The following is a 461373-nucleotide window of genomic DNA, read 5'->3' as shown; positions in this document are numbered from 1 at the left end:
TAAAAGCTCAAACAAAAGTTGAGACTGAAGTCGAAACTAAAGCTGAAGAAAAAGTAGCAACAAAAACAGAAGAAAAAGCAATTATATATACTGTCAAATCTGGTGATACTTTAACTAAAATTGCCAAGACTTATAATACATCGGTTAGCAGTCTTGTTTCTCTAAATAAATTATCTAATGCCAATGTAATTAAAGTTGGTCAGAAATTAGCTATTAATCAAGCAGCTGTTAGTTCAGTAACTTCTTCGACTTCGTCAACAGCGAATTTGAATCAAACACAGTCTTCAAGCGATTTTATTAAACAAATTGCTTCTTATGCACAACAGGTAGCTAAAGAAAATGGAATATACGCATCTGTCATGATTGCTCAAGCAAGTCTGGAATCTGGATATGGGAAAAGTCAATTAGCTGCACCACCAAATTATAATCTTTTTGGTATCAAAGGTAGTTACAATGGACAATCTGTAGCTATGAAAACACAAGAATATTACCAAAGTACTGGCTGGATTACCATTACAGATTACTTTAAAAAGTATCCAAGTTACGCTGAATCACTACAAGATAATGCAAGTCTTATCAGAAGCGGGACAAGTTGGGATAATTCTTATTATTCTGGTGCTTGGATTGAGAACACTACTTCTTATAAAGATGCCACAGCTTGGCTGCAGGGAAGATATGCAACAGATCCTACCTACGCAAGTAAGTTGAATAGTATAATCGAAATGTATAACTTGACTCAATATGATAGTACAGGGAATACAGGCAATAATAGTGGTGGAAATAGTTCAGAAACCCCTACTGATCCAGAAACCTCTCCATCAACTGGAAATAATACGAATGGAAATTCTTATACAGTAGTTAGTGGAGACACATTGACCTCTATAGCAAGAAAATATGGAACGACAGTTTCAGCAATTAAAACAGCAAATAATCTAAAAAGTGATTTAATTCTTGTAAATCAAAAACTCATTATTCCGGTTAGCGGGGATGCTAATACCTCTCAGCCAGATACATCAGATGATAGTGATCAAGAAACGAGTAAAACTAGTTATACAGTAGTCAGTGGAGATACATTAACTTCTATTGCGAAGAAATACAATACAACCGTTTCTTCAATCAAGTCATTGAACAATCTGAAGAGTGATCTGATATTTGTCAATCAGAAGTTAACTATAAACGGTTCATCAAGCAGTGGGTCAACTGATACAAATACAGATGCAAAACCAGAAACATCTTCAACTAGTTATACAGTAGTCAGTGGAGATACATTAACTTCTATTGCGAAGAAATACAATACAAACGTTTCTTCAATCAAGTCATTGAACAATCTGAAAAGTGATCTGATATTTGTCAATCAGAAGTTAACTATAAACGGTTCATCAAGCAGTGGGTCAACTGATACAAATACAGATGCAAAACCAGACACATCTTCAACTAGTTATACAGTAGTCAGTGGAGATACATTGACATCTATTGCGAAGAAATACAATACAACCGTTTCTTCAATCAAGTCATTGAACAATCTGAAGAGTGATCTGATATTTGTCAATCAGAAATTAACTATAAAAGGTTCAACAAATAATGGTTCAACAAATACAAATACAGAGACAAAACCAGAAACATCTTCAACTAGTTATACAGTAGTCAGTGGAGATACATTAACTTCTATTGCGAAGAAATACAATACAACCGTTTCTTCAATCAAGTCATTGAACAATCTGAAGAGTGATCTGATATTTGTCAATCAGAAGTTAACTATAAACGGTTCATCAAGCAGTGGGTCAACTGATACAAATACAGATGCAAAACCAGAAACATCTTCAACTAGTTATACAGTAGTCAGTGGAGATACATTAACTTCTATTGCGAAGAAATACAATACAAACGTTTCTTCAATCAAGTCATTGAACAATCTGAAAAGTGATCTGATATTTGTCAATCAGAAGTTAACTATAAACGGTTCATCAAGCAGTGGGTCAACTGATACAAATACAGATGCAAAACCAGACACATCTTCAACTAGTTATACAGTAGTCAGTGGAGATACATTGACATCTATTGCGAAGAAATACAATACAACCGTTTCTTCAATCAAGTCATTGAACAATCTGAAAAGTGACCTGATATTTGTCAATCAGAAATTGGTCGTTGCTGGAAAGACTCAAAGTTCTTCAAGTAGTTCTAACACAAAAATAACTGAAGAAACATCTTCGCAAAGCGGAGAGTATAAAGTGAAGTCAGGAGATACTTTGTCAGGCTTAGCTAAAAAATATGATACTTCAGTTTCACAACTTAAAGAGTGGAACCAATTAAAAAGTGATATGATTTACGTCGGTCAAGTATTAATCGTCAATGCAGAATCAGGAAAAGAAAATTCTGATAAAGGAAGTTACCTTGTTGTCAGCGGAGATACTCTTTCTGGTATTGCCCTTAAATTCAATCTAACAGTTCAACAGTTAAAAGATAAAAATCAATTGTCATCTGATCTTATTTATATAGATCAAATACTAAGTATTTAATTTTTAAAGCTTTGACAGAATAAACAACTGTCAAAGCTTTTTTTTGATTTCAGTAATTTACGAAAACTATTGCGGCAGTGTAAGTGTTTTGGTAAGATGATTACTAATAAATGATTTTTCAATAAATAAAATTTTTAGTGACTATTTATTAAATAAAAGACTCTGAACAGGAATAGTATGTTGGCCTTTCATTAATAGAGAGCGTATGTGTGGTGAAAATACGTATGAAAGAAACAGAACTCGCCTGGAAGTCGTTTAAGTGAAATGATCTTTTGATTCTACTAACTTAAACCGTAGATCTGCGTTAAAGATTTAAGATTGTCCTTTTATCAAGGACAATGAACTTAGGTGGTACCGCGATAAATAACGCCCTATGAGCTATACAATAGTATGGTTTATAGGGTTTTTTTGATTTATGAATATTAATAAAATAGTTTTAAAAGGAGAGAACAAGATGTCATTCAATCACAAATCAATTGAAAAAAAATGGCAAGACTTCTGGTCAAGCAATCAAACATTTAAAACAACAGAAGATGATAATAAAGAAAATTTCTATGCATTAGATATGTTTCCGTATCCATCTGGACAAGGGCTGCATGTAGGGCATCCGGAAGGATATACTGCAACAGACATTATTTCCCGTATGAAACGTGCTCAGGGCTATAATGTACTTCATCCAATGGGCTGGGACGCTTTTGGTTTGCCTGCAGAGCAGTATGCCTTGGATACAGGTAATGACCCGGCAGAATTCACAGAAAAAAATATTCAGACTTTTAAGCGTCAGATCAATTCTTTGGGATTTAGTTATGACTGGGAACGAGAAATCAATACTACTGATCCCGACTATTATAAATGGACTCAGTGGATATTTATAAAGCTATATGAAAAAGGATTAGCGTATGAGGCGGAAGTACCAGTTAACTGGTGCCCGGCATTAGGAACAGTACTAGCAAATGAAGAAGTGATCGACGGGAAATCTGAACGCGGAGGACATCCTGTATATCGTAAACCAATGAAGCAGTGGATGCTTAAAATTACTGCTTACGCAGATCGTTTGCTTGAAGACTTAGAAGAGGTTGACTGGCCGGAACATATAAAAGATATGCAGAGAAACTGGATCGGAAAATCTGAAGGTGCAAATGTTATATTCTCAATTAAAGATACAGATCTAGATTTTACTGTATTCACAACTCGTCCTGATACGCTATTCGGAGCGACATATGCAGTGTTGGCACCAGAATCTGAATTGATTGATCAAATTACCTCAGAAGATCAAAAAGAAGCTGTCAAAACTTATATAAAAGAAGTAAGTGTTAAATCTGATTTGGAACGAACAGATTTAAATAAAGATAAAACAGGAGTATTCACTGGTGCATATGCAATTAATCCAATAAACGGAAAAGAAATACCGATATGGATAGCTGATTATGTGCTAGCATCTTATGGTACTGGTGCAATTATGGCAGTTCCAGCCCATGATGAACGAGATTGGGAATTTGCAAAAAAATATGATTTAGAAATTATTTCTGTACTAGAAGGTGGAGATGTAAAAGAAGCTGCTTTCACAGAAGATGGACCACACATTCATTCTGATTTTTTGGATGGGTTAAATAAAGAAGAAGCGATCAGTAAAATAATAGATTATCTCGAAGAGAAGCAGGTTGGAGAGAGAAAAACAACCTATCGATTAAGAGACTGGTTATTTGCTCGCCAAAGATATTGGGGTGAACCAATTCCAGTGATTCATTGGGAAGATGGCACAACAACTACTGTCCCAGAAGCAGATTTACCAATTGAATTGCCTAAGACAGATGAAATCAAGCCATCTGGAACAGGTGAATCACCATTAGCCGTTATAGAAGAATGGGTCAATGTAACCGATCCCCAAACTGGGAAAAAAGGTAAAAGAGATACGAATACAATGCCGCAATGGGCAGGGAGCTCTTGGTATTTCTTGAGATTTATTGATCCTGAAAATCCAGAACAAATAGCTGATTCAGAAAAACTAAAAAAATGGCTACCAGTAGATCTATATATCGGTGGAGCAGAACATGCTGTGCTTCATTTGTTATATGCTCGTTTCTGGCACAAATTTTTATACGATTTAGGTATTGTTCCAACCAAAGAGCCATTTGAACGCCTATATAACCAAGGGATGATTCTAGGTGAAAATAATGAAAAAATGTCTAAATCAAAAGGAAATGTCGTAAATCCTGACGATGTTGTGGAAGAATTTGGAGCAGATACATTGAGAGTTTATGAGATGTTCATGGGTCCGCTTGATGCTGCCATTGCTTGGAGTACGGACGGGCTTGAAGGTTCACGTAAGTTTCTGGATCGTGTCTGGAGACTGCTGATTGATGAAGAAGATCGTTTGAGAGACCGAATTACAACGATAAATAATGGAGAATTAGATATTGTATATAATCAAACGGTCAAAAAAGTTACGCAAGATTTTGCAAATCTGCAGTTTAATACAGGTATTTCCCAGCTGATGGTTTTTGTAAATGCGGCATATAAAGCAGAAGGTCTGCCAGTCGACTATATCAAGGGATTCTTGAAAATGCTAGCACCAATTGCACCTCATGTTGGAGAAGAACTTTGGAGTCGTGTCAGCCAAACAGGTGAGAGCATCTCTTATGAACCATGGCCAACTTACGATGAAACAAAATTAGTAACAGATGAAGTGGAAGTAGTTTTCCAGGTAAATGGAAAAATTCGTGGAAAAGCGATAGCTTCAAAAAATATTTCAAAAGAAGAACTCCAACAGATGGCTATGGAAAATGAAAATATCAAAGAACATCTGGAAGGAAAAACAATTCGTAAAGTAATTGTGGTTCCCGGCAAGTTAGTCAATATTGTTGCTCCTAATTAAATAAAGCATAATACAAGGAGACATAGGACATTACGTTTTATGTCTCCTTTTTATGAAATACGGTGTGCCGATTATTTTATATTTTTGATTGTCTCTTAAATAATACTTCTCAGTCTAAAGTCTGATCATTTAAATAAACAGTGCAACCTTTCCGATTGTTTGATAAAATATTAATGCACTGTGTTTATAGAATTTAAGTTAGATTAGCAAGCAATCTAAATAGAGGAGAAACTTACATGCAACGCGATTTTATGAGTAACGAACTGATCGTACAAAAAAAATTAAATAAACATGATCTTAAAAAGTTTATTCGATTGATCTGGTCGACTGATTTGTCTAAGTCATTATTACTCATCGGTTTATTAGGAAGTATTTTGACTACAGCTACGCAGTTAATGATTCCACTAGTAACTCAGCGTTTTATAGATGGAATCGAATTAGATTTTTTTACTCCTCGGATGATAGCCGGTATTGTGGGAGTATTTGTCATACAAGTTTTATTAGATGCAATGTCCAATTTTATTTTACATAAAGTAGGGCACCAGGTTATTGCAGGATTAAGATCGTTTTTGTGGAAAAAAGTTACAAGATTACCAGTCAAGTTCTTTGACCAGTATGCTTCTGGAGAGGTAGTTAGTCGGATAACAAATGATACGATTATTGTTCAGAATCTGATTACTTCTTTTTTCCCGCAGTTTATTACAGGAGTCATCACGGTTATTGGTGTATTTTTTATACTGATTTTTATGGATTGGCAAATGACGCTAGTTATGCTGATAGCGATACCTCTAGTTACGATACTGGTTAAACCGCTAGGAAACAAAATTGCTTTGATTTCAAAAGAAATGCAAGATGAGACAGCCGTGTTTTCGGGCAAAATCCAACAGACAATCTCTGAAGCGAGACTGATGAAATCTTCTACAGCTGAACCGTATGAAAAAGAAAAAGGTAAGAGAGGAATCAATCGCTTATACAAGATTGGGTTAAAAGAAGCTAGATATATGTCTTTGATTGCGCCATTAATGTATACTTTAATGATGGGAATTATTGTATTAGTCATTGGATACGGAGGATATCGCGTGGCTCAAGGCGTAATGTCGACGGGATCTCTAGTGGCCTTCTTGCTTTACTTATTTCAAGTGATTTTCCCCGCAGTTACGTTCATGAACTTTTTCATGCAGATACAAAAAGCAGCAGGAGCAACGAATCGAATTATTGATATTCTTGATGAAGAAGAAGAGCCTACAGAAGTAGGGGAAGAAGTAGATATTACTAATCTACCTCTTCATTTTGAAAATGTTTCATTTGAATATACGGAAGGTAATCCAATACTGAAAAATATTCAGTTTACTACGAATCCAGGAGAAAAAATTGCTTTTGCCGGCCCTAGTGGTGGAGGCAAAACTACTTTATTTGCATTAATCGAAAGATTTTATGAACCAAAATCTGGGCAGATCATTGCGGGTACTATTCCTGTTCAAGATATCTCTATTGCTTCTTGGAGAAGACAAATCGGTTATGTATCACAAGAAAATGCCATGATGTCGGGAACAATTAGAGAAAATTTATGTTACGGACTTCCGAAAGATACTAAGATTTCTGACGATGAACTATGGAAAGTTGCCGAGATGGCATATGCAAAAGGTTTTATTGAATCTTTTCCTGATGGTCTAGATGAAAGGATCGGAGAACGCGGCATCAAACTATCTGGAGGACAAAGACAGCGAATCAATATTGCCAGAGCCTTTTTAAGAAATCCTAAGATCTTGATGATGGATGAAGCAACTGCCAGTCTTGACAGCCAGTCAGAACGAATAGTATCACAAGCATTGAATAAATTAATGGAAGGGCGTACTACATTTGTGATTGCTCATCGATTGAGCACAATTATAGATGCAAATAAAATCTTATTTATCGACAATGGCGAGATTACTGGTATCGGAACCCACGAGGAGCTGTTGAGTACACATCCTATGTACGGCTTGTTTGCAAAACAGCAATTGAATTAAGTCAGCTTCCTTTAAAAACTGTCTAAAAACTTAAATTTTCAATAAATTGCTTTATTCTTTGTAAACGAGATTGCAACGGATACATTAAAACAGTAAAATAGAACCTAATTGGAAAAGGAGCGCGTGGCTGCTCCTTTTTCTATGTAAAAGTAAGACTATGATTTTTATAAAATAAATTATTCTCGACTTATTGAAAGAAGGTTCAATCTACAATGGATAATCAGTCCACTCCGAATACAATAAAAAAGGAAATGACTCACGATCAGCAATTGGTTAGTGGATCAGCTTGGATGACAGCAGGAAGCATGGTTTCTAGAGTTTTAGGGATTATATATATTATTCCCTGGATGGCTTGGATGGGAAGCGAGGCCAATGCTGCCAATGCTTTATTTCAAATCGGCTATACACCGTATGCTTTTTTCTTGGCACTAGCTACAGCAGGTGTACCTTCAGCTATTTCAAAGCAGATCAGTCATTATAATGCGATTGGAGAATATGAAGTCTCTAAATCAATTTATAAACAAGGCTTGAAATTAATGGCATTTACAGGTGTTGTATCGGCGATTGCCTTTTATTTACTTGCACCTCTGCTGGCAAAGACTAGTCCATCAGCAAGTGCTGATGATGCAGTAATCGTTATGAGAGCTTTGGTCCCTGCTTTGTTGATTATACCTTCACAAAGTGTGACTCGAGGATTTATTCAAGGACATAATACAATGGCTGCGCCAGCAATTTCTCAAATGATTGAACAGTTTGCACGAATTATCTTTATGTTAGCTTCTGCTTACATCATAACTCAGGTATTGTTAGGTGAAGGCGAAGGAATGGTTACGGCAGTATCGTATTCTACTTTTGCCGCCTTTGTAGGTGCAATCTTTTCGATAGCCTATCTTGCTTGGAAAATCAAAAGATTAGATACAGCATTTGATTATAGCGCCGAAGAAAGTGCTGGAAAAGTAACCGTTTCTTCCAATGCACTGTTAAAAGGGATCATCAAGACGTCAATACCCTTCATCGTTATTGCTACGGGCATTACAATCTTTCAGATGATTGATCAAATTACTTATGCTCCGATTATGGAGTGGTTGTCAACCATGAGTAAAGATGCAATTGAAGAAACCTACGGAATTACTCAAGCAAATGCACATAAACTAATTATGATATTAACTTCATTCGGTACAGCTCTATCAATTACTACAGTTCCGCTAATTAGTACATTGATGGCTAAAAGAGATATTAAAGAAGTAAGTAGACAATTTTCAAAAGGGGTTCAGCTTTTGTTTTTTGTTATGTTTCCTGCAGCAGTAGGGATGGCAGCAGTAGCTGAACCACTATACAATGTTTTCTTTAAGCCGAACGAGTTAGGAACTGCTGTTACACAAGTTTCTGCTTATATGAGTATTTTTATTGCTTTATATGCAGTCTTAGGAAATATGCTGCAGGCTGCTGGACAAACAAGACCGGCTATCAGAGCATTGATTATTGGGCTTATAGCTAAGTTGATTACCCAGCCTTTATTTGTAGGGTTTTTAGGCTTTGGTGCATATGGCATGCTCTATTCAACTATTATAGGATTCGGAATAACCTGCTGGTTAATGATGAGAATTATGCACAAAGCAACTAACTATTCTGCTAGTTTACTGTTTCGTCGATCAATGCTTATTTTTATCCTTTCATTAATTATGGGAGCTGTCACCGTTATTGCTAGAGAAGGAACAGAAATGTTTTTAAATTATGATAGTAAAATCCAAGCAGGATTGTCTTTGCCTATTCTAGCTTTTGTAGGAATAATAGTTTATGGTTATCTTGTACTGAAAACACGGTTAGCGGATCGTTTACTAGGAGCACAAGCTGCTAGAGTAAGAAATAAACTAAGAATAAAATAAACTTTTGAGTTAAATGAATAAGTTAGATACACTAGACTAGAGGTGAATTATGAGAATCGATAAGTTATTAGCTCATAGTGGGTTAGGAACCAGGAAAGAAGTTAAAAAGTTACTGAAGACTTCGATTGTTGAAATCAATGGTGAAGTCGTAAAAGATCCGAAAACGCAGGTGGATCCGGATATTGATGAAGTATTTATTGCTGGGGAACCTTTAGACTATCAAGAATTCGTTTACTTTATGCTGAACAAACCAGCAGGTGTTATCAGTGCGACTGAAGATGATATGCATGAAACAGTACTTGATTTACTTCAACCGAGTGATATTGTTCAGGATCCACATCCAGTAGGTCGCTTAGATATCGATACTGAAGGATTATTACTGTTGACTAATGACGGAACATTGACACACAGGCTGCTTTCCCCTAAGCATCACGTAGACAAAAAGTATTTTGCAGAGATAAAAGGAATTGTCACTGAAAAAGATATTACTGAATTTAAAGAAGGCATTGAATTAGATGATGAGTATCTGACAATGCCTGCAGACTTGAGAATATTATCGGTTGACGAAGAAGAAGCAACCTCTAAAATTGAAATTGTGATTCAAGAAGGGAAATTTCATCAAGTCAAAAGGATGTTCCATGCAGTAGATAAAGAAGTTCTTTATCTAAAACGACTTTCTATGGGACCTTTGACGCTAGACCCTTTGCTGGAACTCGGGGCGTACAGGGAATGTACAAAAGAAGAAATTCAACAATTGAAATCATAATATTAAATGTCGTGCTTGTTTGAAAAATCTTAATAACTTCAGCCCTTAAAAGTTAGATATTTCATTCTGACTTTTAGGGTTTTTTTGTATATTCAAAATTAAAACTACTAGTTTAAACGGATAAGCAATAAAAAGTATACTGGATATGAAAATTTTTGTTTATAGAAATAAAAAATGACTGGTTCACGTCCAAGTAAAATACCGGACATTAACCAGCCAATTCGCTGCAAAATATTAAACTCTAATTTTTAAAGATAGAAATCTAAAAGCGAGTTATTGGTTTAATTTAAAGTTTGGCAATAATTATGCACCTAGTGTAAATAAAGCAATAAATCCAGAACTTACATAGAATGCACTGATCCACATTAACCTGATGAATCTTAGCCGGTCTTTTTTGAACTTTTCCTCTGCTGGATCATGTTCCAGTCTAGGTCCTGAATTCAATCCCAGTAAAGCTAAAGCAACCATTCCTAAAAAGAATAACAATTGCTGATTAAAGTACATTAATGCAAAACCTAATGCAAAAGCACCTAAACATATTACAAATAATTTTAAATTCAACTTTCTCGACCTCTCCTGATTTCTCTAATTCAGTATAACGAAGAGTTTTTGAAAAAGCTAGTTTGAATTTGCATAGTCATTCATTGTTCTAGGAATATCATTAATAATGGCGGTTGGTAAAGTAACGTAATTTGTTTCAGCTAATGTATTGGCGATTTTACTGTGCAAGAAAACAGCGGAAAGAATACCTTTCTCATAATTTTCAAATTGACCCATGAATCCTGCAATCATCCCAGCAAGTGTATCACCCATACCGCCTGTAGCCATCGAAGGATTGCCAGGTATATTCTGCCAGACTTCATCTTCAAAATAAATTTCAGATTGTCCTTTTTTCAAAACGATAATAGCGTCTAGATCTTTTTGTTTTTGTATATTATCTTCCACATTTTCTTTGTCTGGTTCCATATTTGATAAAGTCTTCCATTCTCCTAAATGAGGAGTGAATACAAGCTGAGCTTTAGGATGCGCTAGTGACTCATTTATATAAATAGAAATAGCATCTCCATCTATTAATATGAATTGATCCTCCCTTAATTCATTTAACACTGATTTCATCACATCTTTTGCACGGTCATCTCGTCCAAGACCAGGCCCGATAACAATTCCATCCATCTTATCCACCATATTAACTAAAGTATCTAGATCGTACATATCTACAAACATAGCTTCGGGGATTCTCGAATGCAGAGCATGGACATTAATAGGAGAACTAGCAACAGTTACCAAACCCGCACCCGAGTAAACAGCTGCAGAGGCAGACATGATAATTGCGCCACCCATTTGTTCATTACCGCCAACAAACAATAATTTACCGAAATTCCCTTTATAACTATTCTTTTCTCTTTTAGGGATAGCCTGTTTTATATAACTTTCACTTATTAATTTCAAAAGATACCCTCCTTTGCTATAGATTTTACGCTTAGTTCGTTGATTATGCACATGTTTTACTTGTTCTTGAATTGGTGTTTGCTCTAAAAAATGCTAAAATAGAATATAGAAGTAAAAAAGATTGAATTCTAAAGGTATTCACTTTTTTACTAAACATGATAGATTTATTAGGAGGAAAAACAAATATGACAAATCAATCAATTGATTGGAAAGCAGAAGCAGCAAAACGAAAAGATGATTTCTTAGAGGACTTATTTACGATCCTGAAAATCGATAGTGTAAGAGATGATTCAAAAGCTACTGAAGATGCACCAGTAGGTCCTGGACCTAAAAAAGCTTTAGAAGAATTTCTTGCAATTGGGGAAAGAGACGGCTTTAAAGCTGAAAACTTTGATAATTGGGCAGGACATATTGAATATGGCGATGGCGATGAAATCATGGGTGTCCTCGCTCACGTTGATGTTGTGCCAACAGGTACTGGCTGGGAAACTGACCCTTTCGAACCAGTAATCAAAGACGGCAGATTATATGCACGTGGTTCAAGTGATGACAAAGGACCTGGTATGGCTGCATACTATGCCATCAAAATGATTAAAGAATTAGATTTACCTGTTTCTAAAAAAATTCGCTTTATCTTAGGAACTGATGAAGAGAGTGAATGGCAAGGAATCACACACTATTTAAAAACTCAACAAGAACCAGATTTTGGATTCTCTCCTGATGCAGCATTTCCGATCATTAACGGTGAAAAAGGGAATGTATCTGCAATTTTGAATTTTGGTGGAAATGCAGCAGGCGGAACACATACATTAGTTGAATTTGAATCTGGATTACGCCCAAATATGGTTCCTCAAGATGCTGTTGCGGTAATAGATTCCAATCAACCAGAAGAATTGGAAAATGGATTCCAGGACTTTCTTTCTGGTCAGCCAGTAACTGGTGATTTAGCAGTAGATGGTAACCGTGTAACAATTAGAATCGTTGGAAAAGCAGCTCATGGCAGTACACCGGCAAAAGGTGTAAACGCCGGAACATATCTAGCTAGGTTCTTGTCAGATTTCAACTTCGGTGGAGATGCAAAAGATTTTATACAAGTTGCTGCACTTTACTTGCATGAAGATCCAGCTGGAAAAAAATTAGGCGTTGCACACACTGATGGAGTGATGGGAGCTTTAACTTCAAATACCGGAATCTTCAAATTTAACGCAGATAAAGCAGGACAGCTAACAATTAACATGCGCTATCCTCAAGGTACTTCTGAAGAAATAATTGGTAAAAGCATAAAAGAAAAGCTGTCTCAATATTCTGTAGAAGTAACACTACCAGAAGGAAAAGTACCACATTATGTTCCCGGAAATGACCCATTAGTACGCACTTTATTAGATGTATATCAACGTCAGACTGGATTAGAAGCAAGTGAACAAGTTATAGGTGGTGGAACTTATGGACGTTTAATGACACGTGGAGTCGCTTATGGTGCAATGTTCCCGGATAGTGTCGATACAATGCACCAGGCAAATGAATTTATGGCAGTAGATGATCTGATAAATGCAATGGCAATTTACGCTGAAGCGATATATGAATTAGTAAAATAGACATCTCAGAATAATAAAGAGACTTTATATGGATAATTTTCTGGCATAAAGTTATTCATAAAGGTGCGCTTGGGTTCTTGATTTTTACAAAATATAAGGAGTGATTGTATAATGATGCCTTCAAAAGATAATGGATTTGTCAACTTTCTGATGCCATTTGGAATGATCTCAGGAGCTGTTATTGGAATAATCATAGGCATATTTATGAATCATCTGTTATATGGAGTAATCATAGGCGGAGGAATTGGCTATCTCTTTGGTACATTGACTTATTTCCTGAAAGTAAAAAAAGAAATGAAGAATAAAAATTAAATATAAATAGTAAAACCCCTTTCGCCTGTTAAAAGCGAAAGGGGTTTTTATATGATAAATAGTCAAAAGAGAAAATAAGTTACTCAACAACCGATTGATCAACTTGCATAGTTTGTCCTTCTTCAAGTAAAACATGACCTGAAGAATATGGTTCGGTTTCAACGGTTAAAAGAACTTCATCAGTCTGATACAGTCCACCGATAGTATTGACGATGCTTTGAAGAAGTAATGCTTCAATACCGGAACCGGCTTGCATTTCAGTAATTTCTTCTGAAAAGTCTATATGGACAATACCATCGTTACCTAAATACATATAATTGATTTCAGTATTTTCAGTTAGGGAAGGAATAGTTATATCTCCAGTATTTCCATTTAAGATTTCTGTTAATTGGATACGAGCGGGATCGTTTGTCTTCAACTCTAGTGTAGTATCCACAATAGTCAGTGCTGTAGCCATTTCATTCAATTCATAAACCGTCAATGGTATTTCTTCATCGGCATCTTCTTGAATCTCACTTAAAGTAGAAGTTACGGTCATTTCACTCTCAGGTTCAGAAATCGTCTGTACTAGACCAACTTGTGGAGCATAATACAATAAAGTAGTCGTGTCATCAATTGTACGTGTTACTTCTATTGCGTCATAATTTCCAGAAGGTGTCTCAACTGATACATCGGTATTCGTAATCTCAGAAACTGACCCAGATGGACTTTCCCAGCTGTGGCCTTCTTCTATAGGAGATTGCAGCAGAATATCGAAGTTTTCTTGTCCAGTAGTCAGCCCTGTATCTACGATATCATCTCTAAAATAAGTTTCTCCTCTTAAAAAAACTTCCCGAACTTCATTTTCAGTGTATTCATATACTTTTACCATATCAGTACCTGAAGTAGCTTGAACTAGTTGTAAGGTATCGCTATGTGTGAACTGAGGATAAATAGTGTAACTAGCACTTTCGTTTCCTTCACCTTCATACACATATTTAGTGTTAGCACTCATTGGTACCCAATCCAGCATATTTTGCGAAAGAGTAGTATCTTGCTCCTCGCTAGAAGAATCTGTATTTGACTGGTCATTACTATCAGTTTGTTCAGTATCATCTGTTGTAAGTTCTGGAGCTTCGGTATCTGCGCAAGCACCTAACAGTAACCCGGATAATGAAAGTACAGTAAGACTTTTTATAAGCGAGTGATGGCTCATGAATATTCCTCCTTTTAATATGTGGTATTAAAAATCTAATTCTAGAGCTTTTTCATAAATAGCTCTTGATACAGCTAATGTCTGATCTCCACGTTCAGAAATATGTGAATTACCATGAATATCTAATTGCTCCACAAGATAATCAATATCTTCTGATTTAACATCGATTTCTTTAAGCGTTATGGGCATGTCGATTGATCTAAGAAAAGCAGCAGTTTTTAGTATGGCTGCATCAACTTTTACTTCTTCAGATCCATCAGTAATGCCCCAGACATTTTCAGCGTATTGAACAAGCTTATCAAATTTTTGTTCTCTTCGAACCATCATAACAGCAGGTAAAATAGCTGAAAGCGTACGAGCGTGATCTGTGTGATTCAAAGCAGTAATTTCATGTCCTAATGCATGAGTAGACCAATCGCCTGGAACACCTGTAGAAAGTAGTTTGTTTAAAGCAATTGTAGCAGTCCACATAAAGTCTGCTCGAATAGAATAGTCATGTTTATCTTCTTGAATGACTTCAGGACCAATCTCAATCAACGTACGCAGTAAACTTTCAGCAAATCCATCTTGTACTCTAGCTCCACCAACTGGATAGGTTAGATATTGTTCAATTATATGAACAAATGAATCTGTAATTCCATTTGACAACTGTCTTTTTGGTAATGTATAGGTTAATTCAGGTTCTAATATAGAAAAGACCGGAGAAACAAATGGGCTTCCAAAACTTACTTTTGCTTTTTTCTCTTTAAAAGTGATAACTGCTCCGCTGTTCATTTCAGATCCGGTTGCTGGAAGTGTCAAGACAGTACCTAATGGGAGAGCAGATTTGATTTCTTCTCCTGACCCGATTCCTTTTGCAAAAATATTAATAGGATCACCAGTAAATTCAGCAGCTGCGGCAATGAATTTCGAACCATCAATGACTGACCCACCGCCAACAGCGAGTATAAAATCAAACTGTTCACTTTTGATTAATTCAACAGCTCTCATACAAGTTTCATAAGTAGGATTTGCTTCAATACCACCAAATTCTCCAAACTTATGATCAGCTAGTGCTTCTCTAACACGGTCTAGTGTACCAAATCTTTGAACACTCCCACCGCCATAAGTGATAAGGATTTTTTTGTCTTGCGGAATGAGTGCAGATAAAGATTGAATCTGATTCTTCCCAAAAATGATTTTAGTCGGATTATGAAATACAAAATTTGTTACTTCTTGCTGCATATTAATAAGCCCCTTTTTATTATGTTATCTATATTGTATCATAAAAGGAGAAAATGAAGATTATAAACCAAATCGAGAAGATACAATAATATATTAATTAAAAGAGAAGTGAAACCGATGTTATGCTTTCCAATGCGAACTATAAATAGGTTTTTCGATAACATAATTCGATTATAAAGGTTTGTAACCGTGTTACTTAAAGAGAATTAAAGAAATATCTGTTTCAGAACGAATAAAAACGTGATAAAATGTATGAAATGAAAAGTGATGTTAAATTTGAAAAATTAATGTAGAATACTTTTTTAGGGTGTTTTAATTATTTTTTTATCTTGCAATACATATCTTATAGATAGCGGAGGAACCAGATGTCTGAAGAAACCGAGATGAGTTTATTAAAAACTCCTTTGTATGATTATTATAAAAGAAAAGATATTAAGTTGATTGATTTTGGCGGATGGGCACTCCCGGTTCAGTTTACTAAACTTGCAGAAGAGCATAAAGCAGTTAGGGAACAAGCGGGAATGTTTGATGTCTCCCATATGGGAGAGATTATTGTGTGTGGAGAAGGTTCAGCTGAATGGCTGAATAGACTAGTTACTAACGACGTAAAAGTAATGAAAGTAAATCAAGCTCAGTATAATACCATGACCAATGAAGCAGGCGGAACATTGGATGATTTGCTTTTATTTAAATTTTCTGCTGATCATTTTCTCGTTACACCAAATGCAGTAAACACTGAAAAGATTTATCAATGGATGGTAATGAACAAAGAAAAATCTATTAAAATAGAGAATGTTTCAAATAATTATGGTTTGATAGCTCTTCAAGGACCAAATGCGGAAAGAATACTGAAATCAATGACACAAAGGGATCTATCCAGTTTAAAGTCATACTTTTTCCTGCCTTCAGAAAAATTTGGAGATATAGAAGAAGTGATCGTTTCCAGAACAGGTTACACTGGTGAGGATGGATTTGAACTTTATGTAAAGTGGAATCAAACTCAGAAGCTGTGGGATAAAATATTAAAAGCTGGAGTCTGTCATGGATTGAAGGAATGTGGACTAGGAGCGCGAGATACATTGAGACTTGAAGCGGGAATGGCACTTTACGGACAAGAATTGACAGAAGAAATTTCTCCTTTAGAGGGTGGAGTAGGATTTGCAGTAAAAGTGGATAAAGAAAAACCATTTATCGGACAGGAATCTTTAAAAAAGCAAAAAATTGAAGGATTAAAAAGGATTTCCCGTGGATTTGAACTAGTTGAAAAAGGGATTGCAAGACATAATTATCCCGTTTTAAATCAGGAATCAGAAGTAATCGGGACAGTGACTTCGGGCACCCAATCTCCAACTCTTGGTAAAAGTATTGGTATGATGATAATCGATAAAAAATATGCTGAACTTGGTAATAAGATTTGGATTCAAGTAAGAAAAAAACAAATTGAAGCTAGAATCACTAAAAAAGATTGGTTGAAAAATATAAAAAACAGGAAAGAAGGAATATAAAATGGCTGAAAAGGAAAAATTATATTTTACAAATGAACATGAATGGATAGAAGTCATAAGCGAGGATTACGTTAGAATCGGCATCTCAGATTATGCAGTAGAACAATTAGGGGATGTTGTGTTTGTAGAACTTCCTGCTTTAAACGATACAATGAAAAAAGAAGAAGGATTTGCAACCGTTGAATCTGTAAAATCTTCTTCAGATATTTATGGTCCTGTTGAAGGAACCATTACAAAAGTTAATGATTCTCTAGAAGATGAACCTGAGAAATTAAACGACTCTCCTTTTAGTGCTGGCTGGATTGTAGAAGTTCAAGTATCAGGTATGCTGGATACAAAAGAGTGGATGGATGCAAAAGCTTACGATGAATTTGTAAGTGAATAATTTTTATTTTATGGACTTATAAATAAGAAGCAAATCAAAGAGAATCTATAATAGAGAGTTCTCATCTTCCGGGAAGTCTCTATTATTTTATTCTTAAATCAAGGGGTGTAGTAATGACAGAACAGCATAGATACTTACCAGCGACTGAAGCTGATAGAACAGAAATGTTAAAAACGATTGGTGTTGAATCAATTAATGAATTGTTTTCTGATATTCCAGTCACAACCAGAGCAACGCATGAGAAAAAAATAGATTTGGCTGAACCTTTAAGTGAACTTGAATTAATCAAACACATGCATTCCTTATCTGAATTGAATAAAACAGCGTCAAATTCTCCGTATTTTCTAGGTGCCGGTACGTATGACCATTTCATACCTAGTGTTGTTAATCATGTCACGCTTAAATCAGAGTTTATGACAGCTTACACACCTTATCAACCAGAAGCCAGTCAAGGTGAGCTGCAGGCATTATTTGAATTTCAGACAATGATTTGTGAATTAACTGGAATGGATGTCTCCAATTCAAGTTTATATGATGGGTTTACTTCTTTAGGAGAAGCCTGCAATCTGGCAACAGCTGTCACAAAAAAACAAACGATATTGTTGTCTGATGCACTTCATCCTCAAGCAAAAGAAGTTGTCGATACTTATGCATTTGGAATGGAATATAAAATTGAAACTATTGGACTAAAACAAGAAATTACAGATCTGGATCAGTTAAAAAGTGTATTGAATGAACAAACTGCTGCAGTGGTGGTACAATATCCTAATTTCTTTGGATCAGTTGAAGACTTAAAAGAAATCAAAGAGATTCTTACTGCAAGTAATGCATTACTCATCGTGGTAGCTAATCCATTAGCTCTGGCAAAATTGGAGGCTCCAGGAAATATTGGAGCAGATATTGTTGTCGGGGATATGCAGCCTCTTGGTTTACCTATGTCTTATGGCGGACCGCATTGTGGATACTTTACAGTTAAAAGTAAATATATGCGTAAAGTACCAAGCCGGATTGTTGGAGAGACAGTGGATATTGAAGGTAAACGGGGATTTGTAATGACTCTGCAAACGAGAGAACAACATATACGTCGTGAAAAAGCTACTTCTAATATGAGTTCTAACCAGGCATTAAATGCTTTAGCTAGTTCAGTCTTCATGTCTGCATTAGGAAAAGTCGGTGTGCAGGAAATGGCACAGCAAAATATTGATAAGACACATTACTTAGCGAGTAAACTAAAAGAAGCAGGATTTGAGCTATTCAATCATTCAGCCTTTTTCAATGAATTTGTAGTGAAACTAAGTAAACCTGTCTCTCAAGTTAATAACCTCCTTTTTAAAAAAGGATTTATAGGTGGATATGATGTCTCAGCTTTAATAAATGTTGAATATGCTATGTTACTATGTGCAACGGAAAAAAGAACGAAGGATGAAATGGATCAATTCGTAAAAGCTTTAGTAGAGGTGGTAAAATAAAATGACAACTTCCAATACAAAAATGATTTTTGAACAATCCAAATCAGGGCGTCGAGCATATAGTTTACCGGAAAATGATGTGGAAACTTTTGATCTTACTGCACAACTACCAAAACATTTATCTAGAAAAAAAGCTGCTGAATTACCGGAAGTTTCTGAGCTGCAGCTGATGCGACACTATACAGCACTAGCTAATAAAAACTTTGGGATTGAAACAGGCTTTTATCCTTTAGGGTCATGTACAATGAAATATAATCCCAAGGTCAATGAAGACATAGCGCGCATGGATGGTTTTATGAATATCCATCCTTTACAAGATCCAGCTACTGTACAAGGTGCTCTGAAATTGATGTATGATTTACAGGAAGACTTGAAACAAGTTACTGGCATGGATGATATCTCTTTACAACCAGCCGCCGGGGCACAAGGAGAATGGGCAGGTTTACTGATTTTTAAAGCTTATCATGAAAAGAATGGAGAAGGTAGGCAGCGAAAAACGATTTTAGTTCCAGATTCTGCTCATGGTACCAATCCAGCTAGCGCAGCAGTAGCTGGATATAACGTAAGGGAAATTAAATCTAACGAAAATGGAACTGTGGGGGTTGAGGCTCTTAAATCAGCATTAGGACCAGATACTGCAGGATTAATGCTTACAAACCCGAATACATTAGGCTTATTTGAAGTTGATATTGCTGAAATTGCTGAGATCGTACATGAAGCAGGCGGTTTATTATATTATGATGGTGCGAATGCAAATGCTATTTTAGGTAAATCAACTCCTGGAGAAATGGGATTTGATGTCGTTCATTTAAATTTACACAAATCCTTTAGTACACCACATGGCGGAGGTGGTCCGGGATCGGGTCCAATAGGGGTCAAGAAATATCTGTCACCATTTTTACCTGTTCCAAGAATAGAAAAGCAAGAAGAAGAGTATGTTTTAAACACAGATTATGCCGATACAATAGGACGAGTAAAAGGATATTTTGGAAATTTCGGAGTCAATGTAAGAGCATATGCGTATATCAGATCAATGGGCGCAGAAGGTTTGCAGCAAGTTTCTGAAGATGCAGTACTTAATGCAAATTACTTGAAAGCCAGATTATCCAAGTATTATGATACGCCATACAAACAGCATTGTAAGCATGAATTTGTACTGAGTGGATTACGCCAGAAACGTAAAGGTGTTAGAACCTTAGACATTGCTAAGCGTTTGTTAGACTATGGATTCTATGCTCCAACTGTTTATTTTCCATTGATTGTAGAAGAATGCATTATGATTGAACCAACTGAAACCGAAGCGAAAGAGACATTAGATGAATTTGCGGATGCTATGATCAAAATCGCAGAAGAAGTGGAAGAACAGCCAGAATTATTGCACGAAGCTCCATTGACCAAATCAGTTAGAAGACTAGATGAAGTGGTTGCCGCCCGAAAACCCAAAGTAATTTACCAGAAGTGACCATTAGTCTATAATTAAAGTAATATCAATCATAAAAGGAGACAGGATAATGGATTTAAAATTGACAGGCAAAACAGCTATCGTACTAGCTTCTAGCTCGGGACTAGGAAAAGCAATCGCAGCTGAATTGGCTCAAGAAGGTGCCAATGTGATGCTGACGAGTAGAAGTAAGGACAAATTAGAAACAGCCCAAAAAGAAATCCTGAAAACTGCTGCTGGAAAAGTTGAATATACTGTTGCTGATATTACAGATGCTGATAGTATCAAAAACCTTGTAGATATTACCAGATCAACGTTTGGTCCGATTTCTATACTAGTTAATAACGCCGGTGGACCACCAGCTGGAACTTTTGAAGATTTTGATGATACCGATTGGCAAAAAGCTTTTGATCTTACTCTCATGAGTTTTATACGCACTATAAGAGAAGTCCTGCCAGATTTAAAAGTAAATGGTGGACATATTTTAAATAATGCTTCATCATCAATCAAACAACCAATTGATGGTTTGACTCTTTCGAATGTTTTTCGAATGGGCATTTCTGGATTATCAAAAAGTTTATCTCAGGAATTTGCGGCACATAGAATTTTAGTGAATACAATAGGAGCTGGTAGAATAGAAACTGATCGCTTGCTTCAGTTAGATTCTTCTAAGGCTGAAAAACAAGGCAAAACTCAACAAGAAGTAACTGAAGGCATGTTACAAAATATACCATTTGGTAGATATGGTAAACCTGAAGAATTTGCTAAGGTAGCCACTTTTTTAGTGTCAGGGGCTAACACTTATTTAACAGGACAAAGTTTATTAGTTGATGGTGGAATGGTTAAAGCGTTCTAGGTTTTAAAAAGTTGATTAAAATATAAGTTCATAGTATTTTCGGGTATTTATTATTATAATAATGCCCGATTTTTTATTTTTTACTAAAATAAAATCATAAAAATGACTCTTTTAATAGTAACTCTAACAACAAAATATATACTGAAAATATTAAAAGTTATAAATGCAACTTGCAATTCTTTTTGATTCCTTGTAAACTGATTTATATTAAATTGTAATAAAGATAGAGGCGCAAAGAAAATCAGTACGATTCAGTAGGGTGACACCCGTTGATTGAGTCCGAAAGGGTTCTTTGCCGAAGTAGATGAAAATAGTCATAATTTATCTGCTGGGGCTTCGTTTAATAAGCGGAGCACTGTCACGAAACTTTCGTGGAGCACTATCATACTATATGCAAATTTCTAGCATTTAGGGTGATAGTGCCTTAAATGCTTTTTTTTACTTAATAATAAGAGAATAGTTTCGTAGATTTATTATAAGATATTAAAGAAAATGATTGGAGATTTACAATGTTAAAGAAGTTTAGTTGGATTACCTTATTTACCGCACTTATATTCTTGATTCCAGCGCCCGTTTTTGCTGAAGAAGTAGAGACAAGCTTAGCAGGATCAATCGGCTGGATGACTTTGATCCCGCCTATCATCGCGATAATTTTAGCCTTTATTACCAAAAATGTTGTCTTGTCGTTATTCGTTGGTATTTTTTCAGGAACAATCATTATGCAGTTTTATTATGGAAGCAATATACTATTAGCAATTATTTATGGATTTACTGATATTGTGGATTATATTCTAGGATCATTGGCAGATCCGTGGAATGCAGGAATTATTCTGCAGGTCATGACGATCGGAGGATTGATTGCGCTGATCACTAGTATGGGAGGAGCACAAGCAGTCGCAGAAAGCCTGGCAAAACGAGCAAAAGGTCCGGTAAGTGCGCAACTGATTACATGGGCACTTGGCGTGCTGATTTTCTTTGACGACTATGCGAATGCTTTGATTGTTGGACCCATCATGCGTCCGGTAACAGATAAAATGAAAATTTCCAGAGAAAGATTAGCCTTTGTTATAGATGCGACAGCTGCTCCTATTGCAGGAATCGCATTAGTTTCAACATGGATCGGCTATGAGGTAGGGCTTATAAATGATGCTTATCAGTCGATTGGCCAAGATGTCAATGCCTACGGGATTTTTCTGCAGACATTACCTTACCGATTCTATAATATACTGATGCTCCTTTTTGTTGTAGTAACTTCTCTTACTTTGAGAGAATTCGGTCCAATGAAAAAAGCACAAGAACGGGCAAGAGACACTGGAATGCTGATTGCTGAAAATTCTGAAGTAGAAACGGATGAAGAAGAGCAAGAAGTGTTGAATAAAAATAAAGCAACCATTTGGAATGCACTCATTCCAATCGGTAGTTTAATTGTATTTAGTTTTGCAGGATTTTATATGAATGGTAGAACTGCTATTATAGGTGGAGATAATACCCTATTGGCACAAGAAGTGATCAATTCTCCATTCTCCTTTGCGACAATAAGAGAGACATTTGGGGCTTCAGATGCATCTGTTGTTCTGTTCCAAGCTGCATTAATATCTAGTATTATTGCACTAGTAATGGGCGTTTCGCAAGAATTATTCACGTTCAGCAAAGGTATAGATATTTGGATAAAAGGAATGAAAACACTAATGATAACAGGTGTAGTATTATTACTTGCCTGGTCACTATCAACTGTAATGAATGAATTAGGGACAGCAGATTATCTAGTATCTCTCTTGGGAGATACGATGCCGCCAGTTCTGCTTCCTACTATTATCTTTATCTTAGGAGCGATTATCTCCTTTTCTACAGGAACTTCATATGGAACGATGGGTATTTTAATGCCCCTGGCAATTCCTTTGGCAACAGCACTGGATCCTGGTAATTCAGAATTTGTGATTATGTCTGCAGGAGCAGTTCTAACAGGAGCAATATTTGGAGATCACAGCTCACCGATTTCTGATACGACTATTTTGTCTTCGATGGGAGCTGGATCTAATTTGATCGATCATGTTAAAACCCAACTTCCTTATGCATTGGCAGTGGGAATAATTTCTATAGTGTTTGGATATCTTCCTTCAGCAATGGGTATTAATATATGGATTACTTTACCTGTTACATTTATAGCCATAATCGCAATGGTGTTCTTATTAGGTAAAAAAGTAGAAACTATACCGAGTAAAATAGAATAGCAATCACCTTTCAAGAGCCAGTCTACTAGGACTAGGCTCTTTTATTTGCTCAATGCTTTTTAAGATTATACGATAGATACATAGAATTATATATAAGGGAGGGATTGAATGGAAGATAAAATCAGCATCTGGCAAGGGGATATCACGGAGATTGAAGTGGATGCTATCGTTAATGCTGCAAATAAGTCTCTTTTAGGTGGAGGTGGAGTAGATGGAGCAATTCATCAAGCAGCAGGTCCTGAACTGAAAGAAGCATGCAAGAAACTAGGCGGAGCAGAAATAGGTGAAGCAAAATTAACAGAAGGCTTTAAATTACCTGCTAAATATATTATCCATACAGTCGGGCCAGTATATAGAGATGGAAAACATGAAGAAGATAAATTGCTGGCAAACTGTTACAGAAATTCCTTGGAAATTGCTAAGAAACATCACTTTAAATCAATTGCTTTTCCAGCAATCAGTACAGGAATCTATCACTATCCTGCTGAAGAAGCAGCTCAAACGGCAATCTATACCATTTTAGATTTTTTAGAAAAACAAACAAGTGAAATCACAGTAATACTCGTAGCATTCGATCAGAGAATGGAAAATCTATATAGAAAAATACTGAAAAATATTCATACAGAAGAATAATATTTATAGGAGGAAGATAAAATGAAGCAATATATTAGATTTGGACTTATGATTTTGACATCAACAGTTATTATGTATATTTTAATGTTTTTGAATGTCTTTGAATTTACTGATGTAAAGTTTAGTGAAACCAGAGTATACATGGCGATTATGATGGGGGCTGTTATGGCACTGATTATGATGCTGTTTATGTGGAAAATGTATAAGAATAAGAAAATCAACAGTATTATTCTTGTAGCTTCTATTGTCGTTTTCGGTGTTTCACTTTGGTTAGTTAGAAGTCAGATAACCGTTGATGATACTGCTTATATGAAAGCTATGATTCCTCATCATTCCATTGCAATTTTAACGAGCGAACGCGCAAATATATCTGACCCTAGAGTTCGAGAGCTCGCTGATGGTATAATTAAAACACAGAAAGAAGAAATCCAATTAATGAATAATTTAATTGACGATTTGGAAAATCAAGAAGAAGAAGATCAAAATGCTGCACAAAAAGAAGAAGAGACTTTAGAAGCAGCTAAATAATTTTAGAGAGCAGGACAGCGAATGGATGGAAAGAAAAGAGCAAATATTAAGATAGGTACTTTAGTCGATATTGTATTAAAGAAAGATCAGAAATCAGGTACTCTAACTAGAGGGCATGTTAAAAGAATCCTGACAAATAGTCCACAACACCCGCATGGTATAAAAGTAATGCTTGAAGAACAGAATCAAGTAGGAAGAGTACAGGAGATTATTCAATAAAAACTCTTACTGAATGAGGAGGATCGGTTTTTGACCGATCCTTCGTCATAGTAAGAGTTTTTTTAGTCTTCAATTGTATCTGCTGTATCTTCAGTTCTGCCTAAAGCAAAAGTCAAAGCAAAACATAGAATACCAAGTAAAATTGTTAATAAATAATACCAGATTGATCTCCCCGATTGTAAATCAGCAATCGCACTCGTATTAGTTAAAATAGCAATTGGTGAAGCTACAACTAAACCTAAAATACTTGCGTAAGTATAAGTTGGTTTAGTCTGGAAAAAGTAATCAATCGCTTTACTGATGAGAATAATACCTACTAACATTCCAATGGCATAAGCAGCTAATAAAGTACCAAAAGGAAGTAAGGTATTCAAATCAAAATTGGATAATGCAGCATTAAATTGATTAATGGTATAAATAACAGCGTAGTAGAATCCTAAAATCAGCATCAATAACGAACCACTTAACCCTGGAACAACCATCGCTGCGGCAGAAGCGACACCTACTAGAAACAATGCCAGTACATTTTCGAAACTAAGTGAAATCGACTCAGCTCCGTTTCCAACAGTATCTGCAAAAGACATCCAAGCTACAATACCAAAAAAGATTAAAAAGAAAAGTACATGCAGAAAATTCAATGACTGATTTTCTTGTAATTTACTTTTTTGAAAAGACTTCCATAGAATTGGTAATCCACCAAGTATTAGTCCAATAAACGCGACAGCAGTTGCCAGGGTATATTGATCAAGCAAGACTTCAATAAAATATGAAAAACCTGCAATACCGATCAAAGCACCGATAGCTAGTGGTCCTAAAACCTTAGAACTTTTTTTAAATTCACTTTTGACATGTGTCACAGCATGTATAATATCATCATATATCCCAAATGAAACAGCCATTGTTCCCCCAGAAACTCCAGGTATCACATTAGTGATTCCAATGATCATTCCTTTAACTATCATCCATAGGTACTGCATAAAGATCTCCTTTAAATATATTTTAATTTTTACTTTTCCTATTTTATCATAATAAAATGAAAAGAGTCTAAAAAAATATAAAAACTATTTTATGAAATCATATAAACCGAAGAGCAGATTGTGTGTCTCTATTAATTAATAAAACTAATAACCGATAGATTTATTAATAGTTATAAATAGACCAGTAGCTGGCATAATTATATTCTAAGTTGCCTTATGTGTACTTTTACCCATTTTGAAAATTATGGTATGATTAATTAGTTAAAACAATTCTCCAATTAGGAATGAAGCACCTTTATTTAGATACAATTATATTATATATTTTGAATTTGAGGTGGAATATACATTGGTTTTGATAGGTATGGAACTGACGATTCTGATTTTTGATTCTTATTCTCTAAAAGATAAGAGAAGTGTCATTAAAAGTATTCTTCATAAGGTGAAAAATCAGTATAATGTAAGTGTAGCAGAAGTAGCTGATATGGATACTTGGAATAAAGCGGTTCTTGGAGTTGGCATAGTAGGTAATAACGGAGTACTTTGTGAAAAAGTATTGCAGAAGGTTATACAGTTTATTGAAAGCAATTATGAAGTAGAAGTCACTGAAATAGAGTGGTATAAATATTAAAAGGACAAAAAAGGATGAAAAAATTGGAATCACAGGTAAGTTTTCCTATAAAAAAAAAAGTAATCTCGACCTCACTGGAAGAAAATTTAGAAAATTGTACAAAAAAACAATTAATAGAAATTTCAGAAAATCTAAATTTATCTATAAGAAAAAGCTGGAAAAAAGAACACTTAGTTCAGGAATTATTTGAAAGTATATATATTCAATTTCAACAGTTCTACAAACCTGTTGTAGTAGAGTTGCTGGAAAAATTTGGAGATCAGATGGAACAGGCAATTGGATTTCAGGATTTAAAACAGCTTGAAATTATTGCGCCATTGATCAATAAAGGTTTTTTTTATGTATATCTACAAAAAGATCTTTATGTATTAGTGATTCCCGATGAAATCTGGCAAGGAAAAGAAGATAGTGATGTTGAAATGCAGGAAGTAAATATCAAACTTAACGGCAATAGAGAAACTAATCAAATACTTAGCCCCCCTAAAGATGAAAATAATTCTAGTAACTATAATTTACTAAAGCAATGGAAAGAAACAGCGGTAAGAATATATGGACACGCTTCTTCAAAACATTTAGCTGAAATTTGGAACCGATACAGTGTCAATAAATTGACGACTGCTGAAATAGACGAGATCTTAAAGAGTTGAAGTTAGGAAATTTGTTTAAGAAAGTAGGGTGAAAAATGATAAAAATAGTTATTGATTCAGGAATCGATCAAAATGATTTTATGAAAAAAGAATATGAATATGAATTTTTGCCATTAAGTGTCATTATCAAGGATAAAGATTACTTAGACCAAAAAGAAATATCTTTAAAACAGGTGCATGAATATATGAAGCAAGGTATTCTTCCTAAAACTTCACAAATTTCTCCTCAGTCGCTTTTAGATATACTGAATGATTGTCGAAGTAGAAATGAAGATGTGATTTATATTTCTATTTATAGTCAGATTTCTGGTACTTTTCAAGTTGCGCATTCTCTAATCAGTGAATACAAAACCAATCATCCAGAGATGAAGGTGGAGGTGATAGATTCATTAGGCGGTGCAGGTGGAGGAGCATTACTGGCCATTCAGGCACTGGAAATGGTGAAAAATGGATTATCATTTGAAACGATTGTCGAACAGACTAGGAAAAATGCGAAACATATTAAATATAATTTTACTCTAAATAATTTGAACTGGCTGGTAAAAGGTGGGAGAGTCTCCAAAGTAGCAGGTGCTGCGGGGACCGTACTTAATATCAAGCCATATCTGACAGTAGATCACACAGGTATAATCGTCAAGAAACTTGTCCGCGGGCAAGAACGCATCTATAAAAAAATCATCAAAGATGTTACTGATGGTGTTGGGACATTCGATGATCAACTTATTACGATCAGTCATGTAAATGATTTAGAATCAGCACAAAAACTGGAAAATATGGTAAAAACTGCTTTACCTAAGGTAACAACTCAAATTTTAGACTTAGGAGCCGTCTTAGCAGCTCATTTGGGTATTGGAGGAGTAGGCGTCTTTTATTTTGATGAAAAACCAGAGCATTACATGTATATAAACAAAAATTAGATAGTTACTTTTTGAATACAAGTTTTGTAGGCTAGCCAGCGTGTTATCAGTTGGCTAGCTTTATTTAATGCGTATTGTTTGTATAGATAGGACTCTCTCTATACTAAATAAGTAGTTAAATACAAAAAAAGGAGAGATTTTATATGGATAACGTAGGAAATTCAGTTCAAAATGGATTTAATTCATTTGTGGATTACTTGCCGCAGTTATTATTAGGTATTGTTCTTATTATAGTTGCATGGATAGTTGCGACATTAGTAGGCAAGGCAGTTTCAAAAGGATTAAAAGCAATTGGAATTGGTAAATATTTTCAAAAATGGGGCGCTACGAAAACCGAAGAGCAGTCGCATGCTCTGATTGATACATTAAGTAAAGTAGCTTATTATCTGGTTTGGGTATTGTTTTTACCAGGTATTTTCTCTACATTTGGATTAGATTCTATCGGTCAACCGATTATGAACATGATCGATACAGTGCTGGCATTTATTCCAAATATCATTGCAGCTGGAATTGTTCTTGTATTAGGATTATTCGCAGCTAAACTTGTCAAAAATCTAGTGTACAATGTCGCTATAGCAGCGAATATAGATAAACACTTAGCTAAATTGACAGGTGGAGATACAAATGATGGCAGAAGTTAAAAAGAATAAAGGGACATTAGCATCTGTGTTAGCAAACATTGTATATTTCTTAATTGTTATTCCAATTATTTTAGTTGCACTTGAAGTATTGAATATTAATTCAATTGCTGAACCAATCAGCTCAGTATTGAATACGATATTATCAGCGATTCCAAATATTTTAGTAGCAGTTGTATTGTTGATTGTAGGATTTGCGATTGCTAAATTTGCTGGAATGATTCTAACTGATCTACTGAAAAGTGCTGGATTGAATAAGTATTCTTCTTACTTGAAAAAATCAAGTAACATGAACTTGGATTTAGCTAAAATTGCTGGACAGACAGTCGCAGTATTGATTGGTTTATTCTTCCTGGTAGAAGCTTTAAATGCATTAAATCTTGAAATGTTAAATTCTATTCTAAGCGTAGTGATTGGATATCTTCCAAATGTGCTGTTTGCTGCGATTATTATTGGATTAGGATTTGTTGGCGGTCAAATGTTGTCATCAGCTATTAAAAATACAACAGGTAGTATGTTAGCTGGAATGCTGATCAAATATATCCTGATTGTATTTTCAATCTTTATGGCATTAGATCAACTAAACTTTGCTTCAGCTATCGTTCAAGCAGCATTCATTTGTATTATAGGTGGATTAGCTGTTGCCTTTGCCTTATCATTTGGTCTTGGTGGACGTGAATTTGCTAAGAAACAATTATCACGTTTAGATAATAAGATTGATGAAGAAGCAAATAAATCAAATACAAAAGACATTCAATAATAAGAATAATTAGCTTCGTGAATGATCAGTTTAAATAAATAACCCTTCCTTATGATTTTACAAGGAAGGGTTATTTTAATTGTATTGATACTTACCAGCTTAACATTCCAAATACGAGAATAATTAAAATAGCTATTGGCGCAACAAACTTGGCAAAGAACAAAAATGCTGGAGCCCAGGCAACACCTTTAAGATCAGTGTGTTCTAATAGTTCATCAGATTTCCAAGACCAGGTACCATAGATTGCAACAATTAATCCACCAAGCGGGAGTAAGAGACTGCCTGAGAATTTATCCATAAAGTCCAGGAAGGGATCTCCAAATACTTCAATTGAAACTGCCCCCTGACTCAGAGAAGACGGAACTCCAACTAAGAAAATTATGAACCCGATGCCAAGGGTTGCTAATTTACGTGATACTCCAAGCCGGCGTATTAAATAAGCAACAACCACTTCTAACAGTGAAATTCCTGAAGAAAGAGCAGCTAATGCTAATAGAATAAAGAATGCTACCCCAACGACTAGACCTATACCGCTGATTCCTTCAAAAATAGTCGGTAATACAATGAATACCAGCCCTGCTCCTTGAGTAGGGTCTAAATCAAACGCGAATAAAGCAGGGAAAACAACTAGTCCAGCAATAATAGCAAATAATGTATCAAGAATGATTATATAAGCGGCTGAAGAGGTAAGTTTTTCATTAGGACTCAAATAACTACCATACGTCAACATGATACCCATTCCAAGGCTTAATGTGAAGAATGCTTGACCAACTGCTGCAAAATAAACACTAGGATCAGTGAAAGCAGACCAGTCAGGATGAAACATAAAGGTTAACGCTTCACCAGCACCACCTAAAGTTAAGCTATATCCAGCTAAAACAATCAATAGAATACTTAAAATCGGCATCATCCATTTTGAGGAAGTTTCAATACCCTTTTGGACTCCTAACATGACAATTGCAACAGTAATACCCATAAATAGGAATTGCCATCCAATAGGTTCAAAAGTAGAACCGACAAATTCTGTAAAGTAGGTCTCTGTATTGCCAGAAACACCTCCGGTTAGATAGGAAAAGATATATTTCAATGACCATCCACCAATGACTCCGTAGAATGAAAGAATAATAAAAGCAGCAAGTACGCCCATACCACCGGCGATTACCCAGAAAGATTTAGGTGCAAGTTTTTTAAAGGCATCAATAGCATCTGTCTGTGCCCTTCTGCCAATTGTAAACTCAATCATCATAACGGGAAAGCCAATTAAAATAACACTGAGTAAGTAAATAATCAGAAAAGTAGAACCGCCTCCTTCTCCCATAGCGTAAGAAAACCGCCAAATATTACCAAGACCTACCGCTGATCCCATAGCGGCTAAAATAAACCCCCAGCGAGATCCCCAGTGTTCCCGTTCTTTATTCATATAAAAACTCCTTTATCAAAATTTAATCAGCTTTACAAAAGTGCGATCTTAATAGTTATAAGTAATATTATAAAATAATTGCAAGCAAACTGACTTCTAATCAGTCTACGTTAAAATATGAGAGATATCAATCTAGTAATCTAAAAATTTAATAACTATTTATAATTTTAAGGTGTATGCGTTTTAATTGACCTGTTAACCTCTTAAACTTTACAAAAATTAAGCTTCTATCTTTAGATACTCATTTATAAAATTTGAAAATAATAACTAATACCATGATAGTAAATAACTACTTTAACTACTCAATGAAATAGAACGAAATTAAGATAAACGGTATTGAAATATCAAAACGATGTATAGCCCGATAGATTGTAAATTTTAGAGCAAATCATTATGTAGATGAACTATAAAATAAATCCGGTATGAGATTAGTGTGGTAAAAGTAATAGATTAAGGTATTGAAAAGACTGAAATTATTATATAAATATTGTAATTTCAACAATTTAGTGACGGTTAGAGAATATTATATATAAAGTCGAAAAAAAGACACAGACTTTTTGAAATGAGTAAGGTATAATTTCATTATCGTAAAAGCATTAAGTATTCTATATATTAAATATATACAAAATCATAAGGGTATACGAAGCATAAGATGGGAATGAAGGTATGCAGATTAAACACAAAAAGTTTATCTATGTTATTGAAACAGAGACTGAGTCAAAAGAATTGTGTATCGAGGATGATGAAGTCATTGAGAATGCCGATGGGGAATTTGACATTCCTTTAGATTCAGTACTCAGCAAACATCAAATGAAACTTGAAGATTTATTTGAAATGAAAGTTGCAACTGTTTCATTAGTTGAACAGGAATGTTCAGACCGGAAATTAATCAGGAGTATATCTTTTAAAAACTTAAGGTTAAATAAATAGTGATTGGCTTAAGCTATAGTGAATGTCTTGCAAAAGACACTTACTGTAGCTTTTTACTATGATTCTTTTACAAAAGTAGCGGAAAAATTCAACTCAGCAAAGATATTACGTATACATAAAAGTTTAAAAGTTCAAAGAAATAGAGGCCATCATATTTGAGATGATGGCCTCTATTTCTTATTCTGAGTCCTTATAATCTTTTTTCTCTCTTTCTAACTGATCTACTTTATCTACATTAAACGCTTCAAAATCTTCTGGTTTTGTTTTCTCTTCATCTGGCTTGAGTTGTTCCTGATCAAGATTTTCTGGATCCTGTTTCTTGATAGCGTCCGGGTCAACTATTGGATGAGAACCATTAGGAATCGGATCATTTAAGTGTGGCATTTGAAACCTCCTTTCTGCCTATCCATAGTTTACTATTTTATTAGAACATTTCAAAATTAAACCGCTTACTATAAGCTTTTGTGGTACAATAATTTAAACATCAACATTTAAAAAATATGTAGAAATGCTACCGATGTGTCTATTTTATCTAATGTTATTAGATATGGTAAACTATTGGTAGCATAGGAGGAAAGAAAGATGGTATGGTTTTTAGTCATTATTTTACTGGTTGTGGGTTTACTAGTTTATCTCTATCTTCAGAACTATTATTTGGAAGTAGATGATTATACAGTAACGATTCCTAAGTTACATAAAAATATAAAGGGTAAAAAGATTCTTCAATTATCTGATACGCATCTTAAACCTCGATATAATAAAGGATACATTGAAAATGTTATTCAGAAGGTTAAAGATATTAATCCGGATTTAATCGTCATAACGGGAGATTTAGTACAAGGAGGGTTACCCGATCTGGCTGATGTACCGATTCGGAAATTATGTGACGGCTTAAGCGCTACCGCCCCGACATACATGGTGACAGGAAACCATGATATTCAGACAGCTAAGTTTGAAGACTTAACTTATGTACTAAGTACTACTAAAGTTAAATTGCTGCTTGATGAAGCAGAGTGGGTAACTTTTAAAGAAGACGAAGGTGGGATTGTCTTGATGGGATTAGCCGAACGACCTGCCGAAGAAGATAGCCCAAAGCCTAGGTTAAAATATATAGAATTAACTTCTGAAATGAGCAATCAGCCGAAAATTTTACTCGCTCATCGCCCCGAGCATTTTAAAGAATATCTGGATGATAAAACAAAGGCTCCGGATTTGATTTTATCTGGACATACTCATGCAGGACAAATGCGGATTCCCTTTATTGGTGGTGCAATCGCTCCGGGACAAGGGGTGTTTCCAAAATATGACTACGGCATATTTTCAGATGAAGAAGATCAGTCAAAAAGAATGATTATTACCAGAGGAATTGGTAATTCAAGCTTTCCATTTAGAATCAATAATAGACCGGAATTAGTAGTGATTACATTAAATTAATAGAAAAGAGATGATAGGAATGACAAAATTACAATTAGGTGTTATCGGAACAAGCAATATAAGCGAAGTATTTGTTGAAGCCGCTCTGGAAACAGAGCAGTACGAATTAAGAGCTGTATACTCAAGAACATTAAGTAAAGCAGAGTCTTTTGGAGAGCCATACCATTCAAAAGAAGCAATCGATGATTTTTCTGCATTTATTAGTCATAAAGATCTTGATGTAATTTATATAGCATCTCCGAATAGTTTACATTACGAACAAACCATTCAAGCATTAGAAAATGGAAAACATGTTATTGTGGAAAAGCCAGCATTTACTAATCCAGATCAATGGGAAGAAGCCAGCAAAATAGCTGAAAAAAATGGCCTAGTGCTTGTGGAAGCTGCTAGACACATTCATGAAGATAATTTTAAAAAGGTTAAAGAAGAAATCAGTAATTTAAATGAAATTCAAGGTGCTACTTTGACCTATATGAAATATTCTTCTAGATATGATCTTGTCCTTAAAGGAGAAGAGCCAAACATCTTCTCTCCTAAATTTGCTGGAGGAGCTTTAATGGACCTGGGGATCTATACGCTTTATGCAGCTGTGAGCTGGTTTGGAGAGCCTGAAGAAGCGCATTATTTTGCACAAAAAGTTCGCACAGGAGTAGATGGAAAAGGAACTGCAATTCTTCGTTATAAAGACTTTGATGTAACCTTGTTATTTGGTAAAACAGCCACTTCTACCTTACCTACTGAAATATATAGTATAGAGAAGACATTACGTTTGAACGCAGTAGTAGGAATTGAGAAATTAGAAGAAATCAATGCCAAAAATACGACAGTTAAAGAAGTGGAAATTCATCCAGCAGCAGAAAATACTTTGTATGAGGAAGCTAAAGTATTCGCCGGAGTAATCAATCATCTAGAAGAACCTGAAGCAAAAGAAAAACTGTCAGAATGGACTACTCTTGCTAAAGCAGTGAACCGTACACTCTATAAATTAAGAAAAAGTGCTAATCTTTCTTTCAATGATGGACATTAATACGTAGATTAGAAGAAAAGGGCAAGTGGATCATTAAAATAAAAGGGGAGATGAGTGATGTCAAATACACATATACTGTTAGTTTGTGCTACTGGTATGAGTACGAATATGCTGGTATCAAAGATGAGAAAAGCAGCAAAGAATCATAATCTAGAAGTAACAATTACAGCAGTTTCTGCTAATGAAGCAGACGCTCGATTAATTTCTCAAGAAATAGATATACTGCTTTTAGGTCCGCAGGTTCGCTACATGAAATCAAAATTCCTTAAAAAAGTGAAAGAAAAGAAAATTGAAGTACACGTCATTGAAACAAAAGACTATGGTATGATGAATGCAGAAAAGATATTATTGGAAGCTTTAAACTTGAGAGAAATAAAGAATGACTAATATGTATAAGCGAAGAACCTTCACGGTTTAACTTTAAACCGGAAAGGTTCTTTTTTACATTACAGAAAATTGAACTTATGTATATTATAACTAGTTTTAAAAAGGACAAATTTAACTATTTAAAAAAAGTTTAAGATAAAAGCTTGTATTTAGATTTAATATTGTGTATAGTAAATTTTGTTAAGATATTTATTTTCTTTTTGCTTTTATGAAAGCATTTAGAGACATTACATATTACATAGAAAAGGAGGAACTGCATCATGAAAAATTTAATAATCGCTCAAGTGCAGTCAAGTCTAATGTTATTATATGTTAATATTTTACGACCCAATACCTCCTTTTTCAAAATAGAATGGTAGATTAGTTTTTTGTAGTAACAATTGTCAGTGTGCAATTGTAGGAACTCAAAAAACACACATAGTTACCACGGTCTATTTCTCTTTAAGAGGGTAGCCCGTGGCTTTTTTATGTGTAAAAAACGCTTTCTTAAATAAAATACCTTTAAAAAATTTATAAGCGTTTCAAAAAAAGGTATAAAAATCATGAGAGTGAACTACTTTTCATTATTGAAAAAGGAAAGAAAGGATAAATTCATGTTTGATGTTATAAAAAAATTAAAGTTTTTCTTTAAAGAAAATGCATTACAATATACTTTTTCATTCATAGCACTGGGCTTAGGCAATCTTTGTGCAGTACTTATCCCATATATTGTAGGGATGATCATAGATGATATTGTAAATGGAATTATGAATACCCAAAGACTACAAATGTATAGTATTGTTTTTATAGCCCTTATTATTTTAACGTATCTATTGGATTTCTCATGGGTATTTGGCTTGTTTTCAGGTGCCTATAAGCTTCAGAAACAAATGCGCAGTAAAATGATGCGCCATTTGCTGCGAATGCGAGCTCCTTATTTTGAAAGATTTAGAACAGGAGATTTAATGGCTCGCGGAACGCAGGATATTCGCGCACTAGCCGATACTGCAGGTTACGGGATGGAAGTCTTGATGACCTCTACTGTTTATCTTGGTGTACTAGTGACTATGATGGGAATCACTGTGAGCTGGGCGCTAACTGCTGCGACAATTTTACCATTAGTTCCAATGATCTATGTGTTTAGAAAAAAAGGCGCTGAGATAGATGAACGTTATGAGACAGCACAAAAATCATTTTCGAAAGTGAATGAAGACGTCCTCGAAATGGTAGATGGTACTAGAGTCATAAGAGCATACGTTAAAGAAGAAGATTTTATTAAAAAATTCAAAAAACAAACTGAAGATCTTTACAACAAAAATAATCTTGTTGCTAAAACCGGAGCAGTATTCGGGCCGACTGTCAAAATATTTGAAGGACTTAGTGTAGTTGTTGCACTTAGTTACGGTAGTTTCCTAGTTGCTTCAGGAACTTTAACGGTGGGCAATATGATTGCTTTTCAGTTATATCTGGGAATGACAATATGGCCGATCATTGCTGTTTCTGAGCTGATATTGATTCTTAGACAAGGTAGTGCATCAATGCGTCGTGTCGAAGAAATCATGGATGCTACTGATGGGCTTGCACTTGATGGGCAAGAAGACATTACTGAAGTGAAGGACATTCAGTTCAATCAATTCAACTTTCGATATGGATCCAGCGAATCCGTTAATCTAGAAAACCTGGATCTGGATTTAGAGAAAGGAAAATTATTGGGAATTGTTGGTAAAACAGGTTCCGGTAAAACAACACTTATAAGGCAGCTGCTGAATCAATATCCAATTGGTACAGGATCTTTTGATATGGGAGAGTTTGCTTACCAGCAGTATCAGGACCCGGCGCTTAGAAGGATGATCGGATATGTACCTCAAGATCATGTGTTATTTAGTCGAAGTGTGAGAGAAAATATTGCATTTGGTAAAAAAGAAGCTACTGATGAAGAAATTATGGCCAGTATTCGAAATGCATCCTTTGAAGATGATCTGAAAAAAATGGAACGCGGATTGGATACATTGATTGGTGAGAAAGGAATGTCGATTTCTGGTGGACAGAAACAGAGAATCTCTATCGCTCGTGCTCTGATTAAAGATCCGCAGATATTAATCTTAGATGATTCACTGTCAGCAGTAGATGCAAAAACGGAACAAAATATTATCGAAAACATCCAGAAAGTTCGAAAAAACAAAACCTCAATTATCACTACGCATAGACTCTCGGCAGTCAAGCAAGCCGACGAGATTATTGTAATGGATAACGGGAAAATCTTAGAACGTGGAACGCATGATGAATTAATCAGACAAAAAGGCTGGTATTATGAACAGTTTCTACGTCAAGAAATTAAATCAAATGAAACAGATGTAAAAGGAGAGGTGAAATAATGAGAACTGTTAAAAGACTCCTCTCATATATGAAATACTTCAAGTGGCAGTTTGGTATCGGGATTGCCTTATTATTATTTTCAACTGTGACTGATTTAGGTGCACCAATCATTGCACAGAGAATCATTGATGATGTAATAACACCAGCTGCTGCTAATGGAGTAGCTTTTGGAGATACATTAATGCAATTGATTGTTATTTATGCTGTGCTTATGCTATCAACCGCAGTCTTTCGTTATCTTAGTCAAATTATCAGAATGAAAGCTGCCAATGGTTCAGTTAAAATCATACGGGACCAAGTATATGAAAAAGTTCAAAAGCTACCTGTGGAGTATTTTGACAACTTACCTGCAGGAAAGGTTGTTGCTAGAATTACAAATGATACTGAATCCTTGCGGCAGCAATTCTATGTTAATGCAATTGGCCAGATACTCATGAATGTTATGTATGTAATAGGTACATTTATAGCAATCATGCTGTTTAATCAAATTTTAGGATTGATTCTCTTAGTGCTGATTCCGATTATGTATTTCTGGAGCAAATTTTATACAAAATTTGCCGGTGTGTATAATCGCAGAGAACGAGATCTGAATTCCGATATCAATGCAAAATTCAATGAATCGATTCAGGGGATGTCGATCATTCAAGCTTTCGAACAAGAAGAAAAAATGGATGAAGAATTCTCTAAAATCAATGATGAATGGTACGATGTGATGAAGAAATACGTCATCTTGGATGCCAGTTCGCAATTTACAGTTGCAGACTTTTTAAGAAGAATTACCTTATTGATCTTGATGGTCTACTTTAGTACACAATATATTAATGGAACATTGGGAATATCTGTTGGGATGCTTTATCTGTTCAGTGATTACATTACTCGACTTTATGAGCCAATCAAAGGAACTATTCAGCAAATGACATTCGTACAGCAAGCCATTGCAGCTGGAGACAGAGTTTTTGAACTGATGGATCAAGCATCAGAGGAAAACGCAACAGAAAAATTGACCGTTACAAATGGCCGAGTTAAATTTTCAAATGTAGGATTTGGATATACAGAAGAAAAGAAAGTGCTAAAGCAGATTCACTTTACAGCTGAACCTGGGCAAACAGTTGCTTTAGTGGGTCATACTGGTTCAGGTAAGAGTTCAATTATGAATTTACTATTCCGTTTCTATGATCCTCAGGAAGGAATCATCGAAATCGATGGTCAAAACACAAAACTTTACTCTAGGCAATCTGTCCGCGAACAGATGGGAATCGTTTTACAAGATCCATTTTTATTCACAGGAACGATACTATCAAATATTACATTGGATAATCCGAACATTTCTAGAGAAACAGCTCTGAAAGCATTAAGAGATGTCGGTGGAGAAGATATGTTGAGCAAATTCGAAAAGGGATTAGATGAACCGGTAGTAGAAAAAGGAAGTACTTTAAGTTCCGGCCAACGTCAATTAATTTCATTTGCTAGAGCTTTAGCTTTCAATCCAAAAATCCTTATTTTAGATGAAGCAACTAGTTCGATCGACACGGAAACAGAAGATATTATTCAACATGCAATGGATGTTTTAAAAGAAGGAAGAACCACTTTTATTATCGCGCATCGCTTGTCGACGATCCAACATGCTAACCAGATCCTCGTATTAGACCAAGGAGAAATTGTCGAAGAAGGAGATCATATGACGCTGCTTGCTCATGACGGTGCTTATGCCGAAATGTATCAAATGCAGAAAAAAGGACAGAAAATGGGAGCATAATAAAGGGGCTTATAAGCAGTTAATTGCTTATAAGCCCTTTAAAATATTTGATAGAAAAAAGATCATTAACGACTCTAGAGGGAATCGAACCCACGACCTAGTGCTTAGGAGGCACTTGCTCTATCCTACTGAGCTATAGAGTCAGGATAAATTCAAAAAATTTATTTTAAGAATACTTCTTATAACTATATTACTAAATGAATCGGTTAATTTAAACTTTTTTTTAAAATAAGGTCAGTTTGTTCATCACTCCCCAAGAAAAAGGAATGTGAACCTGATTGTTTAAATCCCATTTTATTATAAAAATGCAGTGCTTGTAAATTTTCTTCCCATACTCCAAGCCAGATAGAATCAAGATGCATATCATGAGCTCTTTCAGAAGCTTTTTGAATCAGCTTTTTACCTAACCCCATTCTTTTAAATGGGTTTCTTATATATATTCTCTCAATTTCTAAACTATTGATATGAGTATGTTCCGTTTGAGCAGTATCTCGATTAATCTTCAAGTATCCAGCTATAACGGAATCCTGTGAAATAAAGTAAAACTCAGAATGAGGATGACTGAGCTCTTTTGTTAATTGTTCTAAAGTATAGTGGTTATTGATATACTCCTTCATATGAGTAGGATCGTTTGCTTCTGCAAATGTATCGGTAAAAGTTTCAATACTAATATCTTTTAAGATCTGCACTTGTTCAATACTGATTTGTTCTAGTCTAAACATAGCTCTAGTCACCTTTCTGTTGAAATGAAATTTATCCAAAACACATTTTAGAGTTTAGCAACTCTATAATTATAACAGAAATTATGCTCTAATTGGCAAAATATTTAGCTGGTAATTGAACTATGGAAAAGTAAGCCCAGTTGATTTATAATAAATATACAAAAAATATGGAGTGAATAAGATGAAAGTATCAACAAAATGGCAAGGTGATTTTGCGTTTACGATGGATAACGGCCAAGGCCATATACTACCGATGGACGCCGGTAAAGCAGCAGGTGGAAAAGGGTCTGGAGTTTCTCCGATGGAAGCTTTATTAGGCAGTTTAGCAGGTTGTATGGGAATCGACATATTTATGATTCTAAAGCCTTATCAGGAAAAGATTGAACGTATTGAACTAGAAACAGACGGAGAACGTAATGAAGAGCCACCGAAATACTTTAAGAAAATACAAGTAACGGTAAATGTTGATGGCGACGTACCGGCAAGCCGAATCTTTCGCGCTGTAAACTTAAGTAACGACAAATATTGTTCCGTGGCTAATTCATTAAAAGCAGAATTGTCTTATAAAGTAGTCTTAAATGGAGAAGAAGTAAGCCAAGCGTAATGGATTATGACTTTTAAGTAAGAATGGTATCTTTTAGTGCCTTTAACTAAATTGAAAGAATGGAGATAGCATTTTTGCTTATCCATTCTTTTTTTACAAAAAAATGGTTGCGCTATCAAATTGAAATAATTAAACTAGACAAATAAAAAAATTTCTGGAGGAGAATTATGGCAACTTTTACAGGTACGATGCAATCCAAAGAGTTAATGAGGAAAGTTTCTTTTACAGCAATTATTCCTTCGAGCACAAAATCTATTTATGATCCACGGACTGAAAAATCAATAAATAAAAGTCCCTTTAAAACACTTTATTTACTTCATGGCTGGGATGGGAATCATGAAGATTGGGAACAAAATACACGTATAGTAGAATTAGCAACTAAGTTAGGTGTGGCAGTTATTATGCCTTCTGGAGAAAATAGTTTTTACGTTGATCATAGTAACGGAGATTACTATGGGCGATTTATTGGACAAGAATTAGTAAATGAAACCAGACATTTGTTCAATCTCTCTAAAAAAAGAGAGGATACTTGGATAGCTGGTTTATCAATGGGAGGGTATGGGGCTTTAAGAAATGGATTATCTTACAGTGAGACTTTTTCGAAAATAGCTGCATTTTCAAGCAGAATTTTAACGAAAAATGATCCTAATCATGATTTGTCTATAGATGATCGTATGAATGCGCATCTCCAATATATTATTGGCAGTAAATCCTACAAGGACTTAAGTTTGGATATGGATATCTATGAACTAGTTTTGCAAAGCAGTATACCGGAATTATTTATTGCTTGCGGTACAGAAGATTTTATTTATGAGGATAGTTTACAATTCCATAAATTTTTAAAAGATAACCAAATCAATCATATTTACAGAGCATCACCCGGAGAACATAAATGGAATTTTTGGGATCGAACTATTGAAGAAGCGATTGAGTGGATGGTGCAATAAGTTAAAGAATAGATGGACTGATTATAGAGATTAAAATCTATTTATTAGAGAACACTCATAAAAAAAGAAAAGGCTTGCAAAAAATATTTTTGTTTTATATAATTCATTTATCGAAACGTTTCGAAAGGAAGTGCATAGTGTTATGACAACGATTGACGCAACATTCTTTTCAGATAAACTTTCTAGGAAAGTCAGTTATTCTGCTATTATTCCTGAAAAAAGCAGGAAGGAAAAGTCGTTAAGAACTTTATACTTGCTGCATGGATACAGCGGAGATCGTAAGGATTGGTTTTATGCAGGGAATATAGAACAATTAGCGGAAGAATATAATATAGCTGTAATTATTCCATCTGGTGAAAATAGTTATTATGTCGATCATCCGAGTGGTGCGGAATATGGTAAATTCATCGGAGAAGAATTAGTAGAGGAAACAAGAAGTCTTTTTCCTTTATCTACTGATCAAAAAGATACGTGGATCGCAGGATTATCAATGGGTGTTAGTGTAAAATAGTTCTCGGTTAGTGATATCATTTCGTTTTCTAGACAAAAAGAAACGAGACCTTTAATCTAGTAGTTACCACACCAGTAGAAAAGAGGCCTCGTTATGAATCATATAATATCACAAATAGTTGAACTCTGGAAGAATGAAGAATCTGTTATCGATATAGAAAACAATTTAAACCTTTGGTTTCAAGGTTGGAATGAATGGTTAATGCAGCATGCCATAGAGAGAATAGATAAAGAACTTTATCAGCAGTATAAACATAAAGGCTGGCATGTAGACAATATTGAACCTCGAACTGTTCAATTTGTATTTGGTAAGATCACTTACTATCGGAGACGACTAAAAAAGGAAGGGAGACCATCTTTCATCGCTTTGGATAAAGCCTTAGGCTTACAAAAGTATAAGCGCTACTCTCCTAACACTCAAAAGGTGATGGCTCAATTGGGGGCTAATATGCCTTATAGACAGGCCAAAAAGTCTCTTCTGATAAGTAGTTCTGTGACAGCTAGCCATTCTACCATTCACCGTGTAACGCAAGAGGTTGGAGAAAAGGTTCAACACTACCTGTCTAAATATTACTATAAATCAGACCTTCCTAAGACTAAGCGAAAGAAGGTAAAAGCATTATATATTGAAGGTGATGGTTTGCTTGTTAAAGGAAGGCAAGGCGACTCTCCAACCATTCATCGCGTCATCGTACATGAAGGCATTGATAAAAAGAAGCAGAGACATACGCTTATAAACAAGATGGCATTTTCAAGTTTAGATTCCAGTAAAGACGCTTTTAAGCAAGCTGCTCATTATTTAAATCAAGTCTATGACTTGAAAGAGACACTTGTCATCACAAACAGCGATGGAGGAAGCGGGTATGAAAAAGATAAATTTGACACTATCGTTGGCTATTGTCATCGGCATGAACATTTTAGAGATACCTACCACGTACATCGAAAGGTAAAAGAACGTTTATCTTTCGATAAAAAAATGGAAGGATTAATGATAAAAGCTGTAAAAAAATTTGACTGGTCATTAGTGGAATCCGTTTGTGCAACAGCTGAAAGCAGATTGATAGACATGCCAGAAGAAAGCAAAGCAATACGCAAAGATCAAATTAAAAAATTGAAAAAATATTTGTATAGAAATTGGGAATACATCAAAAGCTTTAAACAACGTGACCTCCCCCTGTCCGATGGGACAGGCGTTTGTGAAACTGGACATCGTGTGTATAGTTACCGGACGAAAAGGCAGGGACGTAGTTGGACAAAAGCAGGTGTAGCTAATGTCGTAGCATTACTAACAGCAGAACAAAACAGTCTTCTGGAAAAAGCTTTGACCACAGAAGTTGATTCTATCGTTGAACCGTTAGGTGAAGATCTTAAGGGAGCAGTCCGTCAGGCTTTGAAAAAGCCTCGTTCAACCACACACACTGTTCAAACTGGGAAAATATCCAACTATGGCCCTGTGAGTAGCTTCATTGGGAAATTAGGCCGGGCATTTTCCTGAAAATATTAACACAACATAATTTCTGTTAATTCTACTAGTTAAAGGTTACCGAGAAAAACTTGACGCATACTCAATGGGTGGATATGGTGCTTTAAGAAATGGATTGTATTATAATAAAACATTTGGGAAAATCGCAGCATTATCTAGCAGGATTTTGCGGAAAGATTTTAAAAATGATCAGCATACTTATCCAGATAGAATTATGAAAGTGCTAATTGGCTCTAATGATGTGAATGATATGCCCGACGCAATGGACCTGTATCAGCTGGTTGCTGAAAACAAAATTCAGCCAGCCCTTTATATGGCTTGCGGAACGAGTGATTTTCTTTATCAGGATAATCTGGAATTTCATCATTACTTGAAAGACCAAAAAGTAGAACATCAATACATTGAAAACGAAGGAGACCATAACTGGGGATTTTGGAACCAGCAAATTATTCCAGCTCTTGAATGGTTAACTTCGTAACATATTTTTACTCATTGTTAAATGTGAAAAGTTGCAGAATATTTTTTTAAGTATTTATCGAAACGTTTCGAACGGAATTTTCAGTTTTTTATTGCAGAAAGACTCAAATATTAGGAGGAATTGATCATGGTTAAAATGAATAAATTATTATTAGGAACAACTTCTTTACTATCTTTAAGTTTATTAGCAGCTTGTGGTAATGGAGATGAAGAAAGCGCTTCTGAAGAATCATCAGATACTTTATCCGTTTGGATGATGGGAGACGGAAACGAAACAGTACAACCGATTTTTGATGCATATACTGAAGAAACAGGAATAGAAGTAGATTTGCAGAGTATCCCTTGGTCTGCTGCCCATGACCGTCTTTTAACTGCCGTAGCTTCTGGTGAGGGTCCCGATGTTGTACAGATGGGTTCAACATATATGGCTGAATTTACTGATGCAGGTGCATTGCTGGATATCAGCGATTATATTGAATCAAACGATGCACTTTCTCCGGACAACTTTTTTGAAGGAAATGTCGCAACGACAATGTTTGACGATAGTTATTACGGTGTTCCTTGGTATACAGAAACACGTGCCCTATACTACAGAACAGATTTGCTGGAAGAAGTCGGCTATCCTGAAGGACCAAGTAATTGGGACGAATTGTATGACGCAGCAGTGAAATTATCTGAGCGTGGAGATAATATGTACGGATTTGATATCAATCTTCAAGAGCAGACTTTCGGACCTATGTTTGCTAAACAGAACGGATCGGAATTGATTGATGAAGATGGAAATGCAGTATTGAATGAACCAGAATTTGTTGAAGCAATCGAATACTTGCACAGTTTTGTTGAAGCAGGAGCAACAGCAAATCAAGATTTAGGAATTGAAATGTCGCAAAGTTTTGGTGGAGATGGAATCGTACCGATGTTCATCAGTGGTCCATGGTCAATTACAGCAATTGAAGATCAGACAACAGATATCGAAGGTAAATGGGATATTCGTACTTTACCTGAAGGACCAGTGAGCAATGTATCAAACACGGGCGGAGCTAACCTTGCTGTCTGGAGTAGTTCAGATCATCCTGATGAAGCAATGGACTTGATTGAACACATGGTAAGTGTGGATAGCTTAATGACATATTATGATACAACAAGTTCATTACCGGCATTAGTAGAAGCATGGGAAGAAGAGCCGTTCCAAGATGAAAAAATTGCCGTATTTGGAGAACAGCTCGAAAATTCAGAACACATGCCTTTGATTGAAGGATGGGATAGAATGTCTCAAGCCTATCTATCAAGCTTTGAAGAAATTATGGTTGGTGGAGCAGATATTCAAGAAACACTAGATAACTTGAATCAAGAAGTTCAAACAATCATAGAATAGTAAAAGTTCATATATTCAGAGAATCGAATAGATTTTTATTCATTCTCTGAATTTTGATTTTAGAGAGGATGTTTTACATGAAAAGCAAAAAAGCGCCATATTTTTTTATAGCACCTGCAATCATTTTATTGTTGATGTTTTCGATATTTCCGATTCTGATTGCTTTAGTAATTAGTTTTACAGATATGAGTCTAGCAGGATTAGCTGATTTTTCTCGAATTAATTTCCTTGGAATCGAGAACTACCAGAATATTTTACAAGATAGAGTGTTTTTACAGTCAATCACAAACACCTTGTTCTATGTCGTATTCGGTGTACCGCTAGTCATTCTTTTCTCATTGACTATTGCCATTCTGATTAACATGGGTCAGTCAAAATATTTTTCATTTATGAGAGTGGTTTTTTATTCTCCCTCTATTACTAATATAGTAGCGGTTGCGATTGTTTGGGCTTTCCTCTTCAATCCAAGTGAAAGCATCGGACTAATTAATCAAGTTTTAGGAACTGTCGGTATCGGACCAATCGGCTGGTTGACAAGTACAGAATTTTCTAAAATTTCATTAATTATCTTAGCAGTCTGGAGAGGAATCGGAATAAACATGCTGATTTTTTCAGCAGCATTACAGAATATTCCCCGTACGATGTACGAAGCTGCGGAACTTGATGGCGCTACTAGGTGGGAACAAATCTGGTATATCACTATCCCACAGCTGAAGTTTTCAACATTCTTTGTGACGATCACCACTATTATTGGCTGGTTGCAGTTCTTCGAAGAACCTTTCGTCATGACAGACGGCGGGCCGCTCAACAGTACAACTAGTGTGGCTTTATTTATTTATCGTAATGGATTCCAAAATAACCAGTTTGGATATGCAGCTGCAGGATCGTTGCTATTATTCATAGTTATTATTTTAGCAACAATGCTTCAATTAAGATTACAACGACGAGCTGATTAAGAGGAGGGAAAACTAATGATAAATATAGATAAAAAATTAAAAATTATGATTGGGATTGTTTTGGGTCTCTGGGGATTGATTACAGTTATTCCTTTCCTGTGGATGATTCTATCAGCGTTCAAAACAAATCCAGAAATCGTATCGATCCAACCAAGTTTATTTCCACAAGAGTGGACTTTTGACAACTTCAGAGAATTATTTGAACGTTTGAATTTTGATGTGTATTTGATTAATACGGCAATCATCACAGCATTAGGCTTTATTGGTTTATTTTTAAATGCTATGGCTGGATTTGCATTCGCGCATTATAATTTCAAGTTTAAGAATTTCTTATTTCTATTAGTGCTGGCTACGATGATGATTCCAGGACAAGTAACGATGATACCAGTATATTTACTTTTAAACCAAATGGGTTTGACAAATACGTATTTAGGAATCGTACTTCCAGGACTTACTGGAGCATTCGGGATATTTTTATTCAGACAATTTTTCTCAAATATTTCAGAAGAATTTTTTGAAGCAGCAAGACTCGATGGTGCAAGTGACTTTTACGTATTTTTCAGAGTAGCGCTACCATTATCTAAACCGATTATTGCAGTCCAAGGAATTTTAACATTTATAGCAGGTTGGAATTCATTCCTATGGCCATTGATTATAGCAAATGATCAAAGTTTCTATACTTTATCAGTAGGGCTGCAATTACTGCAAGGTCAGCATGGAACCAACTATGCGCTGCAAATGGCAGGAGCTGCGTTTATGGTTATTCCGATCCTGATTATATTTATTATCTTCCAGAAATACATTTTAAGCGGATTTAATATTTCAGGTGGTAAATAGAAAAAGGGAATTAAAGGAGATTAATATGCTAACGACAGAATTAAGAGAACTTTTAAACCAAATGACAATTGAAGAAAAAGTAGGACAGACGATTCAGTTATCGGCTGATTTCTTTTCAGAAGAGACAGAAGATATTACCGGGCCAATGAATGAGATGGCAATGACAGAAGAGAAAAAGTTTCAGATTGGTTCAGTGCTGGGTGTTACGGGTGCTGAAAAAACAATTAAATTACAAAAAGAATATATGGAAAAGCACCGACTATCGATTCCATTATTATTTATGGCAGATGTAATCCATGGCGATCACACCATTTTTCCGATTCCGCTTGGACTAGGTGCTACTTGGGATCCGGAAATGATTAAAGAAGCAGCTAGTATATCCGCGAAAGAAGCGGCTGCTCAAGGATTGCACGTGACATTTTCTCCCATGGTTGACTTAGTGAGAGATCCCAGATGGGGAAGAGTCTTAGAATCTACAGGAGAGGATAAGACTTTAAATAAACATTATGCGAGAGCTTTTGTTGAAGGGTATCAAGGTGCGGATCTTAAAGAAGATTTAACTAAATTAGCCGCTTGTGTAAAACATTTTGCTGGATATGGAGCTCCAAGAGGCGGCCGAGACTATAATTCAGTTGATTTAAACGAGAATACTTTCAGAGAACATTATCTTCCTGCCTATCAGGAAGGGATAGATGCCGGAGCCAAATTAGTGATGACAGCTTTTAACACAATCGACAATATTCCGGCTACAGGAAATAAGCGTCTTATGAGAGAAATACTGAGAAAAGAAATGAATTTTAACGGTGTCTTGATTTCTGACTGGGGAGCAATTGGAGAATTGGTTCCTCATGGAGTAGCGCAGGATAATAAACAAGCTGCAGAATTAGCTTTAGAAGCAGGAGTAGATATTGAAATGATGTCAGCTGCTTATAGTGAGCATTTAGTAGAGTTAGTTAAAACTGATAAAAGTTTAGAGACCTTATTAGATGAAACTGTAATGAACATACTGGTATTAAAAGAAGAACTGGGATTATTTGATAATCCTTATCGTGGAGCGGATGCAGAAATTGAAAAAATAGCTATCTTCTCTTCGGAAAACAAAGAGGTAGCATTAAAAGCAGCAGAAAAATCACTAGTCCTCTTAGAAAACAAAAAAGCACTTCCACTAGATCGATCTGAAAAGGTAGTGTTAACCGGTCCTATGAAAGATTCTCATGATTTACTGGGAGCATGGTCTTGGAAAGGAGATAAAACAAAAACGCCTACACTCAAAGAGGCAATGGATAATCATTTAGGAAAAGATACCGTTAAAGTGATTGATGAAACAGAAATATTTAACGGAGCCCAGAGCTTTTTAATAGCAGAACTGCAAGAAGCAGATACAGTTTTAGTAGCTTTAGGAGAAACCTCTGAAATGAGCGGCGAAGCAACAAGTCGTACAAATATTCAACTTCCTAAAATTCAAATCGAACTTTTGAAAGAATTAAGAAAGTTAAATAAAAAAGTCGTTGCGGTCTTGTTTAATGGAAGACCACTAGATCTTTCTGAAGTGACTCCACTAGTGGATGGTCTGGTTGAAGCTTGGTTTCCAGGTTCAAAAGGCGCTGATGCAATCGTTAACGTATTATACGGAGTTATCAATCCGTCAGGAAGGTTATCTATGACATTCCCACGATCTGTCGGCCAGATTCCGATTTTTTATAACCAGGATAATACCGGTAGACCCAGCGAGCAAGGTAAACCAGCTGATAAGTATTTATCTAAATACCTAGACAGCGAGAACACCCCCTTATATCCATTTGGATATGGATTATCTTATACAACCTTTGAGTATACAGAGTTAACATTATCAAAAACTGAAATTACATCAGCAGATTCAATTGAAGCATCAGTGGTGGTTCGTAATACGGGGGTATCTGCAGGAACAGAAACCGTTCAGCTCTATATTCGTGATAAAGTCGGAGAAGTCGTTCGTCCAGTAAAAGAATTACTTGATTTTAAACAAATCCACCTGGAACCTGGTGAGCGTCGAACAGTAAACTTCACCCTCTCAGAAGAACAATTAAGATATACACATGCAGATCATACTGTAAAGAGCGATCCGGGAGAATTTATACTTGGAATAGGAGCAGATAGTACGATCGAATTAACCCATTCATTCAATTTGATCAACTGAGTTAATTATTGTAAAAAAGTATTCGTTTTAAGGAGTAGTGGCATGAAAACATTAAAGCAGGAAAATAAGCATATGGAAATATTGGAATCAGGGAAGACAAAGGTTACATTTCTTCAATCAGGAGATTTGTATACGTTCAAGCATGACGATATTATGATCAATCAAATTGAAGGAAATATGATTGACGGTTCAATGAATAATATCTATCTGAGATTGTTTGATCAGCACGGACAAGTCCAAAGCTACAAACCTCTATTAGGAATTAAATCTGATAGTACATTTGCAGTTGGAGAAAAGCAAGCAAGCTGGAAAGGATCTTTTGAAGGTATTGAATACATTGTTCGTTTTATTTTATCTGAAGATTCTATTTGGTTTTGGGAAGTAGAAGTTAACGGTTCAAACCGGGATATTGATATTGTGTATGGACAAGATCTTGGATTGGCAGAAGAGGCAGCATTAAAAGCAAATGAAGCCTATGTCGCCCAATATGTTGATCATAAGATTATTGAAACAGATCTAGGATACTCCATCAACTCTAGACAAAATCAACCGCAGAATGGACAACATCCTTATCTGCAGCAAGGAAGTCTAACGATTGCAGATGGTTTTTTGACCGATGGATTTCAGTTCTTCGGTAAATCCTATAAAGAAACAAATGAACCAGAAGTTATCTATTATCCGGATTTTGAAAATAAAAATATCCAGTTTGAATTTGATTACAGTATTTTAAAATCTAAACGTACATCACTAGACGGAACTGCTAAGTTTATTTTTTATAGTTATTATAAAAACTCTCATCCTGAAGCTGTTGAAAAGTTAGAAGAAATAAAAAAGATACAGTCAAATTACGATCAAATAATATATGAAGAGTTGACTGAAAAAAAATCTGTAAGTAAAAAAAATTATCTAGGACAACCTTTACAAACAGTATCTATACAAAAAGATGAAATAGAAGAACTATACCCAAAAAGAGTACAAGAAGAAGTAGTTGATGAAACGTTACTCTCTTTCTTTACAGATAAAAATGCTCATGTGGCACTAAAGGAAAAAGAGTATCTACTAGAACGTCCCCATGGACATATCTTATTTACGCATAACAAGACAGTCCCTGATGAAAGCATTATGAGCACAACCTCCTGGATTTATGGAATTTTTAATGCTCAGCTGGTTTTAGGGAATACAGACATGAATAAAGCTTTATCTAACGCTCGAAATCCAATCAACTATTTTAAAACAAGTGGTCAGCGAGTATACGTTAAGCTTGAAAATGCTTATCACTTATTAACGATGCCTTCATTGATGGAAATCGGGGCTAATTACGTAAAATGGTTGTATAAAACGGAAGAAGAAACGTTTATTGTAACGAACCTTTCTTCTGCGACTACATCCACTATTCAATTGTCAGTAGAAAGCAAAAGTGGTAAAAGTTATGAATATCTGGTTACCAATCAGTTAACAATGAATAGCCGCGAGTATAAAGTTCCAGTCTGGTACGAAGAAAGAGATCAGGCAGTCTATTTTACATTTGATGAACAGACTGCTGCTCACCAGAAGCTTCCTGACCTCACTTATCGATTCAAACTAGAAGGTGCCTCTTCAACGGTTGTGGGTGAAGATTTTATACTGGATGGCATTGACGAGGGAACAGCTATGTTGCTGAATTTTAAAGTTGATGCAACAAGTCAGTTCCAGTTGATTATGCAAGGATCTCTTGATGGAAAACAGTTTGATGATATCAAGTTGTCGTTTACTCAAGAAGTTGAAGCTTTCTCAGCATATTTCGATAAATTAAGTAATGGATTTAAGGTTAACGGTCCTAAACAACTGACTGGAATTTCTCAAAAAATGAATTTAACGACTTGGTGGTATACGCACAATATGCTCGTTCACTACCTTGTACCGCATGGTCTAGAGCAATTTGGTGGAGCAGCATGGGGAACGAGAGATGTCTCTCAGGGACCGGCAGAATATTTAATGGCGATGCAGCAGTATGAGAGTACAAAAGAAATTATAAAAAAAGTCTATACTCATCAACACGTGCAGGACGGAAACTGGCCGCAGTGGTTCATGTTCGATTCTTATACTCAAGTACAAGCCGATGAAAGCCATGGAGACGTGATTGTCTGGCCATTAAAGATGTTGGCAGACTATATTGAATCGACTGGTGATTTTGACATTCTGGAAGCTTCAGTACCTTATTTTGATAAAGTCACAAAAGAAATAACGCAAGAGTCTGAAACAATTAGAGATCATGTAACCAAGCAATTAAATTATATTCAACATCATTTCTTAGGTAATACCTTCTTGTCTTCTTATGGAGATGGTGATTGGGATGATACACTGCAACCGCATAATCAAAGTCTCAAAAAAGATATGGCCAGCAGTTGGACGATCGCTTTGACCTATCAGACTTTACAGAAATTTGCGAAGGGGTTAAAAAACAATCAAGATGGATGGTCAGATGAGATTAGAAAATTATCAGAAAATATTGCAGCTGATTTCAGAAAGTATGTCTCATCAAACGAAGTCGTACCAGGATTTATCTATATGCCAAGTGAAGATGAAATCGTAAAAATGATTCATCCTGAAGATACAACAACAGGAATCCAGTATCGTCTGCTTCCTATGATCAGAGGAATGATCAGTGAACTGTTTACAAAAGAACAGGCTGATAAACATTATGAAATTATTCAAAAACACTTAAATACACCAGATGGCGTTCGGCTGATGAATCGACCAGCTACCTATAGAGGTGGAGTCAGCCACCAATTCAAGCGAGCAGAGCAAGCGGCAAACTTTGGTCGTGAAATTGGCCTAATGTATGTACATGCACATATCAGATATATCGAAGCGATGGCTAAAATCGGTAAGCCGAATGAAATCTGGAAAGGTCTTGAGACGATCAATCCAATTAATATTCAGCAAGTCGTAGAAAATGCAGAACTAAGACAGAGCAATACGTATTTCAGTAGTTCAGATGCTGATTTTTCTGATCGCTATGAAGCTCAAGAACAGTTTGATTTAGTTAAAAAAGGGGATGTAAAGGTAAAAGGTGGATGGAGAATTTACTCAAGCGGGCCGGGTATTTATATGAATCAACTGGTCTCAAACGCCTTAGGTATTCGAATTCAAGACAAGAATCTAGTACTAGACCCTGTTTTAACAAAAGAAATGGATGGATTAACTGTAGAGTATTACTACGACGATAAACCGCTTATTATAAATTATCATTATAATGAACAAAGCCAATTGAATGTTAGAGTAAACAATCAGGAAGTTTCACATAAAATGATTGAAAATCCTTACCGAAATGCTGGGGTTCGTCTTGATGATTCAGATTTAATCAATCATTTGAACCAAGAAAAAAATATTATTGATGTGTATTATTCGGTTTATAATTAATCACTAATTGGAAAACATGAAATTCAGCAGGAAAAAGTAGTGTAAAAATATTTTAGGAGAGATAATCTTGAAACTGCTATTCATTGATGTAGATTCATTGAGACCAGACCATTTAGGTTGTTACGGATATCATCGAAACACTTCTCCAAATATTGACCGTATAGCAGAAAGAGGCATAAGATTTACTAAATATTATGCCTCTGATGCTCCCTGCAAGCCCTCTAGAACAGCATTTACTACTGGGAAGTTTGGTATACGAACAGGAGTAGTGGATCATGGTGGTAAAGCGACTAATTTAAGGAATTCTGAGAAAAATTCAGATTTTAAAGATGGTCTTGAAACCTTCAGTCTTCCAGGTATTTTACGTCAAAAAGGCTTGGAAACTGTCTTAGTCAGTACCTTTCATGAAAGACATTCTGCATGGCATTTTGCAGCAGGATGGAATCAGATTTTTAACTGCGGTAAATTGGGAGACGAAATAGCATCTGAAGTCACACCGATTGCATTAAAGTGGTTAAAATCAAATACTGATAAAGATAATTGGTGTTTATATCTAAATTACTGGGATCCACATACTCCTTATCGTACACCAGAAAGTTATGGTGAACCATTCAGAAATGATCCTTTACCTGACTGGCTGACTAAAGAAAAACTTGAGAAAGACAGAGAATTAGCTGGACCGCATTCTGCTAGAGAAGTTGACATGTACTGGAATAAACCATTGCCTGAGTATCCAAGATATCCTACTGAAATAAAAGATATGGATGATATGCGTAAATTAATTGATGGGTACGATACGGGGATACGTTATATGGATGACCATTTAGGACAGATTTTTGAAGAATTGGATAACCAAGGGATTTTAGATGAAGTTGCGGTAATCATAACAGGTGATCATGGCGAAAACCTAGGTGAGCTGGGGATTTATGCTGAGCATGCTACAGCCGACAAAGGTACATGTAACATACCTATGATTCTTTCGCTTCCAGAGCTGAAAGATAGTAGGATTGACGATAACTTTCATTACAATATGGACATCTTACCGACTCTTGCAGAATGGCTAAACGTGGAATCAGATCCTGAGTGGGACGCAAGAAGTTTTGCACCTGCATTAAGTGGACAGTCCTATAAAGACCGCAAGTTTCTAGTGATTAGTCAATGTTCTCACGTTTGTCAGAGAAGTGTTTTATTTGATAAGTGGTTATATATAAGAACTTATCACGATGGCTTTCATTTATTTGAAAAGCACATGCTATTTGACTTAGAGGAAGATCCTTATGAACAACATAATCTGGCTGAAACTAGAGAAGACATTGTAAGAGAAGCAATAGAATTGTTGAATGAATGGCATGACGAGATGATGGCTAAAATGACAGAACCAGTAGACCCTTTATGGACCGTGATAAATGAAGGCGGACCCTATCACGCCAAAGGCAATCTTGAAATGTATATCAATCAGCGATTACTTCCAACAGGGAGAACAGAAGCCGTTGAGAAATTAAAGCAAGCGTATCCAAATGAATTTAAGGTATAATGTAACTTGAATTTATAAGTTCTCTTAAAATAGCTTGCGAAAGCGATTCAAGATAGTTAAAGTGAAATATGTGAGTTAGTAGATTGTAAAAGAAAGTTAGGTAGATTCTTATGACTGGAATCAAAGATATAGCTAAAAAAGCGAATGTGTCTATTTCAACTGTCTCCTATGCATTGAATAATAGTTCTAAGGTCAGTGAAAAAACTAGAAAACGTATTCTGATGATTGCTGATGAAATGAATTATATCCCAAATAGAGCAGGACAGAATTTGAGGAGGAAACAAACTAGAATCATTGGTGTTCATCTATCCAGTTATAGTGGTAGTTTTTATGGTGATTTACTAGATGGTATTCATAATATGGCTAAAGAACTAGGGTTTGATATCATTGCTTGTTCTGGAGAAAAGTCTCGCCTGTTTCTGCCACAGGGAATGATTGATGGAATTATCGTATTGGATCAGTATTATCCAGATGAACAGTTGCTTAAATATGCTGAAGAAGGTCATTCGATTGTAGTCTTAGATAGACAATTAGAACATGAGAATATTCGACATGTACTGCTTGATAATCAAGAAGGAATGAAACAAGCAGTGCAATCATTAAAGTCTTCTCCAGTAGAAGTCATTGACATTATTGGTGGACCAAAAGGCAACTTTGACAGCAAAGAACGACTGCAGACAGCAACACAAGAGATTAGTAAATTAGGGAAAAAATTTCGTATTTATAAAGGTGAATTTACAGAAGAATCAGGATATCTAGCGGCACGAGAGATAGCAGCTGAAGCAAAGAAACAATCTGGGCCGCAGGCAAAAAAAATCCAGATTATTGCATTAAATGATGAAATGGGAATCGGCGCTTATAATTATTTTAAAAACTCTTCATTAAATACGGAAACTGAAGTGAAAATCATTGGATTTGATAATCTTGTCGTCAGTCGCTATCTAGATCCCAAAATGCATAGTGTAACCTACTCAAAAAGAGAATGGGGTGCGGTAGGTATGAATACGCTATACAAAATGTTGAATGGAGAAAGAGGAAAAGATGCACTGATTTCAACGAAGTTTTCGGCGAATCAATAAATGAGGTGAAACTATATATGGCATGGTGGAAAAATTTAGTCGTTTATCAAATCTATCCCAGAAGTTTTCAGGATTCCAATGGGGATGGAATCGGGGATATTCCCGGTATTATAAAGCGTTTAGATTATCTGCAGACATTGGGCGTGAATGCAGTTTGGCTGAGTCCAGTCTATGAATCTCCAAACGATGATAATGGCTATGACATCAGCAACTATGAAGCGATACATCCTGAATACGGAACGATGGATGATATGAATAATCTGATTGCTGAAGCCGATAAAAGAAATATTAGGATTATTATGGATCAAGTAGTGAATCATACTTCTGATGAACATCCCTGGTTTCAAGAAGCGATTAGAGCTAAAACAAGCAAATATAGAGATTATTATATTTGGAGAGACCCAGTTAATGGGAGAGAACCCAACGATTTAAAATCAGCATTCGGAGGTTCAGCATGGGAATATGATGAAAAATCTGGACAATACTATCTTCATATTTTCAGCAGGAAACAACCGGATCTAAATTGGGAAAATAAAGAAATGCGTCAGGATATCTATAAGATGATGAATTTCTGGCTGGATAAAGGAATTGGCGGTTTCAGAATGGATGTTATTGATTTATTAGGAAAAGATCCTGATCAGAAAATAACCGGGAACGGTCCAAAATTACATGATTTTCTGAAAGAAATGCACCAGAAGACCTTTGGAAACTATGATGTCATGACTGTTGGAGAAAGCTGGGTGCTGACGCCTGAAACAGCCCCGCTTTTTGCAGACGAAGGCAGAAATGAATTAAATATGATGTTTCAATTCGAACACCTGATGATTGATGAATTGCCCGAAACTTCAAAATGGGACTTAAAGAAGTTAGACTTAATAGAATTGAAACAAGTGTTTAACAAATGGCAAACTGGGATACCGGATACTACGTGGAACAGTTTATTCTGGGATAATCACGATACCCCTAGAATCGTGTCAAGATACGGTAACGACAAGAAATATCGGGTTGAGAGTGCAAAGATGCTAGCTATTTTGCTTCACTTGATGAAAGGTACACCATATATTTATCAAGGGGAAGAAATCGGGATGACAAATCTAGCAATTAATCACATCTCAGAAGTTCAAGATATTGAAAGCTACCGACTATATCACGAAAAATTAGCTCAAGGTTGGACAGAAGAACAAATTATTGAAGCAATCAACACCAAAGGAAGAGATAATGCACGCACACCAATGCAATGGGCAGATAGTGCGAAGGGAGGATTTACAACCGGGACCCCTTGGATGAAAGTCAATTCAAATATTCAAGAAATCAATGTTGAAGAGGCCCTGAAGGATGAAAATTCCGTTTTTTATACTTATCAGAAACTAATTCAGTTAAGAAAAGAACATACTGTAGTTATTGATGGAGAATTTAAAATGATGCTTTTAGATCATCCGAAGATTTTTGCATATGAACGTCAAAATTCCGATACTACTTGGCTGATTGTGGCTAATTTCAGTGATCAGGAAACCAAACTGTCACTGTCAGATAAAGAACAAATTGTGGAAGTCATTATTTCTAATTCAGATAAAAAAGCTTACAATTTAAAAGAACTGAATCTATCCCCATATGAAACTTTCGTAGTGGAGAAATAACTATCTTTAAAATACACTTATTCCTTTTAAAAGGGAGTAAGTGTATTTTTCACCTCAATCATTATGACTTGTTTAGTTAGTTGTTTTCATAGTTAAAGACAGGTATTTTTTTATTCGCTCATTACATATTATGATTGAATAATTATTTAGTTGCGTATACTTTTATGTTAGGATTTTATAGGATAAAAGGAAAGAGGCGAAGTAAATGGAAGGGTTGAATATAAGACCTGTTACTAAAGATAACTGGCGAGCAATAGTAGAATTAAAACCGCTAACTGATCAGGAAAAATATATTACCTCAAATGCTGAATCATTACTAGAATCGTTTTATGAAACACGATACAACTGGTCTGCTTTTGGATTGTTTAAAGAAGAATACCCAATTGGATTTACGATGATTGGAGCTTTTAATGCCGAAAAAGAGTATATCTGGTTAGATCGGTTTATGATTGATGGTCAATTTCAAGGAAAGGGATATGGAAAGAAATTTCTTCAATTGATAGTGGATTATATTCAGTCAAAATGGCAAGTAAAAGATATTGTGCTCAGCATAGTGAAAGAAAACAATCAAGCAAAAAAATTATATGAAACAATTGGATTTATAGATACTGGAAGAATCGATGAGGAAAATGGAGAGTTGGTTATGATTTTAAATGTTAAAAAATAATACGGAAGATATCCTTTGATCTATCAGATAAAAACAATAAAAACCAGAAACTTCTGATTAAGAAGTCTCTGGTTTTTGTGATTTATTGGTTGTTCAAGAAATTTAAACCCAAGCACCTTTACGGAATATTGGAACACGTGAACCATCTTCACGAATACCGTCAACATCCATTTGATCCGAACCAAACATGAAATCAACATGAACATCAGAGCGATTTAAACCTGCAGCTTTTAATTCTTCTTCTGACATTTCTGTTCCGCCAATTAAGTTAAAAGCATATGCAGATCCTAAAGCTAAGTGATTTGAAGCATTTTCGTCAAACAAAGTATTGAAGAAAGTTAAACCAGATTGAGAAATTGGAGAAGCATCTGGCACTAAAGCAACTTCGCCTAAACGAGCTGAACCTTCATCTGTCTCAATCAATTTCTTGATGACGTCTTCTCCTTTTTCTGCTGTTACTTTTTCTACTTTTCCATCTTTAAAGTGGAATTGCATACCTTCGATAATATTACCTGCATAGCTCAATGGTTTTGTGGAAACAACTACACCATCTACATGATTTGCATCTGGAGCTGTAAAGACTTCCTCGGTAGGCATATTGGCCATGAATCTTTCTCCGCGTGAGTTGTTGCTTCCAGCACCTTCCCAGCGATGTCCTTTAGGTAGGCCCACTGTCAGGTCTGTTCCTGGTGCAGTAAAATGAACAGCAGTGAATTGCTCTTTATTTAATTCTTCTGCTTTACTATCTAAGGTAGTATCTTTATTTTCCCAGGTTTTTATTGGATCTTCATCATAAATGTTCACTGCTTTAAAGATAGCATCCCACAAAGCATCTTGTTGTTCTTCTTTTGTTTCTAAATCTGGGAAGACTTTAGCCGCCCATTTTTCGCCTGAAGCAGCAGCGACTAGCCAGCTGACTTTGTTTGATTGAGTTGCACGTCTCATAGCAGAAAAAGCTCTACCTGAAGCAGCTTGCGCAGCAGCAATTTTTGAACTATCCAATCCCTGCAATGAATCTGGGTCAGATGAACGAACACTGATACGGCTGGCTCCTTTTTCGATATGATCCAAACTTTCATCTATTTTATATTGCGGAATATTAGTTAATACTTCTTCAGAAGCGTATTTAAATGTAGAACGATCAATGCTGTCATCTGACCATTTAACGATTACTTCTTTAGCGCCTTTTTGATAGGCAGCTTCTGTAATCAAACGTGCCAGTGGAGCCTGGTCCACATCAATATTCAGCACTACTGTGTGTCCGCTTTGAACGTTGACCCCAGTCGATACGATCAGAGCAGCGTATTTTTTCAATAATTCATCAAAATTTGCAATTGCCATCTTATAATCCTCCTAAAAAGTATAAAATCTCTTCTCTAATATAATAGCATACTCTAGAATCTAGTGCGAGAAGGCAGATTATATCCGATAAAATACTACCCGGTTAGGCGGATTTTAGCGTTATAAACATTAAATTTGTTACTATTTAACTACACATGTTTTGTGTTTATGACAAATTTAGCTATTTGATTTTATATAACGAACGTTATAAAGATGTGGTTAATCGGTGTTTTAATAACTTTTGTTTTTTGATATACTCTTATGGTAGTGATTATTTGTTCTTTTATTGTTATGTTAAGTATGTTATACTTAGAAGCATTATCGGATTATCAAGGAGAAAATAAGGAATTGAGGGAGACTGGAAGGTGCCAAGACAAAGAACGATTTTAAGAGAAAATATTTTAGGAGCTTCTATGGAATTGTTAAGAACGAGTGGGTTCAAACAATTTACGGCGAGACAAATCGCAATCAAAATGAATTCTTCAACTCAGCCGATTTATAAAGAGTTTAAAAACATGGAAGACTTAAAAATAGGGTTACTTGACTATGTTAAACAGTATTTAACAGAACGAGTTTATTCTACTCAAGAGTCTCGGGATCCTTTAATGGAAGTATGTAAAAATTATATACTTTTCGCAAAAAATGAACCAACACTTTTTTCTGCAATCTATATGGATCGGGAGTTTGAAGCGGTTCAACTTCATGATTTTGCATATGATAAGGTTACCGAAATCATTGCAAATGTCGAAGAAATTAGAAGTGAGAGCAGTATAAATGACTATCTTGATAGATTATGGCCAGCTATTCATGGAGTAGCGATGCTGGTAGCCCAAGGTAAAATAGTGTACAACAACGAAGAAGAAGTCAGTCGTAAAGTTTCTGATATTATCCATGCAAGTAAAGAAACTCAATATTAAACTGACCTAAAAAGAAGGCAGTCCGATCCTGATTCGGACTGTCTTCTTTTTACTATTTCAACAGATAATGTAATTCTATTTTATTTTTGAAAAAACTCTCATTTAGTTATGTGTTATATCTTTATACTATTTTTAAGTTACGTGATAAAATAGATATTGATTGAAAACTGAAATTGGGAGATTAACGAATATGAAATTATTTGAACCTATTCAACTAGGTAAACTGAAATTAAAAAATAGAATCGTTATGGCGCCCATGTGTATGTACTCAGTAGTAAAAAGGGACGGTGAACTAACCCCTTTTCATAATGTACATTATGCTAGTCGAGCAATTGGCGGAGTAGGGCTGATCTTTTTTGAGGCTACGGCTGTTTCTGAAGAAGGACGAATCACTGATCAAGATCTTGGTTTATGGAATAATGATCAAATGTTGAAAATAAAATCCTTAGCAAATACAATCCATAATTTAGGAAGCCAAGTAGGTATCCAGCTCTCACATGCTGGAAGAAAAGCTGAAGATGCAAGGAATCTAGCAGCACCAAGTGCAATTGCTTATAACGATAGTTACCAGACACCATTAGAATTATCTTCTAAGGGAATAGAAAAAGTGATTGCTGATTTTAAAGCATCAGCACAGAGAGCAGCTGATGCGGGAATGGATGTTATACAAATTCATGCTGCCCATGGATATTTAATAAACCAGTTTTTATCCCCTTTAACAAATCTTAGAGAGGATCAGTATGGATCACAGTCTTTAGAAAATCGTTTCCGGTTACTTAAAGAAATTATTCTAGAAGTACAAAAAGTATTTAAAGGCAGTATCTGGGTTAGATTTTCTGCAACTGATTATGATGAAGAAAGCACAACAATCAAAGAGTTCGATCAAATGAATCAATGGTTAAAAAATCTCTCAGTAGATGTTGTGGATGTTTCAACAGGAGGTTTGCTGCCTAAAAGACCGACCAGGATTTATCCTGGCTATCAGGCTCAATACGCTGAACATTTCAAAATAAATTCTAGCTTAAAGATATCAACAGTAGGTAAATTAGGTGATCCCAATTTAGCTAACTACATTCTTGAAACTGAGCAAGCAGATCTGATTGCTCTTGGAAGACCCTTACTAAGGAATCCCAATTGGCCGATGATGGCGGCAAGAGAACTTGGTTACACAGAATTTGAATCCTATAATCCATCTTATGGGCGAGGATTCAACGAGTAGTCAATATGTAAACAATAGAAGTGAGGAAATAAAAATGAAAAAATTATCCTTAATTATTCCTGCTTACAACGAGGAAGAAGTTCTTCCTCAATTAATTGAGAGACTGAATGAAGTGAGTCAACATTTAAGCAACTATCAATTCCAGTTCTTGTTTATCAATGATGGGAGCTCTGATAATACACTAGAACTCTTGAAAGAGCTGAATAAAAAAGATAAAAGAATGCAATATGTAGACCTTTCTAGAAATTTTGGAAAAGAAACAGCAATGCTGGCTGGGTTTGACTATGCTAATGGTGATGGAATCGTGATTCTAGATGCAGATTTGCAGCATCCACCAGAAGTAATAGAAGAAATGATCAACTGGTGGGAACAAGGATACGAAGATGTATATGCGGTCAGAAAAAAACGCGAAGGAGAAACCTTCTTAAAAGTATGGACTTCCAAGCTTTACTATAAGATCGTACAAAAAATGACACCGGAAAAAGTTATTCCTCAAGCTGGAGATTTCAGACTTTTAGATAAAAAGTGTATTTATGCGCTAAGACAATTACGTGAAAAAGAACGTTATACAAAAGGAATGTACGGATGGATCGGCTTTAAAAAGAAAGAAATCACCTACTTTGCAGAAGAACGTGCAGCTGGTGAGACAAAATGGAAATGGAGTAATTTGTTTAAACTGGCTATTGATGGAATCACTTCTTATAGCACGGTTCCCCTGAAAGTATGGTCATATATTGGCTTTACGATTTCTGTATTAGCTTTTATTTTCTTAGCAGTTGAAACGATTAAAACAATCGTATTTGGAACAGATGCAGCTGGATATCCAACACTCCTAGCAGCTATCTTATTTTTAGGTGGGATACAATTGATCTCGCTGGGCGTTATCGGAGAATATCTGGGAAGAGTATTTGTAGAAACGAAAGGCAGACCTGCTTACTTTATCCGAGAATCTTCTGAATTTGATGAATCTGAAAAGGAAGAAAATGAATGATCAAACTATTGAAAGATCAATATACTAAATATGAGGAAGTAATTAATTATTTATTTTTTGGAGTCTTGGCAACAGTTGTCAATATTGTAATTTTCTTTATTTTTGATACTTTACTCCAAACGCCTTATTTATTTGCAAATGGGTTATCCATTATCGGGGCCATACTTTTTGCTTTTTTTACAAATAAAAAATACGTATTTAAATCTGAAACGGTTTCAAAAAGAGAGGCTTTTAGAGAATTCTATCTTTTTGTAGGCTTTCGATTGACTTCAGGGATTTTTGATATGCTCAGTATGTATATTCTAGTAGATTTCTTAACGATCGATACCAATGTTTCTAAAATTATTACACAGTTTATAGTAGTGGTATTGAATTATGTGTTCAGTAAAGTTTTCATTTTCAAGCAGGAAGAGGGAGAGAATGATTAGTGCAGGACAAATCGATAGGCGGATAATATCGAAACAAACATTAGGGTTATACAGTTTACTATTTGTATTGATGATGTCAGCGATTTTCGGATATTATTTTTTTGCTGCAAATGCTTCTTTTATTTGGACAACGGATGGATATACGCAGCATTACTTAATTTTTCATGATTACCTTGAAAAACTGCGAGGATTCTTTACTGGATCTGGTTTTCCATTGTGGGACTGGTCGATCGGTATGGGTTCAGATGTCATTCAATCATATGGCTATTACGTAATTGGAGATCCTTTCGTATACTTAGGATTACTGTTTCCAGAATCAATGACAGAAATTGCTTTTCACTTGCTCATTATTCTTCGGGTCTGGGCGGTTGGAGGCAGCTTTTTATTATTTGCAAAGAAAATGAACTTTTCTCATTATGCTGGACTGATCAGTGCTATACTTTATGCCTTTGCAAATTATGGAATCTTCAATATGTCTAGACATCCTTTTTTTATACTTGCAATGATCTGGTTCCCTTTGCTTTGTCTTGGAATGGAAAAAATCTTTCTTAATGAACGAAGTACAGTATTTACGGTAGCCGTAGCACTAAGTGCATTCAGCAATTTTTATTTTTTCTATAAGTTGACAATACTGATTTTCTTCTACGCTGTAATTAGATATTTTATAGTGTATAAAAAAACTCAGAAAGAGTCTCTACTAAAATTATTTCTGAAAACTACAGTGGCCTATGTAATAGGTTTAATGATTTCTGCCATATTATTTTTGCCAGTCGTTTATGGATTCTTGAATGCTTCCAGGACGCCGGGTGGAGTCGAAATCAATATGTGGATTTATCCATTAGAGTATTATTATGCTTTATTTGATCATACTGTCGTTCCTGGCAGTTATTTCTGGACAATTGGTGGATTTTCTTTACTTTCATTTATCGCTTTAGTTTCTCTGAATTCTTTACCAAAGTTCAAGTTTATTAAAGTCACTTTAAGCTTGTTATTGATTTTGTTATTATTTCCTTTTTTTGGCTCCTTAATGAATGGTCTATCAGGTCCTTATAATCGATTCTCATTTGTGTTCGCATTTTATCTGGCATTAGCCGGGGGATACCTCGTAGATCATAAAAGTGATCTTAAGCAAACTGCAAAGAATAAATCTATGTTCCTCATGATTATTTATACCATAGCTGCTGTAATCTCTATTTTGATTCCGGGCTATTTAACGGTCTATATAACGATCCCGGTTTTTATTGGCTGGGTGATGTGGTATGTACTCTTTACAAAGCGTTTCAGCGGCTCTAACAAAAAAAGTCAGATGATATTAGGGTTGGTTGTACTCAATATGGTTTCAAATGGTATTGGCTATTATTATAGCTTTGGAGGAAATATGATTTCTAAGGTGTTGGATTATGGGACAGTTGAAGAAAAATATCAACAGGCATTAGGTGGACTTGAAAGTAATAGGACGATAGAAAGTCAGGATATCAGTAGAGTAGGGGTCACTTCAAAAGATAATCGCATCCGAAACCAGTTCATTTACTTGGATATGATGGGACTCAATTCTTACTTATCCATCTCGAATGGTAATTTGTCAGAGTTTGCGCGCGCTATCGAAACCAGTCCCTATCAGACGATTCAGCCATTAAGAGGAGGAGTGGATGATCGAAGCGGCGTGAATAATTTTCTAGGAGTTAAGTCTATTATTACAAAAAAAGAAAATGAAGCATTTATTCCATATGGTTATGACATCATTGAAGATGCTGATGAGAATCAGGACTTCATTCTAGCAGAAACAGAAAATGAATTTCCTTTTGCCTACACTATAAATCAAGGTATGTCTCGTTCTTCCTTTATGGAATTGAATGCTCTTGAAAGAGAAACGGCACTGGCTAATAACATCATATTAGAAGATGAAGAATATAAAGAAAGTAGTCTACTGCCAGCTGACCTTCAAACTGAAATAGAAGAAGTATCGTTTGAACTAAATATTTCTGATGAAACACCAGTGACACTAGAAAATCATTTGTATACGACAAAATCAGAACAAATGACTTTGGAACTAACGATTGATCGTCCAGAAGAATTAATTGGTTCAGAATTATATGTTAGATTAGAAGGATTAAAATATTATCCGATTGAAGAAAACATTCTACTCAGACAACCAACAAACTATACATTAACTGCAGCTTATGGCGATATTGAAAAAAATGTATATCAAGCAGATCGGTATAGTTTCAGTTCGTATTACCCTAGAGACTCCATGCTGATTAATCTTGGATATATAGAGCAGGATCAAGATATAAATGATCAGATTACGCTCAACTTTAATCGCTTTGGAAAATATTCCATTGATTCAATAAAATTATATGCTAAGCCGATAGATGAAGCACAGATTTCTGAAGCCGCTGCTAGCAGAGATGAAAAAGCTTTGAAAATTACTACCTTCGCTGATCAGATAATTAAAGGAGAAATTGAAGACACAAATGATGAATGGCTCGTGACGACGATCCCTTATTCTGAAGGCTGGAAAGCTGAGATTAATGGAAAAGCCGTTGAACCTGTAAAAGCGGATCTTGGTTTTGTGGGATTACCTTTGAACAAAGGGGATAATAATGTGACACTAACGTATCGGACACCTCATCTACTAACTGGATGTCTAGTAACTTTACTAGGATTAGGGCTACTTGGGGTAAATCACTTTATTTTACAAAAAGATAAGCTCTAAAAAAATAAAAGACCCGTTCTGAAATTAATCAGAACGGGTCTTTAGGTGCGCCCGGCATGGGCGATAACTTGGTGGTGAAAGTCCACTACAGACTTTGCAGTAGGAACTGTTAGCTGAAAGCAAGGGTGTCCATCGTGAGGTGGAATCTAAAGGAAGCTGGAGGCAAACACTCGCACTGACGAACAGAAACCTTATATGAAGGCTGAAGAGGGACGGATGAGTCTGCCTAACAAGACAAAGTCCAATACTGCACGAATCCCTTACAGTAAATGAGGCAGTGACATGAGTGGAAGGTTATCGCACCTTACCTGGGGAGATCTGTCTAGCGATACAGATGTATCGTAGTAACAACGAATAGACAGAAGTCAGCCGAGGTCATAGTAGGGAAAACGTACCGAAGGACCGAACAATATCAAATACAAAGTAAAGACTGGAGGTTAGAGGAAGCGAAGACTACAGAAAACAATGGAAACATTGGCAATCTGCGGAGGGATAAGGTGGAACCGAAAGAGTATGTAGATGTGTAGAGCTTTCTTCTAGGTTAAATGAAAGAAATGTATGGTAAGTCTCCATCACTGATGGAGCTCGTTGTAAGAAAAGAAAATTTACTCGAAGCAGCCCAAGTCGTTAGACGAAATAAGGGCGCTGCTGGAGTAGATGGCATGACAGTTTTTGAGGTTGAAGGCCATATTGAGAAGTATTATCTGCCCTTAAGGCAGAAGCTGCTTGATGGGACATACAAACCTCAACCTGTTAAACGGGTTGAAATCCCGAAAGCAAACGGTGCGAAGCGCAAGCTTGGCATACCGTGTGCACGCGATCGTGTGGTACAACAAGCGATCAAACAAATCATTGAACCCTATATCGACCCCTATTTCCTTCCGCAAAGTCATGGGTTCCGACCAAATAAAGGAACACATACAGCGCTGAAACAATGTGCCAAGTTCTATGAAGAAGGATATAAAGTGGTTGTGGATTGTGATTTAAAGCAATGCTTTGACACGTTGAATCACGACAAACTCATGTACCATCTTGAGCAGTTCATCAAAGATAAGATGATACTCAAGATTATCCGTAAGTTCTTGATGAGTGGTGTAACAGACCTGTCTGGCGAATTCGTAGAAACTCATACAGGCGCACCGCAAGGTGGTGTATTGTCACCCCTTCTCAGCAATGTATACTTACATGAACTGGATAAAGAGCTTGAAAAACGAGGACACCGATTCGTTCGATACGCAGATGACTTTGTCATTTATGTGAAATCGAAACGAGCAGGGGAACGAGTCATGAAAAGTGTGACTCGTTTTATTGAAAAAGACCTCAAACTTATCGTCAATGACGAAAAGAGTAAAGTGGGGTCTCCCACTCGTTTAAAGTTCTTGAGCTGTCTGATGATGAAAGTGAATGGAACCTATCGTTTTATTCCTACAAAAGAAGCCAAGAAGAAGTTTAAGCGTACATTAAAACGGCTAACGAGTCGTAAACGTCCAGGAAACTTCATTACTGTTATAAAGGAAATCAACCAAGTCACAAGAGGTTGGATTGGCTACTTTGGATTAGGATTTATCAAAAGATTCATATCAAACGAGATAGAACCATGGTTACATCACAGACTTAGACAGCTTATCTTAAAAAGATGGAAACGACCGAAAACAAAGATAACGAAGTTATTAGAGTACGGTTTAGATGAGGATAGCGCAAAACGGATTGGATTTTCAAGAAAGAAATACTGGCGACTATCCAAAACGCCTGAAGTTCATTGGGCACTTACAAACGAAAGACTCCACCAGTGGGGCTTAGTTTCACTAAGCCACCTAGGGGAGTCTGCTTACAAAAGATATTGAACCGCCGTATACGGAACCGTACGTACGGTGGTGTGAGAGGTCGACAAGTCAATTAATGGCTTGTCTCCTACTCGATTTTAAGAATTAGAAAGAAGTCTGATCTGGATCTTGGGCAGAACCTGCGCGACCTTTTAGACTATCGATTTTTTTCATATCTTCTTCTTCAATTTCAAAATCAAAAATATCTGCGTTCTCATGAACGCGTTCTTCATGAACAGATTTTGGTAAAGGCAAGAATCCGTGCTGTAAACTCCAGCGCAGTACTAACTGTGCAATTGATTTGTTGTATTTAGCAGCTAATTCTTTAAGTTCTTCAACCTCGAAGATTTTACCTGTTCCTAGAGGACTATAAGCTTCAGAAACAATATCATGAGCCTGGTTATACTTCACGACTTCTGTCTGCATATCACTAGGATTCAATAAGATCTGATTCAAAGTAGGCTCGATTTTAGCTGTTTCAGCTAATGCTTCTAAGTGATGTGGATGGAAGTTTGATACGCCTATAGCACGAATTTTTCCAGCTTCAACAGCTTCTTCCATAGCTCGCCAGCTCTGAGCATTTGCTTCTTTCCAATTATCTCTATATTTAATAGGATTTGGCCAATGGATAATATATAAGTCAATATAGTCAGTATCTAGTTTATCCAATGAGTCTTGAATGGCTTTTTTAGCTTCTTCATAGCCATGTTCCTGATTGCTGAGCTTAGTAGTAATGAAGATTTCTTCACGATTCAAACCACTTTTTTTGATGCCGCGACCAACACCTGTTTCATTTTTATAAGCAGCCGCAGTATCAATATGACGATAGCCTGCTTCTAAAGCCCAAAGTACAGACTTTTCAGCTTCTTCGTCTGTAGATTGCCAAGTACCGAAACCAACTACTGGAATCTCGACACCATTTTTCAAAGTATACGTATCTGTTAATGACAAAATAATCCCTCTTTCCTAATCTTTAATAAGTAAAATTATACATCATATATCCAAATAGTGCGAATTAAAGGAAGCGAAAAACTGACATTCTTTGAAAATTTCTCATAGAATGTCAGGTTTTTTATTGTTTATTAAATGCTTCGATCAAAGACTTAGCGAATGCTTGAAGATTTTTAGTGTCCTCTTCTTCAGGATCAAGGTCGACTTTGACACTTTCAGCGCCTTTTATAGCGCCTGTTTTATCAAATTGGTCATTGAAGTCATCGACTGATTTACAATATTTCTCATAAAAAGTATCACCTGAACCAAATGTACCGTAAATCTTTCCAGATAGATCGAGTTCTTCTAATTCTTCATAAAAGTCTACAATCTCGTCTGGAAGATTAGCATCGGTCCCATATGTGTAAGTTCCGACAATTGCGATATCTACATCTTCAAAGTCTGTTGGATCAGCTGAGTAACTCTCGACCAGTTCAACTTCGGCCCCTAATTCTCTAAAAGCTTGTTCAATGATTTCAGCACATTGTTCTGTATTTCCAGTCAGACTGGCATACACGATCATTACTTTAGGCACGGACTTCCATCCTTTCTGTATACTCATCTCATTAAACAGTATAGCAAAGAAAGACCAACAAAAAAAGTAGTGTGAAGTATATTTCATTTTAGCCTTTTAACCCTTTGGACTGACGGAACATATCTTCCACAACAATATCAAAAATCTCACCTAAGGTAGAACAGTATTCTAAAATCTCCCAAGGCTGGTTAGTATGAAAATGAATTTTAATCAAATTTTCATCTCCAACTGCTAGAAGACAATCACCAGCAAAATGTTGATTAAAGTAAGTAGAAATAGCATCTTCAGATAAATTTTCTCCTTCTATCAGTAACTGAGTGTCATATCTAAATTCGTTGTCCATAAGAATTCTCCCTTTTTTGTAAATCGTATAGTTTACGATTTTTAAATATGAATATAATATATCTGATATATAGAAGATAAGCAATCTCTTGAATTGAAAGCGGAATGTTATCTTTGATTTATGAGAGGAAATTAAGGAAATTTATATAAAACAAAGCAGCTGGGACAAAAGTCTTCATTGTCTAAAAATTTGAAGTATCGGAAAATCAAGGATTTTATTTTGGTTTGACGGCGTTTTAGTTTCTAGCTCGTTTGCTCTCAGTCTCTATCTTTATTGTTACGCATGCCAATTTCTCTAAAAATAGATACTTTGCTTGAGTATAGAAACCTGACTGAGACGAGCTGAATGGTGTGAGGAACTGCTCTTATCTGGCAACTGAATGGAGATCTCTTAGTGAGTTGATTGATATACTGCTTTTATCTGGCAACTGAATGGAGATCTCTTATTGAGTTGATTGATATGCTGCTTTTATCTGGTAACTGAATGGAGATCTCTTATTGAGTTGATTGATATGCTGCACTTATCTGGTAACTGAGTGGAGATCTCTTAGTAAGTTAAGTGATGAACTGCTCTTATGGGGTAAAGTTCATATAACTGTGTAAAAACAAAAGCCATATGTAGATTAATCCAGAACCAAAACAAACAGATACAAATCAAAGAAACTGGGACAAAACTAGATAGAATGTAAAATCCCATCAAATCAAGGGAATTCACTCCTTGATTTGACGGGTTTTTGGTTGTTATACACTTCAAATTATTGCTCAATAGAAACTTTTGTTCCTACCTCTTTGTAATGATTCAATCATTTATTTTAAGATTTAATATTAATAACGATTTTGCCTTTAGCATGATGAGTCTCACTTAAACGATGGGCTTCTCTCATACCATTTTCAGTAAAAGGGAACTGACTGCCTATAGTGGCTTTAAGCTGATTATTTTTCATTAGTTCACCTAATTTGGCCAAACGCTTACCATCAGGTTCTAAGAAAAAGTAACCTGTTTTGACTTCATTTGTTTTAGCTAGTTCTTCACTTGGCGGATTCGTAATGGAAACAATTATGCCACCTTTTTTCAATACGTTAAAGCTTTTTCCCTGAATCTCACCACCCATTGTATCGAAAACAATATCATAGTCATCAAGTTCTGATTCGAAGTCTTGTTTTTTGTAATCAATAAAGACATCTACACCTAAATCATTTAAATAATCTTCATTATCAGAGCTTGCAGTAGCAGCAACAGTCGCACCAAAACTTTTGGCAATCTGAATGGCTAAACTACCAACTCCGCCAGCACCTGCATGAATCAGTACTTTATCGCCCTCTTTGATTTTAGCGATTTCTACTAAAGCAGTCCAAGCGGTTTCACCGACAAGTGGAATAGAAGCTGCTTCTGCAAAGGATACATTTTCTGGCATATGTGCTAGCAGATTACTATCAATAGCAGTATATTCAGCATATGTTCCGAAAGCATTAGTAGCTGGTCTAGCAAATACGTTGTCTCCCACAGAAAATCCAGTTACAGCTTCACCCACTTCTTTAATGATTCCTGCAGCATCCCATCCTAATATGACAGGAAACTGAAAAGGCAAGTTATCTTTAAGATAACCTTCTCTTACTTTCCAATCTACCGGATTGATAGAAGTAGCATGTAATTCTACTAGAACTTGATTATCTTTAATTTCCGGTGTAGGAACTTCTCTTTCGACTAACTGATCAGCAGACCCATATTCTTCTATAACAATAGCTTTCATTTGTTCGTCCTTCTTTCATTTAAATAATAATGAATGACTTATTCTGACCTTTACTTTACAAAATAAGCATATCAAAAAAATAGTGATCAACAAAAGATTTGCATCTTTACTTTAGACCATCAGAATCTAATGTATTATACAAATTAAATTGTGCAAAATCAAATTTGAATCATCTCATTATTCTTTTATATTTTTAACGAATAGATGTTATGATAAGGAGAAAATAGAATAGTCTACCAAATAAATCAATAGGAAGTATGTAATGGCTAAAACGCAAATGAAAAATGTATTACAATCAAATGATTCCAACAAAGAAAAAGCTGCCTATCTATGGGAATATTATAAATGGCACTTAATGGGTATCATCCTCGTACTATTCTTATCCATTTACTTAATGATGCAATTATTTAACCGGACACAAGTGGATTACCATATCGGTGTATTGGGTCCTCAAACGACAACAGAACAAACGGAGATTTTATCGAATGACTTAAAGGCATTACTAGATCCAGAAAATCAAAAAGGGAATATGCTGGTGACTGTTACTCAAGAAGGACAAGGAGCGGAACGTTTTTTTGCCCAATTAGCAGCCGTGTAGTATGATCTATTACTAGTAGACAAAACAGTATTTGAGAACTTTACCGATAGTGAATCAATGGAGGTTCTACAAGTGGAGGGTGTTGAAAGCGCGAATCTTTTTACTGAACCAGAAGAAAATAAGATAATCGGAATTGAATCAAATAGTATTCCATATTTTTCAGAACATGAAGCGACTTCCAATCTGATTATGCTGGTACCAAAAAATTCGACCAGAAACCCGGAAACGATAGTTTTCTTTCAAAAACAGGGAATAAGCCTGAAGATTCAGAAGTCTGAATAATTTATGAGTAAGAACCTTTTGATTTATTAAACCTTCCTCGTAAAGGTTCCAGAATCATTAAAATTTCTGTATAATAGAGAATAATTTGATACTTTAAGGAGACTGATTACGTGATTACGCTAAAATCACCTAGAGAAATAGATGCTATGGAACGATCCGGCGCAGTGCTGGCTGATATCCATGAGAAATTACGTGGGTTTATCAAACCGGGTATATCTGGATCAGATATTGATCAATATGTAGAAAAACTTATAGACGAACATGGCGCAAGTGCCGAACAAAAAGGATTCGAAGGTTACGAATATGCGACTTGTGTCAGTGTAAACGATGAAATTTGTCATGGGTTCCCTAGAAGTGAGAAATTAAAAGAGGGGGATCTGATCAAAGTTGATATGGTCATCAATTTAAATGGTGCATTATCTGATTCCTGCTGGAGTTATTCAGTAGGAGAGGCAACTGATGAAGTCAAAAAGCTCATGGACGTCACACTGACTTCTTTATATAAAGGAATCGCCGCAGCAAAAATCGGAAACAGAATCGGCGATATCGGTCATGCGATCCAAAGCTATGTTGAACCTTTTGGTTTCGGTGTTGTCCGTGAATTTGTCGGACATGGTATCGGCCCTACATTACATGAAGGTCCAAGTGTACCTCACTACGGTCAAGCAGGTAAAGGAATGCGCTTAAAAGAAGGTATGGTTATTACCATTGAACCCATGATTAATACAGGTACCTGGAAATCGAAAATGGATGATAATGGCTGGACAGCCCGTACAAAAGATGGTGGATTAAGCTGCCAGTACGAGCATACCATCGCTATCACAAAAGACGGTCCTAGAATCCTGACTAAACAAAAAGATGAGTAACTTATGTTAGGAAACTAAACAATTCAATCTAGAAGTGTTGAAAAGAGACTGAGTTTTACCAATTCTCTTTCCATCCTTCTAGTTTTTTTGTTGATAGCAGAAGTGGTGTAAACACATATAAGCATCTGAATACTCGTTTAAAACAGTTTCTGATATGATATTCAGTGACTATGTTATTTGAGAGGATTAAAAAAATATGAAGCAGCGAATATGGTATGCAGATGTATTGAGAATATTAGCAATTGTCATGGTTATATTGATTCATATCGTATCTAAAGATACTCATCGATATGAACTAGATACAATGGGCTGGCAATGGCTTAATTTCATCAATGGAATGTCTAGAATCTGTGTACCTTTATTGTTTATGGTAAGTGGCATGTTTTTTCTTGATCCAAAGAAAAACCTAGAACCTAAAACGATGTATACGAAATATATCTGGCGGCTCGTTCGTGCGTTTTTTGTCTGGTCAGTTATCTATGTATTTTTTGATCAATACAAACAGCCTGAAGTTGCTCTTACTGAAGAAGTAGATCGTACAATCCTTCAGATCGTTCAAGGGTACTTTCACCTCTGGTTCTTATATAGGTTGACTGAAATTTATGTAATGGTGCCACTTTTAAGACCATTGACCAAAGAAAAGCACTTAGCTATTTATTTTGTACTTATAAGCTTTGTTGTAGGGTTTTTGATTCCCACCATCAATCAGTTCCCTGTCAGATCTACTGATACAGTCGCAGACAATGGACTTAATGTAGATATTACACTCGGCTATGCCGGATATTTTATGGCCGGTTATTTATTGAGCCGATATACTTTGCCAAAAAACTGGCGCAGAACACTTTATGGCTTGGGCATTATAGGCTTTGCTGTAACGGTTATTGGAACAGCATTAAGGTCGGCACAAGATGGGGCAATGTATTCATTATTTTATGAGTATCTGACACCCAATGTTTTTTTTGCAAGTCTAGCGACATTTGTATTCGTGAAACATTCGATGCAGAATATAACTTTATCTGAAAAAGTTCAGAAAATGATTATCCATATTTCTAAATATTCATTTGGTGTTTACCTTGTCCATGTGCTGATTCGTGATCTGCTTTGGGATCTTGGTTTGAATACGACACTATTCACTCCATTATTATCGATTCCACTTATTGCTTTACTTGTTGGTGGAATCAGTTATTTTATTATCTGGGGTCTAATGAAGGTCTGGGAATGGGTAAAACATTCCGTTAAAGGAAAAAACTGGAAAGCAACTTAATCTTTTATTTTGCTTTCTATAGTGAAGGGGAAGTAAGAATTGAGATATAGAACACATTTGGCAGCCACGTTAGCCATTTCTCTGCCGGTAATGGTCTCTTCAGAATCTCTTTCAGCAGGTAGCTTGTCATTTGCAGCTTTAGGGGCTGTATTTCCGGATATCGATGAACCAAACTCCTATATTGGACGTAGAATGATCGGGATCAGTAACAGTATGAAAGTAGTTTTTGGACATCGCGGACTTACACATAGTCTAACAGGGCTAATTGCAGTAACATTCTTTTTTTATTTAGGGCATACTACATTTGGTTTACCTCTGGAACTCGTCCACTGGTTTGCTTTTGGCTATTTAGCCCACTTAATAGAAGACTCTTTTTCTAAAAAGGGAATTGCCTGGCTGCAGCCACTTTCTAAGAAACGGTTTCAGTCCGGATTCAATAGGATTTATTATAATACTGGCGGAATAATCGAAAATATTCTCTTTGTTACAGCCACTTTAATTTTGATTCAGGAAGTTTTGCAGCTGAATTTTAGCGACTTTTCTTTTGAATATATCAATCAGTTTCTCCATTGAGCGCATAACTTTGGATAGAAACTTTACTGCAGAATCATAGCAATAAAAATAGACTGAGATCAACGGGAGCCATGAAAATAATGTGGCTTCCGTTTTTAGTAGCGTATAAAGGTAAACTTAAGATATTTTATTACAAAGTTTGTAATAAAATACTTTTTAATTTAAAATGAAAAGATAAAGTAGTATGGAAAGAATAGATAAAAGCAGAAGTAAAGGAGGAAATTAGATGCCTAAATATAAAAAAGTTGCAGAGTTGATTAGAGAGCGGATAAAAGATAATACATATTCAGTTGACGAGAAATTACCCGACCAAAATTCTTTAGCAGAAGAATTCAGTACAAGTCGAGTAACCATAAAAAGAGCATTAGACTTATTAACAACTGCTGGACTGGTCTATACGATTCAGGGTTCAGGAACATACGTGAAGAGAAATGCGCTTCTGCAAGCTCAATCCAGTATTCAGATTGGACATAATGTAGGACTGACAACAGCTGTACAAGATGAAGTTGAATTACAAAGCGAAATCATTAAATTCAATGTGCGTTTTCCAGATGAACAAGAAAGGCAGCAGTTAATGATCAACAAAGAAACACCGGTTTATCATTATCAGCGCTTAAGGATTCTTGGAGGAAAACCTTATTCTTTAGAGAATACAGTAGTCCCAGTGCATATTATTCCCGGTATAACGGAAGAAGTCCTTAAAGATTCCGTTTATAGATATATAAGAAGAGAACTGGGGATTGTATTTGGAGACAATCGTCAAATAGTCCGTGCTGCCAAGCCTAATCAGCTAGATAAAAAATATCTTGATTGTAAAGATGATGATCCTATCCTAGAAGTGGAAAAAGTTATGTTTCTAAAAACAGGAACACCATTTGAGTATTCAAAAGTGCATCATCGTTTTGACATGGTAGAAATGTCTTTTATCAATCAAGATTCTTAAAATATTATAGTTATGTAAGGTGGTTAACCCCATTGGATATGGGGTTCTTTTTTTAAATATAAAATTTGTAAATACAAATTTTATATTTAACTTTACATTTAGAAAATAAAAAGGTAAACTTCTTATGTAAGCAATTACAAAAACGGAAGGAACAAGGAGGATGTAGGATGGAAAACAATCGATTCATCAATGCATTAAATCAAATAGCGTACAAAATTAACAGTTACAAGTATATTATTGCTATAAAAAATTCCTTTACGCTATTATTACTGGTGCGTTTGCAACGTTATTTTCAAGTATGGTTTTTGATAGTACCAATGGATTAGCTCAGATTAGCTAGTTAAGCTGGTTGGAGAATTTGAAACCGTTATCTCAGATGATCAATTACGCTACTATGGATATGATGGCGTTAGGTGCAGTATTTCTCATCGGGAATGAAATGGGTAAACTGAATAAATTAGATGGCCATTTCCCAGGGCTATTAGCTGCTTTGTCCTATATAGCGGTTGTTCCAACAGCAATTGATGCAATCATTAATGATACTGAAACCATAAATGTCAGCGATGTAATCTCCAGCGAATACACCGGAGCAAGCGGGTTGTTCTTAGGTATGATCGTGGCGATTGGATCAATTGAACTTTACACTTGGTTAGGAAATCAGGACAAGTTAAAAATAAAAATGCCTGATTCTGTACCGACAAATGTATCGAGATCATTTTCAGCATTAATACCGACTGTCATCACAATCGTAGCCGTTGCATCAATCGGATTTCTGATCAATGCTGTAACAGGCATGCATATTTACGATATTATTTACAACCTGGTTCAAGCTCCATTAGAAAATGTTGTACAAGGACTGCCGGGTATATTGATTTTAATGCTGGTTTCACAATTATTCTGGGTTATTGGTATTCACGGGAACCAGATCATCAAGCCAATTCGCGAACCAATTTTATTAGCAGCTATAGCTGAAAATACACAAGCTTTTCAAGCAGGGGAAGAAATTCCTAATATTATAAACATGCCTTTCTGGGATATCTATATGACAGTAGGCGGATCTGGCTTAACGCTTGGTCTACTAATCGCAGTCTTTATTGGAAGTAAAAGAGAAGATTATCGTTCGATTGGCAAGCTTTCTTTTCCACCTGGAATCTTCAATGTTAATGAGCCGGTTATTTTTGGATTACCGATTGTATTAAATCCGATTATGGCAATTCCTTTTGTTCTTACACCTTTAGTAACAGGAACAATCGCTTATTTCTTAACAGCAATTGGATTTGCAGGCAAAGCTGTAGTTATGATTCCTTGGACAACGCCGCCCATCATTAGTGCCTGGATTGCAACAGCAGGTGACTTAGGAGCAGTTGTTACTCAAATCATATGTATAGCAGTTGCAGTGCTGATTTATCTACCGTTCATTAGAGTAGCGAATAAAGAAGCGAAGGTAGAAGATATTGAAAAAGAAGAATACGGCGAAGAAGTCGTTAACGGATAATTAGAACTATAAGAATCATTAGAATTAAAAAGTATAAAAGGGGTTTATTAAATGAAACAAACAATTCCAGAAAACTTCATACTTGGAGCCGGATCTTCTGCTTGGCAGACTGAAGGCTGGCAAGGAAAAAAAGAAGGACAAGATTCCTATCTAGACGCTTGGTATAAGAAAGAAAACTTTGTCTGGCACGAAGGATACGGACCAGCTGTAGCAACGAATTTTATGGAAAAATATCAAGATGATATTGACCACATGCAAGAAATCGGCTTAACACATTATCGCACTAGCATCAACTGGTCAAGATTCTTTACAGATTACGAAGAGCTGATCGTAGATGAAGATTATGTTGAACATGTAAATAATGTAATCAATGCTTTGATCAAAGCGAATGTAGAACCGATGCTATGTCTTGAACATTATGAATTACCTGCCTATTTACTAGAAAAATATGATGGCTGGAGTTCTAAGAAAGTAGTCGAATTGTTTGTCGAGTATGCTAAAATCGCTTTTGATCGTTTTGGAGACCGTGTGAAGAGCTGGTTTGTTTTTAATGAACCAGTGGTAGTTCAAACAAGAGTTTATCTAGATGCGATCAGATGGCCCCATGAACAAAATGCAGCGAAATGGATGCAGTGGAATCATCATAAAGTGTTAGCTACAGCTAAAGTAGTTGCTGCTTATCGAAATGGCGGATTTGATGGACGTATCGGTACGATTTTGAATCCAGAAGTGACTTATGCACGTTCGACTTCAAAAGCTGATCAGAAAGCAGCACACATATTTGACTTATTCTACAATCGGGTATTTTTAGATCCTGCTGTTAAAGGAGAGTATCCAAAGGAGTTGCTTTCTTTACTGAAAAAGCATGATATTCTTTTTGAACATGATGAAAACGAGCTGGAAATAATTAAAAAGAATACCGTCGACTTCCTGGGCATTAATCTATATTTTCCGAAAAGAGTACAAGCACCAAAACATTCGTGGAATGAGAACGCTCCATTCCATCCGGAAATGTACTATGATGCTTTTGAATTACCAGGACGTAGAATGAATAAATCCAGAGGATGGGAAATTTATCCGAAATTAATGTACGATATGGCTATGCGTATCAAAGATGAATACAACAATATTCCTTGGCTCATTACAGAAAATGGCATGGGAATAGAAGCAGAAGAACGCTTCATGAACGATAAAGGAGAGGTCCAAGATGACTACAGAATCGACTTTATCGGCGAACATCTGTCATGGTTGCTGAAAGCTGTTAAAGCAGGTTCCAGTTGTGAGGGATACATGTTATGGGCCTTTACAGATTGCGTTTCACCAATGAATGCTTTCAAAAATCGTTACGGCCTAGTTAGAATTGATCTTGAAAACGACCGCGGCCGTTCACTTAAAAAATCTGGTCAATGGTATAAACAGATTATCGAACAGAGAGAGCTCGTTAGTGAAGACATTCAATATAAATAAATAGTATACGATATCTCAACAAGTTATTTAAAGCTTGTTGAGATATCGTTTTTCTATATTCTTTCCTTTTGACTCGCAAAACTTGGATAATCAAATTCAAATCCTACTATCCTTGGGAATAGAGCACTTGATTTATACTCAAATTCAAATTAAAATAGAGTAGCTATTTTGACAAATCGGACAGATTATGGTTTACTCAAAAATAGGCAAATGATTCGTAAGATTATTACATTTAATAATCTTTACATAAAGGATCGAGGAGAGAAGAAATGGAAGATAACTTAACATCGGCAGTAGATAAAAATACGATTCAGCTTGTCAGTCAGTTTTTTAAAGCAATCAGCGATCCAACCAGGATTTCCATCGTCTTTCTGTTACATGACAGAGAGTTAAGTGTCGGCGATATAGCAACAGCACTCGACATGAATCAGTCTGCAATCTCACATCAGCTGAGTACCTTAAAAGCGAAACGTCTAGTCAAACCAAGAAGAAGTGGGAAAACGGTCTATTATAGTCTGGATGATGATCACGTCCTGAAAATACTAGATCAAGTGATCACACATACTAGAGAAGAATGCTAAAACAAGCATGGAAAGCTTTAATAATCTCAGCTTTCCATGCTTGTTTTATTGTATCTATAGAATCAGTCTTTGACCGGTAATAACAATCTCAAACCATTTAAAATAACCAGCAGTGTACTTCCTTCGTGAGCTAATACCCCGATACCAATGTCAACCTTGCCTACTAAATTTAATCCATTTAAAAGTAAAACAATGAACATAGAGAACAAAATATTCTGCCAGACCACTTTATCTACTTTTTTAGAAACTTTATGAGCATATTGGAACTTAGTTAAGTCATTTTGCATAATCACAGCATCTGCTACATCAATAGCAACATCCGTTCCGTTCCCCATAGCGAAACCAATATCTGATGCCACTAGAGCTGGTGCATCATTGATCCCATCTCCAAGCATGACGGTTTCCCCATATTGTTTTTGAGTGGAATGAATAATTTCTGATTTGTTTTCTGGCAGTACATTACCAATGACTTCGTCAATCGCAACCAGCTTACCGACAGCTTCTCCAGTAAGTTTTGAGTCTCCAGTAATCATAGCCGTGTGAATTCCTTGATCTTTAAAGTATTGAATGACAGTTTTAGCATCTTTATTCGGTAAGTCCATCATTGCGATCAGTCCCACCACGCTGTCATTCTCACTGAAATACACAACGGTTTTTCCTTCTTTGGCTAATGTTTCATTTTGTTTTTCGATTTCTGCTGGGACATTCGTAAACGTAGAGGGTTTTCCAATACGGTACTGTTTATTTTGATGTTCAGCAACTAAGCCTTTGCCAATTTCATTTTCTGCATCCATTTTTATTGAAGAAGCAGAAGTGAAGGCATCCAGTATAGCATCAGCTAACGGATGATTTGCACTTTTTTCCATGGCTACAATAACATCTTTCCAGTATTCAGTATTTTCTTCGTTGACAAAATAGTGGTCAGTAACAGCGGGTTTACCTTCAGTCAATGTACCCGTTTTGTCGAATGCAATGGCTTTGATTTTAGCTAAATTCGAAAGATAAGATCCGCCTTTGAAAAGAACGCCTTGTTTCGCTAAATTAGAGATACCTGATAGGGTTGTTGGTACTGCACTAGCAGCCAAAGCACAAGGTGAAGCAGAGATTAACATAATCATTCCGCGGTAAAAACTAGTATTCCAGCTCCATCCTACTAAGAATGGTGTAAGTAAGATAAATACTGGAACAACAATCATTACGATCGTTACATATTTTGGTTCTAATTTTTTAATCGTTGTAGCTGTTTTCGAAAGATTGGATTGTGACTGATTGACAAGTTCAATAATTTTAGAAAATACGGTATCTTCATTATTTTTAGTAACTTCCATTTTGAAAGAACCTTTACCATTTATCGTACTACCGAATACTTCATCGCCGGTAATTTTTTCTCGAGGAATACTTTCGCCGCTAATAGAAGCTTCATCAATATCACTAGATCCTTCAATAATCGAACCATCTGTAGGAATCTTGTCTCCTGGTAAGACCTGCAAATGATCCCCAATTGTCAAGGTTTCTACTTTAACTAATTTAGTTTCTCCTGTAGGAAGAATGAGCCTAGCTTCAGTAGGGTTCATTTCAAGTAAATGAGTAATTTCACGTTTGCTTTTACCTTCTGCGTATTCCTCAAGAAAATGGGCGCCAGCGAAAATCAAAATTAACAAGGCACCTTCGTCAAAGTCACCGATGATCGCAGCTCCTAATGCAGCTAGCGTCATTAAGATATGAACATTTGGATGAAATCTTTTCAAGCGCAGCGACTCGGTAATCGTTTCGCCTACTCCCTCTATCATTACATGGTAACCAGCAGTAATCATAGTAATGACGAAGAAAATATCTTCCAATATATAGTTAAAAGAACCTATCAGTGCAATCAAATAGATAATTAAACCAATGAAAAAAAGAAAGACCGGCATATTTCCGTGATCATGCGCATGTTCAGCATGATTATGTGCTATTTTAGCCTGTTGATGAGTTTCCATAGTAAAACACCCTTTAGTTGAATTTTTAGATCAATCATTTTTAACAAATGAATATCCGCTCATATGTATGGTTAGAGTATATATATGAATCATCATTCATTTGTCAAGAGAATTCTAGATTTTAATTGAAATTTATTGATTCAAAATACCTGTACCTATTACATTTTCAGATACAGTGAACGTATAATGGCGGAGCAATAAATAAGCATTGAATCACAAGGGAAACTGACTCTTATATAGGTCTTTATTGTAGAAAAATTTCTATACCCGTATTAAAACGGTTTGATTAATATAGATAAATGAACGGACAATATCTTAAATAAGAAAATCTATTATTATAGAAGAAAAAAGAAAGAAAAGATCTCATTTCAGAATTGAGATGGTAAGGAAAAGTGAATTTTTACCCCTTCATAGTTACTATATGCATTGAACCTTCAGTAAATCAGACTCTAATGTACTAACTGGCATGAAAAAGCTAGATGAGTCGAAAGGGAAACAATGTTTATATATCAACTGAAACAGGGAAGTTGGATCAGTTGAAAGATAAACAGTGTATATGTACCAACTGGAATAGAAAGGCTAGGTGAGTCGTAAGAGAAATAGTGTTTATGTACTAACTGGAATAGAAAAACTAGGTAAGAGGTAAGAGAGGCAACCTTTATGTATCAACTGGAACAAGAAAGCAAGATGAGTCGTAAGAGAATAGCTATTAGGCGGTAACTTAATTAGGAGGCACAATCAAATAAATCTACTTTTAAAACAATTATTCTAAATACGAGTCTGATAGGCAATTTTGCTATAGATAAATAAGTATACTAGGGGGGGAGTAAGTTATTTTTCATGCGTTGACAAGTTTAAATCTTCACGATAATATTAAAAGTACAATGAAAACTATCTCAGACTATAAAAGAGTATTTAGTTAAGTACAGTTTGAAATTCTTCTAATTACATATACTGTTTATGACAAGTTATCGATGTAATGAATTGTTACGTTATTCTTATTAAAAAAGTACAATAGTCAAACGAGATAAAGTAAAAAACGGAATGGATTCAACTTAGGAACAGGAAAGTTCCTTGCATTAAAAAATAAAGGAGACGGTTATGAAAGCAGTAATTGTTTATACACATGTTTGGAATGAAAGTTTTAATCATCATATTTTAGAAACAACAGTCAATCATCTAGAAAAAAAGGGCGATGTTGTTGATGTGATCGACTTGCATGCGGATGGATTTAATCCTGCATACACACAGGAGGACTTGCGTTTATTCAGTCGTGGAGAATATGCCGATCCATTGGCTGCTGACTATATCGAACGCTTGAAAGCAGCAGAAAAAATTATATTTATTTTTCCTATTTGGTGGTTCAACACCCCAGGTATGCTAAAAGGCTTTTTGGATAAAGTGTTACTCAAAGGCCAAGCTTATGATGAAATAGATCATAAATTAACTGGACTATTGAATATCAATGAAGGGTTAGTATTGACAACTGCTAACATTTCTAAAGAAAACCTTGCATTTGTTGGAGATCCAATCCAGAGTACTTTGATCAATGGAACTTTAGATATGGTAGGCATTAAAAATGTTTCTTGGATTCACTGCCAGACCGTTCATCTACCAGAATCACGCGAACAGTATTTAAAAGAAATAAGTGACTATTTCGAAAATTAATCTCTATTAAGATAGAACAAAAGAGGATAACATAATAAACTGTTTGAGCGTAGATTCACGATTATAAAACAATGAGTCCATACAAAAATTATTAAGATGACAGCTACCAATCGTTGATCTAAGTTAGCTGGATTTGTAGATTCATTCAAAAGCATTTGAGATATTTGTTGAAAAAAGCCTTAAAGATTACTTATAGAGTAGATGAATATAAGCAATTTTAGGTCTAGTAATTAGCGTAATGAAATGAAGACTTAACTTAACTTAACTTAACTTAACTAAATACTTATGTAAACTATCCGATGCATCTCAAATTGCATTGGATAGTTTTTTTTAATGGAAAATTTAAATATATTTTTATTGATTCAATAAGCAGCTGTTTATCGTTCAAGTAGATTGCCTGGTGTTTTACTAAATTCTCTAATACCGTTAAAATAGAAATAGTGAAGAACAAGTAAAGTTAAATAGGAGTATAAAAAAATGAATGATACTAATCTTAATCCAACATGGAATTGTTCTATGGGAACTATTCGTGGATGGAATGATGAGAAAAAAGGGGTCTTAAGAGCTACTGGTATTAAATATGCTACAGCTCTTAGATTTGAAGCGCCAACTGCTGAACCAGCAAATACAGATAAAATAGTAGAAGCAACGAAATGGTCACCTGCTTCTCCACAACCCAAAGATGAATTTACCGATTATCTTATCAATCAAGAATCTAGAGAAATGAAAGTAGATGAACATTGTCAATATCTTTCTGTAACTACTCCCAAAGATACTAGCTTTTCGGATAATCTTCCGGTAATGGTGTGGATACATGGAGGATCTTATGTTACGGGAGCAGGAGATTATCCTATATATGATCCAGCAGTTTTAGTGCGGGAACAACGCGTCATAGTGGTTACCGTAACGTATCGATTAGGATTGTTAGGATATTTAGGCAGTAAAGAGAGTACACCAGCAAATCTTGGGTTGCTTGATCAGATTGAAGCGTTAAAGTGGGTAAAGCAGAATATAGCAGGATTTGGAGGTAATCCAGAAAACATCACTATATTTGGTGAATCGGCTGGAGGAGATGCAGCAGCTCATCTTATGATTGCCAAAGGAACAGAAGGGTTGTTCAATAGAGCGATTATACAGAGCGCTCCTTTTGGACTACTACCTGCACCAAAAGAAATGAAAACTGTTATGCTAGAAGAAAAGAAAAAAATCTCTGCTGATGACTCTTTAGAAAAAGTTGCAGAAGTCCAAGCGCATATTCAAGATAAAGTGAAGCCGTTCGGGTTGAAGTCTGCTATGCCATTTGGAGTACAGTATGGTGAATTTCCTCTTCCAAACGAAGATGATTTAGATCACGAATGGAAAAAAGCAGCTAGACGTATTGAAATATTAGTTGGTAATAATAAACGCGAATTAGCTCCATTTATTCCATATATTCCTGTATTGAACAAATTGACTAAAACTCCCTTTATAGGAAAATATTTAGCCAAGGCGTCCATTAAATTTTTAACAAAGAAAATATATAAATCTGGCGTGGAGGAATTTACCAGAAGACATCATCTTGGCGGAGGAAGCGGGTATAAATATGAAATCAGTGGAGGAGCTCCACGGAATCAGCTGGCTGGAGGACATGCTTCCGAAATACCGTATCTTTTCGAAAATGAGGAACTGTGGGAAGGGTCTCCGATACTAGATGGAATAACCTGGGGGAAATTTCATCGTCAAGGTCAGGTACTGCGTCAGATATGGGGAGTGTTTGCTAAAACGGGTCAAATCAAACCTGTTCATGTGGACGGATTGATCAAGGTTAAGAAGATTTCCTCATAGTATACAGTTTATTTATCAAATAGATAGACTGTTAGATAAGAGTAGATGAATCATCTTTAAATAAGGTTCATGCGAAAGCTGCATGGACCTTATTTGTATAGATAAATGTTAAGAATACGGTAAAAATAAAGAGTAGAAAATCTGAATATAAACTTTTTTGTTTCTTAAAGGTATATTATTAGTAATCTTTCGAATGTATATGCTATATTAGTTACAGAAATAAGTATTTACAAAAATAGACTGAAATAAAACTATAACTCATTAAAGGCCATACATTAATAGGAGGGCAAGAACCATGAACGAAAAGAATCAGGGGATGTTTGATAGTAGCTCAGTGGAAAAAGACTATATTAGCGATGATTTTTCCAGTAATCTATATTCTGGACCAGAAAGTCTTATCCATAAACAAGATAACTCAGGAAGCTTTGACCACAATCCATTCGCTGACATGACAGACGATTACTTATTCGACTAAACTATAAATATAACTAAATGAAGATAAAGAAGGAGAAATCGTGTGGTTTCTCTTTTTTTAGTATCCAATAAATAGATTCTTTTCTAAACAAAACAGGTTATTAACTATTAGAGATTATTTATTATACAAAAGTACTAGTATGAAAAATAAGATAGTCACAGACGAATCAATCTTTCTGAACAGCAAAGCGTGCATAGTATCGAATGAAAGTAACATTTTATCAAAGTAAGGTACTGATAAAACAATGTAAAAAGGTCCTGAAATAGGGATTGAAATAGGACCTTTATTAGGATATACTGTGGATATAATCTAGTATAGTTGGAGGGAAAGATATGCTTAAGACTATTGGAGAAACAAAATCTATCACACAAACTAAGAGTGAATTATCTAAAATCATCAAAAGTGTAAATAAAACAGGAGAACCTGTTTTTATTTTAAATCATAATAATCCTGAAGCTGTAATTATTAGTAATAAAGAGTATAGTTCTTTAATTGAAAAATACCATGAAATGGAAGAAAAAATCTTTTACAGTAATTTATCAAATAGAATTGATGAGGGACCTATAGAATTAATTCCGGCAGCCAAGGTCATTGAAAAAGAAGACACTGAGAACCCATTTGCTCATTTGTCTGATGAAGAGTTGTTTGATTGAAAAACAAAGTTAATTTTTGGAAAGAAGCAGTTAAAGATTATAAGAAATTAGATGGCGCTACAAAAAAATGGGTAAATCTTGCGATAGAGCGTTTAGAAGAAAAAGGATCTTCAATCGGTAAAAAATTAGGTAATACACAATACGCAAAATTAGTAGGATTTAGTGAATTGAAAAATCAAAGGTTAGGTATTCGGTTAATATACAGAGCTGCGTCAGATAATAAAATAGAAATTATTGAAATAGTGGTCATAGGAAAAAGAGAAGCTGAAAAAGTATTTATTAGTGCTGATAAAAGAATCAGCAAAAAAACAGATGATTAACTGTCTGTATAGATAAAAATATTGGTTAAATAAAAGGTAGCGGACTGATGGTTATATTCAGTCAGCTACCTTTTAAATTTTTCATTAGTTTATTTTATGCGTATCCGTTGGGATTAGATTTCTGCCAGTTCCATGAGTCGCGGCACATGTCTTCAATACCCAGTTCGGCTGCCCACTCAAGTACTTTATGCGCTTTAGTTGCATCAGCGTAGCTGGTTCCAATATCTCCAGGTCTGCGGTCAACAATTTGGTAAGGGATCTCGACATTGTTCGCTGCTTCAAACGCTTTTACTACATCAAGCACAGAGTAACCAACGCCTGTTCCTAAGTTATACGCTTCAACACCTCTGGTTTCAAGTACACTTTCAAGGGCTTTGATGTGACCTTTTGCTAGATCGACAACGTGGATGTAATCTCTTACCCCAGTACCGTCAGGTGTATCATAGTCGTCTCCATATACAGAAAGTTTTTCGAGCTTGCCTACCGCAACTTGTGTAATGTAAGGCATCAAGTTATTTGGAATATCATTAGGATCTTCACCGATACGCCCTGATTCGTGGGCACCGATTGGATTGAAATAACGAAGCAGTGCTGCACTCCAGGAAGGATCAGCAGCTACTTGATCCTGGATAAACTGTTCGATGAATAATTTAGTCGTTCCGTAAGGATTTGTCGTAGATAAGGGCATATCTTCAGTAAAAGGTGCCTCATTATTCATACCATAAACTGTCGCACTGGAACTGAAAACCATATTTTTTACATCAAATTCATTCATCAATTCCATCAAGGCAATTGTTCCATTCAAATTATTACGGTAATACATAAGCGGTTTAGCCACAGATTCACCAACAGCTTTATATCCGGCAAAGTGAATAACCGCTTCAAGATCATGCTGCTTGAATACTTCTTTCAAAGCATCCTTATCTGTAATGTCTACCTCATGAAATACAAAATCTTTTCCTGATAATTCTTTGATACGGTTCAGCACTTCAGGTTTTGAGTTAGAATAGTCATCAACTATGACAACCTCACGACCTTCATTCAACAGCTCGATAACAGTGTGAGAACCAATATACCCAGCACCGCCAGTTACTAAAATAGCCATAAAATCGCTCCTTCTATTTTTATGTATAATGATTGTGATTTCTATAACTTCCAGCTCATTTTAACACATTCCAAGAATGGATGCATGAAAGAATCAAATTAGATCATGCAGAGTCTTTATTCTATCAGCACGGATTTCATGCGGTAGGGATAAAGAAAGTCGTATCGCAAGCGAATGTTTCTATCATGACCTTGTATAATCATTTTGGATCGAAAGAGAAATTGATCGTCAAAATTTTAGATCAACGGGAAATAAGATATTTAGATTATCTTAAAAGCTATCTTAATGATGAGGCTAAGCGTTCTAAGTATAAAACAGCACGCACTATTGCTCTTGCACATATGAATTGGTTAAAAGGTAATTCAAATGGATGTCTATTTTTACGAGCAAAAGAAGAATACGGCCAAATCAACCAAGATATTACAAACCGAGTCGATACGCACAAAAGGAGCATGCTTTCTTTTTATAAAAGACTTGGGTTTTCAGAACAAGAAGCGATGCGATTAGCTATCCAGATCGAAGGGGCTACAGCTTTAGCAGAAACAATTGAGGTTCAAAGGGTAGAAGAAGAACTAGTTGAAACGTTAAGGTTGCTTTTCAGCAAGTGATCGAGTGAAGATATTTCAACTTATTTTTAAAAATAAAATAGAATGATCGTTCTATATAAAGAAGAGGTGTAACATGTTTAAATTAATAGCTCCGGGAACGGCAATGATTGCAGTAAACTATGCTTTTGCCAGATTTAGTTATGGACTGTTTTTACCTTATATTTCAGACTCTCTTAATCTCTCAGAGAGTGAAGCAGGACTAATAGGAACGCTTGGGTATATCTCATACTCCATAGCTTTGATTTGTTCAAATATCTTTATTGATAAATTTGGACCGCTAAAAGTCACGCAACTAGCTGGACTGAGTGCAGTAATAGGATTATTAGGTATAGCTCTATCAGTAAATTATTTTCTACTTGGAGTAAGCATGTTTACTGCAGGACTAGGAAGTGGCTGGAGTTCACCAGCCTTCAGCAAAGTAGTTGATATTTCATTTCAAGAAGACCAGAAAGATCAAGGAAATAGCTGGATAAATAGCGGAACAACTTTTGGGATCATAATTTCCGGTCCTATTGCTTTATTCTTTGCAGAATATTGGAGGAATGCTTTTCTATTCTTTGCCTTACTTGCTTTTGCTACTCTGATCTGGAATTCAATGGTTATACCAAATCCAGATACCAGTCAGGAAAGTTCAGAAAAAAGGATACCAGCATTTCAGAAAATTATAAAAAATGGTCTTCGAATCATTATAGGCTCCATGATTGTTGGATTCAGCAGTTCTGTGTTCTGGACATTTTCTAGAAGTTATCTTACTGCAGAACATGGATTTTCTAATCAAGAGAGTGTTTTATTCTGGGTATTGATGGGGATTGCAGGAATAGCTGGAGGAATCGTAGGGAAAGTGATTGTACTCAAAGGATTGAAATTTTCATTTCGAGTATTTTTGTTATTGCTTATTCTATCCATCGTTCTGATTGTTTTCCCATCTAGAGTGATGATCTATGCTGCTTCAATCTTTTTTGGAATAGCCTATATTGCGATAACAGGACTTTTATTGGTTTGGGGAACCAAAAGATTTTCTGATACACCATTTGTCGGAGTGAGCCTAGCCTTTTTCTGTTTAGGAATCGGACAGACGATAGGATCCAGTGTAGCTGGAATGATGATCGAAATGATTTCTTATCCATTTACCTTTAGTGTGTTTGCCGTTTTTGGTCTGGCAGCTTTGCTTGTTCCAGTCAAAAAGTAGCCTCTTTAACCCTAATGAAAAAGCGAATAAGGGAAGATGAACTGAATAGTAAAAGCACTAAAAATAATAACGGGTAAATAAAGAACTGAAACAATCAATTCTAAAAAAATCTACACCTTGTACTGATGTGTTCGTTTTCATTCTGGTTAAACCAAAATATTTAAAATATGGCAAGTTAGCGGACTTTTCAAATGACGCCAGCTTACTTTATTTTGTTAAGAATTTTTATTGAATTTTTATAATTGATAAGACATGCTGTGTTATAATAAATTAGATAAACACATTAGAAAAATATGTCTATGGTTAGGAGTTTCGTTATTATGTTTGAAGTATCCATCATTATGCCAGTTTATAACGTCTCAGCTCATTTGCCGAGGGCTATTCAGTCTGCCTTGAATCAGACGAAAATGGACTTCGAATTAATTTTAGTTAACGACGGGTCTACAGATGATTCAGGAGCAATTTGTGATCATTTTGCCGAAGAAGAACCTTTACTGATCCAAGTCATTCATCAAAAAAATCAAGGTTCAGGTATGGCAAGAAACGCAGGATTAAGAAAAGCTAAAGGGAAATATATATATTTTGCCGATCCAGATGATTATTTCAGCCCAACTCTTCTAGCTGATAATGTCAGACTGGCTGAGGAAAAAAAAGCTGATGTAGTCGTTTTTGGTTATACGAGAGAAGTAGAAGGAAAGCCAGAAGATCTAGAAATACTTCTGCCTAGACAACCACACTTTTATACCCAAGAAGGATTTCGTAAACACTTCAGAAACTTCTATCACTTTTCACCCTATTCACTGTGGAATAAACTATATCGTAGACAATATCTGATAGAGCATAAAATCAGATTTACGAATCAGAAATTAGGACAAGATGCTTTATTTAACATCAACGTCTATAAAGAAATCAAAGATGTTGCGTTCAACCGTAAAGCTTACTATCACTATGTCACGCATGATGGATCAGCTGTCAATCGCTACCGAGATGACCGATTTATGATGGAGTTGAATATTGCTTTGGAATTCAAAAAACTGGTTGAACATTGGGGAATGGAAATAGAATTTAATGATTTATTGAAGCGGGAATTCTGGAATCCAGTATACTTAGAACTAGCTAATATCGCCCATCCAGATTGTCCTATGACAGAAGAAGAAAAAGTCGAATGGATCAAAACGATTTGTGAAGAAGAGAATATCAAACATTATGTGATTCAACAAGACCGCAAAGAATCTAATCCATTTCGTTATCTATTACATCAGCGTATTCAAAAAGGTAAATATCTCATGGCAATCCAGTTAATGGAAAAGCGGAATGCATCAGCCAATAATTATGGAAAACTCTTCAGTAAAATGAAACGATTTTTCACGTCGTAATTTGAAAATAAGATTTTAAAAAGCTAGGAGACAATAAAGGATGTTTGAACAATTTAAAAAAGGCATATTATATACCGCAATGGGGAAATATGCAGTAGTTGCAGTACAATTAGGTGTCCAAGCAGTCCTATCCAGAATCTTGTCTCCCGATGAATATGGAATTGTGGCAACCGTCAATGTATTCCTGATATTCTTCCAGCTTCTTGCCGATATTGGAATCGGACCAGCAATTATCCAAAATAAAGAGTTGAAACGATCAGAAATTAATTCGATATTCGGTTTCAGCTTATATCTCTCAATTGCTTTAGGTATTTTATTTGTTTTTCTAGGCTATCCGATCAGCTGGATTTATGATAATGCAGTTTTTATTCCTTTGAGCATGGTGCTTGGGATAAGTGTATTCTTTTATGGGGTACTAGTTGTGCCTCAATCTCTCTTACTTAGAGAAAAGAATTTCAGAATGGTTAATTTCACAACTGTCGGGAGCGCAATCGTATCCGGTATTGTATCGATTGTACTTGCCTTGTTAGGATTCAGTTATTATTCCATCATCTTAGGAAACACAGCTAAAGCAATGACATTATTTTTTGTTTTTTATGTTAAAACTGGGACAAGCGTGAAATTTAAATTGGATACAGCACCATTAAAGAAAATTTATTATTTTTCAAAAAATCAGTTCTTATTTAATTTCATAAATTATTTTTCTAGAAACTTAGATAATTTACTTATTGGAGGGACTATCTCGCAAAGTGCTTTGGGGTATTATGATAAAGCCTACACTGTTTCATTGTATCCTAATCAAGTCTTGACTAGTCTGATCACATCAGTTATTCATCCAATCATGTCAGACTACGTTGATCAAACGGAAAAAATTAAACAAGTCTACTTAAGGCTTTCCAATTTATTAGCGCTAATTGGTATACCATTATCAGTATTCTTGTTTTTCTCTTCTGAAGATGTCATTCTATTTTTATTTGGGAATGACTGGTATGGAAGTGTTCCTTCACTGCAGATATTAGCGTTATCTGTATGGATTCAAATGATTCTATCTTCAACCGGAGGAGTCTTTCAATCGGGAAACCGAACAGATTTACTTTTACTTTCCGGGATTTTATCTACTATACTAAACATTACCGGAATTATTACTGGTATTTTACTGGGTAGAATTGAATATGTAGCCTTATTCTTGGTTATTGCATTTTCACTAAACTTTATTCAAGCGAACTACCTCCTAATGGTCAAGCTATTCCATTCAAATTTATTGGAATTTGCTAAAGTTATGATCAATCCGGTTATTTTAGCTGTAATGCAGCTTGTAGTATTTTATTTCTTACCGGTATTTCCTTTTGCTCCTTTCTTCAACTTACTGATTAAAGGGAGTATCTTTTTGGTCATCTGGATTATTGGATTGTTTATTACAGGAGAATTTAAACGGATAAAAGCTGAATTAAAAGGGAATAAACAATTAGTAGATAAGTAAGGAGATCTGTATGAAAGAACCTTTAGTATCCATTATCGTGCCGACTTATAATGTCGAAAGATATGTTGAAGAAAGTGTCGAATCGATTCTAAATCAAACCTATCCTAATGTAGAAGTAATTCTGATCGATGACGGGTCAACGGATGCAACACCTTATCTGCTGAAGCAGTTTAAAGATAAAGCTAGCATTACGCTCAATTCGGTTAATCAAGGTCAAGGCGCAGTTCGTAATCAGGGGATGAATCTAGCTGCAGGCGAATATATTCTTTTTTTAGATTCAGATGACTGGATTGAACCTGAAGCGGTCAGTGGGTTAGTGCATAAAGCGATTGAAACTCAGGCTGAAATAGTAAGATTTAATGGACAATCATTTTTTGACGGCGGGGCGACTCCGAAACAACTGGGCGATTATGATTTCTCTGAAGTATTAGAAGAAAACAAAATTTATATCTCGCCAAATGTCTTGCCTAAAATTCAAAAATCCTATTCTGCTTCACCTTGCTTATATCTAGTAAAAAAGTCTCTACTGACTGAAAATGGAATTAAATTTCCAGAAGGCATTCTTCATGAAGATGAATATTTCTCAACCCTAGTGTTCTTGCACACTAAAAAAATGGCTTATATCAATCGATTCTATTATCACCGTAGATACAGAGCAGCTTCGACTATGACAGCAAGTACGCCGCACCATAAACAGCGATCTTTTGAGTCCTATCTTAAAATCTTTAAATTAATGGAAGAAGATTATACCTCATCACGGTATAATGAGCAGCAGAAAGACTTTTTAAAGAGACAATTGTTGTCTATTTACAATGGCTTAGTTCAAAGTCCAGTCGAACCAGCTCTCAAAAAACAATTAAAAAATATAGAATCTATTACAGCAAAAGACAGATTTAGAATAAAAATTTCAAGATTAAGAACAAAATATCTAAAAGGACCTAATAAGTAAAAGGAGTTTAATAAAAACTTCATATCTTTTTAGGTTTTTTTTATGGTAAAATACATGTTGAATGTTTTCATAGAACAAAGTATGTGTCTTCATAGTAAGAGAGACTAAGTTTTACACTTAAATTGTAAAAGGACGTTTAATTTAATGGACAGAAAAAAAATTGCAGTAATATTCGGTACTCGACCTGAAGCGATTAAAATGTCACCTGTAATAAAAGAATTAGAGAAAAACAGTAATATATTTGAGACTCAAGTAATTGTTACAGCACAACATCGTGAAATGCTTGATCAAGTACTCAAAGTATTTGAAATCGAGCCTACATACGATTTAGATGTTATGAAAAAGAATCAGTCACTATCTGATATTACGATCAATGTAATGAAAGGTTTGGAAGAGATCTTTTTAAAAGAACTTCCTGATATGGTTTTGGTACATGGAGATACAACCACAAGTTTTGCGGCAGCTTTAGCAGCTTATTATCAGCAAATACCAATTGGACATGTAGAAGCAGGGCTAAGGACATATGACAAATACTTCCCTTTTCCTGAAGAAGCGAATCGCCAGTTGATTGATAATATAGCTGATATGTTCTTTGTACCAACTGAACTAACTAAAAAAAATCTGCTCAACGAGAATAAACCAGAAGCTAAAATTTATGTAACTGGAAATACAGCAATTGATGCAATAGCTCATACAAAAACTTTAGAAGTAAAACATCCCTTACTGGATAAAATGACAGCTGACAAAAAATGGATTCTATTGACTATGCATAGAAGAGAAAACCATGGCGAACCGATGAAAAACGTATTTAGAGCAGTCAGAGAAATCATTGATGAACATGAAGATGCTGCAGTTGTGATGCCGGTACATTTAAGCCCAGTTGTCCAAGGAATTGCAAAGGAACTATTGGAAGATCATGATAGAATCTTATTAGTGGAACCATTAGAAGTTGATTTATTCCATAAAGTAATGTCTAGGGCCTATTTAGTATTAACTGATTCTGGTGGACTACAAGAAGAAGCACCTGCTTTTGATATTCCAGTCCTTGTTTTACGAGACAAAACAGAGCGCCCTGAAGGGCTAGAAGCTGGTACACTTAAAGTGATCGGTACAGAACAAGGAATGGTCTTCCAGTCAATAAATGATTTGTTGAATAATCAAAAGTTATACGATAAAATGTCCAAGGCTGCTAATCCTTATGGAGATGGCACAGCAAGCAGAAAAATAGTAAAAAAAATTCATGATTACTTTAGTAATAATTAAAGCATGTTTCTAGGAGGTTTCACAATGGGACAATCAAGTGGTTTTGACCGAACGAAAAAAATTATAATTGGAATAGTTGACGTTATTATTTATCATTTTGCTATTCTACTTTCTTTTTTACTGAGATATAATTGGGAATTACCAGAAAGAAATTATCAAGCTTTTAAAGATGCGGATATATTTATATATATGGGTTTTATCCTGTTAAATATCTTATTTGGGATATATATATTATATAATAAACAGAAAACAGACTTCTTATATTTAACGATTATTATACAGTTACTAATGTCTGTAATTATAATGGCAATGACTTTTGTAGGTAGGTGGTTTGCGTTTCCTAGAACAATTATCCTAATAAGTTTTATTGTTAGTACAGTATTACTATTCTTATGGCGAATGTTAATCTTTAAATTATACGAACGAATTGACGGAACAAAAAAAGTTATGGTAGTCGGTTCCGAAAAAAACTGTAAAAAAGCTATCCATAACTTTGAAAGTTCTAAAAACAAAAGACATGTAATTACAAAAGCAGTGGTTGATGATTTTTATGAAAACATAAAAAACCATATGGATTCCGTTGATATTGTTTATCTAGCCGGGCATATCAGAGATGAAGAGAAAACTAAAATCTATGATATGTTGATCAGAAACAAGACTAAGCTGTTTTTGAATACTAGCTTTGAAAATATGATATTGGTTAATCCTAACATGATGAGTATTGAAGATGAAAGTGTCATTGAGGTGTCGAATTTCCAGATTCCTCCGGAAGATGACTTAATTAAAAGAATGGTAGATATTGCTGTTTCATTAGTACTCACGGTTATCGCATCACCAATTATGCTGATTACAGCGCTTCTCATTAAGGCAACATCAAAAGGACCTGTTTTTTATAAACAAATTAGAATAACTAAAGATCAGCGAGAATTTAACATATTGAAATTCCGCACAATGAGTGCTACAGCGGAAAAAGATTCTGGACCTGTCCTAGCTACAGCAAACGATGCAAGGGTTACGACGATCGGGAAATATTTACGTTCTTTAAGAATTGATGAATTACCTCAGTTGATTAATGTATTAAAGGGAGATATGTCATTAGTCGGTCCCAGACCGGAAAGACCATTCTTTGTTGACCAATTCAATGAAGAGAATCCTTATTACTACTTGCGTCACAATGTGAGAGCAGGTATAACAGGTTATGCACAAGTTTACGGAAAATATGCAACAGACTTTAATAGTAAATTAAACTTTGATTTAGTTTATATCAAAAAGTATTCATTCATTCTTGATATCAAAATTCTACTGCAAACAATTAAAATTCTGTTTGATAAGGTTTCTTCTAAGGGGTTAGATGAAGAAGTAGTATTGGAAGAGATCCCAGAAACAATTGAAGTTTTGAGATAATATTATGTTATTACAGGGTAGGAAGTGAAGTATGAATAAACTAGTTAAATTATCATCAATTAAAAAGGGCACTGTTCCAGACAATATTGACTCATTCTTACTCATTCTAATAGCTGGAATTTTTGTGTTTAGTGATTGGATTATAGGAGCATTTTCGTTAACGGAACTACTGATAGTTCCTACTGTAGTTTTGATATTGTTAATTAAAAATTCTTATATAAAACCTAGTTATATTAAATGGATGAGTATTCCTATAGTATTGCTGCTCCTGCATAGTTTTTTAAGCATGAATTTTAATGAAAACTTTGATTTTAAAATAGGGCTGTATGGAATAATAAAATTCACTTTCTATATTATTGTACTAGGAATCTTTCTTACTTACATTCGTAAATATAAGCTCGAGAAAGAATTCTTACTCTGGAACAATAAAATAGCTATAATCATTGGGTTAATAGGGATATATATAACCATTGCGATTTACTCTGATGGTTTACTTCCTTATGAATTTTTTTGGAAATTCACTAGGCTCGATGGATATTTATTTTCAACAGATACTTTTTATGTTAGAACATTGAGTATTTTTTATGAACCAGCCCATATGGGCTACTATATAAATACTATTCTTGCAGTTAATTTTTTCAATAAATTCAACTTTAAAGTAAACTACTTTTACAATTTACTTCTAGCTTTTTTTGTAGTAACTACTTTTTCTTATAGTGCCATCGCGATATTAATATTGATATTAATAATGGCTTTTATTAGCAAGATAGATTTCAAAAAAATTCAATTCGATTGGAAGCTATTGATTCCAATATTTATTCTAGTCATCATTTACTTTGTTTTCCAAGAAACGATTCATACAACAATTATTGATCGAACAATACTGATTCTTCAAGGGAAAGAACCTTCTGTGAATGAAAGATTAAAAGATAGTTGGAAATATGTTAATGAAAATAATATATGGTTAGGAAATGGGATCGGTCATACACCGGTAGTTTGGCACAACTATGCTTATATGATCTCAGAATTCGGCTCTGTAGGGTTAATCTTATTTGCGGGGGTTTCACTTGCTTTAGTCAGTGTGAATTTTCCGTTGGGTATTTTCTTCATAGCTATGAATTTCTCTAAGGGTGGATATTTATCACCAGCTTTTTGGTTTTTAGTAATGATGATAATCTTATATGGAATATTATTTGATAAGCAAACATTCAATAGATTTAAAAATGATTTGTCTAAAACTTAACAATTATTTAATTAGGTATAAGGAGATAGTGATGAATAAAAAAGTCGGAATACTTACAATAACTGATTATGGGAATTACGGTAACAGACTACAAAATTATGCTACACAAGAAGTGTTGAAAAATTCGGGATTTGAAGTAACCACTATTAAAAGTAGAGTAGGAAATCAAATCGAAAAATCTTTTAGTGATAAATTAAAGTCTCTAAAGATTACTGATCTTCCTAAAATTATTAGTAAGCGTAGAGAAAATAAAAAATTTTCAAATATTAAAGATGAAAGATATAATAAATTTGTTCAGTTTACCAAAGATTATATAGCTGAAACTTCTTATACAATATCTGAAGATAGTATTCCAGACGACATTAATGAACAATTTGATTATTTTGTTACAGGAAGCGACCAGGTTTGGAATCCGAATTATAGAAAAGGTTCTGGTATTGACTTTCTTACATTCGCTTATCCAGAAAAAAGGATTGCTTTATCTCCTAGTTTCGGTATAGCAAAAATTCCTAATGAATACCAAAAAAAATATATAAAAATGATAAATGAAATGAATAGTCTTTCTGTAAGAGAAGAAGCGGGTTATGAGATTATAAAAAGGTTAACTGGACGAGAGGCTGAGGTTTTAATTGATCCTACATTGATGTTAAATAAACAGGAGTGGTTAGAAATTGCTGAAAAGCCTCAAGTAGTTCCAAATAGAAAGTATATTTTAACTTATTATTTAGGATCTTTAAGCGAACAAAATCAGGAATTTTTAAATAAAATAGCAAAAGAAAATGATTTGGAAATTGTTGAATTACACAATATTACAAGATCAAAAAGATATTATTCTATTGATCCTTCAGAATTTTTATATCTTATTAATAATGCTAGTTTATTTTGTACAGATTCATTTCATGGTTCAATTTTCTCAATTATATTTGAAAAGCCTTTTGTAGTTTTTGATAGAATTGAAAATAGCACGTTAAAAATGAGTTCGAGAATTGATACTTTATTAAAAAAATTCAAATTGAGTGATCGACATGAAGTACAATGTTTAACTAAAACACATGATGAAATTTTTGATATTGATACTTCTCATATAGGAGACATACTAGCTATAGAACAAAAAAAATATACTGACTATATAAAAAAATCAATGTCTTAAGTAGATCATTGTAATTTCTCTTTAGATTTATATTAAATTATAGCCTTCTTTAGATTAGGAGAATCGAATTGAAACTAAGTGTAATAGTACCAGTTTATAACCTTGAAAATTATATTGAGCAATGTATTGATAGCATACTGGTACAAACTTATAGTGATTTTGAATTATTAATAATAGATGATGGTTCAACAGACAGGAGTTTATCTATTATAAATGACTATTCGAAAAATGATAATAGAATTCGTGTAATTACTAAAGAAAATGAAGGGATATCTTTAACTAGAAATAGAGGTATTCAAGAAGCTTCTGGTGATTACTTGTATTTTGTAGATGGAGACGATTGGATTCATAAGGAAACTCTCAAATCTCATATGAATTTAGTAGAACAAGTACCAAATTGTGACTTAGTTCTTGGACGCATGTCAATGTTTTTTGATGGAGAGACAAAATTAAAAGAAGACGAGTTCATAGTTGAAAATGAAGTAGTAGCTAATAAATCTGGTAAAAATGCATTTGTAGCAATAATAGATGAAATTGGATTTATTCGATTAGGAGTACGAGGTCTTTTCAAGAGGAAATTTTTATTAAAGCATAAGCTTTTTTTTAAACCACATATGTATAGTGAAGATGTAGAATGGATGATGAATTGTATTTTAAGTGCTGAAATATGTGCTAGTAATGATAATGCTTATTATCATTATAGAGCTAGGAGGCCAGGGTCATTAGTCAATACTCCATCAATTAAAAAATCACTTGACGTACTAAATATTTATCAGACATGGATCTGTATAGCTGACGCTGAAGAAGATAGTATATTTAAACAATATTTCTATAATGAAATATCTGAGCGATTTATTAATACTTTTATTGAATTCTCTAGCCAATTTGTTCCTGCTAAAATAGATATGAATTTATTCCATTCAAAGGTCAATCAGGAAAAAAATATTATTAAAAAGAGCAAACGTAAAAAAACTCTATTAAAAGGGCTACCACTATTAATAATGGGTTCAAAGTTAACTTCTAAATTGTATTATTACATTAAAAAATGGAAGAATCGTAACTCACAACCTAGTTATTTTTAAGTGAATACTATATGCAAGCTCAATGACAAGGAAGCGAGAATAAATTAACATGAGAAGAAATCAGTTGAAAGTTGGAACAGTCTTATCTTTTGTTTCACTAATTTTAGGTAATCTTATTTCAATAGTATATACTCCTGTTATGTTAAGACTACTAGGACAAAGCGAATACGGATTGTACAATCTAGTGTCTTCGGTAGTAGCTTATTTAGGGTTACTAAATTTTGGATTTGGTAGTGCATATATTCGATATTATTTAAGATATAAGGTGAAAAATGATGAAGAAAATATAGCGAAGTTAAATGGAATATTCCTTATTGTGTTCTCCATTATTGGATTTGTTGCGGTTGTAGCAGGGACGATTTTAGCTCTTAACGCAAGGCTAGTTTTTGGATCCGAGTTAACTATTAGTGAGCTTTCTACAGCAAAAATTTTACTTATTTTAATGGCTATTAATATGGGGATTTCATTTCCAAATGTAGTTTTCACTTCATATATTACAGCTAACGAAGAATTTATATTTCAGAAATTTATTGAAACAATTAGAGTAATTGCTAATCCATTATTAACTTTACCAATTTTACTCCTAGGATACGGATCCATAGGAATTGTAACAGCAGCAACTTTGCTTAGTATATTTGTTGAAGTTTCTTACGCAGTTTTCAGTTTTAAAAAAATTAATATGAAATTTGCATTTAAAGAGTTAGATATTTCTTTAGTAAAAGAAATGACAGTTTTTTCTTCTTATATATTTATGAATATGGTTATCGATCAGATTAATTGGAATTTGGATAAGTTCATTCTAGGTAGATTCTTTGGAACCGTCAGCGTAGCTATATATGGACTTGCTGGACAACTAAATAATTATTACAAAGTGTTGTCAACCACTATATCTAGAATGTTTATTCCGAGGGTAAACACTATAGTATCAACTACAAATGATAATACTGAATTAACTAATTTATTTACAAAAATAGGGCGGATTCAGTTCTTGATTTTAGCTCTTGGTGGGTCGGGATTAGTATTTTTTGGGAAATCATTTATAAGTATGTGGGCTGGAAAAGATTATATTCAATCATATTACATTGCATTGCTATTGATTCTTCCTATAACTATTCCTTTAATCCAGAATATTGGAATTGAAATTCAACAAGCTAAAAATATGCATCAGTTTAGATCTTGGACTTATTTAATCATAGCAGTTTTAAATGTTCTTATATCTATTCCATTAGCTAGTCAATATGGCGGTATAGGAGCAGCACTTGGAACGGCTCTATCTCTGCTTGTTGGAAATGGATTTTTAATGAATTGGTATTATCATAATAAAGTAGGTTTAGATGTTATATATTTTTGGAAAGAAATTATAAAATTTATACCGTCTTTAATTATTCCATTTATTGCTGGAACAGTTATGGTATATTACATTGACTTATATAAGATTATTCCATTCTTACTAAGCGCCTTGGCATATTTAGTAATTTATGGGATCTCAGTATGGTTAATGGGTATGAATCAGTACGAAAAGAATTTAATCATATCACCAGTTAAAAATTTAGCCACAAAAATTCTAAATCGATAGTCATATAATTAACCTCTAAAACACAGAAAAGAAGGGATTCGATGAAATTAATTGAAGAATATCAATCTAAAGTGTTGAATAATGATTATAGCGAAGGCAGTGGAGCTACTGCTGTTATTAGTTCAAATATAGAAATGAAGATGAATGAGTATGGAGAATATAAAGAATTCATTCAAGATATAGATAAAGTAACTGAAGAAGAAGCTAGAAAAATTACTGAAGTTTCCCCAATGTTCTCAAGCTATAATGAAGACACTATAGCGAAAAAAATATTTAGCCAAACAAAAAATATTAAATATAGAGAAAAAATTGGTTATTATACAAATCTATATGCTGGACACGTAGCAGAAGCAGATTACCGTAGTCTAGCTAGTTCCGGCGGCATGGGAACTTGGATCTTAAAAGAATTGTTTGAAAAAAAAATGATTGATGGAGTTATTCATGTTAAAGCTACAAACGGTGGAGCTCAAGCGCCACTCTTCAAGTATGATATTTCATATAATATTGAAGAAATCCGAGAAGGAGCAAAGACTAAGTATTATCCCGTGGAATTCTCAGAAGTATTAAAAAAAGTGAAAAATCAGCCAGGAAAATATGCAATCGTTGGAATTCCTAGTTTTATAATGGCAATTAGATTATTAGCTCAACAGGACGAAGTAATAGCCGATAGGATTAAGTATACTATAGGTTTAGTTTGTGGACATCAAAAGAGTAGTAAATTTGCAGATTATATGGGATGGCAAGTAGGAATAAAACCGGGAAATTTAATAGCAATCGATTTTAGAAAAAAACTTAATTATGGGGCTGCTAATAAATATGCTGTTGAAATGACAGGACTAGTAGATGGGGAAGTAAAAACGATTACAAAAAGTACGAACGAACTGTTAGGCCAAAATTGGGGGCAAGGTTTTTTTAAAAGTAAAGCTTCAGATTTTACGGATGATGTAATGAATGAAACTGCGGATATAACAATAGGTGATGCTTGGTTACCCGAATATGTTAAAGATAATTTAGGCAACAATATTATTATCGTTAGAGATAATGGTATTCAAGCTTTAATTAATGAAGGAATTGAAACTAAAAAGTTGAGATTGGATATTTTAGATGAAGATACTATTATAAAATCTCAGAGCTCTCACTACAAACATACTTTAGACGAGTTACCATATAGATTATATAAGAAGGATAAAAATAATATATGGCACCCTAAAAAAAGAATTACTGCATCTAACGACTTATCAATTTTAAGAAAAAAAGTTCAGGACTTGAGAGAAATAATGTCTACTGATAGCCATGTCTTCTTTAAAAATGCTATAGAAAATGATAATATCGAATTGTTTACCAGCAAAATGAAAGAATATGATAGTAAATATACTCGTTTATATCAATTAATTAGCCTTAGAGAAAAAGGTCTTAAAAGTATTTTAAAAAAAATAACTAGAAAATAGAGAAATGGTCTGGTTAATAAAAGCTTGTTTGTAGTATGATGTATAATGAGCATCTATTAAAGGAGTTTATTAAATGAATATACTAGCTGTTATCCCAGCAAGGGGAGGCTCTAAGGGGATTCCTCGTAAAAATGTGCGGTTTTTGGCAGGAAACCCACTTATAAGCTATGCAATAACAAATGCTCTAAAGAGTGAATTTTCTGTTGATGTTTGTGTTTCTACAGATGATTTTGAAATTGAAAAAGTAGCTATAAAATATGGAGCTATGGTTGTTAAAAGAACTGAAGAATTGTCCAGCGATGAAATAACACTGGATCCAGTGATTTATGATGCGTTTATAAAAATGAGCAAACAGAAAAATAAAGAATATGATTACGTTATCACTCTGCAAGCTACATCTCCGCTGTTAACAGTAGACATTTTAGATAATGCTATTACGGAGTGTATAATAAATAATTATGATACAATAATCAGTACTGTGAATCAGCCTCATCTTCATTGGGAACAGTCAAAAGAAGGGGGATTTACTCCAGGGTATAAAGAAAGATTAAATCGCCAGTATTTACCTAAAAGGTATGTAGAAACTGGAGCCTTCTTGATTACTAAAGCAGAATGTATGAAACCAACTAGTCGTATTGGAAAGAATGTATCTGTTTTTGAAGTACCGGAATCACAATCTATAGATATTGATACACCCGCTGATTGGTGGATTGCTGAAAAACAATTAACCAAAAAAAATATTTTGATTAGAGTTGATGGTTACTCTGGAATTGGTTTAGGTCATATTTATAGGGGATTAGCGCTAGCTTATAATTTGATCGATCATAACGTTCAATTTGTTCTCAGTGAAAAATCAGATTTAGGAATAGAGAAAATAAAAAATAGTCATTTTCCTTTTACAATCATTAAAAGTAATAAAGAAATTGGAAAATTAATTAGTAGTCAGAAAATTGATATTATAATTAATGATATATTGAATACAACCAAAGATTACGTGACTTACTTAAAAAAATTAAATGTACGAGTAATTAATTTTGAAGATTTAGGTGATGGAGCAGATTCAGCTGATATTGTCATTAATGACTTATATGCTCCTCAGAGAAATGGAGATCACTATTTTTGGGGGAGTGACTATTATATTATTAGAGATGAATTTTTACTAAGTGAATCTAGCGTTTTTAACGAAGTAGTTAAAAACGTATTAGTCATTTTCGGAGGAGCAGATCCTAGTAATTTAACTTTAAAAGTGTTTAATGCTATTCAAAGTAATTTTGGTTATCAAAATATTCAATTCAATTTTATCGTGGGGCCTGGATACCCACATTATAATGACTTGAAAAACCTAGCGAAAAAATCAAGCTTAAACATAAACGTTATTCGAGATGTAAAGGTAATGACAGAATACATGAGAAATGCTGATATAGCATTATCTTCTCAAGGCAGAACGATGTTAGAGCTAGCGTCCATGGGTGTGCCAACTATACTGTTAGCCCAAAATCAAAGAGAGTTAAAACATGAATTTGGTTATTTAAATAATGGGTTTATAAATCTTGGATTAGGTGAATATATCGAGGAAGAAACTGTTAAAGATACTTTAGAGTGGTTAATAAAATCAGAACAAGTAAGACAACAGATGCATGATCAAATGAAGTTGAAAGATTTAAAAAATGGATTAAAAAGAGTATTACAAATTATTTTAAATTAAAGGAGCGAGTAAAATGGGGATTTTTGAAAAAACAAGAGAACAAGGGTACTATGTAATTGGAGAAATAGGAGTAAATTATTATGATATTGCAAAAAAAGAAAATATTACTCCTATGGAAGCCGCAAAACTAATGATAGATAAAGCAAAAGAATCAGGAATGGATGCAGTAAAGTTTCAAACTTATAAAGCAGGAACAATAGCCTCTAAATTTTCACCCTCATATTGGGATACATCAGAAGAATCTACAACTTCTCAATATGAACTATTCAAAAAATTCGATTCTTTTGGATATGAAGAATATAAAGAATTATCCCTTTATTGTAATGATTTAGGAATTGAATTTTTTAGTACTGCTTTTGATTTTGAGTCAGCTGACTATCTTAATGAAATGATGAATATTTATAAAATATCTTCTTCAGATTTAACTAATTTACCATTTATTGAGCACCAAGCTAAAAAGGGTAAACCTGTGTTGTTATCTGCAGGAGCTTCAACTCTTGATGAAATCAAAACAGCCATTGAAACAATTAAGAATACTGGAAATAACGATATTGTATTGTTGCATTGTGTGTTAGAATATCCAACACCTTATGAACATGCCAACTTGGAAGTAATTAAACTGTTAAAAGAAGAATTTCCAGATCTTGTAGTTGGTTACTCTGATCACACAAAACCTGATGAATTTATGGACGTTGTTAAAACTGCAGTTGCATTAGGGGCTCCTGTAATTGAAAAACATTATACTTTAGATAAATCTTTAGCCGGTAATGATCATTACCATGCTATGGATCCTGAAGATATGAAAAAGTTGAAAAAAGCACTAGAATTTCAAATTAAAATTCGGGGAAACAAAGAACTTAATCTTGATACGCAAGAAGCTGCAAGAAAGAATGCTCGTCGCTCAATTGTAGCTAATCAAAAAATACCTGCGGGTACAAGTATTACCAGAGAAATGATAACATTCAAGCGCCCTGGCTTAGGTATAACACCTTCTGAATTATCTTCAGTTATAGGTAAAAAAGCAAAAGATTTAATTGAAGAAGATACGATTCTCGTATATGATTTATTAGATTAAAGATATTGCATCTCAAGCTATAAGCATTTTTAGAATTCTTTAGATGCTGCAGTTTTGAGATGCTTTTCTTTTGAGAACACTTTTTAAGAATTGGAGTAAATGATGAAAAAGCCATTCTTTAGTATTGTAATACCTGTATATAATGCTGAAAAAACGATTATCGCAACATTAGAATCATTAGATGTTCAGACTTTTAATAATTTTGAAGTGATTTTAGTTAATGACGGTTCTGTTGATGAATCAAAAGAAATAATAAATGGATTTATCACAGATAAACCTCACTTTTGTATAATAAACACTATGAATGGAGGACCAGGTTCTGCAAGAAACATTGGCATCGATCATTCGAACGGAGAATACTTAATTTTTGCAGATGCAGATGATATTTTAAGAAATAATACATTAGAAGAGAGATATAATTTATTACAACAGTCACAACCTGATCTATTAATCACCTCTTATTCTATTAAAGTTCTTGATGATGGAGACATTGTTAGTGAAAAGATTACTAAGGTATCAGATACAGTCTATGAAACTAATGAGTCTTTTATTGATTCTTTATTTTCTTTGATGGAAAAACAGTTGATGTATGTAGTCTGGAATAAAGTTTATAGATTAGATATTGTCAAAAAACAACACATTAGATTTCCAAATTATAAAAGTTGTGAAGATCGATTATTCAACTTAGCATTTTTTAGCCAAGTTCAAAAAGTCGTTACAACAGAGAAAGTACTCTATGATTATTTTTTTGAAGGAAAAGAAAGCCTAACGAATAAATTTTTTGAGAATAAATTCAGTACTTTTGTTGAATTTTATTTAGCCTGTATTAAATTAGCACCAAAAGATATTGATGGGTTCAGTGCTCTCTTTCTAAAAGGAGTGCTATCCAGTATCATACCTGTCCATTCTATTAGTGGTAAATCATTCAAAGAGAAAAACACTTATATTAATAATATTCTACACAATGAACATGTATTACAGGCTGCAAACACAAGTAAAAGAAATACATTGATTAGAAAAGTTCTGGCAATGACGTTTAATATGCGTTCTAGTTTAGTAATGTATTTACTATCATATATCTTATATAGTGTCAGTAATCTTTCTCCTAAAATGATTGAAAAACTAAAAGGAAACTTTTAAGTGCTCTATTTAGAATCTACTGTTAAAAATTCAATAGAATTGGTAATAAGAAATAAGTTAATTAGAAAATGGTGATTTAATGATAAGTATAGTCATGCCGGTTTATAATGTTCAAAAAACGCTGGTTAGAGCGGTTGAGAGTGTGATCAATCAATCCTATAAAGATTTTGAATTAATACTAGTTAACGATGGATCTACAGATAAAAGTGGAGAAATTTGTGATGAGTTAGCACAAAAAGATAATAGAGTTATTGTTCTTCATAAAGAAAATGGAGGATTATCTTCTGCTCGGAACTATGGTCTCGACAATGCTTCAAGAAAGTATATTATGTTTATAGATAGTGATGATTACTATGAAACGGATATAATTTCTCACTTTATTAAAAACAAAGAAGCGGAAACTGACTTATTTGTTTTTAATGTCAGACGCATAAATAATAAAACTGTCAGATATTTGGACAGTATAGAAAAAACTACAAAAAGTCAAAGCGCTGCTTTAAAAAACTTATTTGAGTTTAAAGGAGCAGATTTTTATGCATGGAATAAAATCTATTTACGCACTTTATTTGATGGTGTAAGGTATCCTGAAGGATATTTATATGAAGACATTGTACCGTCATATGAAATAGTAAAGAAAGCCAAACAAATACAGTTTTCTGAGTATATAGGCTACAACTATATTGAGAACAGCGAAAGTATAGTGAATGCTGCATTTAATCCTAAGCAATATGACAATGTTTTGCAGAGAGTCATATTATTAGAGAAAATAGAAAAAGAGTTTCCAGAATTATTGTCGAGCGCAACAGAGAAACTTTTAGATGGATTTCTATCTACTGGGTATAAACTATCATTATCTGAAAAATCAGAAACAACTGTAGAATATTATAAAATCTTAAAAAAAGACATTAGAAAATTTAGAAGTCTTATAAAAAATAGTAAAAAGATACCTAAACCGAAATTAATCGCATTAAAATTACTCCAGTCTAACTTATTTTTGTATGGTAAGTTATACAAATTTTATTTAGGTAAATAGGAAGGGTTAAAATGAAAAAGTTAGCTTATTTGATACTTGCACATAATGATCCAACGAATCTTAAAAGAATGATTGATGCCTTAAATGAACATGCTGATTTTTTTGTTCATATTGATAAAAAAAACGATGAGATCTTGTTTACTGAGTTATTTCAAGAATATGATAATGTCATTTTTATATCAGATAGGTATAAGATCTACTGGGGAGGATTTTCTATTATCAAGGCTGAGCTTGCACTAGCGAGAGAAGCCTTAAGCCGATCTTATGAGTATTCTAGGTATATTCTTCTTTCTGGTTCTGACTATCCTATAAAACCCAATGATTTCATTCGAGATTTTTTTGAAAATTATGATTCTATTCAATTTATAAGAGGAATCAATCTAGACAAACTTACAAATAAAGAATTATTTGAGAGTCACATTGACTACTGGCAAAAACACGATTATCCATTTATAAGTAAAACAAATACTTTTGCCTTTAAAGCCTTTCGCGCTTTGACGAATAAAGTTTTAAGAAATTTTAAGTTATCGAAAAAAATAAGACATAGTAAATTTGATATTTATCAAGGATCACAATGGTGGGCTTTAACTGGAGATTGCTTGTTTGATTTAGTGAGAATGTATGATGAGAATAGGAAAGATTACAAAGTGTTTGAAATTATTTTTGCTCCAGATGAAAAATTTTTCCATACCCTGTTTTTTAATTCTGCTTACGCTTCTAAAAATCAAGTTGGGGGGCCTGATAAACCAATATATATGGAAAAAAGAGGAAAAGATACTTCTAAACAGACTGCAAAGCTGGCCAACATTCACTACTTAGACTCCTCTATGACAAAATGGTTTACGGAAGAGGATTATAAAATATTAAAGGATAGTGACAAGCTTTTTGTTAGAAAAGTTTCTACTGAATTTTCAACTCCTCTTTTAAACAAAATAGATTTAGATATCTTAAGAAAAAGGAATGTGACTAATGAACTTTAAAAAAGTCTTAAGCGACTACGTATTCAATCCTAATTATTATCGTTATATCAATTTAATTATCTTTATTATTTATTTTATACCTAGTGGACTTAATATTGAAAATATTCCAATGAAGATTTCGTTTGTATGGGGACTCCTTCTTTTAGCATATGATTTATTGACTGAGAGAAAGATGTTTAAACAGCCTTATTGGATTGTCTTGTTCTTATTGAGTGTATCTTACTTATTATCTGTAGTAACTAACTATCCTCATCAGTTCCCTGACACAATAATAAATTGGGGGTATCTATTAATTTCGGTTTTCATTTTTTATGTTTTTGATCCTAAGAAAAAATCTAGAAATATTAATAAGCATATACAAATATTGAATGATATTTTAATTTACATGACTATGGTATTGGGTACCGTAGCTATTGTGATGTTTATATTTAATATATCCTATCGAGTACCTGCAGGATTAGGTACTTTCACTTTAAGACAAGGATTTATTGGGAGTCGTCTATTCGGTCTGTACACTAGTCCAAATATTGGTTCGATGTTCGGATATGTATCGGTTATTCTAATGTTAGTAAACAATCATTTAAAGAGGGGTGATTGGAAAAATTTTCAAAACTTATATATATTTAACGGAGTAATACAGTATCTGTTTTTTATATTATCTAAGTCTAGAGGAACGCAGATTACTATATTTGGTTTTGGAATCATGTTAATTATTATTGCAACTGTTCTTCGTATTAGTAAAGATAAGAAATTATGGTCTTCAGTAAAGACGTGGGGATTAGGAACAGGCGTGGCATTACTCGTTTTCTTTTCAGTAAACAATACGGTTGAAGAAGGGCTGAGTTATATTCCTTCTATAGTAGACGTCGTTCAATATGAAGTCGCCGATCAATTTGGTGGAAGAGATGAGAATAATGAAAACAGTGATTTAGAGTCTGATAAAGAAGATCGCGAAATTCCATCTTTTTCTAGAATAGAATTGCGGCCAGAAGAAGAAGGTTCAGAACTATCCTCTGGTAGAGTTACGATATGGATGGCTGGACTACAGTTATTAAAACAAAAACCTTTATTCGGAGTTGCAGATACAGATATTTATAGAGGCATTGAGACCACTACTCAAATTGATGAAAGTGAATTAAGTGATATAGATATTGCAGAGTTAAAAAGAGCTAGCGGTAATATGCACAATACGTATGTTGCAGTATTAGCTAAATCAGGCATTATTGGATTTTTGCTATTAACTACTTTCGTTTTACTGATACTAAAAGACAATATTATTTATTTACTATCTGATAATTTCAATATTAAATCACCTGATTCTCAAATTTATGTCATTATACTAGTATTTTTACTTTCTCTTTTTGTTAATGATGCCGTAGAAAATCATCTCATCATGAATAACCGTGATGTAATAAGTTTGATTTTCTGGACATATCTGGGATACTTAAATTTTATCAGAGGCAGTTTGAAGGAAAAGAAGGTTGAATAAATGAATGCTTTCATCGCATGGACACCACTGCATATTATGAATATATTAAATACAGTTTTGAATTATTACGCAAATGAAAAAAATGATATATATATATATGATGAATTTGAAAATGCTAAAGAACTATATATTAAGATTAAAGAGACCCAATTATTCAATAAAGTTTTCTTAGTTGAACATCAAACTATTAAAAATTCAAAATTTAAGATTGTTCCCCTATTGGTCGGTACAAATCCATTTAAATTAAAGACAATTATTTATGATAGGATGTTTATAGAAGGGGATAATTACTTTGCTAAAGTACTGTATTCTTTATCAAAAAAGTCTAATAATAACTTGATCTTAAATTATATCGAAGATGGTATTGGGGCATACGTTGGATCTAAGATTCTAGACAGAGATTCAAGAAATAATAAATTGATTTCGAAGTTTAATAAAAATAGTATGTATAGATATGAAATCGATGAATTATACCTGTATGAGCCTAGTTTAGTTCAACAGAGAGATAACAAAGTATATAAAACTCTCCCGAAATTGAATGAAGAGAATGAAGCATACAAGTTCATTGAAAAGATATTTAATATAGCGGGAAAAGGTAAACCTACTAAGCTACCTGTGAAATATATATTTCTTGATCAGCCATTCCAACAAGATGGTAGTCAAATAGATGAAGTAGAAATATTCCAGCTTGTCAAAAACGCAATTAAACAGAATGAAGAACTTGTAGTCAAATTACATCCACGTTCTGATGCCAAAAAATATGGGAATGCACATTTTTTAGACACGAATGTCCCTTGGGAAATCTACTGTCTGACTGAAAATGTTGAAAAAACTCGAGTAATTAGTATGGCATCAACAGCTAGTTTCACACCATCCTTAATGTTTGGGAAATCTACTAGTATCATTTATTTAGCTAAAATTATTAAAGAATATTATCTTAAAAAAGGTTTTAACTCAGAAAACCAAATATGGCTTGAGAATACAATCGATTTAGCGGAAGAATTCAAAAAAAATGTTTCAGATAATATTCATATACCTGCAAGTCAAGAAGAGTTAGAGGTAATAATTGACGCATTATAATAGAGAATAAAGGAATTATAATGAAGCTAAATCCTTGAATTTTGAGGTTAATATTATATAGCCGATTGGATGGTTTGAGTTCGGTATTTTACTGGGCTTAAGCCACCAAAAGTTCTCTGTCTTACAGTTCGTGTTTCATGAACCATTAAAATTTTCCATCATTGCGTTGTACGAATCGAAACATTTTGCTTCACTACTTTAATCACTTTTCCTAAGCGATTTAAAACTTATTTGATCATTGAATTTTTTATATGAGAAAATGTTGGTTGTCTTACCAATTATTTTTACTATTACTCCACTATCTTTGTTTAAACCTGATAGTGAAGTTAGGACAGAAAGTAGCACGGTAAACTATCCAGCGCTTACTAGACGTGATTATGCTAGTGCAGTGACTAAAAGTTATGTCAAACAAGCGACTGTTTTCAAGGTATTGTGAAATCAATTTTTATTTAGAATATAGTTTATTTTATTAATTATGAATTTACTTATAAAAGTATAAGTTGAAAAATGAGTCACTTATCAAAAGAGATTCAAACTTTGAATTCCTACGTATCATAGCTATGATCATGATAGTTATATGGCACTTATGTGTGCACGGGATACAAAGTTCTATTCAAATTACGGATTTGAGTAGAATTAATCAGTTTTTATTTTATCTAATTGAGAGCATTACCGTAATAGCAGTGAATTTATACGTTCTCATTAGTGGTTATTTTTTATACAACAAAAACAAACCGATTATGTCGAAAGTTTTCAGATTAGTACTAGAAACTTTTGCATTTACAATGACTATATTTTTATTCTTGTTAATAATAGGAGAAGTAAAGTTCTCAAATAGATATTTATTATTATCTATTTTCAGTATTTTCTATGGAAAATATTGGTTTATAACTGTTTACATAGTTATGTTTACACTGTCACCTTATTTGAATATTGTCATTAGATATTTATCAAAAAAACAACACTTACAGTTGCTTGCGATATTATTTTTTATAGAGGCGATATGGCAATTTATGCACGTTGTGGATGCTATTGGGGTTAACGATGGTTATAGTGTGTTTCATTTCATATTCCTTTATTTTTTAGCAGCTTTTCTTGGGAAGTATGGATTTGTCATTAGAGATTTTAATAAGTATATCTATTTATCAGGTTTTTTTTCTATGACTATGGTAAATACAATCATTTCATATTTATCACCTAGTAGTATCGATAAACTATTTAGATATAATTCACCAGTAATAATTTTTTCAGCTTTTTGTCTATTTATGTTTTTTAAGAAAATTAGTTTCCAATCTAAATTGATCAATAGAGTATCTAAATATACTTTAGGAATATATTTAGTCCATGAACATTTTTTTATCCGACCATTACTTTGGGGAGATATAGGTGTTGTTCAAAAAGTATTGAGTGGACCTGAATCATTTTTTGTTATTAGAATAATAGTTTTCGGCATTCTAGTATTTGGTGTATGTTGGATTATAGCTTATATTATTTCAAACATTTTTAATTTAGCTTTTAATTATTTCGGTAATATTTTTAATAAATCAAAGTTATTCACCATGATCAGTAGCTTATTATCTCTTACTCGTAAAGCAATAGTATAAGTAGTGTGGTTTCCAAGAATATGATACATAAACTTCTCAAAACTTTTCGAAAGAAGATTTGAAAAGTTTATGTATTTATTTTGTCTTGAAAAGACAAGTTATAGTAAAAAGTTATTCAAATTGTCACAATCAGTAGGTTGTAAATTGTAATTTTTAAGGTAAAATGAAAATTGTTAGGAAAGTTTTTAAAATTATATTAAAAAGCACAAAGGAGCGTTTATTTATTGAAGAAAAATTACTTTCAAAAGAAGAATATTATTACGTGCACGGCTATACTTCTATTTCCTGCAACTTTATTAATTACATCTTCAAAAGTTGAAGCTCAAACTTCGAATGTTCAGGTAATGGAATCTGAAAATAATGAAATTCTTGAAAGATTAGAAGCTTACATATTAAACAGTGATGTAACAAAGGGTCAAATTGAAAATTTACCTTCAAGTTCTATTGAGAATGTATTTGAAGTGAATGGAGGTTTAGACGGAAAAAACTGGTCTTTTGAGGTTAAATCAAAAGAGTCTGGAATAATATTTATCTCTGATTCATTGGGTAATATTGTGGAATATCCAATAAATAAAAATGAACCTCAAAAATACGCATTCGAACATTCTGTTGACAATAAAAGTTATTCTTTTTATTTTGTTTCGGAAACATCCATGATTATTGACCATTTAGTTTTTAAAATTGGTATTGCAATAGATGAATCAAATAAGGTTGTGAATGGTTCTGAAGAAACCCCTTCTATAGATGAGCAAAATAGTGTTAGTGAACCTATAGAAGAAGATGTAGTAAGTAAAGAACTCAAAGATGAATCAAACGATACAAAAGATAATGATAATGAAATCACGATCAGTGACCCTTCCACTGATGAGAAGGCTATTATCAGTAATGAAATAGAACCTCATGTTAGGACATCCAGTGTTATCCAAAATGCCACGAGATATTATATTGTTAGCAGTGGAGATACTTTATGGAATGTTGCTAATAAATTTGGGATATCAGTACAAAATTTACAAAGTTGGAATAATCTATCTTCTAATACGATTACAGCTGGGAATGTACTATCAATAAATGGAATAAATATTTATCAGAAAATTGATGAAGAAAAAATGACTTTTCTCAAAAAAAGTGAATTTATTCAGTATATGTCAGGGCGTGCTAAAAATATTGCACATGAAAAGGGTAAGGAGCAATTATATGCTTCTGTTATGATCGCTCAAGCCTCTTTAGAAAGTAATTTTGGTACTAGTACACTGGCTGTTAATGGAAATAATTTATTTGGGATGAAAGGTTCTTACAATGGATACTCTATAGTAAAAAAAACTTGGGAATTTATTAATGGAGTAAATACTTATGTTGATGCTGATTTTAAATTTTACCCAAATTTTTCTAATTCATTAAATGATAATGCTAGCAGATTAAGAAATGGAACTAATTGGGATCCTAATTATTATAGTGGCACATGGGTTAGAAAAACATCCAGTTATAAAGATGCTACAAAGTGGTTAACTGGTAGATATGCAACAGACCCAAATTATAATCAAAAGTTAAATGGAATTATTGAGACATATAATTTACTTCAATATGACTTGGACACAGTGGATGTAAATTATGAAACAGAAATTTTACAACGTTCATTTTCAATAGATAGTTTGCCTTGGGGAAGTGCTGGAAGTGAAAGAGTTGCATCTTCAACAGACTATTACAATAAAAAAGTACAAGTCATTAGAGAAAATAAATCTAGAACTTATGCATTGATTCAAGTGAACGGAAAAGAGATAGGTTGGGTAGATAAACGAGCCTTTGAATTAGTGCTTTCAAAAGCTGTTGACTATGAAGTAGTTATTACTAACACAAATTATTCTATAGACAGTCTTCCCTGGGGGACGAAGGGATATAAGAAATTGTATTCAGCTAGTGATTTTAACGCTAGTTCTATTTTTCAAGTTACTGAAGAAACGACCAATGGAGCTTACGTAAGATTATCTCAAAATGGAGTAGTGAAAGGATGGATAGACAAAAAAGCAATATCCTCTTTTAATTCAGTAAAAGTATCCTATAAAGCTAAAGTGAATTATGCTGGACATTCTATTGATTCTTTACCCTGGGGAACAAGTGGATTTGCAAACATAGGTAAGTCAGACGATTACCTTGGTAAGGAGTTTACAGTATCTAGAGAAGCAAAAGGGGGTAACTATCTGCTCTTAAGCAACGGCAGCGATTTAATAGGCTGGGTGGATAAAAGAGCTATTGAATCATTTGAAACGAATTCTATTTATTATTCAGATACTATTTCACATGCAGGTTATTCAATAGATAGTAGGCCTTGGGGGTATAATGGGTACGAACAAAAAGATTCAGCAAATAATTATATTGGAAAGGTTGTAGATATTATAAGGGAAACTACGAATGGTAGTTATGCTTTTGTATCTTACAATGGAAAAGAACTAGGTTGGATTGACAAAAGGGCCTTCGGTAGAAAATCGGTTAATTATCAAACGTTCATTAGTACTTCAGGTTATTCTTTCGATAGTCTTCCTTGGGGAGAAAAAGGATTTACAAATATCGGAAATTCAAATAATTATATAAATCAGAAAGTAACAATTATTGCAGAAACAAAAAATGGTGCTTATAGCTTAGCTTTGCTTAATGGTAAATCATTAGGTTGGATTGATAAACGTGCAATTGAAACTTTCCAAACAAATATAATTAACTATAAAGAAACGATTAGAGAAACAAACTTTTCGATAGACTCTAAACCATGGGGTTATATTGGGTTTGAAAATGTTAGTTCTAGTTCAATATTGGTAGGTAAAGAAGTAAACGTATTAAGAGAAACAGAAAACGGAGCTTATGCATATATTTCTATAGAAGGAACTCCAATTGGTTGGATAGACAAAAGAGCATTTGGAAGAATTCCTGTTGCTCCGAATCAATATGCTGTAATTAAAAGTGGTTTTTCTATTGATTCTTTACCATGGGGGGAAAAAGGGTATAGTAAGCTTCATGACAGCAGTAGTTTTTCTGGGAAAAAAGTAAAGATAATACAGAAAAGTAATAATCTTGCATATGCGCATATTATTTTAGATAATCAAGAATTAGGTTGGATTGATTTGAGAGCTTTAAACGTGAATTGAAAAGAAGGAGTAAATAATGAAGCAGATAAATAAGAGTATTACTGTAATAAGTGTAGCAAGCCTTTTAGCGGTAAATAGTGTTCATCCAATAATCGCTAGTGCGGATACTGATTTTCAAAATCCTGATACCAATGAAGGGCAAAATGTCGGAGAAGAAATAACTGCTAAAGATACTGTTAATGATTATTATGAATTTTTGGAATCAGCTGAAGAAGTTAGTTTAACAGGAACTTTCGAGTCGTCAGAAACGTATCGAAATGTATACAACATTGATTCTAATAAAGTAATTGAGAATTCTTTGGAATTGTTGCAAAAGACTAAATTTGATATTATAAAAAAAATTCAGATAAATGGCGAACTTATTTACTTTGTTAAACTAGATGAAAAGCAAATTATGTGGGTAACCGAGGAAGAAATTCTCTTAGATGAAAAAGTGGTTGAGGGATCAGGTAATGAAACTACTACGGAGGAGAATCAACCTGTAGATATTGAAAAAAAAGATAATCAAAATACTGAAAACTCAGGAGAAAAAAATGAACAAAGTAATTCTATAATGAGTATAGAAGAAAAACCAGCAGAGGGATCACTAAATGATGAATTAACAGATGACCAAGTAAGAGTTTTGTCTTCTAATGTTAGTAGTCAGGAGATCCAATATCAAGTAGAAATTAAAGAAAAAGGTTTTTCTATTGATACTGTTCCATGGGGACATGAGGGATATAAGAAAGTTGGAGACAGTGCTTCTTATATCAACAAAAGAGTTACTGTACTAAGGGAAACAACAAACGGTGCCTATGCTAATATAGCACTTGATGGGAAAGAATTAGGTTGGATTGATAAGAGGGCTTTTAATATGATAGCTGTTAAACCTTATAAAAGAACTGTTGTCTTTTCAGGTTATTCTATAGATTCTGCGCCTTGGGGATCAGATGGTTATTATAAAATTAGTAATGCGATTGATCAAATATTTAATGAAATTACTATAGTAGGAGAGAGTAAGAGCAAAGCTTATGTTTATATTGTAGATAATGGTGTTGGAATTGGTTGGATTGATAAACGTGCATTAGGCACTCCTAGTCTTATTGAAAAGAAAATAATTACATCACAGACACACTCCATAGATTCCGCGCCTTGGGGACAATCAGGATATAAGCAATTAACAACAGCAAAAAACAATCTGTATCAAGAGGTTGAAGTTATGCTTAGAAGCTCTAATGGAGCTTATTCATTAGTTAGATCTAATGATAAATATCTAGGTTGGATTGATAATAAAGCATTGAATAAAACGACCGACAGAATAACCTTGTCGATTGTAAAGTCCAATTATAGTATTGACTCATTGCCTTGGGGAGAAAAAGGATATAAAACAATTGGTTCAACTGGTGATTATCTAAATAAAAGAGTTGAAATAGTTGCAGTAAGTAACAATGGAGCTTACGTTCTTATTACTTCTAATGGCAATCAAATAGGTTGGATTGACAAGCGAGCTTTGAGTATTAATGCAAGTTCTTATCCTTCAGTTATTACTACTTCTGGATATAGTATTGATACACTACCTTGGGGAACACCGGGTTCAAAAAAGGTTAGTCAAACTGATAACTATGTTGCAAAGAATGTAAAAGTAGTATCAGAAACAAGCGGAGGAGCCTACTTGTTAGTTGTAGAAAATGGAAAAGAACTAGGCTGGGTAGATCATAGAGCTTTAGGAAAAGCTGAAAATGTATCTGGGAGTATACCCGTAGATTATTCAACTACCATATCAGGAGCAGGGTATTCTATCGACACCTTACCCTGGGGGATGAATGGTTTTAAAAAAATGAGTTCAACAAGCAATATTTTAGGAACAGCAGTGAAAGTAACACACCATTATAAAGGATATGCTCTATTAGAGATTAACGGAGCTAAGTATGGTTGGGTTGATAAAAAGGCGCTAGCAAATTCTCCGCAACCACAAAATGTTGTTGGTCAACAGAATGTTTACTACAATGCTGTTATAAAAGGAAACTATTCTATAGATACCTTACCTTGGGGAACAAAAGGCTATCAAAAACTATCTCACACAAGTTTAATTTCAGGTAAAACAGTAAAAGTTCTCCGAATTACTAAAGGTTATGCCTATATTAGTTTAGACGGAAATGATCTAGGTTGGGTAGATAGAAAAGCGATAGGTAACCCTGTTGTTTATATTGATCCAGGTCACGGAGGATCCTTCCCAGGAACATCTGGTGGAGGGATTTATGAAAAGACATTAACTCTTTCTACTGCTAAAATCTTGAGCGATACGTTAAAGAATAGAGGATACAACGTTATTATGACTCGAAATAGCGATACTCAATTTTCTAGTAATTTAAGTACTGATTTAACTACTAGATCTAGAATGGCAAATACAGGAAACGGAGCAATTTTTGTAAGTATTCACTATAATTCAATGGGAGTGAATGGTACTGCAAAAGGTATAGAAACATTCATTCAAAATTCAACATACACACAGAATAGAAATGATTTTAATACAAATGACCCAAGAATTAATTCAAGTTTGAGACTAGCTGATTCAACTCATAAAAAAATAATATCATACACAAATATGTATGATAGAGGAGTTAGGGCACAAAACTTGAATGTATTACGAAATACAGAAATGACAGCTGTTTTATATGAATTAGGATTTATGAGTAATACTAGTGAACTATCAAGAATAAAAACCAGACAATACCAAGAAACTGCAACGAGGGCAATAGCTGATGGTATTGACCAGTACTTTTTGAGGTAATATGTAAAAAGTCGTAGCTTTAGCTGCGACTTTTTTACTGCATTTCAGAAGCGACAAAAAAATAGAATGAGATAGTATTCGGAATAAAACCTGTCTTCATATATAATAAATGTTATATTAATTATTATTTTGAAAGTAAGCGATGAATAGCTGAGTACCTACAAATAAAAATCGGACACCTCTATAATAAGAAATGTCCGAAGAGTATAATATACTGAATGTCTAGCGACATTCCATCTGCACCTTTGGATTCCATGGCAAATAAGCCTCCAAAGGTGTATTTTGTCGATTTGGAAGATAAGTTAAGAGGTAGTCCAGATATTTTCGTGGATGTAATCCGTTGGATTTGGCCGTCTCGACGAGACTCAAAATAGTCGCAACGGCATGAGCACCCTCAAAAGATTTTGAAAACAGCCAGTTCTTTCTGCCCATAACGAGTGACTTGATGCCACGTTCGGCTAGATTGTTGGATAGCACGAGACGGCCGTCCTTCAGAACGTTCATCATTCGCTCTTTCTGATTCAGCGCATAGTTGATCGCTGTGCCAAGTTTGCCATGCGCAGTTAGGGATTCACACCAGTCAAAAAACGCCTCAAGCTTTGGCTTCACTAGTTCTAAGCGCTGATCATACCGTTCGCTAACAGATAAGTCCTTGAGGGACTTATCCAACGCAAATAACTCGTTACACAGCGTGACTCCCTTATGAGCGACACTCTTACTGGAATAGTTCTTTGGACGGGCGTCATAGAACTTCCGTCTGATATGCGCCAGACAGGCAATCATCGTCATCCCTGGAAGATTGTTGTACCCGGAGAATCCATCACTATGTAGATAGCCAGTGTACTCCTCTAAGAAATCTCTAGGGACAGAGCCACTGCGTGATGGACCAAGCTTGTAGATATGTATGGCACGTTCGCTGTATTTGCCGGTACTGAATAACCACATATAGGACTTTTGTCGGTCTTTGTCATTCAGTACTTTGAATGTCGTTTCGTCGGCGTGTAGAACCTTCTGGTTCAACAGTTCTTGTCGCATTACAGCCACCAGTGCTTCGAAATAATACTGGGACGTTTTAATGTGCCAATTCGCAATGGTATGCCGAGGAATCGGATAGCCAAGTAGATTCCAATAAGCCTCTTGTCGGTAGGCTGGGACTTTTTGCTCGAACTTCTGATACATCGTTTCTGCTATCAGCGACGCAGAGGCGGCTGTATTATTTAAAGGAAGTCTTGGGATTTCAGATTTTGCAAACGGCGTCCGTGTCCCGCTTTTTTCGCAGTTCGCGCAGGCATATGTTTTTTGGAAATGTCTGTGGTTTTCAACTCTTGCCGGGATAAATTTCACTTCCTGACGGATGAGTTGTGTACTGATTTCTTTCATTGCTTCCTTACATGTTGGACACGTGCAAGATTCGATTTCATGAATGTGATCAACAGTAGGAAGAGAAGACAACTGCTTGTCTTTTAAACCTTTACGTTTTTTGCGACGGCTAACGGTTGTGACTATAACTTCTTCTTCGTCGCTTTGGTCACCAGTCTGCTCTGGTTCGCTAAAAAGGCGCTCATTGAAGAGATTGCCTTGATTGGGATCATCTTTCAACGTTTCCTTCTTTGGGCCGTACAATTTCTGAGTTAAGAATTCGATTTGTTCTTTCTGTAAGGAAAGCTCATCATCTTTTTGAGCGATAATGGTCTTCAGTTGTTTGTTTTCTTCTAACAGCTGATCTAACTTTTCAATAATCACTTCAAACTGTTTTTCGCTCTTGATAGACATGTCTGCTTCTCCTCACATAAATAGTACTTAAATTTTACACTAGTCAGAAAAAGAAAACGAGAGAGCCATTGATTTTTTCATCAATTTCTCTCTCATTTCTTAGGCTATACTTCCTTTAACCGCAGGTTTTATGGAGACTTTTTGATTAACAGATAATCCTTCAAGCAGCCAACGCAGCTGTTGCGCACTTAACTTTTGAATCTCGTTCTGGTTACGCGGCCAATTCAATTTCCCATTCTCTAAACGCTTGTATAAGAGAAGGAAGCCGTCGCCTTCCCAGTAAAGAGCTTTGAACCGATCCTTCTTTCCACCACAGAAGAGAAAGAGGGCCTCATGATAAACATCCATATCATATTCTTCTGTGATCGTCGCAGCTAATCCATCAATTTGACGGCGCATATCCGTCTTTCCACACACGATAAAAATATTCTCTACTTGAGTAAAATCAACGAGTTTCATTGAATGACATCTCCGCGAGGAGAACTCTCAATGTCGAGGGTTTGATCCCCTCGTAAATAAGTAGCTCTGTCTGACTATTTTTTAAATGTGCCACCATTTTCTGTGAATGGAACTTCGAAATGTGTCGGCGATCAGTTTTATCGTCATGTAGGGTTATCGGTATGATAGACTGTTTATTCTTTTCCAAATTAAAAACCTCCTGTGTACTTAAGATATCTCAAGTTTAACAGGAGGCCGCTAGGACTCACAGGTACCTAGCTATTCATCGCTTACTTTTGAAAGATAAATACATTCCAGAGTAAAGCATACACGGTTAGGAACATGGAAGAATATAATAAATTTTAAATTTAAAGATAATTGCCAATTATTTATTCTAGATAAAAGGAAAAATTAATAAATTCTTCATAAGTCGTCCATTGTATTTTGTTTTTATACTGGTAAAATAGTGTAGAATGTTATTTTACTGGTTAAGAAAGAAGGTAGGAAATGGAAGATGAATCACGGGTTAGACGAAAACGTAAAAAGAGAAAAAAGAAATCTTTATGGAAAAAAATTTTAATAGCATTTTTAGTTGTTTTATTAATAATAGTTGGTGCTGGAGCTTTTGTTGCTTGGAAAGTATATAGTGATGTGCAGTCATCAACTGAAGAGATGTACGAGGAAGCAGGACACGAACAAATTAGAACGAATCCCGTTGTGGTTGATGATGGGGAAGAACCATTTTCTGTATTGTTAATGGGAATCGATACGGGGGATATGGGAAGAACAGATCAAGGTCGTTCTGATACGATGATGTTAATGACTGTTAATCCAAATACTGAAAAAACGACTATTGTAAGTATCCCCAGAGATACATATACTGAAATAGTCGGTAATGGAACAATGGATAAAATCAATCATGCTTATGCATTCGGCGGAACGGCTATGGCTTTAAATACCGTTCAAAATTTATTTGATATTCCTGTAGACTATTTTGTTTCTGTTAATATGGAAGGATTACAACAAATTGTAGATTCTATAGGTGGAGTAGATATTACGCCTAATTTAACCTTTGAACAAGGTGGTTATAGTTTTGTTGAGGGACAGACTGTCCATATGGATGGAAATACTGCTCTAGAATATTCTCGAATGAGACACGAGGATCCAAACGGAGATTATGGCCGTCAAGAAAGACAACGAGCAGTAGTAGAAGCAACTATCCGTAAAATGGCTTCAGTTGAATCAGTAATGAATTACCGAGGAGTATTAGATAGTTTAAGTGCAAATATGCAGACAAATATGTCATTTGACGATATGGTAGATGCATTTACTAAATATAGTTCTGCAATTGGTACAGTAAATCAGGAACAATTATCAGGGACAGGCGAAAAACAAGATGGTGTCTATTATGAATTTATTCCTGAAGAAGAAGTTCAACGAGTCAGTAATATTTTGAAAGAAGAACTTGAGTTAAATTAGTTATCAAGGTACTATCGTTATTATAGGTAGTACCTTTTACTACATTTATTATTAAGGGATTTTACATTTGAATATAAAAATAGAATTGAAGGAAATTAAATGAAGATTACAGTTGTAGGAATGGGATATGTTGGTTTATCAAATGCTATTTTACTTGCTCAGAATAACGAAGTAAAAGTATTAGAAGTTGTTGATGAGAAAGTAGAAATGATTAACAACAAAAAATCTCCTATTGAAGATAAAGAGATTCAAGACTATTTAAGAGAAAAAAATTTAGATTTAGCGGCTACTACAAAAAAAGAAAAAGCATATTTTAACAATCCGGAATATGTCATTATAGCTACACCAACGAATTACGATGACGAATCTAACTTTTTCGACACTTCTCTAGTAGAAACCGTCATTGAAGATGTATTGAATTATGCACCTGATGCAGTCATTATCATTAAATCTACTGTGCCGGTAGGCTATACTGCTTCAGTGAGAGAGAAGTATAACACGGATAAAATCATCTTCTCGCCTGAATTCTTGCGAGAAGGTAAAGCTTTATATGATAACTTACACCCTAGTCGAATTATCTTAGGGGAAGATTCAAAACGTGCTCAGACGTTTGCTGACTTACTAGTTGAAGGAGCAGAAGATGAAGATATTCCAGTGTTGTTAATGAATTCAACTGAAGCAGAGGCTGTTAAATTATTTGCGAATACTTATTTAGCGCTTCGGGTAGCCTACTTTAATGAATTAGACACGTATTCTGAAGTTCATAATCTTGATACAAAGTCTATCATTGATGGTGTAGGATTAGATCCGCGTATTGGAAATCATTACAATAATCCATCATTTGGATATGGTGGGTACTGTTTGCCTAAAGATACTAAACAATTATTAGCAAACTACGATAAAGTTCCCAACAAGATTATCGGAGCAATCGTAGAGGCTAACCGCACTAGGAAAGACTTTGTAGCAGAACAAATTCTAGCCAAAAATCCTAGAAAAGTTGGCATCTACCGTTTAGTCATGAAAGCTGGTTCAGATAATTTTAGACAAAGCTCTATTCAAGGCATCATGAAACGATTAAAAGCGAAAGGTATTGAAGTAGTTGTTTACGAACCTGTACTAGAAGACGATCTGTTTTATAATTCGAAAGTGAATAATAATCTGGAAGAATTTAAACAAGAAGTCGATGTAATCGTTGCGAATCGTTTAACGGATGACATTTATGACGTGAAAGAAAAAGTGTATACAAGAGACTTATATCATTTAGATTAAAAGGAAGATTATTAGAGAATGTATCCTTCTCAGTACTTTGGAGAAGGGTACATTTTTTATTTAATATGTGACGATATTATCGGAAAATAGTGTAAAAATGTAGTAATTATTTGAAAAAGGTCATTATATTATTTGCTTTTTTAATAGAATATTAGTATGGTTTAATATATAACAATGTAAACTGTTATTTTTTTTAATCTTTATAGCTAATTTATAGGAGGAAATTATGGAAGAAGAAATAAGTTTGGTTGAACTTTTCAGTACACTAAAAAAAAGAATTGGTTTGATCATCAATATGGTGTTAATAGGGCTGGTGTTATCAGCAGCTTATACTTTTTTTATAGCTACACCAGAATATAGTGCAACAAGTCAATTATTGGTTAACCGCACACAAGAAACGGAAGTTATTCAAAGAACCGATATTGATACGAATGTTCAATTAATCAATACATATTCAGATATCATTCGAAATCCAATTATTTTAGACCCAGTTATAGATACATTGAGTCTAAATCAAACAACTGAACAACTTAAAGAGAAAATTACGGTGACTACAGCAGAAAATTCTCAAGTGTTCTCATTACAAGTTACTGATGATAACCCTTATGAAGCTGCTGAAATAGCGAATACAACATCAACTGTATTCAAAGATAATTTAAATTCTATTATGAATGTTGATAACGTAACAATCATTTCTGAGGCAGTGGCGGATACAGATCCTGTTTCTCCTAATAATGTACTTAATGTGGCTATTGGAGTTGTTTTGGGTGGAATGATTGGTGTAGGAATCGCCTTTTTACTAGAATTTTTAGACACGTCCGTTAAAGATGAGAAGTTCATCGTTGATGAACTAGGATGGACTAATCTGGGAACGATTTCCATGATGTCAGCTGACGAACTTAAGTCAGAAAATCGTCCTTCAGCACCGCAAAGAAAAAGTGATTCTCGAGCTTCCCGTTCGAGAGTATAAAAGGAGTTTAAGTAGATGCTGTTTAAAAAGAAAAAAGATACAAACTTAAATGACCGTCCGGGATTAGTTGTTCTAAATAGACCAACATCAGTCGTTTCTGAACAATTCCGAACGATTCGTACGAATATCCAATTTTCAATGATTGATGAGACTTTAAAAACCATCGTCGTGACATCTGCAGGACCTTCATCGGGCAAATCAACAGTAGCTGCTAACTTGTCAGCGACTTTGGCTTCTGATGATAAGCGAGTATTATTAGTCGATGCAGATTTACGTAAACCAACCGTTCATAAAACGTTTAATATCAGAAATAGTGATGGATTGACAAAACTGCTAACTAATAGAATGACAAAATTAGAAGATGTAATTTATCGCACTCATACAGATGGGTTATATTTATTGACTAGTGGCGCTATTCCACCTAATCCAGCTGAGCTATTGTCATCTAAGCGCATGGGTGAAGTGATTGAAGAGATGGGTCATTACTTTGATATGATTGTGTTTGACATGCCGCCTGTATTAGCAGTGACAGATGCTCAAGTCATGGCTTCTAAAGTAGATGGGGTATTGTTTGTTATTCCTAAAGGTGAAGTAAGTAAAGACCAAGTATTCAAATCCAAAGAATTGTTAGAAAATGTAAAAGCAAACATACTGGGTGCAGTACTAAACAAAGTAGATAAATCCGACGATTATTATTACTACTACGGAGAATAATGAATTGAAAGAATATTGTGAAGCAATAGGATCATAATATTCTTTCAATATTTTTACATAGAAAAACAAAATAAGAGAATGTTTTACAATTTTTTACTAATTATTTTAAATAGTTTAAATAAAAGAGGAGTGTATTGATATGAACCGTAAATTTAAACGAGTCATTTTGGCTATTATAGATCTGATTGTTATCGTTCTTACAATTGGATTTTCTTATCTGTTTTTAAATCCGTTTGTATCAATAGCTACATCAGATGTTGTTTATTCACTTTTCCTTCTGATAATAGGCTACAGCATACTAGCTTGTAGTTTTAAAATTTTTAATAAAATCAATCGGTATACGAGTATTAAAGAAACCTTTACACATTGTGGTGTGATTACCCTCGACTATTTGATTTCTTCTATAATACTCATGCTATGGAGTTCAATTAGTATGAGATTTCTTTTTTTATCTTACATATTGACCGTGATTATTATTCCCAGCAGCAGAGTGGTCTGGAGAATTATGATTGAGCACAGAGTTAAACTTGAGAAGATAGAGAATAATATAGATAACAAAGTTTACCGAACATTAATCGTAGGAGCTGGTGAAGGTGGTAGTCTCTTTATTAAGAATCTTAAGCATAATCCAGAAATTATTTTAGTAGGTGTCGTGGATGATGATATGAATAAAGCGGGAACAACAATTTATGGTACTCCTATCTTAGGGGATACAAGCGAAATAAGTGAAATTGTGAAAAAATTTGGTATTGATCAAATTACAGTTGCCATTCCCTCACTTGAACCCAAAGAATTAGATCGTATCGTAAGTCACGCAGCAAAAGCTAATGTAAAAGTAAACCAGATGCCTTCAGTAGAAGATATTGTCAAAGGAACTTATCAGGTTAATAAATTTAAAGAAATCGAAGTCTCAGATTTATTAGGCAGAGAAGAAGTTAAATTGAACATGGAAGAGATTTCCAAACAAGTATCTGGAAAAACTATTTTAGTTTCTGGTGCTGGTGGTTCGATTGGTTCAGAGATATGTAGACAAGTTATGCGATTTTCCCCAAGAAAACTTTTATTACTTGGACACGGGGAAAATTCGATTTATCTTATAAATAGAGAATTAAAAGAGATTGCGAGAAAAGAGAATATAGAACTGATTCCTGTGATTGCAGATATTCAAGATAGAGAGCGTATTTTCAAAGTGATGAAAGAGAATAAACCCAATATCGTCTATCATGCAGCAGCCCATAAGCACGTTCCACTTATGGAATATAATCCATCAGAAGCTGTTAAGAATAATATTTTTGGTACGAAAAATATGGCTGAAGCAGCAAAAGCAGCAAATGTAGAGAACTTTGTGATGGTCTCAACTGACAAAGCTGTAAACCCACCTAATGTGATGGGGGCAACAAAACGAGTTGCTGAAATGATTGTGACAGGACTCAATGAAAAGAATAAAACTAAATTTGCAGCAGTCAGATTTGGAAATGTCCTAGGCAGCAGAGGAAGTGTTATTCCAGTTTTTAAAGATCAAATTAAAAAAGGCGGGCCAATAACGGTCACTGACTTTAGAATGACACGCTATTTTATGACCATTCCCGAAGCTAGTCGTTTAGTATTGCAGGCTGGGTCCCTAGCAAAAGGTGGAGAAATTTTTGTCCTTGATATGGGAGAACCAGTTAGAATAGTTGAGTTAGCTAACAAGATGATCCAATTAAGTGGAGAAAAAAGTAGCAAAGTAGAAGTTGTCGAATCAGGCATCAGACCTGGAGAAAAATTATATGAAGAGTTGCTGACTAAAGAAGAACTAACCGAAGAAAAAGTTTTTGAAAAAATCTTCGTAGGTAAAGTAACGAATGCTCCGCTTGAAGAGGTTCTTATCTTTGCTGGTAAATTAGAAGACTTGGATGACGAAGAACTGAGAGAAAAGCTTATATTTTTTGCGAATAATAAAGGTAGTTTTGAAAGAATGAATAAATTCTCGAGTGGCGGTTCTTCACTAGCCCTTGCCGAAGATTAAAAGTATCAATATAGTTATTATAATATATATATCACATATCTTACCAGGAGGGATTATTAAATGGCTTATTTAAAAATTAAAAGATTGATAGATATTTTATTATCAGCATTAGGGCTTATTATATTATCTCCTGTTTTTTTAATACTTATTTTTGCTATTAAGTTCGATTCTCCAGGTCCAATTCTTTTTAAACAAAAAAGAGTTGGGCTATACAAAAGGCATTTTAATATTTTAAAATTTAGAACAATGAGAATGGATACCCCAAAGGATACGCCTACACATTTACTAGAAAATCCAGATCAATGGATTACCAAAGTAGGTAAGTTTTTGCGTAAAACATCTCTTGACGAGTTACCACAAATTATCAATATCTTTAAAGGCGAAATGAGCATCATTGGTCCACGTCCGGCCCTTTGGAATCAATTTGATTTGATTGAAGAAAGAGATAAATATGGAGCAAATGATGTGCCAGTTGGACTCACTGGATGGGCGCAAATTAATGGTAGAGATGAACTCGAAATTGAGATAAAAGCAAAATTTGATGCAGAGTATGCCAAGAAAATTGGTTTAGTAATGGATATCAGATGTTTCTTTGGAACCATATTCAGTGTATTCAAGAGTGACGGTGTAGTTGAAGGTGGAACCGGAGGGAATTCAAAAGTAGTTCAAAAATCGAATGATTGTGATTAAAGTCTAGTAGCAATTGTGAATCTACTATTAATTTAAGATAATTCTGAAATTAGTCCTTTGAGGTGAAAAAATGAAAAAAATCTTAATCACTGGGAAAAACAGTTATATTGGTACATCTTTAGAGAATTGGCTCATGAGAGAACCTGATAAATATAAAGTAGATACGGTTGATATGAAAGATGGCTCATGGAAAGAGAAGGACTTTTCTCTATATGATGTTGTGTTTCATGTGGCTGGGATTGCTCATATCAAAGAAACAACTGGCAACCAGGACCTTTACTATAAAGTGAATAGGGATTTGGCATATGAAACTGCTCAGAAAGCAAAACAAGATGGAGTAGAGCAGTTTATTTTTCTAAGTTCAATGAGTGTATATGGTATCGAGAATGGTGTCATTGATAAGAATACTCCTCTTAAACCTAATAGTGCTTATGGTAAGTCAAAAATTGAAGCAGAAGAGTTGATTAATAAGCTTCAAGACAATTCGTTTACTGTATCAACACTAAGACCGCCTATGATCTATGGGAAGGGTTGCAGAGGCAATTATCCGAGGTTAGTAGGACTAGCTCTTAGGACGCCGATCTTTCCAAATCTAGACAATAAGCGAAGCATGATTTACATAGATAACTTATCAGAGTTCGTAAAGCAGCTCATTGATAATAGAAGTGGTGGGTTGTTCTTTCCACAGAATGCTGAGTATGTGAATACCAGTGAGATGGTTAGATTGATTGCTGAGGTACATGGAAAGAGAGTTGTAATGACTAAGTTATTTAATCCTTTATTAAGGCTACTGAATGTAAGTATGGTGAATAAGGTTACTGGTGACTTGGTTTATGACATGAGTATGTCTAATTATGTTAGTGAATATAGAGTTTGTGGGTTTAGAGAATCAATAAACATGACGGAGGTTTAGGTATGATTAACAATAAAAAAAAAATACTTATCCTCACTAATCACCATTCTTATACGTATAACTTTCGGAAAGAAGTCATTAAGAAATTAATTGATGAAGGTTATGAAGTTCACATTACTTTACCTTATGGTGAAAAAGTGAAACTTTTAAAAGAGATGGGATGTATTTATACGGAGTCTCCTCTCGATAGAAGAGGAATGAATCCAGGTACTGATTTTAAATTAATTAAATCATATTACAGACTTATAAGAAGGATAAAGCCTGATGTCGTTCTTTCATATACAATCAAACCTAACATATACGGAGGGAGCATATGTAGAGTGTTAAAGATACCCCTTATTGCAAATGTTACTGGGTTAGGAACTGCAGTTGGGAATGATAGTATACTTCAGAGAGTATTAGTAACACTTTACAAATCGGCTTTTAAAAAGGCAGAATGTGTTTTTTTTCAGAATGAGAGTAACAAAGATTTTTTCATGAATCATGGAATTACATTAAAAAGATACAAAGTAATCCCAGGATCAGGTATTAATATTGATGAGTTTCAATATCAGGAATACCCTAAAGATAATAATAGTGTAAGATTCTTATTTATAGGAAGAATCATGAAAGATAAGGGAATTGAAGAACTTATTGAAGCTGCTAAGCGAATAAAAGAAGAACATACAAATGTTCAATTCGATGCATTAGGGTTCTGTGAGGACGAGTATAAAGATAAGGTGGAGATATTGCAGGAAAAAAATATTATTACATTTCATGGTGTTAAGGATACTGTAAGAGAGTACCTCAAAAGCTCTCATGCTGTAATACATCCAACATATCATGAGGGAATGTCTAATGTATTGCTAGAAGCCGCGGCAACTGGTAGGCCTGTATTAGCATCAAACATTCCAGGGTGTAAGGAAATATTTGATGAAGGGATAAGTGGTTTTGGTTTTGAAGCTAAGAACATTGAAAGCTTGACTCAAGCAATACTCAAATTCATTAAGTTAACCAATCAAGAAAAGTTAACAATGGGAGAAGAGGGGCGTAAAAAAGTCGAAAGAGAATTTGATAGATCTATAGTTGTCGATGCATATTTACACGAAATCAATAGAACCATGGAGGGAAAATAAATGAACATATACGAAAAAATCAAAAACAGAGAAGAAAAAATTTCACTTGTAGGTCTTGGTTATGTTGGAATGCCCATTGCAGTAGCTTTTGCTAAAAAGGTCGATGTTATTGGATTCGATATTAGTAAAGAGAAAGTTGAGTTATACAAAAAAGGAGTCGATCCAACTAAAGAGGTTGGAGATGATGTCATCAAAGAAACGACAGTAGAATTCACTGCAGATGAGAATAAACTCAAAGAGGCCAAGTTCCATATAGTTGCAGTCCCTACCCCAGTAAATGCTAATCACACACCAGACTTAAAACCTGTAGAATCAGCAAGTAGAACGGTTGGCAGAAATCTTACAAAAGGGTCTATTGTTGTATTTGAGTCCACTGTATATCCAGGTGTTACTGAAGAAATCTGTATACCAATCCTTGAAAAAGAGTCTGGAATGAAGTGTGGCGAAGATTTTAAAGTAGGATACTCTCCTGAGAGAATCAATCCTGGTGACAAAGTACATAGACTTGAGACGATCGTTAAAGTTGTATCGGGTATGGATGAAGAATCTCTTGATATTATCGCAAAAGTGTACGAGCTTGTAGTTGATGCAGGAGTACATAGAGCGGAGTCAATTAAAGTAGCAGAAGCTGCAAAGGTTATTGAGAATTCACAGAGAGATATCAATATAGCATTTATGAATGAGCTTTCCATCATTTTTAATAAGATGGGAATTGATACAAAAGCAGTTCTTAAAGCAGCGAGCACTAAGTGGAATTTCCTGAACTTTTTCCCTGGACTTGTTGGTGGGCATTGTATCGGTGTAGATCCTTATTACCTCACATATAAAGCTGAACAGTTAGGATACCATTCACAAATCATTCTTTCAGGAAGAAGAATCAATGATGATATGGGCAAATATGTGGTTGAGAATTTGATTAAAAATCTTATTAAGGCAGATGTGCCTGTTAAAGATGCAAAAGTGGCTATCTTAGGATTTACATTCAAAGAAAATTGTCCTGATACTAGAAATACTAGAGTTATTGACATCGTAAATGAACTAAAAGAATATGGATTGACTCCTATGATTGCAGATCCAGAAGCTGATGCTGAAGAAGCAAAGCACGAGTATGGCATTGTATTTGATTCGGTAGAAGATATAAAAGGTATGGATGCAATTGTTGTGGCAGTCGGACATGATCAATTCTTAAACCTTACTCAAGAAGACTTCAATAAGATGTTTAAAGAAGAATCTAATGAAAGTAAAGTGTTACTTGATATCAAAGGAATCTTAGATAGGAAAGAATTCGAAGTAGCAGGATATAAATACTGGAGACTGTAAGGAAAGGTAGTGAATTAGCTGTGGGATATGAAAATATAATATTTGAAAAAGATAGTGTATTTCTTGTGACAGGTGGAGCTGGTTTCATTGGTTCCAATCTGTGCGAGGTTTTATTAGATAAAGGTTATAAGGTAAGATGTCTGGATGATCTTTCTAATGGGAAGCAAGCCAATGTGGACTTATTCATTGATAATCCTAATTATACTTTTATCAAAGGAGATATAAGAGATTTAGATATGTGCATGAAGGCTTGTGAGGGTGTTGATTACGTTCTTAATCAAGCAGCTTGGGGTAGTGTTCCTAGAAGTATTGAGATGCCCTTGCTTTATGAAGAAATTAATATTAGAGGAACACTCAATATGATGGAAGCGGCCCGACAAAACGGGGTTAAGAAGTTTGCTTATGCATCAAGTTCCTCTGTTTATGGGGATGAACCAAACCTTCCAAAACAAGAAGGTAGGGAAGGTAATTTACTTTCACCATATGCTTTGACTAAAATGGTTGATGAAGAATATGGAAAACTATATTCAAAACTTTATGGATTAGATACTTATGGGTTGAGATATTTTAATGTATTTGGCAGAAGACAAGATCCTGAAGGGGCTTATGCTGCGGTACTTCCAAAATTCATTAAGCAATTGTTAAATGATGAACAACCAATTATCAATGGTGATGGTAAACAAAGCAGAGACTTCACATACATCGAGAATGTTATTGAAGCAAATCTGAAAGCATGCAAAGCATCATCTGAAGTTGCCGGTGAAGCATTTAATATTGCTTATGGTGGAAGAGAGTATTTGATAGATGTCTACAATTCTTTGTGTAAGGCTCTTGGGAAAGAAATTGAACCAATATTCGGTCCTGATAGAAAAGGAGATATTAAGCACAGTAATGCTAATATCAATAAGGCTAAGCAGATGTTTGGTTATGATCCAAGTTGGAGTTTTGAAAGAGGTATTGAAGCAGCAATAGAATGGTATAGAGAAAATTTATAACTATTCATAGAGTTTAAGGCGGTGTACGCATGAAAGAACAATATTTTTTTACGGTATTTATACCAACATACAATAGGGCACATACTTTAACAAGACTATTCGAAAGTATTGAAAAACAAACCTTTACCGATTTTGAGGTAATAATAGTCGACGACGGTTCTGGTGACAATACCAAAGAAATTGTAGAGAACTATATTAAAAAATCAAAGCAAAAGATAAGATATTTTTATCAAGAGAATGCAGGTAAACACATAGCCAGAAATTTAGCAGTTAGCCACTCTGATGGTTACTTTTTTAATACCATAGACTCGGATGATATATTAACTGAAGATAGTTTAGAACTTATGTATCAATCATGGATTGATCTAGAAGGGAAAACCAATGAGTATGCTGGTGTTATAGGATTGTGTGCATATATGGACACAAAAAGAATAATTGGAGATCTGTTTCCTGAAAATATTCAGAGCATAAATCATGTAGAGATGAATGAGGTTTTTAATATTAAAGGTGATAAAACTCAGTGCATTAAAACATCAATTATGAGGGAGTATCCATATCCTAGAACAAACAATGAAAAATTTATTGCGGAGTCACTTGTGTGGAATAGAATTGGATTGAAGTATAAGTTTAGGTGCTTAAATAAAGTATTAAAATATGTAGAATATTTACCAGATGGATTATCTTCAGATAATGTAAGCTTAAGAATAAGAAATATAAATAATACAATTTTATACTATAGAGAATACATTAATGATATCATTCCTAATTATGAAATTAGATTTTTGAGAAATCTTAGAGCTTATATTAATTACGTTAGATTTTCAATGCATGGGAAGGTTAAGATAATTGATCAAATAAAAGGTGCTAGAAAAGTGACTTACTATTCGTTAGCATTTTTGCCAGGTTGGATTATGAAAAATAGAGATTCAAATAGAATTTTAGGGAGACGGAAATTGTGACAACACTTAGGACTGAAAAATGGGAATACAAATTAATATGCTTAGCTTTATTTTTGGCTCCATTTGACACAATTAGATTACCGGGAATTTATTTGACTGTTTCGGATGTTGTGTTTATTTCGATTCTGCCTATATTTTTGATTAACCTATTAAGGCATAATAGTAATATTAATAGTATGACTGTTAGATTAGCTAGTGCATGTTTTTTAATTATTTTTGGATTTGTTATAAGCTTATTTAGGGGAAGCGAACATGCTGTATTACCCACGATTACCTATGCAATACAATTCCTATTTGTATTACTTTATTTGCCGCTTCTAATAAACAAGTACATACTAAAAAAAGACATTTATCTTAAAATGTTGCACTATTACATTTTGGGGCTTTTATCATCTATTGTAATTGGATTAATAATAGATTTGTTTTTCCCTGGAGTTAATAGTACATTGGTTTCTAAAGGAATATTCGTTAGTAGTATTAGGTTTGGTGCATTTATTGGTTCAAATGGCCTTGCAAAATTAATATCTGCGATGATTCCATTGGTGTTTCTACTTTATCATAGAAGAATTATTGATAAAAAATATGTACTATTCGCTGTTTTAGTCTTACTATATGCACTTCTAAAAACGTCGAGTAATGGCGGTACTTTAGCAACTGTTTTCTCATTAAGTTTGGTGATTATCTTGAGTAGAACATGGAAGTTAAAAAAGGAAATATATTCTGTAATTGGGGTTAGTGTATTTTTGGGAAGTGTTTTGATCCTGAATGGCTATTTGGATATCCAAATGTTTATATCTCGTGTATATAACAATTTCAGATACTTAGATATATCCGAAGCGGGAAGTTACAATCTTAAAATAGAAATAATGAAAGAAGCTTTAGGTATGATTGCGAAAAATCCTATAATAGGCATAGGTGCTGAACAGTATGTTAGATTGAGTAGTTTCAATTCAACCGTTCACAATAGTTACTTATCATTTTGGTCTGAAGGTGGGATTATAAGTCTTATAGGTTTTTTGTATATATTTATTATTATTTATAAATTATTAATAAGTAGAATTAATGCCAAGATGGACAAGAATACAAGTTTATATATATTAATATTCACATCAGTTTTAATGCTTAATTTTATTACGGATACGCAAGTATATCAAAGGTTTAGAATGATTCCAATAATTCTAGTGATATATATACTCTATCAGAATGTTTATATATCCAAGAAAAGAAATACACAAGAAGATAGAAGTATAGTTAATTGTATTAATCAAAATAGAGATAAAATATTAGGGTGAAGATTATGACAAAACCAATCAAGATATTATGTGTTGTAACTCAAATGAATAAGGGTGGCATGGAAAGTAGGTTAATGGATATTTATAGAGATATTGATAAAAATAGAGTTCAGTTTCATTTTTATACATTTAGACCTGATGCCGGAAACTTCGATAAAGAAATTAAAGATTTAGGTGGTGAAATTTATTATTCAAAACCTTTATCTATAAAAAACTCATTTTTAATACCAATAAAACTTAAGTCTTTTTTGATTAAGCATCCGGAATACAAGATAGTACATGCGCATATGAATCAGTGGTGCGGACTAATTCTAAAAGGGGCGAAAATGGCAAACGTTCCGATAAGAATTGCACATTCCAGGACTGCACTAACAAATGGATCTTTCAAGAATTTAGTTAAGAATATTATAAAACTACCGACAAATAAGTACTCAACCCATAAATTTGCCGTATCAAAGAAAGCAGCAGATTGGCTTTATGGTAAAGAAATAAAAGATGAAGTAATGGTAGTCCCAAATGCTATAGATAGTGAAAAATATAAGTATAATGATATGAAAAGAAAACAGATACGTGCCGTACTTGGATGGACTAATGATTTCGTTCTTATACATGTGGGAAATATTCGAAAAGAGAAAAATCATAAATTTCTAGTGAACATCTTTAAAGATATTCTTTTGGACGAACCGAATTCGAAACTTATATTAGTGGGCAAGGATAATTTGAACGGAGCTATACATAGTTTAGCACGAAAATTGTGTGTATATGATAATATAGAATTTTTGGGCCTCAGAGATGATGTTGCTGACCTACTTCAAGCTGCGGATGTATTTGTTTTTCCATCCTTGTATGAAGGCCTACCCGGCGCAGTGTTGGAAGCTCAAGCAGCGGGATTGCCATGTGTTATTTCTGATACGATAACAGAAGAAGTGGAAATTACACCTTTGGTAGTTCGACGTTCGTTAGAAGATGATGTAAATAGGTGGGTTGAGAGTATAATAGACTCAAGAAATAGTATGAGAATGGATACTATGCAATATTTTCAAGAGAAGGGTTTTGACATCAAATCTTTATCATGCAAAATGACAAGTTTTTACGAGGATGCATACTCTAACATTAAATAATAATTTGGCTAATAAGGAGACTATTAACATGCTAAATGAAAAAGAGTTAATTCAAGAATATGGTAAGTTTTATAATTTTTTAGGAAACCATTATCCGTATGTAAATGAGGAAAGGGTATCGCTAAGTATAAGAAAAATACTAACTGACAATCATTTGGAAAATAATCTTGATATAGTGGGCATTATCGAAATAGTAAATAAAAGTTATCTTTTTGAAGATCGGACATTGGTTAAAGGGATAAAAAGAGTGCCTTGGATGACTCCTTTAGAGCTGAAGGATAATGGAAAACTTGAAAAGTTGGATATGAACCTACCAGACCATTCTGAAATAGAAGAAAATCCCGAAAATATTGCAAAATCGTTAAAAGAAATATTGAAAAAAGAATTAAAAACATATTTAAAAGGAAAAAAGAAGATTGGAATTTTATTATCTGGTGGATTAGATAGTCGAATTGTTGCAGGTTTGATTAAGGAATTAGAACTGGAAGGTGTTTATACGGGAACAGTTAGTGCATTTACTTGGGGTGTGGAAAAAAGTAGAGATGTAATATATTCCCAATACATTTGCAAAAAATTTAAATGGGAGTTTATCCATTTTCCATTAACCTCCAGCACTCTACTAGAAAACATTTATATCTCAGGGAAAATGGGAGCAGAATTCTCGCCAATACACCTACATGCTATGAGTAATATATCTAACATCCAGGGAGTTGATGGGATTATTGCAGGAAGCTATGGAGATGGAGTTGGCAGAGGTGAGTTTTCGGGAATTAAAGTTATCGATTTACCAAAATTTCTAAAAGGAAATTTGAATCAATTTGGTATTATTAGACATAAAGCTATTAACAAATACCGGAACGATGTAATTAATGACGCTTATAACTACAGGAATTATATTAGAAGAAACAAAGAATACCAGTATCGTGAAATTGAACAAGAATTACATTATATGAGAAGAAAATTACAAGCTTGCATGAGTGTTATCGGTTTAAAAATTCCTTTATATCAATTATTCACTTCTCCTGAAGCTGTTGGGTTGATGTGGTCCCTTAATCCCAAAGTTCGTAATGACTCTGTATATCAACATATATTAAAAACATTACCATATGATACTGGTTCGATTCCTTGGGCAAGAACAGGAAAAGCAATTTTGGAGAATGATGAGACTGTTGACATTGATAAAGGACTCAAACAACATCACAACTATGGTAAATGGTTGAGGGTAGATTTGGCAAATGAAATTCACGAACTAGTGTTTTCACCTAGCATTGAGGGTTTGGGTATATTTAACATGACAGTTTTGGAAAGACTGTATAAAATATGGATCAGATCTAAGACGATATCAACAAATTCACTTGACGAAATATTTTCTTGGATTGCTTCTTTAGCTGTCTTTATCAACGAATATAATGTAGAGAATCATGAGAAATTTGAATCCGGAATATCAGATATATTTTATGGGTCAATTGGAGTAGTAAAAGCAGGGATATATTCGGGACTAAGAAATAGGCTAAGAGACTAGTGATATATATAATAACATAATAAAGATGAGGAATGTGTGTAATGAAACGTATTGCAAGCTTAGTTATCCTATTAACAATTTCATCAAAAATACTCGGTTTCTTTCGAGAAATTATATTATCTTATTTTTATGGCGCTAGTTCAATTAGTGATGCTTTTTTAATATCCTTAACTATTCCAGGTACAATTTTCGCATTTATCGGAGTTGGAATATCTACTAGCTTTATTCCAGTTTATACTAAGGTTAAAAGTACGGAAGATGAAGAAACAGCAAAAGATTTTATGAATAATATTATTGGTCTTATATCATTATTGGCTACCGGAATTGTAATACTAACATTTTTCTTCACAGAAGAGTTAGTAAAAATCTTTGCAATTGGATTTCAAGGGGATACATTAAGTATTGCAATAACATTTACTAGAATCAGTATATTAGGTGTATATTTTTATGGAATAAACTACATATTTTCAAGTTTTCTAAATACTAAAAATAATTTTATTGCACCTATTTTAACAACAATACCTTTTAATATTACTTCAATATTAGCTGTAATATTAAGTAGTTTTTTTGGAGAATATCTTTTAGCCATCGGGAGTCTATTAGCAATTATCTTTCAGGTAATATTTTTGATACCAGCTTTAAGAAAAAAAAATTATCGATTTAAAATCAGATTCGATTTGAAGAATAAACATCTTAAAACTATGATATTAATGTCTCTTCCTGTTATACTGGGTACATCAGTAAATCAAATCAATAGCTTAGTAGATAGAACATTAGCTTCAACATTAGCAGTGGGTGGGATTTCAGCCCTCAATTATGCAAGCAGGCTAAATCATTTTATTCTAGGCATATTTGTAACATCTATTGCTACCGTTATATTTCCTTCAATATCAGCAATGTCGATTAGTAATGACTACAAATCTATTAAAACTTCATTGGCAGAGTCGGTCACTATAATATCATTGATAATTATCCCTGCTACAATCGGATCAATGTTATTCAGTAAACAAATAGTTGCGTTTCTTTTCGGCAGAGGTGCCTTCGATTATGAAGCAATTAATTTAACAGCCTCAGCTTTATTTTATTATACCTTAGGGCTAGTTGGTTTTGGAATGAGAGAAGTGATTTCAAAGTTCTTTTATGCACTTCATGATACTAAAACGCCAATGATAAATGCTGTAATTGGCATGGTTGTAAATATAATCTTAAATATTATTCTGTCACGCTATTTAGGCATAGGAGGTTTAGCCCTGGCAACCTCAATTGCCGCAACATTTACTTCTGCTCTATTATTTATTAATCTTCGCAAAAAAATCGGCCCATTCGGCATGAAGCAAATCAGTATCTCATTCCTAAAAATCCTATTTGCCTCATCAATTATGGGCGGATTGGCTAAACTGAGCTTTAATTACTTAACAGTTTCTTTATCTCAAAACCTTTCACTCCTAATAGCGATCGGTGTTGGAGCATTATCATACTTTGTGATTATCTACTTTATGAAAATTGAAGATGTTGACGTAATAGTTGGAGCAATCAAGAAGAAGCTTGGAAGAGGAGCTGCATAGAGAGTTTCTCTAAAGTTTTGGTAAGTCTCCCCAAAACTCCCCAAGAACCTATTCATCCACATAAGTAAATTTTGGGAATCTTATATGAGGCTTAGCTCTAATAAAGGTAATATACAGGGTGAGATCAATCTGGTTGATAAGCTTGATAAGTTTGACATCGAGATCGGTTGTGAAAGAGAACGGACAACAGAACAACATTGACATAACAGAATAAATCAGACATAACACATCAAAGAGAACGGGCATGAAGAGAGTAAGTTAGATAGCTTTGCCCGTTTTATTTATAAATGAAGGTGTCAGAATATTGTATTAATGGGTGATCGATGTATATAAACCGTTGTAAATTTTGAATTTAAGAAGATCTATTATAACTTAGATTGCTGAATGTGTAATAGTATGCAAGGGGGGAATTGAATTGAATAGTTATTTTTCTAAAAATTACAATAAACTAAAATATCCCAAAGTTGATGAAGAGACGAGTGGATTAAGGAATGCACAATTGGGAGCAATTCATTCAATTTCATCATTTTTCACTTTGAACAAAACAAAAGCAGCCGTTGTTGTGATGCCTACGGGTTCTGGAAAAACTGCTGTTTTAATGATGACTCCGTATGCTCTAGAAGCCCACAAAGTTTTAGTTATTACCCCAAGTAAGTTAGTACGAAGTCAGGTCTCTGGAGAATACTCAACATTGAAGACATTAACTAAAGTTAATGTTCTTCCTGAAAATATAAAAAGGCCAAAAGTATTTGAGATGAAAAGTCTTTATAAAGAAGATTATGATAATCAGATTAAAAACTCAGATGTAATCGTTGCAACACCTCAAGTGGGATTGAGCATATCCAGAGTGGAGAAAATTAGAAATGAATTCGATTTAGTTTTGATTGACGAAGCACACCATGTTCCAGCAAAAACATGGACTGAAATATTAGAAAATATAAATGAAGCAAAACACGTTTTATTTACTGCAACTCCATTTCGAATGGACAGTAAGACGATAAAAGGAGTTTTTGTTTATAATTATCCACTATCCCAAGCTTATAAAGATGGTATTTTTGGTGAAATACAATACATATCTATACCAAACGCCAAAAACAAAGACTATCTTATTGCTGAAAAAACAGAGTCAATTTTCCTTCTTGATCGTGAGAAGGGATATGAACATTTTGTAATGGTGAGAGCTAGCAGCAAAGATCGAGCCAAAGATTTACAGAAGCTATATAACTTTGAAACAAGCTTGAATTTACAAAGAGTTGATAGCTCTATGAGTTCAAAGACAGTGTATAAAATAATTGATACTCTACGTAAAAAAGAGCTGGATGGTATAATATGTGTTGATATGCTAGGGGAGGGCTTTGACTTCCCCAATCTGAAGATTGCAGCAATCCATGATCCGCATAAATCATTAGCAAATACTCTTCAATTCATTGGAAGGTTTGCACGTACAAATGCTGAAAATATTGACGTGGCAAAGTTTATCGCGATGAATGATGAAGAATTGGTAATAGAAAATAAAGCCCTGTACAAAAGTGATGCTATTTGGCAAGAGATTATAATTGACCTAAGTGAAAATAAAATAAATAGAGAAGAAATAGAAAAAGAATATATTGGGGAGTATTCTATCGACATAAATGAACAGATTGACCCAGATTTAAATTTGTCTTTACATACTATTAGACCTAATTGCCATGCAAAACTATATAAGGTAACAGAATTTAATATACATGGTACTTTTCCTAAGATTTGTAATATAGCCTATGGACCATTCTTGAATGAAGAAGATAATACAATCGTTGCTATAGGCAAGGGATACGAAAACCCAAAATGGTATACTGGCAACCTTGTAAAAGACGAAGAAAATCTTTTATATATTTTACACTATCAGAAAGAGACTAGAATCCTTTATATTTATTCACAAGTAAAAAGTGAATTTATCTATGAGCAAATAGTTGAATCTTTTTCTAGTAATTTTGAGAAGATTCCAAAGCATGAAATGCATAGGGTTCTAGGTAATTTAAAAGAATTTGAAATTTTCAATTCCGGTATGCAAAATAGATTTAATGAATCTGGTGAATCATATAGAATATCAGCTGGGTCTGATGTTAGTCAAGCAATTGATCCAAGTACAGGTAGGCTATATTCTGCGGGACACGTATTTTGTAAGGCAACACAAGAGGAGCAACAAATTACCATTGGATATAGTAGCGGTTCGAAAATCTGGAGTAGTTCATATGCCAACCTTAAAGATTTTGTATCTTGGTGCGATTTAAATGGGGTTAAAATATTCAATTCTGAAATGGTGGTTAAGACTAATACAAATTTTGACTTTTTACCTATTCCAAAAAAACTTGAAGAGTATCCCCAAAATATTTATTTTGCTGATCTTTCAGGAGAATCTTATGCTAATCCATCATTAGTGTATGATAAGACTGAAAGCGCACTTGGCATCATAACTGATCTTGAGATCAGGATCATTAACATAGAAAATGATATGATTACTATACAAGCGTCGATTGGAGAGAAAGAGCAGAGTCTCATTTGTGACATAAATGGTAACTATCAATCAGCAGAAGAAGAAATTTTAATTTTCGAGGGACGACAGAAGATTAATTTATCTTCATATCTATCAAATTATCCGTTAATACTCCGTACTACTGACGATGTTATGATTCAAGGGAATGAAATCAGTGTGGGAGATCCAGAGGCTATAGTTTTTACCAATGACAATATCATTACAATCCCTTGGAAAGAAAAATATGATACGAATGTGAGTATTGAATTTAGAACAAGTAAGACTCGAAGAAAAGGCAAATCAATTCAAGACACGCTCCGTGAAGTTCTTTTTGAGAACGTAGAGCTTGACTATATTATATATGATCATAGTTCTGGAGAAATGGCAGACTTCATTACAATTCAGAGTAAAGAAATGGAGTTTGAAGTTACTTTGTATCATGTTAAAGCAATGGGTGCAAAAAATTATAATTCAAGTATAGGAGATATATACGAAGTAGTCGGTCAGGCCATTAAGTCAACAATATGGATAAAAACTAAGTCAACGTTTCTTCAGAAAATTAGGAGTCGGAGAAAATCTGCTCATTGCGAGTTTATAAAAGGAGAATATGAGAACTTCCTAAAGGACATTAAACTACAAGATAAAGTACTTCGAGGTAAGATAGTAGCAGTACAGCCTTCCATATGCAAGAGCATGGACATACCAGATAAGATTCAAGAAGTATTAGCAGCAACAAATTATTATATTAGTAATTCTGGAAAAGTTAAATCATTTGAAATATGGGGAAGTTAAGATATCACTAGGTAGAAGGAGGCCTCCAGTGTCATGGACAAATATATCTTCATCAGAAAATCATATCAATCCAGCCGTTAATCTGTCTCACTAGATCCTTTGATGAAGCCTCCCATACATACATGGGCTATGCAATTACCTTGGAGGGAGAACTGGATAACACTAATACCACCTTCTCCATCGGTAAAGCAGCCCATGCCCAACATCAATTCAAAGGGAATGACATTATCTCCGGAGAGTGTGTACCAGTACCGGATCCTGACACTGAACCTACTGAATACTACAAAGTCTCTAAACTCAAGGTCATCTAGTCTGATACAATCACTAGCACATCATCATCCTGGGAACTGGTGACGCCGGAGCTGGAAGTTTACAGAGAAAGAGGTCACCGCAGACTAACAGCCAGGACATATGACACGAAGTGTAGCAGTTGCATGAGGGGAGCTAGGATGCCGGTTGAGATAATTGTTGATAATTGGAATCCTAGAGGCCGGAAAAAGTATAGACTCGAGACATTCTTTTATGGGCCATTAAACTATTAATTGTACAAGGCTGGTTCAAATCGCAAGGTGGAAAGTTGTAAAGGTATGGTGTATATAGAAGAGGACTGGGTTGTTGGTATGAATGTGGAGTATAGGGATTCGGAACGAGTAGTAGGAATCCATAGAAGAAACGGAGGGATAAGAATGGGATTATTTGACTTTCTTAAGAAGCGAAACAATCAAAACAAACAGATTAGCAAATCAAAAGATAAGAAGGATTTCAATATCAGCTCTATGATAAGCGTTAAAACAGAGATTATTAATACCCCGCCAGAGCCTGATGTTATTCCTGTTGAGAAGATAATCAAAGGCATGAAACCAAATGATGTAGGCTTATACCCACATGAAATACTTCTACTTTCTTATGCACCCAAATACTATCTTGAAGGCAATTCTTATCCTGGATTCTGGTGGTATAAGTATGGTGTTAAAGACGTTGATAAGTGCTTGATTTCATTAAAAAATAGAGGCTTTCTCCAAATTGGATCGTTACGATTGGCAATTGAAAAAGAGACAGCTGCTGTGCTAAAGGATATATTAAAAGATAATGGATTAAAAGTCTCAGGCAAGAAGGCTGAGTTAGTTCAGCGTCTAATCAATGAAGTTTCTGAGGAGAAGCTTAATGCTATATTTACAAATCGTACATACGACCTAACTAATGCAGGCAAAGAAGTTCTAAAGAAAGAAGAATACATTCCATATATCCACCGTCAAGGAATTGAGGATCTGGATATTTGGTCTTTAAGTAAAAAAGTTCAGGATAAACCTGGCTACCCATACAGAGATGTTATTTGGGGATATTTGAATGAAAGAAGTATGGTTCACATTAAAAATAGAGATTTTGGATTATATAGAAATTGTCGCTTTTCAATGTCCGAATTTATTAAAGAAGAAGGGAAGATAGACAATGCTTTTGCTCTTTTATCTGAAGTAATCCGTTATGATTTAAGTGGATTATCAAATGGCTTTAGTATGCAGTTTATGGACATCTATGCCGATGGATACTTTCCATACAAAAATTCGATTGTTACCATGGCACCAGGGATAACAAGCAGAGTTGTTGATTATCAAGAGAAGAAAGGCTTATCTGACAACGACTTGAAGAAGAAGCTATATGACGAGATGAGTAAAATTAAATTGCCATTCAGTGTATTTACTGATGATGAATGCGTTGAAATTGTCCTCATGGAAATACATAAGGATGAAGAGAACCTTGAAAAATTTTATAATAAAGCAAAGAGACGGTTTAAGAAGGAGTACGGGTTGAAGAAATAAGAAAATGTAATTTAGGGAGGTGCCAGTAATTTGAAATTGATTTTACTTTATCTTAGTTTGGCTTTTGTAATCATTCTGCTGCCAAGGTATATAAGGTATAAAGGTTCTGGTTATAAGGTGGCCAGTGGAAATAGCTTTTTTAAAACAGTATTTGATAAAGGGAACTATGGAGAATTTCTTACATATAATAAACTCGAGAAGTTGAATGGTGACCATAAGCTAATGACCAACCTATACATACCAAAGGCAGATGGATCTACTACTGAGATCGACTTAATTATGATTTCAGAAACGGGCATCTATGTCTTTGAATCAAAAAATTATAGTGGATGGATTTTTGGAAGCGAAAATCATAAAAATTGGACGCAATCTCTACCGAATAAACAGAAAAATAAGTTTTTTAATCCTATTTGGCAGAATAAAAGTCATATAAGAGCTTTGAAAGAAGTGCTTGGAATGAATAATGATGAATTATTTAAATCTTATATCATATTCAGTGAAAGATGTACGCTTAAGAAGATTAAGGTAGAGTCGAATAACGTAAAAGTCATAAAAAGAGATCATTTGTTAAAATATACCAAAAAGGATTTATTAAAATCAGCGAAGATATTAAATTTAGAGCAAATGGATATTATTTATGAAAATCTAAGTCAGTACTGTTTAGTTAGCGCAAGCTTAAAACAAGCGCACATAAATAGTATTAAATTGAAAAATGAGAATAGAATACATTGATAATCAATTTTATATTCAAATAAATTTAATCTTATAGAAATATAAAGGTTTGTTATTTGTTTTGTTGACTGTTTGTCTTCATACAAACTTACTTTCTTATACTATATATTTTTGACAATTCCAACATCAAAATAGCCACCTCCTAGTCAAACATCTGCTTGACCGGGAGATAGCTATTTGTTTAACAAATGATAATAATCGACTATCAGGTCACTTAATACGACTAAAAATGAACGGGCAGAAATATCGTAGCCACCGTATAATTGATTTTGAACAGATAGACTGATGGCAATTTCTGTTGAATTTGTAAAAAAACTGTCAGGATTATTGGTTAATACGATAGTGGGGATAGCTAAGTGATCCATTTTTTCAGCTGCTTTTAAGAGCGTTTGGGTGTTTCCGCTGGATGAGATAAATATGACACAGTCTTTATCAGTAATCCAGTTGGTCATCAAGTCGATCATATGAGATTCATAGATACAAGAGGATGAACAGTTTAACTGCATGAGTCTTTTACTCATATATTCGCCAACCATTTTAGTGAGTCCGACGGATATGATAACGACTTTTGCTGAATAAGTCTCTATCTAAATGGTTAAGCCCGGTAACTAAAGCGAATGATCTTCAGGGGTTAAAAACTTCTGGTGTTAATCGACGTATTAATCGTGAAAAATTTGAACTGAATCAATTAAAAGATGAATTAAGCAACAATAAACGACGCCAAGGTGTTTTCAATGGTTTAAGAAACATGGTTTCTATTAGAAAAGAGTCGACTGCTTTTTCACCATTTGCAGATCAGAAAGTAGTTGATCTGGATGCTAATGTATTCGCATTAATAAGAGAAAACAAGAATACAAATGAACGTATTTTCTTTGCAGTCAACGTCTCAGGTAAAAAAGTCACAGTTAAGTTTCCTTTTGATGGAACAGAATTACAATCCAACCGTCATCTTAAAGATGAAATAACTCTATCACCTTATGAGTTTATCTGGGTGAAATGAAAGGTGAAAAAAGAAGATAGGTCAGTATATTGACCTGTCTTCTTTTTAGATTACATAAATTAAGCACATCATATTTCAGCAGACATCATAGATGAAATATGATGTCTTCATTCTTCTAGCAAAGTAATAAATATTATAAGTTTTGCATAATTTATTACTTATCAAATAAGACTTTATATTCTATGTCATCAAAATAATCTGGAATCATTTTGTCCAACCATTGAAATTCTTCAGAACTGATTTCAGAATGATCTTTCTTAGCAACAATTGCTTTTCTATGTGAAACGGATATTAGTTCAAACTTCTTTGAGTGTTCTTCTAAGTATTGTTTTGTTTCTAATTTAGTGTAATCCATATTATCTGATAAGGGGATATCGTATTGATATTCCTTTTTGTCTGCTGTTAAAGTTCCTTTTTTATTCATGATATTTACTCCTTTTTCTGTAATTTTTAAACAAAAATCAGTCATTTCATAAATAATTATATGTGATGTAGATACCTATAACAGATAACTATTTATTTTTTGTTACTATTTAGTTAAATCATTAAGTGTTAATCATTTTCAATAGTTTCAATTGAAATCATAGAGTTGATATCATCTAGATCGAGTGCTTCTGCAATGCGTTGTAAATGTCCGATATCTACACGCTGACGTTTACCATTAACTAAAGGACTTAGTTTAGAGATATCGATGTCGCTTAATCTGCCTAGTTCACGCATAGACATATTACGTTCTTCTAAGAGCTGATGAATATGGAAAACAATTTTTTTCTCTTTCATGTAAAAAAACCTCTTTCCATTGTTGACTTTATAAACATCATAAACTAAAATATGTTATGTAAGTGATTACGAAAAAGACATCATTTGTGATTTTATTATTATATTCTACATTGAAAGGTCTGATAAAATGAAAGCCCTTCATGTTGTATCCAATAATGCAGTAGTAGTCAGGACAGAAGAGGGGAGGAAATGTGTTGTAACAGGCAAGGGGCTGGGGTTTAAAAAAGCGAGAGGAGATCTCATCAACAAGGAACTGATTCAAAATGTATTCGTCGAAGATCAACGATATAAAGAAAGAATCGTTATTAAAACTGAATAATGGGGAGTTACTCAATGTTAATCTTGAGGCTTTAACCCAAATTCTTTACAACGACCATTGTGTCCGTAGAGAGTTTGGGTTTTTTATTTGGACTTATTTAAGGAGGTGATCTCTGAAACAAGATTGCTGAAAGGGGGAATAGAAGTATTAACTTAATTTTTTAAAAAAAGTAGGAGGTAACAGTAATGCCAATTGTATTAACGAGAATAGATTTTAGAATGATTCATGGACAAGTTATTACTCAATGGGTGAAGCGATGTGATGCAAATGAAATTATTGCTGTTGATACATCACTCAGTAAAGATGTATTTATGCAAGAAGTATTTAAAATGGCGGCTCCAAAGGGTGTGAATATCAAAATAATGGATGTGGACAAAGCCATAAAAGCACAATTAGATGGGAAATTCGAACATCGAAAAGTCTTACTTTTATTTAAGACTGTGCAGCAATTATATGAAGCAGTGCAAAAAGGACTAGAGTTAAAGGATGTTCAAGTAGGAGGGTTAGGTGGAGGACCAGATAGAAAGCCGGTAAATAACGCTATTACTTTAAATCAAGAAGATGCAGACTGGCTAATTGAAATAGAAAATAAAGGAATTGAGGTATATCTGCAAACTACACCTGATTATCCTTCTATGAAGTTGGAGGATGCAGTTAAAAAACTATAAAGAGGAGGTTTATTTATGTTCGTACAATCAATATTAGTAGGTTTACTGTATTGGCTCTCTATGGGAAGAGCACATTACTTCTTTTCTTACGCACTTAGAAGACCGGTCGTTCTTGGTGTATTAATCGGCTGGATCTTCGGTGATGCACAAGCAGGATTATTATATGGTGCAACTATTCAATTACTTTATATGGGTGGAATTGAAGCGGGAGGCAATATACCAAGTGATCAAGCCTTGGCAGCTTGTATTGCTATCCCGGCAGCTTTATTAAGTAATTTAGATCCTACAACTGCTGTAGCATTAGCTATTCCATTTGGAGTACTTGGTGTACTGATTAATAATGTCCGAAGAACGATTAATACTTTTTTCAATAGTCGTTCCGATACAATGATTGAACAAGAAAAATACGACAAAGTTTCTTTATATACCTTTTTACTACCATGGTTAACAAATGGTGTTTTATATTTTACACCAGTATTTATAGCAACACTTTTTGGAGCAAATGTCGTACAGGCTTTTATTGATTTTATACCAGAATGGATCATGAATGGTCTATCTAATGCAGGGGCTATGCTACCAGCATTAGGATTTGGTTTAACGTTAGTGGTTATGGGGAAACGGCATTATATACCATTTTTTGTTCTAGGGTTCTTTGCTTATTCAATAGCAGGTTTCTCTATGCTGACAGGAGCAGTTTTTGCATTATCACTAGCAATGATAGTCTCTTTATTTAAGCAACATTCAGATGAGGAGGGAATCGCTTGAGATCAAAGGCAGAAGTACAAACTGATTCGAAAAAAATAACGAAATTTGATTTATTTATTGCTTGGTTGAGATGGTGTCTAGTGGTAGAGGTACCGGTGAGTTTCGATCGCATGCAGGCATTGGGATTTTGTTATTCTATCAATAAAATCTTGAGAAAAGTGTACAAAGATCAACCAGAAGAATTACAGCAAGCCATGAGACGTCATGCTCGTATGTTTAACACTAATGCGGACTGGGGAAGTGTAATTCATGGAATAATCATATCCTTGGAAGAACAGCGAGCAAGTGGGAATAAAGACGTTAGTGAAGAAATGATGGAGTCATTAAAAATTGGTTTGATGGGGCCTTTAGCCGGCATTGGAGATAGTGTGGATCAAGGAATTGTAATGACCATTCCACTGGCTATTTTTGTTCCAATGGCATTGAATGGCTCAATTGTTGCTGCTTTTGTCCCTTCACTTATTTATATGGCTTGGGCTTATGGATTTTCTTGGTTCCTATTTAATAGAGGATATAACCTTGGTAAAAACTCAGTTCTGTCGATCCTTCAATCTGGAGCAATTAAAAAGGTTATCGATATTGCAAGTATTGTTGGCTTATTTATGATTGGATGTTTGTCAGCTGCTTACGTTAAATTTGAAACGATTTTAAGTTATTCCAGTGAAGCAGAAACCATACAGGTGCAAGAACTAATAGACAATATGATTCCTAATTTATTGCCATTTGCCTTAGTAATGGGTATTTATTACTTCATTATAAAAAAAGGACCTAAATACTTGCAGATTATTCTATTTGTAATGGTGTTTGCAATTCTACTCACATTAATTGGTGTTATTTAGTTACAAAAACACAAAAGGAGGAAATTGATTAGATGAAAGTTGTTATTACTCCGAGAGGTTTTGCAAATTATGGAGAAAAAGCTTTAAAACAGTTTGATGCAAATGGGATTGATGTGGATTTCAATCAGACAGGTTTGCCTTATTCAGCTGACGTGTTACTAGAGAAATCAAAAGATGCAGATGGACTAATTGTTGGAGTGGATACAATAGATAAAGACTTTTTAGATGCATGTCCAAATCTAAAAGTGATTTGTAAGTTTGGGGTAGGAACCGACAATATTGATCTTGAATATGCTGCTGAAAAAAATATTTTTATAGGAAAAACACTTGGCACAAATACAAATGCAGTTGCGGAACATGTTCTTTCATTAATGTTCATGGATGCAAAAAATCTTTTTTCTTCAGCTAAACAAGTAAAGGAAGGAAACTGGATAAAAGAGACGGGAAGAGAATTAAAAGGGAAAACATTGGGAATAATAGGATTTGGAGCAATTGGTCAACGCCTTGCAAAGCAAGTCAGTGGATTAGGTATGGAAGTACTTGTATATGATGTGATAGAAATTGATAAAAAAATTAAAGAAGAAAGTAAGGTTAAAGAAGTATCCTATGATGAAATTCTTCAAGATAGTGACTATCTTTCCTTACATGTTCCGCTAAATTCTTCTACTAAAAATTTAATTTCAGGTTACGAGCTTAAAAAAATGAAATCTACTGCCTGTTTAGTCAATAGTGCACGAGGTGGAGTCGTTAATGAAGAAGCCCTATTAAATGCGTTAAAGAACGGTATAATTCGTTCTGCTATGTTTGACGTATTTAGCCAGGAGCCTCCAGTAGAAAATATAGAATTACTAAAGTTAGATCAATTTATTTTGACACCCCACACTGCTTCAAGAACTGAAGAATCCGAACAACGGACTTGTCACTTGGCAACTAGTATTGTAATGGAAAAACTTTTAGTAGGTGGCGATGAAAAATGACCCCGATAAATATACTTGTAGCTAGTCATGGACATTTTGCTGAAGAACTAGTGACTTCTGCTGAAATGATTATAGGAAAAGTTGAGCGAGTAGAAGTTATCTCTTTATTACCAGAAATGTCATTTGATGATTTTCTGAAGACAGCTGAATCTATACTGAAACGGAATGATGGAAAAACAATAGCTTTAGTTGACTTGTTTGGGGGAACCCCTTCTAATGTACTAACGGCTCTAACAAAAAAATACAATCTTGAAGTAATTACGGGGGCTAGTCTGTGTATATTCATTGATCTTTACATGAAGGTTTCAGGGGAACAAGAAATAAATATTGAAGAATTAGTAGATGAAACTATTAAGATAGCTAATGAAGGAACTGTTCATACAAATAAGAAATTAGATTAAAAAGTGAATAATAGAGTGATTTTCTAATCGTTCTGAAAGGATGAAAAAAATGATTCAAGGAATGATAACCCCTATGGTCACACCTTTTTGTAGGGATAATAATCAAACAATAAATTATGAAGCTACCGATCAGTTAATAGATCGTTTAATTGATAAAGGTATAGATGGCTTATTCTTACTGGGTAGCAACGGAGAATTTCATGTTTTAACTGAAAATGAAAAACTGCAGTTTGTAGAACATGTAACAAAAAAGGTTAATAAAAGAGTACCTGTTTATGTGGGAACAGGTAGCTGTTCATTACATGAAAGCATTAGATTATCCAAAAAAATGGAATTGCTTGGAGTTGATGCACTTTCTGTTCTTGCTCCTTACTTCTTCGAACCTACTGAAGAAGAATTGTATTACTATTTTTCAAGTATTGCAAATAGTGTAGAGATACCAATCATTTTATATAATATTCCAAAAACAGTTGGATATAAACTATCACCTGAACTTGTTGAAAAACTTTCAAGTATTAAAAATGTGAGAGGTATCAAAGACAGTAGTGGTAATTTAGAATTATTTGAAAGCTATATAAATGCTACTAAGAATACTGATACTGTTGTATTAATAGGATCAGATTCTAAAATTGCACAGGCTTATGCGTTAGGTGCTAAAGGAGCTGTAGCAGGAACCAGTAATTTATTAACTGATCAATTAGTTGGCTTTAATCATGCTCTAAAGTACCACGAAGTAGATAAAATAAGTGGTTACCAGCAAGCGATTGAAGAGTTGAGAAAAATTTTGAAATTAGGAACTGTTCCTTCAGCCTTAAAACGGTCTATTGAATTAGCTGGAATCGCTGAGGTAGGCCCAGCAAGATATCCAACGTTAGAATTGTCAGAGGAAGCAGATAAAGAAATTCAAGAAATGTTGAAAAAAATAGGTATAAATAAAGAAAGATAGAGTAACACTTACTCAAAAAAAGAAATGGAAAACTAAAATGGTAACGCTCAAAAGTAAAAAGCAACATAGAAACGCTCAAAAATAAAATGAAGGAGTAAAGAGATGCTACAGAAATTTATTGATACAGTTGATAGTGAAGTAAATAAATTGCTTTATGATTCGCTTCCGGTTTCTGCCCTCAAGTATGCAGCTAAACTTATACAATCAGCAGAAAAAAAAGGAAATAGAGTCCATGTTATGGGAATTGGAAAACCATCTTATGTTGCGGGATATTGTGCTTCTTTATTATCTTCAACAGGAACTCCAACTTATAAATTAGATGGAACGGAAGCAGTCCACGGATCAAGTGGACAAGTCGTTCCTGGAGATATCGTTATTGCTATTTCAAATAGTGGTGAAACAAAAGAGTTACTTTATTCGGTTGAAACTGTGAAATCTAATGGAGCTAAAGTCATTGGTTTATCAAAGAACATTATGACTTCCTTAAGTCGTTTGTCGGAAGTTGCGCTTGTATCAGAGGTTATAGATGAAGGAGATGATTTAAACAAACCACCTCGGGCTTCAATATTAAATCAAATAATTGTTTTACAATGTTTGTCTGTATTATTACAAGAAGCAAAGGAACTTGATATGGAAAGTTATCTAAAATGGCACCCTGGAGGAACAATTGGAGAAAATAGAATAGGAAAAGAAGGAGTATAAAAATGAAAAAATCAGAAGTCACGAAGCGGTTACACGACACAGGTGCCCTTGCTATAGTCCGTACGCATTCAATTGAAAGAGCAACTGAAATAGCTACGGGGTGTATAAATGGGGGCGTACCAGCAATGGAGCTTAGCTATACACTAAATAATGCAGGAGATATTATTAGTCAGTTACAAGAACGCTTTGGAGAAACTCTTTGTATAGGAGCAGGTACAGTACTCGATTCAGAAACAGCGAGGCATGCGATCATGAGTGGAGCAGAGTTTATTATCGCTCCAAATTTCAATAAAGATGTTGCAAAAATTTGTAATCGATATCAAATTCCTTACGCACCTGGGTGTACAACTTTTACAGAAGCAATAGAAGCATTAAGTTATGGAGCAGCATTTATTAAAGCATTTCCAATATCCGATTTCTACGGTAGTAAATTATCTCAAGTTTTTAAAACACCATTTCCAGATATGCCAATACTAGCAAGTGGTGGTATTAATTTAGAAAATTTTAGTATTTGGATTGAACTCGGAACAGACATATGTGGTTTTGGATCCTTACTCACTAAAGGAACTACAGAAGAAATTACCCAAAACGCTAAAAAAATTCGTAACATTATTGACGAAGCAAGAAAGGAATATGAAATTCTTGAAATAGAATAATTTTATTGAGTAATCCATAATAGAATTTAAAGATTAACTATAAGGTGAAAGCTGTTGTCATTTCTGACAATAGTTTTCACCTTTAATTTATGCATGATTTTTAAAATTGATCAGTTTTGATAAATAAGAAATATATCAATCCTGAATAATTCATACTTTTTAATTGAAACCGTCTGAAACTGCCTAACGGCAGTCTGATAATTACTTTTTTATTTTCACCCCTTAAGTGATGAAAAAAGAACCCCATTCTGCTATGGTAAAGGTGACGAAACCAACCATAAGAAAGGAGTTCTTCTCATGACTAGATTACACGAAAATCAAGTTAAATTCAATTCAAATATCACTATTTCACATACTGGTGGTCGTCTATCAAGTGATTCGGGGTTAGTCCTGGTTAAAGAATTGATGAATACCTTCGGCTTTTCACAATTAGCTAAACAATGGCTCCATATCACAGATCATCGGGCTTATTTTACCCATCATAACTTAGCGATATTGGAACAGCTTATTATGCAGTTAATTGCTGGTTACTCGGCAGACTCATCAGCTAATCTATTAAGACAGGATCCAGTCTTTCAAGCTGTACTCGGTAAAAAGCAGTTGGCCTCACAATCGTCAATCTCACGGTTTCTGGATCGTTTCACCGAGGAGAACATCGATCAACTCCAAGCATTAAATCAGTCGCTGATTAATAAAGCGCGTTTGATTCGCAATGATACCGAGTTAATCATTGATGTCGATTCCACACATTCGGATACCTTTGGACGCCAAGAACAAACAGATTATAATGCCCATTATCAAACCTACGGCTATCACCCATTAGTTGCCTTTGACGGACTGACCGGAGATTTCTTAAAAGCTGAACTGCGTTCAGGCAATCAGTACACATCTAAAGGGGTAAAAGCTTTTATCGCCCCGCTGTTATACCAATACAAGAGCACGTTACCTCATACCGAGATATTGGTTCGGGGGGACAGCGGCTTCGCCACACCAGAGGTGTATGAGTCTTGTGAAGCAACTGAAAGCCAGTACGTTATCCGATTAAAGAGCAATCGGAGGTTAAGTCAGTTAGCTGAACACTCTGTTCTTTACGGGGACAATCAAGAATGGGAAAAGCGAGAAGTGCAGTATTTTTCACTACCTTATCAAGCACAATCCTGGTCGAAACCCCGTCGTGTCTGTATACGTTCCGTCCGTGAAGGAGGAGAATTGCTTTTTCATCATGCGTTTATTGTGACTAATCTATCCGACAACGTCTCGCCTGAAGTCATATTTTCTCTTTACGGCAAGCGTGGAACAATGGAAAATTTCATCAAAGAAGCGAAAGGTGGCTTTTACTTCGATAAAACAGATAGCCCGCGTTTCTTAGAAAATCATGTCAGAATGATGATCAGTGTCCTTGCATACAACCTCGTCAATTTTTTAAAAACCATTGGTTTTGATAAAGTGAACCAGGGCATGACGATCCATTCCATCCGGCTGACATTGCTTAAAGTAGCCGGTAAACTTGTTCAAACTGGGAGACAGGTCTATCTCAAACTGTCAAGCTATCATGTGTATCAAACTGAATTTTATAAGGTTTTTGAACGCCTGCGGCGATCCAAACAATGGATTTAGACTAGTTATCACACAAATTTTTAAACCGATTTTTTTCAAGGGATTCGTCTGCCCTTAAATAGACAAATTTTTTTATTATGACCTTCTTCCGTAGGCATCCTGTTCGAAAACACATTATTTTGGAAGGAAGTATCTGCCTAATTTAAAAATGGGCAATTTCTTCAAAAAAAAAAGCTTGAATTTAGATCTATGAATTATTCAGGATCAATATGAAAAAATAAAATTTACTCTTTTATATGGGCTTTCGCTTAGTATTGAATGACTATTATGAACGCTATAGATTGCCTCTGATTATTACAGAAAATGGATTGGGAACATCAGATATCCTTACTGAAGATGGAAAAGTGCATGATGACTACCGAATTGATTATCTAAGAGATCATATTGCGGCCTGTAATGATGCAATCGCTGATGGTGTTGAGCTGATAGGGTATTGTCCATGGGCGGTAATTGATATTTTAAGTTCCCATCAAGGATTTAAGAAACGGTATGGATTTATCTATGTTAATAGAGAAGATCATGACTTAAAAGACCTTGCTCGAATCAGAAAAGACAGTTTTTACTTTTACCAGAAAGTTATTGAGAATAATGGATTGACCAAATACTAAGGTAAATAATGGATTTGATAGGTATTTAACGCTCTACTGTTACTGTCATTAGAAAGAATATTTATAGTTGACAATACGCAATAAACAGTTAAAATTTGGATATCAAAAATCAAATATGTATCATTCGTTTATTTTTAAGGTATGATACGTTTTAATGAACAAGCGGTAAGCTTTTTAAAAGTTTATGCAGCCGGGCTACAGCATGTAGCAGCAGCGTGTAAAAAGACACACTGTGAGACAGTTTTTCTGTCTTGCAGTGTGTCTTTTTTTTATTGAAATCAAGAGTTTAGCTGAGGTTTTAGTCAAAATATGAGAATAAAAGCAGGAAGGAAGTTGTACAATGGTTCACTATTTATTAAAGACGAAAGCAGGACAGTTTTTATTGTAGGTACATTTTTTATTATTTTGGGCGTCACAATGATGCCATTCTCTGATTTAATGAGTAAATACTTTTTTTATAGTTCGATCTGTTTCTTAGGATATTTTGCTGCAAAAAATGCTGTATCCGTTACAATCCAAACAAGATCTCCAAATGTAGACTTATTGATGATATTAGCTGCTCTTGGAGCAGTATTGATCAATTATGAATCAGAAGGCGCCATGTTATTATTTATATTTGCTGGTGCCGAATTGTTAGAATCCTATGCTTCAGCAAAGTCCACGAAGACTATTTCAGAACTCATGTCACAAACACCAAGAACTGCACAACTTTTAAAAGAAAACGGTGAAGTGGTAGAAGTGTCTACTGAAGATTTGGCCATTGGAGATAGAATTATTGTATCAAAAGGTCAACAAGTTCCAATAGATGGCATACTTGATCGGAGTGTTCTAATAAATGAAGCGGCATTAACCGGGGAATCTATTCCGGTTAAAAAAGAAAAAGACAATGAAGCTTTAGCTGGAACAATTAATGAAGGGGATGTCTTTTACTTAAAAGTAAATAAACTAAGCAATCAAACCGTTTTTTCTAATATTATACGAATGGTAGAAGAAGCACAAAATAGACCATCTAAGATATCCAAAATTATTGATAGAATCGAATCGAAATACGTTACAGCTGTATTGATCATTGTCCCGATCTTTATATTGGCTCTTTACACATTTGGTGACTTCAACTTTCAAGAAGCCTTTTACAGAGGCATGGTCTTACTAACAGTTGCTAGTCCGTGTGCATTAGTAGCAGCAGCTACTCCGGCTACACTCAGTGCTATTAGTAATGGCGCTAAAAATGGGATCCTTTTTAAGGGTGGAACAGCTATGGAAGCATTGAATATGATGGATATTCTTTATAGCGATAAAACGGGCACACTAACATATGGCACCTTTAAAGTAACTGATTATCAACTAGAAACTGAACTTTTAAAAGAGGTTGTGTTCATGGAACAACAATCGAACCATCCGATTGCTAAAGCGATTACCACTGCATTTAAAGCGTTAGATTTATCGACTATTGACCATGACGGAAGTATTAAGGAAATTACTGGTTCAGGATTAGTAAAAGGAGATCTTATAGTTGGGAAAAAGAATCTTTTTAAAAACTATGAAGATGAATATCAGTATCTTAGCATGGATCAAAAAGGACATACCATAATTTATGTTGGAAAAAATGAAAAGGTTCTAGGTTACTTTGCTTTGGCTGATCAAGTTCGAACAGAGGCTGCTGAAGCAGTCAAAGACTTTCAAAAAGAAGGGGTTAAAGTAAGATTAATAACAGGAGATAATGAAGAAGTTGCCCAAACGGTTGCTGAAGAAGTTAATATCTCGGAATATAAAGCAAACTGTATGCCAGAAGATAAAATTAATTTCATTCAAAGAGATCAATCAATGGCAAAGACTGTCGGAATGATTGGAGATGGCATAAATGATGCACCAGCGCTGGCTAATGTTGATATTGGAATAGCTATGGGAGGCGGTTCGAGTGTGGCAATGGAATCTGCTGATATTGTCATTGTAAAAAATGATTTAACAAAACTTTTTTACAGTTATCAATTAAGTAAAAAACTTAAACAAATTATTATGCAAAACCTTATTTTTGCTATTAGCGTTATCGTTATTCTTATTGGATTTAATTTATTTGGTTTATTGGATTTGCCGGTCGGTGTTATTTTTCACGAAGGTTCCACGATATTAGTTATCTTAAATGGTCTGAGAATGTTACTTCAAAATAAAAAATCATTATTAAAATAAGAACTATTGTAGATTCAGGTAATCAAGCAAATTGAAAAATATAGTTTATTTAAACTGAGGAAATCTATAAATAATAGATAAATTTATTTAATGACGACTATGATTTTTTCATTGAAGAATATAAAAGAAGAAAAAGTAAATTTCAATACTATTTATAAAGGCAATAGTTGGCTTAATGACTATTGTTCTTTTTTGTGGGCTAACTTATTGTTAAAATACCAGTTTAAAATAATAAAAGTTCCGAATGTTAAAATGACTTAGAGAGTTTTGTCCACTGCAATGGACAACTGTCAGTGAAGCGTTTTCTTAAATGTCCGGTAAACTATAAATAACAAAGGAGGGATAGCGATGAGTTCAAAGAAAGATCGTGAACAAAAGCTATTGCTGTTTCTTTCAAAAAAACAAAGTTATATGACATCAGAAGAACTTTCTAGTCAATTAGAAATTTCTAGAAAGACAGTTTACAGAATTATAAAGGATATTAATGAAGCATTTCCTAAAGGAGATCTTATTTTATCCGAGAAAGGAAGAGTAAAAATATTATATTGAAGCAAATCAAAATAATCTAATAAAGAATCTATCAAAAATTAATAAGAGAGGTTACAGAAAAATCTATATTCAATAATTAATTGATATTATTGGATTGAATAATGTTAATATAAAAGAAATAGATACCCATTTGCTGATCAAAGCTAAAGTGTCTAGATTGAATAAAGTCAGTGAATATGCGGGAATTGAAACATAAATATTGAACAAAGAAATATGAAATTTATTTAATAATTTGAGAATTTGTGGAGTAAAAAAAAGAGTTGAAAAATAAAATTAGGTATATTGTACTATTAAATATATTCGCTTTTATAATATAAGCAATTTTATAATAGTTCCTTTTTATTAGTAGTTTTACAGGAGAAGTTGAATTAAAGTCATTTATCGACAGAACTTTAGATAATCTAAATTAGTGGTTCGCTGGATAGTAAAGTATTTGAAGAAACAGTTCAGTATTTAGTTGAGTTACTCGGATTTTCTTCATATACTTTTGAAAAGAGGAATAAAGATGATTAAGTGTTGCTATAAAGTTGCTATAAAATTAACTTCATGATAAGATAATATTATCTATATGTTGGTATAGTATAAAACTTTTAAAAGACAAGAATTTCTCAATGTAAGGGAGTACTTTGAGTGAAATCAAAACGAATTCATGAAATGGAACAATATATCAAGCAAAAAAAGCACGTATCTTTGGATGAACTATGTGAATTGTTTAAAGTATCTAAAAATACTGTTAGAAAAGATGTTAACGAGATTGTTAAATTAGATTATTATGAAAAAGTATATGGTGGAGTAGAATTTATTGAAACTTTTTTACCACCTTTTGAAGAACGAAACCAGCAAGCTCTTAATGGAAAGAAAAATATAGCTAAACGAGCTGCAGATGAAATTAAAGAAAATGATATAATTTTTATTGATTCGGGGACAACTACTCAGTTTATAACAGATTTTTTGCCAGAAGAAATTAGACTGACTATTATCACTAATAGCTTGATTGTGATTAATAAAGCAGCGCTGATGCCCAACGTTAAATTGATTATTTTTGGAGAAACTTATCATAAAAATACACATTCTTTCATTGGAGCAGTTGCAACAGACATTTTAAAAAAATATAATATTCACAAAGCTTTTATGGCTGCTTCGGCTGTTTCTATCGTTTCAGGTCTATCCAATTCTGATAACCAAGAATATGAAATCAAAAGTGCTGTAGTATCTAAATCTCGAAAAACATATGCTTTAGTCGGGTCAGAAAAAATGGGTAAGTCAGCTTTGGTAACTTATGCACATTTAGATGAAATTGATGGTATTATAACAGACCAATTTATTCCTGAAGAATATGAATTGTTTTTACGAGATTATAATATAGACTTGTTTATTTGTTAATTTTTATAAAAAAGGACTTTTCTTTAGAAAAGTCCTTTTTCAGTATGTTTATATAAGAAAAATAACATGTTTGTTAGTTTAATTTGATAAATAACAAAAAAGTAGTAACTTTATGTAATGTTTATGTTAATTTAGCTTGACATTTAGGTTTTATAACTTATACTGAATATATAATAAAGAAAAAGGTGGTGATGAAATGGTCAATAATGAAGAACAACAGAAGCTTCTTTCAAAAACATTAGACAGTGTGATTCGTAGAGAAGTTAGTTGTGTGGCAGATCATTTGAAAAATCCTAAACAAGTCTATTATCTAGCAGAAACACCGGTAAAAGAAAAAGTTGAATATTTTTTAAGGCAATATAATCCAATTAATGCAATGGAAGTAGAAGATTTATCTTTAGTAGACAAACATGACGTTCTGTTTTTTGTTATTCAGGGAGAACCAACTGTTGCCAATTTAGAAAAAGCAAAGGAATTTGAAGCTAAACTGGCAAAGTTAACTGGTATTACAGATGAAATTGAATCTTCAATAAGTTACCTAAGCAAAGATGTACTTGGAATACATGTTCCAAATTCTGAAGGTGTTGAAGAAACTACTTACAATAAAGTTTTTTTAGAAGCGCTAGAAATAGTATTAGGAATTATGAAAGAAAAAATTGCTCGTAGTTATTCTTGAGCAAAAATATGTACACGGTTAATAACGCTTAAATACTATATAAAGGAGTTGTTTTTGTGGAAATTGGAATCGGAGCTGATCATAATGCTTTCGAAGCAAAAGAAGAGTTGAAAAATTATTTAACTCAAGAGTTAGGTCATGAAGTTCGAGATTATGGTTGTTATTCAGTAGATGCGGTGGACTATCCAGGTATCGCATTTAAAGTTGGAGAAGCAATTATAAATAACGAGGTTGAAAGAGGAATCTTAATTTGCGGAACAGGTATAGGGGTAGCGATATCTGCTAATAAAATACCAGGTATTCGAGCAGCGCAAGTACATGATCCTTATTCAGCTGAAAGAGCACAGCTTAGCAATAATGCACAAATCATAACTTTTGGTGCTAAAATTATCGGAGTTGATGTTATGAAGCATCTCGTTAAAGAATATTTAAGTTTAACTTTTAAAGGTGGTAACTCAGGACGTAAGGTCGAGCAAATCATGGAAAAAGAAAAAGAAAATTATGCTACATCAGTTGACAATTTTAAAAAATGCTAAAAAAGGAGTTTAAATTAATGAAATTTTTTATTGATACAGCTAACGTTGAAGAGATTCGCTATGCGAATTCATTAGGTTTATTGGACGGTGTAACGACTAACCCGACTTTAATTGCTAAAGAAGGGAGGCCGTTTGAAGAAGTCATTAAAGAAATTTGCAGTATTGTAAATGGGCCTGTCAGTGCAGAAGTTATTAGCTTAAAAGCTGATGATATGATTGATGAAGCAAGAGAGCTAGCTACGTGGTCAAAAAATGTGGTAGTTAAAATACCAATGACAATTGAAGGATTAAAAGCAGTTCATATATTATCTCAGGAAGGTATTAAAACGAACGTTACTCTGATCTTTTCAGTAGCACAAGGTTTAATGGCAGCTAAAGCAGGCGCTACTTATGTAAGCCCTTTTATGGGGAGGCTAGAAGATATTAGCAGTGACGGTCTTGGAGTAATCAGTGATTTGAAAGATATATTTGACGAATTTGGATTCGAAACAGAAATTATATCTGCTAGTATTCGAACAACTGCTCATGTAGAAAATGTTGCTAAAGTAGGTGCTCACATTGCGACTATACCAGGAAGTCAATTTAGTAAAATGGCAGCACATCCATTGACTGATAAAGGAATTGAAGGTTTCTTGAAAGATTGGGAGAACTATCAGAAAAAAATCAGTTAAACTTAGGAGGACTGGCTAATGACCCGAAAACCTAAAGTAGGAATCAGTATGAAACTATACCAGAACCTTCCTGAGCAGGCCATTGAATATGCTAAAATTATGAAAAATTTACTATTGAATGAAGATGCTGTAGAAGTATTCTATTTACCCACTGCAACTTCATTGTATCCAGTGGCGAATGAATTGAATGATTCTTCAATTCTTTATGGTTCTCAAAATATTGCACCTGAAGCTAATGGTGCATATACTGGAGAGATTTCTATAGAGGCACTTAAAGAGTTAAATTGCTCACTCGTTGAAATTGGACATTATGAAAGGCGTACGATTTTTCAAGAAAATAATAAAATGATTGCAGATAAAATTACTTTGACATTGGAATATGGATTATCTCCAATTTTATGTTTAGGAGAGGTAACTCGACAAATAGATTCAGTAAAATTAAAAAGTATTTTTTACGACGATTTAAATGAGTGTTTAGCTGCCTCAAAGAAAAATTTATACAGTAGTTTAATAATTGCGTATGAACCATTTTGGGCAATAGGTAAGGAAAAAGCGGCAGATGCAGATTATGTGCACCGCTCACACCAATTGATTAGAGAATGCCTAACAGAACTACTTGATGAGACGACTGCAGAATTGATTACAATCATATATGGTGGTTCTGTTAGCAAAAATAATGCATATCAATTAACTCAGCATAAGGATGTGGACGGTTTATTTGTTGGTAGATTCGGACATGATCCAAATCAGCTCTTATCGATTGTGGATGAAGTGAAGCGAGCAAAGAAATATTAAATAAAGTATTAAGATTTTTTGAAAAATGTATTTGGAAAATAGTAAGTTTAATTAATAAATAAGTATACTGGAGGATATAACTTGATTGGTATAATTTTAGTTTCTCATAGCAAAAAAATTACAGACGGCATAAAAGAAATGATTGATGAAATGATTGGAACTTCTGAAAGTGTAAAAATCAAATCATGTGGTGGGACAGAAGATGGTCGCTTAGGAACCAATAGTCTTGAAATTTTAAAATGTATTGAGCAATTTAAAGAAGCAGAATATATCCTTATTTTTTCGGATATTGGAAGCGCTGTATTAAGTGCTGAAACAGCACTTGATTTAATAGAAGCAGAAACATTAAAAACAAAAATTCAACTTGTAGATGCTCCATTAGTTGAAGGTGCATTTGCGGCTGCTGTGAGAGCATCTATTAATTCTTCATTGAATGAAATTTTAGTTGAAGTTGCTAATTGTTAAAATAAACTTGATTGTAACATTAATATTATAGGAGGTTTTTTAAATGGGTAGATTAATTAATGATGGGTATGACGTAGTGGAAGAAATGTTGGAAGGGTATACAAAAGTACATTCTGACTACGTACGGTTTTCCGAAGAATCTGATCGAGTGATAGTTAGTAAAGTTATGAGTGAAGAACCTAGAGTACGTATCATTTTAGGTGGAGGTGCAGGACATGAACCAATGTTTTTAGGATATGTTGGAAAAGATTTTGCGGATGCAGCGGTAATTGGTAATGTTAATACTTCTCCTTCCCCTGAGCCTTGTTATATTTCAGTCAAAGAAGTAGATAGTGGAAAAGGATGTTTATACTTATATGGAAATTATGCAGGAGATGTATTAAATTTTGACATGGGTGCTGAAATGGCTGCTGACGAGGGGATACGTGTCGAGAGCGTTAGTGTAAAAGATGATGTATATTCATCTACTAATTTTGAAGATAGAAGAGGGGTAGCAGGTGATTTAATTGTATTCAAAACTGCTGCTGCTGCTGCTGCAAAAGGATATGATTTAGACAAAGTTGTTCAGCTGACTGAAAAAGCTAATAGAAATACTTTTTCATTAGGAGTTGCGCTATCTTCAGCAACGTTACCGGTAACGGGAGAAGCAATTTTTGAAATGAACGAAGGTGACATGGAGGTTGGAATGGGGCTTCATGGTGAACCAGGGATAGAGCGAAAAAAACTTAAACCAGCTAATGAAGTAATTGATGAGATTCTTAATCATTTACTAGAACGTTCTCCAATCAAAGAGGGGGATGAAACACTTGTGATGATAAATGGGTTAGGATCGCTTCCTTTAATGGATCAATATATATGTTATCGACGTGTTGATCAAGTACTTGAAGAAAAAGGGATTATTATTGATCGATCATTAGTAGGTAACTATGCTACTTCAATGGATATGATTGGGATGTCTGTCACACTAGTAAAACTGGATAATGAATTAAGAGAATTATTGGCTGCATCTTGTGATACACCATACTTCAAACAATAAAAGTATGCTGATTTTGGGTACGGCTTTAATCGTTTATTTGTATTGACTAAGAGGAGGGATTATTATGGTAGTTACTTTATCAAAAGATTACTTTGTGGAAAGCATCAAAAAGATAGCCGAGATGATTGAAAAAGAACGGAATTATCTAACTAAATTGGACTCTGATATTGGTGATGGAGATCATGGAATCAATTTAAGTATTGGTTTTCGAGAAGTTACTAAAAGATTAAGTGAACTTAATGAAAACACTGAAGACATTAGTTCTTTTCTAAAGAAAGTTGGTATGACTTTACTTGGTAAAGTAGGAGGAGCATCTGGGCCGTTATATGGTAGTTTTTTTATGAAAATGGGCACTGATGTAAAAGGAAAAGAAGTTGTTACTTTTGAAGAGTTTATTAAGATGATTGATAACGGAGTAGCAGCTGTTGAAATGCGAGGAAAAGCACAAGTGGGAGATAAAACTATGATTGATTCTTTGCGTCCAGGAGCAGACTATTTGAAAGAATCAGATCCAAATGGTAGAGAACTGGAAATATTCAAAGAATTTATAGAAGTTTTAAAACAAGGTGCAAAAAATACAGATCCCCTAATAGCAAAAAAAGGTCGTTCTCTTAGATTGGGTGAACGTGCTATTGGTCATCGGGATCCAGGAGCAGAATCATCATACTTAATTTTCAAAGCATTTTACGAATCTTTTCAAGATAGTGATGAAAAAAATAGAATCAAGAATGGAGAGAGTATGAGATGAAATTTTTTAGAGCAATAATCGGATATTTTATCGCTGGTTTGCTGGTAATGAGTATATGGAATGGTCTGGTAGATTCTTATGGAATAGCGGGAGGATATATGGCAGCAATAATAATAATTGGTCCTATGTATTATTTGAATCATTATATCGGACTAATTGATATTCCGGAGGATCACGCGTTTGTAGATATGGCTTTCGGAATTGGTGTTGCAGGAATCTTCCGCGATATTTTCATGAACGGATTTGAAGCATTTACTAGTACAATTCCAACACTATCACTTGTTATCATTGGTGCTATTATCGGAGGTATTGCTGCAGGGCTTATTGAAGAAAATATGGAAAAAGAGCAGGATAAAAAACATGCTTTTAAACCAGCTGACGAAACACCAGGACCAAAGTATGATGGTTCAGAATCTAATCTAAAGTAATTGAAAATCTCAAATATGAATTTAATAAGGAGGAAAAATAATGACAACTGGGCAAGCTATTGCAACGATGGTAGGGGGATTCTTATTTCCGTTCATGATTAGATTATCTTGGGGCAAGCTAGTTGATGATTTTGGTCCGATAGGTGGTTGGATGGCTGCTGCTTTTATCGTGGGTACGGTATGGACTATAAATCATGGAATAAATAATCCTATGATTACTCAATCTGAAAATGGTGCTTGGATTGATATGGCAGTTGCAGCAGCAGTTGGAGTTTATGTGGCTTCGATTGTTCGTGGGGGAAAAGTTAAACCTTCAATGAGAAATATTAGTGCAGGATTATCTGGAGGAGTACTAGCTGGATTGGTATTATCTTTTTTCTTATGACGAATTTCTATTTTAATTTTATAGAACACACTTTCCATATTGTTATGATGATAAGTGAAATGCAAAAAAATTTAGAAAGATTATTTTAAAAAGTTCCTAATACGTGGTTTATTGAGGAAACTAGAAAAATCAGTGATCTTCCAATGTCTGTGCATTTGATGGTAACTGATCCAAGTTTCTGGGTTCAGCAACTAGTTGATTTGAAATATGAATGGATCTGCATGCATGCAGAAGTGCTAGATGGGCTGGCTTTTCGTTTGATTGATCAGATTCATGATGCGGGATTAAAGGCTGGAATCGTACTAAATCCTGAAACGCCCATTGAAACAATTTTCCCCTATATTGATTTATTGGATAAAATTACAATTATGACAGTTGATCCTGGATTTGCTGGGCAGAGATTCATTGACGGTACGTTAGATAAAATCGTTGATTTGAAAAAGCTTAGAGAAGAAAAGGGATATAAATACGTTATTGAAATGGACGGTTCTTCTAATAGAAAAACTTTCAAAATAATCGATGCAGCCGGTCCAGATATCTATATCGTTGGGCGAAGCGGATTATTTGGACTTACTGAACAAATCGATACCTCTTGGGAGACTATGGTCAAAGATTATGAAGAAACAACAGAAAAGAAACTTATTAATGAATAATATAGAATCATAAATTTGCTTTGGAGGTAATGTAGTTGTTTGACAAAATAGATGAACTTGGGGTAAATACGCTCCGGACTCTAAGTATTGATGCAGTTCAGAAAGCAAATTCTGGACATCCAGGATTACCAATGGGCGCTGCACCAATGGCTTATACTTTATGGACACGTCACTTAAAAGTGAATCCGAAGAACTCAAAATGGTTTGATCGCGATCGGTTCATACTATCTGCTGGTCACGGATCAGCATTACTGTACAGTTTATTACATTTATCTGGATATGATGTCTCTATTGATGATGTGAAAAATTTCCGTCAATTGGGGAGTAAAACGCCTGGACATCCAGAAGTGCATATAACAGATGGAGTGGAAGCAACAACCGGTCCACTAGGTCAGGGTATTGCGAATGCTGTTGGATTTGCAATGGCTGAAGCACACTTAGGAGCTATATATAATAAAGAAAGTCATAACATTGTTGATCACTACACGTATGCGCTCTGTGGTGATGGAGATTTGCAAGAAGGCGTTTCTCAAGAAGCTGCTTCTCTTGCTGGTCATTTGAAATTAGGTAAACTAATCGTTTTATATGATTCCAATGATATCCAGTTAGACGGACCTATTGAAAAGGCATTTACAGAAAATGTCGGTAAGCGATTTGAGGCTTATAACTGGGAGCATATCCGAGTAGAAGATGGAAATGATCTTGAAAGTATTAATAAAGCAATTGAACAGGCAAAAGAAAACAAAGATCAGCCAACTTTGATCGAAGTTAAGACGGTAATTGGATATGGAGCAGAAAACGCAGGAACGTCTGCTGTTCACGGTGCACCTCTTGGAGCTGAAAGTATTACGGCTACTAAAAAAGCATATCTTTGGGAAGGGGAAGACTTCTACGTTCCTGAGTCTGTACAACAACGTTTTTCAGAACGGATGATTGAAAAAGGACAACAATTTGAAGAAGACTGGAATAAACGGATAGACTCTTATAAAGCCAAACATACTGAATTGGCTGCTTCCTTTACTGATATGATGGATGGTTCCCTTCCAGAAAACTGGCAGGAAAATCTTCCTGTATATTTAGAACAGGATGGAGCGAAAGCTACACGAGCTTCCAGTGGAGAAGTATTAAACGCTATAGCAAAAGCTGTACCAAATTTTTGGGGCGGATCTGCTGATTTATCCGGATCTAACAAAACAATGATCAGTAATCAGAACGATTTCTCTGCAGACCAGTACGATGGTCGAAATATCTGGTATGGTGTGAGAGAATTTGCAATGGCTGCAGCATTGAATGGGATTTTATTGCATGGTGGAACGAAATCATACGTTAGTACATTCTTTGTTTTTTCTGATTATTTACGTCCGGCAGTTCGGTTAGCTGCTCTTTCAGAAATCCCTGCAATTTATGTCATGACACATGACTCTATTGCGGTTGGAGAAGATGGACCGACTCATGAACCTGTTGAGCAACTATCAAGCTATCGTGGTATGCATAACTTGTCAGTGATTCGTCCGGCTGACGGAAATGAAGTAGCGGCTGCTTGGGAAATTGCAGTAGAATCAACTAAAACGCCTACTATGCTGGTATTGACTCGTCAGGACCTTCCAGTCTTGCCGAATACAAACAAACTAGCTCGCGAAAGCGTGAAAAAAGGAGCCTATGTCATCTCTCCATCTGAAAGCGAGAAACCGACTGGTATTCTAATTGCAACTGGATCTGAAGTCTCTTTAGCAATCGAGGCACAGAAACAATTGAAAGCAAATGGTGAAGACGTTTCAGTTGTATCCATGCCAAGTATGGATTTATTCGAAATGCAATCAAACGACTATAAAGAATCTGTCCTTCCAGCAATTGTTACAAATCGAGTAGCTATTGAAATGGGCTCCTCATTCGGTTGGGACCGTTACACTGGAATGAAAGGTGCGAAAGTGACCATAGATAAATTCGGTCAGAGCGGGGAAGGAAACGCAATCGTTGAAGCATATGGATTTACAACTGATAATATTGTGAAAGTATACAATGGGTTAAACTAATCTATTTTTGTATATAAGAGGTCTGAAACTGTACTAAATGCTTAAGATAAAAAATTGGAAACTAATTATTATAGAATAATTAAAGAACGAAAAGCGAGTAGACTTGTACATTAGTACAAATCTACTCGCTTTTATTTTTTTGAAAATCCTTATTTAAGTATTTTATAAAACCTAAGTTTTTTTATGCATCTTGATTCTCCTAAGTTATGCTAGAGGATCCAGAATGTTTCCATCATGAGGGGCAGATAATCTAATATCAAATTTAAATGAAGATAGTTTTGCGGCTGCTTAAACTCATTATATAAGGAGACACCCATTAATTAATTATACTATCACTTGATTAATTTACTTGAAATTATAACTTTTATATTAATTAGTTTAATAGATTCTTATTACGCCAGATCCTCAAGGAGGAAAGCAATATAGAGATAAACGTAGTCATTTAGAACTTTAGGATTAAGACCAGTATATTGAGTTATTTTATTTAATTTATATTGAAATGAATTTTTATGGATATATAGTTTTTCTGCGCTTCTATTTATACTTTTATTCATTTCTCCATAAGTAAGGAGTATTTTTTTTAATTCTTCATATTCCTTTGAAGGAATCGATTGAAGAATTTTATTTTTTATGAGTGAAATACGTTTCTTATCTATAGAGGTTAATAATAACCCTAAGTCCAAGTCACTGAAATGAAGGTAAGGTTTCTCTTCATTTACTTTATTCCACTGTAGTGCATTTGATGCATATTCAAAAGATTGATTTGCAGTAGTTAAGGATTGACTTACTGGCCCAACACCAAAGTAAAAAGGAACGTCAAAATGAGAAGATATTTTTTCTGATAATAATTTAAGCCACGAATTTAACTGATGTGTATTTATTTTCTGCACGAAAAGATATAGTTTATGATCGATAATAACATAAATAATTTCATCTAACTCATGAGTGTTAGTACTAATAATACGATAAACTTCTTCGTAATGAAAATTGAATATTGTTTTAAATTCTCCAATTAAACAAAAATGTGGAGTAGCATAATCATAATAGAAAACGTCGGAATAATGATTGGGAGTATCTACTAAAGGTGGGTTTAGTATCCGAGTGATAATATATCGTGAACGATCGTGCTTTTTCAAGTTTACATCTTTTATAAAATCTTCTTTAATTAATATTTCAGTCATTTTTTTTATGATTGATCCATTTTTTTCTACTTTACATCGTTCTCCAGTAATTCCTACAACCCCAATGACTTTTCCATCTAATGCAATAGGTGATTATTACGCGCTTATAGACCCGCCTATTCGCAAGAATGAGTCTCTCAATATCCATTACAAGTCCACTTGTTCGTGCTTAGAGTCCACTAAATAGCCACGCTCGGTGAAAGCGTGGCTTGTTGTGACAGGATTTAGTTAGTACTTGCTTTAGCTAACTGTTCTCGCATATTTAATTGACCTGTATCAAACCATACGGCATTATGCACGATTCTATCCATAATGGCGTCCGCATGAACACCGCCTCCTAATCTTTTATGCCAATCTGACTTTCTAAATTGTGTACAATAGATGGTGGAGCCGGAGTCGTAGCGACGTTCAATGATTTCGAAGAGAAATTTCAGGTCATCTTCTGATAAATCATCTAGTAGCCATTCATCAATAACCAGCAGGCTATAATTTGAGAATTTTGTGATGAGGTTGGTTACACCTTTAGGTTTAAGTGTCGCTTCGTCTCGCTCTATTAATAAGTCAGGCAAACGAATATAGCGTGTTCGAATTTCTCGTTTACACGCTTCTCGTCCTAAAGCGCAGGCTAAATAGGTCTTTCCTGACCCAGTGAAGCCCTGAAAAATAATGTTTCTTCGGTGATTGATATAGCTGCAGGTGGCTAATTCATTAAGTGTCTGACGATCAATATCTCGTTTGTCATAATGAATAGCAGAAACAGTTGCGTTTTGAATACGAAATTTGGATCGTTTAATTAATCCATTCACCCGTTTATTGTATTTCTCTTGATATAGATGGTCAGTACCCAGTTGAAGTCGTTCATCAAAAGACAGTTGTCGTGTATCATTGTCCATCTCTTGAATTTCTAAAGCGTCTACTAATTCACTTAAATCCATTTGACGTAATTTTCTAATCGTTTCGTTATCAATCATTCTTATCGCCTCCATAATAGTCTGATCCTCTCACGAATCCCATGGATTCTTTATAGTTGGTCTCTGCATGTTCAATCGCTTCATTATTAACAGGATTCGTTAATATTGCCTTTAGTTGACGGTATCTTGGGGAATGGACACGTTCTAAAGCTATTTGACAAGCCTTCTCTAAAGAAGCATTTGAATACTTCTTCGATAAATTGAGAACAGATAAGCACGATTGATATCCTTGTTCTTTGAGTGGTAGGTTTTCAAAGATACGCTGAATCACTTTATGGGTGAAAGGTCCAATTTTTTGTGCCCAATTTAATAGTCGTTGGTCATTCCATTCGAGTTGATTAAATTGATCTGGTAGATGTTCTGGCAAGGTTGAAAAGTTATATTCTTTATATGATGGGAATCGTTTGTGAGTCGCAATTCGTTCATTTTGATAATAAATTTCAAGAAAGTTATCTGTTACTTTTAAATCAACGCTCTTTTTGACATATTGATAGGGACAAGAGTAATTATTCTTTTGATACGTAATATGACAATCCAGTTTTACTTTTCTTCCGTAAACCCATTCTGATATTTCGTATGGAACAGAAGGCAAGGCACGCAAAAATTCCTGTTCTGACTCTTTAAAAACAAGCGAACGACTGCCTTCACGCTTTTGAAATTCTTTATTATTATAAATTTCCAATTTCTCACGAACAGCTAATTTTAGTTCTCCCATTGTTGTATATATTTCATTTCTTAATGAAGCAATAACTGCCGTTGCAATTTTACCAACCGCTCCTTCAACCGCTGCTTTCTGTTTAGGTTTTCTTACCTGAGCAGGCATAATGGCCATAACATAATGGTTTGCGAGAGCTTCATATTGTTCGTTTAAAACGATGTCACCCTCTTTGGGGTGAGTTATTACACCGGTCTTCAAATTGTCGCATATTAAACGAATTGTGGTACCGTCAAAATAGGTGAACATATTTATATGGCAACGTAGCCAGGTATCACTTTTCATATCAAGCGTTGGTTCCACATAAGTGTATTGACTATAAGGAAGAGCTCCTACAAACAGATAGACAGTGGTTATTTCACCTGTGTCTGGATTTAATAAACTCATGGTTGAACCACTCCAGTCAACTTGAATTGAGACGCCAGGTTTATGTTTCAAATGATTCGTTAAGCGATATTGATCAATGTGCTTTTGATAATCTTCGCAAAACTTAGTATATCCAACTGCAATACCGTGGGTATTCTTACACTTATCCACGTACTCTTGCCATAAGAGCTTAAGGGTCACACCTACACCTTGAAGTTCCTTATGGACTTTTTCGTAGTCAGGAAGTGTGTATAAAACTTCTGACTGATGTCGTTCAGGGAAGAATTTTCGATACACCTCATTTTCAGATAGCTCTTTTATATCTTCGTAGGAGAGATTAAATCGATCTGCTCGTTGGAAGACATCACTAACTGAACTACGTCCTACTTTCTGTGTTTTAGCAATCATGTTTCGAGAAAAACCTTGATCTCGATACTGCATCACTAACTTCACTGGAATCTTTCTGGCCATAAAAATAGCCTCCTTCATGTATTTTTTAGAAGTTTTACCTTCTAAAATTACTATACATAAAAGAGACTAGTAAGTGGACTTGATGTGCGAATTGATTGCCTTGAAGTGCAAATTCGAGCAGATAACAGAGGAGGACTTGATTCGTGAATTGGTGGACTCGGATTGGATATTGATGGACCTGTGAGCGCGAAATAATCAATAGGCATATTTATTCCATGTTTACTACCAATGTAACTTTTACTATCGTCAATAACTAGCGGTTTTTTTGTAGCTAAAACTGTTGCAGCTCCTGAATGATAATGATCAATTCTATTTTTATCGGTACTTGCTATAATAATACTTTTGCTATTCATAAAGTTGATTTCTTGTGATAGTACATTTTTAAGTTGTAAAACTATTTCCTGAGCGATATCAGAAGAAATTTCCATATTAATAACCATCCTTTTAGTTATAATAAACTGCTTTATACTAGTTTATTTGGTCTCTGTAACAAACACAAGGTAAATTAAATTGGTTTACACAATATGGAAAGCGGATTCAGAACGGAGTACTATTAAAGTTATTAAATTTGTCAGGAGGATACACATGGAAATAGAAGTATCAGCACTAGGAGCTGTTATAGGATTATTAATTGCAATAGGACTTATTTTTATCAAAACACCCCCAATATATGGATTATTGATTGGAGCATTAGCAGGAGGGTTGATAGGGGGAGCAAATCTTACGGAGACAGTTCAACTTATGATTGGTGGAGCCCAAGGGATGATGACTGCTATTTTAAGAATTTTAGCAGCGGGGATTCTGGCTGGTGTATTGATAGAATCTGGAGCCGCAGAGTCAATAGCTCGTACTATAATTGATAAAGTCGGTGAAAAACGTGCGTTATTTGCTCTAGCGTTAGCTACTTTATTACTGACGGCTGTAGGCGTATTTGTCGATATTGCCGTTATTACAGTTGCCCCAATTGCCTTGATTATTGCTAAAAATGCTTCAATCAGCAAATCAGCTATTTTATTAGCTATGATTGGTGGAGGCAAAGCGGGAAATATAATGTCACCTAATCCTAATACAATTGCTGTTTCAGAAGCATTTGGAAGTCCTTTAACTTCCGTTATGTTAGCTGGGGTTGTTCCAGGTATCGTTGCTTTATTTATGACCTATTTTATAGCAAAGCGTATATCTTCTAAAGGTATATCTGTTGTTGCGAGTGAAGTAGAATCAAATGGAGTGGAAACAAAAAATCTACCGACGTTCCTTACTGCTATTTCTGGTCCAATAATAGCGGTAGTTTTGCTATCTTTAAGACCTATAGCAGATATTATCATTGATCCAATGATTGCACTCCCATTAGGCGGGATTGCTGGGTCATTAATCATGGGTAAAATCAAAGGAATCATTGAACAGATTTCATTTGGTTTAAGTAAAATGTCTCCAGTTGCAATACTTCTAATTGGGACTGGTACAATTGCAGGAATTATTACTAACTCCACTTTAGGGGAGGTACTGATTGATGGGGTAGCAAATTTAGGGTTGCCAGTATACTTATTAGCTCCTATTTCAGGTATTGTAATGTCTGCCGCTACCGCATCTACAACCTCTGGTTCAATTGTGGCTAGTTCTGTTTTTAGCACACCATTGATTGATTCTGGAATCGGAGCTTTAGCTGGCGCAGCAATGATACATGCTGGTGCGACAGTATTAGACCATCTTCCTCATGGGAGTTTTTTTCATGCTACAGGCGGAAGTGTCCTTATGAGCTTTAAAGAACGGTTGAAACTGATTCCTTATGAATCAGCAATTGGATTAACGATTACAGTGGTTTCAGTTATTATATTTGGATTGTTGAACCTTGGATAAAATGATTAAAAATAGTATAAAGGGATGAGTATATGAAAATAGTAATTGCACCTGATTCTTTTAAAGAAAGTATGTCAGCACTGGAAGTAGCTCGAGCAATTGAAGAAGGATTTAAAGAAGTCTTACCGAATTCCGAATATGTTAAATTACCTATGGCGGATGGTGGTGAAGGCACAGTTCAATCGATTATTGATGCGACTGGTGGAACATTGAAAGAACTGACCGTAACAGGACCACTTCAAGAACCAGTCGCTGCTTTTTACGGTCTTTCTGGAGATAAAAAAATTGCGATTATTGAAATGGCTGCATCTTCAGGACTAGACAAAGTACAACCCAATAAAAGGAATCCTCTTAAAACAACATCTTTTGGCTTCGGAGAATTAATCAAAGATGCATTAGATGAAGGGGTAGAAGAAATCTTACTTGGAATTGGTGGTAGCGCAACGAACGATGGGGGTGCGGGGATGATTATGAGTTTGGGAGGGAAACTTCTCGATAAAAATAAAAATCCTATTGTACCTAATGGAGAAGGGTTAAAAGAATTATCTTATATTGACATTTCTAACATGCATTCTCGAATTAATGAAGTAAGTATTAGAGTTGCTTGCGATGTGGATAATCCACTGACAGGTGAGACAGGTGCTTCTTATATTTATGGTCCACAAAAAGGTGGAACTATAGAACAATTGAAACAATTAGATACGAATCTTTCCCATTTTGCTCAATTAATAAAAGAATCTCTTGGTAAAGATATTGAACACATTCCGGGGGCAGGTGCAGCAGGCGGATTAGGAGCTGGAATAGTGGCATTTTTAAACGGTAAACTTGAACGTGGTGGTGATTTAATAGTTGATATACTAGATCTCGAAGGAAAGATAAAAGAAGCAGATTTAGTTATAACGGGTGAAGGTGGTATTAATCATCAGACAATTTTCGGTAAAACACCTATTGCCGTTTCTCAAGTTTCAAAAAAATATGGTGTACCAACTATTGCCTTAGCCGGTTGCTTAAACAAAGGTTATGAAACTATTTATGATGAAGGAATAGATGCGGTATTTAGCATAATACCTGAATTCTCTACAATCGAAGAAGCATTGGAAAACGGATTTGAAAACCTTAAAAATACAGCAATGAATTGTGCGAGATTGATTAATATTGGAATGAAATAAAAGAATGGAAAAATCATAGAGCCTTGAAGAAAAAATATTCTCTCTACATCAGATAATCGAATTAGAATGTGCTCTATAATTAAGTTTTAAAAACGTTAGTTAACCAAATCTATTTTTCTTTTTTACTTTTTAAATAGATTAATTAATGGAATGAAATATAAATAAAGCTGCTAGTTCATACTAGCGGCTTTTTTGCTCACGCCTGTTAATTCAAAATTAAACATATTTATTAAAGTAACAATGCGCTAAGAACTCTATAAACATTAATAATTTGTATTTGCCACCTCGTTCTGTTCCATGGTCGCCAAGGTGGATGACGTGATCGAAAACAGTTGAAAGCTTCATTTCTGGATTATGAGTTAACAGCACAGTAGTAGCTTTTGACCTGGTTATTTTCAAAGTTAAATCTTTTTGCATAACATAGGATCCTTCAAGTGATATGAAAATAGCTAAGTCATTTTCTTTAAGGTTATCAGCAGCAATTAATTGATTATTAAGTTGAGGATAGTATTCAACAAACTTTCCAGCAGTCAATAACATATGCTGTAGGATTTCAGCCATATTTCCTGGTATCAATGTTGCATAAAGATGAACATTTGAAGCATCATGAATTAATTCAGATAAATTCTCAAATTCTTTTAAATCCAGTTTTTCTGCATAAGCTGCTAAGTCAGTCACTGAATTTTGAAATTCTGAAAGGATATTTTTTTGTAAAGGACTTACTTGTTTATTAGTAATTGCATCTAAATCAATTTTCATTTCGTCAAGTTCGATATAGGTTAACTGATAATCTTTTTTTAAATCATTAAATCCAGCATATCCTAAGTTTTGAGAAAATCGAGTGACGCTTGCTTTCGATATATGACACTCACTAGCAATATCATTTATTGAAAGATTTTCTTTATATAAATGTTTTAATAAATAACGTGCAATGACGATATCAATTTCTGTATATGTTGGAGATTGATTGATGATGTTTTGAAGCGTTAATACTAACCCGGCGCTCATATAACCACTACTTTCTCGTGAAATAATGCAATATTATTTCTACCCTTTTTCTTATTATACCAATTAGTTTTATAAATCCATAATGGTCATAATTTCAATTCTTAAAACTAGTTTCAAAAGATGAAACCGTTCTCTTAACGAGAGCCCATCTGGCTTAGTGTTGTTGCTATACTTGGACTATCAAATAGGAAAGGGATGAGAGCAAATGACATTTAGGGAAAATTTTTATTGGGGAAATTCAGTTTCAAGTATGCAAACAGAAGGAGCTTGGGATGCAGAGGGAAAAGGTAAATCAGTATACGATATTAAAGAAGCGACTGAATTTTCTTCTGACTGGAAAGTTGCAACTGACTCTTATCATAGATATGAAGAAGACTTTGACTATATGCAAGACCTTGGAATGAATATGTATCGTTTCCAAATTTCGTGGAGCAGAGTAAATCCTACTGGAGATGGAGCGTTTAATGAAGCTGGGATTGAATTTTACGATCGATTCATTGACTCCTTGATTTCTAGAGGGATTGAACCAATGATTTGTTTATATCATTTTGATATGCCTTTGCATTTAGCAGAAAAGTACAATGGGTTTTTATCGAAAGAAGTTGTTAGCGCTTTTAGTCGATATGGAATTGAAATGATTAAGAGATTCGGCCATAAAGTGAAGCATTGGATTACGTTTAACGAACAAAATGCATTCTGTTTAATACCTGAAGTTTTTGAATCTTCTGGATATATGACAGGGGGAAAAAGTATAAACGAAGCCTATCAGATCCAACACAATATTATGATGGCACACACCTATGTGGCGAATTATATACATGAGAATACCGACTGCCAAATAAGTGGGATGCTTGCTTATCAGGAAATATATCCGGCAACTTGTCATCCAAAAGATGTGTTTAGAGCAAGAGAATTTGATGAGCAGATTAACAATAATTTATTAGAAGCATTTGTACATGGTCGCTATTTGGATTCATTTTGGTCACTGCTTAAAGAACATAATATTGAATTGAAAATCGAAGAAGAAGAATTAAATGAGCTCAGTAAATTAACAAGTGACTATTTAACGTTTAGTTATTATGCAACTAACGTTATTGATCATAAGAAAATTCCAAAAGGAACATTCCCTGCTGAATATTTAGAATTTGGAAAAGTTGATAATCCATATATAGATTCCACTGAATGGAATTGGCAAATTGATCCACTAGGTTTTAGAAATATATTAAATAAATTATATGCTAGATATCATTTACCAGTTTTCCCGATTGAAAACGGAATTGGAGTTATTGAAGAATGGGATGGAAAAAACTCAATAGAAGATGATTATCGTATTGAATATCATAGAGATCATATACAAGAAATGAAAAATGCAGTAGAAAAAGATGGTGTAGATGTAATGGGATATCTTGGATGGGGTCTTATTGATATTCTTAGTTCAAAAGGAGATATGCGCAAAAGATATGGTGTTGTGTATGTAAATAGGGAAAATCATGATTTAAAAGACTTAGCGCGTGTTCCGAAAAAAAGTTATCAATGGTTAAAAAGAGTCATTCGTACAAATGGAGAAAATTTGTCTAGCATGGTAAGCAGAGAGGAATGATCATATGTCAGATAAAAATGAAAGAATGATGAATAAGTTTGTTGAAATTGCAACTAAAATAGGAAATCAAGTTCATTTAAGATCTTTGCGGGATGCTTTTGCAACGATCATTCCGTTGTTTGTTTTAGCTGGATTAGCAGTTCTAATTAATTCTGTTGTTTTTCCATGGATTTTTTCTGATCAAATGCTGGAAACAGCAGAACAGTTTGGAACAAGTATCATTCGAGGAACGTTGAATAGTGCTGGTTTGCTGTTATGTCCTGCTATAGCTTATTTTCTATCAAAAAACAAAGGGTTTAGTAATCCTATTTCAGCAGCAATTATTGCCATAGCAACATATATCACAATGATGCCACTACAACTGATGACCACTACTACCACAGGTGAAGAAGTTCTAGTAGATAATGTACTAAGTTTTGCTAATTTAGGAACTGGAACAATGTTTGCCGGTATTGTTATTGGTTTAGTAGCTACTGAATTATTGATTGCGCTTAATAAATTTGATATTTTAAAAATTAATCTAGGAGAAAAAGTTCCACCAGCAGTTTCGAGATCTTTTAATGTTATGATTCCTGCTATCATAACGGTATCATTATTCTCTGGATTATCTTTGCTATTGATGGTTACATTGGGAACTGATTTAATTTCTTTAATTGTAACGGTTATACAAGAACCTTTAAGAGCAGTTGGAACAAGTCTAGTGGGTTATTTGTTCCTTTATAGCTTAGGAAACTTATTCTTTGGATTAGGCATTCATCAATCTGTAATCAATGGGCCATTTACAGAACCGTTCATGACACAAAATATTAATGAAAATTCAGTAGCTTTTGCCGAGGGTGCAGATATACCGCATATTTTAACAATCAGCTTTCAAACTGCATTTGCTCAAATGGGCGGAACAGGCGCAACTATTTCCTTAATTATTGCAATCCTCATATTTTCAAAAGTAAAAGCTTATAGACAAATTGCAAATTTATCAGCAGCACCAGGTATTTTCGAAATCAATGAACCTTTAATATTTGGTATGCCGATTGTATTCAATTTACCAATGATTATTCCATTTGTTTTGCTTCCAATTATTCAAACCATTATAGCTTATCTGGCTACTGCAGCTGGTTTGGTAAGTAAAACAGTTGTGTATATACCTTGGGTGACTCCGCCTGTTATAAGCGGATGGCTGGCAACGGGAGGAGATTGGAGAGCATCGGTACTCCAAATTATTCTAATAGCACTGGGAGTCATAATTTATCTTCCATTCTTGAAAATCAGCGAACGAGTATTAATGAGACAGGCAGAACTGGAACAAGATATGTAATTGAATTATGATTTAAGAAGAAAAACAATGAGTGTATTTATAATATTTAAAAATGAACTAGAACGAAATAGCCAACTCGTGTCTGTTGTTTTTGTTGAATCGTTATGTCAATAAAAAAAGAATGTCGCTTTATAAAATTTTAAATGAATTGTAAGTAAATAGAAAATAATCAAATGATAGAGGCTGGGACAAAACCAGCCAGAAAAGAAAATACCGTCCAGTCAAGCTAACTGAGCCTTGACTGGGCGGTATTTAAAATTATTTGTACACAAAATTTTGGGTATTAAATATTTATATGCTAACTTTATCTTTATGGATATGTGGATCACTCTATTGTCAATACATTACTTAGATTCAACCTTCTTCAATAATTTCGTTAAAGGATAAACACCCATACTTTGAAGGACGAATGAGATTAGAATAGCCGCAAAGGCAATAGAGATGACCAGATTTTGATTGCCTACTGAACTATTTACCGTCCATAGTAGTAAGACGATCGACATGGATCCTTTAATGCCTGCCCATGATAAGAGCAAGAAATTTAAAAGAATGTTTCGAAATAATATTTTTCTCCAATTTGGGAAAATGGACATAAGAGAAAAGACGATAATTGTTCTTGCAAGTAAAGATAACAAAAAAATCAAGAAGGCTAATGGCCATTGACTAAAATTCAAATAAGATGTGGCCTGTATACCAATGAGCAGAAAAAGTATTGAAGTTAGAATCGGATTGAGTATATTCCAGAATATATTTAAATGATTTCTGGTTTTCTTTTCTTCTTCTGTCTCCTTTTTGGCAAAGGCAAAGGAAAGCATGATTCCGGACACAACTGTGGCCAAAACACCAGAAAATCCAAATTGTTCAGCAAGTAGGAAGCTTCCATATGCTGTTAACACACTTAACATTACCAGATAATCTGGGTGAGAAGTGAAACGTAGAAGTTTGCTGAGAAGCCAGCCAGTGAGTAACCCTACAACAACCCCACCTGAAGAAACGATTAAGAATTCCTGTAGAAAATAAAGAATTGAAAATCCGCCATCGGTTTCGACCATTGATAATACTATTGTAAACATGACAATGCTCGTTCCGTCATTTAACATGGATTCCCCTTCAACGATATCTGCAATTTCATCCACACCATTGCTTTTCTTTAGAATATTGACTACTGAAACAGGATCTGTAGGTACTAATATAGCTGCCAGTAATAATGATATATTCCACGTTAAAGGATGAATCAATGCAGCGGTATAGTAAATTCCTATTCCCAAAAGAAATACTGTACTTAGCATACCAATTGTAGCCAGTGTGATAATGACTGGTGCGTTACTTTTGAATGCCTTAGCTGAAAACTGATAAGCCGAGACAAACAGTAAACCTGGGATAAATACTTCGTATAAGACATCGCTTGCCACAGAAAAATCTGAAAATATAGGGATAAACGACAGTCCTATACCAATAAGTGCTAGAACAACAAGTACAGGAAAATACTTCTGCTTAATATCAAGCATACGAACTACAATACTCACTAGCAGAAGAATCATCAGCTGATGCAATATTGTCACATTAATACCCCTTTCTCTCTAAATATGAATTCTTTATTAAAATAGTATAACAAAGAAAAGGATAGGAGTTAAAAATGTAGCTTATTGCAATTATTTAATTTCTACTTTCAGACTAGACACTTCTAAGAAAAGTTACTACGATCCCATTATAAAACCATTTCGATAACTATTCAGAGAAAGTATATTCATAATTAAATAACCAAGAAAACTTTAAACGAATAATAATAAATATGAATTATTCTCAGAAAAAAAGAAATTTGTATATTGATTATACCGCTATTTAATCAGAGACCCAGACTATTATCAGAGGTGAACGCGATATGTGTAGAAAATTATAACTTTATTGACTCATTTGTACATGATTTCAGTTTGGGGACATGGTGTAGTGAATGGTGAGGATAAATATTCATTTACAAATATAGTAAGCGATTACAATGAATGACCTTTACGAAACGGAACTTGTTTATATATATTGTGGAATCGCTTTATTATATAGTTAAGATACAAAATAAAAGGAGGAATTAAAAGTGAAAAGAGCTTTAATTATTTGTGCAGGCGGAATGTCCTCGTCACTTATTGCAAAGAAAACAACGGATTATCTTCAAGGAAAAGGAAAAGATATAGAGCTTGATGCTACGAGTCAATCACAGGGAGCCAAAATGATTGAGAAAGATGAATTTGATTTATATTTAGTTAGTCCTCAGACAAAAATGTATTTTAGCAGTTTAGAGAAAGCAGCTAATAAGAAAGGAAAACCAATTGTTAACATTCCACCCCAAGCATATGTTCCAATTCCAATGGGGATTGAAAAAATGGCTAAATTAGTTGAAAATAATATCTAAAAAGGATCCGATGAATGTGTTAAATCATAAAGAGATTTTGATTTTAGAATATTTTTACAACAATCAGAATAAATATCTTACAAGCAAGAAAGTTGCAAAAAATCTCGGAGTTACAGAGAAAACTGCTCGTAAATATATTAATCAGCTTATACAGGCTATTGATGACGATCTAGCTTGTATTACCTCAACTCCTGGCCATGGATTTAAGATAGTTATTCGAGATGAAGAAAAATTTAGAATCTATTTCCAGAGTAACAAAAAAGAACAACTTGAAAAAAGTAACATAAGGCATATTGAAGACTCAAAAGATCGTCAATATTTTATTTTAAGAAAGATATTTTTTGATAATAAAGAAATATTCTTCGATAACGTCATGCTTGATTTAGCAGTATCACAGTCCACTCTGTTGAATGATATCCAGTCTATAAATAAAAAGTTAAAGCAGTATGATTTATCTTTAAGAACCAGCAAAATAAATGGATTGTCGGTCGAGGGGAATGAACGGGACAAAAGGCATTTTATAATGAATTATTTCTTTGTTGAAAGACTACAAAATAATTTAAAGAGTCTCGGTGAAATATCAAAATTGCTAACTGCTATTAGTCCAGAAGAAATATTACTTATTGTACTAGATGAATGCAGGAATGTGGGATTAAAATTGAACGATACTGTAATGTTAAACATCGTTACACATATATCTCTAGCTTTGAAAAGAGTGGAAGAAGGATATCAAATCAAATTTAATCAGTATTTTAATAAGGAGGACTATACACAGGAAGTTTTTACAGCTGAAAAAATTGTAAATCGTTTGAGGAAAAGTTCGGATATCCATTTGCCTGATGAAGAAATATATAACATAGCACTTCATTTGAAAAATAAAAGCTCCAAAAGTTCTTTTACGATTGTAGATGAGGAAACAAAATGTCTAAGAGAAGCAATAACTAAAGTACTTGAAGAAATAGAATGGGATTCTGGAGTTCTGCTTTCTAAAGACCCTATTTTGTTAAACGGTTTAATTGATCATTTTTCGCCATTTATTGACAGAATGAGAAATAATAATAAACTTTCGAATCCATTGCTTAAAGAAATTCTCTTCAATTATAAGTATGAGTTTGAATTAACTAAAAAATATTTTTCTAAAATGGAACAGTTAAAAAATTTTGGCGTTACAAATGATGAGTGGGCATATATCTCATTGCATATAATTGCTGCTCTAGAAAGAAAGATCAAAAGTGAAAAGAAGAATACATTAGTGATATGTGCTACTGGGTTAGGTAGTTCACAAATGCTAAAAGTTCGTCTAGAGAATGAATTAGGGTCAAAATTAAATATAGTAAAGGTAATCAGTTATTACGAAATTACAGATGAAGTATTGCAAGATATTGATTTAATTGTTTCTTCTATTGATCTCTCCAATGTTGTCTTTAATATTCCAGTAGTGAATGTCAGTGTCTTGCTAAATGAAGAAGATATTAAATTAATTAACCAATTTTTAGGTACTAGAGTAGCTTCGATTCAAAAGCCAAAAACAGACTATAAAATAAAAGAAAATCAAGTAACTCAATTGATTAATAAATATTTCCATCCTGATTTGTTTCTTCTTTCAAATACAATTGTAACTAAAAATGAAGCTTTAAATCTTCTGGCTGATAAAAGCATCCAATTAGATACTAGTATTATTAAACATTTTCTGATGAACCAATTAAAGTTAAGAGAAAATTTCAGTAGTGTTGTGTTTTCAAAGCATATTGCTGTACCACATCCTATTGAAGGAGTTGGAAATATTCCAAGAGTTGGCATACTGATTACACCTAGAGGAATTGCTTGGGATGAGGCTAGTAAGGATATTAAATTAACTATACTGATGATTCCAGATAGATTTGGAAATAATCAAATAGATGAAGTAAGCAAAGCTCTTCTGCCAATCATTGAAAAAGATGAGTATCTTGATGAAATTGTAAAAGTAAACAATTATGAAGAATTCATAAATAAATTAACAAAATTATTAACGCGATGAAGGGGATAGGAAAATGGAGTCGGCTGAAATCCAAGAAATTGCATTTAAAATTATATTAGATAGTGGAAACGCACGAACACTTGTCCATGAAGGGTTTAAAGCGATGCGTGAAAATAAATTACAAGAAGCAGAAGAGAAGCTGGAAGAAGCAAATGATAGTTTAATAAAAGCTCATAATGTACAGACTAAATTGTTGCATGATTATGCTAATGGCACAGAAATTATTATGGACGTAATAATGGTTCATGCACAAGATCATCTAATGACTACAATGACTATAAGAGAGGTAGCAATAGAAATGCTTGTGATGTATCAGAAAATGGAGAAGGAGGAATAAAATGGATTTGAGGAGAAAAACTGCTTTGAAGAACATGCGGTATAATCGCTTCATATTTCTGAGGTATTCTTTAGCATTATTTTTCTTTACAAACTTAAATTGGTTGATACTTATGCTACCAAGCATAAATATTGCCATATTAGTACCTCTATCAATGATTATTAGTGCAATTTTTCCCATACAAGAGTTCTTGAAAGCATACAATAGTAATAAACATCAAATAATGCTTAAAAATACGAAAATATTCTTTTCTTTACAATTGCTTATAAATTTTTTGTTAATGGGATCCACAATAAATTCTCGTGTATTTAGTACTGTATATCCCTTTTTAAATTTCAATTCATATGGTATTACGGGCATATTAGGCGTTTTAATATTAGGATCAATAGTTAGTGCATTTTGTTTAAGAAAAATAAACGCTTTAAGATTTAATAAAGATAGTGGATATAAAACGTATGTCAATTTCAAAAATTCATTGAAGGTGAGTGAAACACATGGAAAATGAAAATAATAAATTTTTTGATTTGATGGAAAAGTATTTAATGGGCCCATTAGGAAAGATAGCTCAACTAAAAGTTGTAAGAGGTATAATGGGTGCTGGTATGGCTACTATTCCATTTACTATAGTAGGATCAATGTTCTTAGTATTTAATGTACTTCCTTTAACATTTCCATTTTTAGAAAATTTCTTTAACGATACATTTTTTAGGTTTAGTGATTTATATATGCTAGCTAATGCAACGACAATGGGATTACTTGCATTATATTTCAATGTAAGCCTTGGCTATGAATATGCTCAAATCATTTCCGAAGAAGATGAGTTAGAAATAAGCGGCTTAAACGGTGCATTACTGTCAATGTTTGCTTTCTTTATGACTATTCCAGAGTTACTATTCGACAACGGTGTAGTGAATCGTGTGACTGAGTTGACAGAAGAAGTAAATGTAGTAGGTGGCTGGCGGATAGGTGCTGATGGTGTTGAAAGATTAGGAACCACAGGAATATTTGTTGGGATTGTAATGGCAATTATTGCTGTCAATTTATATAAATTGTGTGTAGTTAAAAAATTGATTATTAAGCTTCCTGCTGAAGTGCCGGCTGGTGTTTCTAGAGCATTTACAGCGCTGATTCCAGCATTTTTAGTGGCTTTTGTTGTACTTATTATGAATGGTATTTTAGTAGTTTTCAATACTGATATTTTCCGTATGATTCAAGTTCCGTTTGGATTTGTAACTGAGTTGACAAACACATGGATTGGAGTCATGGTTATTTATTTCTTGGTCCATGCTTTATGGCTAGTCGGTATACATGGTGCAAACATTATATTTGCATTGATTACGCCTATTACACTAGCAAACTTAGCAGCTAATGCAGCAGGAGCAAATATTCCATTAGCAGGAGAATTTAATAACGCTTTTGTAACAGTGGGAGGATCTGGAGCAACTTTGCTTATGACTTTCTTTATAGCATTTTTAGCTAAATCAAAACAGTTACAAGCAATTGGCAAAGCTGCAATGGTACCTGCTTTATTTAACATTAATGAACCATTGATATTTGGTCTTCCGATAATTTATAATCCATTCTTAGCTATACCATTCTTTCTAGCTCCAATGGTAAGTGCTTCAATTGCGTATTTTGCTATTTCTTTTGAGATTATTAATCCAATAATAGCATTAATGCCTTGGCCTTCTCCAGTTGGTATAGGGGCTTTCATTGGTACTGGCGGGGACTGGTTAGCTGCGATTGTTGCTTTAGTTGCAGCAGCATCAGCTTTCTTAATTTATTATCCATTTATTAAAATTTATGATAAAAAATTAGTTAGACAAGAACAAGGTGAAGCATTGCAAGAGCAAGTTTAAATTCTGCAATTCTTGTTTGAGTAAATCTATACTGTAATAAAATACGTTCCTTTAAATCCCTTCAGTAAAGCGGTGATTTAGGAACGTATTTTTTATACAAAATACGTTCCTAAATATTGTTGCTGAATAAATAACATAAATCTTATTTTAAATTTTTATATGGGAGTTATTACATATCGATTCAAGAGAATACTCAAAGCAAAGTAAGTTTTAAAAATCTTATGGATTGTTTCATGATGTTTAGGAACACATTAATAGACTACTAATGGGATCTATTGTCTAAACTCCAACAGCTTCAACAACAGATCTTCAGGTCCAAGTAATAAACTTACAATACACAGTATATGCATACGATTAAAACAACAAATTTATTAAAGGAGGCACATACAAAAATCCATCTTGAAGCATCGAAATAGATAGTTGGAGCTCTATAAAACTATTAAAACATCAAGACACTAGAAAGCATAAAAATTCGGTGATTCAAATCAATATCCATATGGAAATCGGGAGAGATCGTAGTAGCACAACACGGAACCTATCGGTAAATGAATATTCTCTTGAGACATATAATCTTAAATAAGTTGATAACATGGTGCAACGACTACAGATTAGCCTAGAACCAAAACTAATACAAGAATTAATTTAGAATAATGTAAAACATAGTGATCCAAAGCTGATATTGACAACTATTTTCAACAAATTTCTGGAAAATTTTAAAAACGAGAAATTATCTCAAAAAATTGTTTTTAAGTTTTTAGAAGAGTATAATTATGATAGATTAATCGGGAGGTGTTTGCGTGTTACACCAATTTACGTTTAAAAATTTCAAATCGTTTAAAGAAGAAGTTACTTTAGATTTGACGGCAACTGCTATAAAAGAACATAAGGAAGATATTTTTACAGATATTTTTGATGAGAAGGTTTTAACTGTTGCAGCAATATATGGAGCAAATGCTTCAGGAAAAAGTAATGTCTTGGAAGCATTCCAATATATGAGAATGGTTGTTTTGCATTCTTTTGGAAAAAACGAATTACTGTCAGAACATGCATTTAATAATGTTTCACATTGGTTTGATAGAGAACAGCCGACTGAATTTGAAGTGATTTTTTCTCATAGAGGCTCAATTTATCAGTACGGATTTTGTATCTTACAGTCTAAAGTTATTGAAGAATATTTATATAAAAGAGATGAATCAGTAAAAAAAGAAAAGTTTGAATTGCAGTTTGAGCGATTTCCAGAAAAAATTTCGTTCATTTCTGAATCTTTATCTGAGCTTTCTTCACCGTTTACAGAATTATTTGATGAACAGACGCTTGTACTTTCTATATTATCTAGTTTAAAAATTGAATTGGCTCGAGATGTTTTTGATTGGTTTAGACAATCTAGTGTAATAGATTATGGTAATCCGTTCTTCGAATTTTATCAAAATCGAACTTTTGGTCAAGCATCGAAAATTAATCGAGGACATTGGTTATTAAAGGCGGTAGAAGATTCTGAATCTAAAAGAAAATTAGAACAATTTATTAAGGCAATTGATGTAGGGATTGAACGTTTTGAAATTGTAGAAACGGAATTGTCTAATGATATAGAGGATGAAGAAACGCAGAATAAACGTGTGGTCACTGTTCATAATGACCCGCAAACAGGTGATGAAATTAGAACAACCATTTCGAATGAATCAAGTGGGACTCAAAAAATGCTGCTGCTGTATAATTATCTTGATGAGGCATTAGAAAATGGATATACGTTATTTATCGATGAATTAGATGCAAAGCTCCATCATTTGATTGTACGGTTTATTCTAATCATGTTTCATGATCCAACAAGAAATATAAAAGGGGCTCAACTCATCTTTACCACCCATGATGTATATTCGTTGGATAGTGAAAATTTTAGAAGAGATGAAATCTGGTTCGTAGACAAAGCGGATAATAGTGTTTCTGATTTATATTCTTTATATGAATATAAAGATGAATACAAACGTAAAATTCGTAAAGATGCTAGTTATGCGAAAGACTATATTGCAGGTCGCTACGATTCCATTCCAAGAATTTACCGTGATTGGGAGGAATTAGATGGGGAAAAATAGAAGAGAAGGTAAAAAGAAAAGAAGGTAAAAAGAAAAGAAGGTAAAAAGAAAAGAAGGCAAAAACGAACACCAAGTGCTGAGTACTTTTTAATCGCATCAGAAGGTAAAGAAACTGAAAAGAATTATTTTACTTATCTTAAAAATAAAATTGTAGAAGAAAAACCTTGTCCAATGACAAAATTGACCTTCCGCTTTTTCAAATCGAAGGGGTTGGGATGATTGGTGAAAGATTAATTGATGAAGCAGAAAAATATTTTAGAAGAACGCCAAGACAGTATAAATACAAATGGCTCGTGTTTGATAAAGATGACCTTTCTTCAAATGATTTTCATCGATTGATAGAAATGGCTGAATCTAGAGGTTTTAGAGTGGCGTGGTCTAATGAATGCTTTGAATTATGGCTGGTTTTGCATTTTGAATTTTTAAATACTGGTGTAACTCGGGATCAATATATTACTAAATTAGATAAGCATCTACAAGACAGAGGATTAGCAACAGGTTATAAAAAAAGCGACCATGCAGTTTTTGATTTCACTTTTGAATTAACAGAAGTTACTTTAAAAAATGCTGAAAACTTAAATAAGCAACAGGGTACAGAAGGAAACCATACCCCAAGTAGTTAGAATCCATGTACACGTGTCAATTTACTTGTTGAAGAATTATTTCAGTTAGGTTCATAAATACGTAGTTAGGCAATTAGGACAATTATGTTTTGATTGCCTAACTATTGATAACTGAAGTAAACGTATTCATTATATTTTACACCTTGGCAATCCACTATATCATACAGCAGATAGCTGCAATAATTTTGTTTATCCTCTCAATAAACTATGATAAACTTAACGAAACACCTGTTTAAGGAAGTGACACAATGGTCTTGCGAAAAGTTAAAGAAGCGAGTTATTTAACGGCGGAGAATTACTTTCGGTATCGAGCAATTTTGCGTTTTTTTTATACTCAGCATGAGCGAATGCGGGAATTTATTTTTCCTGGAGAAGTATTTTTATCATTAAAAGAAGTTGAAGGGTTTTCAGAATATACAGAAGATCAATTGCAGCTAGATTTGAATCAATTAGTCGAATGGGGGAATTTATCCCCTAAGCAGGAAATTGGTAGTGCTCGTACCATTGATGAATACAAGAAAAAGCGATTTCGTTATCAGCCAACGCCGTATACGATTGAGTTTGAGCGATTGTTGATGGAGATGGAAAATAAAGAAGAATCGTTTGGTGGAGCACTTGAACGAACGCAGTTTGAGCGGTTATATCGGTTGATTCAAGATGTTGAAGAAGTGGTGTTTGGACAAACTAAGAAGCAGGATGAAGAAGTAAATCAATTATGGGAAGATGTGCAAACGTATTTCAAACAGATTGTGCAGAATACTTCTGACTATATTGCCTACATAAATAGTGAAGCGGTTGAAGAAAGAATGCAGACTGAAGCGTTTTTGCTATATAAGGATCAGTTCACAAAATATTTAAGAGAATTTATTCGTGCTATGCAGTCGACTTCTGAACAAATCAAGTCCGTTCTAGCTGAGCTGCCAGAAGATAAGCTGTACCCTTTTTTTGAACAAGTATGCAGACATAAAGCACAAGCTCGTTTGGAAGAAGTGGATGTAACCAATGAGAGAAGACCGCTTGAAGAATATACTGGCCGCTGGCAATCAATGCAGCAGTGGTTTCGCGGAACGCAGTCATATGGTAAGAGCGAGGCTGAAATGCTCCTGGACCGAACGTCTGAGTCGATTCGGAAGATTACTCAAGTTGTTCAAAGAATGGGAGAACGTCATCAGAATTTCAGAAGCCGCCGTGAAGAATATTTATATCTAGCCAATTGGTTTACCCAATTAGAGAATATAGAAGAGGCTCATAAGTTGTTTGCGACTGCTTTTGGAGTGGAACATACGAGACATTATTATCTCCAGAATACTCGTTCAGAAAATCTTTATGAAGAGGAGTGGTCGCATACGCCTCAGATCCATATTACCAAACCCGGTGTCAGACAATATCGCGAAAAGACAAAATCTGGAGCGGTTGTGGATCAGACGCTGAAGAGAAAAGCGGCACGCGAAGAATATCTGAAGCAAAAAGCTGATGAGCGAAAAGCGATTGAACAGTATATTGTCAATGAGTCTATTGAATTAGAACAGTTAGAAAAAGTGGAGCCTTCCGTGCGGCACATTTTTCTGTCTTGGATCGGAAAAGCAATGGGACAAAAAGATCGTACGGTTCAAACGGATCTTGGAATTCGCGTGAAAGTTTTGCTAAAGGATGAAAGAATAATATTGAGATCGGATGATGGCGACTTAGAGATGCCAAATGTTACATTCAAAATAGTGGAAGAGAAAGGAAAAAAGGGTCATGGTGCTTGAAATCGGATTTAATGCAGAGCAAGAAGAAGCACTCATGATACTTTTTGAGCAGTATTGGGTGTTGCGGAAGAAGGATCCTGAGTCTTATAGAGTGATTAGAGAAAATGAAAAAGCGCTGAAGCGCTATATCTCTGAAAAATTCGGCTATGCTTTTATCATACACAAAGATTTTATCAAATTGGAGAAAGTTCCAGTTGAGCCGAAGACTTGGATGGGGTTACAGGATTTTCAAGAGCCTAGAGATTATGCGTTGTTTTGCTGCGGTCTGGCTTACATGGAGAATCGATCGATCGAGGATCAGTTTTTGCTTTCCGAATTGACTGAAGCGTTAACGGAATTGTTTCCCGGGCTGTTTTCATTAGATTGGACAAATTATCAGCATCGCCTATCACTTGTTCGTGTAATCAAAAAACTAGTTGAACTGGATCTACTTCAAGAAATCGATAGCGACACTGGTGGTGTGGAAGGATTTGCCCGCACGGATAATCAGGAAGTCTTATTTCAGTCGACGATCTACTCGCGGTACTTTATGCGGACGCATGCAAGGTCTTTAAAAGAAACACAGTCTATTGAGGAGATTTTGAAAATGGATTGGGAACGAGATCAAGAAGACCAGCGAAGAAAACGGGTCTATAGACAATTGCTTTTAGAACCAGTGCTGTACCGTGAAAGTGAAGAGGATTTACTATTTGATTATATTCGGCGCTTTCGCAATCGAGTTAGAGAAGATATTGAAACACATACCCCATATGAACTGCAAATCACGAAAAATATGGCAATGCTGACACTGCCGGAACAGAAACAGCAGTTAGAAAGCTTCCCTGATCGTAAAGCGGTCTCTTCAGTTAGTCTGCATTTCCTTACGATGATTCAGGAAAAGCTGAATCATCGTGAGGTGGACCCTTTTGGTGAGATTCGGCTGACTCAAGCACAGTTTGAACAAATGATACAAGAGATGAGAAAAAAATATCAGCATGGCTGGAGCAGTGAATATCGGGAAAAAAGCACGCTCCAGAAAATAGCAGAAGATGTTTTCAGGCAACTAGACGAGTGGTCCTTTTTGAAAAAAGAAGAACAGACTGGACTGATTGTTTTAAGACCGGCAATGTCGCAAATGATTGGTCAATATCCAGCTGATTTTGCGAAATCAGTAGAGGAGGAATCGTAGTGCAGAATACTGCAGAACGCAATAAATGGAAAGTCAACCGAGCAGGATTGTTTAACTACTGGTATTACGAAGACCAGGCATTTGATTTTGCGGGTGGAAAATTATTACTGAGAGGAAATAATGGTGCAGGAAAATCGGTCACGATGCAAAGCTTTTTACCTGTACTTCTAGATGGATCCACTCGTCCTGAAAGGTTAGATCCTTTTAATTCTAAGGCGCGCAGAATGGAAGACTACCTATTAGGAGAAAAGGAAGTTTCTGGCCACGATGAACGCACAGGCTATTTGTATATGGAGTTCAAACGGGAGCAGACGGAACAATATATGACGATCGGAATTGGTCTGCAGGCTAAACGCGGAAGTCAACTAAAATTCTGGGGATTCATTTTGACGGATAATCGGCGTATAGGGCACGACTTCCCTCTTTATAAAATGGAAAACCATGACGGCGAACAGGTGAAAATTCCTTTGTCCAAAATTCAACTAAGGAACCAAGTAGCTAATGGTGGATATGTGGTGGATAAAAGAAAAGACTATGCCAGTCTAGTAAATGAATATATTTTTGGATATGAAACCATTGAACAGTATGAAGACTTAATCAAATTATTGATTCAGTTAAGAAGCCCCAAGCTTTCCAAAGATTACAAACCATCGGCGATTTATGAAATCTTAGAAGAGGCATTGCCGCCATTATCAGATGAAGATCTGCGTCATCTTTCAGACACCATCGAACAAATGGATCAGACCAAACAGCAACTCGACCAATTAGAACGCGAGTATACTGCGATCACAGATTTGAATAAAGTGTATACGGCTTATAATGAAAAAATCTTGTATGATCAAACAATGGGTTATCTGGAAGCTGAAAAAAGAAAACAAGACACTGAACAACGGTATCAAACAGCTGTCGATAAAGCGAAACATCACGAAGATTCGTTAGCATGTTTAGCTCAAACGATTAATCTTCAACATATCGACTTAGAAACAGCCAGAAAGACGCGTCAGCGATTAGAGCATCACGAAGTCTGGAATCTAGAAGAGGAAAGACAAGATAATGAGAAACGGCTTGAAGAAGAAGAGAACATTAAAGAACAAACCGAACAAAAGGTAGACAAAGTACGTAAAAAGATACATACAGAGCAATCTGGGTTAGATGATATGGAACTGAAAATCAACCAGCGTCAAGAAAGAATAGAGGACTTGTTAGAAGAATTAGAAGCCGATGCGCTTGAAGCCTCATTTATCGAAGCGGATCGGATGCATCAAGAGGATTTTCAAGAGAACAAGCAGAATCCCTTTTCTTTTAGTGCATGGAATCGTCAGGCTAGAAATCAGTTGAAGCATTTAGAAGAAATTAAAGAATCATTAAGAAAATTGGAAATGCTGCAAAAACAGTATCAAGAAAAAGATCAGGAACTGGGGCAGTACAAACAAACAATGGATGAACTGAGAAACAGTGAAAAAGACTGGGAGCAGTGGTTCAAAGAAGAAAAAAATCAGCAGTTGAACAAAATCCACGAATGGATAAAAACGGCCGATTATCTTATGGTTTCAGATGAGCAGATACAGGAAGCTTCTCGCGCATTGGACCGACTATATGAAGAAACTAGGTACGATCAGGTTCGGGAACCGATCCAAGCCGCATTGAATGCGTATAAGAGTGGAAAGCAGAAAAATCTGGCTGTTTTACGTGTTCATCAAGACAGAACAAATAAAATAATCGAAGAGCTTGAGCAGGAAGCAACGGAATGGAAAAACAAGAAAGATCCAGATCCCGATACTCACCCGAAAACCAAAGAAATGCGAGAGCAATGGAAGCAGCAAGGGATTCAAGCAGAACCTCTATATAATGTGGTAGAGTTCCGTGAAACGGTAGATGAAGAAACAAAAAAACGCATTGAAGCGGCATTGATTGAAACAGGTTTATTGGACGCTGTCGTTTCTGAAGAGGAAGTGATGGTTGAATATGACAGGATCCTGCGGCCAAACCCGCAGCTGATGGCGTATACCTTGTCGGAATTTCTGCAACCGGATGTAAGCGAAACTTCGGTAACGGCCGAATTCGTTGAACAGATCCTGCAAAGTATTTTGATTGATGAGTCAGATGAGCAGGTATTATCTATTTCTGAAAAAGGGCATTATTCTATTGGATTACTGAAGGGTCATGCTGTGCCTGTAGAAACGGTCCGCTTTATTGGAAAGAATGTGCGCAAGAGATACCGGGAAGAGCAGATTCGGTTATTAGAAGAACAGATCCAATCAGAAAAGCAAGAATTGGAAATAATCGAAACGGATGTAGAAAGAAACGAAAGCTCTATCCGGCAAGCTGACCATGACTTCAAGGAATTCCCAAATGATGAGAACTTATTTGGTCTTTACGACAAACTGGAAAAAGCTCGATTTAACATAAATCAACTGAATGACACGATCCAGAGACTATCTGAAGCAGTGAAAAGGATCGGAAAAGAAGTAAGAGAGCTTGAATTATCGATTAAAGCGCAAACAAAAGAAAATCGTCTGAATTTGACGGTTCAAGAATATGTGACAGCTGCTGATCATATGCACGAATACGAACGGATGCTTTCTGAATTAAAAAGAGAACAGGAACACTTTTTGAATGAAGAAGAGAGAAAGCAAGAGACGATCAATCGATTGGAAGACTTAGAAGAGGAGATCCTGGAGTTAAAAGGGGATTTCAATGTCGTTCAAGACAGAATCACACGTTTAGAAAAAAATATTGAGCAAATAGAACGGCAAATGGACCAAGCCGGGGTGAAAGACATACGAGATCAAATCCAATCTGTCATAGAAGAAATAGAGAAATTAACAGAAGAGATTGAGCGGAATAAAGTATCTCATACGGAACATAGAGTAGATCTGACTCATGTTGAAAAAGATATTGAAGATCTAGAAACAGAACGAACATTTTTTGCTCAATTAGTCAAGGCTTGGAGAAAGTCTTACGTTAATGAAATGAAAAGAGCATTGGTAACCTTTGATGACGACGAATCCACCGAAATGCTAGAGGCTTCTGAAGTTCTTAAAGCGTTGAGTGGTCGTGTTTCTACAAAAGAAACGGCACAACTAACAAGCCAATTATCTCGAGTACGGAATGATCGTCAAGATGACTTAATAGAGTATAGTCCGCTTCAGCGCAGTCTTTTTCAAGAAACAGAACATTGGATGCAAGAGGTAGAAGGTGGAGAGAAACAGTTATTGATCAATCAGTGGAAGCAAGCTGGTTCAAGAGAAATCATTGAATTAACTGCACAAGGGAAACGAGTCAGTCCTTACCTCGTAGGAGAAGATTTGAAACAAGAAAGAGAACGTCAGAGTGTGATGTTGGATGAACAAGATAAAAAACTATATGAAGAGATTTTGTTCCATTCTGTAGGAATGAAACTTCGTGCCCGCATCGATAGAGCCGAACGCTGGGTAGAAGAAATGAGGAAGCTGATGGAATCAAGGAATGATTCATCAGGCGTAGAATTCTCCATTCGCTGGAGACCTCGTACAGCTGAAACAGAAGAAGAAATGGACACCAAAGATTTGGTGGAGTTGCTGCGTCAAAATCCTAGAGCATTAAAAGATGAAGCAATAGATCAAGTGACCAAGCACTTCCGGACAAAAATCAACCGTGCAAAAGTTTTGATGAATGAGTCTACAGAAATGCAGACTCTTCTTCAAGTTTTAAAACAAGTGTTGGATTATCGTCGCTGGTTTTCCTTTGAATTGAGCGTGAAACGCACGGGAGATGAACGCAGAAAACCATTGACCAATACGCAATTCGACAAATTCAGTGGTGGAGAAAAGGCCAGAGCCATGTATATCCCACTATTTATTGCGACCTATTCTCGCTATCTGGAAGCGGGTGACGAGGCCCCTTATCTGATCTCTTTAGATGAGGCATTTGCAGGGGTAGATGAACGCAATATAGCAGATTTATTTGAAGTGGTTGAAGAATTAGGATTCAACTACATCATGAACTCGCAAGCGATCTGGGGAGACTATGAGACCGTTTCTAAATTAGCCATCAGTGAATTGTTCCGACCTCAAAATGCAGATCATGTAGTAGTCATTCGATATCTTTGGGACGGACAAAAGCGTGTAATGGTTAATGATGAAATAAGTGAAAGCTGACTTCGCACTAGATTTAAAAGTAAAGGTTGGTTATGTTATGAACGAAGCATTGAAAGAAGCCGTCGCTTTTTTTAAAGCGGAAGCTGTGTATGGGAAACTTTTTTCAGCTTTTGCAAAAAAATATCGGTCACTGGGAAGAATGAGTGGAAGTATTTCTCTTGAGAAGTACTCCATAGGAGAAATAGAAACCATTGCAAGATTTTTAGGGATGAGACAAGATCTGTTACTTGATCAGAATAAAGTATCCATTCAAGCATTTGAAAAACAGTTAGCCATTTATAGATTTGAAGGCGTCTCTTTGAAAGAGATAGTGGAAGCGTATTGTGGTATCCATTTAGTATCTAATAGGGAAAAACGTGAAGCAAAACTGATTGAAAAACACATTTTTTTCGAGAAACAGAAGGAGACTTTTCCAAATTTATCTTATTGGCTTCAATACATCCAAAGTCAACCAAAAGAGAATCGCTGGTTGCATCAACTCATCGATCAAGATAAATCCGAGTTTTCGGATTTGATAAGACGATTAAATCAACTTGTTGAAAATTTACCTAAAAAGCCGATTCGTTTACCGGTCTTTGCTCAGCAGCAGTTAGGCAATCCACATGCTTTAGATCGCAATCAATGGTTAAGTAGATTATTTCTGCATAAATTGTCATTCGATATGGCCAATATTGAAGAATCACCTGTGATAGAAGTGCCTAATAGTAGTGAAGAGTATAGCGAATTGCTGCTGACATTCAATTTATTGCGAGATGATATTACCAATGATATCACACTGGTCAATATTCTAGCTGATACGAAAGTTGAAAATAAACAGGCAGTGTGGCGTGCCGCTAGTCAAACACATACTGTAATGAACGTGCCGATACGTGAACTGCTTGCTGTAGAATCATTATATCCTTCAAACTCCAGTAAAAAAGTCCATATAGTAGAAAATTCGGGAGTTTTTTCAAGCATTATAGATGAAGTACCGCAAGTCCCTTTAATCTGCACTCATGGTCAGTTTACTTTAGCCACTTGGAAATGTTTGGATTTATTTGACGAATCGACTCATTTTTATTATGCCAGTGATATGGATCCGGAAGGAATAGGCATGGCGAATCGACTGATTGAAAGATACGGAAATCGAGTGATATTGTGGAAGATGGATGCTAAATCCTACGAAAAAGCTGTGTCTTCTGATAATGATTTAACGTTTCGTCGTATTCAACAGTTAAAAGGCTTAAAAAGCCCGATGCTGAAAGAATTGAAAATGAAAATGGTTGAATTAAAGTCCCCAGCTTATCAAGAAGCCTTGTTAGATGAAATGATTGAAGAGTTGGAAAATAATTACTGAGAAGCAATGTTTATTTGCCAATTTTGTCCAGATAAGAGGTTTGGATCATTAAATTGGGTTGAAAGACATAGAGACAGTCTTACAGGCTCTGCTAAACTAGTATTCGTAGGAACTGCAGATTATGGCAATAACAAATAAGATGTTTCAAGATCGTGCTCAAAAATATGAAAAAGATATAGGAATTTTAATCTCAAAGGAAATGATCGATGAATTGAAAATTATAGTCGAAACAAAGTTTTCTTTGTATATAGAAGGAGATAGGCTAGTGATTGAACCAAAACAGATGAACTTAATCATTAAAGAAATGGTAGATTTAATCACTGAAGAAAATAAACACAATCAATAGACTTTGGAAAGCCATTGGGTAGAGAAAATTTGTAAAGATGAGAGAACTGGGAACTAAACCTTATGTGCATTTCCACTTTCACTATTTTTAGTGTCATTTAGGAATATTTAGTTTTTTACTATAAAAATGTGAATGAACAATCAAACGAGCGAAAATGTTCCCAAATCGAGTAATATAAATAGACAAGCACTCAGTTTGAAAGACAAATGAATAAAAGGTTTTTAAAAGTAGCTTTGTGTATTGGTTTGGTAGTAGTTTTAGGTATTTATTTTTTAAGTAATAATTTTGCAAATGCTGGAGAATATGAGGCTTTAGATGGAATAGTTTCATAAAATTTCAAAAAAAGGTGTTGCTACAATCATAGGAACTTTATAATATGACGAATCACATTATGAAGTAGGACTGCCATACAAGATCTATACGCATTTAATTTTTATGATTGAAATACTGATTAAATTTATTGATTCTAACCCTTTATCTAATACTGATTTTCCATCCATATGTTCAACATCTCTCATATCAATTATTTCAATAGGCAGATTTTATTAGGGAATTTTTTCTAATGGTTCTTTTTAAATTCTAAATCTCGATGTAGTGTTGCAATTAACCTATTGCGTTATTAAATGTTATTTAGTATAATTAATGATAAGGAGTGATGTAAATGTTAACAACAAAATTGCGGAAACAAGGAAGTTCCGTCGTGGTTACTATACCTGCTTCTGAAGCGAAAAATTTAGACATGAATGTAGAATATATTGTAAGAACGGATAAGAATGGAAACATATCCTTAATTCCCAAACTAGATAACCCATTCAAAAAGGCGGAACCTGGAGAATATTATGAAAAAGATGTGTGGGCAGATATGAAACCGGCTGGAAAAGAGGTCTGGTAGATGTCAGTTGATAAGTATATTCCCCATAAAGGAGATATTATCTGGATTGACTTTGATCCATCGGCTGGAAAAGAAATTCAAAAAAGAAGACCTGGATTAGTGGTATCATCTTATGCATTTAATAAAAGCACTTATTTCGCAGTCGTCTGTCCTATTACTTCTACTTTGAAAAACTACTCAACTCGATTCAATTTGACGAGCACATCAAAAATTAAAGGACAGGTATTGATTTCTCAATTAAAATCACTTGATTATATGGAGAGAAATAGTGAGTTTGTTGAAAAAATATCTACAAATGAACTAGAACAAATCAACCAACTCGTATCTTTTGTTTTTGCTGAATAGTTAGGCCAAAGAAAAATGAATGCTGCTTTATAAATTATGAAATAAATCGCAAACAAATTTTAAACTTCGAATAAAATAATTAGATGAAACGACTGACTCTCATGTGAATCAGTCGTTTTTAAAATTTATCTATCAAATTTAAAAAACATAATCGTAAATTTATTATTCCCTATCCGGTACATGGGTAATCAATAGAAGGAAAAATTAATTATTTAGAATTTAAATATTAAATTTCTCCTATTTTAAAATAAATTCTAGCCAAGCTAAAAATGAATAAACTAACTTCTAGATAAGAGTAATACCCTCTTTAACTTTCAGGGTTTTTAAAATTTGTGTTTCTTTTTCTCTAAAGTCAGTATAGCTGCTTATTTGTCTCAAAACAGTATTTACTACCGCTGGGTGAACCATTACTTCGATAGAATGGTAAGGTAGAGAAGACAGCTCTTCAAATAACTGGTCGTTAATGCCTTCTTTATAAAAGTTTAACCAGAGATTTTCAGTAAGTAACTGTTCTGGTTTATCTTTTAATGATTCTGTATAACGGACAGGAAGATTATATTGATCGCTTAATTCTTGCACAACGGTTTTTAAATCCTGCCAGCCATGAACGTGATGATGACTATCGATGTGGTCAAGAGTAAGTCCTGTCTTCAAGAATTCTTCAATTTGAGTTGTCCATTCTGTTTTGATTTGTTCAATTTCAGTTTGTGTCAGTGAAACTTCAGTACTTGTATATTTAAAATGACCACTATCATTAGTCAAGAGGTTTGTTTCTAGTTTATTCAAGGGTTTTCCAAAAGAAAGCGTTAAGTGAATGCCTACTTTTAATGAAGGTGTTTCTTTCGCTAGCTTGATAGCATCTTCTACAGCCATACCATTCATCATAAGGGTAGTACGGGTGACCACACCATTGAGATGAGCATCGATAATGCCTTCGTTTATACCTTTGGTTAACCCAAAGTCATCAGCATTTACCAAAATTTTCATGTTTAATTCCTCCAGCTAATAGTTTTTTAATTTTCCTGATAATATCGTTCAATTCTAAAGCTCGTCTTGTCGCCTCTAAAGTATGAGCGGGAAAACTCTATGACCAACCCATTTTTGTCTTCAGCGACCGTTTCAATATAAAAACAAGGTTGTCCGACTTCACACTGCAGATAATGACTGATATCTTTATCTGCAAGCGTTATTTCAACGATTTCTGTTGTCTTATGAATAGAGATGTCGTATGTCTCTTTTAGAGTTTTATATAAGGATGCTTCCAGATACTCTTTTTTTAGTCCGGGAGCAATATTCCAAGGAACATAGGCAACTTCATATTGAGTAACTTCATTGTTAGCTGATCGTGTTCGCTTGATTTTTTGAATGGGATCATTTTCTTCAATGTTAAATCTCTTTTTATGTGAATCCCGAGCAGGTATTACTTCAATCTTCTCTAAGCTGATTTGGCCGTGTTTTCCCTGTGCTTGAAGTTGCTGGGTAAAGCGGTCATCAGTATGAGAGAGTATCTGATTTACTTTAGGTTCGGCTACAAAACTACCTTTACCTCGTTGACGAATAAGGTAGCCTTCTTGAACCAATTGAGTAAGTGCGATTCGCACTGTAGTCCGACTCACATTGAATTCCTTACATAATTCATTTTCTGTAGGGAATTGATCACCTACCTTATACACATCCGTTTTGATTCGTTCAATCAATTTTTCTTTAATAAATGCGTGTAATGACTTTTTCATTCTCCTAAGTCTTCCTTTCGTTTCATTAAATGTATTATAGCAAAAATATAAATGTATGTACATTTAATATTTTTGCTATAAATATGTTTACATTTAAAAATTTGTATGATACATTTTAGCTGTGGTTAATCACAAGTCCCATAAAAGGAGTATGATTTTAATGAAAGTAGTTATCATAGGGGGTGGATCAAGTTACACCCCGGAAATAATAGAGGGTTTAATATTAAGACAGGATGAATTTCCTGTAGATATCATAACACTAGTAGATATTGAAAGCGGGAAGGAAAAGCTTGAAATTGTTGGTCAGCTAGCTAAGAGAATGATAGAAAAAGCAGGAGTATCCATTGAACTGTCATGGACTTTAGATAGAAGAGAAGCGCTAGATGGTGCAGATTTTGTTTCTACCCAGATTCGTGTTGGAGGACTCAAAGCAAGAGAGAAAGATGAACGAATCCCTTTGAGTCATGGTTTGATAGGTCAGGAAACAAACGGTGCTGGAGGAATTTTCAAAGCTTTTAGAACGATACCAGTATTATTGGATCTGGCAAAAGATGTCAGTGAAATTTGTCCAGATGCATGGATCATCAACTTTACAAATCCTGCTGGAATAGTGACTGAGGCGTTGCTGAAACACGGAATGCATAAGAAAGTGATTGGTGTATGTAATATTCCATATAACATGACTCAGTCAGCAGCTGAGATATTAAAGGAAGATCCAAACAATGTACGAATTGAATTTATTGGAATGAATCACTTTGTTTTCGGTTCTAAAGTGTTGGTCAACGGAGAAGATAAGTTAAGTAAAGTAATTGAAGCTTTAGTTAATCAATCTGTAGACTTCTCGCCAGCTAACATAGTAAGTTCCGGATGGTCAGAAACATTTTTGAGAGCAATAAATATGCTGCCTAATCCGTATCATCAATATTATTATCAGAATGAATCTACCTTAAAGAAAGATTTAAAAGCCTATCAAGATAACGGAACAAGGGCAGAACAAGTACAAGCTATTGAAGAAGAACTTTTTAATGAATATAAAAATCCTCAGTTAGATATAAAACCAGAAGCATTGGAAAAGCGCGGAGGAGCCTATTATAGTGATGTTGCCTGTAGTTTAATGTCCTCAATTTATAATAATAGTCAGAATATTATGACTGTAAATACTTTAAATAATGGTGCAATTGTTGATTTAGCTGAAGATTCCGTTATAGAAGTAAACTGCCTAATTACTAAAGAAGGTCCGGTTCCATTAACAGTTGGACGTTTGCCACAGCAAATTAAAGCAGATATTTTAATGATGAAAGCTTTTGAAGAACAGGTTATCAAAGCGAGCATTTCTGGAGATTACCGTGATGCTTATCTTGCATTTGTTATGAATCCATTAATCAAAGATGAAAAGAAAGCAAAAGTTATTTTAGACGAATTACTTAATGCACATAAGGAATACTTGCCTCAATTCGATCTATAAGTTAATCAGTATATTAAAACCACGTTAAATTAATTTGGGTCAACTCAATAAAGATTGAGACTGAGTCATTTACAAAATAATGTATGCCTTTTCAAGGGAGGAGGGTTTATTCGAAAAGATAGAAATATTGTTATTTCAAGTATTGGTTTAGTAAAGAATGTGTTTGAGTCATTTTATTGTTTATTCTAAAAAAATAATTGGAGGGAATTATATGGATGCTTTAACAGCTTGGTTAGAGAAATACATTCTTCCGATCGCCGGGAGAATCGGAGCACAGAAACATCTAGTTGCTTTGCGAGATGCTTTTATTGGAACACTTCCTGCTACAATGGCTGGTTCTGTGGCTGTTATGCTAAATGCTATTTTGAGAGATCTTCCACCTCAATTTTTTGAAGGATACGATGGAAATTCGATTCCAGTTATCAGTCAGATTATTGCAATCAATGGGTATGTCTGGAACGGTACACTGGCAGTAGCCGGATTGATTTTCGTCTTTTCTTGGGGATATAATCTCGCCAGAGCCTATGGGGTTAATGAACTTGCTGGAGGAATAGTGGCTACGGCTTCTTCAATTGCCGGTATCACATTTTCTTTTGCAGGAGAAATTACTGGATTGAACCTCGACCAGTCAACAATTGATGCTATTAATATCAATGAAGCAGGCTGGACTGCAACAGCGACAGGAATATCAGCTACCGGGTGGGGCTGGCTGCCACTAAACAACTTGGATAGTAACTTTTTCTTTACAGCAATGATTATTGGATTTGTATCCACCGTTATTTATGCTAAATTAATGCTTGCAAATATTACAATTAAACTTCCTGACACAGTACCACCGGCTGTATCAAAAGCATTTGCTTCAATCATTCCAGCCACCGTTGCTATATATGCAGTAAGTATTTTTTATTGGGTCTTTTCACTTATTTTCCCAGGAATGACATTCTTGGCATGGCTGCAGGAAACGATTGCACTTCCGCTGTTAGGTCTGTCTCAAGGGTTTGGAGCTGTAATTTTAGCAACATTATTTGTACAAATATTCTGGTTCTTTGGTATTCATGGACCCAATGTACTAGCCCCTATTTTAGAAGGTGTTTTTGGTGTTGCACAGCTTGAAAATGTAAACCTTTTCCAAGAAGGCGGAGCAGAATTAGTTATAGCAGAAGGGTATAATTGGGTTCGTGGTTCCTTTGATGCTTATGCATGGTTTGGAGGATCTGGTGGTACGATTGTGTTGATTATAGCATTGCTGCTATTCTCTAAACGATCTGATTATAAAACAGTCGGAAAATTATCAGTGGGTCCTGGTATTTTTAATATTAATGAACCATTAATGTTTGGGCTACCGATTGTTTTGAATCCTATTATGTTTATACCATTTCTACTCGCTCCGGTTGTATCAGTTTCGATTGGATACTTTGCTACGATCTGGGGATTAGTTAATCCAGTTTCTCAACAAGTAGCATGGGTTACCCCACCGTTTTTGTTGTCGTTCCTAGCTACAGGTGCTGACTGGAGAGCGCCAATTGTTACGTTAGTCGCCTTTGTTGCTTCATTCTTAATTTGGATACCATTTGTCATAGCAGCAAATAAAATGGATCCAGCATTAGGAGAAGAAGAAATGAAGAAAGCAGAGTAAAAAATGAATAACGGCTGATTCATCTCTTTATGTAAGAGCAACTCAGCCGTTAAATTTTTATAAATAAAGGAGTATTGTAATATGATTAAAGTTAATTCAGCATTGCAGCAAGATAAGATTATCGATCTTTTGAATAATCTTAATGAAGAAAATATACATTTTGCTTACCACAAAAAAGAAGGTATTTCACTTTTATTTGAAACGAATGCAGATGATTTAGAAAAAGCTGCTAAAGTAGCAAAAGCTGCTATAAAAAGTCAGAGTTGGGGTTCAGTTTTATATTTTCAGGTGGTTTCAGTTTGAGCTAAAAGAAAGGATGCTCGTCATGTCAAAAAACGGACTATTTTTATTGAGTATCGGTTGTCTACTATTACTATTCAGTGTAAATACTGTTACGGCAGTTTATGATATTTTAAGTTTGGTAACTGCTTTGACATTAATAATGTCAGGCATAATCATAACGATTAAAGGAAAGAATCCTAAACGAAGCAGGGGATAAAATGGAAATATACAGAGAAATGAATATATCAGCTGAGCAGTTATTCACTACGATTACTCGTTCTGTTTTATACGATATAAAAACACAAACGGGTGAAAGTCCTTCTACGGAGCAAATGATTGGATTTGAATACATTAAAACTTTCAGCAAAAATAGTCGAGCGAACATTAAGATAGAAGAATTCAGAATAAATGAAGCTTATCATTACAGGACTCAGACGAACAAAAATGATTTTCTTGTTAAATATGATATTCTGCCTTTGTCAAAGGATAAATGTAAAATACACTATACGGAGGAAGTAGAGTCAATTGGACAAATGCAGAAACTGAATGATGCACTTGTCGGTACACTATTGAACTATTTTAGAAAGAAACGTCTCATGCAAATGTTGCAGAGTATAGAACAAACCTAAAAGAATTCGGATTGTATCAATTAACGGAGGTCAGAGAATGGTTAAAAGATTACTCAGTTGCTACGCAAGTGACTTTAAAAAGATGGATAAATATGATTTAAAAGCGTCCATCAAGGCAAGCGAAGGCAGAACAATTTTATCTGAGAATATTGTGAGTACATCAGTATCACATGGATTAACCAACAGCGAAGTAGCTAAAGCATTCGGAGCAGATTTGATTTTATTGAACGGGTTAGATTTAATGGAGCCCAAAATAGAGGGTATAGATCATGAAGAACAACCAATACAATATTTGAAAAAACTCGTTGGCAGACCCATTGGTGTCAATTTAGAACCAGTGGATGAATCAGCAGTAATGGCTGAAAATAGGCTGGACATACCTAAAGGTAGACAAGCATTTAAAGAAACTTTTGAGAAAGCTAATGAATTAGGTTTTGATTTTATCTGTTTAACTGGCAATCCGGGAACTGGTGTAAGTAATAAAGAAATCATAAAAGCATTAAAAGTCGCAAAAGAAAAATTCTCCGGACTGATTATAGCTGGTAAAATGCACGGTGCTGGTGTTAATGAACCAGTTGTTGACTTAAATGCTATAAAAGAATTTATCATGAATGGTGCAGATATTATCTTGCTTCCAGCTGTAGGTACGGTGCCTGGTGTTACAACGAGTATGGTAATGAAGGCCGTTCAGTTAGCTAAACAACATGATGTTTTAACTCTCTCTGCAATCGGGACGAGTCAGGAAACTTCAGCACCTTCAACAATAAGAGAGATTGCCCTTCAAAATAAAATAGCTGGGGTAGATATTCAACACATTGGAGATGCGGGAAGCGGGGGAGTAGCACCCTATCAAAATTTACTCGAGATGTCACGAACGATTAGAGGAGACCGACATACTATTGCACGAATAGCAGGATCAAACGAAAGATAATGATAGGGAAATTTATCAATGAAGAGGTACAACTAGACAGTAAGGTTGTATGTATAATAAGAATGCATTAAATTCTCCGTAATTACCTTTCCATGCGGATAATTTAGTGCATTTTTGATTATATTAGAGTTCAGTTTGAGTATAAAGAGTTACTCACTTACAACTCAACTTAATATCAAATTCCAGTTAGCACATAACGAGTCCTTTGCTTATAACTTGATTCAATACCAGATTTCAGTTAGTACATAAAGGACCATTATCTTTCAACTCATTTTGAAATCAAATTCCAGTTAGCACATAACGAGTCCTTTGCTTATAACTTGATTCAATACCAGATTTCAGTTAGTACATAAAGGACCATTATCTTTCAACTCATTTTGAAATCAAATTTCAGTTAGTACATAGTGAGTCCTTCAGTTACAACTCAACTTAATATCAAATTCCAGTTAGTACATAAAGAGCCATTATCTTTCAGCTCACTTTGAAATCGAATTGTAGTTGGTATATAAATACGCCTCTAACTACAACTCAACTTAACATCAGAATAATGTTTCAGCTTTTTATTTCTTTTTATAGTAAATAAAACTAGTTCATCATCAGTTAGCTCAATTTCTGTTATTCGAATGCTTTACTTACTATGTTATACTAATTGAAAATGAATGGACAAGGGGTAATGGAATGAAAGTTGTTATTATAGGTGCTTCTTTTGCTGGGGTAGCTGCAGCTTTAGAGATCCGAAATAAACATCTCGATGCAGAAATTATATTGCTGGAAAAAAAGTCAGCTTTAGGTTACATTCCAAACGGCCTGCATCTTTATTGGGAAAAAAGAATTGATAATTTAGAGTCAGCTTATTTCGTTACAAAAGAAGAGTTGGAAAATCAAAATATCCACTGTAATTTAAGGTCATCTGTAGAAAAAATTGATACAGTAAAAAAAGAAATTGATTATATCTGTGATGAACAAGAAGGAACAATTACTTATGATAAACTGATTATCGCAACAGGTTCGAGTCAATTGTCGCAAAAAATCAGCGGCAGTGATGGAGAGCATGTTTTAAAATACAAAGGTCGTTATGAAGCAGAAGCTGCTATAGAAAAAGTCGAAGCGAGCGAAAGTGTTACGATTATTGGAGGCGGCCAAGTAGGCGTAGAAGCAGCTGATTTGTTAAACAAACAGCAAAAGCAAGTTACACTCATTGAAAGTATGGATTATGTGTTATTCAAATATTTTGATAAAGATATGATTCAGCCATTGCAAAAGAAAATGCTCGCTGATGGTATTAATTTGCGCTTGCAGCAAACAGTTTCTTCTATAGAAGAAACTGACAATCAACAGGTAAGGATTCAATTAAAAAAAGAAACAGTTAAGAGTGATGCTGTTGTTTTAGGCGTCAATGTGAGACCTGACCTGCACTTTTTAGATGAACATGTTCAACTTCACATGGACCAGACCATTGCAGTTGATCGCTATATGCGAACATCCGCGGAAGATGTCTTTGCCGTCGGGGACTGTATCCAACTGAATTTTGGAGAAGAAAGTGAGATGGTCTATATTCCACTCGTAAACAATGCTGTGCGAAGTGGAATTGTAGCGGCTGCCAATCTTAACCAGCCAAAAGTACCATTTAAAGGTTCTTTACGGACTATTGGTACTTCGGCATTTGGCTACTACATTGCTAGTACTGGTATGACTGAAGCAGAAAGTTTATTTACGAATCAAACGGTTAAAACTTCTCGTCAAGAAATGCGTTTAACTAGTTTGCCAGATGCTAGTACGGTGATGATGAAATGGATTTATGATGCAGATAGTCATATTCTGCTGGGAGCACAATTGCTTTCAAACGCTAATATTTTAGAAAAAATCAATACGCTTGCATTAGCTATTCAAACCAAGCAGACGCTAGAAGATTTGCAGCAGAAAGATTATTTCTTTCATCCTTCTTTTTCTCCAATGATTTCAACGACTAATTTCGTTCCCTGGCAAGAAATGAGGGATGATGTAAATGAAAATTGAACACTTTCTTGAAAAAAATGAAATTAGAGAAGTAACGATTTTTAAGCAGCTCATTCTAAACGGTGGTAGGCTTTCTTATATGGATATGCTGGATTATTTAAAAGTTGCTAAAGCATCACTGGACAATGATCTAGACTCTATCTCAGCTCGAATTGGATCTCTATCTGAACAAGTGAACATTCATTATGATGGACAAACTATCTCTTTAAAAATGGATGATGACTATTCTTTACAGCAGATTTATCATCTTTATTTGAGTCAGTCGGTAAAAGTAAAGTTAATTAATTTTCTATTTAAATATCAAGAATTCTCAATTATGCAGCTGACAGAAGAGCTAGCCATCAGCGACTCTTCTTTATTTCGCAAGATTAAAGAACTCAACAGCTATTTGAAAGAATTTGGGATTAAAATTCGTAATGGACAGCTCCATGGAGAAGAATTGCAGATTCGATATTTTTATTTTCAGTTTTATAATTATATTGAAAATAAGGAAGTCTTTACTGATTTACATTCTGATAAACAAATCACTCAAGCAGTACAAGCTGTAGAAAATTTTCTGAAAGTCACCATTGAACCAGAAAATAGACAACGTTTGGCAATCTGGATGATTATCAGCAAAAATCGTGTCAATTGCAAAGACAAGAACTACCAGCATTTGCATAAACAGATGCAACCATATTTAGAAGATCCGTTATACCAGAAAATTCGTATTATGGTTTTACGTTATTTTAGCCGGTATTCGATTGAGGTCGATGAGGAAGAAGCTATGTTGCATTTTGCATTTTTACTGGCTTTTTCAATACTGACGGAACATGAATTTCACGAATATACGCTGATGCGCGATCGTCGGGCTCCCATTGCTTCATTAGATACTTACATTGTAGAAACCATTATTATTCACTACAAATTCCGTAGATTACCTTATATGCTGGAACGTGATATGTTTTATCACCTTTCACATATTCATACAAAGCTATATTTTTTCAAAGGGGATATTGAAGTCTACGAATATGAAGAAATGTTAGCTAAGGAAAAACAGTTTACGGGTAGGAATTTGGTGTCGTTTGCTCATACATTGTTGACTACAACTACCGACAAATTCATGATCATAGAAGAAAAAGAAAATAGCTTATTGAAGATGGAACTACTGAAGTACATTAGTTTACTAGCTATCGTTACTTTTAAAATGACGACTATCGTACAAATCGGTATTGACTTAAAGATGGAAACGATTTATACCGAAACACTCAATCAGATGCTGATGCTTAATATGCGGCATATAAATGGTATAAAGGTAGAAACTTATCAACTCGATAAAGAGTATGACCTGATTCTAACTAACGAACAGCCCAGACAGAAGGCTCAATACGATGATGCCAAAGTATATGTTCTTTCAGAAATCTTATCATCTTTTGATCTGAAAAATATCCAGTCGATTATTCAAGAACTGAATTCATAGAACAAGCTGCAGGGAATAAACTGAGCTTGTTCTTTTTTAGTTAAAAAATTTTAAATTGTATAGCAAATAATCATTGTCACGTAACCAGACAAAAATTTTTTATATCAAATAATTTTTATAATAGTTAATAATGAAATTTAGAGATTGATGGATTTCAGTTTGTACTAAATATTTTTCTTTTATTAAGAATGGAATCAGTGAAAGAATGAACTTAAAATAGCAAAATATTTAAAAATAAATTCAAAACTAGTAGTGAGTTAAAAAATAAGAATTTAATCTTTAAGGTTACCAAAACTAAACACTTCAGGAAAATAACTAATTAGTAAGTAATTATTGTAACGACAGTTGTTTACAATAGGAATAAAATTAAAAATATATTTTTACACATACCTTTAGATACTTATAAATTATTTACCTTCACAATTTGGTATAATGCTTATGTAGATTACAACTAGATCATACTATGAGATTAGAGATAAGTATAAAAGTTTTTTTCATATTTAATCAACTGGATAATAATATTTCTTTATTTTCGAAGTAAATAACTATTGATGAAGGGAGTAATACATGGAACTTCAAGGTTTCAAAGATATATTAGATTCTTTAAAAAACAAATCGTTTAGGGAAAAGCAGCTCCGAACTGCTGGTGTAATATCCGAATATGTGAAACAAAAGCATAATATAGATCTGGTTGTAGTTGGGGGATTATCCGTTGAAATTTATACTGAAGGGGGATATTCTACCCAAGATATTGATTTTGTTGGAGTGGGTCATGAAAAAATTATGTCTGCTCTTTTAGATTTAGGATTTAAGAGATTAGGAAAAGATAGTTTGCATGAAGAACTAAAAGTATATGTTGAAGTTCCTGGTTCTATATTAGAAGATTCGGATGAAAAGTATATAAATCAGATTATTACTGATGATCAATTCAGATTAAATGTTATTGGAATTGAAGATATCATTAAGGATCGGATCAGAGCTTATTTACATTTTAAAGAATATAATCAAAGAGATTGGATCTATCAGTTAATAAAAAGGCATCTTAAATATTTGGATATTTCATATATTGAAAAAACCCTTGATGTTGAGGAAAAGGCAATCTTCACTGATTTTCTAGATTTAGCAAAAGAGGTAAATTCAGCTGACGATTAACATTTCAAAATGACATCATTTCTTGAAAAGAATCATATTCCCTATACGATTACTGAAGGTAGCATCATTACTATACCAGCTAGAGAAACTTATTATGGATTTACTGTGACTCCATATTATATGGTATATACTTATGTGGATGAAGAAGATAAAATATTTGTACCAATCCGAAGTAAGTATTTAACTTTAGTTGAATTAATAGAACAATTAGAAAAAATACCGTATCAAGAAGTGAAAGATATTAGAAAAATTATCACTTATCTACATCAAATAAGTCATAGCCAAATTGAAGAATAAGTATTCTCAGGATTTTAAATAAATATGTTATAATAAAAAAAAAGGAGGAGTGGACGATGTCAGATATAAAAGTCAAATTAGATAAAAAAGAAGTTCCGAAAGGCATGACTTTAATGGAGTCTAAACTATTAAGTGAACGATTATCGCATAAAATTCCTTATAGTACTGGTCGCAAACGTCCAAGAAATTTCTCCGAGAAAAAAACTTTATTGCGGTGGGAAAAAGAACGTAATGGGAAAAAAATTGGGCATATTTAATCATACTTGAATCTTGACAAAGAAGCCCTCAACGGGGCTTCTTTTTATTATATTACCTTGAAAAAGTAACTATAAAATAGCTGAGAATAATTTGTAAATTGATTCTGATGAAAATTTTTCTGAAATACAAAAGTATATTCTAACAATTATTTTAGGGTAATGAAGAAAGTATGGTATTAATACAGAAGCCTATTTTGCTGGAAGTAGCTGCAGCGTTAAACTATCTAATACCTTATTCAAATTTATAAACATTCTTCTACAAATTATTCAAGAACTGAATTCATAGAACAAGCTGCAGGGAACAAACTGAGCTTGTTCTTTTTTAGTTAAAAATTTTTCACTTAATATAAAGAAATTCATTGGTATTGTAGGATTTTAGAGCCTATTATCCAAAAATCTCTCAAAAAATTTTAAAATTAAAAAAAAGCTGACATTTTTTTTGGAAGAAAAACGGTTACAATGAAAAAGTAAAGAAATCGCTTGCACAAACAAGGAGGAAATTAAAATGGCAGAAAAAAAATATGTTATGTCAATTGACCAAGGTACAACAAGTTCGAGAGCAATTATATATGATAAAAAAACAAATACAATAGGAAGCTCACAAAAAGAGTTTACTCAAATTTTTCCACAAAGTGGTTGGGTAGAACATAATCCAAATGAAATATGGAATTCAGTGCAGTCTGTAATTGCTGGGGCATTTATTGAATCCGGTGTCAAACCAGATGAAATTGCCGCAATCGGGATTACGAACCAACGTGAAACGACCATTATCTGGGATAAAAAAACAGGTCTCCCCATCTATAATGCAATTGTCTGGCAGTCTCGTCAATCTACTCCTATCGCTACTAAACTATACGAAGATGGATATTCAGAGATGATCCATGAAAAAACTGGCTTGATCATTGATTCGTATTTCTCAGCAACCAAAATTCGCTGGATTCTTGATCACGTAGAAGGTGCTCAAGAACGTGCTGAAAAAGGTGAATTGATGTTTGGTACGGTAGATACTTGGCTAGTTTGGAAATTAACAGGTGGAGAATCATTTGTTACTGACTATTCAAATGCCAGTCGTACAATGCTATATAACATCCACAACCTGGAATGGGATCAAGACATTTTAGATTTATTGAATATTCCAAATGCTATCATGCCGGAAGTTAAGTCTAATTCAGAAGTATATGGACATACAACTAACTACCACTTCTATGGAGCAAATACACCTATCTCGGGAATGGCTGGGGACCAGCAAGCTGCACTATTCGGTCAGATGGCTTTCGAACCGGGAATGGTAAAAAACACTTACGGAACAGGTTCATTTATTGTCATGAATACAGGAGAAACTCCACAGCTATCAGAAAATAACTTACTAACAACAATTGGATATGGCATTAACGGAAAAATCAATTACGCGTTAGAGGGAAGTATTTTCGTAGCAGGATCGTCTATTCAATGGTTACGTGATGGATTAAAAATGCTTGAAGATTCTGCCGATTCAGAAGCTCTTGCTAAAACCTCTGAAAACGATAATGAAGTATTTGTTGTACCGGCCTTTACGGGATTGGGCGCACCTTACTGGGATTCAGAAGCTCGAGGATCAGTCTTTGGATTGACTCGTGGCACATCAAAAGCAGATTTTGTTAAAGCTACTTTACAGTCTATTGCTTATCAAGCACGTGATGTAATTGACACTATGAACAAAGACGCCGGCATTGACATTCCGCTACTAAAAGTAGACGGCGGAGCTGCAAATAACGACTGGTTACTTCAATTCCAAGCTGATATCTTAGGTACTAAGGTTCAGCGTGCTCATAACTTGGAAACGACGGCTTTAGGAGCAGCATATCTAGCTGGACTAGCTGTTGGGTTCTGGGAAAGTATGGATGAAATTAAAGACATGTATGAAGAAGGTGGCATTTTTGAACCACAAATGTCAGAAGCCGAACGCGAAAAACTATACAAAAACTGGAGATTGGCTGTTAAAGCTACACAAGTCTTTAAACCAGAAGCGTAAAAGGAGGCAAAAGATTCATGAATTTCTCAATTGAACGAAGAAAGCAAGATATCCAAACATTAAAAGAAGAAATTTTGGACGTACTGATAATCGGCGGAGGGATCACAGGGGCTGGAATTGCCTTGCAAGCCAGCGCTTCTGGATTAAAAACAGGATTAGTGGAAATGCAGGATTTCGCAGAAGGAACCTCTTCTCGTTCTACTAAATTGGTTCATGGTGGTATCCGCTATTTGAAAAACTTTGACGTTGAAGTTGTAGCAGATACTGTTCAAGAACGGGCTGTCGTACAAGGGATTGCACCCCATATTCCTAAAGCTGATCCTATGATCCTGCCGATCTATGATGAACCGGGTTCAACCTTTTCTATGTTTTCATTAAAAGTTGCAATGGATTTATATGATCGCTTGGCAGGCGTTACCGGAACAAAATATGCTAACTACACTTTGACAAAAGAAGAAGTTCTTGAACGTCTCCCACAACTTAATCCCAAAGGACTACTCGGTGCAGGAGTTTACTTGGACTACCGTAATAATGATGCCCGCTTAGTGATTGAAAATATCAAACAAGCTGCTTCAGACGGTGGACATATGGTTAGCCGAATGAAAGTAATAGGGATCCTACATGATGAAAAAGGTAAAGTTTCTGGAGCAGAAGTAGAAGATTTATTATCAGGAGAAAGATTTGAGATCAAAGCACGTGTTGTATTGAACTCCACTGGTCCGTGGTCTGATACAATTCGTCAAATGGATGATAAACTAGATGTCCTTCCTCAAATGAGACCGACTAAAGGTGTTCATTTAGTGGTTGATCGTGAAAAATTACAAGTACCACAGCCCACTTATTTCGATACAGGTAAAAAAGATGGTCGAATGGTGTTTGTGATTCCCCGTGAAGAAAAGACTTACTTTGGAACGACTGATACGGATTATAATGGAGATTTTGCACATCCAACTGTTGAGCAAGATGATGTCGACTATCTGTTAGAGGTTGTTAATACTCATTATCCTTCAGCGAACCTTACCATTGATGATATTGAGTCAAGCTGGGCAGGATTAAGACCATTGATCTCAACAAATGGTGGTTCCGATTATAATGGTGGAAATAATCAGGCGATTACAGATGAAAGTTTCGATCACATCCTATCTACTATTACTAAATATCAAGAAGGTAAAACGGATCGTAACGAAGTAGAAAGTGCCCTTAAAAATGTTGAAACGAGCAATTCTGAATCTGATTTTAATCCTTCTGCAATCTCTCGTGGTAGTACTCTGGACATTGATGAAGATGGATTGTTAACAGTAGCAGGGGGGAAAATAACGGATTATCGTAAGATGGCATTGGGTGCTATGAAAAAGGTTATTGAAATATTGGAGCAAAATTACAGCTTAACGTATGATCTGATAGATTCTACTAAATATCCAGTTTCAGGTGGAGATATTGATCCATCAAAAGTAGAAGAAGAAACAGAAAAATTAGCCCAAATTGGAATCGAAAAAGGATTAAGTGAATCAGAAGCACTATATTTGGCTAATCTATATGGTTCAAATGCACCTAAAGTATTCTCTTTACTAGATGATGTAGAAAAAGTAGCAGGATTGAATGCAGCAGAAGCTGTTAGTTTAAGATATGCCATGGATGAAGAGATGACATTGACACCTAGTGATTTCTTGATTCGTCGTACAAACCATATGTTGTTTAAACGGGATACTTTAGATAACATAAAAGAATCAGTGATTAGGGAAATGGCTCGTTATAATGATTGGTCAGATGAAGAAAAAGCTAGCTATACTAAAGAATTAGAAGTAGCGATTGATGAATCTGACTTAAAACACTTAAAAGGAGATAAAAAGTAGATGACTGGAGATATGTTAACGATATTTAGTGAGTTTTTAGGAACGATGATATTAATTTTGCTTGGTGATGGTGTAGTTGCTGCTGTCAGCTTGAAAAAAAGTAAAGCAGAAGGAGCAGGATGGGTTGCAATTACAATGGGCTGGGGTGCCGGTGTAGCTATGGCCGTCTATATCGCTGGCTTTATGGGACCCGCTCATTTAAATCCAGCTGTAACGCTTGGTATGGCAATGATTGGTAATTTGGAATGGTCAATGGTTATACCATTTATAATTGCCCAAGTAGCTGGAGCAATTGTCGGAGCTGTCTTAGTCTGGCTGACATATCTTGCTCACTTCAGAGAAACAACCGATCAAGGAGCAATTCTAGGTACATTTGCAACAGCTCCGGAAATTTACGATACTGTCAGCAATGTAATGTCAGAAGTTATCGGAACTTTTGTATTAGTATTCGGGATCATGGCATTTGGACAAAACTCATTTACCGATGGGTTAAATCCTCTAGTTGTTGGTGTATTGATTCTATCAATCGGTCTTTCACTTGGAGGTTCTACTGGGTACGCAATCAACCCTGCTCGTGACTTAGGTCCCCGTATTGCCCATGCATTCTTGCCACTGAAAAATAAAGGCGGATCAAACTGGGGATACTCTTGGATTCCAGTAGTAGCTCCAATGTTGGGTGCTGCTCTTGCCGCATTGCTTTATATGGTTATCATTTAAAAATATTCTAATAGTTTAGTAATTTACACATGCGTTCTAAATAAAGAATAGTTGAGCGTAACTGATCGGCTGGTTTAAGTTTGGTATTTGTCCAAACTTAAGTCGGTCGATTTTTATTTCATTAAATCTATAAGATAAACTGACAAGAATAGGATAAAATGAATGAGTAGGAAGGTCATCAACTACTATAGGAAAACATTTCATTTTGTTTGTCCTTAATGATAATTATGAGAAATGCACTCTTTCGGAAACAAGTAGTGCCTGTCATCTTAGAATGGAGTAAAGTACGAAAATTTCAGGCATCTTATATTCACATTAAGGTTATAGTAGAGTGTTATTTACCGACTCAAGTAAGAATTAACGTTCAGTTGGTAGATAACAGATCTTTCTGTATCAGCTTAACTAGGAATTAACGTTCAGTTGGTAGATAACAGCTCTTTCTGTGTCAACTCAAGTAGGAATTGACATTCAGTTGACATATAACAGCTGTTTCTGTGCCAACTCAATTAGGAATTAGCATTCAGTTGACAGATAACAGGAGCTACTGTGCTAACTCGAGTATAATCTATTCCGTGGCTGGCAGATAAAGACTCCTTCTGTGTAAACTCTAGCTGCATTCATTATTCACCTGATACATAAAGTTGATTTTTTAACAAAATAGTTTATTTTTATATTTAAAGATGCGGAACTCACTCACTTTAAACAAATAATCAATCACGTTAGGATAAAAGCAATCTTATATTATATGAGTAGAAAAGGTACTTAAAAATAAGCCTTCAGACTTTTAGTGAAAGGTTTGCTTCTACTGGAAGTAACTGAAAGTAGAAGGTTAGTCTAAACTTCTGAACTCTTTTCGCTTTTAATTCTTTAACAACTCACTATGTAAAAATCAATATAGGATAAATCTTGATACGATTAATGATTGCATAATAGATCTTAGACAATTAAACTTAGACTATTAAGTGAACAAGCTTTAAAGTTAAAAATTTTTATCTAAATAATAAAATAAGCTTAGCCAAATTGATTATAATAAAGGGCGGAGATAAAATGAGATTTCATTGTACGAAAAAGTTGCTTGATTTGTTGGGTAAGAGTTCAAAGCTATATGATTCTGATCCGTTACCTGTACATCCAGTGGACAAAGTGATTAATCAAGATGAATTATATGACTGGCACGCTTCGGTAACTGAAGCAGATGGAAGTTATATCGTAACGTTCATAAATGATTTGACAAGTTTTCCCGTAGCCGTAGGACTATTTGATTTAGAAAGTATGCATGAAGTTTTTGAAGCTTTTGAAAATGTTCTAGGTGAAGTCATGCTTAGACAAAAAATCGATAAACAAATTGTTTTCGAATATCTGGAAAATCTTGAGCCGCCTGTCTTGACTAAAACAATTAGCCGTGCAAAAACAGGTCCATTGTCAGCTGTAACCATTGATGCCAAAAATAGACTATATGATGAAGAGTTTACAACTTATTTTGATCCTGTTGAGTTTACAATTGAGCTGTCAGAGATACCGAGAGTGAAAAATGGAAAAGCCTTTGATCCAGCTGAAAATTGGGTAGATATTTGGGATGAACGCACTAAACTAGAAGATGGTTATCTAAGACCTGTTGTATCTGATGAATTTCTAACTGAGGATGGTCAACCCACACAAGCAGACTGGATGGCTTTTTATGAAACAGTTGATAAAATCAAAAAAGCAGCCCCTTGGAGAAAGATTTCTGATGATGAGTTGATTGCCGTTATGGATCCAGATACTGAAGAGTGGATTTATTGTTCCGTTATGGGAAGACTAGGAGAATTTTCCGGAATTGGTCTATTTGAAGGAAAAAAAGGGTTGGAAAGTCTTGTGAAAGTCTATTCAGTAGATCATTTTATACCAGATTATCAGTTGAAATCCATTCAAGATTGCTTGTTGCTATCTTTTGTCAGTAGAACGGATATAGAAACAGATAATTTTGAGAGATTACAAAAGTTGAATTTGCTTGAAAATAATTACTATTTTTTACCTGAAATTATGAAACACACACCTGGATTTGTTCCATGGTCTATACTTTCAAAAGCTGAAGTAAGACGGGCTACACTCATACTCAGTCAAATTCTAATCGTTATAAGCAAACTTGGGTATGAAGATTCACTGCCACGACTGATGGATGGCATCGTTACGAGCCGTTTCAAGCAAGAAGGAAAATGGGAAACGAGTGAACATCCATTACCAGATTTAAAAAGTTTGTTTGACCAAGAATCTTATGTTTTCAAAAATGAGATTGTGATCCATCAGATTAAAAAGGCGCCTAAGAGTAATATTTCGATCCAGGTTGACGCTGCTCATGCACCAGCCGTTCTTCAGGAACATCCACAAGACAGACCTTATTATCCAATTATTAATTTATGCGTAGAAGAAGCAAGCATGGAAGTTTTAAGTGCGGTAACCTACCCAGAAATGAAGCAAAATCCGGAACATATTCTGGAATGTGTAGTAGAAGTTTGTAAGGAAATCAGGCCAAAGGAAATTATTGTCAGAAACCATACAATCGAATGGGTATTAGCAGACTTCTGTAATAAATCAGATATTAAACTCGTCAAAAGAGAGCGATTGCCTGAACTTGATGAAGTAATCATACAAATGGAAAATGAGTTTAGTTAGACTATTGATCAGCATTAATGATTGTCATAAATAATGATATTTGAAGGGGTGAGCAAAAGATGATCGACTTGCATTGTCATATTTTACCTGGCATAGATGACGGGGCTAGTACAATGAAGGAATCCATGAAGATAGCTCGCTTAGCTGTTGCTGAAGGGATTACGCACATATTAGCTACTCCGCATCATATGAATCGCAATTGGATGAATGAGAAAAGCAAAGTTGTTGAGTTAGTGAATGAAGTTCAATCTGAACTCGACCGTGAAGGTATTCCATTGACTATTTATCCGGGGCAAGAAGTTCGTATCTATGGAAATATACTAGAGGATATAGAAAAAGATAAATTGCTATTCACAGATGAATTACAACAGTATCTCTTGGTAGAATTTCCAACTGCTTCGATTCCCAATTTTACTGAACGTTTATTTTATGATCTTCAAACTAATGGAAAGACGCCAATTATTGTACATCCTGAACGTAATCGGGTGATTCAAGAAGATCCGCATAAGCTGAAAGAGTTCGTACAGCATGGAGCGTTAGCACAATTGACAGCTGCCAGTTATACCGGCGGATTCGGAAAACAAATACAAAAATTGAGTAAACAAATGATCGATGCTGATCTTGTTCATTTTATTGCTTCTGATGCTCATAATACAACAAATAGGGCATTTCATATGAAAGAAGCACATAATCTAGTGATGAAAGATTTCGGGCGTCATAAATGGCATCAGTTTGATCAGACAACAAAAGACTTGATTAATGGAGATGTGGTCATACCGCCTACACCAACCAATATTGCAAAGAAAAAGTTTTTTGGCCTATTTTAGGCAATTTATTGTTAATGAGTATGATGAACTTAAAATATTTGATTTTTAAAGATCAGAAATACTTTTCGTTCTATAATATATTGGAAAAATTATTTAAGATTTTATATGCTGTTTTATCAACTTTTTTATTTGATTTAGCAAGAAATTTTGTCTAAATAAGAAAATAGATTTACTAAATCAAAACTATATGTAATTTTGATTGATGAACTATTGAATTTCGATACTGGCTGCTATAGCCGCAAATAGCTTTTCTATTCTCTACTGAGGATAGGAAAGCTATTTTTTATTAAGAAAATGATTAAATTGGCACCCTTAATTTGACGTTTGTCAATCATTCAACTCGATTCGGTTCGATTAATAAGAGTTTGTCACGGATTTAGTTAGTTTTGTCTTTTTGAATGAGCGTACTTAAACTTTTAAAGTGGATTTATACAAGGCCTTGTATAAATCAAACAGGAGATCTTCAGAAAATTGAGGAAAGATATGAATAGAATTTTAAAAGAGGAAATGGAGCAGGACTTTTTCTATGTTCATGATTCAATTGTATATGGTGCAATCAAAAAGTGCGGTATTCATTATGACCACGCAAACTATGATGACTTTGTTCAAATCGGACGCATAAAACTGGTAGATGCTTATAAAGAATTCCCAAAATCTTTATTCAATGAAGAATACTTTTATCAGTTTACTGGATATGCTTACCGGAAAGTCTATTGGGCACTTATGGATCAGATTAGAAAAGAACAACGAATTTTTGAAAGAGAAGCGGCTTTACCAGATTCATTTGAAGAATGGCAGATGACTGATCTAGAACCATTTGATGAGGATTTTGTGATGTGGGAATTATTTCACTCTATGCTTCAGTGTCTTTCAGAAAAGGAACAGGTCTATTTGAAGGATTCAGTGATAGAACAATTGACCATTACAGAAATTGCGAAAAAAAGGAAAGTCAGTAGGAAAACAGTATATGCTTGGAGGAAACAAGTAGCCAAGAAACTGGAACATTATCAAGCTGTAATAAAAAAATAATTAGGAGATGAAGATAAATGAGCAAAAATGTTATTATCGATGCAGGACATGGTGGAACAGACACAGGAGCGAATGGTCTTGGAGTAATGGAAAAAGACTGGGCATTAGAAATCAGTCGCTATCAGTATAAACGACTGAAAGAATTGGGCGCACAAGTGGCTTTGACTAGAAAAGGGGACAGTACTTTAAGTCCTACAGAACGAGTTGCACGAATCAAAAATCAGTATGATGTCTGTGTATCGAATCATTGGAATGCTTATGACGGAACCGCCAGCGGAATTGAGACAATACATTCTGTTCACGCCAAATCAGCTTTTGCACAGCAATTAGCAGACCATTTAGTTTCTGCTACTGATTTACCCCTGCGTAGAGTATTTAAAAGGTCAATCAGTACAGGTGTGGACTATTACTTTCTACACCGTCTAACAGGTCGTACTGAAACAGTAATCATAGAGTATGGATTTATAGATAACCAGCGAGACTTTGATTATTATAACAATGTATCCCATTTCAATACTGCTGCTGAGGCTATTATTGAAGGGATCTGTGAAAAAATTGATGTAAAGTATCAGCCCGTTAAAGCTCTGAGTGAGCAAAGTAAGAAAAATATTAATCAGACTTCTAAGACTATTAGTTATATAGGAAAAAGAGTAGAAAGTATTTTTAATGGAACACTTCGCTTTTATAACCAGCCTAGCTGGAAAGATGAGGATGTATATGGTCAGCTTTTAAAAGGACAAGGATTTCCAGAAATTATTGAGAAGATCAAAGTAGGGAGCAGAGAGCAGTATAAAGTGAAAAATTCAAATGGCCAGATTTTTTATCTGACTGCTAGTCCAACGTATGTAAAAGTAATTTAAATATATGAATTAATAAAGCCTTTCCATTTCTTAGTGAAACGGAAAGGCTTTTATAGATTAGTGTTCAAGTTTCTATCTCATCTTCAATCAATGAAAAAGCTTCTTTAATATCTTCTAAATATGGATCGTCTTCTCCAAGAGTTAAAGTTACCATCTTATAGGATAAAGAATAGACTAGTTTTGTATGCCAGCCAATAGGAGAGGGGGCATCAGTGCCAGTCATTTTAGATCTTGTTTTTCTTTGTAATAATGTATCTGTGTCAAAACTTTGTGTAGGTGCAAATAATAGTTGCCACTCTCTGGAAATCTGTAATTCAACTAAGTATAAACGAATAGCCTGATCAAATAATTTATGGACATTTTTGATATTTAAGTTAATGATCAGCTCATGATGATGAACAAAGCTTAAGAGGGTTTTATCTTTATAGGATGAATAATTCTTTAAGTGATGGAGTCCAATCCAATTCACATTTTGTTTTGAAGGACCTTTATCTGGAACAAAAACAATGGTTCCAGCTACATATGGACATTTCCGATTAATATTGATAACTCTGCCTAAATTTTGAATAGTTGAATAAGGAACATGGTCATTAAAATAGGACTGCATAATTTGTGTGGTCGTTTCTTTACTTTTCAATACATCACCGCGGTACTGAAAGACGAGTGAATTATAATCGCTATCGGCAAGGTTTGAAATATCACAAACATAGAGTGTTTCACTATCTACAATAATTTTCTTTAAAGGAATTGCTTGATTTATGTATTTTTTTAACTCTTCTGAACAAATTTGAAAAGTAGTAGCTGAAGTTCTATAAATGGAGGGTGAGTCTTCTATCTTATCGCCAGGCATTCTCATGTTAGTACAGATAGTGTTCTGTAAATCATAAAGTATCTTTTTGGTTTGTTCCATTTGATTTATTCCTCTCTTTATATCTCAAGATCAGTCGATAAAACTAATAAAGAGATAATATTTATTGGCAAAATCATTATAGCAAACATGTGTTATTTGTCACAATGGAATTAATTAGATTTAGAACTTCATCAATAATAAAATGTGATTAAAATACAATATTGTTCTTTTTAGATTCGTGTAAATGCTTTAGCATTAAAGAAAATAAGTGCTTATTACGCTATATAATTAAATTTTTTTCCTTTTTTGTTCAAAATTTTGACTTATTACAAATAAGACTGATAGAATCTATGAGTCATTAAAAAAAGGAGAGTACTAATGAATAAAAAAAGAAAAGTAATTACTAATATTATTTTAGGTAGTGCGCTGTTTCTGACAGCATGTGGGACTGATTCGCAAGAAGATACAAGTAGTGAAAACACTGCTTGGAATGATATTCAAGAAGCTGGTGTGTTGCGTGCAGCTACTTCTGGAACTTACTATCCCAACTCTTACCATGATGAAGAAACGAATGAATTAACTGGTTTTGAAGTTGAAATTTTACGTGAGATTGGTGAGCGTCTGGATTTGGAAGTTGAATTTACTGAAATGGGTGTCGATGGAATGTTGACATCACTTAATAGTGATCAGCTTGATATTGCAGCATTAAGCATCAGCCATGCTGGTGAAAATGCGGATAAGTTTAATTATTCAATTCCTTACAAATATACGTATATGTCTATGATCGTTAGAGAAGAAGACAATTCTGGGATTGAAACGATGGAAGATCTGGACGGTAAAAAAGCAGCAGGTGCAGCAACCACTTCTTATATGAAAATCGCTGAACAATATGGTGCAGAACTCGTTATTTACGACAACGCTACAAATGACCAATATCTTTGGGATGTTGCAAATGGACGGACAGATGTTATCATTAACGATTATTATGGTCAGACAATGGCATTAGAAGCTTTTCCGGAGATTCCAGTCAAGATTCAGGAAGATCTCTTTTTTAATCCAAGTTATACAAACTTTTCAATGAAACTAGGCAATGATCAGTTGACTGAAGCAGTGGACGGAGCACTTGAAGATATGCATGCTGATGGGACCTTAAGTGAATTATCTGAAGAATATTATTATGGAGAAGATGTAACAAAAGAAAAAGATATGGATATTATGACAATAGAAATTGAGGAATAATTATGGGGCTTCAATGGGAATATATTTTTGACCCGGAGCTTGCCTGGGAGACATTACCTTTCCTTTTGGCCGGAGTACCAAAGACTTTGTTTATTGCGATTATCAGTACAGTAATCGGAATGATACTAGGGATGGTACTAACTTTAATGCGTATGTCTAGTATCTGGGTAGTAGGCTGGTTAGCAAGAGTTTATGTATCATTTATGAGAGGAACACCTGCCTTAGTATTTTTATTTCTGATTTATTTTGGTTTACCCTTTATGAATGTTCAATTTGATGCGATGACGGCAGCCATAATCGGATTTAGTTTGAACTCAGCAGCTTATATATCAGAAATTTTACGCTCCTCTATTTCTTCGGTCGACTACGGACAATGGGAAGCAGCAAAAGCACTGGGTTTGAATAAGATCGTTACGATGCGTGCCATTATTTTACCTCAAGCAATTAGAATCGCCGTTCCTCCACTTGGGAATGTGCTGCTGGATGTAATCAAAGGAACTTCATTAGCAGCAATGATCACTGTTAATGAGTTATTCCAAAATGCACGTATTGTTGGTGGAAGAGAATATGATTATATGACAATGTATATAATGGTCGCATTGATTTACTGGGCAGTCTGCAGTGTGTTTGGATATATGCAGAGTTATCTTGAAATTGTTTCTTCTAAGTATGTTGAGCAACGTTAAAACTAGTAAGGAGAAAACTTTTATTTTATAAATAATTTCATATTAGTGGAAATTAGGATTTTAAAAGAATATCAGAAAATGTGTTAGGATCGTTTTAGTATTCATAACAACTATTATTGCGACTTCCTAAATTTATTTGCACAAGTAATACAAGAAAAAAGCGAATAAATGAAATTTTATATTTTTTTGAACTAAAAAAGGATCAAAATTAAATAAATAAAGTCTTGCTAGGGATCATACAGCCAACTAGCAAGACTTTATTTTTTGAATGCATATCTTAAAATTGTGACTTTATGAACAATTATATGGTATAATTATAGTACAAAAGTAACTTAATTGTTATTTTTTTGATAAACGATCTTATAAAAGGGAGTGTAAATAATGAAAAAATTTAGTTTATCTAACTATCAACTTTTAGCAATTAGTGTTGTCGCTATTGGAGTACTTTATCTAATCTCGCTAATCATTCATTCTGATTTCAATACGATAATTTGGTATGCCTCCATCGTCTTAACTGTTCTTGCAATTATTCTATCAGGCGCTTTAATAAGCGGAGATAGACAGCGTGGTAACTATCATTCTAGTCCCAAAGATACTAAACGAGCTCTTAACTACAGTCAGATTATTTTAATAATAGCTATTCCATTTTACTTAGTTTTGTTAGTCCAATATTTTATAAATTAATTAGTTAGTCTCAATATGAAATTATACAGTGATAATAAATAAAAGTCAGCCTGATCTATTAAATCTATAGATGAGACTGATTTTTTTATTTTAAGTTTGTGCTTTTGATAGCAAATCACAATTAAAATAGTTCTTATAGGATTAATGTATTTAAACAAACCTGCAGAGTAATCAGCACTGATTACTCTGCTATAGGCTTGCTTATTTCATTCAGTCTTTTTGATATTTTTTGGTTTGCCATATACTTATGCTTCTGCTTTATCTTTTGTACAACACTAAGTAGGGGTTTAAAGCTTTCGTTATCTGCCTTAATCGGCATAAAAACAATTGGTTGCTCTATATCTAAGAATAGGGTTCCTGTACTTACGAGAATATCAAAATCATAAGATTTTAATGTAGACTCAGAGATTAACGGTTTGTGAAAGAGCTCAATTGTTAAAGAATCTTCTAATTTAGAGTCAAGTAAAGCTTTAACATTGTTACCATGCTGATAGTTAATGTGACTATGCAAAAGAATTCTACACCTTGAAAAATTATTATATAAGTGAAGTGATAGCTGCTCCCATTTTGAAAGCAAAAAGAACATTAACTCTTCTAAGTTAATTTGGTCAGTTGTTAATGCCCGATTTTTACATACTTTAATCAGTTCCTGCTCAGCTAGCTTATAAAACAAAGGATAAGAATTTTGGAAAATATCAAGCAGACTATAATCTCTTGGTCTGAATACTAAATAATTATTTAACCCAGTTTTAGAATTATAATAAGAATAAAGTGTCATAAGCTCATCTAATTTATGAACTAAATGGCAATGATTGTCCGAAGGTAAGTCAAATACGTGACTTAAATATTCTAGACTATTTGTAATTTTATCTAAATTTTCATATTTAAGATGGTTTTTTTTATCTGATTTTATATAAGAGCCATAATAATAGCAATAAATATATGAAAATACTTTACCATATTTCAGAATGAAATCTTCTGACATTGATAAGGATTTTAACCACAACTCGATTTTTATTTCAGTGTTTTGAAAATCATCGGAGGACAGACCTTTATTTTTTAAAGGGGTTAATAATAGTGAATTTCCTCGTTCTTCTCTAAACATATTAATTGCTAGAAATAGTCTTATTTTGTTAAAATTCAATGCTTCAATTCTCATACTGTCACTTAATTGGAATGATTGGACTAATTTATTTAGAGTATCCTCGCTGACGTTTTTAAAAGGCCATTCTGTTTGAGGGTAAGCTTCATGAAAATATTTAGTATAAAATTTTCGAATTAAAAATTCATCGCCTTTGATTTGATAGGGCCTAGAGTCTAAAACCAATCCATGATTAACTAAAAGATCTTTTAATTGTGAAGTTAAGCGACTCAATGAAGACATGCTGACAAATAATTGTTCTTCCAGCTCTCTTGAAGTTAATGTTTGATTAAAGAATAATAATTCCAGCATTTTGAATCCAAGGGAGTTTCTAATAAGGTGCTGCTGAAAATAGTCGATCCCTATATGCAGGGGGAGTTTCATGACGATTCCGCTACTTGAAGCATCAATCGTTCCTCCAATATCATTTAATTGACTTTTAATTTCATCAAGATATGTTTTTGTACTCCGAATAGAAGTATTATTTTTTTGTGCTAAGTATTGAATAGTACAAGGTTTCTTTGCAAAATACAATGTTTCAACTATTAGATACTTGCGGTTATCTTTTGCTGAAATCAGTTCCTTCATAAAAAAATCCCTCATTTCTAACTTTCGATAAAAAGTATATCAATATAAAATATCACGTGTTTTCAATAGTTGCATTGTAGCATGCAATTATTGAAAATGTAAAATGTGTAATATTTGATACACTCAATATGCATTCTTCTGATAATATTTTTGTAATTATCAGTACATTCCGAAACTGAATATCTTAAATAGTCATTAAATATAGGGGGAAATCACATGAAGAAATTGAGTGTATATGTTTTAACGTTTATTATTCTGTTACAGCAAATATTTTCAATACCATTTACTGTAATTGCTGAAAGTTTTGATACAGAAAAAGAAATAACAATCAGTCAATTAGCTTTGACAAATGATTCGGGTGAGGAAATATCAGAAATTGATAGTGAATCTCCGGTCAATCTGTCTTTGAATTGGCAGTTTGAAAGTACTGATGATGAAATTGAAACGATTATTTCGCTTCCAGAACAATTAAATGGTCAACAGTTTGAAAGCAAATTAATTGATGATAAAGGAAAAGAAGTAGGCACATATTTAGTTTCTGCTAATCAAATAATGTTATTGGCAAATCCTAATACTGTAGGAGAAGGCAATATAAGTGTTTCATTACAATTAGAAGATGAATATACTGGAGAACAGGATTTAGAATTTATCATCAATGATACTGCAATTATAAAAACAATTTTTATAAATTCTAACCAAGAGAATAATACAGAACCTTCAATTGTAAATTCTTCGGAAGAGAATGATGAAGTAAATTTAGTCGATGAGAATAAGGGTAAAGAGACTGATGATTCAAGTTCAGTGACAGATGCTGCAGATCAGGGTACTAGCAGTAATACTAATTATCAACCAAAAGCTGCTGAAATAACTGCTATGCAAAATATTGATGATCAGATCATTTTTTCTAACGTCAGATTTACTGACGGAGATGAACAAGAATATGGCGCTGACTATCCATATAATCTTGATGCCAGTCCAATTGGAAGATTATACTTTGACTGGGAATTAATTGACCAACATACAGTGCAGTCTGGGGATACTTACACATTTAACTTACCGGCAGAATTCAAACCTGTTGCTGGAACTAATGGACTACTTGGTGAAGTGGGTACTTGGACAGTCAATGCTGATGGCTTAGTGACTTTTGAATTTAATGAATATGTTGATGGTGATGATGTAAATGGTAATTTCTGGTTTGAAATTACTTTAGATGAACAAGAATTAAGCGAATCTATTGAACAAGAAATCGCATTTGAAAATATTCCTGATTTTACGATTAATTTTCCAGTTACACCCAAAGGTGGAGCGTTGATCGATAAAAAAGGAACAATAAACAATGAAGGGTTTAATTCCTCTGAGGCTTATTGGACAGTCGATATTAATACTGCTTTAAACAAATTAGTAAATGCAACAGTCACTGATAATATTCCAACAAATATGAATTATAAAGATAATAGTATGGAAGTCATTATACTTCAGATGAATCCGCAAGGTGACAGAACTGAGCAAGAAGTATTAGATCCAAGCAAATATTCAATTGAAGTAAATGAGGAAGGGAATCCTGTTGTACATTTTAATAATCTTAATGAAGAAGAAGCTAAGCAGGCATATCGATTAAACTATACAACTGAAATTGTAGAACCTAGTGAAGGATTTGATGGAACGCAGACATTCACGAACAGAGCTGTACTTGAAAATAATAATGAAATCTATCCGGCTGAATCTACTGTAAGCAGTGGATTTGGAAAAGAGATTGAGAAATTAGATCCTGAATATAATTCAGAAACTCAAACATTCGATTGGACAATAAATTACAATTATAATCAAAAATATATTGATTCAGAAATTGGTTTAATCAAAGATTCATGGAATCCTGCGGGAGTGATGGAACTTGATGCAGATGATCTATCTGTTTACCCTGTTTCTATTGATGAAAATGGAAATGCGGTAGTAGACGAAACACCTATTGATCCTTCCAATTATCAGCTAACAATAAATCCGGATAAATCTGGATTTGAATTGAACTTTGTTGAAGATATTGACCAGCAAGCTTATCAAATTAAATATATGACCAAATTGGTTGGATCAAAAGGGACTGGTATTGTAGATAACAGTGGTACTGTTTCTAACACTGTTGAAACGGGTACAGAAAGAACCGACGGTAGCAGCGGAAGATGGACTCAACAAGGAATCATCAAAAGAAGAACAAATTTAGATATTAACCAAAAAACAATATCATGGAGAATTGACATCAATAAAAATGGATATTTGATGGAGAATCTAGTGTTAACTGATGTCTTTACAGGAGATGGGTTATCTTTAATCGAAAATGCAGCTAATCATTCAGGTTTTGAGTTAAAAATAGTTAATGCTCAGGGAGAAGAATTTACCGGTTATACAATTGATGCAAATCCTGAAAATGGTTCAGGAAATGGATTTATATTGGAATTTACTGAACCAATAAATGAACCTTTAATGATTGATTATACTACTCATTTTGAAAGAAATTCCGATGGAACTGGAGTATATAAAAACAGTGCATCTATTGATTGGCGCGAAGGGGATACAGATTATACAGTTGGTACTGGAGATATCAGTGGTGGAGATACGAAATTCACTGCAAGCAATGGTGTTAAGTCTGGAACATATAATGCAACAACTCAACGAATTACTTGGGAAGTTAACACAAACTATGCAAGGCTTCCAATTCAGTCGCCTTATACGATTGAAGACCAGATTCCAGAAAATCAAGAAATAATCGAAGATTCTATAACAGTATATAGTTATGAAGTTAATCAGACGGGTGATATATTAAATAAAATTCCTTTAAATAGCGATGCATATAGAATTGATCTTCCTACTACTGAGAATAATAAAAAATTAACCATTACTTTAGAAGAAGAATTGCTGGGAACTCGCACAGCAGTAGGTATCAGTTTTGATATAAAATTTGAAGATGATCTAATTCAAGACAGTGAAGTAGCTAATCAAGCAGTCATCACAAATGGAGAAAATACTTTTAACCTAGATGCTACAGTTCCTATCCCTTATGGTGGAGAGTATGGTGATAAATTTGGAGAACAAGCTGGAGAGGCAAACGAAAGAGCAGACTGGACAGTTTATTTGAACCCCAACCGTTCAAGAATTCGTAACTTTGTATTAACAGATAATCCTGATTTGAATTCAGTCTTATTAGAAGATACATTTAGAGTTTACGAAGCTTCAGTAGATCAGACAGGAAAATTAACAAAAACTGATAACCTTTTAGAAGAGGATAAGGATTATACACTTTCTATAGAAACAGATAATACAACGGGAAATCAGGAATTTGTTTTATCATTTAACGATGAGATTACAGAAGCGTATATATTAGAATATAGTTCCTTTATTGATCCTTTAACAAATAAAGGGGAGAGCATAAGTAATACTTTTAAAGTTGAAGGATTGAATGTGGAAGTTATTGAATCGTCAGAAAACGAAGTTGATATTGTTAAAAGCAACGTTGGGGGTGGAAGCGGCTCTAGTATTCGCGGTTCTTTAGCTTTGCAAAAGACAGATGAAAGCGAGAATAAAGTTTTACAAGGTGCTGTTTTTGAGTTGCTTACCGAAGACGGCTCACAAGTTTTAAGAGTTGGTGAGACCGATAGTAATGGAGAACTTTTATTTGGAGGATTAAGAGGAGGAACTTATCTCTTAAGAGAAACAAAAGCACCAGATGGATATATAATAAGCGATGAATTAGCTGAAGGAATGTCTGTTACTTTAAATAATACTGAAGAAAATGAGGTAACAACTTTAGATCTGAAAAATTCATTAACAAAAGTAAATATAGAGAAAATTGAAATAACCAATTCTGGTACTTCTATTATTAACGATGAAGTAACTTATAATATTTATGATAGTGAGAATAATCTGGTAAGGGAAAGCATTACAGCTCTTGATGGGATTATTACAGTCGAGAATCTTGAACCTGGGAATTACTTCATAGAAGAAGTTGCTGCACCAGATGGATATATTAGAAACACAGAACGTGTAGAATTTACGATTTCAATTAATAGTAATGGGACGCAAACTGTTCCTACAATTGATATCATCAATTATCAAGGTAGCGTCGAATGGTATAAATTAAATGAAAAAGAAGAACCATTGCCAGGAGCTGTTTTTGAAATCACTGGTCCAAATGGATTTACCACTGAAGTAACATCCGATGAGAATGGTTTCGTTGAGGTTTTTGGATTGGCACCTGGAGACTATACTATTAAGGAAATTACAGCTTCTACAGATTATATCTTAAATACGGAAGAGGTCACTTTTACAATTGAAAATGAAAGTTTAGGTGAACCATCTCCGTTAGAATTAAATAACTTTGTCAACTACCAGGGGAAAGTTAAATTAGTAAAAACAAACGTTATAGGAGAACCATTATCCGGTGCTGAATTTACTCTTTTAAGAGGGGGATCGGTTATTAAAGAAAATCTGGTTTCAGATACAAATGGAGAAATATTTGTCGAAGGACTTGTTCCTGGTGAATATTCTTTCATTGAAACTGCTGCACCAGAAGGCTATATCCTGAATAAGGATTCTGCAGATTTCACAATAAATGCAAGTAACAAAGGAGAACCAGTAGTTGTAACTGCTGGAGACTTCTTGAACTATAAAGGATCTGTTGAATTAAATAAAATCGATACTAATGGATTACCGTTAACAGGTGCGGAATTTGAAATTAGAGATCAAGAGAACAATCTGATCTAAGACAACTTAATTTCAGATGAATCCGGAAAAGTAATGGCTGAAGGACTTGCACCTGGAAAATATTCAATTCAAGAAACTGCTGCACCAGAAGGCTATCTTTTAAATACACTGCCAATTGAGTTTGAGATTGTTTTTTCAGAAAATGGGGCAGTACAAACAGTCGATGCAGGAGAGGCAATTAATTACCAGGGAAGTGTGAGAATATCTAAGAGTGATTCCAGGAATAATGGTTTACAAGGAGCAGTCTTTGAAATTAGAAACATTGACGCACTAGTGTTGCATGAAACATATTATGTTTCATGCAACACTAGTGACTTCCTATATTTAAAATAAATAATTTGTAGTTAAAGACAGGTAGTTTTTCTACTTTACATTAGGAATCAATAAACAAACTTGCGAGTACATTTATAAGTGTACTTGCAAGTTTGTTTTATTATTTCTTGTTTAAATACATAAAATTGAGTAGAATCCTGTATCAAATGAACTGATAGTCAGAATTCGGACAAAAAATCTGTTTTTTATTGACTATACATAGATGAAGGTCTATATTACTTACATAGATACTTATCTATGTACGCTTATTAAATTAGTTATATAAAAGGAGCGAATAGAAGATGACAGAATTAGCAATATATGAACCAGCAATGTGCTGTGCTACAGGGGTATGCGGACCATCCGTAAACGAGGATTTATTACAAATTACTTCAGTTATTAATGCTTTAGATACACTAGATGGTTTTCAAGCAACAAGATACAGCTTGTCTAGCAACCCTCAAGCATTCGTTGACAATGCGTCTTTGAGCACGCTATTACAAGAAAAAGGTGCGGAAGCTTTACCAGTCACTTTATTAAACGGTGAAATTGTTAAAGTTGGCGATTACCCTTCAATGGAAGAAATAACAGCCTTTACAGGAGTACAATTTGTGCCAATGGATTCAGATACTGGTGGCTGTTGCGGACCCAACTCAGGATGTTGTTAGGAGGATTTAAAAAAAATGAGAAATTATCAACCAGAACAATTAAATCTTACAAAATATCTTTTCTTTACTGGTAAAGGCGGCGTAGGAAAAACGTCTACGGCTTGTGCTACAGCGGTATCATTAGCGGATAGCGGAAAAAACGTTATGTTGGTTAGTACGGATCCGGCTAGCAACTTGCAAGATGTTTTTGATAAAGAATTAACCAATAGCGGTCTAGAAATTCCAGAAGTCAAAGGGTTAACGGTTGCCAACTTTGATCCGGTAACTGCTGCGAATGATTACATGGAAAGTGTAGTAGGTCCTTATAGAGGAGTACTACCAGAATCAGCTGTAGCCAATATGGAAGAACAATTATTAGGTTCTTGCACTGTAGAAATTGCTTCTTTTAATGAATTTGCAGGATTTCTGACCAATCCAGAAGTAGAAGCTAAATATGATTACATTATTTTTGATACAGCACCAACCGGACATACATTAAGAATGTTGCAGCTTCCTTCTGCTTGGAGTAGTTTCTTGGACGAAAATACTACTGGAGTTTCCTGTATGGGACAACTATCAGGGTTAGGCGATAAACAAGAGATGTACAAACATGCAGTAGATACATTAGCCGATGGGGCAAAGACAACTTTAATGTTAGTGAGTCGCCCACAAAATGGACCGCTTATTGAAGCCAATAGAGCGTCAGAAGAATTAAAAGAAATTGGTGTTTCAAACCAACAACTCATTATCAACGGGCTATTAGAAAGACCGACGGATAGTATTTCTCAAAAGATATATGATGAACAACAATTGACTTTAAAAAATATGCCTGAAAATTTGAAACAATTCCCAGCATTTATGGTTCCACTACGTTCTTATAACGTTACAGGTGTGGAAAATCTCCGATCGCTCTTAAAATCAGATCAAGCAAATGTCGTAGTAAAAGCGCAAGAAGTAAATGCCTACCCTAAATTGCAACACATTGTAGATGAGTTAAATCGGACGCATAAAAAAGTTATTTTCACTATGGGTAATGGCGGCGTTGGTAAAACGACGATTGCGGCTGCTATCGCTACAGGTTTGGCCGCTAAAGGGAAAAAAGTTCATTTAGCCACAACAGATCCTGCGGCACATTTGGGTTTTGTTATACAAGAGTCGGACTCGATTAAAATGAGCCATATCGACGAGAAAAAAGAACTAGCGGATTATAAAGAAGAAGTGTTGTCTAAATCTCGTGAAACGATGTCTTCTGAAGAGTTAGATTATGTTGAAGAAGATTTGCGTTCTCCTTGTACCCAAGAAATTGCTGTTTTCAGAAGATTTGCAGAAATCGTGGCTACAGCTGACTGCGATGTAGTGGTGATTGACACTGCGCCAACTGGTCACACGCTATTACTATTAGATTCTTCCCAAAGCTATGCGAAAGAAGTAGAAAGAACTTCTGGTGAAGTGCCTGAGGCAGTTCGCAGATTGTTGCCAGTTTTACAAGATCCAAAACAAACTGAAGTGGTTATGGTAACTTTACCGGAAAATACCCCCGTTTATGAATCAATGCGTCTACAAGAAGATTTAGACCGTGCAGGAATCGCACATACGTGGTGGTTATTAAACAATAGCATGTTAGCGAGCGGTACGACCAATGAAATTTTAATGGCTCGTGCTCAAGGCGAAGTGACTTGGATTAATAAAGTAGCAGAATTATCTGACAATCATTTTGCGGTGGTTGAATGGAGTCATACAGAAGTAAAAGGTTCAGTAATAGAAACTATTTTAAATTAGCAATAATAATTATCCTATACATAGACAATAGGCTTCTATGTATGGCTTTTTCTTTTTTGAAAAAATATTGTGTATATATAGAATATCGTCTATATTAAGAATTAAGTAGAACAAGGATGAAAGGAGTTCTAAAAGTGGACTATGAATCTTATGCAAGAACGATGAAAGCTTTATCTGACCCTAAGAGAGTGAAAATATTAGATATGCTTTCTTGTGGAACAATGTGTGCTTGTGATGTGCTGGAACATTTTGATTTTACTCAACCCACTTTATCCCATCATATAAAAATACTGGTAGAGGCAGGCCTGGTGACTACTGAAAAAAGTGGAACTTGGCACAATTATTCCATTAATCAAGAAAGCGTAGAACAATTAATTGAGAATACAGCAGCTGTCTTTTCTCCTTCGGAAAGATGTGTATGTATCATTGACTCTAATCTGGAAGGAGAGAGTGGATTTGAAAAAATTAATTCTTTATGAGCCAGCAATGTGTTGTAGTACGGGAGTGTGTGGTCCTTCAATAGATAAAGATTTGATACGAGTGACTTCCGTTATTAAAGAATTAAAGAAAGTAGAAGGCGTTCAAGCTGTACGCTATAATTTATCCAACAATCCGAACTCTTTCGTTCGCAATAGCAAGGTCAGTGAAATGCTACAAGAAAAAGGCATGGAAGTTTTGCCGATAACTGTAGTGAATGACGAGATTGTTAAGACAAATTCATATCCTTCCAATAAGGAAATCGAAAGTTATCTCGACGTTCCTATAGGAACGTCAGTGAGCAACTAATTTTTGATATGAAAGAAAATCATGAGTTACGAAATTACTTTAAAGAAAAGAGCTGGGAAATATGAGAATTGTAATAATCGGATCAGTGGCTGCGGGCACATCTGTAGCGGCAAAAGCAAGAAGAAACACAGAAGAAGCAGAAATTGTAGTATATGATCAAGGGAAAGACATTTCTTATTCCGTTTGCGGAATTCCTTATCAAATGGGTGGGGAAGTTGAAAGTATCGATTCTTTAACACCACGTAATGCAGAATGGTTCAAAAAAAGATATGAAGTAGATATCTTTACAGAACATAAAGTAACTAAAATAAATCACGAGCAGAAAACACTCGAAATAAAAGATTTAGCTTCTGGAGAAACCAAAGAAGACCATTACGATGTCTTAGTTTTGGCCACTGGAGCCTCACCATTCACGCCACCTCCATTTAATCAAAATCAATATGATAATGTCTTCCAAGTGCGTAATATTCAAGACGCTCAAGACTTTGCTGCTTTTTCAACGAAACAGCCTAAAAAAGCTTTGATTATTGGTGCTGGATTTATCGGTTTAGAAATGACAGAACAATTAGTTCACAAAGGATTAGAGGTAACGGTCGTCCAGTTGGAAGACCAAGTAATGCCACCCATGGACGCGGATATGACTTTCCGAGTGGAAGAACATATGCGTGAAAAAGGAGTTCATCTTATCCTGAATGATACGGTAAAATCCATTGAAGGAGAATCCTCAATAGAGAGAGTAACAACTACAAATGGGGTTACGATTGAAACAGATATCGTCATCTTGTCTGCAGGTATACGTCCAAACACTGAACTAGCTAAAGAGATTGGTGTGGAAATTGGAGCTACAAGAGCGATTGCGGTGAATAAAAAAATGCAAACCAATCTTCCAGATATTTATGCCGTTGGAGACGTGGCAGAAAGCTTCTCTGTGATTACAGGAAAACCCATCTACCGTCCATTAGGATCAACGGCCAATAAAATGGGTCGAATTGCTGGAGATGTGATTACTGGCGGAAACCTAGAACATCGCGGCGTATTAGGTACCGGAATTTTCCGAATTTTTGATTTGCATGTTGGGCAAACAGGTCTAACAGAGAAAGAAGCCAAAGCAGAAGGTTATGAAGTTGAAGTTCTATATAATATCAAACCAGATCATGCTGAATATCTTGGTGGGAAAGAATTAACGATTAAAGCTTTAGCTGATAAAGAAACGAGTCGCATTTTAGGTGCACAAGTGATTGGAAAAGGCGGAGTAGATAAACGAATCGATGTACTTGCAACAGCCATTACATTTGGAGCCAAAGCAGAAGATCTCTTCCACCTGGATTTAGCCTATGCGCCACCATTTGCAACTACGAAAGATCCAGTCCTCTACACGGGTATGGCATTGGACAATGCGCTTCACAGAAATCCATTGATTACCCCAGAGGAAATTTTAAGACGTCAAGAAAATGGCGAGAAAATGCAAATAATTGATACGCGTTCGAAAAAAGATCATGAAAAATCTCATGTTAAGGGAGCTGTTCACATTGGCTTATATGATTTGAGAAGCCATTTAGAAAACCTAGATAAGAATGTCCCTACTGTAACGTACTGCAATAAAGGCACGACGGGCAATGCTGCACAAAATGTGTTGCTAAACCATGGTTTCAACGAAGTTTATAATCTTTCTGGCGGAAACAAGAACTACCAAAGTTATGTAAAAATGTTAGAATCGAAGTCGAAATAGATAAAAAAAAACCAGACAGCATATTTTAGCTGTCTGGTTTTTTTATTATAAGCAATAGCGAATGAGCTAAGGAACATTAAACGGCTTGTTGCAGTTGATAACGGGTATTTAGACTTTATAAAGAAATACAGTCTCGTGTTAGTACGGAAAATAGATTAAAGAATTTAATCTATTTTCCCCAACCCTGCGTTCTTCAAAACCTCGAAGTCAATCCCTCTGTTGCTACAACAGTTGGCCAACTGGCCGTTCACTGCAACTGCTGGAATAGTTTCTATTCCGTATTCCTTTGCTTTCGTTTCGCATTCTTTTGTTTCACACTTTTTGTTCAAATCATATATTACGACTTCACAATTCTTGCATGCTTGCTCTTTTACTTGTTGAACCGCATTGTCACATAGATAGCAACCTGCAGTGAAAACTTCGACTATTCTTTTAGCCATTATTATCTCCTCCTGTTAAACTCTTAATGATTGGACACCCGCATTGAGAACTACCTGTTCCAGCGCATTGAGCGGATAAATCTTGTAAAACTACTTTTATTTTTTCTAAGTCTTTTATCTGTGCTTCAATCTCATTAATTTTTTGGGTAGCAAACTGAAAGACTTCTTCAGAATCAAATTGAGTTTCATTGTCCGTAATAGAAATGAGTTTCTTGATTTCATTGAGCGTAAAACCTAGCTCTTGTGAGCGTTTAATAAATTTGATGCGATCTACATCTTCCAAAGAAAAAATGCGATAACCTGCCTCGGTTCTTGGAGGCTCAGGAATAAGCTGACGTTTTTCATAATACCGCACTGTTTCAATATTGACATGGGACTTTTCGGCAATCTCGCTTATTTTTAAGCCATTCACTCTCTCACCCTCTTCTTCATTTATACACCCTGTACCTAGGTATAAGGTCAAGACCAATCAGTTAATTTTTTATACTCTCATATGTCTCTATTTTAACATGTGAATGGACGACTTTACTTACCGTTCGCCATCTTAATAAATCTCTTTCTCCCCCAATATCCCATAATCAAAATGCTAACTACTATACCAATAATGCTAATAGTTATAGGCATATGAGGGATTTGAGGGGTTAAAACAAATCGCAGAGCCTCGTTCACATAAACTAACGGATTTAGCAATACGACAAATTGTATAATGGGTGTCACATCTAATGTGTCCCAGGAAAAGAATACAGATCCTAAAAAAACTAAGGGAATTAAAAAACCTGGAAACATTGCAGCAACTTGGCTTGGTTTTATAATAGTCCCAACGAGCAACCCAAGCGTTGCTGAAGAAATAGAGGCAAGCAAGATAATCAGGAGCAACATGAGGATACCTTGTAATGTAAGGGTCAAGTCTAAGGAGTTCCTCATAAAAATCAAAGAAAGAGGTAAGACAATTAAGCCGCCTATCCAAGCTTCTATAATACCTACGCACATTTTGGCTAAAGCAACGACTCCAACATTCACTGGAGCCATTAACCGATCTTCAATTTCCCTAGATACATTAAAATCCATAGTTAACGGAATCGCTGTTCCGTGTATCCCAGTGACTAGAATACTCATTCCCACGATCCCAGGAAACATTTGAGTCGGAAATGCGCTGGGAAGAAGTCCTACTCTCGGTAATATATATCCGTACAATAGAATAAGCATAAAAGGCAACATCGCTACACGAAAAACGAACTCCCACTTATCCCGACTCTGAACGACCAAATCTCTTTTCACCATGGCTTTAAATGTTACCCAGTAATTTGTTGAGAGTCTGTTATTCTGTTCTGCCATTCTCAGTGCCTCCTTTGCTTGTTAAATGAATAAATACATCTTCCAAAGTACTTCTGCTCAAGCTGATTGTCTCTAATGAAGTATCTAATGTCTTTATCCATTCCATAATTGGATTGAAATTTGGATGGGCAGTCCTTACATACAGTAGTAATTCATTTTCTTTCACCACTATATTTTCGACCTCTGGTAACTCTTTTGCTTGTTTAGCAATATCAGAAGAAAAATTGGAAAATGTAATGGAAATGATGTTATTAGCTGGAATTAATTCTTTTAGCTCTTCAGTTGTTCCAATTGCCTGTATTTCTCCTTTGTCCACTATTGCAATTCGGTCACATAATTGTTCTGGCTCTTCCATATAATGGGTTGTCAGAAAGATAGTCGTGCCTGCTTTATTCAATGTTAATATTTGTTCCCAAAGGATAGCTCGGTAAGCGGGGTCTAACCCTGTTGTCGGTTCATCTAAAAATAAAATATCTGGCTGGTGAATGATTGCTCGAGCAATTTTTAAACGTTGTGCCATTCCACCGGAATAACTTTTGACATAATCATGTTGGCGATCTTTCAATCCAAACTTTTCGAGATATTCATCTGCTCTTTGATTGGCGGTGGAATCATCTAACCCGAAATACTTAGCATGGTAAGTGAGATTTTCTCGTGCTGTCAGTCCTTTATCAAGATTATTATGTTGAGCAACGACACCAATTTTTTTGCGAGCCCGAGCAGGATTTTCTAAAATCTGTTGATTATTAATGAATATCTCTCCAGATGTTGGTTTACTCTGGGTCGTCAGCATACTAATCATGGTACTTTTCCCTGCACCATTAGGTCCGAGAAACCCAAATATTTCTCCCGCTTGAACTTCTAAATTGATTCCTTTAACGGCTTCAATCTTTCGAGATTTAGAAAGAACAAAATCTTTTTTTACATTTATTGCTTTGAGTATAGTGTCTGCCATTCTGTTCTCACCTTCCTATTTTAAATTCTACTTCATTATATAGTCTGCAGTTAGGTACGGGGTCAAGTGTTATAACTCTTCTATATAAAAAACGTATTTTAGAATGATAGAAAAAGATAAAGAAACAACTAAATAAACTGGTCCCTATGAAGAGGACTTTCTTTTAAGAGCTCTCTTCATAGGGGTCAGTTTATAGGAACTCCTAATTGTCTTCTGTATATTAAGTTATGCAATTTGCTTTATCCTGCTCCACTTCTGGGCCACAGTTTTGATATCTAAAAGATATTTGGCCGGAAAAGCTACTAACGGGAAGTTGTTCCTCTGGCTAGAATCAAGGCAATTAACGTCAAGCCACTAATGAGTTCTGCCTGAAATTAATAAAAACTAACTGTTAGAAATAAGGATATTGACAAGAGGGGATCTAACTAGATATACTTCATTCAAAAGGTCGTTTGAATGAGTAGGGGTGAAATTAAATGGATACAGATGTGTGTGCAACGAATATTATACATAAAGAGAAAGTAGCAATTATCAAAAATAATTTAAATGATAAGGACTTATCCAGTTTACTTGTGTTAGGAAAATGTTTTGTAGACTCTTCTCGAATTAAGATTTTTTATGCTTTAGAGACGTACAAGGAGATGTGTGTCTGTGATTTAGCTGCAATATTGGATGCTAGTATCGCTACAACGTCGCACCATTTGCGTTTTTTAAAAAAACACGGAATGACAAAGTCACGAAAAGACGGGAAAATGGTTTATTACTCTTTAGCAAATGAAGATGTACTTTCCGCTATTCGTGCTTTTTTAAAGTTGTCAGAAAGTTTATCTGTGAAATCTTAGTTTGGAGGAAATTAACTTGTTACAAAGCATTATTTCAGCTCTCGCTGTTTACATTTCTACGAGCATTGATTATTTATTTATCTTGCTGATTATTTTTTCTCAAAGCCATACTAAAAAAGGTCTCCGTCAGATTTTTTTGGGTCAATACCTCGGAACAGGAATCTTGGTAGCCATAAGTTTGTTTGCAGCATACGTGCTGAATTTTATTCCTCAAGATTGGATCATTGGTCTTCTGGGATTAATTCCTATTTACTTAGGGATTCGTGTGGCTTTTGTAGGCGAAGAGGAGGAAGAAGAAGGGGAAGTCATCGAAAAGTTAGGATCTAGAGGAACGAATCGTTTGTTTTGGACCGTTTCCTTAATAACGATTGCTTCTGGTGGCGATAACTTAGGAATCTATATTCCTTACTTTACCTCGTTATCTTTTCCAGCGATTGTCACTGCTTTAATCGTATTTGCTATCTCTGTTGCGGTTCTTTGCTATATCAGTTATAAATTGGCGAAAATTTCTTTTGTCTCTGAAACGCTAGAAAAATATGAACGAATCATTGTACCTATCGTATTTATTGGATTAGGGATTTTTATTATGATAGAAAATGGAACCATCCAAACTATATTAGGTTTGTAGAGGTCCTATTTAGGAAAGGAAGCAAACGATGAGTGAAAATAAAAAGTCCCATGAATGGATATTAGAAGGAATCGACTGTGCAAACTGCGCAGCCAAAGTAGAAAGAGGCGTCGCCAAGGTTGCAGGTGTCGCCAATAGTAGTGTGAACTATATGACAGAAACCTTGAGTTTCGAAGTGACAGAGGAAAAAGAACATCTTGTTTTATCCAATGTGCAACAAAAAGTTAAAAAATTGGAGCCTGATGTTACTTTAAAAAATAAAGTGGACGGCAGGTTGATTGAAATAAACCCGCCATTAATCAAGGTAAGTCATTTAAAAGATGATAGAAAGAACTACGAATGGATATTAGAAGGAATCGATTGTGCAAACTGTGCCGCCAAAGTGGAAAGAGGAGTTGCTACAGTTCCTGGGGTTACAAGCAGCAATGTCAATTTTATGACAGAGACACTGAGCTTTGAGGTAGCAGGTGGAAATAAAAACGACGTATTGGCTAGTGTAAAACAAACAGTAGGAACTTTAGAACCTGACGTCGTTCTGCGAAAAAAAGTGGACGGTACATTGGTTGGAAATGGAACTGATTCTCATAAAAATTCGACTTCTATCGAATCAATTTCTGCTAAAGATGAGACTAGCCACAAACAGACGAATAGAGCTTCTCTGGTCAATCTGTTTGGAAACAAAACTAAAGTGACCATTATTCGTTTAATACTAGGATTAGGAATATTAGTGACCGGAATGTTTCTTCCTATGGCTGGACAAGCCTCGCTTGGGTTGTTCATACTGGCTTATTTAATCACTGGTTATGATGTTGTAGGGCGTGCCATTAGAAATATTTTTCGAGGCCAAGTATTCGACGAAAATTTTCTAATGACCATTGCAACGTTAAGTGCTTTCTATATTCAAGAGTACCCCGAAGCTGTGGCAGTCATGCTTTTTTATCAAGTCGGAGAACTATTCCAAGATATTGCTGTTTCAAAATCCCGTCGCTCCATTGCGGATTTAATGGATATTCGACCTGATTATGCCAACTTAGTCACAGGAAACAACGTAGAAAAAGTTGCTCCTGAAACCATTAAGATTGGAGATCTTATTCTCATTCGTCCGGGCGAAAAAGTACCCTTGGATGGAAAAGTAGTGGAAGGTACTTCGGCGATGGACACTTCTGCTTTAACAGGCGAATCCGTTCCAAGGAGCGTAAAGCCAGAAGACTCTATTTTGAGCGGATTTATTAACAAAAACGGCTTGCTAAAAGTAGTTGTAGAAAAGCCCTTTGCAGAGTCGACTGTGAAGAAAATTTTAGATTTGGTCCAAAATGCTAGCGGACGGAAAGCACCTACAGAACAATTCATTACCAAATTTGCTCGCTACTATACTCCTATTGTGGTTATAGCTGCTGCATTATTGGCAATTGTTCCTCCATTGTTAATACCAGGAGCTACATTTAATGAATGGATATACAGGGCAAGTATCTTTTTGGTCATTTCATGCCCTTGTGCTTTAGTCGTTTCGATTCCAGTTGGTTTCTTTGGTGGGATTGGTTCTGCTTCCCGCAAAGGGATTTTAGTAAAAGGCAGCAATTTCCTCGAAGGTCTGAACGATCTTAAATACGTGGTGATGGACAAAACGGGTACATTGACAAAAGGAAAATTTGAATTAACAACTATTGAACCAAAGAATGGAGTCAATTCTGAGCAACTGCTTGAATTAGCGGCTTACGCCGAAGCTCATTCTACTCACCCTATTGCGGATTCCATTAAAGAGCGATATGGAAGAGATATTAAAGAAGAAAGAATTACCGCTTATAACGAAATTTCTGGTCATGGAATTCAAGCCACCATCGGTGGAAAAGAAGTGTTAGCAGGAAATGCCCGTCTAATGGATAAATTTTCTGTTGGTTTTACGGAAGTACAAGAAATTGGAACGGTTGTTTACTTAGCTGTAGATAAGGTTTACACCGGACATTTGCTTATTTCAGACGCGATTAAAGATGACGCAATTGAAAGTATTGCTGAAATGAAGAAATTAGGAATCAAGAACATTATCATGCTAACCGGAGATTCGAAAAAAGTTGGGGAAGCAGTAGCGAATAAATTAGGTATTACAGAAGTTTATAGCGAGTTACTTCCTCAAGATAAAGTAGCAAAATTTGAAGAAATTTTATCTCGGAAAGAAAAAAACGAAAAAGTTGCTTTCGTAGGGGATGGAATTAACGACACGCCTGTGCTAGCACGCTCAGATATTGGGATTGCTATGGGAGGTTTAGGATCAGACGCAGCGATAGAAGCTGCAGATGTAGTTCTTATGGATGACAGACCTTCTAAAATTGTCACTGCCATGCAAGTCGCTAAGAACACCCGTCGCATTGTTTGGCAAAATATTTTCTTTGCACTTGGAGTGAAAGGCTTATTCTTAGTCCTAGGAGCCTTTGGAATTGCCACTATGTGGGAAGCTGTATTTGCGGATGTGGGGGTAACAGTAATAGCGGTATTAAATTCAATGAGAATATTAAATAAGTAAGACTTTTAATTCATTCTTATAGTGGCATATATTTTATCAGTTCAAGTTAACAAAAAAGGGTAGGACAAAACCTCCCGGTAATTTAAAAAAGGTAATTGCATTTGTGCAATTACCTTTTTTGTCTATTTCAAATAGTTAAATAGATATTCAAAACACTCGCCTTTATTTTACTATTGAAACAGCAACATATGTCCTAAAATGTTTTCAATCTGAATAAGATACAATTATTTCCAAATATTTGCTTACAAAAAGAGTCCACTTTAAAAAAGTAACTGGGGAGAATGCTCAAGTGTTTTTTTTACACATGAGTATCCACTCCAGCTCATAATAATTATTTGTTCTGTTCCCTTCTGTAGTGACAGATTATTCAGTTGGTTCAGGAACTGTTTCATAATCCGCGATTCCATCATTAGTTTTATCGGCTAACTCAGGAGCATTGGTCTCATACAATGGAACAGTTGATTGTCGTCCGTTTCGAGAATACAAACTCGTTGCTTCTTCGCCGAGCTGTTCGTTAATTTGTTTTAGCTTTTCAAGTTGGTTTTGATAATCATAATCAGCTATGTCATCTTGCAATAATCCTTCAGGAGTATAGAAACGCAATAAATTGCTCTGCAGGATACTGTCAGAAGTGCTTAACTGTTGATTGGCATTGGCTTTTAATTGTTCCACTTCATCTAGTACTTCTTGAGAAGGTTCTAAAATTTGTTCACCGGTTTTTGTATCGTAAATAACTGAACCATTTACAGTATATTTCGGTGATACAATGTCTCCATTTCTAAAAGCAACCGTTTCATCATGTTCTTCTGAGAACAAGTCTGTTCCCATTAAGACATTATCAGTGGTTTCAATGCCTAACAAGTGAAGAAGAGTAGGGAGCATATCTACTTGTCCACCATAGGTATCGAAGACTTCACCATTGCCTGCACCTGGGACATGGAAGATAGCTGGAACTTCTTGCATGACTGCATTGTTGTAGCCGTTCCATTCCTCAGGATCTTCTCCAAGCAAAGGAGCTAAAGATTCATTACGGGCATTAGAAATACCATAATGATCTCCGTATAGGACAATAATCGAATCTTCATATAATCCTGAAGTTTTGAGATAATTAAAGAATTCTTCCACTGCTTGGTCCAAATAATGGGCAGTAACGAAGTAGTTATCAATGGTATTATCACCAGTTGTGGCTGCAGGGAAATCAACATTTGCCTCATCTAAAGGATAAGGGAAGTGATTTGAAACGGTAATGAATTTTGAATAAAACGGTTGTGGCAATTGTTCTAAATATTGAATGGATTCTTGGAAGAAAATTTTATCTTTCATACCATACTCAAGTTTGTTTTCTTCAGTAAACGTGTAATACTCATCATCGAAGAAGTAATCAATACCGAATGATTTGTACGTGTTATCACGGTTCCAGAATGAACCTACATTTCCATGGAACATTGCTGAAGTATATCCAGCTTCGGAACGTAAAATTTGAGAAGCGGATTGGAAAGTATTCGCAGTACCGTATTGGGTGAAGGCTCCACCTTGAGAACTACCAAATAAAGAATTTTCTACTAACATCTCTGAATCAGCTGTTTTTCCTTGTCCGACTTGATTGTAGAAATTTTCAAAACTGTAACTGTCTTGGTTATCGTAAAGGCTGTTGATGAAAGGTGTGACTTCATGAAGTTCGCCATTTTCATCTTCTAACTGATAATCGATTAAAAATTGCTGGAAGCTTTCCAATTGAAGATAAATCACGTTTTTGCCTTCAGCGACACCATAATAATCGGTGTTTGGTTCAGCATGATGATCTTGAACGTAACCCAATACATTTTCCATATCGGATTCATCAGCGCTAGCTTTCATTTGGTTGTTTTGAGCCGTTTGGTAACCGTCAAAGGCAGTAAAAAAGTTGACGCCTAAATATTTCACAATATAATTACGGTCGAAAGTACGTGCCAATAATTGCGGTCGATTGCTTTCCGCTAAAGCCAAGTTGGCTGCAAATAAAGTCATGCCTAAAGTGGTTGCTGCAACTGCATAACGCTTCAACATTGGACGTGGGTCCATTTTGATAGGAGATTTTTTGCTGTATGCCATAAACAACAGTAGAAAGAAATCAGACCAGTAAAGAATATCTTGTGGACGCAATAAAGCAAAAGCACTAGCGCCGATACCGTTTGATACTTTACCGGCACCAAGTATAGTTGAAATTGTTAGAAAGTCACTAAACTCACGGTAGTAAAGTACATTTGAGTAGATGAGCAAACTCGTTAAGAAATAAACAACGAACAATGCTCCATACGCTTTTTTAGACTTCGTAAAGTAAAGAGCGATAGAGAATAAGAATACGGTAGTTGCAATGGGGTTGATAAATAAGATGAACTCTTGGAATAATCCTTCAACACCAAGTTCAAATTCAACTTGATAGACTAAATACGATTTTAACCAAAACAGAATCACTGCAAAGGTAAAAAAGCCAAGTCGTTTAGAAAGAACATGTTTTAGTTGTGACACAGATATTGCCTCCTTTTTGAACACACACAAACTAGTACGTGCCATTTTAAATAAACAGCGATATTGTAAAAATATAGATCTTATTTTGTATATTTTTTGTATGTTTATTGTAATTTTCTACCATATTTCATTTTACAATTAATCAATAGGGTAGTCAATAAAACTAGAGTACAGGAGTCTTCAATGTAGGTACGAAGAATGGATTGAGATTTTTTATTAAACACTTCTTTTAAGAAAAATTTTTCTGCAAGAAGTTAATTCTCTTCATTATTATTTATGTACGTTATTTATTTTTTGAAAGAAATGAGATAGTGCCGGTTAGATTTATAGCCAAAAAGAGATTGGGATATAACTTCAAAGTTATATCCCAATCTCTTTTTGTTTGTAAAGCGGTTGTCAGTAGCTCTTTAAAATTACCTTAAGTAATACGGGAGTATCCTTTTTCGAATTCTTCCTTACTTATAGCTATTTCTATCGTGAGATGTTTTTTTACATCAGATTCATACGCAATCTCAGCTATTTCTTTTTTGATTTTTCGTGCCCTATTTACGTCTGTCGAGTCTATAAGGACACTAACAATAAGAGCATTTTCATCCCCGTCTAATGACCAAATGTGAAGATGGGAGAAATCTTTTACACCGGAAACGTTATTGATGGAATCAGCAAGTTTATTTACGTTTACATTGTTAGGGGAACCATTCAATAAAATTCTCATGGTATTGAAAAATTCCGGCAAGGTTTTATACAGAATGTAGAGCGCAATTAAAATCGATAGAACAGGGTCCAAACGATAAGCCTCGGTAAAATTCATTACAATACTTACAACCAAGACTCCAATCCATCCTAATACATCTTCCAACATATGGAGGTTCAACACACTCTCATTTTTAGAGCTCCCCTTGCTTAGAATCCAAGCCGCATATCCATTTAAAGCAATGGCCACGATAGCCAACCAGAACATGCCATTATAATTCACAGGTTGAGGTTCAATCAGACGTGGAATACTCCGATAAATCATGAAGAATGATCCACCTATCAATACCACTGCTGTTATCAACGCCCCTAACAGGGAAAAGCGCTTATAACCGAAAGTGAACCTTTCATCTTTCTTTTTCTCTGAGTATTCTTGAAAAAACCAAGCAAATCCAATGGAAATGGAGTCTCCCAAATCATGGATAGCATCCGACATAATCGATACACTGTTAAAAAGAAAACCAAATACAAATTCACTTATAGAGAAAATAAAATTAACAAAAAAAGCAATTTTTATATTTTTTTTAGGTTGATTCTGATGAGTGTCGTCATGATTTTTGTCTGTTTTTGACATTCGAAAATCCTCCTTCACTTATACTATGATTACCGCCAGCCATTAATTTTCTTGTTCTTTAATATGAGTTAAAACTTGTTCGAGAAGGCTGAAAACATGGTGATCATCGAGGCTATAGATCATGCTTTTACCTGCTCTTTTTGATTTCACTAAACGTGAATCTTTTAATGTTTTTAGTTGATGAGAAACAGCAGATTGTTCCATATCTAAAGAGAGGGCAATATTTCCTACACTAAGTTCTTCATGATGCAGCAGAAAAAGAATTGAAAGTCGTGTGGGGTCACTGATGATTTTAAAAAGCTTACTTACTTCTTGTGTAGATGCTTTATCTACTTGATATGGTTGTGGGGTGTTCATAAATAATCTCAATCCCTTCATATGATTGTTTGCTCATTCTTTAGGATATCACATACCATATAGAAAGCAAAGATTTTGTTTATGAGACTAAGAAAGTTACCTTCCTGCTTTTTTGGTAGTAAATAGAAATAAGAATAAAGAGAAATACTTTGACAGAGTTCAATTTCTGATATATAATGAGCACACAAACATATGAATGACTACTCAGTTATAGTTCGTAATCATTACGATTTTAGAGCAAAGGTAATTATATCTGTTTAGAAAGGTGAGAGAAAATGAAAAATATTCAAAAACAAAAATCCCATGAAAGTCATGATCATAGTCATGAACATGGTCACAATCACGACCATGATCACGGAAAGATGCCCATTATTTTGTACTTTATTGGTTTAGCATTAGCCATAATTGCGTTATTTCTAGATGGAGAAAATAGTTTATTACAAAATAGTTTGTTTTCAATTGCTTCGATTAGTGCGGGCTACCATGTTATTCTTCTTGAAGGAATTGGAGAAACGATTGAGAATACAAAATCTAAAAAGAGATTTACGCCTAACTCCCATATCTTAATGGGATTAGCTGCATTGGGGGCCTCACTGATCGGTAATTTCTGGGAAGGAACATTGCTGATTCTCATTTTCTCTGGGGCGCATTTTTTAGAAGATTATGCTGAAGGTAGAAGCAAACGAGAAATCACAAAATTACTTGAAATGAATCCGACGACTGCAAGATTAATCATGTCTGACGGAAATACAAAGATTGTTGATGTCAATGAACTAAAAGTAGGGGACCAACTCCAGGTACTGAACGGAGATCAAGTACCTATTGACGGAGTCATTTTAACTGGGAATACCTCCATTGACGAATCTTCTATCAATGGAGAAAGTATCCCTAAAGAAAAATCTAAAGGAGACGGGGTTTTTGGGAGTACGATTAATGGAACGGGTAGTTTCACAATGGAAGTCACAAAAGAAAATAAAGATACTGTCTTTTCAAAGATTTTACAATTAGTTAATCAAAATCAAAATAATCAAACGAAAGCTGCCAGTATTATCCAAAAGTTTGAACCGAAATATGTGACAGTTGTTTTAATTGCGATTCCACTCTTCATATTACTCACACCTTTGATGTTAGATTGGACTTGGTCACAAAGTATTTATAGAGGATTAGTTCTTTTAGTCGCAGCTTCTCCATGTGCTTTAGCAGCAGCTACCGTATCTGTAACATTATCAGCAACCTCTAATCTAGCCAAAAGAGGCGTGCTTTCAAAAGGAAGTTCTTATTTGTCGCAATTAGCCGATATTCAAGCCATTGGCTTTGATAAGACGGGAACCTTAACGAAAGGAAAACCAGAAGTAACCAATTATTATTTTGCTGATAGCGTAAACGAAGAAAAGATGATTGATATCGTAGTGGCTCTTGAAAAAGAATCTAATCATCCCTTAGCAGATGCCATTCTAAGAAAATTTGAACAAAAAAATAAATTAGATATGGAAGTAGAAAATCAAATTGGTAAAGGATTGACAGGAGATTACAAAGGTAAAAACTATCGTATAGGTAAGCCAACTTCTTTTTCAAATGTTGCAGATAAATACATTCGCCTAAATGATGAGTGGGCTTCAGAAGGTAAGACAGTCGTATACGTATCAGAAGAGGAAAAAGTTGTAGGACTTATTGCCCTTATGGACATTCCTAGTGAAAATGCAAAAGAAACGATTGAGTACTTCAAAAAACAAGGTATACACACTACCCTAATTACTGGAGACTCAGAAATGACGGGAAAAGCAGTTGCTAAACAATTAGGAATAGATGAAGTAATTGCGAATGTCATGCCGGAAGACAAATCACGTATTATAGACGAGCAAAAAGAAAAATATGGTGTAACAGCAATGGTGGGCGATGGTGTAAACGATGCACCCGCGCTTGTGAATGCTGATGTGGGAATCGCTATGGGTGACGGAACCGACGTTGCGGTAGAGGTATCTGACCTGGTTTTAATGAAAAATGATTTATTAAAATTAGTCCAATCCCATAATATTTCTTCTAAAATGAATCGTGTCATTTGGCAAAACATTATTTTTTCTATGGCTGTTGTCGCCTTTTTAGTTATAGCTAGTTTATTGGGTTTAACCGATATAGCGATTAGTGTCATTATCCACGAAGGAAGTACTTTGGTTGTTATACTAAACGGACTTCGATTGCTACGGTCTACCTAATCAACTGATAGTTAATATTAATGGGTATAAGAAAAAATCGATTAAATAATGAAGGTAGGGGATAAACGTGAAAAGAGTTGTCTTTGTGCGCCATGGTCAAAGCGAATGGAACGCGTTGAATCAATTTACTGGTTGGGTGGACGTTGATCTTACGAAGTTAGGGCTGAAAGAAGCTCACGAAGCGGGACTTAAAATCAAAAGAGCTGGATTAGAGTTTGATTTAGCCTTTACTTCTGTTTTGAAACGAGCCATTAAAACTTGTCACATTATCTTAGAGGATTCCGATCAACTCTGGGTACCTGAAATCAAAACCTGGCGTTTGAACGAGCGCCATTATGGAGCTTTGCAAGGACTCAACAAGGAAGCGACTGCTGAGAAATTTGGTATTCAGCAAGTTCAGATTTGGCGTCGATCCTACGATACGCTGCCTCCACTAGCAAAACCAGAGGATCCTAATTCTGCTTTAAATGATCGACGTTATGCCCATTTACAAAAACGGAGTATCCCAATGGGTGAGAACTTGAAAATTACGTTGGCCAGGGTTATGCCCTTTTGGGAAGATGAAATTGCACCGGCAATTCTAGATCAGAAAACCGTCTTAGTAGTTGCCCATGGTAATTCCATTCGAGCGTTAGCGAAATATATGGAAAATATACCTGAGGATAAAATCATGGAACTAGAGATACCGACAGGACAACCACTTGTTTATGAATTAAATGAGGGATTAGAAGTTATTAGAAAATATTATCCTTAAGTCAGAGAGCTCGTCATAGGAAGAAATTTCTTATGTACGAGTTTTTCGTATATTAATGTAAACTAGAGAGATCCTGTATCTCTCAATTTGCTAGTTAGGAACTATACTTCCTTGGTTCCTGTTGTATATAATAAATAGTGGTTGTATCACTGAAAAGAGAGGTTATTTATGATTTTATATTACCTACTGGCAGCTGTTTTGATTGCCATAGACCAAATGGTCAAATGGAAAATTGTCCAGAATTTTTCCTTATACGATGAGCTGGAAGTTATTCCAGAATTTTTTTCCCTGTACTACATTCAGAATCGTGGAGCCGCTTGGGGAATATTGCCAGGGAGGATGGGTTTTTTTTCATCATCACCATCCTGATAGTAGGGTACCTGATCTACACATTCCATAACTTGCCACAGAAGAGTATTTTATCTGGTATCAGCTTTTCTTTCATCCTGGCGGGTGCTTTGGGCAATTTCATTGATCGTATGCGCTTAGGCTATGTTATAGACATGTTTCGATTCGATTTCATTGATTTTCCGATATTCAATGTAGCAGATGTTTTCCTTACCATCGGAGTGGGTACCCTGATGGTCTACCTCCTCTTTTTCGAAAAAGAGGAGGGCATTGCATCCAAAAAGGGATTAGGGAAATGAGACGAGCGATAGAAAGGGCCAATATAGTATTCGATCCAAAGCAATTAAAAAGAGTCAGGGAGTTTATCTTAGAAGCTGATTCCAGTATTACGCCGGAATTAGCTTTTTCTTCAATTTGAACTTTTGATTACTGCCTTTCTCATAAAAATGTGGAAAAATCATCAACCGCCTAAATAAATAGTTTCCACTAGCTTGTGTTGAAATTCGTTTTATATCTCTTTATTTTTGTTTCGATCTCCGTCAATCTTATATAAGTTAATTTTAGGTAACTAAAGATGATAAAAATATTTCTTGAAAATCAATCATACCCTTTATTCGCTTGTCACTTTTGCAGCGATTTTACTCTCGTAACTAACTAGATTTATGAACAATAATATAATTGTACAGCCAGTATAATCTCTTCTTTAAATGTATAATCTGGCTTCATTTTAATAGAATTTTACTGCTTTATTATTTAAACAAAATTCATTTAACTAATTTTCCATAATTCTCCCTACAGGTTGACTTCTTTTGTACTCAATTCTATAATTCATTATAGGGTATAGGGGTATGCCCTATACCCTATAATGAATTATAGGAGGAATTTTATGGCACACCATCCAGATCATAGCAAAGAAAATATAGTTAAACGTCTTAATCGTATTGAAGGTCAAATCGGCGGGATAAAAAACATGATTATGGACGATCGTCCTTATGATGAGGTTATTGTCCAATTGAACTCTTCAAGATCTGCGCTACAAAAAATTAGTCAAATTTTATTGGAAGCTCATGCGGATCATACTTTTATGGATGCTGTTTCAAGTGGCCAAACTGAAAAAGAATTAGAAAGTTTACGTCGCGCTATCAAACAATATAGCAAGATGATTTAGGAAGGTTAATCATTCATGAAAAAATTAAAAGAAAATAAAGTTCTTTCTTTAGCCATTCCAGCCACCATTGAAAATATTTTACAGACACTCGTTGGTTTTATCGATACGATGATGATTTCTAGAATTGGATTGCTAGCGGTAACAGCAGTTGGTGTTACTAACACTATATTAAATGTCTACTTGGCGGTGTTTATTGCGCTAGGAGTGGGAGCGTCTGCCTTAATTGCTCAATATTTAGGAGCAAATAAAGAAAAAGAATCCCAAAAAATTACAAACCAATCGGTTGTTTTAGCTCTTGTTGTAGGCCTTATTTTCTCTCTTGTCTCTCTGTTTTTTTGGAAAACCGTTGTTAGCGACTATGGGAGCTTCAGATGAAGTTTTAATTTATTCGACACAATTCTTCTATATTGTCGGAGGGACGTCTGTCTTTATCTCCCTTATGACTGTTTTAGGGAGTATATTAAGGGTAACTGGCGACACAAGAACACCAATGAAAGTTACTGCGGTCGTAAACATAGGAAATATCGTATTAGATTATATTCTGATTTTTGGTTTAGGACCCATACCCGCATTAGGCGTTATTGGAACTGCAATTGGTACGGCAGTTTCACGATTAATAGGCACAATTTTATTGTTAAATAAAGTTCAAAAATCGAGTAGTCCCATAGATTTTCCAACTCTATTTAAAAAATCGAATTATAAATTTTTAATTAACCTGACTATTCCAGCTACTCTAGAACGTTTAGTCATGCGTTTGGGCCAAGTTCTTTATTTTGGTTTAATCGTCAGTATTGGCGCAAAAACTTTTGCAGCTCATTCTATTGCCGGAAACATTGAAAGCTTCACTTATATGCCTGCATATGGACTAGCTACAGCTTCCGCTACTTTAGTAGGAAATAGTATCGGAGCAAAAGATTTATCTAAAGCTAGCCATTACGCTTACTCAGCAGCTAAATATGGGGTGATATCCATGTCTATATTAGGTATCATTTTATTTTTCGGTTCACCACTATTTGCTACACTATTTACCAATGATTCTGAAGCTATTAATCAAATCGTAACAGCTCTTAGAATCGATTCATTCGCACAGCCCGTTTTAGCGATTAGTTTGATTACTACTGGTTCGCTACAAGGTATGGGTGACACCAAATCACCTTTGTACAGTACCGCATTTGGTATGTGGGTTATTCGAGTGGTTGGAGTCATTGTATTATCGAAAATATTTAATCTAGGTATAGCCGGCGTGTGGTTGTCAATTGCTATCGACTTATCTTTACGTTCTCTATTTTTAGTCTATAGATTTAAAAATAATATTAAGATCTTAGATAATGAATATCAAAGGTCATAATCCAAGTTTAAGTTAACTACTAGTTCACTTTGTATGTATAAAAAAATAAAAGGAGAAGCTGCTTACAGATGAAAATAACAGATATACTAAAAATGGGTCATTTAAACTACAGCGGAACTTTGGATCAGTCACAAAATGTAAAAGGAATCACTGATAATTCAAATGAAGTCGGCTCTGGCTATATATTCATAGCAATCAAAGGGTACAAGGAAGATGGGAACCTCTACATCCCGCAAGCCATTGTTAATGGGGCAATCCTTATTATTGGAGAAAATGATCTCACTGATTTAACAGTTCCTTATTTGAAAGTAAAAAATGCTCGAAAGGCATTAGGTCAAGTAGCAAAGGAATTTTATAAAGATCCCTCAAAAAATAAAATTATGATTGGCATTACTGGAACAAATGGTAAAACAACAATTGGTTTCTTTGTTAAACAGCTATTAGAAAAACAGGGTTACAGTGTTTCCTTGATTGGAACCATCTACAATGAAATCAATGGGAGAAGGATCCAATACGTCAATACGACGCCAAATGCTAAAGTAATCAATCAATTGCTAACGGCATCAACCGACCAAGTTGTGGTCATGGAAGTATCTTCTCAAGGGTTAGAACAAGACCGTTTGGAAGGAATCCAGTTTGATTATGCTTTATTTAATAATTTACAGCATGATCATTTAGATTACCACGGCACAATGGAAGAATACTTTGAATGCAAAGCCTTATTGTTCGAAAAACTTAAACTGGATGGTACAGCTATAATCAATTATGATGACAGCTGGGGCAAAAAACTGACCGAGCGTTTGACCGCACAAGGAAAAAAAGTCATAATTGTTGGCGAAGAACCGACTAATGAAGTTCAAATTTTAGCTAAAGAGCTAGACAACGTTTCAGTAAGGTATAAAAATAAGGAGTATAACTTGCGCACACCCTTACCTGGAGTGCATAATTTGGACAATTTAACGATGTCTAGTTGTGTCGCTCATGAACTGGGAGTACCTTATGAACAGGTTACACCTTATATGTCGCAGTTTTCTGGCATTGTAGGACGATTTGAAATTTTCGACTTATCCAATAAGGTAACGGTCGTCGTGGATTACGCTCATACGCCAGATGCTCTAGCTACTTCAATCAATACAGCCATCAGCAATGGTGCAAAACGCGTCATAACCGTATTCGGGTTTGCGGGCAACCGTGATAAATCCAAGCGAAAAGCAATGCTAGAAAATGTTTGCCGGTTAAGCACGTATGCTATTTTAACGGTAACCGAACTTTTTGGTTCAACAATCGACAACCTATATACCGATTATGTATCCATCCAAAAAGAGTGTCATGCAGTAGATAAAACGAGCATCATCATGGACCGAACATTGGCTATCCAAAAAGCGATTGGAGAAGCTGAAGCAGGTGACTGGGTGTTGTTATTAGGCAAAGGGCATGAGCAGTACAAAGAAAACTATGCTTTAAAGACCAAAACAGATCAAGAAACGGTACAATATTTGAAGAACAAGGAAATCAGCTCTCAACTTCAAAACGTTGATCGGTATAAAAACGAATTGATTAATAAGTTAAAATAGGGAAGCTTAGAAAAAGCTTACTATGCAAATCGAAGCTATGTCGTTTTAGACATAATTTATAAATGTAATACATCACTAGCGTTGCATTATTTTAATGCAACGCTAGTGACATTGACGGTGAAATTGTTTCTGATAAATTAATGACTGATGAAAGTGGACAGGTAGTGGCTGATGGATTAGCGCCAGGAGAGTATAAACTGCATGAAGTAACAGCTCCAGAAGGTTATATCATAAATACACTCCCTATTAGTTTTACTATTGATGAAGAAGCTGAAGGTGAACCTGCTGCTTTTGATTTAGAAGCGATGGTAAATTACAAAGGCTCTGTTGAATGGCAGAAAATTACTGAAGATGGAGAACCATTAACCGGCGCAGAATTTAAAGTGTTCAATCAGAATCAAGAGCTAGTTACAACAGTCAATTCAGATGAAAATGGTATGGTTCAAATCAGTGAACTAGCACCTGGAACATATACAGTTCAAGAAACTTCAACGATAGAAGGTTATATTCTAAATTCAGAGACATTTGATTTTACCATTGAAAATGAGTATATGGGCAAACCAGAACCTTTAATTTTAGATCAGTTTAAGAATTATCAAGGTAAAGTGCAGTTGATTAAAATGACTGATTCAAATGAACCTTTGGCTGGAGCAGTTTTTGATTTATTACGTGATGATGAAGTAATAGAATCTGGATTAACAACAGACGAAAATGGACAAGTTTATGTTGAAAGGTTAATTCCTGGAAACTATTCATTTGTTGAAACTTCAGCACCAGGAGGGTTCATTTTAAACACACAACCTCTTGATTTCGAAATAAAATCCGAAATAAAAGGCGAACCTGCTGTATTAAGAGTTGGTGACTTTGTTAACTATCGTGGTAATGTTGAACTTGAGAAAGTTGATATACAAGGAAATCCATTGGCTGGAGCTACCTTTGAAGTTAGAGACAGCAAGGGGAACATTGTTCGTAAAAATGTAACATCTGACAATGATGGAAAAGTACTGGTAGAGCACTTAGCTCCTGGAGAATATGTGATGAATGAAGTGCAAGCGCCAGTTGGATACTTGATAAATTCTACTACTTTACAGTTTACAGTTGATACAGAATCGATTGGTAAACCTGATACGATTCAATTAGGTCAATTTTTCAATTATCAGGGTGATCTTGAAATTCTTAAATTGAACGAGGATAAAGAACTTCTTGAGAATGCAGTATTCGATATCTTTGATGAAGAAGGAAATAAAGTAGCTCAAAACTTGAGTACGAATCAAAATGGTTCTATCTTACTGAGTGAACTAGCTCCTGGAAATTACAATATTGTTGAAACTAAAGCTCCAGATGGTTATCAATTGGATAATAAAACTTATTCTGTCACTATACCAAATACTAGTGAAGGCAAACCAGAACAAGTTTCTATTGAGATTACTAATAAAAGAGTTATAGTAAATCAGGAAAGTTCTGATATAAACGGATCCCTACCGCAGATGAATACTTCTTCATATCAGCTTATAATAGCATTAGTTGCGATCGGGTTAATCGTTTTAGGAATAACGTTATTCAGAAAAAATCAAGAAAATTAACATAATAGTTTAAAATACTCTCCAGAGAAATAAAATGGACCCTATAGAATGGACACTAAAAAAAGTGCCCTCTATAGGGTCTATTTTTGTATACTTATATAGAAAAATATAAGTATGGTTGATTTAAGATTATTCAGTCCATTAAAACCATATTCCACATTGACTGCACAACTACGTGCAGAAAGGAGCTACTAAATGTCAAAGTTAACATTTACACCAAAACAAATCCAATTTTTAAAGACAAACCCATATGTAAAAAATGTATCTGAAAAAAGCATTACTTATTCCGATGAATTCAAACGCCATTTTGTTTCAGAATCATTGGACTCAAAAACGGCAAAGCAAATATTTTCTGAAGCAGGATTTGATTTGGATATGCTTGGTGAAACTAGAGTAAAAGCATTCTCTAAGAAATGGCGAAAAAAATATCGGGATAATGGCGTTTTGGCGTTGAAAGACACTCGACAGGACCATTCGGGCAGAGTTCGAAAGACAGAACTAACATCTGAACAACAAATTGAAAAGTTACAAGCCAAAATCTCCTTACTAGAACAAGAAAATGAACTGTTAAAAAAATCAGAATGGAGCGAAAGGAGGCTAGAAAAAAACGAAAAGACTAGCGAAATCTTCGCAAGAATCCATAAAATGAAAACAGATGGTTCCTACACAGGAACCATTGTAGATGCATGTGATGTGTTGGAGGTTTCCCGTTCCGGTTACTACAATTATTTGAAGAGTTCAGGCACTAGGAATGTACGAGATGAAGAAGATCAGGCTTGGAGAACCAAAATTGAAAAAGCTTATAGTTATCGTGGTTACGAGAAAGGCTCTCGAAGCATTGTCATGTATTTCAAGAATATTCTGGGTATCACAGTCAATCGTAAAAAGGTACAGCGTTTGATGAGGAAATTTAATATTTTCTGCCCCATTCGTAAAGCGAATCCCTATAAAAGAATGGCAAAAGCTACCAAAGAACATCGCACTGTTGAAAACCAGCTGGAACGTCAATTTGATCAAGGGATAGCCCACAAAGTTCTATTAACAGATATTACTTACCTACCTGGAGCTGATGGTTTCCTGGGTTATTTATCAACCATTAAAGATGGTACGACGAAAGAAATTTTAGCTCATTATGTATCTGATAATCTAAAACTTGATATTTCGCTAAACACCGTAGATGCTTTAATGAGCGCTCACGGTGCAACGTTACATAAAGATGCTTTTATCCATTCAGATCAAGGCGTACATTACACTAGCCCTAAATTTCATAAGAAGTTGATAGAGAATCATTTAGGGCAGTCCATGTCCAGAAGAGGTAACTGTTGGGACAACGCCCCCCAAGAGTCATTCTTCGGACATTTGAAGGATGAAATGAACTATGAAAATTGTACGAACCTAGAAGAATTGCGAGCAACTGTGAGTGATTACATTGACTATTATAATAATGAACGTGGGCAATGGAACCTAAAAAAATTGCCCCCTGTTCATTACAGGGAACAATTTTTATCAGGTATTGCATAAGGTCTCTTTTTTTAAATGTCTTTGACATAGGGTCCATTTTAAAATCTGGAGGGTATTTTTAAAATTTAAGATAAAATAAGGTAGTGAGAAAATGAATAAAGATCAAAAAACAGGTATTGTATTGACTGCAATTGGGATTTTTCTATTTGCCATGATTCCTCTGAGTGATTATATAATTAATAGTATATCTAAACAGGCCGTTGAAGAATTATCCATTGAGAACATTAGGCAAGGTGAACAAGCGGATGCTGATTTCGATTTTGATCAGGTGCAAGAAATCAATGCATCTTCGTTCACATCATTGTTGAACTTTTCCGATGAGGCTATCGGAGTGATTTCAATTCCTGAAGTATCTATGGAATTACCTATTTTCAAGGGTCTGGATAATGATAAATTAATGGTCGGTGCGGGAACTATGAAAGAAAATCAGATTATGGGAGAAGGTAATTATGCATTAGCAGGGCATAATTGGAGAGACAAAACGACTCTATTTTCTCCGCTGCATCGTGTTAAAAAAGGTATGATTATCTATGTGAAAGATTTGCAGAAGGAATATGAATATCGTATCGATAAAATAATAATGGTAGATCCAAACCGACTAGAAGTTATTGACGAAACGGAAACTGCGACACTCACACTAGTCACTTGTAATCATGATGGTACGGAACGACTGATTGTTCAAGCAGTTTTAGTGAATTCATAAAAACACAAAATGTATTAGCGTCAAAGAAATGACTATGCTAAAATTAAGGAAGCGTTTTTATTAACTTGTATAGGAGTAATAATTATGTCTTTTTTTGGTAAACTTGATTTTAATGAATTGTCAGAAACAGATAGAGCAATCTATCACTATATGTCTAGTCATAGTGACAAGATCTCTTATATGCGAGTAAGAGAAATTGCGAATGAATCACACACATCAGCCTCTTCTGTGATGCGCTTCATCCGCAAACTAGGTTTTGAAAGTTTTACTGAATTTCGAAGGCAATTCAAATCACCAGAAACAGAAACCAACGATATCATTAATGGAACTAATTTTTTAAAACCCGAAAATTTCCCGAGGGACATTGAGTCTAAAGTTTTAAATATAGCTCAGAAAATGCTGGAATGTGAAAATATTATTTTTTATGGAATTGGAGCATCCGGTTCAGTATGCGAGTATGCTGCAAGAAGATTTGCCACAATTGGCTATAATAGTTACGCATTAACAGATCACACATATCCTATATTTTCCAAGCTGAAAAATACAACTGATAATATGCTAGTATCTTTATCTGTTACTGGAACAACCACAGAAATAGTTGAATTAGTTAATGGGTTTAAGAATAAACCTGACTATACAACTGTCGCCGTAACAAGTGATGCCAATAGTACATTAGCTAGAATGTCTGATTATGTTATTGATTATTCTATAGAAGTACATCGTATAAACAAACATGAGGATCTCACTAGTCAGATACCATGTATTTTTTTAATAGAAGCTTTATCAGAGGCTTTAAGGCAACTCACTATTAAATAAAACACTTTGATGGTACAACCTGTATCATCATGGTGTTTTTTTCAATTTTCCGGAACATAACCCATTTACAGAAATCATATAGTTTTTAAAAATGTTTTAAAATATACTAATTATATAGAAAGTTACCGAAGGGATGAAAGTAATGAAACAGTTACCTGAAGATTTTTTATGGGGTGGAGCAGTAGCTGCTCATCAGCTAGAAGGGGCATGGAATGTTGCTGGTAAAGGGGTTAGTATTGCTGATGTTATGACAGCTGGATCTAATGGAGTAGACCGTAAGATTACAGATGGAGTAGTAGAAGGAGAATATTATCCCAATCATGAAGCAATAGATTTTTATCATAGATACAAAGAAGATATTCAATATTTTAAAGAAATGGGACTAAAAGTTTTTCGAACTTCTATTAATTGGACTAGAATTTTTCCTGATGGAGATGAGACAGAACCAAATGAAGAAGGATTAAAATTTTATGATGATTTATTCGATGAACTATTAAAAAATGATATTGAGCCCGTAATCACTTTGTGTCATTTTGAAATTCCGTATGCACTGTATAAAAAATATGGAGGATTTAAAAATAAAAAGTTAATTGATTTTTTTGTGCATTATGCAGAAACGGTTATGAACCGTTACAAAGATAAAGTCAAGTATTGGATGACTTTTAATGAAATCAATAATCAAGCTGATGGACAACATACTCTTCATACCTGGACCAATTCGGCAATTAAGTTCAACGAAGGTGAAAATAAAGAAGCTATTGTGTTTCAAGCTGCTGTTAATGAGCTGATTGCCAGTGCACGAGTAGTCAAATTAGGACATAAAATCAATCCGGATTTTCAAATTGGATGTATGATGGCCTATGTACCGATTTATCCCTATTCAAGTAATCCAGCTGATCAGATGGCTGCTCTTAAAGTTATGGAAAGACGTTTCTTTTACAGTGATATTCATGCTAGAGGGAAAGTTCCTGCGTATGCAAAGAAAGACTGGCAAAGAAAAAATTATCATATAGATCTGAGTAGCAAAGAAGAGAGGATTTTAGAAGAGGGAACAGTAGATTTCATAGGATTTAGTTATTATATGTCAGGAGCAGTTACCACAGTCCCAGAAGTCAAGGGACAGGAGATTTTAGACTTTCCAAATGCAAAATGGGTCGAAAATCCTTATGTTAACTCTAGTGATTGGGGATGGCAAATTGATCCTATTGGTTTGAGATATACATTAAATGCAGTTTACGAACGATATAACCTTCCTTTATTCATTGTAGAAAATGGTTTTGGAGCATACGATAAATTAGAAGATAATAAAATTCATGACCAATATAGAATAGAGTATTTAAAAGCTCACATTGAGCAGATGAAGCTTGCAGTAGTTGAAGATGGAGTAGAACTGCTGGGATATACGCCATGGGGAATCATCGATATTGTTAGCTTTGGATCTGGCGAAATGGAGAAACGATATGGATTTATTCATGTAGATAAAGATAATTATGGCAAGGGAACACTTAGAAGACGACGAAAAGATTCTTTCTATTGGTATAAGCGAGTTATTACTTCAAAAGGTCAGGAGCTGTAAAAGAAATCCACCAGATAAATTAATAAATGAAATAAACTTTTAAACAAAAAATACAATCTCTATTAATCTCTATTTTATAAGATGTTAATGAGACTGTATTTTTTTATGCTTTTATTTCTACCTCAATAGATGTCCTATTACATACAAAGGGCATTATCATCTTTGAAAATACTTATCAAAAGGAGGAATAAGGTTTGCACTTATTATGTACAACATTGCATAGAAAGAAATTACTATTTATATAAAGAATTGATCCTCATAGAGTCTTGCTGATATAAACATTTAACTAAGATAGAATAAAGGTTAATAAAAATCTTGTAGTATCACAAAATTATAAAAGGAAATCATATTGAATATAACAAGAAGTTTCTAAAATAAATTTAGCCGAACTCATTTCATAAAATTAAATCTTTCATATATAATTGTGATTCTATTCACTGATTAAAGATTTTGTTGTATAGTGTACGTGTTAAATCAATTAATGTAAAGGCAGATAAAAAACAGTGAAATTGTGTATTTTTCTCAATCTGTTTAGCTATTTGTCTTTAGCTGAGAAAATATATAAGGAGGAATATATATGTCAAATCGTATGGTGTTAAATGAAACCGCTTATTTCGGGAAAGGAGCAATTCAGGATATTACTTCAGAAATCCAAAAAAGAGGATTTCAAAATATTGCAGTCATTACAGACAAGGGACTTGTTGATCATGGACTAGTCTCTAAAGTTACTGATTTACTTGATGAACAAGTTATTTCTTATACAGTATTTGATCAAGTTGTACCGAATCCGACAGTTAATAATGTGAAAAATGGAGTAGAGTTTGTTAAAGAAGTGAATGCGGATTGTATTATAGCAATTGGTGGAGGTTCGCCAATCGATACTGCAAAAGCAATTGCTATTATAACAACGAATCCAGAGTTTTCTGATGTTGTAAGTCTAGAAGGTGTTGCTGATACGAAGCATGCATGCCTTCCTATACTGGCAGTTCCGACCACATCTGGCACATCTGCTGAAGTCACCATCAATTATGTTATAACAGATGAAGAGAAAAATCGTAAATTTGTTTGTGCAGATCCCCACGATATTCCAATTGTGGCTTTTGTAGATAGTGAAATGATGATGGGCATGCCAAAATCTTTAGCAGCTGCAACAGGTATGGATGCGATGACGCATGCAATTGAAGGATACATTACAAAAGGTGCATGGAAAATGACTGATATATTGCACATTAACGCAATCGAAATGATTGGATCTGCATTAAGAGATTCTGTAGAAGGAAACTTGGAAGCAAGAGAGCAAATGGCACTTGCCCAATATATTGCAGGGATGGGTTTTTCAAATGTTGGTTTGGGTCTTGTTCATGGGATGGCTCATCCATTGAGTGCCTGGTACAATATTCCTCATGGAGTAGCATGTGCATCTCTTTTACCTAGTGTAATGAAATATAACAAAGAGTATACAGGTGAAAAATACAGAGAAATTGCTAAAGCCTTAAAAGTTGAGAATGTGGACAGTCTGACTTTAGAAGAAGCGAGAAATGCAGCTTGCGAGGCAATTGATCAATTAAGTAAAAATGTTGGTATTCCAGCAACAATTTCTGAACTTGGAGTTAAAAAAGAAGATATAGAAAGTATTGCTAAAGACGCTCTTGCTGATGTTTGTACTCCAGGTAATCCACGTGATGCGTCTATTCAGGATATTGTCGAGCTGTACAATAACCTGTTATAACGAATACAATTTGAAAAAACCATTCAACCAAATTTAAAATTTGGTTGAATGGTTTTTCTTAATAAATCTTCTAAATGATTTATGATAAGGAACTTTCGTTGCTTATATGGAAATTTTCAAAATTCCCAAATAATGCTTGCATAATGAAAATAGCTTTTATATACTTTAGATATAATTTCTTATAAGAAAACATTATTTCCAAATAAGAAATATTAAAAATGATCTAGGAGGAATTATTAGTGGAAACAAGATATGCAACAGGACCTAACGATGTTAAAAGATTAACTACCGAAGAATTGCGTAAACAGTTTATGGTAGAAAAACTGTTTGTTCCGGGAGAAGTCACCTTAACTTATACACATCATGATCGTATGATTTTTGGTGGGGTAGTTCCTACTGGTAAAACGTTATCGATCACTTTAGATAAAGAACTAGGTGTAGAGTATTTTCTTGAACGTAGAGAGCTTGGGTTAATCAACATCGGTGGAGATGGTACAGTAGTTATTGATGGAGAAAAACATGAAGTGAATAACCGTGATGGGTTTTATGTTGGGAAAGAAACAAAAGAACTGACATTTGATTCAGTTGACCCTAACAAGCCAGCTAAGTTCTATGTTGTATCCACACCGGCACACAAAAAATATCCAACGGTAAAATTAGACATCAATACAATGACACCCCTTGAAAAAGGAGAACAAAGCACATTAAATGAACGTAAAATCTATCAGTATGTACATCCGAATAATTGTGAGAGTTGCCAGCTGCAAATGGGATATACAATATTAGAACCAGGAAGTACATGGAATACCATGCCAGCACATACTCATGACCGCCGTATGGAAGTTTACCTGTATTTCAATATGGAACAGAATACTAGAGTTTTCCATTTTATGGGAGAACCGGATGAAACACGTCATTTAGTCATGGCAAATGAACAAGCAGTAATATCACCCAGCTGGTCTATTCATTGTGGTGTAGCTACAGCTGATTATACGTTTATCTGGGCAATGTGTGGTGAAAATATCACTTATGATGATATGGACCACGTAGAAATGTCTGAATTAAAATAATCATTCAAGAAATTAGGAGGAATAGAGAATGTCAAATTCATTAAAAGATTTTTCTTTGGATATGTTTTCACTAAAAGGTAAAGTTGCTTTAGTGACAGGTGGAAATACTGGACTTGGTATGGGCTACGTTGTTGCATTGGCAAAAGCAGGTGCGGATGTTATGGTGGCTACTTTTGATAACAATGTTGAAGAAGTTACCTCTCTGGTTGAACCTACTGGGGTAAAATTGGAATTTTATCAAGCTGACTTAACAAAAATTGATCAAATGGAAGCGATGGTAGAAAAGACGGTAGAAATATTTGGTAAAATCGATATTCTAGTTAATAATGCAGGAGCAATTAGACGTGCACCTTTATTAGAATATAAAGATGAAGACTGGCAAGCAGTTATTGATATCAATCAAAACTCTGTTTATTATTTAAGCCAACGTGTGGCTAAACACATGGTCTCTCAAGGATATGGAAAAATTATCAATATTGCTTCAATGCTATCATTCCAAGGCGGGAAATTTGTTCCTTCTTATACAGCAAGTAAACATGCTGTTCAAGGTCTGACAAGAGCTTTCGCTAATGAATTGGCTGAACATAATGTGACAGTTAATGCGATCGCACCTGGATATTTTGTTTCTGCTAATACCGCTCCTATAAGAGCAGATGAACAGCGAAATAAAGAAATACTTGACCGTATTCCAGCAGCTAGATGGGGAGATCCTTCAGAGCTTATGGGAACTATGGTATTCCTTGCAAGTCCCGCTTCCGACTATGTTAATGGTCATGTATTAGCAGTAGACGGTGGATGGTTAACTAGATAAGGATTAAAAACAAAAGTAGCTACCTGGTCACACGGACTTGGTAGCTACATTTCTTAACTTAAAGATTCAATTAAGTTTTCTTTGGTTGTGAGCAAGTTTTGTTTAAGGGATTCTAATACTTCGTTAGAGAGACGATACTTAGGTAAGCTGATACTGATTGCACCATAATTTGTTTGCCCGACGGTAATACTAGAACCAATACAAAAGACATCTAAGTCATGCTCCCCATTGTCATAAGCAAAACCTTCTTGGCGCGCTAAGTTGATTTCTTCAAACAATCGTTCAGCTGTAGTAATAGTGTTTTCTGTTTTGCTGATCAGTTCATTTTTTTCAAGATAATAATCAATATCGTCATCGTCGAGATCTGCAAGTACTGCTTTTCCCATTGCAGAACAGTACATGGGTATCGATTTACCGATCTCGCTATACAAGGAAACAGGTTTTTTGCTAGCGATTTTAGTAATATATTTAATATGATCGAACTCATGAATTCCTAAGTGGACTGTTTCTCCAGTTACTTTTTGTAATTCTTCAAGATACGGTTGTGCGATTCTTTTTATGCTAAGTTGATGCAGGCTTTTGTTAGCATACTTCAGTAATCTTGGCCCTAAGCTGAATAATTTCGTATCCGGGTCCTTTTGAACGTAACCAATTAAAAGTAAGGTGTTTAATATTTTTGATGCAGTTGGAGGAGTCAGACCGGTGTGACTTGCTATTTCACTTAAGCGATGCTGGCTGTCATCACTCGACAGAAATTCTAAGATATCGTCTGCTTTTAATAAAACACTACCATAAGCTTGTTTTTGAACCATATGAATGCTCCTTATAATAAAATTATTTGTGAATATTTTCTTTAATATAGAGAAAGTTTCTATATAGGAAATTTTTATTATTATATCAGACGAAAGTCAAATTTTCAATCATTTATTTCTTATAAAGAAATTATATTTCTAATATAGAAATTTTAAAAGAGATTGTATATAATTATGTTAAGGCTTACAAAAATTTAAAAGGATGTTTTGGATTTATGAAATTTAACATAGGGATCAGAGCCCATGATATTGAGAATGATAATTTAGAAGGTTTAGCAAGCACTATAGAAAGTAAGGGTATACAATCTATTCAATTAGCGTTAATGAAATCTGTAAAAGAATTTCCTTTGAATTTGAAAAGCTTCAATGTTGGATTTGCCAGTAAAGTTGGTAGGATTTTTGATGAAAAAGGAATCGATATTTCAGTTTTAGGTTGTTACATTAATATGATCCACCCAGATAAAGGAGAGCAAAGAAGAGCGTTAGAATTTTTTAAAACGCATATTCGCTATGCTAGTCAGTTTAAAGCTGCTACAGTTGGAACTGAAACGGGTGGCGTCTATCCAGAGATTCAGTTTACAAAAGACAATTATACAGAGGAAGCATATTTAAAAGTAGTCAAAAGCGTAAAAGAATTGGTAACTGAAGCTGAAAAATTTGGGGTGATTATGACAGTAGAAGGGGGGATTAATCATCCGATTTACTCACCGAGCAGGATGAAGCGGCTTTTGGATGATATCGGTTCTCAAAACTTACAAGTCATACTTGATCCGGTCAATTATCTTTATCCTGAAGATGCTTCAACTGAAAAGCAACATAAAGTCATTGATGAAGCTTTTGATCTATTTGGAGAACGGATAACAGTAATCCACGCAAAAGATTTTATAGTTGAAAATAACGAGCTGAAAATTGTACCGGTTGGTAAAGGGAAGGTGGACTATGCTTACTTTATAAGAAAAATAAAGCAAGAAAAACCCATGATTCCGATATTGCTCGAAGAAACGAAAGAACCGCATATTAATGAAAGTATTCAATTTTTAAAAAATCATTTTAAGAATAACTGAAAAGCAAAGGATGAAAACAAATGACAACAGCAGAATTAAATAGAGATATGATTATTGAAAAGATTGATCTGTTAGCAGAGAATCTTTCTAATATTAAAGATGAAAATGGTGAGTTCCTATTTGAGTTAGATGGTATGATGATCGATGATAAAAGCTGGCATGTATGGAACTGGCCTCAAGGTGTAGGTTTATACGGGCTTCATGCATATTACAAACAAACAAAAAATAAAAAAGCAAAAAGAATTTTAAATGAATGGTTTGAACAACGATTACTAGAAGGTTCGCCACCAAAAAACGTCAATACTATGGCACCACTTTTAACAATGGCATTTATTTATGAAGAAGAAAATAAAACTGAGTTCAAGCCATTTTTAGAACAATGGGCTGATTGGGTAATGTATGATATGCCGCGTACAGATGAAAATGGACTGCAGCACATGACATATGGTCCCCCCAATACAAATCAATTGTGGGCAGATACTTTAATGATGACGGTATTACCTTTAGCTAAAATCGGATTATTATTGGATAAACCTGAATATGTCGAAGAAGCTAAAAGACAATTTCTGCTTCATATTAAATATTTAGCAGATAGAGAAACGGGTCTCTGGTATCATGGATGGACTTTTGAAGGACATCACCACTTTGCAGATGCACTTTGGGGTCGTGGAAACTGCTGGGCAACCATTGCTATTCCTGAAATCATAGAAATATTGGATCTGAAAAAAGGAGATCATTTATATGAATTCTTCATAGAAACTCTAGAAAGACAGGTCGCTGCATTAGAACAATATCAAGATGATAGCGGGTTATGGCCTACTTTGATCAATGAATCTGCTTCATATTTGGAAGCATCTGCCACAGCTGGATTTGTTTTCGGGATTTTAAAGGGTATTCGTAAACGCTATTTGTCTAGAGATTACTTACCAATGGCTGAAAAAGCGATCAAAGGGCTATTAGACAATATCAATGAAGAAGGTGAATTAGAAAAAGTCTCAATCGGAACAGCATTGAGAGATGATCTTGATTACTATAGAAGTATTAAATTAACAACAATGCCTTATGGACAATCATTAGCGATATTAGCGTTGTCTGAATACCTTTATATTTATGTTTAAAAGAAATTAGTAACAATACCTTGTATTAAAGAAGTAGAGAAAGTTCTGAAGAACTTCTCTACTTCTTTAAGTTTGTTATAGGTTATCTTGTAATAATGAACAAAAACTATTTTTATATTGAATATGGGAATAGATAGATTAATAGTTAAGTATTAAGTAAAGATAGAGTGCGGATTTAGTATCAGATATTTAAAGCTATCGTGTCTTTTTTTTGAGTTTTCGATAAGCTCCGGGATTTAATTGGTATATTTCTCTAAATAATTTATAAAAATGAGTTTTATTTTGTAATCCAATTGCTCGACAAATTTCTTCTATCGGTAAATCAGTACTTTCAATCAGAAACCTCGCACGTTTTATTCTTTCTTCAGTCACGAGTCTTAAAAAATTTTTGCCTGTTTTATCTTTGATGATTTCGGAAAGATAGTTCGTACTATAACTTAGATGATTTGATAACTTCTCCAGTGTAATACTCTGATAATCGGTTTCGATACTTTTCAATATTTCAATTACTATTTTGTTAGCTGAATTTTCTTTTTGAGTGGTATCTAAAGAATAAGTTGTATTCCCAACTAATTCCATGAAAAGTATAGTTAAATAATAACTTAATATTTCATTGGAAAAAGTTGAGGCAGTAAAGTATTTATTTAACATTTGTACCATAATGGATTTAATGTCAACGTTTTGGCTACTTTCAAATATGATTGACTGACCTTTTGATTTTTCAGAAACAGTACGGACTAAAAATTGAAATAGACTGCTATCTTGAGTATGAACTTGACTTAACCAGTTTAAATCAAATTTTGTTTGCGGGAAAATAATGTTTATCAAAATATCTTCATTTCCAAGTGCTTCAATAGAATGAGTAGAACCATGATCTAACAGCAAAAGTTCTCCTTCATTCAACATCTTTTGTGTGCCATTGATGATTTGATGACATTTACCTTTTAACATGTAATTCAATTCTAAAAATTGATGAGTATGCTCAGGATATTTTGCGAATCTATTATGTTTACTTATGTAGATTCGGTCATTTTTCAGAAAGTATTGATCAGTCAAAATCATCTTGCCATTTGTATATTGGAAAGATTCTTTAGGCAGATCCATTATAAAGTCTCCAGTTGTTCTTTGTTTCATTTCGATTGAATTATAATTATATAAGTACTGGTAAACGATTTCGTGCATTATACGAACCTCCTTAGTTAGAATTATAACTGAATTGAATCCGATTTCAAATTGATTGTGTAATTTTTTACATATAATTTACTATTAAATAAATTTTCCGAAAAATGGTTACTTTTTTACTTGAATATCGTCATTGGTTACGATTACAGGAGCCGATATGATGTAAGTGTAATTAAAGCGCTTTAATTTTATGTGGAAATCTAGTAATTATAGTTTGTAAGATGGGAGAGTAGTCATTATTAGAAATACTGTATGATAAGGAAATAGTTAATTAGTAAAAATCATTATTTAAATGGAGGTAATCATATTGTTCAAAAAAAGATGGTTTAGTTTACTTCTGGTAATTATACCAGCCTTGACTGCTTGTGGAACAACAAGTTCTGCAGAAGAAGTTAAAGTATTTAGATTTGCCTATGCAAGTAATAGCCAACCGGTAAAAGATTCCATGGCACTTTTTGGAGAGCTTGTAGAAGAAAAATCAAATGGCACAATGAAAGTAGATTTTTATCCAGATAGCCAACTAGGTGGTGAGACTGACTTGATTCAGTTGACTCAAACTGGTGCAATTGATTTTACGAAAGTCAGCGGAGCAGCTTTAGAAGGATTCTCAGAATATTATTCAATTTTTGGTATTCCATACCTTTTTGACGATGAAGAAAGTTTTTTCAAGGTAATGGAAGATGATAGCATTATGGATCAAATCTATGGATCTACAAGTGATTTAGGATTTAGTGGAATTACTTATTATGATAGTGGACAGAGAAGTTTTTATATGGTTGATGGTCCTGTAGAAACGCCTGATGATCTGCAAGGAAAGAAAATCAGAACAATGGAAAGTGAAACAGCTGTTAAGATGATGAGTTTATTAGGAGGATCAGCTGTACCTATGGGGAGTGATGAAGTATATGCCTCATTACAATCAGGATTGATAGATGGTTCTGAAAATAATGAATTCGTGCTGGTAACTGCCGGACATGGGAATGTAGCAAAATATTACAGTTATGATCAGCATACACGTATTCCGGATATTATTATTATGAATGATGAGAGACTAGCAGGATTAACGGAGGAAGAAAAAGATATTATTATGGATTCTGCTGCTGAGTCGACTGAATATGAAAAAGAAGTATTCAATGATGCCGTTGAAAAAGAAAAGGAAGCCGCAGCTGCAGATTATAATGTTGAATTTAATGAGGTTGATAGTGAACCATTTAGAGAATTGGTAGCCCCAATAGCAGAAGAATTTGAAAATGATGAAATTCTTGGCGAATTATACAACGAAATAATAGAAGCTCAAAAATAAGCAAAGAAGGTATAGTATGCAAACATTAAAAAAATATTTAAATAAGTTTCTTGAAACTGTCTGTAGTGTTTTGTTAGCTGTAATGTTACTGCTTGTATTATGGCAAATATTTGCACGTACTATTTTAAATGATCCAAGTACTGTAACGGAAGAAGTAGTTAGGTTTGCGCTAGTTTGGTTATCTATGTTGGCAGGTGCCTATTCAGTTGGTAGAAATGCTCACGTGGTAGTAACTTTTGTTCAAGATAAATTGAATAGAAAATACCGTTACTGGATAGCTCAAGTCATTCATGTGTTTTTTATGCTCTTTTCATTATCTGTATTGATTTATGGAGGATATAGAGGGATCTTGATTTCTATTCATCAAACTTCTCCTTCCTTAGGGATTTCTATGGGCTATGTATATCTAGCTGTACCCATCGCTGGAATCTTTTTCTTCTTATATAGTCTGATCAACTTGATTGATTTAAGAAAAATAGGAGAACTTGTTGATGAAGATAATAGACACGAATTAGAAAAGGAAGTGAATAATCATGGCGTTTGAAGCAGGACTTCTGTTACTCATAACTTTCATGATCTTACTGATCATCGGAGTTCCAATCGCAATTGCGATAGCGGTATCATCGCTATCAATCATTGTTCTTAACCTACCACTTGATATTACAATGTTTACTGCTTCTCAAAAGATCGTAACCAGTTTAAATAGTTTTACACTTATTTCCATTCCACTCTTCATTATGTCTGGGATTATTATGAATAACGGTGGAATAGCCAAGAGGCTGATTAAGTTTTCTATGTTATTAGTAGGTAAGATCCCTGGAGCCTTAGCGATAACGAATGCAATTGGTAATGGATTATTTGGTTCAATGTCAAGTTCTGCAATTGCAGCATCCACTGCGATTGGTGGTGTATTGGTTCCACAACAAATCGAAGCAGGATATGATAAAGGATATGCTGCAGCAGCAAATATTGCATCTGCACCGTCCGGCATGATTATTCCACCGAGTACTGCTTTTATTATGTATTCATTAGTTAGTGGTGCATCAATTTCTGCTTTATTCTTAGGCGGCTATGTTGTTGGTGCAGCTTGGATATTGATCGTTTCATTGATTTGCTATGTATTAGCGAAGAAAAACAAGTACCCTATTGTAAAAGTTGAACAAAGTGAAAGTAAGTTGAAAATTATAATGGATGCTGTTCCAAGTTTACTATTGATTTTCATTGTTATCGGAGGTATTTTGACAGGATTTTTCACAGCCATTGAAGCCTCAGCTGTTTGTGTAGCTTATTCATTAATATTATCAATGGTTTATAAAAGTATCAGTCTCAAAGACTTTCCAAATTTATTTAGACAAACAATTGAAACTTCAGGAACGATCATGTTACTACTAGCCACATCATCATTGATGTCTTTTGGAATGGCTTTGAATAGTATTCCCGCCGCAGTAAGTAATTTAGTTTTAGGAATTTCAGCAAATGCTTTCTTCACCTTATTGATTATTAATGTCATTTTCTTACTCGTCGGCTGTTTTATGGATGTTGGACCAGCGATCTTGATCTTTACACCAATATTTTTACCAATCGTACAAGAAATTGGAATTGATCCTGTACACTTTGGATTATTTGCAATAATGAACTTCTCAGTTGGCTCTATCACTCCACCAGTGGGAACAGGGTTATATGTAGGAGCAAGTGTAGCAAAAGTGAAATTCGAAACTGTTATTAGGCCATTGATGCCCTTCTATATTGGGATATTAGGATTATTGTTCTTGATCACTTACTTCCCCGATCTCTTTATGTGGTTCCCTAATTTATTGGGATAACTCACTCCTATTGAAATGAGCAAGTTATTGAGCAGGTAACTCCCAATAATCTATGAAAAATTATGTTTCCCAAATTTCTCGTTGCTCGTATGATGATTTCTGTCGATGAAGGTAATATAATCCAATCATTGTCTGGATTAAACAGCTTTATAACAGATCCAGTAAAGCAACGAGAAGTATAAGAAGGCATGTTTAAAAAACTTCGTTTTTTTGAAGTTTTTCGAGATATGTAAAATCACTTCTACAGTATTAGTCCGTGTACTGTAGAACACTGTTCCCGAAAGATAATAAACGGATCCACTTGTCGGGCATTGTTTTTGCATCATCATGGACGAATGGAATCCTCACAGGAACTTCGCCATCTAATGACTGATGTGGACGTAGAAAGTTGAAGCAGGCAGTAAAGCAAGCGACATGAGCACGTGCACCATTTTGAGATTTAAATCCATGGGTACCACGGTAATTGCCTTTGTAAGTCCGGTTCAATCGTTCGATGATTTGTTTAAGGGGCCTATATTGTCTAGATACTTCGTCCTCGTTGGTTAAACCAATGACTTGAGTGATATCGAAGTTCAGGCCGTGTTGGGCCAGGAAATGTTGTGCCAGTTTGTAAATGGGGTTTCCGTCAACGATGAGGTTTAAATCCTCAGGGATTTCGCTAGCTATATAGTGGTCGAGCACATCGTGAATGGCCCTGATTGCTAATTCAGTATTGCGTTTTTCAGACACTCTTTGGGATAAGATGATTTTATTCTTTGCATCGAAGAAGTAACAGATATAGTGCCATTTTTTCCCGACACGGATGTAGGTCTCGTCTCCACAGATCTGATCAGAAAGATCATAGGGGTAGTGTTGAGTAAGGGTGTAAAGTTGAGCCCCTGCTGCTGCCGCGTAGTTTAATATCGTCTGTCTACCAATCTTTACTCCGTGTATGTCGTAGATTAATGCGGCAACCTTAGGTGCAGGAAGGCCGTAATTAACGTGGTAGGTCAAAATCTCACCTAATAATCGAGGTGAGGCATGAATGCGACTTAAGTCAACTGGCGATTCAATCAGTCCATAGGACTTGATGTCCTCGAGTTTTAAATTAAACTGACGATAGACGTATCGTAGCTTTAAGTAGTATGGTGCGACAGTATAGAGTTCCTTTTGCTCCTCACTCAACTGGTTTAACGCCTGAATATAATAAGGACAAGTGTCGTTTTTACACTTGTAGATGTCGAATTCAGACCGTTGTTTAATCTTCTCAAGACACTTCTCACAGTGAGGACATTTGAGAATGACATCTTTAGAGTAATGATTCTTCGAATTAAATAAAGCACAACAGACTTTGCACTGATATTGTCCGTGCACACCATTATTCTTATAGAGATAGTTATGGGGCGCATGACACTTAGCGCAACGTACATTTTCAGGAACTTCAGAAGATGACTTGTGGCGACGAACAGGTTTGATCGGTTTACCTGCTTCCACGGCCTGTTTTAGAAGGTATTTATAGTCCGCCCGTTCAAGCTTTACAACTTTCGGTGGGTCATCAAGGGTCAATTTGTTGTAATCAAGCTTTGTGATATCGGTCCCTTTAGGTGGTCGATCACCCGCATCTTCAAGCCAAGTAATATAATCGTTTAAAAGTTGAATTAAACTGTTTTGCCACTTGATTTTATTAACTAAATACATGATAATCTGAAGTAGATTAGGCATCTCTTTTCACTCCTTAAGTGATGAATGTTTGTTTTAGTGAACTTCATTTTATCAGATTAAGGGGGGGAAGAGGTGCCTTTTTGTATTTTAATTGATAGAGCAACGATAGTTGCATTAAAACAACACGAAAAAACAAAAAAATTGGTAATTACTATTGAGCAAGGTGAGGTGTATGTATGAAAAATTATATTGCTGTAGATATCGGTGCTAGTAGCGGGCGACTGCTGCATAGCAAAGTAATTGATGGGAAACTTAAAATTGAAGAAATCCATCGTTTTAAAAATGGATTTCAGAGAATCAATCATCATGATCGATGGAATATCGATGCATTAGTACGAGAAGTTTTTATTGGTCTTGAAAAAGCAAAAGAAAAGGGAATTGACCATACCTATTTAGGAATAGACACTTGGGCAGTCGATTATGTACTGATAAATGATCATCAAGAAAAAATAGCAGATCCAATTAGTTACCGAGATAAAAGGACACAAAATCAAATTGAACAGTTAACAAGTAAATTTTCTAAAGAATTGATTTATGAGAAAACTGGGATTCAGTTTTTAGAGTTAAATACTCTTTATCAATTATTTGTAGAAAATAAAGCATTATTGAAGAAAGCAAATAAACTCTTGTTTATTCCAGATTATATTGGATTTATATTAACTGGAAAACAAGTAACAGAGGTAACTAATGCTTCGACAACGCAAATGCTCAATCTAAGAAGTTCATTATTTGATGAGGAACTTTTGGAATTAGTAGAAGCAACAGCAGATTTATTTGCTCCACTGACTGATGCTGGTACCTATCTCGGGAAAGTCCAGAATAAATGGTTAGATCAGTATGATATTCCAGAAGTCGAAGTGATCACTGTTGCTTCTCATGATACAGCGAGTGCAGTAGTTGGAGTACCAGCTACTGCACCTGGTAACTGGTCCTTCCTTTCTAGTGGTACGTGGTCACTTATTGGCATTGAGACAATTTCTCCAGTAAATAGTCAAAAAGCTTTCTTGAATAATTTCACCAACGAATGGGGAGCATATGGTACATATCGTTTCCTGAAAAATATTATGGGACTTTGGATGGTTCAAGAGGTTAAGAGACTATACAGTAATGATATGACATTTCCAGAAATGGCTAAAGCTGCAGACGACTATGAATATTTCACTTCTGTTTTGGATGTGAACGATACTAGATTTACTAATCCAGAAAATATGATTGAAGAAATTAGACAGGCATGCCGAGAAACGTCTCAGCCTGTTCCTCAAACGATAGGAGAAATAGTCAATTGTATCTACTCTAGTTTAGCGAAAAGTTATCAAGAGGAACTAGAGCATATCGAAGACATTGTTGGTAAAAAGGTGGAACATCTCTATATCGTAGGTGGTGGATCAAATGTTGAAACTTTGAACCAGTTAACAGCTGATTTAACAAATAGAACAGTTTACGCTGGTCCGAATGAAGCAACAGCTATAGGAAACGTGATCGTACAGATGATTACCATGAAAGATCTTTCAGATGTAAAAGAGGGTCGACAGTTGATAGAAAATTCATTTGAAATCAAAAAATATGAACCTAGGTTAGGATAGAGAGGCAGCACAGTATGAAACCAGAAGAAATCAAAAAACGATTTGAAGAATCAAAACAACGCTATTTAGAAATTGGCGTCGATGTGCAAAAAGCTTTAGATACCTTGCAGGAAATCAAAATATCCATGCACTGCTGGCAAGGGGACGACGTTATTGGATTTTTAAATCCGGATGGAGAACTTTCTGGCGGTATTATGTCGACAGGAGACTATCCGGGTCGTGCAAGAACTCCTAAAGAACTAAGGCGAGATCTAGATAAAGCGTTATCTCTGATTCCAGGAAAACATAAAATCAATCTGCATGCGATGTATGTAGATACTGATGAACAAATAGATTTTGATGAAATAGAGCCCAGACATTTCCAGAAGTGGATCGATTGGGCTAAGGAAAGAGAATTAGGCTTAGATTTCAATCCGACTTTCTTTAATCATAAAATGTTTAAAGATGGGTATACATTAGCCCATCCCGACAAAACAGTCAGAGATTTCTGGATCGAACATGGAAAACGTTCTAGAAAAATCGCCGAATACATCGGAAAAGAATTAGGACAGAAAAGCTACAATAATTTTTGGGTACCAGACGGCATGAAGGATAATCCGATTGATCGTTTATCTCCTAGAAAGAGGTTAATGGAGTCTTACGATGAAATTTTCAGTGAAAAAGTAAATCTTGATTATACTGAAGATACACTTGAATCAAAATTATTTGGTATAGGAGCAGAAGCTTATACAGTTGGATCTCATGAATTTTATATGGGATACGGTATCTCGAGAAATAAAACAATTTTAATGGATGCTGGGCATTATCACCCAACGGAAATGATATCTAATAAGATCTCTGCGCTTTCTTTATTTAATGAAAGTTTAATGCTACATGTAAGTAGACCGGTTCGTTGGGATAGTGATCATGTCATTATTATGGATGATGAGTTACAGGAAATTATGAAAGAAATCGTCCGCAATGATCTCTTGGATCGTACGGCTATTGGGCTAGATTTCTTTGATGCCACGATTAATCGAATTGCTGCATGGGTAGTTGGCGTTCGTAATGCTCAAAAGGCACTACTTAAAGCATTGCTAGATCCTGTAAATATGCTGAAAAAAGCAGAACTTGATTTTGATTATACGAAGAGACTTGTTTATACAGAAGAAATGAAAGACATGCCATACAGTGATATCTGGAATTACTTTTGTTTGATAAACGACGTGCCTGTTGGACTCTCTTGGTATGAAGAAGTTAAAGAATATGAAAAAAATGTATTATCACATCGCTCAAATTAAGTATTAGAAGGAGAAGCTGCAAATGAATAAAGATATACTAAAAAGCCCATTTGTAACAGAAATGAGCGAAATTACTCAATTAATGTACCAGCGCAACTGGGATGAAAGAAACGGTGGGAATATTACGCTACTTTTAAATGAAAATGAAGTAGCTGAGTATTTGGATCTTGAAAATATCGTTCGTACAATACCAATAGACTTTGATGCAAAAGAATTAGCCGGCAGCTACTTCTTAGTAACTGGATCTGGCAAATATTTCAAAAATGTACAAAAAGATCCTGCTAGGAATATTGGATTGATACGTGTTAGTGATGATGGAAAAGGAGTTGAGGTACTATGGGGTTATGAAGATGGTTCATTGCCTACGAGTGAGTTACCTAGTCATTTTCAAAGTCATATTGCTAGACTTAGTGTTGATCCGGAAAATAGAGTTATTATGCATTGTCACGCAACACACTTACTTGCCATGACATTTACTCATTCTTTGGACGAAAGAGAACTGACACGCAAACTGTGGCAATTATGCACAGAGTGTTTAGTTGTATTTCCTGAAGGTATATCTACCATTCCTTGGATCGTTCCAGGTACAAATGAAATAGGAGAAGCTACTTCTAATAAAATGAAAGAGACTCGATTAGTCGTATGGCCTTATCATGGTATTTATGGAGCAGGCAAAGATATGGATGAGACTTTTGGTTTAATTGAAACAGTTGAAAAAGCTGCAGAAGTTTATACTTATGTTCAAGCCCAAGGTGGAATGAAAGCTAAGATCAGTGATGAAGATTTGAAAAAGTTAGCTGATAGGTTCGGTGTAAAACCAAGAGCTGGATATTTAGATTAATAGGGTGTAAAGAAAGTGAGTGGGTACATTGATCAAAAAAGCTATACGAATGAAAGTCTACCCAGATAAGCATGAAGAATATAAAAAAAGACATGACGAATTGTGGCCAGAACTGGAAAAAGAATTGAAACAACATGGATGCCTGAGTTATACGATTTGGTTGGACGAAGAGACAAACTTCTTATTTGGTTATCTAGAAATAGAAGATGAAAATCAATGGGAGAAACTACCAGCAACAGAAATTAATAAAAAATGGTGGGACTATATGAAAGATGTTATGGATACAAACGAAGATCATTCTCCTATCACAAGTAACTTAAAAAATGTATTTGACTTGAAATAAATAGATAGTCTTAAAGTAGAGAACCAAATGAACTTAAAACTAGATCTGTAGGAAATGTATAGTGATAGGCAGTTTGGTGATTAAACGAATGGAGAAAAGTTTGATACTGAAATATTTCAACATTTAAAATGACGGACAGCAATCTTGAACGTGCTCTTAATCTAATTATGCTCCAATAATTTGGGAAAAATACCCGTTTCTAAAAGAGTTGAATAAATTTTTAAAATTGCTGATCCCATTCTAGAATATAAAGAAGAGTTTGTAAAAATCATTTCTGACGAAATGGTTAAAAGAAATCGGTGAAGTAGAAGCAAAAGCTGAGTATTTCACAATTATGATATATGGTGAGAATATATGAGGATAAAGTTCATTAATAATATAGACACTGGAGAAGTATATATAAATTGAGAATTTAAGTCCATCCAAGGATTTAGATTCCATGTTGGATTGAAAAAATCAGCTAATGGTGGAGCAAACGGATATCATCATTTAGAAGAATTCTTAACTACGACAGTGGCTTATTGAACATAATGATAAAACCTAAATATATTTTATAAAAACTCGATCTCAATATTTTGAGATCGAATTTTTATTTTTTATTTAATAAAACAATAAACACAAAAATCTGATTTTAGATTGTTTCATTTGTACTTTGATAATGAGAGGGCGTTAGACCAGTTACTTTCTTGAACTGTCTATAAAAATGAACTTCTGAAGTATAGCCGCACAAGTCAGCAATTTCAAAATTGGGTAGATCAGTTATAGAGAGTAAATGTTTAGCATATTCAATTTTTATCCGGATTACGTCTTTTTGGAAGGAGACACCAAATAAGTCTTTATATAGATGCTGAAAATATGAAACACTAATATTCATTTCTTTGGCAATTTTTTCTACGGAATACTGTTCTTTTGGATAGGACTGTACTTGCAGTCTCAAATCTCGCAACTTTCTATTATGAGGACTATACTTTTGTAATAAAACTGTTTTCTTTTCACAAACTGCTACATTATTTAACATAACCTGAATAATCAATGAAAGATTTTCATCTTTAACTTCATCAGCTATGTAAACTGATTCCCAAACAAGCTCTTGCATAAGTAAATGAATATTTGTCTGTTCAGCAATTGGTAGAAAGTGGTTAGTTGATAACTTTTTCTTTTGAAAAAATAAAGAATCTTCACACTTAAAATGGAACCAGTCATCAATGTAATGTCCACCTGGGTTGTGATAATAATATGGGGTGAATGGTTCAATTATGACGATTGAATTCGGTTCGACAATACTTTCTTGTCCATTGAGTTTAAAGAGAGCAGGAGATTTTATGGATAAAAAAACATAGTTAGGTACTCCATAGGGACGAATCATTTCAAACCCCTCTGGATGCCTTACATTTAAACCACCAAATAAAAAAGTGAATTCATGAGTCAAACGATCGTCACTCCTTATTAAAATATTAATTATTTTCAAAACCTATATCAAATTTTTATAACTGAAAAGGTTAGTATTAAACAGATTACGATATTGTAGCGCTTACATAAGTATTATATCATATTAGTAACAGTTAATTAACTTTATTTTGTCTATATGTTCATACCTTGCAAGGGCTGCATTAGAATGAGTATTTTGTTGAATAGTTTTAACCTATATTCTTTTTCGCAATAACATTACAAAATATGGAGGAAAAAAATGATCAAGAAAAATAGATTTTTAGCTGGATTGGGGTTGCTCTCAGCTGGCTTAATATTAGTGGCTTGTGGAAATGGAGGCAGTGAAAGTAATGGCGATGAAGCAGAGGCTGATGGAAATGTCACTTTGACTTGGTCACTTTGGGATACTGAATCAACAGTATACTATGAGCCGCTAGTTGAGGCGTTTGAAGCAGAGCATGATGGTGTAACGGTTGAACTACTAGATTTAGGATCAACTGATTATCAAACTGTCCTTGGGACACAACTATCTGGTGGAGATAATACCATAGATGTAGTTACAGTAAAAGACATACCTGGATACTCTTCATTGACAAATCGTAATCTGTTAGAACCGTTAAGTGAAAGAGCTCAGGATCTTGATTTAGATCAATACGCAGGAACAGTAGAACAGATTACAATCGACGATGAATTTTATGCGATTCCTATGCGAAATGACTTTTATGTTCTTTACTACAATAAATCAATATTTGATGATGCTGGAGTAGAGTATCCGCAAAATGGAATGACTTATGAAGAATATGATCAATTGATGCGTGATGTATCTAAAAAAGCTACAGAAAGTCGTGGAGAAAAGGTTTATGGCGGACACTACCATATCTGGAGAAGCCAAGTCGAACTGTATGGGATTTTAGATGGTGAAAATACACTAGTATCGACAGACTACTCATTTTTAGATCCTATCTATGAAATGGCTGTTTCTCAGCAAGAAGATGAAATCGTACAAGATTATGCTTCTTTGAAAACTTCTAACCTACATTATTCAGCTGCCTTTTATCAAGACAATGTAGCCACAATGCTGATGGGTACATGGTTTATTCCAACTTTACAAGAAGCAATAGCATCTGGAGAAAGTCAAGAATTTGATTGGGGTATTGCAAAAATGCCGATAATAGATGGAGCTGAAGAAGGATCAACAGGTGGTACGATGACATCTCTTGGAGTTAGTTCTAATTCCAAAAATAAAGATTTAGCGTATGAATTTGTGGAATTTGTAACTGGAGAAGAAGGCGCCCAGATTATTGCTGATACTGGAACAATTCCAGCCATACAATCTGATGAGGTTATAAGTAAAATTACTTCAATTGAAGGGTTCCCAGAAGATGAGCAAAGTAAAGAAGCTCTAGAGACTACAAATGTATACTTGGAATTGCCTTTAGATGAAAATGCTTCAGAAGTAGAAACTATTCTAAACGAAACTCATGACAATATCATGACTTACAGCACAGAAATTTCAGATGGTTTAAAGAATGCTTCTGAACAAGTTAGTGCTTTAAAAGAATAATTCAAAAATAGGGAGGATTAAGTTCCTCCTTTTACATATTGTTTAAAAAAGGATTGGAGTTGTAAAATGGAAACACAAATGAAAAGAGATTCGCTGAAAAAGCGAAAACTAAAGGAAAGATTAACTGCTTATTCGTTTATTGCACCTAATTTTATTGGATTTGCAATCTTTACATTAGGTCCGATATTCTTTGCGATTATGTTAGCTTTTCATCAATGGGATGGTAGTAATGATATGACCTTCATTGGTTTAGATAATTTCACAGAGATGTTAGGTGATAATCGAGTTAAGGATGCATTATGGAATACAATAGTATATGTTTTGGCAACTGTGCCATTGACCTTGGCTTGTGCATTACTTTTAGCAATTTTATTAAATAGTAAAATTAAAGGACGAAATATTTTTAGAACAATTGCTTTCTTCCCTTACGTGGCTTCTCTAGTAGCAGTAGCAGCTGTCTGGAACATGATTTTTCATCCAGTGAATGGACCAATCAATGAGATATTACGTATGATTGGAATTTTAGATCCACCTCGTTGGGCTGCAGATAGTGAATGGGCGATGTTTACTTTGGTACTATTCAGTGTCTGGAAACAAATGGGATACTATATGGTCATTTTCCTTGCTGGACTGCAAGGTGTTTCAGAAGAATTGTATGAAGCAGCAAATCTAGATGGAGCAGGTAGATGGGGAAAATTCTGGCATGTGACTTTACCCCAGCTTCGTCCAGTAACATTCTTTGTTTTGATGATTTTAACCATTAACAGTTTCAAAGTATATGATTTCGTTTACATGATTACACAAGCTGGACCAGGAACATCGACGTTAGTATTGGTCTATGAAATCTATAATACAGCATTCTTAAATTGGGATTTAGGGTATTCAAGTGCTATCTCAATGTTATTACTTGGCCTTGTATTAATCGTAACTTTAGTGCAATTTTTAGGTGAGAAGAAATTTACAAACCAATAGAAGGAGTTAGAATGAATGAAATCAAATAAGTTAGTATCAAAAATTTTTATCTATATTCTTTTGATTGCAGTAACAATTACGATGATTTTTCCGTTTCTGTGGATGTTATCGTCTTCTATAAAATTCGATAGAGATATTTTCATTTTTCCCATTCAGTGGATACCAGATCAGCCTGTTTGGAGTAACTTTATAGATATATGGACAAGGATACCATTAGCTACATTTATTTATAATACTGCTAAAATTACGCTGATTGTTACTTTATTACAATTGACCACCAGTAGTTTCGCTGCCTATGCGTTTTCAAAGTTGGAATTTAAAGGGAGAAACCTTCTTTTCGTAGCTTATATAGCAACAATTGCTGTACCATGGCAGGCTTATATGGTTCCTCAATTCATTATGATGCGTTCACTTGGATTGAATAATACACACTTGGCTATTATCTTGCTGCAAGCATTTTCTGCGTTCGGAGTATTCATGATGAGACAGTTTTATCAAGGAATACCTGATTCGTTGATTGAGGCTGCTAGAATGGATGGAATGAATGATTACCAGATTTATTATCGTATAATGCTACCATTATCAAAACCAGCATTAAGTACATTAACAATCTTTACTTTTGTAAACACATGGAATGATTTCTTAGGTCCGTTACTTTATTTAACAAGAGATGAATTGAAAACTATTCAAATTGGTTTACGAATGTTTATCACACAATATTCAGCAGAGTATGGATTGATTATGGCTGCATCAGTTGTTGTCTTGATTCCTGTACTGGTTGTTTTCTTATCCTTGCAAAGACACTTCGTCCAAGGTGTTGCAGCAATTGGGGTAAAAGGATAATTTAAAATAGTAAAGGAGAGAGAACCATGGTGCATTTTAAAAAACAGTATTTAATTTTAGGAGTACTCGCTTTTGTTCTCTTATATTTACTTGATCCAGTTAACTTAATAGAAACAAAAGAGGTAAAGCTAAATGCTTATATAGCAAACAGCTCGCTTACGAGCAATGAAAGCAAAGTATTAATGGAACAATTTAAAGGGGAGTATGTGTATGATTTAAATGAGAATGATGAATATTCGTTAGTAACGGATCTGTTTCTCTCAGTGAGCGATCCAAATCCTGTAGAATTAATGGATGCTGGTAGATTGACTGCACAGATTGCAGGAAGAGAATTAGATATACTCATTTCTAACAAAGAGATAATAGAACATTATTATGAGTTAAACGGATTTGAAAATTTAAATGAGTTAATTGGTGAAGATGTCATACTTGCGGATGAGCAATTGTTAAATGATCAGAATCATACTTATGCTGTTCAACTAAAGACATTTAGTAATCAATACCATCTAAAAACTGATACTTGGGTAGCTATCCCTAAGACATCAGAAAGAAAAGAGGTAGCAGTCCAGTTTATAGAATACTTATTAAAGGAGTTATAGGAGGATAAATATGTTTGAAAAAATGTTCGATTTAAATCAACCGCTTTGGAGAATGATGGGTTTCTTATCTGATATGATGTTGCTGACTCTTGTTTGGGTGCTATTCAGTATACCAATCGTAACGATTGGGCCAGCAACGATTGCACTTTTTAAGGTTTGTGATATTCAATTAAAAGGAAGGGATCAAGGTATACTCAAAAATTATTATAATTCTTTTTTGGGTTGCTGTAAACAAATGATACTTCCGGGGATTCTTTCTATAAGTATTATTGGTTTACTAATGTTCAGTATCTTCTTTTACAATTCTATAAGTTCGGAACTAACAACATTTTTACTATTTATCAGCTTATTTACACTTTTATTTTGTGTTGGCTTATTAATCTTTGTTGCCCCATTAACTGCAATATTAGAAGGAAAAATTTCGGAAATCATAAAATTAGCATTTGTATTATCTATCCAAAAAATACAGTGGGCTTTTCTTTTATTAATGACTACTATATCCACAGTCTTCTTAACAGTCTATGTCGCTCCTTATATTTCCCTATTTTCTGTAGGGTTACTCGCTATATTGAATACGAAAGTCGTGACTCATTTATATGAAGACAGTTCATTGGATATTCAAGCACTTCAATAGAGAATGGAGAGTTTAAATGACGATTAGCATAACCTTATTTGATCAGGATGGACAAATGAAATTAGGTAAAAATGATTATGAGGACACTGCCTCTTTAATGACTAGTAAAGGAGAAAATCGAGCATATATCGCGACGCAATACCACAAATATCATGAAGGCGATTATTTTGAAATAGAACTTTCAGAACCTAAACAATATCTTGTCGTTCAGTTAGACCAAACTTTATCACCTTCTACTATTTTTATACAAGGGAAGAAATGGAGATATAATCTACCTCTGCAAGATAATTGGAAAGAGTCTTCATCTGACATTTCTTTCAAAGGGAAAAGACATTATATATCTGTGCGGAAAGCAGAAACTTATGAAATCGAATCCTATCAGAATCTTACATTGAATACGCATGACTCAAAAGAAGAGACTGGAGCTTACCCACATGCCAGCGCAAATGTTGAAACAAGGAACGATTCTACTTTCTTTGCTTTAAATGCGATCGATGGCATCTATGCAAATCTCAGTCATGGGTCATATCCATTCCAATCATGGGGGATCAATCAACAAGATGACGCAGAACTAAAAATTGATTTTGGCAGACCTGTTGCAATAAGTGAGCTTGAATTAACAATCCGTGCAGATTTTCCTCATGATAATTTCTGGACAAAGGGAACAATTGAGTTTTCTGATGGAACTGAAATAAAATTAGATCTTATCAAAACTCCAGAACCTCAGCGCTATAAAATTGATATGAAAGAAACAAATTGGATCAAATTGAAACAGTTAATAAAATCTCAGGAATCTGATTCTCCATTTCCGGCATTAACTCAAATAGCAGCCTACGGAGATAATATAGTTAGTTAGCAATAAATACAGATGATTTTAGCACTTATATTGTACTAATCTATTAATTACTTTGATTTGAAGATGTACAAGCAAGAGTTGTACATCTTTTTATAACAGGGAGGTATATACGTGATAACCGGATTGGACTTAAAAAAACATAGTAAGTACTTTGAATTAATAGAGTATTTTAAAACTCAAGTTTATAAATATTTCCCTACAGCACCAAAGTATGATGAATTTCAGCTGTTCTTCAAGACTGGAAATCGTATAGTTTATGAAGATAAATACTTTGAACGAAGAAAGCAACTAACTTATCTCGGTCTGCTATTACTAGATGATCCAGCAAACCAGAAATATAAAGTCAAGCTGGAAAACCTTATTTATTCAATCTGTAATGAATTTACGTGGTGTCTCCCAGCTCATGTAGATATAGAGAAAGAGTTTAATTGTAAGGAAAAGAAATTTACGATTGATTTATTTTCTAGCGAAACAGCATTTACTTTGTCAGAGCAGTACAGATTATTAGGAGATGTTTTATCTAAAGATATTTTAAACTTGATGCATGCTTCTATTTTGCAACGCGTAATCGTTCCTTTTCTATCTGAAAAATGGATTTTTGAAGATGAAGTGAATAACTGGTCTTCAGTTTGTGCTGGTTCTATTGGTATTTCAGCTCTTTACATAATGAGTGATTCTGTGGATAGAAAGATTGTCTTGAACCGAGTGAATCACGCGATGAAAGCTTTTTTATCTGGATACGGTGAGGATGGTGCTTGTTTAGAAGGGCTCAATTACTGGCAATATGGCTTTCGCTACTTTACTTATTACTCAGACATGTATGAATCACAAACAAGGAAGAGCTTTTTAAGTGATACCGATTTAAACAAGATTAAATCTATTGCAGCTTTCCAGCAAAAGATGTATGCATATGAAAGAACAGTTTATAATATTTCCGATTCTCCTTCTACTATGATACCGGCATCTGATTTAGCGCACTACTATCATTTACTATTCCCAGGGGAAATCAGTATTCCAGTTTGTGATTGGTCTGTAAATGAATTGCTTGACCATTGTGGACGCTGGGCACCTGTTATTCGTACTTTAATGTGGGAGAAACAGTCGATTTATAGTAAACATAATAAAGAAGAATATTATTGGCTAGAAGATTCAGGTATCTATATTTTTAATAATAAGGAATTGCAGTTTTTAAGTAAAGGCGGATCCAATGATGAACCACACAATCATAATGACTTAGGACATTTTATCCTTCATTTTAAGAAACAACCTATCTGTATAGATCTTGGGGCGCCTCAATACACAAAAGATTACTTCAACGATAAACGATATGATTATATCCAAGCATCTTCAAAAGGTCATTCTGTTCCAATTATTAATGGAAAGTACCAAGTAGATGGCGAAGGAAATTTTAGTCGAGCTATAGTATATGATCAAGTGAACCAACTTGTGACCTATGACTTAACTAGAGCGTATGAGAACAATGAAATGGACTCATTTAATCGAACTTTTAAGTTATCTCCTGAAGTGAATAGACTTAATATAGTAGATAACTATTCATTTATGGTCCATCATAATCAGATTGAACAAAGAATATTCTTTTCAAAAATGGATATAGAAAGTCGTTCAGATTACCAACTAATCTTTAGAAATAGTGATATACGAACAATTGTTACTTTTTCAACCTATATTGATTCATATACAACTAATAGTTTTAAATATATCGATCATTTTGGGTCGGAAAAAGAAGCAATCATAGTCAGCGTTTATGCTAATGAACTCCCATATAAATACAAAATGGAATTCTCAGTACAATGTTTTGAAGTTTAGGAGGAATCAGATAATGAACAACCCGTTAAAAACAAGAAATGATGTTATCGAAGCTTTGAATGAACTATTAGAACCATTTGATGATAAGTTTGATGATGAATTGTCAGGAATAGAATTGATTGCAACCGGAGTAGGGTATGGAGGAAAAACGGCTAGTATAGAGACAATGTTGAGGTTGCTCTGGGGACTTGTACCATTAGAAGTGAATCAGATAAATCATCCACAATCTAAAAGAGTATTAAAAGGAATTATTAATGGAACAAATCCTGATCATGAGCAGTACTGGGGAGAATTAACAGATTTTGATCAGTTGATTGTCGAAATGTCAGCTATTGGATATATGCTTTTATTATCTCCCAAAGTATTTTGGAATCCGCTAACCGAAAAAGAGAAAACAAATCTAGTTCAATATCTTCATAAAGTGAATAAAGTAGAAGCACATGATTGCAATTGGTTGTTTTTTGCAGTTTTAGTTAATTTAGGCCTTAAAAACGTTGGTAGATCCTATGACCAAGATGTTATAACAAAAAACTTGAATCGAATAGAAGACTACTATATTGGAGATGGCTGGTATAAAGACGGACCGGATGCTCACGTTGATTATTATGTTGCATTTGCGATCCATTTTTATAGCCTAATTTATTCTATAGCAATGGAACAAGAAGATCCAAAACGATGTAAGATTTATAAGGACCGAGCCAAACTTTTTTCAGATAAATTTGTCTATTGGTTTTCTGATAAGGGACAAGGCATACCGTATGGGAGAAGTATGACCTATCGTTTCAGTCAAGTAGCATTTTTTACAGCCTATGTATTAGCAGAAGTAGATTTAGAAGATATAGGGTGGATGAAAGGTGTCATACTGCGACATCTAAGATATTGGTTTAAACAACCTATTTTTAATGGAGATGGTACGTTATCGGTAGGGTACACTTATCCAAACCTGCATATGAGTGAAAATTATAATTCACCCGGTTCGCCTTACTGGTCGTTAAAAAGCTTTTTGATAGTGGCTTTACCAGAGAACCATCTTTTCTGGACGACGCTAGAAGCGCCGTTTCCAGATTTAAAAGAAATTTATAATGACTTTAAAACAGAACAATCTATTATTAGAGACGGTGAACATGTCGTCATGTTTCCTAATGGATATAAGCATATGGACGACCATACTCATACCGCTGCAAAATATGAGAAATTTGCTTATTCTACACACTTTGGATTTAGTGTTTCTCGTTCCAATGTTTCATTATCTGAAGGCGCTTTCGACTCAATGCTGGCGCTTAGTGAAGACGGAGAATACTATCGAGTCAAGCGTAAAGTCATTGAGAAAGAGTATCATGATGAATATATTTATATGAAATGGCAGCCTTGGAAAGATGTAATAGTTAATACTTGGATTATTTCAGGGTTACCATGGCATATAAGAATTCATAAAATCATGTCAGCCAGAGATTTGAAATTAACGGATGGTGGATTTGCATTAGAAAGTATTCCGAAAGGCAAGTTATTGGCTCTACCTAATGAGTATGAATGTTATTTAGAGTCTAACGAGAAGTCTGTGGGTGTCATTGATTTGCTTAATGATGGAATAATAGAAAGAGTTCAAGCAAATAGCAATACAAATATTCTTTATCCAAATACGATTATACCTTCCATAACACACCATAAAAAACCTGGTGAACATTTATTGATACATGGGTTTTATGGAGCTTTAAATGAAAATGTTGAAAGTTATAAAGAGAGTGCCGTCTACTATGATGAAAATAATCATAAATTTCATCTAAATGGAAAAATAGTAAAAATAAATATTGAATAGGAGATATTAAAATGTCGGAGCAATACGTAAAAGCAATAGAAGAAGTATTATCTAAGGTTGAACAAAATATCATCACATTCGAAAAACAGTTTCCACATACAAGTAATGACGAAGTTTATGAATTGAATCCAAATGATAACTGGACAGATGGATTTTGGGTTGGAATACTTTGGCAAGCATATGAATATAGTGGTAATCTACTGTTTAGGCATTCTGCAGAGGAAAAAACCAATCAGATGATTAATCGACTTGATGAAAATAGAGATCTTGATACTCATGATATTGGTTTTTTATATACACCTTCTACGGGAGCAAAATGGCAACTAGAAAAAGATATAGAAGCCAAGTCAGAGACAATCGCTGCTGCAGATAGATTGATGCAAAGGTACCGTGAGCATATTGGTATTATTCAAGCATGGGGACCTCCAAATGACCCAGAGCAAGGTGGAAGAATCATTATAGATTGCTTGATGAATATGCCTCTACTTTTTTGGGCAAGTGAAGTAACGAATGATAATAAATATAGAGAGGCTGCAATTGCTTTTGAGGATATAGCTAGAAGATATCTGGTTCGAGGAGATGATTCAACTTATCACACTTTTTACTTTGATCAAGAAACAGGGCAGCCTGTAAGAGGTGCAACCCAACAGGGATATTCAGATGGATCTACTTGGACTCGTGGTCAAGCATGGGCCATCTATGGATTTGCTCTAGCTTATCGTTATACAAAGAATCCATTATATTTAGAAACATCACTCAGAACAGCAAAGTACTTTATCAATCAATTGCCTGACAATTTAATAGCCCATTGGGATTTTGATGCGCCACTTGATAAAAATATTAAACCAGACAGCTCAGCATCCGCTATAGCTGCTTGTGGATTTCACGAACTATTGGACTGGTTAGATAAAAATTCAAAAGAATATAAATTAATATATTCTACACTTATAAACTCAATGGACACGTTGATCTCTGAATACGCAACAGAGGAAGGGGCGCAAGGTTTTATTGACCATGGATCATATAGTGTAAGAGAAGGAAAATCTCCAGATGATTATGTCATATGGGGAGATTACTTCTATCTGGAAGCACTTCTTCGTTTAGAAACGAATAAACGAGGATATTGGTATGAAACTAACTGAGTAAATTTAACGAGAACTATAGATAAATACGAATCTTGATTACTTTTAAATAGTAGAAATGGCATAGTTTAAGTAAAAGATGAAGGTCTTTTCTTCTAAAATCATAAATGGTGGTGTAAGTATGTTTGAGATCAAAGAGGATTTTTACTGGAATGAAAAACCTATAAAAATAATTTCTGGAGCAATACATTATTTTAGAATTATACCAGAATATTGGAAAGATAGATTGATTAAATTAAAAGCTATGGGATGCAATACAGTTGAGACTTATGTGCCTTGGAATATGCATGAACCCCAAGAAGGAACATATAATTTTGAAGGCCAATATGATATTAGAAAATTTATTAAAATAGCTGAATCATTAGAACTTTTTGTAATCGTTAGGCCATCACCATATATTTGTGCTGAATGGGAATTTGGTGGTTTGCCAGCGTGGTTATTGAAAGATAGAAATATGAAAATAAGAACTTCTTATCAACCTTTCTTGGAAAAGGTTGATCGGTATTATAGGCGTTTGTTTAAAGAATTAGCAGTGCTACAAGTAACTAGATCTGGCCCCATCATCATGATGCAAGTTGAAAATGAATATGGAAGTTACAGTGATGATAAAAGCTACATGAATAAGTTAGTGGAATTAATGAAGAAATATGGAATTGATGTGCCATTAGTGACTAGTGATGGTACTTGGCATGACATGTTGAATAATGGAACAATTCCTGAAAAAGCATTACCAACTGTAAACTTTGGATCAAAGAGTATAGAGCATTTTAATAAATTAAAAGATTTTAATAAAAATTTATCACCATTAATGGTGATGGAGTTTTGGGATGGTTGGTTTACTGACTGGGGGGATGAGAAGTTTAAACATACAGATTATAAAGAGCAAATAGAAGAAATTGATTCTATATTATCCAGAGGCCATATTAACTTTTATATGATACATGGTGGAACAAACTTTGGCTTTACAAATGGTGCAAATTACTATGACTATTTGACACCAGATATTACTTCTTACGATTATGATGCACCTATCACAGAATGGGGAGATCTCACTGAAAAATATAAAGCTTTTAGAAAAGTTATTCAAAAGTATAGTAATAATCCACTCCCTGAGTTACCTGTTCAATCCGAAAGAAAATCTTATGGACAATATAAAATTACCGCAAGAACATCACTATTTGGAAATTTAGAAAATTTAGCAGACCCTATTTTTAATCTATCAACTTTAACGATGGAAGATTTAGATCAAAATTTTGGATATATCCTTTATCAAAATAATTTAGGTGAAAAGCAGACAATTGAAAAGCTTAAACTGATCAATGCAAATGATCGAGTTAACATCTATCTTAATCAGAAACCTGTTGAAACCCAATTTGATAAAGAAATAGGAGAAACAATTTCCTTAGAATTAGAAGATGGAAAAAATTCATTAAATATATTAGTTGAGAATATGGGGAGAGTTAATTATGGAGAAAAGCTACCCCGTCAAAATAAAGGCATAGTAGATGGTGTATTGATAAATGGGGCTTACAGAAGTGGGTGGGAACATTATAGGCTGTCTTTAGACAATATTAGTAAGATAGATTACACAAAAACATTCTCAGAAATGGAACCAAGCTTTAGTCAATTTAAATTTGCAATAAATGAAGTAAAGGATACTTTCATTGATATGAATGGTTGGGGGAAAGGCGTGGTATTTATTAATGGATTTAACCTTGGACGTTTTTGGGAAATTGGTCCTCAATTTAAATTATATCTTCCTGGACCATTATTAAATATTGGAAATAACGAAATTGTAATTTTTGAAACAGAGGGAAAAGTTAAAGATCATATTATTTTAACTAAAGTTCCTCCATACATTAGATAAACACTCTTCCAAATGAATAAATCTATTGGATACACTAAAAGGATTGATATGAGGGGCAGTTAGTAGATTGTCCTTTGATCAATCCTTTTATTTTTATGGTAATATTTTTCATGACTACAAACGAGTAGTTGATTATAAAAATTATGATATAGCCATTTATCTTCTATCTGATGTATTGATATGAAATATACAGAGTTTTAAATAGGTGAGATATTGTATTAGTTCACTTTTGTTTCATAATTCTTATATGTTAACCATATATTTTATCTAAAATAGTGTAAGCTTCAGCTTCTAATTTACTTAATCTTTCTTCAACAAATTCAATTGAATAAGTATCTTTCAGAAAATTTATTGCATCAGTCAGGACTAAGTTTTGGTCGATAAGATCTACAAAATATTTTGGGTATTGTTCCTTTAGGGATTTAAGCTCTTCTTGATTGAGCAATAGTTGATCAGCATTACTATCTGTAAACATGATCGACATAATTAGAAGCTTTTGAGCTTCGTCTATCTGAACGATTAATAAAAAAGGATGATCAAGATAATCTGCATGATAGACAAACTCAGTTTCTCCACTTTCCAGTTCTTTTGTGATAATTTTTCCATAAGTATTTTCAAGTAAATCTCTGATTTGATTTTTTGCAGTCATTTTATAGCCCCCAATTAGTGAAAAAGTGAATTAAAACAATTATAGAACATATGATTTGAAAGGTAAACTGATAAAAAATTAATTCTAGACTTGAATCAGAATAGATATAATTTATGAAGAAATAGAATAGTACTTTTTTACATAATTTTATAAAGTTCTTATACAAGCTTGTTATGTTAGAATGGAATAAGTTTGTTTAGCAAATGGTAAAATTTTTTTAAAAAAGTTTATTATATAAAAAATTGATCAGTTAAATCCCGAATAACAAGATGAAGGAGTAAAATAATGAACTATAAAGAGAAACAAGTCGAGCTCAGTACCATTCCTGCTCCGGAGCAGGAGCAGCAGTTGAGTCCGGTTTTGTTAAGTAATGAAACGATGAAGCAAAGATATGAGAAAGTCTTGAAAGAAATGAAAAAGCAAGGATTCTCAACAGTTGTTATTTATGAAGACCTAGAACATGGTTCAAATTTCGAATATTTAACTGGATTTCTTACTAGATTTGAAGAAGCAATATTAATATTGCATGAGGATGGAACAGTCTATTATATATTAGGTAATGAAAATCTGAAATTAGCTAAACATACAAGATTAAAAGGTGAAGTCATTCATTGTCCGTATTTTTCATTACCTAACCAGCCAATGTACGATGTTGAAAACTTCGAAGAAATTTTGGTAAATGACCTATTTAATAAAGAGAGAAAGACTGGGTTGGTTGGATGGAAACTATTTACAGGTAGAGATAATAAACTCTTTGATTTACCATATTATATAGTAGAAACTATTAAGCAGCATGTGGGATCTGAAAACTTAGTAAATGCAACTTCTTTATTTATTGGCGACAATGGTGTAAGAACCACTAATAACATCAATGAAATTGCGCATTATGAGTTTGGTGCAGCGCTGGCATCTGCTCAAATGTTAGAAACCTTAGACTCACTGGAGGTAGGAAAGACTGAAATGGAACTTGGGCATACCTTAACTAGCTCTGGACAGCCTAATAATGTTGTAACCATCGCAGCTACGGGGAAACGTTTTGAACAAGCAAACCTCTATCCCACTGATAAAGTAGTTTCTCTAGGCGATACATTGTCTTTGACTGTTGGATATAAAGGTGGACTACAAAGCCGCAGTGCCTTTGTAGCTAATGACAGAGCTGATTTGCCGACAAATCAGCAAGCCTATTTAGAAAAAGTTGTCTTCCCGTATTTTAAGGCAGTCACTGCCTGGTTAGAAAATGTGCACATAGGAATGAAAGGCAATGAACTTTACCAGTTGATTGAAGAAGTGCTTCCGAAAAATCAATATGGCTGGCATTTAAATCCTGGTCATTATGTAGCAGATGAAGAGTGGATGGCATCCCCGGTTTATCCGAATTCTGAGGTTGTCTTAAAAAGCGGAATGATGTTCCAAGTAGATATTATTCCTTCTATTGAGGGAATGCCGGGAGCAAGCGCTGAAGGCGGTATTGTTCTGGCAGATCAGCAATTAAAAACCGACATTAAAGATAATTATCCTAAAATGTGGACTCGCTTCGAAAAAAGACGAAAATATGTGACTGAAATTTTAGGTATTGAATTGAATGAGGATATTCTTCTAATGGGGAATGCAACACCATATTTGAGACCGTACTTATTAGATAAAAAAAGTGCTGTGCGAATAAAGAAATAGTGAAAATTAATATTATTAAATAGGAATATTGGAGGAATTAAAATGTCAGTTTTGGAGAAAATTAAAGGTGGACTGGTTGTTTCATGTCAAGCCCTGCCAGACGAACCGCTTCATAGTTCATTCATAATGGGAAGAATGGCTGTTGCGGCTGAACAAGGTGGAGCTGTTGGGATTCGAGCAAATACAAAAGAAGATATAGCAGAAATCAAGAAACAGACAGATTTACCAGTTATCGGTATTGTTAAGAGAGATTATCAAGATTCAAAGGTTTATATCACTGCAACGATGACAGAAATCGATGAATTGATGACAGTAGGTTGTGAAATCATAGCACTTGATGCTACAGATCAAAAGAGACCTGACGGTCAATCACTAAAGGAATTCGTTCAACAAATAAGATTAAAATATCCTGATAGTATATTGATGGCTGATGCATCGACTTACGAAGAAGTTCTATCGGCAGAAAAGTTAGGATTTGATGTGCTGTCGACTACCCTGATGGGATATACTGATAAATCTAAGAATCAGAATATCTCTGACAATGATTTTGAGGTATTGAAGAAGATACTACAGTCAGTATCGACTCCCGTTATTGCAGAAGGACACATTGATACACCAGAAAAAGCAAAACGATGTTTTGAATTAGGTGTGCATTCCGTTGTTGTTGGAAGTGCAATTACCCGACCACAATTAATTACTGAACGATTTGTTCGTGAAATCAAATAGTGCTTCTATAACTGGCTGAAAGTAGAATTATTCAGCCGGTTTTTTTGTTGAATAACTCTTACATAAGTTATAATTTTTGTAATCGTTCCTTAATTTCTCTAAAATAATTATATAAGTCTATTTTCTCAGAATCGATTCTAGAGAACCGATAGATGATTAATCAATAGAATAATCATTAAAAGAAAGTAGGAATGAAAGTGAAGAATGAAGAATCTAGGACAGAAACACCTTATTACCAGAAAGGAAATGAAGAATTATCGGAAAAATTCAATGTAGATAAGGCAAAAGGATTATCTTCTGAAGAAGCTGAGAAACGCCTTAATGAAGATGGACCTAATCAATTAGAAGAAAATGAGATTTCTAAATGGACGATTCTACTAAGACAAATCAATAACGTAGTCATATATATATTAATTGTTGCTGCTTTATTGACATTATGGATGGGACATTATTCGGATGCAATCGTTATAGGATTAGTTGTAATTGCAAATACAATGATTGGTTATTTCCAAGAAATTAATGCATCTAACGCCTTGGATAAAATCAAGGATATGCTTTCAACGCATGCTACTGTCATTAGAGACGAACAGCGTAAAGAAATAGAAGCAGTTGATGTTGTAAAAGGAGACTTAGTTTATCTTGAGGCTGGAGATAATGTGCCGGCTGATGTCAGAATTATTGATTCTGATCGATTGAAAGTGCAAGAATCTTCATTAACTGGGGAAGCTGATTCAATTGAAAAAACACCTGAAAAAATAGAAGAAAAAGTTGGTCTGGGCGATCAAGTAAATATGGCATTTGCTTCAACCTCTATTACAAATGGTAATGGAACAGGATTAGTAGTAGCTACTGCTGAAGAGACCGAGATTGGTAAGATCAGCACAGCTGTAAATGATCAGGAGAGTAAAAAAACACCTTTAGTACAACTGATCGACAATTTAGGTAAAACAATTTCTTACGTTATCATGGGTGTTGCTGCGCTGCTTTTTATATATGGATTGATTAGTGGTGTATATTCATTATCAGCATTGTCTCTAGCAGTCGTTACAATGATAGTGGGTTCTGTACCAGAAGGCTTGCCTGCTACTACATCAGTAGTGCTTGCTATGGGTGTCAGTGATATGGCGAAAAATAAAAATACGATCGTCAAGACTTTACCCTCGGTAGAGACTTTGGGATCTGTTGATATTATTGCTACAGATAAAACCGGAACTTTGACTAAAAATGAAATGACAGCTCAAAATATTATTACAAAGCAGGCAGAATATACTGTCTCAGGAATCGGGTATTCACCGGAGGGGAAAATTGAGCTGGATGGTCAGTCGATTGAACTTGATAGTGATTCGGATTTAAAGCTGTTGATTACTTCAGGTTACGAAGCGAATGAGGCAGAATTAAACGAAGAAGAAGGTCAATGGAAGATTAGTGGGGAACCAACAGACGGAGCCTTCCTAACATTATATAATAAAGCTTTTAACAGTGGTGATTCAAGTTACGAAGAGATTTCTAAAGTTCCATTTGATTCAGACTATAGATACGTGGCAACTCTTTCTGAAAACGTTGAATCTAAAGAGCGTAAAATATTCATTAAAGGATCACCTGGCAAGTTATTTGCATTAGCTGAAGCCAAAGACTCTTCGTTTGATACAGCCTTCTGGAGAGAAAAAGTTGAAGCATTATCTTCACAAGGTAAACGAGTTGTGGCAGTTGGTGTGCAAGATGCTGATCAGAATAAAGATACACTAGAGCATGAAGATGTTGATGAAGGGGTAACGTTTCTCGGTATTGTAGGCATCATTGATCCGCCACGCGAAGAAGTAATTGACTCAATCAAAACGATGAGAAAAGCTGGTGTAGAAGTTAAAATGATCACTGGAGATCATCCCTCAACTGCTAAAGCTATCGCAGAAGCGTTAGGACTTTCGGAAAATGTACAAACCATTACTGGTCTGGAACTAGATGAACTTTCTCAAGAAGAATTAGTTGAAAAAGTAAATGATTACCAAGTATTTGCTAGAACGACTCCACACAATAAACTTCAAATTATTGAAGCATTTCAAAAAAGTGGTAAAACCACTGCAATGACTGGAGATGGAGTTAATGATGCGCCGGCATTGAAAAAAGCTGACATTGGTGTAGCTATGGGATTAAACGGGACAGATGTATCTAAAGATTCCGCCAATATGGTGCTGACAGATGATAATTTTTCTACTATGTCTGTAGCAATTGAAGAAGGACGTAGAATTTTTGATAATATAAAGAAAAGTATTCTTTATTTACTTCCTACATCTTTTGCTGAAGGTTTGATCATTGCGTTTACATTGATTGCTCAAAGAGATTTACCATTACAGGCAACTCAGATGCTTTGGATCAATATGGTTTCTGCTATTACAATCCAATTTGCCTTTATTTTTGAGCCAGCCGAACCAGGGCTGATGGATAGAGAGCCAAGAGATACCTCAGCTTCCTTAATTGGAAAACATGATGCATTTCAAATAGCTTATGTATCCATATTGATGGCAGTGTTCAGTTTAGTGGCATATGACTGGCTGATAGCTTCTGGCGCGAACCAGGTTACAGCTAGCACAATGGTTGTAAATATTATTGTAATTAGTAAAATATTTTATCTATTCAATGTCAGGACACACGCTCTTGCTTTTTCTAAAGAGTTCTTTACAAATAAGAAAGCTTTCCTGATTATTGGAGTTATGATTGTGCTGCAATTAATGTTAACGTATGTACCATTTTTCCAAGAATTCTTTTATACAGAAAGTTTAACAATAGTTGAATGGCTGATTGCTATTGCAGTAGGCGTAATTGTTTTGATTATTGCTGAGATTGATAAAATCATTCGTATGAAGATCAATAAAAATTAATAAATAAAAGGAGAACCCTCTATGTAATTCTACATACGAAGGTTCTCCTTTTTCATTGATCAATAATGATTTAAATGGTTTATAATGACCTGTTTTTTATGAATAGTCAATTGTTTTAATGTCTGTTTAGTATGATTTATTGTTTTATCACTGCCGTAAATATAATAGAAAGCATTATTTCCATACTTTTGAACTAATTGCTCTAGTATACTTGAGGATTCACTACGATCAAATACATAAAAGATTTGTATTGTAGTATTTTTCGCTGCTATTTTGTCTAGTTCCTCTCTAAAAGGGTGGTAGTCTCTAGAAGTATAAATTAAGGCTATGGGTCTTGAAAAATCTGATTCCAGGTTCTTTAATAATGCTCTTATAGGGGTAATATTTATTCCGTTGGTCATTAAAATCAAAGGCCGGTTACGTGTGTCTTCAATAATGGAAGATCCAAAAGGTCCCTTAATTTTAACCCTATCTTCTTTTTGTACAGCAAGTACTTTCTCCTCAAAAAGATGGGGAGGGGTTTTAGTTTTCATTCCAATCATCAGTCTATTTTCTTTTGGTATAGAACCGATATAAAAGGAGTGAAATTTCAGAAAATGACTTGAGGTTCGGTCATAAAATGAGAATAAAGCATAATCTCCAGCATTCCAATGCATTTTTTCTGGAATAGTCATATTAATTATGTAGTATCGTTCCTTCGGATTTTCTACTGATTGGACTCTGGCTACATTTTTATTGAAATATTCTTTTAAAAAAGTCAATGCCATTTTAAAGATCTCCTTTTGATTAATATATGTTTAGCCTAGTAAAAAATACCTTTGTTATTATACCGTTTAGTATACTCTTAATGACTGAAAATAGTTAGAATTATGTACATTAGTACGAGAATAAATCGTGATATTCAAATGGATTTTATTATATTACATAGAGAGACCAAGGTATATTTTTTGAGTAATTATTGGCTGTGATGTACAGTGAAATTAATCAACCATTTAATTATAAACTTAAACTAGGGGGAAAATAGTCGTGTATAAAGATTTAGATGGGAAAGTAGCAGTCGTTACTGGCGGATCTAAAGGAATTGGAGAAGCAATCGCCTTGCGTTTAGTAGAAGAAAAAATGTCAGTTGTGATTAATTATCATAGTGATGAAGAAGGAGCAAATGAATCAGTAAAAGCAATCGAGGAAAAAGGGGGCAAAGCGGTAGCGGTTCAAGCAGATATTGGTTCAGAAGAGGGTGCAGCTGCTTTACTTAAAGCAGCTGTAGAAAATTTTGGTACTTTGCATTTATGGATCAATAATGCAGGAATGGAGAATAAATCTCCTACCCATGAATTGTCTTTTGATGACTGGACGAAAGTAATGAATGTCAATCTGAACGGTGTATTCCTAGGCTCAAAAACAGCGCTTAATTACTTCCTGGAACATGACATTAAAGGAACTATTCTCAACATGTCTTCAGTACATGATAAAATACCTTGGCCAACCTTTGCACACTATACTGCCAGCAAAGGTGGAGTTAAAATATTCACTGAAACGATTGCACTCGAATATGCTCATAAGGGAATTAGAGTAAATAATATATCCCCCGGAGCCATCAATACCTCTATCAATGCTGAGAAGTTTGAAGATGAAGAAGCAAAACAACAAACGCTAAATATGATTCCGTTGGACTATATTGGTAAAGCGGAAGAAGTAGCTGCCGCTGCTGCATGGTTAGCGTCTAAGGAATCCAGTTATGTAACGGGAACGACACTTTATGTCGATGGGGGCATGACGCTTTATCCATCGTTTGAAAAAGGTGACGGTTAATTCAGTCACAGACTTAGCCCTTTCTTCTGTATTAAAGAAGAGAGGGTTAAGTACCTTTTATAGGACTTATCGTATGATAGTCAAAGTCATTTCCTTTATACTAATCATGGTAAATTAATTTGAAAGGATGTAATTTAAATGGAACAATCAGATTTTTATGAGCTAAATGATGGAGCAAAACTACCTGCGATTGGTTTGGGTACGGTAAATATACAAGGTGCAAAAGGTGTTAATAGTGTCCTTACAGCAATTGATGCTGGATACAGACTAATTGATACTTCCACAAACTATATGAATGAAGGAATGGTAGGCGAAGCTATAAGGCGTTCAACAGTCCCAAGAGAAGAATTGATAATCAGTTCTAAATTACCAGGAGCAGCACATGACTATGATAAAGCCATTACTATGATTCAAGAATCACTCTATCGTTTAGGAATCGATTATTTTGATAAATATCTGATTCACTGGCCACTACCTATGCAGGGGAAATATGTGGAAGCTTGGCAGGCACTAATAGACGCTCAAAAGTTTGGTTTAATCAAAACGATTGGAGTATCTAACTTTTTAGAAGAACATCTTGAAAAAATTATAGATAAAACAGGTGTAACGCCTGCCACCAACCAAATAGAAAGACATCCGTATTTCAACAATAATGAAGTAGTCGAAACCAACAAGAAACTTGGTATCCTGACAGAAGCGTGGAGTCCATTTGGTCGAGAAATCAATGATGTTATTGAGCATGAGACTATTGCAAAAATAGCTAAAAAGTATGATAAGACTCCTACTCAAGTGATTATTCGTTGGAATCTACAAAATGATGTTATGCCAATCGTGAAGTCATCTTCTCTAAAACACCAAAAAGCTAATTTAAATGTCTTCAATTTTGAATTGACTCAAGAGGATATCCAGACAATTGATTTATTAGACAAAGGTGAACCAGGAAGAGTAGAAGGTCAACATCCAAATGAATACGAAGAATTTGGATAAAATTATTGATTCTATGTTTTAGAACATTCTATTTCATTTTGGAATAGAATGTTCTTTTTTCTGTTAGAAACTGATATGATAGAAAAAGATAGTGATAATAAATCTATATACTATCAGAAAAGGAAGAGCTAATGAAAATAGATAAAAAACTCAAAATATCTACCGATCAGTTTTACAAGCAATTAATTCGTTCTATTCAAAATGATATCCTTACTCAAACTGGGGAAGAAGTACTAGAGCATGAACTAGAAGGATATTCATATGATAAAAATTTTCCGAACAATCAAATCGCAACGATGACTATAACAGAAATTATTCATAATAAAATATATGAATATAAAATGGTAACGGATAAAAATATCATCGTTTCACGATATACGATTAGCTCTCAAGAAAAAAACACTTGTGAAGTAGAGTATGAAGAACATGTAGAATTTGAAGGTGCATTACAATCGTTGAATGATTCGTTTATGGGTTCTGTCATGATGTACTTTAAGAAAAGGCGTTTTGCTAGTATGCTTAGTAATGTGGAGCGAACAGTAAATAAAAATGAATCTAACGAATAAAATGCTTAGTTCATAGATTATGAGCAATTACTTGAAAGTTCATTATGATGAATTGAGTACGTTTGCCTATCTAATAAAATGAATTATACATTATTTAACAAGAAAATAGTTTAATTAATATAATCAAAAAGATGCTACTCTAAATAATCTTAGGTAGCATCTTTTAATAGAGGGATTAGTTTATTGAGAATTTCAATATTACATTTATAACTTTTCTGTAATATTTTGAGCGGGAGAAGATACTTTTTTAAATACCCAATTTTTCTGGGCATAAAATCCGATAAAAAAGATAATTGTATCGATTAAGATTTTTATTAACCACGCTGTATCGTAAACAGTAAAAGTAACGATTGCTTGTACAATGGTGGCCGAAGCAATCATTTGAATAAAAAACAGCATTACATAACGATGAATTGAACTTGATGTTCTCTTTTCTCGGAAAACAAGATGCTTATTAGATAAATAATTAAAGAGACCAGATGTGATTCTAGCAATTACAGTAGATATAATAATGTAATAAGAAGGGAAATGATTTTCCAGAATAAAGACTAGTAATGAGAAAGTCAATATATCAGCTAGGAATGAAGCAACAGCCGATGTACAATATCTAATAAATACGGAATATATCTTAACTGAATCAAGCAAAGGATTGAAATGAGAAGATTCATTATTTTCAATATATACTGTTTTAATCGGAACTTCTTTCATTGGTATAGCATTATCTTTAAAATATAATAGCATATTCATTTCGTATTCATAACGGTCTCCTTGAACTTCTAACAATCCCTCTAATGTAAACAAGGGCAAGACCCTTAACCCAGTTTGGGTGTCTGTAAGATTAAGATTATTCATATTGTTTATTACATTTCGGGTAAAAATATTTCCAATTCTGCTTCTCAAAGGGATAGATTTATTTTCAAAATTTCGACTGCCAAGCAAAACTGAATGAGGGTTTTTAGTAAATTCTTCAATACATCTTTTAACATCTTCTGTGGTATGCTGCCCATCACCATCAACTGTAATCACACCAAGATGAGTGGAGTAGTCAGTGATGATAGTTTGAAAAGCAGATTTTAAAGCAGCTCCTTTTCCTTTATTGATAGAATGAGTAAAAATTTGGCATTGATAGGTGTTTTGAATAGTATTAAAGAAGCTCTTAGATTCTTTGTCACTACCATCATCGATAACGATTATTGGAATAATCTGGCTGATGTCTTTTCTAATATTTTCAATTAGTGTGATCAGTTTCCCGTCCGGATTTAGTGAGGGGATAACAATGATTACATCATGCAGCGCTTTATGATTATCATTCTGCATTCTTAGATAACCTCCTTTATTAAAATAAGTAACCGATAATGTTGAAAATGGATAGTGCTGGAACAAAAAAAGCTGCCTATTATGAATAGACAGCTTAAATCTGTTTGATCAGCGTGTTATTTTCTAATATCTTCGAATCCTTTCAATTCTTTAAGGTCTTCATCAGATATTTTAAAATCAACCTGTTTATTTTGTATGATTCGTTCCTCATGAGTTGATTTTGGTAAAGGTAATGTTTCCCTTTCTAAACAGTAACGAATCAATAATTGAGCAGGTGTAACATCATATTTTTCAGCCATTTTCTTGATGTCTGAATGATCTAAGAGTTCTCCGGTTGCAAGAGGAGAATAAGCTTCTACTACAATATTATGTTTTTTACAGAATTCAAGTAATTCCTCCTGATCTCGACCTACATAAAACGGAATCTGGTTGACCATAGGAATAATATCACAGTTATCTATAATCGCTTGGAGATCTTTAACTTCAAAGTTAGAGACGCCGATGGCACGAATTTTTCCTTCATTATATAACTGTTCCATGGCTTTCCACGATTGAATGTTACCTTCAGTACAGTCTTTTCCTTTTTCATCCCAAGGCCAAGGTGCGTGAATCAAGTATAGGTCCAGATAATCCACACCTAAATTAGTAATTGTTTCGTTGAAAGCTGCTAGTGTTTCATCGAATCCTTTAGTTTGAGCAGGTAATTTACTTGTGATGAAAACATCTTCTCTAGCAATATCGAATTCCTTAATGGCTTTACCAACATTTTCTTCATTTTTGTAAGCTAAAGCAGTATCGATATGAGTATAGCCGTTTTTTAATGCCATTGTTACTGAGTCGTAAGCTTCGTCGTTAGGAATTTGCCAGGTTCCAAATCCAATTTTTGGTATTTCTACATTATTATGAAAAACAAAATTTCCTTTAATCATTTTTATACAATCCTCCAATTAGTTTGATTGACTTCTATATTTATTCTACAATAAATATAGTTGTAAGTCTTTTCATACAACTTAATGATTTTCAACAAGGGGGATAAGAATGATTCTTCTATATATTTTTTTAATCATTTTTGTATTTATGTATATAATGACCATACTTCAAATTATAAGAGGGAATGTGGATAGTCTACCGGTTAAACTTTTCTGCTATAGAACAGCTGCCTTGAAATAATTGCAAAGTTATGAAGGAAGACTGAGAAAAACAATAAAAATATTTTACACAATAAGTATGGCTTTTAATCTAGTAATCCTGTTCATCTTTATTTATTACCCCTCTTCGGGCAACTTGCACAATCCAATTATTTTCTTTTTTATTCCTATAAATCAGCTGGTTACTCCGATAATCATAAGCTATATAGTAACTTCTTATAAAAAACATAATCGAATTAATGAATAAAAAAACTCCCTAAAAATCTAATGTTTCTCACATTAGAAATTTGAGGGAGTTTTATTTTTATAAGATTTTATTTTCTTATTAATCAGATTAGATTTCTATCCTAAAGGTAACCCACCGGTAATACCAGAAATTTCTCCTGTTACATAATTTGACTTTTCAGAAGCTAAATAGACGTATTGATGTGCTAGTTCCGCTGGTTGGCCAGCACGTTTAAGGGGTGTTTCTTTACCAAACTCAGGTATAGAATCTTGAGGTTGTCCACCAGTGACTTGTAGAGCTGTCCAGATTGGACCTGGTGCAATACTGTTCACGCGAATCCCTTTGGGTGCTAGTTGCTTAGCTAAAGCAATTGTAAACCCTCTAATAGCAAATTTAGTTGATGCATAGTCTAATAAGTTTTCAGAAGGACTGTAACCTTGAATAGAAGAAGTTGTAATAATTGAAGCACCTTCTGATAAATGCGGTAACGCAGCTTGAATAGTCCAGAACATTGAATAAATATTTGTTTCAAATGTACTCGTTAACTGTTCAGTCGTAATATCTTCAATGTTGCTTGTTGATTGCTGTTTACCAGCTACTAAAGCTAAAACATCAAGACCGCCTAATTCAGAAACAGTTTTTTCAACTATTTCTTTAGAAAAGTCTTCGCTTCTTAAATCACCAGGTAGTAAAACAGCTTTTTGATTTTCAGCTTCAATAAGTTTTTTTACTTCATCTGCATCAGGCTGTTCCTCTGGCAAGTATACAATAGCAACATCTGCACCTTCGCGAGCATACGCAATTGCTGCAGCACGGCCAATTCCTGAATCCCCACCAGTTACTAAAATTCTTTTTCCTTTTAACTGATCATTTCCTTTGTAGGTTGCTTCTCCGCAATCTGGTACTGGATCCATTTCTTTTTGTAGACCAGGAGGAGACTGTGGTTGTTTAGGGAATTTACCATTGAAATATTCATCTAACGGATTGACATTTTGTTCATTACTCATTAAAAAATCGCTCCTTTGGTTTAACTTTTGAATATGACAATATATTAGACTACAAATTTATATACCTCAAATAATATGCCTGTATCTCTTGATAAAACAATAAATTAAAAAGCGAAGGAAATTTTGATTGGAGTGAGGAATTTTCAGTTACGGATAAAGAAGTTGACAAAGTCAATGAAGAAGCAGCTGTAATTATAGAAAATACCAATGATATAAACCAAAAAGATTCAAACTATCTTTATCTTATTATTGCTATATTACTTATTGTAGTAAGTATAATGTTTGTCTATATTTTTAAAATTAAAGTGTTAAAAAAATAAAAGCATCAAAGTGATAAGAGATTATATCTCTTATCATTCTCCATGCTTTTGTTGTTAATTATTTAAAGAAACAAATACATACATTTTGCCTGAATAAGTCCCATCTGCGTAGGTTACCAAACTTTCTAAAATAATCTTAACTGTTCCACGATCGTTTTCTTTTGTAAAAGTCAGATCTTCATCAGACATTTGTTGCACTTTTGGAACGTATTCAAAGGTATCATTTAATAAAAATTGTAGATCGAAGTTGATCATTTCTTCATTCTGATCATTTAATACATTTACTGTGAATGTTTGATCATCAGATAAGACCTGAAGAACAAAAGCGTTATCGTTGAAGTCAAAGGGTAAATTTTGCTCAGGTATTGATTCGTATCCCATATTATTGATAGAAACGTAAACAAATTGAGCAGTTTTTTCAGTATCAACTGAAAAAGTTTCATTCTCATTCAAGCGTACCTCAGCATAGTTAGCCGTATAGCTTTCGAAATCCGGATTGTCAGATTCACTGAGAAATTTATAATCGTAATTATTGAAACCAAATGTATTTTCAAAATCTTCATAATAAATATCGAAATTATTCGGGAGCCAATCAATTCGATTAACTCCATCAGTGTTATACAAATACTCTATACTATTTGCAATTTTTTCTCTATCAGTCAGGGAAATATCTTCATTTTTTATAATGGTATTATCTACTAACATATTATTTTTTCTCAAAACATCTTCTACAAAATTTATCTGAGCGTTTAATCCTACTGTTATGGCGTCGATGGGAGGTATGATTGAGATAATGGACAGGGAAATGAACAATGCCGGAACATAAACTTCTTTATTTTGGAGAAAACTGTAAATTATACTCGAAATGATTGCAAACACACCAAACATAATAACATAGTAGCGACCATGAGTAAGTCCAAACTGATTAATTTTCAATAGAGAAGCTATGGTTTGGAATAAAGATATGACAAGTAAAATTTCAGGAAAATATTTTCTGAAAATAAAAGTACTTTTATTATCGATTCTTTCGGATAGATAAAAAATGATAAATCCAATTATGATATAGCTTACCAGTAAGGGTTCTAGTAGATTGTCATTCCAGAATTGTCCGCTTAAATTCGTAATAATATATAACGTCAAAATGAGTGTATACGCAGCTAGTAAAGGTATAATAATATAAGAAACTAGCGCTTCTAGGGTCTTTGGTGTTGTAATAGCCTGTTTATCTTTTTCAGTCAAGACATTTTCATTAATGGGATAAAGCGGAATGTAAGATAAATAATATAAAGGTGCAAAAAATCCGAAAATAACAACACTAAGATCGATGAAAACTTTGTAATCCACATTATATATCAGAAAGCTAAATGCACCGAGAATAGCTATCATACCAACTTCTAGAACAATTGAAAAAAGCATACTAGTAAAAAAAGCTTTAAAAGCAGTAGTGAACGATGTACTGAAAGATAATTTGCTTTTGATTGAAGGGACCCAAATGTATGCTACCGTCAATGCACTAATTAAGGCACTTGAACGAATATAAATAACAGTGTTAATATCAGTATAATTTTTTAAAAACAGCCAATAGTATAAAGAAGTAAAGATAATTACAACAATATAAATTCCCAATCTAATCAACCGGCTGTTTCTGAAAAAGCGTTCATAAATCGATTGTCCAGTAAAAGCGGCAATTCCACCTATCAGCATTGTTAATGTTTCGCTATAATAAATAGTATTGTCTGAATGAATGCTTAATATTGTCAATAATACTAGTATAAAAAAGCATAATGTAGATAACGGATAACGAAATACGGCCTGCGAAAAGCTAACGAGTCTTGTAGCGCTTCTTTTATAAAAATTCATTAGAAATACTCCTTTACTTTTATATACTTGTATCATAACTGTTTGGTACTGGTAAGACAAATAAATACATATATCATATCCTAGATAATTCATACTTTTGCTTGAATCGTGGAAACACTGCCTAATGGCAGGCACTATGATACTTTTATTGTTTCACCTGTTAAGTGATGAAAAAAGAACTCCATTCTGATATAGTAAAGGTGTCGAAACCAACCATAAGAAAAGGAGTTCTTCTAATGACTAGCTTACACAAAAAACAGATTAAATTCAATTCTAACATTACCATTTCGCATACAGGTGGACGCTTATCTAGTGATTCCGGTTTGGTCTTAGTTAAAGAACTAATGAATACCTTTGGTTTCTCTGATTTAGCTAAACGACTACTTCACTTAAAAGAAAATCGTGCTTACTTCATACATGATAATCTAGCAATTTTTGAGCAGCTTATTATGCAGCTAACGGCTGGTTATTCGACAGACTCTTCGGCTAATATATTAAGACATGATCCAGTATTTCAAGTTATTCTAGGTAGAAATCAGTTAGCCTCGCAATCGTCGCTTTCGCGATTTCTAGACCGTTTTTCAGAAGAGAACTTAGATCAGTTACAGTCATTAAATCAATCATTAATTGATAAAGCGCGTCTGATTCGTAATGATACCGAGTTGATCATTGATATTGATTCAACACACTCAGATACCTTTGGAAATCAAGAACAAACCGATTATAATGCCCACTATCAAACTTATGGATATCATCCTCTAGTTGCCTTTGATGGACTGACTGGAGATTTCTTAAAAGCTGAACTACGTTCAGGAAATCAATACACATCTAAAGGTGTAAAAGCTTTCATAGAACCTTTACTGCAGCATTATAATCACTCCTTACCGAATACCGACATACTCGTTCGTGGAGATAGTGGATTTGCAACACCAGAGGTGTATGAAGCTTGTGAAGCCAACAATAGCCACTATGTTATTCGTTTAAAGAACAATAAAAAAGTGAGTCAACTAGCTGAAAAATCAGTTCTATATGGTGAAAATCAGAAATGGGAAGAGAGAGAAGTGCAGTACTTTTCAGTACCTTATCAAGCTAAGTCATGGTCAAAACCTCGTCGTCTCTGCATTCGTTCTGTTCGAGAAGGAGGAGAACTCCTTTTTCAGCATACATTTATTGTGACAAACCTATCAAAAAATGTATCCCCTGAAGTCATATTCTCTCTTTATGCCAAACGTGGAACGATGGAAAACTTTATCAAAGAAGCGAAAGCAGGATTTTATTTTGATAAAACCGATAGTCCACGCTTCTTAGAAAATCATGTAAGGATGTTAATGAGTTTACTCGCTTATAACCTCATCAACTTTTTAAAGACGATTGGGTTTGATGAACGAGATAAAGGTCTGACTGTTCAATCCATACGACTGAAATTACTTAAAGTAGCCGGGAAACTTGTCCAAACAGGTAGGCAAGTCTATCTTAAACTGTCTAGTTATCACGTTTATCATAAAGAATTCTATGCTGTCTTCGACCGCCTGAGGCGGTCCCATTCATGGGTATAAACTAAGCGGATACTATTTATTTAAGAGAAAAGTTCCAAGGGATAAGTGTGCCCAAAATTATACAAAAGTAATTTTTGGGCACTTACAAAAATGAAAAGAGTCTTTAAAAAGATTGTTTTGGGCAAAAGTTATCAAAATAAATAAAGCGAGAATGATTTTTTTAAGAGATTTACTTAAAATACAGAGTTATGAATTATTCAGGCATATATTAAAACCTTAAGAACATTGATAAAAAATTACAATAATGAAGATGTTAAACGTAAAAGGATTTTACTGATTTTTATTATTTCGCAATAAATTCAAAAAAACCAAAATATAAAATTACTAAAAAAAGCTCACAACTTCACAGGTTATTCGTTGAAATTATTAAAATACTTTTGTTATTATTTAGGTAATAAAAACATAATTTGAAAGGGGAAGTATCATGAGAAAATTTATCTTTCGTTCGCCTAGTCGGTATATTCAAGGAGCTGGTGTAATCAATGATCTAGCAAAAGAGACAGAAATGATTGGTCAAAGCCCCTTGTTAATAGCAGATGAAGTTGTTTGGAGAATTACTCAAGAAGCAATTGACAGCAGTTTTTTAAATTCAAAAACGGATTATCATTATGAACAGTTTAATGGAGAAGATTCGAGAAAAGAAATTGATCGTTTAGCGAATGCAGGAAAAGAAAAACATGCTGATTTGGTAATTGGTGTAGGGGGAGGAAAAACACTGGATACGGCAAAAGCAATTGCAGATGAATTGAATATACCGGTTGTAATAGTCCCTACGACAGCTTCGACTGATGCACCAACGAGTGCTTTATCAGTCATCTATTCAGATAATGGTGTATTTGAAGGATACAAGTTTTATGATAAAAACCCAGAACTAGTACTCATAGATTCTCAAGTTGTCATTAATGCCCCTATTCGTTTGTTTGCATCTGGAATTTGCGATGCCATGGCAACACTGGTTGAAGTAAAAGCTGCGATTAGAAGTAATGGAAATGCGATGGCTGGGGGAAAACCAACATTAGCAGCACAAGCAATTGCCGAAATGGCTGAAAAAACTCTATTCAAACATGGAATCGGAGCATATAAATCGGCTAAAGAAGGAATTGTAACACCTGAAGTCGAAGCGATTGTTGAGGCAAATACTTTGCTTTCAGGATTGGGATTTGAAAATGGGGGATTAGCTGGTGCACATGCAATTCACAATGGATTTACTGCGCTTCAAGGCGAAATCCATAAATTAACTCATGGGGAAAAAGTTGCTTATGGAACACTTGTACAGTTAGTACTGGAAGGTAAATCAGAAAAGGAAATAACAAAATACATTGATTTCTATAATTCTATCAATATGCCGACAACACTTAGATCCATGCATCTTGAGAATGTTTCTTATGAGGATTTACTTGAAGTGGGTAAATTAGCAACTGCTGAAGGTGAAACGATGGAAAATCTAGATCGGGAAATTACCTCTGAACAAGTAGCAAATGCAATATTAGCGGTCGATGCTCTAAGTAAATAAGAATATCATTTTGTGGAAAGATATCTATCTGATAAGCTAATGGAAGAAAAAGATGAGGAATTATTCGAACAAATTTCAACTCTTTATCCTGAAGCAATGAATATTGTATTTAAGATTAAGGAGTACATGCAAGAGGTTCATCATAAACCTGTTCCCAAAGATGAATTGACCTATCTGGCTGTACACATCAATCGTCAATTAAAATATTCAGAATTAAATAAGTAAAAGATTAAGCAGTATAGTGATTTTTTAATTAAATCACTATACTGCTTTTTAATGAAAGATCCTATATAGATTATAATCTGAGTATACTATATTTATGTTCATTAATTCACCTTATATTAACCGGATTAACATACTTTATATCTCTACATTCTGCAAACAATAAGGATCAATCATTTATCAAAATAATAAGAGCTATAAGAGTCATCACCTAATAACATTTTCAACGTAACCACCTTTGATTTATTCAAAGGTGGTTATTGGCATTTACAATATAATACCCATATTTGATAAAAAATTCACAAAGTTAATAATATGGTAAAGTCCAAAAGTGTACATTCCTATGCGCATATAATGGGATGAAAGCGTATTTATTTTATTCGTTTTCACAATTACAATATAGTCAGGAGGCAGGAACCAAGCGATCCATTTGAAGTGAGAGTTTGGTCATAGAAGAAATGTCTAATAGTTTTTGCCAAACATGTCGATAAAATTTATAAATTACTATATTTCTTTCAATATACTAGAAATGGAGGTGAAGCACATGTATCTTGATGAAAGAAGCAAGAAACTACTGATTGAAATAGTAAAAAAGCCCAACATGACTAACAAAAAACTTCAATTAGATCATAAGCTTACAAGAAGACAAGTCAATTATAGTCTAAATAAAGTAAATGAATGGCTTGAAAATCAAGGTTTCAAACCATTAGAAAAAATAAATGGATATTACCGAATAGATGATAATATTGGAGAACTTCTTGAAATTGAAAAAGAAGACCATGAAATATACATCCCCTCTCCCAAGGAAAGAAAGTATTTACTCATCTTATATATATTAACAAGAGATGAAGCACTGTCATTGAATCATTTCATAGTGGAAATGAATGTCAGCAAAAATACAGTCCTCCAAGATTTAAAAGAAGTAAATAAAACACTAGATTCATTTAACCTGGACATACAGTATACACGTTCAGACGGCTATTATACGGTTGGGGATGAATGGGACAAACGCTCCCTTATGTTAGATGCAATATACAGAATTATTCATATGCATGGAGGAGAATATTACCTTAAAAACCTAATGGGCATCAGTCAAGAAGAAGTAGGTGAGATTCGTTCTAGACTAAATATTATTGAACAGGAATTGAATATATCTTTTGCGGATACAGAAATGGATACTTTACCCTATTCATTCTACGGACTCTTTAAAAGAATGATGCAAGGAAAATATATTAACACGGAGTTTTTTATTGGTAATCATGAATTATCAGATACAAGAGAATTTGAAGCCGTAAAAGTACTGATAGAAGGAAAAGGAACGATTCCTGAAGAAGAAAGACTTTATCTGGCTTTACAGCTATTAACGTCAAATACCATCAAAAAAACTCATTTAAAGGTTGAAGAATTACCAAAGTTGAAATATTCATTACAAAAAACACTAGAAGAATTTGAAAGAAAAGCTGTAATTAATCTAGTTGACAAGGAAACCTTGGTTGATAAATTATTTCTTCATTTCAAACCAGCATATTATCGAATTAAGTATAAACTGACAACAGATTATCGACCTTTAGAAAAAGTAAGTGAAGAATTCAAAATGCTGCATTATTTTGTTAAAGAATCTTTAGATCCGTTGAAAGTATTTCTTAAAAGTGAATTACCTGAGAGTGAAATAATGTTTATTACACTATTTGTAGTAGGACATATTTTAGAGCATAACGAACAGAATAATTTCGGTGCAAAGAAAAAAGCTATTGTAGTCTGTCCTAATGGACTCTCTATTTCAAAATTAATGAAGCACAACTTGCAGTCCTTGTTTCCGGAAATATACTTTTATCCAACCATGTCGGTTAGAGAATTTAAGAAAACAGATTTGCCTTATGATATTGTATTTTCAGCTAGACCAATAACTGCGCCATCTGACAAAAAAATATTTGTTGTAAACCAGATGATGGAAGACTCTGAACGAAATGAATTACGCAAAATCGTTATGAAATCCGTTTTTCGTCGTGAGGATAATCATATAAATATTTCTCAGCTAATGGAAATAATCAGCGAATATACTGAAGTGATTGATGAACAGCAGTTAATAAGAAATTTAAAAGGTGTCATCCAGGAAGACAATAAATTTATGAGTAGCGAATCTGATAAAAAAGAAGTTATTCACTTACCCGAACTGATAACGACATCAATGATTCGAATAGTTGATAAAGTTTCTGATTGGCAAGAAGCGATGAAAGTAGCAGCACAGCCTTTACTAGAAACAGGGAAAATATCTTCACAATATCTGAAAGCGCTTAATAATCAATACCCTGTAGTAAGTGAACATATTGTTTTACAAAGAAATATTGCTATACCGCATGCTGAAAGTGAAAAAGGTGTTAAAGAGCTTGGAATGAGTATGTTATTTATAAAAGAAGGGATTCCTAACTTTGATGGATCCGATCTTCATTTCATTGTAGTTATAGCAGCGACTGATAGAAAATCCCATTTCACAGCATTAATGGAACTTATGAAACTTGCAGGAAACGATGCGTTATTAAAAGAATTATCTAAAAGTGGAAATGAAGATGAGATATATCAAGTTATCTTAAAATCAATTAAAGAAAAAGATCCATTATATAAATCATTAAGAAGTTAGGAGAAAGCAATATGAATATTGAAGAATTCTTATCAGAAGATTTTATTTGGTTAAATGAACCAGTAAAGTCACAACTAGATGTTTTTGAAAAAGTTTTCACGAAATGTCAAGATAAGGGATTTGTCAGTGGAGAGTTTTTAGAAAAAATAAAAGAAAGAGAAAAAGTTTTTCCAACTGGACTGCAGCTAGATGGATATGGCGTTGCAATTCCACACACAGATCCTGAATGTGTGAATAAACAGTTTGTAGCAGTGTTTACACCAGAAGAAGAAGTCATGTTTAAAAGAATGGATGACTCTAATGCAGAAGTTAATGTGAAAATTATTTTCGTTTTGGGATTAAATCAACCGCATAGTCAATTAGCTATGCTTCAGGAACTAATGGTCTTACTCCAAGACAAAGAAGCAGTAGAAAATCTTAGAAATACAACTGATAAAAAACAGATGATTCAATATCTTTCAGATCTATCAAAACAAAAACAAAGATGAAAAGAGGAGAAATAATGAATACAAAGAAAAAGGTTTTAGTGGCATGTGGTACTGGTATTGCAACATCTACAGTAGTTGTAGAACGGGTAGAACGTTTGATCAAAGAAAATGGAATCAATGCAGAAGTTGAACAAATTAAAATTTCAGAAGCAAAAGGAAAGCAAGAAGGCGCGGATCTAATTGTCTCTACAACTATGTTACCGACTACCTATAATATTCCAACAATCATTGCTACTGGATATATTTCAGGAATTAATGCAGAACAACTAGATGAAAAAATTCTTTCCGAACTTCGTTGATATAGTTTCAAAAGTAAATTAAAAAATTAAATAATATAAAAATAGAGGAGTTGCAGAAATGGATTATATTACAGACGCAATAAGTTACATTATCGATCTTGGTCCAACAGTTATTTTACCGATTACCCTAGTATTCATTGGAATGATATTTGGAACCGGATTCAAGAAAGCCTTTCGTTCAGGAATTATCGTTGGGATAGGGTTTGTAGGAATCAATTTGATAATTGGCCTTTTAATGGATGAACTAGGAGCTGCAGCAGAAGCAATGGTTCAAAACTTCGGAATACGATTGGATGTTATTGATGCTGGCTGGCCAGCATCAGCAGCAGCAGCCTGGGCAATGCCAATCTCAGTATTACTTATTCCAATATTGCTTTTTGTTAACTTATTAATGATTGTCTTAAAATTAACAAACACTTTAAATGTTGATATTTGGAATTACTGGCATATGATAGCTGCAGGAGCTACTGGTTATATTGTAACAGGTGGGAATATCTGGTTTGCTGTAGTTTGTGCTGTAATTTATGAAGTGGTTATCTTAGTAGTAGCAGATAAAACGCAGCCTTATGTTGAAAACTTTTTTGGACTAGAAGGTTTAACTTTCCCAACTGGATCTCCTATAGGATTTGGACTTATTGGAATTCCATTAGCATGGTTAGTAGGAAAAATACCAGGTGTAAAAAACATCAAAGCAGATTCAGAGTCTATTCAGAATCGATTAGGGATCTTTGGAGAACCCATGATGATAGGACTGATTTTAGGTACAGTAATAGGATTGCTGGGTGGATATGGAATTGGTGAAGCTTTCCAAGTAGGGATTGCAATGGGTGCGGTAATGCTCTTAATGCCTCGTATGGTTAAAATTTTAATGGAAGGTCTCATTCCAATATCAGAAGCAGCAAGAACATTTATGAAAAAAAGATTTCCAGGCAGAGATTTGTTTATTGGGGTTGATGCAGCTTTAGCAGTAGGACATCCAGGTGTACTATCAACTTCACTTTTACTAGTACCTGTAACACTTTTAATTGCAATCATTCTTCCTGGAAATAGTGTCTTGCCATTCGGAGATTTAGTAGGAATTACGTTCTTCGTCGTATTTGTGCTGGCAGCAAGTAAAGGCAATATTGTTCAATCAGTTATTACAGGGGCCTTGATGATGGTCATAACTCTCTGGTTAGCAACAGATTTTGCAGCAGTTCATACAGAGATGATGGCAGGAACTGGATTCCAAGCACCTGGTGATGCAACTCAAATCGTTTCATTAACTACTGGAGGAAATCCTCTTAACTGGTTAATCTTAAAATTTGCTGAACTTTATCAGATGGTCTTTGGCGGCTAGCCTCTAAGGAAAATATAAGGAGACGTATACATGTTTGCAGCAGTATTACATGAAGAACATTCTATAGAAATCGAAGATATTCATGAGCAGCCTTTAGAAGATAAAGAGGTACGAGTAAAAGTTATGGCTGCAGGCATTTGCGGCTCAGATACTCATAAAATGCGTACGAAATGGAAATATGGATTTCCAGCAGTTATGGGGCATGAATTTTCTGGAGAAGTGATTGAAATAGGTTCAAAAGTAACTAAGTTCAGTATTGGTGAACGAGTTGTAGGGATACCGTTACTACCATGTTATGAATGTGAATATTGCCTGTCAGGCGAATATTCATTATGTGAAAATTATAAAATGATAGGATCACACTTTTATGGAGCCTTTGCAGAAAAAGTTGTTGTTCCAGAAAAAAATCTTCTAAAAATTGATGATTTAAGTTATGAAGAAGCGACAATGATAGAACCATTAGCAGTTGCCCTTCATGGAGTGCAGGGAATAGATCCAAAATTAGGAGATACTGTTCTTGTTTTTGGAGCAGGAAATATAGGACTATTAACCATTCAAGCCCTTAAAATTATCGGGGTCAAAAATATTATTGCAGTAGATGTTAAAGAGGGAAATCTAGAAGAAGCCAAGAAATATGGAGCAGATTTTACTATAAATTCTTTAGTAGAAGATCTTGAAAAACTAGTCAAAGAATACTCTGATAATAGTGGAGTGGATATCGTTTTAGAGTGTGCAGGATCGGCAATTGCTCAAGAACAATCTTTAAGAGTTGTAAAAAAACATGGGAAAATAGCTTATATCGGTATAGCATATGAAGATATTCATCTCCCAGAAGATTCATTTGAAAAGATTTTTCGACATGAGCTAACGTTAAAAGGATTCTGGAATTCATATAGTGCTCCTTTTCCGGGAAAAGAATGGACTAATAGTTATAACTTAATTAAACAAAATAAAGTAAATGTAAAAGATATGATCACCCATCGGTTTCCTTTAAACCAGACAAAGGAAGCCTTTGAGATGATATTAAAACAGAAAGAACTTCACAAAAAGGTATTAATTATTCCAAATAAGGAGATGTAAAGATTGAAAGCATTAGTGAAAACAGAACCAGGTTATGATCATATGGAGTTTAAAGAAGTTGAAGAACCAGAAGTTTACGAGGATATTGTAAAAATAAAGACTGCTTTTACCGGAATATGCGGTTCGGATATCCATACATTCAAAGGGGAATATAAAAACCCAACCACCCCTATTACTTTAGGACATGAATTTTCAGGTGTCGTTGTAGAAGTTGGACCAGATGTGAAAAGTATAAAAGTTGGAGACCGTGTAACGAGTGAGACAACTTTTCAAACTTGTGGAGAATGTCGGTATTGTAAAGAAAAAGATTATAATCTATGCAGTAATCGAAAAGGTATTGGAACTCAACAAAATGGTAGTTTTACTAAATATTTGATTTCTAGAGAAGAAAGTGTCCATGTTTTGCCAGAAAATGTTTCATTAGAAGCTGGAGCATTTACCGAACCTCTAGCATGTTGTACACATGCGGCTTTGGAAAAAACCAATATTGAAGCTACAGATATTGTATTAGTAGTGGGGCCTGGACCAATTGGATTATTACTGTCTCAAGTTGTTAAATCGAAAGGTGCAACAGTCATATTATCAGGAGTAACAAGAGATGCATCAAGATTAGAATTAGCGAAAAATCTTGGTATAGATTATACCATTGATTCTTTAACTGAAAATCTGGATGAATTAGTTCTCAAGCTGACTGATGGTTATGGAGCAGATAAAGTGTTTGACTGTTCAGGAGCTGTACCGGCTGTTAATCAAGCACTAGCACTGACTGCCAAAAAAGGTGATTTTATCCAGGTAGGTTTGTTTCCAGATAAATACATCAAACTGGATGTAGAAAGTATTATTCAACGAGAGATCAATTATGTTGGCAGCCGTTCGCAGAAACCGTCTTCTTGGCCACTAGCATTAGAATTGATCTCTAATGGGAGTGTGCAAGTAGAAAAAATGGTAACGATGACTGAAGAACTTGAGAATTGGCGCAGAGCATTTGAAGCTGTGATGGAAGGGAACGAAGTGAAAGTTTTATTGAAATCTTAATGCAGATCAAGATGAATCCAATCTAAAGTGTCTCATAATAGATTGGATTCTAATTCTGAAGTTATAATATTTATTAATTTTAGGAGGTTATATATGAATATTGTGATTGGTAGTGATCACGGTGGAATGAATCTCAAAAGTACATTGGTTAAATATTTAAAAGAAAATGATTATGAAGTAACTGACATTGGGCCTTATTCATTCGAAAGTGTAGATTATCCATCTTATGCCGTTGTAGTTTCAAATTATGTAGTAAATGAACAAGCAGATTTTGGAATATTGTGTTGTGGTACAGGGATTGGAATGTCTATCGCTGCAAACAAAATTAAAGGAATACGAGCAGCTGTTGTAGGGGATACATTTTCGGCGGAAGCAACACGAGCACATAATAACAGCAATGTATTATGTCTGGGAGAACGAGTTATTGGAGAAGGACTTGCAGTTAAAATACTTGAAACTTGGTTAAATACTAATTTTGAAGGTGGACGTCATGAACGTCGCATAGATAAAATCAGCGATTTAGAAGGACAAGATAATTAAGATTTAATCAATTTGTTTTGAATCAAAAATATAATAGTTTTCTGTAAGAAGAAAGGAATGATTGACTTTGAATAAAACTGAGACACAAGAATTTACTTTAATGGATGAAAAAATAGTTAGTACGATTAGAACTTTATCAATAGATATGGTGGAAAAAGCTAATTCCGGACATCCAGGGATGCCGATGGGAGCCGCTCCAATGGCCTATACTCTTTGGGGAAAACACCTGAAGTTTAATCCTAATAATTCTGACTGGTTCAATAGAGACCGCTTTATTCTGTCTGCTGGTCATGGATCTGCACTTTATTATAGCTTGTTACATCTATTTGGTTATGATTTATCTTTAGAAGATTTAAAAAATTTCCGTCAATGGGGCAGTAAAACGCCTGGACATCCAGAATATGGAGAAACAGACGGAGTAGATGCGACAACCGGCCCATTGGGGCAAGGAATCGCAATGGGCGTAGGTATGGCACTTGCTGAATCTCATTTAGCTGCTCAATATAATAAACCGAACTATCCCATAGTAGATCATTTTACTTATGTTATCTGTGGTGATGGAGATTTAATGGAAGGAGTGGCTTCAGAAGCATCTTCTTTTGCTGGACATAATGGTTTGGGTAAGCTGATTGTAATGTATGATTCCAATGATATTTCATTGGATGGAGATTTGAATATGTCCTTTAGTGAAAATATTCACAAAAAATATGAAGCATATGGTTGGCAAGTACTCCGTGTGGAAGATGGAAATAATCTGGAAGAAATAGATGAAGCTCTAACTCAGGCAAAAAGTGATGAGAATCGTCCGACTCTAATAGAAGTTAAAACCATTATTGGTTTCGGATCACCAAATAAAGCAGGAAGTTCTGCTTCTCATGGTGCTCCTCTAGGTGCTGAGGAAGCCATAGCAAGTAAAGCAGCGTATGGATGGACTGAAGAACCTTTCTATATTTCCGAAGAAGTAAAAACAGAATTAAGTTCTTATATAGATAAGGGGGAACACTTGGAAAGTATCTGGCAAGAATTATTTTCTGCCTATACAGAAGAATATTCTGAACTTTCAGAACAATTTTTACGTGTAGTGGAGGGTGAAATACCTCAGGATCTATCAGCGGCATTTCCTGAATTTGAGGATGATAAAGCCAAGATAGCTACAAGGTCTGCCTCAGGAGAAATGATTAATCAAATTGCAGATATTTTGCCTGAAGTTTTTGGAGGATCAGCTGATTTAGGCGGATCAAATAAAACATTCATCAATTCAAGTCCTGCTTATTCTAAAAATTCACCTGATGGGAGAAATATTTGGTTTGGTGTTAGAGAATTTGCTGTAGGCAGCATGCTGAATGGTATGGCATTACATGGTGGGTTAAAAGTGTTTGGTTCAACATTCTTTGTTTTCTCCGATTATATGAGAGCAGCAATTAGACTTTCTTCACTTATGAAGCTGCCAGTCACTTATGTATTTACTCATGATAGTATAGCGGTAGGAGAAGATGGTCCGACACATGAACCGATTGAACAGCTAGCGTCTTTAAGAGCCATGCCGGGTCTAAGAGTAATCAGGCCAGCAGACGCTAAAGAAACGGTTGCAGCTTGGAATATAGCCATAGAAAATAATGAAGGTCCTATTGCTTTAATTTTATCTCGTCAAAATCTTCCAGTTTTATCAAATAAACAAGATCGGATTCTTGAAGGCGTTCAAAAAGGTGCTTATATTGTTTCTGAATCTAACAGTAAACCACAAGCATTATTGATTGCTACCGGATCTGAAGTTTCTATTGCAGTAGAAGCTCAGAAAAAGTTGAAAAAAGAACATAATCTCTCTGTATCTGTTATTAGTATGCCTAGCTGGGAACTCTTTAAACAAACAGATCAAGATTATCAGAAAATTGTTTTACCTGACGAAGTAAAAGTAAGAGTATCGATTGAAGCTGGATCTACATTTGGCTGGAAAGAGATTGTTGGAGACAGCGGTGTTTCTATTGGAATTGATCACTTTGGTGCGTCAGCACCAGGAGATATATTATTTGAAAAATTCGGATTTACAGCAGATAACATAGTCAATACAGTTATAGAACAAGTGAAAATGAGGGATTCAAATGACTAAAATAGGGATATCAATACTTTCCTCCGATCTTTTGAATCTAGAAAAAGAAATCAAATCTATTGAACAATCGAATGTGGACTATATTCATATTGATGTAATGGATGGACATTTTGTCCCTAATATTACATTCGGCCCTGATATTGTTGCTCAAATAAAAAGGGTAACGAATATACCACTTGATGTTCATCTAATGATAAATCATCCAGAAAAATATATTGAAACGTTTGCAAGTGTGGGGGCTGATATATTAACAGTGCATTATGAAGCGTGTGATCAATTGGATGAAGTCCTTAGTCTGATACGCAGACATGGATGTAAACCTGGATTAGCCATTAAACCGACTACAAATATTGAATCTATAAAAAAATATTTAGATAAAGTTAGCTTAGTACTGCAAATGACAGTAGAACCTGGTTTTGGAGGACAAACATTTATAGAAGATACTTTAGAAAATTTACAAGTATTAAATCAATATCGATCAAATCATCATTTAAATTATATGATCGAGGTTGATGGAGGGATCAATAATATAACAGGCAAGATATGTGCTAATGCTGGAACTGACGTATTAGCAGTAGGTTCCTACTATATCAATGCATTAAATAGGGAAAAAGCAATTCAAGAATTAAAAAAATAAAAATATAATTACCTTATGGGTACACTAAACATGTATCCATAAGGTAATTTTTTATTAAATTTCATTTGAATAGTAGACCTATTTATAATCATAGAAATATTATATAGAAAATATATTTTCGATAAGTTAAATATTTTGAACAAAAATAGCACATGATGTAAATTGAGTATAAACAATGAGTTTACTGATAAATATAATTGAGGCTCTATCTATGCATCAATTTGCCATTAGACAATATAATTAAGAAGGTATTGTTTGTAATGAATAGAAGTCAGAAATTTATAAAAAAACTTATACTCAAAGGAGACAATATGATGAGACTAGAAAATAAAGTAGCATTTATTATAGGGGGAACATCTGGAATAGGAGAAGTAACCTCCAAACTGTTCGCCAAAGAAGGCGCAAAGGTAGCTGTGGGTGGACGTAATGAAGAAGAAGGAAAAAGAATAGTTCAAGAGATTGGTGATGCTCAAAATGAAGCAATTTTTGTTCAAGTTGATACTACGAAAGCCTCAGAGCTCAAACAAGCAATCAATAAAATTATAGATCACTATGGAACGATTGATATACTATACAATGGCGCTGGAATACACGATGGTTACAAAACAGTACTAGACACTGAAGAATCAGATTATGACAAGATAATGGAAGTAAATGTAAAAGGACCTTACTTGGCCACTAAAGCAGTTTTGCCTATTTTTATCGAAAAAGGAAAGGGTACAATCATAAATGTTGGATCTCAGGCAACTTTAGTAGCTGGACCAGGTGGATCGACCTATGTTACATCTAAACATGCTATTGAAGGTTTTACCAAACAATTAACTTATGACTTCGGCCAAAAAGGTATTAAAGTAAACTTGCTGGCACCAGGATTTGTAAATACGCCAATGACTGAAGGTATTGATGATGAGAGATTAAATGATATACCTTCTAAACGGGGAGGAAAACCTGAAGAAATTGCCTCTGCTGCTTTATTTTTAGCTTCAGATGATTCAAATTATATGCAAGGTGCATCTTTAGTAATAGATGGTGGCTGGACAGTAGGAAGATGATAATTTTATTTGAAGGAAAGCATAGAGTGACTTCTAAAGTTATTCTATGTTTTTTATAATAAATAATCTTATACTTCGTCATAATTTGTTCAATAACTAACAAATAAATATAAAAAAATTATGATTTTCTATATTTAAGCTTTATTTATCTTGAAAAATTTGTTAAACTATTCACAAATAAAGGAGGAGATTTAGGTGAAAAAAGTAATGTGTGCATTAAAATTTATTTTTAGAAATGGTGAAACTTGGACAATTGAACGTAAACATATAGGCGATTTATGGATTAAACAGGTTACAACTAGTTTTGGTCGTATAGGAGAAAATGACTTTCAAGAAATTCATCCTTGTGAATCATTAAAAATCGAAATAACAAGAGAAGCAGATTCTGTTAACTCTAATGATATAAATTTAGGTGGATTAGAAGCAGGAATGTTTAATCGTGTAAAACAGTTTCAAGATATTGAAATGATGGATATTCTTTATAGAGATCGTGTGAATGGTGATAAACCAGTCAGTGTAGATAAGGATCGTATTTATTTCCCATATAAAGCGTTAGATGTTGATGGTCATGATAACCAATACCAGTCAAGTATGATATCAGATGACGATAAATTATATATCGTAATAGATCCAGATAAGACAGTGCAGGATATTTATGGAGCTAAATTAGCTAATAAAGCAATGTAATGAATCATTATAAAATTAAATTTAAAACAGTTTGTTAGGTCATGTTATTTAACTTGATCTAATAGACTGTTTTTTTGATCAGTAATAAGGATTGATGTTATCAGCTAAAAGAGTTACAATAAGTAAGTAAATAAAAAGTAAAGGATGTTTTCGATGAGTATTTTAGGAAATCCAATTAAACTGCAAAGTGGAGTCACCTTAAAAAATAGAGCGATTATGGCACCAATGACTAACATGATGAGCTTTTTTGACGGAACGATCACTGATAATGAGTTACAATATTATTCACTCAGAAGCGGAGAAGTAGGAGCTGTTATTACAGCTGCTTCTAATGTACAAGAAATTGGACAAGGATGGGAAGGCGAACTTGGTGTTTTTGATGACAAACATATAAAAGGACTTTCTAAATTGGCCTCTGCTATAAAAAAATCTGGAACTAAAGCCATACTGCAAATTTTCCACGGTGGTAGAATGACTAATTCTAAGATCTTAAGAGGAAAACAACCGGTGTCAGCCAGCGCAGTAAAAGCAGAACGCGCTGATGCTGAGGAACCTAGATCTTTAACAGATGAAGAAATTATTCAAGTAATTGAAGATTTTAAATCAGCTACTATAAGAGCAATTAAAGCTGGATTCGATGGAGTCGAATTGCATGGAGCGAATACTTACTTGATTCAACAATTCTTTTCTCCACATTCCAATAGAAGAGAGGATAAATGGGGAGGGAATCTGGAGAAACGATTCCATTTTGTTAATCAGTTAGTTGATGGAGTAATCAAAACAGTGAAAGAAAATGCCTCAGAACCTTTTATTATAGGATATAGATTTTCACCTGAAGAATATGAAAATCCTGGTATTAGAATAGATGATACCCTTTACCTAGTTGATCAGTTATCTAATAAAAATCTTGATTATCTGCATATTTCTCTGGGAGATTATCAACAATATTCTAAATTTGATCAAACAAAAGAACAGACGATTCTACAAACTATTCATAAAAAAATTGCTGGAAGAATCCCTTTGATAAGTGTAGGCAATATTAGAACTGGTTCTGACGCTGATAATGCCCTTAAAGATAGTGAAATGGTAGCACTAGGAAGAGTCCTGCTTGCAGATCCTCATTGGACAAGTAAAGTATTAAGTAATAGAGAAGACCAGATACGCCATATGGTTACTGAAGAAGAGCGGGATGAGTTGCACCTGAATACTGGTGTCTGGATGTTTATGAATGCCATGATGCCCGAACGTATAAAATAATCAATTAAAAAAGCTGTAAGGAAATGCTGAATGTTCAGCATTTCTTTGCAGCTTTTTATATATCTTAACTAAATTGGATGTAAATACTAATATCAAAAGGATCTGCTTCTTTCACAACCGATTGTGTTTTTTGGTTGAAATATTTATAAGGACCCCCTTTAATGTAGGCAAAGGCCATTATAACAGTAGACTGTAGATAATGAATAGTATTACTTGTATAATTTTTTGGTAATTTACCTAAGAAAATAGAATTAAGATAAATATCTAGGCGGTTTGCTTCATTTGGAATGAGTTTAACATCCTTTGTAGAATAACTCTCGTACTTATACACTTTTTCCTTATAATTTTTTAAGTCTTCATCTCGTTTGCCAGCATAATTTCTTTTGATCTGATTATGTTTAATCATACTTGCTGTAATCTGATTGATAGTTTCTTGGTTGGAAGTTAGTTCGCTCGCATTGATCTGAATTTTATATTCTATTGAAAGCGGAGTACGATTTTTCCTTTTAAACACTGGAATTTCTTTTATTAATTGTTGAGACTGATTTGATTGTTTCTTCCAAAATGTTTTAATAATATCTTTGAATCCCATTATTAAGCCTCCTTCCTAGTACTTCGAAAATGAAATTCATTTTTTTATAGATTATATATTAAAATAACGGTTATTATATTATATGTTACAGAAAATAGCTTATTAGTTCAACTATTATGCATTTAGAGTAATAAATAGAGAAGAAATACGATTAATATCTTAGCAAAAAGTCTAGTATTGATTATATGTATATTATTGTATACAGAAAATAAAATTTAAACTATTTGGATTCCCCACTTTATGTTAGTTTGCGTTCTCGATTTAAGTTAATATCATACAAGCATGAAATATAAAATAACATTGAAATATATGTTTATCCTAAAACTTTATTTAAAGTTTATTGATTAGATAATTTTTTTTATTTTATAGTTTCTTATTGGAAAAGTAAATTAGAAGAATGCAATTGACCGCCTTGGTCAAAAGTGATAAAATTAATTTATCGACCAGGGTGGTCATCTTTTGTTGGTTGATGGGGAGGGTAGTTATGAGCGAAGCATTTTATAAGCTTTCATTAGAAAAACAGAATATGATTTTAAATGAGGCTTACAAAGAATTTACGGAAAATGGATATGAAAAAGCTTCTACAAATATCATAGCTAAAAATTCAGAAATTGGTAAAGGTACATTGTTTTATTATTTTGGTAATAAGCGTAAACTTTTTGATTTTTTAGTTGACACAGCTTTTCAGTTAACTTATGAGGTGTATTTTAATAATATTGATTTTGAACAAACAGACTTTTTTAAACGCTTAATAGAAGTCAGTCAATTAAAGCAGAATGTGTATAAAAACTATCAATATCCGATGGGGTTTATTTCAAAAATTCTTATGGCATCGGGTGAATTTGATTTATCCGAAGAACACATGAAGAAAAGAGCTATTGTAGAAGAAACATGGTCACAAGTGCTAAAGAAAAATATTGATTTTTCAAAGTTCAGAGAAGATCTTCCACAGGAAGTTACGTTTAATTTTATTAGATGGACACTTGAAGGATACCGTCAAGAATTAGAAATGAGAGTCAAACAAACAGACGGATTTTTAATGAATGAAGAAAATATCAAAACTTATTATGATGAATATTTCAGCTATATAAATACGCTAAAAAAGATTTATTATAAAGAAAATCTAGATTAAAAATATTGGAGGGAGATCAATGAGTATTCTTGAAGTCAAACATCTTTCAAAATTATTCGGCAAGCAAGCAGCATTGAAAGATGTCTCTTTCAACTTAGGTGAAGGAGAAATACTAGGATTTATTGGACCCAATGGTGCTGGTAAATCTACTACAATCAGAATCATATTAGGAATGCTGAGAGCAACTGAGGGATCAGTTACTTTATTTGGAAAAGATGCCTGGGATGATGCAGTTGAAGTACATAAAAGAATTGCCTATGTTCCGGGAGATGTTAATCTTTGGCCGAACCTGACAGGGGGAGAGGTTATCGATCTGTTTTTGAGTATGCGCGGAGTAGAAGTGAAAGCTGCTCAGAAAGAAGAGTTAATGAGAGAATTTGAATTCGACCCAACAAAAAAATGTAGAAGCTACTCTAAAGGGAACAGACAGAAAGTAGCTCTGATTGCTGCTTTTGCAGCTGAGGCAGATCTATACATTTTAGATGAACCAACTTCAGGGCTTGATCCTCTTCAAGAACGAGTATTCCAAGAGCATATCAAAAAAGCAAAAGCAAGAGGAGCTAGTGTACTGTTATCAAGTCATATTTTGTCAGAAGTAGAAGAGCTTTGTGATACAGTCGCTATTATTCGTAAAGGTAAAATAGTAGAATCAGGAAAGCTTGATGAACTGAGACATTTAACTCGCACTCAAGTGAAGTTACAAGTATTAGAGTCTGTAGATCATTTGCAAGAAAAAAATTATATTCATGAATTCATAAAAGATAAGGATAAGGTTTTCTTCCAATTAGATTCTAATCATACTGATGATCTGATTCGAGAAATACAAGGACATGGTATAGTAAAATTCGAAAGTACACCTCCAAAATTGGAAGATTTGTTCATGAGACATTATTCTAGGAGCTCGGAAGGTGATGTGTAATGCAGTCATTTAAACAATCAAAAAAACTACTTATTTTTTCCCTTAAAAGAGAAAAAATAAAACTTTCGTATTGGTTGATCGGCTGTTTATCGTTTGTGATAATCGGTATCATTGCATTTGTTTTAACGTATAATGATCCAAATGATAGGCAAGCAATGGTAGGAGCTATGTCAAATCCAGCAATGGAAGCTTTATTCGGGAAAGTAATTGGTGTTGACAACTATACAATCGGTGCCATGTACTCTCATACAATGACTGTGATGACTTTGTCATTAATTTCAATCAGTGCAATTCTTCTAGTTGTGAGAAATACAAGACTGGAAGAAGAAGAGGGAATGATAGAAATTTTTCGAGCATTGCCTACAGGTAAACTAGCTCATACAACTTCAGCAATCACACTACTTGCTATATACAACATCATACTTGCGGTACTTTCAGCTATTATATTAATTATTTTTGGTGATAATAGTGTTGATGTTAATGGTGCCGTATTAACTGGAGTTATTTATGGCTCAGTTGGACTTTTTTATGGTTCAGTTGCGTTACTATTTTCACAGTTATCCAGCAATAGTAGAAATGCTACTATGTTTTCTTTGGTTTTTTTAGGCCTATCCTATGTTTTGAGAATTATAGGAGATTCAGGTTTCGAGTTGATAAGCTGGATATCACCGCTGGGATTGTTGTATCGAACGAAACCATTTGTAACGAATAATTGGTGGCCGGTATTAATTCTATTCTTTGGAACGATAATTTTCATTGTAATTTCTCTTTATCTTCAAAAACGTCGAGACTTAGGTTCAGGGTTATTACCATCTAGAGTTGGAAAACGTTCTGCTTCAAGACTTTTGAGGACGGTTCCTGGTTTGGCATTGAACTTACTTAAAGCTCCATTAATTATCTGGACCCTTTCACTTATCTTATTAGGAGTGACTTATGGATCTGTAATGGGGGATTTAGAGACTTTGATAGCAGGAAATGAAGTAATTGAAAAAATTATTGAAAATAATCCTGATCAGAATATTGTAAAACAATTTATAGCTATTATATTAGGCTTATTATCCATAGCAACAGTTATTCCAGTTATTCAGATAGTAATGAAATTGACTACTGCCACACATTTGTACCATTGATGCCAACTTTCTTACCACTGTTTGCCAAAGAATGTACCACCTTTTGCCAGCTCGATGTACCACTAAAGAAATATCCCATAACCACTGTGATTTAAGTTAGTTATGGGACACCTTTACATAATCCATAGGATTATATTAGTTTTTCATAATAATATCTTAGAAGTTATTGGATAAACCCAGTCGTTCACGCATAGATGTTTCACCATCAATAGTGATGGTGTAGGAATTATGAACAATCCGATCAATAACTGCTTCTCCTGTGGGACCACCTCCCAGTTTAGAGTGCCATCCGGCTGTGTTGAACTGGGTACAGAAGATCGTAGAAGTCGTCTTTTCCCGTTTTTCTATGATTTCCATGGTCAAGTATAGTTCTTCTTCTGTTAAGTCATGAAGAAGCCACTCATCAATAATGAGTAGTTCTTTCTTGGTGTACTTACGCATTAATTTTTTATAGCTGTCATCTGGTTGATTTTTTGCTATCTTAAACTCATCTAGGAGTTCAGGTAGGCGAACATACTGAACTTTATAAAATTGACGACAAGCAGCTATACCAAAGGCACAGGCTAAGTAGGTTTTCCCAGCTCCAGTTGCTCCCATCAGAATGATGTTGTTCTTATTTTCTAAGTACAACCCAGAAGCTAAGCGTAAGATCTCTTCTTTTGGTAACCGTCGGTCTTCGAAATATTGAATCTCCTCAATTGATGCTGAAGGAACTTCGAATGCAGCTTGCCTTATTAAGCGTTGAAGCTTATTACTTTTGCGACGAGAATGTTCGCTGTCTACTAATAGCTTAAAGCGATCTTCGAAGCCCAGATCGTTATATTGCTTGTTTTGTGCCTGTTGCTTATAGGCCTCTGCCATGCCACTCATTTTCATTTCAATCAATTTTGTTATCGTATCTTCATTCATCATTTAAACGTCCTCCATAGTATCTAGCTCCACGGGTGAATCCATGGTTCTGAGTTAATTTATCTACTGCTTTCTTCATTTGTTCTTCTTTTATCTGCTTCTGATTATTTTTAAGGGCTGTTTTAACAAGAGAGACCGTCGGTCTTTCTGTGACGTCCAGTACCGTCTGGCAGGCTTTTTCCAATTCATACTTTGTGTGTTTGCGTAACACTTTCTTAAGAGTGAAAATGGACTGAACACCTTGTCGTTCAACGGCAGCGTTTTTTAGAATTAATTCGACCACTTGTAAGGTAGATCGTCCAATATCTTTTGCCCATGCAATGGCATTTTGTGGGGTTTGATCCGTATATAATTTATGGTTCTCTGGCATATGATCTCGGTTAGTGGACTGCCTGCCATATTTCCCATATAATCGTGAATGAGAAGCGATTCTCATATGATTGTAGAATACTTCAATAAGATGATCTGTAACTCTCACATCTACCTGTTGACTGATATATTCATAAGGAACAGAATAAAACTGACTTTTAACAGAGATATGATAGTCTGGTTGAACTTTGGCGGTTAACCATTCAGACATCTGATAAGGTGTTGGCGGAAGAGGAGAAAGGTACGATTTCTCTTCTTCTAAAAATGCTGACCATCTGGAACCTTCACGCTTCGTAAAATCACGATGATTGAACTCTTCTAATTTTTCTTTGGCAACGTCATTCCATTCCTTTAAAGTGAAGCATTGAGTGTGCCTCATGGCAGCGATAATCCAAGTCGAGATTGTGCGTACAGACCCTTCTACTGACGCTTTATCCTTTGGATATTTTACTCGAGCTGGCATCACGAATGTGCCGTAATGATTCGCCATATCTTTATAAGTAGGATTTAGTACTAATTGCTTTCGCGTATTTTCCTGAACCCCTGTTTTTAAGTTGTCAGGGACTAGAACTTCACTCACACCACCAAAATAGTCGTAAGCATGTCTATGGGCTGTGATCCACGACGTTAAGTTCATTGATAAAAAACCTTCAACGTAGGACAATTGACTACTAGGAAATGTCGCTACGAATACATAGACTTTCACCTTCTCACCAGTATCTCGGTCAATTAAAGTACCGGTAGATCCAGCCCAGTCGACTTCTAAAATTTCTCCTGGCTTTCGTTTAATTCGCATCGTTGCCTTATGTTTTTCTGCATATTTTCTATAATGACGAATGAAACTGCGATAGGCATAAGGAATAGCGTTTTCTGCTCGACACTGCACTTCATATTCATGATGAAGCAGTGTTAAAGTGACATTCTTCTTTCCCAACTCTTTGTGAATGTATTCAAAGTCAATCGGTCGGTAACCTGATCCTTCCATCGTCTTTTCAGGATACAAAAACTCTTCGAGCCATTTATCTGTCATCTCATCTGTTAACGGTAGTGTCACCTCCTTTTTTTCCGCAAGTCGAATGACTTCCGTTATTTTTTGTCTTGAGTGACCAGTAGCTGCACGAATACTTCGAAGCGAAAAGCCATCAGACCTCATCTCCAATACTTTCCTATATTGGAACATAAAAAAACCTCCATATAATAAATGTCATGCTTTAGGCTTAAATGCCGTAGGCATGCACATTAATTATACAGAAGTTAATAAGTGGTAAACAGGTTGGCAATGACTGGTACATTTCATGGCAAAGGGTGGTACAAAACTTGGCAGCGCTGGTACATTTCGCTGGCGGTAGTCAATGAAATTATACAGTGAAGAGAAAAAAGGACGATCTGTATATCTTTTAGTGGGGAAACACTCGAAAAATTATGTGTTAGGGGCATTTGTGGCTTTAAGCTTTTTTAGCAGTGTTTTACTGCAAATGGCACAAGTTTCTACTTTTGCAGCAGCAGTTATGACTACTCAAGTAAAAGGTGTATTTTTTAGGGATATCTTATTAAGTGGTTTAGCTTACTTGCCTGCACTATGGACCATGATTGGTTTTGTTGTTCTATTATTTGGCTGGTTACCTAGAATGATTTTCAGTGCTTGGATTCTTTTAGGTTATAGTTTTGTAATACTTTATTTTTCGAATTTATTTGATATGCCAGAATGGCTTAAAGGGATATCGCCGTTTTATCATGTTCCAGATGTTTTATCTGGGGAAATAAGCTTTATCCGTTTATTTGTACTTTTAATACTAGGGATTTTATTTAGTTTTATTGGATTTATAGGATTTAACAAAAGAGATAGCATAGAATAATCAAACGAAAATCAGATTTGAGATGACTCCGTCTTAGGTCTGATTTTTATATTTTTACTGCATCTGATGTAGTAATGTAAGTAACAATTTGCTATACTGATTACAACGACAGATGAAGTAATTTAAAATCGATACATAAAGAGGTGAGGTGAATGATCAGTAGTGATGTTAGTAGAGGATATAATGATTCATTTATCTTATCAATATTGATTGAAGGAGATTCTTATGGATATGAAGTTTCAAAGCAGATTAGAGAACGGACAAATGGTCAATATGTCATGAAAGAGACAACCCTATATTCAGCTTTTACCAGGTTGAAAAAAAAGGGTTATATTACTTCCTACCCGGGAAATGAAACACAGGGACGTAAAAGAACGTACTATAAAGTGACAGCAAAAGGTAAAGGATTTTTCTTAGAGAAAGAAAAGGAATGGTTGTTAACTAAATCTGTTGTTGATACATTTTTTGGAGGTGGAAAATATTGAATACAATACAGGAATATGTTGATAAAATGTTTAAACAAGTTGTAAAGACTGAAGAAACGGAACAATTGAGAATTGATATATTAGCGAATATGGAAGATCGTTATTTAGCTTTGATTGAAGAAGGAGCATCTGAAAACGAAGCAATTGGTACAGTAATTGTGGAGTTTGGAAATATTGAAGAAGTATTAGACGAAATGGGTCTGAACCATGAAAAAACTTCAGAAGAAATTGATATTAAAGATGTACTAGTAGTTGAATTAGCTGATGCACATGAATATATTGAAGCAAGAAGAAAAGCTGGAATGGGAATTGGTTTAGGAGTGCTGGCTTGTTCCGCTGGGTTAGCTGGACTTGTATCATCAATATCATATGTAGTAAATGGTAATGAAGGACCTGTTTTTATCGGTCTGATCTGGTTACTGATTTTCAGCTGTTTAGGTGTGGCGCAATTTATTCTTCAAGGATTACGCTTGTCTAATTACAAACAATATAGTAAGCCTTTTATATTATTACCAGAAGCACGTCAGTCTATTGAAATACTTTTAAAAAAATATAAAAAATCTCACGCATTAAGTATAGTAGTTGGTGTTGCGCTATGTATATTCTCATTACTACCGGTATTATTTGGTGCTTTCTTCTATGCTGAAGAAGTTATATTACTAGGTACTGGATTTATGTTTGTTCTAGCAAGCGTAGGAGTATTATTATTTATCTATACTGGAATGAAATGGACAGGATATCAAAATCTATTAGCGAAAGGTAAAACCGTAGAAGAGGTTATGGTTGCTAGAGATCGTGATAGTAGGAAAACTAAGATGGAACATCTATTTGACACTATTTACTGGCCAATTATAGTCGTTTTATATATAATTATCAGCTTTAGTACAGAGTCGTGGTCATGGTCTTGGATTTTATTTCCGATTGGTGGAATATTAGAAAGTACTATTAAAGCATTGTTTGATATCGAAGAAGATTAGAATAATATAAATCTGAAATACTAAAAGGGTTTTCACTATCAGAAAATTCTTTTAGTATTTTTTTAATTTCTCGTTTGTCAAATTAAGCTAGACGGTTTCCAATCTGATACATGCTCATGAAAAACTTCCATAGGGGTTCTATAATCTAAAGACTTTCTAGGAATCGTATTTCTGTAGTTTGAAACAGAAGAAATAAAGGATTGATCGGTTTTATTAAAGTCCATCTGTTTTGGCAGTCCGTCACGTCGAAGCAATCCGTTAGAGTGTTCATTCAGCCCACGCTGAGACGGACAACCAGGATCCGCAAAGAAAATAGAAATATCATGGTGGTTACTAACTGATTTCCAATTAGAGAACTCTTTTCCACAATCAAAAGTGATTGATTTAAAAGAATGGGAAGGGATACTGGAAAACCACTCAGATAATTTTTCTTCTATATCAGTTGCTTTGCGTCCTTCAGGTTTGAGTGTAAAAATGACTTTTGACAAGCGCTCAACCAATGTAATAACAGCACTTTTATGATGCTCTCCAATAATGGTATCCCCTTCAAGTTGACCAAATTCGTTCGTATAATGTGGATACGATAGGGCTCTATCCTGTAGGCTTCTCTTAAAGGCTTGTTTTCCTCTTTTCTCTTTATGGCCATTCGGTTTGCGTTTGCCTTTCAGAGGCAAAGTCGTTTGATCAAATAAAGGGCTGTCCTTGAATCTACGGTAAAGAGTTCGCATAGAGCACTTCAAATCAATTTCTTGTCTACCAATAATAACATCAGGTGTCCAACCAGATGCAACTTTGTCTTTAATGTAACGGATTTCTTTACCGGTAAAGGTTTTACGTCTGGCACCACAGTTGCTTTTATTCTTTTTATAGCGTGCATAGTAATCTTGAATCGTATATCCTTGTTTAAGATAATTGACTACATTACAGACAGGTTGTTTTGATCGTTCAAGTTTATTTGCAATTTTTGAAGCAGATAGTCCAATCGTGTGATAAGTTTCTATCCATCCAAGGTCTTCCATGGTAAGATGGGTGTAGGCCATTTGTGGTCACTCTCCTAATTTTCGTGGTTGTAAATCTGGAATGAGTGTACCACATATGGTCTTTTTAATCGTCTAGCTTAATTTTACAATTCAAGATTAATAAAATGTATAATGAAAATGAAAAAATATCAGTAAAAAAGTATTTGGCTCATTTTAAGGATAATTTCATTAAAAGTTATAAAGAAAATTGGATAATTTTGGTGTTAGCTTTACTTTTTGGGATGGACTTTTTTGTTTTTGAAAGTTCTTCCTTTTTCCCAGAATGGTTGAGTATTATTTCAATATCACTTGCCATCCTCTTTATTCTCTTAACTCTACTAACTCTTTACTTTTTTTCAGTTAGCCAATGTTTACAAGAAAAAATTCTCAATAAATGGCTCATTTCTTTTTATCTGTTATTAAAATATCCATTAATCAGCTTGGCTACTTTGGTACTTATAAGTTTAATAATTATAATATTTATGTTTTTTCCTGCATTGATATTCTTTTTTTCAATTAGTTTACCGGCTTTAATTAGTACAATAGCAGTCAATAAAGGACTAGAAAAAAAGTCTATGTTGTAAAACTAAGACTCTAAAGGAGGTATGATCCTGTTTAGAGTCTTTTATTATGCACTAATTAATACGTTACGCTAATAAGTAAATAACCTAGTAACTAGAAATCAGGAACGTCTTCTTGTACACTATTTGTTGTAGATAATAATTGCAGACATTATTAAATGAAATGAGTGGAAAAGATGAAAAAAATATTGATCGTGGAAGATGATAATGCTATTAATGAGTTGCTTTTTGATTTATTAAATGAAGAATACGAAGTAATACAAGCATATGCTGGTTCAGAAGCAAAGCGAATAACAGAAAAAGAAACATTTAATTTAGTTTTACTTGATTTGATGTTGCCGGGTATTTCTGGGGAGGACTTTATTAGAGAATTCCGTCGTAAATCTAGTGTACCCATAATTGTAATTACTGCTAAAGCTGAAATAAATGTACTAGCTAACGTACTTAGTTTAGGTGCTAATGATTATATTGCAAAACCTTTTAATACAATAGAAGTGAAAGCAAGAGTGAGTGCTCAATTGAGGGATCATATAGAGAACTCAGGTGAAGGTACTCTGTATCGGTTTGGACCGATTGAAATGGATGATGCGGCAAGAGTCGTAACGGTGAATCACTTAGCTGTATCTCTAACCCAAAAGGAATACGATTTACTGAAGTGTTTTTTAGAACATCCCAAAAAGGTATATACTAAAGCAAACTTGTTTGAATCCGTATGGCATGAACCATACTTCGGTGATGATAATACGATTTCTGTACATATTTCAAGGTTAAGATCAAAATTGAGTAGTCATAGTGGGGAAGAAATGATTGAAACAGTCTGGGGAGTAGGATTCAAATTAAAAAATCCGGATTAAGTGATTTTTGAATATTTAAGACTTTTGTAAGGTTTACTTCAGAATTTTGAAATAAGTGTGCTTTAATATAAAAATTATCAAGAAATAAAAGTATAAGAACAAAAGATTTTAATAATTCATAAGGAGTGACAAAATGGAAAATCTAATAGAAACTATAGATTTGACTAAACGCTATAGTAAAGCAGTTGCACTGGATAGCGTTTCTATTCACGTCAGGCAAGGGGAAATATATGGTCTAATTGGCAAAAATGGTGCCGGTAAATCAACTTTATTCAAAACGATGATGGGCTTAGCACCAAAGTCTTCTGGGGAGTGAAGTTATTTGGAGATAGTTCAAACAGTGGACTGAATACAGCTCACCAGAGAATGGGATTTATGATGGGAGCACATTTTTTCCCCTATCTCTCTGCAAGGGAAAATCTTGAATATTTTAGAAAATTAAAAGGAATACCTGATAAAAACGAAGTAGAACGGGTATTAAAACTTGTTGAAATGGATAAAGTTAAGAAAAAATTCAAATCTTTTTCTATGGGGATGAAACAACGTGTAAGTATCGCTAATGCTCTGATGGGTTATCCAGACATAGTAGTACTTGATGAGCCGATTAATGGGTTGGATCCTCAAGGGATTGCTGATTTCCGTCATTTGGTACAAAAGCTTAATAAGGAGAATAAGACCACTTTTGTTGTTTCTTCTCATATATTAGGTGAATTAGGCATGATGGCGACTCGTTTTGGATTTATTCATAATGGGCAGTTAATTGAAGAGATTGATCGGGAAGTCATTCGAAATAAAACAAAAGAGCAAGTTATTGTTAAAGTAAGTGATGTTGAAAAAGCTGCTTACTTATTAGAAGAAAATTTTGAATCTATCGAGTATACAATTAATGGCGATAAAGAAGTAGTTATTTTGAAGATGACAGACCGGACTGCTGATATCGCGTCTTTATTTGTTACCAATGGTTTGAGTCTTTTTAAATTAGATACTCAGGAAATATCGATTGAAGATTATTATCTAAATCTTATCGCAGAAGGAGGAGTGAAAAATGTTTAATTATATCAAAGCAGATCTATATAGACTCTTCCACAAAAAATCAAATTATATATTTTACAGTATTGTATTCACTTTGTTTATAGCAGTTGTCATCATTGCTAGAACAAGCGTAGAAGGAGAACTATCTTTTGCAGAGGGCTATTTGCAGCTTGGAATTATTTTACTCACACAGTTCTTCCCCTTAGTATTTGGTCTACAAGCATATGTTGCGGTCTTTACAAATGATTTATCTGCCAATACCTATCAGAACATTTTTACTAATGGAATCTCTAAAGTAGAATTTGTCATTGGTAAAGCCATTACAATGATCATTTATTTATTAACAACGTTTTTATCCGGAGCAGTTCTTTATTCACTAATATATGTTATTTTATTAATGACAGAAGACGGTCCAATTGATTTTGAAAGTTTCGGGAATTTAGCAGTCGTTAGTATAACTATTTTTCTAGGAATGCTGGGATATGCAGCTGTAGCGAATATATTGGCATACTTTTCCCAAAATAGTACGATTTCAATTATTACGATGGGTGCTCTAGTGTCAGGAGTTATTCTTCAACTATTTAACTTAGTCTCATTGTTCACTGATAAGATTGAATTCTTAAGAGAATATACTTTGTCTTATCATATGAATGAAGCGTCAAATCAAATGATGGGTTCAATAATAGGAGGAGAAACTGCTTATTCAGCTTCTTTTCAAGCTTGGGGAGTGGCCCTGATCTATCTAGTTATTGCGAGCATTATAGGAATTATTGTTTTAAATAAAATTGAGACCAAAGAAGGAAAATAATTCATAAACAGAGTCTGTCAACTTAGGGGAATGGTGGAAGTGAAATGATCTGGATCGTAATACTCAGTTTGCTCGTTAATATAGTACTCCTTCTAAAATTATATCAAGATCAGAAAGTAAAAAGGAATCTTGTAAAACAACTTGAATGGATTATCGATAAGAATGCATTAGCTAAAATCAAGCATTCTGGTTCTTCTAAATCGCATGATGATCTGGTGAATGAAATTAACCGAATGATTGAAAAAATAAGTGAGATAAGCATAGAATCTGAAGAGATTGTTCAACAAAATCGACGAATGGTTTCTTCAATTTCTCATGATTTTAGAACTCCCTTGACCTCAATGCTAGGATACGTTCAGATTCTACAGAATGATTCAAATTCTTTGAAAGAAAAAAAATACCTTAAAATCATTGAAGAGAGAACTAAAATCCTTAGAGACTTAATTGAAGAATTTTACAGTTTGAGTTTACTGGAATCAAACGAATATGAACTGAATGTAGAGTCCGCAAATCCAATAATCTTGGTTCAAGAACAGGTTGCTATGTATTATTCAGAATTAGAAGATAGTTTTGATCATATATCTATTCAGTTAATAGAAGAAGATATAAAACTTTTGACTAGTCCTCTTGATTTTAATCGTTTAATTGGAAATTTATTAAAGAATGCTTATACTCATGGAATAAAGAGATTTGCTCTATATAATGAAATGAGCGAAATTTCATTAATATTCTATTTAGAAAATGAAGTAAAGGATACAAATACAATTGAGGTTGAACGCCTATTTGAGCGCCTCTACAAAGAGGATAAAACTAGAGCGATTGGATCTACTGGGCTAGGATTATCCATTGCTCAGAAAATAGCTGAAGCACTCGGATATAAGCTTGAAGCTTCACTTAAAGAATCTATGATACAGTTTAAATTAACCATTCCGCTTAAATAATTAATAGAAAAATACGAGCTACTTTTTTTGAAGTAGCTCGTATTTTTTATCTTTTATTTTCAAGTACGATCTTACCGTTTGTATGACCAGTCATTAATTGTTCATATGCTTTTTTCAGGGTTTCTGAATTCATGGCATCAAAGCGATGATTAATTGTTGTTTTTAATTTACCTGCTTCAATATTTTCTTTTAATTCAGTGAGATATTTATGCTGCTTAATCCAATCTTGGGCTTCATAAACGGATCTAGTATACATTAATTCATAGCTGAATGTTACGCTTTTAGAAAAGAAAGACATAGGCAGCGGCGTTCTTAATGGTAAGATTGAACAGACATGACCTTGTGGACTGACGATTTTACCGACTTCTTTTATATTATCGTCAGCATTAGAAGCTAAGAAAACATAATCAACAGTCTGAATGCCTAGTTCTTTTAACTGTGGTTTAAAAGCTTCTTTATGGTTAATGATCTTTTCAATTCCCAGTGAGGTAAGATGATCTCTAGATTCTTTTCTTGAAGCAGTACCGATGACATGAATACCATCATTTAAAGCAATCTGTGTTGCGATAGAGCCAACACCTCCAGCTGCACCGATAATCAACAAGGTAGAAGGATCATCACTATTTTTCAAAATATTTAAACGATCATAAAAGGTCTCATATGCTGTAAGAGCAGTTAACGGAAGGGCAGCTGCCTCAGCAAAATCCAAATTGTCTGGTTTTAATGCAACCATTCTTTCATCAATCACATGATAATCAGCTTGAGCCCCTTGAATGTTGCTGGATCCGGGATAAAACACTTCATCTCCAACTTTGAAGAGTTCTACTTGATCTCCAACCTCTTTTACGATTCCTGCTACATCTCGGCCTAAAATAGTGAATGAATCATCCTCTTCTTTTTTCATTTGCCAAGTAGCTACATCAGTAGGGTTTAAAGCGACCGCTTTTACTTCAACTAAGAGTTGTTTTGCTGAAGGAGTCGGTTTATTGATTTTCTTTTTTTCAAAGTTAGGGGATTTACTTTTATCTCCGGGATTAGTAAATCCGTAAGCTGTCATTTGATCAGACAAAATTATCTTCCTTTCTTCAATATATTATCTTTAGTTTACACCTTTAAAAAAGCGAGAACAATGAATATGTGATAGAATAAAAAAAGACTGATTATTACAAAGGATGGTTAATTTTGACAGAATATATTGAAAATGCCCAAAAAGTCTTTGAGAATAACTTTAACTTGCAACCACAGGAGTCTGTAGTGATTGTAACGGATGACAGTATGAAAGAAATTGCACAACATTTCTACGAAGCTGCTGTTGTCAAAGGCAATGAAACGATCATGGTTCAGTTTCCAGCTACATATAAAAGTGGCGAAGAACCTCCTGTACTGATTGCTAAAGTATTAAAAGAAGCTGATGTAGCTTTATGTATAACTTCTGCTAGTTTGACTCATACTAAAGCAAAAAAAGAAGCCGCAGTTACTGGGACTCGTATTGGAACGATGCCTGGCATTACTTTAGATATGCTGAAAAAAGGTGCGATAGAAGCTGATCCGTCAGATGTTGAAAGTTTAACGGATAAGTTTGCCTCTTTACTAGAATCTGGATCTGAAGTTATTATAGAAAAGGATGGAGAATCCTTAACTTTTGATATAAAAAACAGAAAAGGCATATCCAGTACTGGTATTTTCAGAGAAAAGGGAGAAGGTGGAAACATTCCATCAGGGGAAGCTTATATCGCACCTATTGAAACTTCTGCAAATGGATCGATTATAGTAGATGGATCAATTGCGCAATTAGGAAAAGTTTCTGAACCAATTAAATTAGATTTGAAAGATGGCCGCTTAGTCAAGGCCGAAGGAAAACAAGGCGAAGCTTTATTAGCTCTTCTAGGAGATGAAAAAGGACGTATAATTGCAGAATTTGGAATAGGGACCAATCCAGCAGCTAGAATTACTGGTATTGTTCTAGAAGATGAAAAAGTATATGGAACAATCCATATTGCATTTGGAAGTAACAAACCATTTGGAGGAGAAACAGAAGCAGGGATTCACATTGATTGTGTGGTAAAGAGTCCGACGGTCTGGTTAGATGGTAAAAAAATAATGATGAACGGTAAAGTGGTCGAGTAAACAAATTTAACTCGCAAAAAAATCTAGAATAGAGTATGATGTAAAAATATCATGTTTTAAAAGAAAGAGGAAAAGCCAATGAAAAGAACCACTCATTCAAAATATCCCGGGATTTTTGCTTGGCTTACGGTGTTGGTATGGATGGCTATCATTTTTTGGTTTTCTTCACAACCGGCAAGTGAGTCTGCTCAGTTAAGTTTTGGAGCAATGGAAGTAGGGAGTCAAGTTGTTAATCATTGGAGAATTGTAGGTGCAATTTTATTTGTGCTGTTTTTCAATGTATTTTTAATCTGGTTAAAGCAAAGAACTATGCCATTATGGGGTAAAATCGTTATTTCTGTATTGTTTCTTTTGTTTTGTGGACTTACAGTCTATTTTTTACTCACTATTGTCAGACCACGGTTAGGAATTAATAACCTTAGAGAAATGAATTATTATGTCTTGCATAATTTCATTAGAAAAAACGCTCACTTCTTTATTTATTTACTTTTTGGAGTATTGGTAAAAAATGCCTTGTCCACTTCAAATATTAAAGGAATTAAAGCTATTTTAATTGCGTTGCTCATTTGTGCAGCATATGCAGCCTCCGATGAATTTCATCAGAGTTTCGTGCCAGGAAGAACTTCTTTGATTTCTGATATTTTTATAGATTCTTCAGGCTCTTTTGTAGGTATTCTCTTATACTCCATACTTGACTGGATTTCAGGAAAAAGAAGTATCTGGCAAGCATTCTGGAATATCATGATTATTACGCGCTTATAGACCCGCCTATTCGCAAGAATGAGTCTCTCAATATCCATTACAAGTCCACTTGTTCGTGCTTAGAGTCCACTAAATAGCCACGCTCGGTGAAAGCGTGGCTTGTTGTGACAGGATTTAGTTAGTACTTGCTTTAGCTAACTGTTCTCGCATATTTAATTGACCTGTATCAAACCATACGGCATTATGCACGATTCTATCCATAATGGCGTCCGCATGAACACCGCCTCCTAATCTTTTATGCCAATCTGACTTTCTAAATTGTGTACAATAGATGGTGGAGCCGGAGTCGTAGCGACGTTCAATGATTTCGAAGAGAAATTTCAGGTCATCTTCTGATAAATCATCTAGTAGCCATTCATCAATAACTAGCAGGCTATAATTTGAGAATTTTGTGATGAGGTTGGTTACACCTTTAGGTTTAAGTGTCGCTTCGTCTCGCTCTATTAATAAGTCAGGCAAACGAATATAGCGTGTTCGAATTTCTCGTTTACACGCTTCTCGTCCTAAAGCGCAGGCTAAATAGGTCTTTCCTGACCCAGTGAAGCCCTGAAAAATAATGTTTCTTCGGTGATTGATATAGCTGCAGGTGGCTAATTCATTAAGTGTCTGACGATCAATATCTCGTTTGTCATAATGAATAGCAGAAACAGTTGCGTTTTGAATACGAAATTTGGATCGTTTAATTAATCCATTCACCCGTTTATTGTATTTCTCTTGATATAGATGGTCAGTACCCAGTTGAAGTCGTTCATCAAAAGACAGTTGTCGTGTATCATTGTCCATCTCTTGAATTTCTAAAGCGTCTACTAATTCACTTAAATCCATTTGACGTAATTTTCTAATCGTTTCGTTATCAATCATTCTTATCGCCTCCATAATAGTCTGATCCTCTCACGAATCCCATGGATTCTTTATAGTTGGTCTCTGCATGTTCAATCGCTTCATTATTAACAGGATTCGTTAATATTGCCTTTAGTTGACGGTATCTTGGGGAATGGACACGTTCTAAAGCTATTTGACAAGCCTTCTCTAAAGAAGCATTTGAATACTTCTTCGATAAATTGAGAACAGATAAGCACGATTGATATCCTTGTTCTTTGAGTGGTAGGTTTTCAAAGATACGCTGAATCACTTTATGGGTGAAAGGTCCAATTTTTTGTGCCCAATTTAATAGTCGTTGGTCATTCCATTCGAGTTGATTAAATTGATCTGGTAGATGTTCTGGCAAGGTTGAAAAGTTATATTCTTTATATGATGGGAATCGTTTGTGAGTCGCAATTCGTTCATTTTGATAATAAATTTCAAGAAAGTTATCTGTTACTTTTAAATCAACGCTCTTTTTGACATATTGATAGGGACAAGAGTAATTATTCTTTTGATACGTAATATGACAATCCAGTTTTACTTTTCTTCCGTAAACCCATTCTGATATTTCGTATGGAACAGAAGGCAAGGCACGCAAAAATTCCTGTTCTGACTCTTTAAAAACAAGCGAACGACTGCCTTCACGCTTTTGAAATTCTTTATTATTATAAATTTCCAATTTCTCACGAACAGCTAATTTTAGTTCTCCCATTGTTGTATATATTTCATTTCTTAATGAAGCAATAACTGCCGTTGCAATTTTACCAACCGCTCCTTCAACCGCTGCTTTCTGTTTAGGTTTTCTTACCTGAGCAGGCATAATGGCCATAACATAATGGTTTGCGAGAGCTTCATATTGTTCGTTTAAAACGATGTCACCCTCTTTGGGGTGAGTTATTACACCGGTCTTCAAATTGTCGCATATTAAACGAATTGTGGTACCGTCAAAATAGGTGAACATATTTATATGGCAACGTAGCCAGGTATCACTTTTCATATCAAGCGTTGGTTCCACATAAGTGTATTGACTATAAGGAAGAGCTCCTACAAACAGATAGACAGTGGTTATTTCACCTGTGTCTGGATTTAATAAACTCATGGTTGAACCACTCCAGTCAACTTGAATTGAGACGCCAGGTTTATGTTTCAAATGATTCGTTAAGCGATATTGATCAATGTGCTTTTGATAATCTTCGCAAAACTTAGTATATCCAACTGCAATACCGTGGGTATTCTTACACTTATCCACGTACTCTTGCCATAAGAGCTTAAGGGTCACACCTACACCTTGAAGTTCCTTATGGACTTTTTCGTAGTCAGGAAGTGTGTATAAAACTTCTGACTGATGTCGTTCAGGGAAGAATTTTCGATACACCTCATTTTCAGATAGCTCTTTTATATCTTCGTAGGAGAGATTAAATCGATCTGCTCGTTGGAAGACATCACTAACTGAACTACGTCCTACTTTCTGTGTTTTAGCAATCATGTTTCGAGAAAAACCTTGATCTCGATACTGCATCACTAACTTCACTGGAATCTTTCTGGCCATAAAAATAGCCTCCTTCATGTATTTTTTAGAAGTTTTACCTTCTAAAATTACTATACATAAAAGAGACTAGTAAGTGGACTTGATGTGCGAATTGATTGCCTTGAAGTGCAAATTCGAGCAGATAACAGAGGAGGACTTGATTCGTGAATTGGTGGACTCGGATTGGATATTGATGGACCTGTGAGCGCGAAATAATCAATCAAGACAAAGTAAATTAATAGACGCAATAGACTATTCTGTCTGTTGCGTCTATTTTAAAATAGATCTAATTGTCTAGGGGAAAGATTATTAAATGTTATCCCTAAAATTTCTTGTAAAGACAAAGCATTAGAAGCGGCGTGTCCCCCAGAATTGTTGTTGAAAATTATACAAACTTCATGGGAGGTTTTTTCCAAAGATTTGGCAGTCTTCGAGAAATCTACTAGTTCTTCTTTATCATAATTATAAAGAGTTCTTTCTGATCGCCAATCTTTAATATCTTCGCCTAGCCAACCTCCATAGTTACGTCCATGCAATCGATATATAGATAGAGAGTCATTCGTTGAAACAGGAATGGTTGGAACGCTGTTGTTGGGTGTTTGCGGCTGGTCAACGATTACATTAATAAAATTTAACTGTCTTAAAAATTCCAGTGTTTTATTTTTATTCTGTTCGGTAAACCAGCTTTGACTTCTGAATTCTATTGCTACAGGTAAGTCATGCATGAGTTTGCGGACACGCCTCAAATAAGTAACATTTTGTTTTGTACAGTCAAAATAAGGAGGAAACTGAAATAAAAAGGCTTTAATCTTGTTTTCTTTTAGCATTGGAGCGAAAGTTTGATTAAATACTTCAAACATTTGATCAATGCTCGAAAATTCTTCTACCCACTCTTTATGTTGAGTCATAGCCTTATAGGCTTTTGGAATAAATTGAAAAGTATCGGGTGTTTTCTCAATCCAAGAAGAGATATTTTTTTGAGGAGGAATAGCATAAAAGCTAGTATCTAATTCAACAACAGGAAAATAACTCGAGTAGTTTTCCAATTTTCTGGATTTTTCAAGTGTAATCAGAGGATGATCACTCCAGCCCGTTAAACCTATTGTATTCATATAAAAACCTTCTTTCCGCTATTTATTAGTTAGATATATTTTAACATGGTCGGTTCATTACTTCGAATAAAATTTACTTTTCAGAAAATAGTAATAATTATCCATTAACAATTCTGATATACTATATAAACAATGTGTAAAGGAGTGAGACCTTTGTATTTCTATGAATGTCTAAAAGAAAATCGAACTCAATTGAATCGGACAGAAGAAGAAATATTAAATTATCTAATCGATGAAAAAAAGCATGTTGAAGAGTGGACGATCAGAGATGTTGCAAACCGATTTTATACTGTCCCTAATACAATTGTGAGAATGTGTCAGAAACTTGGTTTTAAAGGATATACTCAGTTCAAAGAAGAATTGAAAAAGACTTTAGAAGCAGAAGAAACTATACTTAATATGACGGATCTAGATGACAAAGTTATCAAAACTAAACAACTCTTGAATAAGGAAGTTTTAGAAGAAATTATTAGTAAAATTTATGATGCTGATAATATTCTTTTTTTCGCGGTTGGACTTTCTAGATTTCCAGCGGAGGAACTTAGTGAGCGATTAAAAATTTTAGGTAAGAAAAGCCAAACTTTCATTGATCCGCATTTGATGAAGCATAATGCAAAGCAAATGGGACGTAAAGACGTAGGAATTGCGATCAGTCTCAGTGGATCAGAAAATTCAAACGTATTTGCAGCAACCAACCGTGCTAATATTGCCGGAGCTAAAACAATCAGTCTCACGGGATTCTCAAGCAATGCTTTGTCAAAAATAACAGACTATCAGCTATATGCTTACAGCACAGAGATTAAGATAGAAGGAATTGATGCATCTGACCGATTCGGGTTACATTATTTAGTGAACAAACTTTTCAATGATTATTTGAAAAAGTATCAAGTATCAGACTAAAAGAATAAAAAAAGCATCGAACCTTAATCCTGAGAGGAGGTTCGATGCTCTTTGTTTAAAATACTATTTTAATTCTGGCCAGTATTCTTTATTAGCTTCAATTAGAGCATCAAGTAGTTTGCGTGCTTTTTTAGCATCTACCACTGTACGATTCATTGTCAAGGCTTGTAAAGCTTTAGTATAGGATTCTTCCATATAAGCCTCTACCGTCAGTTTTTCATACGCATGCTGAGACTCAATCAATCCTTTATAGAATGTATCAATTTTACCGACCGCATATGGATGAGGACCATTTGCTCCAAGGGAAGCTGCTACTTCAACCATACTGTCATCTGGTAAATTTGAAACAATCCCGTTGTTTCTTACCATAACTACATATGTTTTTCTAAGGTTGTGTGCAATAGAGGCTGCTACTTCAACCATCATATCTCCATGGGCATCATTATGAACAACAGAAGAATCTTTGGCTGTACCATTCTCCACAATTCTTCTACATTCATTAAATACTTTAGTCTCGCGACCTTCACGAACTTCATCTGTTCTAGTACGATTAGGATCCATTTTAGATAACTTGTATTCTGGATACAGATAATATTGAAGATAAGTGTTTGGTAAATATTCCGGGAAGTCTCTTAACATATCTTCAACCATTGCATAAGTGTCTAACCAGGATTGATCTCTCTGCTCGGCATCAACTGGTCTGAAACCGCCATTTAAAATAACATCTTTAATTTCCGGCATTCTGTCTTTCCCGGTTTGATCATAAAGGTGAGTAAACCAGCCATAATGATTTAATCCGAAATAGACCGGTTCAAAGTCATTAGCATCAAAGTCAATCAAGCTTGCGAATGAACGTAATAGGTTAACCGGTTGATCACAGATATTCAAAACTTTATCTTCTTTAGGGAATATTTTATCTAAAGCCAAAGCCACAATCGCTGCTGGATTCGTGTAGTTTAATATCCAGGCGTCGGGGGAGAATCTGCGTACGCTTTTCACCATTTTCTCCATGTCTCTAATAGAACGAAGACCATAAGCAAAGCCGCCAGGCCCACATGTTTCCTGTCCAATTACTCCATGTTGTAAAGGGATTTTTTCATCTTTATCACGCATTTCAAAACCACCAGTACGCATCTGGCAGAATACGAAATCTACGTCTGTATAAGCTTCTTTTTCATCAGTTGTGTAAGATACCTTAACATCAGGTGCTTCTTCCTTGAATAAGATTTTAGCGAACTCACCAATGACTTTCTGACGCTCTTCATCAATATCATATAAAGTGATTTTTTCTAGAGGGAATTGTTTTAAATGAGTCGTCATTGCTTTCAGAATTCCGGGAGTCCAGGTAGAACCTCCACCTACTAATACAATTTTACTTTTTTTATTCATCATGATAATGTGCTGCTCCTTTCACTTGTGGTGCGATTTTTTCAACTTTTGGTCCATATATCACTTGATAGTTTGTTTCATCCAATTTCAGCGTTCCTGCTGCACCTGTTTTTTTCAATGCCTCTTCATCAACGATTGAGGTATTTCCAAGAACTAAGCGAAGTCTGGTAAAGCAGTTATCAATACTCTTGATATTTTGACTTCCGCCTAATGCATTTACAATAGTCGTTCCTAAATCTCCAGAAGGAGTAGATCTGTCGGTTGTCTCATTGGGTACTTCATCGTCGTCTAATTCTCGACCTGGAGTCAGAACATGACGTTTTTCAATGACTGTCTTGAATACGAAATAGTAGATTGGGGCATAAAATAACCCTACGATTACTGCCCAGTACCAGTTGGTGGCTGTTCCTTGAAGAATTCCAAATACAGCCAAGTCAATGACTCCCCCTTGAACATTACCGATGACAACTCCGAATGCATCCATCAGCATGAAACTCAAACCAGCCATAAAAGCATGGAAGATATATAAAATGGGGGATACAAAGATGAATGAAAACTCGATTGGTTCAGTAATTCCAGTTGTAAAACTAGCAAGACCAGAAGCGGACATTAGTCCTTTTACTTCTTGTTTTTTCTCTTTTAAAGCTGTTTTGACCATAGCGAATGCAGCTGCTGGTAATCCAAATACCATAAATGGAATTTTGCCTTGCGCTAAGAAGCGGGTTGCTTCAGCCATAACCCCCATATCCGGGGAATCTTGTGCTAAAGATGTGTTGAATATATTTAATGCACCCACTACTTGTTCACCATCTATTTCAGCAATTCCACCAATTGGGGTAAAGCGTACAATCTGATTTAGAATATGATGTAATCCCGTAGGAACGAGTAATCTTTCTAAGAAGCCGAACAAGAATGTTCCGATTAGTCCAGCTTCAGCAATTAAATTACCGACACCTTCAATAGCAGTACCGAAATATGGCCATACAAAGTACATCAGTAAAGCCAAGAAGGGAACCGTTCCTGTTGTAATAATCGGGACAAATCTTTTACCACCAAAGAAACTAATGGCAGTAGGAAGATCAATAGTGTGAAAACGATTGTGCAGGAATGAAACCAATAACCCTGTAATGATTCCGCCAAAGACATTCATTCTTAAAGTGAATATTCCTAAAACAGATTCATATTGAGAAGCAGCTTGTGTAGCAGCTAGTTCATTCATCCCCGAGTCCATTAATGCTTCTACCGAGTAGGTTGCTGCAGTAATATCGTTGACACTTAATAAATACTGAATCGTAACATGAAATAAAATAAATCCTATAACTCCTGAAAAAGCTGCAGTTGTTTTTTCTTTCTTAGCAAGACCGAAAGAAATTGCTACTGCAAATAAGATAGGCAGATTTCCAAATATTGCCCCAGCCAATGCACGGACAATACCGATGAAATGCTGCACAACAGTAAAGGATACAAACGTTTCTCCTACGATATCCGGATTTTGAAGCACGGAACTAATACCAAGAAAAATCCCAGCTGCAGCAATCAATGAAATAGGTGTCATTAATGCTTTACCAAGACGCTGCCAAAAATCTTTTGACATGATAATTCCTCCTTTATTTTTTATAAACCTATTGTAAGGGTTTAAAATAAGCGTTTACAATAGGAACCTGCTTTGTACACTTCTATTTTCCTTGTACACAAAACAGTGTACAAAATAACTTTATATATTTTGATTTTTTGGATAAGGTCTGGCATGATAAAGATAGAATAAAAATGGAGGCGATACCATGGAGTATAGACAACTTGGAAAAAGTGGGTTAAAAGTTTCAGAGATTGCTTTAGGCAGTTGGCTGACTTATGGAAAAACGGTAGAAGATACCACAGCAGAAGATTGTATTAGATTAGCTTATGAGAAAGGGATCAATTTTTTTGATACAGCGAATGTGTATGAACAAGGACAAGCGGAAAAAGTACTGGGTAAAGTTTTAAAAGAATATGATAGAGATAAGGTTGTAGTCGCTACTAAAGTATATTTCCCGATGGGTGACTGTCCAAATGATAGAGGATTGTCAAGAAAGCATATTATCGAACAGTGCGATAGAAGTTTACAGCGACTCGGAATGGACTATGTGGATCTTTATCAATGTCATCGTTTTGACTCAAGTGTTCCTTTAGAAGAGACAATTATGGCGTTGGAAGATTTAATTAAACAAGGGAAAGTACTCTACACCGGAGTAAGTGAATGGTCTGCAGCTCAAATTGAAAAAGCACAAGGGATCATTGAACGTAAAGACTACCATAAAATGATTTCTAATCAACCAGTCTATAATCTATTACAGCGTTATATTGAAAAAGAGGTTCTTCCAGTATCGGAATCACATGGTATGGGACAGATCGTATTTTCTCCATTAGCCCAAGGCGTTTTAACGGGTAAATATAAACCAAATGCTGATATTCCAAAAGATTCTAGAGCAGCAAACAAAGAAATTGGCAAGTTTGTTGACCGCTATATGGATAACGAAACACTGGAAGCTGTTCAAAAGCTTGATTCGATTGCAGATCAGCTTGATTTAAGCTTAGTTCAATTATCTCTAGCTTGGATATTACGTCAACCAGGTGTTTCTTCAGCTATCATCGGAGCCAGCAAACCTTCCCAAATAGAAGAGAATGTTCAAGCATCCGGCATTAAGCTATCGCAAGATGTACTGGATGAAATAGATAAGGTATTAGAAGAGATTGCACATGTCAGAGAAAGATAATTCTTTCGTAATAGTGTTGTCATTATAAACAATAACTAAGGCAATAGAGCCTAATAAAGTTAAATCAAATAAAAAGCAGGAACTCGTATTATTTCGAGTTCCTGCTTTTTGTCAGTCTTTAACTACTAAACCAAGCAATTGTAAGAATCCTAGAGCTTGATCCTGTGTCACAATGGCTCCTTTAATATTTTCTGTATCAACTATCATTCTTTCAAAGTTCGAGGTTCTAAGATCTACCCCCTCTAATGAAGTGTTTGAGAATCTGATCCCACTCATTTCACATTGATCAAAATAGATATTTTTAAAAGCATTTTCATAAAAATCACTTTCCTTAAGTTGAGTAGAAGAAAATAAAACGTTTTTATGCTTTGAATAAGCAAATCCGGCTAGATCCATCATACAATTCTTAAACTGAACATCTTCAAGAAAGCTGTCACCGAAAGAAGCCCCATTCATTCGGCATTGATGAAATTCAACACGTTTTAAGGCAGATTCGTTAATTTCCGCATTAATACATTGACAGTGATCAAATTTAACATCTTTAAGATAAGCATTTGGTACACTAAAATAATCAAAAATAATATTTTTAAAAACCAAATTTTTAAATTCAACATTTCGTATAGAATCAATACTAATAGTACAATCTTTTATAATTGCATTCTCAATAATAGGATCTTCTTCGTCCATAAGAGAATAAAAATCTTTTTCTAGCAAATTAGAAGAAATATTTGGGTCTATAACTTTCTTTTTCATAAATACTCCTTTAAATAGTTTATGTAAAGTAGTGTATCTCTTTCTTAATTCAGTTACAAGTTTGTTTAATGTTTGGTATAATGTATAGATGAACAATGCTTGGATCTAAAGAAATCTGAACTGTTTAAAACTGTTTAAAGGATGGCTTTCATGTTTAAAAAGCAATTTTTTCCCGAAACGACAATAAAAACTCTCGCTTCTAATACAAATGTGTACACAGAAGGTGCAACTTTATTTAAAAAGGAAGCAGCTAAACTGCTATCAGTTGATGATAAAGAAAACACGCTGACCTTTACTGTCAACGATCATAAGGCAGAACAAGTCCATTTGCGTTTTTATCCTAATGGGGTGGCTAAAAAGTATCATTGTACATGTATTCCTTTTGAAAAAAACTCTGGTGCCTGCAAGCACGTAGTGGCTAGTATGTTACAGGCAAATTTAATTCAGCAAACTGATTTAAAAAAGGTGAGCAAATCACAAAAATCTGCTACTGCTAAGGAACCAATGTTTTCTTATAAGAAAAGCGAAGAAGCACTTAGTCAACTTATCCAGATATCTAAGCAGGAGATCTCAAGACAAACGAACGATTATAAAAATCAATCATTAAAATTTGAATTTGTTTTAAATGTGAGTGGTACAGGATATGCTTATGCATATGATTTTTACATGAAAGTTGGGCTTGACCGACTTTATGTGGTGAAAAACGTTCCTTTTGTGATTTCAGAAATTCTTGAAGGCAGGACTTACGAATTTGGTAAGAATTTCACGTATGATCCTGAAAAACATGGTTTACATCCTTCGGACAGAAAAATGCTGGAAGTTTTATATGACTTGTACCAGCTTGTTAAATCGGCAACACCAGTTGGTTATGGACAATCTTATCAGAATAAGACAGAACTGGAAATCCCCGCAAGAAGTTTAAAGTTAGTTTTAAAAACATTAGAGAAGACTGATGGAGGATTCATCAGGTTCGGTCGACCTCCAAAACATTTGATGAGACTAAATGATTTGGATAAAGTAGTAATTACAGAGTCTTTTGAACGTTTTCCTTTAAAATTCAAGCTTGAGAAAAAGGAAAAACTTTACCATTTTTCGTTGGCAGATGAAGATATTGATGAACTAGAATTGAATTTTCATCGAGGCGCCAATATAGTTGAATGGAATCGAGAATTCTTTTTCCTGAGCTCTGAGCAATATAAATTACTCAGCAATCTGATGCAGGTCTTTAATAAAAATGAAAAAGCACCTCTAGTCATGCGTTCAAAAGATTTGACAGAATTTGCATCCACTGTTTTATCGCAATTGTCTTCATTCTTGGATATTGAAGTAGAAGATGCAGTCCAAGAAACGGTTTACAGACAAGACATGGTTGCTCAATGCTACATTGATACATTAAATGATCAGTTATTAGTTAGTCCAGTATTCAAATATGGAGAAATATCGATTTATCCTTTACAGGATCAACCGATGACTGAAGAGTTAGACAAAGTTATTATTAGACAGCTTATAAAAGAAAATCGCCTATTACGACTTGCCCATGAGAGTTTAAATACTGCAATAGTTGTAGATGGACATTGGGTACTTGATTCGTTAGATGAGTTAAGTGAGTTCTTGTATGAAAGCTTGCCTATGCTGGCAGAAGAATATGAGATTTTCATGTCGACGGATGCCAGACAGCTCATTTATGAGCCAAAATCAGCGCCTTCAATTTCAATAGAATTAAATAGGAATTCTAATCTATTAGATATTAATTTTGATGCTGAAGATATAGCTACAGATGATTTGAGAGAAATCATTAAGCAATTAAATAACAATAAACATTTTTATCGTTTATCGAATGGTAAAATTTTGAATTTAAAAGAAGAAAAATTTAAAGAACTGAATGATACGGTACAAAAAATGGATATTGAATCAGATGATATCAGTGAACAAATGACTGTTCCTGTATTCCAGGGCTTGACTGTATTAGAAGATTCAATCATCAAAAAAGGCAATAGATTCAAAAAACTTGCTCAACAGCTGCTAGAACCTCAAAAGCTTTCTTTTGATTTACCGGATACTTTGAACGCTTCGCTGAGACCTTATCAGGAAACAGGGTATAATTGGTTGAAATCTTTAGATTATTATGGGTTTGGTGGAGTTCTTGCTGATGATATGGGACTTGGAAAAACGCTGCAAACTATAGCGTTTCTACTGTCAAAATCGCAAGAAGTGGGAGGACAGTATCTGATTATTTGTCCTTCAAGCGTATTATACAATTGGCAGCATGAGTTTAAGAAGTTTGCACCGGAATTGCAGATAACCCTAATTTCAGGTTCTATTGAAGAGCGGGAAGCAGCGATCAAAGAAGCAGAAACGGATGAAAATTCTATACTAATCACGAGTTATCCGCTGATTCAAAGAGATTTTCTCTTATATAATAATTATAATTTCAAAACAATTGTTTTAGACGAATCCCAAAATGTCAAAAATAGTTCAGCTAAAACGACTCAAGCCGTACACCATCTAAAAGCAGAGACAAAATTTGCTCTTTCAGGTACGCCAATTGAAAATAACCTTGGTGAGCTTTGGTCTTTATTTGCTATTGTTCAACCTGGATTATTTAAAAATAGAAAAGCATATAAAAAAGCAACTCAAGCTAGAATCGCTGCAAAAATCCGTCCTTTTGTTTTAAGACGTTTGAAACGCGATGTTTTAAGCGATTTGCCTGCTAAAACAGAAACAACTGAATATATTGATTTATCTACAGAGCAGAAACGTATCTATCAGTCCCAGTTGACGTTGATTCGCGAAGAAGTCAAAGGAATGATCCAAGAAAATACTTTTGATAAAAACCGTATAAGAGTTTTAGCCGGTATGACAAGACTGAGACAAATCTGTTGTGACCCTGCTTTGATAATAGATGATTATGAAGGGACTTCTTCAAAACTTGAACGGCTGCTTGAATATTTAGAAGAAGCTAGAATGAATGGAAAAAGAGTTGTGTTGTTTTCACAATTTACTTCAATGTTAAGCATCATAAGAGAGAGATTGGATAGTCAGGAAGTTGACTATCACTATCTAGATGGACAAACAAAAAATGAAGATCGTCTTAAATTAACTACTCAGTTTAACATGGGAGAAAAGGATTTATTCTTGATTTCTCTTAAAGCTGGAGGTACGGGTCTGAATCTAACAGGTGGAGATACAGTGATTTTATATGATTCATGGTGGAATCCTGCAATCGAAGATCAAGCAGCTGACAGAGTTCATAGATATGGACAAAAAAATGCTGTTCAGGTTATTCGTTTAATTGCTACAGGTACGATAGAAGAGAGAATCAACGAACTTCAAGCAAAGAAACGTGAACTGATCGATACTGTTATCGAAACTGGAAATGAACAACCAATTTCAAGTCTTTCTAAAGAAGAAGTCCTTTCTTTACTCACGGAATAACATCAAAGTGTATTTAGTTGTATAAATAGGATGGAAGACTTAAAATGACGCTAACCAAAACTGAACCATTATAGAAGGTGTGTAAAATGAAAAATAAGCAATCTGCTTTAATATTACCGCCGGATGAGAAAGTCATTCTTGAAAAAAGAGCAAATTTCAAATATAAATGGTACAACTATATTGGCGGTAAAGTCGTATTAACGAATAAAGCCTTATACTTTAAGTCTCATAAACTTAATTTAAAAAAAGATACTACTCGTATAGTTTTAGAAAATATCCATGTATTGCGAAAAGGCAACTCATTAAAAGTCATCCCCAATCGAATGATCGTAGGAGACCGTGAAGGGAATGAGTATACTTTTGTTGTAACAAACAGGAATGAGTTCTACAATGCTGTAGAGGAACAATTGAAATAAGGCACCTTGAGCAGTGACTATAAAAAGTTGCTGCTTTTTGTCTACCACTTAAGCACCATGCTCAAGCACATGACGTATGGTATACTGATTAATAAGTTTTTATCGTTAGTGGAGGAATAATGTGAAAGAAAAAATAATCGTTATTGTCGGCCCTACAGCTGTCGGCAAGACAAGTTTGAGCTTATCATTGGCAAAAAAATATGATGGAGAAATTATCAGCGGAGATTCGATGCAGATTTATAAAGGTTTAGACATTGGGACTGCAAAGGTTACTAGGGAAGAAAGAAAAGAAGTCATACACTATCTGGTAGATGAGATCAGTCCAAATGAAAATTATGCTGTTTCTGATTTTAAAACTAAAGCAAAAAATCTAATCGAAGATATAACTGCTAGAGGCAAAGTTCCTATTATTGTAGGTGGGACAGGTTTATATATAGAATCTCTTCTATATAATGTATCACATGGTGGTCAAGCAGAGCCGGATTTAACTTACCGTAAAGAATTAGAAACTTTTGCTGAGCAAAATGGGAAACAAAAACTGTGGGAAAGATTAGAGTCCATTGATCCTAAAGCTGCAGAATCTATTCATTGTAATAATTTGCGTAGAGTAATTCGAGCGCTTGAAGTATATAATTCTACTGGTCAATTATTCTCATCTTTACAGATGGAAAAAACGAATAAAGAAAAATTATATGATGCTTATGTTATAGGTCTAACAACAGATCGTGCACTTCTATATGAACGAATAAATCAGCGAGTAGATTTCATGTTTGATCAAGGGCTGATTAAAGAAGTTGAAAGCTTGTTAGCTACTGTTCCGTTAACAGCACAAAGTTTAAAAGGCATAGGCTATAAAGAATTAATTCCTTATTTTGAAAATTATATAAGTTTACAAGCAGCAACAGAACAGATTAAACAGAATTCGAGAAGATATGCCAAAAGACAGTTGACTTGGTTTAGGAACCGTATGGAAATTAGTAGCTGGTGGGATTTTGTTCAAGCACCGGAAAATCAAGAAAAATTAGAAGCTGAACTAGAAATTTTTTTAAGGATGTGAGTATTTGTTAAACGAAGAACATTATGAAAAGGTAGTCGTTGTCGGAATTCAAACAACAGAAACCGATAGTCAGTTTCGCTATTCTTTAGAAGAACTAAAGCAATTAGTTGAAAATGCTGGAGGAAAAGTAGTTGGAGAATTAACTCAGAAAAGAGAACGTCAAGACGCTAAAACAGTTGTTGGCAAAGGAAAACTTAATGAATTGAAACATTTAAGCGAAGAACTTGATGCAACGACAATTGTATTTAATCAAGAACTTTCACCAAGAAACGTCAGGAATATTCAAGAAGAGCTCGAAGCAAAAGTTATTGATCGAATTCAAGTGATTCTAGATATTTTTGCCTTGAGAGCACAAAGCAAGGAGGGGAGACTGCAGGTACAATTGGCTCAGCTCTCCTATCTTTTACCGAGATTAGCAGGTCAAGGTGTGAACATGTCGCGTTTAGGAGCTGGCATTGGGACCCGTGGACCAGGTGAGACAAAACTGGAGACTGATCGAAGACATATACAGAAACAAATGACTGATATTAGACATGAATTGAAGAAAACTGAAGCGCATAGAGAAAGAAGCAGAGAACAACGTAAACAAAGCAACGTTTTTCAGATTGGATTGATAGGATATACCAACGCAGGCAAGTCGACTATACTAAATGTCACTACTGAAACAGAGACTTTTGAAAAAAATCAACTATTTGCTACTTTAGATCCGTTAACTAGACAATTTGAATTACCTTCTGGCTTACAAGCTACCATGACTGACACAGTAGGATTTATTCAAGATCTACCAACTCAGCTGATCGAAGCATTTCAATCAACATTAGAAGAATCTAGAACGGTTGATCTATTACTTCACGTTGTAGATGCTTCGGAAGAAAATATAGCCGGTCATGAAGAGACAGTGCTTGAATTACTGAAAGAACTAAATATGGATAAAATCCCAAGACTAACTGTCTATAATAAAAAAGACTTAGTAAAAGGGAATTTTCAACCTAGTTTATATCCTAATGTAGTCATTTCAGCTAGAGATGAATCTGACGTTAAACGTTTGTTTGAAGCGATTGAAGAGAATATAAAAGAAGAAATGGTTCCTTATACTCTGGAAATCGAAAGTGCCCGTGGGGACTTATTGATTCAGTTAAGAAATGAAACGATTGTTGAAAGACAGTTATTTGATGAAGAAAAGCAAGTGTATTTTGTTGAAGGATATGCACGAAAAAATTCTAGGTGGAATAGATAAAAATAAATAATTTTTCATATAATCTTATCAAAGTGAGTAGAAGTCGTACTTGCATTGATAAGATTTTTTGCTTTGGGTGAAAATGCCTTATGACCATTAGATAATACGATTGATTAGGTCCTGCTAAATAAAGTAATAAATAACAAAAACAGTATAATAAATTATATTATAACTAAATTGTGTCAAGTAACTAAAAACCTATATTATTTTATTCTATTTAATGTATAAACTTTTATGGATACTTTCCGATAGTAAATAAAGTCGAAAAGGAACTCTTTATAGAGTAAAATATAAATTGGTGTGTATATCGCACTAAAAAGGAGCGCGTTAAGTTAATGGATAAAGTCAAGGAACAATGGGAAAATTTAAAAACGAATATAAGTAAAATTGATTGGTCAAAACTAAGACCATCCAAAAACAATTCAATCAAAAGAGGCCATAAAAGCGTTAAATGGCCCATAACCATACTGCTAACTATCGTCATGCTCGTACCTCTTTTGGCAGCTTTACTTTTCTCGTACATACAAACTACGAAAATTATGACTGAGCGAGTCGAAGCTCAAGAAGAACAGATTACTACAAATATTGTAAGTACAATCGATAGCGCTGCAACTGCGGCTGAAACAACAGTTGAAAAACTTGCAATGGATAGTATATTAAACCAGGTTTCATCTGGAACACCTGGAGCGGAATCACAGTTAAGCTCTAGATTACAATACATCTCATCTGGTAATCGATATATTTCAGATGCTTATTATATTCCTATAGGAGAAAATCAGGATATTGTTTCGACTAATACATTGAACGATAATGATTCTCTGAATGAACAACTACCTTGGCTAGAATCTGCATCACAGTCTAATGGAATTCAATGGTCAGAACCATACACATTAAATGGCAGCTCTAGAATTGCAGTATCAAGACCTTTATTTGGTGGTCAATCTGTTATTGGAGTACTTGCTGTTGATCTAGATTTTGAAACAATAAAAAAAGATGTAGAAGAAGCTAAAATTGCCAATACCGGATCTATTCAGATTTTTACGGAAGACGGAATAGTTCTTGCTTCTCCCGATACATCTATAATTGGTCAAAACCATAAAGAAAAATCTTACTTTCAGACTATTTTAAATGAAGAGAGCGATTCGGATACAGGACTCATTTATGATGAAGAAGCCAATGGCGGAGAGTTAGGTATTTATTATGAAAAGATTCCTAATTTAGGGATAACAGTGTTTGGGATGGTTGCTGAGAATGAAATGGATGAAGAAACAAGTGCAATTATAAAAACATTTATTACTATTACAGTGATTACGATTATAGTTGCAGCAGTTATTTCTTACTATGCTGCAGGAATCATTACGTCAATTGCAAATTCAATGATGAAAACGTTTGGTGAAGTTCGCCGAGGTAATTTAACCAATCGTTTAAGCTATAAAGAATTAGTGAATTTTAAAAATCCTTATGTATTTATAAAAAATAAATTATCGAAAAATAACGATGAAATTGTGTCAAGTAATACAGGTGAATCTGATTTAGATCCTAAAGGAAATGAAATTCATCAGATTGCCATAGCCTTCAATGAAACAATGGATACATTTGAAAGTACGATAGCAGTAATTCAAGGAAATAGTAAAAATGTGTCTGAAATGGCGGCTACACTAACAGAATTGTCTGATCAAACAAGTCGAGCAACTTCTGAAGTTGCGCAGACGATTAGCGGAGTTGCTGAAGCCACCAGTACTCAAACTGAAGATACTGAAGAAACAGCAAGTCAAATGAATGATCTATCTCAAGCGCTCAATGAGATCAATGATGCCGTTGGAACTATGGGAAGCCACGCTGACAATACAATGATACTAAATGGTAATAATATTTTTGCTACGCAAGATGTAGATCAGAACTGGAAAGAAACACTAGGTACCATGGATCAGTTAAAAGCTCAAATTGAAGAAGTTGATGGAGACATTCAAAATATCGAAGGAATTGTCAATGCAATTACCAATATCGCCAAGAAAACAAACTTACTGGCATTGAATGCTTCTATTGAAGCAGCTAGAGCTGGTGAAGCAGGTAGAGGATTCGCGGTAGTTGCAGAAGAAATTAGAAATTTAGCTGAACAAAGTGCACAGTCTTCAAAAGATATTCAAAATATTATCCATACTGTTCAAAATAAGTCGACAAATATGGTTAATCATCTAGAAGAAACCAGCGAAGGTAGTAAAGTGCAAACTGAAAAAATCAATGAAGCCTTATCTGCATCGGAAAGTGTTGCAAGCTCATTAGAACAACTGGTAGCAAGCATGATTATCGTTATTCAATCTTCTTCTGTCATTAATGAAAGAAAAGATGAGGTTGTCTCTCAATTGGAAAATATTGCAGCTTCTGCTGAAGAAAATTCAGCTGGAACAGAAGAAGTATCTGCTAATGCACAGGAAATTCTTGCTACAATGGAAGATTTCACTTCACATATCAATAACCTAGAAGAAGTAGCAAAAATATTAAAAACATCTGCTGAGCAATTTGAAATCAACCATAATCATGAAAACAATGCAGACCTCAAAGATTAAGGAAATCTGACTGCAGAGCTTGCTTAAAAGAACAGGAAAAGAGGAATGACCATGGATAAACATATTTTATTTCGTGTAGGAAATCAGATCTTTGCTATTCCAATATCCAGCACAGATCGTGTTGTTCACATTGAAAATCTAACTATTATACCTGATATGTCATCATATATTATTGGTGTAGAGGATATTGAAGGAACAATTACTCCACTGATTGATTTAGCTGAACGCTTTTTTGCCGAAAAAATTACAGACCTGAATAAAGCTGATACGATTATCGTTCATTGGAAAGAAGAAAAAATTGGATTGACTGTTAATGAAGTATTATCAGTTGAAACATACTATGAAAACCAAATCTCAGATAAAGAGGGTACAGAAAAAGCAGATGGTATTCCAACATCATACATTTCAGCATTTGTCCAAACAGATGATGGAATTGTTCCGATTCTAGATCCGCATCTATTATTTAATGCTGAACAAGCAAAAGAGTTAAGGGCATTACTTGAAATCGAACAAATTCAAAATTAATCATGGAAATTAGTCGAATAACGGAGGAAGAAGCCATGTCAGAACAAGTCAAGGTCGGGATATCAGATTATAAGATGTCAGAGCCACCTGACCATTTAGTGACGATTGGACTTGGTTCATGTGTTGGAATCGCATTATATGAACCCACTACTAAAGTCGGTGCACTTATTCATATCATGTTACCGGAAAGTAAAGGATTTAAAGATACCACTAAATGGGAAAAATTTGCTGACTTGGCAATTCCTAAAGTAGCTGAAAAAATGTATGAACAGACAGGTAAGAAGAAATTATTTGCAAAGATTGCTGGTGGTGCCAGCATGTTTTCTTTTGGTTCAAAACCAGATTCCATTCAGATCGGTAAAAGAAACATTATATCTGTAAAAGAAACCTTAAAAGAATTGGGTATACCTATCTTAGGAGATCATACCGGAGGAGAAATGGGAAGATCGATGTTTGTTGATCTAGAAACTTTCGAAGTCAAAGTGCGAATGGTAAATAGAGAATACCACATTTTATAAATAGAACTATTAATTTTTATCAGTAAAGGGAGCTGGAAGATGTCGGTAAAAGTAATGGTGATAGATGACTCGGCGCTGATGCGTAAAATTCTGAGTCATATGCTCCAGGAAATCGAAAAAGTAACTGTATATAAAGCTGTCAGAAGTGAGAAAGAAGCAGTTGCTGCTATTGAGAAAGAAGTGCCTGATCTTATTTTTGTTGACGCTCAAATCCCTAATCATGAAGGATTTAAACTTTTAAAGAAGATAAGTCATGAATATACTATACCAACAATAATGATTTGTTCACCAACCGATCAAAAAGAGATCACTCTACGAGCATTGGAATTAGGTGCGTTAGATTTTGTATTAAGCCCAAACGATATAAATAAAAATTGGAATTTATTCAAAGAAAAATTGGAAAGTAAGATTAAGATTCATTTTTCTAATCAGTTTTATTCAAAGCAGGTTGAACCAATGGTAAAAAAAGGAAAAAGCAAATTTCAGAAACCAGTGAAAGCAATAGTGATGGGGGCTTCAACTGGTGGGCCAAAAGCAATTATTGAAGTTATAAAGCATTTTCCACATTCTATTGGAATTCCTGTTTTTATCGTTCAACATATGCCTAAAGGCTTTACCGCTTCATTTGCTAATCGGTTGAATACTTTATGCAAACTGGAAGTAGTGGAAGCCAAAGATGGAGATAAAATTGTAAAAGATAAAATTTATCTCGCTCCAGGCGGAAAGCATATGGTTATAGAAGATCAGGTAATCAAATTGAACGATGATGATAAAATTCATGGAGTAAAACCTGCTGTAGATTATCTGTTCAATAGTGCAGCCAAAAAATATAAGAATCACTTAGTCGGTGTCGTGCTGACTGGCATGGGTTATGATGGAGCAATAGGTTGCCAATCGATAAAAGAAGAAAATGGATATGTTATTACTCAGGATCAGGAAACCTCAGTAATTTATGGCATGCCAAGAAACGTCGAAGAAAAAGGATTCTCAGACGAAGTCGCAAGTTTATTCGATATTGGTGAAATTTTAAAAAATATGATTGGATGATTATATGACGACACTAAATTTTGAGTTTTTTTATGAATGGGTTCTATCAAATTATAAAATCAACTTAAATGCATATAAAGAAAAGCAACTGCAGCGAAGAATCGGCACAATTATGAAACAATCGGGTGCTACTACATTAGAAGAATATGCCACTATTCTGTCGGTTGATGAAACATTAAAAAAGCAGTTTTTAGACTATATCACAATAAATGTAACGGAATTTTTTAGAAATAAGGATCTTTTTGACAATTTCGAATTAATGATCAATACACACCTTTCAACTAAGTTTAATAGTCTTAAAATCTGGAGTGCTGCTTGTTCTATAGGTGCAGAACCTTATTCTCTTGCCATGATTGTGAAAAAAAACAATATAAAACTTCAACAGAAAATATTAGCGACAGACATTGACCTTACGATTTTGGATAGAGCAAAAAAGGGTTATTTCAGAGAAAATGAAATAAAAAATGTATCTTTAGTCGATAAAAACACTTATTTTGATTTTATGGATGGATATTATACCATTCAAAATGATATAAAGAATAAAGTGCAATTTAAGCAGCATGATTTGGTTCAGGGTCGATATGAACAAAACTTTCATGTTATTGTCTGTAGAAATGTAACGATTTATTTTAAGAATGATGTTAAAGATGAAATATACCTTAAAATGGCTGATTCCTTAGTTACGGGTGGACTCTTATTTACTGGAGCAACAGAAACAATTTATCAGCCTGAAAAATATGGATTTAAGAAAATCGCTTCATTTATTTATGAGAAAGTAGAATAAAGAAATAAAAAAGGAGGATTCGAGCATGGATGACAATAGTGCTTACCGTGATCTGTTTTTTGAGGAAACAGATTCGAATTTGGAAATACTAAACGAAGAAGTTTTAAGATTAGAACAGAATCCTGAAGATACAGAAATCATTGATTCTATATTTCGTTCTGCACATACTTTGAAGGGCATGGCAGCCACTATGGGTTATAATACAATGGCAAAATTAACACATTCTGTCGAAAATGTATTTGAATTGTTTAAATCAAAAAAGGCAAAAGTCGATACTGAGACAATTTCACTGGTTTTTGACTGTTTAGATACACTGACTGACATTGTAGAAGCATTACGAGCTGGAGAAAGTGATGAACTTGATATTTCTAGTCTTGTGTTACGTCTAGAAAATGTTGCAAATCAAAATGCTCAAGTATCCCCCGTCAAGACTAAAGTTGAGACAGAAAACAAGGGAATTGATTTAGTTTTATCTAACTTAGAAGAATCAGATCTAACAGTTATTGAACAAGCAGAACAAACTGACTATAAAGCTTATGTAATAACAGTGAAAGTGGATAATGAGAGCTTTATGAAAGCTGCCCGGGCGTTCTTGGTTATGAACAAGTTAGAACAAGAAGGAGATATTATCTATACTGAACCTTCTGCAGATAAAATAGAAGAAGGTGATTTCGAAGATTACTTTAAAATGATTTTATTAAGTAAACTAAAGCAATCAGAAATAAAAGATAATATCCTGGAGACCAGTGAAATCGAAGAAGTGCTGATTGCTGATTTTGATAAGACTCAGTCAATTAAATCAACTGAAGAAATGCTTGTTGAAAGTACTGCAGCTAATGAAAATAGCAAGGTTAAAGAGAATGGAACGAATCAAGTTGCCGCCAAAAAAGAGACGCCTAAGAAATCTATTTCAAAACAGACAATTCGTGTAGATTTAACAAGGCTTGATCAATTTATGAATCTTGTTTCGGAACTAGTTATCCATAGAACCAGGTTAGAAGATCTTTCTGAAAAAGAAAAACTCCTTGAACTTTCTGAGCCTCTTACTGAAGTAGGGAGAATCACAACAGAATTACAAGAATTAGTGCTTCAGCTTCGTATGCAACCTTTCAATGTTGTCTTACAGCGCTTCCCAAGAATGCTTAGAGATTTGGCAAATGAGCTAGGTAAAGAGATTCAATTGGTTACTGAAGGTGAAGATACAGAATTGGATCGTACGGTTATTTCAGAAATTGGAGAACCACTGATTCACTTGTTAAGAAATTCAGCCGATCATGGCATTGAAATGCCTGAAGAACGGGAAAGAATAGGTAAGCCAAAGGTTGGTACTGTTAAATTGGCTGCTTATCCTGAAGGTAATCGAGTAGTTGTTACACTATCTGATGATGGAAAAGGATTGAATCCTGAATATATCAGAGCAAGTGCTGAGAAAAAAGGCATTTCAACTGCTGGATTATCAGATGAGGAAATTCAGCAATTGATTTTCCATCCGGGATTCTCTACAGCTGCAAAAGTAACGGGAATCTCTGGACGAGGCGTGGGCATGGATGCTGTTAAAGAAAAAATCTCTAGCTTAAATGGGACTATAGAAACGGTTAGTGAAGTTGGTAAAGGCACAACGTTTAAAATCATATTACCTTTGACATTATCAATTATACAAGCTTTGTTAGTTAGAACGGGTGGAGAAACATTTGCATTGCCTCAAGCAATCATCGATAAAGTTAATCGATTTGATGAAGAAGATGCTATCCAAGTCCATCAGGGCGAAGTATACAGATACAAAGATACTACTATTCCAATCACACGTTTAACGGATGCGTTAGACTTAGAAGATTCTAACTATGGATCTCCACATATTATCATTGTTTCCATCGGCGATGAAAAGCATGGTCTAGTAGTAGATGAACTGGTGCAGCAAAAAGAAATAGTCATCAAAAAATTAGGGAAAGAATTAGGAGAAATGAACCATTTTCTTGGTGCGACCATCATGGGAGATGGAAGTATCAGTCTGATTCTTGACTTAACTTCTATCTGTAAAGGAAGGAAGGAAGCAAAACAATGACGCAAGACGAATACTTGTTTCGCTTCGATGCTTTACAAGAGATTATTAATATCGGTGGAGGTAATGCGGCAACCAGTTTATCAAAGCTCATTGAACGAAAAGTAGAAATGGAAGTTCCAACGCTCGAAATTATGGATTATGATCAAATTTATCAAGAAATAAGAAAAGAAGATGAGGTTGTAAAAGCTGTTTTAATGAATATTGTTGGAGATAGAGAATACGGTGTGTTTCTGTTCGTAGCAAATCCAGTAAATGCTGAAAAGCTGGCTCAGATGATTACACCAACTGAAGTGGAACTAACAGTCGAACTGATAGATTCTGCAGTTAATGAAATCGTCAATATTATCGTTCATTCTTTCATGACAGCTATTATGAAGATTATTGATATCAAAATGGTTTCTTCAGTACCGATCATGGCTGAAGATATGTTCGGATCAATCATAAGTAGCGTTTATATGGAACAAGAACAGTATGATCAGCAGATTTTAATCATTAAAAATGAATATTATAGTCTTGGACACAAAATTGAAGGAAGTTTGTATTTTGTACCTAGGCCTGGTGTGTTAGAATTATTATTGCAACAACTTGGATTATAGATTGGAAGGGGAAAAAATAAAAATGACAAAACGTGTACTAATTGTAGATGATGCAGCATTTATGCGAATCAAATTAAAAGATATTTTAGAGAAAAATGGTTATGAGGTTGCAGCAGAAGCTCAAAACGGGATCGAAGCTGTAGAAAAATATAAAGAAACTAAACCTGATTTAGTGACTATGGATATTACAATGCCGGAAAAAGATGGCGTTGAGGCTCTTAAAGAAATTAAGGCAATGGATCCTAAGGCAGTTGTTTTGATGTGTTCTGCTATGGGGCAGCAATCTATGGTAATGGATGCTATTCGTGCTGGCGCAATTGACTTTATTGTTAAACCATTTGACACTGAACGTGTCATTAAAGCTTTAGATAAAGCTAGTCAATAATAAATCAAAACGGTGAAGATGTGAAAGTCGAAAAATTGTCACAACTGCACCGTTTTAAATTACGTATAATAAGGAGGGACGAGTCATGCAAATAATCGTGTTTCGTCTAGGAGAAAGAACTTATGGATTTTCCACTGATAAAGTTGAAGAAATAACAACTATGCTTACTTCGACCACAGTGCCTCATTCACCGAACTGGACAGTTGGTCTGGTTAATCTAAGAGGACAAGTTATGACTCTTGTTGATTTAGATATTCTGCTGAATAAATCAGATTCTTCTGGAGATGATTGGTATAAGAATACAATCATCATACATACTGAAGAGAATCCTATCGCTTTAAAGGTAGGGCCTGTGATTGGAGTAAGTGATGTTTTAGAAGAACAGTTACAAGCAAGTGGGGAAGAAGAATCTATAATTTCTGGATATATTTCAGTTAACGATGATATTGTAAGCATCATCGATTTGGACCAGATCTTTAAGGAGAAAGAGGAAGTATAGTGAGCCAACAAGTCTTATCACAACAAGAAATTGATGCGTTGTTGGGTGCGATAGACAGTGGCGAGATCGATACAGAACAGATGGAAGAGGAACTGGATTCCCCTAAAGTAAAGCCGTACGATTTTCGTCGTCCCGTTCGCCTGTCTAAAGAATATCTGTCAACTATTACGATGGTATTTGAAGACTTCGCAAAGATAGCGGTCAATTTATTGTCTACTCAGTTAAGAAAACCCGTGGATATTAAGATTGCAGCGATTGAACAGGTTTCGTTTGATGAATTTGTTCATTCCGTACCTAGCTTTACACTTATGGGTATTTTCCAAAGCAAACCGCTTAACGGAATGCAGATCATCGAAATCAATCCTCAGTTCAGTCTGCAAATGATTGAATTATTATGTGGATACAATGAAGTTACAGAAGAATCTTCTGTATCTGACAAAACAAGTTTTACGGATATTGAAAGAGCAATTCTGGAAGATATTACTAAATCTTTTCTTCGGTCTTTTGAAACGGCCTGGAAAGAAATTACAGAAATATCTGTAGAATTAGAGTACACAGAAACGAATCCACAATTACTTCAGACTATGTCACCTAATGAGCCTGTATTACTTGTGACATTTTCAGTTGGACTTGATCAACAGAGAACGTTCATTAATATGTGTGTACCTTACATATTTTTTGAAGAAATTCTGGATAAATTAAGTTTTAAAAATTGGTTCCATTCAGGAAAAGAGTTTGATTCATCTGAAAGAGGACAATTATCTAAAAATCTAGATCATGTACCACTAAATCTGGAAGTGCTTCTTGGTGAATCTCAGATGACGATTTCAGACTTTTTGGAGATGGAAGAAGGCGATATTATTCAATTGAATGACAAAACTTCTAAACCTCTGACCATGTATATTGAAGATAGACCATATTATAAAGTTAAACCGGGAATGATTGAAGATAACCTTGCAGTTGAAGTATTAAAGTTTATGGGAGGAGAGAGTACAGATGAGTAGCGGACAATTATCGCAAGAAGAGATAGATGCATTGTTGAATGGTACTGGCGCAGCAGCAACTAGTGAAGAAGAGTCAGTAACTGAAACAATAAATACTGATGACCAAGTTAGCCAGAATACAAAAGATATTCTTGGAGAAGTAGGAAATATTTCTATGTCTCAAGCAGCTACTACTCTTTCTCAATTATTAAATCGTACAATCAAAATTACTACACCTAAAGTATCTGGTGTTACGTTAAAACAGATCGTAGATGAATGTGAAGTTCCAAAAGTTGTGACTACTATTGGTTTCAAAGAAGGTCTAGTAGGAAATAATGTACTTATGATCGATGTTGAAGATGCCATTATCATCGCGGATTTAATGATGGGAAATGACGGGAAAGACGTTGAAGGAAAAGAATTCACTGAACTTGAATTAAGTGCAGTAGCGGAAGCAATGAATCAGATGATGGGATCAGCTTCTACAGCAATGGCTACAATGTTTAATAAAAAAATAGATATTCAACCACCAGAAGTAGAAATGTGGAATAGTCCCGAAGAAGCGACCTTAGAAAACATCACAGATGAAAACTTAATTTGTAAAACCTCTTTTCATTTAAGTGTTGAAGGACTTCTTGAAAGTGAAATTATGCAAATCCTACCGATGGAAACAGCTAACGAAATAGTAGAAATCATGCTTGGAGACGAAGCAGAAGTTTTGCAAGGTCGTGAAACAAATACAACTGAGGCAAAAACTTTACAAGAATCAAAATCCGATAATCAGTCAGTAGCTGAAACTGCCAGAAAACCAGAAACGGATTCAGTCAGTGTTCAGAAACCTCAATTTCAAGAACTGGAACAAAATGGAATAAAATCGGCTCCTCGTAATTTGGATCTGATTATGGATGTACCGCTGGATTTCAGTGTAGTATTGGGTAAAAGTAAAAAAACCATTAGAGACATACTTTCACTTGGTACAGGTTCTGTAGTTGAATTAGATAAAATGACAGATGAACCTCTTGAAATTTATGTTAATGGAAAATTAATTGCAGAAGGTGAAGTTGTGGTTATCAATGAAAGCTTTGGTATCCGCATCACCAATATTTTAAGCAAAGAACAACGAATTAATCATTTGAAGTAAATATGTTAGAAGCAGAAGCACTGGCAGAGACTAGTGCTTTTGCTGTACTTTAATCCAATATCGATTTGCTTTATAATAAGAGCTGACTTAATTTGAAAACCACCTTAACAATTAATAGAGTGTTCCGATAATAAATTTGTAGGAAACTCAAAACAACAGCTATTTATAAATAATTCTATTAAAAATCAATAAAAGAGGCGATTATAATGAAAATCGATAAAAACTATTCAAACTTTTTAAATTCTGTGAATCAAGCTAAACCTGGATATGCTCATGAATCTAAAAAAACTGAACAACCTGCAAAAAAACAAGCCAATGTAGAAGTTAATATTTCCAAAGAAGCGCAAGCTCTCTTAGACGCAGATCAAGTAGATATTTCTGAAAAAGTAAAATCTATCAAAGCAGCAATTCAAAATGGTGAATATGAAGTGGATGCCAGTAAAATCTCTTCAGAATTAGTTCGTACGATTCAAACTCAAAAGGAGCAATAAGCCATGTCAAGAACAGAAGAAGTTCTTTCGCTAATGAATACTTTAAAAGATTACCTGGTGGAAGAGCGAACAGTTTTAATCAATCATGATGGTGAACGTTTACTTGAGCTGGTCAATGCTAAAGAAGAAACTATGAATGCGCTAGCTCAATATGATGAATCAGAAATTGAGATTGAACAGTTGACTGAAATAACGCTTGAAATCAAAAGCTTGCAAGAAACTAATGTATTATTGACTGAGCAATCTATCAGTTTTACTGAAAAACTTGTCAGCAATATACAAAAAAATGCAACAAAGAAAAGTACGTATTCAAAAAAAGGTACATTTGATAAAACTGGACAAAATGCATTTATAGATCAGTCATTATAAGGAGCAAATACATATGTCAGGACTTTTTGGAACTTTAAATACTGCAACAAGTGGATTATTAGCACAGCAAAATGCCTTGCAAACTCTCGGACACAACGTATCGAACGTTAATACTCCAGGATATTCTAGACAGCGCGTGGATTTACAGACAAATGTCGCTCAACAGATTCCTGGAGTAGGACAAATTGGTACTGGTGTTCAAGTTGCTGGGATTTCTCGTATGCAGGATCAGTTTGTTATGAACCAGTTAATGAACGGTTATTCAACAACTAGTAAATATCAAGCCTTATCTGATACGATAGGGCAGTTAGAAGCAACATTTAATGAACCGTCTGAAACAGGATTATCTAATCAAATTTCAGAAGTATTCAATGCATGGACATATCTGGCTTCAAATCCAGAACAAGATGCATCTAAAACAATGCTGGTCCAAACTAGTGAAACTTTTGTAGATACAGTTCAACATATGGCGAATTCTATGGCAGCTTTAAAGGAAGATACAATTCAACAACTTGATAAGGAAGCTGTGGATGCTAATTCAACTTTGAAACAACTTGAAGATTTAAATTATCAAATATGGCAAGCATCTGTAAGAGGGTATACGCCCAATGATTTACTAGATACCCAAGACCAGCTGGTAAATAAATTAGCTAGTCAAGCTGACATCACTGTAGACAGAGATAAATACAATCGGGTATCTATATCAATGGATGGACAGACCTTATTAAATGAAGATACAAGAAATGAACTGATGACAGTTACTGGATTGAATGACGATGGAGCTGCTGTCCTTTCGGATGGAACTGTATTAACAGAGGCAGCTGAAATTGGACAGTTTGTCGTTCGTTCAGAGTCGGGTGGAGAAACATCTTTTCAGCCAATTAATTTAGACGGTGGAAGTGTTAAAGGAACTCAAGAAGCTTTGACAATCATAAGTGATATGCAAAATGAATTAGATGATTTTGTATACAGTTTTGCGACTGCTGTAAATACTATTCACAGCAATGACGGAGAAGGAATCGACTTTTTCTCTATAGATGATGAGAACGCTGCACTGTCATTACAAGTTAATCAAGACATAAAAGATGATGCCAGCCTAATCGTAACTGGAAAATCACTTACTAATGATGTTGCAGGTGACGGTTCTAGAGCACAGTTGATTTCTAGTCTGAAAAATACACCTATTTCTTTAGAAGATGCTAACTGGTTCGATGAAGAGACTATGGAAATCAATTCAAGTAACGGCAGCTCAACCTTATTTAGTAAATATAATAGCATGGTTACAAATATGGGAATTATTAAACAGCAGTCAGACAATATGCTTGATACACAAGAAGGTCTGATGGCTTTACTAGAGCAACGACGTGAATCTGTATCAGGTGTAGATATCAATGGAGAAGTCACGGATATGATCAAATTTTCAAGTGCATTCCAAGCTAATTCAAAAGTATTAGCTACATTGTCAGATATGCTGGACACACTAATCAATCGAACTGGGGTGTAATAAGTGAGAATTACAAACTCTTTAATGTCAAAAAACTTTATGCGTAATTTGAATAATAATATGAATTCTGTTTATAAATATCAAGAACAATTGTCTACGATGGAGCAAGTCAGTCGTCCAAGTGATGATCCTCTAAAAGTATCAAAAGTATTAGACTTGAATAATGAAATCAAACAGAATGAAGAATACAAATCTACCATCAATGACTCAATTGATTTTACAAATTCTCAAGATTCCGCCCTTGCTAACGCGACTACTTCAATACAGCGGATTTATACATTAACTCAGCAAGCTGCTAATGCAACTTATAACGAGGAAGATCGTCAAGCAGCTAAAGCAGAAATTGAAAATGAAATCGACACAATGTTAGATTCATTAAACACAAGTTTTGGCGGACGTTATATTTTTGCCGGAACGAATACAACTACTAAACCATTTGAGAAAACGCTAGATGCAGATGGAAACTTTACAGGCATTACTTATAACGGCACAAGTGATCCTGAACTTTCTGGAAACTTAACAAAAGAAATAGCTCGGGGTGTATCGGTAGAGATGCAGACTGATGGAAGAGAATTAATGAATGAACAAGGAGCTGGAGATGATCTGGGAACCTTTTTCAATGATCTTTTGACAGCATTAGATAATAATGATACTGAAGCTCTTGGTGGTAGTTTATTAGAACGTGCTGATACGGAATTGAACAACATTGTAAACTTACGTACGACAATAGGAGCTACTCATAATCGTCTTCAAGCAGCAAAGGACCGAAATGAATCAGAATATCTGAACTTGGAAACGACTTATTCTAATACACAAGACATTGATTTAGCAGAAACTTATATGCAATATTCAATGGAAATGGTTGCTTATGAAGCTTCATTACAGATGGGGAATAAGATACTTCAAAATAGTTTATTGAATTATATGTAGTATCGACTTTTTCAAAGCAATAAAATAAAATTTAACTGCAGCGGAGAGTTTACTAGCTTATTAGTAAATTCTCCGCTTTCAATTTTTTTATAGTTAAAAACAAATGTAAGCGATGAATAGCTAGGTACCTGTGAGTCCTAGCGGCCTCCTGTTAAACTTGAGATATCTTAAGTACACAGGAGGTTTTTAATTTGGAAAAGAATAAACAGTCTATCATACCGATAACCCTACATGACGATAAAACTGATCGCCGACACATTTCGAAGTTCCATTCACAGAAAATGGTGGCACATTTAAAAAATAGTCAGACAGAGCTACTTATTTACGAGGGGATCAAACCCTCGACATTGAGAGTTCTCCTCGCGGAGATGTCATTCAATGAAACTCGTTGATTTTACTCAAGTAGAGAATATTTTTATCGTGTGTGGAAAGACGGATATGCGCCGTCAAATTGATGGATTAGCTGCGACGATCACAGAAGAATATGATATGGATGTTTATCATGAGGCCCTCTTTCTCTTCTGTGGTGGAAAGAAGGATCGGTTCAAAGCTCTTTACTGGGAAGGCGACGGCTTCCTTCTCTTATACAAGCGTTTAGAGAATGGGAAATTGAATTGGCCGCGTAACCAGAACGAGATTCAAAAGTTAAGTGCGCAACAGCTGCGTTGGCTGCTTGAAGGATTATCTGTTAATCAAAAAGTCTCCATAAAACCTGCGGTTAAAGGAAGTATAGCCTAAGAAATGAGAGAGAAATTGATGAAAAAATCAATGGCTCTCTCGTTTTCTTTTTCTGACTAGTGTAAAATTTAAGTACTATTTATGTGAGGAGAAGCAGACATGTCTATCAAGAGCGAAAAACAGTTTGAAGTGATTATTGAAAAGTTAGATCAGCTGTTAGAAGAAAACAAACAACTGAAGACCATTATCGCTCAAAAAGATGATGAGCTTTCCTTACAGAAAGAACAAATCGAATTCTTAACTCAGAAATTGTACGGCCCAAAGAAGGAAACGTTGAAAGATGATCCCAATCAAGGCAATCTCTTCAATGAGCGCCTTTTTAGCGAACCAGAGCAGACTGGTGACCAAAGCGACGAAGAAGAAGTTATAGTCACAACCGTTAGCCGTCGCAAAAAACGTAAAGGTTTAAAAGACAAGCAGTTGTCTTCTCTTCCTACTGTTGATCACATTCATGAAATCGAATCTTGCACGTGTCCAACATGTAAGGAAGCAATGAAAGAAATCAGTACACAACTCATCCGTCAGGAAGTGAAATTTATCCCGGCAAGAGTTGAAAACCACAGACATTTCCAAAAAACATATGCCTGCGCGAACTGCGAAAAAAGCGGGACACGGACGCCGTTTGCAAAATCTGAAATCCCAAGACTTCCTTTAAATAATACAGCCGCCTCTGCGTCGCTGATAGCAGAAACGATGTATCAGAAGTTCGAGCAAAAAGTCCCAGCCTACCGACAAGAGGCTTATTGGAATCTACTTGGCTATCCGATTCCTCGGCATACCATTGCGAATTGGCACATTAAAACGTCCCAGTATTATTTCGAAGCACTGGTGGCTGTAATGCGACAAGAACTGTTGAACCAGAAGGTTCTACACGCCGACGAAACGACATTCAAAGTACTGAATGACAAAGACCGACAAAAGTCCTATATGTGGTTATTCAGTACCGGCAAATACAGCGAACGTGCCATACATATCTACAAGCTTGGTCCATCACGCAGTGGCTCTGTCCCTAGAGATTTCTTAGAGGAGTACACTGGCTATCTACATAGTGATGGATTCTCCGGGTACAACAATCTTCCAGGGATGACGATGATTGCCTGTCTGGCGCATATCAGACGGAAGTTCTATGACGCCCGTCCAAAGAACTATTCCAGTAAGAGTGTCGCTCATAAGGGAGTCACGCTGTGTAACGAGTTATTTGCGTTGGATAAGTCCCTCAAGGACTTATCTGTTAGCGAACGGTATGATCAGCGCTTAGAACTAGTGAAGCCAAAGCTTGAGGCGTTTTTTGACTGGTGTGAATCCCTAACTGCGCATGGCAAACTTGGCACAGCGATCAACTATGCGCTGAATCAGAAAGAGCGAATGATGAACGTTCTGAAGGACGGCCGTCTCGTGCTATCCAACAATCTAGCCGAACGTGGCATCAAGTCACTCGTTATGGGCAGAAAGAACTGGCTGTTTTCAAAATCTTTTGAGGGTGCTCATGCCGTTGCGACTATTTTGAGTCTCGTCGAGACGGCCAAATCCAACGGATTACATCCACGAAAATATCTGGACTACCTCTTAACTTATCTTCCAAATCGACAAAATACACCTTTGGAGGCTTATTTGCCATGGAATCCAAAGGTGCAGATGGAATGTCGCTAGACATTCAGTATATTATACTCTTCGGACATTTCTTATTATAGAGGTGTCCGATTTTTATTTGTAGGTACTCAGCTATTCATCGCTTACAAACAAATAACCTTATCTCACTATTAACTTTTAAATCACTCAAATACATATAAACATGAATATATATAGATATTGTATAGAGAAATCTACTTCAATCCTTACAGGATAAATTTTTTCTAATAAATTAATAATACTCCTAGATAATTCATACTTTTGCTTGAATCGTGGAAACACTGCCTAATGGCAGGCACTATGATACTTTTATTGTTTCACCTGTTAAGTGATGAAAAAAGAACTCCATTCTGATATAGTAAAGGTGTCGAAACCAACCATAAGAAAAGGAGTTCTTCTAATGACTAGCTTACACAAAAAACAGATTAAATTCAATTCTAACATTACCATTTCGCATACAGGTGGACGCTTATCTAGTGATTCCGGTTTGGTCTTAGTTAAAGAACTAATGAATACCTTTGGTTTCTCTGATTTAGCTAAACGACTACTTCACTTAAAAGAAAATCGTGCTTACTTCATACATGATAATCTAGCAATTTTTGAGCAGCTTATTATGCAGCTAACGGCTGGTTATTCGACAGACTCTTCGGCTAATATATTAAGACATGATCCAGTATTTCAAGTTATTCTAGGTAGAAATCAGTTAGCCTCGCAATCGTCGCTTTCGCGATTTCTAGACCGTTTTTCAGAAGAGAACTTAGATCAGTTACAGTCATTAAATCAATCATTAATTGATAAAGCGCGTCTGATTCGTAATGATACCGAGTTGATCATTGATATTGATTCAACACACTCAGATACCTTTGGAAATCAAGAACAAACCGATTATAATGCCCACTATCAAACTTATGGATATCATCCTCTAGTTGCCTTTGATGGACTGACTGGAGATTTCTTAAAAGCTGAACTACGTTCAGGAAATCAATACACATCTAAAGGTGTAAAAGCTTTCATAGAACCTTTACTGCAGCATTATAATCACTCCTTACCGAATACCGACATACTCGTTCGTGGAGATAGTGGATTTGCAACACCAGAGGTGTATGAAGCTTGTGAAGCCAACAATAGCCACTATGTTATTCGTTTAAAGAACAATAAAAAAGTGAGTCAACTAGCTGAAAAATCAGTTCTATATGGTGAAAATCAGAAATGGGAAGAGAGAGAAGTGCAGTACTTTTCAGTACCTTATCAAGCTAAGTCATGGTCAAAACCTCGTCGTCTCTGCATTCGTTCTGTTCGAGAAGGAGGAGAACTCCTTTTTCAGCATACATTTATTGTGACAAACCTATCAAAAAATGTATCCCCTGAAGTCATATTCTCTCTTTATGCCAAACGTGGAACGATGGAAAACTTTATCAAAGAAGCGAAAGCAGGATTTTATTTTGATAAAACCGATAGTCCACGCTTCTTAGAAAATCATGTAAGGATGTTAATGAGTTTACTCGCTTATAACCTCATCAACTTTTTAAAGACGATTGGGTTTGATGAACGAGATAAAGGTCTGACTGTTCAATCCATACGACTGAAATTACTTAAAGTAGCCGGGAAACTTGTCCAAACAGGTAGGCAAGTCTATCTTAAACTGTCTAGTTATCACGTTTATCATAAAGAATTCTATGCTGTCTTCGACCGCCTGAGGCGGTCCCATTCATGGGTATAAACTAAGCGGATACTATTTATTTAAGAGAAAAGTTCCAAGGGATAAGTGTGCCCAAAATTATACAAAAGTAATTTTTGGGCACTTACAAAAATGAAAAGAGTCTTTAAAAAGATTGTTTTGGGCAAAAGTTATCAAAATAAATAAAGCGAGAATGATTTTTTTAAGAGATTTACTTAAAATACAGAGTTATGAATTATTCAGGAATACTTTTTCATATATAAGCTTAACAGTATCCTATATCTGCCGATACTATAATTAGAAGGCCAGAAGGTCTTTGTAAGAATAAAACAAACATTGGAGGAAAATAAAATGCGTATTAATACAAATACAGCAGCTATGAATACATACTCACGTTTGACAGCAGCAAACGGAGCAAAAAGTAGTTCATTAGCTAAATTATCATCAGGACTAAGAATCAATAAAGCCGGCGACGATGCAGCTGGACTATCTATTTCAGAAAAAATGAAAAACCAAGTTTCTGGTTTGACACAGGCTACTCGTAATGCACAAGATGGAATTTCATTAATTCAAACAGCTGAGGGTGCATTGAATGAAACACATTCAATCTTAAACCGTATGCGTGATCTTACTGTTCAAGCAAAAAATGATACCAACACAAACGAAGACCGTCAAGCAATCCAAAAAGAATTAGATACTCTAACTGAAGAAGTTGACCGCATTGCTGGTCAAACACAATTCAATACAAAAACATTATTAAATGGTGACTTCAAAGATGGCGCAGCTACATTAAAATTCCAAATCGGTTCTAACTCTGGACAAGACATTGAATTAAACATTGGCGATATGACTGCGACTGGACTAGCATTGAAAGACGGATCAGGTGAAAACTTGAAAGTTAGCGCAACTGATCAACAAATTCAAGATCTAGAAGATGCAAAAGAAGCAAAAGAAATTTTATTAGCAGGTGATCCAGCAGCTGATACAACTTCAGTAGATGCTGACATTGCAGATGCTCAAGCAGCTATTGACGATGCAACTGATTTCGATGCAGTAGTAGACACAATTGATTCAGCAATTAAAAACGTTTCAACTGAACGTGCAAACTTAGGAGCAACTCAAAACCGTTTGGATCACACAATCAATAACTTGACTACAACTAAAGAAAACTTGTCAGAAGCTAACTCACGTATACGTGACGTTGATATGGCTCAAGAAATGATGGAATTCACTAAATCTAACATCCTTTCACAAGCTTCAACAGCGATGCTTGCACAAGCTAATCAAATGCCACAAGGCGTTCTACAATTATTGGGTTAATAATCAGCTTATTTTCAAAAGTCAGATCTTAAAAAGATCTGACTTTTTCTATAATAAATTTATTTTTACTATTAACTTTTTACCAAAATAGACGACAATAGAATTAGAAGGCGATAAAGTCTTTAAAACTATAAAAACATACTGGAGGAAAATAAAATGCGTATTAATACAAACACAGCAGCTATGAATACATACTCACGTTTGACAGCAGCAAACGGAGCAAAAAGTAGTTCATTAGCTAAATTATCATCAGGACTAAGAATCAATAAAGCCGGCGACGATGCAGCTGGACTATCTATTTCAGAAAAAATGAAAAACCAAGTTTCTGGTTTATCTCAGGCTACTCGTAATGCACAAGACGGAATCTCATTGATCCAAACAGCTGAGGGTGCTTTGAATGAATCACATTCAATCTTAAACCGTATGCGTGACCTTACTGTTCAAGCAAAAAATGATACCAATACAAACGAAGACCGTCAAGCAATCCAAAAAGAGATGGATTCTTTAACAGAAGAAATCGACCGTATTGCTGGTCAAACTCAATTCAATACAAAAACCTTGTTGAATGGTGACTTCGAAGATGGCACTGCTACTTTGAAATTCCAAATCGGTTCTAACTCAGGTCAAGATATCGAATTAAACATTGGTAATATGAGTGCAGAAGGTCTTGGATTAGAAGACGCTTCCAACGTTTCCAACTTGAAATTAAGTGTATCTGAAGATGATTTGGCAACACAAGCTAGTGATTTACAAGATGCAAAAGATGCTTTAGCTACAAATACAGATGATACGCAAACTGCTACTTTGGAAGGAGCAGTGGAAACAGCACAAACTGCTTATGATAATGCATTAAAATCTGCTACAGATGCTTTAGACTTTGATGCAGTAGTAGACACGATTGATTCAGCAATCAAAAACGTTTCAACTGAACGTGCGAACTTAGGGGCAACTCAAAACCGTTTGGATCACACAATCAATAACTTGACTACAACTAAAGAAAACTTGTCAGAAGCTAACTCACGTATCCGTGACGTTGATATGGCTCAAGAAATGATGGAATTCACTAAATCTAACATCCTTTCTCAAGCTTCAACAGCGATGCTTGCACAAGCTAACCAAATGCCACAAGGCGTTCTACAACTATTGGGTTAAGCTTAATCTATTCATACAACTATCAACCAATAGGATCGAAGCTAGTCAATCTAGCTTCGGTTTTGTTGTACATACATGATGCAGAATTTCTAACATATTAAACGGTTGGAGGGATTGCTGTATCCAATTTGATAATAGGAGCTGGATTGATGGATCAGCGAATTAATACACAAAATACAATTCGAAATATTGATAGAGTTTTACAACATAGTAAAAGTACGATATCCTTATATGAGGATTCCTATGTAGAACCAATTCAACCAGTTAGAGAAATCAGAAGAGCAGATCAAACATCAGATCTACTGAAGCAGCCTCCAACTGAAAAGCAGGTCAATCAATGGGTTTTAGAAGCAAAAGAAGTCATACAGCGTGTAAACACTCAATTGACTTTTAGGAAACATGAAGGTACTGGAAGAATATTAGTAGAATTAATAGATGTAGAATCTCATGAAGTAATACGAGAAATCCCACCTGAGAAAATGCTTGATATCATAGCAGGTATCTGGGAATGGTCAGGTCTGATTATAGACAGAACGGAGTGATAAAATGAGTGCAATGAATATAATGGGTACTTACTCTGGCATTGATATGACAACAATAGACCAGTTGATCGAAGCTGAATCAGCCAGTGGAACAAGATATACCACGCAAAAAACAGAATACCAGACAGAACAGACTGCGTGGAAAGATGTAAACAGCCGTCTAGATAGTTTCTATAATAAACTTGAAACTCTAACCAAGGCAGAAACTTTTAATGCAAAAAATGTTTCTGTATCAAGTAAAGATTTTGTGTCAGTGACTGCCGAGGGTAGTGCAGCGGTAGGAGAATACAAGATTCATGTTGACCAGTTAGCAGCGGCTACTCGATTGACAGGAGGAAAAATTACTGCTGAATCTATTACAGATGAGTTAGGGTTCAATGGAAACTTGAACTTAAGTAATGGAGAAAGTGAAGAAGCTTTTGAGTTTAACATTACTTCTGACATGAGTTTAAAAGATATTAAAGATTTGATAAACGAAAAATCTGATGATTCGAAAATCAAAGCGAATATAGTCGATAATCGTTTGATCCTGGAGCGCACAGATACCGGAGAGAAAGCTTTAACAGTAGGTGGTTCATTGGTATCAAGTTTGAAATTGGATGAAAACACTACTGTAGAAGGAAAACAATCCATTTTTACAATTGATGGGATTGAAATAAAAAAAGATAGTAATACAATCAATGATGTTCTTGAAGGTGTTACCTTTAATTTGCAGAATGTCCATGAAGAAAATAAATCGGACACACTTAAGATTACTGATAATACTGAGGTAGCGGCAGATGCTTTACAAGCTGTTGTTGATCAATATAATTCAATAAATTCATTTATTGAAACTCAACTATCTGTAGGAGACCCCTCGGCAGAAGATAATAGTACTGGCGCTTTAGTTGGTGATAGTGCATTGACTAGACTTCAGACTAATTTAAGAAGTATGATGACAAGAAATATGGAAACTGCTTCTGAGACTGTAAATGGATTACAAGATCTTGGTGTAGAAGTTGATCGAGACGGCCTAGCTTCTTTTGATAGAGAAAAATTTATTGAAGCATTTGAGAAAAATCCTGAAGATGCAGCACTTTTCTTCCATAGTTCCACAAATGAAAAAGTTGAATCTGTTGATGAAAATGGAGATCCGAGTACTGAAACAGTTACTAAACTAACTGGATTTGCTAATGACGCACGTTCCTTGGTAAATGAGTATATTTCTAGTACAACTGGAATCATCAAAACTAAAACAGATACTTATGATCGTTTAATCAAAGATGTTAATCAACGTATAGAAACATTTAATGAACGTATAGAAACAAAACGCCAACAGTATATTACACAATTCACAGCCTTGGATACAGCTATGATGGAAGCAGAATCCCAATTAGAATTTTTAATGGGTCAATTAGGAGAAAGCTAGAACTTGAAAGGAAATGTATATGAGTCAGTCGTCTAGTCGCTTATTAAAAAAAAAGAAAGCTGTACTTTTAAACTTATTAGAACTATATGAAAATTATTCATATAATTTAGAATCAGCCCTTGCTATATTTAAAGAATCCGAAAAATTGATAAAAGAAATAGAGGAGCTTGACTCAAAGTTATCAGATTCTGATAAAGAACAATTTAAAAATAAGTTCGAAGAATCATGGCAAGTAATTATTCAAAAACATAAAGAAATGATGACATTGATAAATGTAGAGACTACTCTCCTCAAAAATCAGATGACTCAAATCAGTAAAAAGAATCAGGTTATTCATAGTTATATGGATAAAAATCAGTCAATGTTTTTAGACCGACAAGCGTAATAAGGAGATAAGGAGCAAACAATGGGATACGGAAATGCCGCTAATGTTTATAAGAAAAATCAAATACAAACTGCTTCACCTAAACAGTTAGTTGTATTGTTATATGAAGGAGCTATTAAAAACATTCGTTTAGCTGAATTGGCACAGGAACAACAGGACATTCAAAAAGTTAATCAGCACTTGATTAAAGCTCAAGATATTGTTTCCGAATTGTCTAATTCATTGAATCATCAAGGTGGAGAAAACGCAATCGCCAGCGAACTAGCTGCACTGTATGATTACCTGCTGAATGAACTGCTGCAGGCAAACCTTAAAAAAGATACAGAAAAGATGGTTTCAGCACGAAATATCCTAAATGAATTACTCGAAGCTTGGGCCAGCATTTAACTGCTGGTCTATTTTTTGTACTATAAAAATAAATGTGAATACTCTAATGCATAAAAATTGATAAAAAATTTAATTAAGGAAAAATAACAACCATTAATGGTTGTTATTTTTTTATATACAGTTGAGTAATTTCAACATAAGAATGTGATTATACATACTGTGGAAGCGATTTTTTATGAATGTTCACAAAACTGTCATTTATTTACTATTTGACAAAATAAAAGTTCTTAACCTACTTGACATTGAGACAAAATAAACTGGTTTAAATACCAAAGAGTGTACTTGGTGTCAGATTATTACTGATATTACAAGCTATTTTATGTTTTTTAAATTTCGTCCTTTTAAAAAACGTTCTATCTCGAATTCGAACAATCTCTAAAAAGTTCACATTTGCAGATTCAGAAAAGTTAGGTCAAAAAAAATTTGATTGAATCTTCTTAAGGACTAATTTACACTAATAAGAGTAAGTTAACACTAAAAAATCAATTTTTATACAATTTTTTATTAGTATACACATTGAGGAGGATTTTTGAATGGAATATAGCAATATTGATTTATTACATAGAGCATTAGATGCTTCTAACTTAAGGCAAGAGACGGTTTCTAGTAATATTGCAAATGTTAACACACCGGGATATAAAGCTAAACGTGTAGAATTTGAATCATTACTTAAAGAAGCTATGGATGGAACTGGTTTACAACGAACTAATGAACGTCATTTTGGTGTTAGCGGAGCAAGCGACGTAACTGCAACTGTTAAAGAGCAGGACGGGAATATGGTTGGTGATGATGGGAATAATGTTGCTATCGATACAGAGATGGCTGAACTGTCTGCAAATTCTATTTATTACCAGGCACTAATATCTCAGACGAGTGCTCAATATAGTATGCTTCGTTCAGTATTAAGATAACTTTAAAATAGAAAGCAGGAACTGGATATGTCTATTTTTGATGGAATGAGAATCAATGCAAGTGGTTTGACACTTGAACGTTTCAAATTAGATACAATATCAACTAATATTGCAAATGTGAATACGACTCGTGTTGAAAACGGTGATGGACCATACATAAAACAGCAAGTTGAATTTGAAGAGAGTCTAAGAACACAGACATCGGGATTTACAGGTGATACAACAACAAGTAGTGCTGGTGTAAGGATCACTGGGGTAGAAGCTGATGAAGAAAATGTCAAAATGGTTTATGAACCTGAACACCCAGACGCTGATGAAAATGGTTATGTAGCGTATCCTAACGTTGATATGGCAGATGAAATGGTTGAAATGATGACTGCAATAAGAACATATGATGCGAATGTTACTGCAATTAATAACAATAAAGATATGCTGAAGCGAGCGCTGGAAATTGGTAAGTAATTTTACTTTAAAATTCTAAATCCATTTTGAAAGGAAATTAAATATGAATGAATTAAACGGTTTGAGCTCATTATATACCAATGCACTGAATCAAATGAATGGGACTGCTAGTGTAAATCAGAAGACTAGTGATTTACCAGAAGGAGCAGAAGGATTTTCTAATATATTTACAGATGCCTTACAAACATTAGAATCCAAACAAGCAGATTCAACTCAAGCTGTCGAAGCGTTAGTTGATGGTAGTGCGGATGATTTACATACTGTCATGATGAAAACTACAGAAGCACAGCTTTCTCTAGAGGTTGCTGTTCAATTAAGAAATAGAGGCTTAGAAGCATATAACGAAATTAAGAATATGCAGTTCTAATTTTTGATTCAAAAGCAGCTAGAGGGAGAAATGGTTAATGGACAAGTTAAAAGAAATAGGGAATAACTTAAAGAATGGCTGGAAAAATCTAGCAGCTTCAAAAAAAAGAATATTGATAATAGTGGTTTCTACAGCAGTTATCTTAATTGCAGTTTTAGCTTTTATCGCACAGAGAAATCATTTTACGGTATTATTTTCAGACCTTGATGAAGCAGATGCTGGTGCGATAGTTGAAAATTTAGAAACTGAAGGAATTGAATATGAACTAGAAGACGGCGGTAAAACTATTCTGATTGATGAAGCACAAGTAGATCAGTACCGTATTCAATTGGCAAGTAATGGATTAATGCCAGTCAATTCAACAGGATTTGAAATTTTTGACGAAACTAGCATGATGGCAACTGATGAAGATAGAGAAATAATGTATCAGAGAGCTGTTACTGGAGAGTTAGAACGTTCCATTTCGTCATTACAACAAGTTGAAACAGCAAAAGTTATGTTATCTATACCAGAAGATAGTATTTTTCAGAATCCTGATTATAAAAGTGAAGCGTCTGCTTCGATCGTTTTAGAGACTAGAGGATCAGGACAATTAACAACACAAAATATTCAAGGAATTGCTTCTCTTGTTTCTGGAGCAGTTGATAATCTTCCAATGGAAAATATTCAAATTGTTGATTCGAATGGTAACTTGTTGAGTGGATTTCTACAAGAAGGGGAAAGTGCTATTGGGGCTACGGATGTTTCTACCCAGCAGTTATCAGTTCAACAGACTTATGAGCAAGATTTAGAAAAAAGAATCAATGCGCTTCTTGCTCCTGTATATGGAGCAAATAATATTCGAGTTGTTGTCAATGCTTCAATGAACTTTGATGCAATTGAAGGAGAAACAGTTGAGTATACTGCGCCAATGACCGATGAAGAAGAGGAAGATCCCGAACGTGAAGGGTTAATCAGAAGTCAGACTGAAAATTATAATGGTGCAAGTGATATGATTCAAGGTCTGATTGAAGACGGAGAGTTACCTGTCGCTGAAGATGGAGATGAAGAATTAAGTACTTCATTGGATCGGACAATCAATTATGAATTAGATCAGAAAACGGAAAGATATGTTCGTGCCCCAGGAGTCCTTGAAGGGGTTAATGCATCCATTATTATCAATCAAAATGCAGAAACTGTTCCAGCTGAAGATCAGATTGTTCCAATCGTAAGACGTGCTATAGGATTAGATGATCCAGCAACAGAGATTGTCGGAGACGTTACTTTTGAACCAATGCCTTTCGCTGATGGAGAAGACATAGAACCAATTGGAGAAGATCTAATGGCAGACTTCTTGTTGTTCTTCCGTAGATACTGGCCATTTATGATTGGTGGAATCGTCTTGCTCATCACAGCTATTGTGATCTTGATCGTAGTTCGTCGTGGCAAAAATGATGACTACGATGAATTCGAAACTGCTTTCGAAAATCAAAATCCTACTCCATTACAAAGAGAAGAATTGGCACCTATAGAGCCAGATCCGGTTGACTTAAACATTGAACGTAAAAAACAAAAAAATAAAGTTGTGAGCGATAAAGAAGATACAGTGCGAGAAGAAGCGAAACAAAACCCTGAACTCGCTGCAGAATTAATGAAAATCTGGCTGAAAGAATAAGAGGGATAAAATGGCAGATATAAAAGAAGAAAGTAAATCATCCAAGTTAGATGGTATTAAAAAAGCAGCTATTTTTATGATTACTTTAGGGCCTGAAACGTCAGCTCAAATAATGAAACAATTACCAGATTCTTATATTCAAAAAGTAAGCTATGAAATAGCTAATATTGATCATGTTAGTCAGCAAGATAGAGAAATGATTATTGATGAGTTTTTAGAAATGTCACAAGCTAGAGAGTACATTTTGGATGGCGGAATTGATTATGCTAAGACTCTTTTAAATAAAGCATTAGGTACACAGCGAGCGAAAGAAGTGATTGATATGTTAAATCAGATTCAATTACGCGAACGTCCATTTAATATCGCTAGAAAGGCTGACCCGCAACAATTAACGAATTTATTGCTTGGCGAACAATCTCAGACTGTAGCCTTGATTCTCTGCTATATGCAGCCTGATAAAGCTGCTCAAATACTAGTACAGTTTCCTCCGGAAAAACAAACTGATATCGCAGAGAGGATCGGTACAATCAGTAGTACTTCTCCAGCAGTGATTGAGCGTATTGAAAAAGTAATCGAAAGTAAGTTTTCTTCTTTCGTTGAAAACGAAACGGAGAATGTTGGCGGTGTGAATACTCTGGTTGATATATTGAACCAAGTTGGCCGTACGACAGAAAAAGCAATTGTTGCAGAGTTAGAGCAGACACAACCAGCCTTGGCAGAAGAAATAAAAGCCAGTCTGTTTACCTTTGAAGATATTGTTTCCCTTCAAAAAGCGGATGTACAAAAAGTCTTGCGAGAGGTCAATCAAGACGATCTTGTTCTGGCTCTCAAAGGTGTTTCAGACGAATTGCGTGACTTTATATTTGATAATCTATCTTCAAGAGCAGTAGAAACACTCAAAGAAGATATGCAGTTCTTGGGACCTGCAAGATTATCAGCAGTAGAAGAAGCACAACAAAAGATCGTTACAGTTATTCGTCGTTTAGACGAACAGGGTGAAGTTTACATTATGAGGGGCGAACAAGATGCAATCGTCGAGTAGAATCATCAAATCAAGACATAAAGTTGACCAATCTAACGATACTTGGGTAATTGATACTGTTTTGAATGATACAGAAGATAGTATTGATGAAGAATTAGATGAATCCGAAGAAGTCAAAGAAGCAGCTATCAAGCGGAAGAAGATTTTGAATGAAGCTCAATCTAAAAAAGAAGAGATGATTGAGCTTGCTAAAAAAGAAGCTGAAGAAATTAAACAGCAAGCTTATCAGACAGGTATTCAGTCTGGAAAAGAAGCGGGTTATCAAGAAGGTTACACGCAAGGAATGCAAGAGGGCTACGCTGAAGGGAAACAGGAAAGCGAAGTTCTAAAGCAGCAAGGAAGAGATCTGATTACAGCTGCTCAGTTAGAAATTGAACAGTATGTTCAAGAGAAGAAAGACGAGTTGCTTTCTCTTTCTTTACATATGGCAGAGAAAATCATCCATGATCAGTTAGATCATGCTGATGAAGGGATTTTAACTTTAGTTCACCCTATCTTGCACCAGTTAGACCGAGAAGAGGATTTCATTTCACTAACGGTACACCCGGATTCAAAAGAAGCTGTAAAAGAGCAGCTATCAAGTCTTAAAGAACAATATCCAGGCGTTCGGTTCTCCATATTACAAGATGGTAACTTAGAACCGAACGGCTGCATAGTTGAAAGTGCACATAAGTTGATTGACCTTCAAGTTAAAGCACAATTAGAAGCGATTCTTAAAGAGATGAAAGAAACGGAGCGAAATGTTTAATGCTCAATATCCCTTTTGAACAATATCATGATGTAATAGAAAAAAGTGCCTATACTTTGAAACAAGGAAAAGTAAGTCAAGTTATTGGTTTGATAATCAAAGTAGACGGACTTGATGCTTTCGTAGGAGAAGTCTGTGAGATAAAAATAAAATCTACTAACAAAATTGTATTAAGTGAAGTCGTTGGGTTTGTTGATGAAACAGTCCTCTTGATGCCGCTAGATGAATTAGAAGGCATTGGACCGGGATGTCTAGTTAGACCGACAAGAAAAACACTTAAAGTAGAAGTTTCTGATGATATGCTGGGAATGACTTTGGATGGATTAGGTAGGCCTTTAACAGAAAAACAGCTTCTCAATGGAAAAATGTATCAAGTCAATCGTTCCTCTCCTGATCCTTTTAAACGAAAGAAAATCAGAAATATTTTAACTACTGGGGTTAAGGCTGTTGATGGATTACTAACAGTTGGAGAAGGTCAGCGTATGGGGATTTTTGCTGGTTCTGGTGTAGGTAAATCTACTTTACTAGGCATGATGGCCCGTTATTCAGAAGCTGACGTAATTGTTATTGGCTTGATTGGCGAACGTGGTCGAGAAGTTCTGGAATTCATCGATAAGGACTTAGGTGAAGAGGGATATGCCAAGTCTGTTGTAGTTTGTGCAACCTCTGATATGCCACCACTTGTTAGATTAAAAGGAGCATATGTAGCTACGGCTATTGCAGAATTTTTTAGAGACCAGGGCAAGAAGGTTGTATTAATGATGGATTCAGTTACCCGTGTTGCAATGGCACAGCGTGAGATTGGACTGGCAACCGGTGAACCGCCAACAAGTAAAGGTTATACTCCTTCTGTATTTACTACACTGCCAAAATTACTGGAACGTAGTGGTACTTCGCAATTTGGATCAATTACTGCTTTTTATACTGTACTTGTTGAAGGTGATGATATGAATGAACCAATTGCCGATTCGGTTCGAGGCATCTTAGATGGACATATCATTTTATCCAGAAAAATCGCTTCGGAAAATCATTATCCGGCAATAGATATTCCTAATAGTTTAAGTCGATTAATGAAAGAACTCGTTTCCCCAGAGCAAGATGAATTAGCTGGTAAATTAAGAGAAAATTTAACGAGATATTCTGACTCCAAAGATTTAATAGATGTAGGAGCATATCAAAAAGGATCAAATCCTTTAGTAGATCAGGCAGTCAGACTTAATCGACCAATCAAAGAGTTTTTAAAACAGAAAACGACTGAAGAGTATAAATATGAGGAAACATTGGAAGAATTAAAATCTGTATTTTCTGCTCAGCCGCTAAGATAAGGAGAATTAATCTATGCAACCATATCATTTTTCAATGGAAAAAATTTTGGATTGGCGTGAGGATTTAGAAGAAATTGCACGTAAAGAAGTCAAAAATAGTGAGAATCGATTAATGAAAGAAAAGCAGAAATTAGAATCGCTTTTAAAAGAGAGTCGAAAACTGAAAAGTGATAATCTTTTTAAATCAAATATAGATTCTGTTAGACGTCATAGTTTATATAAAGAGATGTTGGATGAAAATATTATTCAACAGAAACTTGTTATAAAAAATGTTGAAGCACAATTAAGTATAGTAAGAGAAAACTTGGCAAAAGCTAACAAAGATAAAAGGATTATGGAAAAGCTTGAAGAAAAAGAACGCTATGTACATAAAGAAGCAGAGAAAAAAGAAGAACAGAAACAGCTGGATGAAATTTCCACACTGCAGTTTGGAAGAAATTTCACCTTTAATCAGAAAGTTAAATAGAAAAGTTTTTGACATTGAAAGGAGGTGAGAAAATGAACAATCTGATACAAGTTCAACCCAGTAAAGCAACGATTTCGAAGACCGGAAATAAAGAAAAAAAATCAGATGAGAAGATGTTCGTTTCTTATTTAAAGAAACACTCTGATACAAAACAAGAAGCAACGAAAAACAAAAATAATAATAGTGAAGAAAAAAATATCAATAAACAAGAAAATGAATCAACAGAAAAAAATAAAAATCATATTGAGTTAAGTGCTTTAATTCCTCAACTAATCAAAATTTTACAAGAAACTCCTGACGCAGTCGCAAAGCTAGGGAAAAAAGATTTAAAACAAATTATTTCAGTAATCAGTAACTTTGATGAAACAGCAAAACTTACTCAAGAAGAAATCGAACATCTTAATAAGATAGTTGAGCAGTTGAAAAATACTGAAACAAACTCTAATGTAGTTAAATCTATACCAGAGACAAAATCATTTGAAATAAAGAATCAACTATCCAATTCAATAGTTCAAGAAAAAACAATCGAACAATCTGAAATTGCTCAACCTATAAATTCTTCCACATCAAAAATGCAGATGCAAGATTTGGAAACAGAGACTCTACAATTGATTAAACTTTTAAAAAATAGTGAAAATCTATCGCTACAAGATGATGTTGATCTAGTGGGTGATGCAAAGCAAAATAATGACCTTATCAACTACATAAAACAAATCAATTTGGTTGGTAAGCAAGAAAGTGAACCGCCAGTTTTTCAGACAATAGAGAATAGCCAAATAGAGAACGGTTTGATGAAGGAATCTCAGACTACACAACCTATAAATACTCTGGGAGTAGTAGAAGCAGATTCATTATCGGAACAACATTTGGTTAATAACATGGCTTCTGATGGAAAAAGCAAAGAGCATACTCACTCAGATTTAAGGGTAGAAATTGCTCAAACAGACGCTGCAGCGCAAAAAATGGGAACAAATGAGAATACATCAGTTGTCACCAAAGAAAATCCTACGGTTTTGAATAAAGAAGTAGCAGACCGATTGCAAAGTCTGGTAACGGAAAGGATACAAAATCCAGGAAAACCTGAAACGATTAAGTCAACCGTTCAACTAACTCCTGAAACACTTGGAAAAGTAACCATTGAATTAGAAATGATTGACAACAAGTTAGTTGGTAAATTAGTGGTTACATCTGAGGATGCAAAAAGATTGGTAGAACAGCAGTTGAAGAATTTTGGTGGAAACACGGCAGCTCAGTCAATAAAAATCGATAAACTTGAAGTACTTGTTACTCCAGCTCAAGAAGCTTTTGATGCAGCATTCAATTTTTCAGACCAGCAGCAAAGTGACCAGAAATTCCAACAAGCTATAAAAAATAAAAAGCTGTACTTATCTAAAAATGACAAAGAGATAGAAAATGAGACAGCAATCGATAAGCATATTATCAAAGGAAGATTAAATGTAATAGCTTAATCAAATATTTTGAAAGGAGTTTAGGAAATGGATATACCTTCTCAAATGACAATTGGTTCTTTAGAAAACGTAGTACCTGGAGAAGAAACAAACCAGAATTCAGATTTGGATATGGAACAATTTTTATATATAATTTCGAATGCTATGAGCATGCCCTCACTAGATGGAAGTAGCGGCAGTGGCGGTGGAGAAACTGATTATATCGGTCAGATGGTGCAGTTTGGAATGTTGGATTCAATGCAGGAATTAACAGAAACTATGCAAACTACTATGTTAATGACACAACAACAACAAGCATTAGGTATGGTAGGTAAGCAAGTTTCACTAAAAACAGAAGAAGATCAGTTAGTAAATGGTGTTGTGGAAAAAGTTCGTTTTGATAGTGGCTACGCTACGATACAAGTAGATGGTAAATCTTACTCACTCAATAATATAGTTGAAGTTGGGGAAACAAGTGATTGATAAACTTTCTAAATCTATAGAAACTTCACAACAATCTTTTAAAACTAAGCAGCCTTCCATTCAACTAGATCGCAAGTTTGGTTCATTTATTGAAGATGCATTAAAAAATGTCAACACAGAAGCTAAAGTTACCTTCTCTAATCATGCCCAGAAAAGATTAGATCAGCATGGTATTTCTTTAGATCAAACTGATTTGAATAATTTAGAAGAAGCTGTACAAACGCTAGCTGATAAAGGTTCTAAACAATCTTTGATTTTGTACGATGATTTAGCGCTGATTGCAAGTATTAAAAATCGAAAAGTAATCACAGCTTTGAAGTCAGACGAAATGAACGAAGTAACAAATATCGATAGTGCTATTCAAGTTAAAAGAGATGTATAAGCTGGACTGAAAAGAGGCTATTCTCTATTGACCGACTGATTTAGAGACATCTCAAACCACATAAAGGTAAATAATAGGAGGATTCAAAATGTTAAAATCATTATATTCTGGTATCACTGGCATGAAAGGTCAACAAACTAAAATGGATGTTATCTCTAACAACATTGCTAATGTGAACACAACAGCTTTTAAATCCCAATCAGTTTCTTTTCAAGATATGATTTCACAAACAAACGCAGCAGCCCAAGGGCCAAATAATAATGGACGAGGCGGTATCAACGCTCAACAGGTTGGACTGGGTTCACAAGTTGCAGCTACAAATATGCTGATGCAAGGTGGTTCATTGCAGTACTCAGGTAGAGGGTTAGATTTTGCTATTCAAAACGGGGATAATTCATTTTTCGTCGTTAGTGAAAATGGTACTGAAGAAAATGTCAACTATACTCGTGATGGCGGATTTACAATTGACTACGATGGAAACCTTACATCAGCGAATGGATACAAAGTTATGGGATATGTTCCTGCTGGAGGAATGACGCCTGAAGCAGGATACGATAGTGACGATTTACCGACTGCATTAACACCGATTCAAATCAATCAGACTATGAATGGACTCGAATTACAAGACTATAATATCGATAACTCTGGAACAATCATTGCTACATATAGTGATGGAAATACCTATGTTTTAGGTAGAGTAGCCTTGTCAAACTTTGCTAACCCTGATGGTTTAGAAAAAGCAGGTAGTAATTTGTATAACGCAACTACTAACTCAGGTGAGCCACAATTGGGAGGCCCTTCAGATGACGGATATGGAATTATTCGTTCTGGATTTACGGAAATGTCAAATGTTGATTTAGCAACTGAATTTACAGAGATGATCGTAGCGAGTAGAGCTTATCAAGCAAACTCTCGTAGTATAACAACATCAGATGAAATGCTGCAAGAATTGATCAACTTAAAACGTTAATCTAAAAATTAGTTGAATACTCAAGATCAAAAATAGAAAGAGGATATAAAATGATTCTTTTAAAATATTTAGCTGGAAAAGAATTTTATCTTAATTGTGATCTGATCTATAAGGTAGAAAAAGAGTACGATACTTTGATTACACTGGTTGATCAAAAGACGATTTGGGTTCAAGAGACACCTGAAGAAATTAGAGATAAAGTTATCCAATTTAAAAATCAGGTTTATCGCAATCCATGGGAGGTAAAAGAATGAAACGAAGCTTTACACCTATCATTGGTATGATTGCAGGTATTGGATTGATCATATATGCTATGTCATCCAGTGGTCCGCTAGCAGGATTTTTTGATGTTCCATCTTTGATTATTACACTTTTAGGTTCTTTTTGCGCTTTGATGATTAGTTTTCCGATTGAAACGATGAAAAAAATTCCGAGTTTAGTAATGAAATTAATTATTGCACCAGATAACGATCGAGTAGCTTTAATAGATAAGATTATTGAAATCACAAAAAAATCTAGAGTTCAAGGAATCTTATCAATCGAAGGTGATATTAGTGAACTGCAGTATCCATTACTCAAATATGGGCTGGAAATGGTTGTTGATGGAACAGATGAAGATACCATTAAAGAACTTATGACTGTGCAGCTTGAACAAACTGAAAATAGACACTCTGTAGGGCAAGAAATCTTTAGTAAATGGGGAGAATATGCTCCGGCATTTGGGATGATTGGTACTTTAGTTGGATTAATTGCCATGCTTGGTGATCTTCAGGATCCTTCACTAATTGGTTCTGGAATGGCAACAGCCTTACTGACAACTTTGTACGGAAGTTTTCTGGCGAATATCATATTCATTCCTTTGGCTAAAAATCTTGAAATGCAGACTGATAATGAGTTGAAGACAAATGAGATGATTCTTGAAGGGGTACTTGCTCTTCAAAAAGGTGAAAATCCTCGAGTAATTGAACAGAAACTTCAAAGCTTCATTTCACAGAAAGACCTTAAAGCTGCTAAACAAGAAGACGAAACAGTAGCAGCAGTTTCAGAAAAATAAAGATGCAGCAAATGAGGGAATCCTATGGCAAAAAAACAGAAAAAACCTAAGTCAAGTGGAGCGCCTGCTTGGATGGCAACTTATTCTGATCTGATGTCTTTATTACTAACATTTTTTGTTCTATTGTTTTCAATGTCAGCAGTCAGTGAAGAACAATTCAGAGCAGTAGCTGAGTCACTTCGAGTTGCTCTGGCAGGAAGCAGTGATGATTCAATCCTGGAAGAAAATGGTAGTACCATCACTGATCTTAATACTGCTGATATGGAAGATATTGATCAAGCTGATCCAGAAGATTTAACGGTAGAAGATATTGAAAGTGCTGAAAATTCGAATGTGATTCCGCAAGAAGTACAGGAATTATATGAGACAGCAAATGAATATATGGCTGAGAATGGAATAGAATCTGATTTAACGATCACTCGTGATACCGAAGGCGTTTATATAGACATTCAAGAATCTATATTATTTACTTCAGGTAGCGCGGATATTACATCCTCTGGAGAAGAAACGTTAAGTAAATTATCAGGTTTATTTGATCTCTTCGATAATAAGATAGTGGTTGAAGGATATACGGACAATGTACCGATGAATACTTCTGAGTTTCCCTCAAACTGGGAACTTTCTACTGGTAGAGCAGTTTCAGTATTGCGCTATTTAAGTGAAGAAAGGGGAATTTCTCCAAGTAGATTATCTGCAAAAGGATATGGTGAACATTCTCCTTTAGTACCTAATGACTCTGATGCCAATAGAGCACTAAACAGAAGAGTAAATGTAATTATTATGTATGAAGATAGAGAGGAAGTAGAATATGGCGAATAATCCAACAGTAGCAGCCGATACTAAAAATAAGGGCAGTAAAAGCAAAGTTATTATTATTTCTCTAGCTGTTGTTATCCTATTGTTAGGAGGATTTGTCGGATATTCACTACTTAGTGATTCAAGTGAAATACCTTTCATCAGTAAACTTACAGAAGAACCTGAGCCAGTTGAAGTTCAAGTTCCACTAGAAGAATTTCTGATCAATGTATCAGATGAAAATGGTAATGATACAGCAATAGTGAAATTGGAAGTATCTGTCAGCAGTTATGAAGAAGGTGCTGAAGAGCTGATTAATCAAGAAATTGCTAAAGTGCGGGATGCAGTTATTCATGTTGTTTCAAACGAAAGTATCGACACATTGTTGAAACGAGAAAATGGTTCATTTATTATTAAAAATGATTTGAAAAATCGTATAAATGAGTCATTTGGAGAAGACATTATTGATGAGGTCTATATCACTAATATTCTAACGCAGAATTAAACAGGATTTGACAATACAAGAATAGGAGGAATCAGATGCCAGGTATAGGTATAAGTCAATTTTTACAAATGCTGTTTGCCCTTTTCCTAATCATTATATTAGCTAATTTCTTATTAAAAAGATTAGATAGGATAAATCAAGTACGAAGTAAAGCAATTAAAATAATCGAACGTGTACCTGTTTCAAAAAGTTCCTCCTTATGTATCGTACAAATTGGTACACAATATATGCTGATGAGTTTCAGTGAGAGTGGTAATGAAGTTATTAAAGAATTTTCTCAAAAGGAAAAAGAGGATATTCAAAAGCGAATTCATCAACAAACACAAGATACCAAAAATATAACCGATTTAAAGAAAATAACAGGTGACTTAAAAGGCAAATACGGTCAATTAAAGAAAAAGTATGAAGACTCTTTTAAGCAAGACTAAGAAAGGAATTATCTTATCGTGGAAAATTTAGTAGATGTATTTTCAAATGCAGGTGAATCTTCCGAAGTCATCGATTTGTATCTACTCCTTCTATTAATAGCATTGATTCCTTCTTTCTTAGTATTAACCACAAGCTTTACTAGAATGATCGTCGTGCTTTCTTTTACTCGAAATGCTTTGGGGACACAGCAAACCCCACCAAACCAAGTATTAATTGGACTGGCTTTGTTTCTGTCACTATTTGTAATGCGACCTGTTTATGAAGATGTTAATGAAGTAGCCTTGACACCAATGCTAGAAGGCGATTTGTCCAGGGAAGAAGCATTTGTAGAAGCAGAAAAACCAATTAAAGATTTTATGATAAATCAAACTAGAACCAGTGACATAGAGTTATTCGTAGACTTATCTGGAGAAGATTATCCTGAAACACCGCAAGACCTGCCGCTGACAACGATTATACCAGCTTTTTCTATTAGCGAATTAAGAACAGCATTTACAATTGGATTTTTGATATTTATTCCGTTTTTAGTTATCGATATTGTAGTTGCAAGTATCTTGATGTCGATGGGAATGTTCATGTTATCACCGGTCATGATTTCTCTTCCCTTTAAATTATTACTATTTGTGATGGTAGATGGATGGTATTTGGTTGTTGAATCTTTAGTCAGCAGTTTTTATTAATATATAAATTTGAGAGGGTTTTATGATATGACAACACAAAATGTACTAGATGTTTTACAAGATGCTTTTCTCGTGATGCTGCGTGTAGGAGCGCCTGTATTAATCATTGCACTAGTTATTGGTTTAGTTGTCAGTATCTTACAAGCTACTACTCAAATTCAAGAACAAACTTTAAGTTTTGTTCCTAAATTATTTGCTATACTGTTAACGCTAGTTCTGTTGGGTAATTTTATGTTAAACTCACTAGTTTCATTTACTGAACGATTATTCGATATTATTGCCGGGTTATGAATAGTATGATAGATCAACTACAGCACTTTTTACTAATATTAATTCGTATCACTACTTTTATCTCATTGAGTCCGGGATTTTCTAATAAAGCTTTTCCGCAGGTTGCCAAGTTAGGAATATCATTTGCTCTATCATTTACAGTAATGGGATTTATAGATCCAATCCAAACACCATTTACTATAGGATTATTTTTACTGTTGGGAATCAAAGAATTGTTTATTGGTATGGCACTAGCTTACATAACCATTCTCTTCTTTACAGCTGTAGATATTGCAGGATCTTTAGTAGATTTTCAAGTTGGATTTTCAATGGGACAAATATATGATCCTTCTCTTGGTGTGAGTGCATCAAACTTTGGAAAAATCTATTATTGGATCTCAATCGCTATTTTCTTTATTGCTAATATTCATCATATTGTGATTAGAAGTTTAGTAAAATCATTCGAGTATGTTCCTTTAAATCAGATTGTTTTTAATAGTTTTGGTGTTGAAGGAATAGTAAAGTTGTTTGGACATGTGTTTGAAATAGCTTTGAGCTTAGCAATTCCATTTATTATAGTAGCGCTATTATCAGAACTAACCTTAGCTCTAATTTCTAGAACTGTTCCTCAAATCAATGTGCTGATTTTAGGTATACCTATGAAGATATTAGTAAGTTTAGTATTCATGTTTATATTTTTACCTATGTTGATGGAAAATATTTCAGAAATCTTTCCGGAAATGATTAAGTATATGGATGAATTTTTAAATTCTTTAAGTAATTGATTTTTTAACAAGTGAGGTGAGTCTAGTGGCAGAAAAAGATGGAAAAACCGAAAAGCCCACGCCAAAGAAACTTAGGGATGCACGAAAAAAAGGACAAGTACCAAAAAGCCAAGATTTATCTTCTGCTTTATCTTTTGGTATTTTCGCTTTAGCTTTCACTGGACTGGCTACGTATGTATTTCAAAGAGCGTTCGTTTTTTTACGGAATATGCTGAAAAATGGTTTTAACATCCAAAACATACATAATGAATTAGGAAATATTGGATCAAATGCTATCTTATACTTTCTAATTTTATCTGCACCATTCTTAGTTATTGCTTTTCTGACAGCTATATTTGGAAATTTAGCACAAGTCGGTTTTATGCTTACCGGCGAACCGCTCAAACCAAGTCTGAAAAAGTTAAATCCAGTATCGGGGTTTAAAAATATTTTTGGTAAAAAAGCAGCTTTTGGGTTATTTAAAAATTTGGCCAAACTGTTTATCGTAGTAGGTTTTACTCTATATACTTTATATAAATCTGGATTTATGATTATGAATTCGGGGAAAATCGGTTCTCCAAATATTTTTCCGTTAATGATTGAATTAGTTTCCAGACTAGCCTTTAATCTTGCAATATTTTTAGCTGTACTAGGAGTTGCAGATTTTATTTTTCAAAGGTACTCCCATAATAAAGAATTAATGATGTCTATGCAGGAAATAAAAGATGAGTATAAAGAGATGGAAGGAGATCCTCAGATAAAATCTCAGAGGAAAGCCCGCTATAGAGAATTATTAAGCGGAAAAATCTCTGATGTAGATGAAGCAACAGTTCTCATAACTAATCCGACTCACTTTGCAATTGCTATTAGATATGATCAAAAAGTAGATCAGGTTCCAGTGGTATTAGCTAAAGGACAAGACTTGATGGCTTTTCGTATGAAAGAAAGAGCACGAGAAAAAGAGGTTCCAATGATTGAAAATAGACCACTTGCTAGGGCATTGTATAAAGATGTTGAACCAGGTGACCCAGTTCCAATAGAACTTTATCAAGCCATCGCGGAAATATTAGCGCTTGTATTCCAAGCAGAAAAACGTAAGAAAAATAAAATTTAAAAAATCATGAATAGGAGAATCAAGATGAATCAAGCTTCGACATCAACTAAATTTGGAATCAGCAATTATTTAAATATATTCGTCGCTTTTATTGTTGTTTCTATTATCGGAATCATTATGATTCCGATGCCAACTTTCGTCTTGGATCTTTTATTAGTCGTCAATATTTCGCTTGCGATTACAATATTAGTTCTAACCTTGTATACTCATTCAGTTTTGGACTTCTTAAGTTTCCCTACATTGTTGCTGATAACAACTATGTTCAGACTTGGCTTAAATGTAAGTTCAACACGTTTGATTTTGAGCGAAGGAGATGCAGGACAGGTAATTGATACTTTTGCTAATTTCGTTGCGGGTAACAACTACATTGTCGGAGCAGTGATTTTTGTTATTATTGTACTGGTTCAAATGTTAGTAGTAACAAATGGTGCAAGTAGGGTAGCGGAAGTATCGGCAAGATTTACTTTGGATGCAATGCCTGGTAAACAGATGGCAATTGATGCTGATTTGAACTCTGGACTAATTACAGAAGAAGCTGCCAAATTAAGACGGTCTAATTTAGAGAAAGAAGCGAATTTCTATGGTTCTATGGATGGAGCCAGTAAGTTTGTAAAAGGAGATGCCATAGCTGGTTTAGTTATAACAATCATCAATTTGATTGGTGGCATCTTGATTCATTCCATGCAAGGGAGCTATACCATAACAGAGGCTTTGGAGTATTTCGGTAAACTTACGATCGGTGATGGTCTGGTAAGTCAAATTCCCTCATTACTGATATCAGTTGCTTCAGGAATTCTTGTAACTAGAACTTCAAATGAAAAAGCATTCGGTGATACTATTGGTAGGGAATTGTTTAATGTTCCTCAAGTATTATATATCGTTTCAGCTTTAATGGTCATATTTGCAATCATACCAGGATTTCCAATACTACCATTTCTGATTCTTGGAGCGGCCTTAGGTGTTGCTGGATACTTAGTAAATGAAGGGCAGAAACAAGTTGCTGCAGATACAAAAATGCAGCAGCAATTATCTGAACAAAATCAGCCAGTTACTAAAGAAGAAGAATCGGTGGCTAGTTTCCAAGTTGACAGGATTGCAATTGAAATCGGTTATGGTTTGATTCCGTTAGCTAATGAAGACCAGGAATCAAACTTGACTACACAGATTGCTGCAGTAAGGAAACAATTATCTCATGAAAAAGGAATTTTATTAAATCCAATAAGAATTAGAGATAATTTACAAATGGGACAAAATGAATATGTCATTAAAATAAAAGGAAATGAAGTAGCAGCGGGAGAACTGTATCCGGATCGTTATCTAGTAGTAGAACCTGGAGGAGCTTCAGAGGAATTTGATTTTGAGGGTATTCCGGCGATTGAACCTGCCTTTGGGTTAGATGCTCTTTGGGTAACGGCTAAAAATAAAGAAATCGCTGAATTGCACGATTTTACAGTTGTTGATCCGCTCACTGTATTGATTACCCACTTAAAAGAAGTCATCAAAAGCAATGCTCATGATTTACTTGGAAGACAAGAAGTTAAAGAATTGCTTGAGGGAATTAAAGATCAGTACAATGTTGTTATTGATGAACTGATTCCAGATATCCTTCAGCTTGGTGATGTACAGAAAGTACTGCAGCATTTATTACAAGAGGATGTAGCAATTACTGATTTAGAAACTATTTTAGAAACATTAGCTGATTATGGAAGTTCGACTAAAGATCCGGAAACATTAACAGAGTATGTAAGACAATCTTTAAAACGTACTATTGTAAAACCTTTTTTTGATGAAAAAGGAACATTAAATGTTTTAACTGTCCATCCCGATACAGAAGAAATACTAAGTACTAGTATCCAAAAATCATCTGCCGGTTCAATACCTGTCCTGCAACCACAGATTGTTACTCGGCTGTTTGACAGTATTAATCAGCAACATTCAGTTTTAAATGCACAGGGAATTCCGCATGTTCTTCTAACGGCGCCAAAGATAAGAGCTGCAGTTAAGAATCTTATTACCTTTAATTTTCCAGAACTTACAGTAGTTTCATTAAATGAGGTGCCAAACGACTGTCCGATAGAAACTGTTGGGATGATTGAGATTAAAGAATGATGAAAGAAAGGGAGTTTATTAGTTGGAAGTAGAAGATCGAAACGAGATTATATTACAGTATATGCCATTAGTGCATAAAGTAGTTCACTCCATAAATGTCAGAAACAGAGATTATGACCACGAAGACATGGTAAACATTGGAGTGATTGGCTTAATGGATGCTTTGAAACGCTACGATAAAACTCAAAAGGTCCCTTTTGAAAATTATGCTTATATAAGAATCAAAGGTGCAATTATAGATGAAGTAAGAAAAACATCTAGGGTACCTAGATCAAGAATGGCAAAATTGAATATTTATTATAAGGCAAAGGAAGAACTAGAGGTTCAGCTTAAAAGAAATCCTACAGAAAAAGAAATTTGTGAAAAGCTGGAACTAACTAAGAAAGATTTAGAAGGGATTCATGACACAGTCCATCAACTGGCTTATGTCTCTTTGGATGAAGTAATAAATGTTGATTCAGATAACGAAGTAACAATGATGGATGCTATTAATGACCGTAATGAAGCAGCTGTTGATGATACGTTATTAAAAAAAGAACAATCCATTTATCTGACCAATGCAGTTTCAAAATTAAGTGAACGAGAACAACAAATTTTACAATTAATTTATGTTGAAAGATTGAGTATGAAGGAAGTTTCCTATATATTTGATGTAAGTGTTCCCAGAGTTTCTCAGATCCATGGGAAAACACTATTGAAATTAAGAGAGATATTGGAGAGTGAGTACGCTAATGATTAGAGGTATTGACACGTTATCAAGAAGCTTTAATGTTTTATCTGAAAAGCAAAAGAACTTAGCTACTAATACAGCAAATGTAACCACTCCAGGTTATAAGTCACAACAATTATTAACAAGTGCTACAGAACGAGTCGATGTACATAACTATACAAGAGGTCCTGAACTTAATCTACGTAGAGAAACTGGACAAATTACCTTTGGTAATCAATTGGACGAAGCATATCGGGATCTTAGTGGCGGAGCAGTTCAATCTACCAACAATCAGACGGACCTTGCTTTAAACGGAGATGGGTTTTTTACTGTTCAGAGTCCGACAGGAGAAATTTTTTATACTCGAAATGGTAATTTTAGTGTTAATAATCAAAATCAGCTTGTTACTCAAGAAGGGTATACAGTTTTGGGGATACTCCCTGGTGGTGGAACACAACCTATCACTGTTGATTCGGATTCATTCACTGTAGATCAGAATGGATTTGTTCAGACAGAACAAGGTGCGGAACAATTTTTATATATTACCAACTTCGAAAATCAGGCTGCACTGACTAGTGTAGGAGACACTATGTTTCAAAGTGAAGCTGGTATACCTATGGGCACAGGTTTTACAGTACTGCAAGGGCAGGTTGAACAATCTAATGTAGATATGGTAGATGTTATGAGCGATATGATGCAGATTTCAAGAGAGTTCGAAGCGAATCAGCGAATGTTGCAGTCAACAGATGAAACATTGCGTCGAGCAACTCAAGAAGTCGGAAAGGTTTAGGAGGATATTAAATGAGAATACCATATAGCATCAGCAAAAGCGGATTAAAAGCTCAGCAGAATAAGCTTGATACTATCGCCCATAATATTGCTAATTCTAACACTGCTGGATATAAACAGAAAACAGTCAGTTTTAGAGAACTTTTAGTAAATGACATCAATGAACAAGATGCTTTATTGTCTGGTAATGTCGAAAATCTGGGTTTAAATAGAGGGGTGCTTAGTTCGCCCAATGGTACAGACTTTTCAACAGGTTCTTTAATTCAGTCAGAGGAAAATCTTTCTCTATCAGTCAACGGTGAAGGATTCTTTGGAGTACAAGACGGGAATGGTAATCTAGTTCTCACTCGAGATGGTAATTTTACATTAGATGGAAATAAACAAATTGTAAGTAGTCGTGGTCAAGTTGTTGAAACTAATCTTACTATTCCTGCTGATGCGTGGCCAGAAGGCGAAGTTCAAATAGGTAGTTCAGGTGAGATATTTATTCAGACTGAAGAAGGACAAGTGAGCGTGGGAGTGATTCCGCTATATAATGTTGAAAATCCTCAAGCATTGATACCAATTGGAGATAATAACTTTACCATCGCCCCGGACCAAGCGGATACATTAATAAACTCTGTTGATAATCCAGCAGCTTTCGGTACTATGTTAACGGGTGTTTATGAAAATTCAAACGTTGATCTGGCACAATCACTTACAGATATGATTATGGCACAACGGGCATATTCTTTGAATGCTCAAGTTACCAAAAGTACTGATGAAATCTATTCTCTTATCAATCAATTCACTTAAGTCAAGTCAGGTAAAATAAAGGTCATGGTGATGAAATGATTTCCTTGAATAATATTACTAAAACTTATAAAGACGGTACGTTAGCTCTGCAAAAATTATCTTTAACGATTGAAACGGGAGAGTTCGTCTATTTAAAAGGTAAGAGTGGATCTGGAAAAAGTACATTGTTGAAAATTTTATACGGACAAGAAAAAGTCGACCAAGGTCAGATTATATTAGCCGATCATCTAGTCCATAAAATAAGCAATAGAAAAATACATGAGCTTCGTCGTCAGATTGGAGTTGTCTTTCAAGATTATCAGCTTCTTCCTTATAAAACAGTCTTTGAGAATATTGCTTATGTATTGGAAGTTACCGGATATCCTAATGAAAAAATCAGCGCTAGAGTGATTGAAGCGCTTGAAACAGTGGGGCTTAAACATAAAATTTTTGAGTATCCTTCGAATTGTTCAGGTGGGGAACAACAGAGAATAGCAATCGCACGGGCTATTGTACATGAACCTATTGTGCTTCTCGCTGATGAACCAACAGGGAATCTAGACCCGCAGAACGCTTATGCAATTTTAAAAGTTCTTCATAAGATCAATAAATCTGGTACAACCATTATTATGGCTACACACGATCAGTCATTAGTAGATAAGCTGCCATCAAGAGTCATTGAATTAGAAAATGGCTATTTAACTAAAGATAGAAGTATTAATCATACAATGATGATCTTAAGCAGCAGAATGGGCGAACAGTATGTAATATAAGCTCAGACCGGATAAAAATCACTATACAAATTTCGGTTTTTTATCAAAGTTGTATAGTGCTTAAAAATTTGTCTTTTTAAGAGTGGAATATTCCACTCTTTTTTGTTGCTCTTTCTCTAAGGTAATAATTCCAGCTCTATCATGACTAATATATCCATAGTAAGATAGAAGAATATTATTCGCGATTACTCTAGTATGGTCAGTTTAGAAAGTACAGTTAGAGTGCAAAACGAATACCTTTTCTTATTATTACTCTGTTGATCATGTTGTAGTACAACAAAAGTAAATCCAACAAGTTAAATAGACTAAGTTTTCATCTTTTTTTCTTGAATGTTCAACTAATAAAAAATTCAAAATTTAATAGAATAATCTCTTTTTTCCTATTAATTAACCTATAACTAATCCGATAGTATTAGTTGTAGTTAGAAATATAGGAGGTTTAATTAATGTCACAGTCAAAAGAGTTATCAGTCAAACAAATGTTTAATGCGAACGTTACCGATATCATTACATATTTCTTCATAGGAATGGTCTTAGTAACGTATCCTTTCATTTATTTTTATCAAAGAGAAGTATTTTTTGAACAAAGCAATTTCATGTATTACATATTAGTAAGCTCAATTATTATTATTGCAACTTTCATAATTCACAAATTTCTTAAACAGTCCACTTACTATCCTATTTTTGTTATGGGATTACTTTATTTATTGCCCATACTTCTTTATAGTACACTATCCTTTACAGCTGCTTGGTTTGCTCTCATTTTATTGCTAGTTATTTATACCATATATATGGACAAATCATTTTATTATGGGTCAACTGTTACTGGTTTTATTGAACTCTTCGTCATGATGGGAATAAGATGGACTGTTGGTCATGATTTATTCGAATTAGGTTCAATGTTCTTTATTTATCTAGTTTTTGCTGTTTTAGGCTATACTTTGGTATGGCATGGCAAAAAGGTCATTACCAATTTTAATATTTCTTTAATGGCACAGTCTAATGAGCTGGAAAAAATTGTATCAGCTTCGAAAAAAACAGTTCAAAATCTTCAAGAAGGAACTGCAGTTCTGCATGAAACAAATGCATCAATTGTAAATGCATCACAAGAAACAGTAAACGCAATTGATGACATTGCAACTTCGACTACTGCTCAAGCAGAAAATACTGAAAATGGTGCTGAAAATCTGTCTAAGTTAGGTAAGCTTCTTGATGATCATGCAAAACATATTTTTGATTTAACCAAAGAGACAATGCAAGCTAGTGAACTGAAAGAATCTAGCTTGCAAAATCTGAATTCATTAACGAATAGTACTCAAGAAAGTATCAAGTCCATTACAGAAATAGAAAAAATGATCAACTTAACTTCTGACTCTGTAGACAAAATCGAAAATGCAAGTAGTCAGATTGCAAGTATCTCTGAACAAACTGATTTGTTAGCTTTGAATGCTTCAATAGAAGCAGCAAGAGCTGGAGAAGATGGTAAAGGTTTTGCAGTTGTTGCAGAAGAAATTCGAAAACTTGCGGAACAATCACGATCTTTCAACGAAGAGATTGCTGAAGTCATCTTAAACTTGATGAACCAGACAAAAGGTGCAGTAAGTGCAGTGTCAAACGTTCAGAACATCACTGCTGAGCAACAAAGAAACTTAGCAGATACAAATGAACAATTTGATTTCTTGTCTAAAGCATTCAACACTTTAGAAAATGTAATTGATCAAGTCTCTCAAACAGAAATGAAGATGAAAACTAAAACAGAAGATATGATTGATATCATGAATAACTTATCAGTTTCTTCTGAAGAAAATGCCTCTACAATCGAAGAACTATCAGCAACTATATCCACTACAAACGAAGAAATTGAAAACATGTTTAATGAAGTTAAGTCAATCAACAAACAAGTTAAGACACTTGAAAAAGTTATATTGTTCAGTAACTATAAAGAGAGCTTGAGTAAAATTGCTAAAGATTAAATATGTTTGTTCCAAATTGAAGACTAATATCAGTATAAAGACTTTCTAAATAGTAGAAAGTTAAAAAGGAGTATGAAGCACATTGTCTATATTTTCCATAAATTTCGTAGTTACATATATTAGTGGAATTGTCTATTATAGGTGGCTCATCATCCTAGGAGTAGTGCTTATAGGCATGTTGATTTATTTTAATAGAAAATTAAACGAAAAAAAATACGAAATTTCAATCATTGAAAAAGATAAAAAGGATTTTGAAGCAGTTTTTAATAGTGAAGTTTCATTTTTATGGGAAATTGATAAGAATAAAAAAAATTTTTCTGCTTCTAAAGTAGTTTGTAAGGTCTTAAATCTCGATGAAGATCATTATCCTGATCTTTTAAATTCCTGGAAAAAGAGTATCCATCCTGAAGATTTACCAGAATTTTTGAAATTTATTGAAAAATTAGATAATAAAAAGGGGAAACCTTTTGAGTTTCGTGTTTATGATGGAAACGGTAATATTGTTTGGCTAGAAACTTTTGTGAATGCTGTATTAGATGATTCTGGAGAAGTTTTAAAATATGTAGGAACTTCAATAGATATTACAGCTCGTAAACTTAAAGATGAAAAATTGAGTGAAAACAGCTATTATGATCAACTAACACATTTACCAAACAGAAAAAAATTCTATAAATATTTTACTCAAAAGAGAAAAGGCCAATCTGAAGAAATTGAAATGTCGATTATCATTCTGGATATTGATCGCTTTAAAATAATTAATGAACTGCATGGTCGGAATTTGGGAGATCAGGTTCTGGTACAAATTTCATCAAAACTTCAGAAGCTTTTAGGCAAAGAAGCTTTTATTGCTAGAGAAAGCGAAGATGAATTTATCATTTTGCTGGAAAATTCAAATGAAAAGAAAACTAAATTAATCGCTGAAAAACTTTTAAGTATGTTTAAAAAACCTATTAAAATAAAAGACCAGCTGTTTTATCTTACAATTAGTATGGGAATAAGTCGCTATCCGGAAACAGCTCAAGATATTGTTGCTTTATATCAACAGGCAGAGATAGCGATGTATAAAGTTAAAGATACTGGAAAAAATAATTATCATGTATTTATGACAGACGATGCAGCTTTAATTGAAAGAAAAAGAAGAATAGAATTCGGACTAAAAGAAGCATTGAGCAGAAATGAATTATATTTAGTTTATCAACCTAAAGTCGATTTAAGTACTGGAATAATTTATGGAACGGAAGCTTTGATCAGATGGAAACATCCTTTACTTGGAGAAGTATCACCGACTGAGTTTATTCCAATAGCTGAAGAATCTGGAATTATCCATGATATTGGATACTGGGTTGTTTTTGAAGCGATTCGTCAGAATAAGATTTGGCATGATGCTGGCATTTGTATAGATATTGCAGTAAATGTTTCTGCATTACAATATGAAGATCCATTTTTCATAGAGCGAATAAAACAAACTCTGCTTCACCATGACCTTGATCCGAAATATTTAATTATTGAAGTTACCGAAAGTGTAATGCAGAATGTTGATCATTCTAATCGAGTCATCAAAGAATTACACGACCTTGGAGTGAAGATAGCAATTGACGACTTTGGTACCGGGTATTCTTCACTTAGTGTATTAAATAATGTATTTATTGATATTGTTAAAATAGACAAATCATTTATTGATGGAATATTGATAAAAGAAAATACCGCATCTCTTGTAAAAACCATAATTCAAATGGGTAAAAGTTTGAATTTTCATATCGTTGCTGAAGGGATAGAAACAGAAGAGCAGGCAGAATTCTTAAAAATTAATGAATGCTCATTTGGGCAAGGTTACTTATTCAGCAAACCGCTCTTATCAGAAGATTTACCAAAAAAAGTTACTTAAAAAAAACATCCTTTAAAATTACTAATCCAGAAGCAGATACTATAGTTTAATCTGGATAGATTTTAAAGGATGTTTTGTTATGTGAGAGTTATGTCTAAAACAAACGAAAAATTCACAATTATGTCATTTATTAAAATCAATTAATGTTAACATTAGATTAACATAATGAAAACAAAAGAAAGTAATCTAATAGCAAAAAATATACATCGTTATATTTTCCGCATATTGCTTATTCTATGCAGACTTTCTAAAATAAATTTATGATATTGACATAAATATTTAATAAAGATAGACTGTCTTAGAAGACTGTCATGCTAATAAATTCATATTGGACCGAAGAGGTGAATGCGATGCTATCAATAAAAAGACAATTCATAACATGGCTAATGGGTTTAATAATGATCCCTTTATTGTTTATAGTTGTTTTTAATTTGACAGCTCCCATAGGTCTTTTTACAAATATTTCATTTTATGTTTTTGTCCTTTTAGGAATCATTGTGGCACTCTTTCCAATAGAAATTAAAGGGGCTACTCTTTTCCTTATCACTAGTGTCAGTATAGCTGTATTTTTATCATACGGTCTTTTTGCTGAAATGGTTGTTACAACGTTAGCTACAACTATGGTAATGAAACGAATGGGAATAACGATGGAAGAAAGTTATAGATACCCAATGAACATACTTTTGTTTCAAATTGTTTCAATTTTATCTGCAGAAGTCTATTATTTATTAGATCCGGTTCTTCCATCAACTTTCAATTTTCCTTATAATCTTTTATCGATAACAATCTATCTAATTACTTCCATAACACTAAACAGATTGTTATTGTATGTTCTTGCTACGCATTGGCAGCATAAAGCGTACGGCAATATTATCAATTATGAATATATTTTTTCCCTTTTGTCGGCTTTTTATGCCATACCAATTGCATTAACGATTCTTTATCTTCGAAATGTTTATTCAACTATAGGGATCATAGTGGCTGCATTTCCATTAGTTGCTATATCCATTATTTTTAAACAATATTTCTTTAGTGACTCTCAGAATCGCTATTTAGGTAAAATCAATACACTAGCTATCAAATTAAATGAAAAACATAGCGTAAATGAAATAATAAAATTTTATTTGAATTCTTGGAATAATATTTTCCCTGCAGATACAATTTATTATTGTACAATCACCGAAGATAAGAAAATAGTGAAAAGTTTTGTATATCATAAAGGTCATACTGTGGAATCCGAAAATTGTTCAGCAACAGTTTTTTTTCATACAGCGTTAGAAGAATATTGGTTCCAAAGTGATATTATTGTGTATCAAAATTCTAAAGAATGGACTGAGCATCTTCATTCAGAAATTGATTATCCTGCTGAAAGTATGCTAATTCTTCCTATTAAAAGAGCCGGAAGTGTTGTAGGGTTTATCGTCATGACAGATCCCAAAAGAAAGGCCTTTAGTAAAAATATGCTTTCTGTAATTCCGGTTCTTCATAATTATTTAAACATCGCTTTAGAGAATGCATATAACTATGAAGAATTGCAAATCAATAGTAGAACAGACCACCTAACGGGTCTTTCAAATTTGCGAGCTTTTGAACAGCATCTTAATAAATATAATCAAACTAATCCTAACGATAAGATTTCAATTATTATTATTGACTTAGATTATTTTAAAGACGTAAATGATTCTTTCGGTCACCAGGCTGGAAATGAACTTCTAAAACAAATAGCTATTTTACTAAGTACTTTTGTCTACGAACAAGAAAAGCTAGCCAGATACGGAGGAGAAGAATTTATTTTTTTCATTCCAAATAAAACGATAAAGGAAATTATTGAATTAGCTGAAAATGTTCGCAAAAAGATTGAAGAAACAATGTTTAATACACACAATTATTTAGATGGTCGCGAGCTTGTAACTGTTAGTATAACTGCGAGTATAGGAGTAGCAACTTATCCTGATCAATGTTCGAGTATAAAAGAATTGATGATGTTAGCAGACCGAGCTATGTATGTAGGTTCTAAACAAAAAGGAAGAAACAAGGTTGCTACGATCAATGAAGGGGCTATCATCAATGAAACAGAAGCTGTTTTGGAATCCGATCAAACTTATTAAAAATCAACAAGGAACTACGCTGGTTGAATTGATTGTAGCTATAGGTATTTTAGCAATCGTAGTCACTTCTTTTTTGATTTTTTTCATACAGTCATCACAAACGACTCAATCTTCTGAGAATATAACGGATGCAACTTATTTAGCCCAGGAAGAAATGGAATATCTTTACCATCTTTCTGATTCAAAATCATTGGATGAATCTATCCAGGAACTGATTAATCGCTCATCCTCAGCAAACGGCAATGGACTTGACAGAACATTTACTATACAATCTGAAGGAATCACTTTTATACTTGAAATGAAAGAAGCAGGGGCTGAAACTACTGAGGATACTACTCTGATTCACTTTATTCTCAAAGGTCAGAACCAAAATAAACAGTTGATCCAATTGGAATCTAAAATTCCTTTCAAAAACGAGGTACAAAATGATTAAATTCAGAAAATCTGAGAGTGGATTTACACTAGTTGAATTATTAGCTACGTTAGCTATTTTATCATTAGTGATTATACTTGCAGGTTCGATTCATATATTTGGACAGAAGCAATTCGTTCAACAATCAGAGCAAGTGAGTCAGATCAATGATCTAAGGTATATTATGGCTTCTATTGAACAAGATGTAAGGCAAACACCTAAAGAAGAGATAAAGTTTGAAGAAGACTTAATAGTGGGAGAATCAACGTATTCTCAACAAGGTACTGCATTATATAAAAATTCCGAACTTTTAAGTAATCAAATCAGTGCATTTGAAGTGGTACTCAATGAAGATAAAATTGATATCTCATTATCTAGTACAACGAACGGCAAGAATAAAAAAGAAGTCGTATCTACAATTATTTACTTTAGGAGGTAGCTTGCATGGGTAGAATCAGAAGCTTAGTCAGTAAAAGTCGACGAGAAGACGGTTCAGGCTTAGTTTTGACATTAATGGTTTTAATGGTTCTATCTGTGCTAGCTGTCTCTTTAGCAACTGTGACGATAGGAAGTTATCGTCTCACAGCAAAAAACAGGGATTCTGTCTCTGTATATTATGTAGCTGAAGCCAGTCTGAACGAAACCTATGAAGAAATCAAATCACTCGTTACGGATACCTACCAGTTAGATGTTAACCAAGACACATACTTTTCAATGGTAGAAAATGGTATGGATGAGGCAAATGGTAGAACAATGAATGATTTTTCTTCACAGTTCAGTGAAAATCCGACAGCTACTATACAGATTCAAAAAATATCAGATGGAAATCCAAGAGAATACACCCTGACTTCTGAAGGCAAAATTGGAAATACGTCTAGAACACTAACCAAGAACTTTACGGTAGGGTATCAGGAAAAAGATAGCGGCGGCGGATTGCCTTATATTCCAACTGATGCTGCTATGGTGGTTAGAAATGAAATAGAAATTAGTGGTGGTGGAAAAATAATTGGAGATGTTCATTTAGATGCTGTGAAATCTGGTTCTTTTCAATATAATGTTGAAAATGGTGTTAGTGGGAAAACAATTTATAATCCTGATGCTAAGCCAGATGTCATTACTTATCCTGATTATTTCAAATGGTATCCAAGTTTATACAAAACATTTGAAAACAGAGCAGATTCTTTACCTTGGGAAGATTATGAAAATTATGTAAATAATATGCCGCTTCTATCGGATCAGGTAAGTTTCAAAACACATTCTAATCTAACCCTTAGTGGAGGAGATCCGCCAACTACATTTAATCTCGAAGAGAATTTAAGTATTGATACTATTGAAATTAATAGTAATAGAGTTTTGAATTTGGACCCAAATGGTAAAAAAATAAAATTAGTCTTAAATAACTTAATAGTAAATGGAAGCATCAATGTTATTGGTGAAGGATCAGTAGAAATTTTTATTAAAAATCAATTCACAGTAAATTATGGATACGTAAATAAAAATAGTACGAATGAACAAATGCAAATTTACTATTATGGACAATCCCCTTTAATATTAGGTGGAGGACTTGAAATGAATTCTAATCTCTTTATAGATAGAGCCGACATCAGCATCGGTGCAAAGTTCAATGGTATATTGAGCTCAAAAGGTAATAATATTTCTTTTGATGGAGGTTCTAGTGTTGGTTTTCTTTATATAGCGCCTTTCGCTACAGTTAATATTCAAAGCCAAGCTAGTGGTATTGTTGTTTCGAAAAATGGAAAAGTGACTAATGGCGGTTCATTAACATATAAAAAAGCTGATATATTATCAAATGGATCAGAATCCAGCACTGGTGGAGATCCAGAGGCTGATTTAATCATCAGTGAACCGGTAATTGAAACAAGTAATGATTAATTTAGCGATCAGGAGTGATTAAATGGCAATGCAAAAAAGAAAAAAACTGGGAGATTTACTTAAAGATGCCGGTCTAATTACTGAAGCGGAGATTGTAACTGTCTTAGAAAATAAGCAAGAAAATCAGAAGCTGGGGGATGCACTTGTTGAACAAGATTATATTACCGAAAAAGAGCTACTTGAGGTATTAGAAATCCAGCTGAAGCTTGAAAGTATTTCTTTGTACAAGTATCCAATTGATACTAGTCTGATTGAAATGGTCTCTAAAGAATTTGCTAGAGAGAATATATTATTACCTATAAAACAAGAAGGTCATCGATTAGTTGTTGCAATGCATGACCCACTTGATTTTTATGCAATAGAGGATTTAGAGTTAGCTACAGGTTTTAATGTCAAACCTGTTATCGCTACTAGAGATGATATTTTACAGACTATCAACCATCTATATGACTATGATGAAAGTTCTGATGGAGTTGTTGAAGATTATACAGCTTCAGCTGTTAAAGTTTTAGATCAGATTCTTGAAGCTGGAGTAACAATGCATGCTTCTGATATTCATTTGGATCAAAGTGAAACTTTGGTGAACATTCGATATCGAGTTGACGGAACTTTGAGAAATGAAAGAACACTGCCTAAGTCCGCTATGAATTCATTAGTTGCCCGAATTAAAATCCTGGCAGGTTTGAATATTACGGAAAGCCGTCTTCCTCAAGATGGAAGAATCAGTGTTTCGATTATGGATAAATCAATTAATTTGCGTGTCTCAACTTTACCTACAGTCTATGGTGAAAAAATTGTTATTCGAATTTTAGATTTGACTGATGTTTTAAAAAAATTAAATGATCTTGATTTTTCTGACAGTACATTGAAGCAATATGAAAAAATGATCAAAGAACCATCCGGCCTGATTCTAATTACTGGTCCGACGGGTTCTGGGAAATCTACGACATTATATGGATCCATTAATGAATTAAATAAAGCAGATGTCAATATTGTTACTATTGAAGATCCAGTTGAATATCAGTTAGAAGGTATTAATCAAGTTCAAGTAAACAGTGCGATTGGACTTACATTTGCTAAGGGTCTGCGTTCTATTCTGAGACAGGATCCGAATATCATAATGGTCGGCGAAATCCGAGATCGAGAAACTGCCGATATCAGTATCAGAGCCTCTCTAACCGGTCACCTTGTATTTAGTACTTTGCATACGAATAGCGCAATTGAAGCTATTCCAAGACTTTTTGATATGGGTATAGAACCCTATCTAGTCGTATCTTCTTTATCAGGAATTATGGCACAACGTCTAGTAAAAAAAGTTTGTAAAGACTGTCAGTACACTAGACCGGTAACGGAAATTGAGAAAGAGATATTCCAAAAAAGAGGAAAAGTAATTGATGAACTTACATTAGGAAAAGGATGCAATCGCTGCAGGTTTACTGGGTACAGAGGAAGAATGGCTATTCATGAATTGATTGTAATTGATGATCAAGTTAAAGAAATGATGATGAATCACTCATCCATACAAAATATCAAAAAGCATATTCGCAATAAGAATGTTCCTTTTCTGATCGATGATGGATTAGATAAAGTAAAAGAAGGCTTAACAACGATCGAGGAAGTATTGAGAGTAGCAACCACAGATTAGATAAAGAGGGATATTATGGAATATTTACATCAACTATTAACATCAGCTTTTTATAAAGAAGCTTCCGATATTCACTTGACCGCTGGATCAGAACCGGTTTTTCGAATTGATGGTAAATTGATTCCGCAAAAATCAGAAAAAGTTATGATGCCGGATGACCTGGAAGAAATTGTTAAACAAATGTTGACTAGTCCCCTTTGGGATCAGCTTCAAAGAAAAAGGGAAGTTGATTTATCGTATGGTATCAATGGTCTGTCCAGGTTCAGGGTAAACGTGTTTTATCAAAGAAATGCACTTTCTATTGCATTCAGAATCATTTCAAAAGAAATCCCGACAATAGATGACCTTGGTTTGCCGAACGTTTTAAAAGAACTTGTAAAAAAGCCCCATGGAATGATACTCGTTACTGGACCGACTGGTAGTGGAAAAAGTACGTCTCTTGCTGCTATGATCGACTACATGAATAATAATATGAATCGCCATATTATTACCTTAGAAGATCCTATCGAGTATTTACATTCGCACAAACAATCGATTATCGTACAAAGGGAGATAGGATTTGACACATTATCTTTCAAAGATGGACTAAGGTCAAGTTTGAGGCAAGATCCTGATGTAATCTTAGTTGGAGAGTTACGAGATTTTGAAACAATATCCACAGCTATTACTGCTGCTGAAACAGGCCATCTTGTGTTGGGTACTCTGCATACACAAGATGCATCAAGTACTATTGATCGAATGATAGATGTGTTTCCGACTCATCAGAGAAATCAAATTAGAAGTTTATTAGCTAATGTACTGGTAGGTATTTTATCACAAAGATTATTTCCAAAAGCCAAAACATCAGGAAGAATTGCTTGTACAGAAATTCTCATTAATAATGCTGCGATAAAAAACTTGATCCGCAATGAAAAAATGCATCAGATTCCGAACACAATGCAAACTTCAAGAGATCAAGGTATGCATACTATGGAGATGGATATGAAAGAAAAATCTCAGAATGGCTTAATTAATTCTGCTGAATTAATTCCATACTCTTATACATAATGGATGGTGGTGATAACGAGCGATGACAATGTACGCCTATAAAGCTAAAACAATAGATGGAAAAGTTACAAAAGGTAAAATAGAAAGTTCGAATGAAGCGGAAGCAATAGTAGAACTGGAACAAGTTAATTTAATCGTTTATAAATTAACTATTGTAAACTCAGCATTGTACAAAGATATTACCATAGGGAAACCTATTAAATCTAAAGATTTCGTATTATTTTTAAGACAATTTTCTACACTAATCGAATCAGGTATCTTACTTTTAGATGCTTTGGAAATACTATCCAAACAAATTGATAATAAGCCTTTAAAAGAGGCGTTAGAACAAATTTCGAACCAAGTTAGAGAAGGTGTAGCGCTATCTGTTTCAATGGCCAAATATCCAAAAATCTTTCCTGAGTTACTCGTTAATATGATTCAATCCGGAGAAGCCAGCGGTCGATTAGATGACGTTCTGAAAAACATGGCCAATTATTATGAGAAACAATATCGATTAAAACAAAAAATTACCACTGCACTTACCTATCCTGCTGTTGTAGGCAGTATGGCAATCATGATAACGATATTTTTATTAGTCTTTATCGTTCCTATATTTGCCGATTTATTTTCTAGTTTTGGGGAAGAATTACCTGTGTACACACAAATGGTATTGAGCTTGAGCCAGGTCGTCGAACAATACTGGTGGATTTTATTGATTATAGGCATGCTCATTTATCTTGGATTTAAAGAATTGAAAAAAAGAGAGAAAACGTCTTTTATAATTGATGGATTACTTTTAAAAGTGCCTTTCACAGGAAAGTTTGTTCAGAAGTCTATTCTTGCCAGAATGACTCAAACCCTTAGTTCATTATTAGAAAGCTCTGTTCCGATATTACAAGCAGTTGATATTACAAAAAATGTAATGAGCAATAAAGTAGTGAAAAAAGTTTTGCAGGAGAGTAAAGATTCGCTTGAGCGAGGAGAATCTATTGCTAAACCCATGGAAGATCACTGGATGTTTCCTGATTTGATCACGCAGATGATCAATGTAGGAGAATCGAGTGGAGCGTTAGATGAAATGCTGCGAAAAGTTGCAGAAGTTTATGATCAAGAACTTGAGGAAGCATCAGACAAACTCCAATCACTAATAGAACCAATTCTTATTGTATTTTTAGCAGTCATTGTTGGAGCGATTGTACTTTCAATTATTATTCCGATGTTTTCTTTATTTGAAACGTTTTAACTTCACTGCTTATATTGAAAGGAGGAATGAGTATAAGATAAATAACAGTACTAATTAACAGTTTGAATTTTTATAATCTCAGTAAGATAAAATAGGAGGAAGAACACATGAGAAATCAAATCAAGAAAATGATCAAAAAAGAAAACGGATTTACATTAGTGGAATTATTGGCTGTATTAGTCATTTTAGGTATTATTGTGGCAATTGCGATTCCAGCTGTCGGAGACATTATTGATAATGCCAGAGATAATGCTAGCGATGCTGAACAAGAATTGGTTATAGATGCTGCTAGACTTTATTTTATTGAAAATGACGGTAATGAAGTTGATGTTGCAACTTTAATTAGTGATGGATATTTGGAAGAACGAGGAGAAGTATCTGATTTAACAGGAACAGTAACAGTAACTGATGGAGAGTATACTTATACAGAATAATTAAAATCACTCATTACATTTGAAAGATTCTTTTGAATCTTTCATTACATAGAAGGAACATAGGAGTAAAAATTATGGAATGGTTCATAGGAATAGTCTTTTTCATATATGGTCTAATATTCGGATCTTTTTATAATGTAGTCGGTTTGCGAGTACCCGTTAATACCTTTTTTGCTCAAAAAAATTCTTATTGTTACACCTGCAAAAGAAAATTATCTTGGAGCGAATTGATCCCTGTTGTTTCTTATATTTTTCAAAAAGGAAAGTGTAAGGGATGCGGAGATTCTATCTCCATTATCTATCCTGTTGTAGAACTGACTACGGGGCTTTTGTTTGTGGCGACATACCTTTTCTTTGGGGTATCTTTTCAAACGATTTTTGGATTGCTTTTAGTTTCTATGATCGTTATAGTAACTGTTTCAGATATAGCCTATCAAAAGATACCAAATAAAATTTTACTGTTCTTTTTACCGATACTATTAATATTGAAATTTTTCCTTTTAGATACTGATTGGATATCCTCAATCTTTGGGGCAGCAAGTGCCTTTTTATTAGTAGGTATCATTATTTATGTGACCAAAGGGGGTATGGGAATCGGAGATCTTAAGTACTTCACTTTATTCGGATTGCTTTTTGGCTGGCAACTATTTTTATTACTATTCTTGCTTTCCACGTTGTATGGTGCTGTTATAAATGGAATATTGCTTTCTTTGGGAAAAGTCACTAGAAAGACTAAAGTTCCCTTCGGTCCATATATTGGTGCATCTGCAATTACTGTTTTATATCTAGGTAGATCAATCATAGAATGGTACTTATCACTGCTATAATAAAGGATAAGTTGACTATACGGAGGAAATTTATGTTATTTAATAAAAAACCAGATCTTTTCATTATGTTCAAGGATAAAAGTATCTTTTACATGATCTATGATGATCAGAAAAAACAAATAATTGAACAGGATCAGATTCTTTTGGATCAGCCGGTACTGATTGATGGGCAATTAACGAATGATGCTTTAGTCAAAAAGAGACTAGAGCTTTTAGTACAAGAAAAAAAATTGAAAAATGCTAAAGCTTCTTTTATTCTTCCAGATCATTTTTCAATGATTCGAAAAGAAGAAATACCTGTTCAACTAGAAGAAAAAGAAATAGAAAATTATATTTCCTTACATCTGAACAGTTCGATTCGCTTACCTTTCGATTCTCCGAAAATAGATTTTCAAGTAATCGAAAAAACCGAAGATACACAGTATATTTTATTGACCGTTTATCCAAAAGAACAGGTTAAAATATATCAGGACCTGCTAGAGGATGTAAGACTGCAAGCCTATGTAGCAGATTTTTCCTACTTAAGTGTGTATCGGGCCTTTATAAATTCAGAAAAAGGGTTTCATTCCAAAGATGATCATTTACTTTTGATCCAGTGGCATCCTTTTGATAGTTCTTTAAGTGTATTTCATGATGATATCCCTCAATTTCATCGGCATACAAACTTTACCAGATTCGCTCAAAGCTGGAAACAAAATAAGGAAGGTGTCTGGGAATGGAGTGGTTCAGATCAAGAGCTTGAACAGGTAATTGATGAACAATTAAATGCCATCGAACGTTTTCTGGACTTTTATAAATTTTCTGTTATGAATGGAGAAAAAATGGTCACAAAAGTGCTTCTTACAGGTAATTTTCCTAAATTAGATTATTTATATGATCGACTAAATGATCGTATTGATATCAAGTTGATGAAACTTGAATTACCTTTAGCACTTGACCAGGTCTTTGCTCCACTTTATGGTTTAATATCTAAAGAAAATGATACAAACAAAATAAATAAGAAGTTGAAGAAAAAAGTGAAAAAGCACAGTACTAAGGAGGAGGAGAAAATAAATGATTAATATCAATCTATTTGAAAGAAAACAGATCAACAGATTGCCCCTTGTAATCATAATCAGTTTTCTCATTCTTTTCGTTTCATTATGTGTATATTTATTTGGTTTACAGCAATACTACGTTCTTCAAGATAATATGAATATGCAGCAGATAGAAAATCAGGCCGATGAAGTTCGAGAAGCTAGAAAATTAGATACTTTGCATACTCAAATTGTTCAGTCAGAAAAAGTTATTCAAAACATTGAGTCTCAAAGACATTCCATTCCCTATCTCTTTAATGACTTGCATACTTATCTACCTGATAATGATGAGCATATTACTTCTTTTAACTTTACTGAAGAATTTGAAGTATTATTATCTCTTTATGACATGAACTATGAAGAGCTAACACAATTGATTGAAGACCTTAACGCGGTAGAATACATTACTTCAGCACAGCTTGTTACACTAACTAAAAATCCGGATTCTGATGATCTTTATATATCTGATATCAGTATTCGGCTAGATGAATTAATGTTAAGAGAGGTAGATAGTAATGAAATTTAGTTGGAGTAGAGAAGCTGTTTTATTACTGGTGATTTCTCTTTTTATATTAATTGGTGGTTATTATTATGGCCAGAAGCTATTTGTCCAGCCGGCTAGAGAAATAACAGACAGCTCTTCCCGCATTTTAGCAAATCAAGATGAATTGGTAGATCAAGTAGATGCTTTAGAACTATCAGAGCAAACATTAGTGACTGAATTAGAGACCTTGAATGCTTCTCTTCCACTGACAAATGATCCAAGTAATTGGTTAAATGATGTAAAGGAGTTAGCTGATAATAATAATCTTGTAGTATATTTATTCAATGCCGTTGAATCAACTGGAGAAAGCGAAATAAATGAAGAAATTGAAGATGTCGAGATTCAATCTTATCAATTAGAAGTAGAATATGAGAGCTTTGAAGAATTAGATCAATTTATCGAAGATATTTATATAATGACACAAAAAACTGATATAACTTCTATATCATATGAAGCAGGGCAGGAACTTTCTTTTAAAGCAACTTTATTTCTTGATACGTATAACCAATCTACAGGATTAGAAGAGTAATAGATGAAAACGTCTTTTCTAAAAGGCGTTTTTTGTTTTTATTAAATTTAGACTTTCAATTGTGAACATGACGAAACTTAGTGAATATGATAAGATGGGTTGAGCAATTAAACGTAGTAGATAAATAACAATTAAATAAATTGACTATCTGGAGGAGACAATATGTCCTATTCTCAAAAAATGATTGATTCTTTACAGAATGATCAACTATCTGAAGCAGAAGAGCTTTTTATTCTTGCACTAGAACAAGATTCTATTGATGAGTTATATCAGTTAAGTGATTCTCTATATCAATTAGGATTTCTTGAACAAACTAAACGTGTATTACATCATTTACTTGACCATAAGCCCCAAGATGATGAAATTAGGGTTAATTTGGCAGAGATTGCAATTGAAGAAGGAAATGAACTGGAAGCTATCGAATGGCTGCAAGCTATTGATAAAGATAGTGAAGTTTATCCTCAGGCTTTACTTGTATCTGCTGATTATTATCAAGTTTTAGATCTTCCTGAGGTTTCTGAACAAAAGCTTTTGGAAGCTCAAAGCATTCTAGCGAATGAACCAGTCATTATATTTGCATTAGCTGAATTGCACTTTACAATGGGTAAGTATGCTCAAGCAATTCGTGAATACGAACAGCTCTTGACAACGGGTGAAGAGAATTTAGCTGGTATCCACTTAGTCTCTAGATTAGGTAGTGCTTATAGTGCCCTGGGAGATTGGGAAAACGCAATTGGTTATTTAGAGGAAGCAGTAGAAGTAGACGATACTGTTGATACTTTATTTCAGTTGGGATTTACCTATTTTCAAATCAAAGAGTACCAGCGTGCCAATGAATGTTTCTTTAAAGTGAAAGAAATGGACCATTCTTATACTTCTATATATCCATATCTTGCTAAAGGATTAGATGAAGAGAATCAGTTAGAGAAAGCAGCTGAAATCATTGAAGAGGGATTGTTTCAGGATAAAACCAACTACCAGCTTTATCTGATTGGAGCAGATGTAGAACTCAAAAGGAGTAACGAAGAAAAAGCAGAAGAGTATTATAAATCAGCTTTTGACCTAGATCCGGAAAATGAAACGATTTCATTGCAGTATACAAATTTTTTGTTGCACCAGGAAAGATATGAAGAAACCGTTGATTTTGTCCAAAAAGCTCTGACAGAATTGGATGCTGATCCTCAATTATACTGGAATCTAGCTGTCGCTCAAAATGAATTAGAAGAATACGCTGCTGCTAGAAGAGCATATGACAAAGCATATCCATTTTTTGATACAAATATAGAGTTTCTAAAACAGTATTTCTTCTTTTTAAGAGAAGAAGGACAGTTGGACAGATCAAGAGAAGTCGGATTTAGATACCTTGAATTTAGTAGTGATGACTTAGAAATTCAAGAAATTTTAAACAATGAACACTTAGATTCTGAATGATTTTTGTTATAATAGGTTAAGGGGTACTTGAATATTTAATGCATCTTATCTATAAGGAGGAGAGTCAGATTGAATAATCGAGTGCAATTAAAAGACAAGAAGCATTTTTTGAAGTGGTTTTTGCAAAGATACCAGATGAAACGACGAGAATCAATGTGGATTTTAAATTATTTACTCAATCATGATATTGTTTTAAATAAAGCAAAGTTTGTTGAAAATGCTCAAAGAACACCTAGAGGAATTCGAATGGCAGCTGTAGGTACTGATGAGGAAGCTTTTAAATTTTATAAAGATGGTCATGCGTTTGATAATCCAGAACAGGCTTTTCATGAAGTAAGATTAAATTGGCACACAGATTTATATATAGAACTATTTTTCTCAGATTCCTGGATGTCTCCAGAGTATCTTACTGTGTTAGAAGATAATCCATTCTCAAGTTGGAATGATTCTATTTCAGAAGAACTCAGTCAAGAAGTCAATGAGGCCCTTGATCAATTCCAGTTAGAAGAAATGAGAAATAAATTGATACAAGAAATTGATCGTGCTTTGGAACAAGACGAAAAAAATACATTTTACGAACTGACAAATGAATTAAAGGTAGTTGAGGATAAAATAAATAACGGTTTACCTCACTCCTGATTTATGAATAACTGAATAATTAGAGAATAATGGAGTGCAATTGGTTAAGATAGATTGATTGTACTCTATTGATTCTTATAATTCTGATATTTAAATGAATTGAGGTGTTTTGTAATGACAGATATTAATAAGATGCAAAATGAAGTTGATGCGTACATAAAACAGTTTAAAGCAGGTTATTTTTCACCTTTAGGTCAGCTTGCAAGGTTAACAGAAGAAGTTGGAGAACTTGCCAGAGAAATTAACCATATACATGGTGATAAACAGAAGAAGACTGAAGAAAGTGAAAAATCTATTGAAGAAGAATTAGGAGATGTGTTATTCGTAATTATTAGTCTAGCGAACTCCTTAAACATAGACTTGTCTGAAGCATTTAAAATCGTAATGAATAAGTTTAATACAAGAGATTATGATCGATTTGAAAGAGTTGAAGATTAGAATATATCTTTGAATTAGTAAAGGAGCGAGCTGGCGAGACACTTCAAGTAATAAGATTGAAGATCGTTGTCGCACGTTTAATATGGTAAACAATAGAATCGAATTAAATAAAGTATTTATTGATGCTCTACCTGTTTTAGATAAACTTAATAATGCTGGTTTCGAAGCTTACTTTGTAGGCGGTAGTGTCAGAGATGCTTTATTAGGGAAAGAAGTAAATGATGTAGACATAGCAACTAGTGCTTTTCCCCTTGAAGTAAAACATCTCTTTAAGAAGACAATTGATGTAGGAATAGAACACGGAACAGTAATGATTCTATCTGGAAATAATTCTTATGAAATAACGACTTTTCGAACCGAATCAACTTATCAGGACTTCAGACGTCCGGATTCGGTTACTTTTGTGCGTTCATTAAAAGAAGATTTGAAAAGAAGAGACTTCACGATCAATGCTCTGGCGATGGATCGTGAAGGAATAATTCATGATTATTTCAATGGTAAAGAAGATTTGAAATCCCGGCTTATCAAAGCAGTAGGTATACCAGATGAACGTTTCAATGAAGATGCTCTTCGTATGCTGAGAGCGACTCGTTTTGCATCACAGTTAGATTTTGAAATAGAAGACAATACTGTTAATGCAATAAAAAAACATGCTCGTCTGCTTGAACATATTGCAATGGAAAGGATTCAAATTGAATTTGTCAAGATGCTTTTAGGAAGGTCAAAAAATAAAGGTCTTATTTATTTTATAGAAACTGACTTATATGTATATTGTCCGGGACTTGATAGACAAGGACTTGAAGGTCTTATTAATATAGAAGAAGATTTTGAGAATGAATTACAAATTTGGGTATCATATTTATTGCTTTCATCTCTAAAGTTTAATCAGCATAGAGGTTTTCTTCGTTCATGGAAACTTTCAAATAAAATGATTCAAGACATTGAAATAGTATATAACACAATTCAAGAGAGACTGCATAAGCAAATCAATGTAAAGACAGTTTACAAAGTCGGAATAAATTTATCACTTGAAACAGAAAAAGTTTTAGATTTATTGGGATATCCTTCTAATCTAGGTTTAGTCGAAAGCACATATAACAGTCTTCCCATCTATTCAAAAAAAGAATTAGCTGTTTCAGGAAGTGATCTCTTAAAATTAACTGATCATAATGCAGGGAAATGGCTTGGAGATTTGTTAGAACAAATAGAACAGGCTGTGCTGGACAAAGAAATAGAAAATGACTATTCTCAAATTTTAGAATGGATAACTGATAAACAATTAATACCTGAACAGAAAGAAATTTAAATTTAATGTTTTTGGTGTTAGAAAGGAGGCTGTTATGAGGGAAAATCAGGTTTATGCTATTGTAGATATAGAGTCAACGGGTGGAAATATAGAAAATGACAGAATGATTCAATTTGCTTGTGTACTTTTAGAAAATGGAGAAATTTTGGAATCCTTCGATACCTATGTTAACCCTTTAAAAAGTGTTCCAAAAAGAATTCAGGAACTTACAGGAATAAGTCCCAAAGATGTTAAGGAAGCACCTTATTTTGAAGATATTGCTCCTGTTCTTTACTCGATGCTTGAAGAAACGATTTTTGTTGCCCATAATGTAGGCTTTGATTTCCAATTTTTAAATGAGGAATTTAAAAGAGTCGGCTTTCCCAAATTAACTATTCCAGCAATCGATACAGTTGAGCTTGCACAAGTTATTTTTCCGACATCAAATAGTTATGCTTTACAGGAAATCGTAGAATGGCTGAATTATGACTTGGATCGCCCTCATAATGCTTTATTTGATGCTGAAGCGACAGCATTTTTACTTAATAGGATGGATGAAAAACTACAAACACTTCCATTAACAACTGTAGAAAAATTAGCTGAGTTATCATCTTATTGTATTGCAGAAACACATCTTTTTTTTGAGCATGCATTAGAGATTATGAAAAATGCACCGAAGGATTTAAGTGAAGATCTTGTGATCGCCGAAGGAATTGCTTTAAAAGATCCTTCTAAAAATTCCAATTATTTAAATGAGAGTAGAAATACATTTTATCCTGAAACTTCTAGTGGCAAAACTGATTTTTTTGATGATTCTTACTTAAAAAGAACAACGCAAGAAGAGATGATGGATATAGTTTATCAATACTTTAGCAAACCTGAAAAGATGGATGGCTTAGCTATTGAGGCATCCTCTGGTTTAGGTAAATCATTAGGATATTTGTTTCCTGTCAGTTTTATTGCTTCTTCAAAGAGCCCTATTTTGATTAGTACTAAAACAACGATTTTACAAAGACAAATGGTAGAAGAAACACTTGCCTATTTAGATCGATTTCTACCATTACCTTTGAAAGTTGCTTCAGTAAAAGGGAAATATCACTATCTTTCTTTGGCGAATTTTGAATATAAAATGAAGCATGTTGATCTTGAGGACATTGAATCGTTATTTTGTATGCGAATTTTAGTTTGGTTAACTGAAACTGTTACTGGAGATTTGGATGAATTAGGTGCTGGAGGAAATAACAGCCACGATTTCTGGACAGATATCAGAATAGGACAAACTGATATTCCAATTCAATCAATTGAAAAGTGGACCGATCTCGATTTTTATCATCGTGCTCAAGAAGCTCTTAAGCATGCTGCTATTATTGTTACAAATCATGCTTTTTTGGTACAAGACTGGAAGAAAAAAGAAAACAGCTTATTTACTAATGTCAAAAAAATTCTGATTGACGAAGCTCACTTTTTCCCTGATGTTGTTCAAGCTGCTGCTACAGAGACGATTTCCTACAATTCATTTATATCAATTTTTAAAAGATTTGGTACAATTGAAAAAGAAAATTCTATTATAGCAACTTTGTATGCATTATCTAAAAGAAAGGCAATCAAAGAATATCAAGTACAGTCTATCGAAACGAATAAAGTGCTTTTTGAATCAGAATGGGAAGCATTTATAGATTATTGGCTTGATCAGTTAAACATACCCATAGAAAAAAATTCTCGTGTTATTAAGTGGCAGGAAAATTCTGTTGAGTTTTCTCAATTAAGTCTACCTCTTAAGAAGACAGTGAAAGAATTAACTAGACTAGTATATGAGATAGCCTATGTAGGAAATCATATCGTACAAAAATGCTTAGAAGCCACGGAACAGTTGTCTTCTTCTGAATTGTTTAATATACTTATGTTTAATGATTTTCTAGAAGAAATTACCGATAATGCACGAGCATTTAAAACTGTATTTGACCAGAGCTGTCACGGGGATCATTCTTGGGTTTCTTACTATTCAAAAAATTCAAGCGTTACTTTCAGATTTAATAGAACTAGTCTTTTTATGAAAGATAAACTATTGCATTCACTAGAGCGATATAGTCATGTTCTGTATACTAGCAGTACGCTGTCTTATAATCAGTCAATCGACTTTTTCAAAAGACAATTAGAACTAGATAAACTTGATTTTGTAGAACTCATATCATCTTATCAGTATGAGAAGCAGACTAAAGTATATGTACCTGATAAGCAGTTAGCCGTAAAAGAATCAACTAATGACGATTACCTAGTGTATCTAACTGATTCAATAGAACTTTTAGCAAAAGAAGTAGATGATAATGTACTGATTTTGTTTAGATCTATTGAATCATTGCAAAAGGTTTACCATAACTTACAAAACAGAAAATCACTTGCTGATAAATTAATACTTGCTCAAAATATATCTGGAACTAAGTCTAAACTGATAAAGCAATTCAAAAAGAACAGTAATGCTTTACTTCTGGGAGCTGATACATTCTGGGAAGGGATTGATCTACCAGGAGAATCCTTAAAAATTGTTATTGTTACAAGGCTGCCTTTCGATTCTCCAGAGCTGCCAACAGTTAAAATGCGTCATAAAGAATTGCTGACGCATAATCAAAATCCTTTTATACAAGATACCTTACCTCGAGCTGTTCTCAGAATGAAACAAGGCTTTGGACGTTTGATTCGTTCTGAAAAAGATAAAGGGATCTTAATTATATTAGATAGCAGATACGTTGATTCAAGTTATGCTTCTGTATTTCAGCAATCTCTGCCATCTGGAGTAAAAATCGAACAATTACCTTTAGAGGTTATCTCAGAATCAATCAATGAGTTCCTGAAAGATTAACTTTTATAAATAAGCGAAAGTTTCTAATAATATTTATTTCTAAACCTTAATTTGATATACTTAGATAGTTGAACTTTAAGACTGTGAGGGAAATAAATTGAAAAAATTTTTTATTGGCCTTACCGTATTCTTGATTATGCTGATAATCGGATCAATTGTATTATACAGGAGATCAGTTGCGCCATACAATAACTCTAAAGAAGAAGCTTTTGAATACGCAATTGCTCATTCTGACATCATTACACCTGAAGAATTTTATTGGTATAACGATACCGAAACGTTTTTTACGGTTGTTGGAAAGACTGAGGAGGATACTGAACTTGTTGTATTGATTAATCAAGATAACGGTGATGTGACTTCTATTCCAATAGAAGAAACAATATCTAAACAATCAGCCATTCAAAAAACACGCGAAGCTCGTCAACCTGATAAAATTTTGGAGGCTCGTATTGGGATGGATAATAACATACCTATATGGGAAGTTAGTTACCGGAATGAAAATGGTCGTTTGGGTTACTACATTCTATCTTTAGAAGATGGCGAATGGTTACGAACTATAGATAATATATAAATAAACTATTAAATAGCATTTTGGATAAGGAGATTAAACAGTGGAAAAAATTAGAATTATTGAAGCTTCTAAACATATAGGCGAAATGGTAAGAATAGGAGGATGGATTTCAAATAAACGTTCAAGTGGTAAAATCGCATTTCTTCAGTTGCGTGATGGATCAGCATACTTTCAAGGCGTAGTGGTCAAAAGTGAAGTTGAAGAATCTATATTTGATTTGGCCAAAAGCCTTACTCAAGAATCTTCTGTCTGGGTAACTGGAATTATACAAGAAGATACCCGTTCAAAATTCGGCTATGAGATCCATGTAAAAGAAATTGAAGTAATCGGTGAATCTAAAGATTATCCTATTACGCCTAAAGAGCACGGCACTGAGTTCTTGATGGACCATCGCCATTTGTGGTTACGTTCATCTAAACAGCACGCTATTATGCAGATTCGTAATGAAGTGATTCGTGCAACTTATGAATTCTTTAATAATGAAGGTTTTTTGAAAGTCGATCCACCAATTTTAACAGGGAATGCTGCAGAAGATACTACAGAGCTTTTCCATACACAATATTTTGAATATGATGCTTTCTTATCACAAAGTGGACAGTTATATATGGAAGCTGCTGCAATGGCTTTAGGAAAAGTATTTTCTTTCGGTCCTACATTTAGAGCAGAAAAATCTAAAACTCGTCGTCATTTGATCGAGTTCTGGATGATTGAACCAGAGATGGCCTTCATGGATCAAAATGAATCTTTAGAAATTCAAGAAAAATATGTTGCTTATCTTGTCCAAAATGTTTTGGATAATTGTGATATGGCATTAGATATTTTAGAGCGAGACAAAGAACTATTAAAAAAATATACAACATTACCTTACCCACGGATTTCTTATGATGAAGCAGTAGATTTACTTCAGAATAACGACTTTGATATCGAATGGGGAGAGGATTTCGGATCTCCACAAGAAACATTTATTGCAAATCAATACGATCAGCCAGTGTTTATCTTGAACTATCCAAAAGCAATTAAACCGTTTTACATGAAGCCTCATCCAGATAGAGATGATGTAGTATTATGTGCAGATATGATTGCTCCTGAAGGTTATGGAGAAATCATTGGAGGAAGCCAGCGTGAAGATGATTATGAAGCTTTGCAGACTCAATTAGAAAAACATGGTTTAGATATCAAAGACTATGACTGGTATCTAGATTTGAGAAGATATGGTAGTGTTCCGCATTCTGGATTTGGTTTAGGTTTAGAAAGAACAATTACTTGGTTATCTGGAACTGAACATATTCGCGAAGCCATTCCGTTTCCACGCTTATTGAACAGAATCTATCCGTAAGGTTATAAAATAATATGAAAGGGTGAGACCGTTGAACGAAGAGTTGTTTAAAGAGTGGTTAAAATCTGGACACGTAACGATTTCTACCCTTTTATTACAGACTTACAAACAGCTTGGTCTTACAAATGATAATCTGGTATTTCTGATCCAGTTAAAATCATTTGTTGATCAAGGTGAAGGGTTCCCGAATATTAATGTGATCGCTGATAGAATGAAGATTTCACGAGATGATGCATTTAAAGAAGTCCATGCACTTATTAATAAAGATGTTTTAACGATTGACACAAAAGTAGATGAAGATGGTAAAAGTAAAGATGAATTTTCCTTTGATCTTCTGTGGGAAAAAGTACTGCTTTGCTTAAAACAAAATGATAATGACAAAGCACGAATGCAGACAGAGATTGATTCTAAAGAATTATATCAACTATTTGAAAAGGAATTCGGCAGGCCTCTTTCACCTATTGAAATCCAAACGCTTAATATGTGGATTGATGAAGATCATTATAAACCAGAGCTTATCCAAATGGCTCTAAGAGAAGCGGTGTTAAGCCAAGTTTATAGTTTGAAATATATTGATCGCATTTTATTGAGCTGGGAAAAGAAAAATATCAAAAGCAAAGAACAAGTTGAAAAAGAATCAAAACAGTATCGTAATAAGAAAGTTCAAGATACCATCCCGACTAATCAGCCTTCTAAGCCTGTTCCGATGTATGACTGGTTAAAAGAATTTAAAGACTGATTTACTGATTATCCAGCAAGGGGGATTAGATGTCAGACAAAGAAAAATTATTAACGAGCAAAGAGACTGTTGAATTAATAGAAGCTATGGGAAAAATATTCCCAGATGCAAAAGCCGAATTAGTTCACAAAAATTCCTTTGAATTATTGATATCTGTTATATTAAGTGCTCAAACAACAGATATCTCTGTCAATAAAGTCACTCCTGCATTATTTCGGGAATATCCGACTCCCGAACTTTTGATGGAGGCCCCACTTGATGACATTATGAATAAAATTAAAACAATTGGTTTATATCGAAACAAATCAAAATTCATAAAAAAATGTTCTAGAGAATTAGTTGAAAATTTTGGAGGAGTAGTCCCTTCTACGCATAAAGAATTAGAAAGTCTCTCTGGAGTAGGACGAAAAACTGCGAATGTAGTTATGAGCGTTGCTTTTGATAAACCAGCTATAGCTGTAGATACACATGTAGAAAGAATCAGCAAGAAATTTAATATTTGTTCTCAAAAAGCTACTGTCAGACAAGTCGAAAATACTTTAATGGAAAAACTCCCTGAAGATCTTTGGAGTATAGCACATCATCGTATGATATTTTTTGGTCGCTATCAATGTCCTGCCAGAGCACATGATCATAATGTATGTATAGAGAAGATAAAGCAGCAAATTAAATCTTGATTTAAAGATAGAGCAGTTTGTTTGCTCTGTCTTTTTTTAATATTTAAATAGTTTAGAAATGAGATAATTATAGTATCAATTCGGATTAATGGTTTACATTTCTCAATAAAGTAAGCTATACTTTGAAGTAACCTATTAATATGCAAGAATAAGAGTGCTCAACATAACTTAGCGATAAATGAGGGACTTAATATATGAATAACAAACAGTTGGATTCAAGATTAGAACAAGTTCGTATGCAATATAATCTTTATAAAAAGCGTCCATTTGATATAAATATGTCAAGAGGAATACCTTCCAGAAAACAACTAGAATTATCTAGTGCTTTATTAAATAAATTGGAATTGCCCGACTGGATGAGTGAAGATGAACAAGATATTCGTAATTACGGAGGTCTGCTAGGCATTAGAGAAGCGAGAAAGCTCTTCGGCGACATTTTAAAAACTTCTATAGATGAAACCCTAGTAGGAGGAAATTCCAGCTTACAGCTGATGTATACAGTACTTGTGATGCATATGTTCACAGGGGATAATAAATGGAATAAAGAAACAGTAGTAAAGTTCCTATGCCCAAGTCCTGGTTATGATCGTCATTGGGCAATGCTCGAAAGGCTTGGAATTGAAATGATTCCAGTAGAATTAACTGGAGAAGGACCTGATATGGAACTTGTTGAAAAGATTGTTTCTCAAGATTCATCAATCAAAGGAATATTTTGTATCCCAACTTATAGTAATCCAACAGGAGAGACTTATTCTGATGAAGTGGTAGAAAGATTAGCACAAATGCATACTGCAGCTGAAGATTTTTTGATTATGTGGGATAATGCCTATGCTGTTCATCATTTAAACAACGAGCACGAGGAAGCACAAAGTATACTGGAGGCTTGTAAAAAAGCTGGAGTTCCGAATCGTCCTTATATGTTCGTTTCTACTTCAAAGATAACTTTTCCAGGAGCTGGTGTTGCTGCTGTGGGAGCATCAGAGAAAAATATACTTAGATTAGCAGAAGAACTCAGCACACAAATCATAAGTTTTGATAAATTAAATCAGAAAAGACATGTTCTTTTTTTAAAAGATTCTAACACGATTCAAGCCTTGATGGAGCAGCATGCAAAAATTTTAAAACCGAAATTTGATTGGATTCAGTCTATTTTTAAGGCTTATTTTACTGAAGACAGGGAAAAATTTATTAGTTGGACTAATCCTAATGGTGGTTATTTTGTTCATTTAACAACGATGGATGGCTGTGCAGCCGAAATAGTAGACAGAATGGGTGAAATTGGAATACAATTAACACCAGCGAACGCAACATATCCATATGGAATCAATCCTTTAGATAATAGTATTCGGCTGGCTCCGAGTTTTATAGAACTTGATAAATTGGAAGTCGCGCTAGAAGCATTATGTACCTGTATTGAATTAGTTACACTAGAAAAATATGGAGAAAATTTTATAGGAGGCGAATAGAAAATGTCAAAAGGAAGTTTTGGCTTCGGAATCGCACTTGGAAGTGCATTGGGAGTAGCAGCAGCTTACCTGCTCGCTAAGCAATCAGGAGAAGAACTGCAGCAGAAGTTTAAAGAGAAAGCAGATGACTCAAAAAATAAACTGGTGATTAAACTTGATAATATGGTAGAAAATGCTGAGATCAAGTTTTCTGAAAAAATGACAGATAATGAATTTTATAATCCCCCTGTAGAGTATGAGGCAGTTCCTGAAACCGTCGCTGCTCCTCCAGAACATAATGCTCTGGAAGATGATCCGGTAACTAGTTTAGATACTCAACTTTAAAACCGGTATTTTTATTAATTAGCTTATGAAAATAGAGAAACGTCAGGATAATATAAAATAATTCCTTTTGATTATTCCTGATTTCTCTATTTTTTATTGTTTAAATTATCATATTGCAGTATAAAAATCCATATTTCTAATATAAATTGAATTTTTTACCAATTAGTTAATATGTTTGTTTTTCATTTAAAAAGTCTTTATTATTATATCTATGAGTGTATACCCTAGGAGGACAAACATGAGCTTGAACATTAATGTAACATCTGAAATATCAAAATTGAATTCTGTATTGTTGAAAAGACCGGGGCGTGAAGTTGAAAACCTTACTCCTGATACAATGCATGGTTTATTATTTGATGATATCCCTTATTTACCCATAATTCAGCAAGAACATGATGCTTTTGCAGACGTGCTTAAAAATAACGGTGCACAAGTATACTACCTTGAAAAGCTTGCTGCAGAAGCAATAGAGCACTCTAAAAATAAAGAAAAAATTGTTCAGCAATTTATAAATGAGTCCAATATCCATGAAAAAACTATTGCTGATGAATTAACTGGCTATTTATTTTCTATGGATACCCAGTCTATGGTAGATAAAATCATGGCAGGAGTGCGTAATGATGAAGTAGACATTCATTCAACTTCTTTAGCATGGAGCGCAGATCATCAAAAAAAATCATTATTCCTAATGCAGCCAATGCCTAATTTATATTATACACGCGATCCTGCAAATATTCTGGGTAGTGGAATTTCTATCAACAATATGACTTACACGGCTCGTAAACGTGAATCTTTATTCATGGAAGTAATTGTTAAATATCATCCTGATTTTAAAGATTCCGGGCTGAATATCTGGAGAGATCGTATGGTTTCCACTTCTATTGAAGGAGGAGACGTATTAGTACTGAGTGATGAAGTATTGGCTATTGGTATTTCTCAAAGAACAAGCGGACGTGCCATAGAAGAATTGGCTAAAACGCTTTTCTCCAGTAATAGCACTTTCAAAAAAATATTAGCTATCGAGATTCCACATGTTCGAGCTATGATGCACCTGGATACAGTATTTACAATGATCGACACCGATAAATTTACGATTCATCCGGGTATACAGAGTCTAGATGGAAAAATGTCAGTATATATTCTTCAACCAGGAAAAGCTAAAGATGAAATTGATGTTACGCACCAGACTGATCTTTCAGCAGCTTTAAAAGCAGCATTGAATCTGTCAGAGATTGCATTGATTCCTTGTGGTGGAGGAGATGCTATTGCTGCACCTAGAGAACAATGGAATGATGGCTCAAATACTTTAGCAATTAAACCTGGAGTAGTAGTCACCTATAATCGCAATTATGTTTCAAATGAGTTAATGAGAGAACATGGAGTAAAAGTTCTGGAAATCCCATCAAGTGAGCTTTCAAGAGGTCGTGGTGGCCCAAGATGTATGAGTATGCCATTATCTAGAGATTAGTTAATAAAAAGCAGGGAAACTCAGTAATTGAAGAGTTTTCCTGCTTTTAATCTTAGTATCAATCTTGTTTCTTGCCATCTTTTGTATACCTAGTTACGTTACTATTTTTATTCTGAGCAATTTCTTTGGCTCTATCAACGGCATCTTGTTTATGTTCAAAAGTTGAATCAGGCCTTTTAGCGCCTTTTGTCTTTACTTTCCATTCATTATCTTCAAAGTAGACTTGAACATCATTATCGAGCAAGTCTGAATTGCTATCATCATCATGTTTATCACTTTTCTTGGGATTTTCTTGATGTTTGTAGGATCGTATCTCCTTTTCTGAAGCATCATTATACCATTCTTTAGCTTGGCTGATTGCAATAGGAATTGCACGATCTTCAGGATAGTTACTATCCAACAGTGCATTTCCAATATCAATTGCTTTTTTACGCACAACATCATCTAAATTCTTCATTGATGCTGGATAGTCATTTGTATTCCATGGCATGTAAATCATCCTTTCTTATTTTCTAATTTCGTTATATCATGAATTAGACATCACTACTAGAATATAGACTTGTAATGAGTAAAAAGTATTAGAAATTATAGAATGAAAGAGGATCTAATGAAAAAAATAGAAAAAGCAAAAATGTTTATAAATAATCATTTACACTTATTCCAATGCCCGGTTTGTAAAAATCAATTTATTGATATCAAAGGATATCAACTCACATGTTCAAATCGACATTCATTTGATTTTTCAAAAAAAGGTACACTGCACTTTCTGCTCAAACAATCACAAAATGAATATGATAAAGATATGCTACAATCCAGAAGATTAATTGCGCAAGAGGGTTTATGGTATCCTGTTCTTGAAAAAGTAATTTCGGTAGTGAACAATAAAAACGGTGTCCATCTGGATGTAGGGTGTGGAGAAGGATCTCATTTGCATCATTTAATTCAAAAGGGACTAGGTGGTACAAATATAGGGTTTGATATTTCTAAAGATGCTATACAATTAGCTGCTGCAGAATATACAGATGCCTTCTGGTGTGTAGCAGACCTAGCACAGTCACCGTATGCTTCGAATGCTTATGACACAATATTCAATATTCTTTCTCCATCTAACTATGGAGAATTTGACCGAATTCTGAAATCAGGCGGTCAAGTAATTAAAGTTGTTCCAGCAGAAAAATATTTAATTGAAATTAGAAATTTTGTTGGTAAAAATAATACACCCTATTCTAATAAAGAAGTACTAGATAAATTTTACCAGCATTATCCTCAGGCTGATAGAATAAGTATTAGTTACGAGCATAATTTAAATTTCACTATGTGGAAACATTTGCTTAACATGACTCCCTTAAGCTGGAATATTAATGATTCGATTAAAGAAAAATTAATTTTAGAACCATTTAAAAAAATTACGGTAGAAATGGAAATTTTGATAGGAACTAAAGAATAATGTTTTTTAGATTAAAAATAATCTCTAAGTTTAGCTTTTTTCTAAAATGTAAACCTATTTACGAAAAGTTCACAATATTGTTAATATTTCCTTTGTTTTCGAGATTTTATTTGTATAGTGCCTTGCAATGCGTATAGTCCAATGTTATCATATGGAACATAAGCTGATTTGGTTCATTGGTTTTTATCAGTCACCCCATCAGAAGCTGATAAAAAAATGTGAAAAACAACAGCTTAATTAACGTATCGTTTCGCAGTGCATGACACCGAGGCGATACGTTTTTTTTTGTGAAAATTTATTATAGCTAACTATACTTAATTCTAGTAAAATTTACTGTAACCCAACTAATATTGGTTAGATTGGAGGAGAGTTCAATTAACCTCAAGTTAAAAGAAAAAATAAAACAAAAGGCCAATGAAATCGGTATTGATAAGATTGGATTTACTCATGCTGAACCTTTTTACGACTTAGAAGATAAATTACACAAACAAAAAGAAAAAGGGTATACTTCAGGGTTTGAACACGATGTTATTGAAGAACGAATATATCCGGAAAAAATTTTTTCAAAGCCACGTTCAATTATTGCAATTGCTGTAGCTTATCCATCAAAAATGCGATCAAAACCACCTAAAGTCAAAGGAGAAAGAAGAGGAGAGTTTGCTCGTGCTTCCTGGGGAACAGATTATCATGATGTTTTGAGGAAGAGGATGGATCTACTGATTGAGTTCATACGAACAGAAACTAGTGAAGAGACCTCATTCAAACCAATGGTTGATACTGGTGAACTGGTAGATGTAGCTGTCGCTCAAAGGGCCGGATTAGGATTTATTGGTAGAAATGGCTTATTGATTACTAAAGAATATGGTTCTTACGTATATTTAGGTGAAATTATAACTAATCTAGAGTTCGAACCAGACGAGGAAGTTCCTTTCGGTTGCGGAGAGTGTACTAGGTGTATAAAAGCATGTCCAACTGGTGCACTGCTTGGAGACGGTAGAATGAATGCGCAGAAATGCTTATCTTATCAGACTCAGACAAAAGGATATATGCCTAAAGAATATCGTCGAAAAATGGGACATATGATTTACGGATGTGATATTTGCCAGATTGTCTGCCCTTATAATAAGGGAGTAGACTCGCACTTTCATGAGGATATGGAACCTGATCCTGAGAAAACTATGCCTTTACTCAAACCTATACTTACAATTTCTAATCGGGAATTTAAGGATACTTATGGAGAAATGGCTGGGTCTTGGAGAGGGAAAAAACCTTTACAAAGAAATGCCATTATCGCTTTAGCAAATTATCGTGACCGAACTGCTATTCCTGATTTATTAAGGGTTATTGATCAGGACCCAAGACCAATGATTAGAGGCACTGCAGCCTGGGCTATTTCTGTCATTTTAAAAAGAGAAGCAAATGAAGACGTTGTTTCTTTTTTGGAAGAAGCATTATCTAAAGAAACAGATTTAGAAACTATCGAAGAATTTCAAATCGCAATTTCTTTAATGAAAGAAAATTTAACATAGGAAAGTACTGCATTTACTTGGTTAATTGTGTTAAATATATAAAAATAAAGAACCTTATATAAATTAAGGAGTATTGAACAAGGAGTATAATTATGCCAAATCATATTGTTTTATTTGAACCACAAATCCCTGCAAACACGGGAAATATTTCAAGAACGTGCGCAGGAACGAATACACATTTACATTTAATTAAACCGCTTGGATTTGAGACGGATGATAAACATTTAAAAAGAGCGGGATTAGATTATTGGAATGAAGTAGAAATCACATATCATGAGAGCTTAGACGCCTTTATTGAGTATTCAAAGTCTGGGAAATTATATTTAATTTCTAAGTTTGCTAATAAAATATATTCTGATGAACATTTTACAGATACAACTATAGATCACTATTTTATTTTTGGAAAAGAAACAACTGGGCTTCCAGAATCTTTTATGCGCGAGCATGAAGAAGGTTGTCTTCGTATTCCGATGAACGATGAACATGTTCGTTCATTGAACTTATCCAATACTGCCAATATACTAATTTTTGAAGCATTAAGACAACAAGGTTTCCCAGGTTTAGAATTAACTCATGCTTATGAAAATGATAAATTGAAGTAAAAAAAGCAGGCTTTCCTTAAAAAGGAAGCCTGCTTTTTTATAATCACATCTGGTCGGGTGATTCTACTCCAAGGATAATCAGATCTTGTTTTAGAAGTTCAGTTACAGCAAAAACAAGCGCTAATCTTGCTTCTTTTTCAGCATGTTCATCTAATACACGTATATTAGCATAGAATTTATTAAAAGCTTGAGCTAAATGGATGGCATGCTTAGCTATAATGGATGGTTCATATTGTCTATATGCTCGATGAAGTGTATCTGGAAATTCTTGGATCAGTTTTAAAACTTCCCAGCTATAATCATCCGTCAGTGAATAGTTTTCAGAAGAAGAGAAGGTGGACTTCTCAGCTTTTTTAAGAATACTCAAAGCGCGTGCACGTGTATATTGCACATATGGTCCAGTTTCGCCCTCGAATTGTACTACTTCTTCGATAGTAAAATCAAAGTTATTTAAACGATCATTTTTAAGATCATGGAAGATAACAGCACCGACGCCTACTTGTTCGGCAACAACTTCTTTATCATCAAGATTAGGATTTTTAGCTTCAATTTGATTTAATGCTAATTTAGAAGCTTCATTTAAAACCTCTTCTAATAAAACAACTTTTCCTTTTCTAGTAGATAGTTTTTTACCGTCTTTTGTAATCAAACCAAAAGGAATATGATGAATGTTTTCTGCCCAATCGTAACCCATCTCAGACAAAACAGCTTTTAATTGTTTAAAATGATTGGCTTGTTCTTGGCCGACAACATAAAGAGCTTGAGAGAAGTTATAGGTGTCTTTACGATAAAGAGCAGCAGCTAAATCACGAGTAATGTAAAGAGTAGCTCCGTCGGTTTTTTTGATCAAAGCAGGGTTAAGATCATATTTTTCTAAATCAACGATATGAGCACCTTGGTTTAATTTTAATAAATTTTTATTATCTAATAGTGATACGACTGAGTCCATTTTATCATTATAAAATGCTTCACCATTATAAGAATCAAAATTAATATTTAAACGATCATAAACTTTCTGGAACTCGGCTAGAGATTCTTTTCTAAACCAGTTCCATAATGCAAGGGCTTCTTCGTTGCCATCTTCAAGTTTTTTGAACCAGGCACGTCCTTCGTCTTCAAGTTCTGGATGTTTTTCTGCTTCTTCATGGAAGGTGACATATAGACGGAGTAGTTCTTTTATCGGATTTGCACGAACTTCCTCTTCATTTCCCCATTTTTTATAGGCAGAGATCAATTTGCCAAATTGAGTTCCCCAGTCACCAAGGTAATTGATACGTATTGGATTATAGCCCATTTTCCGCAAAATATTAGATAGAGCATTTCCGATAACTGTTGAACGCAGGTGACCCATTGACATTGGTTTAGCGATGTTAGGGGAAGACATATCGATCGGAACATTTTGTCCTTTACCCATATCACTTGAACCATAATCATCTTTTTTTTCTAAAATCTTGTTAAGAATCTGGCGACTTACTTGATCTTTTTTTAAAAAGAAATTCAAGTAGGGTCCTACAGATTCGGCTTTTTCTATAATTGGAGAAGATACTTTATTTTCTAAATCTGCTGCAATCTGAGCAGGGCTCTTACGTAATATTTTTGCCAACTGAAAAGCAGGGAATGCTAAATCTCCATGTTCAGCCATTTTAGGTTTTTCTAATAAATGGCTTATTTCATTTAATTCTAATTGATTTTTTAAGGCCTCGTGCAGCGCTTTAGCTACAAGTTGTTTATATTCCAAAAAAATCCTCCTAGTAGTATAGTAAAATTTGATAGCAAACACGTATAAATGATGGAATGATTATTAATTATAAATCTGGTGTAATCATCTGATAATCTATTTTTTCGTTCATACATAAGCATTTGTATTATAGCAAAGGTCGGTAAAGCTAGCAATAGTATAATGCTTACCAAAAAGAAGTAAGCGGTTTAATAAATATTTAATGAATTTCTATACGATATCAGTTATAGTTAAGTTAACAACAATAGAATCTTAATAAAGTACAAACAGGAGTGTCCTTATGAAAAAATCTGAAAGGCAAATAATGATCAAACAAATGGTGTTGAATGAAGAAATCAGCACACAAGATGAATTACTGAACAAATTAAAAAACAAAGGAATTGACGCTACTCAAGCTACTATATCTAGGGATATCAAAGAATTGAATTTAGTTAAAACACCTAGCGCTAATGGAGGGACTAAATATACGATTTATCAGAATAACCAATTAACGATTGAAGATAAATTGTCTTCAACATTACGAGAAGTAGTCGATAATATTACTCAAGTCCAGTTTATGAATGTCGTCAAGACAATACCAGGAAACGCTCATGTCATAGGAGCTTTGATGGACGATATTCCATTTACAGAAGTAGTTGGAACGGTTGCTGGTAATGACACGATTATGATTATTTCAAAAAACGAAACAGAAGCAACAAAAATGTATAATTACTTATCTGAACGTATGAATACAACATTAAAAAGCTAAAAAATTGTTACCACAAATCTCATTACAATAGAGTTTTCTAGATGCTCTGTGTAACGTTTTTTGTGGTAACTTAATTTTTATCAGTGTTGATCTGGATTCCAAATCCATTTATGTCCATTTTTTTCCAGTAAATTATTGGCTGCTTCAGGACCTGCAGTACCTGCAGGGTAGGTAGCTAACTTATTAGTAGAAGCATCCCATGTTGTTCTGATTTTATCAACAAACTTCCATGAAGCAGCTACTTCTTCCCAATGAGCAAAATGAGTTCTATCACCATTTAAACAATCCAGAAGAAGCTTTTCATATGCTTCAGGACTTTCCTGTATCATACTTTCTGTTCTCAGATGATCGAACTGCATGATATCTGTATCCATTCCTAACCCGATTTTCTTTTCATTTAATGTGATCGAGAAGCCTTCGCTTGGTCCTAAATAGATCGTTAAAATATTTGGAGCAGTATCCCCTTTACTGAAAAGCGAACTTTCTATTTGCTTGAAGACGATGTTAATCTGTGCCTCTTTTTTCGCCAGTTTTTTACCTGTACGTATATAAACGGGTACACCATTCCAACGCTCATTGTTAAGTTCCAATTTACCAGCTACATAAGTTTCGGTTGTAGAATCATCTGCAACTTTTTCTTCTTCACGGTATCCACATAATTTATTATCCAATGATCGAGTATACTGACCACGAACAAAATCACTTTGAACTGTCTCAGTAGTAAGTTCTTTAAGTGCTGATAAAACGAGCATTTTTTGTTTGCGCACTTCATTAGTACTCAACGATTTCGGTGCATCCATTGTCAGCAAACTGAAAATCTGCATGATATGGTTTTGTATCATATCTCTTAAAGCTCCGCTTTTATCATAGTATTCTGCACGCTCTTCTACACCCAGTTCTTCACTCAAAGTAATCTGCATATTAGAAATAAACTGATTATTCCACACCGATTCAATCATTGGATTAGCAAATCTGAATGTTAGAATATTTTGAACCATTTCTTTGCCTAAATAATGATCGATACGGTAAAGTTCATCAGACTCAAAAGCTTCTAAAATTTCATCGTTCAAAGCTTTAGAGCTTTCATAATCAGTTCCAAATGGTTTTTCAATGATAACTCGATTAAATCCATTTTCTGTTACTAAATTCTGACTTTTCAGATGTTTTGTTATCGTTCCGAAAAAAGTAGGTGACATAGAAAGATAAAAAATTCTATTACCATCAATTTGATATTTACCATCTAATTGATCAGCTAACTTTTTAAGCGTATTATAGTGTTCTGTGTCCTTGACATTATGAGCTTGATAATAGAAGTGACTTGAAAACTCTAAGGCATGTTCATCAGAAACTTTTAAAGAGTGAATAGAGTCACGAACAACTTCCTGATAGTGAGCATCTGACCACTCACGTCTTGCAGTACCAATCACTGCAAAATTTTCTTTTAAGAAGCCTTTTGTATATAAACGATACAATGAAGGATACAATTTGCGTTGTGCGAGATCACCAGTACCTCCAAATATTATAAAAAGTGCTTTGTTAGCTTGATTCATACTTTCCCTCTTTTCTATCTACACACGAATGTATAAAGATTACTATATACTATTTTACTTTTTGTTAGCCATTCAAGCAACTGAATTGTTGCGCTTCTGTAATTTTGATTATAAAATATCAAAATTTCCTTATCAGAAAACTGATTTAACCCGTCTAGTTAATATCAAATTATATAAAAATTATTATTTTTTATAAAATTTATTGCTCTTTTAAAGATAATTACTTTAAAAATGTGCCAAGAATAAGGATAATTAATGAGAAAGATAGAATAAATATGGATTGCCAAGGCTAGCTTTGGTACAATACTATGAGTTAAAGAAAGAGGCGAGATAATGACACACCCATTTGAACAATATAATTTGAAACCATACCTTATCGAAGCAATAAAAGAAATCGGCTTTCAAGAGCCAACTGAAATTCAAAGAAAAGTTATTCCTGAAATTAAAAAGGGAAGAGATATTATAGGCCAGTCACAAACTGGATCAGGTAAAACCCATGCATTTTTACTTCCTTTATTCAATCAAATTGATCCAAGTAGAGAACAGGTTCAAATTGTAATTACTGCTCCAAGTAGAGAACTATCTGATCAGTTATTTCAAGCAGCAAGTCAATTAGCTGCTCATTCTGAAGAAGAGATTATTGTTCAGCAATTTATTGGTGGTACTGATAAACAAAGGCAAATCGATAAATTAACTCAAAAACAACCACACGTTGCAATCGGAACACCTGGACGGATGAATGATCTAGTAAAACAGAATGCTTTGTTGACTCACACAGCAAGTTATATGGTTGTGGATGAAGCTGATATGACGCTAGAAATGGGATTCTTAGAAGAAGTAGACCAGATTGCTGCCAGATTACCAGAAAATGGACAAATGCTTATTTTTTCTGCCACGATTCCACAGAGTTTACAGCCTTTCTTAAAGAAATATATGAAAAATCCAATCAATATTGTAATTGAAAATCAGCAAGTTATTTCTGATAGAGTTGAAAATTGGCTGATTTCGACTAAAGGAAAAAAACGTGTTGATGTTATCCATCAACTACTAACACTCGGACAACCTTATCTCGCACTGGTATTTGCTAATACAAAAGATAAAGTAGATGAAATTGCTAAAGGTCTGGGAGATAGAGGGCTTGATGTAGCGGTCGTACACGGTGGTATTTCTTCTCGAGAACGCAGACGAGTCATGAGACAAATTCAGAATTTAGACTATCAATATGTGGTAGCATCTGATCTTGCAGCTAGAGGAATCGATATCAAAGGAGTTTCTCATGTTATCAATGCGGAGATTCCTCATGAATTAGACTTCTTTATTCACAGAGTTGGCAGAACAGGTCGTAACGGAATGGATGGTATTGCTGTTACTTTGTATTCTCCTGGTGAAGAAAAAGCAATCGAGACCCTTGAAAGTATGGGTATCAGTTTCCAGCCTAAAGAAGTTAAACAAGGCGAGGTAATCGATACTCATGATCGTAACCGAAGAGAACAGCGCAAAGATCAGAATAGTAAAGAAGCTTTTGACTCTGAAATTCATGGTATGCGCAAAAAGGCAAAGAAAAATGTAAAACCTGGATATAAACGAAAAATTGAACGTAAAAAAGAAGAAAAAAGAAGAAAAGCTAGAAAATTAAATAAAAAATAACAGAAAATGAGATCGTCTATTAAATATATTAGACGGTCTCATTTTTTACTTGTATTAAATTGTTAGTCAGGATGCTTTTGGTTTTGTTTTTTTCATTTCTTTTATAGTTAGATAAAAGAAAAACAAGGATAAAAGAATTTTAAGTTCAAAAGTATAGGTAGACAGTAAATTTGATACAGATGCGATCTCTACTGCCAGCGTAGGCATAAGAGCCGACACGATAGCGATTTTTATATTCTCTTTAAAAGTAAGATTAGATCTCAAAACTCTTGAAAATAAATTAGCGAACAAGATAATAAACAATAAATCAAATAGTGTAAATAAGCCGAGCCCAATATACAGGATCACAAAGCTAATTATATAAGAAATAATTGAAAAGTCACCAAGTTCATTGAAAATTCCTTGAATGGTTTCATTATCGAAGTCATCCATTTGAGAATAAGGGGTTTCCATTACAAATCCTGAAAGGTTCACATAAACTTCTTCTTCAAACAACCCTATACCGATTGGTACCTGTAATCTTTCCATGTTCTGATCAATTTCATTACTACTTGTTTGATTATCAGGATCAAAAAAGAATAAAAATGTGTTTGTCTGATGTATATAAGATTCGCCTTCTTCAGCTTTAAGAGTACCATCAGCAACAGAAAATTCTGGTAAATCATTAGCGATTTCCTTACCGTCTGATTTAATTGAATTGATTGTTGGAAAAATCAGTACCATATTCAGAATTGTAACAAAGAAAATCAATAGTGCTACAATAGCAGCTAAATGTCTTTTTTTCATGTCTTTAGCTTTATAAATTTCTTTAGGACGTCCAAATGCTAATTTTAAATAGTAAATCAATGGGTATCTTCCTTTATATAATAGATTCTAAAAATTCATTCTATTTCATTTTACATTCTTATTGCATAAATAACAACGACTGTTCGGTAAAGAATTATACCGTCAAAAAAAGTTTAAGAAATACTATAGAGCTTTAATTTTATTGGGATTATTCAAAAACATAACTAACCATAAATAAGTAAAGTGTGTCTAAAAATTGAATAAATTTCTTGAATATGCTTTGATAATAACGTGTTCAATGTTAGAATAATGAATGTAAGAAAAAAAAAACAGGAGGAATGTTCATTATGGCTTACAATTTACCTGAATTACCTTATGCTTATGATGCATTAGCACCACATATCGATGAGGAGACTATGCGTATTCATCACGACAAGCACCATGCTGCTTATGTGACTAAAGTGAATGCTGCTCTAGAAAGTCATCCGGAACTTGCTGAATTAAGTATTGATGAATTAATGCAAAAACTTGATTCTGTACCTGAAGATATTAAAACTGCAGTTCAAAACAATGGTGGGGGACATGCAAATCACAGTTTATTCTGGGAAATCTTATCACCAAATGGTGGAGGAAAACCTTCTGGAGAATTAGCTGATGCAATCGATAACCAATTTGGTAGCTTCGATGAATTCAAAGAAAAATTCAGTGCTACAGGTGCTGGACGCTTTGGCTCAGGTTGGGCATGGTTAGTCGTGGCTGACGGAAAATTAGAAGTAATCGATACATTGAACCAAGATTCACCTCTTTCATTAGGAAAAACTCCTATTTTAGGACTTGATGTATGGGAACATGCTTATTACCTAAACTATCAAAACAAACGTCCTGAATATATTTCAGCTTTCTGGAATGTAGTAAATTGGGATGAAGTTGCAAAACGTTACGAAGCAGCTAAATAACTCAATTAACTTTTCGTTGCCAGGTACTCAAACAGTACCTGGCTTTTTGTTTGATTAATATTACCTTAAAGAAAATTAACATACTATAGAGCTTATTAATCAATAAATATTATGAACACAAGAAATCTTTACACAATTTTACTCTTTATCATATAGAAATTCTCCTGTCTATTTGGTAAACTGTTTTAAGTCTATTTAGAAAATAATATAAATCAAATTAGTAAACTGTAAACTTTGTATGAGAAATATTTGGAGGCTTTATGTTGAGAAAAACTATTAAAAAGACAAAGGAAAGAAAAAAATCCCATATTCCTTTCCGTTTAAATCTACTATTTTTTATTGTGTTTATGCTGTTCTCGGCTTTGATACTTCGCCTTGGTTATCTACAAATCATCAGAGCAGATGAGTATCGTGCAGAAGTAGAGAGAACAGAACGTACCACGATTACTGGAAGCGTACCTAGAGGAGAAATATATGATGCTAACTTAACCAAATTAGTTGGAAACGAAGCAAGAAATACAATCACATATACTCGAGGAAAAAACACTTCAGGAGCGACTATGGCTGAGATCGCTTTAAATTTAGCAGATTACATTACAATGCCTAGTGTTTCTCCATTCGACAATGAAGATAGTTCTGATATAACAGTTAGAGATATGCAGGACTTTTATATAGCAATGAATCAAGACGAGGTTAATGAGAGACTTTCTGATGAAGAATTGAAATTATCTGGTTCTGAATCATATCAGGCTATGCTGGATAAAGTTACAGAAGACGAGATTGCAGGTTTTTCTGAAAAAGAAAAAGTTGCTACTGCTATTTATAAAAGTATGAATGCTTCTTATTCACTAAGTACCGTTAACATTAAAAATGAGAATGTTTCACAAGAAGAGATTGCTCGAGTAAGTGAAAATCTTGATTCTCTTCCAGGTGTTGGAACAGGTACAGACTGGGTACGCGTATATCCCCAAGGAGACATGTTGAAAAGCGTTTTAGGACGAGTTACTTCTGAAGAGCAAGGTATACCAAGTGAAAAAGTCAGCAAATATCTTGCTATGGGATATTCCAGAAATGATAGAGTAGGACGAACTTATTTAGAAGAACAGTATGAATCGGTATTAAGAGGAACAAAATCAATTATTGAAACTGAAACTGACAATAACGGAGAGATAATTAATCAAGTAGAAAAATATTCAGGGAGTAAAGGTGATAATTTAATTTTAACATCTGATATCTCTTATCAAGAAACAGTGGAACAGATCGCCAAAGACTCTTTGCAGAAAAGAGAAGGGCGTAATGAGGAAATATATATGGCTGCTATGGACCCGCAGACTGGAGATATTTTAGCTATGACCGGACAAACAGTAGGTGACGATGGAGAAGCTGTAGATGATGCACTCGGCACAATTACGAAAGCATTCATTCCTGGTTCATCTATAAAAGGTGCAACAGTATTATCTGCTTATATGGACGGAGTACTAGATACAAGTAATAATGTTATTGAAGATACACCACTTCTATTTAAAGGCTCTAACCCTATTAGATCAATTTTTAATCAAAGTGGTTCAATAATGATTAATGACATCACAGCGTTAGAACGCTCTTCTAATGTTTATATGTCTCGGCTTGCAATGAGAATGGGTGGAATATGGGACTATTCACCTTATCAATCGTTACCTTTTAGTGGTCAGGAGTTACTGGATAAGCAAAGAGAATATTACGCTCAATTCGGGTTAGGTGTAGAGACCGGAATAGACCTACCATCTGAAATGACTGGTTATAAGGGATCTAATCCTTCAGCAGTAGACGGGCTATTTCAATCTTTTGGGCAATATGACACTTATACTACTATGCAGCTATTACAATATGTATCAACAATAGCCAATGATGGTGTTAGGGTAGCGCCCAAACTTGTTTCAGAAATTAGAGATACTGATCCTGATACAGGGGGAATTGGGGCACTTAAAACTGAAGTTGAGACTAAAGTATTAAATAAAGTTGCTGTTTCTGATGAAGCAATGGACCGCGTTCAGCAAGGTTTTTACCAAGCAGTACATGGTGATCAAGGGACTGCAAGATCATTTTTTGCAGATGCACCATATGATGCCGCTGGTAAAACCGGAACTGCCCAATCTTTCTGGTATAATCCAGAAACAAAATCAAGTGAAACCACTGTGAATTTAACCTATGTGGGTTACGCTCCTTATGATGATCCTGAAATTGCTGTAGCAGTTATCGTTCCATATTTGCCAGAATCAAGTTCCGAACGAACTAACAAGGAGAATTTAGCAGCAGCAAAAAGAATGATGGATGCTTATTTTAAAACTGGAGAATTTGAAGAAGAACAAAAAAGCAATACTGAAACAGTTGAAGAATTACAAGAAGCACAAAACGCAGCAGAAAATGTTGAATAATGAAAAGAGTGCGGGGATCCAGTAAAAGATTCCCGCACTCTTTTTGTAAATTAAAAAGCCAAAAGTTTAACTTTTGGCTTTAATACATGAATGATTATTTAGTTTCACGGTGCAAAGTTACTTTTTGCTCTCTAGGGCAATATTTTTTAACTTCCAAACGTTCCGCATTATTACGTTTGTTTTTAGAAGTCAAATAGTTGCGTTCTTTGCAGTCTGTACATTCTAAAGTTACGTTAACTCGCATGATGGTCCCTCCAAATCTTTCCTGAATTAAGACCAAACATAAGTGTCTAGTCTTTCGCCTTGACTAGGATAACACGTTTAGACAAAAATTACCATCTTTTTATTGCTTAAATAAAAATTTCATAGAAGAGAGTCCTATATTCTAGAATGTACTATAGTCATTTATATTACGCTTTATTACGAAATTTATCAGGTCCTTCCTGTTTTTTATTAAGTATGGTAAAATTTATAAGGCTATTAATAAGAGGAGGAACACACATATGGAACTATGGGTAATAACAGGGATCCTATTTGGGATATCTGCAATTTTGATGATCTATTCTTTTCTTAAAAAAGAAGAAAAAGATCGCACTTATAAAGAATTAGAAGATGTTTCATTGGATTTAGTCCAAATTATTTACGGTTTAAACAAAAGAATTCAGAATCTAGAAAATGAACTGAAAATCGAAAAACCAGTAGAAACATTTCCTGATCGTGTTACGAATATGACTCAAACCCATATTTTGACTTTATTTACACAAGGTCTTTCTGCTAAAGATATTTCAGAACACCTGCACGTATCGGAAGCATCCGTTCAACACACGATCGATGCCTATATTTCTGAAGGAGTACATTAAGTAGAAAAATAGATGGACAGAGTAACTAGCTATTAAGGAAAGGAATAAAAATATGTCGAAAAAAAATATAAGAATTCTAGCTCTAGGGTTCTTTATTTCCGGTATTATTCTTGTATTGACTTCTTTATTGATGCCGGGAAACCAGTCAGCGAACGGTCAAACTGGGAATGTTGAAGAACTAGAATCTGAAATTACTTATTTAGAAGAAAAAATTGCTCAGCTAGAAGTTGCTCAAACCTCACAAGCAGAAACAACTTCAGAAGAAGTTGAACAACCTGCCGATGAAACGGAAACTAGCGATACAGAAGAAGATGCCTCTAGCAATGAAGACGAAGTTAAAGATGAAAGCAAAGAGGAGGAGCCTGAAGAAGATCCAGTAATTAAAGCAACAATTACAATTGGCGAGGGTGAACCTAGTAGTGTAGCCGCACAACAATTAGAGTCAGAAAGCATTATTGAAGATCGTTATGATTTTGACAGCTTTTTAGAAGATAACGACTATGCTCCGTTAGTTCGTCCTGGCAGCTATGAAATCAATAGCGAAATGACTTACGAAGAAATAGCACAAAAGCTTATGGGAAATTAGTTTTTAGCAAATATTACTCTTTGACTATGCATATAATTTCAGTATCTTACCTTATTCCTATATGATGAATTTAATAAAACATATTTGAAAGGATGAGCAAGATGAGCAGAATGTCCAAGGTTAGTATGGTAAATGGTGAGCTTTTTATGATTCAGATACCTCCAGAAGAATTGCACAAAATATTATCAAATTCAAATAAAGAATCCGGCAATTTATTTCATGAATTTGAATTAAAATCTGGAGAAATAATTTATCTACAATCATTGCATGTAGTTTCCATAGAAGGAACTGGTGAGACAACCAGTTTGACTGATTCACTTGATAAAACTTCAATTGAACAGACCGATGAGAATAATAAATCTAATAATGAAAAGAATAGAGCCGCATCAAATCTAGAAGCTGCTAAAGAGTTCAAAAAAGATTTAGATGGCAATATGGAATGATGTAAATTCAAATTTAAAGCTTTGAAACCATTTGGTCATTATGGTTTCAAAGCTTTTTTTGTTAGCGATTAATTTTAAACATTTAGATGATAAAATTTATGATATACTAAATATAAATTCCATAAAAAGGAAGGATTATAAATGAGTCCTCAAACTAAAATGAAAATGAGACGATGGCAGAGAAAGCCTTTTGTAACTTATGGATTATTAGGCTTAACTGTGTTTATGTTTCTCTTACAAACACTTAGAGGAGGCAGCCAAAATCCTTTCGTTCTATATGAATTAGGTGCTAAAGTTAACGAACTGATCGTGCTTGGAGAATGGTGGCGCCTTATTACACCTGTTTTTTTACACATAGGGATTGAGCATATTCTTCTCAATGGGCTGATTATTTACTTTCTAGGGATACAGGTAGAAGCGATCATAGGTCATTGGAGATATTTATTGCTCTATATGCTTAGTGCTATAGCGGGAAATGCTGCAAGCTTTGCATTCAATCAATCCATCTCAGCAGGTGCTAGTACAGCATTATTTGGCCTTTTCGGAGCAACACTTGTTTTGCCTAAACTATTTCCAAATAATTACCAGGTTAAAGAAATGTCTAAAAGTTTCTTATTGCTGATCATCATCAATCTCGTATTTGGTCTTTTCAGCAATGGAATCGATATGGCTGGTCATGTTGGTGGTTTAGCTGGCGGCTACTTGACTATGTATGCATTATCAGCACCGAAAGCTTGGATCAGTGGGGTTAAAGTTCAAGCTAAGTATGGTGGTATTTATATCATTTTACTTAGTATCATATTAATTATAGGCTGGCGAACAACAACTATGCTTTATTTCAATTAAAAAATGGAGGGGAAAATATGCTTGAAAAAAAATTGATTGGAATTGATCTAGGTGGAACGACTATCAAGTTTGCAATTCTAAATATCGAAGGTCAAATTCAAAATAAATGGAGTTTAGTAACAGATACAACTGAAAAAGGTGCGAAAATCGTACCTGCAATTATTGAATCAATCAACCATCATTTAGATTTATACAATATGACTAAAGAAGATTTCTTAGGAATCGGCATGGGTTCTCCTGGAAATGTAAGTCATGTTGAAGGAACTGTTATTGGTGCCTATAATCTAAACTGGAGAACGATCCAATTTGTCAAAAAACTTGTTGAAGAAGGTACAGGAATTCCTTTCTTCATTGATAATGACGCAAATGTTGCCGCTTTAGGAGAACAATGGATTGGGGCTGGAAACAATGAGCCTAATGTAGTTTTTATGACATTAGGTACTGGTGTCGGTGGTGGCATTATTATAAATGGAGAACTAGTCCGTGGTGCATCTGGTGCAGCCGGAGAAATTGGACACATTGTTGTTGAACCTCACGGATTTGATTGTACATGCGGTAATAAAGGATGCCTCGAAACTGTTGCAAGTGCTACAGGAGTTGTTAGATTAGCTAGAACAATGGCTGAAGAATTTGCAGGAGTTTCTTCACTGAAAGAAAGCATAGATAATGGTGAGAGCGTTGATGCTAAAAGTGTTTTTGATGCAGCTAAGGATGGCGATATTTTCGCAGTAAGAGTAGTGGATAAAGTTTGTGATTATTTAGCTCTAGCTTGTGGTAATATCTCTAATATGCTGAATCCTTCTACAATTGTTATTGGTGGTGGAGTATCCAGAGCCGGAGAATTTTTGGCTGAAAAGATTAGAGAAAAATTTGTGAATTATGCTTTTCCGCCCATTTATAATAATACTAAGATCAAAATTGCCGAACTAGGAAATGATGCTGGAGTAATTGGTGCTAGTTCTCTAGTCCTTAATGACTCATTCTCTGAGTCATGATAGATGATTTAAAAACTTCTCTTATGTTAATATAGAATTAATATATTGGATAAGAAGGTGATCAGAATGCATTCAAGAAATAAGCTGAAATCAGTTAGTCTATTTCTCATGCTTTCTGGTCTCTTTTTTCTATATGCATGTTCTGCTTCTGAATCAATGTCAAAAGAAGAACCATCTAATCATCCAACTATTGAAGGATCTAAATTTATTCAAATTGATCAATCAAAAGAAACTTTACAAAAAATAGTAGGGTGGTTAGACAATGATGAAGTGCTTGTTCATCTTGGAGACCAAAAAGGCCAGCAATTGATCCAATTAAATATAAAAAATGGAGACCGTAAAATACTATATTCTACAGAAAAACATATTTTAACTGTCAAAATCAATAATCAACTAGATAAGATATTGTTTCAAGAGGGTTCTGATCAATCAGTTGATCTCGTGGTAGTAAATTTAGTAGGCGATGAATTAAACCGAAAAAAAATTGATTATAGTGGTTATCTAACTGTCAATTGGAACCCTGTAGAAGATCATTTGGTATTTTTATCCTATTATCAAGTCGATTCAAAGACATCGGTTGAACAAGCTAAGGTAAGGATCTGGAATCTTGAAAACAATCAATTTCAAGAAATGCCTATTCAAAGTGTTGAACCTAACTGGTATTCATCTCATCTTTACTTGTACATAGATGAACTATCAAAGCAGCTTTTTATAGGAGATGTTAGAAAAGATGAAACTCCTGACCGAATCAGTAATGAAACAATAGGGTTTTACCTGAATCAGGATACTGTAGTTTCTATTTTGGAGTCAGATATTAATGACCATGAAGTTCATCTAATGAAAGATTATCCTCTTTTGGTTCATAAAGGAACGATCACAATTCCAAAAGTTACGATGGGAGAAAGAATCATACATCCTTATCTATCACAAAGCAACAGAGATGGTATGATTGTTGGCAATGTAGCTGATGAACCTACTGACTTAAATCAAAATTTAGGTTCTTTCACTTTGTGTATATTGGATTTCCAAAATAGTCAGCTGCATCCAGTCACCTCACTCCCTGAAAATGCACCAATCTTACTTTCACCTGATGAAAAATACGTATTATATGGTTGGCAATTTGAAAAGGTTATCGATTTAGAAGGAAATTCTTCAATTCACTCGTTAATATCTGATTCTATCTAAATAAGTACTAGAAAAAAACGCTTTTCTACTGTAAACTATGTAGATGAGAACAGTTAGAAAGGAAGTATAGAATTGGATGGATGGACAATATTTACTATAATCTTGTGGATTGGAATTATTGGATGGGGGATTTGGGAACTCATACAATATTTTAGAAGAAAAAACGCTGCTACTATTGTTTCCAAGGAAGAATTTAAAGAAAATATGCGTAAAGCACAGGTAGTTGACGTTAGAGGTAAAGACGAATTTGATGCTGGACATATTTTAGGAGCTAGAAATCTTCCTTATCTACAAATGAAACAAAGAGCGAATGAACTTCGTAAAGATCAGCCAATATATTTGTACGACGAAAAGAAAACCCTGAGTGCAAGATCTGCAATTATATTAAAAAAACAAGGTTATCAGAATTTGTACATTCTTAAAGGCGGATATGCTGATTGGGATGGTAAAATTAAACGCAAAAAAATGAAATAATTACAATAATAAATGTACATGGCTCCTTAACCAGGATCCATGTGCATTTTTATTATAAAAAAGGATCAATGCGCTTGAAATGAATTAACAATAATAGCTGCTGTTTCTTCAATTGATTTATTTGCAACATTAATGATCTGACATCCTAGTTTGGCATACAAGGTCTCTGCATACCTAATTTCTTTTTGAATGCGTTCAGTACTAGAATAAGGGGTATCTGGGTTCATACCATAAGAAATCATTCTCTCTTTACGAATGTTTGATAAAATACTTTCATCATTTGTTAACCCAACAATTTTTTTAGGATCTACACTCCATAATTCACTTGGAATTTCAGCTTCTGGCATAAGAGGAAGATTCGCTACTTTGTAATTCTGGTTCGCTAAATAAATACTTAAAGGTGTTTTAGAGGTTCTGGAAATGCCTAGTATGACGATATCCGCTTCTAAAAAGCCTTTTGGATCTTTACCATCATCATAAGTAACAGCAAACTCCATAGCTCCAATACGGTCAAAATAGTTTTCATCTAGTTTATGCATAGCTCCAGGTTTAAACTGTGGTTGCAGATTGGTTCGTTTGCTAATTTCCCGCATAATTGGATTTAAAATGTCAAAACAAGTTAAATCATTCTCACTACAGAAATCATGAATCGTATGAATAAGTGTTTTGCTGACAAAAGTATGCAGAATGATTGCATTCACTTCCTGCGCTTTTTTTAAGATATTCATAAGCTGATTTTTTTCTCTAATGAACGAAAATATTTTAAAATTACATTCTAGCTGAGGAAATTGTGATAATGCTGCGTTACTAATGTTACTAGCGGTTCCTCCTACAGAATCTGATAAGACATATATGGCTAATTTTGAGTGTTCATTCACTATGTTTCATCCTTTCTAGAGTACAGAGCTATTATACAGGACAAGAGATATTTAGTGAAGTAACAAGCGATTCTTGATATTTTTACGAATCTCAGCTATTATATACTAAACTAATTAAAAGGAAGCGATATTTTGTCTGCTTTTGATCAAGCTGTTACGACTTTAAAAAATAAAGGATATAAAACTACTGGAAAACGCCAAAAAATATTAGAATTATTATTTAATCATGATAAATATATGACTGCTAAGGAAGTACAAGATAGCCTGAAAGGGCTATTCCCTGGAATTAGTCCAGATACGATTTATAGAAATCTAAATACTTTTGTGGATCTAGCAATAGTAGAAGAGACTGAGTTGAATGGCGAAAAACTGTTTCGTTTCAGTTGTGAGATGCACGGTCATCACCATCATCACTTTATTTGTACAAATTGCGGAAGAACAGTGCCTCTTGAGAACTGTCCAATCGATATGTTTTCAGATCAATTACCCGGCTGTAAAGTGACTGCCCACAGATTTGAACTTTTTGGAATCTGCAGTAACTGCATGGCAAGTTAAGTTCAGAAGGAATAATTTAATCTAACAGGTAAGAAATCAATTTTTATAAAAATTTAATTTTTTTACTTCTAACGGTTGACGTAAAAATGCTTGTTGTATATAATGAGCAAGAACTGTTTTTATGCATTTGCTTTGTATATGAAATCAGTTACATCATTTATTGATAGGGAAGACCAATTGTGAGGAATTATTTTATTAAACAAATGGAACTCCCTGAACGTACGAGGGGAGGGGAAGAACGATGACTAAAACAGATATCAAGAAAGGTGAGAGTCTTGATGATGCTCTTCGTCGCTTCAAACGTTCCGTTTCTAAAACTGGCACTTTAAAAGAAGCCCGTAAACGTGAATACTATGAAAAGCCAAGTGTTAAACGTAAAAAGAAATCTGAGGAAGCAAGAAAACGTAAAAACAAGAAATTTTAATTTACGTATTGCTTTTGAACAAAAAATATAATACCACTTTTCTTTAAAGAAGGTGAACTATTTGACAGTGTTAGAAGAACTTAATCAAGATATGAAAGTTGCGATGAAAGCTAAAGATCGCGAAAGCCTTACTACGATTCGCATGTTAAAATCTGCTTTGCAAAATGAACAAATCAACAAAGGAGACGAATTGACTGAAGATGAAGAGTTAACGGTGCTTGCTCGTGAGAAAAAGCAAAGAGTCGAATCTCTTAATGAGTTTAAAGATGCAGATCGTAAAGATCTAGTTGAAAAACTTGAAAAAGAACTTTCAATTGTTGACCAATATCTTCCTGAGCAGTTATCTGAACAAGAAATTTTTCAAATTGTTCGTGATACAGTTGAACAGACAGGTGCTGACTCTATGAAAGATATGGGCAAAGTAATGGGTGCTGTCTTGCCTAAAGTTAAAGGAAAAGCAGACGGTAGTCTTGTTAGCTCGATTGTAAAACAAGAATTAAGCAAATAAAGATTAGAGGGAGTTGAGATCACGGATCTCGCTGCCTCTTTTTTTGTGATATCTTTATATTTATTGGCTTAAAATAATTATGTTTTCTGATAGTACTTTAATAAGTTTTAAATGTTGTAAATAGCTATTATACTTGTATTTATAGAGATTATTTACTTTTTATGCTATGATTTATAGGAAGTATAAAAACTTAACTAAACTATACCTTTCAAAGGAGTTGGCATTTGTTTGACTGACAATGCACAAAAAAAGATTCGTATCTTTGATAATTCAGAAAAAGCTATCGCCTTATTTGGTGCTCAAAATAATCATCTTAAGCTACTCGAAGAAGAGTTATCAGTATCTATCAGCAGCCGCGGCAGCCAGATAGAAATCACAGGTGAAACACAAGCGGTTGAACAAGCTGATGGTATTTTAAGTGAGTTAGAGCATCTAATCAATAAAGGAAATAGAATCAAGCGCTCTGATATTTTGTCTGCTATTCGTATGGCACAGCAAGGTAAACTCTCACAATTTTTAAAAATGTATGAAGAAGAAATCGGCAAAGATAGAGATGGACGTCCTATACGAATAAAAAACGTTGGTCAAAGAAACTATGTTCATTCCGTCAAAAATAATGATATTGTTTTAGGAATTGGTCCTGCCGGAACTGGTAAGACTTACGTGGCTGTTGCGTTGGCAGTCGCTGCTATGAGAAAAGGAGACGTTAAAAGAATTATTTTGACAAGACCTGCAGTAGAAGCTGGAGAAAAACTAGGATTCTTACCAGGTGACCTCAAAGAAAAGGTTGATCCTTATCTACGACCTCTTTATGACGCTCTTTATAATATTTTTGGAACTGAGCATACAAATCGATTAATGGATAGAGAAGTAATTGAAGTCGCTCCTCTTGCCTATATGAGAGGAAGAACTTTAGATGATGCATTCGTCATCTTGGATGAAGCTCAAAATACTACAGTCCCACAGATGAAAATGTTTTTGACAAGACTTGGTTTTGGATCAAAAATGATTATTAATGGTGATAAAACTCAAATTGATTTACCGGCAGGTACAACGAGTGGCTTAATTCATGCTGAACGGGTACTAAAAGGAATCCCTGGAATTGGACATGTACACTTTGAAGCAGAGGATGTAATCAGACACCCTCTTGTTGCCAAAGTAATTAAAGCTTATGAAAAAGAAACGGATTTGAAAAAATAATGGAAATCTTATTATATGATGAAACGAATCGATTAAAAAAATCAGAGAAAAAATTGATTGATGAAATTCTAGAATTTGCAGCTGAGAAGTTATCTTTGGAAGAGGATGCTGAGATTTCAGTAACGATAGTCGATAATAATAGAATTCAAGAAATCAATAAAACTTATCGTAATAAAGATTATGCAACAGATGTCATTAGCTTCGCGATGGAAGATGAAACGGAAGATGACTGGTTAATCTCAGATGAAGATGAAATTGATTTACCCCGAGTGTTAGGAGACCTTTTTATTTCAATCGATAAAGCAGTAGAACAAGCAAAAGATTATGGGCATTCATTTGAACGTGAACTGGGGTTTCTCGTTGTGCACGGACTGCTGCATCTTAATGGATACGATCATATGACTGAAACAGAGGAAAAAGAAATGTTTACTTTGCAAGAAAAAATCTTGAAGGAGTATGGACTTGAGCGATAAAAATCAGCTGCCACATAAAAATAGACAATATAGGGACTCTTTTCGTTATGCTTTTGAAGGAATCAAAACAACCTTCCAGGAAGAACGGAATATGCGTACTCATGTGCTAGCGGGAGTACTAGCATTATTACTCGGTATTGTTCTTTCATTATCTATAACAGAGTGGCTCTGGATCGTTTTATCTTCATTTCTAGTTTTTGTCATGGAAATTCTGAATACAGTCATTGAGAATTTAGTAGATCTTGTAACGGAAGAATATCATCCATTAGCAAAGAAAGTAAAAGACATGGCAGCAGGTGCAGTATTGAGTACAACCATATTTGCTGTAGTGACTGGACTACTTATATTTGCACCTAAAATCATTAAGTTATTTTCTTAAGAAAGGTTGCTACTTATGAATGAAAATCAAGAAATAAAGCTAATAAGAACTGCTACAGATATGCTTGAGCGAGCATATGTTCCTTATTCAAAATTCCCAGTAGGGGCATCATTATTAACAAAAGAAGGTACGGTCTATTCAGGATGCAATATTGAAAATGCTTCTTTTGGACTTACAAACTGTGCTGAAAGAACAGCAATTTTCAAAGCAGTTTCAGAAGGCGAGAAAAATTTCGAATACTTGGTTGTAACGGGAGATACAGATGGACCAATATCCCCTTGCGGAGCTTGTAGACAAGTTATGGCTGAATTTTTTTCTCCTGAAATGAAAGTACTTCTTACAAATAGAAAAGGGCAGAAACAGGAAACAACTGTACAAGAGTTACTTCCTGGTGCCTTTACATCAAAGGATATGGTTTAATATGTCAGAAGAACAAGTATTTAAATCTGGTTTTGTTTCACTTATCGGAAGACCTAATGTTGGTAAATCAACATTGTTGAATCGAATTATCGGACAGAAAATTGCGATTATGAGTGAAAAAGCTCAGACTACTAGAAATAAAATCCAAGGAATCCATACAACGGATAAAGAACAAATTGTTTTTATTGATACTCCAGGAATTCATAAACCGAAACATCGTCTGGGAGATTTCATGGTTGATTCTGCATTAAGTACATTCAACGAAGTAGATGTTATCTTATTCTTAGTAAATGTTGCTGAAAAACGCGGCCCCGGAGATAACTTTATTATTGAAAAACTGACACATATTTCAACCCCTGTATTTCTTGTATTGAATAAGATTGATCAAGTACATCCAGATGAGCTATTACCGATTATAGAAGATTATCAGAAACAATATGATTTTGATGAAATCATTCCTATTTCAGCGATTGAAGGAAATAATGTAGATCGTCTTTTAAAGGTTGTAAATGGATATTTAGAAGAAGGTCCTCAGTATTATCCTGAAGATCAGGTATCTGACCATCCAGAATATTTTATCGTCTCAGAACTTATACGGGAAAAAGTACTTGAAATGACTAGAGAAGAAGTCCCTCATTCAGTTGCAGTTGTTGTCGAGAGAATGCAGCGTGATGAATATGATAAGGTAAAAGTAGATGCTACGATTATTGTGGAGCGTAAAAGTCAAAAAGGAATTATTATCGGTAAAGGCGGTAAAATGCTGAAAGAAATCGGTACTCGAGCTAGAAAAGACATCGAAGCACTGCTTGGAGATAAAATTTATCTAGAAACATGGGTTAAAGTTCAGAATGACTGGCGAGATAAACAGACCTATCTGCAAGATTATGGCTATAAGAATGAAGATTATTAAACAGATTATTCCAGTAAATAATCCACTAGTTATCTAATTTATTTAACGAATTGTATGAAATTAAAGCAAGTATTCCAGACGTTTTCTATTTTAAAGAGAACGTCTATTACTTTTTTTGGAGGAATCTTATGGCTCATCTAGAGGAAGTCGAAGGCATCGTAATATCCGTTAGAAAGCATAGAGAACGAGATTTTCTTGTTAAAATATTTACTGATCGATATGGTAAAATGATGTTCTTTGTTAGAGGTACAAAAAATCCTAATAATAAACTGAAACGGGCAATTCAGCTATTTTCTCATGGAACATATATTGCAGATATAAGGGATCAAGGTCTGAGTTTTTTAAGAGACGCAAAAGATATAGCGCCTTATTCACAAGTTCAACTTGATATTTTTAAGAATGCCTATGCCACTTATGCTTGTGGATTGGCTGATGCTGCATTAGTAGATCGAGTTCCAGACTTTAATTTATTTACCCAGTTAAAAGAAGGCTTGAATCTAATGGATGAATTAGAGGAACCTGAAGTTATCTTAAATATCCTGGAAATCAGATTTCTTAGATACTTTGGAGTAATGCCGGAACTTCGAGGTTGTGTTATCTGTGGAAAAACAGAAGGTGCATTTGATTATTCTAGTAAATTTCATGGATTATTATGTCCAGAACATTATTTTGAAGATGAAAGACGTTATCACGCCAATCCTAAAGCAATTCACTTCATCCGTTTGTTTTCCGTTATTTCCTTTGATAAAATAGGAACCATATCGATTTCAGAACAGACAAAGAAAGATATAAGGTATGTAATCGATATGCTTTATGAAGAACTAGTCGGTTTAAAGTTAAAGAGCAAACGATTCATTGATCATATGCATGAATGGGACGGAGTGTTGAAAAGGCCAGAAGAATGATCTGCTTCTTTCTTCCATGCTGATTACTTTTTAAAAAGGAGAAATAGTAGTGGATACCATTTTTATGCTAATTTTCTTTATACTTTTTGCGAGCGCAATCTATAAAATGATTAATCAAATCAGAACAATTGTAATCAGACAGCAAGTTACATCATTGATGAAATGTCTGCAGCCATTAATTATTCTATTATTTTTAGCTATTTCTTGGTTTGGTTCTGCGCCTTTTTTAGGGTACATATTGTCCTTAACTGCTGCTGTTATGTTAATTTTATCCTTGTATAACAAAGGGTTCACCAAAGACGGTATTATCCCCAATATGCCTGGTAGCTACTTACATGGACTTTTAAGCAGAAAGTTCTCGTTTGAAAAAACTTCTGACTGGTTAATGATTGAAAAGAAAAATAAAATTAAAGTTCGTTTCACAAATAATCACTATAAATCCGTCTATTATATCGATTTTCCTTTAGCCGAGAAAGAAAATGTCATTCAATTTGTTGAACTGCATAACGAGATCATTGATATTGAACCTTATAAATGAAAGGAACAGTCAGTTTGATGATTCTATTATTCAAAATTATACTACTGGTCTTTGCAGTAATGTTACTGGCGCAATATTTGTATCAAAAGAAAAAAATGGTGATACGAACAAATTTTTTTAAATCAGGAATACTTTTTCAACTATTACTCGTAAGTTTTATCCTTTATTCTACTTTTCTTGACTACATCATAGCTATACTATGGATTTTCATCTGTCTTTTGCCTTTGAATAGTAGAGGATTGACTCAAAATGGTCTTTATCACGATAAGCAGAAAACTTATGGCAGTATCTTCATCAGCAGTGAAGTTCCCTTTGAAGAAACCAGAAACTGGGAACTTTATGAAAAAAGACGATGTTAAAATGTCTAGTTACCGTTGGAGAAGACCCCGGCACAGGTATACATTTTTATCTTGAAATAAAGATAAACACAGATTTCTCGAACTAATTGAGAGTAAGGGATTCTATGTTAAAGTTCACTAACTCATGATTGACTTTCTATTTAGTTCGTGTAAGATAGGATTTAACAAATGAAAAGCACAATGAAAGAAAGAGTAAAAATGTTCAGTCTTTTATAGCGAGTTCGGAATAGTGAAAGCCGAGTGAGATGACATTTTGAAAGGCATCTGGAGTGCAAAATCAAAGCGCTGATTTAGTTAAAGGCTGAATCGGAAGTAGGGTGGAACCGCGAGAAAACTCGTCCCTATACTGGTAGATTCTATCAGTATAGGGACGAGTTTTTATATTTTACAGAATAGAAAAAGAAAAGAGGAATAATGATGAAAAAAACTTTAACGTTTCAAGAAATCATTTTAACACTGCAACAATACTGGTCAGAACAAGGATGCATGCTGATGCAGGCTTACGATACTGAAAAAGGCGCAGGTACCATGAGCCCTTATACTTTTTTGAGAGCAATTGGCCCTGAACCATGGAACGCGGCATATGTAGAACCATCTAGGAGACCGGCTGATGGACGTTATGGAGAAAATCCCAATCGTCTTTACCAGCATCATCAGTTCCAAGTTGTAATGAAACCTTCTCCAAATAATATACAAGAATTGTATTTGAAAAGTTTAGAAATTTTAGGCATTGATCCATTAGAACATGATATCCGCTTTGTAGAAGATAACTGGGAAAATCCCTCCCTTGGCTGCGCAGGACTTGGTTGGGAAGTCTGGTTAGATGGAATGGAAGTTACACAGTTTACCTACTTCCAGCAAGTTGGAGGCTTAGAAGTAGATGCTGTTACCAGTGAGCTGACATATGGATTAGAAAGACTAGCTTCTTACATCCAAAGTGTTGAAAGTGTCTATGATATTGAATGGGCACCTGGTGTTAAATACGGAGAAATCTTTAAACAGCCAGAATATGAACAGTCAGCTTATGCGTTCGATTATAGTAATCAAGAGATGCTATTCAACCATTTTAAAGATTATGAAACAGAAGCACATGCTTTAATTGAAAAAGGATTAGCTCATCCAGCTTATGATTGTGTATTAAAATGTAGCCACACGTTTAACCTTTTAGATGCAAGAGGAGCTGTTTCTGCTACTGAACGTCCTGACTTTTTAAGACGTATCCGTAAAATGGCTCATAGTATTGCTAAAGCATTTGTATTGGAACGTGCGAAATTAGGATTCCCTTTATTAAATGAAGGCAAAAGCCAGACATGGATAGAACAATATATTAATAAGGAGGAAAAATAATATGAACCATACATTTTTATTAGAAATCGGCTTAGAAGAAATGCCGGCTAAAATCATCGAACCTTCCGTTGAACAATTAAAAAATAACGTCGAATCTTTTTTAAATGAAATGAAGTTATCTTTCGAATCGATTAAACTATTTTCAACCCCAAGAAGATTAGCTTTAATGATTGAAGGTCTGGCTGAAATCCAACCAGATGATGTGCAAATGGTCAAAGGACCTGCAAAAAAAATTGCACAAGATGCTGAAGGGAATTGGTCAAAAGCTGCAGTCGGCTTTACTAAAGGACAAGGAGCATCTACTGATGACATTGTATTTAAAGAAGTCAAAGGCGTGGAATATATCTTTATAGAAAAATTTACAAAAGGGAAAAAGGCTGTAGAAGTATTGCCAGGAATCGTTGAATGTATTATTTCAATGAACTTCCCGGTCAGCATGAAGTGGAGCACACACTCTTATAGATTTATTCGTCCAATACATTGGGTAGTTGCTATGCTGGATCAGGAAATTGTGCCTTTAGAAGTTTTCAATGTACGCTCGGGTTCAACTACTCAAGGTCACCGATTTTTAGGAAAAGAAATACAACTGACGCATGCGTCAGAATATGAACATATCCTAGAAAAGCAAAATGTGATTGCAGACCGTAATAAAAGAAAATCTAAGATAGTAAATCAGATTACTGATCTTTGTCAGGAGAAAGGGTGGAAAGTCCCACTTGATAACGAAGAACTATTAAATGAGGTAACTGATTTAGTAGAATTCCCTACTACGTTCTTTGGTTCATTCAACGAAGATTATCTTCAAGTGCCTGAAGCTGCTCTAGAAGTATCAATGGCAGACCATCAGAGATATTTCCCAGTAAGAAAGCAGGATGACACACAAGCATTTCTACCTTATTTTATTGCTGTCCGTAATGGTTCAGAAGAACAAATTGAAACTGTTATAAAAGGTAATGAAAAAGTTCTGGCAGCTCGTTTAGCTGATGCAAAATTCTTCTATCTAGAAGATCAGAAGAGTTCAATTGATGCGTGTGTGGATAAATTAAAACGAGTATCTTTTCATGAAAAACTTGGTTCTCTATACGATAAGCAAGAACGTGTTAGTGTGATAGCACAAATTTTAGCGAATGAATTTGATTTATCTAAACAAGAAAAAGATGCACTTAATAGAGCAAGCGAGATTTTTAAATTCGATCTTGTAACGAATACAGTCATTGAATTCACTAAATTACAAGGAAAAATCGGAGCAATACTAGCTAAAGAAAAAGGAGAAAAAGAATTAGTAGGGGATGCTATTTCTGAACAATACCTGCCTTCTTCTGCTACTAGTGAACTCCCATCCACAACAGTCGGTACGGTTTTATCTTTAGCAGACAAATTAGATACTTTAATCATGTTCTTTGCAATCGGTCAAGTACCAACTGGTTCAAATGATCCTTTTGCATTGAGAAGACAAGCAATGGGCATTGTGCGGATAATTGAAAATTCCGGTCGCCATTTCTCACTGAAAAATTTAATGAATCAGATAGAAGAATCTTTGAATATCAATGTTGAATTAAAAGCTGGTGTTGCTCAGAATCAAACTTTGGTACTGCAGTTCATTAAGGACCGTATAGATCAGCAGATGCAAATCTCTAATGAATCAGGAGGGATTCCTTTTGATATTAGACAGGCCGTTTTAAAAGCAGACCAGGATGATATTGTCTTTACTTTTGATGCAGCATTAACTTTGAACAAATATAAAGATACTGCTGATTATAAAGCAACTATCGAATCACTTACACGTGTTTCAAATTTAGCCGACAAAGCATCTGAAGAGATCTTAGTTAATGAAGAATTATTTGAAAAAGATTCTGAAAAGGATTTGTATCTTTCTGTTAAACAAACTGAAAATATATTTAACAACACTATTGATTCAAACAAAAGATATCAAGCTTTAAAAGAATTAAGTCCAATAATTGATACCTTTTTTGAAGAAAATATGGTTATGGCAGATGATGAAAAAATCAAAAAAAATCGTTTAGCTATGCTTAAATCTATTAATGATCTATTAATGACATTTGCTGATTTAAGCCAGCTGTTAATTAAATAGTACTGTTAGACTTTAAGAGCAGAGTGAATTCACTCTGCTCTTGAAGATTATTTCAAGGATTATTCTTGATCAGATGTGACAGTTTGTCATGATAAATTATATTGGAGGTATTGAAGTGCTTAAAAAATTTTTTAATTATTATCGACCCTATAAATGGTTGTTTACTCTAGATTTTACTTCTGCTATTATTGTTGCCATTTTAGAGTTAGCATTTCCGATTATTGTTCAGCGGGTGATTGATTCAATTTTACCCACTGAAGAATGGCCAATGATCGTATGGGTATCCATTGGTTTGTTCTCTATATATATACTAAACACTATTCTACAATTTATTGTTACTTATTATGGACATAGATTAGGTACGAATATAGAAACGGATATGCGTCAGGACTTATATAAACATATTCAAAAACAATCATTCAAATACTTTGATAATAGAGAAACGGGGAAACTCATTACTCGACTGACATCAGATCTATTTGAAATTGCTGAGGTTGCTCACCATGGGCCTGAAGATATATTTATAACTATTTTTACTTTACTGGGAGCATTCGGTTTGATGTTAACCGTACATGTTCGTCTTGCGATAATGACATTTATATTAGTTCCCTTAATTGCTGTTGCAGTCATAGTTTTTAATAAAAAGATGACCTATGTAAATAACAGAATTTACGATGATCTTGCCGGCTTTAGTGCAGGTATAGAAGCTTCAGTAGGAGGTATTCGAGTTGTACAGGCTTTCGCCAACGAAGACTATGAAGATAAGCGTTTCGGATCATTAAACGAAGCATATAAACGTTCAAAGTACCTATTTTATAAAATGATGGGGTTAAGTAGTTCATACAATTATCTGCTCATGCGTTTGATTAGCTTGTTTGCAATGTTCTTTGGTGCTTATTACACGATCCAAGGCGAATTAACATACGGTGATTTTGTAGCATTCATTTTATTTGCCAACATTCTAGTTCGTCCTATTGAAAGAGTCAACGTTATGATAGAAAGCTATCCTAAAGGGATTGCCGGGTTTAGAAGACTTCAGGAAGAAATTAGCCGTGAACCGGAAATACAAGACTCCTTGCATGCGATAGAAGTAAAATCATTAATTGGTAATATTGACTATAAAAATGTAACTTTCAGTTATGAAGAACATAACCCGATATTAGATCAAGTCAATCTTTCAATTAAAGCAGGAGAAACCATTGCTTTTGTTGGGCCAAGTGGAGCTGGTAAAACCACTATATGTAATCTGCTTCCAAGATTTTATGAGATTGATTCAGGAAGTATTGAAGTTGACGGGCATAACATCCATGATATAAAGGTACAATCTCTCAGAGAACAAATTGGGGTTGTACAACAAGATGTATTTCTATTTCCAGGAACAATCAAGGAAAATATTCTTTATGGTGATTTGACTGCTAATGATGAACAAGTTCGTATGGCAGTAAAATTAGCCAATCTAGAAGAGGTTGTCAGCACTTTGCCAAATGGATTGAATACAGTAATAGGAGAACGCGGGGTGAAATTATCTGGCGGCCAAAAACAAAGACTTTCAATTGCCAGAATGTTTTTAAAAAACCCTCCTATTTTAATTCTTGATGAAGCAACTTCTGCTTTAGATACTGAAACAGAACAAGCAATTCAAGAAGCATTGGATTCACTGTCTGAAGGTCGAACAACTTTGATTATTGCTCATCGACTTGCTACAATCAAAAATGCTGATCGTATCGTCGTAGTAACGAAAAACGGTATTGAAGAGAAGGGAACACATGATAAGCTGATGGCGTTAGAAGGGGCATATAAACGTCTTTACGATGCTCAGTTTGCTCAATAAATATTCTGTAACATCATTATTTATACAGCCAGCAATTCTTTTGCTATCTATTCATAAGGAATTGCTGGCTGTACTTTTTATTTTATAAAACTATATAGTATACTAAAGATAAATCTTTATACAGAGAGAAGGCAGTGGGATGGAAGCAGAAATAAGACGAGCTACATTATTATCTAACTTAAAAGAAGCTAATGAGCCAATCATAGCCAGGAGTTTTGCAGAACAGTTCGATGTCAGTCGCCAGGTTATTGTGGGAGATATTGCCTTGTTAAGAGCAGAAGGACAAGAAATTCTTTCTACCCCAAAAGGGTATGTTATGAGATCTAACTCATCAGAAAGACAAGAGCGAAGAATTGTTTGTCAGCATACTTTTGAACAGACACTCGAAGAGCTTTATCTAATTGTAGATCATGGTGGAGAAGTTATAGATGTAATTGTAGAACATCCCATTTATGGAGAAATGGTTGGTGGACTGAATATATCAAGCAGATTAGAAGCAAATGAATTTATACAAAAAATTAAAAATAATAAAACAACTTTACTAGCAGAATTAACCGGTGGACTGCATAGTCATACAATATCTGCGAAAGACCAGCTTACATTAGATCAAATCGTGGAAGCGTTAAAAGAGAAAAATCTAATCTACTATTAAGTTTCAGTTGTAATAATTTCCAAATCGTATATACTGTTTAGTGTAAAGACACCTGTAAACGCAGGAGTACACTGAGGAGTGATTTTTATCAAAAAAACAAATACATTAAGATTGACTGTGACGGCTCTGTTAACTGCGATTGCTATTGTAATCCCGATGGTTATGCCGATAAAAGTATTGATTGAGCCTGCATCATTTACTTTAGCAAGTCATGTACCAATATTTTTAGCTATGTTTTTCTCACCTGGGATAGCCGTAGCAGTTTCTTTAGGATCAGCTGTAGGATTTTTATTGGCTAGTTTTCCAATTGTAGTGGTTCTGCGTGCTTTGAGTCATGTCATATTTGCTTATGTGGGAGCAAAATACTTAATTAACCGCAGAGAACAAGTACTTAGATCCCCTTTAAAAAGTACGATCTTTTCGTTAGCGATCGGATGTCTCCATGGTGCTGCTGAAATGTTAGTTGTTTCAATGTTTTTCTTCGGTCTCATTCCGGGCTCAAGCTATTCAGAAGGTTTCTTCTTAGCTGTATTTTTACTAGTAGGAGTTGGAACGATTGTTCATAGTATGGTTGATTTCCTTATTTCACAATTCGTATGGACATCATTAGGTAGCAGAGTACAGTCATTGGCAAAAAGAATAGAGACTAAGTAAGTGAATTATGTAAGGTATCATGTAATAAAAGGAAAATTCATATGACAAATATTGAGCATTTTAAAAGTTTAGACATTAGAGTAGGAACAGTAGTGAAAGCCGATTTTTTTAAAGAAGCTAGGGAACCGGCTTATAAATTACAAATTGACTTTGGACACGAAATAGGTACTAAAAATAGTTCTGCTCAAATTACTGACCGTTACGATATTCAAGATCTCCTTGGAAAGCAAATCATTGCGGTAATTAATTTTCCTCCATTAAGAATTGCAGGTTACAAATCTGAAGTACTAGTGATAGGTGGCATCCTTTCAGACAAAGAAGTTGTCTTATTAAATATAGATGAACCAGTTCCCAATGGTACTAAAATAGGCTAAAAAAATTCCTCATCTTATTGATGGGGAATTTGCTTTTTAATAGGATTATGGTATACTAATGTTTGATTATTATAGGGCAATTATGCCCCGTTTTTAATAGTTTCGTTTATTAAATCGTTTATATTTTGTGCTGATTTTTGTGTGAGGGAGGCATTGATTTGGTTCGTATTCCAGAAGAAACAGTTACACAAATTAGAGAAAAATCTGATATTGTCAATGTGGTCTCACAATATGTTCAATTAAAAAAATCGGGCCAAAATCACTTTGCTCATTGCCCGTTTCATGAAGATAAAACACCTTCGTTTTCGGTCAATGAAAAGAAACAGATATTTCACTGTTTTAGTTGCGGAAGAGGTGGAAATGTATTTAGTTTCCTCCAGGAAATGGAAGGTATTTCGTTTCCAGAAGCTGTTATTAAGTCAGCAGAAATTGCAGATGTTCCAATAGATCAGGAAATAATTCAACAATCAAATCAATCTAGACCTAATGAAAATAGTAAATTCAGCAAATTACTAGCAATCAATGAAAAGACTAAAGAATTTTACCATCATATTTTGATAAATACAAAAGTTGGAGAAGCTGCTTATCAATATCTTTTAGATCGAGGTGTAGAGAAAGAGACCATAGAAGAGTTTCAACTCGGATTTTCTCCACCACAACGAAATGCTTTAAAATTGTATCTAGACAATCAAGAAGGCCTAGATAATACATTGCTATCGGAAACTGGATTATTTTCTGATAGAGAAGATCGTCAGTTGCTGGATCGTTTTTCTGGTAGGATTATATTTCCTATTAGAGATCACAAAGGTCAGACAGTAGCTTTTTCCGGCAGGATATTTGAAGGTGATAACAGTGAAACGACTCCTGGATTTTATTCAGCAAAATATGTAAATAGTCCAGAAACAGATTTATTCAATAAGCGTAAAATCTTGTTTAATTATGATAAAGCCAGGCCAATTATTCGCAGAGAAGGCGAAGTTTATCTTTTTGAAGGATTTATGGATGTTATTTCTTCCTGGCAAGCGGGCATTAGAAATGGGATTGCTTCAATGGGGACAAGTTTAACTCATGAGCAAATTCAGCAGATGGATCGAGTAACAGATAAAGTTGTTATTGCTTATGATGGAGATCAAGCTGGGTTGGAAGCGACCAAACGTGCCACAGAATATTTTACTGATCAAACTCATTTTACAATTGAAATAACTAGTTTCCCAGAAAAATTGGATCCTGATGATTACATCAAGTCAAGAGGGAAAGAAGCCTATAAAGATTTTCTATTACATGGTCGAGACACACTTATGAGTTTTCTGATGAAGTATTACCGAAACGGTAAAAACTTGAAAAATGAAAGTGAGCGGCTTTCTTATATTGAGCAAGTCTTGAAAGAAATGACAACTGTTAATTCTCCGGTAGAAAGGGAGCTTTATTTCAATCAACTTGCTCAAGAATTTAAAGTAACCCAAGATACTTTAAAAGAACAGTTTCAACAACATGCATTTGAAAATCAAAAAAATCGTACGAAACAGTTAAAACAACAAAAAACCGACAGACAAAATGAAGCTTATTCTGTTCAGATTACTCGACAGAATAAACCAAAAAAAAGTTCTGTGGAACAAGCAGAAAAAATGCTGCTGAATAGACTTTTTTACCATGATGAGGTATGGTATACATTGCAGAACTTACCAACTGAATTTACTTTTCCACACGAACATTACCAAATTCTATATCTGTTGTATGAATCATACTTTAGAGACAAAGGTGAGAACAATGTAGAAGCTTTTCTGGATTTTATTAAAGATCCGGAACATAAGAAAAAAGCCACAGAAATTTTGTGGATGGATCTAGGAGAAGAGCTGGTAACTGGAGAAATAGAAGATTATATTGATGTAATATCTAATCGATCACCGGTAGAAGCTAAGCTGAAAGCGAAAAGAGAAGAATTAAAAGAGGCAGAAAGAACTGGAGACAAACAGAAACAACAGTTTTTAACTATTGAAATCATTAACTTGAATCGCCAGCTAAAAGCTGCGAAAGAAGCATAAAGCAGGAGGCATACTATTTTATGGCCAAAACTAAAAAAGAAGTAAATAATGTTCAACCAAGCAAAAAATATGAAGCAGCTGTAAAGGAATTGATTAAAGAAACGAAAAAGAAAATGGAACAGACAATTTCTTATGTTGAATTAACCGATAAACTAGCTGAGCCTTTCGAACTCGAAAAAAATCAAATGGATAATTTGATTCAGAAATTCGAAGATGAGGGTGTTGGAGTCGTTGACGAAGACGGTAACCCTCTAGCAAAACAGTTAGACAAAGAAGAAGAAGTCGTTGAAGAAGCTAAGAAAGAAGAAATGATTGCTCCTCCTGGTGTTAAAATAAATGATCCTGTTAGAATGTACCTTAAAGAAATTGGTCGAGTAGACCTATTAAGCGCAAAAGAAGAAATAACTTTAGCAAAAAGAATCGAAAATGGAGACATTATTGCTAAACAAGAATTAGCGGAAGCCAACTTACGATTGGTTGTTTCTATTGCTAAGCGTTATGTTGGACGTGGAATGAGCTTTTTAGATCTAATTCAAGAAGGTAACATGGGATTAATGAAAGCTGTTGAAAAATTTGATTATGAAAAAGGGTTCAAATTTTCAACTTATGCTACCTGGTGGATTAGACAAGCTATAACCCGTGCAATTGCTGACCAGGCAAGAACGATTCGTATACCAGTTCATATGGTTGAGACAATCAATAAACTCGTCCGTATCCAGCGTCAATTACTTCAGGATTTAGGAAGAGAGCCTACACCTGAAGAAATTGGAGCAGAAATGGACTTGCCGACTGAAAAAGTTAGAGATATTTTAAAAATCTCTCAAGAACCGGTATCTCTTGAGACACCAATCGGCGAGGAAGATGATTCGCATCTGGGAGACTTTATAGAAGATAATGAAGCAACTAGTCCTGCTGATAATGCTGCTTATGAACTATTAAAAAGTGAATTAGAAGATGTATTAGATACATTAACAGATCGTGAAGAAAATGTATTGAGACTTCGTTTCGGGTTAGATGATGGACGTCAGAGAACACTTGAAGATGTAGGTAAAGTGTTCGGTGTAACTAGAGAACGTATCAGGCAGATAGAGGCGAAAGCACTTAGAAAGCTTCGTCATCCAAGTCGCTCAAAACAGTTGAAAGACTTCCTAGAATAAATCAAATTATCTAATAATGAAT

General features: G+C 34.5%; 419 protein-coding genes, 1 tRNA gene, 6 pseudogenes, 2 riboswitches and 1 other annotated feature (1 of these 429 cut by a window edge). Of the genes and pseudogenes, 361 read left to right on the top strand and 65 right to left on the bottom strand.

From position 1 onward, the window contains the following. From BKP56_RS14170 to BKP56_RS12085, 5 genes are all read left to right on the top strand, one after another. Positions 1–2519 carry the 3' portion of a muramidase family protein gene (locus BKP56_RS14170; RefSeq protein ID WP_083540570.1) on the top strand. The gene continues 901 nt to the left of window position 1, outside the view, so 2519 of the gene's 3420 nt are visible here — the last part of the coding sequence; its start codon lies off the left edge, out of view; it ends in the stop codon at positions 2517–2519. A 153-nt stretch (positions 2520–2672) separates the two neighbouring features. Continuing rightward, positions 2673–2896, top strand: a binding site (T-box leader). A gap of 77 nt (positions 2897–2973) precedes the next feature. Next, positions 2974–5394 (top strand): leucine--tRNA ligase, encoded by a 2421-nt coding sequence (gene leuS, locus BKP56_RS12100; RefSeq protein ID WP_072695392.1) that lies wholly within the window; start codon positions 2974–2976, stop codon positions 5392–5394. 236 nt (positions 5395–5630) lie between these two features. Next, complete coding sequence (locus tag BKP56_RS12095) at positions 5631–7403, top strand: ABC transporter ATP-binding protein (RefSeq protein ID WP_232226886.1); 1773 nt, start codon at positions 5631–5633, stop codon at positions 7401–7403. 212 nt (positions 7404–7615) lie between these two features. After that, a complete protein-coding gene (locus tag BKP56_RS12090) occupies positions 7616–9289 on the top strand; it encodes a putative polysaccharide biosynthesis protein (protein ID WP_072695391.1) in 1674 nt (557 codons plus the stop codon). Positions 9290–9338: 49 nt separating this feature from the next. After that, positions 9339–10055, top strand: a complete 717-nt coding sequence (locus BKP56_RS12085; RefSeq protein WP_072695389.1) for a pseudouridine synthase — start codon at positions 9339–9341, stop codon at positions 10053–10055. 303 nt (positions 10056–10358) lie between these two features. Here BKP56_RS12085 and BKP56_RS12080 read toward each other — a convergent pair whose 3' ends face one another. Together BKP56_RS12080 and BKP56_RS12075 are read right to left on the bottom strand one after the other, a co-directional pair. Continuing rightward, positions 10359–10616: a hypothetical protein gene (locus BKP56_RS12080; RefSeq protein ID WP_072695387.1), complete on the bottom strand. Its 258-nt coding sequence runs from the start codon at positions 10614–10616 to the stop codon at positions 10359–10361. Positions 10617–10673: 57 nt separating this feature from the next. Next, the gene (locus BKP56_RS12075; protein ID WP_072695384.1) at positions 10674–11504 is read right to left on the bottom strand and encodes an NAD(P)H-hydrate dehydratase; all 831 of its coding nucleotides are present in this window, start codon (positions 11502–11504) and stop codon (positions 10674–10676) included. 185 nt (positions 11505–11689) lie between these two features. Between BKP56_RS12075 and pepV the strand changes: the two genes are divergently transcribed. Together pepV and BKP56_RS12065 are read left to right on the top strand one after the other, a co-directional pair. Continuing rightward, positions 11690–13099, top strand: coding sequence for a dipeptidase PepV (gene pepV / locus BKP56_RS12070; RefSeq protein WP_072695382.1), 1410 nt, complete (start codon positions 11690–11692; stop codon positions 13097–13099). Between the two features lie 111 nt (positions 13100–13210). Next, positions 13211–13411 (top strand): hypothetical protein, encoded by a 201-nt coding sequence (locus tag BKP56_RS12065; RefSeq protein WP_072695380.1) that lies wholly within the window; start codon positions 13211–13213, stop codon positions 13409–13411. 79 nt (positions 13412–13490) lie between these two features. Here BKP56_RS12065 and BKP56_RS12060 read toward each other — a convergent pair whose 3' ends face one another. Further along, positions 13491–14606 carry a GerMN domain-containing protein gene (locus tag BKP56_RS12060; protein WP_072695378.1) on the bottom strand — a complete coding sequence of 372 codons (1116 nt, stop codon included), beginning with the start codon at positions 14604–14606 and terminating at the stop codon, positions 13491–13493. 27 nt (positions 14607–14633) lie between these two features. After that, on the bottom strand, positions 14634–15830 hold the full coding sequence (locus BKP56_RS12055; RefSeq protein WP_072695375.1) for an iron-containing alcohol dehydrogenase: 1197 nt from the start codon (positions 15828–15830) through the stop codon (positions 14634–14636). Between the two features lie 365 nt (positions 15831–16195). Between BKP56_RS12055 and gcvT the strand changes: the two genes are divergently transcribed. From gcvT to BKP56_RS12010, 9 genes are all read left to right on the top strand, one after another. After that, the gene (gene gcvT, locus BKP56_RS12050) at positions 16196–17335 is read left to right on the top strand and encodes a glycine cleavage system aminomethyltransferase GcvT (RefSeq protein WP_072695373.1); all 1140 of its coding nucleotides are present in this window, start codon (positions 16196–16198) and stop codon (positions 17333–17335) included. Between the two features lies 1 nt (position 17336). Then, on the top strand, positions 17337–17720 hold the full coding sequence (gene gcvH / locus BKP56_RS12045) for a glycine cleavage system protein GcvH (protein ID WP_072695371.1): 384 nt from the start codon (positions 17337–17339) through the stop codon (positions 17718–17720). Between the two features lie 113 nt (positions 17721–17833). After that, on the top strand, positions 17834–19189 hold the full coding sequence (gene gcvPA / locus BKP56_RS12040) for an aminomethyl-transferring glycine dehydrogenase subunit GcvPA (protein ID WP_072695369.1): 1356 nt from the start codon (positions 17834–17836) through the stop codon (positions 19187–19189). A 1-nt stretch (position 19190) separates the two neighbouring features. Continuing rightward, entirely contained in the window at positions 19191–20651 is a 1461-nt protein-coding gene (gene gcvPB / locus BKP56_RS12035) for an aminomethyl-transferring glycine dehydrogenase subunit GcvPB (protein ID WP_072695366.1), read from the top strand. Between the two features lie 49 nt (positions 20652–20700). Next, a complete protein-coding gene (locus BKP56_RS12030) occupies positions 20701–21486 on the top strand; it encodes an SDR family oxidoreductase (RefSeq protein ID WP_072695364.1) in 786 nt (261 codons plus the stop codon). A 216-nt stretch (positions 21487–21702) separates the two neighbouring features. Then, positions 21703–21876: riboswitch (Lysine riboswitch) on the top strand. Between the two features lie 119 nt (positions 21877–21995). Next, the gene (locus tag BKP56_RS12025) at positions 21996–23717 is read left to right on the top strand and encodes a Na+/H+ antiporter NhaC family protein (protein ID WP_072695362.1); all 1722 of its coding nucleotides are present in this window, start codon (positions 21996–21998) and stop codon (positions 23715–23717) included. A 108-nt stretch (positions 23718–23825) separates the two neighbouring features. Further along, positions 23826–24350, top strand: a complete 525-nt coding sequence (locus tag BKP56_RS12020; protein ID WP_072695360.1) for an O-acetyl-ADP-ribose deacetylase — start codon at positions 23826–23828, stop codon at positions 24348–24350. A 21-nt stretch (positions 24351–24371) separates the two neighbouring features. After that, positions 24372–24878, top strand: coding sequence for a DUF305 domain-containing protein (locus BKP56_RS12015; protein WP_072695358.1), 507 nt, complete (start codon positions 24372–24374; stop codon positions 24876–24878). Between the two features lie 21 nt (positions 24879–24899). After that, a complete protein-coding gene (locus BKP56_RS12010; RefSeq protein WP_072695356.1) occupies positions 24900–25097 on the top strand; it encodes a YwbE family protein in 198 nt (65 codons plus the stop codon). Between the two features lie 62 nt (positions 25098–25159). Here the strand turns inward: BKP56_RS12010 and BKP56_RS12005 are convergent, their stop codons facing one another. Beyond that, positions 25160–26074, bottom strand: coding sequence for a DUF368 domain-containing protein (locus tag BKP56_RS12005; RefSeq protein ID WP_072695345.1), 915 nt, complete (start codon positions 26072–26074; stop codon positions 25160–25162). Between the two features lie 346 nt (positions 26075–26420). On the opposite strand from BKP56_RS12005, the gene BKP56_RS12000 reads away from it, so the two are divergent. The 5 genes from BKP56_RS12000 to BKP56_RS14025 all read left to right on the top strand — a co-directional run bounded on the left by BKP56_RS12000 (position 26421) and on the right by BKP56_RS14025 (position 29664). Then, positions 26421–26702, top strand: a complete 282-nt coding sequence (locus tag BKP56_RS12000) for a DUF503 domain-containing protein (RefSeq protein WP_072695343.1) — start codon at positions 26421–26423, stop codon at positions 26700–26702. A gap of 14 nt (positions 26703–26716) precedes the next feature. Next, complete coding sequence (locus BKP56_RS11995; RefSeq protein ID WP_072695342.1) at positions 26717–27349, top strand: hypothetical protein; 633 nt, start codon at positions 26717–26719, stop codon at positions 27347–27349. A 35-nt stretch (positions 27350–27384) separates the two neighbouring features. Beyond that, entirely contained in the window at positions 27385–28266 is an 882-nt protein-coding gene (locus BKP56_RS11990; RefSeq protein WP_072695340.1) for a DegV family protein, read from the top strand. A 143-nt stretch (positions 28267–28409) separates the two neighbouring features. Next, positions 28410–28907, top strand: coding sequence for a mechanosensitive ion channel family protein (locus BKP56_RS14030; protein ID WP_232226885.1), 498 nt, complete (start codon positions 28410–28412; stop codon positions 28905–28907). Beyond that, the gene (locus BKP56_RS14025) at positions 28891–29664 is read left to right on the top strand and encodes a mechanosensitive ion channel (RefSeq protein ID WP_232226884.1); all 774 of its coding nucleotides are present in this window, start codon (positions 28891–28893) and stop codon (positions 29662–29664) included. The genes BKP56_RS14030 and BKP56_RS14025 overlap by 17 nt, the downstream gene beginning before the upstream one ends. Before the next feature lie 91 nt (positions 29665–29755). On the opposite strand, the gene BKP56_RS11980 is transcribed toward BKP56_RS14025, so the two are convergent. Continuing rightward, positions 29756–31084 (bottom strand): sodium-dependent transporter, encoded by a 1329-nt coding sequence (locus BKP56_RS11980; protein WP_072695338.1) that lies wholly within the window; start codon positions 31082–31084, stop codon positions 29756–29758. Positions 31085–31750: 666 nt separating this feature from the next. On the opposite strand from BKP56_RS11980, the gene BKP56_RS11975 reads away from it, so the two are divergent. Beyond that, positions 31751–32014, top strand: coding sequence for a hypothetical protein (locus BKP56_RS11975; protein WP_072695336.1), 264 nt, complete (start codon positions 31751–31753; stop codon positions 32012–32014). A 177-nt stretch (positions 32015–32191) separates the two neighbouring features. Here the strand turns inward: BKP56_RS11975 and BKP56_RS11970 are convergent, their stop codons facing one another. Beyond that, on the bottom strand, positions 32192–32398 hold the full coding sequence (locus BKP56_RS11970) for a hypothetical protein (protein WP_072695334.1): 207 nt from the start codon (positions 32396–32398) through the stop codon (positions 32192–32194). A 198-nt stretch (positions 32399–32596) separates the two neighbouring features. On the opposite strand from BKP56_RS11970, the gene BKP56_RS11965 reads away from it, so the two are divergent. The 5 genes from BKP56_RS11965 to BKP56_RS11945 all read left to right on the top strand — a co-directional run bounded on the left by BKP56_RS11965 (position 32597) and on the right by BKP56_RS11945 (position 38973). Further along, the gene (locus tag BKP56_RS11965) at positions 32597–33448 is read left to right on the top strand and encodes a metallophosphoesterase (protein WP_072695332.1); all 852 of its coding nucleotides are present in this window, start codon (positions 32597–32599) and stop codon (positions 33446–33448) included. Positions 33449–33467: 19 nt separating this feature from the next. Continuing rightward, positions 33468–34475 (top strand): Gfo/Idh/MocA family protein, encoded by a 1008-nt coding sequence (locus BKP56_RS11960; protein WP_072695330.1) that lies wholly within the window; start codon positions 33468–33470, stop codon positions 34473–34475. Positions 34476–34532: 57 nt separating this feature from the next. Continuing rightward, positions 34533–34862 (top strand): PTS sugar transporter subunit IIB, encoded by a 330-nt coding sequence (locus BKP56_RS11955; protein ID WP_072695328.1) that lies wholly within the window; start codon positions 34533–34535, stop codon positions 34860–34862. 593 nt (positions 34863–35455) lie between these two features. Next, on the top strand, positions 35456–37216 hold the full coding sequence (locus tag BKP56_RS11950) for an ABC transporter ATP-binding protein (protein ID WP_072696167.1): 1761 nt from the start codon (positions 35456–35458) through the stop codon (positions 37214–37216). Beyond that, a complete protein-coding gene (locus BKP56_RS11945; RefSeq protein WP_072695326.1) occupies positions 37216–38973 on the top strand; it encodes an ABC transporter ATP-binding protein in 1758 nt (585 codons plus the stop codon). Before BKP56_RS11950 ends, BKP56_RS11945 begins: the two co-directional genes overlap by 1 nt. A 69-nt stretch (positions 38974–39042) precedes the next feature. On the opposite strand, the gene BKP56_RS11940 is transcribed toward BKP56_RS11945, so the two are convergent. Both BKP56_RS11940 and BKP56_RS11935 read right to left on the bottom strand, forming a co-directional pair. After that, positions 39043–39116, bottom strand: a tRNA-Arg gene (locus tag BKP56_RS11940). A 63-nt stretch (positions 39117–39179) separates the two neighbouring features. Next, positions 39180–39695: a GNAT family N-acetyltransferase gene (locus BKP56_RS11935; protein ID WP_072695324.1), complete on the bottom strand. Its 516-nt coding sequence runs from the start codon at positions 39693–39695 to the stop codon at positions 39180–39182. Between the two features lie 181 nt (positions 39696–39876). On the opposite strand from BKP56_RS11935, the gene BKP56_RS11930 reads away from it, so the two are divergent. The 14 genes from BKP56_RS11930 to BKP56_RS11865 all read left to right on the top strand — a co-directional run bounded on the left by BKP56_RS11930 (position 39877) and on the right by BKP56_RS11865 (position 57379). Continuing rightward, positions 39877–40299 carry an OsmC family protein gene (locus tag BKP56_RS11930; protein ID WP_072695322.1) on the top strand — a complete coding sequence of 141 codons (423 nt, stop codon included), beginning with the start codon at positions 39877–39879 and terminating at the stop codon, positions 40297–40299. Positions 40300–40466: 167 nt separating this feature from the next. Then, positions 40467–41246 carry an alpha/beta hydrolase gene (locus BKP56_RS11925; RefSeq protein WP_072695320.1) on the top strand — a complete coding sequence of 260 codons (780 nt, stop codon included), beginning with the start codon at positions 40467–40469 and terminating at the stop codon, positions 41244–41246. A gap of 142 nt (positions 41247–41388) precedes the next feature. Then, positions 41389–41757: an alpha/beta hydrolase gene (locus tag BKP56_RS11920; protein ID WP_072695318.1), complete on the top strand. Its 369-nt coding sequence runs from the start codon at positions 41389–41391 to the stop codon at positions 41755–41757. Positions 41758–41850: 93 nt separating this feature from the next. Continuing rightward, positions 41851–43251 carry an ISLre2 family transposase gene (locus BKP56_RS11915; RefSeq protein ID WP_072693097.1) on the top strand — a complete coding sequence of 467 codons (1401 nt, stop codon included), beginning with the start codon at positions 41851–41853 and terminating at the stop codon, positions 43249–43251. A gap of 73 nt (positions 43252–43324) precedes the next feature. Further along, the gene (locus BKP56_RS11910; RefSeq protein WP_072695316.1) at positions 43325–43717 is read left to right on the top strand and encodes an alpha/beta hydrolase-fold protein; all 393 of its coding nucleotides are present in this window, start codon (positions 43325–43327) and stop codon (positions 43715–43717) included. Positions 43718–43843: 126 nt separating this feature from the next. Further along, entirely contained in the window at positions 43844–45091 is a 1248-nt protein-coding gene (locus tag BKP56_RS11905) for a sugar ABC transporter substrate-binding protein (protein ID WP_072695314.1), read from the top strand. A gap of 77 nt (positions 45092–45168) precedes the next feature. Then, on the top strand, positions 45169–46047 hold the full coding sequence (locus BKP56_RS11900) for a carbohydrate ABC transporter permease (RefSeq protein ID WP_198033948.1): 879 nt from the start codon (positions 45169–45171) through the stop codon (positions 46045–46047). A 15-nt stretch (positions 46048–46062) separates the two neighbouring features. Then, entirely contained in the window at positions 46063–46884 is an 822-nt protein-coding gene (locus tag BKP56_RS11895; RefSeq protein WP_072695310.1) for a carbohydrate ABC transporter permease, read from the top strand. A gap of 25 nt (positions 46885–46909) precedes the next feature. Beyond that, positions 46910–49060, top strand: a complete 2151-nt coding sequence (locus tag BKP56_RS11890) for a glycoside hydrolase family 3 N-terminal domain-containing protein (protein ID WP_072695308.1) — start codon at positions 46910–46912, stop codon at positions 49058–49060. A 42-nt stretch (positions 49061–49102) separates the two neighbouring features. Beyond that, entirely contained in the window at positions 49103–52462 is a 3360-nt protein-coding gene (locus tag BKP56_RS11885) for a GH36-type glycosyl hydrolase domain-containing protein (protein WP_072695306.1), read from the top strand. 67 nt (positions 52463–52529) lie between these two features. Further along, on the top strand, positions 52530–53996 hold the full coding sequence (locus BKP56_RS11880; protein WP_072695304.1) for a sulfatase family protein: 1467 nt from the start codon (positions 52530–52532) through the stop codon (positions 53994–53996). 110 nt (positions 53997–54106) lie between these two features. Further along, a complete protein-coding gene (locus BKP56_RS11875; RefSeq protein WP_072695302.1) occupies positions 54107–55075 on the top strand; it encodes a LacI family DNA-binding transcriptional regulator in 969 nt (322 codons plus the stop codon). 17 nt (positions 55076–55092) lie between these two features. After that, positions 55093–56712, top strand: coding sequence for a glycoside hydrolase family 13 protein (locus BKP56_RS11870; protein ID WP_072695300.1), 1620 nt, complete (start codon positions 55093–55095; stop codon positions 56710–56712). 205 nt (positions 56713–56917) lie between these two features. Next, the gene (locus BKP56_RS11865; RefSeq protein ID WP_072695298.1) at positions 56918–57379 is read left to right on the top strand and encodes a GNAT family N-acetyltransferase; all 462 of its coding nucleotides are present in this window, start codon (positions 56918–56920) and stop codon (positions 57377–57379) included. 102 nt (positions 57380–57481) lie between these two features. Here the strand turns inward: BKP56_RS11865 and BKP56_RS11860 are convergent, their stop codons facing one another. Next, on the bottom strand, positions 57482–58720 hold the full coding sequence (locus BKP56_RS11860) for an aminopeptidase (protein WP_072695296.1): 1239 nt from the start codon (positions 58718–58720) through the stop codon (positions 57482–57484). Between the two features lie 365 nt (positions 58721–59085). Between BKP56_RS11860 and BKP56_RS11855 the strand changes: the two genes are divergently transcribed. The 6 genes from BKP56_RS11855 to ltrA all read left to right on the top strand — a co-directional run bounded on the left by BKP56_RS11855 (position 59086) and on the right by ltrA (position 66835). After that, on the top strand, positions 59086–59637 hold the full coding sequence (locus tag BKP56_RS11855; protein ID WP_072695294.1) for a TetR/AcrR family transcriptional regulator: 552 nt from the start codon (positions 59086–59088) through the stop codon (positions 59635–59637). A 190-nt stretch (positions 59638–59827) separates the two neighbouring features. Then, positions 59828–60856: an NADH:flavin oxidoreductase/NADH oxidase gene (locus BKP56_RS11850; RefSeq protein WP_072695292.1), complete on the top strand. Its 1029-nt coding sequence runs from the start codon at positions 59828–59830 to the stop codon at positions 60854–60856. A gap of 34 nt (positions 60857–60890) precedes the next feature. Further along, a complete protein-coding gene (locus tag BKP56_RS11845) occupies positions 60891–61847 on the top strand; it encodes a glycosyltransferase family 2 protein (protein WP_072695290.1) in 957 nt (318 codons plus the stop codon). Then, on the top strand, positions 61844–62275 hold the full coding sequence (locus BKP56_RS11840; RefSeq protein WP_083540568.1) for a GtrA family protein: 432 nt from the start codon (positions 61844–61846) through the stop codon (positions 62273–62275). Before BKP56_RS11845 ends, BKP56_RS11840 begins: the two co-directional genes overlap by 4 nt. Continuing rightward, positions 62268–64991 carry a YfhO family protein gene (locus BKP56_RS11835; protein ID WP_072695288.1) on the top strand — a complete coding sequence of 908 codons (2724 nt, stop codon included), beginning with the start codon at positions 62268–62270 and terminating at the stop codon, positions 64989–64991. Before BKP56_RS11840 ends, BKP56_RS11835 begins: the two co-directional genes overlap by 8 nt. A gap of 545 nt (positions 64992–65536) precedes the next feature. Continuing rightward, positions 65537–66835 carry a group II intron reverse transcriptase/maturase gene (ltrA, locus tag BKP56_RS11830; RefSeq protein ID WP_232226883.1) on the top strand — a complete coding sequence of 433 codons (1299 nt, stop codon included), beginning with the start codon at positions 65537–65539 and terminating at the stop codon, positions 66833–66835. 84 nt (positions 66836–66919) lie between these two features. On the opposite strand, the gene BKP56_RS11825 is transcribed toward ltrA, so the two are convergent. From BKP56_RS11825 to BKP56_RS11810, 4 genes are all read right to left on the bottom strand, one after another. Further along, a complete protein-coding gene (locus BKP56_RS11825) occupies positions 66920–67768 on the bottom strand; it encodes an aldo/keto reductase (protein ID WP_269466212.1) in 849 nt (282 codons plus the stop codon). A gap of 118 nt (positions 67769–67886) precedes the next feature. Next, positions 67887–68339, bottom strand: coding sequence for a flavodoxin (locus tag BKP56_RS11820; protein WP_177206330.1), 453 nt, complete (start codon positions 68337–68339; stop codon positions 67887–67889). 88 nt (positions 68340–68427) lie between these two features. Next, complete coding sequence (locus tag BKP56_RS11815) at positions 68428–68682, bottom strand: kinase to dihydroxyacetone kinase (protein WP_072695284.1); 255 nt, start codon at positions 68680–68682, stop codon at positions 68428–68430. Between the two features lie 811 nt (positions 68683–69493). Beyond that, positions 69494–70432: an NADP-dependent oxidoreductase gene (locus tag BKP56_RS11810; protein WP_072695282.1), complete on the bottom strand. Its 939-nt coding sequence runs from the start codon at positions 70430–70432 to the stop codon at positions 69494–69496. A gap of 262 nt (positions 70433–70694) precedes the next feature. On the opposite strand from BKP56_RS11810, the gene BKP56_RS11805 reads away from it, so the two are divergent. The 9 genes and pseudogenes from BKP56_RS11805 (at position 70695) to BKP56_RS11765 (ending at position 78501) form a co-directional block, all read left to right on the top strand. Next, positions 70695–71030, top strand: a complete 336-nt coding sequence (locus BKP56_RS11805) for a hypothetical protein (RefSeq protein WP_072695281.1) — start codon at positions 70695–70697, stop codon at positions 71028–71030. Between the two features lie 72 nt (positions 71031–71102). Continuing rightward, positions 71103–71312 (top strand): hypothetical protein, encoded by a 210-nt coding sequence (locus tag BKP56_RS11800; protein ID WP_072695279.1) that lies wholly within the window; start codon positions 71103–71105, stop codon positions 71310–71312. Positions 71313–71422: 110 nt separating this feature from the next. Next, positions 71423–72178 carry a type I methionyl aminopeptidase gene (map, locus tag BKP56_RS11795; protein WP_072695277.1) on the top strand — a complete coding sequence of 252 codons (756 nt, stop codon included), beginning with the start codon at positions 71423–71425 and terminating at the stop codon, positions 72176–72178. Positions 72179–72374: 196 nt separating this feature from the next. After that, entirely contained in the window at positions 72375–73442 is a 1068-nt protein-coding gene (locus BKP56_RS11790; protein WP_072695275.1) for an acyltransferase, read from the top strand. A 39-nt stretch (positions 73443–73481) separates the two neighbouring features. Next, positions 73482–74015, top strand: coding sequence for a metal-dependent hydrolase (locus BKP56_RS11785; RefSeq protein WP_072695273.1), 534 nt, complete (start codon positions 73482–73484; stop codon positions 74013–74015). A gap of 226 nt (positions 74016–74241) precedes the next feature. Then, on the top strand, positions 74242–74958 hold the full coding sequence (locus BKP56_RS11780; RefSeq protein WP_072695271.1) for a GntR family transcriptional regulator: 717 nt from the start codon (positions 74242–74244) through the stop codon (positions 74956–74958). Between the two features lie 167 nt (positions 74959–75125). Further along, positions 75126–76453, top strand: a pseudogene (locus BKP56_RS11775) (PTS sugar transporter subunit IIC). 51 nt (positions 76454–76504) lie between these two features. Further along, a complete protein-coding gene (locus BKP56_RS11770) occupies positions 76505–77920 on the top strand; it encodes a glycoside hydrolase family 1 protein (RefSeq protein ID WP_072695269.1) in 1416 nt (471 codons plus the stop codon). Positions 77921–78189: 269 nt separating this feature from the next. Continuing rightward, entirely contained in the window at positions 78190–78501 is a 312-nt protein-coding gene (locus BKP56_RS11765; protein ID WP_072695267.1) for an ArsR/SmtB family transcription factor, read from the top strand. Positions 78502–78563: 62 nt separating this feature from the next. On the opposite strand, the gene BKP56_RS11760 is transcribed toward BKP56_RS11765, so the two are convergent. Beyond that, a complete protein-coding gene (locus BKP56_RS11760; RefSeq protein ID WP_072695265.1) occupies positions 78564–80480 on the bottom strand; it encodes a heavy metal translocating P-type ATPase in 1917 nt (638 codons plus the stop codon). 1101 nt (positions 80481–81581) lie between these two features. On the opposite strand from BKP56_RS11760, the gene BKP56_RS11755 reads away from it, so the two are divergent. The 5 genes from BKP56_RS11755 (at position 81582) to BKP56_RS11735 (ending at position 85420) form a co-directional block, all read left to right on the top strand. Next, on the top strand, positions 81582–82148 hold the full coding sequence (locus BKP56_RS11755; protein ID WP_072695263.1) for an NAD(P)H-dependent oxidoreductase: 567 nt from the start codon (positions 81582–81584) through the stop codon (positions 82146–82148). A 477-nt stretch (positions 82149–82625) separates the two neighbouring features. After that, positions 82626–83972, top strand: coding sequence for a carboxylesterase family protein (locus BKP56_RS11750; protein ID WP_072695261.1), 1347 nt, complete (start codon positions 82626–82628; stop codon positions 83970–83972). 295 nt (positions 83973–84267) lie between these two features. Next, positions 84268–84447 carry a hypothetical protein gene (locus BKP56_RS11745; RefSeq protein WP_072695259.1) on the top strand — a complete coding sequence of 60 codons (180 nt, stop codon included), beginning with the start codon at positions 84268–84270 and terminating at the stop codon, positions 84445–84447. 332 nt (positions 84448–84779) lie between these two features. Beyond that, positions 84780–85100 (top strand): type II toxin-antitoxin system Phd/YefM family antitoxin, encoded by a 321-nt coding sequence (locus tag BKP56_RS11740; protein WP_072695257.1) that lies wholly within the window; start codon positions 84780–84782, stop codon positions 85098–85100. Continuing rightward, positions 85097–85420 carry a hypothetical protein gene (locus BKP56_RS11735; protein WP_072695255.1) on the top strand — a complete coding sequence of 108 codons (324 nt, stop codon included), beginning with the start codon at positions 85097–85099 and terminating at the stop codon, positions 85418–85420. The genes BKP56_RS11740 and BKP56_RS11735 overlap by 4 nt, the downstream gene beginning before the upstream one ends. A gap of 94 nt (positions 85421–85514) precedes the next feature. Here the strand turns inward: BKP56_RS11735 and galE are convergent, their stop codons facing one another. Continuing rightward, a complete protein-coding gene (gene galE / locus BKP56_RS11730) occupies positions 85515–86525 on the bottom strand; it encodes a UDP-glucose 4-epimerase GalE (protein ID WP_072695253.1) in 1011 nt (336 codons plus the stop codon). Between the two features lie 80 nt (positions 86526–86605). On the opposite strand from galE, the gene BKP56_RS11725 reads away from it, so the two are divergent. From BKP56_RS11725 to BKP56_RS11620, 22 genes are all read left to right on the top strand, one after another. Continuing rightward, a complete protein-coding gene (locus tag BKP56_RS11725; protein ID WP_072695250.1) occupies positions 86606–87133 on the top strand; it encodes a TetR/AcrR family transcriptional regulator in 528 nt (175 codons plus the stop codon). Between the two features lie 73 nt (positions 87134–87206). Further along, positions 87207–88322: an MFS transporter gene (locus BKP56_RS11720; protein ID WP_072695248.1), complete on the top strand. Its 1116-nt coding sequence runs from the start codon at positions 87207–87209 to the stop codon at positions 88320–88322. Between the two features lie 320 nt (positions 88323–88642). Next, positions 88643–89698 carry a glycosyltransferase family 2 protein gene (locus BKP56_RS11715; RefSeq protein ID WP_072695247.1) on the top strand — a complete coding sequence of 352 codons (1056 nt, stop codon included), beginning with the start codon at positions 88643–88645 and terminating at the stop codon, positions 89696–89698. Between the two features lie 40 nt (positions 89699–89738). Then, positions 89739–91178: a lipopolysaccharide biosynthesis protein gene (locus tag BKP56_RS11710; protein WP_072695246.1), complete on the top strand. Its 1440-nt coding sequence runs from the start codon at positions 89739–89741 to the stop codon at positions 91176–91178. 10 nt (positions 91179–91188) lie between these two features. Further along, positions 91189–92127, top strand: coding sequence for a glycosyltransferase family 2 protein (locus BKP56_RS11705; RefSeq protein WP_072695245.1), 939 nt, complete (start codon positions 91189–91191; stop codon positions 92125–92127). A gap of 144 nt (positions 92128–92271) precedes the next feature. Beyond that, positions 92272–93390: a non-hydrolyzing UDP-N-acetylglucosamine 2-epimerase gene (gene wecB / locus BKP56_RS11700; RefSeq protein WP_072695244.1), complete on the top strand. Its 1119-nt coding sequence runs from the start codon at positions 92272–92274 to the stop codon at positions 93388–93390. A gap of 24 nt (positions 93391–93414) precedes the next feature. Continuing rightward, positions 93415–94794, top strand: a complete 1380-nt coding sequence (locus tag BKP56_RS11695; RefSeq protein WP_072695243.1) for a sugar transferase — start codon at positions 93415–93417, stop codon at positions 94792–94794. Between the two features lie 31 nt (positions 94795–94825). Then, positions 94826–96037 carry a hypothetical protein gene (locus tag BKP56_RS11690; protein ID WP_072695242.1) on the top strand — a complete coding sequence of 404 codons (1212 nt, stop codon included), beginning with the start codon at positions 94826–94828 and terminating at the stop codon, positions 96035–96037. A 31-nt stretch (positions 96038–96068) separates the two neighbouring features. Continuing rightward, on the top strand, positions 96069–97187 hold the full coding sequence (locus BKP56_RS11685) for a polysaccharide pyruvyl transferase family protein (RefSeq protein WP_072695241.1): 1119 nt from the start codon (positions 96069–96071) through the stop codon (positions 97185–97187). A gap of 68 nt (positions 97188–97255) precedes the next feature. After that, on the top strand, positions 97256–98269 hold the full coding sequence (locus BKP56_RS11680) for a glycosyltransferase family 2 protein (protein ID WP_072695240.1): 1014 nt from the start codon (positions 97256–97258) through the stop codon (positions 98267–98269). A gap of 64 nt (positions 98270–98333) precedes the next feature. Further along, positions 98334–99845 (top strand): oligosaccharide flippase family protein, encoded by a 1512-nt coding sequence (locus BKP56_RS11675; RefSeq protein ID WP_232226882.1) that lies wholly within the window; start codon positions 98334–98336, stop codon positions 99843–99845. A 41-nt stretch (positions 99846–99886) separates the two neighbouring features. Beyond that, positions 99887–101293, top strand: a complete 1407-nt coding sequence (locus BKP56_RS11670) for a Coenzyme F420 hydrogenase/dehydrogenase, beta subunit C-terminal domain (protein ID WP_072695238.1) — start codon at positions 99887–99889, stop codon at positions 101291–101293. Positions 101294–101366: 73 nt separating this feature from the next. Beyond that, complete coding sequence (pseG, locus tag BKP56_RS11665) at positions 101367–102998, top strand: UDP-2,4-diacetamido-2,4,6-trideoxy-beta-L-altropyranose hydrolase (RefSeq protein ID WP_072695237.1); 1632 nt, start codon at positions 101367–101369, stop codon at positions 102996–102998. Between the two features lie 13 nt (positions 102999–103011). After that, complete coding sequence (locus BKP56_RS11660; RefSeq protein WP_072695236.1) at positions 103012–104073, top strand: N-acetylneuraminate synthase family protein; 1062 nt, start codon at positions 103012–103014, stop codon at positions 104071–104073. Between the two features lie 102 nt (positions 104074–104175). Then, complete coding sequence (locus tag BKP56_RS11655; protein WP_072695235.1) at positions 104176–105213, top strand: glycosyltransferase family 2 protein; 1038 nt, start codon at positions 104176–104178, stop codon at positions 105211–105213. A gap of 142 nt (positions 105214–105355) precedes the next feature. After that, entirely contained in the window at positions 105356–106246 is an 891-nt protein-coding gene (locus BKP56_RS11650; RefSeq protein ID WP_442914820.1) for a glycosyltransferase family 2 protein, read from the top strand. Positions 106247–106257: 11 nt separating this feature from the next. Further along, the gene (locus BKP56_RS11645) at positions 106258–107226 is read left to right on the top strand and encodes a beta-1,6-N-acetylglucosaminyltransferase (RefSeq protein WP_072695233.1); all 969 of its coding nucleotides are present in this window, start codon (positions 106258–106260) and stop codon (positions 107224–107226) included. Next, the gene (locus tag BKP56_RS11640; RefSeq protein ID WP_072695232.1) at positions 107216–108715 is read left to right on the top strand and encodes an O-antigen ligase family protein; all 1500 of its coding nucleotides are present in this window, start codon (positions 107216–107218) and stop codon (positions 108713–108715) included. The genes BKP56_RS11645 and BKP56_RS11640 overlap by 11 nt, the downstream gene beginning before the upstream one ends. Next, positions 108716–109795 (top strand): polysialyltransferase family glycosyltransferase, encoded by a 1080-nt coding sequence (locus BKP56_RS11635; protein WP_072695231.1) that lies wholly within the window; start codon positions 108716–108718, stop codon positions 109793–109795. A 560-nt stretch (positions 109796–110355) separates the two neighbouring features. Further along, complete coding sequence (locus BKP56_RS11630) at positions 110356–111399, top strand: acyltransferase family protein (RefSeq protein WP_072695230.1); 1044 nt, start codon at positions 110356–110358, stop codon at positions 111397–111399. Between the two features lie 224 nt (positions 111400–111623). Next, a complete protein-coding gene (locus BKP56_RS11625) occupies positions 111624–114533 on the top strand; it encodes a GW dipeptide domain-containing protein (protein ID WP_072695229.1) in 2910 nt (969 codons plus the stop codon). Between the two features lie 16 nt (positions 114534–114549). Then, positions 114550–117303, top strand: a complete 2754-nt coding sequence (locus BKP56_RS11620; protein WP_072695228.1) for a GW dipeptide domain-containing protein — start codon at positions 114550–114552, stop codon at positions 117301–117303. Positions 117304–117525: 222 nt separating this feature from the next. Here BKP56_RS11620 and tnpC (BKP56_RS11615) read toward each other — a convergent pair whose 3' ends face one another. Next, positions 117526–119076, bottom strand: a complete 1551-nt coding sequence (gene tnpC / locus BKP56_RS11615; protein ID WP_083540463.1) for an IS66 family transposase — start codon at positions 119074–119076, stop codon at positions 117526–117528. Positions 119077–119175: 99 nt separating this feature from the next. After that, positions 119176–119535: an IS66 family insertion sequence element accessory protein TnpB gene (gene tnpB / locus BKP56_RS11610; RefSeq protein ID WP_072693819.1), complete on the bottom strand. Its 360-nt coding sequence runs from the start codon at positions 119533–119535 to the stop codon at positions 119176–119178. 486 nt (positions 119536–120021) lie between these two features. Here tnpB (BKP56_RS11610) and BKP56_RS11600 point away from each other — a divergent pair, with 486 nt between their 5' ends. The 19 genes from BKP56_RS11600 (at position 120022) to BKP56_RS11510 (ending at position 143299) form a co-directional block, all read left to right on the top strand. Further along, positions 120022–120993 (top strand): LCP family glycopolymer transferase, encoded by a 972-nt coding sequence (locus BKP56_RS11600; RefSeq protein ID WP_072695227.1) that lies wholly within the window; start codon positions 120022–120024, stop codon positions 120991–120993. A gap of 99 nt (positions 120994–121092) precedes the next feature. After that, the gene (locus BKP56_RS11595; protein WP_072695226.1) at positions 121093–122262 is read left to right on the top strand and encodes a nucleotide sugar dehydrogenase; all 1170 of its coding nucleotides are present in this window, start codon (positions 121093–121095) and stop codon (positions 122260–122262) included. Between the two features lie 226 nt (positions 122263–122488). Continuing rightward, positions 122489–123232 (top strand): YveK family protein, encoded by a 744-nt coding sequence (locus BKP56_RS11590; RefSeq protein ID WP_072695225.1) that lies wholly within the window; start codon positions 122489–122491, stop codon positions 123230–123232. A gap of 15 nt (positions 123233–123247) precedes the next feature. Beyond that, positions 123248–123946, top strand: coding sequence for a CpsD/CapB family tyrosine-protein kinase (locus BKP56_RS11585; RefSeq protein WP_072695224.1), 699 nt, complete (start codon positions 123248–123250; stop codon positions 123944–123946). Between the two features lie 139 nt (positions 123947–124085). After that, positions 124086–125954: a polysaccharide biosynthesis protein gene (locus BKP56_RS11580; RefSeq protein WP_072695223.1), complete on the top strand. Its 1869-nt coding sequence runs from the start codon at positions 124086–124088 to the stop codon at positions 125952–125954. A 60-nt stretch (positions 125955–126014) separates the two neighbouring features. Further along, the gene (locus BKP56_RS11575) at positions 126015–126644 is read left to right on the top strand and encodes a sugar transferase (RefSeq protein ID WP_072695222.1); all 630 of its coding nucleotides are present in this window, start codon (positions 126015–126017) and stop codon (positions 126642–126644) included. 70 nt (positions 126645–126714) lie between these two features. After that, positions 126715–127557, top strand: coding sequence for an NAD-dependent epimerase/dehydratase family protein (locus BKP56_RS11570; RefSeq protein ID WP_072695221.1), 843 nt, complete (start codon positions 126715–126717; stop codon positions 127555–127557). 2 nt (positions 127558–127559) lie between these two features. Then, positions 127560–128672, top strand: a complete 1113-nt coding sequence (locus BKP56_RS11565; RefSeq protein ID WP_072695220.1) for a glycosyltransferase family 4 protein — start codon at positions 127560–127562, stop codon at positions 128670–128672. Beyond that, positions 128673–129992: a nucleotide sugar dehydrogenase gene (locus BKP56_RS11560; protein ID WP_072695219.1), complete on the top strand. Its 1320-nt coding sequence runs from the start codon at positions 128673–128675 to the stop codon at positions 129990–129992. Between the two features lie 20 nt (positions 129993–130012). Then, positions 130013–130987: an SDR family oxidoreductase gene (locus BKP56_RS11555; protein ID WP_072695218.1), complete on the top strand. Its 975-nt coding sequence runs from the start codon at positions 130013–130015 to the stop codon at positions 130985–130987. A gap of 29 nt (positions 130988–131016) precedes the next feature. Further along, on the top strand, positions 131017–131946 hold the full coding sequence (locus tag BKP56_RS11550; RefSeq protein WP_072695217.1) for a glycosyltransferase family A protein: 930 nt from the start codon (positions 131017–131019) through the stop codon (positions 131944–131946). Then, complete coding sequence (locus tag BKP56_RS11545; RefSeq protein WP_072695216.1) at positions 131943–133238, top strand: O-antigen ligase family protein; 1296 nt, start codon at positions 131943–131945, stop codon at positions 133236–133238. Before BKP56_RS11550 ends, BKP56_RS11545 begins: the two co-directional genes overlap by 4 nt. A gap of 5 nt (positions 133239–133243) precedes the next feature. Next, positions 133244–134359, top strand: a complete 1116-nt coding sequence (locus BKP56_RS11540; RefSeq protein ID WP_072695215.1) for a glycosyltransferase family 1 protein — start codon at positions 133244–133246, stop codon at positions 134357–134359. A gap of 28 nt (positions 134360–134387) precedes the next feature. Beyond that, a complete protein-coding gene (locus BKP56_RS11535) occupies positions 134388–135881 on the top strand; it encodes an asparagine synthase-related protein (protein WP_072695214.1) in 1494 nt (497 codons plus the stop codon). 41 nt (positions 135882–135922) lie between these two features. After that, positions 135923–137446: a murein biosynthesis integral membrane protein MurJ gene (gene murJ / locus BKP56_RS11530; RefSeq protein ID WP_083540562.1), complete on the top strand. Its 1524-nt coding sequence runs from the start codon at positions 135923–135925 to the stop codon at positions 137444–137446. A 415-nt stretch (positions 137447–137861) separates the two neighbouring features. Further along, positions 137862–140750, top strand: coding sequence for a DEAD/DEAH box helicase (locus BKP56_RS11525; RefSeq protein ID WP_072695212.1), 2889 nt, complete (start codon positions 137862–137864; stop codon positions 140748–140750). A 122-nt stretch (positions 140751–140872) separates the two neighbouring features. Further along, a complete protein-coding gene (locus BKP56_RS13925; protein WP_072695211.1) occupies positions 140873–141061 on the top strand; it encodes a hypothetical protein in 189 nt (62 codons plus the stop codon). Between the two features lie 276 nt (positions 141062–141337). Then, complete coding sequence (locus BKP56_RS13920; RefSeq protein WP_198033947.1) at positions 141338–142567, top strand: SAP domain-containing protein; 1230 nt, start codon at positions 141338–141340, stop codon at positions 142565–142567. Positions 142568–142597: 30 nt separating this feature from the next. Beyond that, a complete protein-coding gene (locus BKP56_RS11510) occupies positions 142598–143299 on the top strand; it encodes a nuclease-related domain-containing protein (protein WP_072695210.1) in 702 nt (233 codons plus the stop codon). Positions 143300–143472: 173 nt separating this feature from the next. Here BKP56_RS11510 and BKP56_RS11505 read toward each other — a convergent pair whose 3' ends face one another. Beyond that, positions 143473–143835: an SIS domain-containing protein gene (locus BKP56_RS11505; RefSeq protein WP_072695209.1), complete on the bottom strand. Its 363-nt coding sequence runs from the start codon at positions 143833–143835 to the stop codon at positions 143473–143475. 32 nt (positions 143836–143867) lie between these two features. Here BKP56_RS11505 and BKP56_RS11500 point away from each other — a divergent pair, with 32 nt between their 5' ends. Further along, positions 143868–144299 (top strand): hypothetical protein, encoded by a 432-nt coding sequence (locus tag BKP56_RS11500; protein ID WP_072695208.1) that lies wholly within the window; start codon positions 143868–143870, stop codon positions 144297–144299. A gap of 154 nt (positions 144300–144453) precedes the next feature. On the opposite strand, the gene BKP56_RS11495 is transcribed toward BKP56_RS11500, so the two are convergent. Then, positions 144454–144723 (bottom strand): hypothetical protein, encoded by a 270-nt coding sequence (locus tag BKP56_RS11495; protein WP_072695207.1) that lies wholly within the window; start codon positions 144721–144723, stop codon positions 144454–144456. Positions 144724–144851: 128 nt separating this feature from the next. Further along, positions 144852–145025 carry a helix-turn-helix domain-containing protein gene (locus BKP56_RS11490; RefSeq protein ID WP_335628955.1) on the bottom strand — a complete coding sequence of 58 codons (174 nt, stop codon included), beginning with the start codon at positions 145023–145025 and terminating at the stop codon, positions 144852–144854. A 181-nt stretch (positions 145026–145206) separates the two neighbouring features. On the opposite strand from BKP56_RS11490, the gene BKP56_RS11485 reads away from it, so the two are divergent. The 25 genes and pseudogenes from BKP56_RS11485 to tkt (BKP56_RS11365) all read left to right on the top strand — a co-directional run bounded on the left by BKP56_RS11485 (position 145207) and on the right by tkt (BKP56_RS11365) (position 166122). Then, the gene (locus BKP56_RS11485) at positions 145207–145398 is read left to right on the top strand and encodes a CAT RNA binding domain-containing protein (protein ID WP_072695205.1); all 192 of its coding nucleotides are present in this window, start codon (positions 145207–145209) and stop codon (positions 145396–145398) included. Positions 145399–145583: 185 nt separating this feature from the next. Beyond that, positions 145584–146066, top strand: coding sequence for a PTS system mannose/fructose/N-acetylgalactosamine-transporter subunit IIB (locus BKP56_RS11480; RefSeq protein ID WP_072695204.1), 483 nt, complete (start codon positions 145584–145586; stop codon positions 146064–146066). A 15-nt stretch (positions 146067–146081) separates the two neighbouring features. Beyond that, positions 146082–146831, top strand: coding sequence for a PTS mannose/fructose/sorbose/N-acetylgalactosamine transporter subunit IIC (locus tag BKP56_RS11475; protein ID WP_072695203.1), 750 nt, complete (start codon positions 146082–146084; stop codon positions 146829–146831). After that, a complete protein-coding gene (locus tag BKP56_RS11470; RefSeq protein WP_072695202.1) occupies positions 146828–147670 on the top strand; it encodes a PTS system mannose/fructose/sorbose family transporter subunit IID in 843 nt (280 codons plus the stop codon). Before BKP56_RS11475 ends, BKP56_RS11470 begins: the two co-directional genes overlap by 4 nt. Before the next feature lie 32 nt (positions 147671–147702). Continuing rightward, positions 147703–148647, top strand: coding sequence for a phosphoglycerate dehydrogenase (locus BKP56_RS11465; protein WP_072695201.1), 945 nt, complete (start codon positions 147703–147705; stop codon positions 148645–148647). Then, the gene (locus BKP56_RS11460; RefSeq protein WP_072695200.1) at positions 148644–149048 is read left to right on the top strand and encodes a PTS sugar transporter subunit IIA; all 405 of its coding nucleotides are present in this window, start codon (positions 148644–148646) and stop codon (positions 149046–149048) included. Before BKP56_RS11465 ends, BKP56_RS11460 begins: the two co-directional genes overlap by 4 nt. A 49-nt stretch (positions 149049–149097) precedes the next feature. Continuing rightward, on the top strand, positions 149098–149994 hold the full coding sequence (locus BKP56_RS11455; RefSeq protein ID WP_072695199.1) for a dihydrodipicolinate synthase family protein: 897 nt from the start codon (positions 149098–149100) through the stop codon (positions 149992–149994). Positions 149995–150096: 102 nt separating this feature from the next. Continuing rightward, the gene (locus tag BKP56_RS11450; RefSeq protein WP_072695198.1) at positions 150097–150696 is read left to right on the top strand and encodes an SIS domain-containing protein; all 600 of its coding nucleotides are present in this window, start codon (positions 150097–150099) and stop codon (positions 150694–150696) included. A gap of 2 nt (positions 150697–150698) precedes the next feature. After that, positions 150699–151352 carry a ketohydroxyglutarate aldolase gene (locus BKP56_RS11445; RefSeq protein ID WP_072695197.1) on the top strand — a complete coding sequence of 218 codons (654 nt, stop codon included), beginning with the start codon at positions 150699–150701 and terminating at the stop codon, positions 151350–151352. Between the two features lie 297 nt (positions 151353–151649). Next, complete coding sequence (locus tag BKP56_RS11440) at positions 151650–152969, top strand: IS1380 family transposase (protein WP_072695196.1); 1320 nt, start codon at positions 151650–151652, stop codon at positions 152967–152969. A gap of 239 nt (positions 152970–153208) precedes the next feature. Continuing rightward, positions 153209–153577, top strand: a pseudogene (locus BKP56_RS11435) (family 1 glycosylhydrolase); the annotation flags it as partial. Positions 153578–153721: 144 nt separating this feature from the next. Further along, positions 153722–153820: riboswitch (NiCo riboswitch) on the top strand. Between the two features lie 97 nt (positions 153821–153917). Beyond that, positions 153918–155764 (top strand): annotated as a pseudogene (locus tag BKP56_RS11430) (heavy metal translocating P-type ATPase). Positions 155765–156112: 348 nt separating this feature from the next. Beyond that, the gene (locus tag BKP56_RS11425) at positions 156113–156313 is read left to right on the top strand and encodes a helix-turn-helix domain-containing protein (RefSeq protein ID WP_072695195.1); all 201 of its coding nucleotides are present in this window, start codon (positions 156113–156115) and stop codon (positions 156311–156313) included. A 630-nt stretch (positions 156314–156943) separates the two neighbouring features. Continuing rightward, the gene (locus BKP56_RS11420) at positions 156944–157696 is read left to right on the top strand and encodes a DeoR/GlpR family DNA-binding transcription regulator (RefSeq protein ID WP_072695194.1); all 753 of its coding nucleotides are present in this window, start codon (positions 156944–156946) and stop codon (positions 157694–157696) included. Between the two features lie 196 nt (positions 157697–157892). Further along, complete coding sequence (locus tag BKP56_RS11415) at positions 157893–158372, top strand: hypothetical protein (RefSeq protein ID WP_072695193.1); 480 nt, start codon at positions 157893–157895, stop codon at positions 158370–158372. 56 nt (positions 158373–158428) lie between these two features. Then, positions 158429–158908: an RpiB/LacA/LacB family sugar-phosphate isomerase gene (locus BKP56_RS11410; protein ID WP_072695192.1), complete on the top strand. Its 480-nt coding sequence runs from the start codon at positions 158429–158431 to the stop codon at positions 158906–158908. A 17-nt stretch (positions 158909–158925) separates the two neighbouring features. After that, positions 158926–159579 (top strand): fructose-6-phosphate aldolase, encoded by a 654-nt coding sequence (gene fsa / locus BKP56_RS11405; protein ID WP_072695191.1) that lies wholly within the window; start codon positions 158926–158928, stop codon positions 159577–159579. Positions 159580–159597: 18 nt separating this feature from the next. Then, complete coding sequence (locus tag BKP56_RS11400; RefSeq protein ID WP_072695190.1) at positions 159598–160374, top strand: triose-phosphate isomerase family protein; 777 nt, start codon at positions 159598–159600, stop codon at positions 160372–160374. A gap of 138 nt (positions 160375–160512) precedes the next feature. Beyond that, positions 160513–160839 (top strand): dihydroxyacetone kinase phosphoryl donor subunit DhaM, encoded by a 327-nt coding sequence (gene dhaM, locus BKP56_RS11395; RefSeq protein WP_232226972.1) that lies wholly within the window; start codon positions 160513–160515, stop codon positions 160837–160839. Between the two features lie 43 nt (positions 160840–160882). Continuing rightward, complete coding sequence (locus tag BKP56_RS11390; RefSeq protein WP_072695188.1) at positions 160883–161875, top strand: dihydroxyacetone kinase subunit DhaK; 993 nt, start codon at positions 160883–160885, stop codon at positions 161873–161875. Positions 161876–161939: 64 nt separating this feature from the next. Further along, a complete protein-coding gene (dhaL, locus tag BKP56_RS11385) occupies positions 161940–162623 on the top strand; it encodes a dihydroxyacetone kinase subunit DhaL (protein ID WP_072695187.1) in 684 nt (227 codons plus the stop codon). Then, complete coding sequence (locus BKP56_RS11380) at positions 162620–163051, top strand: Lin0368 family putative glycerol transporter subunit (protein WP_072695186.1); 432 nt, start codon at positions 162620–162622, stop codon at positions 163049–163051. The genes dhaL and BKP56_RS11380 overlap by 4 nt, the downstream gene beginning before the upstream one ends. Before the next feature lie 40 nt (positions 163052–163091). Next, positions 163092–163436, top strand: a complete 345-nt coding sequence (locus tag BKP56_RS11375) for a Lin0368 family putative glycerol transporter subunit (RefSeq protein WP_072695185.1) — start codon at positions 163092–163094, stop codon at positions 163434–163436. A gap of 110 nt (positions 163437–163546) precedes the next feature. After that, the gene (locus BKP56_RS11370) at positions 163547–164089 is read left to right on the top strand and encodes an allulose-6-phosphate 3-epimerase (protein WP_072695184.1); all 543 of its coding nucleotides are present in this window, start codon (positions 163547–163549) and stop codon (positions 164087–164089) included. A gap of 35 nt (positions 164090–164124) precedes the next feature. Next, positions 164125–166122, top strand: a complete 1998-nt coding sequence (gene tkt, locus BKP56_RS11365; protein ID WP_072695183.1) for a transketolase — start codon at positions 164125–164127, stop codon at positions 166120–166122. Between the two features lie 392 nt (positions 166123–166514). Here tkt (BKP56_RS11365) and BKP56_RS11360 read toward each other — a convergent pair whose 3' ends face one another. The 4 genes from BKP56_RS11360 to BKP56_RS11345 all read right to left on the bottom strand — a co-directional run bounded on the left by BKP56_RS11360 (position 166515) and on the right by BKP56_RS11345 (position 170254). After that, positions 166515–167354, bottom strand: coding sequence for a PucR family transcriptional regulator (locus tag BKP56_RS11360; RefSeq protein ID WP_232226971.1), 840 nt, complete (start codon positions 167352–167354; stop codon positions 166515–166517). 173 nt (positions 167355–167527) lie between these two features. Then, positions 167528–168274 carry an ATP-binding protein gene (locus BKP56_RS11355; protein ID WP_072694861.1) on the bottom strand — a complete coding sequence of 249 codons (747 nt, stop codon included), beginning with the start codon at positions 168272–168274 and terminating at the stop codon, positions 167528–167530. Further along, entirely contained in the window at positions 168267–169826 is a 1560-nt protein-coding gene (gene istA / locus BKP56_RS11350) for an IS21 family transposase (RefSeq protein WP_072694860.1), read from the bottom strand. The genes BKP56_RS11355 and istA (BKP56_RS11350) overlap by 8 nt, the downstream gene beginning before the upstream one ends. 50 nt (positions 169827–169876) lie before the next feature. Further along, positions 169877–170254: a sugar diacid recognition domain-containing protein gene (locus BKP56_RS11345; RefSeq protein ID WP_072695181.1), complete on the bottom strand. Its 378-nt coding sequence runs from the start codon at positions 170252–170254 to the stop codon at positions 169877–169879. A 157-nt stretch (positions 170255–170411) separates the two neighbouring features. On the opposite strand from BKP56_RS11345, the gene BKP56_RS11340 reads away from it, so the two are divergent. Together BKP56_RS11340 and BKP56_RS11335 are read left to right on the top strand one after the other, a co-directional pair. After that, positions 170412–171683 (top strand): GntP family permease, encoded by a 1272-nt coding sequence (locus BKP56_RS11340; RefSeq protein WP_072695180.1) that lies wholly within the window; start codon positions 170412–170414, stop codon positions 171681–171683. A 32-nt stretch (positions 171684–171715) separates the two neighbouring features. Further along, positions 171716–172852: a glycerate kinase gene (locus tag BKP56_RS11335; protein WP_072695179.1), complete on the top strand. Its 1137-nt coding sequence runs from the start codon at positions 171716–171718 to the stop codon at positions 172850–172852. A gap of 216 nt (positions 172853–173068) precedes the next feature. Here BKP56_RS11335 and BKP56_RS11330 read toward each other — a convergent pair whose 3' ends face one another. Then, positions 173069–173860, bottom strand: coding sequence for a MurR/RpiR family transcriptional regulator (locus BKP56_RS11330; RefSeq protein ID WP_072695178.1), 792 nt, complete (start codon positions 173858–173860; stop codon positions 173069–173071). Positions 173861–174065: 205 nt separating this feature from the next. Between BKP56_RS11330 and BKP56_RS11325 the strand changes: the two genes are divergently transcribed. Continuing rightward, on the top strand, positions 174066–175460 hold the full coding sequence (locus tag BKP56_RS11325; RefSeq protein WP_072695177.1) for a glycoside hydrolase family 1 protein: 1395 nt from the start codon (positions 174066–174068) through the stop codon (positions 175458–175460). 4 nt (positions 175461–175464) lie between these two features. Continuing rightward, positions 175465–176775, top strand: coding sequence for a PTS sugar transporter subunit IIC (locus BKP56_RS11320; protein WP_072695176.1), 1311 nt, complete (start codon positions 175465–175467; stop codon positions 176773–176775). Positions 176776–177119: 344 nt separating this feature from the next. Here the strand turns inward: BKP56_RS11320 and BKP56_RS11315 are convergent, their stop codons facing one another. After that, entirely contained in the window at positions 177120–178337 is a 1218-nt protein-coding gene (locus tag BKP56_RS11315; RefSeq protein ID WP_198033946.1) for a cation:proton antiporter, read from the bottom strand. A 560-nt stretch (positions 178338–178897) separates the two neighbouring features. On the opposite strand from BKP56_RS11315, the gene BKP56_RS11310 reads away from it, so the two are divergent. From BKP56_RS11310 to BKP56_RS11245, 14 genes are all read left to right on the top strand, one after another. Further along, complete coding sequence (locus BKP56_RS11310; RefSeq protein ID WP_232226970.1) at positions 178898–179179, top strand: PTS cellobiose transporter subunit IIB; 282 nt, start codon at positions 178898–178900, stop codon at positions 179177–179179. 16 nt (positions 179180–179195) lie between these two features. Further along, the gene (locus BKP56_RS11305; protein ID WP_072695174.1) at positions 179196–181196 is read left to right on the top strand and encodes a BglG family transcription antiterminator; all 2001 of its coding nucleotides are present in this window, start codon (positions 179196–179198) and stop codon (positions 181194–181196) included. Between the two features lie 13 nt (positions 181197–181209). Further along, a complete protein-coding gene (locus BKP56_RS11300) occupies positions 181210–181533 on the top strand; it encodes a PTS cellobiose transporter subunit IIA (protein WP_072695173.1) in 324 nt (107 codons plus the stop codon). A gap of 494 nt (positions 181534–182027) precedes the next feature. After that, positions 182028–183392: a PTS cellobiose transporter subunit IIC gene (gene celB, locus BKP56_RS11290; RefSeq protein ID WP_072695171.1), complete on the top strand. Its 1365-nt coding sequence runs from the start codon at positions 182028–182030 to the stop codon at positions 183390–183392. Positions 183393–184189: 797 nt separating this feature from the next. Further along, entirely contained in the window at positions 184190–185482 is a 1293-nt protein-coding gene (locus BKP56_RS11285) for an AAA family ATPase (protein ID WP_072695170.1), read from the top strand. Between the two features lie 164 nt (positions 185483–185646). Then, on the top strand, positions 185647–186105 hold the full coding sequence (locus BKP56_RS11280) for an RloB family protein (RefSeq protein WP_083540559.1): 459 nt from the start codon (positions 185647–185649) through the stop codon (positions 186103–186105). A 248-nt stretch (positions 186106–186353) separates the two neighbouring features. Beyond that, positions 186354–187856 carry a TIGR02677 family protein gene (locus BKP56_RS11275; RefSeq protein WP_072695169.1) on the top strand — a complete coding sequence of 501 codons (1503 nt, stop codon included), beginning with the start codon at positions 186354–186356 and terminating at the stop codon, positions 187854–187856. Continuing rightward, the gene (locus tag BKP56_RS11270; protein ID WP_072695168.1) at positions 187846–189024 is read left to right on the top strand and encodes a TIGR02678 family protein; all 1179 of its coding nucleotides are present in this window, start codon (positions 187846–187848) and stop codon (positions 189022–189024) included. Before BKP56_RS11275 ends, BKP56_RS11270 begins: the two co-directional genes overlap by 11 nt. Next, positions 189024–193163: a TIGR02680 family protein gene (locus tag BKP56_RS11265; RefSeq protein WP_072695167.1), complete on the top strand. Its 4140-nt coding sequence runs from the start codon at positions 189024–189026 to the stop codon at positions 193161–193163. Before BKP56_RS11270 ends, BKP56_RS11265 begins: the two co-directional genes overlap by 1 nt. 37 nt (positions 193164–193200) lie before the next feature. Beyond that, entirely contained in the window at positions 193201–194499 is a 1299-nt protein-coding gene (locus BKP56_RS11260; protein ID WP_156849252.1) for a TIGR02679 family protein, read from the top strand. A gap of 121 nt (positions 194500–194620) precedes the next feature. Next, positions 194621–194845, top strand: a complete 225-nt coding sequence (locus tag BKP56_RS11255; protein WP_072695165.1) for a hypothetical protein — start codon at positions 194621–194623, stop codon at positions 194843–194845. Between the two features lie 206 nt (positions 194846–195051). Next, entirely contained in the window at positions 195052–195177 is a 126-nt protein-coding gene (locus BKP56_RS14145; protein ID WP_257786578.1) for a hypothetical protein, read from the top strand. A 329-nt stretch (positions 195178–195506) separates the two neighbouring features. Continuing rightward, positions 195507–195737, top strand: a complete 231-nt coding sequence (gene mazE, locus BKP56_RS11250) for a type II toxin-antitoxin system PemI/MazE family antitoxin (RefSeq protein WP_072695164.1) — start codon at positions 195507–195509, stop codon at positions 195735–195737. Continuing rightward, entirely contained in the window at positions 195738–196082 is a 345-nt protein-coding gene (locus tag BKP56_RS11245) for a type II toxin-antitoxin system PemK/MazF family toxin (protein ID WP_072695163.1), read from the top strand. It begins immediately after the preceding gene. Positions 196083–196367: 285 nt separating this feature from the next. Here BKP56_RS11245 and chbG read toward each other — a convergent pair whose 3' ends face one another. Both chbG and BKP56_RS11235 read right to left on the bottom strand, forming a co-directional pair. Beyond that, positions 196368–197069 (bottom strand): chitin disaccharide deacetylase, encoded by a 702-nt coding sequence (chbG, locus tag BKP56_RS11240; protein ID WP_072695162.1) that lies wholly within the window; start codon positions 197067–197069, stop codon positions 196368–196370. Between the two features lie 26 nt (positions 197070–197095). Continuing rightward, positions 197096–197815: a GntR family transcriptional regulator gene (locus BKP56_RS11235; RefSeq protein WP_072695161.1), complete on the bottom strand. Its 720-nt coding sequence runs from the start codon at positions 197813–197815 to the stop codon at positions 197096–197098. A gap of 160 nt (positions 197816–197975) precedes the next feature. Here BKP56_RS11235 and BKP56_RS11230 point away from each other — a divergent pair, with 160 nt between their 5' ends. The 18 genes from BKP56_RS11230 to BKP56_RS11150 all read left to right on the top strand — a co-directional run bounded on the left by BKP56_RS11230 (position 197976) and on the right by BKP56_RS11150 (position 217888). Next, positions 197976–199280: a 6-phospho-beta-glucosidase gene (locus BKP56_RS11230; protein WP_442914819.1), complete on the top strand. Its 1305-nt coding sequence runs from the start codon at positions 197976–197978 to the stop codon at positions 199278–199280. 211 nt (positions 199281–199491) lie between these two features. Next, positions 199492–200916 carry a PTS sugar transporter subunit IIC gene (locus BKP56_RS11225; protein ID WP_072695160.1) on the top strand — a complete coding sequence of 475 codons (1425 nt, stop codon included), beginning with the start codon at positions 199492–199494 and terminating at the stop codon, positions 200914–200916. Positions 200917–200997: 81 nt separating this feature from the next. After that, positions 200998–201219, top strand: coding sequence for a hypothetical protein (locus tag BKP56_RS11220; RefSeq protein WP_072695159.1), 222 nt, complete (start codon positions 200998–201000; stop codon positions 201217–201219). 22 nt (positions 201220–201241) lie between these two features. Beyond that, the gene (locus BKP56_RS13810; RefSeq protein WP_143744901.1) at positions 201242–201415 is read left to right on the top strand and encodes a DUF3188 domain-containing protein; all 174 of its coding nucleotides are present in this window, start codon (positions 201242–201244) and stop codon (positions 201413–201415) included. A gap of 1 nt (position 201416) precedes the next feature. After that, positions 201417–201827, top strand: coding sequence for a DUF3284 domain-containing protein (locus BKP56_RS11215; protein WP_072695158.1), 411 nt, complete (start codon positions 201417–201419; stop codon positions 201825–201827). 37 nt (positions 201828–201864) lie between these two features. Continuing rightward, a complete protein-coding gene (locus BKP56_RS11210; protein WP_072695157.1) occupies positions 201865–202758 on the top strand; it encodes a DUF7916 family protein in 894 nt (297 codons plus the stop codon). A gap of 678 nt (positions 202759–203436) precedes the next feature. Continuing rightward, positions 203437–204774, top strand: a complete 1338-nt coding sequence (locus tag BKP56_RS11205; RefSeq protein ID WP_072695156.1) for an FAD-dependent oxidoreductase — start codon at positions 203437–203439, stop codon at positions 204772–204774. Continuing rightward, entirely contained in the window at positions 204764–206233 is a 1470-nt protein-coding gene (locus BKP56_RS11200; protein ID WP_072695155.1) for a helix-turn-helix domain-containing protein, read from the top strand. The genes BKP56_RS11205 and BKP56_RS11200 overlap by 11 nt, the downstream gene beginning before the upstream one ends. A 567-nt stretch (positions 206234–206800) precedes the next feature. Beyond that, on the top strand, positions 206801–207385 hold the full coding sequence (locus tag BKP56_RS11195) for a hypothetical protein (RefSeq protein ID WP_072695154.1): 585 nt from the start codon (positions 206801–206803) through the stop codon (positions 207383–207385). 9 nt (positions 207386–207394) lie between these two features. After that, positions 207395–207682 (top strand): hypothetical protein, encoded by a 288-nt coding sequence (locus tag BKP56_RS11190; RefSeq protein WP_072695153.1) that lies wholly within the window; start codon positions 207395–207397, stop codon positions 207680–207682. A gap of 56 nt (positions 207683–207738) precedes the next feature. Next, the gene (locus BKP56_RS11185; RefSeq protein WP_072695152.1) at positions 207739–207939 is read left to right on the top strand and encodes a hypothetical protein; all 201 of its coding nucleotides are present in this window, start codon (positions 207739–207741) and stop codon (positions 207937–207939) included. A 505-nt stretch (positions 207940–208444) separates the two neighbouring features. Further along, positions 208445–209950 (top strand): glycerol kinase GlpK, encoded by a 1506-nt coding sequence (gene glpK / locus BKP56_RS11180; RefSeq protein WP_072695151.1) that lies wholly within the window; start codon positions 208445–208447, stop codon positions 209948–209950. 17 nt (positions 209951–209967) lie between these two features. Next, positions 209968–211803, top strand: a complete 1836-nt coding sequence (gene glpO, locus BKP56_RS11175) for a type 1 glycerol-3-phosphate oxidase (RefSeq protein ID WP_072695150.1) — start codon at positions 209968–209970, stop codon at positions 211801–211803. Continuing rightward, on the top strand, positions 211804–212520 hold the full coding sequence (locus BKP56_RS11170; RefSeq protein WP_072695149.1) for an MIP/aquaporin family protein: 717 nt from the start codon (positions 211804–211806) through the stop codon (positions 212518–212520). A 1047-nt stretch (positions 212521–213567) separates the two neighbouring features. Beyond that, positions 213568–215172, top strand: coding sequence for a DUF7309 domain-containing protein (locus tag BKP56_RS11165; protein ID WP_072695148.1), 1605 nt, complete (start codon positions 213568–213570; stop codon positions 215170–215172). Between the two features lie 59 nt (positions 215173–215231). Then, positions 215232–215999, top strand: a complete 768-nt coding sequence (locus BKP56_RS11160; protein WP_072695147.1) for a tyrosine-protein phosphatase — start codon at positions 215232–215234, stop codon at positions 215997–215999. A gap of 483 nt (positions 216000–216482) precedes the next feature. Continuing rightward, positions 216483–217028 carry a sigma-70 family RNA polymerase sigma factor gene (locus BKP56_RS11155; protein WP_072696144.1) on the top strand — a complete coding sequence of 182 codons (546 nt, stop codon included), beginning with the start codon at positions 216483–216485 and terminating at the stop codon, positions 217026–217028. A 17-nt stretch (positions 217029–217045) separates the two neighbouring features. Further along, positions 217046–217888, top strand: coding sequence for an N-acetylmuramoyl-L-alanine amidase family protein (locus BKP56_RS11150; protein WP_072695146.1), 843 nt, complete (start codon positions 217046–217048; stop codon positions 217886–217888). A 64-nt stretch (positions 217889–217952) separates the two neighbouring features. Here BKP56_RS11150 and BKP56_RS11145 read toward each other — a convergent pair whose 3' ends face one another. After that, positions 217953–218798, bottom strand: a complete 846-nt coding sequence (locus BKP56_RS11145) for a competence protein ComK (protein WP_072695145.1) — start codon at positions 218796–218798, stop codon at positions 217953–217955. 318 nt (positions 218799–219116) lie between these two features. On the opposite strand from BKP56_RS11145, the gene BKP56_RS11140 reads away from it, so the two are divergent. From BKP56_RS11140 to BKP56_RS11130, 3 genes are all read left to right on the top strand, one after another. Then, the gene (locus BKP56_RS11140; protein ID WP_072695144.1) at positions 219117–219977 is read left to right on the top strand and encodes a transporter substrate-binding domain-containing protein; all 861 of its coding nucleotides are present in this window, start codon (positions 219117–219119) and stop codon (positions 219975–219977) included. Between the two features lie 2 nt (positions 219978–219979). Continuing rightward, positions 219980–220663 (top strand): amino acid ABC transporter permease, encoded by a 684-nt coding sequence (locus BKP56_RS11135; RefSeq protein ID WP_072695143.1) that lies wholly within the window; start codon positions 219980–219982, stop codon positions 220661–220663. Positions 220664–221044: 381 nt separating this feature from the next. Continuing rightward, positions 221045–221347 (top strand): DUF5316 family protein, encoded by a 303-nt coding sequence (locus BKP56_RS11130; RefSeq protein ID WP_072695142.1) that lies wholly within the window; start codon positions 221045–221047, stop codon positions 221345–221347. 181 nt (positions 221348–221528) lie between these two features. Here BKP56_RS11130 and BKP56_RS11125 read toward each other — a convergent pair whose 3' ends face one another. Further along, entirely contained in the window at positions 221529–223076 is a 1548-nt protein-coding gene (locus BKP56_RS11125; protein WP_072695141.1) for a helix-turn-helix domain-containing protein, read from the bottom strand. 216 nt (positions 223077–223292) lie between these two features. Here BKP56_RS11125 and BKP56_RS11120 point away from each other — a divergent pair, with 216 nt between their 5' ends. From BKP56_RS11120 to BKP56_RS11090, 7 genes are all read left to right on the top strand, one after another. Next, positions 223293–227828: a SpaA isopeptide-forming pilin-related protein gene (locus tag BKP56_RS11120; protein WP_072695140.1), complete on the top strand. Its 4536-nt coding sequence runs from the start codon at positions 223293–223295 to the stop codon at positions 227826–227828. Between the two features lie 9 nt (positions 227829–227837). Beyond that, positions 227838–228161 (top strand): MSCRAMM family protein, encoded by a 324-nt coding sequence (locus BKP56_RS11115; RefSeq protein WP_257786588.1) that lies wholly within the window; start codon positions 227838–227840, stop codon positions 228159–228161. A 281-nt stretch (positions 228162–228442) separates the two neighbouring features. Then, positions 228443–228808: an arsenite efflux transporter metallochaperone ArsD gene (gene arsD, locus BKP56_RS11110; RefSeq protein ID WP_072695138.1), complete on the top strand. Its 366-nt coding sequence runs from the start codon at positions 228443–228445 to the stop codon at positions 228806–228808. Between the two features lie 15 nt (positions 228809–228823). Further along, the gene (arsA, locus tag BKP56_RS11105; RefSeq protein ID WP_072695137.1) at positions 228824–230566 is read left to right on the top strand and encodes an arsenical pump-driving ATPase; all 1743 of its coding nucleotides are present in this window, start codon (positions 228824–228826) and stop codon (positions 230564–230566) included. Positions 230567–230700: 134 nt separating this feature from the next. After that, positions 230701–231045, top strand: coding sequence for an ArsR/SmtB family transcription factor (locus BKP56_RS11100; RefSeq protein ID WP_072695136.1), 345 nt, complete (start codon positions 230701–230703; stop codon positions 231043–231045). Continuing rightward, a complete protein-coding gene (arsD, locus tag BKP56_RS11095) occupies positions 231017–231352 on the top strand; it encodes an arsenite efflux transporter metallochaperone ArsD (RefSeq protein ID WP_394810874.1) in 336 nt (111 codons plus the stop codon). Before BKP56_RS11100 ends, arsD (BKP56_RS11095) begins: the two co-directional genes overlap by 29 nt. 61 nt (positions 231353–231413) lie before the next feature. Further along, entirely contained in the window at positions 231414–233081 is a 1668-nt protein-coding gene (locus BKP56_RS11090) for an FAD-dependent oxidoreductase (RefSeq protein ID WP_072695134.1), read from the top strand. Positions 233082–233245: 164 nt separating this feature from the next. On the opposite strand, the gene BKP56_RS11085 is transcribed toward BKP56_RS11090, so the two are convergent. The 4 genes from BKP56_RS11085 to BKP56_RS11070 form a co-directional block, all read right to left on the bottom strand. Then, a complete protein-coding gene (locus BKP56_RS11085; RefSeq protein WP_072695133.1) occupies positions 233246–233521 on the bottom strand; it encodes a glutaredoxin in 276 nt (91 codons plus the stop codon). Then, on the bottom strand, positions 233514–233933 hold the full coding sequence (locus BKP56_RS11080; RefSeq protein WP_072695132.1) for a MerR family transcriptional regulator: 420 nt from the start codon (positions 233931–233933) through the stop codon (positions 233514–233516). Before BKP56_RS11080 ends, BKP56_RS11085 begins: the two co-directional genes overlap by 8 nt. Before the next feature lie 113 nt (positions 233934–234046). Beyond that, positions 234047–234856 carry an ABC transporter permease gene (locus tag BKP56_RS11075; RefSeq protein WP_072695131.1) on the bottom strand — a complete coding sequence of 270 codons (810 nt, stop codon included), beginning with the start codon at positions 234854–234856 and terminating at the stop codon, positions 234047–234049. Beyond that, positions 234840–235811, bottom strand: coding sequence for an ABC transporter ATP-binding protein (locus tag BKP56_RS11070; protein WP_072695130.1), 972 nt, complete (start codon positions 235809–235811; stop codon positions 234840–234842). The genes BKP56_RS11075 and BKP56_RS11070 overlap by 17 nt, the downstream gene beginning before the upstream one ends. A 476-nt stretch (positions 235812–236287) precedes the next feature. Here BKP56_RS11070 and BKP56_RS11065 point away from each other — a divergent pair, with 476 nt between their 5' ends. The 4 genes and pseudogenes from BKP56_RS11065 (at position 236288) to BKP56_RS11055 (ending at position 239799) form a co-directional block, all read left to right on the top strand. Next, entirely contained in the window at positions 236288–236653 is a 366-nt protein-coding gene (locus tag BKP56_RS11065) for an ArsR/SmtB family transcription factor (protein ID WP_072695129.1), read from the top strand. A gap of 16 nt (positions 236654–236669) precedes the next feature. After that, the gene (locus BKP56_RS11060) at positions 236670–237281 is read left to right on the top strand and encodes a CadD family cadmium resistance transporter (RefSeq protein ID WP_072695128.1); all 612 of its coding nucleotides are present in this window, start codon (positions 236670–236672) and stop codon (positions 237279–237281) included. A 28-nt stretch (positions 237282–237309) separates the two neighbouring features. Then, positions 237310–237456: pseudogene (locus tag BKP56_RS14020) on the top strand (cation transporter); the annotation flags it as partial. A gap of 168 nt (positions 237457–237624) precedes the next feature. Next, positions 237625–239799 (top strand): heavy metal translocating P-type ATPase, encoded by a 2175-nt coding sequence (locus BKP56_RS11055; protein ID WP_425434172.1) that lies wholly within the window; start codon positions 237625–237627, stop codon positions 239797–239799. 363 nt (positions 239800–240162) lie between these two features. On the opposite strand, the gene BKP56_RS11050 is transcribed toward BKP56_RS11055, so the two are convergent. From BKP56_RS11050 to BKP56_RS11040, 3 genes are all read right to left on the bottom strand, one after another. Further along, entirely contained in the window at positions 240163–242352 is a 2190-nt protein-coding gene (locus tag BKP56_RS11050; protein ID WP_083540555.1) for an LTA synthase family protein, read from the bottom strand. 373 nt (positions 242353–242725) lie between these two features. Beyond that, complete coding sequence (locus BKP56_RS11045; protein WP_072695125.1) at positions 242726–243634, bottom strand: cation diffusion facilitator family transporter; 909 nt, start codon at positions 243632–243634, stop codon at positions 242726–242728. 42 nt (positions 243635–243676) lie between these two features. Next, positions 243677–243991: an ArsR/SmtB family transcription factor gene (locus BKP56_RS11040; RefSeq protein WP_072696138.1), complete on the bottom strand. Its 315-nt coding sequence runs from the start codon at positions 243989–243991 to the stop codon at positions 243677–243679. Between the two features lie 275 nt (positions 243992–244266). Between BKP56_RS11040 and BKP56_RS11035 the strand changes: the two genes are divergently transcribed. The 15 genes and pseudogenes from BKP56_RS11035 to kduD all read left to right on the top strand — a co-directional run bounded on the left by BKP56_RS11035 (position 244267) and on the right by kduD (position 261205). After that, entirely contained in the window at positions 244267–246204 is a 1938-nt protein-coding gene (locus BKP56_RS11035; protein ID WP_072695124.1) for a heavy metal translocating P-type ATPase, read from the top strand. A 67-nt stretch (positions 246205–246271) separates the two neighbouring features. After that, positions 246272–246958 carry a 2,3-diphosphoglycerate-dependent phosphoglycerate mutase gene (gene gpmA / locus BKP56_RS11030; protein ID WP_072695123.1) on the top strand — a complete coding sequence of 229 codons (687 nt, stop codon included), beginning with the start codon at positions 246272–246274 and terminating at the stop codon, positions 246956–246958. 168 nt (positions 246959–247126) lie between these two features. Continuing rightward, positions 247127–247605, top strand: a pseudogene (gene lspA / locus BKP56_RS11025) (signal peptidase II). Continuing rightward, positions 247602–247724: a hypothetical protein gene (locus BKP56_RS14140; protein ID WP_257786577.1), complete on the top strand. Its 123-nt coding sequence runs from the start codon at positions 247602–247604 to the stop codon at positions 247722–247724. Before lspA ends, BKP56_RS14140 begins: the two are co-directional and overlap by 4 nt. 468 nt (positions 247725–248192) lie before the next feature. Next, entirely contained in the window at positions 248193–248474 is a 282-nt protein-coding gene (locus BKP56_RS11020; RefSeq protein ID WP_072695122.1) for a metal-sensitive transcriptional regulator, read from the top strand. A 15-nt stretch (positions 248475–248489) separates the two neighbouring features. Further along, positions 248490–249822 (top strand): annotated as a pseudogene (locus BKP56_RS11015) (MATE family efflux transporter). 68 nt (positions 249823–249890) lie between these two features. Further along, on the top strand, positions 249891–251396 hold the full coding sequence (locus BKP56_RS11010; RefSeq protein ID WP_072695121.1) for a UDP-N-acetylmuramoyl-L-alanyl-D-glutamate--2,6-diaminopimelate ligase: 1506 nt from the start codon (positions 249891–249893) through the stop codon (positions 251394–251396). 140 nt (positions 251397–251536) lie between these two features. Continuing rightward, positions 251537–252979, top strand: a complete 1443-nt coding sequence (locus BKP56_RS11005; RefSeq protein ID WP_091898125.1) for an MSCRAMM family protein — start codon at positions 251537–251539, stop codon at positions 252977–252979. Positions 252980–253174: 195 nt separating this feature from the next. Beyond that, on the top strand, positions 253175–254500 hold the full coding sequence (locus tag BKP56_RS11000) for an IS3 family transposase (protein WP_072693725.1): 1326 nt from the start codon (positions 253175–253177) through the stop codon (positions 254498–254500). 91 nt (positions 254501–254591) lie between these two features. Beyond that, positions 254592–255203 (top strand): class A sortase, encoded by a 612-nt coding sequence (locus tag BKP56_RS10995; protein WP_072695119.1) that lies wholly within the window; start codon positions 254592–254594, stop codon positions 255201–255203. A gap of 84 nt (positions 255204–255287) precedes the next feature. Then, positions 255288–256019: a MurR/RpiR family transcriptional regulator gene (locus BKP56_RS10990; protein WP_072695118.1), complete on the top strand. Its 732-nt coding sequence runs from the start codon at positions 255288–255290 to the stop codon at positions 256017–256019. A gap of 133 nt (positions 256020–256152) precedes the next feature. Further along, positions 256153–257595 carry a 6-phospho-beta-glucosidase gene (locus BKP56_RS10985; protein WP_072695117.1) on the top strand — a complete coding sequence of 481 codons (1443 nt, stop codon included), beginning with the start codon at positions 256153–256155 and terminating at the stop codon, positions 257593–257595. Positions 257596–258172: 577 nt separating this feature from the next. Beyond that, a complete protein-coding gene (gene fucO / locus BKP56_RS10980; RefSeq protein ID WP_072695116.1) occupies positions 258173–259324 on the top strand; it encodes a lactaldehyde reductase in 1152 nt (383 codons plus the stop codon). Between the two features lie 239 nt (positions 259325–259563). Continuing rightward, positions 259564–260394: a 5-dehydro-4-deoxy-D-glucuronate isomerase gene (gene kduI / locus BKP56_RS10975; protein ID WP_072695115.1), complete on the top strand. Its 831-nt coding sequence runs from the start codon at positions 259564–259566 to the stop codon at positions 260392–260394. A 28-nt stretch (positions 260395–260422) separates the two neighbouring features. Further along, a complete protein-coding gene (kduD, locus tag BKP56_RS10970) occupies positions 260423–261205 on the top strand; it encodes a 2-dehydro-3-deoxy-D-gluconate 5-dehydrogenase KduD (RefSeq protein ID WP_072695114.1) in 783 nt (260 codons plus the stop codon). A gap of 53 nt (positions 261206–261258) precedes the next feature. Here the strand turns inward: kduD and BKP56_RS10965 are convergent, their stop codons facing one another. Beyond that, positions 261259–262017, bottom strand: a complete 759-nt coding sequence (locus tag BKP56_RS10965; RefSeq protein WP_072695113.1) for an IclR family transcriptional regulator — start codon at positions 262015–262017, stop codon at positions 261259–261261. Between the two features lie 215 nt (positions 262018–262232). Between BKP56_RS10965 and BKP56_RS10960 the strand changes: the two genes are divergently transcribed. Continuing rightward, a complete protein-coding gene (locus BKP56_RS10960; protein ID WP_072695112.1) occupies positions 262233–263081 on the top strand; it encodes a sugar phosphate isomerase/epimerase family protein in 849 nt (282 codons plus the stop codon). A 20-nt stretch (positions 263082–263101) separates the two neighbouring features. After that, positions 263102–264199 carry a beta-galactosidase BglB gene (gene bglB / locus BKP56_RS10955; protein ID WP_072695111.1) on the top strand — a complete coding sequence of 366 codons (1098 nt, stop codon included), beginning with the start codon at positions 263102–263104 and terminating at the stop codon, positions 264197–264199. Positions 264200–264394: 195 nt separating this feature from the next. On the opposite strand, the gene BKP56_RS10950 is transcribed toward bglB, so the two are convergent. Beyond that, entirely contained in the window at positions 264395–265381 is a 987-nt protein-coding gene (locus BKP56_RS10950) for an AraC family transcriptional regulator (RefSeq protein ID WP_072695110.1), read from the bottom strand. Positions 265382–265673: 292 nt separating this feature from the next. Between BKP56_RS10950 and BKP56_RS10945 the strand changes: the two genes are divergently transcribed. Genes BKP56_RS10945 through BKP56_RS10935 form a run of 3 tightly spaced genes read left to right on the top strand, consistent with a single transcriptional unit; the run spans position 265674 to position 268507 of the window. After that, positions 265674–266684 carry a TRAP transporter substrate-binding protein gene (locus BKP56_RS10945; protein WP_072695109.1) on the top strand — a complete coding sequence of 337 codons (1011 nt, stop codon included), beginning with the start codon at positions 265674–265676 and terminating at the stop codon, positions 266682–266684. A 16-nt stretch (positions 266685–266700) separates the two neighbouring features. Continuing rightward, positions 266701–267228 carry a TRAP transporter small permease gene (locus tag BKP56_RS10940; protein ID WP_072695108.1) on the top strand — a complete coding sequence of 176 codons (528 nt, stop codon included), beginning with the start codon at positions 266701–266703 and terminating at the stop codon, positions 267226–267228. After that, on the top strand, positions 267218–268507 hold the full coding sequence (locus tag BKP56_RS10935) for a TRAP transporter large permease (protein WP_072695107.1): 1290 nt from the start codon (positions 267218–267220) through the stop codon (positions 268505–268507). Before BKP56_RS10940 ends, BKP56_RS10935 begins: the two co-directional genes overlap by 11 nt. A gap of 249 nt (positions 268508–268756) precedes the next feature. Here the strand turns inward: BKP56_RS10935 and BKP56_RS10930 are convergent, their stop codons facing one another. Next, entirely contained in the window at positions 268757–270208 is a 1452-nt protein-coding gene (locus BKP56_RS10930; protein WP_072693377.1) for a DDE-type integrase/transposase/recombinase, read from the bottom strand. Positions 270209–270384: 176 nt separating this feature from the next. Here BKP56_RS10930 and rhaB point away from each other — a divergent pair, with 176 nt between their 5' ends. The 4 genes from rhaB to rhaM are packed head-to-tail and all read left to right on the top strand — an operon-like array spanning position 270385 to position 274255. Further along, on the top strand, positions 270385–271791 hold the full coding sequence (gene rhaB / locus BKP56_RS10925) for a rhamnulokinase (RefSeq protein WP_072695106.1): 1407 nt from the start codon (positions 270385–270387) through the stop codon (positions 271789–271791). A gap of 14 nt (positions 271792–271805) precedes the next feature. Further along, the gene (gene rhaA / locus BKP56_RS10920; RefSeq protein WP_072695105.1) at positions 271806–273071 is read left to right on the top strand and encodes an L-rhamnose isomerase; all 1266 of its coding nucleotides are present in this window, start codon (positions 271806–271808) and stop codon (positions 273069–273071) included. A gap of 22 nt (positions 273072–273093) precedes the next feature. After that, positions 273094–273912 carry a rhamnulose-1-phosphate aldolase gene (gene rhaD / locus BKP56_RS10915; protein ID WP_072695104.1) on the top strand — a complete coding sequence of 273 codons (819 nt, stop codon included), beginning with the start codon at positions 273094–273096 and terminating at the stop codon, positions 273910–273912. A gap of 28 nt (positions 273913–273940) precedes the next feature. Then, positions 273941–274255 (top strand): L-rhamnose mutarotase, encoded by a 315-nt coding sequence (rhaM, locus tag BKP56_RS10910; RefSeq protein ID WP_072696135.1) that lies wholly within the window; start codon positions 273941–273943, stop codon positions 274253–274255. Between the two features lie 631 nt (positions 274256–274886). On the opposite strand, the gene BKP56_RS10905 is transcribed toward rhaM, so the two are convergent. Continuing rightward, positions 274887–275684: a helix-turn-helix domain-containing protein gene (locus BKP56_RS10905; protein ID WP_072695103.1), complete on the bottom strand. Its 798-nt coding sequence runs from the start codon at positions 275682–275684 to the stop codon at positions 274887–274889. A 258-nt stretch (positions 275685–275942) separates the two neighbouring features. Here BKP56_RS10905 and BKP56_RS10900 point away from each other — a divergent pair, with 258 nt between their 5' ends. The 10 genes from BKP56_RS10900 to BKP56_RS10855 all read left to right on the top strand — a co-directional run bounded on the left by BKP56_RS10900 (position 275943) and on the right by BKP56_RS10855 (position 287803). Then, entirely contained in the window at positions 275943–277247 is a 1305-nt protein-coding gene (locus tag BKP56_RS10900) for an ABC transporter substrate-binding protein (RefSeq protein WP_072695102.1), read from the top strand. A gap of 66 nt (positions 277248–277313) precedes the next feature. Then, complete coding sequence (locus BKP56_RS10895; RefSeq protein WP_072695101.1) at positions 277314–278219, top strand: carbohydrate ABC transporter permease; 906 nt, start codon at positions 277314–277316, stop codon at positions 278217–278219. Between the two features lie 15 nt (positions 278220–278234). After that, a complete protein-coding gene (locus BKP56_RS10890; RefSeq protein ID WP_072695100.1) occupies positions 278235–279062 on the top strand; it encodes a carbohydrate ABC transporter permease in 828 nt (275 codons plus the stop codon). 26 nt (positions 279063–279088) lie between these two features. Next, positions 279089–279661 (top strand): hypothetical protein, encoded by a 573-nt coding sequence (locus BKP56_RS10885; RefSeq protein ID WP_072695099.1) that lies wholly within the window; start codon positions 279089–279091, stop codon positions 279659–279661. A 10-nt stretch (positions 279662–279671) separates the two neighbouring features. After that, positions 279672–280295 (top strand): YesL family protein, encoded by a 624-nt coding sequence (locus BKP56_RS10880; protein WP_072695098.1) that lies wholly within the window; start codon positions 279672–279674, stop codon positions 280293–280295. A gap of 16 nt (positions 280296–280311) precedes the next feature. After that, positions 280312–281151: a hypothetical protein gene (locus BKP56_RS10875; RefSeq protein WP_072695097.1), complete on the top strand. Its 840-nt coding sequence runs from the start codon at positions 280312–280314 to the stop codon at positions 281149–281151. 111 nt (positions 281152–281262) lie between these two features. Next, positions 281263–282978: a heparinase II/III domain-containing protein gene (locus BKP56_RS10870; protein WP_072695096.1), complete on the top strand. Its 1716-nt coding sequence runs from the start codon at positions 281263–281265 to the stop codon at positions 282976–282978. Between the two features lie 13 nt (positions 282979–282991). After that, positions 282992–284794: a DUF2264 domain-containing protein gene (locus BKP56_RS10865; RefSeq protein ID WP_072695095.1), complete on the top strand. Its 1803-nt coding sequence runs from the start codon at positions 282992–282994 to the stop codon at positions 284792–284794. A gap of 11 nt (positions 284795–284805) precedes the next feature. Then, positions 284806–285936: a glycoside hydrolase family 88 protein gene (locus BKP56_RS10860; RefSeq protein ID WP_072695094.1), complete on the top strand. Its 1131-nt coding sequence runs from the start codon at positions 284806–284808 to the stop codon at positions 285934–285936. Positions 285937–286057: 121 nt separating this feature from the next. Then, positions 286058–287803: a glycoside hydrolase family 35 protein gene (locus BKP56_RS10855; RefSeq protein ID WP_072695093.1), complete on the top strand. Its 1746-nt coding sequence runs from the start codon at positions 286058–286060 to the stop codon at positions 287801–287803. A gap of 250 nt (positions 287804–288053) precedes the next feature. On the opposite strand, the gene BKP56_RS10850 is transcribed toward BKP56_RS10855, so the two are convergent. Beyond that, on the bottom strand, positions 288054–288452 hold the full coding sequence (locus BKP56_RS10850; protein WP_072695092.1) for a hypothetical protein: 399 nt from the start codon (positions 288450–288452) through the stop codon (positions 288054–288056). A 285-nt stretch (positions 288453–288737) separates the two neighbouring features. Between BKP56_RS10850 and BKP56_RS10845 the strand changes: the two genes are divergently transcribed. The 3 genes from BKP56_RS10845 (at position 288738) to BKP56_RS10835 (ending at position 293725) form a co-directional block, all read left to right on the top strand. Then, entirely contained in the window at positions 288738–290123 is a 1386-nt protein-coding gene (locus BKP56_RS10845) for a M24 family metallopeptidase (RefSeq protein WP_072695091.1), read from the top strand. A 42-nt stretch (positions 290124–290165) separates the two neighbouring features. Further along, entirely contained in the window at positions 290166–290849 is a 684-nt protein-coding gene (locus BKP56_RS10840; protein ID WP_072695090.1) for an N-acetylmannosamine-6-phosphate 2-epimerase, read from the top strand. Positions 290850–291040: 191 nt separating this feature from the next. Then, positions 291041–293725 (top strand): HAD-IC family P-type ATPase, encoded by a 2685-nt coding sequence (locus tag BKP56_RS10835; RefSeq protein WP_072695089.1) that lies wholly within the window; start codon positions 291041–291043, stop codon positions 293723–293725. A 59-nt stretch (positions 293726–293784) separates the two neighbouring features. Here the strand turns inward: BKP56_RS10835 and BKP56_RS10830 are convergent, their stop codons facing one another. Further along, the gene (locus BKP56_RS10830) at positions 293785–294492 is read right to left on the bottom strand and encodes an FAD-dependent oxidoreductase (protein WP_072695088.1); all 708 of its coding nucleotides are present in this window, start codon (positions 294490–294492) and stop codon (positions 293785–293787) included. Positions 294493–294751: 259 nt separating this feature from the next. On the opposite strand from BKP56_RS10830, the gene BKP56_RS10825 reads away from it, so the two are divergent. The 3 genes from BKP56_RS10825 (at position 294752) to BKP56_RS10815 (ending at position 297090) form a co-directional block, all read left to right on the top strand. Further along, positions 294752–295537: a glucose-1-dehydrogenase gene (locus BKP56_RS10825; protein ID WP_072695087.1), complete on the top strand. Its 786-nt coding sequence runs from the start codon at positions 294752–294754 to the stop codon at positions 295535–295537. 138 nt (positions 295538–295675) lie between these two features. Next, the gene (locus BKP56_RS10820; protein WP_072695086.1) at positions 295676–296524 is read left to right on the top strand and encodes an aldo/keto reductase; all 849 of its coding nucleotides are present in this window, start codon (positions 295676–295678) and stop codon (positions 296522–296524) included. A 131-nt stretch (positions 296525–296655) separates the two neighbouring features. Then, positions 296656–297090: a DUF3284 domain-containing protein gene (locus BKP56_RS10815; protein ID WP_072695085.1), complete on the top strand. Its 435-nt coding sequence runs from the start codon at positions 296656–296658 to the stop codon at positions 297088–297090. 204 nt (positions 297091–297294) lie between these two features. Here the strand turns inward: BKP56_RS10815 and BKP56_RS10810 are convergent, their stop codons facing one another. From BKP56_RS10810 to BKP56_RS10795, 4 genes are all read right to left on the bottom strand, one after another. Further along, positions 297295–298407: a bifunctional glycosyltransferase family 2/GtrA family protein gene (locus BKP56_RS10810; RefSeq protein WP_072695084.1), complete on the bottom strand. Its 1113-nt coding sequence runs from the start codon at positions 298405–298407 to the stop codon at positions 297295–297297. A 116-nt stretch (positions 298408–298523) separates the two neighbouring features. After that, entirely contained in the window at positions 298524–299336 is an 813-nt protein-coding gene (locus BKP56_RS10805; protein WP_072695083.1) for an aldo/keto reductase, read from the bottom strand. Between the two features lie 561 nt (positions 299337–299897). Then, entirely contained in the window at positions 299898–300788 is an 891-nt protein-coding gene (locus BKP56_RS10800; RefSeq protein WP_072695082.1) for an SDR family oxidoreductase, read from the bottom strand. A 374-nt stretch (positions 300789–301162) separates the two neighbouring features. Beyond that, positions 301163–302968 carry a DUF4153 domain-containing protein gene (locus BKP56_RS10795; protein ID WP_072695081.1) on the bottom strand — a complete coding sequence of 602 codons (1806 nt, stop codon included), beginning with the start codon at positions 302966–302968 and terminating at the stop codon, positions 301163–301165. A gap of 236 nt (positions 302969–303204) precedes the next feature. On the opposite strand from BKP56_RS10795, the gene BKP56_RS10790 reads away from it, so the two are divergent. The 15 genes from BKP56_RS10790 to BKP56_RS10720 all read left to right on the top strand — a co-directional run bounded on the left by BKP56_RS10790 (position 303205) and on the right by BKP56_RS10720 (position 319418). Next, entirely contained in the window at positions 303205–304524 is a 1320-nt protein-coding gene (locus BKP56_RS10790) for an IS1380 family transposase (protein ID WP_072693356.1), read from the top strand. Positions 304525–304948: 424 nt separating this feature from the next. Further along, the gene (locus tag BKP56_RS10785; protein WP_072695080.1) at positions 304949–306037 is read left to right on the top strand and encodes a glycerol dehydrogenase; all 1089 of its coding nucleotides are present in this window, start codon (positions 304949–304951) and stop codon (positions 306035–306037) included. A gap of 12 nt (positions 306038–306049) precedes the next feature. After that, the gene (locus BKP56_RS10780; protein ID WP_072695079.1) at positions 306050–306262 is read left to right on the top strand and encodes a PRD domain-containing protein; all 213 of its coding nucleotides are present in this window, start codon (positions 306050–306052) and stop codon (positions 306260–306262) included. A 541-nt stretch (positions 306263–306803) separates the two neighbouring features. Next, on the top strand, positions 306804–308897 hold the full coding sequence (locus BKP56_RS10775; protein ID WP_072695078.1) for a BglG family transcription antiterminator: 2094 nt from the start codon (positions 306804–306806) through the stop codon (positions 308895–308897). Positions 308898–308908: 11 nt separating this feature from the next. After that, complete coding sequence (locus BKP56_RS10770) at positions 308909–309385, top strand: PTS sugar transporter subunit IIA (RefSeq protein ID WP_072695077.1); 477 nt, start codon at positions 308909–308911, stop codon at positions 309383–309385. Positions 309386–309399: 14 nt separating this feature from the next. Next, complete coding sequence (locus BKP56_RS10765; protein ID WP_072695076.1) at positions 309400–309684, top strand: PTS sugar transporter subunit IIB; 285 nt, start codon at positions 309400–309402, stop codon at positions 309682–309684. Between the two features lie 58 nt (positions 309685–309742). Next, the gene (locus BKP56_RS10760) at positions 309743–311023 is read left to right on the top strand and encodes a PTS galactitol transporter subunit IIC (protein WP_072695075.1); all 1281 of its coding nucleotides are present in this window, start codon (positions 309743–309745) and stop codon (positions 311021–311023) included. Between the two features lie 30 nt (positions 311024–311053). Then, complete coding sequence (locus BKP56_RS10755; RefSeq protein ID WP_072695074.1) at positions 311054–312103, top strand: galactitol-1-phosphate 5-dehydrogenase; 1050 nt, start codon at positions 311054–311056, stop codon at positions 312101–312103. 42 nt (positions 312104–312145) lie between these two features. After that, positions 312146–313138 carry a zinc-binding dehydrogenase gene (locus BKP56_RS10750; protein ID WP_218149697.1) on the top strand — a complete coding sequence of 331 codons (993 nt, stop codon included), beginning with the start codon at positions 312146–312148 and terminating at the stop codon, positions 313136–313138. 93 nt (positions 313139–313231) lie between these two features. Then, positions 313232–313678: a ribose 5-phosphate isomerase B gene (rpiB, locus tag BKP56_RS10745; protein WP_072695072.1), complete on the top strand. Its 447-nt coding sequence runs from the start codon at positions 313232–313234 to the stop codon at positions 313676–313678. A gap of 100 nt (positions 313679–313778) precedes the next feature. After that, positions 313779–315785, top strand: coding sequence for a transketolase (gene tkt, locus BKP56_RS10740; RefSeq protein ID WP_072696131.1), 2007 nt, complete (start codon positions 313779–313781; stop codon positions 315783–315785). After that, positions 315778–316422 carry a ribulose-phosphate 3-epimerase gene (gene rpe, locus BKP56_RS10735; RefSeq protein ID WP_072695071.1) on the top strand — a complete coding sequence of 215 codons (645 nt, stop codon included), beginning with the start codon at positions 315778–315780 and terminating at the stop codon, positions 316420–316422. The genes tkt (BKP56_RS10740) and rpe overlap by 8 nt, the downstream gene beginning before the upstream one ends. Before the next feature lie 314 nt (positions 316423–316736). Further along, positions 316737–317474: an SDR family NAD(P)-dependent oxidoreductase gene (locus BKP56_RS10730; protein WP_198033943.1), complete on the top strand. Its 738-nt coding sequence runs from the start codon at positions 316737–316739 to the stop codon at positions 317472–317474. A gap of 195 nt (positions 317475–317669) precedes the next feature. After that, entirely contained in the window at positions 317670–318161 is a 492-nt protein-coding gene (locus BKP56_RS10725; RefSeq protein WP_072695069.1) for a hypothetical protein, read from the top strand. Between the two features lie 153 nt (positions 318162–318314). Then, entirely contained in the window at positions 318315–319418 is a 1104-nt protein-coding gene (locus tag BKP56_RS10720; RefSeq protein ID WP_072695068.1) for an NADH-dependent flavin oxidoreductase, read from the top strand. A 64-nt stretch (positions 319419–319482) separates the two neighbouring features. Here the strand turns inward: BKP56_RS10720 and BKP56_RS10715 are convergent, their stop codons facing one another. After that, on the bottom strand, positions 319483–320010 hold the full coding sequence (locus BKP56_RS10715; RefSeq protein WP_072695067.1) for a hypothetical protein: 528 nt from the start codon (positions 320008–320010) through the stop codon (positions 319483–319485). A gap of 484 nt (positions 320011–320494) precedes the next feature. Here BKP56_RS10715 and BKP56_RS10710 point away from each other — a divergent pair, with 484 nt between their 5' ends. Genes BKP56_RS10710 through BKP56_RS10700 form a run of 3 tightly spaced genes read left to right on the top strand, consistent with a single transcriptional unit; the run spans position 320495 to position 323191 of the window. Further along, a complete protein-coding gene (locus tag BKP56_RS10710) occupies positions 320495–321142 on the top strand; it encodes a TetR/AcrR family transcriptional regulator (RefSeq protein ID WP_198033942.1) in 648 nt (215 codons plus the stop codon). 19 nt (positions 321143–321161) lie between these two features. After that, positions 321162–322061, top strand: a complete 900-nt coding sequence (locus BKP56_RS10705) for an ABC transporter ATP-binding protein (protein WP_072695065.1) — start codon at positions 321162–321164, stop codon at positions 322059–322061. Continuing rightward, entirely contained in the window at positions 322061–323191 is a 1131-nt protein-coding gene (locus BKP56_RS10700; protein WP_072695064.1) for an ABC transporter permease, read from the top strand. The genes BKP56_RS10705 and BKP56_RS10700 overlap by 1 nt, the downstream gene beginning before the upstream one ends. Positions 323192–323347: 156 nt before the next feature. Here BKP56_RS10700 and istB read toward each other — a convergent pair whose 3' ends face one another. Next, on the bottom strand, positions 323348–324103 hold the full coding sequence (gene istB / locus BKP56_RS10695; protein WP_022796280.1) for an IS21-like element helper ATPase IstB: 756 nt from the start codon (positions 324101–324103) through the stop codon (positions 323348–323350). Beyond that, positions 324093–325649, bottom strand: a complete 1557-nt coding sequence (istA, locus tag BKP56_RS10690; RefSeq protein WP_072693405.1) for an IS21 family transposase — start codon at positions 325647–325649, stop codon at positions 324093–324095. The genes istB and istA (BKP56_RS10690) overlap by 11 nt, the downstream gene beginning before the upstream one ends. A gap of 172 nt (positions 325650–325821) precedes the next feature. On the opposite strand from istA (BKP56_RS10690), the gene BKP56_RS10685 reads away from it, so the two are divergent. From BKP56_RS10685 to BKP56_RS10675, 3 genes are all read left to right on the top strand, one after another. Continuing rightward, positions 325822–326325 carry a hypothetical protein gene (locus tag BKP56_RS10685; RefSeq protein WP_072695063.1) on the top strand — a complete coding sequence of 168 codons (504 nt, stop codon included), beginning with the start codon at positions 325822–325824 and terminating at the stop codon, positions 326323–326325. 152 nt (positions 326326–326477) lie between these two features. Continuing rightward, on the top strand, positions 326478–326810 hold the full coding sequence (locus tag BKP56_RS10680; RefSeq protein ID WP_072695062.1) for a PadR family transcriptional regulator: 333 nt from the start codon (positions 326478–326480) through the stop codon (positions 326808–326810). Next, positions 326807–327787: a permease prefix domain 1-containing protein gene (locus tag BKP56_RS10675; RefSeq protein ID WP_072695061.1), complete on the top strand. Its 981-nt coding sequence runs from the start codon at positions 326807–326809 to the stop codon at positions 327785–327787. The genes BKP56_RS10680 and BKP56_RS10675 overlap by 4 nt, the downstream gene beginning before the upstream one ends. 77 nt (positions 327788–327864) lie before the next feature. Here BKP56_RS10675 and BKP56_RS10670 read toward each other — a convergent pair whose 3' ends face one another. After that, positions 327865–328827: an IS30 family transposase gene (locus BKP56_RS10670; protein WP_072695060.1), complete on the bottom strand. Its 963-nt coding sequence runs from the start codon at positions 328825–328827 to the stop codon at positions 327865–327867. 104 nt (positions 328828–328931) lie between these two features. Between BKP56_RS10670 and BKP56_RS10665 the strand changes: the two genes are divergently transcribed. From BKP56_RS10665 to BKP56_RS10645, 6 genes are all read left to right on the top strand, one after another. After that, on the top strand, positions 328932–329390 hold the full coding sequence (locus BKP56_RS10665) for a hypothetical protein (protein ID WP_072695059.1): 459 nt from the start codon (positions 328932–328934) through the stop codon (positions 329388–329390). A 173-nt stretch (positions 329391–329563) separates the two neighbouring features. Then, complete coding sequence (locus BKP56_RS10660) at positions 329564–330241, top strand: response regulator transcription factor (protein WP_072695058.1); 678 nt, start codon at positions 329564–329566, stop codon at positions 330239–330241. 133 nt (positions 330242–330374) lie between these two features. Then, positions 330375–330557, top strand: coding sequence for an ATP-binding cassette domain-containing protein (locus tag BKP56_RS14090; protein WP_083540550.1), 183 nt, complete (start codon positions 330375–330377; stop codon positions 330555–330557). Further along, on the top strand, positions 330554–331294 hold the full coding sequence (locus tag BKP56_RS10655; RefSeq protein ID WP_083540549.1) for an ATP-binding cassette domain-containing protein: 741 nt from the start codon (positions 330554–330556) through the stop codon (positions 331292–331294). Before BKP56_RS14090 ends, BKP56_RS10655 begins: the two co-directional genes overlap by 4 nt. Then, positions 331287–332081, top strand: coding sequence for a hypothetical protein (locus BKP56_RS10650; protein ID WP_072695057.1), 795 nt, complete (start codon positions 331287–331289; stop codon positions 332079–332081). Before BKP56_RS10655 ends, BKP56_RS10650 begins: the two co-directional genes overlap by 8 nt. Positions 332082–332125: 44 nt before the next feature. Next, the gene (locus tag BKP56_RS10645; protein ID WP_072695056.1) at positions 332126–333022 is read left to right on the top strand and encodes a sensor histidine kinase; all 897 of its coding nucleotides are present in this window, start codon (positions 332126–332128) and stop codon (positions 333020–333022) included. Positions 333023–333068: 46 nt separating this feature from the next. On the opposite strand, the gene BKP56_RS10640 is transcribed toward BKP56_RS10645, so the two are convergent. Continuing rightward, on the bottom strand, positions 333069–334091 hold the full coding sequence (locus tag BKP56_RS10640) for a zinc-binding alcohol dehydrogenase family protein (protein WP_083540548.1): 1023 nt from the start codon (positions 334089–334091) through the stop codon (positions 333069–333071). A gap of 113 nt (positions 334092–334204) precedes the next feature. Here BKP56_RS10640 and BKP56_RS10635 point away from each other — a divergent pair, with 113 nt between their 5' ends. Together BKP56_RS10635 and BKP56_RS10630 are read left to right on the top strand one after the other, a co-directional pair. Beyond that, complete coding sequence (locus BKP56_RS10635) at positions 334205–335149, top strand: aminopeptidase (RefSeq protein WP_072695055.1); 945 nt, start codon at positions 334205–334207, stop codon at positions 335147–335149. Between the two features lie 78 nt (positions 335150–335227). Next, positions 335228–335911: a VanZ family protein gene (locus BKP56_RS10630; RefSeq protein ID WP_072695054.1), complete on the top strand. Its 684-nt coding sequence runs from the start codon at positions 335228–335230 to the stop codon at positions 335909–335911. Positions 335912–336025: 114 nt separating this feature from the next. Here BKP56_RS10630 and BKP56_RS10625 read toward each other — a convergent pair whose 3' ends face one another. From BKP56_RS10625 to BKP56_RS10615, 3 genes are all read right to left on the bottom strand, one after another. After that, positions 336026–336772, bottom strand: coding sequence for an ATP-binding protein (locus BKP56_RS10625; protein WP_072694861.1), 747 nt, complete (start codon positions 336770–336772; stop codon positions 336026–336028). Beyond that, positions 336765–338324: an IS21 family transposase gene (gene istA / locus BKP56_RS10620; RefSeq protein ID WP_072694860.1), complete on the bottom strand. Its 1560-nt coding sequence runs from the start codon at positions 338322–338324 to the stop codon at positions 336765–336767. Before istA (BKP56_RS10620) ends, BKP56_RS10625 begins: the two co-directional genes overlap by 8 nt. Positions 338325–338578: 254 nt before the next feature. Beyond that, positions 338579–339415, bottom strand: coding sequence for a DUF72 domain-containing protein (locus BKP56_RS10615; RefSeq protein ID WP_072695053.1), 837 nt, complete (start codon positions 339413–339415; stop codon positions 338579–338581). Positions 339416–339568: 153 nt separating this feature from the next. Between BKP56_RS10615 and BKP56_RS10610 the strand changes: the two genes are divergently transcribed. After that, positions 339569–340315 (top strand): MurR/RpiR family transcriptional regulator, encoded by a 747-nt coding sequence (locus BKP56_RS10610; RefSeq protein WP_072695052.1) that lies wholly within the window; start codon positions 339569–339571, stop codon positions 340313–340315. 63 nt (positions 340316–340378) lie between these two features. Here BKP56_RS10610 and BKP56_RS10605 read toward each other — a convergent pair whose 3' ends face one another. Both BKP56_RS10605 and BKP56_RS10600 read right to left on the bottom strand, forming a co-directional pair. Further along, complete coding sequence (locus BKP56_RS10605; protein WP_232226881.1) at positions 340379–341707, bottom strand: 6-phospho-alpha-glucosidase; 1329 nt, start codon at positions 341705–341707, stop codon at positions 340379–340381. Continuing rightward, positions 341697–343298 carry a PTS transporter subunit EIIC gene (locus BKP56_RS10600; protein WP_072695051.1) on the bottom strand — a complete coding sequence of 534 codons (1602 nt, stop codon included), beginning with the start codon at positions 343296–343298 and terminating at the stop codon, positions 341697–341699. Before BKP56_RS10600 ends, BKP56_RS10605 begins: the two co-directional genes overlap by 11 nt. Positions 343299–343485: 187 nt before the next feature. Here BKP56_RS10600 and BKP56_RS10595 point away from each other — a divergent pair, with 187 nt between their 5' ends. Further along, complete coding sequence (locus tag BKP56_RS10595; protein WP_072695050.1) at positions 343486–344457, top strand: aldo/keto reductase family protein; 972 nt, start codon at positions 343486–343488, stop codon at positions 344455–344457. Positions 344458–344568: 111 nt separating this feature from the next. Here the strand turns inward: BKP56_RS10595 and BKP56_RS10590 are convergent, their stop codons facing one another. Further along, the gene (locus BKP56_RS10590) at positions 344569–345210 is read right to left on the bottom strand and encodes a pentapeptide repeat-containing protein (protein ID WP_072695049.1); all 642 of its coding nucleotides are present in this window, start codon (positions 345208–345210) and stop codon (positions 344569–344571) included. Positions 345211–345360: 150 nt separating this feature from the next. Here BKP56_RS10590 and BKP56_RS10585 point away from each other — a divergent pair, with 150 nt between their 5' ends. The 80 genes from BKP56_RS10585 to arcA all read left to right on the top strand — a co-directional run bounded on the left by BKP56_RS10585 (position 345361) and on the right by arcA (position 424847). Then, positions 345361–348645, top strand: coding sequence for a DEAD/DEAH box helicase (locus BKP56_RS10585; RefSeq protein ID WP_072695048.1), 3285 nt, complete (start codon positions 345361–345363; stop codon positions 348643–348645). Positions 348646–348731: 86 nt separating this feature from the next. Next, entirely contained in the window at positions 348732–349061 is a 330-nt protein-coding gene (locus tag BKP56_RS10580) for a GRAM domain-containing protein (protein WP_072695047.1), read from the top strand. A 121-nt stretch (positions 349062–349182) separates the two neighbouring features. Beyond that, the gene (gene miaA, locus BKP56_RS10575; protein WP_072695046.1) at positions 349183–350118 is read left to right on the top strand and encodes a tRNA (adenosine(37)-N6)-dimethylallyltransferase MiaA; all 936 of its coding nucleotides are present in this window, start codon (positions 349183–349185) and stop codon (positions 350116–350118) included. A gap of 4 nt (positions 350119–350122) precedes the next feature. Further along, positions 350123–351355, top strand: coding sequence for a GTPase HflX (hflX, locus tag BKP56_RS10570; protein ID WP_072695045.1), 1233 nt, complete (start codon positions 350123–350125; stop codon positions 351353–351355). A 335-nt stretch (positions 351356–351690) separates the two neighbouring features. Further along, positions 351691–353922, top strand: a complete 2232-nt coding sequence (locus BKP56_RS10565; protein WP_072695044.1) for a methyl-accepting chemotaxis protein — start codon at positions 351691–351693, stop codon at positions 353920–353922. Between the two features lie 51 nt (positions 353923–353973). After that, positions 353974–354447, top strand: coding sequence for a chemotaxis protein CheW (locus tag BKP56_RS10560; protein ID WP_072695043.1), 474 nt, complete (start codon positions 353974–353976; stop codon positions 354445–354447). 35 nt (positions 354448–354482) lie between these two features. Beyond that, positions 354483–354965 carry a chemotaxis protein CheD gene (locus BKP56_RS10555; RefSeq protein ID WP_072695042.1) on the top strand — a complete coding sequence of 161 codons (483 nt, stop codon included), beginning with the start codon at positions 354483–354485 and terminating at the stop codon, positions 354963–354965. A 39-nt stretch (positions 354966–355004) separates the two neighbouring features. After that, positions 355005–356012 (top strand): chemotaxis-specific protein-glutamate methyltransferase CheB, encoded by a 1008-nt coding sequence (gene cheB / locus BKP56_RS10550; protein ID WP_072695041.1) that lies wholly within the window; start codon positions 355005–355007, stop codon positions 356010–356012. A 4-nt stretch (positions 356013–356016) separates the two neighbouring features. Continuing rightward, positions 356017–356796: a CheR family methyltransferase gene (locus BKP56_RS10545; RefSeq protein ID WP_072695040.1), complete on the top strand. Its 780-nt coding sequence runs from the start codon at positions 356017–356019 to the stop codon at positions 356794–356796. 25 nt (positions 356797–356821) lie between these two features. Further along, a complete protein-coding gene (locus BKP56_RS10540; RefSeq protein WP_072695039.1) occupies positions 356822–358858 on the top strand; it encodes a chemotaxis protein CheA in 2037 nt (678 codons plus the stop codon). After that, a complete protein-coding gene (locus tag BKP56_RS10535; RefSeq protein ID WP_072695038.1) occupies positions 358855–359454 on the top strand; it encodes a chemotaxis protein CheC in 600 nt (199 codons plus the stop codon). The genes BKP56_RS10540 and BKP56_RS10535 overlap by 4 nt, the downstream gene beginning before the upstream one ends. Before the next feature lie 22 nt (positions 359455–359476). Continuing rightward, positions 359477–359839, top strand: coding sequence for a response regulator (locus BKP56_RS10530; RefSeq protein ID WP_072695037.1), 363 nt, complete (start codon positions 359477–359479; stop codon positions 359837–359839). Between the two features lie 85 nt (positions 359840–359924). Beyond that, a complete protein-coding gene (locus tag BKP56_RS10525; RefSeq protein ID WP_083540545.1) occupies positions 359925–360338 on the top strand; it encodes a chemotaxis protein CheW in 414 nt (137 codons plus the stop codon). Continuing rightward, the gene (gene fliM, locus BKP56_RS10520; RefSeq protein ID WP_072695036.1) at positions 360338–361342 is read left to right on the top strand and encodes a flagellar motor switch protein FliM; all 1005 of its coding nucleotides are present in this window, start codon (positions 360338–360340) and stop codon (positions 361340–361342) included. Before BKP56_RS10525 ends, fliM begins: the two co-directional genes overlap by 1 nt. Continuing rightward, positions 361335–362462, top strand: a complete 1128-nt coding sequence (gene fliY / locus BKP56_RS10515) for a flagellar motor switch phosphatase FliY (protein WP_072695035.1) — start codon at positions 361335–361337, stop codon at positions 362460–362462. The genes fliM and fliY overlap by 8 nt, the downstream gene beginning before the upstream one ends. Before the next feature lie 206 nt (positions 362463–362668). Continuing rightward, positions 362669–362953, top strand: a complete 285-nt coding sequence (gene flgM / locus BKP56_RS10510; RefSeq protein ID WP_072695034.1) for a flagellar biosynthesis anti-sigma factor FlgM — start codon at positions 362669–362671, stop codon at positions 362951–362953. Between the two features lie 3 nt (positions 362954–362956). Beyond that, positions 362957–363322, top strand: a complete 366-nt coding sequence (gene flgN, locus BKP56_RS10505) for a flagellar export chaperone FlgN (RefSeq protein WP_072695033.1) — start codon at positions 362957–362959, stop codon at positions 363320–363322. 13 nt (positions 363323–363335) lie between these two features. After that, positions 363336–364826, top strand: coding sequence for a flagellar hook-associated protein FlgK (gene flgK, locus BKP56_RS10500; RefSeq protein WP_072695032.1), 1491 nt, complete (start codon positions 363336–363338; stop codon positions 364824–364826). A gap of 3 nt (positions 364827–364829) precedes the next feature. Beyond that, positions 364830–365756 carry a flagellar hook-associated protein FlgL gene (gene flgL / locus BKP56_RS10495; protein WP_072695031.1) on the top strand — a complete coding sequence of 309 codons (927 nt, stop codon included), beginning with the start codon at positions 364830–364832 and terminating at the stop codon, positions 365754–365756. Positions 365757–366134: 378 nt separating this feature from the next. Beyond that, positions 366135–366494: an IS66 family insertion sequence element accessory protein TnpB gene (tnpB, locus tag BKP56_RS10485; RefSeq protein ID WP_072693819.1), complete on the top strand. Its 360-nt coding sequence runs from the start codon at positions 366135–366137 to the stop codon at positions 366492–366494. Between the two features lie 99 nt (positions 366495–366593). Next, entirely contained in the window at positions 366594–368144 is a 1551-nt protein-coding gene (tnpC, locus tag BKP56_RS10480; protein ID WP_083540463.1) for an IS66 family transposase, read from the top strand. A 379-nt stretch (positions 368145–368523) separates the two neighbouring features. Beyond that, positions 368524–369843, top strand: coding sequence for an IS1380 family transposase (locus BKP56_RS10475; RefSeq protein WP_072693356.1), 1320 nt, complete (start codon positions 368524–368526; stop codon positions 369841–369843). Between the two features lie 309 nt (positions 369844–370152). Continuing rightward, on the top strand, positions 370153–371121 hold the full coding sequence (locus tag BKP56_RS10470) for a flagellin N-terminal helical domain-containing protein (protein WP_072695030.1): 969 nt from the start codon (positions 370153–370155) through the stop codon (positions 371119–371121). A 156-nt stretch (positions 371122–371277) separates the two neighbouring features. Then, the gene (locus BKP56_RS10465) at positions 371278–372273 is read left to right on the top strand and encodes a flagellin N-terminal helical domain-containing protein (RefSeq protein ID WP_072695029.1); all 996 of its coding nucleotides are present in this window, start codon (positions 371278–371280) and stop codon (positions 372271–372273) included. Positions 372274–372422: 149 nt separating this feature from the next. Beyond that, positions 372423–372815: a flagellar protein FlaG gene (locus BKP56_RS10460; RefSeq protein ID WP_072695028.1), complete on the top strand. Its 393-nt coding sequence runs from the start codon at positions 372423–372425 to the stop codon at positions 372813–372815. 4 nt (positions 372816–372819) lie between these two features. Then, positions 372820–374223, top strand: a complete 1404-nt coding sequence (fliD, locus tag BKP56_RS10455; RefSeq protein WP_072695027.1) for a flagellar filament capping protein FliD — start codon at positions 372820–372822, stop codon at positions 374221–374223. 19 nt (positions 374224–374242) lie between these two features. Further along, positions 374243–374608 carry a hypothetical protein gene (locus tag BKP56_RS10450; RefSeq protein WP_091895461.1) on the top strand — a complete coding sequence of 122 codons (366 nt, stop codon included), beginning with the start codon at positions 374243–374245 and terminating at the stop codon, positions 374606–374608. Between the two features lie 21 nt (positions 374609–374629). Then, entirely contained in the window at positions 374630–374995 is a 366-nt protein-coding gene (fliS, locus tag BKP56_RS10445) for a flagellar export chaperone FliS (protein WP_072695025.1), read from the top strand. Positions 374996–375528: 533 nt separating this feature from the next. After that, positions 375529–375906 carry a flagellar basal body rod protein FlgB gene (gene flgB / locus BKP56_RS10440; RefSeq protein WP_072695024.1) on the top strand — a complete coding sequence of 126 codons (378 nt, stop codon included), beginning with the start codon at positions 375529–375531 and terminating at the stop codon, positions 375904–375906. Between the two features lie 27 nt (positions 375907–375933). After that, positions 375934–376368 carry a flagellar basal body rod protein FlgC gene (flgC, locus tag BKP56_RS10435; RefSeq protein ID WP_072695023.1) on the top strand — a complete coding sequence of 145 codons (435 nt, stop codon included), beginning with the start codon at positions 375934–375936 and terminating at the stop codon, positions 376366–376368. A 43-nt stretch (positions 376369–376411) separates the two neighbouring features. After that, complete coding sequence (gene fliE / locus BKP56_RS10430) at positions 376412–376735, top strand: flagellar hook-basal body complex protein FliE (protein WP_072695022.1); 324 nt, start codon at positions 376412–376414, stop codon at positions 376733–376735. Positions 376736–376772: 37 nt separating this feature from the next. Beyond that, positions 376773–378389: a flagellar basal-body MS-ring/collar protein FliF gene (gene fliF / locus BKP56_RS10425; RefSeq protein ID WP_072695021.1), complete on the top strand. Its 1617-nt coding sequence runs from the start codon at positions 376773–376775 to the stop codon at positions 378387–378389. Positions 378390–378399: 10 nt separating this feature from the next. After that, positions 378400–379431 (top strand): flagellar motor switch protein FliG, encoded by a 1032-nt coding sequence (gene fliG / locus BKP56_RS10420; protein WP_072695020.1) that lies wholly within the window; start codon positions 378400–378402, stop codon positions 379429–379431. Then, positions 379415–380179, top strand: a complete 765-nt coding sequence (locus tag BKP56_RS10415; protein ID WP_072695019.1) for a FliH/SctL family protein — start codon at positions 379415–379417, stop codon at positions 380177–380179. Before fliG ends, BKP56_RS10415 begins: the two co-directional genes overlap by 17 nt. Further along, a complete protein-coding gene (fliI, locus tag BKP56_RS10410; RefSeq protein WP_072695018.1) occupies positions 380179–381504 on the top strand; it encodes a flagellar protein export ATPase FliI in 1326 nt (441 codons plus the stop codon). Before BKP56_RS10415 ends, fliI begins: the two co-directional genes overlap by 1 nt. Positions 381505–381517: 13 nt before the next feature. Beyond that, positions 381518–381970 (top strand): flagellar export protein FliJ, encoded by a 453-nt coding sequence (gene fliJ / locus BKP56_RS10405; RefSeq protein WP_072695017.1) that lies wholly within the window; start codon positions 381518–381520, stop codon positions 381968–381970. 32 nt (positions 381971–382002) lie between these two features. Next, entirely contained in the window at positions 382003–383439 is a 1437-nt protein-coding gene (locus BKP56_RS10400; RefSeq protein ID WP_072695016.1) for a flagellar hook-length control protein FliK, read from the top strand. A gap of 27 nt (positions 383440–383466) precedes the next feature. Next, complete coding sequence (locus BKP56_RS10395; protein WP_072695015.1) at positions 383467–383901, top strand: hypothetical protein; 435 nt, start codon at positions 383467–383469, stop codon at positions 383899–383901. After that, the gene (locus BKP56_RS10390) at positions 383894–384283 is read left to right on the top strand and encodes a TIGR02530 family flagellar biosynthesis protein (RefSeq protein ID WP_072695014.1); all 390 of its coding nucleotides are present in this window, start codon (positions 383894–383896) and stop codon (positions 384281–384283) included. The genes BKP56_RS10395 and BKP56_RS10390 overlap by 8 nt, the downstream gene beginning before the upstream one ends. 88 nt (positions 384284–384371) lie before the next feature. Next, a complete protein-coding gene (locus tag BKP56_RS10385; protein ID WP_072695013.1) occupies positions 384372–385253 on the top strand; it encodes a flagellar hook-basal body complex protein in 882 nt (293 codons plus the stop codon). Between the two features lie 50 nt (positions 385254–385303). Continuing rightward, positions 385304–385507, top strand: coding sequence for a flagellar FlbD family protein (locus BKP56_RS10380; RefSeq protein ID WP_072695012.1), 204 nt, complete (start codon positions 385304–385306; stop codon positions 385505–385507). Beyond that, positions 385504–386307 carry a motility protein A gene (locus BKP56_RS10375; protein ID WP_072695011.1) on the top strand — a complete coding sequence of 268 codons (804 nt, stop codon included), beginning with the start codon at positions 385504–385506 and terminating at the stop codon, positions 386305–386307. Before BKP56_RS10380 ends, BKP56_RS10375 begins: the two co-directional genes overlap by 4 nt. A gap of 24 nt (positions 386308–386331) precedes the next feature. Beyond that, positions 386332–387126 carry a flagellar motor protein MotB gene (locus tag BKP56_RS10370; protein WP_072695010.1) on the top strand — a complete coding sequence of 265 codons (795 nt, stop codon included), beginning with the start codon at positions 386332–386334 and terminating at the stop codon, positions 387124–387126. Beyond that, positions 387116–387607 carry a flagellar basal body-associated FliL family protein gene (locus tag BKP56_RS10365; protein ID WP_072695009.1) on the top strand — a complete coding sequence of 164 codons (492 nt, stop codon included), beginning with the start codon at positions 387116–387118 and terminating at the stop codon, positions 387605–387607. The genes BKP56_RS10370 and BKP56_RS10365 overlap by 11 nt, the downstream gene beginning before the upstream one ends. 35 nt (positions 387608–387642) lie before the next feature. Then, entirely contained in the window at positions 387643–388035 is a 393-nt protein-coding gene (locus BKP56_RS10360) for a flagellar biosynthetic protein FliO (protein ID WP_072695008.1), read from the top strand. Between the two features lie 18 nt (positions 388036–388053). After that, positions 388054–388716: a flagellar type III secretion system pore protein FliP gene (gene fliP, locus BKP56_RS10355; RefSeq protein WP_072695007.1), complete on the top strand. Its 663-nt coding sequence runs from the start codon at positions 388054–388056 to the stop codon at positions 388714–388716. A 27-nt stretch (positions 388717–388743) separates the two neighbouring features. After that, positions 388744–389007: a flagellar biosynthesis protein FliQ gene (fliQ, locus tag BKP56_RS10350; protein WP_072695006.1), complete on the top strand. Its 264-nt coding sequence runs from the start codon at positions 388744–388746 to the stop codon at positions 389005–389007. A gap of 5 nt (positions 389008–389012) precedes the next feature. Next, on the top strand, positions 389013–389771 hold the full coding sequence (gene fliR, locus BKP56_RS10345) for a flagellar biosynthetic protein FliR (RefSeq protein WP_072695005.1): 759 nt from the start codon (positions 389013–389015) through the stop codon (positions 389769–389771). 25 nt (positions 389772–389796) lie between these two features. Further along, positions 389797–390864, top strand: coding sequence for a flagellar biosynthesis protein FlhB (flhB, locus tag BKP56_RS10340; RefSeq protein ID WP_072695004.1), 1068 nt, complete (start codon positions 389797–389799; stop codon positions 390862–390864). A gap of 24 nt (positions 390865–390888) precedes the next feature. Further along, positions 390889–392973: a flagellar biosynthesis protein FlhA gene (flhA, locus tag BKP56_RS10335; RefSeq protein ID WP_072695003.1), complete on the top strand. Its 2085-nt coding sequence runs from the start codon at positions 390889–390891 to the stop codon at positions 392971–392973. A 22-nt stretch (positions 392974–392995) separates the two neighbouring features. Next, a complete protein-coding gene (locus tag BKP56_RS10330; RefSeq protein ID WP_091895417.1) occupies positions 392996–393712 on the top strand; it encodes a sigma-70 family RNA polymerase sigma factor in 717 nt (238 codons plus the stop codon). Further along, the gene (locus tag BKP56_RS10325) at positions 393705–394472 is read left to right on the top strand and encodes a flagellar hook-basal body protein (protein WP_072695002.1); all 768 of its coding nucleotides are present in this window, start codon (positions 393705–393707) and stop codon (positions 394470–394472) included. Before BKP56_RS10330 ends, BKP56_RS10325 begins: the two co-directional genes overlap by 8 nt. A gap of 11 nt (positions 394473–394483) precedes the next feature. Beyond that, the gene (locus BKP56_RS10320) at positions 394484–395266 is read left to right on the top strand and encodes a flagellar hook-basal body protein (protein ID WP_072695001.1); all 783 of its coding nucleotides are present in this window, start codon (positions 394484–394486) and stop codon (positions 395264–395266) included. Positions 395267–395301: 35 nt separating this feature from the next. Beyond that, positions 395302–396018, top strand: coding sequence for a cell division ATP-binding protein FtsE (gene ftsE / locus BKP56_RS10315; protein ID WP_072695000.1), 717 nt, complete (start codon positions 395302–395304; stop codon positions 396016–396018). 446 nt (positions 396019–396464) lie between these two features. After that, positions 396465–397991, top strand: coding sequence for a methyl-accepting chemotaxis protein (locus BKP56_RS10310; RefSeq protein ID WP_072694999.1), 1527 nt, complete (start codon positions 396465–396467; stop codon positions 397989–397991). 175 nt (positions 397992–398166) lie between these two features. Next, positions 398167–399876 carry a bifunctional diguanylate cyclase/phosphodiesterase gene (locus tag BKP56_RS10305; protein WP_072694998.1) on the top strand — a complete coding sequence of 570 codons (1710 nt, stop codon included), beginning with the start codon at positions 398167–398169 and terminating at the stop codon, positions 399874–399876. A 350-nt stretch (positions 399877–400226) separates the two neighbouring features. After that, positions 400227–401984 carry a sensor domain-containing diguanylate cyclase gene (locus BKP56_RS10300; RefSeq protein WP_072694997.1) on the top strand — a complete coding sequence of 586 codons (1758 nt, stop codon included), beginning with the start codon at positions 400227–400229 and terminating at the stop codon, positions 401982–401984. Beyond that, the gene (locus BKP56_RS10295; RefSeq protein WP_072694996.1) at positions 401944–402417 is read left to right on the top strand and encodes a type IV pilus modification PilV family protein; all 474 of its coding nucleotides are present in this window, start codon (positions 401944–401946) and stop codon (positions 402415–402417) included. Before BKP56_RS10300 ends, BKP56_RS10295 begins: the two co-directional genes overlap by 41 nt. Next, positions 402410–402835 carry a PilW family protein gene (locus BKP56_RS10290; RefSeq protein ID WP_072694995.1) on the top strand — a complete coding sequence of 142 codons (426 nt, stop codon included), beginning with the start codon at positions 402410–402412 and terminating at the stop codon, positions 402833–402835. Before BKP56_RS10295 ends, BKP56_RS10290 begins: the two co-directional genes overlap by 8 nt. A gap of 5 nt (positions 402836–402840) precedes the next feature. Further along, positions 402841–404289 carry a pilus assembly PilX N-terminal domain-containing protein gene (locus BKP56_RS10285; RefSeq protein WP_072694994.1) on the top strand — a complete coding sequence of 483 codons (1449 nt, stop codon included), beginning with the start codon at positions 402841–402843 and terminating at the stop codon, positions 404287–404289. Between the two features lie 22 nt (positions 404290–404311). Next, the gene (locus BKP56_RS10280) at positions 404312–405934 is read left to right on the top strand and encodes a GspE/PulE family protein (RefSeq protein WP_083540541.1); all 1623 of its coding nucleotides are present in this window, start codon (positions 404312–404314) and stop codon (positions 405932–405934) included. Positions 405935–405949: 15 nt separating this feature from the next. Then, a complete protein-coding gene (locus BKP56_RS10275) occupies positions 405950–406981 on the top strand; it encodes a type IV pilus twitching motility protein PilT (RefSeq protein ID WP_156849247.1) in 1032 nt (343 codons plus the stop codon). 22 nt (positions 406982–407003) lie between these two features. Next, positions 407004–408206, top strand: coding sequence for a type II secretion system F family protein (locus tag BKP56_RS10270; RefSeq protein ID WP_072694992.1), 1203 nt, complete (start codon positions 407004–407006; stop codon positions 408204–408206). Between the two features lie 107 nt (positions 408207–408313). Next, positions 408314–408640 carry a competence type IV pilus major pilin ComGC gene (locus tag BKP56_RS10265; protein WP_072694991.1) on the top strand — a complete coding sequence of 109 codons (327 nt, stop codon included), beginning with the start codon at positions 408314–408316 and terminating at the stop codon, positions 408638–408640. Between the two features lie 74 nt (positions 408641–408714). Further along, on the top strand, positions 408715–409467 hold the full coding sequence (locus BKP56_RS10260; RefSeq protein WP_072694990.1) for a prepilin peptidase: 753 nt from the start codon (positions 408715–408717) through the stop codon (positions 409465–409467). A gap of 32 nt (positions 409468–409499) precedes the next feature. Beyond that, entirely contained in the window at positions 409500–410528 is a 1029-nt protein-coding gene (gene pilM, locus BKP56_RS10255; protein WP_072694989.1) for a type IV pilus biogenesis protein PilM, read from the top strand. Continuing rightward, positions 410521–411069, top strand: a complete 549-nt coding sequence (locus BKP56_RS10250) for a PilN domain-containing protein (RefSeq protein ID WP_072694988.1) — start codon at positions 410521–410523, stop codon at positions 411067–411069. Before pilM ends, BKP56_RS10250 begins: the two co-directional genes overlap by 8 nt. Beyond that, a complete protein-coding gene (locus BKP56_RS10245; RefSeq protein ID WP_072694987.1) occupies positions 411059–411616 on the top strand; it encodes a hypothetical protein in 558 nt (185 codons plus the stop codon). The genes BKP56_RS10250 and BKP56_RS10245 overlap by 11 nt, the downstream gene beginning before the upstream one ends. Before the next feature lie 162 nt (positions 411617–411778). Then, entirely contained in the window at positions 411779–413047 is a 1269-nt protein-coding gene (locus tag BKP56_RS10240; protein ID WP_072694986.1) for a tetratricopeptide repeat protein, read from the top strand. A 69-nt stretch (positions 413048–413116) separates the two neighbouring features. Beyond that, the gene (locus BKP56_RS10235) at positions 413117–413686 is read left to right on the top strand and encodes a ReoY family proteolytic degradation factor (protein WP_072694985.1); all 570 of its coding nucleotides are present in this window, start codon (positions 413117–413119) and stop codon (positions 413684–413686) included. A 114-nt stretch (positions 413687–413800) separates the two neighbouring features. Continuing rightward, the gene (locus BKP56_RS10230; protein WP_072694984.1) at positions 413801–414124 is read left to right on the top strand and encodes a nucleotide pyrophosphohydrolase; all 324 of its coding nucleotides are present in this window, start codon (positions 413801–413803) and stop codon (positions 414122–414124) included. An 82-nt stretch (positions 414125–414206) separates the two neighbouring features. Next, positions 414207–415430 (top strand): CCA tRNA nucleotidyltransferase, encoded by a 1224-nt coding sequence (locus tag BKP56_RS10225; RefSeq protein WP_198033941.1) that lies wholly within the window; start codon positions 414207–414209, stop codon positions 415428–415430. Between the two features lie 34 nt (positions 415431–415464). Beyond that, positions 415465–418266, top strand: a complete 2802-nt coding sequence (locus BKP56_RS10220; protein WP_072694983.1) for a helicase C-terminal domain-containing protein — start codon at positions 415465–415467, stop codon at positions 418264–418266. Positions 418267–418363: 97 nt separating this feature from the next. Beyond that, positions 418364–418837, top strand: a complete 474-nt coding sequence (locus tag BKP56_RS10215) for a cell wall elongation regulator TseB-like domain-containing protein (protein WP_072694982.1) — start codon at positions 418364–418366, stop codon at positions 418835–418837. 40 nt (positions 418838–418877) lie between these two features. Further along, a complete protein-coding gene (gene asnS / locus BKP56_RS10210; RefSeq protein ID WP_072694981.1) occupies positions 418878–420173 on the top strand; it encodes an asparagine--tRNA ligase in 1296 nt (431 codons plus the stop codon). A gap of 22 nt (positions 420174–420195) precedes the next feature. After that, positions 420196–420912, top strand: a complete 717-nt coding sequence (locus BKP56_RS10205) for a DnaD domain-containing protein (protein WP_232226879.1) — start codon at positions 420196–420198, stop codon at positions 420910–420912. Between the two features lie 29 nt (positions 420913–420941). After that, a complete protein-coding gene (gene nth / locus BKP56_RS10200; RefSeq protein ID WP_072694979.1) occupies positions 420942–421589 on the top strand; it encodes an endonuclease III in 648 nt (215 codons plus the stop codon). 194 nt (positions 421590–421783) lie between these two features. Continuing rightward, positions 421784–423055: an aminotransferase class I/II-fold pyridoxal phosphate-dependent enzyme gene (locus tag BKP56_RS10195; RefSeq protein WP_072694978.1), complete on the top strand. Its 1272-nt coding sequence runs from the start codon at positions 421784–421786 to the stop codon at positions 423053–423055. A 3-nt stretch (positions 423056–423058) separates the two neighbouring features. Next, positions 423059–423379 (top strand): YtxH domain-containing protein, encoded by a 321-nt coding sequence (locus BKP56_RS10190; protein ID WP_072694977.1) that lies wholly within the window; start codon positions 423059–423061, stop codon positions 423377–423379. 238 nt (positions 423380–423617) lie between these two features. Then, on the top strand, positions 423618–424847 hold the full coding sequence (arcA, locus tag BKP56_RS10185; RefSeq protein WP_072694976.1) for an arginine deiminase: 1230 nt from the start codon (positions 423618–423620) through the stop codon (positions 424845–424847). A 58-nt stretch (positions 424848–424905) separates the two neighbouring features. Here arcA and BKP56_RS10180 read toward each other — a convergent pair whose 3' ends face one another. Continuing rightward, on the bottom strand, positions 424906–425337 hold the full coding sequence (locus BKP56_RS10180) for a DUF2188 domain-containing protein (RefSeq protein ID WP_072694975.1): 432 nt from the start codon (positions 425335–425337) through the stop codon (positions 424906–424908). A 117-nt stretch (positions 425338–425454) separates the two neighbouring features. On the opposite strand from BKP56_RS10180, the gene BKP56_RS10175 reads away from it, so the two are divergent. The 3 genes from BKP56_RS10175 (at position 425455) to trmL (ending at position 428425) form a co-directional block, all read left to right on the top strand. Then, positions 425455–426294: a methyltransferase domain-containing protein gene (locus BKP56_RS10175; protein WP_072694974.1), complete on the top strand. Its 840-nt coding sequence runs from the start codon at positions 425455–425457 to the stop codon at positions 426292–426294. A gap of 350 nt (positions 426295–426644) precedes the next feature. Further along, a complete protein-coding gene (gene queG, locus BKP56_RS10170) occupies positions 426645–427823 on the top strand; it encodes a tRNA epoxyqueuosine(34) reductase QueG (RefSeq protein WP_232226878.1) in 1179 nt (392 codons plus the stop codon). 92 nt (positions 427824–427915) lie between these two features. After that, complete coding sequence (gene trmL / locus BKP56_RS10165; protein WP_072694973.1) at positions 427916–428425, top strand: tRNA (uridine(34)/cytosine(34)/5-carboxymethylaminomethyluridine(34)-2'-O)-methyltransferase TrmL; 510 nt, start codon at positions 427916–427918, stop codon at positions 428423–428425. A gap of 43 nt (positions 428426–428468) precedes the next feature. On the opposite strand, the gene argS is transcribed toward trmL, so the two are convergent. Then, on the bottom strand, positions 428469–430163 hold the full coding sequence (gene argS, locus BKP56_RS10160; RefSeq protein ID WP_072694972.1) for an arginine--tRNA ligase: 1695 nt from the start codon (positions 430161–430163) through the stop codon (positions 428469–428471). A 280-nt stretch (positions 430164–430443) separates the two neighbouring features. On the opposite strand from argS, the gene argR reads away from it, so the two are divergent. Further along, positions 430444–430911 carry an arginine repressor gene (gene argR, locus BKP56_RS10155; RefSeq protein WP_072694971.1) on the top strand — a complete coding sequence of 156 codons (468 nt, stop codon included), beginning with the start codon at positions 430444–430446 and terminating at the stop codon, positions 430909–430911. A gap of 80 nt (positions 430912–430991) precedes the next feature. Here argR and zwf read toward each other — a convergent pair whose 3' ends face one another. Next, on the bottom strand, positions 430992–432461 hold the full coding sequence (gene zwf / locus BKP56_RS10150; RefSeq protein ID WP_072694970.1) for a glucose-6-phosphate dehydrogenase: 1470 nt from the start codon (positions 432459–432461) through the stop codon (positions 430992–430994). A 333-nt stretch (positions 432462–432794) separates the two neighbouring features. Here zwf and BKP56_RS10145 point away from each other — a divergent pair, with 333 nt between their 5' ends. Next, positions 432795–434108 carry a DEAD/DEAH box helicase gene (locus BKP56_RS10145; protein ID WP_072694969.1) on the top strand — a complete coding sequence of 438 codons (1314 nt, stop codon included), beginning with the start codon at positions 432795–432797 and terminating at the stop codon, positions 434106–434108. Between the two features lie 66 nt (positions 434109–434174). On the opposite strand, the gene BKP56_RS10140 is transcribed toward BKP56_RS10145, so the two are convergent. Then, positions 434175–434954 (bottom strand): DUF1189 family protein, encoded by a 780-nt coding sequence (locus tag BKP56_RS10140; protein WP_072694968.1) that lies wholly within the window; start codon positions 434952–434954, stop codon positions 434175–434177. A gap of 287 nt (positions 434955–435241) precedes the next feature. On the opposite strand from BKP56_RS10140, the gene BKP56_RS10135 reads away from it, so the two are divergent. Next, entirely contained in the window at positions 435242–435850 is a 609-nt protein-coding gene (locus BKP56_RS10135; RefSeq protein WP_072694967.1) for a superoxide dismutase, read from the top strand. Between the two features lie 263 nt (positions 435851–436113). Continuing rightward, positions 436114–438264, top strand: coding sequence for a peptidoglycan D,D-transpeptidase FtsI family protein (locus BKP56_RS10130; protein WP_232226877.1), 2151 nt, complete (start codon positions 436114–436116; stop codon positions 438262–438264). Positions 438265–438358: 94 nt separating this feature from the next. Here the strand turns inward: BKP56_RS10130 and rpmG are convergent, their stop codons facing one another. Then, positions 438359–438508, bottom strand: a complete 150-nt coding sequence (rpmG, locus tag BKP56_RS10125) for a 50S ribosomal protein L33 (protein ID WP_072694965.1) — start codon at positions 438506–438508, stop codon at positions 438359–438361. A gap of 259 nt (positions 438509–438767) precedes the next feature. On the opposite strand from rpmG, the gene BKP56_RS10120 reads away from it, so the two are divergent. From BKP56_RS10120 to BKP56_RS10090, 7 genes are all read left to right on the top strand, one after another. Further along, complete coding sequence (locus BKP56_RS10120) at positions 438768–439124, top strand: helix-turn-helix domain-containing protein (protein ID WP_072694964.1); 357 nt, start codon at positions 438768–438770, stop codon at positions 439122–439124. Positions 439125–439176: 52 nt separating this feature from the next. Continuing rightward, a complete protein-coding gene (locus BKP56_RS10115) occupies positions 439177–439710 on the top strand; it encodes a hypothetical protein (RefSeq protein WP_072694963.1) in 534 nt (177 codons plus the stop codon). A gap of 101 nt (positions 439711–439811) precedes the next feature. Then, on the top strand, positions 439812–440153 hold the full coding sequence (locus BKP56_RS10110; RefSeq protein WP_072694962.1) for a hypothetical protein: 342 nt from the start codon (positions 439812–439814) through the stop codon (positions 440151–440153). A 141-nt stretch (positions 440154–440294) separates the two neighbouring features. Further along, positions 440295–440999, top strand: a complete 705-nt coding sequence (locus tag BKP56_RS10105) for a rhomboid family intramembrane serine protease (RefSeq protein WP_072694961.1) — start codon at positions 440295–440297, stop codon at positions 440997–440999. 17 nt (positions 441000–441016) lie between these two features. Beyond that, complete coding sequence (locus BKP56_RS10100) at positions 441017–441994, top strand: ROK family glucokinase (RefSeq protein ID WP_072694960.1); 978 nt, start codon at positions 441017–441019, stop codon at positions 441992–441994. A gap of 156 nt (positions 441995–442150) precedes the next feature. Then, entirely contained in the window at positions 442151–443179 is a 1029-nt protein-coding gene (locus tag BKP56_RS10095) for a hypothetical protein (protein WP_198033940.1), read from the top strand. A gap of 72 nt (positions 443180–443251) precedes the next feature. Further along, on the top strand, positions 443252–443653 hold the full coding sequence (locus tag BKP56_RS10090) for a rhodanese-like domain-containing protein (RefSeq protein ID WP_072694958.1): 402 nt from the start codon (positions 443252–443254) through the stop codon (positions 443651–443653). A gap of 65 nt (positions 443654–443718) precedes the next feature. Here the strand turns inward: BKP56_RS10090 and BKP56_RS10085 are convergent, their stop codons facing one another. Next, positions 443719–444531: a pyruvate, water dikinase regulatory protein gene (locus BKP56_RS10085; protein ID WP_072694957.1), complete on the bottom strand. Its 813-nt coding sequence runs from the start codon at positions 444529–444531 to the stop codon at positions 443719–443721. A gap of 132 nt (positions 444532–444663) precedes the next feature. Here BKP56_RS10085 and BKP56_RS10080 point away from each other — a divergent pair, with 132 nt between their 5' ends. From BKP56_RS10080 to rpoD, 18 genes are all read left to right on the top strand, one after another. After that, positions 444664–445086 (top strand): Fur family transcriptional regulator, encoded by a 423-nt coding sequence (locus BKP56_RS10080; RefSeq protein WP_072694956.1) that lies wholly within the window; start codon positions 444664–444666, stop codon positions 445084–445086. A 241-nt stretch (positions 445087–445327) separates the two neighbouring features. Further along, positions 445328–445510, top strand: coding sequence for a 30S ribosomal protein S21 (gene rpsU, locus BKP56_RS10075; RefSeq protein WP_072694955.1), 183 nt, complete (start codon positions 445328–445330; stop codon positions 445508–445510). 61 nt (positions 445511–445571) lie between these two features. Continuing rightward, positions 445572–446018 (top strand): GatB/YqeY domain-containing protein, encoded by a 447-nt coding sequence (locus tag BKP56_RS10070; RefSeq protein ID WP_072694954.1) that lies wholly within the window; start codon positions 445572–445574, stop codon positions 446016–446018. 228 nt (positions 446019–446246) lie between these two features. Then, entirely contained in the window at positions 446247–447218 is a 972-nt protein-coding gene (locus tag BKP56_RS10065) for a PhoH family protein (RefSeq protein WP_072694953.1), read from the top strand. Then, positions 447218–447691, top strand: coding sequence for an rRNA maturation RNase YbeY (gene ybeY / locus BKP56_RS10060; protein ID WP_072694952.1), 474 nt, complete (start codon positions 447218–447220; stop codon positions 447689–447691). The genes BKP56_RS10065 and ybeY overlap by 1 nt, the downstream gene beginning before the upstream one ends. Continuing rightward, positions 447675–448070: a diacylglycerol kinase family protein gene (locus BKP56_RS10055; protein WP_072694951.1), complete on the top strand. Its 396-nt coding sequence runs from the start codon at positions 447675–447677 to the stop codon at positions 448068–448070. The genes ybeY and BKP56_RS10055 overlap by 17 nt, the downstream gene beginning before the upstream one ends. Before the next feature lie 15 nt (positions 448071–448085). After that, positions 448086–448490 carry a cytidine deaminase gene (locus BKP56_RS10050; protein WP_072694950.1) on the top strand — a complete coding sequence of 135 codons (405 nt, stop codon included), beginning with the start codon at positions 448086–448088 and terminating at the stop codon, positions 448488–448490. 1 nt (position 448491) lies between these two features. Next, positions 448492–449400, top strand: a complete 909-nt coding sequence (gene era / locus BKP56_RS10045) for a GTPase Era (protein ID WP_072694949.1) — start codon at positions 448492–448494, stop codon at positions 449398–449400. A gap of 128 nt (positions 449401–449528) precedes the next feature. After that, positions 449529–450305, top strand: a complete 777-nt coding sequence (recO, locus tag BKP56_RS10040) for a DNA repair protein RecO (protein ID WP_072694948.1) — start codon at positions 449529–449531, stop codon at positions 450303–450305. 49 nt (positions 450306–450354) lie between these two features. Beyond that, positions 450355–450843, top strand: a complete 489-nt coding sequence (locus BKP56_RS10035) for a hypothetical protein (RefSeq protein WP_072694947.1) — start codon at positions 450355–450357, stop codon at positions 450841–450843. 776 nt (positions 450844–451619) lie between these two features. Beyond that, positions 451620–452549, top strand: a complete 930-nt coding sequence (gene glyQ, locus BKP56_RS10025) for a glycine--tRNA ligase subunit alpha (protein WP_072694945.1) — start codon at positions 451620–451622, stop codon at positions 452547–452549. A 1-nt stretch (position 452550) separates the two neighbouring features. Continuing rightward, the gene (gene glyS, locus BKP56_RS10020; RefSeq protein WP_072694944.1) at positions 452551–454641 is read left to right on the top strand and encodes a glycine--tRNA ligase subunit beta; all 2091 of its coding nucleotides are present in this window, start codon (positions 452551–452553) and stop codon (positions 454639–454641) included. A gap of 115 nt (positions 454642–454756) precedes the next feature. Then, positions 454757–456472, top strand: coding sequence for an ABC transporter ATP-binding protein (locus tag BKP56_RS10015; RefSeq protein WP_072694943.1), 1716 nt, complete (start codon positions 454757–454759; stop codon positions 456470–456472). Between the two features lie 139 nt (positions 456473–456611). Further along, positions 456612–457124, top strand: a complete 513-nt coding sequence (locus tag BKP56_RS10010) for a transcription repressor NadR (protein ID WP_072694942.1) — start codon at positions 456612–456614, stop codon at positions 457122–457124. Positions 457125–457211: 87 nt separating this feature from the next. Then, complete coding sequence (locus BKP56_RS10005; RefSeq protein WP_072696122.1) at positions 457212–457778, top strand: hypothetical protein; 567 nt, start codon at positions 457212–457214, stop codon at positions 457776–457778. A gap of 41 nt (positions 457779–457819) precedes the next feature. Next, complete coding sequence (locus BKP56_RS10000) at positions 457820–458152, top strand: tRNA-binding protein (RefSeq protein ID WP_072694941.1); 333 nt, start codon at positions 457820–457822, stop codon at positions 458150–458152. A gap of 158 nt (positions 458153–458310) precedes the next feature. Further along, positions 458311–460194, top strand: a complete 1884-nt coding sequence (gene dnaG, locus BKP56_RS09995; protein ID WP_072694940.1) for a DNA primase — start codon at positions 458311–458313, stop codon at positions 460192–460194. Positions 460195–460214: 20 nt separating this feature from the next. After that, positions 460215–461351, top strand: a complete 1137-nt coding sequence (gene rpoD / locus BKP56_RS09990; protein ID WP_072694939.1) for an RNA polymerase sigma factor RpoD — start codon at positions 460215–460217, stop codon at positions 461349–461351. The last annotated feature ends 22 nt before the right edge of the window (positions 461352–461373 follow it).

Origin of the sequence: Marinilactibacillus sp. 15R, from assembly GCF_001895285.1 — a bacterium.
GTDB classification, from domain to species: domain Bacteria; phylum Bacillota; class Bacilli; order Lactobacillales; family Carnobacteriaceae_A; genus Marinilactibacillus; species Marinilactibacillus piezotolerans.
The sequence above is the reverse complement of the archived record's forward strand: the minus strand, read 5'-3'. Positions and strand labels throughout refer to the sequence as shown.

Excerpts from the sequence above, each read along its gene's own strand:
- leuS (WP_072695392.1), top strand. The coding sequence starts at position 2,974 with ATGTCATTCAATCACAAATCAATTGAAAAAAAATGGCAAGACTTCTGG.
- BKP56_RS12095 (WP_232226886.1), top strand. The coding sequence starts at position 5,631 with ATGCAACGCGATTTTATGAGTAACGAACTGATCGTACAAAAAAAATTA.
- BKP56_RS12090 (WP_072695391.1), top strand. The coding sequence starts at position 7,616 with ATGGATAATCAGTCCACTCCGAATACAATAAAAAAGGAAATGACTCAC.
- BKP56_RS12085 (WP_072695389.1), top strand. The coding sequence starts at position 9,339 with ATGAGAATCGATAAGTTATTAGCTCATAGTGGGTTAGGAACCAGGAAA.
- pepV (WP_072695382.1), top strand. The coding sequence starts at position 11,690 with ATGACAAATCAATCAATTGATTGGAAAGCAGAAGCAGCAAAACGAAAA.
- BKP56_RS12065 (WP_072695380.1), top strand. The coding sequence starts at position 13,211 with ATGATGCCTTCAAAAGATAATGGATTTGTCAACTTTCTGATGCCATTT.
- BKP56_RS12060 (WP_072695378.1), bottom strand. The coding sequence starts at position 14,606 with ATGAGCCATCACTCGCTTATAAAAAGTCTTACTGTACTTTCATTATCC.
- BKP56_RS12055 (WP_072695375.1), bottom strand. The coding sequence starts at position 15,830 with ATGCAGCAAGAAGTAACAAATTTTGTATTTCATAATCCGACTAAAATC.
- gcvT (WP_072695373.1), top strand. The coding sequence starts at position 16,196 with ATGTCTGAAGAAACCGAGATGAGTTTATTAAAAACTCCTTTGTATGAT.
- gcvH (WP_072695371.1), top strand. The coding sequence starts at position 17,337 with ATGGCTGAAAAGGAAAAATTATATTTTACAAATGAACATGAATGGATA.
- gcvPA (WP_072695369.1), top strand. The coding sequence starts at position 17,834 with ATGACAGAACAGCATAGATACTTACCAGCGACTGAAGCTGATAGAACA.
- gcvPB (WP_072695366.1), top strand. The coding sequence starts at position 19,191 with ATGACAACTTCCAATACAAAAATGATTTTTGAACAATCCAAATCAGGG.
- BKP56_RS12030 (WP_072695364.1), top strand. The coding sequence starts at position 20,701 with ATGGATTTAAAATTGACAGGCAAAACAGCTATCGTACTAGCTTCTAGC.
- BKP56_RS12025 (WP_072695362.1), top strand. The coding sequence starts at position 21,996 with ATGTTAAAGAAGTTTAGTTGGATTACCTTATTTACCGCACTTATATTC.
- BKP56_RS12020 (WP_072695360.1), top strand. The coding sequence starts at position 23,826 with ATGGAAGATAAAATCAGCATCTGGCAAGGGGATATCACGGAGATTGAA.
- BKP56_RS12015 (WP_072695358.1), top strand. The coding sequence starts at position 24,372 with ATGAAGCAATATATTAGATTTGGACTTATGATTTTGACATCAACAGTT.
- BKP56_RS12010 (WP_072695356.1), top strand. The coding sequence starts at position 24,900 with ATGGATGGAAAGAAAAGAGCAAATATTAAGATAGGTACTTTAGTCGAT.
- BKP56_RS12005 (WP_072695345.1), bottom strand. The coding sequence starts at position 26,074 with ATGCAGTACCTATGGATGATAGTTAAAGGAATGATCATTGGAATCACT.
- BKP56_RS11995 (WP_072695342.1), top strand. The coding sequence starts at position 26,717 with ATGAAAAAATTGGAATCACAGGTAAGTTTTCCTATAAAAAAAAAAGTA.
- BKP56_RS11990 (WP_072695340.1), top strand. The coding sequence starts at position 27,385 with ATGATAAAAATAGTTATTGATTCAGGAATCGATCAAAATGATTTTATG.
- BKP56_RS14030 (WP_232226885.1), top strand. The coding sequence starts at position 28,410 with ATGGATAACGTAGGAAATTCAGTTCAAAATGGATTTAATTCATTTGTG.
- BKP56_RS14025 (WP_232226884.1), top strand. The coding sequence starts at position 28,891 with ATGATGGCAGAAGTTAAAAAGAATAAAGGGACATTAGCATCTGTGTTA.
- BKP56_RS11980 (WP_072695338.1), bottom strand. The coding sequence starts at position 31,084 with ATGAATAAAGAACGGGAACACTGGGGATCTCGCTGGGGGTTTATTTTA.
- BKP56_RS11975 (WP_072695336.1), top strand. The coding sequence starts at position 31,751 with ATGCAGATTAAACACAAAAAGTTTATCTATGTTATTGAAACAGAGACT.
- BKP56_RS11970 (WP_072695334.1), bottom strand. The coding sequence starts at position 32,398 with ATGCCACACTTAAATGATCCGATTCCTAATGGTTCTCATCCAATAGTT.
- BKP56_RS11965 (WP_072695332.1), top strand. The coding sequence starts at position 32,597 with ATGGTATGGTTTTTAGTCATTATTTTACTGGTTGTGGGTTTACTAGTT.
- BKP56_RS11960 (WP_072695330.1), top strand. The coding sequence starts at position 33,468 with ATGACAAAATTACAATTAGGTGTTATCGGAACAAGCAATATAAGCGAA.
- BKP56_RS11955 (WP_072695328.1), top strand. The coding sequence starts at position 34,533 with ATGTCAAATACACATATACTGTTAGTTTGTGCTACTGGTATGAGTACG.
- BKP56_RS11950 (WP_072696167.1), top strand. The coding sequence starts at position 35,456 with ATGTTTGATGTTATAAAAAAATTAAAGTTTTTCTTTAAAGAAAATGCA.
- BKP56_RS11945 (WP_072695326.1), top strand. The coding sequence starts at position 37,216 with ATGAGAACTGTTAAAAGACTCCTCTCATATATGAAATACTTCAAGTGG.
- BKP56_RS11935 (WP_072695324.1), bottom strand. The coding sequence starts at position 39,695 with ATGTTTAGACTAGAACAAATCAGTATTGAACAAGTGCAGATCTTAAAA.
- BKP56_RS11930 (WP_072695322.1), top strand. The coding sequence starts at position 39,877 with ATGAAAGTATCAACAAAATGGCAAGGTGATTTTGCGTTTACGATGGAT.
- BKP56_RS11925 (WP_072695320.1), top strand. The coding sequence starts at position 40,467 with ATGGCAACTTTTACAGGTACGATGCAATCCAAAGAGTTAATGAGGAAA.
- BKP56_RS11920 (WP_072695318.1), top strand. The coding sequence starts at position 41,389 with ATGACAACGATTGACGCAACATTCTTTTCAGATAAACTTTCTAGGAAA.
- BKP56_RS11915 (WP_072693097.1), top strand. The coding sequence starts at position 41,851 with ATGAATCATATAATATCACAAATAGTTGAACTCTGGAAGAATGAAGAA.
- BKP56_RS11910 (WP_072695316.1), top strand. The coding sequence starts at position 43,325 with ATGGGTGGATATGGTGCTTTAAGAAATGGATTGTATTATAATAAAACA.
- BKP56_RS11905 (WP_072695314.1), top strand. The coding sequence starts at position 43,844 with ATGGTTAAAATGAATAAATTATTATTAGGAACAACTTCTTTACTATCT.
- BKP56_RS11900 (WP_198033948.1), top strand. The coding sequence starts at position 45,169 with ATGAAAAGCAAAAAAGCGCCATATTTTTTTATAGCACCTGCAATCATT.
- BKP56_RS11895 (WP_072695310.1), top strand. The coding sequence starts at position 46,063 with ATGATAAATATAGATAAAAAATTAAAAATTATGATTGGGATTGTTTTG.
- BKP56_RS11890 (WP_072695308.1), top strand. The coding sequence starts at position 46,910 with ATGCTAACGACAGAATTAAGAGAACTTTTAAACCAAATGACAATTGAA.
- BKP56_RS11885 (WP_072695306.1), top strand. The coding sequence starts at position 49,103 with ATGAAAACATTAAAGCAGGAAAATAAGCATATGGAAATATTGGAATCA.
- BKP56_RS11875 (WP_072695302.1), top strand. The coding sequence starts at position 54,107 with ATGACTGGAATCAAAGATATAGCTAAAAAAGCGAATGTGTCTATTTCA.
- BKP56_RS11870 (WP_072695300.1), top strand. The coding sequence starts at position 55,093 with ATGGCATGGTGGAAAAATTTAGTCGTTTATCAAATCTATCCCAGAAGT.
- BKP56_RS11865 (WP_072695298.1), top strand. The coding sequence starts at position 56,918 with ATGGAAGGGTTGAATATAAGACCTGTTACTAAAGATAACTGGCGAGCA.
- BKP56_RS11860 (WP_072695296.1), bottom strand. The coding sequence starts at position 58,720 with ATGGCAATTGCAAATTTTGATGAATTATTGAAAAAATACGCTGCTCTG.
- BKP56_RS11850 (WP_072695292.1), top strand. The coding sequence starts at position 59,828 with ATGAAATTATTTGAACCTATTCAACTAGGTAAACTGAAATTAAAAAAT.
- BKP56_RS11845 (WP_072695290.1), top strand. The coding sequence starts at position 60,891 with ATGAAAAAATTATCCTTAATTATTCCTGCTTACAACGAGGAAGAAGTT.
- BKP56_RS11840 (WP_083540568.1), top strand. The coding sequence starts at position 61,844 with ATGATCAAACTATTGAAAGATCAATATACTAAATATGAGGAAGTAATT.
- BKP56_RS11835 (WP_072695288.1), top strand. The coding sequence starts at position 62,268 with ATGATTAGTGCAGGACAAATCGATAGGCGGATAATATCGAAACAAACA.
- ltrA (WP_232226883.1), top strand. The coding sequence starts at position 65,537 with ATGAAAGAAATGTATGGTAAGTCTCCATCACTGATGGAGCTCGTTGTA.
- BKP56_RS11815 (WP_072695284.1), bottom strand. The coding sequence starts at position 68,682 with ATGGACAACGAATTTAGATATGACACTCAGTTACTGATAGAAGGAGAA.
- BKP56_RS11810 (WP_072695282.1), bottom strand. The coding sequence starts at position 70,432 with ATGAAAGCTATTGTTATAGAAGAATATGGGTCTGCTGATCAGTTAGTC.
- BKP56_RS11805 (WP_072695281.1), top strand. The coding sequence starts at position 70,695 with ATGGCTAAAACGCAAATGAAAAATGTATTACAATCAAATGATTCCAAC.
- BKP56_RS11790 (WP_072695275.1), top strand. The coding sequence starts at position 72,375 with ATGAAGCAGCGAATATGGTATGCAGATGTATTGAGAATATTAGCAATT.
- BKP56_RS11780 (WP_072695271.1), top strand. The coding sequence starts at position 74,242 with ATGCCTAAATATAAAAAAGTTGCAGAGTTGATTAGAGAGCGGATAAAA.
- BKP56_RS11770 (WP_072695269.1), top strand. The coding sequence starts at position 76,505 with ATGAAACAAACAATTCCAGAAAACTTCATACTTGGAGCCGGATCTTCT.
- BKP56_RS11765 (WP_072695267.1), top strand. The coding sequence starts at position 78,190 with ATGGAAGATAACTTAACATCGGCAGTAGATAAAAATACGATTCAGCTT.
- BKP56_RS11760 (WP_072695265.1), bottom strand. The coding sequence starts at position 80,480 with ATGGAAACTCATCAACAGGCTAAAATAGCACATAATCATGCTGAACAT.
- BKP56_RS11755 (WP_072695263.1), top strand. The coding sequence starts at position 81,582 with ATGAAAGCAGTAATTGTTTATACACATGTTTGGAATGAAAGTTTTAAT.
- BKP56_RS11750 (WP_072695261.1), top strand. The coding sequence starts at position 82,626 with ATGAATGATACTAATCTTAATCCAACATGGAATTGTTCTATGGGAACT.
- BKP56_RS11745 (WP_072695259.1), top strand. The coding sequence starts at position 84,268 with ATGAACGAAAAGAATCAGGGGATGTTTGATAGTAGCTCAGTGGAAAAA.
- BKP56_RS11740 (WP_072695257.1), top strand. The coding sequence starts at position 84,780 with ATGCTTAAGACTATTGGAGAAACAAAATCTATCACACAAACTAAGAGT.
- galE (WP_072695253.1), bottom strand. The coding sequence starts at position 86,525 with ATGGCTATTTTAGTAACTGGCGGTGCTGGGTATATTGGTTCTCACACT.
- BKP56_RS11725 (WP_072695250.1), top strand. The coding sequence starts at position 86,606 with ATGCATGAAAGAATCAAATTAGATCATGCAGAGTCTTTATTCTATCAG.
- BKP56_RS11720 (WP_072695248.1), top strand. The coding sequence starts at position 87,207 with ATGTTTAAATTAATAGCTCCGGGAACGGCAATGATTGCAGTAAACTAT.
- BKP56_RS11715 (WP_072695247.1), top strand. The coding sequence starts at position 88,643 with ATGTTTGAAGTATCCATCATTATGCCAGTTTATAACGTCTCAGCTCAT.
- BKP56_RS11710 (WP_072695246.1), top strand. The coding sequence starts at position 89,739 with ATGTTTGAACAATTTAAAAAAGGCATATTATATACCGCAATGGGGAAA.
- BKP56_RS11705 (WP_072695245.1), top strand. The coding sequence starts at position 91,189 with ATGAAAGAACCTTTAGTATCCATTATCGTGCCGACTTATAATGTCGAA.
- wecB (WP_072695244.1), top strand. The coding sequence starts at position 92,272 with ATGGACAGAAAAAAAATTGCAGTAATATTCGGTACTCGACCTGAAGCG.
- BKP56_RS11695 (WP_072695243.1), top strand. The coding sequence starts at position 93,415 with ATGGGACAATCAAGTGGTTTTGACCGAACGAAAAAAATTATAATTGGA.
- BKP56_RS11690 (WP_072695242.1), top strand. The coding sequence starts at position 94,826 with ATGAATAAACTAGTTAAATTATCATCAATTAAAAAGGGCACTGTTCCA.
- BKP56_RS11685 (WP_072695241.1), top strand. The coding sequence starts at position 96,069 with ATGAATAAAAAAGTCGGAATACTTACAATAACTGATTATGGGAATTAC.
- BKP56_RS11670 (WP_072695238.1), top strand. The coding sequence starts at position 99,887 with ATGAAATTAATTGAAGAATATCAATCTAAAGTGTTGAATAATGATTAT.
- pseG (WP_072695237.1), top strand. The coding sequence starts at position 101,367 with ATGAATATACTAGCTGTTATCCCAGCAAGGGGAGGCTCTAAGGGGATT.
- BKP56_RS11660 (WP_072695236.1), top strand. The coding sequence starts at position 103,012 with ATGGGGATTTTTGAAAAAACAAGAGAACAAGGGTACTATGTAATTGGA.
- BKP56_RS11655 (WP_072695235.1), top strand. The coding sequence starts at position 104,176 with ATGAAAAAGCCATTCTTTAGTATTGTAATACCTGTATATAATGCTGAA.
- BKP56_RS11645 (WP_072695233.1), top strand. The coding sequence starts at position 106,258 with ATGAAAAAGTTAGCTTATTTGATACTTGCACATAATGATCCAACGAAT.
- BKP56_RS11640 (WP_072695232.1), top strand. The coding sequence starts at position 107,216 with ATGAACTTTAAAAAAGTCTTAAGCGACTACGTATTCAATCCTAATTAT.
- BKP56_RS11635 (WP_072695231.1), top strand. The coding sequence starts at position 108,716 with ATGAATGCTTTCATCGCATGGACACCACTGCATATTATGAATATATTA.
- BKP56_RS11630 (WP_072695230.1), top strand. The coding sequence starts at position 110,356 with ATGATCATGATAGTTATATGGCACTTATGTGTGCACGGGATACAAAGT.
- BKP56_RS11620 (WP_072695228.1), top strand. The coding sequence starts at position 114,550 with ATGAAGCAGATAAATAAGAGTATTACTGTAATAAGTGTAGCAAGCCTT.
- tnpC (WP_083540463.1), bottom strand. The coding sequence starts at position 119,076 with ATGTCTATCAAGAGCGAAAAACAGTTTGAAGTGATTATTGAAAAGTTA.
- tnpB (WP_072693819.1), bottom strand. The coding sequence starts at position 119,535 with ATGAAACTCGTTGATTTTACTCAAGTAGAGAATATTTTTATCGTGTGT.
- BKP56_RS11600 (WP_072695227.1), top strand. The coding sequence starts at position 120,022 with ATGGAAGATGAATCACGGGTTAGACGAAAACGTAAAAAGAGAAAAAAG.
- BKP56_RS11595 (WP_072695226.1), top strand. The coding sequence starts at position 121,093 with ATGAAGATTACAGTTGTAGGAATGGGATATGTTGGTTTATCAAATGCT.
- BKP56_RS11590 (WP_072695225.1), top strand. The coding sequence starts at position 122,489 with ATGGAAGAAGAAATAAGTTTGGTTGAACTTTTCAGTACACTAAAAAAA.
- BKP56_RS11585 (WP_072695224.1), top strand. The coding sequence starts at position 123,248 with ATGCTGTTTAAAAAGAAAAAAGATACAAACTTAAATGACCGTCCGGGA.
- BKP56_RS11580 (WP_072695223.1), top strand. The coding sequence starts at position 124,086 with ATGAACCGTAAATTTAAACGAGTCATTTTGGCTATTATAGATCTGATT.
- BKP56_RS11575 (WP_072695222.1), top strand. The coding sequence starts at position 126,015 with ATGGCTTATTTAAAAATTAAAAGATTGATAGATATTTTATTATCAGCA.
- BKP56_RS11570 (WP_072695221.1), top strand. The coding sequence starts at position 126,715 with ATGAAAAAAATCTTAATCACTGGGAAAAACAGTTATATTGGTACATCT.
- BKP56_RS11565 (WP_072695220.1), top strand. The coding sequence starts at position 127,560 with ATGATTAACAATAAAAAAAAAATACTTATCCTCACTAATCACCATTCT.
- BKP56_RS11560 (WP_072695219.1), top strand. The coding sequence starts at position 128,673 with ATGAACATATACGAAAAAATCAAAAACAGAGAAGAAAAAATTTCACTT.
- BKP56_RS11550 (WP_072695217.1), top strand. The coding sequence starts at position 131,017 with ATGAAAGAACAATATTTTTTTACGGTATTTATACCAACATACAATAGG.
- BKP56_RS11540 (WP_072695215.1), top strand. The coding sequence starts at position 133,244 with ATGACAAAACCAATCAAGATATTATGTGTTGTAACTCAAATGAATAAG.
- BKP56_RS11535 (WP_072695214.1), top strand. The coding sequence starts at position 134,388 with ATGCTAAATGAAAAAGAGTTAATTCAAGAATATGGTAAGTTTTATAAT.
- murJ (WP_083540562.1), top strand. The coding sequence starts at position 135,923 with ATGAAACGTATTGCAAGCTTAGTTATCCTATTAACAATTTCATCAAAA.
- BKP56_RS13925 (WP_072695211.1), top strand. The coding sequence starts at position 140,873 with ATGGGCTATGCAATTACCTTGGAGGGAGAACTGGATAACACTAATACC.
- BKP56_RS13920 (WP_198033947.1), top strand. The coding sequence starts at position 141,338 with ATGGTGTATATAGAAGAGGACTGGGTTGTTGGTATGAATGTGGAGTAT.
- BKP56_RS11505 (WP_072695209.1), bottom strand. The coding sequence starts at position 143,835 with ATGGTTGGCGAATATATGAGTAAAAGACTCATGCAGTTAAACTGTTCA.
- BKP56_RS11495 (WP_072695207.1), bottom strand. The coding sequence starts at position 144,723 with ATGAATAAAAAAGGAACTTTAACAGCAGACAAAAAGGAATATCAATAC.
- BKP56_RS11490 (WP_335628955.1), bottom strand. The coding sequence starts at position 145,025 with ATGTCTATGCGTGAACTAGGCAGATTAAGCGACATCGATATCTCTAAA.
- BKP56_RS11485 (WP_072695205.1), top strand. The coding sequence starts at position 145,207 with ATGAAAGCCCTTCATGTTGTATCCAATAATGCAGTAGTAGTCAGGACA.
- BKP56_RS11480 (WP_072695204.1), top strand. The coding sequence starts at position 145,584 with ATGCCAATTGTATTAACGAGAATAGATTTTAGAATGATTCATGGACAA.
- BKP56_RS11475 (WP_072695203.1), top strand. The coding sequence starts at position 146,082 with ATGTTCGTACAATCAATATTAGTAGGTTTACTGTATTGGCTCTCTATG.
- BKP56_RS11465 (WP_072695201.1), top strand. The coding sequence starts at position 147,703 with ATGAAAGTTGTTATTACTCCGAGAGGTTTTGCAAATTATGGAGAAAAA.
- BKP56_RS11460 (WP_072695200.1), top strand. The coding sequence starts at position 148,644 with ATGACCCCGATAAATATACTTGTAGCTAGTCATGGACATTTTGCTGAA.
- BKP56_RS11455 (WP_072695199.1), top strand. The coding sequence starts at position 149,098 with ATGATTCAAGGAATGATAACCCCTATGGTCACACCTTTTTGTAGGGAT.
- BKP56_RS11450 (WP_072695198.1), top strand. The coding sequence starts at position 150,097 with ATGCTACAGAAATTTATTGATACAGTTGATAGTGAAGTAAATAAATTG.
- BKP56_RS11445 (WP_072695197.1), top strand. The coding sequence starts at position 150,699 with ATGAAAAAATCAGAAGTCACGAAGCGGTTACACGACACAGGTGCCCTT.
- BKP56_RS11440 (WP_072695196.1), top strand. The coding sequence starts at position 151,650 with ATGACTAGATTACACGAAAATCAAGTTAAATTCAATTCAAATATCACT.
- BKP56_RS11425 (WP_072695195.1), top strand. The coding sequence starts at position 156,113 with ATGAGTTCAAAGAAAGATCGTGAACAAAAGCTATTGCTGTTTCTTTCA.
- BKP56_RS11415 (WP_072695193.1), top strand. The coding sequence starts at position 157,893 with ATGGTCAATAATGAAGAACAACAGAAGCTTCTTTCAAAAACATTAGAC.
- fsa (WP_072695191.1), top strand. The coding sequence starts at position 158,926 with ATGAAATTTTTTATTGATACAGCTAACGTTGAAGAGATTCGCTATGCG.
- BKP56_RS11400 (WP_072695190.1), top strand. The coding sequence starts at position 159,598 with ATGACCCGAAAACCTAAAGTAGGAATCAGTATGAAACTATACCAGAAC.
- dhaM (WP_232226972.1), top strand. The coding sequence starts at position 160,513 with ATGATTGATGAAATGATTGGAACTTCTGAAAGTGTAAAAATCAAATCA.
- BKP56_RS11390 (WP_072695188.1), top strand. The coding sequence starts at position 160,883 with ATGGGTAGATTAATTAATGATGGGTATGACGTAGTGGAAGAAATGTTG.
- dhaL (WP_072695187.1), top strand. The coding sequence starts at position 161,940 with ATGGTAGTTACTTTATCAAAAGATTACTTTGTGGAAAGCATCAAAAAG.
- BKP56_RS11380 (WP_072695186.1), top strand. The coding sequence starts at position 162,620 with ATGAAATTTTTTAGAGCAATAATCGGATATTTTATCGCTGGTTTGCTG.
- BKP56_RS11375 (WP_072695185.1), top strand. The coding sequence starts at position 163,092 with ATGACAACTGGGCAAGCTATTGCAACGATGGTAGGGGGATTCTTATTT.
- BKP56_RS11355 (WP_072694861.1), bottom strand. The coding sequence starts at position 168,274 with ATGATTGATAACGAAACGATTAGAAAATTACGTCAAATGGATTTAAGT.
- istA (WP_072694860.1), bottom strand. The coding sequence starts at position 169,826 with ATGGCCAGAAAGATTCCAGTGAAGTTAGTGATGCAGTATCGAGATCAA.
- BKP56_RS11345 (WP_072695181.1), bottom strand. The coding sequence starts at position 170,254 with ATGGAAATTTCTTCTGATATCGCTCAGGAAATAGTTTTACAACTTAAA.
- BKP56_RS11340 (WP_072695180.1), top strand. The coding sequence starts at position 170,412 with ATGGAAATAGAAGTATCAGCACTAGGAGCTGTTATAGGATTATTAATT.
- BKP56_RS11335 (WP_072695179.1), top strand. The coding sequence starts at position 171,716 with ATGAAAATAGTAATTGCACCTGATTCTTTTAAAGAAAGTATGTCAGCA.
- BKP56_RS11330 (WP_072695178.1), bottom strand. The coding sequence starts at position 173,860 with ATGAGCGCCGGGTTAGTATTAACGCTTCAAAACATCATCAATCAATCT.
- BKP56_RS11325 (WP_072695177.1), top strand. The coding sequence starts at position 174,066 with ATGACATTTAGGGAAAATTTTTATTGGGGAAATTCAGTTTCAAGTATG.
- BKP56_RS11320 (WP_072695176.1), top strand. The coding sequence starts at position 175,465 with ATGTCAGATAAAAATGAAAGAATGATGAATAAGTTTGTTGAAATTGCA.
- BKP56_RS11310 (WP_232226970.1), top strand. The coding sequence starts at position 178,898 with ATGTCCTCGTCACTTATTGCAAAGAAAACAACGGATTATCTTCAAGGA.
- BKP56_RS11300 (WP_072695173.1), top strand. The coding sequence starts at position 181,210 with ATGGAGTCGGCTGAAATCCAAGAAATTGCATTTAAAATTATATTAGAT.
- celB (WP_072695171.1), top strand. The coding sequence starts at position 182,028 with ATGGAAAATGAAAATAATAAATTTTTTGATTTGATGGAAAAGTATTTA.
- BKP56_RS11275 (WP_072695169.1), top strand. The coding sequence starts at position 186,354 with ATGGTCTTGCGAAAAGTTAAAGAAGCGAGTTATTTAACGGCGGAGAAT.
- BKP56_RS11270 (WP_072695168.1), top strand. The coding sequence starts at position 187,846 with ATGGTGCTTGAAATCGGATTTAATGCAGAGCAAGAAGAAGCACTCATG.
- BKP56_RS11260 (WP_156849252.1), top strand. The coding sequence starts at position 193,201 with ATGAACGAAGCATTGAAAGAAGCCGTCGCTTTTTTTAAAGCGGAAGCT.
- BKP56_RS11255 (WP_072695165.1), top strand. The coding sequence starts at position 194,621 with ATGGCAATAACAAATAAGATGTTTCAAGATCGTGCTCAAAAATATGAA.
- BKP56_RS14145 (WP_257786578.1), top strand. The coding sequence starts at position 195,052 with ATGAATAAAAGGTTTTTAAAAGTAGCTTTGTGTATTGGTTTGGTAGTA.
- mazE (WP_072695164.1), top strand. The coding sequence starts at position 195,507 with ATGTTAACAACAAAATTGCGGAAACAAGGAAGTTCCGTCGTGGTTACT.
- BKP56_RS11245 (WP_072695163.1), top strand. The coding sequence starts at position 195,738 with ATGTCAGTTGATAAGTATATTCCCCATAAAGGAGATATTATCTGGATT.
- chbG (WP_072695162.1), bottom strand. The coding sequence starts at position 197,069 with ATGAAAATTTTGGTAAATGCTGATGACTTTGGGTTAACCAAAGGTATA.
- BKP56_RS11235 (WP_072695161.1), bottom strand. The coding sequence starts at position 197,815 with ATGAAAAAGTCATTACACGCATTTATTAAAGAAAAATTGATTGAACGA.
- BKP56_RS11230 (WP_442914819.1), top strand. The coding sequence starts at position 197,976 with ATGAAAGTAGTTATCATAGGGGGTGGATCAAGTTACACCCCGGAAATA.
- BKP56_RS11225 (WP_072695160.1), top strand. The coding sequence starts at position 199,492 with ATGGATGCTTTAACAGCTTGGTTAGAGAAATACATTCTTCCGATCGCC.
- BKP56_RS11220 (WP_072695159.1), top strand. The coding sequence starts at position 200,998 with ATGATTAAAGTTAATTCAGCATTGCAGCAAGATAAGATTATCGATCTT.
- BKP56_RS13810 (WP_143744901.1), top strand. The coding sequence starts at position 201,242 with ATGTCAAAAAACGGACTATTTTTATTGAGTATCGGTTGTCTACTATTA.
- BKP56_RS11215 (WP_072695158.1), top strand. The coding sequence starts at position 201,417 with ATGGAAATATACAGAGAAATGAATATATCAGCTGAGCAGTTATTCACT.
- BKP56_RS11210 (WP_072695157.1), top strand. The coding sequence starts at position 201,865 with ATGGTTAAAAGATTACTCAGTTGCTACGCAAGTGACTTTAAAAAGATG.
- BKP56_RS11205 (WP_072695156.1), top strand. The coding sequence starts at position 203,437 with ATGAAAGTTGTTATTATAGGTGCTTCTTTTGCTGGGGTAGCTGCAGCT.
- BKP56_RS11200 (WP_072695155.1), top strand. The coding sequence starts at position 204,764 with ATGAAAATTGAACACTTTCTTGAAAAAAATGAAATTAGAGAAGTAACG.
- BKP56_RS11195 (WP_072695154.1), top strand. The coding sequence starts at position 206,801 with ATGGAACTTCAAGGTTTCAAAGATATATTAGATTCTTTAAAAAACAAA.
- BKP56_RS11190 (WP_072695153.1), top strand. The coding sequence starts at position 207,395 with ATGACATCATTTCTTGAAAAGAATCATATTCCCTATACGATTACTGAA.
- BKP56_RS11185 (WP_072695152.1), top strand. The coding sequence starts at position 207,739 with ATGTCAGATATAAAAGTCAAATTAGATAAAAAAGAAGTTCCGAAAGGC.
- glpK (WP_072695151.1), top strand. The coding sequence starts at position 208,445 with ATGGCAGAAAAAAAATATGTTATGTCAATTGACCAAGGTACAACAAGT.
- glpO (WP_072695150.1), top strand. The coding sequence starts at position 209,968 with ATGAATTTCTCAATTGAACGAAGAAAGCAAGATATCCAAACATTAAAA.
- BKP56_RS11170 (WP_072695149.1), top strand. The coding sequence starts at position 211,804 with ATGACTGGAGATATGTTAACGATATTTAGTGAGTTTTTAGGAACGATG.
- BKP56_RS11165 (WP_072695148.1), top strand. The coding sequence starts at position 213,568 with ATGAGATTTCATTGTACGAAAAAGTTGCTTGATTTGTTGGGTAAGAGT.
- BKP56_RS11160 (WP_072695147.1), top strand. The coding sequence starts at position 215,232 with ATGATCGACTTGCATTGTCATATTTTACCTGGCATAGATGACGGGGCT.
- BKP56_RS11155 (WP_072696144.1), top strand. The coding sequence starts at position 216,483 with ATGAATAGAATTTTAAAAGAGGAAATGGAGCAGGACTTTTTCTATGTT.
- BKP56_RS11150 (WP_072695146.1), top strand. The coding sequence starts at position 217,046 with ATGAGCAAAAATGTTATTATCGATGCAGGACATGGTGGAACAGACACA.
- BKP56_RS11145 (WP_072695145.1), bottom strand. The coding sequence starts at position 218,798 with ATGGAACAAACCAAAAAGATACTTTATGATTTACAGAACACTATCTGT.
- BKP56_RS11140 (WP_072695144.1), top strand. The coding sequence starts at position 219,117 with ATGAATAAAAAAAGAAAAGTAATTACTAATATTATTTTAGGTAGTGCG.
- BKP56_RS11135 (WP_072695143.1), top strand. The coding sequence starts at position 219,980 with ATGGGGCTTCAATGGGAATATATTTTTGACCCGGAGCTTGCCTGGGAG.
- BKP56_RS11130 (WP_072695142.1), top strand. The coding sequence starts at position 221,045 with ATGAAAAAATTTAGTTTATCTAACTATCAACTTTTAGCAATTAGTGTT.
- BKP56_RS11125 (WP_072695141.1), bottom strand. The coding sequence starts at position 223,076 with ATGAAGGAACTGATTTCAGCAAAAGATAACCGCAAGTATCTAATAGTT.
- BKP56_RS11120 (WP_072695140.1), top strand. The coding sequence starts at position 223,293 with ATGAAGAAATTGAGTGTATATGTTTTAACGTTTATTATTCTGTTACAG.
- arsD (WP_072695138.1), top strand. The coding sequence starts at position 228,443 with ATGACAGAATTAGCAATATATGAACCAGCAATGTGCTGTGCTACAGGG.
- arsA (WP_072695137.1), top strand. The coding sequence starts at position 228,824 with ATGAGAAATTATCAACCAGAACAATTAAATCTTACAAAATATCTTTTC.
- BKP56_RS11090 (WP_072695134.1), top strand. The coding sequence starts at position 231,414 with ATGAGAATTGTAATAATCGGATCAGTGGCTGCGGGCACATCTGTAGCG.
- BKP56_RS11085 (WP_072695133.1), bottom strand. The coding sequence starts at position 233,521 with ATGGCTAAAAGAATAGTCGAAGTTTTCACTGCAGGTTGCTATCTATGT.
- BKP56_RS11075 (WP_072695131.1), bottom strand. The coding sequence starts at position 234,856 with ATGGCAGAACAGAATAACAGACTCTCAACAAATTACTGGGTAACATTT.
- BKP56_RS11070 (WP_072695130.1), bottom strand. The coding sequence starts at position 235,811 with ATGGCAGACACTATACTCAAAGCAATAAATGTAAAAAAAGATTTTGTT.
- BKP56_RS11065 (WP_072695129.1), top strand. The coding sequence starts at position 236,288 with ATGGATACAGATGTGTGTGCAACGAATATTATACATAAAGAGAAAGTA.
- BKP56_RS11050 (WP_083540555.1), bottom strand. The coding sequence starts at position 242,352 with ATGGCACGTACTAGTTTGTGTGTGTTCAAAAAGGAGGCAATATCTGTG.
- BKP56_RS11045 (WP_072695125.1), bottom strand. The coding sequence starts at position 243,634 with ATGTCAAAAACAGACAAAAATCATGACGACACTCATCAGAATCAACCT.
- BKP56_RS11040 (WP_072696138.1), bottom strand. The coding sequence starts at position 243,991 with ATGAACACCCCACAACCATATCAAGTAGATAAAGCATCTACACAAGAA.
- BKP56_RS11035 (WP_072695124.1), top strand. The coding sequence starts at position 244,267 with ATGAAAAATATTCAAAAACAAAAATCCCATGAAAGTCATGATCATAGT.
- BKP56_RS14140 (WP_257786577.1), top strand. The coding sequence starts at position 247,602 with ATGAGACGAGCGATAGAAAGGGCCAATATAGTATTCGATCCAAAGCAA.
- BKP56_RS11020 (WP_072695122.1), top strand. The coding sequence starts at position 248,193 with ATGGCACACCATCCAGATCATAGCAAAGAAAATATAGTTAAACGTCTT.
- BKP56_RS11010 (WP_072695121.1), top strand. The coding sequence starts at position 249,891 with ATGAAAATAACAGATATACTAAAAATGGGTCATTTAAACTACAGCGGA.
- BKP56_RS11005 (WP_091898125.1), top strand. The coding sequence starts at position 251,537 with ATGACTGATGAAAGTGGACAGGTAGTGGCTGATGGATTAGCGCCAGGA.
- BKP56_RS11000 (WP_072693725.1), top strand. The coding sequence starts at position 253,175 with ATGTCAAAGTTAACATTTACACCAAAACAAATCCAATTTTTAAAGACA.
- BKP56_RS10995 (WP_072695119.1), top strand. The coding sequence starts at position 254,592 with ATGAATAAAGATCAAAAAACAGGTATTGTATTGACTGCAATTGGGATT.
- BKP56_RS10990 (WP_072695118.1), top strand. The coding sequence starts at position 255,288 with ATGTCTTTTTTTGGTAAACTTGATTTTAATGAATTGTCAGAAACAGAT.
- BKP56_RS10985 (WP_072695117.1), top strand. The coding sequence starts at position 256,153 with ATGAAAGTAATGAAACAGTTACCTGAAGATTTTTTATGGGGTGGAGCA.
- fucO (WP_072695116.1), top strand. The coding sequence starts at position 258,173 with ATGTCAAATCGTATGGTGTTAAATGAAACCGCTTATTTCGGGAAAGGA.
- kduD (WP_072695114.1), top strand. The coding sequence starts at position 260,423 with ATGTCAAATTCATTAAAAGATTTTTCTTTGGATATGTTTTCACTAAAA.
- BKP56_RS10965 (WP_072695113.1), bottom strand. The coding sequence starts at position 262,017 with ATGGTTCAAAAACAAGCTTATGGTAGTGTTTTATTAAAAGCAGACGAT.
- BKP56_RS10960 (WP_072695112.1), top strand. The coding sequence starts at position 262,233 with ATGAAATTTAACATAGGGATCAGAGCCCATGATATTGAGAATGATAAT.
- bglB (WP_072695111.1), top strand. The coding sequence starts at position 263,102 with ATGACAACAGCAGAATTAAATAGAGATATGATTATTGAAAAGATTGAT.
- BKP56_RS10950 (WP_072695110.1), bottom strand. The coding sequence starts at position 265,381 with ATGCACGAAATCGTTTACCAGTACTTATATAATTATAATTCAATCGAA.
- BKP56_RS10945 (WP_072695109.1), top strand. The coding sequence starts at position 265,674 with ATGGAGGTAATCATATTGTTCAAAAAAAGATGGTTTAGTTTACTTCTG.
- BKP56_RS10940 (WP_072695108.1), top strand. The coding sequence starts at position 266,701 with ATGCAAACATTAAAAAAATATTTAAATAAGTTTCTTGAAACTGTCTGT.
- BKP56_RS10935 (WP_072695107.1), top strand. The coding sequence starts at position 267,218 with ATGGCGTTTGAAGCAGGACTTCTGTTACTCATAACTTTCATGATCTTA.
- BKP56_RS10930 (WP_072693377.1), bottom strand. The coding sequence starts at position 270,208 with ATGCCTAATCTACTTCAGATTATCATGTATTTAGTTAATAAAATCAAG.
- rhaB (WP_072695106.1), top strand. The coding sequence starts at position 270,385 with ATGAAAAATTATATTGCTGTAGATATCGGTGCTAGTAGCGGGCGACTG.
- rhaA (WP_072695105.1), top strand. The coding sequence starts at position 271,806 with ATGAAACCAGAAGAAATCAAAAAACGATTTGAAGAATCAAAACAACGC.
- rhaD (WP_072695104.1), top strand. The coding sequence starts at position 273,094 with ATGAATAAAGATATACTAAAAAGCCCATTTGTAACAGAAATGAGCGAA.
- BKP56_RS10900 (WP_072695102.1), top strand. The coding sequence starts at position 275,943 with ATGATCAAGAAAAATAGATTTTTAGCTGGATTGGGGTTGCTCTCAGCT.
- BKP56_RS10895 (WP_072695101.1), top strand. The coding sequence starts at position 277,314 with ATGGAAACACAAATGAAAAGAGATTCGCTGAAAAAGCGAAAACTAAAG.
- BKP56_RS10890 (WP_072695100.1), top strand. The coding sequence starts at position 278,235 with ATGAAATCAAATAAGTTAGTATCAAAAATTTTTATCTATATTCTTTTG.
- BKP56_RS10885 (WP_072695099.1), top strand. The coding sequence starts at position 279,089 with ATGGTGCATTTTAAAAAACAGTATTTAATTTTAGGAGTACTCGCTTTT.
- BKP56_RS10880 (WP_072695098.1), top strand. The coding sequence starts at position 279,672 with ATGTTTGAAAAAATGTTCGATTTAAATCAACCGCTTTGGAGAATGATG.
- BKP56_RS10875 (WP_072695097.1), top strand. The coding sequence starts at position 280,312 with ATGACGATTAGCATAACCTTATTTGATCAGGATGGACAAATGAAATTA.
- BKP56_RS10865 (WP_072695095.1), top strand. The coding sequence starts at position 282,992 with ATGAACAACCCGTTAAAAACAAGAAATGATGTTATCGAAGCTTTGAAT.
- BKP56_RS10860 (WP_072695094.1), top strand. The coding sequence starts at position 284,806 with ATGTCGGAGCAATACGTAAAAGCAATAGAAGAAGTATTATCTAAGGTT.
- BKP56_RS10855 (WP_072695093.1), top strand. The coding sequence starts at position 286,058 with ATGTTTGAGATCAAAGAGGATTTTTACTGGAATGAAAAACCTATAAAA.
- BKP56_RS10850 (WP_072695092.1), bottom strand. The coding sequence starts at position 288,452 with ATGACTGCAAAAAATCAAATCAGAGATTTACTTGAAAATACTTATGGA.
- BKP56_RS10845 (WP_072695091.1), top strand. The coding sequence starts at position 288,738 with ATGAACTATAAAGAGAAACAAGTCGAGCTCAGTACCATTCCTGCTCCG.
- BKP56_RS10840 (WP_072695090.1), top strand. The coding sequence starts at position 290,166 with ATGTCAGTTTTGGAGAAAATTAAAGGTGGACTGGTTGTTTCATGTCAA.
- BKP56_RS10835 (WP_072695089.1), top strand. The coding sequence starts at position 291,041 with ATGAAAGTGAAGAATGAAGAATCTAGGACAGAAACACCTTATTACCAG.
- BKP56_RS10830 (WP_072695088.1), bottom strand. The coding sequence starts at position 294,492 with ATGGCATTGACTTTTTTAAAAGAATATTTCAATAAAAATGTAGCCAGA.
- BKP56_RS10820 (WP_072695086.1), top strand. The coding sequence starts at position 295,676 with ATGGAACAATCAGATTTTTATGAGCTAAATGATGGAGCAAAACTACCT.
- BKP56_RS10815 (WP_072695085.1), top strand. The coding sequence starts at position 296,656 with ATGAAAATAGATAAAAAACTCAAAATATCTACCGATCAGTTTTACAAG.
- BKP56_RS10810 (WP_072695084.1), bottom strand. The coding sequence starts at position 298,407 with ATGCAGAATGATAATCATAAAGCGCTGCATGATGTAATCATTGTTATC.
- BKP56_RS10805 (WP_072695083.1), bottom strand. The coding sequence starts at position 299,336 with ATGATTAAAGGAAATTTTGTTTTTCATAATAATGTAGAAATACCAAAA.
- BKP56_RS10800 (WP_072695082.1), bottom strand. The coding sequence starts at position 300,788 with ATGAGTAATGAACAAAATGTCAATCCGTTAGATGAATATTTCAATGGT.
- BKP56_RS10795 (WP_072695081.1), bottom strand. The coding sequence starts at position 302,968 with ATGAATTTTTATAAAAGAAGCGCTACAAGACTCGTTAGCTTTTCGCAG.
- BKP56_RS10790 (WP_072693356.1), top strand. The coding sequence starts at position 303,205 with ATGACTAGCTTACACAAAAAACAGATTAAATTCAATTCTAACATTACC.
- BKP56_RS10785 (WP_072695080.1), top strand. The coding sequence starts at position 304,949 with ATGAGAAAATTTATCTTTCGTTCGCCTAGTCGGTATATTCAAGGAGCT.
- BKP56_RS10775 (WP_072695078.1), top strand. The coding sequence starts at position 306,804 with ATGTATCTTGATGAAAGAAGCAAGAAACTACTGATTGAAATAGTAAAA.
- BKP56_RS10770 (WP_072695077.1), top strand. The coding sequence starts at position 308,909 with ATGAATATTGAAGAATTCTTATCAGAAGATTTTATTTGGTTAAATGAA.
- BKP56_RS10765 (WP_072695076.1), top strand. The coding sequence starts at position 309,400 with ATGAATACAAAGAAAAAGGTTTTAGTGGCATGTGGTACTGGTATTGCA.
- BKP56_RS10760 (WP_072695075.1), top strand. The coding sequence starts at position 309,743 with ATGGATTATATTACAGACGCAATAAGTTACATTATCGATCTTGGTCCA.
- BKP56_RS10755 (WP_072695074.1), top strand. The coding sequence starts at position 311,054 with ATGTTTGCAGCAGTATTACATGAAGAACATTCTATAGAAATCGAAGAT.
- BKP56_RS10750 (WP_218149697.1), top strand. The coding sequence starts at position 312,146 with ATGGAGTTTAAAGAAGTTGAAGAACCAGAAGTTTACGAGGATATTGTA.
- rpiB (WP_072695072.1), top strand. The coding sequence starts at position 313,232 with ATGAATATTGTGATTGGTAGTGATCACGGTGGAATGAATCTCAAAAGT.
- tkt (WP_072696131.1), top strand. The coding sequence starts at position 313,779 with ATGGATGAAAAAATAGTTAGTACGATTAGAACTTTATCAATAGATATG.
- rpe (WP_072695071.1), top strand. The coding sequence starts at position 315,778 with ATGACTAAAATAGGGATATCAATACTTTCCTCCGATCTTTTGAATCTA.
- BKP56_RS10730 (WP_198033943.1), top strand. The coding sequence starts at position 316,737 with ATGAGACTAGAAAATAAAGTAGCATTTATTATAGGGGGAACATCTGGA.
- BKP56_RS10720 (WP_072695068.1), top strand. The coding sequence starts at position 318,315 with ATGAGTATTTTAGGAAATCCAATTAAACTGCAAAGTGGAGTCACCTTA.
- BKP56_RS10715 (WP_072695067.1), bottom strand. The coding sequence starts at position 320,010 with ATGGGATTCAAAGATATTATTAAAACATTTTGGAAGAAACAATCAAAT.
- BKP56_RS10710 (WP_198033942.1), top strand. The coding sequence starts at position 320,495 with ATGAGCGAAGCATTTTATAAGCTTTCATTAGAAAAACAGAATATGATT.
- BKP56_RS10705 (WP_072695065.1), top strand. The coding sequence starts at position 321,162 with ATGAGTATTCTTGAAGTCAAACATCTTTCAAAATTATTCGGCAAGCAA.
- BKP56_RS10700 (WP_072695064.1), top strand. The coding sequence starts at position 322,061 with ATGCAGTCATTTAAACAATCAAAAAAACTACTTATTTTTTCCCTTAAA.
- istB (WP_022796280.1), bottom strand. The coding sequence starts at position 324,103 with ATGATGAATGAAGATACGATAACAAAATTGATTGAAATGAAAATGAGT.
- istA (WP_072693405.1), bottom strand. The coding sequence starts at position 325,649 with ATGTTCCAATATAGGAAAGTATTGGAGATGAGGTCTGATGGCTTTTCG.
- BKP56_RS10685 (WP_072695063.1), top strand. The coding sequence starts at position 325,822 with ATGAAATTATACAGTGAAGAGAAAAAAGGACGATCTGTATATCTTTTA.
- BKP56_RS10680 (WP_072695062.1), top strand. The coding sequence starts at position 326,478 with ATGATCAGTAGTGATGTTAGTAGAGGATATAATGATTCATTTATCTTA.
- BKP56_RS10670 (WP_072695060.1), bottom strand. The coding sequence starts at position 328,827 with ATGGCCTACACCCATCTTACCATGGAAGACCTTGGATGGATAGAAACT.
- BKP56_RS10665 (WP_072695059.1), top strand. The coding sequence starts at position 328,932 with ATGTATAATGAAAATGAAAAAATATCAGTAAAAAAGTATTTGGCTCAT.
- BKP56_RS10660 (WP_072695058.1), top strand. The coding sequence starts at position 329,564 with ATGAAAAAAATATTGATCGTGGAAGATGATAATGCTATTAATGAGTTG.
- BKP56_RS14090 (WP_083540550.1), top strand. The coding sequence starts at position 330,375 with ATGGAAAATCTAATAGAAACTATAGATTTGACTAAACGCTATAGTAAA.
- BKP56_RS10650 (WP_072695057.1), top strand. The coding sequence starts at position 331,287 with ATGTTTAATTATATCAAAGCAGATCTATATAGACTCTTCCACAAAAAA.
- BKP56_RS10645 (WP_072695056.1), top strand. The coding sequence starts at position 332,126 with ATGATCTGGATCGTAATACTCAGTTTGCTCGTTAATATAGTACTCCTT.
- BKP56_RS10630 (WP_072695054.1), top strand. The coding sequence starts at position 335,228 with ATGAAAAGAACCACTCATTCAAAATATCCCGGGATTTTTGCTTGGCTT.
- BKP56_RS10625 (WP_072694861.1), bottom strand. The coding sequence starts at position 336,772 with ATGATTGATAACGAAACGATTAGAAAATTACGTCAAATGGATTTAAGT.
- istA (WP_072694860.1), bottom strand. The coding sequence starts at position 338,324 with ATGGCCAGAAAGATTCCAGTGAAGTTAGTGATGCAGTATCGAGATCAA.
- BKP56_RS10615 (WP_072695053.1), bottom strand. The coding sequence starts at position 339,415 with ATGAATACAATAGGTTTAACGGGCTGGAGTGATCATCCTCTGATTACA.
- BKP56_RS10605 (WP_232226881.1), bottom strand. The coding sequence starts at position 341,707 with ATGATGAATAAAAAAAGTAAAATTGTATTAGTAGGTGGAGGTTCTACC.
- BKP56_RS10600 (WP_072695051.1), bottom strand. The coding sequence starts at position 343,298 with ATGTCAAAAGATTTTTGGCAGCGTCTTGGTAAAGCATTAATGACACCT.
- BKP56_RS10595 (WP_072695050.1), top strand. The coding sequence starts at position 343,486 with ATGGAGTATAGACAACTTGGAAAAAGTGGGTTAAAAGTTTCAGAGATT.
- BKP56_RS10590 (WP_072695049.1), bottom strand. The coding sequence starts at position 345,210 with ATGAAAAAGAAAGTTATAGACCCAAATATTTCTTCTAATTTGCTAGAA.
- BKP56_RS10585 (WP_072695048.1), top strand. The coding sequence starts at position 345,361 with ATGTTTAAAAAGCAATTTTTTCCCGAAACGACAATAAAAACTCTCGCT.
- BKP56_RS10580 (WP_072695047.1), top strand. The coding sequence starts at position 348,732 with ATGAAAAATAAGCAATCTGCTTTAATATTACCGCCGGATGAGAAAGTC.
- BKP56_RS10565 (WP_072695044.1), top strand. The coding sequence starts at position 351,691 with ATGGATAAAGTCAAGGAACAATGGGAAAATTTAAAAACGAATATAAGT.
- BKP56_RS10560 (WP_072695043.1), top strand. The coding sequence starts at position 353,974 with ATGGATAAACATATTTTATTTCGTGTAGGAAATCAGATCTTTGCTATT.
- BKP56_RS10555 (WP_072695042.1), top strand. The coding sequence starts at position 354,483 with ATGTCAGAACAAGTCAAGGTCGGGATATCAGATTATAAGATGTCAGAG.
- cheB (WP_072695041.1), top strand. The coding sequence starts at position 355,005 with ATGTCGGTAAAAGTAATGGTGATAGATGACTCGGCGCTGATGCGTAAA.
- BKP56_RS10545 (WP_072695040.1), top strand. The coding sequence starts at position 356,017 with ATGACGACACTAAATTTTGAGTTTTTTTATGAATGGGTTCTATCAAAT.
- BKP56_RS10540 (WP_072695039.1), top strand. The coding sequence starts at position 356,822 with ATGGATGACAATAGTGCTTACCGTGATCTGTTTTTTGAGGAAACAGAT.
- BKP56_RS10535 (WP_072695038.1), top strand. The coding sequence starts at position 358,855 with ATGACGCAAGACGAATACTTGTTTCGCTTCGATGCTTTACAAGAGATT.
- BKP56_RS10530 (WP_072695037.1), top strand. The coding sequence starts at position 359,477 with ATGACAAAACGTGTACTAATTGTAGATGATGCAGCATTTATGCGAATC.
- BKP56_RS10525 (WP_083540545.1), top strand. The coding sequence starts at position 359,925 with ATGCAAATAATCGTGTTTCGTCTAGGAGAAAGAACTTATGGATTTTCC.
- fliY (WP_072695035.1), top strand. The coding sequence starts at position 361,335 with ATGAGTAGCGGACAATTATCGCAAGAAGAGATAGATGCATTGTTGAAT.
- flgM (WP_072695034.1), top strand. The coding sequence starts at position 362,669 with ATGAAAATCGATAAAAACTATTCAAACTTTTTAAATTCTGTGAATCAA.
- flgN (WP_072695033.1), top strand. The coding sequence starts at position 362,957 with ATGTCAAGAACAGAAGAAGTTCTTTCGCTAATGAATACTTTAAAAGAT.
- flgK (WP_072695032.1), top strand. The coding sequence starts at position 363,336 with ATGTCAGGACTTTTTGGAACTTTAAATACTGCAACAAGTGGATTATTA.
- tnpB (WP_072693819.1), top strand. The coding sequence starts at position 366,135 with ATGAAACTCGTTGATTTTACTCAAGTAGAGAATATTTTTATCGTGTGT.
- tnpC (WP_083540463.1), top strand. The coding sequence starts at position 366,594 with ATGTCTATCAAGAGCGAAAAACAGTTTGAAGTGATTATTGAAAAGTTA.
- BKP56_RS10475 (WP_072693356.1), top strand. The coding sequence starts at position 368,524 with ATGACTAGCTTACACAAAAAACAGATTAAATTCAATTCTAACATTACC.
- BKP56_RS10470 (WP_072695030.1), top strand. The coding sequence starts at position 370,153 with ATGCGTATTAATACAAATACAGCAGCTATGAATACATACTCACGTTTG.
- BKP56_RS10465 (WP_072695029.1), top strand. The coding sequence starts at position 371,278 with ATGCGTATTAATACAAACACAGCAGCTATGAATACATACTCACGTTTG.
- BKP56_RS10460 (WP_072695028.1), top strand. The coding sequence starts at position 372,423 with ATGGATCAGCGAATTAATACACAAAATACAATTCGAAATATTGATAGA.
- fliD (WP_072695027.1), top strand. The coding sequence starts at position 372,820 with ATGAGTGCAATGAATATAATGGGTACTTACTCTGGCATTGATATGACA.
- BKP56_RS10450 (WP_091895461.1), top strand. The coding sequence starts at position 374,243 with ATGAGTCAGTCGTCTAGTCGCTTATTAAAAAAAAAGAAAGCTGTACTT.
- fliS (WP_072695025.1), top strand. The coding sequence starts at position 374,630 with ATGGGATACGGAAATGCCGCTAATGTTTATAAGAAAAATCAAATACAA.
- flgB (WP_072695024.1), top strand. The coding sequence starts at position 375,529 with ATGGAATATAGCAATATTGATTTATTACATAGAGCATTAGATGCTTCT.
- flgC (WP_072695023.1), top strand. The coding sequence starts at position 375,934 with ATGTCTATTTTTGATGGAATGAGAATCAATGCAAGTGGTTTGACACTT.
- fliE (WP_072695022.1), top strand. The coding sequence starts at position 376,412 with ATGAATGAATTAAACGGTTTGAGCTCATTATATACCAATGCACTGAAT.
- fliF (WP_072695021.1), top strand. The coding sequence starts at position 376,773 with ATGGACAAGTTAAAAGAAATAGGGAATAACTTAAAGAATGGCTGGAAA.
- fliG (WP_072695020.1), top strand. The coding sequence starts at position 378,400 with ATGGCAGATATAAAAGAAGAAAGTAAATCATCCAAGTTAGATGGTATT.
- BKP56_RS10415 (WP_072695019.1), top strand. The coding sequence starts at position 379,415 with ATGCAATCGTCGAGTAGAATCATCAAATCAAGACATAAAGTTGACCAA.
- fliI (WP_072695018.1), top strand. The coding sequence starts at position 380,179 with ATGCTCAATATCCCTTTTGAACAATATCATGATGTAATAGAAAAAAGT.
- fliJ (WP_072695017.1), top strand. The coding sequence starts at position 381,518 with ATGCAACCATATCATTTTTCAATGGAAAAAATTTTGGATTGGCGTGAG.
- BKP56_RS10400 (WP_072695016.1), top strand. The coding sequence starts at position 382,003 with ATGAACAATCTGATACAAGTTCAACCCAGTAAAGCAACGATTTCGAAG.
- BKP56_RS10395 (WP_072695015.1), top strand. The coding sequence starts at position 383,467 with ATGGATATACCTTCTCAAATGACAATTGGTTCTTTAGAAAACGTAGTA.
- BKP56_RS10385 (WP_072695013.1), top strand. The coding sequence starts at position 384,372 with ATGTTAAAATCATTATATTCTGGTATCACTGGCATGAAAGGTCAACAA.
- BKP56_RS10380 (WP_072695012.1), top strand. The coding sequence starts at position 385,304 with ATGATTCTTTTAAAATATTTAGCTGGAAAAGAATTTTATCTTAATTGT.
- BKP56_RS10375 (WP_072695011.1), top strand. The coding sequence starts at position 385,504 with ATGAAACGAAGCTTTACACCTATCATTGGTATGATTGCAGGTATTGGA.
- BKP56_RS10370 (WP_072695010.1), top strand. The coding sequence starts at position 386,332 with ATGGCAAAAAAACAGAAAAAACCTAAGTCAAGTGGAGCGCCTGCTTGG.
- BKP56_RS10365 (WP_072695009.1), top strand. The coding sequence starts at position 387,116 with ATGGCGAATAATCCAACAGTAGCAGCCGATACTAAAAATAAGGGCAGT.
- BKP56_RS10360 (WP_072695008.1), top strand. The coding sequence starts at position 387,643 with ATGCCAGGTATAGGTATAAGTCAATTTTTACAAATGCTGTTTGCCCTT.
- fliQ (WP_072695006.1), top strand. The coding sequence starts at position 388,744 with ATGACAACACAAAATGTACTAGATGTTTTACAAGATGCTTTTCTCGTG.
- fliR (WP_072695005.1), top strand. The coding sequence starts at position 389,013 with ATGATAGATCAACTACAGCACTTTTTACTAATATTAATTCGTATCACT.
- flhA (WP_072695003.1), top strand. The coding sequence starts at position 390,889 with ATGAATCAAGCTTCGACATCAACTAAATTTGGAATCAGCAATTATTTA.
- BKP56_RS10325 (WP_072695002.1), top strand. The coding sequence starts at position 393,705 with ATGATTAGAGGTATTGACACGTTATCAAGAAGCTTTAATGTTTTATCT.
- BKP56_RS10320 (WP_072695001.1), top strand. The coding sequence starts at position 394,484 with ATGAGAATACCATATAGCATCAGCAAAAGCGGATTAAAAGCTCAGCAG.
- ftsE (WP_072695000.1), top strand. The coding sequence starts at position 395,302 with ATGATTTCCTTGAATAATATTACTAAAACTTATAAAGACGGTACGTTA.
- BKP56_RS10310 (WP_072694999.1), top strand. The coding sequence starts at position 396,465 with ATGTCACAGTCAAAAGAGTTATCAGTCAAACAAATGTTTAATGCGAAC.
- BKP56_RS10305 (WP_072694998.1), top strand. The coding sequence starts at position 398,167 with ATGTTGATTTATTTTAATAGAAAATTAAACGAAAAAAAATACGAAATT.
- BKP56_RS10300 (WP_072694997.1), top strand. The coding sequence starts at position 400,227 with ATGCTATCAATAAAAAGACAATTCATAACATGGCTAATGGGTTTAATA.
- BKP56_RS10295 (WP_072694996.1), top strand. The coding sequence starts at position 401,944 with ATGAAACAGAAGCTGTTTTGGAATCCGATCAAACTTATTAAAAATCAA.
- BKP56_RS10290 (WP_072694995.1), top strand. The coding sequence starts at position 402,410 with ATGATTAAATTCAGAAAATCTGAGAGTGGATTTACACTAGTTGAATTA.
- BKP56_RS10285 (WP_072694994.1), top strand. The coding sequence starts at position 402,841 with ATGGGTAGAATCAGAAGCTTAGTCAGTAAAAGTCGACGAGAAGACGGT.
- BKP56_RS10280 (WP_083540541.1), top strand. The coding sequence starts at position 404,312 with ATGGCAATGCAAAAAAGAAAAAAACTGGGAGATTTACTTAAAGATGCC.
- BKP56_RS10275 (WP_156849247.1), top strand. The coding sequence starts at position 405,950 with ATGGAATATTTACATCAACTATTAACATCAGCTTTTTATAAAGAAGCT.
- BKP56_RS10270 (WP_072694992.1), top strand. The coding sequence starts at position 407,004 with ATGACAATGTACGCCTATAAAGCTAAAACAATAGATGGAAAAGTTACA.
- BKP56_RS10265 (WP_072694991.1), top strand. The coding sequence starts at position 408,314 with ATGAGAAATCAAATCAAGAAAATGATCAAAAAAGAAAACGGATTTACA.
- BKP56_RS10260 (WP_072694990.1), top strand. The coding sequence starts at position 408,715 with ATGGAATGGTTCATAGGAATAGTCTTTTTCATATATGGTCTAATATTC.
- pilM (WP_072694989.1), top strand. The coding sequence starts at position 409,500 with ATGTTATTTAATAAAAAACCAGATCTTTTCATTATGTTCAAGGATAAA.
- BKP56_RS10250 (WP_072694988.1), top strand. The coding sequence starts at position 410,521 with ATGATTAATATCAATCTATTTGAAAGAAAACAGATCAACAGATTGCCC.
- BKP56_RS10245 (WP_072694987.1), top strand. The coding sequence starts at position 411,059 with ATGAAATTTAGTTGGAGTAGAGAAGCTGTTTTATTACTGGTGATTTCT.
- BKP56_RS10240 (WP_072694986.1), top strand. The coding sequence starts at position 411,779 with ATGTCCTATTCTCAAAAAATGATTGATTCTTTACAGAATGATCAACTA.
- BKP56_RS10230 (WP_072694984.1), top strand. The coding sequence starts at position 413,801 with ATGACAGATATTAATAAGATGCAAAATGAAGTTGATGCGTACATAAAA.
- BKP56_RS10225 (WP_198033941.1), top strand. The coding sequence starts at position 414,207 with ATGGTAAACAATAGAATCGAATTAAATAAAGTATTTATTGATGCTCTA.
- BKP56_RS10220 (WP_072694983.1), top strand. The coding sequence starts at position 415,465 with ATGAGGGAAAATCAGGTTTATGCTATTGTAGATATAGAGTCAACGGGT.
- nth (WP_072694979.1), top strand. The coding sequence starts at position 420,942 with ATGTCAGACAAAGAAAAATTATTAACGAGCAAAGAGACTGTTGAATTA.
- BKP56_RS10195 (WP_072694978.1), top strand. The coding sequence starts at position 421,784 with ATGAATAACAAACAGTTGGATTCAAGATTAGAACAAGTTCGTATGCAA.
- BKP56_RS10190 (WP_072694977.1), top strand. The coding sequence starts at position 423,059 with ATGTCAAAAGGAAGTTTTGGCTTCGGAATCGCACTTGGAAGTGCATTG.
- arcA (WP_072694976.1), top strand. The coding sequence starts at position 423,618 with ATGAGCTTGAACATTAATGTAACATCTGAAATATCAAAATTGAATTCT.
- BKP56_RS10180 (WP_072694975.1), bottom strand. The coding sequence starts at position 425,337 with ATGCCATGGAATACAAATGACTATCCAGCATCAATGAAGAATTTAGAT.
- BKP56_RS10175 (WP_072694974.1), top strand. The coding sequence starts at position 425,455 with ATGAAAAAAATAGAAAAAGCAAAAATGTTTATAAATAATCATTTACAC.
- trmL (WP_072694973.1), top strand. The coding sequence starts at position 427,916 with ATGCCAAATCATATTGTTTTATTTGAACCACAAATCCCTGCAAACACG.
- argR (WP_072694971.1), top strand. The coding sequence starts at position 430,444 with ATGAAAAAATCTGAAAGGCAAATAATGATCAAACAAATGGTGTTGAAT.
- zwf (WP_072694970.1), bottom strand. The coding sequence starts at position 432,461 with ATGAATCAAGCTAACAAAGCACTTTTTATAATATTTGGAGGTACTGGT.
- BKP56_RS10145 (WP_072694969.1), top strand. The coding sequence starts at position 432,795 with ATGACACACCCATTTGAACAATATAATTTGAAACCATACCTTATCGAA.
- BKP56_RS10135 (WP_072694967.1), top strand. The coding sequence starts at position 435,242 with ATGGCTTACAATTTACCTGAATTACCTTATGCTTATGATGCATTAGCA.
- rpmG (WP_072694965.1), bottom strand. The coding sequence starts at position 438,508 with ATGCGAGTTAACGTAACTTTAGAATGTACAGACTGCAAAGAACGCAAC.
- BKP56_RS10120 (WP_072694964.1), top strand. The coding sequence starts at position 438,768 with ATGGAACTATGGGTAATAACAGGGATCCTATTTGGGATATCTGCAATT.
- BKP56_RS10115 (WP_072694963.1), top strand. The coding sequence starts at position 439,177 with ATGTCGAAAAAAAATATAAGAATTCTAGCTCTAGGGTTCTTTATTTCC.
- BKP56_RS10110 (WP_072694962.1), top strand. The coding sequence starts at position 439,812 with ATGAGCAGAATGTCCAAGGTTAGTATGGTAAATGGTGAGCTTTTTATG.
- BKP56_RS10105 (WP_072694961.1), top strand. The coding sequence starts at position 440,295 with ATGAGTCCTCAAACTAAAATGAAAATGAGACGATGGCAGAGAAAGCCT.
- BKP56_RS10100 (WP_072694960.1), top strand. The coding sequence starts at position 441,017 with ATGCTTGAAAAAAAATTGATTGGAATTGATCTAGGTGGAACGACTATC.
- BKP56_RS10095 (WP_198033940.1), top strand. The coding sequence starts at position 442,151 with ATGTCAAAAGAAGAACCATCTAATCATCCAACTATTGAAGGATCTAAA.
- rpsU (WP_072694955.1), top strand. The coding sequence starts at position 445,328 with ATGACTAAAACAGATATCAAGAAAGGTGAGAGTCTTGATGATGCTCTT.
- ybeY (WP_072694952.1), top strand. The coding sequence starts at position 447,218 with ATGGAAATCTTATTATATGATGAAACGAATCGATTAAAAAAATCAGAG.
- BKP56_RS10055 (WP_072694951.1), top strand. The coding sequence starts at position 447,675 with ATGGACTTGAGCGATAAAAATCAGCTGCCACATAAAAATAGACAATAT.
- BKP56_RS10050 (WP_072694950.1), top strand. The coding sequence starts at position 448,086 with ATGAATGAAAATCAAGAAATAAAGCTAATAAGAACTGCTACAGATATG.
- era (WP_072694949.1), top strand. The coding sequence starts at position 448,492 with ATGTCAGAAGAACAAGTATTTAAATCTGGTTTTGTTTCACTTATCGGA.
- recO (WP_072694948.1), top strand. The coding sequence starts at position 449,529 with ATGGCTCATCTAGAGGAAGTCGAAGGCATCGTAATATCCGTTAGAAAG.
- glyQ (WP_072694945.1), top strand. The coding sequence starts at position 451,620 with ATGAAAAAAACTTTAACGTTTCAAGAAATCATTTTAACACTGCAACAA.
- glyS (WP_072694944.1), top strand. The coding sequence starts at position 452,551 with ATGAACCATACATTTTTATTAGAAATCGGCTTAGAAGAAATGCCGGCT.
- BKP56_RS10010 (WP_072694942.1), top strand. The coding sequence starts at position 456,612 with ATGGAAGCAGAAATAAGACGAGCTACATTATTATCTAACTTAAAAGAA.
- BKP56_RS10000 (WP_072694941.1), top strand. The coding sequence starts at position 457,820 with ATGACAAATATTGAGCATTTTAAAAGTTTAGACATTAGAGTAGGAACA.
- rpoD (WP_072694939.1), top strand. The coding sequence starts at position 460,215 with ATGGCCAAAACTAAAAAAGAAGTAAATAATGTTCAACCAAGCAAAAAA.